Source organism: Brevibacterium sp. GP-SGM9 (genome assembly GCF_047300845.1).
In the GTDB taxonomy this organism is placed as follows: Bacteria; Actinomycetota; Actinomycetes; order Actinomycetales; family Brevibacteriaceae; genus Brevibacterium.
This window is the reverse complement of sequence record NZ_CP178563.1, coordinates 115,344-573,914: the sequence shown is the minus strand read 5'-3', so window position 1 is coordinate 573,914 and position 458,571 is coordinate 115,344. Positions and strand designations below refer to the sequence as shown.

Below are 458,571 nucleotides of genomic sequence, written 5' to 3'. Positions count from 1 at the left end.
GCGCGTGCAATCTCCCTGGCTCGGCTGCCTCTGCAGATTCCTCTCGTGTGGCTGCCGGCGAGCATCGCCGCCGGCCGCGGATGACCCCGCGACTGACCTCTTCTCACTGAGTCAGCACCACCAACTGCGCGGTCGCCCGTGTCATCGCCACATAGCGGTCGACTCCTCCCTGCACTCCCTCCCCGAAACTCTCGGGTTCGTCGACGACCACCAGGTCGAATTCGAGGCCTTTGACGCCCTCCGGCCGCAGAACCGAGACCCGCGACGACGCCGAATCCGCGTGACGTTCGGGATCGACGGTCACCACGCAGGCCACCCCCTCGGCGTGATCGGTGCACCACGACTCGATGATGGTTCCAAGGTGCCGGCGCTGTTCGTATCGCACCGGATTCCCCGTGAATCTCACCGATTGCGGCACGTTCGCCTGGGGGAGGACCGCACGGATGGCCGGTTCGGCCACCTCCATCACCCCGGCGGGGGTCCGGTAGTTCACGATCAGTCCCACCTCGGCGACCTCCAGGCTGACCCGGCTCAGCCGGTCGGACCAGGACTCGGCGAAGCCGAGCCGTGACTGGGCCCGATCACCGACGATGGTCAGACTCCGTGAGGGACACCTGTCGAGGAGCATCCGCCACTGGGCCGGGGTGAGCACCTGCGCCTCGTCGACGACGATATGGCCGAAGGGACCGGCCAGACGATCGCCACGGGCGGACCCGCGCCCGGTCGGATCATCCAATGCCGAACGCAGATCATCACCCCGGAGCATCGTCATCTCCGCCAACTCGCTGTCATCGGCGGCGATGAGATCGTCGATGACAGCGCTCATCCGGTCGTGCTCGGCGCGGGCCTGCACCGAGGCGAGTCCCGCACGAGCGTTTTCGGCAGGATCACCGATTCGTCTGAGCGCGGCATCGATGAGAGGCATGTCCGCTTGGGTCCACTCCCGTGGATTCTCCCGCTGCAGGCAGGCGATCTCATCGTCGTCGAGCTCCGGCGCGGCCAGTCGTAGGTAGTCGGGCACCGTCCACAAGTCACCGGCGAGGTCGAGCGGATCGAGAATCGGCCAGGTGGTCGCAAACGTCTCTCGCAGCTTCGGATCCCGGGAAACCTCTTCGCGCACCCGGTCGGGATCGGCGTCTTCGTCGATCTCTGCAGCAGCCTCGACGAGGATGTCTACGAGGGAGTTCCACACCTGTTTACGCGCCGCATTGTGATCCGTCTCCTCCCGAGCGGCGAAGGCTTCGTTCCAGTGTTCGCGTCGGACGATCACCTCACCCCATGAGGTGTCGACGGCGAGGACCTGCCGAGGTGGCTGTTCGTAGAGGTGCGTCGCCGCGTCGAGGACGCTGACCGGGTCGAGTCTTCCCTTGATCTCCGCATCGGCGACTGCGTCGACTGTCACAGGTTCGACCGGAGTGAAATCCTCGAGAGTGCAGAGCCGGACGCGGTTCTCGCCGAGGCTGGGCAGAACGTCATCGACATAGTTGAGGTAGGCATGGGTGGGGCCGACGAACAGCAGCCCGCCACCGGTGCTGATCCGCGGCTGCGAGTAGAGCAGGTACGCGGCACGGTGGAGTGCGACGACTGTCTTACCGGTCCCCGGACCTCCGTCGATGACCAGTGCGGGTCGATCGGCGGCACGGATGATCGCATCCTGATCGGCCTGGATCGTCGCGACCACGTCACGCATCTTCGCCGATCGGCTGGCGTCGAGCGAAGCGATGAAGTCGGTGCGGTCGGCGGCTGCGCCCGGCCTGAGGGACTCGTCCCAGTAGTCGGTGATGCGTCCTTCGGACCACCGATAGCGGCGTCGGGAGGACAGACCGTGCCGGGAGACGGGGGTCGCAGCGAAGAAGGGTTCGGCACGGGGAGTCCGCCAGTCGACGAGCAGCTGGTCGCCGTCATCAGTTCGCAGGCCGAGCCGTCCGATGTAGACGATCTCGCCGGTCGCGGCGAGGACCATCCGGCCCAGACAGACATCGAGGTCGAACCGGCTGAGCAGCTTCAGGCGGTCAGAGAGTTCGCGGATGAGCGCATCGCGTTCGAGTCCGGTCTGCCCATCTCCTGCAGGAGACCGTCGAAGTCCGTCGATCCGGGATTCGAGATCGCGGCGGTCCCGGGCGAGCCGGTCGGCGATGCGGGTGAAGTGTCGGACATCGTCGTCGATGAGTTCGGGACGGGTCTTCGCGTTCAGCCGGGCTGGCAGATCGAAGAGTGTGGCAGGCATGCGGACTCCTGGGAACATAAGCGGGCGGCGGGGATGAAGACACTCATTGTTCACCCTGGTGGGGGCCTTGCGGCAAGCCCCCATCCGTGGCATATTCTGAGAATGGAGGAGACGTCGGTGGACGCGGTCGAAGCACTGCGCCGTCTGAGCTTCGCAGTCGCTACGTCGGCCTTCCAGATCGAGGGTGCGAGAACCGAAGACGGTCGAGGTCGATCGATCTGGGATGACTTCGTCGACACACCGGGCACGGTCATTGACGGCAGCACGGCTGAGCCCGGACCTGACAGCTACCACCGCAGCCGAGAGGACGTCGCGCTGCTCCGTGAGCTCGGCGTCGACCGGTACCGCTTCTCGATCTCCTGGACGCGCATCATTCCCGACGGTGGGGCAGGGACGCCGACCAACACCAAAGGCCTGGACTACTACGATCGGCTTGTCGACCAGATTCTCGAGGCCGGGGTCGTCCCCGAACCGACGCTCTATCATTGGGACCTGCCGGCACCGCTCGAAGCCGCAGGCGGCTGGCTGAATCGCGGCACCGCATTCCGCCTCGGCGACTATGCGGCGGTTGTGGCTTCCCGCCTCGGCGATCGGGTCTCCCACTGGTACACGATCAACGAGCCTGCCTCGACCGCACTGCAGGGCTATGCGCTCGACGAACTCGCTCCGGCTCGGGGCCTGCTCTTCGATGCACTGCCCAGCGTGCACCATCAGCTGTTGGCGCACGGCCTCGCCGCGGAGATCCTGCGCGAATACGGCGCCGTCCAGGCGGCTCCGGCACTCAACCACAGCCTCATCCTGCCGGCCTCTGACACCGAAGCCGACCTCGCAGCGGGGGCGGCTCTCGATACGATCATGAACAGACTCTTCGCCGATCCGTTGCTCCTGGGCACCTACCCGGACCTCGAAGGATTCGGTGCCGCCATGCCGATTAAGACCGGAGATATGGAGCTCATCTCGCGGACGACCGAGATCTACGGCCTCAACTACTACAATCCGATCACGGCAACCGCCTCGGATGGGCCTCTGCCCTTTGCGATGGTTCCCACCGAGGGCGCGGCGACCACCGGGTTCGGGCCGATGTGGCCGATCAGACCCGACACCCTCCGTGACTTCCTCATCGATATGTCGGACCGCTACGGATCGGCCCTGCCGCCGATCGTCATCGCGGAGAACGGCGCCGCGTTTCCGGAGCCCGCGCGCTGCTCCGAGGAGATCGCGGACGGGGATCGCATCTCCTACCTGCGCTCTCACCTCACCGCGGTCTGCGAAGCGATGGAGGCGGGCGTGCGTGTCGACGGATACACCGTGTGGTCGCTTCTGGACAACTTCGAATGGGCCGATGGCTTCACCCAGCGCTTCGGTCTCGTCCATGTGGATATGGACACCGGTGAACGCACCCCGAAGGCCTCCTTCCGGTGGCTGCGGGACCTCATCGCCGCGGTGAGATCGTGAGGCCCGTGACCGTCTCCGGGCAGCGGGACGGGGCGCGGGTCGGACCGCTGTGGATGGTCTGGTTCACCACCGCGTGGCTGGCGATCTGGACCGTCCAGCTCACCCCCGTCCAGCTTCTCCTGCCGTTGCAGCTCGAGACCCAGGGCGGAGAATGGATCGAGAGCGTCGTCTGGTCGGGCGTCGTCCTCTCGGCCGGGGGACTGGCCGGAATCGTCGTCGCCCCGCTCGCCGGTCGGCTCTCCGATCGCACCCGTTGGCGACTCGGTCGCCGGCGTCCCTGGGCGATCGCCGGATCCCTGTGTGCGGCACTCGGGCTGCTGCTCACCGGCATCGCCGAAGGCCCACTGCTCGTCGGAGCATCCTGGGTCATCGTGTCCGTGGGCGTCTCGACGGCTTCCGCGGCCCTGACAGCTCTCATCGCCGACCAGCTGGGAGCCCAGCGTGGTGCGGCCTCGGCGGCGGCAAGCTCGGCACAGGCCGTCGGCGTCGTCGTCGGGATCGGGGCCGTTGTGCTGTTGGGACTGAGCCCCGGTGCCTCCTACGTGCTGCTCGCCGGACTCATCGCAGTCATCGGGACAGGCACCGCACTGCTGCTGCCCGATCCGGCTCCTCCCCACCCCGCCTTAAGCGATCTCCACCGTCATCAGGTGCTGGCCGCGCCGCGGATCTCATCCCTCCTCGACAACAACTTCAGATGGCTCGTAACCACGCGCTTCATCGTCAACCTCGGCAATGCCTTCGGCACCTCGCTGCTGCTGTTCTTCCTCCTCCACGGCCTCGGTTTCCCCGCCGACAGCGCTGACGACGGTCTGCTCGTCCTGGTCATCATCTATACGGTTTTCGTCGTCATCGCCTCGGTGCTGGTCGGCATCATCACCGACCGCAGCGGCAATCGACGGCTGTGGACGATCACATCCGCACTGGTGCAGGCCTGTTCCGGCGTGCTCATCCTGATCAATCCCAATTTTGCGACTACGGCCTGTGCGGCAGGGATCATGGGCGCGGGATACGGGGCGTACATGGCGGTCAGCCTCGCCTTCGCCACCGACCTGCTGCTCGATCCCGACGACCATGCCCGCGATCTGAGCATCGTCAACAATTCGGCCAACCTCGGTCAGCTGCTGGGACCATTGCTCGGCGCCGGGCTGGTCGCACTCGTCGGCGGATTCTGGCTGCTCTTCGCAGCCGCTGCGTTCTGCTCGGTCCTCGGGGCGGCGATGACTCTGCGAATCACCACCCGGCCTTCACTGTGAAGATCCGGGCACCTGGAGTGACCGGGCCCCGCGAATCGCCTAGGAGAGGCCCAGCAGCTTGCCGCTCTTCGACAGCTCCGGGTCGGTGCACGCGGACAGATCGAAACAGCAGGGGCGGCGCTTGCCGGATTCGAGCTTCGAGATCGCGACGTCGACCCGACGGGCTCGGGTGTCGGCGTTCTTCGTCGCCTTGATCCATCGCACCCATTCCCAGCGGGCCATGGGGGTCAGGCCCGCCCACACCTCGTCGAGGTCGCCGGCGTCGTCGAGAGCGCTGCGCAGGTCGTCGGGCACATCGACCTCGGGCCAGTCCTTCGTGGGCGTCACCTCGACCTGGACCGTGTCTCCGGGACTGACCTGCATCTTCGACCACAGGTCGTCATCGACGCTGATCCAGTGACCGCGCATCCCATCGGGTTCGACCACCGTCGTGAACTCCTGGCCCGCGGCAGCTCCCGTGACGGCGACCTGTCCGCGCGAGGGCAGCTGGGTGCTCGCCTCTGCGGGCAGACGCAGGATCGCTCGCTCATTGAGGACCTCCGCAGTGCTGGAGAAGGTGATCGCCGAGGCGGGGGAGACCGTCTTCGCAGGCATGGGCATGCTCCTTGGGGTGTGGCTCGTCGGTAAGCGGCAGGCGCGGTGTGTGGCCGCCGGAGTTCAAGCATAGCCCCGGCGGCCCGCGGTGACTTCTCGATTCCTGCCGAGACGATCACCGCACCGCGGTCACCGCCCCTCGTTGATCCGAGCCGCCGATTGTCAGCCGAGGCGTCGACCGCTCCATTCGGGGGTGTGTGTTCGGAATCCTGCGATTCGCGTGCGCACGCCGGCTGGGAAGTCGGTGGCCCGCTGCTCGTGCTGGTCGACGTGGAGGCAGACGATCTCCTCGGTGGCCACCAGGCGGTCATCGACGTGCATCTCGTAGGCGAGATGGAGCTTCTTGTCTCCGGCTGCGACGAGCATCGGGGTGACGTGCAGCCGCGATCCCAGCGCAACCTCGTCGAGGTAGCGGATATGGGATTCGACCGTGTACAGGGAGGCGCCGACGCTGCTTCGGTACTGCTCATCGAGGCCCAGCTGATCCATCACCTGATCGGTGGCGAAGCCGAAAACGAGGACGTAGTAGGCCTCTGACATGTGCCCGTTGTAGTCAATCCACTCCGGACTGACCTCGGTCGTATAGGTCTGGAGAACTGTTGACTCCGCTGTCGGTTCTGCGGATGTCTGCTCCCCTGTGGGAACCGACGCCGAGGGAACCGGTGCCGACTCTTGGTCGGAGGTGAGCGACGCGGTGAGCTTGCGGAGGGCGATGATCCCGGCGTCCCGCTGGGCGACGAGCTCGGCGATTTTCCGTGTGCCGCTGGCGATGTCGCAGCCGGCGACCACGCTGTCGCGGAGGTTCTGGGTGAGTTCCGGAGCCTCGAGACGCGTCCACGGGGACTTCAGCGACGGTCCGAAGTGGTCGAGCATATGCGCCATCCCGCCCTCACCGCCGGCGAGGTGGAAGGTGAGCATAGGTCCTTGAAACGGCCATCTCAGCCCGGGGCCGTCGGTGATCGACCGGTCGATCTGCTCGACGGTCGCCTCACCCTGATCGATCATGTGCAGGGCCTCGCGCCACTGCGCCTCCTGCAGGCGGTTGGCGATGAACCCGGGAACCTCCTGATCCATGCGGATCACGGATTTGCCGATATGAGAGTAGAACTCGGCAGCCCAGTCGACCGCTTCATCCGCCGTGGCCTGACCGCCGACGACCTCGACGAGAGGGATGAGATAGGGCGGATTGAACGGGTGCCCGACGACGAAACGTTCGGGATGAGAGGTCTCGGTGGCCATCTCAGTCATGCTGTAGCCGGAGGTGGACGAACCGATGATGACATGTTCTGGGCAGACGGCATCGATCCCGGCGAGCAGTGCCTGTTTGAGTTCGAGGTTCTCCGGTGCCGACTCCTGGACGAACCCGGTGTCCGCGACCGCCTCGGCGAGGTCGGTGTGCAGGGACCAGTTCGACTTGTCTGCGCCGGGAACCATGTCGAGCTCGGCCAGGGCGGGCCAGGCGGCCTCGATGAGCCGGGTGAGCTTCTCATCGGCGTCGGGTGCGGGATCCCAGACCTTGACCCTGAAGCCGCGAGCGAGGAAGTAGGCGGCCCAGCCCCCGCCGATGGTGCCGGCGCCGATGCAGGTGACCGTCGTGATCTCCTCGACCGCCGCTCGGTCGGGGTTTCCGAAAAGTTCGACGCTCACAGATCAGCCCCCGAGACGATCGGTGTCTGGACCCGGAGGTCGAGGATCTCACGGGCTTCGTCGGGGGTGGCAACCGCGGCGCCGAGGTTCTCGATGATGGAGACGGCACGGGAGGTGAGTTCCGCGTTAGTGGCCTTGACTCCCTTGGACAGGTAGAGGTTGTCCTCGAGACCGACCCGGGCATGGCCTCCGGCGAGCACGGACTGAGCCACCCACGGCAACTGGTTCGCTCCGATCGCGAACGAGGTGAATTGGGCGCCCTTGGGCAGCATGCTCACCATCGCGGCAAGCAGGCCGGCGTCGACGGGCGCCCCATAGGGCACGCCCATGCACAGCTGGTACAGCGGCGGGGGATCGATGAGTCCCTCCTCGACGAGGACGTTGGCGAACCACAGGTTGCCGGTATCAAAGATCTCGAGTTCAGGTCGCACCCCGAGGGTCTGGATCCGCTTCGAGCCCTCGCGGAGCATGTCCGGGGTCGAGACGTAGATGTTCGATCCCTCACCGAAGTTGAGCGAGCCGCAGTCGAGGGTGCAGATCTCCGGCAGCAGCTCCTCGACGTGGGGGAGCCGTTCGAGGGCGTTGACGAGATCGGTGCCCGGCATATGCGTGGTCGGATCCTGCGGATCGACGACGAGGTCTCCGCCCATTCCTGCGGTGAGGTTGAGGACCGGATCGACATCCGAGGAGCGGACCCGGCGGACGACCTCGCGGTAGTAGGCGACCTCCCGAGATCCCTGTTTGGTCTCGAGGTCGCGGACGTGGATGTGCACGACCGAGGCGCCGGCTCGGGCGGCGGCGATCGCATCATCGGCGATCTCGGCCGGTGTGACGGGAACGTGTTCGCTCTTTCCGGTCGTGTCGCCGGCACCGGTCACGGCGCAGGTGAGTATGACTTTGCGATTCATGATGACTCCTCATCAGTTGAGTTCTTCTTGGTCTCGTGCTCTTCGGTGATCGTTCGGTCAAGGTAGTTCGCGAGCCGCATGCGGAACGTCGAGGCGTCTAAGACTCCGGTGAGCACCTTGACCCCGAGGCCGTCGAGCAGCGATGTCAGCTCGTCGGTCATGGCAGCAGCATCTCCTGCCCGGAAGAGACCCTGGTCCTGCCCGTCGGCGATCGTCCGGCGCACCGTCGTCGACCAGCGTTCATAGCTTTCGAGGTAGTGCGCGGCGTCGGCTCCCTCGAGGGAGAGTCGAGCCCAGGTCTGGACCCAGATCGACCACTCGCTGCGGGAGGTCCTGCCGATGGGCGACTGGAGTTCGAGCAGCCTTTCAAGTCGCCTCCGGGGATTGCGGATTCCGCTCAGCCAGGCGATCTGTCGGTCGAAGGCGAGCTTGACGGAATGATCGAGCGTGGCATCGAAGAGGTCCGATTTGCTGGAGAAGTAGTAGTGGACACTCGCACTCGACACGCCTGCCGCCTCGGCGATGTCCGCAATTCGCACGGCCTCGTAGCCGAGTCGGGCGAACAGGTCCCAGGCGATTTCGACGATGTACCTCCGGGGCGTCGCCTCGGCGGCCTCGGACTCCTCGGGCACGGACGGTGTGCGACTCGGTGCGGCGGAGACCTCGGATTCGTCTCCGAGCAGCCATCGGACCGTCACCCCCGTCGAGGTGGCCAGGCCGAACAGCTCCTCGGCGGTGAAGCGTCGATTGCCCGCCAGGGATTTCGACAGCTTCGTCTCATCGATGCCGATGGCCGCGGCGATGCGCCGTTGACTGAGACCGCTGCGTAGGATCGCGTCCTTCGCCCGTCCCGATGTGGCCTGGGAATCGATCTGCACGTGCATGGTGCGAATCTACCCGCCGATTGCGGGAAACGCAAGCAATTGTGACTGAGAATCAGGACTTGCGAGTTACTTGCGTGAATCTGCCGCCCGGGGGAGTCCACGTGAAGGCCTCGCCAGACCGCACGAGCAGATAGTCTCGTTCTGAAGAAGCGATCCGCAATTGCCGCCGCCGTCCAGGAGGGACCGATGAACGACAGTCTCCATTCCCGCATGCACGTGGTCTCCGATGAGACCCGCAACCTCGTCAATCTCGTCCTGGAGTACTCCCGGCGACGCACCTTGGCCGTGGACACCCCCTTGGACCACCCGACCACAAATACCGAACTCAAGCGTCTGGCCGGTCCGACGATCACCGAAGAGGGTGTGGGATCCTCTCGTGCACTGGCGATCTTCGAGCACATCTTCGCTCCCGCCTGCATCACCACCGATCATCCGAAGTACCTGTCCTTCATTCCCAGCGCTCCGACGAAGGCCGCCGTCGCCTTCGACCTCGTCGTTTCGGCGAGTGCCCTCTACGGGGGATCGTGGCTCGAAGGTGCCGGAGTCGTCCATGCCGAGAACGAGGTGCTGTCCTGGCTGGCCGGCGAATTCGGACTGCCAGACACCGCCGGCGGCGTCTTCGTCCAGGGCGGGACGATCGGCAACCTCTCCGCCCTCGTCGCCGCTCGCGATGCACAGAAGCGCAAGCTCGGTGAGAACCGCCCCGCTCGTTGGGTGATCGTGTGCAGTGCCGAGGCTCACTCCTCCGTCGCCTCGGCGGCCGAGGTGATGGACGTCGATGTCGCCCCCGTGGCCACCGGGGACGACGGAATCCTTGGTCCCGAAGGTGTGCGCGCCGCCTTGGAGGAGCACGGCGACGCGGTGATCGCGGTCGTGGCCACCTCGGGCACGACGAACTTCGGCACCATCGATGACATCGCCGGTATCGCCGCGCTCAAGGACGACTTCGACTTCTGGCTGCACATCGACGGTGCTTACGGGCTGGCCGCGATGCTCTCGCCCCTGGCCAGGCACAAGTTCGCCGGTGTCGAGTCCGCCGATTCCCTCATCGTCGATCCGCATAAGTGGCTCTTCGCGCCCTTCGACGCCTGCGCCCTGCTCTACCGCGATCCGCGAGCCGGGCGGCGAGCGCACACCCAGCACGCCGAATACCTCGACACTCTCACCGAAGCTGAGGAGTGGAGTCCTTCGGACTATGCGATCCAGCTGACCAGGCGTCCCCGTGGTCTTCCGCTGTGGTATTCGCTGGCCAGCTATGGGGCGGAGACCTACCGGGAGGCGATCGGGCATTCGATCGAGCTGGCGATGCAGATCGGCTCGGAGATCAAGAAGCGGCCGAACCTGCGGCTCGTGCGTGAACCCGAACTGTCCGTGGTCGTCTTCGAACGTGACGGCTGGTCTCGGCAGGACTACCAGGCGTGGTCGGATCGGCTCTTGGAGGATCAGCGTGCGTTCGTCGTGCCGAGCTCGCACAACGGGCGACCGAACGCGCGCTTCGCAATCGTCAATCCGCTCACCACGCTCGAGGACCTCATCGACATCCTCGACACCATGGAGTGAGGACCCTCAGTCCTCTGGCGACTGCTGCGGTGCTCGGCGGGAACGCAGCTCGACGGTGAATGTCGGCAGCAGCGCCTGGGTGATCGGTCCGATGCCGAAGGCATAGAGGACCGTGCCGATGCCGAAGACGCCGCCGAGCAGCCAGCCGGCCGCGACGACGGTGATCTCGATGAGGGTACGCACAAGCCGGATCGAGCGTCCCGTGACGCGGGAGAGTCCGGTCATCAGGCCGTCGCGGGGGCCGGGTCCGAATTGGGATCCGATGTACATCGCCGAGGCGGTCCCGTTGAGGACGATGCCTCCGACCAGCAGCGCGATGTTCCATCCCAGCTCCTCCGGCTGCGGGAGGAACAGGCGGGTGAGGTCCAGCGAGGGGCCGATGAGCAGGGCATTGAACACGGTGCCGATGCCCGGCTGCTGTCTCAGCGGGATCCAGATGAGCAGAACGAGGAAGGACGCGATCGTCACGATCGTCCCGAAGCTCAGCGGGATGTGGCGCAGGATGCCGGAGTGGAGCACGTCCCAGGGCATCATGCCCAGGCCCGAGGTCACCATCATCGCCATCGACGCCCCGTAGAGGTAGAGGCCGATGAGCAGCTGCGGGAGTCGTCGGGGGAGCCGTCCGGCTCTGAGCTGCTGGATCGGTCCGATATTGGCGAGTTCGCGCTTGGGCGTGGGAGTCGATGGCATGCGAGGCTTTCAGAAGTCGTGCTGTGTCAGTCTCATCCTCTCGTGGACTGGCCTTGCAGAAAATAGCCAATTGTCGGAAAGTGGTCACCAGGAGGCTCCCATGAATCCCAGCACGATGAGCGGAAACCGGCTCGCCGGCATCATCGGCACCGGCCCCTGGCCATCACCCGCCTACGACTCTCTGCATGCGGCGATCTCGCGCGTGATCGCCGATGGACGGCTGCCGGTCGGCACGCGCCTGCCGAGCGAAAGAGAGCTGGCCACCGCCATCGGCCTGTCCCGGACGACGACGACCCGGACCTACGGACTGCTGCGTGAGCAGGGGTTCCTCCTCACCCGTCGCGGCTCCGGCAGCATCGTCCGGCTGCCGAACGTCCCGGGCGGGCGGATCGACCACCTGCTCACGCCCGCCGGCGCGGACGAATCCGAGATCGACCTGACCTGCACGGCGCAGGTCGCCTCTCCTTGGCTCTTGGGCGCTTACGACCGTGCGCTCTCACAGCTTCCGGCTTATCTGCCCGGCACAGGCTACTACCCGTCCGGGCTGCCGGTGCTGCGGGAGGCCATCGCCGAGCGCTTCACGCGACGGGGTGCTCCGACAGATCCCGATCAGATCCTCATCACTTCGGGGGCCTTCGGCGCTGTTGCCATCGCCGTGCGAGCGCTGCTGCAGGGGTCCAGAGCGCATCCCCCGGATCGGAGTTCCTCCCGACGGATCCTCATCGAGAGCCCGACCTATCCCAATGCGATCGCCACCTTGGAAGGTGCCGGGGCCTCGCTGGTGTCCTATCCGCTCGAGATCGGTGAGGACGGACACTACTGGGACCTTGCAGCCATGGAACAGGCGCTGCACCGGTCCCGAATCCGCGCGACCTACCTCATTCCGGATTTCCACAATCCCACCGGAGCGCTCCTGCCGGAGTCGGCACGCGGTGAGCTCGCAGAGCTGCTGCAACGGCACTCAGTGACCCCGATCATCGACGAATCGATCGTCGAGCTCGGACTCGAGGACGCACCGACGCCGACGCCTCTGGCGAAGTTCGCTCCGAACTCGATCACGGCCGGCAGCACGAGCAAGATCTTCTGGGGCGGCCTGCGAGTGGGGTGGATGCGCCTGCCTCGTCACCTCATCGACTCGATGGCCGCGACGAGGCTCAGTCTCGATCTCGGTGCCCCGGTCCTCGAACAGCTCGTCGCTGCCGAGCTAATGCGCGACCATGATGCGATCCTTCCCGACTACCTGGACAAGCTGCGCACAGGTCGGGACATCCTCGTCGCACAGGTGCGCACCCACCTTCCCTCCTGGGACCTGAGCGTTCCCGCCGGGGGAATGGCGCTGTGGGTGCGACTGCCCGAGGAGCGCTCCGGGGCCTTGGCGATCGCCGCGAGGGAACAGGGACTGGCCCTCGTGGCCGGACCGAACTTCGCCCCCAGCGGCGGACTCGACGGATGGATCCGCCTACCGTACACGGCGGCACACGAGCAGCTCTCACAGCTGGGTCCGCGGCTGGCCGCGGCCTGGGAGGATGCCCTATCGATGGAGGGACGGATCCCGGCCGGACGGGCCCGCATCGTCGCCTGAGCCGATGGGTACCATGGGGATATGGCCCAGGACGATCGACTCAGTCACGATGCACAGTTCTCGACGGCGACGAGCGTGGAGGACTTCCGCGCCAATATCGCCGAGGTGGAGCGCCGGATCGCAGCGGCCGCCGAACGCGCGGGTCGAGAGGCCTCTGAGATCGAGCTGCTGCCGGTGAGCAAGACCGTTGAGCAGGACCGGATCCGTCTCGCAGTCGCCGCAGGCTGCACCAAACTCGGAGAGAACAAGGTCCAGGAGGCCTACCGCAAATCCGAGGAGATGTCCGACCTTGAGGTCGACTGGGCCGTCATCGGACACCTGCAGTCGAACAAGGCCCGGGATGTGGCGAAGTTCGCCGCCGAGTTCCAGGCCCTCGATCGGCTCAAGGTCGCCAAGGGACTCGATCGACGACTTCGCGACGAAGGCAGAACCCTCGACGTCTACGTCCAGGTCAACACCTCTGCAGAGGAATCGAAATTCGGTCTGCCCCCGGATGAGCTCATCGGCTTCCTCCATGAGCTGCCGCAATTCGACATGCTCAGAGTCAGGGGCCTGATGACCCTGGCGGTGTTCTCCTCCGATATCGACCGTGTCCGCTCCTGCTTCCGACTGCTGCGTCGGCTCCGCGACGAGGTGAGGGCGACCGACCTCGAACTCATCGGGGACGGGAAGCTGTCGATGGGCATGTCCGGGGACTTCGAAGTCGCGATCGAAGAAGGCGCCGACTGCGTCCGCGTCGGTCAGGCGATCTTCGGACGGCGATCCCTGCCCGACAGTCACTATTGGCCGGAGGGCACCTGAGTCTCTCGGCGACGCTGCACGTTCTCGAACGACACCAGGTCGCCTGCTATCTCATCGCCATCGGCGTCGGGGGCATTCTCGGATCGGCCGTGCCGATGGGCTCTCAGCTGGCCGCCTCGGCGATCTCACCGTGCCTCATCGTGCTCCTGTTCGTGACCTTTCTCGAGATGCCGTTCGACCGGCTCGCCGCGGCATTACGCGATCTCAGGTTCCTCGGCGCCGTGATCGGCCTGAACTTCCTCATCGTCCCCCTCGTGGTCGCGTCACTGCATACGCTCATCCCACTGAATGAGTCCGTGGCCGTACCCGCGCTCATCGTCCTGCTCACTCCCTGCATCGACTACGTCCTCGTCTTCACGAAGCTCGCCGGTGGCGCAGCGGATCGTCTGCTCGTCCTCACCCCTCTGCTCATGATTGCTCAGGTCGCGCTGCTGCCCGGCTACCTGTGGGCGATTCTGGGGACCTCGGCCGCCGCGACCATTCCACCGGGACCCTTCGTCGAGGCACTGGCACTCTTCGTCCTCCTCCCGCTGCTGGCCGCGGTCATCTTCCGCCTGCTGGCACACAGAGTGCACCGGGTCGGATCCGGCCTCGCGTACGCCTCACGGTCGATGGTCGTCATCATGTCGCTGACTCTTGCCGTCATCGCGGCGGGCCAGATCCCAGTGCTCGGTCCCTACGCCTCCGAACTGGGGCTGGCGGTCGCGCTGTTTGCGCTCTTCGCGGTCATCATGGTCGTCCTGGGCCGGCTCCTGTCGTGGATCCTGCGGTTGCCTGCGGGCAGTGCCAACGCTCTGATCTTCAGCGGAGTGACCAGGAACTCTCTGATCATGCTGCCCATCGTGCGGGCCGTGGACGGTGCCGGACCGGGTGCGGCCGTGGTCGTCTCGCAGACGATCGTCGAACTCTTCGTGATGCTTGCGCTCGTGCGCTCGATGCGGTGGATCGCGCCTCCAGGTGCCGTGTCCGAAAACCGCTAGTATTGTCATCTCCCTGCGGGGCAGAATGGACGTATGTTCACAGCAGACCAATGCCATCGAGCGGTCGCGGCGCGGGACCGTCGCTTCGACGGCATGTTCTTCACCGCAGTCCGGTCCACGGGCATCTTCTGCCGACCGTCGTGTCCGGCGCGGACTCCGCTGCGGAAGAACGTCGACTTCTACATCACCGCAGCGGCTGCGGCCGAGGCCGGATTCCGTGCCTGCCGACGCTGCCGCCCCGACGCGAGCCCGAGTTCACCCGAATGGGACGTGCGAGCCGACGTCACGGCACGAGCGATGCGCCTGATCCGTGATGGCCACGTCGACCGCGAGGGCGTGGCGGGCCTGGCCTCGACCCTCGGCTACAGCACCCGCCAGCTCAGCCGGCTGATGCGTGAGGAACTCGGCGCGGGACCGTTGGCGATCGCGCGGACGGAGAGGGTGCGGACCGCCCGAACCCTCGTGGAGTCGACAGCGATGACGATGAGCGACATCGCCTTCGCCGCAGGATTCTCGAGCATCAGACAGTTCAACGACACTTTCCGTCAGGTGTATTCGACCACACCCCGGGCGCTGCGCGACGGGGCAGGCACGCTGAAGACGACCGGCGATATCGTGCTCCGACTCGCATATCGCGCTCCTTTGGATCTCGACTACCTGTTCGCCTACCTCGGCGCCCGGGCCGTCACGGGCATCGAGGCCGTCGACGAAACGGGCTACACACGGTCGATGCGACTCGCGCACGGTCCGGCCGTGCTCACGATGCGCCGCGGCCGTGGAGACTTCGTCAGCTGCCGGCTGCGCTTGGCCGATACCCGAGACCTGGGCAGCGCAGTCGCCCGGGCCCGACGGATCCTCGACCTCGATGCCGATCCCACGGCAGTGGAATCCACCCTGCGGACCTCCGGGCTGGGGGAGTTGGCCGACAGGTATCCCGGGGTACGCTCACCCGGGCACAGCGACCCCGTCGAGTTGGCGATCAGGACCGTGTTGGGCCAGCAGATCTCCGTGACAGCGGCCCGCACCCACCTCAACCGCCTGGTCGCCGACATCGGGGAGGAACTCCCTTCGGAGCTCAGGCTCGGAGAGGTGGACCGCGTCTTTCCCACCGCCGAGGCGATCGCCGCGGTACCCGAGGAGAACTGGGCGCTGCCGCAGCGTCGGATCCGGACGATCCGCACGCTCGCCTCGGCGCTGGCATCCGGCGCGATCGATCTCGGCCCCGGCTGCGACCGGGAGGAAGCGAGCGCGAGACTCCTGGAGCTGCCGGGAATCGGCCCATGGAGCGTCGGCTACATCCGGATGAGAGCCCTCGGCGATCCGGACGTCCTGCTCGCCTCCGACCTCGGGGTGAAGAAGGCCCTGGACGATCTGGGCGGGGCCGTTCCGCAATGCAGCCCCTGGCGTTCGTACCTCACCCACCTGCTCTGGGCACACCACTCTGCACAGATCTCACCTGCACAGACCTCACCTGCACTTCGCACCGAAGAGAACCGGAGATGACCATGACATCGACAATGACGACAGCCACCACCCTGAGATATACGATCACCGATTCGCCGGTGGGCGCGATCCTGCTGACCTCCGACGGGAAGAATCTGACCGGACTCTATCTCGACGACTTCGACGAGATCATCGAGCGGCTGGCCGCGGTGGCGCGGTCGGAGCCACGCGAAGACCCAGACCTCGACGTGTTTGCCGAGGCACGTCGGCAGCTGGGGGAGTACTTCGCGGGAGAGCGCACCACCTTCGACCTGCCGCTGGCCCCGGTCGGAACCGACTTCCAACGCACCGTATGGGACGCACTCGGCCGCATTCCCTACGGCACCACATGCGGATACGGCGAGCTGGCGGCAGAAATCAACAGGCCGACAGCCGCCCGAGCGGTCGGAGCGGCGAACGGCAGGAACCCGATCAGCATCATCGTGCCCTGCCACCGGGTGATCGGGGCGAACGGATCACTGACCGGGTACGCCTGGGGCGAAGAGAAGAAGCGCACCCTGCTCGATCTCGAGGCGGGTGTGGTGGCGGCTCGACACTAGCTCCGAACGCTGTCGAGCTCAGGGCAGGCGAGCGACCCTGCGGGCCCCGGGTCAGATACGGCTCGGTGCAACGTCGGGCTCGAAAAGGTCGTCGCCAGTGACGACTTTTTCGAACTTCGCGTTGACCCACCGCTTCCGGGTGATCCTGGACCCACAATCGGACCGTTAACCCGTGGACGATCACGGTGAATACAGGGCATGACACGCGAGTCTTATACACACATTTTGGCCGATAACACCCATGTAGACGCGGGCATGTGGCGATGAATGGCGAAGAGCCGAAGTCATCTGAGATGACTTCGGCTCTTCTGCGGTGGAGGTAAGGGGATTCGAACCCCTGACCTTCTCCATGCCATGGAGACGCGCTACCAACTGCGCCATACCCCCGCGTGCCTGATCAATATTACCCAGGGCCGGCCGTGACGCCAAATCGGATCACAGTGACGCTTGCCACAGAGCTGAGGTGGCCGCCCCTGAGAGTTGTTCAGGGGCGGCCACCGGCGCACAGCCGCAACCAGGCACTCGGTCCGAACCGAGGACACCAGAGCCCGACCCGGCACTCAAGCAACCAGACACCCGGTCCGGCCGTCAGACGAACGGCCTGACCTGGCTCAGGTAGCGGACGATATCGCGTTCGCGCTGCTCGGCAAGCGACTTCTGCCGTACCCGGCTGCGCAGCTGGGCCTCTCGGCGCTGAACGAGCACGTGGCTGCGTGCTTCGGATGCGGTCGCCGGGCGGCGAGCCCATTGGATCAACCGCAGTCCGGTGCTCAGTGCCAGTCGACGTGGAATTGTGAATGGAAATGCAGTGGACAAAACTGCTCCTTTACGTTTTCGGGCAGGAGAAATCCCCGAATGGCGATAAATGAGAATAGTTCAGCTAACCCGCGCAATGTGGCAGGTTGAGTTGAATAGTTACGATAGCTCTCGGCAGTGCACGAGTTCCGCGAGGAGGAGTGTGTCAGGCCATAGGCTCCGACTGCGCGTTGTCGATCCGCGTAGGCGGTCGATCTGCGGAGGTCGGAAGGGCGCCAAGCAGACTCGAGCGGAGTCAGAGCCGAAGGTGTCGCTGTTGACCGTGAACGAACGTGCCTGGTGAACGACGCTGTCCCGTGCAGTCACGTGTCGATACCGCGCTGACAGGCCAGAGCAGGCCTATGCGTGGGTTCGGAGCAGTGTGGTCCTGCGAAAGAAAGCGTACCGGTGTTCAGTCGACCGGTGGAGAAAGACGAAGAGTACGGCTGAGATCAGCCGGCGAGTCCTTGTCCGCCAATCAGGCAGGCAGCGTAACCGCCATGGCAGCGAACGCCGAAGCATGTTCGGAGGTCGGGGTCTGCGATCTGGATGTTCATCATCGAAGCTGCGCTCCTTTCTTGGTCGTGGATCTCGGGTGAGCGGCGTCAACGCTCAGATTTCAAAGAATGCAATTCTGGGTTTTATGCGAATCCGTAATTGCACTTATGAATTTAGCACAGCTTCTGAGTTCAATGGAAGTTCTGTTCACAATTTCTGAACTTTTCTTCCGCAGCGTCAGGTCAGGAGTCGTATGAACCAGCCATCGCCGTTCGTCCAGCCCATCCAAATCACGAGGTCGACTCGATGCATTGCGAGGTCAATTCGATGAATTGCAACGTCGACTCGATCGAGTGCGATGATGACGCGACCGACGTGGACCCCAGGCCACAGGTTCCCAAGTAGAATCGACTCAGACTCGCGCCTAGCTGGGAGAACACAATGTCACAGGATGCAGCAGCCACGACTCGACGACTGGTCGTCGGGTACATCGCGACCGACCGTGGTCGGGACGCCGTCTCGTTGGCCATCTCGATCGCACGATCGGTCGAGATCGAACTCGTCGTCACGATCGTGCGGCCCGAATCATCGAACTTCACCGCAGGCAATGCCATTCCGCAGGACGGCACCGGCATCGTCGAACAGCAGCTCGATGAATGGCTCGACGAAGCATTGGCCCTCATCCCGGATGACGTGACTGCTCGTGGAGTCATCCACACGGCTGCGAACGAGTCGATCGGGCTGATGGAGGTCGCCGAGGCCGAGGGTGCCCTGGGCATCGTCATCGGGGCCCGAGCCACCACCTTGATGCGTCAGTTCCGCATCGGCACCGTTGCGTCGACGCTACTCCACGCCTCAGAGGTTCCCGTCATCCTCGCGCCCTCGGGGAATTCGGATATCGGCCCGATCTCGCGCATCACCGCGCTGTTCGGGGCACGACCCGGTGCGGCCTCGCTGATCGGCGCCGCCGTGCAGACCGCCGCAGGTCTCGACGTCGACCTCCGCCTGCTGTCCCTGATCGAAAACGACGGCCTGCTGGAGGACGAGGTCCAGGAGATCACCGAATTCGCCGAGGAGTATGGGGGAGCGGTCCTCGCAGGTCGCGCCAAGGACATGTTCGAGTCCGGCCGGGCGAGAGTGAAGTCTCAGGCCGGTGCCGATATCGAAGAGGCCGCCGAGAACGTCGACTGGCTCCCGGGCGAACTCGCCTTCATCGGCTCGAGCCGACTCGGCCGCGGCGGCAAGGTGTTCGCGGGAGCTCGGGCCAGGCGTCTCCTGCGGGTTCTTCCCGTTCCGGTCGTCGTGGTGCCGAGGCGCTCGGCCAGCCGCCTGTGACGGCACCCGTGAGAGCAGGGGCCCGCCGCATCGATCTAGAGGTCGCTGACCACACCACACCTGCGTGGCTGCATCCCAGAGAGTCGAGCAGGCGTCCGCTGCTGATGATCCACGGCTTCCGCGGGGACCATCATGGAATGGACCTCATCGCTGCGGCCGTCAGGGACCGTGACGTCATCGTTCCCGATCTGCCCGGATTCGGACTCTCGGCGCCCCTGGCCGCAGGGCTGAGCATCGACGCCTATGTCGGCTATCTCTGTGCACTCCGCGCCGAGGTGGCCAGGCGGTGGCAGCGCCCGCCCGTCGTCCTCGGGCATTCCTTCGGATCGATCCTCGTCAGTCACCTCGCGGCCCGCCTGTCACAGGCCGGTCAACACGCGACCCAGACTCAGCCGGAGCGCGGGGAGCTCTCGGAGCTTGTCCTCATCAACCCGATCACCACTCCGGCCCTCGAAGGCTCCGCCCGCTTCCTCACCGGTCTCACCCGCGTCTACTACGGTCTCGGCGCGCGCCTCCAGGAGCGTGCGGGACACCAGCTGTTGGCCAATCCGCTCATCGTGCGAATGATGAGCGAGGTGATGGCGACGACGAAGGATCGGGGCCTGCGGCGTTATATCCACGACCAGCATGCGAAGCACTTCTCCACCTTCTCCGACCGGGCGTCTTTGGCGGAGGCCTTCGAGACCTCGGTCTCGCACACCGTCACCGAGGTGGCCGAGGAGCTGACCATGCCTACCCTCGTCATCGCGGGCGACCGTGACGCGATCGCACCTATCGGACCGACACGTGAGTTCGTCGCGAAGCTGCCCGATGCACGGTTCGTCGAACTCGGCGGGGTCGGTCACCTGGTTCACTACGAACGCCCGGAAGCGACCGCCTCGGGGATCATGGAATTCGCACGGGACAGGGACTGAACCCGCATCTCCCAACCGCTGCAACACGCCTGAAACGGACACTCGACGACTCGCAGCGGAGAGCCGATATCCCGAGGACGACGCGCGGAAACCCGCGCTTCCGACGTCGACGTACGCAGGCCCGAGGACGAAATGCAGAAAAGGGCCGCCGCGCAGCAGCGCAGCGGCCCTTTCGAGCAGTGGTTCAGGCGCGCGGACGCGGATCCCTGATCCACATGTAGATCATCGGGAGCAGGAAGGCGAACGACGAGAGGAGCAGGCCCGCCCAGAACACCCAGAACTCGGTGCCGGCGGGCGAGGAGAACGAGGCGCCGAACAGATAGAGTCCGAATACGAAGAGAGCGAAGGCGATGACGAAGACGACGACGTCAGCGAACGATGCTGAGTTCCGAGTTCTCTTCGTTGCGATATTGGACATGGTCTCCTCCGGCGATGATTCTGCGGTCCTGTGGGCACTTTGCAGATCAGTCTACATGGCGTAGAGAAGCTTTCCGCTCACCGCTCCCGGTCGGCGCTTCGCTCCGGAACCAGCCAGCCCAGCAGGGCAGAGACGATCGACACGATGATCGCGGCGAAGATGGCTGAGAAGAAGAAGCTGTCGATCGTGAACTCGAACGGGGTGAAGCCGCTGAGCCAACTGGTCAGGGCGAGCATGATCGCGTTGATGACGATTGAGAACAGGCCCAGGGTCAGGCAGGTGATCGGCGCGGAGATGAAGCTGAGGATGGGTTTGATGAATCCGTTCGCCAGACCGAAGATGAGCCCGACCACGAGGTAGGAGATGATCATCGCCGGAATGTGTCCGGTCTGCTCCTCGACGAGGGGATTGCCGGAGATGGCGACGCCTGGCAGAAGCCATGCCGCCACCCAGATCGCACACGCATTCACCACAACTCGAGCAAGGAAGTTCATGCTCGTATACTCCCAGATCCGCCTGCATTCTTACTGAGTCGCCGATGGGAATGAGGTCCGTGCCGACGGCCGGACGGCACCGGGTAGTCTGGGGGAAGACGCCCACCGGCGTCGGGATACGACATGTGCATCTACCGAGTGATTTGATCCAGGTCACCACGGCGGCACAGACTCCCGCAACAGTGGGAGAACAACACTGGATTGGTATGTCACATAAGGAACTCTCACGCACCGAAGAGGCAGACGGCTCCCCGACCCTGTTCTCCACCGTCGGCCGCAGCTACTTCCCGATCGCCTTCATGGCTCGGATGCCGTTCGCCATGGTCGTCATCGGCGTCCTCACCCTCGTCGTCGCCGGCAGGGACTCGCTGAGCCTGGGCGGCATCAACTCCGCCATGGTCGGTCTCGGCACCGCGATCTTCGGTTCGTTCATCGGTGCCGCGGCGGACCGGTGGGGACAACGCTATGTGCTGCTGACGGTCGGGCTGCTCAACTGTCTGGCACTGCTCTTCATGGCGTGGGTCGTGTTCAGCCCCCTGCCCGATGCCGTGGTGCTCATCGCCGCCTTCGCGATCGGCGCCACCTCCCCGCAGGTCGCTCCCATGTCTCGGTCCCGCCTCGTGGAGATCGTCACGACCAGACTGCAGGGGCCCCGGCAACCGAAGATACTCAACGGAACCATGGCCTACGAATCGGCCGCAGACGAGGTCATCTTCGTCTTCGGTCCCTTCATCGTCGGACTCCTCGCCACAGCCTTCACCCCCGTGGCCCCGATCTTCGGCGCCATCGTCCTCACCCTGGCCTTCGTCTCGGCCTTCGCACTCCACCCGAGCGGACGGGCCCGACGGACCGGGGATGCGGCTCAGACACCCGTCCAGAGTCCGGCCCGGGAGCTGTTCACCGGCGGGGTCTTCGTCGTCGTCCTCGGCGTGTTCGGCATCGGCCTGGTCTTCGGTTCGACACTGACGGCACTGACCGCGCTGATGAACGACATCGGCCACCCGGAGGAGGCCGGTCTCGTCTACGGAATGATGGGCATCGGGTCGGCGATCCTCGCGATCTCGGTGGCCCTGTTCTCACCGCGCTACGCGCTCTGGGCGCGGTGGCTGTCCTTCGCACCGCTCATGCTCGGCGGGGCGACCATCATGGCCGTGTCCGACCGGCTGAGCGGCATCGTCATCGCGCTGCTGCTGATGGGCTCTGCGGTCGGTCCCACGCTCGTCACGCTGTTCAGTCTTGCCGCGGAACGGTCCCCGCTGGGACGTTCGGCCACGGTGATGTCGATGGCCGGCTCCGCGATCATCGTCGGCCAGTCCGTGGCTTCGGCCGTCAACGGAATCCTCGCCGAGGAGGTCGGCACTGCCGCTGCCATGGCCGTTCCCATCGCGGCCGCAGCCATCGTTTTCGTCGCCGGTCTGCTCAACCTGCTCGTCGGCTCATCGGCGCGAAAAAGAGACCTGGTTCACTCGTAGTTTCCGCGTTGTGGGACGGTGCGTCCCAGTGATCGCCGCGTGTGACCCATCACTCGGCGAAGAGTAAGATCTCCGCTTGGCCCACGTGAATCGCACAAGGAATCGTGTGATTGCACAGCACTACGGAAAGCACACTATGTCATCAAGCACCTCGACGACCGAGGCCGAGCGGAACGACACCCGGTTCTTCGGACATCCCCTTCCCCTCATGCAGCTCTTCAGCCTCGAGCTGTGGGAACGGTTCTCCTACTACGGGATGAACGGCATCCTCGCCCTCTACCTGTACTTCAAGGTCACCGACGGCGGACTGGGGATGCCCCAGCCGACGGCCATCGGCATCGTCGGCGCCTACGGCGGTGCGGTCTTCCTCGCCACCATCCTCGGTGCATGGCTGGCGGACAGGCTCCTGGGCGCCGAGAAGATCCTGTTCTACTCCGCGATCATCATCATGGCCGGCCATATCTGCCTGGCCGTCATTCCTGGCTTCGGCGGAGTCGCCGCAGGCCTCATCCTCGTCGCACTCGGCTCGGGCGGGCTCAAGGCCAATGCCTCGGCACTCGTCGGCGAGCTCTACACCGAGAAGGACCCGCGTCGGGACGCCGGGTTCACGCTCTTCTACATGGGCGTCAACCTCGGCGCCTTCCTCGGACCGCTCATCACCGGACTCCTGCAGAAGGAGATCGGCTTCCACGTCGGCTTCGGTGCGGCCGCGGTCGGCATGGCGCTGGGCCTCATCATCTACGCCACGGGGCGGAAGAACCTGCCGGACGAATCGCGGGGAGCGGTCAACCCGCTGCCGACGTCGAAGCTCTACCTATTCCTGGGGGCCATCGTCCTCGCCGTCGTGCTCATCGTCGTCCTGTGGTTCTCCGGAGTCGTCAATCCGGAGAATCTCGACTGGTGGATCGCAGGCATCTCCGCGGGCGCCGCGGCCTGCTACTTCATTGTCATGGGTGTGAGCCCGCAGACGAACGCCGAGGAACGCTCACGCGTTCTTGCGTTCATCCCCTTCTTCGTCACCTGCGTGGTCTTCTGGTCGCTGTACCAGCAGATCTTCGGCACACTCACCGCGTACTCCGACACCCAGATGAACCGTGTCATCTTCGGCTGGGAGATGCCGATCAACTGGCTCCAGCTGATTCCGCCGATCTTCGTCATCGCCTTCGCTCCCGTCTTCTCAGCGATCTGGTTCAAGCTAGGCACGCGACAGATCTCGACCCCGGTCAAGGCCGGCCTCTCGCTCATCCTCATCGGAATTGCGTTCCTGCTCTTCCTGCCGTTCGCGAACTCCGGCCCCCACGAGACGCCCCTGCTGTGGGTCGCTCTCATCCTGCTGCTGTTCGTCTTCGCCGAGCTCCTCATCTCGCCGATCGGTCTGTCCTTCTCCTCGAAGGTCGCTCCGAAGGTGTTCCAGTCGCAGATGATCGCGGTCTTCTTCCTCGCCTCCGGCGTGGGTACGGCGCTCTCGGGCGTCCTCGGCGGATACTACTCGGCAGACAACCAGACGCCGTACTGGTCGTCGGTCGGTGCTGCGTCCATCGTGCTCGGACTCATCGCCCTGACCCTGACGAAGCCGATGCTCAAGGCCCTGCGCGGCATCCGCTGATCCTGGAGCGGCTGCGGCCGCAGCCGATGATCTGCACCGCCGGAGACGCCCTCGCTCACAGTTCGTGAGCGAGGGCGTTTTCGTCGCTTCAGACGCCGATGAAGATCGGCAGCGCCTCGGGGTGATGGGCGTGGACGATAGTGAGGAAGACGAGGGCGTCGAAGAGCAGGTGCACGGTCACCGTGTACGGCAGCGACTTCGTGCGGGTGAAGATGAAGGCCTGCACCAGAGCGAAGGGGATCGTCAGCAGCGGCCCGATCGACCGGTAGCCGAGTTCCCACAGGAACGAGACGAAGATGATCGTGGTGAACACGTTGGCCGTCCAGAACGCGAAGTGCTTGCGCAGCAGGGCGAAGACCGTGCAGATGAAGAACAGCTCGTCCCAGATGCCGACGGCGTTGACCCCGAAGAAGAGCCGGATGATCTCCGACCAGTCGGTCAGCGGCGGCCAATTGAGGTAGACGCCGGTGCGCATGAAGTACTGTGGGAGAACCAGCCAGGCGACGACAATGACGAAGCCCAACCAGGCCCATTCCAGTCGCGACCACGGCTGCCCGCGGCGCAGCGGAAAGCCGATCGTGGTGTCTTTGAACCAGTACCTCGTGATCAGCCAGGGGCCGATCACCACGGCCGAGAGCACGACGCCCATCCGGGCGATGTTCGACCAGGAGATGTCGGCTTCGACCGAGATCGAGGAGATCAGGCCCAGGCATCCGGCGATGACGCTGAGATCGCGTGCGAACTCCCGATCACTGACCCAGGCGATGACGAGCGAGACCGCCATCGGGATGTAGCCGAGAACCCGCAGCTCCGGGAAGGTGGTGCCAATGCCGAAGAGGAACAGCGCCGAGACCGCCAGCAATGCTGCCGCTCCACCCTGCCAGGAGAAGAGTCGGCGATGCGGTGATTGGGCGGCGAGCGCTGTGTCCGTGTCCACCTTGCACACTCTAGGGCACCGCGCCGTGAAACGAGGTGGACCTAACCCGTAGGATCGTCGGAGGAAGAGGGAAAGGACGTCATTGGACCCCGAGGACTACAGCGACACCATCGCCGATCTGGCACCCCGTCGGGGGACCGAGACGATTCCGGTGACCACAGCGATCGGTCGTGTCACCGCCGGAGATGTGATCGCCCAGACCCCCATGCCCGCCTTCGCCACCTCGGCGATGGATGGTTTCGCCCTCGACACAGCCGGCCTCGCATCCGCCGCCGCGGGGATACGGGTGGACGTGCGCGGTGACATTCCCGCAGGACATCGACCAGTCCCGCTGCGGCCGGGCTCAGCGGTCCGGGTGATGACCGGTGCCCAGGTCCCCACCGGCGCCGAGGCGGTGGTGCCCGTCGAATGCACCGATGCCTCCCCGACCGGCGAGGTTCCCTCGAGCATCCGGGTCACGGAGCTCTCGGACCGTCTGCGACCAGGGTGGAACATCAAAGCGGTGGGGGGAGGACACCGAGGTCGGGGACACGGTCATCGCCGCCGGTGCCCGCCTGAGCGCCGCCGGCATCGGGACCCTCGTGATGCTCGGACATGAGAGCGTCGAGGTCGAGCGGCCGGTGCGGATCGGACTCGTCATCACCGGGGACGAATTGCGATCGAAGCCGTATGCACCTGCGTTCGCCGCGGTCGGGGAGCCTGCTTCGGTCGTCGACGGCCGGGAGCCCACCCCGCTGATCCACAACTCCAATCTGCCGATGCTCTCCGCGGCCGTCTCCGCCGCGGGGGCGGTGCCCATCGAACGCAGCTGCGGAGACGATCCTGCACAGCTGTTGGACATCCTCGGCGAGCTGAGTGAGCGGGTCGATCTCATCATCACCACCGGCGGCATCAGTGCCGGGGCGTACGAGGTGGTCCGACAGGGCCTCGAAGGCGGACGGTCGACATTCCATCACTTGGCGCTGCGGCCGGGGGGACCGCAGGGTCACGGACGATTCGACGGCGTCCCGCTGCTGCATTTCCCCGGCACACCCGCCGGTGCGTTCCTGTCCTTCCACCTCTTCGCCGTCTCCCTGCTGGCCGCACGGCCCCTGCGGGAGCGGTGGCGGAAGGCGGTCTTCGCTGGTCCCGAATTGTCAGGCATCACCAAGGGGGTCACTCTGATCCCGGGCGGCTACACCGCGGGGGGAGGGGTCGTGAGGACTCCGCGCTCACGCCTGCGTGACTATTCGGGTGCAGACGTCATCATCCGCATCCCGCGGAGCACAGCCGAAGTGTGTCCGGGAGACATCGTCGACGTCCTCGAGTGCTGAGCGGCCGAAGAACTAGGATGGAGGACATGTCAGACCAGGGACACGCCGCCGACGGCCGGGCACGCTATGCCCGGCAGATCCGCCTCGCCGGTTTCGGCGCAGAGGCACAGCGAACCCTGCTCAACTCACACGTGCTCGTCATCGGAGCTGGGGGACTCGGCGCCCCGGTGCTCAGCTACCTCACCGCGGCCGGGGTCGGCCGAATCACCGTCGTCGACCCTGACGTGGTGGAGCTGAGCAATCTGCACCGGCAGGTGATCCATTCCGAGGCCGGTCTGGGCGAACGCAAGGTCGACTCCGCCCGCCGGCATCTGCAGGGACTGAACTCGAGCATCGAGATCCGCACTAACCCGACGTTGCTGACCACGGACAACGCCCTCGACCTCATCGGGGAAGCCGATATCGTCGTCGACGGCAGCGACAACTTCGCGACGCGGTATCTGAGCAACGACGCCTGCGAGATCCTCGGCCGCCCGCTCGTCTGGGGCACCATCCTCGGCTTCGACGGGCAGCTTGCCGTCTTCGACGCCGCCGGTGGCAATGCCACGCTGCGGGACCTCTATCCGGTCGTCCCCGCACCGGGCAGCGTCCCCGACTGCGCGACCGCCGGAGTCCTCGGCCCCCTGTGCGGCAGCATCGGATCGGCCATGGCCATGGAGACGGTGAAGATGCTCACCGGAATCGGCACGCCGCTGATCAACGCGGTCATGGTGCACAGCAGCCTCGACGCGAGTTGGGAGAGAGTGCCCGTGGGCCGCAACCCCGCCCGTGCGGCCGTCACGGACCTGCGCGATCACCGCGGCGACTATGACCACCTCGGCGAGTTCGACGCGCTGACGACCGAGGCCACGACAGCAGCGCCAGAGCCCACGACAGCAGCGCCGGAGCTCGCGGTGGCAGCCGACCCCGAGGCCCCAACGACGAACACGCCCCCGAACCTGGGGCCGGCAGTGATCAGGTGGGAGCAGCTGGAGCAGGACACGGTGATCATCGACATCCGCGAGGACGATGAGGTCTCGGCCGGACGCGTCCCCGGGGCGCAGCACCTGCCCATGGACGCACTTCTCGCCGATCCGGAACCGAACCTCGCCCACGACCACGTGGCGCTCTACTGCCGCTCGGGGGTGCGGTCATCGACGGCGGCGGCCCAGCTGCGCAAGCGCGGATACGATGTCAGCTCGATCAGCGGCGGCTACCTCGCCTACCTCTCACGGGGCTGAAGCAATCACAAACCTGATGCGCTGACGCCGCTCAAACGGCAGGTGCCTCAGCCTCCCGCGAAGGGCGGGAGCACATCGACGGTGTCGCCGTCGGACAGAGCCGCCGCATAATCGGTGGCGGCCACCGAATTGATGAGGAAGCTCGATCGTGAGAGCACTGTTGCCGCCTGCTGATCGGCCCCCTCAGCGAGCAGTGCCACGAGTTCGTCGACGGACCCGGCCTGCAGGCGCGACTTCCGGGTGCCGAAGGCCTCTCGGGCCGCGGCGAAGAAGCGGACGCTGATCTCTGGCACTTATCCTCCGATGGCGCTCATGGGTCGTTGGGGCTGCTGGAAGTCTGCGGTGTCCATCCCGTGTCCGGCGAGCTTCTTCCAGTGCGCGCCCTTCCACAGGTTCGCGATCGCCTCATCGTCGGCCCCGGACCGCATCGCCGTGAGCAGATCGACCTCGGTGTGGGAGAACAGGCAGGTGCGCACCCGCCCTTCGGCGGTGAGTCGGGTGCGGGTGCAATCGGCGCAGAAGGGTCTGGTCACCGAGGCGATGATTCCGACATCCCCGAGGATCGTGTCCGGAGCGGAGCGGGAAGCGACCCTGAACTTCTCGGCCGGGGCTCCGTTTCGCGGCGCCGAATCCGGGGTGAGGATGAACTCGGGTTCGAGGAGGGCGAAGATGTCGGCAGCGGTGATCATCGACGAACGCTGCCAGGAGTGTCCGGCATCGAGCGGCATCTGTTCGATGAAACGCAGACTCAAACCTCGTTCGAGGCACCACCGCAGCAGCTCGGGAGCCTGCTGGTCATTGATCCCCGGCAGCAGCACGGCATTGATCTTGACCGGATCGAGTCCGGCATCCTGCGCCCCCTGGATGCCCTCGAGCACCCGGTTGAGGAACGGGCGGCGGGCGATCTCTTCGAAGGTCGCGGCATCGACCGTGTCGAGGGAGACGTTGATCCGATCGAGACCCGCCTCGCGCAGCTTCGGGGCCCGCTTGTCCAGACCGATCGCATTCGTCGTCAGAGCGATGTTCGGTCGCGGTTCGAGGGCGGCGACCCCGGAGATGATCTCGGTGATGTCCTTGCGGGTCAGCGGCTCCCCACCGGTGAAGCGAATCTGATCGACACCGAACTTCTCAACCCCGATGCGCGCGAACCGCACGATCTCCGCAGCTGACATCGCGGCATCGCGAGACATGAACTCCACGCCTTCTTCGGGCATGCAGTAGGTGCAGCGGAGGTTGCAGAAATCGGTCAATGAGATGCGCATGTCGCGGGCGCGCCGCCCGAAGGTATCGAGCAGCGAATCCTCATTGTGAGCGGTGAAGGAATCTCCGGGGTCGACCGTCGGAGTTCTCAGCACCGGCATCGGCAGGCTGATCTTCCGCATTGCCTGTTCCTCCTTGAAAACCTGTGTCGCTATCATCGTCCCATGACTACTCCGATCATGCATCGTTCGCGAGTCCTTGAGACGATCGCTCCACTCCTCGAAACCCGGTCGACGCCGATCGGGGACCTCCTCGATGCGCCCAGACTGCTCACCGAGGACGTAGAGTCGGCGATCGACGTTCCCGGCTTCGACAATTCGAGCATGGACGGTTATGCGGTGGCGACCGCGACACTTGAGCAGGCCCCGCAGGAGCACCGCACCCGTCCGGACGGTTCGCGGACGCTCGTGATCGGCCCGATCCCCGTCGCCGGGCAGGTCGCCGCCGGTGCACGGGGCGCCGAGGTGGCGGCGGGCACGGCCGTCGAGATCATGACCGGGGCGCCTCTGCCGGCGGGCACGGACACCGTGATCAGAATCGAGGACACCGAACCGGGAGCCTTCGAGTCTTCCGAGATCACGGTGGCGGTGCCGGCCGCAGGCGGCCTCCCACAGCTCGGAAGCTTCGTCCGGGCCCGCGGCAGCGATGTCCGGTCCGGACAACGAGTGCTCAGCAAAGGAACTCGGCTGACGCCGGCCCACCTCGGCGTGGCCGCGTCCTGCGGAATCCGGGAGCTGCCCGTGCTGGCGCTGCCGCGGGTGCTCGTGGTCAGCACCGGGGATGAGATCCTCGCCGAGGCGGCCGCCGGCATTCACGACGCGAATTCGGTCACGCTCACCGCCGCACTGCGCCGCCTCGGCGTCGAGGTCGAGATCCTCCGGGTGCCCGATGACCCGGGCCTGCTGCTCGAGCGAGTGCGGCAGACCACGGCCGAGCTCGTCATCTCCACCGGCGGCATCTCCAAGGGCGCCTACGAGGTCGTCAAGCTCGCCGCCGCGGCCGATCCCGGGTCGTCGATGGTCTTCGATCCCATCACCATGCAGCCCGGGGGACCGCAGGGCTGCGGTCGTCTGGCAGATCGTCCCTGGGTGGCGCTGCCGGGCAATCCGGTCAGCACGCTCATCAGCTTTGAGATGTTCATCCGTCCGGCCCTGTTGGGCCTGGGCACGGACGACGACCCGCGCGAGGTCGAATTCCACCGACTGCCCAACGGACTCGACGAGCCTCCGCCCGCCGGCAAGCTCCAAGTCAGGCGGGCGCGTCTGAGCGCCGATGGTCTCGTCTTGGTCGGCGGTTCCCGCTCGCATCTGCTGGGCAACTATGCCCTCAGCGACCGTCTCCTGTTCGTCCCGGCGGGATATCCGCATCACGACCCCGCCGACCCCTTCGCTCCGGTGGACGATATGCTGAGGACGTGGAAGATCGAATGACGCTCTCGCACGTCGATGAGTCCGGAACAGCCCAGATGGTCGACGTCGGAGACAAGGATGTGAGCCGACGCCGAGCCGTGGCCACCGCCCTGATCACCACGCGTGCCGAGGTCATCGACATGATCGCCGAGGCGGGCCTGCCCAAGGGCGATGCCCTGCCCGTGGCGAGGATCGCCGCGGTGATGGGGGCCAAACGCACGAGCGATCTCATCCCCCTGTGCCACCCCCTGCCGCTGACGGGCATCGACGTCGACTTCGAACTGCTCGAGACCGGTGTGCGCATCACCGGAGCGGTGAAGACCGTTGCCAAGACCGGGGTCGAGATGGAGGCGCTGACGGCCGTGTCCGTGGCTGCGCTGACGATCTTCGACATGATCAAGGCCGTGGACAATCGGGCCGTCATCGGCGACATCAAGGTCATCGAGAAGTCCGGGGGCCGCAGCGGCGATTGGATCCGAGAAGCATGAGCGTCATCCGCGCCGACGTCGTCGAGACCCCGATCAGCACCGAATCCCTCGAACCCGAGGTCGTCACCGACACCTGCGGAGCCGCTGTCAGCTTCTCCGGAATCATCCGCAACCACGACGGGGGACGGTCCGTCCGCGGGCTCAGCTACGAATCGCATCCGCTGGCCGGAGACCAGATCCTCGAGGTGGCTGCGCGGATCGCCGCCGCCCACCCCGAGGTGCGACTGGCGGTGTCCCACCGGGTGGGCGCCCTGGAGATCGGCGACGTCGCCCTGGCCGCAGTCGTCGCCTCGGCCCATCGGAAGGATTCCTTCGCCGCGTGCGCCGAACTCATCGACGAGGTCAAGGCCGAGGTCGCGATCTGGAAGCACCAGCACTTCACCGACGGCACCGAAGAATGGGTGGGAGCACTCGAATGACCGAACTGCGCATCAGCGAAGCAGCACGATTCCTCGGTGTCAGCGATGACACCGTCCGGCGGTGGATCAATGAGGGCCGACTGAGCCAACGCAAGGACGCTTCGAACCGCGCCGTCGTCGACGGCAAGGAGCTCGTCGGACTGGCCCAGGCGGGTCCGGCCGCGCTCGAGGACCCGACAGGGGTGGTCAGCTCGGCCCGGAACAGGTTCGCCGGACTCGTCACCGAGGTCCTCATCGACGGAGTGATGGCACAGGTGAGCCTCCAGTGCGGCCCCTTCCGGGTGGTGTCGCTGATGTCGGCTGAGGCCTGTCGGCAGCTCGAACTCGAACCCGGCAGCCTCGCCACCGCCTCGGTGAAGGCGACGATGGTCTCGATCGACACGCTCGGAAATCAATGATCTGTCTCAAATGCTGATGGAATTGCCAGTTTAATCCGCAGATGCGGGTTAAATGGGGGTATGAAGAAGCAACTCTCAGCGATCTGCATCGCCGCAGCGCTCACCCTGACAGCATGTTCATTCGGCACGGGAGCCGAATCGGATTCCGATTCAGGGGAGAAGACCGAACTGACCGTCTTCGCCGCCGCCTCCCTGACAGACGTCTTCGAGGACGTCGCCGAGGAGTTCAAGAAGGAGAACAGCGATGTCTCCGACGTGAAGTTCTCCTTTGCCGGCTCCTCCGATCTCGTCTCCCAGATCTCAGAGGGTGCACCGGCCGATGTCATTGCGACCGCGGACGAGAAGAACATGGACACCCTCGCCTCGGACGATCTCCTGGCCGGTGAGCCGCAGATCTTCGCCTCGAACACTCTGGCTCTCGCCGTGCCCAAGGGCAACCCGGGCAAGATCGAGACCCCGAAGGACTTCGCCGGCAAGGACCTCGTCATCTGCGCCCCGCAGGTGCCCTGCGGATCGGCCACGGAGAAGTGGGCCGACCAGAATGATGTCACCCTCGATCCCAAGAGCGAAGAGAACTCGGTCACCGATGTGCTCGGCAAGGTGAGCTCCGGCCAGGCGGATGCCGGCATCGTCTACGTCACCGACATTCCGCGCGGCGACGGTGCGGTCGAGATGGTCGACCTCGAAGGTGCCGACAAGGTGGTCAACCAGTACCCGGCGGCGACGGTCAAGGCCAGTGAGAACCAAGAGGCGGCGGACGCCTTCGTCGAGTTCCTGGGCACGGACACAGCGGCCAAGCTGCTTGAGGACGCCGGGTTCGCCACTCCCTGATGAACAGACGCAGCCACAGCCATTCCACGGCGCCCTCATGGCTGTGGATTCCCGCGGCGATCGGAATCGCATTCCTGCTCGTTCCCATCATCGGGATGATCTCCCGCATCGAACCGGGGACTCTGAGCGAGGTCGTCCTCGCTCCGGAATCGCGCTTCGCCATGGGGCTGTCGCTGCTGACTTCGGTCGTCTCCACCATCGTCTCCGTCGCCATCGGATTCCCACTCGGATATCTGCTGGCGACGAAGACGTTCCCGGGGCAGCGGATCGTGCGCACCCTCATCCTCCTGCCGCTCGTGCTGCCTCCGGTGGTCAGCGGTCTCGCGCTGCTCTACACCTGGGGGAGGTCGGCCTACCTCGGCTCGCTGCTCACCGATGCAGGACTCGGGCTGGCCTACACTACGGCCGCCGTGGTCGTCGCGCAGATCTTCGTCTCGCTGCCCTTCATGGTGATGTCCGTCGAGACCGCAGTCGCGGCCCGCGGGACAGGCTATGAGCTCGCCGCCGCCGAACTCGGAGCAACGCCCGGACGGGTCTTCTTCACCGTGACTCTGCCGCTGCTGCGCCCCGGAATCATGACGGGAGCGGTGCTGTGCTTCGCCCGTTCACTGGGCGAATTCGGTGCCACCCTGACCTTCGCCGGCTCCCTCGAAGGGGTGACCCGGACGATGCCGCTGCAGATCTATCTCGTCCGCGAGTCCGATCCGCAGTCGGCGATCGCGCTCTCCCTGCTCCTCGTGCTCGTGGCATTGATCATCATCGTCCTCGCCTACCGCTCCCCGCACGCCCCGAAGCTGCGGCCCAGCCGACCGAGCGGCGATGACGCGGACGGGGCAGTCGCACCTGCCGGCGTGCAGCCTCGTCCCACGTATCCGACGCTGAGCACCGCGGCGAATGACAGCTCTGCATCGGCCCCGGACGCCGACGAATCCGCCGCCGGCACCGGAGGACCGCCTCGGCGGGAATTCCCGCCCTCTCACCCGGCCATCGAGTTGCAGGCCACGCTCGACGAGCGCGATGTCGAACTGAACTTCAGTGTGCCCAGCGCCGCGACGACGGCGGTCATCGGTCGCAACGGCGCCGGGAAGTCGACGCTCTTCCACGTCATCACCGGGGCCTTGGCCGCAGACAGCGGTTCGCTGCGCATCGGCGACGAGGTCATCTTCGACATCGAGGCCGGCACGTGGCCGGCGATCCACGACCGCGGCATCGTCCACCTCGCGCAGAACCCGCTGCTGTTCCCCCACCTCAGCGTCATCGACAACGTCGCCTACGGGCTGCGCTGTCAGGGCCTGAGCCGGCAGGACGCCCGCCGGCGAGGTCAGGTCATGCTCGACCGCCTCGGCGTCGGACACACCTCCGGACGCCGCCCCTCCGCGGTCTCCGGCGGGCAGGCCGCCCGCATCGCCCTGGCCCGCGCCCTCCTTATCGAACCCAGGCTGCTTCTGCTCGACGAACCGCTCGCCGCTCTCGACGTCGACGTCAAGGTCGAGACCCGCAAGGTGCTGCGCGAGGTGCTCGAAGGGCGCAGCGCGCTGCTCGTGACCCATGATGTCGACGACGTCATCGCCCTGGCGTCCTCATTGGTCCTCATCGACTCCGGGCGCACGGACTACGTCGCCGAGGTGGGCGAGATCGACACCGCGGCGGCGAAGCGCGGGCGCGATTTCCTGCGCAGCTTTTGCGAGACCGATCGAGAAGGAATACTGTGCAGTAGATCACAGTAGACATTTCGCATCAGCGCAAGGGAGCACTTCGCCGTGGCAGAACTTTCCTACACCTCCGGACCGTCGACCACTCCGCTGCTGGGGCAGACGATCCCCGCCAACCTCAAGGCGGTCGCGGCCGCCAACTCGACGGCGACCGCGTTGGTCGACCGGCACTCTGGTCGTCGCTGGACCTACGCGGAATTCGACCGCGATACCGATGCGCTGGCCATCGGTCTGTTGGAGCGCGGGGTGAAGAAGGGAGATCGTGTCGGCATCTGGGCCCAGAACCTCGGCGAATGGGCGCTGATCCAGTACGCGACGGCGAAGATGGGGGCGATCCTCGTCAACGTCAATCCCGCCTATCGCAGCCACGAACTCGAATTCGTCGCCAAACAGTCGGGAATGAGACTCCTCGTCTCCCAGATCGTCGCACCCCCGCACTCGGACTACCATGCGATCGCCACCGAGGTCGCGGCGAAGGTGCCGGGACTGGATCTCGTCTTCATCGACACGGTCCCCGACGACCTCCTCGGCGAGGCCTCCATCGGCGAACGTCAGTCCTTTGCCCAACTTATCGAGGCCGGACGGCGGCTGCTCGATGACGATTCGGCCAAGTACGGCGTGCGCCTGCAGCAGGTCATGGACGAACTGTCCTCCGACGATCCGATCAACATCCAGTACACCTCGGGCACCACGGGCTTCCCGAAGGGGGTGACGCTGAGCCACCACAACATCCTCAACAACGGATTCTTCATCGGCGAGCTCCTCGCCTATACCTCTGCCGATTCGGTGGTCCTGCCCGTTCCCTACTACCACTGCTTCGGGATGGTCATCGGCAACCTCGCGGCACTCAGCCACGGGGCGGCCATCGTCCTGCCCTCACCCGGCTTCGACCCCGTGGCCAGCCTCCGCGCCGTCGCCGAGGAGAAGGCGACCTCTCTCTACGGCGTGCCGACGATGTTCATCGCCGAACTCGAACACCCCGAGTTCTCCGACTTCGACCTGAGCACCCTGCGCACCGGGGTGATGGCCGGATCGCCCTGCCCAGTCAACGTCATGAAGCGGGTGATCGACGATATGAACATGTCCGAGGTCGCGATCTGCTACGGCATGACCGAGACCTCGCCCGTGTCGATGATGACCCGGGTCGACGACTCGCTCGAGGCGAGGACCCAGACCGTGGGCCGGGTGATGCCCCACCTTGAGATCAAGATCGCCGACCCGGTCACAGGCCTGGCCGTCCCACGCGGACAGAAGGGCGAGCTGTGCACGCGCGGCTACTCGGTCATGCTCGGGTACTGGGAACAGCCGGACAAGACCGCCGAGGCGATCGACTCCGCGCGGTGGATGCGCACCGGTGATCTCGCGATCATGGACGAGGACGGCTATGTCGACATCTCCGGCCGGATCAAGGACATGGTCATCAGGGGAGGGGAGAACGTCTACCCGCGCGAGATCGAGGAGTTCCTCTACCACCATCCGGCGATCCGCGATGTCCAGGTCATCGGCGTCTCCGACGAGAAGTACGGGGAGGAGCTGATGGCCTGGGTGATCCTCAAGGACGGCTTCGACTCACTCGACGCCGAGGAGGTGCGCGAGTTCTGCTCCGGCAAGCTCGCCCACTTCAAGATTCCCCGCTATGTCGAGGTCCGGGAGTCGTTCCCGATGACCGTCTCGGGCAAGATCCGCAAGGTCGAGCTGCGCGAGGAGGGTGAGTCCATCGTGCACGGGGCGACGGCCGGCTGAACCGCTGCGAACCGAGCCCGTGGTGTGGACGACGACGGTCCCGGACAGCGTCGGCCTGATGTCAGGCTGACGTCGACCGGACTTCGGCCGGGCGTCGACCGGGCGTTGTTCGAGGTCACAAGTCGGTTGCAGTTCTCCTGACAAGACGCCACGTTTTTCATGTGAGGACACTTTTCACTAAGATCAGTGTCCATGAGAGCTGAGTCACAACCGCTGGTGTCGGTTACGAACGTCGAGAAGCACTACGGTGACTTCCATGCCCTGAAGAACGTCAACCTCGACATCCAGGAGCAGGAAGTCGTCGTCGTCATCGGCCCTTCGGGCTCGGGTAAGTCGACGTTGTGCCGGACGATCAATCGCCTCGAGACCATCACCTCGGGTTCGATCACGATCGACGGCAAGGAGCTGCCCGCCGAAGGTGCCGCCCTGGCTCAGCTGCGCTCCGATGTGGGCATGGTCTTCCAGGCCTTCAATCTCTTCGCTCACAAGACGATCCTCGAGAACGTCACCCTGGGTCCGATCAAGGTGCGCAAGCTCTCGAAGTCCGAAGCCGACAAGCAGGCGATGGCGCTGCTCGAACGCGTCGGCGTCGCCCACCAGGCTGATAAGTATCCCGCTCAGCTCTCGGGCGGTCAGCAGCAGCGCGTGGCGATTGCGCGGGCGCTGGCGATGAAGCCGAAGGTGATGCTCTTCGACGAGCCCACCTCGGCGCTCGACCCCGAGATGATCAACGAGGTTCTCGACGTCATGGTCGGCCTCGCCAAGGAGGGGATGACGATGGTCGTCGTCACCCACGAGATGGGCTTCGCCCGGAAGGCCGCCCACCGGGTCGTCTTCATGGCCGACGGCGAGATCGTCGAGGTGGCCGAACCCGAGGAGTTCTTCACCAATCCGCAGACCACCAGGGCCAAGGACTTCCTGTCGAAGCTCCTCACCCACTGAACCTGTTCATCGACGGCTCGGCTCACCGCGGAGGCCGCGTTCGTCACTCGTCACACCCACAGTTCTGAATCACCATCACAAGGAGAGACAATGAAGAAGCTCAGCATGGCCGTTGCCTCGGTCGCCATCGGTATGCTCGCCCTCAGCGGCTGCGGCCAGGGCGGCACCCCGGATGCCCCGGCCGAAGGAGACGGTGCACAGTCCGAAGCTCCCGAGTACACGGTCAACGAGGAAGCCGACTTCGCCGATTCGAAGACCTGGAAGGCTGCGAAGGATGCCGGTGAGCTGAACATCGGCGTCAAGTTCGATCAGCCCGGCCTCGGCAACGTCTCCGCCGGCTCTGAAGACCCCGAAGGATTCGACATCGAGATCGCGAAGATGGTTGCGGCCGAACTCGGATTCAGTGCTGATCAGATCAAGTACACCGAGACCGTCTCCGCCAACCGTGAGCCCTTCCTCCAGCAGGGCAACGTCGACATGGTCATCGCGACCTACACGATCAACGATGAGCGCAAGAAGGTCGTCGACTTCGCCGGGCCCTACTATGTCGCCGGTCAGGACCTGCTCGTGGCCGAAGACTCCGATATCGCCGGCCCCGAGGACCTCGCGGGCAAGAAGGTGTGCTCGGTCGACGGTTCGACGCCGGCTCAGAACATCAAGGACAAGTACAAGGACGCCGAGCTCGTCACCTATGACGCGTACTCGAAGTGCGTGACCGACCTGCAGTCCGGTTCGGTCGACGCGGTGACCACCGACGATGCGATCCTGCGCGGCTACGCTCAGCAGTACGAGGGTGAGTTCAAGGTTGTGGGCAAGCCCTTCACCGAGGAGCCCTACGGCGTCGGCCTGCCCAAGGACGACCAGGATCTCCGCGATGCGGTCAATGATGCTCTGCAGAAGGGCATGGACGACGGCGACTGGGACAAGGCCTTCGAATACACCCTCGGGTCGACCGATGATGTCGACAAGCCCGAGATCGACCGTTACTGACACGTCCACAGATTGACATGATGCGAGGGCACCGAATGGTGCCCTCGCATCGATTAAGGAATCTGGAATGGATTTTCCGCAGCTTCTCCAAATGTTCCTCTCGGGGACGTGGGGAACGATCAAGCTCTTCACCGTCGCCCTCCTCGGCTCGATGGTGCTCGGCACCATCCTCGCCGGCATGCGGGTCTCACCGACCCCGGTGCTGAGGATCGCCGCCTCGACGTACATCAACGTGGTCCGGAACACCCCGCTGACGCTGGTGATGTTCTTCTGCGCCTTCGGGCTGCCGTTCCTCGACATCCGCTTCGGTGCGACGAGCTCCTTCAACTCCTTCGTCTACGCCACGATCGCCCTCACCGCCTACACCGCCTGCTTCGTCGCCGAGACCCTCAAGTCCGGCATTGCGACGATTCCGGTCGGTCAGGCCGAGGCGGCCCGTGCCGTCGGACTGACCTTCGGGCAGACCTTGGGCCAGGTGATCCTGCCGCAGGCGTTCCGGACCGTGATCCCGCCGCTGGGCAGCGTGATCATCGCCATGCTCAAGAACACCTCGATCGCCTCGGCCTTCAACAACCGGGAGCTGATCTCGGCTATGCGCAATGCCATCGAGCTGCGCGGCGACCTCGTCATTCCGCTGCTCTTCGGCACCGCCTTGGCCTACCTGATTCTGGCGCTGATCCTCGGACGCGTCTTCGACTACCTGGAGAAGAAGCTGGTGATCCTGCGATGAGTGCACCGACACAGGTCCTCTTCGACGAGCCCGGACCGAAGGCCCGCCGCAATAACGTCATCTTCTCGATCGTCTCGGCGATCGTGCTGTTGGCCCTCATCGCCTTCATCGTCTGGAAGTTCGCCGATGCCGGTCAGCTCGACGCGGCCAAATGGTATCCATTCACCTTCACTCAGATCCAGATGGTGCTGCTCTCGGGCATGCTCGCCACCCTCAAGGTCGCCGTGGTCGCCTCGGTGCTCGCCATCGTCCTCGGTGTGATCTTCGCCCTCCTGCGCCTCTCGGGTACGCGGATCATCTCGATTCCGGGCACCATCGTGCTCGAGTTCTTCCGCGGCGTGCCAGTGCTGCTGCTGATCTTCGCGATGTTCCTCATATTCGGCAACACGATCGGCCCGTTCTGGTCGGTCGTCATCGGCCTCACCCTCTACAACGGCATGGTGCTTGCCGAGATCATCCGCGCCGGCATCCTCGCGGTCCCGAAGGGCCAGCGGGAGGCGGCCATGGCGATCGGCCTGCGACCCAGCCAGGTGATGAGTCTCGTGCTCATGCCGCAGGCGCTGCGGGCGATGATGCCGACGATCATCGCGCAGATCGTCGTCCTCCTCAAGGACTCCGCCCTCGGCTTCATCGTCACCTACCAGGATCTCCTCTATCAGGTGAACCTCATCGGTCGCGAGTACAACAACCTGCTTCCGACGTTCCTCGTCGGAGCGGTGCTGTTCATCATCATCAACATGATCGTCGCCGCGATCGCCCGCTGGCTCGAGAGCAGACTGCAGCGCAAGACCACCGCCGACACGGAGGACGGGGCGCTCTCGGCCAAGACGGTCACCTGAGTGTAGTGTTCGGGAGAGAAGTCAGAAGCACGAACCGTGCATCGTCGCCGGTGACAAGGAGTCGCAGATGCAACCCGAACTCAATTCCACCCCGGTCGAAGTCGTCGATAACCCCGGCCGGGAGCGGTACGAGATCTTCACGGCCGGGGATCCGGCCGAGTTCATCGGATTCCTCGCCTACCGTGTCATCGATGCCGAGACTCTCGAACTCCAGCACACGATCATCTCCGAGGGGTTCTCTCGTCGCGGCTTCGCCCGGACTCTTGTCACGCACGTCCTCGATCGGGCGCGTGAACGTGAGATCCGGATCGTGCCGACCTGCAGCTATGTCCAGGACTACATTCGGCGCTTCCCGCAGTACGGCGACCTCGTGGCCGAAGGGTGAGGCCAGGGTCTGACGGAGCGGTTCGTGATGGGCGTGGGGCGGGTCGTTTCGCGCCCAGTCCCAGCGGCGACCTGCACATCGGCAACATCCGTTCCGGACTGCTCGCCTACGTCCGTGCCCGCCAGACCGGAAGGCGGTTCCTCTGGCGCATCGAAGACCTCGACCGGGTCAGAGACGGTGCCGCGGAATCGCAGTTGGCGGTGTTCTCCGAGCTCGGCGTCGTCCCCGATGAGGAGCCCCTGGTGCAGTCCCGCAGGCTCGAATACTACGCCGCTGCCATCGATCACCTCGCCGAGGCGGGTCTGGTCTTCGAATGCTACTGCTCACGCAAGGACATCGCCGAAGCCCCCAGCGCACCCCACGCGCCGCCCGGGGCCTATCCCGGAACCTGCCGCAGCCTCGGCGAGGACGAGCGGGCCCGCCGACGGGCGCGTCTGGACGAACTCGGCCGGGCACCGGCGCTGAGGCTGCGCACCGACAACGCCGAGCACCTCGTCGACGACGAACTGCTCGGCGAGATCGCTGCGCCCGTCGACGATTTCGTTCTGCGGCGCGGCGACGGCGTGTTCGCCTACAACCTCACAGTCGTCGTCGACGATGCCGCCAGCGGAATCGACGAGGTGGTCCGCGGGGACGATCTCGCGTCGTCGGCTCCCCGACAGGCCTACCTCGCCCACGTCCTCGGCGTGAATGGTCCGGGCTGGCTGCATGTGCCGCTGGTGCTCAATTCGAGCGGTCAGCGGCTGGCGAAGAGGGATGGGGCGGTGACCTATCAGCAGCTGCGGGAATTCGGCTGGACGATCCCGGATGTCTTCGGATGGATGCAGAGCTCACTCGGCTTCGCAGGCTCGGCAGAGCCTCGGTGGCGGAATGTCGAGGACATGATCGAGGGAATCGATTTCGGGCTCATCGACACCGAACCGACGGTGTTCGTGCCGCCCACCGGTGACCGCTGACTTCGGACGGGGATAGACGTCGAAGACTCAGCTGCGCAGTGTGGTGCAGAGCCGCCGAAGACTCAGCTGCATCGTGGAGGAACAGTACTGCCGAGAATTCCGCTGCACCGTGTGGAGCGGAATTGCCGCAGTCTCAAGCGGCGCGGGAGTCGAGATCGTCGCCGATGACCTCGGCATAGATCGACTCGAAGGTGTCGAGCGTGTATTCGATGTCATGCTTGGCGACGACATCGAGAGAGGCCTGCGACATCGTGTCGAGCGCGGCTTCGGTCATCGTGCAGATGCTCGTGAAGCGATCGGCGAGCACATCGATGTCGCGCGGCGGGAACAGATAGCCGTTGACACCGTCCCGGACGAGATGCGGCAGAGCCACGGCGTCGGCGAGCACCACGGGTTTGCGCGAGGCCAGGGCCTCGAGAGTGGCGATGGACTGCAGCTCCGCGGTCGACGGCATGCAGAAGAACGTGCACCGTTGGTAGGCCTCCATCAGCTGCTTGTCGCTGATCTTGCCGAGGACATGGACCCGGTCGGCGATGCCGAGCTTCTCGGCCAACTCCTTGAGCGGCTCCTCCTGATCCCCACCGCCGACGATGTCGGCTTCGAGACCGATCGCCGGGTCCGTCTTCGCCACGGCCTCGACGATGTCTGCTGCGTGCTTCTCCGCCGAGAGTCTGCCGACGAAGAGCACCCGCGGGGGAGTCGCCTCGGCGGGGGAGTTCTCGACTTCGCTCAGGTGGGCGAAACGGTCGAGGTCGATCCCGCAGGACACCGCGCGGATCGGTGAGGTGAACCCGTTCTGGGTGAGCAGATCGGCGGCCAGCTGGGTGGGCACCGTGATGAAGTCGGCCGATTGGAACTTCCGGCGCAGATCCCACCAGGCCATCGCCGTTCCACCGTCGAGCAGCGACTTCGGCGCCTTGATGTAGGGGCGCACGTTGTCGGGCATGAAATGGTTCGTCGCGACGACGGGGATGCCGCGCCTGATCGACTCTGAGAAGGCGTAGCGGCCGATGACGAAGTGGGCTTGGGTGTGGACGACATCGGGCTGCAGGCTGTCGAGGAGACGGGAGAGCTCCGGCTTGGTCTCCCAGGGCATGCAGATCGTCCAGGTGGGATGCAGCGGCCAGCGATGTGCGGTCAGCCGATGCACGGTTACTCCGTCCTCGGTGCTCACGGATGCCTTGCCCGTGGCGGAGGGGCAGGCCACGTGGACTTCATTGCCACGAGCGGCGAGCCCGGCGGCGAGGCGCTCGGCGAATTTCGCCGCACCGTTGACCTCGGGGGCGTAGGTCTCGGTCGGAATGAGGATTCGGCGGGGTGGTGTGTGACGGTGCGCGGACAGGATTCAGCTCTCCTCGGTGTCGGTCAATGTGTCGCTCCGGCGAGCGACTCGGCGCTCGGCTTCACGATCTTTGACATCGGGATGATAACGCGACAATACAACGACCCCCAGGCAGGCGACCAATCCGGTGGCCGTGATCGCAATGATCAGCCACACCGGAGCGGACTGCGCCTCGCCGAGAACCACGGTGCCCAGAATCACTGCACCGATCGGATCGACGACGGTGAGTCCGGCGATGACCATCTCCGGGGGTCCGGCCGCGTAGGCGTTCTGGACGAACCACGAGCCCAGAGCCGCTGCGGCGGCAAGGCCGACCACGTTGATCCAGGTCACCTGGTCGGGGCCGGCGCGGAGGATCTGGACGCTGACGAGGTGCGCGTTCGTGGCGACGCAGGCGAACAGCAGCCCGGCGGCGGTGATGAGCACAAGCTGTGGAGCGTGGCGGAAGGCGATCATGATGATCAGACCGATGACGACGACGATTCCGGTGATCCACACCAGCGGCATCGCATCCCCGCCGAGGTGGACCTCGGAGCGTGCTGTCGTCGCCGAGAGTGCGACGAAGAGTGTGACCCCGACCGTGCACCAGACGACCGCTTGGACGAGGCGGCGATTGACCTTGAGTCCGCGATGGCGGATGCCCAGCAGCACGGAGACGATGAGTGAGAACGCACCGATGGGCTGAACGACCATGACAGGGGCCAGCGCGAGGGCGACGAGGTTGCCGGCGGTGCCGAGTCCGAGAATGAGGAGTCCGAGCAGCCAGCGACGGTTGGCGAGCAGCTCCTTGAAGTTGGCCCAGCTCAGTCCGTTGTGCGAATCATCCTGACCGACCACGGCCTCATGCTGGAACAGTGCTCCATAGGCCAGAGCCACTGCCGCGAGGACGGCGAAGGCGATTGCCACTATGGTCACGTTGCTTCTTCCGCTGTGGGGATGTGGTCGAGGATCGCTTCGATTTTACAGTCCAGGAGTACCGCAGTGGTGGTCCGAGACTGTGTTTGTCCTGACTGTAAGGCTTGCTTATGGGAGCGAGTGGGGTAAACCGGAACGATGTGAGCTAACGCACTGCCTTCGGTTTTGTTGAGATGGAGATGTCTTTGCTAAGCTGAATCAACGTGCGCAGGTCACTGCGACGTTCCTCCGTAGCTCAGTTGGCAGAGCATTCGACTGTTAATCGAAGGGTCGCTGGTTCGAGCCCAGCCGGGGGAGCCGCCAAGGCCCCGTCCGTTCAGGACGGGGCTTTCGTCGTGCCCGGGGTCTTCCGTCCGCAAGGAATACTTGAAGCATCAACCAGGTTGGCAGGAATATGAAGTCATTCGGATTCTTGAGTTTCGGACATTACGGGGCAGGCAGTGCACCCGGAGGCTACGGCGCGAAGGAGGCGCTCAAACAGGCCGTCGACATCGCGGTCGGTGCCGATGAGATCGGCGTCAACGGTGCATACTTCCGGGTCCATCACTTCGCAGAGCAGGCGGCTTCGCCGATGCCGGTGCTCTCGGCCATCGCCGCGAAGACCTCACGCATCGAGGTCGGTACCGGGGTCATCGATATGCGCTACGAGAACCCTCTCTACCTCGCCGAGGAGGCCGCCGCGCTCGATCTTCTCTCCGATCAGCGCGTGGCGCTGGGAATCAGTCGGGGATCACCGGAACCGGCGCTGCGCGGGTGGGAGTCCTTCGGCTACACCGACCCCACCGAGCCCAAGGCCGCGAACATGGCGCGGGAGAAGTTCTCGACGTTCATGGCGGCCGTGCGGGGCGAAGAGATGACGCCCGCCGATCCGGCCCAGTTCGGTCCCGGACGCCGATTGCGCATCGAGCCGCACTCGCCCGGTCTCGACCGGCGAATCTGGTGGGGCGCCGGCTCGGGTTCGACCGCTGAGTGGGCGGCCGAGCAGGGGGTGAACCTGATGAGTTCGACCCTGCTGACCGAAGCCACTGGTGCCTCCTTCGCCGAGCTCCAGCGGGAGCAGATCGAACGTTATCGCGCAGCGTGGACAGCGGCCGGTCATGATTGGACACCCCGGGTGTCCGTGAGTCGGTCCATCTTCCCGATCACGACGAATCTCGATGATCTCTACTTCGGCCGGCGGTCCGGTGCCGAGGGCGACCAGATCGGCATCATCGACGACACCCGTTCGACCTTCGGCCGCACCTATGCCGGTGAACCGGATCGTCTCATCGAGGAGCTCAAGGCCGATGTCGCCGTCGAGGAGGCAGACACCGTTCTGCTGACGATTCCGAGTCAGATCGGCGTCGACTACAACCTCCACATCCTCGAGTCCTTCGCCGAGCACGTCGCCCCTGCTCTGGGGTGGAAGCCCAACACCGAAGGACCCGCCACCGGCACCTCGTTCTGAGACGCACGCTGTCGAGCATCTGCTGCCCCACCGACTGGGGGCTGCCGGCCGATATGTCACGGTCATGCAGGTCTGGGCGAACGACACCGTATGATGAAACAGTCCGACTTGCAGAAAAATCAGAGGGTATCGACGAGGCTGCTCGCAGGGGCGTATCGAGCCCGAATCGTGAAGGGGTGGTGACGTGACCGAGCGTTCGCGCATGACAGTGACGCAGAGGCGGATCCTCCTCATCGGCCTCGTCCCACTGTTCATGTCCCTGCTCTCGGTGTCGATCATCAATGTCGTCCTCCCGGCCATCGGTGACAACCTCGGGGCCTCATCCTCGGCGCTCCAGTGGGTGCTCACCGGCTATGCGCTGTCCTTCGGCGTCGTCCTCGTCGCTGCCGGCCGTGCCGGAGACGTCTTCGGCAGGGGACAGCTGTTCATGATGGGCGTCGGCCTGTTCGGTCTCTCATCACTCGTCGCCGGGATCGCGCCCGGCCCACTGACTCTCAATATCGCCCGTGTGCTTATGGGACTCGGCTCCGGTCTGCTCAACCCCCAGGTCGTCGGTCTCCTCCAGCAGTACTTCCAGGGTCCCCAACGCGGCCGCGCCTTCGGGATGATGGGCACCACCGTCGGACTGTCGGTGGCGATCGGCCCGGTCCTCGGGGGGATTCTCATCACGATCTTCGGTGAGGACTTCGGATGGCGAGCCTCGTTCCTCGTCAATGTCCCCTTCGCGGTGCTCGCCCTGATCCTGGCCAGGCAGTGGCTGCCGACAGGTGCCTGGCGTCCGATCGAGGCGCAGGAGGAGAAGAGGAACCGGGACCTCGATCCCGTCGGTGTGATCCTCCTCGGCGTCGCGGTGCTGCTCGTCCTGCTGCCCTTCGTCGAGTCGTCGCTCGGATGGTTCGTGTGGCTGGCACTGCCGGTGGGTCTGCTCACTCTCGTCTTCTGGACCAAGTGGGAGCGGCGCTACGCGGCACGGGGACGTCCGCCCATGGTCGATCTCAATCTGTTCAAGATCAGAAGCTTCAGCAACGGGTCGATCATCATCGCCCTCTACTTCATGGGCGTGACCAGTGTCTGGGTTCTCGTCGCGATGTACATGCAGCAAGGCCTCGGGCATACGGCGTTGGCGGCGGGCATGATCGGTCTGCCTGCGGCCCTGGTTTCTGCGGTCTCCGCCGACGTCTCCGGCCGGTTCGTCTTCCAGGTCGGCCGCCGCCTCGTCGTCTGGGGGATCGTCACCTGTCTGCTCGGACTCGTCTCCACGATCCTCGTGGTCTACCTCGTCTCGCAGGGCATCGGCAGCGAATGGTGGATGCTGCTCAGCCTCGTCTTCATCGGGGCCGCACAGGGCATGGTGATCAGTCCCAACCAGACGCTGACGCTGCAGGACGTGCCGTTGCGCTACGCCGGTTCCGCCGGGGGAGTGCTGCAGACCGGACAGCGAATCGGCACCTCGATGGGCTTGGCCATCATGACGGCTCTGGCCTTCGCGGTCACCGCGGTCAGTGACTGGAACATCGGCATGATCGCCTCGTTCATCGCCATTGCGGTCATCGTGATCCTCGCCGGAATCGTCGGTGTGGTGGAGGTTCGACGCGGTCGGAAGCCGCGTCGCTGAGCCTTCGGCCACCTCGGCGAGGTTCGTGTTTCCCTCAGCTCTGAGCGCAATAATGTTACGGTTTTTAGACAATTGAGTCTGTCCCCATATGGAAGACTGTGAACGCACGTTTGCCCATGGAAGGACATATGGTGGTTCAGGCACCCGATCAGGACCTCGCACTCGAGGACCTTGTGCGCTCCGGCGGCATCGAGACCTATTTCGCTCCCGTCGTCGATGTCTATACCTTCGGCAAGGTCGGGTATCAGATCCTTCAGGCACCGGTCGATGATCCGGTGGTCGGTCGCGCCGAGTCGGAGAATCTCCGGGAGTCGATGCACTCTTCGGCGATGATCGGCGATATCGACGCCTCCCTGCGTGCCACAGCGCTGCGGACCGCCGAGGCGGCGGGACTGCCGAATTCCAACCGACTGTTCCTGCACGCGGAAGCGGAGTCGTTCGCGACTCTCGAAGACCGCACTGCCGAACCGGACCGTTCGGTCATCCTCCAGCTCGACGCCTCCCGGGTGAGCTCGTCTCCCGCCGCGGTTCTCCGCGCCGTCCGCCAGGCTCGCTCCATGGGGTGGGGCGTCGGCATGTCCTCGGTCGGCGCAGATCTGCGCAGCACCGCTTTCGTGCCCTTGGTCAACCCGTCCGTGGTCGGCCTCCATCCGGATGTGCTGCGCATCGACTGCGATTCGCATCTGGCCGAACTCAACCGGCTCCTCCATGCCCACCTCGAACGCACCGGCGCCGTGATCATGGCCGAAGGTGTGGAGTCAGAAGACGATCTCGATCGGGTGCGGGCCTTGGGCGCCAGGTACATGTCGGGCCCCTATTTCGGTGGGGCGACGAAGGAGCCGGAGCCCTTCCGGGATCCCATCGAAGACGGACTGATCGATCATCATTCGCGCAATCTGCCGGCACTGGGCACTCCGTACTCGATTGCGCAGGGGCTGCGCCGTGAGCCCTTGGTGATGAATCGCGAACTCCTCGTCGCGCAGATCGCCGCCCTCGAGGAACGAGCACTGGCATCCGGGACGGCGACAATCACCCTCGGCGTCTTCGGGGAGGACGAGACGTTCTTCGAACCGACCCGACTTCGCTACGAGAAGATCCGCGACACCGTGGGACTGACCGCGATGTTCTCCGGCGGATTCGACGGCCCGCCCATCCCCGGGGTGCGGACCGGAGTCGTCGACGCCTCCGACCCGATGCGCAATGAGCACGGGGTCGTCGTGGTCGGTCCGGACTGGTCCGGACTGGTCGCCGCCTCGAAACGCAATGACCCCGGCAGTGACGGTCAGATCGTCTACGACGTGTACATCACCACGGAGAGGTACACCTGCGTCGACGCCGCACGCAGCGTGCTGACGCGGATCTCGCCGTTGAATTCCGGGAACTGAGTCTCAGGTGCGGTGGCCGGCGGTCCGAGGGTCCGTCTGAAATGGGTACCCCGGCGACTATGGTGCTAATCTTGTTTCGGCTCGCCCCCGTAGCTCAGCTGGTCAGAGCAGGGAACTCATAATTCTTTGGTCGCCGGTTCAAGTCCGGCCGGGGGCACCACTACGTCGGACGGACAAAACTCTGCCGACCGGCCACTCTGTGCCGGATGTCGCCATCGACAATTGCGTGACACGATCGAGACTATGGACACCGCTGAGCTCGACAGAGCAGACATTGAACTGACGTCTCTTCTCAGTAAGTGCGAGAGTGCCGTGAGCGGCGGCAGACTGAGCCCGTCGAGGATGACTCTGATGGCCAACCGGATCGAAGCGTTGCGTACCGCGATTGAACTCGTCGAACAGGAACGCGTCCAGCACCACCGTTAAGTCCGAGGGCAGCATATCCGCCCGGTCTGCCTGCGCTGGGATCCGATCGCTAAAAGCAGGGACCCCACCAGGCATTTCGGTGCTTGGCGTGGGTGCGATCGTCAGCTATCATGGCCTGAGTACCTCCTTTCGGATCGTAGGGGAAGACGTATCCGAGGTAGGAGGCACAAATGGATATGACACAGGGCGTACTCTTCGTCCACTCAGCACCTCGCGCGCTGTGCCCACATATTGAATGGGCAGCGGGTGGGGCAATCGGTGCGCAAGCACGCTTCGACTGGACACCCCAGCCGGCAGCGCCTGGCCTTGTGCGCGCCGAAGTCTGCTGGCGCGCGCCCGCAGGTTCGGGTGCCCGCATTGCATCCGCACTGCGCGGATGGGACTCCTTGCGCTATGAAGTCACCGAGGAGCCCTCTGCCGGAGTCGACGGTGGGCGCTGGAGCCACACACCCGACCTCGGCATCTACCACGCGGTGACCGACACGGCCGGCAACATCCTCGTCCCTGAGGATCGCATCCGCTCGGTCATGGAACGCGCCGCAGGTGATCCCGCGAAGTTCTCCGCAGAGATGACCCTGGCGCTCGGCGAGGCCTGGGACGAGGAACTCGATGCCTTCCGCCACGCCGGCGAAGGCGCTCCGGTCCGCTGGCTGACCAAGGTCGGCTGACTCACCACCTGCACTGCCGTCCTTGCGGCACAGCCACCTCGGCGGCTGCATTGCGCTTCACATTGCCATGGGCACACCGCTCTACCTCCGGTGTGCCCATGGCTCATTGTGCGTTCGCAGCCATCCAAGGGTCTGCCGGCCTGTGCTGGGTGGCAATCGCTTGCCAGAAAACCCAGCGCACTGCACTTGTCCGCAGCGTATGGACATCTACCCAGCGGTGACGCGTGGAGACTCCCGGGCCCGGCGCAGGACGCTCGACCGGCCGCGACGCGCTCGACGCACGACTGGCCAAGACGCACACGACGCTGTGAGGTATCGCCTGGCCGCCGCACGCGAGAGGGCCCCAGCTCATCGAGCTGGGGCCCTCTGCGGTCGCGATTCGATAGCGAGCTTCAGCTCGCGATCAGCCGCAAAACGTATCGATCACACGGACTTGAACGCGACGACGGCGTTGTGCCCGCCGAACCCGAACGAGTTCGAGATGGCGGCGATGTCACCGGAGGGCAGCTCGGCCGGAGTGTCGCGGACGATGTTGATGCCCACCACCTTCGGATCCACCTCGTCGATGTTGATCGTCGGGGGAGCGGTGCGGGTCTCGAGAGCCTTGACGGTGAGGATCGACTCGACCGCACCGGTGCCGCCCAGGAGGTGGCCGGTCATCGACTTCGTGGCGCTGACCAGCGCATCGCCGACGTTCGAACCGAGCAGCTCGGTGATCGCCAGAGATTCCGGAATGTCACCGACGGGCGTCGAGGTCGCGTGCGCGTTGACATGCTTGATGTCTCCGGCACCGAGATCGGCCGCGTCGAGTGCCTGCTGCATGGCACGCAGCGCGTGCTTGCCCTCGGGCTCTCCGCCGGTGATGTGGTAGGCATCGTTGGAGATGCCCCAGCTGGCCACCTCGGCGTAGATCTTGGCACCACGCGCCTTCGCATGCTCTTCAGTCTCAAGGATGAGAGCACCGGAGCCCTCACCCATGACGAAGCCGTCACGGTCGACGTCATAGGGACGCGAGGCCGTCTCGGGCGAATCCGTGCGACGGGACAGCGCCTGCATCGAGTTGAAGGCGGCCAGGGTGATCGGATGGATCGCAGCCTCCGAACCGCCGGCGATGACGACGTCTGCTCGCCCGGAGGCGATGACGTCGTAGGCGTGTCCGAGGCTCTCTGTCGACGAGGCGCACGCGGAGACCATGGTCTGGACGCCGGCACGGGCCTTGAAGTCCATGCCGATCGCCGCAGCGGGACCGTTGGGCATGAGCATCGGTACCGTCAGCGGCATGACGCGACGCGGTCCTTCCTCCTGCAGGGTGTCCCATGCATCGAGGAGAGTCCAGACTCCGCCGATTCCCGTCGCCCAGGACACTGCAGTCCGGTCGGGATCGGTCTCCTCGAGACCGGCATCGGCCATGGCCTCACGAGCGGAGATGAGGGCGAACTGGCTGGAGGGATCGAGGCGCTTGGCCTGAACCCGCTTGAGATTCTCGGTCACCACCTGTGGGTCGACCTGGGCCGCGAAGTCGACGGCGAGGCCGTACTTCTCCGACCAATCGTTGTCCATCGTGTGAACGCCGGACGTGCCGGCCAGAATGGCTTGCCACGTGGCATCGGCCGTTGCGCCCAGTGGGGTTACCGCACCGATCCCGGTGACGACAACTTTAGGTGTCATGGTACAAACCTCGTCGATAGGTGTGGACACGGCCCGTCGGTGGACGGGCCGTGTACGGCAGTTCTGCTCAGGCCTCCTGGGCCTTGTTGATGTAGTCGACAGCGTCCTGAACGGTGACGAGGTCCTTGACGTCGTCATCGGGGATCTTGACGCCGAACTTCTTCTCGGCGTTGACGACGATGGTCATCATCGAGATCGAATCGATGTCGAGGTCGTCGGTGAACGACTTGTTGGCCTCGACAGCTTCGACGGCCAGGCCGGTCTCTTCGTTGACGATCTCTGCGAGTCCGGCGAGGACTTCAGCTTCGGTGAATGCCATTTCTATCCTACTTTCTAGTGTCAGCCGAGGGTTGATCGGCCGGTTGAGGAACTTTTCGACGAGTGTCCCGCCGAATATCTTAGGACATTCACGGCGAGTTTTCCGCGAATGCGCCCGTTCATGGGAGGCGGATCACCTGTGCACCGTAGACGAGTCCGGCTCCGAATCCCATCTGCAGAGCCAATCCTCCGCTGAGTTCGGGCTGCTCACGCAGCAGTCGCTCGGTGGCCAGCGGGATCGAGGCCGCCGAGGTGTTGCCGTTGTCGGCGATGTCGCGGGCGATGACGACGGACTCGGGCAGCTTCAGCTGCTTGGCCAATTCGTCGATGATGCGCATGTTCGCCTGGTGGGGAATGAACGCGGCCAGATCGGACGCCTCAACGCCGGACGCCGCAAGAGCCTCCTTGGCGACTTCGGCGCCGTCCCAGACGGCCCAGCGGAAGACGGTCGGGCCGTCCTGCCGCAGCGTCGGAAAGGGCAGATCGCGATCATCGCGGATGTCCATGAGCGATTCGGTCATCCGGATGGTCGACCAGTTCTCGCCCTTCGAACCCCACACGGTCTTCGAGATGCCGGGCTCATCGGCAGAGGTGACGACCACGGCTCCAGCACCGTCACCGAGGATGAAGGAGATCGAACGGTCCTCGGGATCGATGACGTCGGAGAGCTTCTCCGCACCGATGACGAGCACGTTGTCCATCGTTCCGGCCCGCACCAGCGCGTCGGCCTGGGCGATGCCGTAGCAGTAGCCTGCGCAGGCGGCGCTGATGTCCCATGCCGGCACCGGGCCGGTGCCCAGGCGATCGGTCAGCGCCGAGGCGGCTGAAGGGGTGAAGTACGGGAAGGTGACGGTGGAGATGATGATTCCGCCGATGTCCTCGGGCTTGAGCCCGGAGGAGGCGATGGCCTCCAGCGCGGCTTCTTCGCACATGTCGAGGACGCCGACGTCCTTGCTGGCCCGACGACGCGTGATGATGCCCGTGCGCTGACGGATCCATTCGTCCGAGGAGTTGATCGGTCCGGCGATGTCATCGTTGGTCACGAGGTTCTCGGCCCGGTAGGCGCCGATGCCGGCGATGGTGGAGAAGCGTCCCGTCTCCGCGGTCTTCAGTGTTGGCATGGTGGTCTTCCTTCGATTCTCAGGCGTGGGCCGCAGCGAACTCACGCGCACCGTCGAGGTCGGCGGCTGACTTGATGGCGAATGTCTCCACGCCCTTCATGGCGCGACGGGCGATTCCGGTGAGGGTGCCGCCGGGAACGAGTTCGATCATCCCGGTGATCCCGGCATTGAGCAGCGTCTCCTGGCACAGGTCCCAGCGCACCGGATTCGTCACCTGCTTCACGAGGCGCTCGAGGTAGTCCCGCCCTTCGGTGACGACGGTGCCGTCGGAGTTCGTCAGGATCGACACCGTGGGGTCGGAGACCTCGAGTCCCGAGGCGGTGGCGGTGAGCTCCGCGGTGGCCGGAGCCATGTAGTCGGTGTGGAAGGCACCGGCCACAGGCAGGGGGATCACACGGGCCCGCTCGGGCGGATTCTCCGCGAGGGTGTTCAGGCCGTCGAGGGATCCGGCGGCGACCGTCTGTCCGCTGCCGTTGATGTTGGCGGGGCTGACACCCGCGGCTTCGAGCGCGGCGAGCACATCATCGGGCTCGCCGCCGACGACGGCCGACATTCCGGTCGGGGTGGCTGCGGCGGCCGCGGCCATGCCTGCACCGCGGACGGCGACGAAGCGCATCGCATCGGCGGGTGAGAGGATTCCGGCGATCTGGGCGGCGGCGATCTCACCGACCGAGTGACCGGCGACGTAGTTCGGGGTGATGCCCAGTTCTGCAACGCAGGTGATCGCCGAGGCGACGAGCAGAGGCTGCGCCAGGGCGGTGTCCTTGATCGTCTCATCGTCGGATTCGGTTCCGTGCAGACGAAGATCGATTCCCGAGGCTGTCGAGAGTTCGTCGATCTGCGCGGAGAAGGCGTCGAGTTCCAGGAAGGAACTCAGAAAACCCGATTTCTGGGCGCCCTGACCCGGGCACGTGATAGCTAGCACTCAGTTCTCTTTTCGCTCGGTTTCGCTGTTCAATCTATCGGATGGTTCGCGGTGCTCACTGTGTTTTGTCGCTGTTCGACAATAGCCCTTCCTCCGACAGTCGGCCATAGACCAATGAGATGTGGATGACGAAGGCGTCACGCGAAAGCGTCGGATCGAGGCCGATGACCTCGGTGATCTTGCGTAAGCGGTAGCGGACGGTGTTCGGATGCACCGACAGCGCCTTGGCCGTGGCCTCGAGTGAGGAGCCGAACTCGACATAGGCGCTTACGGTCTTGAGCAGCTGCCCGGTCCCCGAGGTGAGAGGTTCGTAGTAGCGGCGGATGAGCTCCCGCAGCGCCACCTGGTCACCGGACAGGGCGCGTTCGGGAAGGAGTTCGTCGGCCCTGACCGGACGCGGCGAATCGGGACGGGCCGTAGCCGCCTTGAGTGCCCTGATCGCCGCCCGCGCCGAGGTGGCGGCTTCGGCCAAGGTCGGCACGCTGGGTCCGAGGATCACCTCGGAGGGACCGAAGCAGTCGGAGAGCTCCTCGACCGCCGCGTCGAGGTCGGCCACCGCACCGAGGACGATGAGCAGACGGTTCTCATGGATGCCCACAAGTGCATCATCGGCCCACCTGCGCGCCTTGCGCCGAATCACGTCGAGGCCCTTCTTCGCCGATCGCTGCGGGGCGCGACCGACGATCACGCTCACTGGCCCCTCGGACTGCCAGCCGAAAGCCGCGGTGCGGCTGGCGAGCTCATCCACGGAGTCGCCGCGAACGAGGGCATCGACGACCATGGCCTCGAGGCGGGCGTCCCAGCTTCCCCTCGCCTCGGCGGCCCGGGCGTAGATATCGGCCGCGGAGAAGGCGATCTCCCGGGAGTAGATGAGCACAGCCTCGCGCAGGGCCGGCTGCTCGGCCGAGCGGGCGATGTCCGGCACTCGTTCCTCGACGACTTCGACGACGACCTTGAGCAGCTGCAGGGTCTGCTGCAGGCTGATCGAGCGGATGAGATCCCGGGGAGCGGTCTTGAAAATGTCGGAGACGACCCGAAGATTCGTATCGGGCTTGCGGTACCAGTCGATGAACGACGAGATGCCGGATTGGGCGAGCAGGCCGACCCACGACCGATCGGAGGAGGACATGCTGCGATACCAGGGGAGGCGCTGATCGAGTCGTTGCAGGGTGACAGTGGAGAGCACACCTACTCCTGCGCGCAGCCGGCGTGCGGTCTCGGCGCGACGGCGCAGCGTCTCGGCATCAGTCGACATGGTCACCACTTTAGATGATCGAGGACAATGGTCTTGTCAGCGACATACAAAGACTTGGCCGAAACGACAAGTATGGCCGGAGTCTTCATGACTCCGGCCATATCAGCGGTGTGCGCTGCCATATCTGCGGTGTGCGCAGAACGTCAGCGCTGTGCGCGGACGGTCAGCGGATCAGGCTCCCGCGCCCTCCGTGGAACCGGAGGCGCCGGCGCGGACATCGTCGAGCTGGTACTTCTTTGCCGCCTCGGCGGCCTTGTCGATCGACAGGGCACCGGTGTCGGCGAGCGAGATCAGCGCCTGCGTGACGACGGACGGGCCGTCGACGAGGTAGTAGCGGCGTGCCGCAGGACGGGTGTCCGAGATCGCATAGCCGTCGGTGCCCAGGGAGGTGAAGTGGCTGGGCACATACTGGCGGATCTGGTCGGGCACCGCGCGCATGTAGTCCGAGGTGGCGATGACGGGACCGTCGGCCTCTGCCATCTTCTCGGTCACATAGGGCACACGCGGTTCGGCATCGGGATTCGTCAGCCGGTCGTTCTCTGCGTTGATGCCGTCGCGGCGCAGCTCGGTCCACGAGGTCACCGACCACACATCGGCCGAGACGCCCCAGTCCTGATCGAGCAGTTCCTGGGCTTCGAGCACCCACGGCACACCCACACCGGACGCCAGCAGCTGAACCTTCGGTCCGCCGTTCTCAGGTCCCTTTTTGAGCAGGTACATGCCCTTGAGCACACCGTCGACATCGAGGCCCTCCGGTTCGGCGGGCTGGACCATCGGCTCGTTGTACATCGTCAGGTAGTAGAGCACATTGGGATCCCGACCGTCTTCGGGACCGTACATCCGGTGGATGCCGTCGCGGACGATGTGGGCGATCTCGTAGCTGTAGGCGGGATCGTAGGAGACCACCGAGGGGTAGGTCGAAGCGAGCAGGTGCGAATGACCGTCACCATGCTGCAGACCCTCGGCCACCAGAGTGGTCCGGCCGGCGGTGGCACCGAGGACGAATCCGCGAGCCATCTGGTCGCCGGCTGCCCAGAAGAAGTCGCCGGTGCGCTGGAAGCCGAACATCGAGTAGAAGATGTAGAACGGGATCATCGGCTCGCCGTGAGTGGCGTACGAGGTGCCCACCGCGGTCAGTGCCGCGGTCGCGCCGGCCTCATTGATGCCGACGTGGAGCAGCTGTCCGTCCGTGGACTCCTTGTAGGCGAGGAACAGGTCCCGGTCGACGGAGATGTAGTTCTGGCCGTGCGGGTTGTAGATCTTCGCCGTCGGGAAGAACGAGTCCATTCCGAAGGTCCGGGCCTCGTCGGGAATGATCGGGACGATGCGCTTGCCGAACTCCTTGTCGCGCATGAGGTCCTTGAGCACGCGGACGAAGCCCATTGTGGTCGCGATCGTCTGCTTGCCCGATCCCCGTTTGCCGGCCTCGAAGGCCTTGTCATCGGGAAGCTTGAGATCGACGTAGGTGCTGCGCCTCTCCGGTGAGTAGCCGCCGAGCGCCGCGCGACGCTCCTGCAGGTACTTGATCTCAGGAGCGTCGACTCCCGGATGGTAGTACGGGGGCAGCTTCGGGTTCTCCTCGAGTTCTTTGTCCGAGATCGGGATCTGGAAGTGATCGCGGGCGAGCTTGAGGTCGTCGACGGTCATCTTCTTCATCTGGTGCGTCGCGTTGCGGGCCTCGAAGTGGGGTCCCAGCGAGTATCCCTTGACGGTCTTGACGAGGATGACGGTCGGCTGACCGGTGTGCTCGAAGGCCGCCTTGTACGCCGCATAGACCTTGCGGTAGTCGTGGCCGCCGCGCTTGAGCTGCCAGATCTGCTCGTCGCTGTAGTTCTCGACCATCGCCTTGGTGCGCGGATCCCGACCGAAGAAGTTGTCCCGGACGAAGCCGCCGGACTCTCCCTTGTAGGTCTGGTAGTCGCCGTCGGGAGTCGCGTTCATCAGGTTGACGAGAGCACCGTCGCGGTCCTTGGCCAGCAGGGCGTCCCATTCGCGTCCCCAAACGACCTTGATGACGTTCCATCCGGCGCCGCGGAAGTAGGCTTCGAGCTCCTGAATGATCTTGCCGTTGCCGCGGACCGGTCCGTCGAGGCGCTGCAGGTTGCAGTTGATGACGAAGTTGAGGTTGTCGAGCTCCTCATAGGCGGCGACGTGGAGCATGCCGCGGCTTTCCGGCTCGTCGAGCTCTCCGTCACCGAGGAAGGCCCAGGTCTGCTGCTGGGAGGTGTCCTTGATGCCGCGGTTGTGCAGGTATTTGTCGAACTGCGCCTGCGCGATCGCGTTCATCGGTCCCAGACCCATCGACACCGTCGGGTGCTCCCAGAAGTGTTCGAGCTGCCTCGGGTGCGGATAGGAGGGCAGGCCGTTGGACTTGCCGTCGATGAAGTGCGACTGCTGCTGCCTGAAGCCGTCGAGCTCATCGCCGCTCATCCGGCCTTCGAGGTAGGCGCGGGCGTACATGCCGGGAGAGGCATGGCCCTGGTAGAAGATGTGGTCACCGCCGCCGGAGTGGTCCTTGCCGCGGAAGAAGTGGTTGAGGCCGACTTCGTAGAGCGTCGCCGAGGAGGCGTAGGTGGAGATGTGTCCGCCGACCTCGACTCCGGGCCGCTGTGCGCGGTGGACGAGCATGGCGGCGTTCCAGCGGTTCCAGCGCCGGTAGCGGCGTTCGACCTCTTCGTCGCCGGGGAACCAGGGTTCGTTCTCCGGGCCGATGGTGTTGACGTAGTCGGTGGCTGTGAGGCTGGGGACGCCGATCTGCTTCTGCCGGGAGCGTTCGAGCATCCTCAGCATGACGTAGCGTGCCCGTGAGCGGCCGCCCTCGTCGATGAGTCCGTCGAGGGAGGCCAACCATTCCTCGGTCTCCTCCGGATCGACGTCGGGCACCTGGCTGGGCAGCCCATTGAGAATCGGTCCGCCCTGTTTCCGATTGTCCACGGTGTGGTCCTCTCTTCTGCTCCACGATCTTCTTTGGTGTAGAGATCATGCTCATCGGTTGGTCTGCGATCCGCAGGATGCGCGAACCCAGAGTTCAGCCGATACTTCCTTCAGCCTAGTCCTCCCGTGCGAACTTCGCTGGGCCGAGAGCTTGTGATCTGCCTGACGGATGTGTGCTCTTCGGTGGCGTTTGGCTTCGCTTGGACCGTCTTGACGCGCCGATATTTGCGCCTTGACCACAGTTGACGGAACAATAAGGGCATGAGCAACTCCGCTTCTGAAAGGACATCTTCCACGTCGACCCTCCCGAGCGAGCTGGGCCACAACCTGGGCTTGGTCAAGGGAGACTATGTGCAAGAAATCGGCTACGACGACGATGTCGACCTGGAACTGTGTCAGGCGATCGAAACCATCATCGGTGACAAGATCGCGGATGGTGATGTCGATGATGTCTTCGACGTCATTCTCATGTGGTGGCGGTCCGACGATGATGACCTCATCGATGGTCTCGTCGACGCCCAGGCGACCCTCAAGGACGGGGGAGTCGTCTGGCTCCTCTCCCCGAAGGCCAGCCGCCCCGGCCACATCAGCCCCGCAGACATCTCAGAAGCGGCCCCCACCGCCGGGATGCATGTGACCTCGACCGTGAGTGCGGCCGAGGACTGGGCGGGCTTCCGACTTGTGGGCAAGAAGAACTATTCATGATCCTGCGGCCCGGTGATAGGGCCCCGGATTTCACGGTCCCGAACCAGCACGGATCGACCTTCCACCTCGCCGAGGCTGTCCACGGCTCCGCGGTGGTGCTCGCTTTCGTCCCCTTCGCGTTCTCACCGATCTGCGGTGACGAGATCGGCCAGCTGACTCGCCTGCAGTCCGAGACGAGAGAGCAGGACCGTGCGGTGTCTCTGCTGGCGGTCTCGGTGGACTCGAAGTACACCCTCGCAGCCTGGTCGGATGCGGCAGGGGGCGACATCGAACTCGGTTCGGACTTCTGGCCGCATGGTCAGGTGGCTCGTGCCTACGGTGCCTTCGACTCCGATCACGGGGTCGCCGAACGGGCAGTGTTCGCCATTGCTCCAGGCGGTACGATCGTGAGTGGACGACAGGTCGCCCGCAGCAGCACCCGCGATTTCAGCGAGGACGTTGCCGCGGCGCTTGGGAGCCTGTGAGGACAATTCGCGCAGCCGTCGGCGTCGAACGCTCCGGCGGCACCCTCAAGGAGGAATGACACATGGCCACTCTGTTCACGAAGATCATCGACGGAGAGATTCCCGGCACCTTCGTCTACCAAGACGATGTCTGCGTCGCCATACTCGATGTGGCACCGATGACCGAAGGTCACGTCATGGTCGTCCCGCGGGAGGAGATCTCCCATTGGATCGACGCCGATGAGGAGCTGCTCGCTCATCTCACCTCTGTGAGCCGACGGATCGGGCGCGCGCAGAAGGAGGCGTTCGGCTGCGAGAGGATCGGAGTGCTCGTCGTCGGCTACGAGGTGCCCCATCTGCACGTGCACGTGCTGCCGACGAACTCCATGGATGACTTCGACATCAGCGACCGGGCGCCGATGCAGACCCCCGAACAGCTGGAAGGTCCCGCCGAGAAGATCCGACGGGCCCTGGACCAGCAGTCCTGAACCGGCAGCTCAGCTGCCTGCACCAGCAGGCAGGCGTTCCGCGCCGGCCATCGGCACTCAGCGCCCCATGGCCTCGAGCCTGTGGGCCAAAGCGTCTCTGACGAGTTCGGCACCTGCGGTTCCGCCGTAGTTCGCGGCAAACCGGGGATCACTGACATACATCTCGGCCAGCCCGCGCACGTAGCCGGCGAGCGCCTCCTCTGACTCATGGGCAGGTGTGCCCGGCACCGAGCGCAGCCACTCGATATGCCGGTCGGCCAGACCCTGGCAACGCTGCGATTCGGGGGAGGCCCCCGCCTCGGCGGCGGCGATCCAATCATCACTGAGCGCACTCACCTGCGCCTTCCACTCCTTCCGTTCAGTCTCGTTGAGCCCGGTCCACCAACGGTCGGACCGCGCATAGGCCTCGGCGCCCCAGCGCCGCGTGACTTCCTGTTCGTATTCTCGATGGTCGAAGCCATCGAACATCTCTTCTGCCATCAGAGGTTCACCTGCTTCCAATCGTGTGATGGTCGCGGTGACGGACGCCATCTGCCGCTCGATGCGCTCACGCTCGCGTCCGAGCACTTGCACATGCTTCGACAGCGCCGCGATCGGGTCATCGGTTCGGTCGAGCACCTCGGCGATCTGTGCCAAGGGCAGGCCGAGGTCCCGCAGCAGCAGGATGCGCTGCAGACGCACCAGGGCTGCTTCGTCGTAGTGACGGTATCCGTTCGCGGCGATGGTCGTGGGCGGCAGCAGGCCGATCGCGTCATAGTGACGCAGGGTTCGGCTCGTCGTGCCCGTCAATCGCGCTGTTTCCTGTATGGACCAGTCCATGACCACCAGCCTAGAAGTTGACGCGACGTCAAGGTCAATAGCAGATCTGCGCCGGGATGAACCTCAGGCGACGGACCGGATGGAGTCGAGTGCGGAGAACAGGTCCTCGGCGAGGTCATCGACGTGTTCGAGCCCGACGGAGAGGCGGACAAGACCGTCGCCGGGTTTGGCTGTCGCCGCCACCGGGCGGTGCGTCAGTGACGCCGGATGTTGGATCAGTGTGTCCGCTCCGCCGAGGGACACGGCGTGGACGATGAGTGAGCAGTTCTCGACAAAGGTCCTGGCCGCGGTGAATCCTCCGGCCAGGTCGAGGGCGATCATCGCGCCTCCGCCGGACATCTGCCGGCCCAGCAGCCCCCGATCATCGCTGCCGGGCAGTCCGGGGTAGTGGACCTGCGCGATCTGCGGGTGTGACTGCAGCCGCTCGGCCAGCATCGCGGCTGTGGCCTGAGCCGCGCGCATCCGTACGGCCAGGGTCCGCAGTCCGCGGTGCAGGAGGTAGGCGCCCATCGGGTGCAGGAGCGCACCCGTGATCGACCTGACCTGCCGCAGTCTTGTTGCCCAGGCGGAATCCGTTGCGATGATTCCGCCCATGGCGTCTCCGTGTCCGCCGAGGTACTTCGTGGCCGAATGGAGGACGAGGGCCGCACCGTGCTTGATGGGCTGCTGCAGAACTGGGGTGCAGAAGGTGTTGTCGACGAGGACGGGAACGTCCCCGGCCGCCGCGACGACGGCGTCGAGATCGACGAGGTCGAGGCTCGGGTTCGCGGGAGTCTCGACGATGACGAGTCCCGTGTCCTCCTGAATCGCCGAGGCGATGTCTTCCTCGCGTGCCCAGGTCAGCGTGGTGCCGAGCAGTCCGGATTCGAGGAGATGGTCGCTGCCGCCGTAGAGGGGCCGGACGGCGACGATGTGCGGTGTGCCGGCTTTGACGGCCGCAAGGAGGGTCGCGGTGAGTGCCGCCATGCCGGTGGCGAAGGCGACCGCTTCCTCAGCGTGCTCGAGTTCGGCGAGCGCGGATTCGAAGCGTGCCACACCCGGCTGCCACAGCCGCTGGTAGACCGCGGAGTCGCCGTCTTTGAGCGCGTTGCCGGAGGCCAGCGATTCGTAGGACTCGCCTCCGGTGCTGATGTCGGTGACGGGGTTCGTGGTGGAGAGGTCGATGGCCGGAACATGGACGCCCGCCTCGGTGAGGCCGTCCATTCCGCCGTGGACCATTCGGGTTTCAGGGTGCAGTGAGGTCATGGTGGCATTCAAACCAGTTCTGCGAAGAGGTGCAATCGATCCTCAAGGTTCTGTGGCAGACGTCGATCGTGTCGAAGAATCTGCATGATCGTGTGGAAGACTATGAGGCATGTCGCAGAAAGTCGAACTCGATGACATCGACCGCAGACTGCTGGGCGAACTCAGCCAGGACGCCCGAGCCTCCGGTACCGCCCTCGCCACCGCCGTCGGCATCTCCGAATCGACCGTGTCCCTCAGGCTCAAGCGGCTCAAGTCGCGTGGGGTGATTCGGGGTTTCAGCGTCGACGTCGACACCTCGGCGCTGGGGATTCCGCTGCAGGCTCTGATCTCGATCCGGTTGGCCAAGCACGACCGCGCCGAGATCGACGCCTTCACCGCTGCCGCACCCAGGTTCCCGGGGGTGGTGCGGATGTATCACATGGCCGGGGCCGACGACTATCTGCTGCATATCGTCGCCACCGACACCGAGGCGGTGCAATCCTTCGTCCTCGACTATCTGACCCGGTATCCGGCAGTGGCGCACACCCGCACCAATCTCATCTACCGGGTAGAGGACGGCTCGGCCTGGATTCCCGATGGGACGTGACCGGCGGAGTCCCTCCATGTGCGGACGGCTTCCGCGGGGTCGGGGGAGAGTTCGGCCCGACTCAGCCCTGTCATTCGGCTGGCGGCCCTGATCAGGCCGTCTGCTCCCGCATAGCCGACCGTGCGTGCGGCCGCGGGCACCGAGGTCCCTGCGCGGATGCGCCGCAGCGCAAGATTGAGCCTCTTACGTGTCCTCCACGCGAGGAAGGAGAAGCCGAGTTCGTCTTTGAGCAGACGTTCGAGGTGGCGTGGGCTCATTGCGTGTCTGGTCGCGAGTTCCTTGAGGGGGACGAGGAGCGATACAGGGTCGTCGACGATGGCCGCGACAGTGCGGTGATCGGGTTCGGGGATGTAGAAGTCGTCGACGAGCAGAGCTTGGAGCACGGCGTCGAAGGCCCGCCGGAACGGCAGTCGCTCGGACTCATCGGCGGGGGAGGCAGCAAGGACGAGCAGCGCGGTCTCTCGGATGGCCGGGGAGCGGGGGAGGTGAAGGTAGCCGTTGGGAGGTTCGGTCTCGGGAGAGAGCCTGGGACCGAGCATGATGCTCTCCCGGCGCATGGTCACCGCATGGGAGAGTCCGGCGGCCATCCAGAGGTTCGATTCGGCGCTCAGCGACACGTGTTCCACGGCACCGCCTCGGCGAATTCCGACCTCGACCGATCCGCTGACGACGTGGATGAGCAGGGGATAGTCGTGGGAATGGAAGTCATGACCATCCGGAACCACGGGACGTTCGGTGGCGTGGCCGGGCTCGGTCGAGCGGAGCAGATCGTGTCGCACTGGTCGGAAGATGATGTCGCCTCTGTCGAAGGTGGGGCTAGTGGTTTGGTTAGGCTCGTCTATGTTGTCCAATTGTAGTCACGATCGGGCCCACGTTCGTGCCCTTTCGCTCTCACAGAGGTGGTCTATGTTCCGTCTTCGCCGTCTCGGCGCCCTCATCGCCGTGTCCGGTCTCCTGCTCGCCGGCTGTTCAGGGCAGAGTCCTGCCCCAGCCGAGACCTCGTCCGCAGAGACTCGCACCGTGTCCACGGAGCAGGGCGAGGTTGAGGTGCCGGCTGATCCGCAGCGCATCGTCGTGCTCAACTACGCCCTGGCCGGGTATCTCTACGATCTCGATGAGCCTGTGGTGGCGACAACACCGGAGGTGACTGATACCGACGGCGAGTTCTCCCAGTTCTGGAAGGACAAGGCGGAAGCACAGGGCACCGAATTCCTGCCGTGGAGCAACGACGGCTTCGACCTCGAAGCGATCATCGCCGCCGAGCCCGACCTCATCATCGCCGGGGGCATCGGCTTCCCCCTCAAACATGCCACCGATGCCTATGAGCGCCTCGCCGAGGTGGCCCCGACGGTCATCGTCTCCGGTGAGAAGCAGACGTGGCAGGACCAGTTCTCCTTCCTCGCCGACGAGGTGCTGGGGAAGAAGGCCGAGTATGAGGCGTTCGAATCCACGTATCAGGAGCGTGTGCAGGAGGTGAAGGCGAACATCGAGGTGCCGGAGGGTGATATCTCCATCCTCAGCCTCGACGATCCGGCATCGCCGTACATCCTCATCGAGGGCAAAAGCCTCTCCGCCGAACTCGAACCGCTCGGCTTCACCACCGCGCCGCTCTTCGCCGAGAACGACATCGAACCCTACACGGCCGGTGGGGACATGTTCGGACCGTCATTGGAGGTGCTGCCGGAAGTGCTCCGCTCGGAGACCGTCTTCGTCGTCGGGTTCAACACCCCCGACATCGGCGTCGACGATCTCAAGGACGAATCTCCCTATAACCGAGTCCCCGCGTTCGAATCCGGTCAGGTCCATGACCTTCCGTACTGGTCGATGCGCGGTGACTACGACGAGGCCCTGGGTCTCCTCGATGTCATCGAGGAGGAGTTCGGGAAATAGGCTCGGGGGCGCGGGGATTCGGGGGCATAATTGACTCATGGCAGCCCCGAAGACCCAGCCCACCGATGCCGATGTGGAGGCATTCCTCGCCGCGGCGACTCCCGCCAGACGACGCGAGGACGGAATGGCTCTTAGCCGAATATTCTCCGAGGTCACCCGGGTCGAACCCGTGATGCGGGGGCCGTCGATCGTCGGTTACGGGCAGTTCCGCTACGTGTCTCCGTCCAATCCGCGCACCCGCGGCATCTGGATGAAGACCGGATTCTCTCCACGGAAGGCACAGCTGTCTCTCTACGGTCTCAAGGACGTGGCAGAGGGCGCCGCTCTGCTGCCGGAGCTCGGCACCTTCACGGAGGGCGCGGGCTGCGTCTACGTGAAGAGACTCGAGGATATCGACGAGGCCGTGCTGCGTGAGCTCATCGCTTTCGCCTTCGCCCGCGAGGACGATCCTCTCCCCGCGGGATGACGCATCGCGGAGAGGTCCCTCAAGGCCGTGAGCTGATGCTCAGGCCCTGCTTGCGCTGGTGGACCGAGAAGTAGCGCAGCCCGGTGGTCCTGTCTGCACTGAACCGACGGCGCGAACGGCGGGGCAGCCAGACGATCTGCCCGGGTCGCAGCTGAATCGAGCTCAGTTCGGTCTCGAGGACGCCGCCGCCATCAAGGACGTGGATGAGGACATCGAGGTCCGGTCCGGTGTGCTCACGGATCTCGCCGCCCGGAGCCAAAGAGATGACATTGGCGTCGAGGTCGCGCCGTTGCGGCGACAGCTGCCAGACCGACCCTGAGATCTCGGCTCCCTGATCAACGGTGTTTGGGGCGAGGTTGCCGACGTCGAGGACGGCGCGAGGTACGGCAGTTCCGGCGCACCTGCTGATTCGGACTCTGAATTCCTCGCCGTCGCTGTCGAGAGACTCCCACTCCATAGCCTCGGCGAATTCGTTCTCCATCTCTGTTCTCAGGTGTTTCGGCTCGTGGTCGCTGATGAGGATGAGACCGGTGCCGACCTCAAGTTCGTCGAAGGCGGCGATGATGAGCGGATGGCGCTGCAGTTTCGGAATCTCGCGCACGTCGATGATGGGTTCTTCGGCCATGGTCATCCTCCGACTCTTGTTTCTGTGCTCGTCTGCCTAAGCTAGCATCAGGGGACCATACGTTGCGCCGTCGGCCGCCGCAGAACGAGACACCGGTCCACAGCGAGGCGGAGGAACCCCGACGGAGAATTCGTGATGATTCCCTCGCAACGGCATTCGGTCACGGCGATCGAGGACTCCGCATTCTTGCTGACCATCCGAACCGACATCGCCGAACGCTGATCTCAAACCGTCCCGGCGCGGAAAAGAGAAATGTCCCACGCCATCGAATGAACGATGACGTGAGACACCACATTGGTCGGGATAGCGGGATTCGAACCCACGACCTCCTCGTCCCGAACGAGGCGCGCTACCAAGCTGCGCTATATCCCGTGACCAGCAACTACTATAGCGAGGGGAACGCGATCTGAAAAATCGGGACGCACATCCATGAGCAAATGAAAGGAATGTCGCAGTGGCACTGACAGCCGAGAGCATCACCAACACGGCCCTCGACATCCTTTCGCGCTACGGACTCGGCGATCTGTCGATGCGCAGACTCGCCCGCGAACTCGAGGTCCAGCCCTCTGCGCTGTACTGGCATGTCAGGGACAAACAGGCGCTCTTCGTGCTCATCTCCCAGAGCCTCACCGCGGAGGTGGACACTCGTGCGCCGGTCACCGCTGACCCGTTGGCGGCTGTGCTCGCCCTGCGCGAGGTGCTGTTGAAGTACCGAGACGGCGCAGAGATCCTGCTGCTGGGATACTCGGTAGACGCGGCCGAAGCGACGCCGGTGGCTCTGGCACCCGAACGGTTAGGCCGAGAGACTTCCCATGCGGTGATGGTGCAGACCCTCGGAGCGGTGGCGATCGCACAGAATCGTGCCCTCTTCGCGGCCTCTGCCGTGGAAGGTGAGTCCGCATCCACAGCGGCGACAGAGGAGGAAGCAGCGGCCGACTTCGCCTCCACGATCGCGTTTCTGCTCTCGCGCAGCACCTGACCCGGCTGCCACTATTCCGACGCAGATCGAGAGTCCGATCCGGTGACGGTCCGAGCGCTCACCGATTCGTCTGACGGTGGCGCTTGTGGCATACTGATCGAGCGCACAGGCACGCTCTCAGGTGCGCAGTGGGGCCTATAGCTCAGTTGGCTAGAGCATCTCGTTTACACCGAGAGGGTCGGGGGTTCGAGTCCCTCTGGGCCCACCGTACGATCTCCTCAGGCACCGATCGCCATCTGCACCGCTGATTCGCCCTCCCAGTCGAGGATCTTCAGCAGGTTCGCCTGCGACACTGACACGCAGCCGGCCGTCTGGCCGCTTCCGGTGTTGACGTGGAGGAAAATCGCCGATCCCTTGCCGGGTGTTCCCTCCGGGTTGTAGTCGATCACCTGTCCGTAGTCGTAGGCCGGCGTCTGGTACATCGACTCGCCCGCATACCCGTCAGACTTCTTCTGCAAGGTGTTGTACTTCTTCGTGGCGTCCCCGTCGACCCACACATGATCCTTGGTGACCTTGACGTACTTCTCGCCGTGGAACTGCTTCGGCTCGCTCTTGACGCCGAAGCCGAAGTCCATATCGAAGACTCCCGAGGGAGTCTTGCCGTCGCCTTCCTTCTTCTTCCCCGCGGCGGCGATGCCGTTGTAGCCGACGAACCCGTCGACACTGAGCGCGGAGTAGTAGTCGCCTTCCCACTTCTCGCAGGCCTTGACCGTGGCCTTCGACCCTCCGGTGCCCGTGACGACGATGACCTTCGCAGAATCCGCCGCCTCGGGAACGGAGCATTCGTCCCCGAGCCGATCGGGTTTGTCAGCGGCATTGCCGTCGACGACCCCGGCGCCGAGCCCGTCAGCCGCCTGCGCGGCGGGACCAGCGAAGAGCGAGAGCCCGGCGAGTGCCGAGCCGATGGCCATGGCCGCCAGACGTGAGCTGCGGCGAGCTGGAAATGCTGTGTCAACCATGATGTGTCTCCTTCGATTCGATGTGCATGGTGTGCGGGAAGCGGCGGTTCGGACCTGAGGAATTTCGGGACTCAGCAACGGTCGGGCGGGTCACTCACCTCGTGGGCCTGGACCGCCTCGGCGGGTGGGGAATCGGCAGGGGAGGAGTCGCTGAGGAGCGCGTCCGGGTCGGTGCCGCGCCACCGGGCGATTCCCTTCATCACCTGGTAGATGATGATCGCCGAGGCGGTGCCCAGGGCGATGCCTTCGAACTGCAGTCCGCCCGGTGCCCACGTGAAGTTCGCAATCGCGACGATGAGGGAGACGGCTGCGGTGTTGAGGTTGATCGGGTTGGAGAAGTCGACGCGGTTTTCCACCCAGATGCGCACACCGAGCAGTCCGATCATGCCGTAGAGCACCGTGGCGGCCCCGCCAAGGACTCCCGGTGGGATGGTGGCGATGATCTCACCGAACTTCGGCAGCAGGCTGAGGACGAGGGCGATGATCGCCGCGCACAGATAGGCGGCGGTGGAGAAGATGCGGGTGGCCGCCATGACCCCGATGTTCTCCGCATAGGTGGTGGTACCCGAGCCGCCTCCGGAGCCGGCCACCACGGTGGAGATCCCGTCGGCGAAGAGAGCGCGGCCCGTGAGATGGTCGAGATCGCGTCCGGTCATCGCGGCCACGGACTTCACATGGCCGATGTTCTCGGCGATGAGGACGAGGACGACGGGAACGAAGAGACCGAGATAGCCGAGGTCGAAGGCCGGGGCATGGAAGCTCGGAAGTCCCACCCAGGCGGCCCCGCCGATGGTGGAGAAGTCGACCTGTCCCTGCAGCCATGCCGCGCCATAGCCGATGAGCACACCGAGCAGGATCGACAGCCGCCCGAGCATCCCCTTGAACAGCACTGTGATCAGGAGGATGGCGACGATGGTGATGACCGCCGTCAGCGGGGCCTCTTTGACCCAGTCCCAGGCTGCGGGCGCGAGATTGAGGCCGATGAGGGCGACGATCGCCCCGGTCACGACCGGCGGCATCGTCACTTCGATCCAGCGGACTCCGGCGAAGTGGACGACGAGACCGACGAGGGCCAGGGTCACACCTACGGAGATGATCCCGCCCTGGGCCAGGGCCATGGCATGTGGTTCGAGCTCCTCGCCGGCAGTGGCCGAGAACCCGGTGACCGCACCGATCGGGGCCAGCAGCCCGAAGGAGGACCCCAGATACGAGGGCATCATGCCCTTGGTGATGAGGAGGAACAGGAGCGTGCCGATCGCGGTGAAGAACAGCGTCGTCGAGGGCGGGAATCCGGTCAGCAGCGGCACCAGGAAGGTCGCACCGAACATGGCGATGACGTGCTGGGCGCCGATACCGATCGTTCTCGGCCAGCTCAGCCTCTCCTCGGGGAGGACGGCCTCGCCGGGTCGGATCGTCTTGCCGTCGCCATGCGTGGCCCAACCGCGTGATCGGATGGGTCCGATCTCTGCGGCCTTCGAACTGCGGCCTGTGTCCACTGTGTCCCCTCGGTCGTGCGTCAGGTGAATCGTGCTCGCAACCATGCGATGGTGCTGCGCCACTGTGCAGTCTATGCGTGGTGGACTCCGATGCCTCGTCCATCGGTGGTCTGTCGTCTGCTAGTCTATTGAACACTGTTCAGGAAATTGCGCAGACGATGACCCTGACGAACGTTGACCCCGACGAAGGAGCCGAGATCTATGACCGAACGATTCGACGCGTTGGCACAATCAGTGCTCGACGGCACACCGATCACAGCAGACCAGGCCCTGTCACTGCTGACCAGCAGCGATGAGGAGCTGCTCGCCCTCGTGGCGGCGGGCTCGACGATCCGCCGTCGACACTTCGGCATGACGGTCAAGCTCAACTACCTCGTCGATCTCAAATCCGGACTCTGCCCGGAGAACTGCAACTACTGATCGCAGGCGCTCGGATCGACCGCGCCGATCCTGAAGTACTCGTGGCTGAGCAAGTCCGAAGCCCTCGACCAGGCCGGGCGGGGCATCGACGGCGGCGCTTCACGCGTCTGCCTCGTCGCCAGCGGCAGGGGTCCGAGCCGGCGCGACATCGGCCGGGTCGGAGACATCGTCACGGGCCTCAAGGACGAACACCCCGAGGTCGAGGTCTGTGCCTGCTTGGGCATACTCAAAGACGGCCAGGCCGAGACGCTGCGGAACGCCGGTGCCGACGCGTACAACCACAACGTCAACACGGCCGAATCCTTCCACGACACGATCGTGCAGACGCACACCTATGCCGATCGGACCGCCGCGATCGAAAAGGCCAAGTCCTCGGGACTCTCACCGTGCAGCGGACTCATCGTCGGCATGGGCGAGAGCGACGAACAGGTGATCGAGGCACTCTTCGCGCTGCGGGAGTTGGACTCGGACTCGATCCCGATCAACTTCCTCATCCCCTTCGACGGGACGCCGATGGAGGGACAGTGGAACCTCACACCGGCTCAGTGCCTGAGGATCGTGGCCACGGCCAGGTTCGTCTGCCCCGATCGTGAAATCCGACTGGCCGGAGGGCGGGAGATCCACCCTCGCTCGCTCCAGCCCTTGGCGCTGCAGGTGGCCAACTCGATCTTCCTCGGCGACTACCTGACCTCCGAAGGCCAGGCCGCCGAGGAAGACCTCGCGTTGATTCGGGACAACGGGTTCACCATCATCGGACAGGACGAGACCCCGGACCCGGCCCGGGTGCCTGCTCTGCGACGCCGAGGTGCGGGAACCGCGGCTGAAGCCAACGCCTGAACACGAAGAGGGCGCCCACGAGGGGAGGAGGGCGCCCGTGAGGCGAGGAGAGCGCCCACGAGGCGAGGCAGGCTCAGACCTCGCGCAGCTGGCGTTTGAGGATCTTGCCCGCGGAGTTCTTCGGCAGCTCCGACACGAAGGCGATCCGCTTGGGGACTTTGAACCCGGCGAGACGATCCTTGACATGGGCGATCACCTCCGCCTCGGTGGTCTCAGCCTGATCCGCCTTGAGGACGACGAAGCCGGTGATCGCCTCGATCCACTTCTCGTCGGCCACCCCGACCACGGCCACCTCGGCGACCTGGGGGAGCTCGAAGATCGCGTCCTCGACCTGCCGGCTGGCCACAAGCACCCCGCCGGTGTTGATGACGTCCTTGACGCGGTCGACGACTTCGACGAAGCCGTGCTCGTCCATCTTCACGAGATCACCGGAGTGGAACCAGCCGTTCTCGAAGGCCTCGGCCGTGGCCTCGGGCCTGTTCCAATACCCTTCGCACAGCTGCGGGGACCGGTAGAGCAATTCGCCCTGTTCACCCGGGGGCAGGTCCGCACCCGTTTCGTCGATCACGCGCGTTTCGACGAACATCACCGCACGCCCGGCCGATCCCGGATGAGCGTCGTGGTCCTCGGGCCGCAGCACCGTGCACAGCGGCCCCATCTCAGATTGCCCGAAGCAGTTGTAGAAACCGAGCCGCGGCAGACGTCCACGCAGCTTCTCAAGGATCGGGCCGGGCATGATCGAGGCACCGTAGTAGGCCTTGCGGAGGCTGTCGAGATTGCGTGTGGCCAGCTCCGGGCTGTTGGCCAGCGCGACCCACACGGTGGGTGCGGCGAAGAAGGAATTGATCTCCCGCTCCTCGAACAGGGCCAGCAGCTGCTCTGGCACCGGTGACGGGACGATGATGTTGTGCGCGCCCATCGCCAGCAGCGGCAGCAGGAACACGTGCATCTGCGCCGAATGGTAGAGCGGCAGCGCATGGACGACCCGGTCGGTCGGTGCGAAGTCGAGGCTGAGCAGGGAGGAAATGTACTCGTGGATCAGCGCCCGATGGGTCATCACCGCCCCCTTCGGCGCCGAGGTGGTGCCCGAGGTGTAGAGAAGCTGGGCCACGTCCGAATCGGCGACCGGGAACTCGTCCGCCGCAACCGGTGGGATCTCATCGGCCGTCGCAGGGTCGAGCAGGACCGTCAGGTCGAGGACTTCGGCCTGCGCCCCGGTCGCAGTGTCGGTGACGGCCGCGAGCAGGTCCGCATCGGCGAAGACGAACCGTGCCCCGGAGTTGTCGAGGATGTAGTCGAGCTCAGCGTTCTTGAGTTGGAAGTTCACGGGCACGTGGATGAGTCCGGCACGAGCGCAGCCGAGATAGAGGAGGGCATAGAGATCCGAGTTCTTGCCGTAGGCTGCGACTCGATCGCCCGGCTGCGCCCCGAGTCGCAGAAGCTCCCGAGCCACGGCGGTGACCCCGGCGTCGAGTTCGGTATAGGTCCAGACACGGTCACCGAATTCGATCGCGACATCGTCATCGAAGCGTCCGGCGCTGCGGCGGATGAGATCGGCGACGGTCGAGGAGAAATGCAGATCCGCGGGCTGTGCATTCGCTGCTGAAGTAGACATGAGCCAAATCTAATGGTGATCGAGCGATTAGTGAACTGGGTCTCTTCGGCCGCGGTCGAGGCTGCAGGAAATTGTCAGCCGTGGACATGTAATAGTGTGGAGCCATGGACTATCCCTTGGTCAGAGAATGCGTCGAGGTCTTCGATTCGCTGTGGCCGCGAAGCCTCGCCGAGAGTTGGGACTCCGTGGGTCTGGCTGTCGGCGATCCCGATGCCGAGGTTCGGTCGATCCTGCTCGCCCTGGACCCGATGGATTCGGTCATCGCCGAGGCGGTGGTGCTCGGGGCCGATCTGCTGTTCACGCATCATCCGCTGCTGCTCAAACCCGTCAATTCGGTCAGCGCCGGCACTCTCAAGGGCGGAGCCGTGCACACACTGATCAGCAACGACATTGCCGCCTTCAACGCGCACACGAATGCCGACTCGGCCCGCGGGGGAGTCTCCGACGCGCTGATCTCCCTGCTCGGGATCGAGAATGCGAAGCCCCTGGTGCCCCATGATCGCCACGGTGACGCGGACGACGCGGCGCTGCCGACCGGCATCGGTCGGGTCGGCGACCTCGCCGTCCCGACCGCCGTCCGGGACATCGCCCGCACCCTGGCCGATCGTCTCCCACGCACCACCACCGGGGTCCGCATCGCCGGAGACCCGGCGGCGACCGTTCAGCGAGTCGCCGTCTGCGGGGGAGCCGGTGACTCCCTCTTCGACGAGGTCCGCGCCAGCGGAGCCGAGGTCTACATCACCGCCGACCTGCGGCACCACCCCGCCACCGAGGCCCGGGACACCGCCAACCGACACGATGGTCGACCGCAGCTCATCGACGTCTCGCACTGGGCGTCGGAGACCGTGTGGCTCGAAGCCGCGGCGCAGGCGCTCGAAGCCGAGTTCGCCGCTCGCGGCCTCACGGTGTCTCTGCAGCACTCGGCCGTCAACACCGACCCCTGGGTCGAACGCTACTGATGAGGATCCCACCATGCTGATCACCCCGGACCAACGCACCGCCCTCGAATCGCTCATCGCCGTCGCCGCCCGCGGTCGGGCTCTGCGCCACGAACACGACAACCCCAAACAGGCCGAGCAGCTGCAGGAACTCGTGAACTCCCACAAGGAGCTGGGAACGCGGAAGGCCGAAGCCGCCGAGGTGGTCGAAGGGCATCGCGGGGCGGTGGCGGAGACGAACGCCCTGATCGAGAAGCAGAAGACCCAGATCGCGAAGAAGACCGAGGAGCTCAATGACGGCACCGGCCTGACCAGCCGTGACCTCGTGAATCTGCAGAACGAGATCGCCGCTCACGAGGAGCGGGTCGGCGAGCTCGAGGAGATCGAGCTCGGCTCGATGGAGGAGCTCGAGGCCGCCGAGGCGGGACTGGCCGATGTCGACCGCAGGCTCGACGAGGTGACCGCCGAGGGTCGCAGCGTGCAGACGGCGGTCAAGGAGCGCAAGGCCGAACTGAGCGGCGAGCTCGAGGACAACAGCGCCGAAGCCGAGAAGCTCCGAGAGCAGCTGCCGACCGCGGTGGCCTCCCAATTCGACACGAACATCGCCCAGGGCGGGCCCGGAGCCGCGATCCTGACCGGCCCGAACTGTCAGGCCTGCGGCCAGGAGATCGGCGCTGCGACATGGAAGACGATGCTCGCCGGTGACGCGAACGAGACCTACGAATGCGAGGAGTGCGAGGCGGTTCTGCTGCGGCGCAGCTGAATCGGCCACGCACCGAGCCCGAGTTGCGTGCTCGGCTCAGCCAGCGTGCCCGGGCACGCTCAGTCGCGGAGGACGATCGTCAGCGCACCCGGCTTGGTCTTCGTGTGCTCGGTGAACTCCACCTCATAGGTCTCTGCGGCACGTGCCACGAGGTCCTCGGTCGAAGATGGCAGCGGGCGGTCGTCGCAGAGGAGTCGGCCGACGAACTCTCCGCGGTAGAACTTCGCCCAGTGTGAGACGACGCTGCGTTTCGTCCCGGTGTCCTTGACCGCGCCGACGGTGACGACCTGATTGTTGGGCCCCGGCCACGCCGCACGGTAGTCGCTCGAACGACAGTCGAGCACCACCTCGGCGGGATCGACGGCGAAGGACTTCGCCAGCAGGGGACGCCACCACGTGCTCAGCTTCCCGAGCCCGGCCAGGTCGGTCTTCATCGCCAGGCGATAGGCCGGGATCGGATCGAGCCCGGAGACCTGTCCGAAGAGGGCGGAGAAGACGTGGACGTCGCGGAGTCGCTGACTCAGTGTGTCGTTCCGGCTCGCCTCGGCGACGAGTTCGGGGGCACCCATCGCCTCATAGAGGACCCCGGAGTAGGTGAGCAGGGCGGGTGCGCACGGCAGGGTGTCGAGCACGATGTTGCGTTCGACGTCGGCGGCCAGCGATGCGCCGACCCCGAGGCGTTCGAGTGCGTCCTTGCGCTTCGAGACCTTCTGCAGGGTCGTCAGCACCTTCTTCCGCTGGGGTCCCAGATCCGGTGCCGAGAGTTTCTCGAGATCGAGGGGCGAGCCCGTATCGGCAGGGGTCTTGCCCTCTGAGGGCGGCAGCAGAATCTTCACCCCACCATCGTATTGGGGTCCGAGCCCGAGCATCGAGGCGGGGTCGGGATGACCTCCGTCACGTCACCTGTCCCCGGCCCGATTCGAGTGCCGGCCACGGTGTCCGGTCGGGGTACACTGGGGAATTCGAGGACAGGTCACCAGACGGTCGCGGCCCTCCAGGGGGCTGAGGAACGTCCGGGCTCCACAGAGCAGGGATGGTGGGTAACACCCACCCGGGGCAACCCGCGGGCAAGTGCAACAGAGAGCAGACCGCCCAGTTCCGACTGGGTAAGGGTGAAACGGTGGTGTAAGAGACCACCAGAGTGCCGGGCAACCGGCGCTGCTGGGTAAACCCCATCCGGAGCAAGATCAGACAGACGACGTTCGAGGCTGCTCGCCGAGTCGTCGGGTGGATTGCTTGAGGCCGGTGGTGACATCGGTCCCAGATAGATGACCGTCAGTCGAGAAGGGCAACCGACTCGATGACAGAACCCGGCGTATCGGTGGCCTGTCCTCCTCCACCGCGATACGGCCTCAGCTGACGGTCGGCCTCAGACGACATTGAGCCTCAGCCGTTCGAGGAGCTCTTCTTCACCTTCGCCTTGCCGCCGTTGACGGCGAGGATCGCAGCACCGACGATGCCTGCGTTGTTGAAGAGTTTTGCCGGTTTGAGTTCGGCCCGCGTGTCGATCATGTGCAGAAAGTCCGTGTGGGACTTCGAGATCCCGCCGCCGACGATGATGAGGTCGGGAGAGACGAGCAGCTCGATCTGCGTGTAGTACTGCTGGAGGCGCTTCGCCCACTCGTCATAGTCGAGGTTCTCCCGCACCTTGACCGACTCGGCCGCCTGCGTCTCTGCGTCACGCCCGTTCATCTCGATGTGTCCGAGCTCGGTGTAGGGGACCAGACGCCCCTGAGTGAACAGCGCAGTCCCGATTCCGGTGCCCAGGGTCGTCAGCAGCACGGTCTTCTTCCGATGCTTGCGACCGGCGCCGAAGACCATCTCGCCCAGACCCGCGGCATCCGCGTCGTTCATGAAGTGGAAGGTTCTGCCCGTGTGCTCGGTGAGGATCTCGACGATGTTCGAGCCGATCCAGCTCTGGTCGAGGTTCGCGGCGAAGTGGACACGCTCGTCGCGGACCACACCGGGGAATCCGCACCCGATCGGCAGCGCGTCGAGGCTCGCCCGGTCGTCGACGACCTCGAGCTCGAGGGCCTTGCTGGTGAGCATCTCGATGACTTCGCTGATCGCCTCGGCGACGGCGATCGGGGTGCTCGGTTTGGGGGTGAGCACCCGGACGCGTTTGAACGCGAGCTGGCCTGTGGCGGTATCGACGAGGGCGGCTTTGATCCCGGTGCCTCCGATGTCGATGCCGATGGCGAATCGATCCTGGGATTCGTCTGTCATGCTCGGTCCTGTTCGCTGATCGGTCCGGCGGCGATGGCGGTGTCCGCATCCGGCTGGGTGAGGATCTCGGCTCCGGTGTCGGTGACGACGAGAGTGTGCTCGAACTGGGCGGAGCGCTTCCGGTCCTTCGTCACCACTGTCCAGCAATCGTCCCAGACGTCCCAATCCACGGTCCCGAGGTTGAGCATCGGCTCGATCGTGAAGATCATTCCCGGCTCCATCACCTCGGCGTGGGCGGGTGCGGCGTCATAGTGGGGCACGATGAGGCCCGAGTGGAACTCCCGACCGACCCCGTGTCCGCTGTAGTCGCGGACGACCCCGTAGTCGAAGCGCTTCGCAAACTTCTCGATCACCCGGCCGATGACGTTGATCTCGCGTCCCGGCTTCACGGCCTTGATTCCGCGCATCATGGCCTGATAGGTCCGTTCGACGAGCAGCCGCGACTCCTCGTCGACCTCACCGGCATAGAACGTGTAGTTCGTGTCCCCGTGCATGCCGTCGATGTAGGCGGTGATATCGACGTTGACGATGTCACCGTCCTCGACCACGGTGGAATCGGGGATGCCGTGGCAGATGACCTCATTGAGCGAGGTGCACACCGACTTCGGGAAACCGCGGTATCCCAGAGTGGAGGGATAGGCGCCGTGATCGCACATATATTCGTGGGCGACGCGATCGATCTCGTCCGTGGTCACTCCCGGGGCGATGATCTCGCCGACGACGGCGAGGGCGTTCGCCGCGATCCGACCTGCGGTGCGGACCTGTTCGATCTCCTCGGCGCTGTAAAAGTTGTTGCCGTGGCCTTCATCGGCATCGGCGCGTCCGACGTATTCGGGACGGATGATGTTCTTGGGAACATCGCGTTCGGGGGAGATGGTTCCTGGCGTGAGGAGTCTGGGCGATGCAGTCATGATGATTCCGATTCTAGAGCGGTTTCGGGCCGATATTCCACAATCGCGATGCCTGTCGGTGCGCAGTCAGCCGGGCCTGCGCGTTTAGAATCGTGATTGCGGCACCCCGTGAGTCGACCGGGGCCGCGGCTGCGACCGCCACGGTCAGCGCAGTTGGTGATGAGGATGCACGGGAGGTGCGATGAGCGAGACGAACGAGGCTTCGGGGCACGAATTCTCGGGCCTGAGCGATGTCGTGAGCCTGACGAGCGCCCCCCAGCAGATCGCCGACCACATCCTCTCCGGCATCGCCGTGGGCGCCCTGCCCGAGGGCACCCTGCTGCCCGGAGAACGCACCCTGGCTGCTGATCTGCAAGTGTCGCGGTCGAGTGTGCGCGCGGCTCTGCTGCGTCTCGAACGCCTCGGCGTGGTCGAACGTCGCCGCGGACGCGGGGGAGGGACCTTCGTCTCCCATGTCAACCCGGAGGCTCTGGCCCCGATGGCCGGACGCATCGACGAATTCCACGCCGAGCGGCTCAATCTCCTCGACGCGCGTGCGATCTTCCAGAACAGTCTTGCCGCCACCGCCGCCATGCGCCGCACCGAGGTGGAGCTCGCCGAACTGCGGGAGCTCGCGGAGAGATATTCCGAACGCGCCGAGGCGGCCGCCGCCAGAACAGCGGACGCGCGGTTCCATTTCGCCATCGCCCGAGCAGGACACAATCCCGAGCTCGTCCGCATGGCCATCGACATCGACACGAGGATCAATGCCGGATTCCGGCACGACCCGTTCTCCCGGAAGCTCTTCGAACATGCGGTGCAGGATCACGCCGCGATCGTCGACGCGATCGAGGCCGGTGATGCCGAGGCGGCGGGTCGTCTCTGCGAGGAGCACTTCCGCTCCACCACGATGCCTCCGCACTCCTGAACGCGAGGCGGCCGGCCCCCTCAGTCCACAGTTCCGTCGTAAACAACGTCTCGCGAGACGAGGTCTACGACGGAACTGTGGACTGAGCGCTGTCAGGGTGCGGCGGCCACCCCGGTGCGGAGACTTACAGGCGGCGGAGCCTCTCAGTTCGCGAGGGCGTGAGCCACGGACACCGCTTCGAGACCGAAGGCCTCGGCGACGTTGTCGTTGGTGACGTGGCCGTTGTGGACATTGAGCCCGCGCGCCAGACCCGCATCGTTCGACAGCGCCTGGTGCCATCCCTGGTTCGCGAGCTTGACGGCGAAGGGCAGGGTCGCGTTCGTCAGCGCCGCGGTGGCCGTGTTCGGGACGGCGCCGGGCATGTTCGCCACGCAGTAGTAGATCGAGTTGTGGACGGTGAAGGTGGGGTCATCGTGTGTGGTCGGCCGCGAGTTCTCAAAGCAGCCGCCCTGGTCGATGGCGATGTCGACGAGCACCGAACCCGGCTTCATCCCGGCCACCATCTCATCGGTGACCAGCTTCGGAGCCTTCTTGCCCGGGATCAGCACCGAGCCGATGACCAGGTCGGCCGTCGCCAGAGACTTCGTGATCTCGTACTTGTTCGAGACCTTCGTTGCGATCGCTCCGGCGAAGGTCTCATCGATCTGACGCAGACGCGGAATGTTGATGTCGATGACCTCGACATCGGCTCCCAGGCCCAAGGCCATGCGGGCGGCATTGGTCCCGGCGACTCCGGCGCCGATGACGACGACGCTGGCGCGTTCGACACCGGGCACTCCCGAGAGCAGGATGCCGCGGCCGCCTTCGGCCTTGAGCAGGCTGTGGGCGCCGACCTGAGTCGAGAGGCGTCCGGCGATCTCGCTCATCGGTGCCAGCAGGGGCAGTCCGCCGCCGTCGGGCTGGACGGTCTCATAGGCGATTGCGGTGGTTCCGGCGTTCATCAGCGCCTGGGTCAGGGCTTCGTCGGCGGCCAGGTGCAGATAGGTGAAGAGCACTAGATCCTTGCGCAGGAAACCGTACTCCTGCTCGATGGGCTCCTTGACCTTGAGGACCAGGTCGCCGGCGGCCCAGGTGCTTGCGGCATCGGCGGCGATGGTCGCTCCCGCCTCGACGTACTCCTCATCGGCGATGAAAGATCCGGCGCCGGCGCCGGCCTGAACGGTGACCTCATGTCCGTGGGCGACGAGCTCGTGGACTCCGGCGGCGGTGATGGCGACTCGGAACTCGTTGTTCTTGACCTCGGTGGGCACTGAAATGCGCATTGCTTTCCCTCTTCTCATTGGTGCGCCCGTGGGGCGGATGCGATCGACGGCGGCGTCGACCGGCTGCTGTCCTCACTCTATTGCCTAGAAGGTTTGCAGAGCAAACCTTTATGCCTGGTTTCGTCGCAAATTTTGCGGAATCAGTTTTCCGCAGCGCGCACAAGAGCGGAAATCGCGATTCGCGGGAGACGCTCGGCCCAGCCTCCTACATGCTTGGTGAGGAGCCGAGACTTCTCCACCGCAAAAGGTAAGCTGATCCATGTCAGTGCACGACTACGCGGATGAAAGAAGGTTCGCCATGGGCATCTACGAAGACATCGACGATCCCGATTCGAAGTACTACTTCAATCTCGAGACCAACGCCGTCGAGAAGGGACTCGTCAGCGACTGGACCCATCGCATGGGACCGTATGAGACCGAAGAGGTCGCCCGCGCCGCGCTCGAGAAGGCGCGCGCACGCAACCAGAAGTGGGACGAGGACGACGAGAAGTGGAACGGCTGAATTGATGTCGCGCCAGGAAGAGTTCGTTCTCAGGACGGTCGAGGACCGTGAGGTCCGCTTCATCCGGCTATGGTTCACCGATGTGCTCGGACAGCTCAAGTCCGTGGCGATCGTTCCCGCTGAGCTCGAGGGGGCTTTCGCCGAGGGGATCGGCTTCGACGGCTCTGCCGTGGAGGGGCTCTCACGCGTCTATGAGGCCGACATGGTCCTCAAACCGGATCCCTCGACCTTCTCCCTGCTGCCGTGGAGGGGTGAGACCGAACCCACCGGACGCATGTTCTGCGACATCCACGTTCCTGGCGGCGAACCGGCTCCGGCCGATCCGCGCAATGTGCTCAAGCGGACGTTGGCGAAAGCCGCGGAGAAGGGCTTCACCTTCTACGTCCATCCGGAGATCGAGTTCTATCTGTTCAAGACCGAGAATCTCGACACGGGCACCGGCATCATCGACGGCACGAAGCCGATTCCCGTGGACACCGCGGGCTACTTCGACCACGTCAACGGCGGCACCGCCAATGACTTCCGGCGTTCGGCGGTGACGATGCTCGAGGCCATGGGACTGTCCGTGGAATTCTCCCACCATGAGGGCGGACCCGGGCAGAACGAGATCGACCTGCGCTATGCGGACGCGCTGACCATGGCCGACAACATCATGACCTTCCGGTCGGTGATCAAAGAGGTCGCGATCTCGCAGGGCGTGTACGGCTCGTTCATGCCCAAGCCGCTGGCCGCGCATCCCGGCAACGGCATGCACACGCATGTGTCCCTGTTCGAAGGCGAGAACAATGCCTTCTTCGAACCGGGCGCGACGTACCAGCTCTCGAAGACCGGCCGTCAGTTCATCGCCGGCCTGCTCACCCACGCTGCCGAGATCACGGCGGTGACGAACCAGCATGTGAATTCCTACAAGCGCCTGTGGACCGGACACGAAGCCCCGTCCTACATCTCCTGGGGGCACAGGAACCGGTCCGCGCTGGTCAGAGTCCCGCAGTACAACTCGGGCAAATCCTCCTCGGCGCGTGTGGAGTACCGTGCCCTCGACTCCGCGGCCAATCCGTACCTGTCCTATGCGCTGATGCTCGCCGCCGGGCTCAAAGGCGTCGAGGAAGGGTACGAACTGCCGGAAGAGGCGGAGGACAACGTCTGGCTGCTCTCCGACACCGAACGCCGCGCGATGGGCATCAAGGCCCTGCCGACCAGCCTCTCGCACGCACTCGAACTGATGGAGCAGTCTGACCTCGTCGCCGAGACCCTCGGTGAGGAGGTGTTCGACTTCTTCCTGCGCAACAAGCGTCAGGAGTGGACCGAATACCGTGCTCAGGTGACACCGTACGAGCTCGCCAAGCACTTCACCTCGATGTAATCGTCATGGCCCGCCTGACTTCCCGAACGTCTTCGGTCTCCAAATCCGCGGCCCGCTTCCTGACCGAGATCAACGAGATCCTCGGGCAGGAGCTGGCCACGGATTCGCGGTTCATCGATCTGCTCGAGGCGACGCCCGACCCGCATGCGGCTGCACTGGGACTGCTCAGAATCCTCGAGGCCGCCGGGGATGAGGCCGGGCAGTTCCTCAGCGCCGTGCGCACCGGCACCGCGAAGGATCTGAGCGAGGATGACCTCGACCGGGCTCTGTTCGCGCGACTTCTTGGGGTGATGGGCACCTCGGAGGCGATGGTCGACCACCTCGTGCGCAACCCGAAGTCCCTGCCCGTGCTGTTGGAGAGGGACCCGTTCCTCATCATCTCCACCCCGGCGGCTTCCTCATCGTCACTGCGCTCCGCCCTCCTCGACGCTGTCGGGGCGAATGCCGACGATCCCTCTCCGATCGCCGAAACGCTCGGCGACGACGGCGTCCGGGCACTGCGGCGAGCCTACCGAGACGCCCAGCTGCGCCTGGTCGCCGACGATGTGGCCGCCGAGGCTCCTGTGGAGATCGTCGACCATGTCATGGCTGTGCTCTCCGACCTCGCGGCCGCCGCCATGGATGCGGCTCTGGCCATCGCCCGAGCCGAACTCGATCCGAACGGTTCGATCAGACTCGCCGTGATCGCCCTGGGCAAGACCGGGGCACGGGAACTCAACTACGTCTCCGATGTCGATGTCGTCTTCGTCCTCGATTCCGCAACCGATGACGAGCAGCGATCGCTGGCCACGGACATCGCGCAGCGCATGCGCGGCATCCTCTCCGATGCGGGCCCCGAACCCGCCCTGTGGGAGGTCGACACGGCGCTGCGTCCCGAAGGCAAGGCCGGGCCGCTGGTGCGCACCCTCTCCGAATACACCCACTACTATTCCGATATCGCGAAGAACTGGGAGTTCCAGGCCCTGCTCAAGGCGCGTCCGGTCGCCGGCGACGCAGAGGTGGGTCAGGCCTTCTCCGACAGCCTCCTCCCGCTGGTGTGGCAGGCCTCCAGTCGGCAGGGTTTCATCGACGGCATCCGGTCGATGCGCCGGCGAGTCGTCGACCTCATACCCGCCGCCGAGGCGCCGCGACAGATCAAGCTCGGACGTGGGGGACTGCGCGATGTCGAGTTCTCCGCCCAGCTGCTCCAGCTCGTCCACGGTCGCACGGACGAAGACATCCGGACTCCCAATACGCTCATGGCGTTGGAAGAGCTCGGAGAGCACGGCTATATCGGCAAGGACGACGCCTTCGCCTTCTCCACGGCCTACCGGTTCATGCGGGTCGTCGAACACCGGGTGCAGATGCCGCGGATGCTGCGCAACGCACTCATCCCCGATGACCCGGAGAAGCTGCGGAGTTTGGCCCGATCGGTCTTCCGTTCCGGCTCTCGCACCGGTGAGAGACTCGAGGAGACGCGTCGGGACTATGCCAAGCAGGTGACGCGGCTGCATGAGCAGATCTTCTACCGCCCGATCCTCGAGGCCGCTGTCGGGGTGCACGGGGCCGTCGTCGACGCCCACAACCGCGGGACGAGTCTGCAGGCGGCAGCGGATCGCCTGCGGGCCTTCGGCTACCGCGATCCGCAGGGAGCACTCGGCCATATCAAGTCGCTGACCACCGGCATGTCACGGACGGCCCTGGTGATCAAGCAGGTGCTTCCTGCACTGCTCGACTGGTTCTCCGACGGGGTCGAACCCGATTCCGCGCTGCTGTCCTTCCGGCGTCTGAGTGAATCGCTGTCGTCATCGGGCTGGTTCCTCAAGATGCTCCGGGACTCGGGTCTCGCCGCCAAATCGGTGGCCGAGGTGCTCTCACTGTCGGGCTATTCGACCGAGCTGCTGCTGCGGCAGCCGGCAGCGGTGGCCTGGCTGGACGACTTCGAGAATCTGCGTGCCCGAGACCCGCAGACCCTTGAGGCGGAGGTCTCCGGCCTGCTCAAACGCCATGGTGCGGCGGCGGTCACGCAGATCCGGGAGACCTACAGTCGCGAGCTGCTGCGGATCGCTCTGCGCGATGTGCTCGATGCCGGGGATCGGGCCGAGATCCCCGGCGATCTCTCGGATCTCATGGACCTGGCCGTGTCCGGCGCGCTCCGGGCCGTGCGCTTCGACCTCGACGGTCCCGAGACCCCGGACTATGAGTTCGCGCTCGTCGCCATGGGCCGTTGGGGCGGCAGGGAGATCGGCTACTTCTCCGATGCCGACTCCATGTTCGTCTATCGAGCGACCGGGGAAGACCTCGACGCCGAGGCGAAGGCGAAGCTGAGCAAGCACGTGAACAAGATCGCCCTGCAGCTGACGACCCGGCTCAAGGCCAGCGAAGGGGCACAGGGCGTCGACCTCGACGCGGACCTGCGCCCCGAAGGCAAGAACGGACCCCTCGTCCGCAGCTTCTCCTCCTACCAGGCCTACTATGCGAAATGGTCGCAGCCCTGGGAAGCGCAGGCGCTGCTGCGAGCACGCCCCGTCGCCGGTGATCAGGCGCTCATCGATGACTTCGCCGAACTCATCGACCCGCTGCGCTACCCGTCCGAGATGCCGGGCAAGGCGCTCATTCAGGTCCGCACCCTGAAGGCGCGGATGGAGGACGAGCGGCTGCCGCGCAGCGCGGACAAGCGACGGCACCTCAAGCTCGGCCGCGGCAGCCTCTCCGACGTCGAATGGACCGTGCAGCTCCTCCAGCTCCAACACGCTGATCGGCTGCCCGCGCTGCGGACGACCTCGACGCTGCCGGCCCTGCGGGTCGCGGCCGAGGAATCGCTGATACCGGAGGAGGACGCCGAGGAGTTGGCCGTCGCGTGGCAGCTGGCCACCGATGTGCGATCGGCGGTGATGCTCTACCGCGGTCGCACGGCACAGTCACTGCCGGCCGATCACACCGAACTCGAAGCCACCGCCCGACTGCTGGGCTACCCCGTCGGGGGAGGACACGACCTCGAGGACGACTACCTGCGCGCCACCCGGCACGCGAGGAACGTCATGGAGCACCGCTTCTACGGATTCACCTGATCTTCGAACTCGAGACCGAGCAGCGCGTTCTCGATCACTTCGGGCAGGGCAGGGTGGATCCAGTACTGACCTTCGGCAACCTCGTCGGCTCGCTGGCCGAAGGCCATCGCCTGGATCAGCGGTTGGATGATCATCGACGCCTCGTGGCCGACGATATGTGCGCCGAGGATCTGCCGGGTCGCACGGTCGGCGATGATCTTCACGATCCCCGGATCATCGGCCATCGCCCAGCCGTAGGCGACGTCGGCGTACTTCTGCACCTTGACGGTGATCTCGTGGCCGGCCTCGCGAGCCTGCTTCTCCGTCATTCCGACATAGGCGACCTGCGGTGAGGAGAACACCGCCCCAGGGACGGCATGATGGTTGACGACGGCGAGGTCAGCCTCGGCGGCGCTGCCCGGTGCCCCGGCCGCCACATCGGCGGCCAGGTTGCGACCGACGATCTTCGCTTCGTGGTTGGCCACATGCTTGAGCTGATGAGGAGAGCTGATATCGCCGAGGGCGAAGACGCCGGGAACCGGCTGCCCATCGGCGAGGACCCGCTGATGCTCATCGACGGCGAGCCGATGATCGGGATGGACGTCGAATCCGGTGGCGCCGATCTCCAATCCGGCCGTGTTCGGCTTCCTGCCCGTGGCGATGAGCACGCCGTCGGCGGTGATCGTGCTCGGCAGCTCCACCTCGTCGAGGCGGCCGCTGGGCCCCACCGTCACGGTCACGCCCTCCTCGGCAACGGAGTACCCGGTGACCTCAGCACCGTGGAGGACCGTGTGGGTGCTGTCGAAGAGCGAGGTGTACTCCTCGGAGATCTCCTCATCGAGGTGTCCGAGCAGACGGGGACCGCGGGTGATCACCGTCACCTCCGTGCCGAGGCCGGCGAAGACATGGGCGAACTCCGCGGCTATGATCCCCGATCCGATGACGATGAGGCGTCGGGGACGCTCGGGCAGGCGCATGACGGTGTTCGAGGTGAAGACGGGATAGCCGTCCGTGTCGACGCGGGCTCGATCGAGTCCGTCGGCCTCGGGAATGACCGGTGAGGCGCCGGCGGCGATGACGATGCGATCTGCTGTGATCTCCTCTCCCGAAGCCGTCCGAACGCTCTTGGGCCCGGTGAAGTGGACGTGTTCGGGCACGACCGTGACATTGGGCTGACGGTCACTGCTGCGGTACTCGCGACCGCCGGCCTCGATGGCGTCGACCCGCGAGAAGATCCGGTCGCGCAGGGTAGGCCAATCGACCCCGTCGAACTCCGTGGAGATGTTGTAGCGATCAGAGTCCGCCGCCTGCTCGGCGAGCGTGGCGGGATAGACGAACATTTTCGTCGGGATGCAGCCGACGTTGAGGCAGGTGCCGCCGAAGTGCCATTCCTCGGCGATCGCGGTCTTGAGACCGACGAATCTGGAATCGAGGAACATGTTCCCCGAACCCGTGCCGATGAGAAGCAGATCGTAGTCAGTCATAGTCCATCCCTCTGTCAGTCGTCAGTCCGCGGGGCCGGTGGCTCTCGGACTGGGCGTGTGCGCGAAAGAGCGCCACGGGTGAGAACCCGTGACGCTCTTACTGTATTCCCTCCGCAGGGGAGGCTGCTATCGCTGGGATCGCGCGGCCGAACTCAGAGTGAGTAGTAGAGCTCGTACTCGGTGGGTGTCGGACGGAGACGAGCCACCTCGATCTCGTTCTCTCGCTTGATGCGGATCCAGGTCTCGATGAGATCCGAGGTGAACACATCGCCGGCGGTGAGGAAGTCGTGGTCCTTCTCGAGCTCGAGCAGCGCCTCGTCGAGGGAACCGGGGACGAGCTTGATGTCCTTGGCCTCCTCGGGAGGAAGCTCGTAGAGGTCCTTGTCGATCGGCTCTGGGGGCTCGATCCGGTTGCGGATTCCGTCGAGGCCGGCCATCAGCTGGGCGGAGAAGGCCAGGTAGGGGTTCGTCGAGGGATCCGGCACGCGGAACTCGAGGCGCTTGGCCTTCGGCGAGGAACCGGTGACCGGGATGCGGATGGCGGCCGAGCGGTTGCGAGCCGAGTAGACGAGGTTGACGGGCGCCTCGTAGCCGGGGACCAGGCGACGGTAGGAGTTGATCGTCGGGTTGGTGAAGGCGAGCACGGCTCCCGCGTGCTCGATGAGGCCGCCGATGTACCAGCGAGCGAGGTCCGAGAGACCGCCGTAGCCGTTCTCGTCATAGAACAGCGGCTCGCCGTTCTTCCACAGCGACTGGTGGCAGTGCATGCCCGAGCCGTTGTCGTTGAACAGCGGCTTCGGCATGAAAGTGGCCGACTTGCCGACGTTGAACGCGGTGTTCTTGATCACGTACTTGAAGTCGAGCAGCTGATCGCCGGCGTGCTGCAGCGTCTTGAACTTGTAGTTGATCTCCTGCTGGCCCGCGGTGCCGACCTCGTGGTGAGCGCGCTCCATCTCGAAGCCGATCTGCTCGAGGGTCAGTGACATCTGATCGCGGATGTCAGCGAAGTGGTCCTGAGGAGAGACGGGGAAGTAGCCGCCCTTGAAGGGGGTCTTGTACCCCTGGTTGCCTCCCGGCTCGTCATCGCCGGTGTTCCAGGCTGCCTCTTCGGACTCGACCTCGTAGAAGCTGTTGCCGGGGGTGTTGTCGAAGCGCACGGAATCGAAGAGGTAGAACTCGGCCTCGGCGCCGAAGAATACGGTGTCGGCGATGCCGGTGCTCTCGAGGTAGGCCTCAGCCTTCGCGGCGACCTGGCGGGGGTCGCGAGAGTAGGGCTCATCGGTGAAGGGATCGACGATCGAGTGCGTGACCACGAGCGTCTTGGCTTCGCGGAACGGGTCGATGTAGGCCGAGGACACGTCGGCGAGCAGCTTCATGTCGGACTCATGGATGCCCTGGAACCCCGTGATCGAGGAACCGTCGAAGAGCAGCCCTTCAGTGATCTCCTCCTCACCGTACGAGGCGGCGGGAAGGTTGAAATGCTGCACGACACCTGGGAGGTCGCAGAAGCGAACGTCGACGAATTTGACGTCGTTCTCCGAGATGTAGTTGACGAGTTCTTCAGCAGACGAGAACACTTAGGTCTCCTAGTTCGATTCGTATGGTCGTTTGCCTGACCACCCTCCATACTAATTGGCCCCAGGTGAAGACGTGATGTCGTTCATGTTTCGGGCATGTTTCCTGAGGATCCGTCCAGGGTTCACTTCGGTAGGCTGGGACCGTGATTGATCGTGATGACCTCGGGTCTTGGCTGGATGGCCCCAAAATCGAGCGAGAGCCCGGAGACTGGCCGGGCAAGCGTCTCGGACTGCCCGAGTCGGGCCGGCACTCTCTGGCACCGGCGTGGCGGCGGATACTGGCCCTCCTCGTGGACTGGCTGATGTGTCTGGCGATCGCCAACGTCATCGACTCCGGGAACCCGTTCCTGGCTCCGGGCATCTTCGCGCTCGAGCAATTCCTGCTGGTGGCCACGCTGGGCTACTCGGTCGGTCACCGGATCTTCGGCATCGAGGTCCGCCGCCTCGACGGTCATGTGCCCGGACTGCTCAAGTCCCTCATCCGCGCGGTCCTCGTCGTGCTCGTCATTCCCGCGCTGATCTTCGACCGCGACAATCGTGGCCTGCACGATCTCGCGGCCGGCACCGTGATCCTCCGCCGCTGACTCGCCACTGGTCCGTCCCTCCATCGGATCGAGCCCTCCCGTCAGCCGGATCGAACCCTCCCAAAGCCGGGCCGAGCCGTCCAGCGATTGTGCCGAGCCGCCCCAGAGGCCTGAGTGCAACGCGAAGCTCGAAGAAGTCGTCACTGGTGGCGACTTTTTCCGATCCCACGTTGATCGAGCCGTCTCACTCGCGCTGACTCAGCCGCTTCACGCGCATTGACAGACCCGCTCTGCCACGCGAAAACCGGTCACGAAAAGGGCACCGACTCGATGATGAGTCGGTGCCCTTTTCGCTGGCGGTCGGCGGATCAGCGTCCGCGCATGGCCTTGTGGTTCGGGCGGGCCTTGTTCGGATCGACGCCCTTCGGGATCGGGGGACGAGTGCCCTGGCTGCCGAGAGCGGCGAGACGATTGCGCACGGCGAGCACCTCGGCGCGGTTGAGCTTGCGCGGCAGCTTCTGCACGGTGGGAACCACCTGCTTCATCGTCAGCTGACCCTCTTCCTTACCACCCTGGAAGGTGTGGACGGGGACGTTGGGGAGGATGCGCTCGTGGCGCTTCTTCTCCTTGGCCAGCAGCTTCGCACTGCGAGCCTTCGGCCCTTCGCTGAGCAGCACGACGCCGGAGCGCCCCGTGGAGCGGAAGACCAGATCGCGGCTCTTCGGGTCGATGGCGATCGGTTTGTCATCCATGAGGTAGCCGCGGCGAGCGGTGTTGAGGACGGCGCCGAAGGCCCCCGGCTGTCCCTCCATCTGCGCAAATGCAGCGGTTTCCGCGAATCGTCCGAGCATGAACATGCCCAGGAGGAGTCCGAGCATGAATCCGAGGATCGTGGTGAAGATCGCCGTGGTGCCGCCGATGAGCAGACCGACGAGGAGACCGATGAGCGTGAGGCCCAGGATCGCGGCAGCCAGCAGCCACGGGGTGGCCTTGTTGTGCTTGGCCGCCAGTTCGTAGACCTGACGCATCTGCGCCAGCCGACCCGGCTTCTTGTTCGGATCCTTGGGCTTGCGTCGGAACAGTCCCTTGCGCGGTTCTTCGCTCATTCTCTCACTTGCTCTTGAAGGGCTTCGTCACGTCACGGACGGGATCCGGACGCACTCATTGCTCAGCAGACAAGTCTACCTCTTCGCCGGCGCCGAACATATCCACAACCGCCTGGGCTTCCTGCTTCGCGGGGGTGTGCTTGTCCAGATGGGCGAGATGGTCGGGGATCTTCTCGCCGCGGTGGCGCATCGCGGTGGCCCACAGGCGACCGGCGCGGTAGGACGAACGGACCAGCGGACCGGACATGACTCCGAGGAAGCCCATCTCCTCGGCGGCATCGCGGAGCATCACGAAGTCCGCGGGTTTGACCCACCGGGTCACCGGGTGGTGCCTGGGGGAGGGCCGCAGGTACTGGGTGATCGTGATGAGATCGCAGCCGGCATCGTGGAGGTCCTGCAGGGCGGAGATGATCTCATCGTTCGACTCCCCCATTCCCAGGATGAGGTTCGACTTCGTGATCAGACCCGCCTCCCTGGCCTGGGTGATCACCGACAGCGAGCGTTCGTACCGGAACGCCGGGCGGATCCGCTTGAAGATGCGGGGCACGGTCTCCACATTGTGGGCAAGCACCTCGGGGCGGGAGGAGAAGACCTCCGCGAGCTGGTCCGGCTTGGCGTTGAAGTCCGGGATGAGCAGCTCGACGCCCGTGCCGCGACCGTCGACGTAGGAGAGGTCGTGGATCTGTCGGACCGTCTCGGCGTACAGCCAGGCCCCGCCGTCGGACAGGTCGTCGCGGGCGACACCGGTGATCGTCGAGTAGCGCAGACCCATCTCTCCCACCGAGGCGGCCACGCGGCGCGGTTCGTCCGCGTCGAAGTCAGCTGGCTTCCCGGTGTCGATCTGGCAGAAGTCGCAGCGCCGCGTGCACTGCTCACCGCCGATGAGGAAGGTCGCCTCTCGATCTTCCCAGCACTCGAAGATGTTCGGACATCCCGCCTCCTCGCAGACCGTGTGCAGATCCTGCTTGCGCACGAGCGACTTGAGAGACGAGTATTCGGGGCCGATATGGGCCTTGGCTTTGATCCAAGCCGGCTTGTCCTCGATCGGAGTCTCCGAGTTGCGTGCCTCGACACGAAGCATGCGGCGGCCTTCTGGCGCAATCGTCACGTCTGTTCTCCTAGGCTGTGATGGTCTCGTGCAGGATTTCGTCGAGTCGGGCGGCGACGTCCTCCGGAGTCACCGGGCGTCCGAGTTCGGCGCTGATGGTCGTGGTGTCGGCATCGGGAATGCCGCAGGGAACGATGGCGTCATAGGCGCCGAGGTCATTGCTGCAGTTGAGCGCGAGACCGTGCATGGTCACGCCCTCGTGGATGCGGATCCCGATCGCCCCGATCTTGCGGTCGCGTCGCAGCTCGTCTCCGAGCAGCCAGACACCGGCCCGTCCTTCGACCGTGGTGGCCGCGATTCCGTATTCGGCAAGGAGCGCGATCATCGCGTCCTCGAGCTGAGAGACGAAGAGGCGGACCTCTTTGGGATCATTGAGCTTGTAGATGAAGTAGGCGACGAGCTGGCCCGGGCCATGCCACGTGATCTTGCCCCCGCGGTCGACGTCGACCACCTCGGTGCCGTCAGTGGGACGCTCGTGATCCTCGGTGCGTTTGCCCGCCGTGTACACCGGCGAGTGTTCGAGCAGCAGGATCGTCGAGGGACGAGACCCGGCGAGCACTTCTTCGTGATATCTCTTCTGCAGGTCCCAGGTTCGCCGGTAGTCCGAGAGGACCGGTGCGAAGCCGAGTACTTCTGTGGCCAGTGGCATGCTCCCACACTATGTCTCTTGTTACAGGGGTTCAATTTCTCCCACAATGAGCCTCGACACCTTCGGCGCGGAGTGAAGCATTGACATCCAAGAAGGATTCGGCCACCATTAAACAACAGCAAACGCGAATAAATGGCATCAATGGAGATGACGAAGAATGACGTGGGAGTTCCATGCGACCGTGTCCGATGGCATCCATCGACTGCTCGATCGGCAGGGCGCAGTCACCTGGGGCATCGAGCACGACGGCTTCGACGTCGATCATCCCACCGCCATGGGCACCGCCGAGGTGGGGCTGCCGACCGGAACGACCGAAGTGCTGCTGGTACCCCCGCTGCCCGGCGGATTGGTACTCGACACCGTCCGCTCCTACCAGGGACTGACCGAGGGGGAGCTGTGCACCCTGTTCCTCGGCGTCTTCGATGAACTCCTCACCGTCGCTGCGCCGGAATCGCGCTTGTGTCTTCAAGCCATCGGGCTCGCCGCCGACGGGCGACCGCGCATCATCCCCGGCATCTCCCAGCCGCCCCTGCCCTCGAACCGTCGGGCGATCGGGGAGATGCTCTACCACGCCAGCCACGGCCGCCCCTGGGCCGAGAGCCTCCTGCCGGTCAATATCGCCCTGGACCGCTGTTCGCCCGCCCTGCGCGCGCTCGTTGCCGAACTGCTCGATGAGAGCGTCCCCGCAGGGCCTCTCACCGATACGATCGCCGAGGTGGGCGAGGCGCTCCGCGGATTGAGCGCGCCGAGTGCGCTGCCGCTGCTGCCTGCCGAGCGCGATCTCGATCCCGGTCAGGCGCTGACGGCGCGCCTGCGTGCGGCGAACGGGCACTCTCCCGCGCGCATCGCGGATCCTGCACCTGATCTGCATGCGGCAGCACAGCGCGGCGGCAGTCCAGATGGACCGGGGGAGGGCTCGGTGATCGGGACGACGAGTCCTGGTCGCCGATCTCGGGTGGGACAGGCTCCCGATTCGGCCGCACGACTCCGCGAGGCAAGTCGGAGCGGTGGGGTGCGGACTCGACGCGGGCGGACGGAGACCAGACGGGCACGACCTGGTCGACGCCACTTCACAAACATGCTCGAATGGGCGCAAGCGCAGGCGACGGGCCTCGCAGGGCGCCTCACCCGCGGCCGACGGCTGCCGGTGATCCTCGCCGTGTGCCTGACGCTCATCGGGGCGGCCGTGCTGGTGCAGTCGCTCGGCGAGGATGAGAGTGCCACCCCTGCGCGAGCGAGCACCGATGCCGATCCTGCGTCCGGCCGGGACGCGGATTCCCCGACCACCGCCACCACCGCGAGCAGCGGTGCCGGTGACGCCGCGGTTCCCACCGACGAGGACATCGTCGAGGTGCTCGCGGAACTGTGTGAGCGGCGCGCGGCGGCGTTGAGCGAGGGGGACGGCGACGCGCTGCGCGAACTCACCGTTCCGGGCTCCACGGCAGCGCTGGCCGATGAACTCATCGACGTCGCAGCTTTTGCAGGGACCGACTACGGCATTGAACTCAGCGACGTCCGGGTCGTGGAGAAGACCGTCGATGCCGTGCGTGCGAGTGCGACGATGACCAGCACGGCGGAGGGTGGGGACCAGACGAGCTTCGAACCCACCGCGGTCGAGTTCGAACTCACCCTCAAAGGCTCCGAATGGAAGATCTCGGCGGTCCGAGAGCTCGCCGACGACACGGAGCGGTAAATGGTCCCAAGGGAGTGGCGAGCGGTTCCACGGGAGCGGTGAATGCCCCGAGGGGCCGACCACATCGTGGTCGACCCCTCGGTCTCGCTGCAGGCGCTGCCTCGAATCAGAGCTCGAGGTCTGCCTCGAAGTTGCCCTCTTCCAGGCGAGCCTTGATGGTCTGCAGGAAGCGTCCTGCATCCGCACCGTCGACGAGCTGGTGGTTGTAGGTCAGCGGCAGGTAGACCATGTCGCGGATCGCGATCGATTCCTCACCATCGGCCGTCTTGACCACGATCGGCCGGCGCACGATCGCACCGGTGCCGAGGATGCCCATCTGCGGCTGGTTGATGATCGGGGTATCGAACAGCGCACCCACCGAACCGATGTTGGTCACCGTGAACGTGCCGCCGGAGAGCTCATCCGGCTGGATCTTGGTGTTCCGGGTCCGGTCGGCGACATCGTCGATGGCCTTCGAGAGCCCGGCGATGCTGAGCTCTCCCGCATCCTTGATCACGGGCACCAGCAGTCCGCGCGGCGTGTCGACCGCGACGGCCAGATGCTCATGATCGAAGTAGGTGATCTGCTGCGATTCGAGGTCGTACTGCGCGTTGACCTTCGGGTGCACCTTGAGTGCCTCGACGATCGCCTTCGCGAAGAACGGCAGGTACGTCAGCTTCGACCCGTGCTTGGACTGGAACGCTTCCTTGTTCGCCTTGCGCAGCTTGGCCACGCGGGTCATATCGACCTCGACGACCTGGGTCAGCTGAGCGGAGACCTCGAGCGATTCGCTCATCCGCTTGGCGATGGTCTGCCGGATCCGCGAAGCCTTCTCCGTGGTGCCGCGCAGCTTCGCAGCCTCCTCGGGGATCTCGAGCTTGAACGGCTCCTTCGCACCACCGGCCGCGGAAGCGCCGCCTGCGGCGGGTGCCGCCGGAGCAGATCCGCGGTTGGCGGCAGCGGCCAGGACGTCCTGCTTGCGGATGCGTCCGCCGACACCGGTGCCGGTGACCGAGGCGAGGTCGACGCCCTCATCGCGAGCCAGTCGGCGCACGAGCGGGGTGACGTAGGCGGCGTTCTCACCGACGGTCTCGGCGGCGGCCGGAGACGAAGACTGAGCAGCAGGGGCCTTGGCCTCTGTGGGCTCTTCGGCCTGTGCCGCAGACGCGTCCTGAGCAGATTCGGCGGCCGGGGCCTTCTCCTCTGCTGCGGGAGCCTTCTCCTCGGCGGACTCGGCCTGTGCCGGAGCAGCCTCGGCGGGTGCCTCTTCAGCCGAGGCCTTCTCCTCGGCAGCCGGAGCCTTGGTGGAGGACTCTTCGGCCGGAGCCTGCGAGGCAGAGGAATCCTCGGACGGAGCGCCGGAGCCGATGCGCGCCAGCGGGGCACCCACCTCGACGGTTTCGTCCTCTTCGGCGAGATGAGCCTGGACGACACCGGCGACGGGGGAGGGAACCTCGGTGTCGACCTTGTCGGTGGACACCTCGAGGAGAGGTTCGTCGACCTCGATCTCCTCACCGACTTCTTTGAGCCAGCGGGTGACGGTTCCCTCGGTCACGGACTCGCCCAGTGCGGGCATCGTGATCTCGGTTCCCTCACCGTCTGAATCGGACGAGGCGGGCGCAGACTCGGCGGAGTAGTCCGCGGACTCCTCTGTCTCGGCTGCCGGTGCTTCCTCGGCGGGCGCTTCCTCGGCTGCGGGCTCTTCGGCGGACTCGTCGGCCGAGTCATCGGCCGGAGCCGAATCATCGGAGCCGCTGCCGTCGCCGATGTAGGCGAGATCTCCGCCGACCTCAACGACATCGTCTTCGTCGGCGAGGATCTTCTCCAGGGTGCCGGCGTAAGGGCTGGGGATCTCGGTGTCGACCTTGTCGGTCGAGACCTCGAGCAATGGTTCGTCTACTTCGACTTCGTCTCCGACGGATTTCAGCCAGCGTGTGACTGTTCCTTCGGTCACCGACTCACCGAGAGCCGGCATCTGCACGGAATTCGACATGTCTTTCGTCTCCTCGGATCTTATGAGTGGAAGTGCAGGGGTTTGCCGGCGAGAGCCAGGTGGGCTTCGCCGAGTGCTTCATTCTGCGTCGGGTGCGCGTGAATGAGTTGCGCCACTTCCTCTGGGAATGCTTCCCAGTTGACGATCAGTTGGGCCTCTCCGGCCTGTTCGCTCAGGCGGGCGCCGATGCCGTGGATGCCGACGACCGGTCCGTCCTTCTCGCGGATGACCTTGATCAGGCCGGTGGTGCCCAGGATGACCGACTTGCCGTTGCCGCCGAGGTTGTACTCGAGGGCTTCGACGCTGTCCGCTCCGTACTTCTCCTCGGCCTGTGCTGAGGAGAGACCGACCGAGAAGATCTCGGGTTCGCAGTAGGTGACGCGGGGGATGCCCGATTCGACGACGGGTGCCGGGTTGAGTCCGGCGATTTCCTCGGCGATGAAGATGCCCTGACCGAAGGCACGGTGTGCCAGCTGGAGTCCGGGAACGATGTCGCCGCAGGCGTAGATGTTGCCGACGCCGGTGTGGAGGCGCTCGTTGGCGAGCACGAATCCGCGGTCCATCGGGATGCCCTGCTCCTCGAAGCCGAAGCCATCGGTGACGGGTCCGCGGCCGACCGCGACGAGGAGGTACTCGGCCTCGAGGGTCGAGCCGTCTTCGAGGGTCACCTTGACGCCGTCGGCCGTCTCCTCGACGCCCTTGAACATGACGCCGAGCTTGAAGCCGATCTTGCGCTTCTTGAAGGCCCGCTCGAGGTTCTTCGAGATTGTCTCGTCCTCATTGGCCACGAGGTGCTTGAGGCCTTCGACGATGGTGACATCGGCTCCGAAGGAATTCCAGACGCTGGCGAATTCGACGCCGATGACGCCGCCGCCGAGGACGATCGCCGACTTCGGGACCTTGTGCAGCTGCAGAGCTTCGGTGCTGGTGAGCACGCGCTCGGTGATGTCGAGACCGATCGTCTTCGAGGTGGAGCCGGTCGACAGCAGGACGTTCGTGCCCTTGACCGTGTGGTTGCCGTCCTCACCGGTGACCTCGACGGTGTCCTTGCCGGCGAGCTTGCCGGTGCCGAAGTAGGTGTCGATGCCGCGGGCCTTGACCAGACCCTGCAGTCCCTTGTAGTTGCGGGAGATGACAGTGTCTTTGTAGTCGAGCACCTTGTCGATGTCGATGCCCTTGAACTCGGCCTGGATGCCGAAGGTCTCCGATTCCTTGGTCGCGTCGGCGACCTCGGCGGCGTGCAGAAGCGCCTTCGTCGGAACGCATCCGCGGTGCAGACATGTGCCGCCAACCTTGTCGCGTTCGATCAAAGCAACCTTCATGTCGAGCTCTGCGGCACGCAGAGCCGCGGCATAGCCGCCGGTCCCGCCACCCAGGACGACAAGGTCGTAGGTCAATGAATCACTCACGGATTACTCCTCGTAGCTGTGAATAAGACTGCGGTACGCAGCTTTCCCTCTTATCTTTCCACTTTTCTCAGCAGGCGCGAAAGCACACGCTGTCTGTTTGACCACAGGTGGTCATGATCACCTTGATTTCGACAGCATGTAGAATCATCCGCTCAGTCTCGCGCCTTCGCGGTCTCGATCAGCGTCCGGACCGCGGCGCCCGTGGCCGCAACCGGGGTGTAGCCGAAGGCGGAGCCGGTGTTGAAGCTCGGGCCGGCGATGTCCACATGGGCCCAGTTCGTGTCCTCGGCGACGAATTCCTGCAGGAATGCCGCCGCGGCGAGCATGCCGCCGGAGCGCGGACCGGAGTTCTTCAGGTCCGCCGAGGTGGAGTCGAAGCCTGCGAGCATCTCCTCGGGGATCGGCATCGCCCACATGTTCTCACCGGCGGCCGTCGCCGAGGCCGTGACCTGTTCCCGGGCCGCCTCGGCGCCCATGACTCCTGAAGTCCGGTCTCCGAGGGCGACGACCTGGGCCCCGGTGAGGGTGGCGACGTCGATGAGCAGGTCCGGCTTCTCCGCATCCGCGTCGGCCAGAGCGTCGGCGAGGACGAGGCGGCCTTCGGCGTCTGTGTTAGTGACCTCGACGGTCTTGCCGCTGCGCATGTGAAGCACATCGCTGGGGCGCTGTGCCGAGGAGCCGGGCATGTTCTCGGCCAGGGGCAGCCAGGCGGTGGCTCTGACGTCGAGTCCCAGGTCGGCGATGCCGAAGACGGCCTGGACCACAGCGGCGGCTCCGGCCATGTCGGACTTCATGTCCTCCATGCTCTTCGCGGGCTTGAGCGAGAGGCCGCCCGAGTCGAAGGTGATGCCCTTGCCGACGAGGCTGATGTGGCGTTTGGCGCCCTTCGAGGCGTATTCGACCTTGACCAGACGCGGGCCCCGGGTCGATCCCTGGCCGACTCCGATGAGTCCTCCGTAGCCGCCGGCGAGGAGTTCCTTCTCGCCGAGCACCGTGACCTTGAGCCCGCGGTCCTTCGCCTGTGCCTTGACGATCTGGGCGAAGGATTCGGGGTAGAGATCGAGCGGGGGAGTGTTGACCAGGTCGCGTGCCCGGTTCGTCGCCTCGGCGATGATCGTGCCGCTGCTGTGAGCGGAGGAGAAGGCCTTGCCCTTGGGGCCGAGGACGGTGACGGTGCCGGGCACCTTGCCCTCGCTGCGGTAGTCGAGGAATCGGTACGCACCGAGGCCGGCGCCCACGGTGACTGCTTCGACTGCTTCGGGGGTGGCGACGGGCAGCGCAAGGGCGATCGACGCTGCTCCGTCCAGGCCGCGCAGGGCATTGCCCGCGGCACGGCGCAGCGACTCATGTGCGGTCTCGGCCGCGGCGCCGGGATCGAAGGAGCCGATTCCGACGAGCAGGATGCTCTCAGCGGAGAAGCCCTTGGGGGCGGGAACTCGAGCGGTGGCACCCGCCTTGCCGCGGAATTCGATCGCACGGGCCGCGTCCTCGATTCCGGTGCGCGCCGCCTTTGCGCTGTCGAGTCCGAGGACGGATCCTTCGGAGACTGCCAACACGAGAACGGAGGCGGTGGCCTTCACGGGTGTTGTCGAGGAATAGCTGCTGGGGGTGGATGCACCGGCCATGTGGTCCCTTTCAATCGTCTTCGAGCGTTGCTTCGATCCTAATGCCAAACTACGGCGGATGCGGAAAGGGTGAGGACTTCTGGCATATTCTGGTCTGCGTGTACTCTCTGATCTTCAAACTCCTCTTCGTCCCGATGGATGCCGAGCGCGCGCATCATCTCTCGTTCTCTGCGCTGCGCATCATCGATCGCATCCCGGTCCTCAATCGCCTGCTCCGCTTGGTTCTGGGCGGTCGCACACGCCGCCCGGTCGAGGTGCTCGGACTGCCGTTCCCCAATCGGCTGGGCCTGGCCGCAGGGTTCGACAAGAACGGGGAGGGGGTCCGGGCCCTCTCGGCGATGGGCTTCGGCCATATCGAGGTCGGCACGATCACCGCACACGCTCAGCCGGGCAATGATCGCCCGCGGCTGTTCCGTCTGCGTGAGAGCTTCGCCCTGCTCAACCGGATGGGATTCAACAATCAGGGGGCCAGACAGGCGTCATTCAACATCGCCGCTCAGCGTCGGGCCATCGCGGCACTGCCGAAACGGGATCGCCCGATCATCGGGGTCAACATCGGCAAGACCAAGCTCGTCGATGCCGTCGACGCCGTGGAGGACTACGCCGCATCGACGCGCGTCCTGGCCGGCTCGGCGGACTATCTCGTCATCAACGTGAGTTCGCCGAACACCCCTGGGCTGCGGGATCTGCAGTCCGCGACCAGCCTCGAACCGATCATCGATGCCGTCCGCTCCACCGCCGCCGAGGTGGTCGAGACTCCGCGTTCAACGCTCGGTCATGTGCCCCTGCTGGTCAAGATCGCTCCCGATCTCGCCGATGCTGACGTCGTCGAGATCTGCCGACTGGCGATCCGGTCAGGCGTCGACGGTCTCATCACGACGAACACCACGATCGATCGTGATGTGCTCGACGGCCGCGACGCCGCTTTCGCCCGCGGCGAAGCGGGAGGCATCTCCGGTCGTCCTCTGGCGCAGCGCTCACTCGAGGTGCTGCGACTGGTCAAGGCGACGGTCGGCGACGAGCTGTCGGTCATCTCCGTCGGCGGCATCAGCGATGCCAATGACGTTCGGGCACGACTGGCCGCCGGAGCCGACCTCGTCCAGGTCTACTCGGAGCTGATCTACTCGGGGCCGTTCTGGCCGGGCCGAATCATCCGCGACTCGACCCCGACCTCACTGCTCACTCGGGGTACTGGCGCCGTTTGACCTGCGGCTTGGGCATGCGCAGAGGACGAAGCTGAACGCTGCGCATGATCGCGTAGAAGGTCAGTCCGCGCTCCATCTCACCGAACTTCGCACGCAGGCGACCCTTGAGGATGTAGTTGAGGATGAATCCGTCGAGGATGATCAGGACGAGCAGTCCCCACACCGCATAGGTGAAGTACTGCTGGATCTGCACCGGCTGGGTGAAGGCGATGACGAGGATGAGGATCGCCGCCGGGATGAAGATCTCGCCGATCGAGAACCGGGCGTCGATGTAGTCGCGGACGTAACGGCGCTGCGGGCCTTTGTCGCGGCGGGTGAGGTACTTCTCCTCACCGTTCATCATGCCGATCCGGGCGCGGTCGCGGTCCTTGCGCTGGGCCTCCTTGGCCTTCTGGTTCGCGACCTTGCGATCCTTCGAGACCAGCGGCTGTCTGCGCACCGACTCCTGCTGGCTGCGCTTGGGCGTTGGCCGCCCCTTCTTCTGCTCCGCTTCTCGCTGCGGAGCGGGGTCTGCGCGCGCGGCATCGTCGTTCACGGGCTGTTTGTCGGAGGATTGCGCATCCTCGTGAGTCTTTCTGCTTCCGAACACCTGATGAATACTACCGTTGGAGAATGAGCGAATCGACTTCAGCGCCTGAGAGCGCGCAATTGCATGCCGAACTCGACACCATCTTCGATGATGTCCTCACCCGTCTCACCGAGCTCGTGGCCATCCCGTCCGTCGCCTGGCCGAGCTTCGATCCGACGAATGTCCGCTCCAGCGCCGAGGCGGTCGCGGCCCTGGCCCGTGAGCTCGGCCTCGAGGTGGACATCCTCACCGCGGCCCAGCCCGATGGCAGCGAGGGCTACCCGGCCGTCGTCGCCTCGGTGCCGGCTCCGGAGGGCGCACCCACTGTCCTTCTCTACGCCCACCACGATGTGCAGCCTCCGGGGCGGTCCGAGGACTGGAACACCGAGCCCTTCGCCGCCACCCGGGTGGGGGACCGGCTCTACGGTCGCGGCGCCGCCGATGACAAGGCGGGCATCATGGTCCACCTCACCGCTCTGCGGCTGCTGGCGGACAACCTCGGCGTCGGTGTCACCCTGTTCTTCGAAGGCGAGGAGGAAGCGGGCAGCCCGAGCTTCCGCAATTTCCTCGATACCTACCGCGACCGTCTCGCCGCCGATGTCATCGTCGTCGCCGACTCGGGCAACTGGGCCGCGGGGACACCGGCGCTGACGACGAGCCTGCGGGGCATGTGCGCCGTGGAATTCGAGATCTCCACGCTCGACCATGCCGTGCATTCCGGCATGTACGGAGGAGTGGTGCCCGATGCGATGCTCGCCATGACGCGCGTGCTCGCAAGCCTCCACGACGAGAACGGGTCCGTGGCGGTCGAGGGCCTCAAGGCCGAGACGCACAGCGACATCGACTACGACGAAGCCACGATCCGCACCGACTCGGGCCTGCTCGAGACGAGCTCACTCATCGGCTCGGGGTCGTTGGCCTCGCGACTGTGGACCCAGCCGTCGATCACGGTCATCGGCCTCGACATTCCGGATGTGGCGGTGTCATCGAACACCCTGCAGTCGAGTCTCAGGGCGAAGCTCTCGATCCGGCTCGCTCCGGGGGACACTCCGGAGAATGCCGCAGCCGCAGTGGAGAGGCACCTGCGTGCCAACCTGCCCTTCGGTGCGACGCTGAACATCGGCGACACCGAGGGCGGCAGCCCATGGCAGGCGGATCTCTCCGATCCTGTGGTCAAGACCGCGCGGCAGGCACTCACGGACGCCTGGGAGAAGGAATCGGTGACCATGGGCATCGGCGGCTCGATTCCATTCATCGCGGACCTGCTCGAGGTTTTCCCCTCAGCTTCGATCCTCGTCACCGGCGTCGAAGACCCGGACGCACGGGCCCACAGTGCCAACGAGTCCCTGTATCTGCCCGACTTCAAGTCCGCCATCGTCGCCGAAGCGTTGCTGCTGCACCGGCTCGCCCCCGGATCGTGAGCGCAGACGCGCGAAGATGACACCGCGGGAATACGGATTGCCCTGTCGACGTTGTCTGCGGTGTAGCCTGGGACCAGCACCGAAATAAGGAGTAACCATGACTGTGACGAAAGAAGCCGAGGCGACTCACGAGGTCGAGCTCTCCGACACGGCGGCCGACAAGGTTCGCAGCCTGCTGCAGCAGGAGGGTCGCGATGACCTGCGTCTGCGCGTGGCCGTGCAGCCCGGTGGCTGCTCCGGTCTGATCTACCAGCTGTACTTCGACGAGCGCCACCTCGACGGTGACGCCGTGCGCGACTTCGACGGCGTCGAGGTCATCGTCGACCGGATGAGCGTGCCCTACCTCAACGGTTCGACGATCGACTTCTCGGACACGATCGAGAAGCAGGGGTTCACCATCGACAACCCGAACGCCGGCGGATCCTGCGCCTGCGGCGACTCGTTCCACTGATCGTCTTCGGCTGAACCGAGGACACCACCGAAATGGACCTGGAGGATCTGCGTGCCGTGTCGTACACGGCCACGCAGGACCAGGTCCTTTCGTCGTATCGGGCCGGTCTCTTCCCCATGGGCATCGGTGCCGGCGGGACGGGCCGGATGGGCTGGTGGGCACCGCGACGGCGCGGATTGCTGCTGCCTGATGCCCTGCGCGTCTCCAAGAGTCTGCGCAAGTCGATGCGCCACTTCGACTTCACCGTCGATGCCGCCTTCGACGAGGTGATCCGCGCCTGCGCGGACCCCGATCGTCCGGGCGCCTGGATCACCGAGGAGATCATCGGCCTCTATACCGGCCTGCACCGCGAGGGCTGGGCCCACTCCGTGGAGGTCTGGGCGGATGGTGAACTCGTCGGCGGCCTCTACGGGGTCGCAATCGGGTCCTTCTTCGCGGGCGAATCGATGTTCCACACCCGCACGGACGCGTCCAAAGCCGCCCTCGCGCACCTCGTATCGGTCCTCGACGGCACCTCGCAGACCGCAGTTTCACAGACTCGCTCAGCGTTGCCGCAGACCATCTCGGCGTCGCCTCGGACCACTCCGGACGGCACCGCTGATGACACGGCTGCTGGCGGGCCCACCTCGGCGGATGGGGCATTCCCGGAGCAGCGCTGGCTCATCGATACGCAGTGGCAGACGCCACATCTGGCCGCCCTCGGCGTGTCGGAGATCGGGGGACTGGAGTACTCCGCACGGCTAGATTCCGCGCTCCGCGGCCAGCGCTGTCAGCTTATTCTCAACAAATGAACATCTGCATGTGAATTTCTACCGCCTGTAGCGGTAGTCTTGGGGATGACAGAGTAAGAACTCGTCTTCCGGCCTGTCCGGAGGCGAAGAAGGTTGTGAAAGGCTGCACGTGGATTCTCCGAATCAGTCAGGACCGCAGCGGTCCTGGGCGAAGCGGCTCGGCATTCTCAGCGCCGTGTTGATACCGGCGTTGCTATCGGGTTGCACGAAAGAGCAGATCGCCACAGGATTCTTCCCCGTCGAATCGAAGGGTGCCACCAACCACACTGAGGCGTACACCGCCCTGTGGAACGGCGGCTGGATCGCCCTGATGATCGTCGGTTTGATCGTGTGGGGCCTCATCCTGTGGGCAATGGTCGCCTACCGCCGACGCAAGAACGATCGCGGTCTGCCCGTGCAGATGCGCTACAGCATGCCGATCGAGATCCTGTTCACCGTGACTCCGGTGGTTCTGGTCCTCGGCTTCTTCTTCCAGAGCGTGCAGGTCATGGAGAAGACCACCGATGACACCACGCCCGGAGAGCAGGTCATCGAGGTCGCAGCCAAGCAGTGGGCTTGGGACTTCAACTACGAGACCGAGAACGTGTACTTCGCCGGCACGCAGGCCCACCTCGACGGGACCGAAGGGCCGGGCGAGACCGCTCCGACCCTCTACCTTCCGGTCGACACCGACCTCGAGATCAGACTTCATTCACGCGACGTCATCCACTCCTTCTGGGTACCCGCCTTCCTCGAGAAGCGCGATATGATCCCCGGCCACGATCAGAGCCTCCATCTCCGTGCGGAGAAGGAAGGCGACTACGTCGGCAAGTGCGCCGAGCTGTGCGGTGAGTACCACTCGGAGATGCTCTTCAACGTGAAGGTCGTTTCGAAGGACGAATTCGCCGAATACACCAAATCACTCGCCGATGATGGCAACACCGGCCAGCTCGGACCCGAGTTCGATCGCAACTGGTACCCGAAAGAAGGTGCTGAACAATGACCGCAACAACGAATCAGGCGGTTCTTGACGCGCCCGTTGTTCCGCGGAGCAAGGGCAAGATCATCGTCGACTGGATCACGTCGACCGACCACAAGACGATCGGGTACATGTACCTCATCGGCTCGTTCTTCTTTTTCTGCGTCGGCGGTGTGATGGCCTTGGTCATCCGTCTCGAGCTCTTCGAGCCCGGTATGCAGATCATCGAGACCAAGGAACAGTACAACCAGCTGTTCACCATGCACGGCACACTCATGCTACTGATGTTCGCGACGCCGCTGTTCGCCGGATTCGCCAACGTCATCATGCCGTTGCAGATCGGCGCACCGGACGTGGCTTTCCCGCGACTCAACGCTTTCGCCTTCTGGCTCTACCTGTTCGGCAGCATCGTTGCGATCTCCGGCTTCCTCACCCCGCAGGGTGCGGCATCATTCGGTTGGACCGCCTATGCGCCATTGAGCAATACGACGTTCACTCCCGGTGCCGGCGGAAACCTGTGGGTCCTCGGCCTCGGCCTGCAGGGCTTCGGTACGATCCTCGGCTCGGTCAACTTCATCACCACCATCATCACGATGCGTGCACCGGGTATGACGATGTTCCGTATGCCGATCTTCAGCTGGAACGTCCTCATCACCGGCATCCTCGTGCTCATGGCCTTCCAGCCGCTGGCTGCCGCTCTGCTCGTCCTGGGAGCTGACCGCGTCTTGGGATCCCATGTGTTCAGTCCCGGCAACGGGGGGCCAGTTCTCTGGCAGCACCTGTTCTGGTTCTTCGGGCACCCCGAGGTCTATGTGATCGCCTTGCCCTTCTTCGGAATCATCACCGAGATCATCCCGGTCTTCAGCCGCAAGCCGGTGTTCGGCTACAAGGAGCTCGTCTTCGCGACCATCTCCATCGCCGCCCTGTCCGTGACGGTGTGGGCCCACCATATGTACGTCACGGGTGTGGTCGCATTGCCGTTCTTCGCCTTCATGACGATGCTCATCGCGATTCCGACCGGTGTGAAGTTCTTCAACTGGATCGGCACGATGTGGCGAGGATCCATCACCTTCGAAACACCGATGGTGTGGGCGATCGGATTCCTCGTGACCTTCCTCTTCGGCGGACTCACCGGTGTCATCCTGGCCAGCCCGGCGTTGGACCAGTCGGTCTCCGACTCCTATTTCGTCGTGGCTCACTTCCACTACGTGGTCTTCGGCACCGTGGTGTTCGCGATGTTCGGCGGATTCTACTTCTGGTGGCCCAAGTGGACCGGTCGGATGCTCAACGAGAAGCTCGGACAGATCCACTTCTGGATGCTGTTCATCGGCTTCCACGGCACCTTCCTCGTCCAGCACTGGCTCGGAGTCGACGGTATGCCTCGTCGCTATGCCGACTACCTGCCGCAGGATGGCTTCACCTGGATGAACCAGGTGTCGACCGTCGGTGCCCTCATCCTGGGTCTGTCCATGGTGCCGTTCTTCTGGAACGTGTGGATCACGGCGCGCAATGCACCGAAGGTCACCGTCGACGACCCCTGGGGCTACGGCGGATCCCTCGAGTGGGCGACCTCCTGCCCGCCCCCGCGTCACAACTTCACTTCGCTGCCCCGTATCCGTTCGGAGCGTCCGGCATTCGATGTCAACCACCCCGAACTGCTGGAGTACGCAGGTCACAGCCAGCCCGAACCTCAGCTGACCGGAGGTAGCGCCAAGTGAAATCCTCGATCTACGTCTTCAACCTCTGTGGAATCTTCTTCATGGCAGTAGGTGTGGTCTACGGCTTCTTCACCGACTTCACCGAGCTCGTCGGATTCCCCGCTCTTCTCCTCGTCGGCGTGATGGCACTGATGATCGGTGTCTACCTGTGGCTGACCGACCGACGCGTCGGTCGTCAGCCCCAGGACAGCGAGGATGCGGAGATCTCGGATGCGGATGCCGACTACGGCTTCTTCAGCCCGTGGAGCTGGTGGCCCATCGTCTGCGCCGGTGCCGCAGCGGTTTCGTTCTACGGAATCGCCATGGGCTGGTGGATCTTCCCCTTCGGTGCTGTGCTCGGTCTTGTGGCACTCGTCGGAATCTCCTACGAACATGATCGCGGCGATCACGCGCACTGATCTCACGGTGCGCAGCAGCATGGCGCACTGAACGGCTCACAGGCGGCCCGGACTCGATTGCGTCCGGGCCGCTTTGTGCTGTCTGCAGGTGCGCGCGGTCAGTGCCGATTCAGTCGTGCACAGTTCCGCGCCTCAGGGTCTGCCCCGGCGGTCGAGATTCGGCCCCAGAGGCTCCTGCACTCCGTGGGACCGGCAGAGGCGCTGCCCCGAGCTCTGTGACGTCTGTTGCGGCGCTGTGGCGCTCACTGAAGGCGCCCCACCGGTTCTGACCGGCCGTTGTCGCTGGGGCACCAGTCGCGAAGCTTCCAGTGTTGGCCGTGTACGGGCCGCTTCCAGTCACCGTTGAGACTCCAGCGGCACTCGTGACCGGTACAAGCCCGTCGAAGGGCCCAGCACTCGCTTGAAGGACCATGAGACCTGTTTGGAGTGCAGTGAGACCCATTGAAGAGCTGGGCACCCGCTCCACGCCTGTGGGAGTGTGAGTGTACGTCCACCGGAGCGCAACGCACCAGCAGCCTTGAGGCGTGCTCGGGCCCATATGCAACGACGGGCCCGTGACCAAGGGCCGCGGGAGAGCAGGCTGCGGACGGCGAAGACATCGCTGTCATCGGTGACCTCCCGGCCGCTGTGCCTGCGACGGGAGACCCGGATGTGTTGCGACGCGTTTGTACCGCCTGCACAACGGGCTCAGGGGCAGGGCGCTGGCGTTCTGCGGGAGACGGGGAATGTCGTCGCGTCGTGAGGTCCTCTGAGGCGAATTCGTTCGGTCTATGCCGAAAGGAATAGTCTGCGAACGACGCTGTGGGTGCGTGGTTTCGCCGAGGCGGCCGTGCTGGGAAACGAACGCAGCACCGAGACCATGTTCGCGACCAAAGAGGGAGAGACCGAGGACGCGCAAGAAATATCGAGATCGCGCAAAACACATCGGCGGCGTCCACAACACGCCGGTCAGTGCAGAGCAGCCCGTCGGGGGAATGCAGAGCAGACCGGGGGAGTGCAGGCTGCAGGCGACCGCGACGAACCATGAATGGCCGAGGGGCCCAGCAGCTGACTGCTGGACCCCTCGGCCTGGTGGCTATCCGCCCCTACTCGATCAGTGACCGATCTGCTTGTGATCGTCACCCTCGACCGAGTCATGATCGTGATGCGATGCCTCAAGCTCCTGCTTGGTCACCGGAGCGACGCGATCTTCGAAGAAGAACCTCGACAGACGTGCACGGAACTTCTCGAGACCGGTGATCTTACCTTCGGCATTCGGCTCCGCCGGGATGTAGCTCGGCGATTCGAATGCGGTGAGCTTCCACAGCTTGTGCGGTGGCAGTGCCTCGTGACGCTCGAGGAACTCACCGTGGGGAAGACGGATGATGTTCGCCGTCTCCCGACCGTGCAGAGCGATCTCGCGATCCTTGCGCTGCAGTGCGATGCACATGCGCTTGGTGATGATGTACCCGATCACCGGACCGACGAAGAAGAGTATCCGGAAGATGTAGATCATGTCGTTCAACGACATCTGGAAGAACACGGCGATGATGTCACCGGAAGCCGCAGCCCACATATTGCAGTAGAAGATGATGCCTGCCACACCGATGGCGGTGCGCGTGGGGTTGTTGCGGGGACGATCCAGGATGTGGTGTTCGCGCTTGTCCTTGAGCAGCCAGGACTCGAAGAACGGGTAGATGAACATCGCACCGAAGACTCCGCCCATGACGAGGACGGCACTGTTGATGTTCAGCGAGATCGGCCACCCGGCGATGTAGAACTCGAGCCAGCCCGGCACGATGCGCAGGAATCCATCGGCCCAGCCGATGTACCAGTCAGGCTGGGTACCTGCGGACACCGGGGATGGGTCGTAGGGACCGTAGTTCCAGATCGGGTTGATCGTGAACAGTGCCGAGATCAGTGAGATGAGACCGAAGATGAGGAAGAAGAACCCTCCGCCCTTCGCGGCGAATGTCGGCAGGACCGGTTCGCCCACGACGTTCTTCTCGGTGTTGCCTGCACCCGGGTACTGGGTGTGCTTGTGCACGACGACGAAGACGAGGTGGATTCCGATCAGCGCGATGAGCAGTGCCGGGACGATCATGATGTGCAGCGTGTAGAGCCGCGAGACGATGTCGATGCCGGGGAACTCGCCGCCGAAGAGGAAGTACGAGATATAGGTTCCGACCAACGGCAGCGACTTGATGATGCCGTCGATGATGCGCAGGCCGTTGCCGGAGAGCAGATCATCGGGCAGCGAGTAGCCGGTGAAGCCGGCAGCCATGCCCATGATGACGAGCAGCACTCCGACGACCCAGTTGAGCTCACGCGGCCGACGGAAGGCACCGGTGAAGAACACGCGCAGCATGTGGATGCTCAGAGCGGCCACGAACAGGAGCGCACCCCAGTGGTGCATCTGCCTGATGAACAGACCGCCCCTGATCTCGAACGAGATCGCGAGCGTGGAGTTGTATGCCTCGGAGATCTCCACACCGCGCAGAGGAGCCCATGGACCCTCGTAATGGAGCTCGCCCATTGCGGGGTGGAAGAAGAACGTCAGGAACGTACCGGAGAGGATGACGATGACGAAGCTGTAGAGAGCGACCTCACCGAGCATGAAGGACCAGTGGGACGGGAAGATTTTGCGGCCGAATTCCCGAACCAGCACGGATGCCCCGACGCGGGTCTCGGTGAAGTGCGCTGCCTTCCCGATGGCTGTTGTGGGCTGTGTTGTACTCATGGGTGGTTGATCTCCCAGAAGGTAGGTCCGACGGGCTCAGGGAAGTCCGACTGCGCCACCAGGTAGCCCTCGCTGTCCACGCTGATGGGCAGCTGCGGGAGGGGGCGCTTGGCCGGGCCGAAGATGACCTTGCAGTGTTCGGTCACGTCGAAGGTCGACTGGTGGCACGGGCACAGCAGGTGATGCGTCTGGTGCTCGTAGAGTGCCACGGGGCAGCCCACATGCGTGCAGATCTTCGAGTACGCGACGATGCCGTCGTGCGACCAGCTGGCGCGGTCCGGGTCTTCCTTGAGCTCATTGGGGTTGATCCGCATGAGCAGGACAGCGGCCTTGGCCTTCTCGTTGAGCGGATGTTCGCTCTTCTCTTCGTCGCCGATGCCCGAGGGCAGGACGTGGTAGGCCGAGCCGATCGTGACCTCTTCGGCCTTGATCGGTCGCTCGGAATCGGGAGACGGGATGCCGCCGGGATCCCGCACCAGACGGGTGCCCTTCTCCCACAGAGTGTGGAACGGCTTGTCGCCCGGCAGGGGGCCGAGGTCGCGGAAGACGAGGATCGCGGGAAGAGGTGCGATCGCCAGGGCCGCAATGAGCGTGTTGCGCAGGAGCGGACGACGGGCGATTCCCGACTCTTCTTTGGCCTGGTGGAGGATCTCGAGCGCGATGGCCTGGTCCTCTTCGCTGCCGGCGATGTCGTGGCGTTCGTCGATGCCCTCATGATCGCTCATCAAGTTCTTGGCCCACAGGATCGCGCCCACGCCGATGGAGAACATCGCGACGGTGGCACCGAGACCCACGGACATGTTGTGGATGCGGATGCTCTGCATCGTCTCGCCGGGGGTGAACAGGAAGTAGGAGACGATGAACCAGATGGTTCCGACCATCGACAGGACGAACCACAGGGCAACCTGGCGCTCGGCCACCTTGGCGGCACGCGGATCGGCGTCAGCCAGACGCGGCTTGTGTTCCGGCAGCCCAGGGTTGGTGAACCCGTTCAACTCCTCGAGCTGGCTGCCGCCGCCGGAGTGCTCTTTCGAGGTCATTGAATTCCCCGTCTATTCTCGTGATGGATGGTGAACGACACGGCCGGACTCACTTCGACCTGGATGACAGCCACACTGTCATTCCGATGACTGCCGCGAGTCCGAAGAACCAGATGAAGAGACCCTCAGCCACTGGTCCCAGGGATCCGAGCTTGAATCCGCCGGGGGAGGGGTTCTCCGAGACCTCGCGGACGTAGGCGATGACATCGCGCTTGTCGTCCGGGGTCAGGTTCGCATCGTTGAAGATCGGCATGTTCTGCGGTCCCGTCTGCATCGCTTCGTAGAGGTGCTTCTCCGAGACCTCAGACAGGTTAGGTGCATACTTGCCACGGGTCAGAGCGCCACCGGCGCCGACCACGTTGTGGCACATGGCGCAGTTCGTGCGGAAGAGACCGCCACCTGCGGCAGGGTCGCCCTTCGAAGCGTCGAGGTATTCCTCTTCGGGGATCGAGGGTCCGGGTCCGAGCGAAGCGACGTAGGCGGCCAGCTGTGCGGTCTGCTCATCGTCGAACTGCGGTTCCTTGACCCGGGCCTGCGGACCGTTCGCCTGCAGCGGCATGCGGCCGGTGCCGACCTGGAAGTCCACAGCTGCGGCTCCGACGCCGATGAGTCCGGGGCCGGCCTTCGAGCCTTCGGCATTGAGGCCGTGGCAGGTGGCGCAGTTGGCCGCGAACAGCTTCTTGCCCTCTTCGATGTCAGACGAGCTGGCTGTGTCGGCCTTGGCGCTCGAAGTCTGGGTGAAGAGTGCGTAGGCTCCGCCGGTCAGCAGCAGGCCCACCAGCAGCAGCACTACCAGTGCCATGGGGTGCCTGCGGCGATCTGCTAGAAGCTTCACTTGATCGTCCTTTGCTTGAAGTTTTGTGAGTCCTGGTGGCCGTGCATCTCGGCCGTCTACTGCAGCAGGTAGATGACGCCGAAGAGACCGATCCAGACGACGTCGACGAAGTGCCAGTAGTAGGACACGCAGATCGCGAATGTGGCCTCATGATGGCCGAACTTCTTCGCTCCATAGGCTCGACCGATCACGAGCAGGAAGCAGATGAGTCCGATGGTCACGTGGATGCCGTGGAAGCCGGTGGTCAGGTAGAAGACGGAACCGTAGCCGTCGGAGTTGATGGCGACTCCCTCGCTGACGAGGGTCGCGTACTCCATCACCTGACCGGACACGAAGACCGCGCCGAGGAGGAAGGTCAGGTAGAACCACTCGACCATTCCCCACTTGGTGACGTTCAGGAGCGAGCCGGTGCGCCGCGGACGGAACCGTTCAGCGGCGAAGACACCCAGCTGGCAGGTGAATGAGGACGACACCAGGATGATCGTGTTTCCGAGCGCATAGGGAATGTCCAAGATCTCTGTCTTGGTCTCCCACAGACCCGGAACGACCGATCTGATGGTGAAGTACATGGCGAAGAGCGCGGCAAAGAACATCAGGTCGCTCGCGAGGAACACGATGAAGCCCACCGTGGTCACATTCGGACGATTGACAACCGGATGCGCTGGCGCTGTTTGAGATGCAGTGGCAGTTGACACAACCCCATTATTACTCGTCTCGGGGTGAGTTTTCATCTTTTACCCAGGTTTGGCGGCAGAAATTTCTACACGATGTAGCGAAAACCCCGATTTGGTGCCGAAATCTCGAATCGGAACCGTCGCGCCCCCGCGTGTCGAGGACAGGATAGGATGCCGCAGGTAAGGCCCACCTCGCCGTAAGAGGTGGTGGCACACCCTATCGAGAGTTCATTCTGATGACCCATTCTTCGCGCCCGACAGCCCCGGATTCTTCGACAGCACAGCCCGTCAGAAACGCCGCTGCCGAGAGTCTCAGCTGGCCCGATCTGCTGATGTCGCTGATGCATCAGAAGGACCTCGAAGAGAGCCAGGCGGCCTGGGCGATGGACCAGATCATGTCGGGTCAGACACCGGATGTGACAATGGCCGCATTTCTCGCCGCCCATCACACGAAGGGGGAGACGGTCGCCGAGATCGCCGGCCTCGTCTCGGCGATGATGGACCATGCGGTGCCGCTTCCCGGGCTCGAAGACTCCGTCGACATCGTGGGCACCGGCGGCGACCGTGCGAAGACGGCGAATATCTCGTCGACGGCGGCGATGATCATCTCCGCGACGGGACAGCGCGTCGTCAAACACGGCAACCGCGCGACCTCCTCGGCCTCGGGTTCGGCCGACGTGCTCGAGGCCCTCGGCGTCCGCTTCGACATCACGCCGGAGCAGACCGGACTCATCGCCCAGGAGGTGGGACTGGCCTTCTGCTTCGCCAACGTCTTCCACCCGTCGATGCAGTTCGTTTCGGCCGTGCGCCGTCAGATCAGCGTGCCGACTGCCTTCAACATCCTCGGACCGCTGACGAACCCGGCCCGGGCCAGGCACACCGCGATCGGCGTCGCCGATGCGCAGATGGCCCCGCTGGTAGTCGGCACACTGGCCAAACGCGGACACCAGGCAGTCGTCTTCCGGTCCCGTGACGGACTCGACGAGCTGAGCAACACCGATGTCAACGATGTCTGGGAGGTTCGGCACGGAGAGGTCGAGCACACCACCTTCGACGCCCTCGATCTCGGCTTCGAACGCGTGACGAAGAACGACCTGCGCGGCGGCGGACCGCAGGACAACGCCGCGATCACCCGTGCGGTCCTCGACGGCGAGCATTCAGCGGTCCGCGACATCGTCCTCATCAACGCCGCCGCGGCGCTGGTCGCCGCCGATGAGTCGGCGGTCGGAAGCTTCACCGAGCGGATGTCGGCGAAGATCAGCGTCGCCACCGAGACGGCCGACTCCGGCGCCGGGGCACGGAAGCTCGATCAGCTCGTCGAGGTCTCACACCGGGTCGCCGAGACGAATCGCACCTGAGACCTGCGCATGGTGGTTCGCGCCGTCCACCGGCAAGGACCAGGTGAAGTCCGCGGGGAAAGCCTCGGCTGACCGACTCGGCCATGCCATGCTCGCATCCTGCAGCCAGCTCGCGAGCAGCCGGGTCTCCTCGGCCAATGAGTCGGTTTCGGCCGGCAGACTGCGGTCCGGCCGCGGCACCCATTCGGCGGTCGCGCACAGCGAATCGAAGGCCGCGTCGAGGTCTGCGCCTCCCGGGACGTGCGAGGCCGCGGCGAGTTTGCCGTGCCGGATCACCGCGAGATCCTCTCCGCCCTCCGTCGCCGGCGCCGAGGCGAGGATCTCGGGCACCGCACGCAGCGCCGACACCGTCTCCGCGCGGGCCGCGGTGGACAGGGCCGAGCGCAGCGAATCGCGCACCTCGGCGGCGGTCTCGTAGCGCGCCTCCGCGGCCAGCTTCGCCATCCTCTGACCGCTCAGCCGGCGCAGGGAAGAGAAGTCACCGGCCAAGGCGTCGAAGAGCTCGGCGATCTCGGACCGGTACCGGGCGGGGTCCGTGATCCCGGCGCACGGTCCGCCGCACTGACCGACCTGGGAGCTGACGCAGGGACGATGATCGGCCACGTTGGCCGCGGTGACCTTCGCCGTGCAGCGTTTCACCGGGTACAGGGTGTCGAGGGTCTCCTTGACCGCCTGAGCGGACTTCCGTGATCGGAACGGGCCGAGGGCGGGTGCGGGGGAGCGCTCGATCGCCGAGGCGGAGCGGACCACCGACAGTCGCGGATACTCCTCGTCGCTGAGCACGATCCAGGAGTTGCGGTCTGGGTTCTTCGAGCGCCGATTGTACGGTGGGGCCAGTTCGCCGATGAGGCGGAGCTCGCGCACTTCCGCCTCGAGGGAATGGGCGCACGGCAGGCAGGAGACCTCCTGGGCCGCGGTGATCATCTCCGCCATCCGACCGCGGTTCTCCGAGGCATTGAAGTAGCCCCTGACCCGCCGGGCCATGTTGCCGGACTTCCCGATGTAGAGCACGCGGCGGGTGCCGTCGAGGAACATATAGACGCCCGGTTCGGCCGGCACGCCCTTGGCCAGGTGCGATTTCGCCTGACGTTTGGCCCAGCCGGCCTGCCGCACCGTCGAGAGCTCCTCGAGAGTGGTGATCCCGTATCCGCCGAACCGCTCGAACAGGTGATGGAGCAGCTCGCCGGTGGCGCGTGCATCCGAGAGCGCCCGGTGGTCCGGCGTCACACTGGTGCCGAAATGGGCCGTCAGTGTGCCCAGCTTGTGATTGCGGACCTCATCGCGTCCGACCACCCGCCTGGCCAGGGTGACGGTGTCGAGAACGGTCGGAGATGGCCAGTGGTAGTCGAGCTTCTCGCAGGCCGAGCGCAGGAACCCGATGTCGAAGGGCGCGTTGTGGGCGACGAGGACCGCGCCGATGGAGAATTCGAGGAAGCTCGGCAGCACCGAGCGGATCGAGGGAGCATCATCGACCATCGCGTGGGTGATCCCAGTGAGGCGGGACACGAACGGTGAGATCACCGACTCCTCGGGTTTGACCAGCGACTGGAATTCGCCGATCACCTCACCGCCGCGCGTCTTCACCGCGCCGATCTCCGTGATCTCCGACTTCCCCGCTGTGGTGCCGGTGGTCTCGAGGTCGACGATGACGAAGGTGACCTCATGAAGTGGTGTGCCGAGGCTGTCGAACGACAGCTGGGTGCTCTCGAATGGGCCCGGGGCTCGGTCGAATGGCAAGGACATGGAGGTCAGTCTCTCACCTGCCTCTGACACGGCCCTCAGACCGAGGCGCCATCGTCTCCGTCGACCGATCGAGTCGTGGGCAGGTGGAAGAAGAGTCCGATCGCACCTCCGAGTCCCACGGCGATTCCCACGAGCAGATACCAGCCGGGCAGCGGTCGGAAGAAGATGACGCCGATGAGCAGGAGCACGACTGCGCCGAGGGTGGCCAGCAGTGAGAGCACGAGAGTCGGCGAAGCGGTGCGCCAGCCGATCGGTTCGGCCGGACCGGGCTCCCACCCCTCGGATTCCTCCAGGGCGTCCCTGACCTCTTCGACGGGGATGTCGGCCATCGGCGCGGCGGGTTCGGCGATCTGCTGGACGAGGTCTTCCCACTGACTGTCGCTGATGCGCGCAGGGTCCTCCCCGATCCGTTCGGAATCGGGAATCTGGTTGCGCCAGTCCTCGTTCTCCTCGTCCTCCATGTCACTCATCAGCAATCCTCGCCGTCACTCTATTCCCCGGCCTCCACCGTCGAGCACCGATCCCGACCGCGGGGATGCGGCTGCCGCAGCGACCGCCTCGGCGATCGCCGGTGCATCGTGATCCAGGGTCGCCACGTGGCGCGAGCGGCGCATCGCCACAATCTGCGGTCGCCGGGGGAGGCCGGACCGGAGGGTGCGCAGCGAGCGGGGACCGACGACGTTGTCCTGTCCGGAGGCGAAGACGGTGACCGGGACCTCGATCTTCCACAGTTCCTCCCGCAGGCCCTCCAGCGCCGAGGCGAACGAGGCGATGGCCGCGATCGGCGTCCGTTCGTAGGCGAATTCGTCCCGTCCCGGGTGGGCGATGTCGCCGCCGATGGCAGGGATCGAGGAGACGAAGTGCTTGAGTACGGGCAGAACGGGAGTCAGGGGACTGTCGAGATGCAGCGCCGGATTGACGAGGACGATCTCCTGCGGAGGAGCAGATGTCGCTCCCAGGCCCAGGGCCAGAGCCCCGCCCATCGACAGCCCGGCGACGATGACCCGATCATGGTCTGCCTCCAACCTGCCGAGTTCGGTCAGCGCCGCGCCGAGCCAATCCGACCAGGTGGTCGCGTTGAGGTCGCGCCACTGCGTGCCGTGACCGGGCAGCAGGGGGACGCTGACGCTGTGGCCCTGCTCGGCGAGGGACCGGGCGATCGGGAACCAGGCGGCCGGTGAACCCGTGATTCCGTGGAGGAACAGCACCGCGTCGGATGACTCATCGACGATGTGGCGGTAGGGTGCCGTGGGCACCGGATGCTGTGGTGTGAAGTCGATCTCCATGGCAACAGCATGGCATGGAAGTGCGACGCGCGTGTCGATATATGATGTCCGAGGACGACAAAGCGTCGTGACATGGAAGGGTGCTCGTGTTCTACTGGTTTCTCAAGCGAGTCCTCGCCGGACCCATTCTGCGGATACTCTTCCGTCCCTGGGTCAGGGGCCTGGACAACCTGCCGAGCGATGGTCCAGCGATCATCGCCGGAAACCACAACCACTTCATGGATTCGATCTTCGTTCCCCTGCTCGCTCCCCGTCCCGTCGTCTACCTGGCCAAGAAGGACTACTTCACCGGACGCGGAATCAAAGGCGCGGTGACTCGCTGGTTCTTCAAGCTCAATAATCAGCTGCCGATGGATCGCGGCGGAGGTTCGGGCTCTCAGGCTTCTCTCGAATCCGGGCTCAAGGTGCTCGGTGAGGGAAATTCGCTGGGCATCTACCCCGAAGGCACCCGCTCACCGGACGGCAAGCTCTACCGGGGTCGGACCGGCATCGCCCGTCTCGTCCTCGAGTCCGGAGCCCCGGTCATCCCGGTGGCCATCATCGGCACCGACAAACTCCAGCCCGCCGGGCGCCTGATCCCGAAGCTGCGCCGTGTCGGAGTGGTCTTCGGCTCCTCCATGGACTTCTCCAAATACGAAGGGCTCCCGGTCGACCGCTTCCTGCTGCGTTCGATCACCGATGAGATCATGTACGAGATCATGCGTCTGTCGGGACAGGAATACGTCGACGCCTACGCCTCGACGGTCAAGACCAAGCTGCTCACCAGCGCCAAGCCGAAGAAGGCCACCAAGTCCGCAGATGCCGAGGACGGGCAGAACCCGCCGACCGGGGACGCCCAGGGGGCAGAGAAGAGCTCCGATACGGCCTCCGATGAGCCCCGCGATGCCACCGGCGACAGGCCGGGGAACTGAGCGATCCGAGCACGCTCAGCCGGCGAATCGACGGCGGATCGCGTGTTCGAATACTGCGATAACGGCGACACGCAGAAATCGTTACCTTGGGGTGTTTGTCCTGAAGGGCCGGGGAGAATAGCTTGGAGTTGTTGAATCCCACTGTAGGTTCGCTGGGAAGAGGGCTAGAATGTTTATGTTCTCTGTCCTTCCAAGCGACCTCGCTTCCCCCAGGGACTTTAAGGAGGAGTCGGTGTGAACCGCTCAAGTCATGAAAGCGTCGAGTCGACGCCGATACCGTCGGCGGCCCAAGGGTTGCTCTTCGACGATGATCTGCCCGTCCTCGACGAAGAGGCCGGCTACCGCGGTCCGACCGTGTGCAAGGTCGTCGGCATCAGCTATCGTCGGCTCGACTACTGGGCACGCACCGACCTGGTGACTCCTTCGATCCGCAACGCCACCGGCTCCGGCAGCCAGCGCCTCTACAGCTTCCGTGACATCCTCGTCCTCAAGATCGTCAAGCGCCTCCTCGACACCGGTGTGGGACTGCAGTCGATCCGCACCGCCGTCGATCACCTGCGTTCGCGCGGTGTCCAGGACCTCTCGCAGATCACGCTCATGTCCGACGGAGCCAGCGTCTTCGAATGCACCTCACCCGATGAGGTCGTCGACCTCCTGCAGGGTGGACAGGGCGTCTTCGGCATCGCCGTCGGCCGTGTCTGGAACGAGGTCGAGGGCAGTCTCTCCGAACTGCCCAGCGAACGGATTCCCGAAGACGATGATGCGGTGCTGGCCATGGACGAACTCGCGCAGCGCCGCGCACAGAAGCTCGGCTGACTTCGACAGCTCGGACCGCTCCCGGTCCACCTCACTGACTCAGGGGAACATGCGTGTGGCCCGTCCATGATGGACGGGCCACACGCATGTCTGCTCTCAATTCAGTCGTCTGCTCTGTTCGGGCCCCTGCTCAATGCTCATTTCCGGCGGCGCGGCAGGTCGAGACACCTCGGAGGCACTGCGGGGGAGGACAACATTCCCCCAGACGACGTCAGGGCGACGCCGCTGAGGTCAGTTCTCAGATGAAGAGCCGCTCTGCTTGCGCCCGCGGATGTTCTCCGAGCGCAGCGCACGTTCGAGCAGCGAATCGAAGGAGGAGGCGACCTCCTCGGCGGGCTTGCCCGGCCACGAATGGATCGGTCGGGCCGAACCCTGTGCCTGCTGCATGACGGCGCGTTCGGCCAGCGGCGGATTGAGCACCAGAGGACCGAACATCTCACGCATCTCGGAGATCCTGTAGTCGTGCTCGGTCGATCCGGCGCGAACGCGGTTGACGACGAGTCCCAGCGGCTGGATGTCCGAGGTCCCCCGCTGACGCAGCTCGTCGGCGGCACGCAGCGCACGATCGGCAGCGGCCACAGAGAACAGGCTGGGCTCGGTCACGACCGCCACGCGGCTGCTCGCGGTCCAAGCGGTGCGAGTGAGACCGTTGAGACTGGGCGGGCAGTCGATGAGGACGAGGCGGTAGCCCTTCGCAATCCGGCTCAGCGCATCGTCGAGTCGGCGCAGGTAGCGCTCCGACAGAGACGGACGATCGAACTCGGCGGCCCGGGGAGACCCGGAGATCACGTCGAGATGACCGAGCTTCTCGCCGACCCACCCGGAGGGGATGATCGCCTCGGAGAGGATCTTCTGGGACTTCGGGGCAGCCAGGACATCGGCGATATCGACCCGCGTCGAGGTCGGGACATCGAGGCCCGTCGACGAATCCGCCTGGGGATCCATATCGACGACCAGGGTCGGTATACCCCGGTTGTAGGCCGCCGAAGCGAGACCGAGCGTCACGGATGTCTTACCGACTCCGCCTTTGAGGCTGCTGATACTTAGGACAAGCACCCTCCTACGGTAACGTATCGGAACCGACCGGGCGGTCACGACCACGCCGAGGCGGCCCGAGTCGAAAATGGGACCCCCTGTCTCAGCGTGGCTCAGGTCACTGAGTAGAGTATTTCTCGACAGCCCGTCGACCAGTCGCCAACCGGCGGCCGATACAGAAGTGAGAGACACAGATGTTCTCTAAAGTTCTTGTGGCAAACCGCGGCGAGATCGCCGTCCGCGCCTTCCGCGCGGCGTACGAACTCGGCGCCTCGACCGTCGCTGTGTTCCCCTATGAGGACCGGAACTCAGAACACCGGATGAAGGCCGATGAGGCCTATATGATCGGCGAAGAGGGCCACCCGGTCCGCGCCTATCTCAGCGTCGAGGAGATCCTGCGCGTCGCCAAGGAAAGCGGAGCCGACGCCATCTATCCCGGCTACGGCTTCCTCTCCGAGAACCCCGATCTGGCCCGTGCCTGCGCCGAGGCGGGAATCACCTTCATCGGCCCGAAGGCCGATGTGCTCGAACTCGCAGGCAACAAGGTCCAGGCACTGTCCGCAGCCCGCAACGCCGGCATCCCGGTGCTCGATTCCACCCGCCCCTCGGCCGATATCGCCCAGCTGCTCGCCGATGCCGAATCGATGGAGTACCCGCTGTTCGTCAAGGCCGTCGCCGGCGGCGGCGGTCGCGGCATGCGCCGGGTCGCAGAACCCGCCAAACTCGAGGAGTCCCTCAAGGCTGCGATGCGTGAGGCCGAAGGTGCATTCGGTGATCCGACGGTGTTCATCGAACAGGCCGTGCAGCGTCCGCGCCACATCGAAGTCCAGGTGCTGGCCGACAATGACTCGAACGCCATCCACCTCTTCGAACGCGACTGCTCCGTGCAGCGCCGCCACCAGAAGGTCGTCGAGATCGCGCCGGCACCCAACCTCGACCCCGAGATCGCCACGGCACTGCACGCCGATGCCCTTAAGTTCGCCAAGGCCCTCGGCTATCAGAACGCTGGCACCGTCGAATTCCTGCTCGAGACCGACGGTCCCCGGGCCGGCAAGCACGTGTTCATCGAGATGAATCCGCGCATCCAGGTCGAGCACACCGTGACCGAAGAGATCACGGACGTCGACCTCGTGGCCTCCCAGATGCGCATCGCCGCCGGCGCCACACTCGATGAGATCGGGCTGCGGCAGGAGGACATGCGGATCAGGGGAGCGGCTCTCCAGTGTCGCATCACCACCGAGGACCCGGCGAATTCCTTCCGCCCCGACACGGGCACCATCACCGCCTACCGGTCGGCCGGCGGCGCCGGTGTGCGACTCGACGGCGGCACCGTCCATGCAGGTGCGGCGGTCAGCGCCCACTTCGACTCCATGCTCGTCAAGCTCTCGTGCCGCGGCCGTGACTTCCCGCAGGCGGTCTCCCGGGCACGTCGCGCTCTCGCGGAGTTCCGCATCCGCGGTGTCTCGTCGAACATCGGCTTCCTGCAGGCCGTGCTCGAAGACGAATCCTTCATCGCCGGTGACCTGGCCACCTCATTCATCGAGGAGCGACCGCAGCTCCTCGATGCACGGGTCAGCGCCGACCGCGGGTCGAAGATCCTCGACTTCCTCGCCGATGTCACCGTCAACCGGCCCAACGGCGAACCCACCGTCAGGATCCGTCCCGGCGAGAAGCTGCCGGAGATCGACCTCGGCGCCGAACCTGCCCCCGGCAGCCGCAATCGACTCCTCGAGCTCGGTCCCGAGGGCTTTGCGAAGTCGCTGCGTGAGCAGACCGCCCTGGCCGTCACCGACACCACCTTCCGCGACGCCCACCAGTCGCTGCTGGCCACGCGTGTGCGCACCCGCGACCTCCTGGCCGTGGCCGGGCACGTCTCCCACATGACCCCGGAGCTGCTGAGCATCGAGGCCTGGGGAGGCGCCACCTATGATGTGGCCCTGCGCTTCCTCGGCGAGGACCCCTGGGAACGCCTCGCCGCCTTGCGCTCCGCTGTGCCCAACATCGGACTGCAGATGCTTCTGCGGGGCCGCAACACCGTCGGCTACACTCCGTACCCGACACAGGTCACCGACGCCTTCGTCGATGAAGCCGCAAAGACCGGCATCGACATCTTCCGCATCTTCGACGCCCTCAACGACGTCGAGCAGATGCGGCCGGCCATCGAGGCCGTGCGGGCGACGAACACGACCGTCGCCGAGGTGGCCCTGTGCTACACCTCGGACATCCTCGACCCGAGGGAAGAGCTCTACACCCTCGACTACTACCTCAGGCTCGCCGAGCAGATCGTCGAGGCCGGAGCCCACGTCCTGGCGATCAAGGATATGGCCGGCCTGCTGCGTCCGGCCGCTGCCGAGACGCTCGTGAGTGCGCTGCGGAAGAACTTCGATCTGCCCGTCCACGTCCACACCCACGACACCGCCGGCGGCCAGCTGGCCACCTTGTGCGCAGCGGCAGCCGCCGGTGCCGATGCCGTCGACGCCGCCTCGGCGGCTATGGCCGGGACCACCAGCCAGCCGAGCCTCTCGGCGCTCATCGCGGCGTTCGAGAACACCGAGCGGGACACCCACATCAGCCTCGATGCCGTCAGCGACCTCGAGCCCTACTGGGAGGCCGTGCGCAAGGTCTACGCACCGTTCGAATCGGGACTGCCCGGACCGACAGGTCGCGTCTACCGTCACGAGATCCCCGGCGGCCAGCTCTCGAACCTCCGTCAGCAGGCCGTGGCATTGGGCCTGGGGGAGCGGTTCGAAGAGATCGAGCACATGTACGCCGCGGCGGATTCGATCCTCGGCCACCTGGTCAAGGTCACCCCGTCCTCGAAGGTTGTCGGCGATCTCGCCCTCCACCTCGTCGGCGCCGGGGTCTCGCCGGAGGAGTTCGCGGAGAACCCGGACAAGTTCGACATCCCTGATTCGGTCATCGGGTTCCTCAGCGGTGACCTCGGAGATCCTCCGGGCGGATGGCCCGAGCCGTTCCGCACGAAAGCTCTGGCCGGCCGCAGTCGCAAGCCTCTCGTCGAAGACCTCGAACCGGCGGACGCCGCCGCGCTCGAGGAGCCGGGCCGGGATCGTCAGGTCAAGCTCAACTCCCTGCTGTTCCCCGGACCGACGAAGGAATTCGAGCAGATGCGGGCGAACTACGGCGATCTCTCGGTCGTCGAGACCTCCGAGTACCTCTACGGGCTGACCGCGGGCGAAGAGCATGCGGTGGAGCTGTCGAAGGGCAAGGATCTGCTCATCGGAGTTCAGGCCATCAGCGACACCGACGAGCGCGGCATGCGTTCGGTGATGTTCACCCTCAACGGCCAGCTGCGTCCGCTGCAGGTCCGTGATCGGGCGGTCGAGACCGACATCAAGGCCGCTGAGAAGGCCGATGCCGGCAATCCCAAGCACGTCGCCAGCCCGTTCGCCGGTGTCGTCACCCTGCAGGTCAAGGAAGGCGACACGGTCGAGGCCGGCGGCACCATCGCGACCATCGAAGCGATGAAGATGGAGGCGACGATCACGACGCAGACCGCGGGCACCGTGACCCGCGTGGCGATCGCCGACGTCCAGCAGCTCGAGGGCGGCGACCTCGTGGTGGTCATCGATGGCTGAACGCGAGATCCGGCTCTGGGGCGATCCCGTTCTCCGCAGCCCCTGCGCCCCGGTAACGGTCTTCGATGAGAGTGTGGTCGTCCTCGCGGCCGACCTCGTCGACTCCTCGCTGCCGGAGGGCAGGGCCGCGGTCGCTGCGCCCCAGATCGGAGTCGCCCTGCGGGCATTCGGCTACGATCTCGACGGACGCACGGGGTACGTCATCAACCCCGAGATCGTCGAGCTCAGAGGCGAACTGCGCGACATCGAGGAGGGCTGTCTGTCGGTGCCCGGCCTGTTCTTCGCCACCCCGCGCTACGAATTCGCACGTGTGCGCGGAGTCGATGCCGAGGGCAGTCCCGTGGAGATCGAAGGCACCGAGGTGTTCGCGCAGATGATTCAGCACGAAGTCGCGCACCTCGACGGGCAGGTCTACGTCCAGACCCTGCCCAAGGAACGGCGGCGGGAGGCCATGAAGGCCATCCGCTCCGCCGACTGGTTCCTGGCCAGAGCGCTGTGACCGAGAAGTACGTGACCCAGAAATACGTGACCGAGATGAAGGAGACACTTGTGAGCATTCAACGCACCGCCGTCATCGGCAGCGGTCTGATGGGAGCCGGAATCGCCGAGGTGCTCGCGAAGTCGGGCCTCGACGTGATCGTCCGCGAGATCAACGAGGAGGCGTCGGCCGCCGGACGGGCTCGAATCGAGAAGTCCCTCGCCCGAGCGGTGGAGAAGGGCAAACTCGACGAAGCGGCACGTGACGCGGCTCTGTCCAAACTGAGCTTCACCACCGACATCGCGGACCTCGCCGACCGTCAGCTCGTCATCGAGGCGGCCAGTGAGAACGAGGACATCAAGAAGTCCATCTTCGCCGAGCTCGACGAAGTGGTCACCGATCCCGAGGCGATCCTCGCCTCGAACACCTCGTCGATGCCGATCATCCGCTTCGCCCAGTCGACCTCCCGTCCCGAGCGGGTCCTCGGAGTGCACTTCTTCAACCCGGCCCCGGTGCAGCCTCTCGTCGAGATCGTCTCGTCGGTGCTCACCGCCGAGGAGGTGCGCGATACCGTGACGAGCTTCGTCTCCGAGGTGCTGGGCAAGAACCCCGTCCAGGCCGAGGACCGTCCCGGGTTCATCGTCAATGCGCTGCTCATTCCCTACCTCTGCAGTGCCATCCGGATGCTCGAATCCGGATTCGCCACGAAGGAAGACATCGACGCGGGGATGGTCGGCGGCTGCGCCCACCCGATGGGACCGATCAAGCTCGCCGACCTCGTCGGACTCGACACCTGCTACTACGCCGCACAGAGCATGTTCGAGGAGACAGGAGACCCGGCTATGAAACCTCCGATCCTGCTCTCCCGCATGGTCGATGCCGGTCTGCTCGGCGTGAAGTCGGGACGCGGCTTCTACGAGTACTGATCTACAGCGAAGTCAGCTGAGGAACACGACTGAGGGGCGGCGCCGTTCGGCGCCGCCCCTCAGTCGTTCCGGATCGCAGGTCAGTCGTTCCGGATCACGGTCCTCAGCCGGCGAGCAGCTTCTCGTAGCTGGCGAGCTTGAGGCAGGCGACCAGGCCCTGGGCGGCGAGTTCGACCTCTTCGAGCACCGGCATCGTCGGTGCGATCCGGATGACGTTGTTCGCGGGATCCAACCCGTAGGGATGGGTGGCACCAGCCGGGGTCAGCTTCACCCCCGCCTCGGCGGCCAGCTTCACCACCCGGTCCGCGATGCCCTCCATGGTCGTCAGGGTGATGAAGTATCCGCCGTCGGGACGGGTCCACCGGGCGAGGTCCGAATCCCCGAACGCACTCTCGAGGGCATCGAGCACGGCGTCGAACTTCGGAGCGATGATCTCCGCATGCTTGCGCATATGCGCCTCGACTCCGGCCGAATCGCCGAAGAAACGGACATGGCGCAGCTGGTTGACCTTGTCGGGTCCGATCGAGATCTTCCCGAGGTTGGTCTTCATCCAATCGACACTCAGGGGACCGCCGCCGAAGAAGGACACACCGGCCCCTGCCAGGGTGATCTTCGAGGTCGAGGCGAAGATCCACGGCCGCTCCGGATTGCCGGCTTCGGCGCAGAGATTGAGGATATCGATGTTCTCCACATGCTCGTCCCGCAGATGGTGCACCCCGTAGGCGTTGTCCCACAGCAGTGTGAAGTCGGACGCGGCCGCGGGCATGGCCGCGAGTTTAGCGGCTCGCTTCGGGCTGATCGTGATCCCCGTGGGGTTCGAGTACATCGGCACGAGCCACATTCCCTTGACCGATGCGTCCTCGGCCAAGCGCTGCGCTTCGGCGATGACCGGGCCTTCCTCGTCCATCGGGATGCTCAGCAGTTCGAAGCCGAGAGATTCGGTGAGGGCGAAGTGGCGATCGTATCCGGGCACGGGGCACAGGAGCTTGCGCGGTCCTTCGCCCCAGGGGCGGTCGTCTGCGGCGGTGCCGTGCATGGTCGCAAATGTCAGCGCCTGCGCCATGAATGTCAGCGAGGCGTTGCCTCCGGCCAACAGCTGATCGGTGGGGATCTTCAGCAGGGGAGCGAAGATCTCGCGCAGTTCGACGAGTCCTTCGAGTCCTCCGTAGTTGCGAGCATCGACGCCGCTCGGTGTGATGACGTCATCGGCGGTGACGGCGGTGAGCAGGTCTCCGGCGAGGTCAAGCTGTTCGGGAGAGGGCTTGCCGCGGGTGATGTCGAGCTTCAGGCCGCGAGAGGCGAACTCCTCATAGTCCCTGGACGCTTCGTCCAGTTGGGTCTGCAGCTCTGAATTGGGCGACATGAAAGCTCCTTCACACTGATGTACATCCGGTCAGTCCATCCTATCCACTCTGCGACCCGGCGCACGGATAGAGTGGGTGCGAACTCGAACAGGGACGGAGAGGGTGCGAACAGTGGTGAGACCGCGGGCGCAATCGGCACATGGTCTGAGCTTCGGCACGCAGGCCGCGGTCTATGACCAGGTGCGTCCCGGCTATCCGGATGCCGCTGTCGATCTGGCCGGGGTCGAGTGGAAGGGCCTGCGGGTCTGCGACCTCGGCGCCGGGACCGGGATCCTCAGTCGAAGCCTCATCGCTCGTGGCGCCGAGGTCACCGCGGTCGATCCCGATGAGGCGGCTCTTGCCCACAACCCGGCCCGCTCTCTGCGCGGCACCGCCGAAGCCACCGGCCTCCCCGATGCCAGCGTCGATCTCGTCACCGTGGCCCAAGCCTGGCACTGGTTCGACGAGAAGGCGGCCGCCCGGGAGATCGTTCGCATCCTGGCGCCGGGCGGCCGACTGCTGATCCTGATCAACCAGCTCGATGTCCGCGTGGATTGGGTCCTGCGGCTGAGCCGGATCATGCACGCGGGTGACGTCTACCGCCCGCGGTATCGGCCCGAGCCGGGAGCGGGACTCGTGCTCAGCGACCAGGCGCTCGTCGAATTCTCCACTCCGGTCACGCTCGAGGGACTCATCGATCTGGCCCGCACTCGGTCGTATTGGCTGCGTTCGAATGCGACCACGCGGGCTCGAGTGGAGGCGAATCTGCGGGAGTATCTCACCGTCGAACATCCGCTCGAGGGTGAGACGGCCCTGCCGTACATGTGCCTGGCCTACCTTCTCGAGGTCGATTCGGCAGGCGGCGACCGCGACCGGTGAATGACGCATGACCGGTGATTGACACATAGCAGAGGCGGGTCGCACCGATCGGTGCGGCCCGCCTCTTCTGTCATCTAGCTGTCGTCGTCTCAGAGTGCGCGGTGCATCTGGGAATCAGGCCTGGGCTGAGTTCTCGTCCTCGGTCGAAGTGGACTCGACCACCTCGGTGGCTCGGACGGGGGAGGCGTGCGAGACGTTGATCTTGCGCGGACGTGCCTCCTCGGCGACCGGGATCGTCAGAGTCAGGACTCCGTCGACGTAGTCGGCGCTGATCCGGTCGAGCGCGACTCGGTTGCCCAGAGTCAGCTGGCGGGCGTAGGTGCCGACGGTGCGTTCGCGGGTCAGCCACTTCACGTCCTTCTCGGCGACCTCGGACTCGCGCTGAGCGCGCACTGTCAGGGTCCGGTCCTCGACGTCAACATCGATGCTGGCGGGATCGACTCCCGGCATATCGATGCGGGCGATGAAGACCTCCCCGTCGCGGTAGAGATCCATCGGCAGCGAGGTGGCGTTCGGGGTGCGGGTGACCTCCGAGAAGAAACGGTCGAGGTCACGGATGGGGTCAAAACGAGTTGCCATGAGCTTCCTTTCTGTAGGTCGATACATTGAGTCAAACACACTCAACTTTGAAATCATTCCTCTCTCATGGAATTCTCAGTTCTGTGAGTCTGCTTCCGGTCCTCCTTGCGCTCGTTCCCGTGGTCGTCCTCATCGCGTTCGGATTCGCGCTGAGACGGGTGCCGGGCTTCACCGCCGACGAGTTCTGGTCCGGTGCGGAGAAGCTCGCCTACTACTGCCTGCTGCCGGTGCTGCTGTTCTCCTCGGTCGCCGAGGTGGACGTCGCCCATGTGCCCATCCTTCGTCTCGGAATCGCTCTTGTCGCCCCGACCGTGGTGATCTCTCTGGCCATCATCCTGCTGCGCCGCGTCATCGCCGGCGATCTCCGGTCCTTCACCTCGGTGCTCCAGGGCGGGGTCCGCTTCAACACCTATATCGGACTCTCGATCGCGGCGAGCTTGTACGGCACCGAGGGCGGTGCCCTGGCCGCGATCGTCGCGGCGATCCTCGTCCCGACCGTGAATATCTTCTCGAGCCTCGGCTTCGAGTTCCTGCGGACCGGACCCAGCTCTGTCCTCGGGATCATTCGCAGCATCGCGACGAATCCGCTGGTGATCGGGTGTGTGGCCGGAGGAGTCTGGAATCTCCTCGGCCTGCCGATTCCCACCCTCCTCGGCTCGGTGCTCGACCCGCTCTCAGCCGCGGCGCTGCCGGTCGGTCTGCTCTGCGTCGGCGCGGGGCTGCGCCCGTTCTCTCTGCGGGAACACGCACTGGCGCTGATCAGCTCGACGGCGACCAAGCTCATTCTGCTGCCCGGTCTGAGTCTGCTCGCGCTTCATCTCTTCGATCTGCCGCCCACCGCTGCCATGGTGGGGATGATCTTCCAGGCGATCGCCACCGCGAGTTCGGGCTACGTCATGGCCAGGCAGCTGGGCGGCAACGCCGAGCTCATGGCCGCTCTCATCGCCGCTCAGACGCTGCTCATGCTCCTCACTCTGCCGCCGGTGCTGCTCATCGCCGAGCTCGTCCTCGGCGGCTGATCAGCGTCGACCCCGCCTCGGCCGGGTTCCGATGAATGCGGCAGCGGCCGGACTCCTTCGTGGAGTCCGGCCGCTGCCGGTCACTCAGGGGTGATCAGATACCCGGTCGTGGACCGGGATCAGTTCACCGCGTCGATCACTCGTTGTCGGCGCTGATGTCCGGGTGGCGAGAGCCGAGCTCGGAGTCGATGCGCAGGACTCCGGAACCGTCTTCGCGGACGCGCTCGAGGCGGCCGATGATCTCGGAGATGCTCGACTCCTCTTCGACCTGCTCGTCGATGAACCAGTGCAGCAGGGGCAGGACGTCGAGGTCGCCCTCGGCCTGTGCGGTGCGGTAGAGGTTGCGGATCGATTCGGAGACCTTCTCCTCGTGGGCGAGTGCGGCCTTGAAGAAGTCGATGGGCTGCGAGCCGGAGACCTTCGGAGCGGCGATGTCGCCGATCTGCGGAGCGAAATCGCGATCGAGGCAGTGCTCGATGAACTTCGCGGCGTGGACCTGCTCCTCCTCGGACTGAGCGCGCATCCAGCGAGTCATTCCGGAGAGATCGAGATCGTCGAGCTGAATGGAGAGCTGCAGGTAGACCAGCGAGGCTTCGAGCTCGAGGGTGACCTGCTCATTGAGGACCTTCTGCATTGCGGGGCTCAAGTGCATGTGTTTCTCCTTTGCGAATCGAGACGGAGCGCTTCCGTCTGTACAAAGATTATCCTGACACCTTTTCTAGAATGATTCCAGTGTGGAAAGGCTCGGCAAACTCCCGGTAGGTATAGCAAACCTGCCTGTTTCCACTCAGTCCGTCCCAGCCATGGACACCTCCGCCCCGCGCGTGCCAAGCTGGACGCATGCAGGACAGAATCGACGCACTCACTCACTGGCATGCGGAAGACGACGCTCTGCACGCTCGCTTCCTCACCGGCTCGTTCGTCACCGGTGTCAGCTTCATCGATGAGATCGCCGAGGCGGCGGAGGCTGCCGGACATCATCCCGATGTGGATCTGCGCTTCCCCCACGTCGACATCACCTTGACGACTCATGATGCGGGATCGATCACCGATAAGGATATTGACCTCGCCGAGCAGATCAGCCGGATCGCGCAGTCCCAGGACATCGACGCCGAGGCGGACGCCCCGAGCTGATCGCGCCGGCGCCGAGCAGCATCGAGGCGTGGTCGACTCTCACAGCAGTGGGTGACGCTGCCCGACTCGGGTGGCCGCCTCGAACGCCTGGGCGATCCGGAGCAGGCGGACGTCGTCACCGGGTCTGGCGACGAGTTGGACGCCGACCGGAAGACCTGATTCGGAGAAGCCTGCCGGCACGGAGATCGCCGGGCACCCGGTCGCCGAGATCACACACAGCGCCCGCATCCATTCGAGGTAGTTGTCGAATTCGATCCCGTTGATCGACGTCGGATACTCGATCGAGGCGTCGAAGGGCAGCACCTGTGAGGTGGTGAGGACGAGCACGTCGTGGTCGGCGAAGAACCGTTCGACCTCGCCGTGCAGGCGAGCCCGGGCACGATCGGCCGAAACCACCTCGGCGCCGGTGAGCTTGAGTCCCATCTCGATGTTCCAGACCACCGAGTCCTTCATCCGATCTCGATGCTCTGTCAGCAGCGGTGCCCAGGAATGGACGAAGTCGAGCGCCCGACGCACGGCGAAGACCTCATCGGCATCGGACAGGTCGGGAATCCTGTCCGTGACATCGGCACCGAGCGTGCTGAAGACCGCAGCCGTGGACGCCACGATCTCGGCGACCTCCGTCTCGACTGGCAGCAGACCGTCAAGGTCCGGGCTGAAGCCGATCCGCACGCCCCGCAGATCGGGGTCGCGTTCATTGCCGAGTCCGAATTCGGGCAGGTCGAAGACGTCTCCGGACTCACCGATCGACCCCGGCGCACCCGGCTCCGGGCCTGCGGCCACACTCATCAGCAGTGCCACGTCGGAGACCGTGCGTGCCATGAAGCCGCTCTGGGCGAGCCAGGCGAAAGGGTCGCCCGGCAGCGTGTGGGGGATCCGACCGTTGGACGGTCGGAAGCCGACGACATTGTTGAAGGAGGCGGGGGAACGCAGGGAGCCTCCCATATCGGAGCCGTCGCCCGCGGCCTGGATTCCCGCTGCCAGGACCGCCCCGACTCCGCCCGATGACCCCGAGGCGGACTTCGTGGTGTCATACGGATTGAGCGTGGTGCCGAAGACCGGGTTGAAGGTGTGGGAACCAGCCGCGAACTCCGGGACATTGGTCTTGCCGGTGGTGTTGATCCCCGCCTGCTTGAGCCGAGCGATGATGAGGGCATCGGTCTCGGGGAACCGCTCGGCCATGATCGGTGACCCCCAGGTGGTGCGCATCCCAGCCGTGTCGTGAGTGTCCTTGTGCGTCATCGGCACCCCATGCAGGGCGCCGATCGGCTCTCCACGGGCAAGGGTGCGGTCGGCCGCCTCGGCGCGGGCATAGGCGGTCTCATCATCTCGGGTCACGACCGCATTGATGGCGGGATTGAGGGCGTCGATGCGATCGAGATGATCGCTCAGCGCCTCCCGGGCCGAGATCTCCTTCGCTGCGATCCGTGCGGCCAGTTCGCGCATGGACAGCCAGCGCAGCTCCTCGCTCATCGGCTCACTTCCCAACTCTGCCGAGCACCGTGGACAGGGCGGCACGGATGCCGGTCTCCAGGGTGGTCTCGACGTCGTCGGGGGCGAAGAAGGGGGAGTGGTTGCCCGCCGGCGGCTCGTCGCCGTCGAACTTGGCGGGGGAGTACCCGCCGAAGAACCAGTAGACATAGGGAACTCCGATGTCATCGCCGAAGGCCCCGAAGTCCTCACTGCCGGTGACCGGACCTTCGACGTGGACCTGCTCCTCACCGAGTTCGGCCCGGACGGAGTCGACGAAGGCGCGGGCCTCCCTGGGATCGTTGTAGCAGCGGGGGAAACGGTACATCTCCTCGATGACCGGTTCCGGCGCGCCCGACGCCAGCGCCTCGGCGAGGATGATGCGTTCGATGCGGTCGAGGACGACGGCACGGACCTCCTCGTTGAAGGTGCGGATGTTGAGTTTGAACTCCGCGGAGTCCGGAATGATGTTCTCCTTGAGACCGCCGTGGAAGGTGCCCACGGTGACCACGGCCATGTCACGGCCGGAGATCTCACGGGAGACGACGGACTGGAGGCGGGTGATCATATAGGCGCCGAGGACGATCGGGTCGATCGCGTTCTCCGGCTGGGAGCCGTGTGCCTGCTTGCCCTTGACCGTGACCCTGATGCAGTCGGACATCGCCATGGCAGTGCCCTCGGCGACGTAGAGGTGCCCGGCGCGTCCGGGCCAGACGTGCTGTCCGTAGATGACCTCGGGTCTGACGATGGAGTCCCAGAGTCCGTCGTCGAGCATCGCCCGGGCGCCCTCGCCGGTCTCTTCGCCGGGCTGGAAGATCATCACCACGGTGCCCGACCACAGGTCAGTGTGCTCGACGAGGTACTGTGCGAGGTAGAGCCCGACGGTGATGTGCGTATCGTGGCCGCAGCCGTGCATGACGTTCGTCGTCGTGCCGTCGGGCAGGGTGCCCTCGACCGTCGAGGCGTAGTCGTAGCCGGTGTCCTCGGTGATCGGCAGTCCGTCGGTGTCGGCACGGTATCCCACGACGGGGCCTTCGCCGTTCTCGATCACGGCGACGACTCCGGTGCCGCCGAAGGTCTGTGTGGTCAGCCCCAGGCCCTGCAGGCGGGAGGCGATCGTCGCAGCGGTGTTCGTCTCCTGCATCGACAGCTCGGGGGAGCGGTGGAAGTCCTTGTAGTCGGCGACGATCTGGGCGAGGTTGTCCGAGATCGCCTCGCGAAGTGCGGGATTGAGCGGCATGATGTCCTTTCATCGTGGATCGTATTCATGGTCGCAGGTGAGGAGGTGCCGTCGGTGATCCGTTCGCCTGGTGGATCGGATGCCTGCATCACCGCGGCGGTCGGTCCTAGTTGATGCCCACTGAGTCTCCGTCGTCCGTCCTTCGGTCGGTCACCGCCCTGTTCCGGGTGAACCAGGTGATGACGATCGTCACGGTGACGACGATGGCGACGTCGCCCGGCGCGAGCACGGGTACGAGCGGGATGAGGACGAGGATGATGAGAGCGGCGATGGCCAACGCGATGAGCGTCGACTTCACCTGTCGAAGTGAGGCGATGAGCTGGACGGTGACTCCGCCGAGGATGGCCGGCAGGATGTAGAGCTTGGCGACGAGGGTGACCTGTTCGGGAATCAGCGTGAGGAGCCAGGTGCCGAGGACGCCGACGAAGATCACCATCGAGGCGACGTGGATGATCGCTGCCCCGCAGATGGCCATCGTCGCTGCGTATTCGCCCTTGCGTGTGCCCGGCTTCGCCCCGATCGTGTCCTGGGCGACGATCGCCGAAGGCAGCAGCTTGTTGGAGATGTTGCCGATGAGGAAGGCCTGGTACATGCCTGCGGGCCCGAGGATGGGGAAGTAGGTGAGTGGTTCGACGATGTAGAAGACCCCGTAGACGGCGAAGACCGCGAGGAATCCCGTGAGGACGTTGCCGAGGTCGACGTTCGCATCGGCGACGAAGAGCAGATAGAACGGCACCGAGGTGGCGATGAGGAAGCCGATGAAGAGGGTGATCGACCCCCATTTCGTCGTCGTTCTCTCGAAGGCCGCGTGCGAGGGAGCGGTGATGATGTCTGACATGTCGGCCTCCTCAGGCTTCCGGTGCGCCGAGTCCGGCATAGTGGGCGAAATAGGCGGCGACGAGGCCGACGAGAAGAGAGATCCCCAGGCCCCATTCCTTCAGCCACGGCGCCTTGAGCGTCTTGGCGAGGAACAGGCAGATCGTCATGACGATCGCGGAGACGACGACGGCGATGACATGCGTCGGCGACTTCGGGATCTCCCTGAAGGTCAGTGCAGCGAAGGCCGCGAGGAGTGCAGCCCCCGGAATGATCGACATGAGCGCCGGATTGACCTTTTCGAGCTTGTGGGAGCTGCGTTTGAAGATCGGGGTGAGAATGAGCGTTGAGATCATCCACCCCGCCCCGGAGAGGCTCATCGCCATGAGCGCGACGATGAAGACGCCGCGGGTGAAGGTCTCATCGCCGAGGTTGGCGCCCATGGTTCCCGCGGCGATGGACGCGGAGGCCACCTCCGTGGCGGCCGATCCGATCAGTCCGACCCGGACGACGACCGGGGGAGTGCCGAAGAGGGGGAGAAGTGCGATGGCCACGAGCACCACAGACAGCGACGGCCCGATGGCGGCGACCCCGCCTGCCCTGAATGCCGAGCGCACCTCCTGCTGGCTCATGCCCGCTGATTCCGCATTCTTGCGCACGGCACTCATGTAGATGAGCGATTGGACGACGACGACTCCCATCACCGCGAACGCCAGGATCCACAGAATCGGAGCATTGGCGAGGCCGAGGTAGTCGGCGGATCCGCTGGCTGACGTCATGGGGTTCCTCATTTCAATGCTGAGATGACAGGCGCGATGCCGCACACGACGGTGTGGACCACATCACACTTTTGACGAACCTAACCCGATTGCGACAGCGATCACAGACTTCGGACCGTAATTCCCACTTGGCGAGAACAATTCCATCGATGATGGCCATAAGCAGAATCGATGTGCGAGTCATACGAGCCGTACACTCGTGATCACGATCACCATCGAACGGAGAGACGATCCGTGGAGCCTGAGATCGATGTTCAGCTCGACCGCGCCGAAGACTGCTGGGTCACGGCCCTCGAGCGTGTTCGCCTCGAGGACTTGGACCGGGAGAGCGGCTGTTCGAAATGGTCGAATCGGGAGCTGATCAACCATGTCGTCGGCGGGGGACTGCGCTATGCGAAGCTGCTGGCACAGGCCCCGCCGACCGAGGTCGAATCCACGCGCCGCGTCGATCACCTCGGCGCGGACCTCACAGAGTCGTTCTGGACGCATGAGCGTATATTCCGGACGATCGCAGGGGACTGCGATCTCATGGTCGAGGTGCCGCACCGCATCGGGCGCCTGCCCGGTACGCAGTTGGTCCGCATGCGCATCCTCGAACTCGCCCTCCACGCCGCGGACCTCTCACGGGGAATGGCCTTGCAGTGGCCGATCGACGACACGCTTGCGGAGTTCATGTCGACACAGCTGAGCGACCTCATCATCGAACTGGGTTCGACCGGGGGATACGCGCCGCCACGGACTCCGGCGGCACAGATGTCGCATGCTCAGCAGGTTCTCCAGATATCCGGGCGGTGACAGCCGTGCCTGCTCAATCCGATCCGTCACGACTCGACCACTCGCTTCGCGTATGTTCAAGGGTCTGCTCGAGGAGTTGGCGCAGAACGTCGATGTCCACGTCGGACAGGCGCGTGAGATAGAGGCATGCGGTACCGTTCGTGTGTTTTCCGAGTTTCTCCACGAGCTCGGGCCATCCCTGCGGAAAGTCGCTTGTGAGATAGATGGTGTGCTTCGATGCACTGGGAGAGAAGGCCAGCAGCGGCATTGTCCCGCTGTGCCCGGAATCGTAGAGATACTCGATCTCGCCGAAGCCGATGATCCGCGACGCCCACACTACAGGTGTATCGCCGGAGAATTCACCGAGGAGTTCGCACAGCCGATCAGCCTCGGCACGTCGTGGACCGCGCGCACGATCGAGCACCTCGCTGACAGGTTCGCCGGTCGGCCTCATCGCCGGCAGCTTCGACTTCGCCACGTGATTCTCCTTTGACGCTGGTGTGTCCAGCCTAGTCGAGCCGATCACAGGAGAGGGGCGTTCCAGGTTTACTTAACATAATGTATATTATCGGCGTACGACGCAGAAGCCCTGACAGCGCTCGTCCAGACATCCGCACACAGGAGATGGCCGCGAATGACTGATGTGTCATTCGCGGCCATCCAGTGTTCTGTGTTCGCTTCGGCTCAGCTGCCGAGCCCGACGTTGCCGCCGAGGCCGACCTTGCCGTCGTCCTTCGAACCTCCGTCGTCCTTGGATCCGCCGCCGTCATCGGCTGCGCCGTTAGACTTCGTCAGCCCGGCCTTCTTGCCGCAGGTCGGCCATGCGCCGGGACCCTGCTCCTTGAGGACCTTCTGAGCGATGCGGATCTGCTCCTTCTTGCTGTGCTGGTCCGCAGTGCCCGAACCGCCGAAGCCGTTCCAGGTCTGCTTCGAGAACTGGAGTCCGCCGTAGTAGCCGTTTCCGGTGTTGATGTCCCAGTCGCCGCCGGACTCGCATTCGGCGACCTTGTCCCAGACGCCTCCCGAGGCGGCCTGTGCAGGTGCGCTCATTCCGGTGAGTCCGGCTGCGGCGACCGCTCCGGCTCCCACGAGGAGCGCGGCCTTGCGAAGGCTTGTGCTGTAGAGGTTCACTGTCTCATCTCCGTAGTACGACTGCATTTCGGTTCTGTAACCCGGTCGTTACCGAGCCGTTATACACCGTAACGGATCTGACTGGTCGAGTGAACCCAGATCGGCACGGATCCCATCAGAATCGACTCCGAGGAACCACAACGCGAACTGAGTGCCCCACGCTCGACTCCCCTGCTCGGACCTGCGTCACTGCAGTGTCTCACCGTGCCACGTACTGCGCCAGATAACGTGCCGTCAGCGTCGCATTCGACGCCGAGGCGGACGCCACGAGTTCGGCGGGCGTGCCCTCGAACACGATGCGGCCGCCATCATGACCGGCCCCGGGCCCGAGGTCGATGAGATGATCGGCATGAGCCATCACCGCCTGATGATGCTCGATGACGATGACGCTGCGTCCCGAGTCCACAAGGCCGTCGAGCAGCCGCAGCAGGGTATCGATATCGGCCAGATGCAGGCCGGTGGTCGGCTCGTCGAGGATGATCACCTGCGCGGCGTCGGCGGCCTTGGCAGAGAGATGGGTGGCGAGCTTGAGACGCTGCCGCTCTCCCCCGGACAGAGTCGTCAGCGGCTGGCCGAGACTGAGATAGCCCAGCCCCACCTCGGCGAGGTTCTTCAGGATGGAAGTCACTGCGGGAATGCGCGCCTGACCGGTGCCGAAATGATCGAGAGCGTCGAGGACCGAAAGGTCGAGGACCTCCCGGATGTTCTTCTCCCCCAGCGTGTAGACGAGAACCTCGGCCTGGAAGCCCTTGCCCTCGCACTCATCGCAGGGCGCGGACATACCGGCCATCATCGCGAGATCCGAATAGATGATCCCGGCACCGTTGCACACCGGGCAGGCGCCCTCGGAATTCGCACTGAACAGCGCAGGTTTGACTCCGTTTGCCTTGGCGAAGGCCTTGCGGATGGGTTCGAGCATTCCCGTATAGGTCGCAGGATTGCTCCGCCGCGACCCCTTGATCGGTGCCTGGTCGATCATCACGACGCCGTCGCGCCCGCGCAGCGACCCCTCGATGAGAGTGCTCTTCCCGGACCCGGCCACGCCGGTGATGACCGAGAGCACTCCGAGCGGGATGTCGACGTCGATCGCCTGCAGGTTGTGGGTGCTGGCTCCTCTGATCTCGAGGGCACCCGATGGTGTCCGCACCGATTCCTTGAGCGGCGCCGTGTACGAGAGATGCCGACCCGTCAGGGTGTCGCTCTCGCGCAGGGCCTCGACGCTGCCGACGAAGGTCACCTCTCCCCCGTTCGTTCCGGCCCCGGGCCCGAGGTCGACGATGTGATCGGCGATCGTGATGGTCTCCGGTTTGTGCTCGACGACGAGCACGGTGTTGCCCTTGTCTCGCAGTGCCAGCAGCAGCGCGTTCATCGCCTCGATATCGTGCGGGTGGAGGCCGATGGTCGGTTCGTCGAAGACATAGGTGACATCGGTGAGCGAGGATCCGAGGTGACGGACCAGTTTGATCCGCTGCGCCTCTCCCCCGGACAGAGATCCGGCGGAGCGTTCGAGCGAGAGATAGCCCAAGCCGATGTCGACGAAGGCCTGCACATCATGGCGCAGCGACTTCAGCAGCGCACCGGCCGCCTTGCCGTCGATCTCGGACAGCCAGTCGAGGACATCGGAGATCTGCAGGGCGCACACCTCGGCGATGGACTTCCCCGCCAGACGGGAGCCGCGGGCGGCGGCATTGAGCCTCGTCCCCTCGCATTCGGGGCACTGGGTGTAGACGACGGCTCGGTCGACGAAGGCCCTGATGTGCTTCTGCATGGCGTCGCGGTCCTTGGACAGGAAGGACCGCCGAATCCGCGGGATGAGGCCGTCGAAGGTCATGTTCGTCCCGCTGATGACGATCTTCTCGCCCTCGGCGTAGAGGAGGATGGACCGTTCCTTCTCCGTGTAGTCGGCAATCGGCTTGTCCGGGTCGAAATAGCCGGACTCGGAGTAGAAGCGGACGTTCCACCCGCCGGGTTTGTACCCGGGGATCGTGATCGCACCGTCGTTGAGGGACTTCGACTCATCGACGACCTCGGCGATGTCGATATCGGTGGCGGTTCCCATCCCCTCGCAGTGGGGACACATGCCTCCGTTGACGGAGAAGGTCTTGCGTTCGACCTGCTTGCCCTCCCCCTTGTCGATCGTCACCGCACCCTTGCCGCTGATCGTGGCGACGTTGAAGGAGTACGAGTTCGTCGATCCCAGGTTCGGTTCGGCGAATCGCGCGAAGAGTGTGCGCAGCTTCGCATTGATGTCGCTGACCGTGCCGACGGTCGAGCGCGGGTTCGCCCCGATCCGCTCCTGGTCGACGAGGATCGCCGTCGTCAGGCCCTCGAGGACGTCGACCTCAGGCCGGGCCATGGCCGGCATGAACCCCTGGACGAAGGCGCTGTAGGTCTCGTTGATCATCCGCTGCGATTCGGCGGCGACGGTGGAGAAGACGAGTGAGCTCTTGCCGGATCCCGAGACCCCGGTGAAGACCGTGAGCCGGCGTTTGGGGATCTCGACGGAGACGTTCTTGAGGTTGTTCTCCCGGGCTCCGGTGACGCGGATGATGTCGTGGGCATCGGCAGCGTGCACGGGCATCAGCGCTGCTGGATGCGGATCATGTTCCCCGCGGGATCGCGGAGGGCACAGTCGCGCAGACCGTAGGGCTGGTCCATCGGCTCCTGGACGATATCGGCGCCCTTGGCCTCCACCTCGGCGAACACCTCGTCGACGTCAGGACTGGCGAGCACGATCGCGGCGAAGCTGCCCTTGGCCATGAGCGATTCGATGACCTCGCGCTCATTCTCGCTGATCGTCGGGTCGGTGATGGCCGGGGTGAGGACGATCGAGGTGTCGGGTTGGCCCGCGGGGCCGACGGTCAGCCACCGCATCTGATCGGATCCGACGTCGAGGCGGACCTCGAAGCCGAGCACGTCGCGGTAGAAGGCAAGAGAGGCTTCGGCGTCGGTGTGGGGCAGGAAGCTGGCATTGATTGTGATGTCCATGCCCGTCATCCTAGTCCGGCTCGAACCTCCCGACTTCTCGATTCCTGACCGGTCGGAGGACATTCTTGACGATGAACGTCGGCAGATCGTGCTCCCCTGCCTCCAGGGCGCTGCGATACCGCCGTGGCGAGACTCCGACGAGTTCGCTGAACCGGGTGCTGAAGGTGCCGAGCGAGGAGAAGCCGACGGTGAAGCAGATGTCGGTGATGCTCAGGTCTCCCCTGCGGATGAGTGCCATGGCGCGTTCGATCCGTCGGGTCATCAGGTAGGAGTACGGCGATTCTCCGTATGCCGCCCGGAACCGGCGGCTGAGGTGGCCTGCGGACATGTGGACGCCGGCGGCCAGCTCCTCCACGTTGAGCGGGCGGTCGAATTGCCTGTCGATGCGGTCGCGGACCCGTCGCAGGGCGATGAGCTGCGCGCGGCTCGCCGGGTCGATCATCCCGTGTGGATTCCTCGCTTCAGGGTCTCCCCACGGAAGAAGGCCGGGTTCTGCACGGATTGGATGACCATGATGACCGCCCCGAGGACGAGCACCCCGATGCCGAGGACGAAGACCAGCCCGATGCCGAACACCGACGAGCCCGACCCGTAGTCGGGATCGAGTGAGTCGATGGCGGTGGTGACGAAGATGACGAGCAGAGTCACGCCCCCGATGAGAGGGAACAGGAAGCGGAAGAAGACGTTCTTCGGCGAGGCGAACAGCGAGCGGCGGAAGTACCAGATGCAGGCCAGTCCGGTGATCCCGTAGTAGAAGCAGACCATCAGCCCCAGCGCCGTAATCGTGTCCCACAGGGCGTTCTCGGAGAGCAGCCGCATGACGACGTAGAAGATGATCGCGGCCGCCGCCGAGGTGATGGTGGCCACCGAGGGCGACTTGTAGCGCGGTGAGATGCTTCCGTACTTCTGCGGCAGGGCCCCGTAATGGCCCATCGCCAGGATCGTCCGTGACGGGGAGACCATCGTCGACTGCAGTGACGCCAGCGAGCTCGAGAGCACGGCGATCGAGACGAGGACCGCGAAGGGGCCCATCACCGGACCGGCCAGGGAGGCGAAGATCGACTCCTGGTTCTCCGGGTTTCCGGCACCGAGGCCGTCGGTGCCGACGCCGGCGAAGGAGATCACCGCGATGGTGCAGGCGATGTAGATGATGACGATCGCGATGATCGTGAGCATGGCCGCCCGCCCGGGTGTCTTCTCCGGGTCCTTCGCCTCCTCGTTCATCGTGATCACCGTGTCCCAGCCCCAGAACAGGAAGATCGACAGGGACACGGCGGCTGCGACCGTGGAGAAGTCGCCGGCGGCCAGCGGGTTGAACCAGTCGAGACTCACGGGTGTGGGGTCGAAGGCGGTGCCGTTGGCCACGTGCACGAGCGCCGCGATGACGAACCAGCCGAGCGCGAGGACCTGGAAGGCGACAAGCCAGACCTGTATCTTCTCGGTCGCCTCGACACCGCGATAGGAGATCCAGGCAGCGGCGGCGGTGAGGATCACGGTGACCGGGATGTTGATCCACAGCACCCGGGTGAGATCGGCGATGCTCGGGTCCCCGAAGATCTGTGCCAACAGCAGGAAGAGGAAGTCCACGGCGACGGCGGCGAGGTTCGAGAGCACGAGCACGGTGGCCGCGATCAGCCCCCACCCGCCCATCCACCCCAACCACGGCCCGAAGGCGCGGGTGGCCCAGGTGAAGGTCGTGCCCGAGTCCGGCATCGCCGAGTTGAGTTCCCGGTAGCCGAAGACGACGAGCAGCATCGGCACGAAGCCGATGAGCAGGATCGCGGGAGTGTGGACTCCGACCTCAGAGATCGTCGGGCCCAGTCCCGAGGTCAGAGTGTAGGCGGGAGCGATGCAGGAGATGCCGATGATCGCCCCGCCGATCGCACCGATCTTTCCGGCCGAGAGGCCCTTCGAACTCAGTCCCGAGGAATCGACTCCGGCGGCTGCCTCAGGCACCGAGGATCTTCTCCGCCGTCGCCCGCCCGATCCGCACGGCACCGTCGACATGCTGATAGCCCGCAGCGGCGATATCGGAGCTGGCGAAGTGGATGGGGCCGACCGGATCGTTCTGGAATCGTCCCCAGCGGTGGAGCCCGCCGAGGTCGTAGCTCGTGGCGTAGGCGCCTCTCGTCCATTCCTCCGCGCCGAAATCCGAGAGGTAGAAGACCTCCGGGTCCAGTGCCTGCGGGCCGAGGAAATCGGCGAGGGATTCGAGGATGCGCTGCTTCCTCGTCTCCTCGTCGAGGGCGAACATCTCATCGGCGCGGACATCGGAGATGAAGCCGACGAGGGTGCCACGCTCCTCCCCATGGTTCGTGTTGTCGTAGACCTCCTGCACCAGCTGGCCCGCGCCGAATCCGGTCCCGCACAGTCCTGCCTCACGCCAGAACGGACTCGGGTAGGTGGCATGGACCTTGATCACCAGTCCCATCGACTGATGCTGGTGGAAGATCTGCTGCAGGCGGGGCAGGTGGGGAACGTAGCTGATGCGCGAGTAGAGGTTCGGCGGCACCGCCACGATGACACTGCTCGCGCTCACACTCATCGTGTCCGTGTCGACGCGGACGGTGTCATCGGTCCAGTCGATGGTGCGGACGGGGCTGTCGAGGACGACGGTGCCCTCGCCGAGTTCGGCGGCCATCTGCTCGGACACCGATTGCATTCCTCCGACCACGCGCCGGTCGAGGATGAAGTGATCGTCGACGAGGTGGGTGAACGACCCCGCCGAGGCGGCCATGAGGATCGCCTGCAGCGCGGAGAATGCCGTGGTCGGCTTTGTGAGCATCCCACCGGCGATGAACATCCCGATGTTGGCGCAGGCGAGTTCATCCTCCGACTGGGACCGCAGCCAGTGGTGGAAGGAGATCGAATCGAGTTCCGCGGCTTCCGGGGCGTCCCACGGCGCATCGGGTCCGATGCGGGCGGCGAGTTCGTCGAGGAGGTCGATGAGTCGTGTCATCTCCGCCTGCGTCGACTCCCCCACCGGGAACATGTCTCCGGAGTAGACCGTGCGGGTGCCGTCGGGTGCGATGTAGACGCTGTCGCCGTCGCGGTGCCGTTGGTAGGTCTCTTTGCCCAGTTCTCGGACGAGGTCGAGGAGCGCAGTCTGGTCCGGTGAGATCCACTGGCCACCGATTTCGTACATCTGGCCATCGATGTGGTCGGTCCAGGTTCGGCCGCCCACTCGGTCTCGTGCTTCGAGGACGATCACCTCGCGACCTGCGGCCTGCAGCCTGCGGGCCGCGCTCAGGCCGGTCGGTCCGGCTCCGACGATGACGACATCGCATGTTCGATCCGACACAGCGTTCTCCTTCGAAAGTTCCTCTTGTGTGCTCAGAGTAGCCAGGGAACGACGCCGTGCCAAGGCGGGTGCGCTCAACCGGTCAACGGTGCGGAATCGGTATCAGCGATAGTCGCTCGCCTCGACCGGTGTTCCCGCCTCCTTGGCGCCGATGAAGGCCCACGCATCGGGCAGGCTGCCGTCGATGTCGCTGATTCCGTAGACCCGGCCGAGCTCATGGGTGCTCAGCGTCCGCGTGTTGAAGCGGTGTCGGTCTGGATCGGCGGCCAGTGCCGCCACGGTGCGTCCGAGCAGGTGCGGTGTCTCGGAGATCGCGAAATCGGCCGGTGGGACCGAGCGTTCGGGGTCGAGCGCGTCGGCGGACCAGGTCTCCTCGCTGGTGTCGAAGAGTTCGAGCATCATCTCCGACCGCAGCCATCCCGGAGTCACGGCCACCGCTGTGCCTCCCGCCTCGGCGAGTTCGTGCCCGAGGCCGAAGGCCAGCCTGCTTACAGCCGTCTTCGTCAGGTCGAGATAGATGCTCTCCCGGTAATGCGTGTCGTTGAAGTCCTGCGTGCCGTCGGTGATCTCGATGTGCAGGCCGCCGGACTCCCGCACCAGCAGCGGCAGTGCGGCGTGGGCGGTGTTGAGGTGGGTGAGCAGGCCGGCTCGGAACAGCCGCATCTCAGCGTCGAAGTCCGTGGTCCAGAATTTCTCGCCCCAATCGACATAGGCCTCTCCCCCGATGTCGTTGACGAGGATATCGAGGCGACCATGTCGGGCATCGATCGTCGACACCACCTCGTCGACCTGGGCTCGATCGAGGTGATCGCAGACGAGGGCTTCGGCCTGCCCTCCCTCGCTCGTGATGAGTTCGGCGGTCTCGTCGATGGTCTCGCCTCTGCCGTAGTCGGAGGGATTCGAACGGGTGGATCGTCCGGTGCACCAGACGAAGGCACCGGACCGTGCGAGTTCCCGGGCGATGGCCCGCCCGGCCCCGCGTGTGGCGCCGGCGACGAGAGCGATCCTGCCCTCCAACGGCCGAGCGGATGGTCGTGTGTGGTCTGTGTCGCGTGCAGTCATGGCACCAGTCTGGAACCGCATCCCTGACAGGGAATGTCAGGGTGGCCGACTATTCTCGAAGATATGAAGGCTGCTCGGCTCGTGTCTGAGATCGTCATCCTCGCCGCCCGGTCGCATCCGATCACCGCCGAGGCCCTGGCAAACCGTCTCGAGGTCACCGAACGCACGATCTACCGCGATATCGGCGAACTGTCCGGGATGGGGGTTCCTGTGATCACCCAGGCGGGAGCCGGCGGTGGAATCAGTCTGCTCGGAGAGTGGGCCTCACCGGTGTCCGGGATGACACGCGACGAACTCGACTCCGTTCTCATCGGCTCTCTGGCCGCGGCCGATCTCGGGCTCGCCTCCGAATCCGCAACGGCGAGGGCGAAGATGCTCACGGCGACCGAGTCGGTGCTTTCAGCGTCCGTGCTCGTCGACGGGCCGGATTGGTTCATGGCACAGGAGAGTCCGGAGCATTTGGCCTCGATCGCCTCTGCACTCCGGGCGCAGACGGGACTGCGCATCGTCTATCTTCGTCGCGGCATCCGCAGCGTTCGCACTCTGGCTCCGCTCGGACTGGTGGTCAAGGCCGGGCGCTGGTACCTCGTCGCCCAAGCACCGGGCGGGATCCCACGCACCTACCGAGTCTCCCGGATCGTTGAGACCTCCCCGCGGTATCGGCGGATGACCGGTCCCACCGGCTTCGACCTCGGCGAGTACTGGCAACGTTCCCAAGCGGCCTTCGATGCCTCCATCCGCACCACCTCGGTGAGGTTGAGGATTCCCGAGGCGCGCATTCCGGATCTGCTCAGAGCGGTGCCGGGTCGGGTGACCGATCATGCGATCGAGAACGCGCGCCTCGATGACGGGATCATGGAACTCGAGCTGCCGATGGAGCCCGGTGAGATCGCCGTGTCTCAGCTGATCACCGTGCCCGAGATCGAAGTCATCTCACCGCTGACGGTCCGCCGCAGCCTCCGTGCTCACGCCTCGGCCGCCGCGAAGCTCAATCATTGAGCGAACTCGGTCACTGTACGTCGTAGCTGCCGTTGATCTGCCCGGCGCCGACTCCGCCCACGGCTTCCATCGCGGCCTTCGAGAGGTCGAAGCAGCGGTTGCCGTGGTAGGGACCGCGGTCGTTGATGCGCACGGTCACGGACTTGCCGTTGGCCTCGTTGGTGATCTTCACCTTGGAGCCGAAAGGCAGGGTCTTGTGGGCGGCGGTGAGCTTGTTCGTATCGAACTTCTCTCCGTTTGCGGTAGGACGTCCGTCGAATCCGTCTCCCCCGCCGTAGTACGACATCGGGCAGGACCCTGACTCTCCGGCGGACTTGCCCGACTTCGACGGTCCGTCATTCTCATCCGCACTCGAGCCCTTGGAGGACGATCCGGACGACGACGACCCTGAAGACGCGGAGTCGCCGGTGCTCTTCGGACTGGGGCTCGGGGTCTCGGTCTTGGTCTCGATCGTGATCTTGCCCGGCTTCTCCTTGGCCTGCTTCTTCGCTTTGGCCAGGACCTCATCGGGTGTCTGGGAGGGCTGAGACTCGGCGACGACGGGCGATTCGGCGACGACCTGTTGGCCCCGGTCGGTGTTCTCGGGAACCATGGCCAGACTCGACCCGACGATCGCGGCGGTAGCCACGGTGGGGACGATGAAGGCGGAGAGCACGGGGCGGGTGCGGACTGCCGCGAGCACTCCCCCGGCGGTGTGCGCCGGTCCCTGCGGAGAGTGACGGCCAGATCTCTTCTTCGGTGCTCGGAGAGCGGTGAAGATGGTGCCCGTCGCTTTGGAGCTCGGTGAAGAGTGTTTGCCCACTGTGAAGTCCTCGTAGTCCGTGATCAGAAATCGCACCGATGCGGAGTTGCCGGGGAAGTCGCATTCGAGTGCGGTCTCAGCACTCGCTCCAAGTTATCGGATCGTTACCTGAACACAGTCTAGTTAAGGAACTGTTACAAAATCAATGCGACGCGCTCAGCCGACTTCGGTTCCCTTGCCCTTGCGGGTGACCAGCTTGCGCACCCCGTCGGCACCGTTGGTCACGGTCTCCTGGGCCTTGTCGAAAGCGCGCTCGACCTTGCCGCTGCGCACGGCGTCGTCGATGACGTGGGCGACATTGCCGAGAGCCTTGTTCACGGTCGACTCCGTCGTCTCGATCAGACTCGAACTCGTGGTGGCCTCGCGGACGTTCTTGACCCCGCTGCTGGCGGCCCCGTAGGCACGCGTAGCCGCCGAACGGGCGCGTTCTGTCGGCGTGCGCTTGGTGGAGTCGATGACGTCATCGGGTTCGATCGGTTCTTCGTGAGAGCTCATACCTCCATCGTTGTCGACGCCGCCGATCTGGTCAACAGCAACCTAGGATTGGACCATGAATTCTCAGCCGGAGATCATCGCACACCGAGGCGGACTGTGGCCGGGCATGAGCGAGAACACCCTCGAGGCCTTCGCCGCCGCCCATCGCGCCGGAGTGGGGTGGATGGAGACCGATGTCCATGCCTCTGCCGACGGCGTGCTGTTCGCCGCCCACGACGCCGATCTCGATCGGATCGCCGAGCGCCCGCATCGGATTCGTGATCTTCCGGCCGTCGAGCTCGATCGGATCGATCTGGTGGCCGGTGGGCGGCTGCCGCGCCTGAACTCCCTGTTCGATGAGCTGCCCGGTGCGCGCTGGAACATCGACGTCAAGGCTCCGCACAGCATCGGTCCGATGATCCGCACGATCCGCACGGCCGGCGCCGAGGAGCGAGTGCGCTTGGCCTCGTTCGCCACGTCGACGCTGCGGCACCTGAGATCGGGCCTGCCCGGGATCCGCACCTCTGCCGGAACGGCGGAGACCGCCCTGTTCACCCTCGGCGCCCTGCCCGGCGTGCCCGATCGCGGCCTCGCCCCGTTTCCACCCGGCCTCGATGCACTGCAGGTTCCGAGATCGTTCAAAGGGATGCCGGTGGTGACCGCGGGGTTCGTCGAACGCGCGCATGCCGCCGGTCTGCTCGTGCATGTGTGGACTGTCAATGATGCCGCGGGTATGCGCGCGCTCCTCGACCTCGGAGTCGACGGCCTCGTCACCGATGACGTCATGGAGGGACTCAAACAGCTGGGTGAGCACAGCAGACCGACAGACGGTCCGCCTGAGAATGAGGAATAAGCCCAGACGGTAGACTGTTCCCTCGTAGCAGAGGACAGCAGTCGAGTCGGAAGGTGAGAGATATGAGCGAACGCAGTCTCCGCGGAACACAGTTGGGATCACGCAGCCTGGAGACGGAAGAGGGCGTCGAGCCCGCTCCGCGTCAGATGGTCGAGTTCGAATGCGAGGACGGCACACGCTTCAAGGTGCCCTTCTCCATCGAAGCCGAAGTCCCCTCCACCTGGGATTCGGGCATTCACGGCATCGGCACCCGCGTGGGCGTCAACGAACCCGACGGTGAGCCCGTCAAGCACGTCCGCTCACACTGGGACATGCTGCTCGAGCGCCGTTCCTTCGACGAACTCCAGGTCCTCCTCGATGAGCGCCTGGCGATTCGCCGCGGCGAGGTGCCCGCCCAGGCCTGAGCCGGGCAGTCGGCCGCACAGCCGACACAGAAGCACTCATGGGGTGCAGGTCGATCGACCTGCACCCCATTGTCATGCGTACGCGATTGTCATGAGTACGCGGTTCTCAGCGCTCCTTCGACAGCAGCCGGCGCAGCTGCCGCCCGCGCCGATCGAACCCCCAGCCGGCGACCTTCGTGAACGCCTCGGTGATGATCGATTTGCTCATCTTCGACTCCCCCAGTTCGCGCTCGACGAAGACGATGGGAACCTCGGCGACGCGGAAGCCCGCTTCCACCACTCGGTAGGTCATGTCGATCTGGAAGCAGTATCCCTGCGACTGCACACCGGAGAGATCGAGGGTTTCGAGGACGGTGCGCGAGTAGGCCCGGAATCCTGCGGTGGCGTCCTTGACCCCGAGACCCATCACGGCGTTGACATAGAAGTTCGCGCCGCGCGAGAGCAGGAAGCGAGACCGCGGCCAGTCGACGATCGCCCCTCCCCGCACCCACCGCGATCCGATGACGAGGTCCGCCTCGCCGGTGCGGGCAACGTCGAGGAGCTGTCCGAGGTCGAGCGCCCGATGGGAGCCGTCGGCGTCGAATTCGCAGATGATGTCGTAGTCGCGTTCAAGAGCCCATTCGAAGCCGGCGAGATATGCCATGCCGAGGCCCGCCTTCTCGCTGCGGTGCAGGACGTGGACGCGATCGTCGACGGCCGCCTGTTCATCGGCCCACTGCCCCGTGCCGTCGGGGGAACCATCGTCGACGACGAGCACATCGACCTCGGGCTGCCGTTCGAACAGGCCGGACAGGGTCACCGGCAGGGCAAGACGTTCGTTGTAAGTCGGAATGACGACCAGGATCTTCGAAGGCACGGCCTCAACGATACGCCGCGGGGACGGAAGTTAATGAGCCGACACCCCCGCCTTCGGACCACGTTGTGCAACGAGTTATCTAATGACGGGTGTGCCGACTCCATTCCGACGTCCGCGGAATGTCAACAGCGAATCTAGTCGCTCCCAGCGTCTTTGCAAGATTCCTCTGACCTGGGACGATGCTCAAATTCGCAGGTCAGACGCAAGCGAATCGATAGCGAAAATCTTCCCCCACGGCGTGTCGTCTTGATTTCAGGTGCCGTATTTGCTGCATTCATCTCACTGACCGGGATCACGGGTCTCTGCGCGCTCGCGGCGGACTCCTACCGCTCTCAGTTCAGAGAACGACCCGAGTCGGCAGGGGAACGTCCGGAGACAGCTCCGGCAGCCCGGGTGTGCCGGAGCGCGGATCGGTGCTCCATGCGGCCACTCGCGGGTCGGCGACCTGGACGACGAGCCGCTCGACCTGCCAGCGGACGAAGTCGGCCACGGCTCCGGGGGCGAGGACACCGCCCTCGGGGTTGCCGGCGGCGCGGTGGGCGAATCGAGTCGCGGCATTGAATGCGGCCCTGGCCCCGATGCCGTTCTCGCCGATCACGGCATCGCGCACGCTCGCCCAAGGAGATTCCTCCGAGTAGCTCAGCGACACCTGTGCTCCGGCGGAGAGGAGCTGGGCCAGCGGCTGCGGACGGGCGGGGTCGAGCGTGATGGCCACCCCGGAACGACCGAGATCGCTGACGAAGGTGTCTTCGACGGCGAAATCGAGGAGCAGACGGTATCCGCTGCGCTGCGCCAGCGCGGCGTTCTCCCGCAGACGCTCGAGCACCTCGGCGAGGCGCTCGCCGTCGTCGATGAGGATGTAGAGGGAGGTGCGCGGAAGTTCGCTGAGCGCGAGGAATTCTGCAGCTGCGATTGACGCGCGCCCGGCATCCGCCTCGTCGGCTTCCGGCTCGTCGACGTCCGCATCACCGGCACCGTCCGCGCCGAGCGTCGGATATCCGATCACGTGCAGCACCTCGGGTGCCGTGGCCCGGAACCGGGCGATCGTCTCGGCGCCGCCGAGCACATGGGCGTGGGTGAAGCCGCGCTCGTACACCTGCGGTGCGGTGGGCGCGTGCTCATCGAGGACGAGGCCGGCATGGACGAATCCGGGCGTCAGGAAGTCCCCGGCCAGGTCGCTCGCCTGCGGATCGAGGGCCAGTGCGGCCTCATCGGAGCCGATGAACGACACCGTGCCTCCCGCCGTCCCGAGGGCCGTCGCGAAGGGATCGACACTGCTGTACACATCTCCACCAAAGTACATATTCACAGCCGACAGGCTACACCGTTCCGGTCCGTCGCTTGTGCCCGTGTCAGGACCGTCGGGTATCGTCATCGATTGTGAAGCCCTTGGTTCTGATCGACACGCCCGCTCTGTACTATCGCGCCTTCTATTCGGTGCCCGACTCGATCGTCAACGACGACGGTCAGCCGGTCAACGCCGTCCGCGGGGTCCTCGACGCGATCGCCCAGATGATCCGCCGCTTCGGTTCGGATCGGGTGGTGGCGACGATGGACGCGGATTGGCGACCGGCGTTCCGCACCGCGATCATGCCCGAATACAAGGCAGCCCGGGTCAGGGATGAGGAGGCCGGGACGGAGATCCCGCCGGAACTCGACGCACAGCTGCCGATCATGCGCCGGGTGATCGAGGCCGCCGGGATACCGATCGCCGAGGTGGACGGCGCCGAAGCCGACGATGTCATCGCCACGATGGCCGCTGAGTCGCGGACACCGGTGATCATCGTCTCCCCCGACCGGGATCTGCTCGCCCTCATCGATACGGTCTCCGAGGTCAGCGTCCTGCGCCCTCGCAAGGGCGGCGAGTGGGAGGCGATCGGACAGGCCGATCTGCCCACGGCCTACGGCGTGCCCGACGGTACGCGCTACCGTGAGCTCGCGGCGATGCGCGGCGATCCCTCCGACGGACTGCCGGGCGCGCCCGGCATCGGGGAGAAGACCGCGGCGACGCTGCTGGAGAGCTTCGGGTCGCTCGAATCCATTATCAAGGCCGCGAAGGCCGGGGTGAAGACCGGAGGGCTCAGCCCCAAACGTGCGGCCACTCTCATCGAATCCGAAGACGCGCTGCACAAGACGGTCGAAGTCATGCGGTGCCTGACCGATGTCTCCCACGGCATCGATGTCGAGAGCATTCCGGGACCGCTCGATCGTTCCGCGGTCGACGCGGCCGCCGCGGGCCAGAACATCCGTCGATCCGTCGACAACCTCATATCAGCGCTCGACGATGCCCGCACGGGCGCACCCTCGACCTCAGGCGCCCCCTCGGCCTCGGGCGCCCAGGGGACCACGGTTGCCACAGGAGCCGCAGGAGCAACAGGCGCCACGACTGACACGGTAGCCTCGGCAGCCTCGACGCCACCGGCCATCTCGCCGGTCGCCGCGGCGAACTCCGCGGAATCCTGGACGCAGTCCCGCCTCGTCGGCTTCGACCTCGAAACCACGGGTGTCGAACCGGAGACCGCTCGCATCGTCACCGCGGCCTTCGTCGACTCCGCCGTGGACACGCGCACCTGGCTCGCCGATCCGGGCATCGAGATTCCCGAGACCGCCCGCGCCATCCACGGGATCACCACCGAGTTCGCCCAGGCCAATGGGGCGCCGGCCGCGCAGGTGGTCGCCGAACTCTGTGCCGTCTTCGCCGAGCTCAGGGACACCGGCGCCGTCGTCGTCGGACACAACATCGTCTACGACCTCAGCGTCATGTCCGCCGAGGTGAAGCGCCATCGCCCGGATATCGACTTCCCCGCGATCATTCCGACCATCGTCGACACCTTCGTCGTCGACAAGCACATCGACCCGTACCGCAGGGGAAAGCGCACGCTGACGGAGACGGCCAAGGTCTGGAAGGTCGACCTCCTCGACGCCCACGACGCCTCGGCCGATGCCCTCGCCGCGCTGGACATTTCCCGGGCATTGGCCGAGAACTCCACCGAAATCGCGAGGCTGACCCGTGCGGAGATCATGGCCGCACAGGGTGAGTGGAAGAGTTCCCAGGCCGCGGGACTGCAGGCCTGGCTGCGGAAGAAGGGCAACGCCGAAGCCGTTGTCGATGGCTCCTGGCCGATGCCCTGAGCGATAGACTCTGGTGCGACCATCACTCAACGAAGGACGATAATGGGTTTCTTTTCTCGATTGCTCAACCGACCCGGTGCGCAGGCGGACAAGGCCACCGGCTGGTTCGATCGAGCGGCCGATGAGCTCGACAAGGCCAGCCGCGAGTTCTCCGAGCTCAGTGATGCCGAACTCACCGAGGCCGCCGGCGAGGTGTTCGCCAAAGGGACCCAGCAGGACACCCTCATCCGCTACTGCGCACTGGCCCGCGAGGCCGCTGAACGAGCACTCGACGAACGCGCCTACGACACCCAGCTCAAGGGACTCGTCGGACTCCTCCAAGGCACGATCATCCAGATGGCCACCGGCGAGGGCAAGACCCTCGTCGGCGCTCTCGCCGCCGCCGGCTACGCACTGCAGGGGCGGCGCGTGCACGTCGTCAGCGTCAACGACTACCTCGCCGTGCGCGACCGCACCTGGATGAAGCCCGTGTTCGACCTCCTGGGCGTGGATTCCGGGGCCATCTCGGCCGCACAGGAGGACGCCGAGCGCCGCGAAGCCTATCGTTCCGAAGTGCTCTACGCCTCGGTGACCGAGGTCGGATTCGATGTGCTCCGTGACCGCTTCATCACCGACGACGCGGACCTGCGGGTGCCCTCTCGCGATGTCGTCATCGTCGACGAGGCCGACTCCGTGCTCATCGACGAAGCGCGAGTTCCGCTCGTCCTCGCCGGCTCGGCCAGCGTCGAAGACTCCGACGCCGTCATCGCCGCCCTCGTGGAGAAGCTGAGCGCCGGGGTCGACTACGAAGTCAGCCCCGACCATCGCGCGGTGTCGCTGACCGACGAGGGAGTCGACCGCGTCGAGTCCGAACTCGAGGTCGATCTCTTCGGCGAGGGAGCCTCCGAACTCGCCGCCGTCAACCTCGCCCTCTACGCCAAGGCACTGGTCAAACGCGATGTCGACTATCTCGTCGTCGACGGCCGGATCAAACTGATCTCGGCCTCACGCGGTCGTGTCGCAGAACTCCAGCGCTGGCCCGATGGCCTGCAGGCCGCCGTCGAAGCCAAGGAGGGCGTGGGCACGACAGAGAGCGGAGAGATCCTCGACCAGATGACCGTCGAGGAGCTCGTCCACGGCTACGAGACCGTCTGCGGCATGACGGGCACGGCCTTGGCCGTCGGCGATGACCTCCGTGAGTTCTACGATCTCGAGATCGTTCCCGTCGACACCCACCTGCCGGTCATCCGCAAGGACGAACCCGACCGCCTCTACACCTACCAGGAGTCGAAGGAACGCGCGATCGTCGAGGAGATCGCGGAGAACCACGGCAAGGACCGACCGGTGCTCATCGGCACCTCCTCGGTGGCCGAGAGCGAATCTCTGGCCTCCCGGCTCGCCGAACGGGGAATCAAGGCCAATGTGCTCAACGCCAAGGACGATTCCCTCGAAGCTGAGATCATCGCCGCCGCCGGTGCCCCGGGCGCGGTGACGGTGTCCACGCAGATGGCCGGTCGCGGCACCGACATCCGCCTGAGCGACGATGCGGTCGCCGAGGCCGGTGGCCTCCTCGTCATCGGGGCCGGACGCTATCTGTCCTCGCGCTTGGACGATCAGCTGCGCGGCCGGGCCGGCCGCCAGGGCGATCCCGGCACCTCGGTGTTCTTCACCAGCCTCGAGGACGAGCTGCTGACCCGGGTCCCGGAGATCCAGCGCTTCGTCTCCGAGGGCGACGAGACGGGATGGATCGAGTCCAAACGTGCCCTCGGCCTCGTCGAACATGCGCAGCGGATCGCCGAGGGGCAGAACACCGCTCTGCACCGTGACACCTGGAAGTTCAACGAACTCATGGCCAAGCAGCGGGATCTCGTGCTCGAACGACGGGTGGAGATCAGGACCGCGAGCGAACCCATCGATGAGCTCAAGAAGCGACTCGGTGACCGCGCGGGCGAGCTGGCCGATCAGCATTCCGAGGAACTCGTCGACTCCGTTCTCCGCGAGGTCATGCTCTTCCATCTCGATTCCCGGTGGGTCGATCACCTCGCCTTCCTCAACGATCTGCGCGAAGGCATCCACCTGCGCACCTTCGCCCGGGAGAAGCCGCACGAAGCGTTCAACACCGAATCGATCCGGGTCTTCTCCTCGTTCTGGTCCGATGTGGTCGAGGATTCGGCGACGACGGTCGAGGAGGCCGAATTCACCGATGAGGGCATCGATCTCGCCTCGCACGGGCTCAAACGCCCGTCATCGACGTGGACCTATCTGACGACGGAGAGCGCCTTCGGCTCCGACGTCGAGAACATCGTCAAGCGCATCAAACGCTGAGGCGCCCGCAGAAGCGCGCGGCTGCTCGGCGCGGCCGCGCGCTCAGGAGTCGGCGACGACTCCGCGACGGACGGCATTGATCGTCCGTCGGATCCGCACCGCGGTCTCGGCCTCGGCCACCTCGGCGACCTGACCGAGGAGGTCGAGGCTCTGCTTCGCCCAGCGGACGAAGTCTCCGGCCGCGATGTCGGTGCCCCGCAGCGATTCGGAGAGGCTCTTGCCCTCCGTCCAGCGGTACATCGGCTTGACCAGTCCCCTGTCGGGTTCGTCGGTGGTCGACAGGGCCTGCTGCTCTTCGAGCTGATAGAGCCGCTTCCAGATCGTCTCTGCCTCATCGGCGGTGACCTTGAGGTCCCGCGAGGGGGCACGATCAGTTCGGAGTGTGTCGCCGCGGCGGGATTGGAACACGAAGCAGGAGGCGAATGCGGCCAGCTCGGGTTCGACGAGACGGTCCCAGAGACCGGCGCGCACGGTCAGCGCCACCAGCAGGTCCCGCTCACCATAGATCCGACGCAGCATGTCCGAATGCTCCGGTTCGAAGCCGAGCGTGCGCAGGAGATGCTGCACACGGTCGAACACGAGGGCGATCGAGGTCGTTCGTCCCTCGATCCGGGAGATCAGGGATTCGTTCTCCTTGATCAGCTTCGCGGCTCGGTTCGCCCAGCGGGCGTGGATCTCACGGTCGGGGCAGTCATGGCAGGGGTGTGCCCGCATCTGCGCATCGAGTTCGGCGACCGTCGAGCTCACACCGGGACTCTTCGCCGTGGTCTCCCAATGCACATCGGGATCGACCCGACCATCGGACTTGGCTTCGTCGAGGATTCCCAGCAGCTGGCGACGGTCCCCGGCCTGCCGATGGTTGAACTTCTTCGGAATGCGAATGCGTCCCTGCGCGGCCAGCGGCTCTGTCACCTCGTGGGGACGCAGATGCCATACCTTGCCCTGCTCGGTCAGCACCGTCGGCAGCCTCGACACCCCGTCGCGGGAGGACATCGGCGCGATGATCACGGCGTATCCCTCGACGCGTTTGGCCGGCATCGTCACCACGTCCCCGGGTTTGAGCGCCGTCAGCGATTCCACGATCTCACGCTGCCTGTTGCGAGACTTCGTCCGCGTCTCCTGCTTCTGCGTATCGGAGATGGACTGGCGCAGCTGCGCGTATTCGGCGAAGTCACCGAGCTCGCACTGCATCGACTTCTCATAGGCCTCGATGGTGGTCTCGTTCTTACGCACCTTCTTCGCCAGTCCGACCACGGCCTTATCCGCCTGGAACTGAGCGAAGGAGGTCTCGAGCACCTTCGCGGCCTCCGCCGAGCTCATCCGTGAGAGCAGATTCGCGGTCATGTTGTAGGTCGGACCGAAGGCCGAGTTGAGGGCGTAGGACCGGTTCGAGGCAAGGCCTGCGAGCTCGCTGACCTCGAAGCTCGGATGCCAGACGACGACGGCATGGCCGATCCGGTCGATGCCGCGGCGGCCGGCTCGTCCGGTCAGCTGCGTGTACTCCCCCGGTGTGATCGAGACATGCGCCTCGCCGTTGAACTTCACGAGCTTCTCGAGCACCACGGTGCGGGCGGGCATGTTGATGCCCAGGGCCAGAGTCTCGGTGGCGAAGACGACCTTGATGATGCCCTGCGAGAACAGCTCTTCGACGAGCTGTTTGAACTGCGGGATCATCCCGGCGTGGTGGGCCGCCACACCGAGCAGCAGGCCTTCGCGGAAGGTGTGGAATCCGAGGATGCCGAGGTCCTCGTCGGAGAGTTCGTCGCGCAGCTTCTCGATCTCCGCATTGACGATGATCTTCTCCTCCTTCGAGTTGAGATCGAAGCCGGAGGTCAGATACTGCTCGACCGCTTCGTCGCAGGCGTTGCGGGAGAAGATGAACATGATCGCCGGGAGCATGGCCGCCTCGGCCAGGGAGGACACGATCTGGGTTCGGCTGGGCCGCCGGAAGCGAGCTCGGGTGGCACGGGCACGCTTCGACCGCGGGCCGCCGTGGGTGCGGGTGGCATGGCCGAGAGCGGGATCGATCCGATCAGAATCGGCATGCGTGAAGAGGTCGTACATGCGGTGGCCGACGAGCACATGGTTGACCAGCGGCACGGGCCGGTGGGATGTCGAGACGATCGTGGTCGGTCCCCGCACCTCACGCAGCCAGGCACCGAATTCCTCGGCGTTCGAGACCGTGGCCGACAGTGAGACCATCTGCACACGTTCGGGCAGGTGGATGATCACCTCTTCCCAGACCGGCCCGCGGAAGCGATCGGCAAGGTAGTGCACCTCGTCGAGGACGACGAAACCGAGATCGGACAGGCCCTCCAGGTCGTTGTAGAGCATGTTCCGCAGCACTTCGGTCGTCATCACGATGATCGGCGCGTCCCGCCGAATCGTCGTGTCGCCGGTGAGCAGTCCGACGTTCTCCACCCCGTGGACATCCATCAGGTCGTTGAACTTCTGATTGCTCAGGGCCTTGATCGGCGTCGTGTAGAAGACGCGTTTTCCCTCATCGCGGGCGAGTTCGACGGCGAATTCGGCGATGAGCGTCTTGCCGGCCCCGGTCGGGGCGGTGACGAGGACGTCCTTGCCGTCCTGCAGATTCGTGCAGGCCTCGATCTGGAAGTCATCGAGTTCGAAGTCCGTGCGCGCCATGAACCGACCCAACGGGGTTCTGGCCATCTCGGCGCGGGCACGGAAGTCGGCGTAGGCGTCGGCGGGACTGGTCGAACTCGGGGATTCAGGCATTCTTCTCTTCGTCTAGGGGGTCAGCGGGGTCGACCCACAGGCCCTGGGCGATCAGGCGCTTCTTCTTGCGGCGATCGTTGAACAGGCAGATCACCCAGGCGAGGCAGAACAGGGTCATCATCGGGATGACGAGGAAGAACATCGACATCGCATCGGGGGTGGGGGTGGCGATCGCGGCGAACAGGAACACCAGCATCACGATCACGCGCCAGGAGCGTCGGATCCGGTCTGCGGAGAGGATCCCGAGCATGTTCAGACCGACCATGAGCACGGGCAGGACGAAGGCGAGACCGAAGACGACGATGATGACCATCACGAAGCTCAGGTAGTCCTGAGCCGGAATGATGTTCGTGCCGCCCTCGGGGGTGAAGGAGGTCAGCGCCTTGACCGCGTTCGGCAGGGCGAAGAACGCCATCGTCGATCCGGCGAGGAACAGCGGGATCGCGCTGCCGAGGAATCCGACGGAGTACAGCTTCTCCTTCTTCGTCAGGCCCGGAACGATGAATGCCCACACTTCGTAGAGCCAGATCGGGCAGGCGAGGAAGATGCCGATGAAGAAGGAGAGCTTGATCTTCAGATCGAACGGTGAGGCGACTCCGGCGAAGTTGATCTCCGCGGTGCGTCCGCTGGTGTCGCGGATGGTCCTGATCGGCTCCTGCAGGATGTCGAGGACCGGATCATAGAGAAACCAGCCCGCGACGGCCCCGAGCACGATGGCGATCGCGGCGATGAACACACGATTGCGCAGTTCGATGAGGTGCCCGACGACGGGCATCTTGCGTTCGGGATTCTTCCGACGAGAGGAATGGGATCTCCGCTGGCTGTTCTCTTTCACTTCTCGTGAGACTGCGGATCCTGCTTCTCTCCGGTCGGCCGGTCGGCCGCCGAGGTCTCTGCCGGTTTCGACTCAGCAGACCGGGTCTCGGCAGCTCGGGCGTCGTCCGTGCGCGGCGTGCCTGCATTGGAGACGTCCCTGCCCAGCTCTCCCGGCTTCGTCTCCGTGGCCGTCGAATCATCGTCGTCACGGAGGTCCTTGACCTCGGACTTGAAGATCTTCATCGACTGGCCCAGGCTTCTGGCCAGCTGCGGCAGCTTGGGAGCGCCGAAGATGATCACGATGATGAGGATCACGATCGCGATCTGCACGAAACTTGGTCGCATGATGGCTCCTTGGTATGGGTGTGCTGTGTCAGATTCTACGCGCTGCAGCTGAGCCTTTCATCCTCATCGCTCGGCACGCCGGACCGGACGGCTTCAGGATGGTTCGCGGCTCAGCCGAGTCGGGCCAGGGCCGCCTCGACGGCCTCAGCATCGTCGATGTCGGTGATCACCTCGGCGTGCCGGAGCAGGAATCTGCTCAGCCAGTCAACGGAGTGCACCATCACCCGCACCCGCACGGTCGACTCGGAGTTGTCCGGGTATTCACGCTCGAGCACCTCGAGTTCATCGGCCAGCCAGGCGCCGTCGGCGGAGAGGCCGATCGTGACCTCCCAAGATTGTGAGGAGGATTCGCTCACCGACAGGGGCGGGTGCGCCGCCGCTGCCCAGGAGCGGATGCTGCCGAGGGCGAAGCGGCGTGGCGCTCCGGCCGAATAGCACCAGGCGTCGACGTACCAGTCGGCTCCGGGAATCAGCCGGGCGGGCGCGATCGTGCGATGCGTCAGTTCGTCGCGGGAGGCCACGTAGTAGTCAATGCTCACCGCGGATTCAGTGTCGATGGCCTGACGGAGGAACTCCATCAGCTCCTCGTCCGCGGGAATCGGGCTGACCTCGACAGTCGTGTGCAGGTTCTCCCCCGCCGCCAGACGCAGCTTCTCGGCGGCGCTGCGCACGGCCGCGGTATCGAGTCCGGGCAGGGCATCGAGGAGGTCGAGGGCGAGTACGAGGACTCCGGCTTCCTCGGCGCTCAGCCGCACGGGCACCGAGACCTCTTCGGCATTCGAGATGTGGATCTGGCCGCCTTCCCACGACGCATCGATGAGGTCATCGGGCATGTGACCGGGCCGACCGGTGACGAAGAGCAGCTGCAGGTCGTCGATGAGGGTGTCGGAGTCGATCCCGAAATAGGCGGCGGTCTCCTCGAGGTCGGCACCGGGGTGCGCGTCGAGGTAGGGCACGAGGCTGAGCAGGCGGGTCAGTCGCTCACGCGCTGAGGACATTGCGACCTCCGAGTCGTCGAAGGGAGCTGCGGATCGTCTCCCGGCGGGCGGCGACGGAGCGGGCGAGCTCCTCGGGTTCGATCACCTCGACGGCATCGCCGAAGCCGACGATCTCCGCGGCCAGGCTCTGCGCATCGGTGTATTCTATGACGATCTCGTCCCCGTCGCTGCGCACCTGCCGGCGGCGCAGCGGATCGGCCCGATGGGCGCCGATGCGCAGCCGTGCCTCGGTCACGACAGCCATCTCTGAACTCGTCGAGAGAGTGACGTCGGCGGCGAAGTCCGCAGGGATCTCGTAGTCGCCGGGTTCGCGGCCGCCGAGCTTCGTGATCCGTCCTTCGACGCGGGAGAGCCGGAAGGTCCGCTGGGCATCCCGGTCGATGTCGAAGCCGAGCAGGTAGACGCGATCACCGCGGCTGAGCAGGGCATAGGGTTCGAGCCTGACCTTGCGCGCCGACTGCCCCGGCTTGTGATAGGTGAAGGCGATGGCCTCACGGGCGTTGATGTGGTGAAGGGCGGTGGCGAAGTTCGCACTGCCGAGCTTCTTCGCCGCCGGCGGCTGGTCCGTTCCCGCTCCGCCGGGAGCAGCGTCGCTGAGGTCGATGCCGAGGGCACGCAGCTTTGTCAGGGCCTGGGCGCTCGACTCCCCGAGTTCCGTGTCCGACCAGAACCTGGCGGCCACGGCCACGGCGGCCGCCTCGGCGGGGGTCAGCTCGACATCGCCCATCGCATAGTCATCGGCGGAGATCCGGTACCCGGTCTCCCCCGCATCCCCGTAGGCATCGTGTTCGGCTCGGGTGGCGATCGTGATGCCCATATGCCGCAGCAGCTCCTTGTCGCGGGAGAACTTGCGGTCGAAGGCCACATCGTCGAGTCCGGCGTAGCCGTCGATGACGGTCATCAGAGTCTTCCGAGACACCCAGCCGCGGGCGGCTCGCAGGGCGATCAGCAGGTTGAGCAGACGTTCGGTCTGCTGCCTCTGTCTGCTGGGGCGGGGTGTGTTCACAATTCCACCGTAACCTAATGCGGGCGATAGTCTTAGGATCATGATTCATTGGCGCAGAGGAATCGTCGACGCGATTCGGACCACCCGGCCAGGATACACAGAGGTCGAGGTCGATCTTGACCAGGCTCTGCCGGGGACGACGATCACGCACATCAGGGCGATCGCCTACACCGAGGCCGTCGGCGATCCACGGCCCGGGGACGCGGTCTTAGTCAACGTCTCGGCGCTGGCCAAACGTCTGGGCACGGGCGGGTTCGGACTCATCGTGGCTCTGCCGGATGCGCTTCCTGCGGATCCGCCGGAGGGTCCCGGGCATCTGGTCAAGGACCGCTATTCCCCGCTGCAGACGATGGTCCTCGGCGTCGACGATCAGGAGTCCGAACACCACGCCACCCTCGCCGAGGCGGAATCGCTCGAGTCGATGCCCGTGCTCGTGGCCGATCTGCATTCGGCCCTGCCGGCGATCGTGGCCGGCATCCGCGCGGTCGATCCCACGCTCCGGGTCGCCTATGTCCTCAGCGACGGTGCCGCACTGCCTGCCCGCTTCTCACAGGCGGTGGCCGGGCTCAAGGACGCCGGCTGGCTGCACGGATCGATCAGCACCGGCCAGTCCTGGGGTGCCGATCTCGAGGCGGTGACGATCCACACCGGACTGCTGGCCGCCAAACACGTGCTCGGCGCAGACTTAGCGATCGTCGCCCAGGGCCCCGGGAACCTCGGCACGGGCACGAAGTACGGGTATTCGGGCCTGGTCACCGGTGAGCACCTCAATGCTGCCGCCCTGCTCGGGGGCAGTCCGATCGGCGTGTTGCGAATGTCGAATGCCGATGCGCGCGGCCGTCATTTCGGGATCTCGCACCATTCCCTGACCTCGCTCATCGAGATCGCCCGACCAGGGGTGGCCGTTCCGGTCCCCGACTTCTCCAGCCTTGCCGAGGCGGAGCGGGCGCAGATGGATCCCGATCCGGCCGTCGTGGCTGAGATCACGGCGGCTCAGCGGGAACAGCTGGACATGCACCGCCTCGTCGACGTCGACCTCACCAGCCTGTGGGAGGCGCTGCAGTCCTCCCCCGTGGGGCTCTCGACCATGGGACGCAGACTGCCCGCCGATGCGGCAGCGTTTCTCGCTGCCGCCGCGGCGGGCAGATTCGCGGCCGAATTCTGACCGCGGGACCGAGCCGACTGCTCGGTCTGACTCAGCGTCTCAGCGCACGTTCTCCAGGTCGCAGACGAAGATCAGCGACTCACCCGGCTTGATGACGCCTCCGGCGCCCTGGTCTCCGTAGGCCAGGTGCGGCGGGATCTGCAGGGTGCGCCTGCCCCCGACCTTCATGCCCTGGATGCCCTGATCCCAGCCGGAGATGACCATGCCGGAGCCGAGTTTGAACTCCAGCGGGGTCCCCCGGTTGTAGGAGGCGTCGAACTCCTCGCCGGTCGAATGGGCGACGCCGACGTAGTTGACGCTCACGACATTGCCGGGACCCGCCTCGGCGCCGTCTCCGATGATGTCATCGACGATGATCAGTTCGGTCGGGGCTTCGCCCCCGGGGAAGTCGACTTCCGGTTTCTGCTTGCTCATGGTTCCTCCTGTTGTGAGTTGTCGTCTGCGGTCTGCTGCACTCAGCCCTGGGCCGAGAGGATGTCGATGACGAAGATCAGGGTCGCATCGCCCGGGATGGACGGGGGGCTTCCCTGTTCGCCGTAGCCCTTGTCGGGCGGGATGACGAGGACGATCTGGCTGCCGACCTTCTGACCGACGAGGCCTTCGTTCCAGCCCTCGATGACCTGCGCCTCGCCGACCGGGTCGACGGCGAAGGGCTGTCCGCCTTCCTTCCAGTTCGAGTCGAAGTACTTCGACGTGTCGTCCCACAGCCAGCCGGAGTACTTGACGGCCACGCTCTGGCCCTTCTTCACCTCGGGACCTTCGCCCTCGATGGTCGTATAGGTCTCGAGTTCGCTGGGGGCCTTGCCCTCGGGCTTCGAGATCGACGGTTCTCCGTTGTCTCCCCATTCGACGGTCACCGGGTTGTCCCCCTGGTCGACCTTCTCGCCTTCGGCGCGGGTCAGCGGCTTCGTGGTCTTCTCGACGTCGATGACGTAGACGAGAGTCTGATCGGGCTGGCCCTGCTGGGCGGCGCCGTTGAGCGACATCACCACGCGGGAGCCGACCTTGACGTCGATGAGCGCGTTGTAGAGGTCTTCCGAGATCTGCGACTTGTCCATCGGGAATCCGGCCGGGGACTTCGAATCGTAGCTCGATTCGATCTCCTCACCGCTCGTGCCCGAGATCAGCGTCATCTGCGCGGAGACCTGCTCGCCGTCGGCGATCTTCTCGCCCTTGCCCTCGCTGATGACGGTCTTGCCGGTCTTGTCGATGACGAGGGGGGCGTCGAAGCTGACCTTCGGCTTCTTCCCGAAGTCGCCGTCGACCTTGACCTCGTCGAGGCTCGTCGATTTCGCGTCCTCTGCGGAGACGGAGGGCGGGGCGCTGGCGGTGTCCTCGGCTTCCTCACCCTGCCCGCAGGCGGTGAGCAGCAGCAGACCCGCGGCAATGGCACTGAGCACTCTGGTGCGCACGTGGTTCCTTTCGTCACTGTGGCCGAACAACGGCCGGATCACTGAGAGATCTTACAGGCCGGCGATGAGTGCCTCGGCCTGCGGGTGCGTGGGTTCGAAGGGATTCTTCAGCGCCACCGCGCGCCCGGATTCGTCGTTGAGGCGCAGATGCACCCAGTCGACCGTGTAGTCGCGGCGAGCCGCGTGGGCGGCCCGGACGAATTCGCCGCGGATCGCCGCCCGGGTCGTTGCCGGAGGCACGTCCTTGGCCGTGATCCGGGCCTCCTCGCTGACGAGATTCTTCGCCATGCCCGAACGTTCGAGCTTCGGGAACAGGCCCGTGTCGGGGGTGATGTCGTGATAGGCGATGTCGAGCCGTTGGATCCTCGGATCGGTGATCGAGTCGATGCCTCTGGCCATCGCCCGGTCGATGAGCGTCTTTTTCATCACCCAGTCGATCTCCGTGTCCACGGCGGAGAAGTCCTGGGCCTCGACGGCCTCGAGCATCCTGGTCCACAGATCGATGACGTACTCGGCGATGCCGTCCTCGCCGAGGCTGTGGTCGCCTTTGTCGACGATCACGCGAGCCCGATCCCGGTAGTCGGCGAGCAGACCCAGCGGGGTCGTCGTCGTCCCGTCGGTGCGTTCGAGTCTGACGCCGCCGGTGAGGTCGCGGGCGACGAGGCGGATGTCCCTGACCGGATGGCGCAGTCCGTTCTCGGGGATCCTGGCGCCCTGTTCGATGAGGTCGAGCATGAGCACCGCGGATCCGATCTTGAGCGCCGAGGTGGCCGTCGACATCGAGGAGTCCCCGACGATGACGTGGAGTCGGCGGTACCTCTCAGCATCGGCGTGCGGTTCGTCACGGGCGTTGATGATCGGCCGGGACCGCGTGGTCGCCGAGGACAGTCCCTCCCACATCACGTCCGAGCGGGCGGAGAGACCGAACATCATCTCGGACCGGTTGGCATCCTCGTCGGGGGCGAAGGACGACTTCTGCGGGATGATGGCCCCGGCACCGACGAGCAGCTGCCGGGTCACGAGGAAGGGCAGGAGAACCGTGGTCAGCCGATTGAAGTCGAGGGTGCGGCGGATGAGGAAGTTCTCATGGGAGCCGTAGGAGTTCCCGGCCGCGTCGGTGTTGTTCTTGACCATGTGGATCCGACCACCCAGGCCGTCGGCGGCCAGCGCGGACTGGGCCTGCTCGAGCAGGTCGATCATCAGCGCCTCCCCCGCCCGATCCTGGGTCAGCAGATCGGTCAGCGAATCGCATTCGGCGGTGGCGTATTCGGGGTGGGAGCCGACGTCGAGGTAGAGCCGGGAGCCGTTGGGCAGGAACACGTTCGAGGACCGTCCCCATTCGACGATGGGCCGGAACAGGTACCGCGCGATCTCCTCGGGACCGATGCGTCGGTCACCGGTCTGTGCGGTGTGGGCGAGCCCGTATTCGGTCTCGAGTCCGTAGATGCGTGCCATTCAGTCCTCCCGCAGCGCGGCCATGGCTGCGTCGTCGAGTCGTTTGAAGGTGCGGTGCCCGACGGCGGTGCGGTCGAGGATCGCCGCTTCCAGGTCACTCGTCGGCAGCGGCCCCGAGGTCGCGGCGGCCAGGGCGCGGACTCCGTGGTCGACGACCGCGCCCAGACTCAGCGCCGAGGTGGCCAGGCCCTTGAGGCTCGCGGTGATCGCATCGGCTTGGCCCCCGATGGCCACATGTTCGGATTCGTCGATGACGGAGCCGTCGTAGCTGAGTCGGTAGAGCTGGTCGGTCTCCGGGGTGAGGCCGAGTTCGGCGACGACGAGTTCGACCTCGAAGGGCTTCGACTCGGTGGTGAAGACCCCGGCCAGGGTCTGCGCATAGGCGTTGGTCAGTCCCCTGGCGGTGACGTCCGTGCGGTGATAGGAGTACCCGCGCAGGTCGGCGTAGCGGACTCCCGCCTGTCGCAGAGTCTCGAACTCGTTGTATTTGCCGACAGCGGCGAAGCCGATCCGGTCGTAGATCTCGGCGATCTTGTGCAGGGTCGGTGAGGGGTTCTCCGCGAGCAGCAGAATCCCCTGGTCGTAGCGGAGGACGACGACGGACCGGCCGCGGGCGATGCCTTTGCGGGCGAAGTCCGCCCGGTCCTTCATCAGCTGTTCGGGTGAGACGTAGAACGGGGCCTGGCTCATGACGGATCCTCACTCATGACTGTGCCTTCCGGGTCCGCCGCTCGACCACCTCGGCGGCCGCGGCCAGGGTCGTTGCGGTGTCGATCTCCTGCACACCGGATTCCAGGTCGACGGTGCAGATGGTCGGGGCGATTCGGCGGACGAAGTCGGGTCCCCCGGTCGCGGAATCGTCATCGGAGGCATCGAACAGGGCTTCGACGGCCACGGTCACAGCCGCCTCGGGGTCGAGCGCCGGCTGCCACAGCTTCTTCAGTGCTCCGCGGGCATAACCGGATCCGGAGCCGATCGCATGGAAGCGGTGCTCCTCGTATTTGCCTCCGGTGACGTCGAAGCTGAAGATCTGTCCGGCCGGGGTCGAATCGTCGACGCCGGCGAACATCGGGACCACGGTCAGGCCCTGCATCGCCAGTCCCAGATTCCCCCGCAGCATCGAGGCCAGACGGTTGGCCTTGCCGTGCAGGGACAGCCGGGCCCCTTCGATCTTCTCGTAGTGTTCGAGTTCGAGTTGGAACAGGCGGATGAGGTCGAGAGCGACACCCGCGGTCCCGGCGATGCCGATGACGGAGAAGTCATCGGCCGCCCGGACCTTCTCCATCGAATGGGAGGCGATCATATTGCCGATCGTGGCCCTGCGGTCCCCGGCCATGAGGATGCCCGAGGCGGTGCGGAAGCAGATGATCGTCGTGCCTTCCGGCACCTGCTCGGCCAGGTGGCGGCCCTCACCGATCGGCAGCGTCTCGGGGGCGACGCTGCGGGCGAGTTCGACGAAGGAGTTGCTCGTCGAACTCAGAAATGCGGGGCTGAAACCCGACATCTCATTGGCCGCCCTTCTGCACGAAGTTGCGGACGAACTCCTCAGCGTTCGTTTCGAGGACTCCGTCGATCTCGTCGAGGATGGAATCGACGTTCTGGGTGTTGATCTGTCCCTGCACGGCCTCGGGCGGGTCGACGGGCGGCTCGCCGCCGCCGGCCGAATGATCCTTCTGCACCTGCTCCTGTGAACTCATCATGTCCCCTTCAGTCGTTCTTCGTCTTCAGTCTATCGACTCCGAGTGCCTCGAGCAGGCCTGCGGAGGTCTCGATCCCGGACAGCCGGTCCTCGAGCAGGGCGCGAGTGCCCTTGAGCGGTTCGCTCATCGGCAGCCGCACGACCCCGAAGTCACCGGCGTTGAGGACGAGCGAGTCCCAGCTGGCTGCCACCAGGTCCGCGGAGAAGCGCGTGACCGCCAGGGATCGCAGGTAGGCCCGGGTGCCCTCCGGTGCCGTGGTGACTGCGGCCTCCACCTCGGAGTCGGTGGTCAGGCGCCGGATCCGGCCCGCCTGCTCGAGCTTGTGGAACAGGCCCTTCTCCGGGCGCACATCGTGGTACTGGACGTCGACGAGCGCGAGCTTCGGGTGATCCCAGTCGATGCCTTCGCGCTCACGGTAGCTTTCGAGCAGCACCCATTTGGCGATCCAGTCGATGGAATCGGCGAGGCTGCGCGGGTCTTCGGCCAGTCCGTCGAGGAACCGACGCCATTCTGCGAGCACCGAGGCGGTGTCTTCGTCGTCGCCGGCGTGCTGCGCGCAGGCTGAGTAGTAGGCCTCCTGGATCTGCAGGGCCGTCATCGTCGATCCGTCGCTCAGCGGCAGCTCGGCGGAGAGGTCGAGGTCGTGGCTGACGTCCCACAGTGCCTGCAGGGGGTCGGCGAGTTCGAGCCGCGGGGTCAGCCCCGCCTCGATGAGGCCGAGCACGAGCGAGGTCGACCCGAACCGGACGAGGGTCGCCGGTTCGGCCATCGTGGCATCGCCGATGATGACGTGGAGCCTGCGGTACTTCGCGGGGTCGGCGTGCGGTTCGTCGCGGGTGTTGACGATCGGGCGCCGCAGCGTCGTCTCGAGTCCGACCTCGGCTTCGAAGAAGTCCGCGCGCGAAGAGATCTGGAAGCCCGCGGACTCCGCCTCCCGGCCGATGCCGACCCGACCCGATCCGCAGAGGATCTGTCGGGTGACGAAGAAAGGGATGAGGCCGGCGACGATGTCGTCGAAGTCCACGCCTCGGTCCACGAGGTAGTTCTCATGGGTGCCGTAGGACGATCCCTTGGAGTCCGTGTTGTTCTTGTACAGGTTGACCGGTTCCCCGGACTTCTCCAGCGCCCGCACCGAGGCCAGGGCCACGAGGTCCCCGGCCCGGTCATAGGCGACGAGATCGCGGGGGGTCAGCACCTCCGGGGAGGAGTATTCGGGGTGGGCGTGGTCGACGTAGTAGCGGGCGCCGTTCTCGGTGACGACATTGGCCAGGTACTGGGCCTCGACGTCTTCGGCGGGCACGTGGGTGAGCTGTGAGGAATCGGCGTCGGCGATGTTCATGAAGAATCCGCGCGCATCGGCCAGGGGCGATTCGGTGGCGAAGTCCCAGAAGTTCTGGGAGGACCGCAGGCCGCGGGGTCCGGCATAGGCGTCGACGACACGCGCCGAGTCCCGCATCGGATTCGCACGCGGATTGCCCGGTTGGCTGAGGCCGAACTCGGTCTCCGAACCCATCACTCGGTGGACGCTGAGCATCTCATCTCCTTCTCACGACTAGACTCGAGGCCGTGGCAGCCAAGAAATCCCATCTCCCGATCGCCCTCACAGTCGACCTCGTCCTCGTGGTCCTGTTCACGATCGTCGGTCATTACACACATTCTCACAATTTCGATCCGCAGGGGCTGATGACCACGGCGTGGCCGTTCCTGCTCGGACTGCTTGCGGCCTGGGTGCTCACCGCCGTCTGGGATCGACCGATCTCGCCCCTGCGCACGGGCACCGGCGTGTGGGCGATCACGGTGCTCATCGGACTGGTGCTGCGCGGCGTCACGGGCGCCGGCGACACCCCGGGAGAGATCCCGGTGACCTTCATGATCGTCGCCACGAGCCTCAACCTCATCACTCTCGTGGGCTGGCGGATCATCGCCACCGCGGTGGCCGGCGGATCCGGGAAGCGCCGAGGCGGCCGCTGAGCCTCGTGCGCTGACCCCGAAGTCCGCCCAGCCCGAACTCCGCCGAGCCCGGGCTCACACGAGGTCGGAGTTCGGGTACACCTCGGCGATGTCGGTCTCCAGGGGCACCGCGGGCGCACCCCGGGTGGTGTCGAGGTGCATCATCCGCAGGTGGGTCACCCGTTCGCCCTTGCGGCCGGAGATCCGCGCCCACTCATCGGGGTTCGTGGTGTTCGGCAGATCCTCGTGTTCGCTGAATTCCTCGGCGATGGCCTCGTCGAAGTGTTCGGGGCGCAGACCGCGCTCCCCGGTCTCGAGCAGGGACTTGATCGCCGACTTCTTGGCCCGGTCGACGATGTTGTGGATCATCGCTCCGGAGGCGAAGTCCGAGAAGTGGAGGATCTCCTTGGACCCGTCGGCGTAGCTGACCTCGACGAATTCGTTCTCCGCGCTCTGGGCGAACATCCTCTCCACGCAGTGCGTGATCAGGGCGGCGACCGCCTCGGCGGCGGTGGCGTGTCCTGTGAGCACGCTCGGGTGGAGCGGAAGATCGGTCGTCAGGTACTTCTCGAAGATGTCTCGCGCGGCCTCGGCATCGGGCCGTTCGATGCGGATCTTGACGTCGAGGCGACCGGGACGCAGGATCGCGGGATCGATGAGGTCCTCACGGTTCGAGGCGCCGATGACGATGACGTTGTCGAGCTGTTCGACGCCGTCGATCTCGGTCAGCAGCTGGGGCACGATCGTCGTCTCCACATCGGAGGACTTGCCGGTGCCGCGGGTCCGGAACAGGGACTCCATCTCGTCGAAGAAGACGACCACGGGGAAGCCTGCCGAGGCCTTCTCGCGGGCGCGGGCGAAGATCAGACGCAGTTGACGTTCGGTCTCGCCGACGTATTTGTCGAGCAGCTCGGGACCTTTGATGTTGAGGAAGAAGGTCTTGCGGGACTGCTCGGAACCGGTCCGGTCGGCCAGGGAGTTCGCGACGGCCTTGGCGATGAGCGTCTTGCCGCAGCCGGGAGGGCCGTAGAGGAGGATGCCCTTGGGCGGTTTGAGTCCGTGCTCGGTGTAGAGCTCGGGGTGTTCGAAGGGCAGCTCCACGGCATCCTTGATCTGACCGATCTGGTCGGCCAGGCCTCCGATATCGGAGTACGTGATGTCCGGGACCTCTTCGAGCAGCAGCGAGGACACCTCGGGCTTCTCGACGACCTGCAGGGCATAGTGCGTGCGGGTGTCGACGACGACGGCATCGCCGACGCGCAGGCCGGCCCCGACGAGTGAGTCGGCGAGGACGAAGACCTGTTCGTCATCGCCGGGCGCACCGACGAGGATCCGGGTGTCGTCGACGAACTCGCGGACGTTGACGACCGACCCCACGGGCGGGAACTCCCCCGTGCCGATGATGACGAGTCCTTCGGACAGGAGCACATCGGCGCCGGCGAGCAGCTTGGCGGGTTCGACCTCGGGGCCGATCGCGACTCGCATCCGACGTCCGCCGACGATGACGTCGGCGGCCAGACCCTTGTCATCGACGGCGACCAGCGTGCCCCAGTTGTTCGGGGGTTCGGTCAGCCGACGGGCCTCTTCTTTGATCCGTCCGAGTTCGTCGCGGGCGGTGCGCAGGGTCTTCGACAGCGCCTCGTTGCGTTTGCCGGCGCTGTAGAGCTGTTGGCGCAGTGAGGCCGTGTCTTCGCGCAGACGCTTGACCTCGGTGGTGGTCTCGGTCTCGGTCATTGGTCCTCCTTCGACCCGGGGGTCGGCTCTGTGCGTTCCAAGCGTTTGCCTGCCTCGCGCATCACGCGACGCAGCTTCTTCCCATGTGCGACTCGAGCGCCGACGGCGGCCTCGGTGACTTCGGGTTCGGTCCAGGCGGCGACGTCCTCGGCCGCGGCGGTCGCTCCTTGGGGGCGCTTCTTCTTCTCCAGAGGCGTCACCCCCGGTGCCATCCGGCGGGCGATGATGAGGAACCCGGTGTGGGCGATCATCCGGTGATCGGGACGCACCGCGAGACCGTCCACGTGCCAGCCGCGGACCATGGCCTCCATCGACTCCGGTTCGGCATAGCTGCCGGTCTCGCGCAGGGCCTCGACGAAGCGGGAGAGCTGCGGGACGGTGGCGACGTAGGCGATGACGATGCCGCCGGGGGCCAGCGCCTCGGTGACCGCTTCGAGGGTGTTCCAGGGGGTGAGCATGTCGAGGACCACACGGTCGACGGTGCCGGATCCATAGGCCTGGGGCAGGGTCTCGGCGAGGTCGCCGACGGTCACCGACCAGTTCTCGGGTTCGCCGTCGAAGAAGTCGGCGATGTTGCCGGCCGCGATGGTCGCGAACTCCTCACGCAGCTCGAAGGAGTGGACGGTGCCGGTCGGCCCGACTGCGCGCAGCAGCGCCATCGACAGGGCACCCGAACCGACGCCGGCTTCGACGACGGTGGCTCCGGGGAAGATGTCGCCGAGGGTGACGATGAGTCCGGAGTCCTTCGGGTAGACCACGGCGGCGCCTCGCGGCATCGACAGCACGAAGTCCTCGTAGCGGGGACGGAAGACCTGGAAGTCCACTCCCCCGGTGTTCGTGACGACGATGCCCTCGGTGCGGCCGATGATGTCATCGTGGCTGATGAGTCCCTTGTGGGTGTGGAAGACCTCACCGGGACCGAGCACGATCGTGTGCATCCGCCCCTTGGGGTCGGTGAGCTGGATCTTCTCCCCGGGATGAAGGACCCGATGAGGTTGGGTATGGCTTACCTGAGTCATGATGTGACCACTCTACGCTGGTGGGCAGCGCCTCGGCACACCCGGTTCAGGCTGCGAGAAGCTCGTCGAAGAATTCCTGCAGGTCGATGACGCCGACGAGGGTGTTTCCATCCATCACGAGGCTGAACTGCGCCTTCGGTCGGTGGGTGAGCGATTCGAGCAGATGCGGGGCTGTGATGTCCTTGGGCACGCCGATCCATCCGGCCAGAGGTCGGGCGACCTCACCGGTGGGTACCGGTGAGAGGTCCTCGGCGAGCCGTCCCGCTGCGGCGTGCCGGTCCACGAGCCCGTAGGGCAGTCCCTTCTGATCGAGGACGACGATGAGCGTGCGCTCCTTCGCATTGCCCAGCGTGTTCGCATAGTCGAGCGTGTCGGCGAGATCGGCATCCCAGGTCGCGGCGATCGCCGGCTGGATGACCTGGGACAGGTCGTAGGTCTCCATCTTCCGTGCCCGTTTGGCGTGGGTGGCCGCGTCCCCGGCGGAGAACCAGAGCATGATCGCGATGAGCGACATCCAGGCCACCGTCAGCGGGTCGGGTCGATCGCCGGCCAGCAGCGGGGTGATGACCGACCAGCCGATGAAGCCGATGGCGATGATGCGTCCGACCCAGCTGGCGACGATCGTGCCGAGGTACTGGGAGCCGGTGATGCGCCACATGATCGCCTGCAGCGCCCAGCCGCCGTCGAGCGGGATACCGGGGAGCAGGTTGATCGCGCCGAGGGCGACATTGGCGAAGGTGACGGCGATGAGCAGCAGCCACGGCACCGAGGTCGGGCTGACCGCACTCAGGCACCACCAGCCCAGCAGGGCTAGGACGATGTTGACGATGGGCCCGACGATGGAGATGACGAAGCTCGTCGTCGCGGCCTTGTCGCGCGGGTTGTCGACCTGCGGTTCGAACCGGGTGAAGCCGCCCCAGATGTTGAGCTCGATGGCTGCGACCTTCTGCCCGTAGAACTGTCCGGCGACGCCGTGGGCGAGTTCGTGGAGGAACACCGAGGCGAAGAGGAGGACCGCATAGGCGAAGGCCACGAACCAGGCTCCGACGCCCAGGTCCGGACGCACAGTGTTCAGCCACGGAGTGAAGAGAATGGTGATGACCACGGCGGCGAGAAACCAGGACCAGGCGAGGATCACCGGGGCGCCGAGAACAGTCCCCAGGCGCACGCCGGAGGACGCACCGATCTGGTGACTTTTCGCAGCCATCGAAGGAATTCCTCTGCTTGGGGGTCGGGGGTTCTCAGCCTAACAGCGAGACGGGCTCCGCCGCTGGTCGACGCGGCGGACGCAATCAACTCGTTGTCGTGTCAGTGTGAGTCGTTACAGTGGTGCCATGGCCGTGCTCACCAGTCTCTCGCCCTCTCGGGCCAATGACTTCATTCAGTGCCCCCTGAAGTTCCGGTTCCGCAGCATCGACAAGCTTCCGGAGCCGCCCTCCCAGGCCGCCTTCCGGGGCACCGTCGTCCACTCGGTGCTCGAGAAGCTGTTCACGGCCCCTGCCGAACAGCGCACCACCGACCATGCCCAGTCTCTGCTCATGCCGGCGTGGACCGAGCTCGTGGACAAGGACCCCGAGGTGCTTGAGATCTTCACCACAGAGGCCGAGCAGGCGGAGTTCTTCACCTCGGCGCGGAAGCTCCTCGACGCCTACTTCACGCTCGAATTCCCAGAGCACCTCGAACCGGATGAGACGGAGAAGTTCGTCCGCACCACCTTGGACAGCGGGCTCGAGCTGCGCGGCTTCATCGATCGCATCGACGTGGCGCCAGGCGGGGAGAAGCGCCTCGTCGACTACAAGACCGGCAAGCAGCCGAAACCGCAGTACGGGCGGGAGGCGAAGTTCCAGATGGGCTTCTACGCCCTCGTCGAATATCGGCTCACCGGCGAGCTCGTGCACACCCTGCAGCTGATGTATCTGGGTTCGCGCAGCGTGCTCAAGTCCCATCCCACGATGGCCGACATCGAGGCGACGCAGTTCGAGATCGACGCGATCTGGAAGGATATCGTCGCCGCCGCGAAGACCGACAGGTGGCGGCCGCGGAAGTCACCGCTGTGCAATTGGTGCACCTTCAAACCCCTGTGTCCGGCCTGGGGCAACGCCGCACCGCCGACTCCGGAGATCACCGAGATCGTCGGCGCCTGAGCCGCGCCCGGCGGGCGCGCAGGGACCTGCGAGGTCCCGCACCTCGGGTCAGGCGGACTGCCGGGCAGTGAGCTCCCGCAGGTCGTCGAGTCCGCGACCGTGCAGGCCCTCCCACAGGATCCGGCCGGGCCGATCCTCGAGCTCCACGAGGTGGGGAACGCCGATGGCGATCGTCCCGGCCGCCTCGGCGCTGGCCAAACCGGGCTTCGAATCCTCGATCGCCACACACTCAGCGGGGTCGAGTCCCAGCAGGGCCGCGCCCTTGAGATAGGGCTCGGGATCAGGTTTGCCGGCATCGACTTCGTCGCCGGAGATCAGACCGGCGAAGCTGCCGGCGGGGCAGGCGGCGATGACCGCCTCGGCGAGCCTGCGGTAGGACATCGTGACCATCACGCAGGGGACGTCCTCGGCGCGCAGGGCTGCGAGAAGTTCGAGAGCTCCCGGCCGGAAGGGCACCGCTTCCTCGATGAGGGCGACGACCGAATCGATGAGCGTTTCCACGATCTCCGGGACCGGGAGTTCGAGGCCGGCCTCCTGCATCATCCGCGCCGAGGTGCGCAGGTCGTTGCCGACGAATTCCAGTCCCTGCTCCTCGCTCCAGGAGACTCCGTGCGCGTGCATCAGTTCGGTTTCGGACCTGATCCAATACGGTTCCGTATCGACCAGGGTTCCGTCCATGTCCCACAGGACTGCGGCTGGGTTCGTCATGTTTCCAGCGTAATCTTGAATCATGAGTTTTCTTCCAACGAGTGGCGCCTCATTCGTCTTCATCGCCTTCGAGGGGCAGGACGCCGATGCTTCCGAGGCCGCGAGTTCACTGGTCAAGGATCTCATCGAAGTCTGGAACCTCCACGACAGTGAGATCTTGGACACGGACGGCTTCTACGAGTTCCGCTTCTCCGAACCGGAGATCATCCGCGACGAGGACGGACGAGCCTCGATCGCCTGGCCCGGAGTCGAGGTCCACCGCGGAGAGCACGCGGGCATCCCGATCACCGTCATCCAGGGCCACGAACCCGGCCTGAAGTGGCGCGAATTCCTCTCCCTCATCCTCACCCAGGTCGGGCCCGAGGATTCGGTCGTCCTCCTCGGCGGCCTGCATGCCGAGGTCCCGCACACCCGGCCGATGCCGGTGGTCGCGAACACGGAGGACCCGGTCGTGGCCGAAGAGCTCGGCATCGACGTCAACGGCTACGCCGGTCCGATCGGCATCCTCGGCCTCCTCGGCGTCGAATGCCGGTGGCGGGGCCTGCGCGCGATCAACCTGTGGGTGGGCGTGCCGGACTATCTCACGGATTCGCCCTCACCGAAGGCGGAGCTGTCCCTGGCCAACGCCGTAGAGAGGTGCACGGGAATCGAGATCGACATTCCCGTCCTCGAGGAGGAGTCCCGGGCCTGGGAGCTCGGCGCCGATGAGCTCGTCGCGCTCAATCCGCACCTCGTGGAGATGGTCAAAGGGCTCGAGGAGCTCAATGACTCGGCCGATCTGCCCGAGGCCAGCGGTGACGCCATCGCCGCCGAGTTCGAACGCTATCTGCGCAAACGCGGCCGAGAGAAGTAGCCGCAGTCGGACAGAAACAGCCTCAGTCGGTCAGGGCGATGCCGAGCAGCGCATCGACGGCGTCGGCGACGCGATCGCCGCTGACCGGCGCGGTCTCGGTCGGCTCCGAATCGGCATAGTGCTCGGCCCATTCGTCGAGGATGCCCAAGGCGCGAGGGCTGTCGAGATCATCGGCCAATGACTCGCGCAGCAGTCCGATGATGTGGCCGCGCAGCCCTTCCCGGCATTCCGACTCACACCGCGCGGCATGCTTCCAGGCCCGCAGGCGGGCGGAGGCGGACTCGAGCAGATCGTCGGTGTAGTTCCAGTCGCTGCGGTAATGGTTCGACAGCAGCACGGTGCGGATGACCATCGGGTCGACGCCCTGTTCGCGCAGCTTCGAGACGAGCACGAGGTTGCCCTTCGACTTGCTCATCTTCTCACCCTGATAGCCGACCATGCCGGTGTGCATATAGGTCGTGGCCAGCGGCTGCCGCTTCCAGGCCGCGGCGTGGGCCGCGCTCATCTCATGGTGCGGGAAGACGAGGTCGCTGCCGCCGCCCTGCACATCCACGGGCATGCCGGCGTATTCCTCGGAGATGACCGTGCACTCGATGTGCCAACCGGGTCGGCCCCGGCCGAGGCTGCCGCCGTCCCAGGCAGGCTCTCCCGCGCGTTCGGCCCGCCACAGCAGCGGATCGATCGGATTGTCCTTGCCGGGGGTCTCGGGGTCTCCCCCGCGTTCGGCCGAGAGCTTCTGCATCGTCGACCTGTCGTCATGGCTGACGCTGCCGAAGGGCGGCTGGATGGGCGTCGAGACCCGGTAGTAGACGTCGCCGTTGTCCAAGGTGTAGGCCGCACCGGAGGCGACGAGATCTTCGACCGCCCGCACGATCTGCGGCACCGATTCGACGACTCCGATGAAGCTCTGCGGGGGAATCACCCGCAGCGCCTGCATGTCCTGCCGGAACAGTTCGATCTGAGTCTCGGCGAGCTCCCGCCAGTCGACACCGGTCGAGTCGGCCCGCTCGAGCAGCGGATCGTCGACATCGGTGGTGTTCTGCGCGTAGACGACGTCGATGCCGGCATCGCGCCACACCCGGTTGAGCAGGTCGAAGGCGACATAGGTGGCCGCGTGGCCGAGATGGGTGGCGTCGTAGGGAGTGATCCCGCAGACGTAGAGGGCCGCCGAGCGCTCACGCACCTTGAGCTTACGTGGGCTTCTGGCGGCGGTATCGAAGACCGTCGGCGCCTTGCCGGAGCTGGTGAGGCGGGGCAGTTGAGGTTCGGACCATGACTTCACGCAGACCAGCCTAACCGAGTCCTTCGGCAACGGCACCTCCGGCAGGGCCCGCCGAGACGAGCTCAGATCGGCGGCCAGGGAATCGCCGTGCGATCCTCGGGTGGCTCCGGGAAGAATCCGTCCTCGGCCAGGGCCTCGGCTCGGGCGGACAGGGCCGTGATCTCGGTCGCGGACAGACAGTCGTCGAGGACGCCGCGCAGACCCGCAGACATCTCGGCCACTTCCTCGAGCGCATCGAGCTCCTCGGCTTGGAAGGAGGAGTGAGAGAAACCCCACAGCACGGTCCGCAGCTTCTCCTCCGGGTGGAAGGTCAGCCCGTTGTCGATGCCGCGGGTGGCGATGTCGGTGTCGACGAGGCTGGGCAGGCAGGCACCGGTGATGACGTGCCCGGCCTTGCGGTCGGCGTTGTTGGCCAACAGGTCGAAGAACGACAGCGCCCGCAGCGGCGCCGAGGTGGTGTGGGAGAGAACGAGGTCCCGACCGTCCTCGGTGCGCAGGGCGAACATCGGAGCATAGTCGTCCGGGATCGCGTCGACCGCGCTCAGCGCCACCGGGTCCGCACCGCCGGCGTCCTCGACATAGGCCTGCAGCGATCCCGTCCCGGCGGGCAGGTCCTCGCGCAGAACCGTCGGTGGGATGACATCGAGTCCGAGGTGGGCGCTGAGTCGATGGGCGGCGGTCTCCCGCAGCGCCAGGGTGCCGGAGGGGAAGTCGTGGAGCGGTCGTTCTCCGGAGATCGGTTTGTACACGGCCTTGAGGACGCGGCCCTCGTATTCGACGACCATCAGCCGGGTGTCGTTGCTCGCCCGCGGGATCACGCCCATCTCCGTGCAGGCGCCCTTGGTCAGCGCGGTGACGAGGAAGGATTCGTCCATGCCGCCTCAGCCGCGGGGAATGCCGTTGGCCCGGGGGCAGAGGTGGCCGTCGGGCTCGAGCGGGAGCGAACAGAACGGGCAGTCTCCGCGGCCGGCATTGACGACCTGTTCGCCGCGGCGCGAGAACTCACGGGCACCGGCGGCGTCGAGGACGATACGGAGCACATCGCGTTCGACCTCATCGTCATCGGGATCGGCCGAAGTCCCCGCCTGCGCATCCTCCTCGGTGAGTTCGAAACATTCGACGACGAGTTCATGGGCCACGGTGTCCCAGCCCAGGCTCATGGTTCCGACCCGGAACTCCGGTTCGATGGGCACGTTGAGGCCGGCGTTGTCGATGCGCTCGTCGAGCGCGGTCTGGGGCACGCGAGCGGCGGGGTCCTTGATCATGACCATGTCGAGGAGTTCGGTGATGCGGTCGGCGAGGATCTCCACCTGCTCCTTCTCGACGACCACCGTGGTCAGCGCCGATCCCGACTTGGCCTGGAGGAGGAAGGTGCGTTCTCCGGGCAGTCCGATCGTGCCGACGACGAATCGTTCCGGTGTGGGGTGGTCGTACAAAGCTGCCATGCCTTTAGCCTAGTTCAAACCCTTACATGTCGGTCCCGCCTGGGATACATTTGAGTTATGAGCACTGATCCTCGTGAGGCCCTGGATGCGTTCCTCGAAGCAGTGAGGGAACACTACGCCGCATCCGCACACCGCAATGGAGACCAAGATCCGCGAGTCGAAGCCGCTTACATGGCCTTGGCCGATGCCTTCGAAATCTACGAAGACGCGATCTACACCGCATTCGACGAGGTCACACCCTTCGAGCTCTTCGACGATGTCGAGGATGCGAAGGACGACGATGAGAGTGGGCTCGACGAAGAATTCGAGCTCGCTGAGGACGATGAGGACGCCTGAAGCCTGACCTGAACGGCGTCTGATCCGACCGGCACCTGACCTGGCCGGCACCTCAGGAGATCTGGTCGAGGACCTCGGCGATCTCTGGTTCGAGCTCGATCACATCACCGGTGAGTTCGGCCAGCTGCTCCGGGGTGCGTGCCGAGACCAGTGAACAGGCGATCCCCTGGTTGCGGTTGAAGGCCAGAGCGATGTCCGTGGTCGAGACTCCCAAGGCCGCAGCGGCCTTGCGCACACCGGAGAGCACCCGTGTCGAGGGTTCGTCGAAGTAGGCCGCGACGTAGTCGCTCAGCTCCCCGGCGAGGCGAGAGTCCTGCGGAGTGCCGCGCCGATACTTGTCGCTGAGCACTCCCCTGCCCAGACCGGCTCCGGCGATGAGGCTGACCCCGCCGTAGCGTGCGGCAGGCAGGAGCTCGTCCTCAGCCTCGCGGTTGAGCAGAGAGTATTCGGCGATCGCGCAGGCGATCGGAATCCCGGCCCCGCGCATCTCCGAGAGCTCCCAACCGGCATGGTGCGAGACTCCGACGTAGCGGATCTTGCCGAGGGTGAGCAGGGTGTCGATCGCCGAGGCGGTCTCCGCCCGATCGACCTCGGCATCGAAGACGTCGAGGATGAGCACGTCGATGTGGCCGCGACCCGTGGTGCTCAGCAGAGCGTCGACCTGATCGAGGATCCGCGCCCGACCGAGACCGACCTCGATGTGGGATGACTCACTCATGGACACGCCGACCCGAGCCATCACCAGCAGCTCTTCGGGAAGACTCAGCTGAGCCAGCACAGCCGCAGCATGGCGGCCCGAACTCGGCAGCTCGACGAGGTTGCCACCAGCGAGGACATAGTCGTCGAGGAGGCGCTGGGCGACGACGGAATCGACCCGGTGACCCCATTCGAAGGTTCCGAGACCCACTTCGCTGACGTCGAGGCCGGTGGTGCCGAGGCGCTGCATCTTCATGATTGTTGAGGTTACCCGATGTGGCGGCTACCGTGGTTTCGTTCCCATCCCCCTTTTTCAAGGAGTCGTATGTACGACTGGCTGGTCGCCGCTGTGCTCGGAATCGTGCAGGCGCTGACGGAATTCCTTCCCATTTCGTCCTCGGCGCATGTGCGCATCGTCGGTGAGCTGATGCTGCCGGGCTCGGATCCGGGCGCCTTCTTCACCGCCATCATCCAGATCGGCACCGAGGCGGCCGTCGTCGTCTACTTCTGGCGTGACATCGTCTCGATCATCGGCAAGTGGTGCAAGGCGCTGGTGGGACGTCATGATCGCAAGGATCCCGAGGTCCGCCTCGGCTGGCTCATCATCGTCGGCTCGATCCCGATCGTCGTCATCGGTCTGCTGTTCCAGGACTACATCGAAGGTGCGCTGCGCAGCCTGTGGATCACCGCGACCATGCTCATCGTCTTCGGCCTCATCATCGGCCTCGCCGACTGGGTCGGCAAGAAGCAGCTGACGCTCGACGATATGAAATGGGGCCAGGGCATCCTCTACGGCCTCGCCCAGGCGCTGGCCGTCATTCCCGGCGTCTCCCGGTCCGGCGGCACGATCATGGCCGGTCGGTTCATGGGCTTCTCCCGGCCCGCCGCTGCCCGCTATTCGTTCCTGCTCGCGATTCCCGCAGTCCTCGGCTCCGGGTTCTACGGCGTCTACGAGACGATCGGCAGCACCGACATGGTTCTCGGCTGGGGTCCGACGATTCTGGCCACGGTCATCTCCTTCGGCCTCGGACTCCTCGTCATCCACTGGTTCCTCAGCTATGTCGAGACGAAGTCCTTCGCGATCTTCGTCTGGTACCGAGTGGCCCTGGGCATCGTCCTCTACGTGCTGCTGGGCACCGGAGTCCTCGCAGCCGCCTGACCGGCGCGGGTGACCGATCAGCGCGGGTGACCGATCAGCGCAGGCCGCCGCCTCCGGGTGCACCGCTGTCGGCCAGCCCGGCCGCGGTCACCGACATCGCCGTGAGCACGGGACGCGTGCCCGAATAGTCGATGACGGTGAATGAGCCGGGAGCAACCCCGATGCGCTGGAAGTCATCGAGCGGCATGTTCAGGGCATCGGCGATGATCGCCTTGATGATGTCGCCGTGGGAGACGAGCATCCCCCACCGCGGCGGGGAGTCCTTCTCCCGCTGTTCCTTCTCCCGCTGTTCCTCCTGAGCAAGCTCGACGACGAGCGATCGGACCCGGGAGACGGCACGCTCGGCCGCCTCGGCGAGAGACTCCCCTCCCGGGAACCGCGCCTGCGATGCACGCTCGAGGACAGTCTTCCACAAAGGCTCTGCGGCGAGCTCCTTGAGCGACCGCCCGGTCCAGTCGCCGTAGTCGAGTTCGATGATGTCCTCGCTGACCTCGACGGAGTCGAACTCGGCGGCCCGCTGCGCGAATTCCGCGGTCTGTTCGCACCGGTGCAGCGGGGAGTGCAGGAGTCGGGAGAACCGTCGCTGCGGAAGCATCCGCAGGGTGGCTTCGAGGGCGTTGACACCCTCATCGGTCAGCGACACGCCGGGGGCGCGTCCGGCGAGGATTCCTGCCGTGTTGGCACTGGAGAGACCGTGCCGCAGAAGGACGATGACGGGCATGCCACCAGACTAGCCCACCATCGTCTAGGGTGGGCCTATGAAACGTCAGCGTCCACGTATGACCTACGAGTTTCGGAAGGTCTCTTTCTCCAAGGATGTCCCGCGCTCGGTCAGTCTGCAGGAGCTCAACGACGAGTGCGAATACGGCAAGTGGGAGCTGGCCCGGACGCGGATCTCGGTCGGCGGGGTGCGCACGGTATGGTTACGGCGCAAGATCATGCCGCTGACCCTGAGCAGCTGAGTCTCGACACGCTGAGAGCACCGAGCGCGTGACCGCACCCTCCCCCTCGCTCCTGCCGGTCCTCGGTGCCGGTCTCCTCACCGTCATCGCCGGTGCGGCCATGTCCCTGCAGGGTCGAGCCAACGGCTTCCTCGGCGCGGTGCTCGGGCACGCTGTCTTCGCCGCCCTGATCTCATTCGTCACCGGACTGCTCATCGTCTCCGCGGTGCTCCTGTGCTCGGCTCGGTCCCGAAGGGCCGCGATCGCTCTGCTTGGGCTGCTGCGCACTCGGGCGCTGCCGTGGTGGATGCTGCTCGGCGGGCTGAGCGGCGGTCTCGTCGTCATCGCCCAGGCCACGACGGTGCCGGTCATGGGCGTGGCCATGTTCACCATGGCCTTCGTCTCGGGACAGATCACCGGCGGCCTCATCGTCGATGCCACCCGTCTGCCGCCGGGTGGGAAGCAGCGGCTGAGCGCCCTCCGCATCCTCGGGGTGCTCGTGGTCATCGCCGCACTCGTCTACGGGGCGCATGAGCGCATCGGCCTGGGCGTGCCCCTGTGGGCTCCGCTGCTGCCATTCGCCTCCGGCAGCCTCACCGCCGCCCAGCAAGCCTGCAACGGTCGGATCAGGGCCGCAACCGGCTCGGCAGTGGTCGCGACCGCCGTCAACTTCACTGTCGGGCTCATCGCGCTCGGCCTGGCGACCGCGGTCATCATGGTCGCCGGTGTCGGCTGGGCCGGCTTCCCGACGCAGCCCGATCAGTGGTGGATCCTCCTCGGCGGGGCCTTGGGCGTGCTGTTCATCGCCTTCACCGCGCTCACCGTCGCCCGGCTCGGCGTGCTTCTGCTCAGCCTCTTCTCACTCTTCGGCAACCTGGCAGGAGCGCTGCTGCTCGATTGGCTGCTGCCGATCCCGGGATCGCTGGTCAGCCCGACCACGATCCTCAGCGCCCTCGGGGTGCTCGCCGGGATCGTCATCACGCTCATGCCTTCAGCAGGAAGTCCCCGAGGACCCGCGTGCCGAACTTGAGCGCGGAGATCGGAACGCGTTCGTCGACACCGTGGAACATCGCCGGGAAGTCGAGGTCTCCGCTCAGCTGCAGCGGGGCGAAGCCGTAGCCGGTGATGCCGAGTTCGGCCATCGACTTGTTGTCGGTGCCTCCGGAGAGCGTGTAGGGCAGGACCATGGCGCTCGGGTCGTCGGCGAGCAGGCTGGTGCGCATCTGCGCCACCAGTGGAGTGTCGAAGGGCGCCTCGAGCGCCTCCCCCTCGTCCTCCGGGATGATGTCGATGCCCTCCCCCGCGAGTTCCTTGAGTTTGAGCATGACGTCCTCGTGCTGGCCCGGCAGAGTCCGGCAGTCGACGTAGGCGGTGGCGGTGCCGGGGATGACGTTGTGCTTGTACCCGGCGCCCAGAAACGAGGGGTTCGAGGTGTTCTGCAGGGTCGGGGCGACGAACTTCTCGACCGAACCGAGTTCGGCCAGCAGCTGCGGGATCGTCTCGGCGGTGAACTCGATGCCGGTCAGCTCGGAGACCCCTTCGAGCAGCTGCCTAGTCGCGACGGGGATCTCCTGCGGCCAGGGATAGGACCCGATGCGTGAGATCGCGGCGGCGAGACGGGTGACGGGGTTGTCGTCGTTGCGTTGCGAACCATGGCCGGCGGTGCCGTGGGCGACGAGATTGAGCCAGGCCAGTCCCTTCTCAGCGGTCTGGATGAGGTAGACGCGCTGCCCGCGGATGTCGACGGAGTACCCGCCCACCTCGGAGATCGCCTCGGTGGCTCCGGAGAAGAGCTCCGGACGGTTGCGCACCATGTGCCGGGCACCGTAGTTGCCGCCGGCCTCTTCGTCGGCGAAGAAGGCGATGATGAGATCACGCCGAGGCTGCTGTCCTTCGCGGAGCATCTGGCGCACGGCGGCGATGATCATCGCGTCCATGTCCTTCATGTCCACGGCCCCGCGGCCCCACAGCAGTCCGTCCTTGATGACGCCGCCGAAGGGGTCGACGCTCCAGTCCTCGGCGGCTGCCGGCACCACATCGGTGTGGCCGTGGACGACGAGGGCGGGAGCCTCCGGGTCACTGCCCTTGACCCGGGCGACGAGGTTGGCCCGACCCGGGGAGGATTCGACGATCTCAGACTTCAGGCCCACCTCGGCGAACCAGGAGGCGATGAGTTCGGCCGCGGGAAGCTCCGGATTGGCCTTGTTGCCGCCCCAGTTCTGAGTGTCGATGCGGATGAGCTGCTGGCACAGGTCCGTGACCTCGGACTCGGCGGCGCTGAAATCAAACACGGTGTCTCCCGTCGGCTGGTTCTCAATTGGCTGATGAGATCCACGGTATATCAACCTGGTGCGAACCCGTATCCGGGAATGAGAAATGGCCCCCGGATCAGATCCGGAGGCCAATTCCTCTGTTGTGCGCGGAGGGGTGTCTGGTTTCAGGACATCGTTCCTCTATGTCTCACGACATACTTCCACCCCATGTCTCACGACATCACACCTCTGGTGTGTCACGACATCGTTCCGCAGGTGTCCCACGACATCGTTCCGTTATGACCGATCCCAACAAGAATCGCGCAATCATCCTCGCCATCACGGAAACCGGACTCACCCAAACCGAGGCCGCCCACCGTTTCGACGTCTCGACTCGCTGGATCCGCACCCTCATGACCCGCTTCCAGACCGGCGGCCTCGACGCCGTCGACACTCAATCACGACGACCCCGCACCAACCCCAACTCCACCGACCAGACCACGATCACCGCGATCCTCAATCTCCGCTCCACGCTCATCGCCCAGGGACTCGATGCCGGACCCGAATCCATCTGGGACCGACTCCCCAAAGACACCCGTCCCAGCACGACCACGATCTGGCGCATCCTGCGCCGCAACGACAAAGTCACCGATCAACCCCAGAAACGTCCCCGCTCGTCCTGACACCGGTTCGAAGCCGCAGCACCGAACGAGACATGGCAATCCGACTTCACCCACTGGCCCCTGGCTGATGACACCGATACCGAAATCATCTCCTGGCTCGACGACCACTCACGGATGCTCCTCCATGCCACTGCCCACACCCCAGTGACCGGGCTCGTCGTCATCGACACATTCACCCACACCATGGACGCATTCGGGCCCCCAGCATCGACACTGACCGACAACGGCATGGTCTACACCACCCGCTTCGCCCGCGGTCACGACGGGACCCCGAACCAACCCAACGGATTCGAGCAGCTCCTCACCGACCTGAACATCAAGCAGAAGAACGGCGGACCGAGCAAACCCACCACCCAGGGCAAGATCGAGCGCTACCACCAGACACTCAAACGCTGGCTGAAAGCTGATGGACTCGTCGACACGATCGAGGCGCTCAACGAGCAGTTGGACCGCTTCGCTCACATCTACAACACCCAGCGCCCCCACCGGGCCATCGGAAGACGCACACCCCAGGCTGTTTACAACGCAACTGCGAAAGCTCAGCCTCTAGTCGAAACGCGCGATCAAGTCTGGCGGATCCGCTACGACAGAGTCGATGCCAACGGAAAGATCAGCCTACGGTTTGCAGGAAGGCTCCGGCACCTAGGCATCGGTCGGGCATATGCGCGGCAGAGAGTTCTCTTACTCATCCACGGCCGGGAAACGATGGTCATCGAGCGAGGGACAGGAGCAATCATCGCCGAGCATCTCATCGATGCCGAGAAGAACTATCAGCCCAGAAAGGAACGATGACGCGAGACATGAGGGGAACGATGACGTGAGACATACCCGGGCCAGAAATGAGAAATGTGCCGCGACATCGTAGGAACGATGTCGCGACACATCACATTGTGCGCGGAGGGGGACTTGAACCCCCACGCCCGATAAGTTGGGCACTAGCACCTCAAGCTAGCGCGTCTACCAATTCCGCCACCCGCGCTGGCAACAGAGATTACTTTACACGCGGTTTCGGGCGGTGCAAAATCAATTCGGGCAATTGTGATGCACCGCACTCACACCCTCAGTCAGGCAGTTCCGTGACTGCTGAGAGCACGTGCGGTTTGCCCGATCTGAGGTCGAAGACGGCGAAGTCCGCCGCCTCGTGCCGACGGCCCTCGGTGATCGCGAATCCGACCGTCGACGGCAGCAGGATGGGCTTGGCGAAGGACACCTCCCAGCGGTAGGCCTCGAGCCGGGGATCCACGGCAGCCAGGGCCCGGGAGGCGCTGTACATGCCGTGGACGATCAGCCGCGGGAAGCCGAATCCCTTCGCAGCCAGACCGCTGAGGTGGATCGGATTATAGTCCCCCGAGGCCCGGGCGTAGCGCTGCCCGATGATCGGATCGAGCCGCCACAGGGCCGTCGCCTGCGGGGCGGTAAAGTTCGCGTGCGGTATCTGTGCCTTCGCCTCGGCGCCGGCCAGCTTCCGCCCCTTGGCGAGGTAGGTCGTGGTCTCACGCATCACCGTCTCACCCTCGACCTTCGCCTCGACGAGGACTTCGATCGTTGTGCCCTTCGTGTGCTCGAAGGGGCCGCCGAGTTCGACGTGGAAGTCCACGACCTCACCGATGCGCACCGGGCGGAGAACGTCGATGGCGTTGTGGATGTGGACCATGCCGAGCATCGGCACGGGCACCTCGGGGTCGCTGAGCAGCTGCATGCTCAGCGGGAAGGCGAGCACATGGAGGTAGCCGGGGTGGACGGCGTCGCGCAGCGGCGCCCCGACGACACTCGTGAAACCGGCGTAGGCCTCGGCCTCGATCGGCATGCTCCGGTCGAGTGACCGGGTGGGCAGCTCGGGGCCCGTCTTCGGACCGATCGGCAGCGCCTTGAGCACGGCCTTCGCGTAGATCGGGAGCATCGAATCCTTGGCCATCAGGCACCTACCATGTTCTGGCCGCACACGCGCAGCGTCGACCCGTTGATTCCCCGCGCCCCCGCCGAGGCGAGGAAGCCGATGGTCTCGGCCACGTCGATGGGCTGACCGCCCTGCTGCAGGCTCGAGAGCCGGCGGGCGACCTGCCGGGTCAGGGTCGGCATCTTCGCGGTCATATCGGTTTCGATGAATCCCGGGGCGACGGCATTGATCGACCCGCCGCGCTCGGCGAAGTCCTGCGCCGAGGCGGCCATGAGTCCGATGACCCCGGCCTTCGAGGTCGCATAGTTCGTCTGCCCGCGGTTGCCGGCGATGCCCGAGGTCGAGGCCAGGGACACGACCTGCGCGCCTTCGGCGAAGAGTCCGCGCCGGCTCAGTTCGGCGTTGATCCTCGCCTGGGAGGCGATGTTGACCGCGATCACCGAATCCCACCGTGAGGCGTCCATGTTCGCGAGCATCTTGTCGCGCGTGATGCCGGCGTTGTGGACGAGGATGTCGACGGTGCCGCCGACCGCCTCGGCGATGGATTCGGCGGCGGTGTCGGCGGTGATGTCCAGCTGCAGCGACCTGCCCCCGACCTCATTCATCACCTCGGCCAGGGCCTGTCCGGCCTGGGGCATGTCGACACCGATGATGCTTGCGCCGTCGCGGGCGAGGTTGCGGGCGATCGCCGCACCGATGCCGCGGGCGGCTCCGGTGACCACCGCGGTGCGACCGGCCAGCGGCCCGGCCTGACCGGTGGACATGAACTCCTCCAGGCTCAGAGCGTCCCCGGCCGTGGAGGAGACGGTGATGAACTGCCCGGAGACGTAGGCCGACTTGCCCGAGAGCAGGAACCACAGGGCCGCAGCGACCGAGGGCGCCTGCAGGTCGACACCGTCGAGGAGGATGCCGTTGGCCGTGGATCCGGCGCGCATCTCGTGGGCCAGCGACCGGGTCAGACCGGTGATGCCCTGTGTGGCGGCGGCGCGTTCAGGGCTCTGCTGCGCCGGGTTCGGGGCCGTCGAGATGGTGATCACGCGACCGCATTTGGCCAGCGAACGCAGGGCGGCTCCGACCTCGAGGACGGTGGCCGAGAGATCGGTGGGGGCAGAGGCATCGTCGAGGACGGCGATGATCGCCCGCAGCGATTCACCGGAGTTCGCGTGGCGGCGCACCTCGAGTCCGTTGGCGAGCAGAAGATCGGCGAGCCCCTGCGCGTCCGGGCCGGAGCCGAGGACGAGGACGGGCTTGGACCGGTAGCTCTCCGGGGTCGAGGCGAAGCGCTGGAGCGGCACCGGCTGGGGCAGGCCGAGCGACTTGGCGACCTGCTTGAGCGGACCGTTGACGAGGTTGAGATAGGTGTCTTTCATGCTGCCTCCACAATCGCGGTGAGTCCCTGGCCGCCTGCGGCGCAGATCGAGACCAGCGACCGCTTCTTGCCGGTGGTCTTGAGATACTTCGCGGTCGAGGCGATGATGCGTCCGCCGGTCGCTGCGAAGGGGTGCCCGGCCGCAAGGCTGGAGCCGAGGGGGTTGAGCTTCGTCCGGTCGATCGTGCCCAGGGCGCCGTCGAGGCCGACCTTGTCGCGGCAGAACTCTTCGGACTCCCAGGCCGCGAGGTGGCTGAGCACGGTCGAGGCGAAGGCCTCGTGGATCTCGAAGACATCGAAGTCGGCGAAGGTCAGGCCGTTGCGGGCCAGGAGACGCGGCACGGCGTAGGCGGGTGCCATGAGCAGACCTTCGGCGCCGTCGACGAAGTCCACGGCTCCGGCCTCGGCGTCGACGAGGCGGGCCAGCGGCGTGAAGCCGTGGTCGCGCGCCCAGTCCTCGCTGCCGAGGAGGACCGAAGAGGCGCCGTCGGTCAGCGGGGTGGAGTTGCCGGCCGTCATCGTCGCCTCGGCGTCCAGCTTGCGTCCGAACACCGGGGAGAGTTTGGCCAGGGACTCCAGTGTGGAGTCGGCACGCATGTTCGTATCCCGACTGACCCCGAGGTACGGGGTGACGAGATCGTCGAAGAAGCCCTCGTCCCAGGCTCGGGCGAGGTTCTGATGCGAGGCCAGTGCCAGTTCGTCCTGGTCCTCACGGCTGATCTTCCACTCCGCGGTGGTGATCGCCTGGTGCTCGCCCATGCTCAGGCCCGTCCTCGGCTCACCGGTCGACGGGGCCTGCGGGGCGAGGTAGGCGGGACGGATCTGGGCGGCGATCTTCGCGCGCTGGGTCATCGTCTTGGCGCGGGAGAGTTCGAGCAGGATCTCTCGCATCGAATCGTTGATCACGATCGGGGCGTCCGAGGCCGAATCGACGCCGGAGGCGATGCCGGACTCGAGCTGTCCGGCGTTGATCTTGTTGTTGAGGCTGACGACCGTCTCGAGCCCGGTCGCGCAGGCCTGGCCGACATCGAATGCCGGTGTCGTCGGCGCCAGAGCCGAGCCGAGCACGGCCTCACGCGTGAGGTTGAAGTCCTTCGAGTGCTTGAGGACGGCACCTCCGGCGACCTCGCCGATGGCCTCTCCGGCCAGGCCGAAGCGAGCCACGAGCCCATCGAGGGCGGATGTGAGCATGTCGAGGTTGCTGGCCTTGGAGTACTGCTTGTTCGACCGCGCGAACGGTATGCGGTTGCCGCCGAGGATGACGGCGCGCTGGGTGGGTGTGGACATGTGCACCTCCGTGTCGTGGATTTAACTGTTACCGACAGTACCTGATACCGTCTGTCACATGAAATCGCTCACAGACGGCCGCTCGACTCGGTGGCAGCAGCATCGCGACCAGAGACGCCGCGAGCTGCTGCGGGCCGTCCGGCATGTCGTCGACGAACACGGCGACGAGCTCTCCATGGATCAGATCTCGGAATACTCGGGCACGACGAAGTCGGTGCTCTACCGGTATTTCACTGACCGTGCGGGACTGCAGGCGGCCATGGGGGAATGGGCGATGGACGTCATCTCCCGCTCTCTCGATGACGCCACGGCCGCCTCGGCGCAGGAAGCGCTGACGAAGATGATCCGCGCCTTCGTCACCCTCGCCGCCGATTCCCCGTCCGTCTATCGCTTCTGCGATACGGCGGTCAATCGCTTCGCTCCGGCGGAGACCGGCGGCTTCTTCAATTCGATCGCCTCCCTGCTCGCCGATCGCCTCGAACTCGACGGCGAACCCGCACGGCTGTGGGCGGCGGGAGCGATCGGCTTCGTCAGGGCCGCCACCGAGAGTTGGCTGGCGGATCCGGACCGTCCCGAGGACTTCGCCACCCTCATCAGCCATTGGCTCTGGGCATCACTGCCCGCACAACTAGGAGTAGAAGAATGAAGCTGAATCTCGATCCGCAGGCCATCAACTCCGTGCTCGACGGTCGCTGGGCGGCCGCCCGGCGCAGGGGCCGCGAGCTTGCACACGAGTCGATCACCCACGAGGATCCCGCCGACGATCTCGAGACCACGCGGGCGCGGACGCTGACCGGGGTCGGCCTCATGGCCGACACGGGCCTGCCGATGGTCAGCCTGCCCCCGGAGATGGGCGGTCGCAACGAACATGCGACGAACGTCGCCGGCTTCGAGGAGACCGTCACCGCCTCCCCCAGCCTGCAGATCAAGGCCGGGGTGCAGTTCGGGCTCTTCGGCGGAGCGATCCTCCACCTCGGCGATTCCGAGCAGCACGAGAAGTGGCTGGTCGACGCGCAGCAGGGCAAGCTGCTCGGCTCCTTCGCGATGACCGAGATCGGGCACGGCTCCGATGTCGCCTCCGTCGCGACCACGGCCACCTACGATCCCGAGGCCGAGGAATTCGTCATCCACACCCCCTTCCGCGCCGCGACGAAGGAGTACATCGGCAATGCCGCCCGTGATGCGCGTGCCGCCGTCGTCTTCGCCCAGCTGATCACCGCCGGTGTCAACCACGGGGTGCACGCACTTTTCGTGCCGATCCGCGATGAGGCCGGAGAGCCGGTGCCCGGTGTGAGCATCGAAGACGATGCCTTCAAAGGCGGGCTCAAGGGCGTCGACAACGGACGCATCGCCTTCGATGAGGTCCGCGTCCCGCGTGCGAACCTGCTCAACCGCTACGGTGCCGTCACCGCGGAGGGAACCTACTCCTCCCCCATCGAGTCCCCGGGCCGCCGCTTCTTCACGATGCTCGGCACTCTGGTCCAGGGTCGCGTATCGCTTGACGGCGCCTCCATCGTCGCCTCGAAGATCGCCCTCGACATCGCGGTCCGCTACGGACTCGAACGCAAGCAGTTCAACTCCGTCTCCGACATCCACGAGACCACGCTGCTGGACTATCAGCAGCACCAGCGTCGCCTGATGCCCGCGATCGCCGAGGTCTATGCCTCGGCGCTGGCACACGAGAAGCTGCTGACCTCCTTCGAAGAGGTCTTCTCCGGGTCCGATGACTCCGAAGAGAACCGGGCGCTGCTCGAGACGCGCGCGGCCGGTTTCAAGGCCGACTCGACCTGGATGGCCCTCGACGTCATCCAGGAATGCCGGGAGGCCTGCGGCGGTGCCGGATTCATGGCCGAGAACCGCCTCGTCGGGTTGCGTGCCGATCTGGATGTCTATGCCACCTTCGAGGGCGACAACACGGTCCTGCTGCAGCTCGTGGGCAAGCGCATCCTCGGCGACTACGCCAAGGAGTTCGCGCACCTCGACGTCGGGGGCGCTGCCCGCTTCATCGGCACCCAGGCCGCCGAGCACACGCTCTACCGCACGGGTCTGGCGAATGCCGGCCTGGCGATCTCCGACGTCTTCACCCGCAATCTCAGCGACAAGCGGATCCGGTCGGGCCGCCTGCAGCGTTCGCTGCTCGAAACCCGGCTCGAGGTCATGGTCTCCGGCCTGGCCCAGGCGCTGCGCCCGGCCACGAAGATGTCGACGGCCGATGCCGCGGAGCTGTTCAACTCCCAGCAGCACGAGTTCATCGAGATGGCTCGCGCCTATGTCGAATTGGAGAAGTGGAAGGCCCTCGACGAGGCGATGCGGGAGCAGGAGGATGCCGATCAGGCCAAGGTCTTCCGTCGGCTGCGCGACACCTACGGGCTCACCCTCATCGAGAAGCACGTCGGTTGGCACCTGATGTACGGCCGGCTGCCGATGCTGCGTGCCCGCCAGCTGACCGAGACGCTCAACCGTCTGTGTGCGAAGCTCGCGGCGAACGCTCTCGACCTTGTCGATGCCTTCGGCTATGAGGATGTCCACCGTCGGGCGACGATCGCCACCGGCATCGAGGCCAAGCGTCAGACCGAGGCCGCCGACTACTACCGGCATGCCCGTGCGCAGCAGGACTTCCCCATCGAGGAGAAGCAGCTGCGCAAGGCCGCCAAGGCTGCCGCGAAGACCGAGGGCAAAGCAGCGGGCAAGGGATCGGCAGGCAAGGGACCGGCCCGGAAGGCGAAGGCCGCGAAGTAGACCGACACTGGGCGGGAGGCCCGGCTTCCCGTCAGGGCGGCATGGCATCCCGTCAGGGCGGCATGGCTTCCCACACGCAACGGCATCCGGCCGGCAGCGCTGATCACAGCGTTGCCGGCCGGATGCCTTTGTCGGTGGTGTTCGTTGTCGGCGGTGTTCAGGCGGACTCGAGCCCGGTGGTCGGGCGGACTCGAGCCCGGCGGCCCCGGGATCATGCGGCGAGGAACTCCCGCAGCGCTGCCGAGATCTTCGCACCTTCGGTGAGGAACCCGTCGTGCCCGACGGGAGAGTCGATGACCTGATGGGTCACGCGTCCCGGCAGGTTCTGGGCGAGCAGCTCGACCTGCATCGGAGTGTAGAGACGGTCCGAGGAGACCGAGACGACGAGATTATCGGTGCAGGCCTGGGACAGTGCCGTGCGCAGATCGTTCGAGCGACCGGTGCGCACATCATGATCGCGCAGCGCCCTGGTCAGCACCAGATAGCTGTGCGGGTCGAAGCGTCCCGTCAGCTTCTTCGCCTGATAGTCGAGGTAGGAGGAGACCTCGTAGTAGTCGGTGTCCTGCAGACGCCGGGAGAAGCGCAGGTTGAGATCGGCATCGTTGCGGTAGGTCAGGTGCGCGATCTGGCGGGCCAGGCCGAGCCCCTGGGCCGGAAACCGGCCGACGGCGGTGTAGTCGCCCGAATAGTAGTTCGGGTCGAGTTCGATGGCGCGCTCCTGCATCATCGCCCAGGCGATCTGATCGGCCTCGGAGAACGCCGGAGCCGCGATGATCGCACACTTGCCGACCTTGCGCCGGTCGAGCAGCGCGAACTCCAGCGCCCTCGCCCCGCCCATGGATCCGCCGATGACGGCGTGCCAGGAATCGATGCCGAGGATCTGGGCGAGATTGTGCTCGAGCCGGGCCATATCCCGGATCGTCACCGCTGGGAAGCGTGAGCCGTACGGCAGACCGTCATCGTAGGTCGATTGCGGACCGGTGGTTCCCGAGCACCCGCCGAGCGAATTCGCACACACCACGAAGTACTCATCGGTGTCGATCGCTTCGCCGGGACCGACGACACCCGGCCACCATTCGGTGACGTGGGTGTCGCCGGTCAATGCGTGTTCGACCAGGACAGCATTGCTGCGGTCGGCATTGAGGGTGCCGAAGGTCTCGTAGGCGACCTCAACGGTGCCGAACGTGTGTCCGGAGTCCGTGACGAAGCCGAGGATCCGCTCGACGGAGGTGCTCTGGGTGGTCATCTCAGGCTGCGGCGGATGCGTTCGCTGCCGCGGCGGCGAAGCCCTTGTCGAGGTCGGCGATGATGTCGTCGATGCCTTCGAGGCCCACGGACAGGCGCACCAGTGCCGGGTTGACGCCGGCGGCGGCCTGAGCCTGCTCATCCAGCTGCGAGTGCGTCGTCGAGGCGGGGTGGATGACGAGCGAGCGGACGTCGCCGATGTTCGCCACGAGCGAGTGCAGCTCGAGGGCGTCGACGAAGGCCACGGCCGCGTCGTAGCCGCCGGCGATGTCGAAGGCCAGCACGGATCCGACGCCGTTGGGCAGGTACTTCTTCGCCAGTCCATTCCAGGGGCTCGACTCGAGTCCGGCGTAGGCGACGCGGCTGACCTGCTCGTGGGACTCGAGGTAGGCGGCGATCTTCTGGGCGTTCTCGACGTGGCGTTCGATGCGCAGGCTCAGCGTCTCGAGTCCCTGGGCGATGAGGAAAGCGTTGAACGGGCTTGCTGCGGGACCGAGGTCGCGCAGAAGCTGGACCCGCAGCTTGAGTCCGTAGGACACATTCGCGCCGAAGGGCGAATCCGCGCCCAGGTCACGGGTGTAGACGAGTCCGTTGTAGGAGTCATCGGGGGTGTTGAAGCCGGGGAACTTCTCGGCATCGGTGCCGTAGTCGAAGGTACCGCCGTCGACGACGACTCCGGCGATCGAGCTGCCGTGGCCGCCGAGGTACTTGGTGGCCGAGTGCACCACCACATCGGCGCCGAATTCGATCGGACGCACGAGGTAGGGGCTGGCCAGGGTGTTGTCGACGATGAGGGGGACGCCGGCTTCGTGGGCGATGGTCGAGACCGCCTCGATGTCGAGGACGTCCGAACGAGGGTTGGAGACGACCTCGGCGAAGAAGAGCTTCGTGTTGTCCTGAACCGCGTTCTTCCACGCTTCGTGGTCGTCGACGTCGACGAACGTGGTCTCGATGCCGAGCTTGCGCAGGGTCACATCGAGCAGGTTGTAGGTGCCGCCGTAGAGGCTCGAGCTGGCCACTACGTGGTCACCGGCACCGGCGATGTTGGTGATGGAGAGGAATTCCGCCGACTGCCCCGAGGCGGTGAGCACGGCGTGGACTCCGCCTTCGAGGTCCGCGATCCGGTTCTCCACGACCTCCGTGGTGGGGTTGGTGATGCGGGTGTAGACGGGTCCGATGTCGGCCAGGGCGAAGCGGTCCTTCGCGTGCGCGCTGTCGTTGAAGACGTACGAGGTGGTCTGGTGGATGGGAAGCGCGCGCGATCCCGTCACCGGGTCAGGGGTCTGGCCGGCGTGGATCTGGCGGGTCTCGAATGACTGGGTCATGATCTCTCCTCTGCTGATGCTGCCTGGTGTTCCCACTACTGTCATCGACGTTCGGGTTCCGCGGGTTCGCAGGTGTCATCTTCGTGTCACGGTCCGTCATGTTTCGTCACACGTGTCACAGCTGCGCACCGTCCGTCAGCGGAAATTGCGGGACTTCGTCGGCAGCTGCACCTCGAGCGGGATGAGCTTGTGGGCGTAGAGGCTGACGACCTCTCCCCCGCGCTGGATCAGGCCGGTGACCACGAGTGCGTTGCGTGAGGTCGCGACCGTGCGGAATCGCTTCATCAGCCCGGCCGTGGCCACGACGTTGAGCATCCCGAATTCGTCCTCGAGGTTGATGAAGGTGATCCCCGAGGCGGTGGCCGGGCGCTGCCGGTGGGTGACGATGGCGGCGACGGTCATCCGGGTTCCGTCCTCGGCCGCCGCGGCATCGGCTGTCGACGCGTAGCCGCGTGCGGTCAGGGAGGCTCGCAGCATCTCGGTCGGGTAGCCGTCGACGGTGATCCCGGTGGAGAACAGCTCGGCCAGGGTGGTGTCGAAGACGTCCATGCTCGGCAGGCTCGGCGCCGAGCTGATCGTGGCCGTGCCCGGCAGCACCCCCGGATGGGCACCCGCGACTCCCCCGGCCACCCACAGCGCCTGCCTGCGGTCGAGGTCGAATCCGCGCAGGGCCCCCGCCGTGGCCAGGCCCTCGAGGGCCTGCTTGCCGATCCCGGTCCGCTCGGCCAGATCCGCCACCGAGGTGAAGGCCGCGCGTGCGCGCTCGGCCACGATCACCTCGGCGAAGGCGCCCACATGGGTGACCGAGTCGAGTCCCAGTCGGATCCCGAATTCCCCCGCCGAGGCGGTCCCTGTCCTTTCCGGCGTCCCCGCGGGGACGCGTTCGAGGTCGGCCTCGGCCTGTGAGTGCCGGATGTCGACGGGCAGGATCTCCACTCCGTGGCGGCGCGCATCGGCGACGAGCGACTGCGGGGAGTAGAAGCCCATCGGCTGGCTGCGCAGCAGCCCCGCGGTGAAGGCCGCATGGTGATGGTATTTGAACCACGCGGACTGGTAGACGAGGTTGGCGAAGCTGATCGCATGCGATTCAGGGAAGCCGTAGTTCGCGAAGGCGGCGATGGTGGCGAAGATCGCCTCCGCGGTCTCCTCCTCGACTCCCTTGGCCGCGGCTCCGGTCCGGAACTTCTCGGCCAGCTCGGCCATTCGCCGCTCCGAGCGGCGCGAGCCCATGGCCTGCCGCAGCTGGTCGGCATCGGCCCCGGTGAAGCCGCCGACGTCGATGGCCATCTGCATGAGCTGCTCCTGGAACAGCGGCACCCCGTAGGTCTTGGCCAGAGACTTCTCCAACAGCGGGTGGAGGTATTCGACCGCGTCGAGTTTCTGCCTCCGCCGGATGTAGGGGTGGACGGACCCGCCCTGGATGGGTCCGGGCCGGATGAGGGCGACCTGGACGGCGAGGTCGTAGAAGTTCTCGGGCTTCAGCCGCGGCAGGGTCGCCAGCTGGGCCCGCGATTCGACCTGGAAGACTCCGATCGCATCGGCTCGGCGCAGCATCGCGTAGACGGCCTCGTCATCGTCGTCGATGGTCGCCCGGTCGATGTGCTCGCCCGTGTGCCGGTGGACCAAATCGACCATCTCGTGCAGCGCGGTGAGCATGCCCAGCCCCAGCAGGTCGAACTTCACGAGGTCCATGGCCGCACAGTCGTCCTTGTCCCACTGCACGACGGTGCGGTGGCCCATCGTGGCTCTCTCGATCGGGACCACCTCGCCGATGGGTCGGTCGGCGAGGATCATTCCGCCCGAGTGGATGCCCAGGTGGCGAGGCGAGCCGAGGAGGTCACCGGCGACGGCGAGCACAGGAGCCGGGACCGGTGAGTCGGTGGGATCGGGCAGGCTCGTCCACCGGTTGCTCGTCTTCGAGAATGCGTCCTGCTGGCCGGGAGCATAGCCGAGGCTGAAGGCGGCATCCCGGATCGCCGACTTCGCCCGGTAGGTGATGACATTGGCGACCTGAGCGGCCCGGTCGCGGCCAAAGTGGTCGTAGACGTACTGGATGACCTCCTCCCGACGGCCCGATTCGATGTCGATGTCGATGTCCGGGTAGCCCTTGCGGTCCGGGGACAGGAACCGGTCGAAGAGGAGTTCGTGTTTGACCGCATCGACGGCGGTGATGCCGAGGACGTAGCAGACCGCGGAGTTCGCCGCCGAGCCCCGCCCCTGACAGAAGATGGCCGACCGGTGGCAGAACTCGGTGATGTCGAAGACGATGAGGAAGTATCCGCAGAAGCCCAGCTGCGCGATCAGGCTCATCTCCCGGTCCAGCTGCGCCCAGGCCCGCGGGTTCTCCGTCCGCGTCCCGTAGCGACGCCGGCCGCGTTCGGCGATGAGTGCGCGCAGGTACTCCTCTGCCCCACGGTCCTCGGGCATCGGTGCCCGGGGCAGATCCGGGCGCGCCGAGTTCAGCGTGAATGCGCATTCCTGACCGATGGCGACCGCGTTCTCCAGCGCCCGACGGGGAAAGCGCACGGCCATCTCCTCCCCCGTGTGGATGCGGGCGCTCGCCGTCGCCGGCAGCCATCCGGCCAGTTCGTCGAGGGACAGACGGGACCGCACCGACGCCCTCACCTGCGCGGACTTCCACTGCGCCCGGGTGGCGAAGTGCACACCGTTGCTGGCGACCACCGGCAGGTGCGTACGCTGGGCCAGGTCGCCGAGGTGGCCCAGCCGTTCGTCGTCATCCGGGGTGCCGTCTCGGCTGAGTTCGACGGCGAGACGGTCGGGTCCGAACAGCGCGATGAGCCTGCGCAGGGCACCGAGGCCCCCGTCGGCATCGTCGAGGGCTCTGCGCAGCGGTCCCTTGCGGCAGCCGGTGAGGATCGTCCAGTCCCCGCTCATGGCCGCGAGCTCCTCGAGGTCGAACACCGGGCGGTTCTTCTCACCGGCCAGGTTGGCTTCGGTGATGGCCTGTGAGAGCCGGTGGTATCCCTCGACACCGCGGGCGAGGACGAGCAGATGGGTGGCATCGGGATCGGTCTGGCCGGGGATCTTCTCACTCAGCCCCACGGACAGCTCGGCTCCGAAGACGGTGGGCAGGCCCACCTCGGCGGCGGCATGGGCGAATCTCACCGCACCGTAGAGACCGTTGTGATCGGTCAGCGCAAGGGAGCTCAGACCGGCGGCGGCACCGGCGGCGACGAGCTCTTCGGGGTCGGAGGCCCCGTCGAGGAAGCTGAACTGGGAGTGCACGTGCAGCTCCGCCCATTCGACGCGAGAGGTCCGCAGGACCGGTCCGGCGCCGGTGCCCTGCCCTGCCGACGGGGCGGGACCGAGATACCGACCGGGCCCGTCGGAGCCTCCGGGGCCCACCGAGACGCGGTAGCGGTCGGGTCGGGCGAAGGCGGGGGCATCGGAGCCGTCGGCGTGCTTGTCGACGATCTGCCGGTCTGCGACGCGCTTGCCGGTGTGGTTCTCTGCGGAGGTGTGCTGGTCGCCTTTATAGGCACGCTGACCGTCCTCCGGGGTGTGCTGGTCGCTCTCAGGGGTGTGCTGGTCGTGCTCCGGGGTGTGCTGGTCGTTCTCGGGAATGTGCTTGCCCTCGAGTCGGCGAGCCAGCTGCGACCACGGGGTGCGCGGGTTCGAGAATCCCATCTCAGCGGTACCTGCCCGTGATGTACCACTGGCCGTTCTCCTTGCTCAGCAGGAGTGCTCGGCCCGGTTCGGTCACGACCTGCAGGCGGGTCCGATAGCGTGCCTTCTCCGGATCCCACCATCCGGATTCGATGGGCCAGGATCCCGAATAGTCGGCGATGGTCTCCGTGTCCCCGGATGGGAAGCGGATCGTCCGCGGTTCGGTCTCCAGACCCGATGGGCGGGCCTGGACCGGTCGGCCGTTCGCGGCGAGCACATCGACGGCCAGGTGTTCGACCGTCGTCGGCCGAGGTGCGTGCAGGGCACCGGGCCAGGGGGCGCGGGGGCTGCGGACGGGGGTCGCCGTCTGCTGCCACGGGGTCCACAGGTTCGTCTCGGCCGGATCCCATCCGCCCTGGAGGCCGGGGACCAGGACCGCGTCCGGGCCGAAGAGTCCCTGGAGGCGTTCGAGGGTGTGGGTGATCTGCCCGGTGTTCTCATCGAACAGGCTCTTCGTGGCACCGACCGGTGTGGTCAGCTCCGCGGCCCTGAGCGTGAGGGAGATGATGCCGTCGGCGGAGAAGTCCTCCGGGTCGGGCGCTGGTTCGTCGACGATGTCGGGATCCTGCTGGCGCCTGCTGGGTGTGCCGCCGACGCGCTCGTTTCCGCTGCGCCCGCCTCCCCCGTGTCCGGAAGCGGCCAGCCAGCCCTCCGCCTGCCACCGCAGACGGTCGGCGATGGCGTTCTCGTTCATGTCCTCGATCCGCCAGGTCCGGTTCGAGGACTCTCCAGCCACGGCGGCCAGTTCGATCGTGATCTGCGTGCACACGAGTCCCTGCCGGCGGACCTTGCCCAGAAGCTCGGCACCGATTTGGCGGGCGAGGAAGCCGAGGGTGTCGCTGCGGGTCGTCGGCTCGTCGAGCACGCGTTCGACGGCGAGCTGCTCCTCACGAACGTGATCGGGCAGAGCAGGCCTGTCGGTGCCCGTGGCCAGGTCGTGGACGTGACGGCCGAAGGCTCCGAACCGGGAGTTCACGTCCTTCGCCTCGAGTCGGGCCAGATCCCCGAGCGTGCGCAGTCCCAGCTGCCAGAAGACGTCGATGAGTTCGTTCGCCTCGGCCCCGGCGTATTCGAGGGTCCGGATCGGCTGGACGGCGAGGAACTCCACGGTGTCTCCCGGTTCGACCCGTCGGGCCTGCCCGGCGGCGAGCACGGCGGCGAACACGGTGTCGGCGATGCCGGGGAAGAACTCCCAGCCCGTCTCGACCACGAGCGCGGAGATCAGGGCTTCGACGGCGCTGGGCTCATCGGCATAGCCGTGTCTGAGGGAGGAGAGCGGGATCGCCAGTGTGCCGGGGGCCAGCAGGGTGAATCTCGCCACGAGGCTCTCGAGAGCACCGACTCCCGCGGAGAAGTGCCTGTTGTCCACGTCCTCGTCCCAGGCCACGACCTGAGCCTCGGGGCAACGGAAGCCGACCGCTCGCCTGTTGTTGCCCACGGTGATGCCCGCGGCGCGGGCGGGGGCGTTGGCGGCGACGACCTTGCCGGTGTGGAGGACCGCCACCGGGGTGCTCGGATCGAGATCGCGTTCGGCCGCGGCTGCCACCGCCGGCCAGTCGGGAACCGTGAGGACGAGAGTGCGCGCGGGCTCAGCCGACACCGCCGATCACCTGCCTCAGGTGCGTGCCCGTCCGCGTCCCCGCGGGGACGCCGGCAGATGCCCCCGCGGGGACGCCGACTGATGCTCCTGCGGGAACGTGCGCAGAGGTCCCCGCGGGGACGGGTTCGGGTGCCCCCGCGTCTGCGGTCATGTGCACGGGCGTCACCACTGGTGCCGGGGTCACCGCTGGCGCCTGGGTCACCGACGGCGCCTCGGCGGGTGTGCCCGTGGGACCGGGCAGCAGGAATCGGTGGATCCCCGTCTGTGAACGGGCCCTGACCAGGCAGGAGCGCAGGCGCCCGTGACCGTGCGAGGTACCCGACCACTGCGTGTCCGTGATCTCGATCTGTTCGGTGCTCCCGGACATCGGACGCAGGCTGATGAGGCTGATCCGCCGCTCCCGGATCTTGGCCAGCAGACGGGCGCGTTCGGAGGCACTCGGCAGGAACCCGGGATCGACGAGGAGGATGTCGAAGGATTCGATGAGAATGGAGACCACCCGCAGCCAGTCCTCCGACGGCGTCGCGAGGTTGACGAAATGGTCGAGGTCGACACCCAGATCGGCGATGGAGGCCACCGCCGGCTCTCCGAGCCCGATGCCGGCACACCACTTCCGCTCCTTCGTCGCGGCCGCGATCGTCGCCAGGGCGCAGCTCAGGGACTGTCCCCCCGTGAAGGTCACGAGTTCACCGCGGGGAAGGCCGCCTCGGCGGAACATCGGCGACAGCACGGAATCCACGGGGTGAGGCGGGATTCCGTCGAACAGGGCTGCGGCCGTGGAGATTCCCATCTCCCGGCTGAGCTGTTCGACGACCGGTGCTGCTGACATGACATCCATTATCGAACTAGTGTTCTAAATAGGCAAGATTCAGGCGGCCACATCGTTCCCCCGGGCGTGTCGCCATTCGGCTTCGAACATCCAAGCGATGCAGAGGTCGAGATCGAATCCGTAGCCGCCGCCCACGGTGAACGGATCCGCTTCGGACGTGGCCCTCTTCGCCACCTCGACCAGCCGTGCGGTGCCGAGCACCTGCCGTCCGATCTGACCCTTTTCGAGCGGCAGGAGCTCCGAACCATCGGGCAGGAAGAAGGCGAATGCGGGCGGGGCCTGCAGAGCTCCCGCGAAGGGCGCGCCGGTGCGTTCGATGCGGAGCTGGAACATGTGGACCGCCGTGTGGTGAGCGCGGCAGAGCAGTACGAGATTGCCCATATCGGTCGTCCCACCCGCCGACCAGGGCCGGATATGGTGGGCATCGCAACGGCGACGAGCCCGACAGCCGGGGAACTGGCACCCGATGTCGCGAGCACTCAGCGCCAGACGCTGGCGCTTGCTGACCAGCCGCTTCGACCGTCCGAGCATGAGCACGTCCCCGTCTGCAGCCTTGATCGTTCCGCTGATCAGGGCCTCGCAGCTCAGTCGCTCCGCCGTCGCCGAGGCGATGCCGCCGAATCCTTCGATCCGGCAGGTCGCATCCGCCGACGTCCCCACGGGGACGTTTTCGTCCGCCTCTGCGCCCGAACTCTCTGCGCCCGAATCCTCCGCACCCGAATACTCACCCGAATCGACTGCACCCGAATCCCCTGCACCCGAATCGTCGAGGGGGATCTCGGGGCTGGACTCGGCGGCCTCGAGGGCGGCGCCGGCGCGAGTGACCACCTCGGCGGAGGCGTGGACGAGCATCCGAGCGCGGTCGGCGTCGACGACCCCCTCGGATTCCGCGCGAGGGAAGGCGCGGACGACTCGCATCAGGCACATCACCTGGGAGATCGGCTCGTAGCGCGGCTTGTCTTCCGCACCATCGTTATCCCGGGCCTTCGACCAGTCTTCCTCGAAGATGTCGGGAACGGAGTCCGAGCTGTCGGCGGCGTCCTCGTCGGCGTCCTCGTCGGCGTCCTCGACAGAGGAGTCCTCACGTGTCTCCGCTTCGATGGCCTGGCGGGCGGCTTCGAGCATGGTGTTGAGCTCACCCGCCTCATCTTCTCCCAGGTCGATCGTGATGCGAATCCGACCGGGTCCGTTCGGTCGGAAGGACAGGGTGTCGCTGGGCAGCAGACGGGGAATGTCGGCGGTCTCGGTGGACGCGGCCAGCTGCTGGTAGTTCTGCGAGATCCGACTGATCTGGCTGCCCGTGGCCACCGTTGCCAGACGCAGCGCCTCCTCGTCGCCGATCCGTTCTCCCAATCGCGTGACTTCCCTGACCTTCGAATAGCTGACGTCACCCTCGGCGAGACTCTGCCTGACCTTCGGCATCTGCCGCAGGGCGGTCATCACCCGCACATACTCTCGTGCGGTGTGCATCGTCACCGAAGCGATGTGCATGACCCACTGCGGCAGGGACTTCACGCCGACCCACTGCGCCCACAGGCCGCGCCGATCCGCCTCATCGATGAGGTCGATGACTCGGGCATGGCAGTAGGCGATGCACGAGATATTGCGTTGGATGGCGGCGACGATCTCCTCCCCGCTGAGAGTGCTGAGCTCGGCCTCCGCACCTGGTTCCGCCGCCTCCATGGGTCCGGCGCTGCCAGGCGCCCCGCTGTCAGTCACCTCGCTGTCATAACCGCTCCTGCCGGGTCCTCTGCCCTCGCGTTCTCCGCCCTCGCGCTCTCCGTCGCCGTGCACTCCGTAGTCGCGCGGGTCGACGCTGAGCCCCTCGAGATCTGCGGCTTCCTTCTCCTTCATGGCTCTCCCCTTCCCCTGCGGCCCCGTCCGGCCGGCGTGGTTCGTGAATCCCCATGACCGCGAACCATACCCTCACAGTACGGGTCGGCACTGACACGAGAACACGAACTGATGAAAGCACGCGGATCATATCCTTTCATTTCTTCTATTAATGTTCGTTTCGGCTGGTCAGGGACGTGCCCGGCTCCATCGGCGGAATGTCATGTCGGTGCCCGCAGGTACGCTGGCGTCATGGACGACAGCAGCAGCGACCGTCGGGCCGCAACCCGAGACTCCTATGACGCGATCGCCGCGACCTACACGGAGTGGATCGCCGACGAGCTCACCGCGAAGCCCCACGACCGTGCGATCCTCGGGGCCTTCTCCGAACTCGTCGCCGCGACGGGCCATTCAGAGACGCTCGATCTCGGCTGCGGGCCGGGTCGCATCACCACATTCCTCGCCGCCCTCGGCCTTGCTCCGGCGGGGCTCGACCTCTCCCCGGAGATGGTCGCCATCGCCCAAGGCCTCTATCCGAATCTCTCCTTCACGACCGGATCGATGACCGCACTCCCCTACGCGGAGAGCAGCGTCTCGGGCGCTGTGTCCTGGTACTCGAGCATCCATCTCAGCGATTCAGACCTCGACGTCGCCTGCGCCGAGGCGGCTCGTGTGCTCAGGCCCGGCGGATTCCTCCAACTGGCATTCCAGCTCGGCGACCGGGTCGACCATTTCACCGATCTGGCCGGTTTCGACGTCGACCTCGACTTCCACCGACGCTCGATCGATGACGTCTTCGCGGTCCTTGCGCCGCACGGATTCGCACCTGTCACGCGCCTCGAACGCGAACCCGATCGATCGGGTCGATTCCCCGAGACGAGTCGGCAGGGGTACCTGCTCGTCCGGCTTGAGGCGTGAACCGACTAGAGGAGTGAACCGGGTGGCGGGATGAACCAACTGACGGCGTGAACCGACTCGACGGTGAAAGGTGAGAAAATGGTCGACATATGAACATCGACATCGTCTTCCACACCCCCGAGATCCCCGGGAACACCGGAAATGCCATCCGCCTGGCCGCGGTCACGGGTGCCCGCCTCCACCTCGTCGAACCCCTCGGATTCGACCTCTCCGATGCGAAGCTGCGGCGGGCGGGGCTCGACTATCACGACCTCGCTCATGTCACGGTCCATCCGACTTTGGCGGACCTGTGGGACCACCTCGGCGAGCGTCGGGTGATCGCGTTCAGCACTCACACGGACCAGTCCTTCGCCGAGGTGGACTACCGTGACGGCGACGTTCTCCTGTTCGGACAGGAGTCGACGGGACTTCCCGAATCCGTCATCTCCGACGATCATGTCGATTTGGCCGTGCGGATTCCGATGCTGCCTTCGCGCCGGTCCCTCAATCTCGCGAATTCCGCGTCGATCGCGATCTATGAGGCATGGCGGCAGCAGGGCTACGCGGGAGCCTGATCCCGCGTAGACTTCTTCGCGTCAGCTTTACCTGAAAGGACCACCATGACCTCCAAAGTGCTCACCGTCGCCGGTTCCGATGTCTCCGGCGGAGCAGGGCTCGAAGCCGATCTGAAGATGTTCGAGGAGTACGGGGCGTTCGGCACCGCCGTCGTCACCTGCATCGTCACCTTCGATCCCGCCGACCGCTTCGCCCACGTCGTCGAATTCATCGAACCCAAGGTCGTCAACCGTCAGCTCGAATCGGCACTCGCAGTCCACCGGTTCGACGCGATCAAGTCGGGCATGCTCGGCTCCGTGGAATCGGCTCTCGTGCTCGCCCAGGAACTCAAGGACAACGAGCTGCCGTACGTCTTCGACCCGGTGCTGGTGTGCAAGGGCGTCGGCACGATGGTCGATCTCAAGGACCTCTTCGTCGAGAACCTCGTCCCCTTGGCCACCGTCATCACCCCGAATCTCGAAGAGGCCGCGACCTTGGCCGGACTCGACCCGATCGACTCGCTCGAGGGCATGGTCGAGGCTGCGAAGATCATCCATGGTCAGGGAGCACAGAACGTCGTCGTCAAGGGCGGGGCCCGCCTGGCCGGCGAAGACGCCATCGACGTGCTCTACGACGGCGAGAGCGTGACGACGCTGCGCTCGCGCAAGGTCAACGAGAAGCTCGTCAACGGTGCGGGCTGCTCATTCGCCTCGTCGATTGCCGCCGGCATCGCCACCGGCCTGAGCATCCGTGAAGCCGTGGTCTCCGCCAAGGAGAAGGTGGCGCATGGAATCGCGAACTGCCTCGACAACGCCACCGGGGTGGCCTCGCTGCTCCACCCTGCGGCTCGCACTCAGCCCGCACTCGAGGTGTCGGTGAGCATCGACTGACCGAAAAATCCTCCGGACGCAGAACTGCCCCGCACACCGAAGTGTGCGGGGCAGTTCGTATCTGGAACCGTTGGGGACGGCAATGCCGCCTCCTCGGCCGGAGCCGAGACGGATTCAGCGCTTGCCGAAGCCCTTGTAGCGGTCCTTGAACTTCTCGACGCGACCGGCGGAGTCGAGGATGCGCTGCTTGCCGGTGTAGAACGGGTGCGAGGCGCTCGAGATCTCAACGTCGATCACGGGGTAGACATTGCCGTCTTCCCACTCGATGGTCTTGTCGCTCTTGGCGGTGGAGCGGGTGAGGAACTTGGTTCCCGACGACAGATCGTTGAACACGATCGGTGCGTATTCCGGGTGGATGTCCTTCTTCATTTTCTTACCTCTGCTGAATCCTGTCAGGCTCCTGGTATGGGTCTGCCCATCCGCCAGTGCCCGAATTCGTCTGCTGGACACGCCCCGCACCGTAGGAACCGGACACGAAGCGACAGTCCAGTCTATCCGATGGACGCCCGCAATGCGATTCGAGACGCGTCTCCTAAACTGTGGCCATGACCACGAAGGAACGCATCTCCACGCAATTCGAGCTTCAGCCCGCATCCGCCTCCCCCGAACTCCTCGCCGAACCCACCGCTGCGGCTCTGCCGACGATCACCGGCGAGGTCGACGCCTTCGCCATCGATCCCCAGATCGCCGATACCGCCGCCCTCCTCGATGCCACGGGTCTGGATCCGGAGACCTCAGCGAACTGCGTGCTGGTCGCGGGTTCGCGGTCCGGTGACGAGAGAATCGCGGCCTGCATGGTGCTCGCGAACACCCGCGCCGATGTCAACAAGCGCGTGAAGAAGCTCCTCGACGTCCGCAAGGCCTCGTTCCTGCCGATGGATCGAGCCGTCGGCGAATCCGGAATGGAATACGGCGGCATCGGCCCGATCGGCCTGCCCTCGGACTACCGGGTGCTCATCGACTCCCGCGTTGCCGAAGCTGAGGAGCTCATCATCGGCTCCGGGATCCGCGGGTCGAAGCTCATCCTCTCCGGTGCCGCTCTTGCCTCGCTGCCCGGCGCCGAGGTGGTCGAAGGTTTGGCCAACGAGATCGAGTAGAGCTCAGCGCAGTCCGGCCCGTTCGAGGACGAACTCGATGAGCGGGGCATAGAGGTTCGGCACGACATCGTCGTCGAGGGGAATGCAAGCCTCGAGCGCCCCTTGTGCCTCGGCGACGAAGAGCGCCGGATCGTTGCAGTCGGCATAGCCGATCGTCCGCAGCCCCCGGCTCGATGCCGCGCCGGCCCAACCGTGATCGGCGACGACGAGGTCGGGCAGAGCCTCGCCGCGAGCTTCGATGTTATCGAGAAGGGTGTGCATCGGTTCGGCCAGATGCGTATGCGGGGTCCCACCGTGCAGGTGCCAGGTCCAGACGCGGCTGATCTGTCGGACATCGCCGCCGAGCTCGGCCACCGGGATGAAGTGATCCTGAGAGACGATGCGTGCCCCCGCGGCTGCCGCCGCTTCCGCGATCGCCATGTGCACGGGCAGCAGACCGGCCGGATGTCCGGTCGCGAAGAGGATTCGGCCTTCGGCACGAGCAGTTTCGCCGACCGCCTCAGCGAGCTTCTCGAGCGCGTCGATGCAGGCCTCGGTCGAGATCGTGTCCACGCCTGTGAGGAAGTCGGGATCCGGGCGCAGCCCGCACCGGTCGACCATGAGGGCGAATACCGCGTCATAGTCCCACTCTCGAGTGAGTTTCACTCCGAAGTCGAACTGCCGCTCCTGATCGAGGAAGCGTCTGATGTGGGAGAGGTTGTTCTCTCGAGGGGTGGCGACTTCGCCGGTGATGGCTCCGGCTTCAAGGGCTTTCGCAAGGGTGCTGCGGTCCACCGAGGTCCTTTCGTAGTCTTCGGAGAATCGGATCACTACGTGTCCGACACGATCATACGTTTGATGAGCGCAATCATCAGGTCCCGCTCCTGGGGATCGCTCATCGCGACCAGGAGGGTGAGTGCAGCTAGTGCGTTGTTCGCGACTCGCGTGCTGCCATCTCCATTGACGAGCGCGTTGTTCCGGTCGAGGAACGTGATGAACAGCGCGGCTGCACTGCGCTTGTTGCCGTCGGCGAGCGGGTGGTCCTTGACGATGAAGTAAAGGAGGTTTGCTGCCTTCTCTTCGACGGTCGGGTAGAGCTCCTGATTTCCGAAGCCTTGGTAAATCGCGCCGATTGCTGCTTCCAGCCCTTCATTGCGCTCCTTGCCGAACAGTCGATCGTTCGGGAACTCTTGAGCCAGGCGCCAGATGATATTTCGCGCTTCCTCGAGACTGAGCGCCCAGGCGGGTTCGGCTTCGGGCAATGGGTCGATGTGGCCCAGATCGAAATCGCGGAGCAGGGTCAAGCTCGGAATATATGTCAAGAGCACGTCGGCGACGCCGGCGACCACTTCATCATCCGAACGAGCAAGCACGTTGACGATCTTGCCGATTTCCGACAGTCGACGTTCATTGAGCGCTACTCCGTCGATAGCGTATCTGCGCAGCGCATCATTCGCCCACCTGCGAAAATGCACACCTTCGGCTGACTTCACGCGGTAGCCGATAGACAGCACCATGTCGAGGTCATAGTGTTCGACCTGATAGGTCTTGCCGTCGGCGGCAGTTGTCGCAAATTTTGCGACAACTGGAGAATCGGCAAGTTCTTCACGTAATGCGTTCGCCACATGCTTGCCGATGGTCTTCACGTCTCTGCCGTACAGCACGGCCAGCTGGTGCCTGGTGACCCATACCGTCTCGGCGTCCGTACGCACCTCAAGCGAGGTATTGCCGTCTTTGGTGATGTACAGCTCAATTGAGTCACTCATAATGCCACCGTAGCCTGCGCCCATGACACAGGAGCAGAATCACACCTTCTGCAGGGCGAAGCAGGCCACCGCCGAGGCGGCCGCGACGTTGAGGGAATCGACTCCCCCGCTCATCGGGATCATCACGGTCGAATCGCAGGCCGTGATCGTCGACTTCCGCAGTCCGTCGCCTTCGGTGCCGAAGACCACCGCCGTACGGTCCGGTGCCGAAGCGGCGAAGTCGCGGATCGCTACCGAGTCCTCCTCCAAGGCCAGAGCCGCGACGTGGAAGCCGAGTTCGCGCAAGGCATCGACCCCGGCGGGCCAGGATTCGATGCGGGTCCACGGCACCTGGAACACGGTGCCCATGGACACCCGGATCGAGCGCCTGTACAGCGGGTCGGCGCACCTCGGCGTGACCAGCACCGCGTCGACGCCGAAGGCGGCGGCGGAACGGAAGATCGCGCCCACGTTCGTGTGGTCGACGACGTCTTCGATGACGACGATGCGCCGAGCATCCGCCACAAGCTCCGCCACCGCAGGCAACGATGGGCGATGCATGGCCGCAAGAGCCCCGCGGTGGAGGTGGAAGCCGGTGAGCGATTCCACGGCGGCATCGGTGCCGATGAAGATCGGCACATCGTGTTCGGCGATGAGGTCTGCGAGGTCGAAGAGCCATTTGGGACTGGTCAGGAAGGACCGCGGCACAAGACCCGCGGCATGGGCGCGCCGAATGATCTTCGAGGATTCGGCGATGAACAGTCCCTCGGCGGGCTCACGAATGCTGCGCAGTGCGACGTCCGTCAGCTGCGTGTAGTCGTGCAGCGACCCCAGGTTTCCGTTCACAACGGCGTCGTCGCCGACGTCCCCGCGGGGACGCCCACCCGCGGAACCGCCGGTTCCGCCAACCCCGCCAGCGGCGGCCAGGGATGATTCGTCGAAGAAGTGCAGCCGCGCCTCGGCGATGCCGAGTTCCGTCGCCCGCGCCCGGATCTGCTCACGCGTCAGCGGGGCCTTGGCCGGGGTGTTCACTGCTCGTCAACTCTCACAGCGCCAGGATCCGCCAGATCGCGACGAGACCGAGGATGACGATGATCGTGCGCAGCAGCACCGGCGAGAACTTCCGACCGATGCGGGCCCCGAAGTAACCGCCGATGAGCGAACCAACGGCGATGCAGATGACGGCGATCCAACTGATCCGGTCGTGGCCGACGATGATGTAGGTGCTCGCCGAGACGGTGTTGACGACGAGGACGAGCACATTCTTCAGACCATTGAGACGTTGCAGATCATCGGGCAGCAGCAGTCCGAGCAGGGCGATGAGGATGATTCCCTGCGCCGCGGCGAAATACCCGCCGTAGATCGCGGTGAGGAAGACGACGAGGAGGACAGCGAGGTAGCGCCCGGTCGAGAGCGTATCCCCCACCGAGGCGGCCACATGCTCGCGCCCGGCCCGTTCGGCTCGACGCAGCGACCGGTTCTTCAGGTAGCGCGAGAGCGCCGGCTGGCCGACGACCATGATCAGGGCCACGACGAGGAGGACGGGAACGATCGTCTCGAAGGCGTCCTCGGGCAGGTGCAGCAGCAGATACGCCCCGGTCAGCGACCCGAGGAGCGAGGCAGGCACGAAGCCGAGGATGCGTCGCCACTGCCCGCGCAACTCCTCCCGGTACCCGAACGAGGAGGCGATGTTGCCGGGGATGAGGCCGACGGCGTTGCTCATCGTCGACACCACCGGGGGCACGCCGAAGGCGACGAGGGCGGGGAAGGTGATGAGCGTGCCCGAACCGACGACGGCGTTGATGCCGCCTGCGCCGATGCCCGCGAGGACGATCAGCGCGATCTGCCACAGCTCCATGCCGAGGATCGGCTCCATTACGAGAGCTGGGAACGAGCGTGGAACCGCTGACCGTCGCGGGTGAGCTTGACGTCGATGCCGAAGGTCGCCGCAAGATTGTCAGCCGTCAGGGTCTCATCGATGGGTCCGGCGGCGAGGTCGGTGCCTTCGGCGAGCAGCAGCACATGGGTGATCCCCGCAGGGATCTCCTCGACGTGGTGGGTGACCATGATCGTGGCCGGCGCCCACTTCGAGGACAGGATCTCCGTCATCGCGGACAGCAGCTCTTCACGGCCGCCGAGGTCGAGTCCCGAGGCCGGCTCGTCGAGGAGCAGCAGCTCCGGGTCGGTCATCAGCGCACGGGCGATCTGGACACGCTTGCGCTCTCCCTCGGACAGGGTGCCGAAGGTGCGGTCGGCCAGATGCGTGATGTTGAACGCGCCGAGGAGGTCCTTGGCACGGTCGATATCGGTGGTCTCATACTGCTCGACCCACCGGCCGGTCACGCCGTAGGCGGCGGTGAGCACGGTGTCGAGCACGGCTTCGGACAGGGGGATCCGGTTGGCCAGGGCGGTCGAGGCGTAGCCGATGCGCGGCCGCAGTTCGAACACGTCGACGCGTCCGAGGCGTTCTTCGAGGATGCCGACCTTGCCGGTCGTGGGGTGCATTCGTCCCGCTGCGAGTTCGAGCAGAGTCGTCTTCCCTGCGCCGTTGGGTCCGAGGACGGCCCAATGCTCGCCTTCGGAGACGGTCAGGGAGAAATCGCGGAGGAGGAAATTCTCCCCCCGGCGGACGGAAACGGAATCCACAGTCAGGACATCACTCATATCTTCAGACTCTATCGCAGGCGCGGCGTCTATTCTGGTTCGACATGGACCTCACTACCGACTCACTGCTGCTGGCCCTGGCACTCAACCACCGTCTGAGCTCGACGCTTGCTCCCGACGAGGTCAGTGCCGCCTTTCTCGACGATGATCGTGACGTTCCTCTCATCGTCTCCGATGCCGTGCTCGGGACCACCCCGCCGACGGGGCTGCTCCTGTTCGCCGCCGAGGCGGCCGCGGCCGGGATCACACATGCTCGCTTGGCGCTGCACCACCCGTCCCTGCCGCACACCACCCCGCCGGTGGACAAGGCCGACCGCACCAAGGTGGGACGGCATCCCGCCCCGATCGTCCTGCACCGGGGCACGCAGCAGCTCGGCATCGTCCTCATCGGCGCCGAGGCGAACGTCGAGGTCCTCGCCTGCCGGGAGACGGTCTTCCGCCCGGTCACGGTCGAAACCCCCGCCGAGGCGCTGCGACGTCTGCGTCTGCTCGTGATGGAGGGGCTCTCGCTCATCGAATCCATCGACGTTCCGACCGAATGGCGTGAGGGTCCGTGGCGGGACTGGCAGGAGGAGCTCTCGACCTCGCATCCGATCTCCAGACTGATCCCGCGGGCAGCGGATTCCCGGGCGATCTATGCCGCCCTCGACATCCACCACCGCATGGCTTCGGTGCTCGCCCCGGCGACGGTCGAGCCGCCGGAGTTCGGCGGTCTGCTCTCCCGCCTGCACCCCGCGGCTGCCGACTACATCATGGCGGTGGCTACGATGAAGAGGTGAATGACTCAACACTCCCCGTGCAGCTGCTCGTCATGGACGTCGATTCGACGTTCATCAACGAGGAGGTCATCGACCTCATCGCCGTCCATGCCGACGTCGGCGAGCAGGTCGCCGACATCACCGAGAGAGCGATGGCCGGTGAACTCGACTTCGCCGCCTCCCTGGCCGAACGGGTCGCCCTGCTCGACGGCCTGCCGGTGTCCGTGCTCGACGAGGTCCGGGCACAGATCTCCCTCACCGAGGGAGCGCGAGAGCTGGTGTCCGCCGTGCAGGAGGCCGGCGGCGTCGTCGCACTGGTCTCGGGCGGTTTCACCCCGATCATCGCACCTATGGCCGCTGAGCTGGGCATCGAGGAGGTGCACGCGAACGGTCTCGAGATCGTCGACGAGCATCTGACCGGGCGGACGAGCGGTCGGGTCATCGATCCGAGCGCGAAGGCCGAGATCTTCACCGATCTGGCCCGCCGGTACGAATGCGAACCTGCCCGCACCGTCGCGATCGGCGACGGGGCCAATGACATCGGCATGATCGAGGCTGCGGGTCTCGGAGTGGCCTTCTGCGCCAAGCCGGCGCTGGCCCAGGTCGCCGATGCCGCGGTGACGACACGGGACCTGCGCGAGGTCCTCACCCTCATCGCAGCGCGCACGGGCGCCGCGAACATCTGAGGCTGGACCCGGCCCGGCCCGGTCCTCAGACTCCGCGGAACACGCGGATCTCGGGGGCCGGGTAGTCCCCGGGTTCGACGTTCCAGCTCTCGAGGTCGAAGACCGCGATCGAGGAGGGACGGAACTCCTCGGGAACTCCGGTGGCCGGGCTCAGGTGGCCGACCACCTCGGCGACGGTGGGCTGATGGCCCACGATGTAGGCGCAGTCGGATTCCGCCGGGATCGAATTGATCGCATCCAACCAGTCCTCGACGCCGCCCTGGTAGAGGGAGGCGTCCTGCCGCAGCTCAAGTCCGCCGACGCTGTCGGCGTCGGCGTCGGCGCCGGCGTCACTGTCATCTCCGGTCACCCGGTTGACGGCCTCGACGACGGCCTGCCCGGTCTGCACCGTGCGCCTGGCCGCCGAGGCGATGGCCACATCGGGTGACCATCGCTCGGCGATCTCCGCCCCCGCTTCGATCGCCTGCGCCAGACCCTTGGGGTTGAGCGAGCGTTCGAAGTCGGTCGGACCTTCGGCCTCGGCCTTGGCATGGCGGGCGAGAATGAGCACAGGCATCGTCGGGCTCCGTTTCGGGCTGCTGCGGGTTGTGTCTCGGGCGCTGAGTCAGGCGCCGGTGGAGTGGAAGCCGCCGTCGACGTGGACCATCTCGCCGGTGGTCGCGGGGAACCAGTCGGAGAGCAGCGCCACGATGGCCTTGCCGGCAGGGGTGGTGTCCTTCTGGTCCCAGCCCAGCGGTGCCCGATCGCCCCACATGTCCTCGAGGGTCCCGAAGCCGGGGATGGAGGTCGCCGCGGTCGTCTTCAGCGGTCCGGCCGAGACGAGGTTGACGCGCACACCGTCTTCGCCGACGTACTTCGCAAGGTAGCGGGCGGTGGATTCGAAGGCGGCCTTGGCCACACCCATCCAGTCGTAGACGGGCCAGGAGATGGTGGCGTCGAAGGTCAGTCCGACGACGCCGGCACCCTTGTTGAGCGCGGGCTTGGCGGCCACGGTGATGGCCTTGAGCGAGTAGGCCGAGACGTGGATGGCCGCGGACACCGATTCCCACGGGGTGTCGAGGAACACGCCGCCGAGTGCGTCCTTCGGGGCGAAGGCGATCGCGTGGACGATGCCGTCGATGTTGCCTTCGAGGCGCTCGGGCAGGGCCGCGAGATCCTCTTCGTTGGTGGCATCGAGTTCGATGACCTTCGGGGTCTGGGGCAGGCGTTCGGCGATGACCTGTGTGATCTTCATCTGGCGGCCGAAGCTGGAGAGGATGACTTCGGCACCCTGCTCCTGAGCGATGCGGGCTGCGGCGAAGGCGATCGAGGCCTCGGTGAGCACGCCGGTGACGAGGATGCGCTTTCCGTCAAGAATTCCCATGGTGGTCCTTTCAGACTGTGTGTGGTCGAACTGAATCGTGTCGAACCTGTCGGGTTCGACGTCTCCGCTGTGAAGTCTAGGCGCTGAGGGGACTCAGTGTCCCATTCCCAGTCCGCCGTCGACGGGAATGACCGCGCCGGAGATGTAGGCGGCCTCGTCCGAGGACACCCAGCGCACGACCTTCGCGACCTCGCTCGCCTCGGCGAAGCGCTTCGCGGGGATGGTCGCGAGGTATTCTGATCGCTGCTTCTCGTCGAGCTCATCGGTCATGTCGGTGCGGATGAATCCGGGGGCGACGACATTGGCGGTGATGCCGCGTGAGCCGAGCTCACGGGTGATCGACCGTGCGAAGCCGACGAGACCGGCCTTCGAGGAGGAGTAGTTCGCCTGTCCCGGGACTCCGTAGAGGCCGGAGACCGAGGAGATGAGCACGATGCGGCCCTGCTTGGCCCGAATCATGTTCGTGATCCCGCGCTTGACCGTGCGGAAGGCACCGGTGAGGTTCGTGTCGACGACGGCTCCGAAGTCCTCGTCGCTCATGCGCATGAGCAGGTTGTCGCGAGTGATCCCGGCGTTGGCGATGACGACCTCGACGGGTCCGAGCTTCTCCTCGATCTCCTGGTAGGCACGGTCGAGGGACTCGGTGTCGGTGACGTCGGCGGCGACGGCCAAGGCGCCTTCGGGCGCGTCACCGTTGCGGGAGGTGACGGCGACCTTGTCGCCCTGGGCAAGGAATTCCTCGGCGATGGTGCGCCCGATTCCGCGGTTGCCTCCGGTCACGAGGACGATGCGTGGTTCTGACAAGAATCTCTCCTGTTGGTGGACAATGATGATTGGTCGATGCTGTCGACCAATGCTGCCGTGACTAACCTATCGTGAACCGCCCCGCGTCGATACGACTCACACAAACGAAGAGTATGATTTTGTAGCAGTAATCGATCGAAGAAGGTTATGGCCAAGCACCCGCAGCAGATCACCACGGCAGACACCGCCCTTGACGACGACATGAAGTCGCGGATCATCAAGTACTCGATCACCATGGGCATCAGGACGTTCTGCTTCGTGGGGGCGTACTTCGCATTCGTCGCCGATCTCCATGTGCTCATGTGGATCCTCGTCGCCGGTGCCGTGCTGCTGCCCTATCCGGCTGTGATCTTCGCCAATGCGGGTCGTGAACGCAGCAGCAACGACTCGACCGCGCTCATCGACTCCGCTCCGCTGGCCGAGTTGCCGCCGTCCACGGGCGAGACCATCTCCTCGGAGACCGTCAGCGGGGACACCGTGAGTGGGGAGACCGTCAGCGGGGACATCGTGCCCGGCGATCTCGCCGAAGATGACGATAAGTCCCCAGCTGCGAATCCCAGCCGTCCTCGGACCAGGGGTGAGGATTCGTGACGGAGCGACTCCAGTGCTCGGCCAAGGCGTGCCGAGCCGATGCCACCCGCGCCGTACTGTGGAACAACCCCGGCCTGCACACCCCCGAGAGGCGCAAGGTCTGGCTGGCGTGTGAGGAACACCTCGAATACCTGCGGCACTTCCTCGACCTGCGCGGCTTCTTCATCGCCGACGTCGACATCGACGCCATCCCCGAAGGAGCAGGCTGATGTCACGCTATTCCTTCCTCTTCAGCGCCCGGTGGCTCAAGTACATCGCGATGACGATCATCGTCGTCATCGCCTGCGTGTGCCTGGCCCTGTGGCAGAAGGATCGCCGTGAGCAGCGTGAGAACGAGATCGCGACGATCAATGCGAACTATTCGGCCGATCCCGTCGACATCGACCAGATCCTTCCCTCCGCCTCGGCGGCGCTCGACGATTCCGATGAGTGGAAGCAGGTCTCCCTCGAGGGCGAGTTCCGCAGCGAGGACACCGTGCTGGCCCGCAATCGCACCGTCAACGATCAGACCGGCTTCTATGTCGTCGTCCCCTTCGCACTCGACTCCGGACAGACGATCGCCGTGGTCAGGGGGTGGATCGCCGATGCCGACCAGGTGCCTGCCACCCCCACCGGACACCAGAGCATCGTGGCTCATCTGCGCCCGGCGCAGGACGGAGCCGACGACGACAATCCGGAGGGCATGATCAAGGCCATCGACCCCGCCCGGATTCCCGGAATGGATGACGCCTACGCCCACGTCTACGGCGAGGTCGCCGACACCACCAACGGGCTGCCCGACGCCGAGGGCCTCACTCCCCTGCCGATGCCCGACCTCAACCCCGGCAACCACCTGTCCTATATGCTCCAGTGGTTCGCCTTCGGCATCATGATCATCATCGCCGTGTCGATCTCGGCCAGGCGAGAGCGCAAGGCCGCTGCCGAGGTGGCCGAACAGTCCACCGGTGAGCCCGATTACGTCGTCGTCGACAAGGCGGCGCTGGCCGCCGGTGCCAAGATCAGCCAGCCGGGCAGCCGCTACGGCCGCAACCGCTTCACCGCCCCCGGTGTCCACGGGCGCGCCGAGGCGGAGGAGGACGAACTCCTCGAGGAGCGGTTCCGCTCGAACTGAGCCGGGCCCGGGCCCGAATCAGGCGAGGCTGACGAGGTCGAGGTAGGTGTCGTTCCACAGGTCCTCGTCCCCGTCGGGCAGCAACAGCACCCGGTCCGGGTCGAGGGCGGAGACGGCTCCCTCATCGTGGGTGACGAGGATGATCGCGCCCTCGTAGCGGCGGATCGCCGAGAGGATCTCCTCACGGGAGGCCGGGTCGAGGTTGTTCGTCGGCTCGTCGAGGAGGAGCACGTTCGCGCTCGAGACCACCAGGGTCGCCAACGCCAGTCGCGTCTTCTCACCGCCGGAGAGCACCCGGGCGGGTTTGTGCACGTCGTCGCCGGAGAACAGGAACGAGCCGAGCACATTGCGCACGGCCGTGTCGTCGAGATGCGGGGAGTTCCGGCTCATGTTCTCGAGCACGCTGCGTTCGAGGTCGAGCGTCTCGTGCTCCTGCGCGTAGTAGCCGAGCTTGAGCCCGTACCCGGGCACGACTTCACCCGAATCCGGGTCATCGAGTCCGGCGAGGAGGCGCAGCAGCGTGGTCTTGCCGGCGCCGTTGTAGCCGAGGATGACCACGCGGGAGCCCTTGTCGATGGCGAGATCGACGCCGGTGAACACCTCCGTGGAGCCGAAGCTGCGGGACAGTCCTTCGGCGGTCAGCGGCACGCGTCCGCAGTCGGCCGGTGCCGGGAAGCGGAGGTTTGCGACCTTCTCGGTGGCGCGTTCGTCGTCGAGACCGGCAAGGAGGCGTTCGGCGCGTTTGGCCATCTGCTGGGCGGCGACCGTCTTCGTGGCCTTCGCCATCATCTTGTTCGCCTGAGCTGTCAGCGCGGAGGCCTTCTTCTCCGCATTCGCCCGCTCACGGCGGCGGCGACGTTCGTCGTCCTCACGCTGCTTGAGGTAGAGGCGGTAGCCCATCGAGTAGATATCGATGGTCTGCCGGGTGGCGTCGAGGAAGAAGACCTTGTTGACGACCTCGTCGATGAGATCGAGGTCGTGGCTGATGACGATGAGTCCGCCCGAGTACCCCTTGAGGTAGTCGCGCAGCCACAGCACGGATTCGGCGTCGAGGTGGTTCGTCGGTTCGTCGAGGATCATCGTGTCCGGAGACGAGAACAGGATGCGCGCGAGTTCGACCCGGCGGCGTTGACCGCCGGAGAGGGTGCCGATCTCCTGGCCGATGAGGTCCTCGTCGAGGCCGAGGTTAGCCGCGATCGCATAGGCCTCCGATTCGGCGGAGTAGCCGCCGGCGGCCATGAATTCCGCTTCGATGCGGGGATAGCGGTCGATGGCCTTGGCCGCGACGTTCTCATCGGGCGAGGCCATCTGACGTTCGGCCTTGCGCAGGCGCTTGACCAGGACATCGAGTTCGCGGACGGAGAGGATGCGCTCCATCCCCGTGGCCTGCAGGTCACCGCTGCGCGGGTCCTGGGGCAGGTAACCGACGGATCCGGAGATCGAAACGTTGCCGCCGGCGGCCGGGTGCCCGCCCATGATCACCTTCGTCAGGGTGGTCTTGCCGGCGCCGTTGCGTCCGACGAGTCCGACGCGGTCACCCTTGTCCACCCGGAAGGACACATCGGACATGAGGGTGCGGGCGCCGACGGCGACTTCGAGACCGGAGGCCTGAATCATTCGTTCTCCAAACTGCGGCCGATGATCTCGGCCAGGAATTCTTGGGGGTGGATGCCGCGGGCCTTCGCCCGGGCGACGAGTTGGTCCGCCTGAGAGGTGGGCACCCGACAGGACACGACGGTGGTGACTTCGCCCTCCGGCGCCGAGGCGGGTGTCGTGTCCTCGCCAGTGGTCGGAGCCGAGGCGGGCGTCCCCGCGGGGACGAATCCGGGACCTTCGGGCACGCTTGTGCCCTTCTGATAGGCCGTGGCCGCCGCCCTCGCGCGGTCATCGGCGGCCTCGTTCATCGCGTGGTTGCTGTGACCCTTGACCCACTCGAATTCGACCTCGCGGCCTGTCAGTGCGGTGTCGAGGAGTTCGAGGAGGTCCCGATTGAGGACTTCCTTCCCGTCGGCCTTCTTCCAGCCCTTGCGTTTCCACCCGGGCATCCATTTGGTCAGGGCGTTGATCACGTATTGGGAGTCGCAGAAGACCTTGAGCTCCTCATCGGCATCGGCGGTGGCCTCGAGCAGGTCGAGCACGGCCATGAGTTCGCCGCGATTGTTCGTCGCGTTCTTCCAGCCGCCCGCACGCCAGCAGTCGTCGTCGATGTACCAGGCCCACCCGGCGGGTCCGGGGTTGCCGAGCGCAGACCCGTCTGCGGCAGCGATGATCGTCAATGGTTCTCCTTGGAAAGTCGGCTTCCATTCTTTCACGTCACCGGCCAGGACAGGCATTCAGGGGCGGTGATCTGCGTGACCAGTCCGGCGTGCCGACGGAACTCGCCGTGGTGCCGACGAGACTCGCCGAGGCGGGGCGTCGGAATCGACGCACCCGCCTCGGCGAGGTGGTGGGCGTCCCCGCGGGGACGTCTGGTCCCGCGATTCGGGACTCGTGATTCAGTTGGATTCGAGTCTCAGCTGGTGCTGAACTCAGATGTTGAACCCCAGGGCCCGCATCTGTTCGCGGCCGTCCTCGGTGATCTTCTCCGGACCCCATGGCGGCATCCACACCCAGTTGATGCGGTAGGCCGGCACGATGCCGTCGAGGCACTGGGCCGTCTGATCTTCGATGACGTCGGTCAGCGGGCAGGCCGCCGAGGTCAGGGTCATCTCGACGACGGCGGTGCCGTCGTCTTCGACCGAGAGTCCGTAGACGAGGCCGAGGTCGACGATGTTGACGCCGAGTTCGGGGTCGACGACGTCCATCATCGCCTCGCGAACCTCGTCGACGCTCGCGTTCTGCGGTGCGTCAATGACTTCAGGCATGTCGTTTCTCCTCACGCGCTGTTTGTGCTTGGTTGAGTGCGTCCTTGAAGGCCACCCAGGACAGGAGTGCGCACTTGATCCTGGCCGGGAACTTCGAGACTCCTGTGAACGCCGCGGCGTCTCCGAGAACATCTTCGTCGGCCTCCATTGTCCCACGCGAGTGCATGAGTTCGTAAAACTGTCCCTCGATCTTCAGCATCCCCTCGATCGTAGAGTCGTCGGCGAGTTCGGAGAGCACCGAGGCCGAGGCCATCGAGATCGAACAGCCGTCGCCGGACCAGCGCACGGCGATCCGCCCGTCCTCGAGCAGCTCGGTTTCGAGCTCGATCTCGTCCCCGCAGGTCGGGTTGACCTGATGGGAGTACCCGTGCGGACCGGCGGCGTTCTCGCCCAGCAGGGCGGAGTTGCCGATCCGGGACCGCGAATGGTCGAGGATGACCTGTTGGTAGAGCTGCTGCATCTGAGTGCTCATGAGGCCTGCTCCCCCACCCCGAAGAACGGCCGCACCTCGGCGAGGGCGGCGAGGAACCGCTGGCAGTCCTCGACGTTGTTGTACAGGTAGGTGCTCGCCCGCGTCGAGGCGGTGACCCCGAAACGACGGTGCAGCGGCTGAGCGCAGTGGTGGCCGACCCGCACAGCCACGCCCTGCGAGTCGAGGTACTGTCCGACATCGTGGGCGTGGACGCCCTCGACATCGAAGGCCACGGTCCCGATCCGCTGCTCGGCAGAGCCGAGGACGCGGATGCCCGGGATCTCGGCGATGCCGTCCAGCAGCACCTCGGCGAGTTCGCGTTCGTGGGCATAGACGTTCTCCAGGCCCACCTCGGCGAGGTAGCCCACGGCCGTGGCGAAGGCCGCGACCTCGGCCACGGGCTGGGTGCCGGCCTCGAAGCGCTGGGGTGCGGGCATGAACTCGGTGTTCTCCATGGTCACGGTCGTGATCATCGATCCCCCGGTGAGCACCGGCGGCAGCGCGTCGAGCAGCTCAGGCTTGCCCCAGAGCACACCGAGCCCGGTGGGTCCGAGCGCCTTGTGCGCGGAGAACGCCGCGAAGTCGACGTCGAGGTCGACGAAGTCCACGGGCATGTGCGGCACGGACTGGCAGGCGTCGAGCACCACAGCGGCGCCGACAGCGCGGGCCCGGGCGACGAGCGTGTCGACGGGGTTGACGGTGCCGAGGACATTGGACACGTGGGTGAAGGCGAGCACCTTCGTCGTCTCGTCGACGATCGAGTCGAGTTCGCTCAGGTTGAGTTCGCCGGCCTCGGTCACCGGCAGCCAGCGCAGGCTCGCTCCGGTCGAGGCGGCCAGCTGCTGCCAGGGGACGAGATTGGCGTGATGCTCCATCTCGGTGACGACAATCGAGTCGCCTTCTCCGATGGCGAAGCGCTTCGCCGCCTCACCCCCGAAGCCGTGGCTGGCCCGGTCGATGCCGAGTGCCACGATGTTGAGCGCCTCGGTGGCGTTCTTCGTCCAGCACACCTGTTCGGGTGCTCCTCCGACGAGTCCGGCGACGGCCGCGCGGCCGCCCTCGAAGGCGTCCGTGGCCCGCACCGCCAGCGTGTGGGCACCGCGGTGGACGGCGGCATTGCGCTGGGCGTAGTACTCGGTGAAGGTATCGATCACACACTGCGGCTTCTGGGAGGTCGCACCGGAGTCGAGATAGGACAGCGGCAACTCCCCGACCCTCTCATCGAGGATCGGGAAATCGCCTCGCAGCCGTGCGAACATCAGGCCGTCGGTGCGAAGAAGCGGTCGTAGCCTTCGGCCTCGAGGCGGTCGGCCAGTTCCGGTCCGCCCTCTTCGGCAACCCGGCCCTTGATGATCACGTGCACGTGATCGGGCTTGATGTACTGCAGGATGCGCGTGTAGTGGGTGATGAGGAGGATGCCGACATCGGTCGATCCCTTGACCCGGTTGACGCCCTCGGAGACGATGCGCAGGGCGTCGACGTCGAGGCCGGAGTCGGTCTCGTCGAGCACGGCGAACTTCGGCTTGAGCATCTCGAGCTGGAGGATCTCGTGACGCTTCTTCTCACCGCCGGAGAAGCCCTCGTTGACATTTCGGTTGGCGAACTCGGGATCGACCCGCAGGCTCTCCATCGCGGACTTGAGGTCCTTGGTCCAGTGACGCAGCTTCGGCGCCTCACCGTCGATGGCGGTCTTGGCCGAGCGGAGGAAGTTCGTCACGGTCACGCCGGGCACCTCGACGGGGTACTGCATGGCCAGGAACAGGCCGGCCTTCGCCCGCTCGTCCACGGACATCTCGAGCACGTCTTCACCGTCGAGGGTGACCGATCCGGAGGTCACTTCGTACTTCGGGTGACCGGACAGGGAGTAGGCGAGGGTGGACTTGCCCGAGCCGTTGGGGCCCATGATGGCGTGAGTCTCGTTCGAGTTGATCTCGAGGTTGATGCCGTTGAGAATCGGCTTCGGACCGTTTTCGGTGTTGACGCTGACGTGCAGGTCTTCGATCTTCAGGTTGGACATGACAATCCTTTGTTCTTCGTTTCAGTTCAGGGTCGTGGTCGGGTCGAGCAGGATGCGGCCGGCGATCTCCTTGCAGTCGTAGACCGCGACGGGTTCGAATGCCGGTGGGCTCAGCGGCTGACCGCTGGTGAGGTCGAAATGCGAGCCGTGCAGCCAGCATTCGATGGCGCAGCCTTCCACCTCGCCCTCGGCCAGGGAGACCTCGCCGTGGGTGCACAGGTCGTCGATCGCATGGATCCGACCGTCGGAGTCACGGGCGATGCAGATCTCGTGGTTGTCCACTTCGATGCGTATCGTGCCTCCGGGGGCCACCTCGTCGGCGGCCGCCACGTCGATCATGGTCACAGAACGCTCCGTGAGAGCTCGTCCTCGATTCGTTCGTTGAGGACCTCTTCGATCTCGGGGACCTGGATCTTCTGGATGACCTCGTTGAAGAATCCGCGGACCACGAGCTGACGGGCGACATCCTCGGGGATGCCGCGGCTCATCAGGTAGAACAGGTGCTCCTCGTCGAAGCGACCGGTCGAGGAGGCGTGTCCGGCACCGGCGATGTCGCCGGTCTCGATCTCGAGGTTCGGCACCGAGTCCGCCCGAGCCCCATCGGTGAGGATGAGGTTGCGGTTGAGCTCGTAGGTGTCGATGTCGAGGGCCTCGGGGCGGATGAGGACATCGCCGATCCATACGCTGCGCGCGTCCTTGCCCTGCAGGGCCCCCTTGTAGTGGACGTTCGACTTCGCCTTCGGCGTGTTGTGATCGATGTAGGTGCGGTGCTCGAAGTGCTGTCCGGCATCGGCGAAGTACAGGCCGAGCAGTTCGGCCTCTCCCCCGGCAGCGGAATAGCGCACGTTCGTGTTCAGGCGCACGATGTCACCGCCGAGGCTGATGACGATGTGCTTGAGCTTCGCATCCTTGCCCACGATCGCATCGTGCTGGCCGAGGTGCTGCGATTCGTCGTCCCAGAGCTGCAGCGACACGAAGGTCACGTCCGCGCCGTCGCCGATGACCAGCGACACGAGCTCGGAGTACCGGGCCGGTCCCTCGTGCTCGACGACGATGGTGGCCTTGGCGTTCGCACCGACGGAGACGACCACATGGCCGTGGGTGATCTCATCGCCGGTGCCGTCGGCGTGGATGATCGCCGCCTGGTCGAGTTCGGTGTTCGCGGGCACCGAGTAGTGGGTCACGGTCTTCGCACGGTTCGCAGCGACGGCGGCTGCCCGGTCCTCGGGTTCGAGGATGCCCAGCTCCTGTGCGGCATCGAGCGAGATCTCCTCGACCGAGATGCCCTCGGGCAGTTCGTTCGTCACCTGCAGGTCCGCCTCGGTGCCGGCATCGGTGAAGAACTCACTGAGCTTGCGCACCGGGGAGAACCGCCATTCCTCCTCACGTCCGGTCGGGACGGGGAAGTCGGCGGTGGCGAAGCTGCGTGTGCGTGCGTCCCGCTTGGAATCGGGAACCTGGACGCCGGCGCCATGAGAGTGCTCATCGACGCCCAGCGGATTGGTGGTATCAGTCACTGAATAAACTCCTTGGTGTGGACGGCGGTGGGGATCAGCCCACGGCCCCTTCCATCTGCAGTTCGATGAGGCGGTTGAGCTCGAGTGCGTATTCCATGGGCAGCTCGCGAGCGATCGGCTCGACGAATCCGCGCACGATCATCGCCATCGCCTCGGTCTCCTCCATGCCGCGGCTCATCAGGTAGAAGAGCTGGTCCTCGCTCACCTTCGACACCGTGGCCTCGTGACCGAGGGTCACATCGTCCTCGCGGATGTCGATGTAGGGGTAGGTGTCGGAGCGGGAGACGTTGTCGACGAGCAGGGCGTCGCAGAGGACGTTGTTCGACGAACCCTCGGCACCGGGGTGGACGTGGACGAGGCCACGGTAGCCTGCGCGTCCCCCGCCGCGGGCCACGGACTTCGAGACGATCGAGGAGTGCGTGTGCGGAGCGGCGTGGACCATCTTCGCACCGGTGTCCTGGTGCTGTCCCTCGCCGGCGAAGGCCACGGACAGGGTCTCTCCTCGAGCGTGTTCGCCGGTCATCCAGATGGCCGGGTACTTCATGGTCACCTTCGAGCCGATGTTGCCGTCGACCCATTCCATGGAGGCGCCCTCTTCGGCGATCGCGCGCTTGGTCACGAGGTTGTAGACGTTGTTCGACCAGTTCTGGATCGTCGTGTAGCGGACCTTCGCATCCTTCTTCGCGACGATCTCGACGACGGCCGAGTGCAGGGAGTCCGTCTTGTAGATCGGCGCCGTGCAGCCCTCGACGTAGTGGACGGAGGAGCCTTCGTCGGCGATGATCAGGGTGCGTTCGAACTGGCCCATGTTCTCGGTGTTGATACGGAAGTAGGCCTGCAGCGGGATCTCGACGTGGACGCCCTTGGGGACGTAGACGAAGGAGCCGCCGGACCACACGGCAGTGTTCAGAGCGGAGAACTTGTTGTCCCCGGCCGGGATGATCGAGCCGAAGTACTCCTCGAAGATCTCCGGGTGCTCGCGCAGACCGGTGTCGGTGTCCATGAAGATGACACCCTGACGCTCGAGCTCCTCGTTGATCTGGTGGTAGACGACCTCGGACTCGTACTGAGCCGCGACGCCGGCGACGAGGCGCTGCTTCTCCGCCTCGGGGATGCCGAGCCGGTCATAGGTGTTGCGGATGTCCTCGGGCAGATCCTCCCACGAGGTGGCCTGACCTTCGGTGGAGCGCACGAAGTACTTGATGTCGGCGAAGTCGATGCCGGTGAGGTCCGCACCCCAGTTGGGCATGGGCTTCTTGTCGAAGAGCTTCAGGGCCTTGAGTCGACGGTTGAGCATCCACTCGGGTTCGTCCTTGAGCTTCGAGATGTTGCGCACCACGTCCTCGCTGAGGCCGCGCACCGCGGTCGCACCGGCGTCGTTATCGTCGTGCCAACCGTATGCGTACTGCCCGAGGTCTTTGAGCTCGGGGTTGGCATCGATGATCCGATTTCCTGTGTCAGTCATCGTGAACCTCCTTGAGGTCGATCATTGCTGTGAATGAGTGGTCTGGTGAGTTCCGAGGTGGGAATGTGGGTGGTGCAGACATGGTCCCCGTGCGCCAGCGACGAGAGCCTGCGCACATCCACGCCGAGGTAGTCCGAGAACATCTCGAGCTCCGCTTCGCAGATCTCCGGGAATTCCGAGGCCACCGCTTGGATCGGGCAGTGTCCCTGGCACAGCTGCATCGCTTCGAGCGGGGTTCCTGCCGCAACCGGGGTCGCCGAGGCGGCATATCCTTCCCTGGTCAGCGCGGCCGCCAGGGCTCGGGAGCGGGACGCCACGGTGGTGCCGCCCCTCCTGTCGAGTTCTCCGCCGAGGCGGTCGCGGAGCTTGGCCACGAAATCCTCGGTGTATTCCTCGACGGCTTCCCCGCCATCGCGATCCTTCATGAATTTGAGGATGTTGACGGCCAGCTCATCGTAGGAATGGCTGACGGAGCCGTGTCCACGCGAAGTGACCACATAGTGCCTGGCCGGACGTCCCCGCCCCGACTGCTTCCCGGCGAATTCGCGCACCTCGATGAGGTCCTCGTTCTCGAGGGCATCGAGATGGCGGCGGATCGCCGCCGGAGTCAGGTCGAGGGCTTTGGCCAGTGACGAAGCGGTGATGGGGCCTTCGTCGAGCACGGAGCTGAAGACCTTCTGCCGGGTTCGGCGATCTTCCGTGTCGTTTGCAGCCATTTTCCACCTCCTTGACTAACACAACAATATTGTTGCGTAATTTGTTTCGTAAAACTAGGTGAGCCTAACCGCACGAGGATTCGACCGCCCGTAGAATGGTCGGGTGTCAGAATCGGCTCTCACCATTCGCGGTCTCCATTACTCGTACGGCGCACACCACGTCGTCGACGGAATCGACCTCGACGCCGCGCCGGGATCCATCCTCGGCGTGCTCGGCCCCAATGGTGCGGGCAAGTCGACGACGATCTCCCTGGCCGTCGGCACGCGTGCCCCCGATGCCGGTCGGGTCGAGATCTTCGGCCATGACCCCCACCGCGAACACGAGACGACCTCGCAGCTGGCCGGGGTGATGCTCCAGGACGGCGGACTGCCGATGGGTGCGAAGCCGCTCCAGGTCCTCCGTCATCTCGCGTCCCTCTACTCGGATCCGGTCCCCGTGGACGAGCTTGCCGACCCTCTGGGTCTCCATGAGTTCTCCACGCGCACGATCCGGCGGCTCTCCGGCGGACAGAAGCAGCGGGTGGCTCTGGCCGCGGCCCTCATCGGCCGTCCCCGGTTGGTCTTCCTCGACGAACCCTGCGCCGGACTCGACCCGCAGGCCAGGGAGGTCGTCCACGACTTCATCCGGGATCTCGCCGCCGGCGGGGTGACCGTGGTGCTGACCACCCACGACCTCGCCGAGGCGGAGGAGCTCGCCGACGAGGTCGTCGTCATCGATCGCGGACGGATCATCGCCCAGGGCGCCCCGGAGGAGCTGCGCAACGCCTCCCCCGCAGGTCGACGCCTCGACATCCGCGTGGCCGAAGGCCCGACGGCTGCACCGCAGACCGACCAGGACCGTGCGCGTCTGCTCTCTGCCATGGACGCCGTCGCCCCCACCTCGGCGACCGGGTCCAGTCTCATCGTCGACGGGGAGCTCGACAGCCACCAGATCGCCCGCCTCTGCACCCTCGTCGCCGAGGCGGGGCTGACGATCACGGACATCGACATGCATTCCCAGTCCCTGGCAGATGTGTTCTTCGAGCTCACGGGCAGGCCGCTGCGATGACTGAGAAGCCTGCTATGACCGGGACACCCGCGACGACTCAGTCACCGGCGGTGACGAACTCCCCCGCGCTGCGGACCAAGCGGATCTCCGCCCAGGTGCGATTCGAAACGGTCTCCGTCCTCCGCAACGGCGAGCAGCTGCTGCTCTCCCTCATCCTGCCTCTGGGCATGCTCGTCTTCCTTGCGAAGACCCCGCTGCTCGATGCCCTCGGGGCCATCCCACACGGTGGGGACCCGCTGATCGTGGCGCTGCCGGGAGCGCTGAGCCTGTGCCTGGCCTCGACCGCGTTCACCGGCCAGGCAATCGCGACCGCCTTCGACCGTCGCTACGGCGTGCTCAGACAGCTGGCGACGACGCCGCTGGGCACGAGCGGTCTGATCCTCGGCAAGCTGGGCGCGGTCATCGCCGTCATCATCATCCAATTCGCCCTCGCCTTCGCCATCGCCGCCGTGCTCGGCTTCACCGGGCCCGTCGACGTGCTCGCACTCGTCTGCGGCACGCTCCTGGGCACCGCCGCGCTGCTCTCCCTGGGTCTGCTCATGGCCGGCACCGTCCGCGCGGAGGCGACCCTGGCGGGAGCCAATCTCATCTGGGTGCTCATGGCCGGGGCGGGCGGCCTTGTCATCGCCCATCCAGGCGAATGGGGCACACTGGTCGGATACCTTCCGTCCGGCGCCCTGGGCGAGGCGATGCGCGCGGCTCTCGACGGGGCGGGCTTCGACGTCAAGGCAATGATCGTGCTCCTCGTATGGGGGCTGCTGGGAACGCTTGCCGCACGCAGGTGGTTCCGATTCGAATGAGGAGAGAAGTGGTCACAACCAGGATTCGCATCGCCGCATGGGCCATGCTCATCGCGCAGGGCGGAATCATCTTCACCGGCGGCATCGTCCGCCTCACCGGGTCCGGCCTCGGCTGCTCGGACTGGCCCAAATGCACCCCGGACTCGCTCGTGGCCACCCGCGAGATGGGCATCCACGGGGCCATCGAGTTCGGCAACCGCCTGCTCGCAGTGGCCTTGGCGATGCTCGGCGTGCTCATCCTCATCATGCTCTGGCGCGCCCGGAAGCGGCGCCCCGACCTGTTCTGGCTCAACCTCGGTCTGCTGGCGATCGTGCCCGTCCAGGCCGTGGTCGGCGGAATCACCGTCTGGACGAAGCTCAATCCCTGGGTCGTCGCCGGCCACTTCGTGCCCTCGGCCATCGCCGTCGGGGTCGCCGCCTACTTCGTCAGGCGCACCTATGACACCGGGGTCAGGCTCAAGACCAAAGCCCCGGCACCGCTGCCGGTGCTCGGCTGGATCATCCTCGCCCTGACCGCTGTCATCGTCCTCTTCGGAGTCCTCACCACCGGTGCCGGACCGCACTCGGGGTCGACGATCTCGACGCGCAACGGCTTGGACAACGTGTGGATCACCCGCACCCATGCCTTCCCCGTCTGGCTGCTCGTCATCGTCACCGTCATCGGCCTGGTGCTCGCGTTCCGGCGCGGGCAGACCACCATGGTCCGCACCCTCACCGTGCTCCTCATCGTCGAACTCGCCCAAGGGCTCATCGGCTACGTCCAGTATTTCAACGGCGTTCCCGTCCCCCTGGTGGCCTTACACATGATCGGTCTCTCGGCTACCATTGCGGCAAGCGTTGCCGTCCTGGACAGCGCATATCCGAGGAGCACTCATCCCGACGCCGATAGTTCCGTGCCTGTGGTTTCCTGATCACGCCGAGGAGGCGATGGAGTTCTACTGCTCCGTCTTCCCGAACTCGCACATCGTCTCCATCGAACGCTACCCGGACGAGTCCCTCGATCCGCACTATGCGGGCATGAGCGGGAAGGTCATCACGGGCGTCTTCTTCCTCGACGGAAATCGCTTCATCTGCCTCGACGGCGGTCCGGCCTTCACCTTCAACGAGGCGATCTCGATGACCGTGGAATGCGCCGGGCAGGCCGAGATCGATCACTACTGGTCAGCACTGTCCGCGGTGCCCGAATCCGAGCAGTGCGGCTGGCTCAAGGACAGATACGGGGTGAGCTGGCAGATCGTGCCGGACAACCTCGGCGAACTGATGACCGGGGACGCTCAGGTCAAGGCGTTGATGGGAATGAAGAAGATCGTCATCGATGACCTCGTCAATGCGCGCTGAGGCTCAGCGACAGCAGCGCTGAGACTCAGGCGCTGAGGCTCACCAGATGCCGGGGATGAGCGTGTCGACGAAGGGGTCGATCGCGACGGCGAGGAAGAGCAGCGAGAGATAGGTGATCGATCCGTGGAAGACCTTCATCGCCCGCAACGAAGTGCCGTTGAGGCCCTTCTTCGCGCGTGAGACCAGGGCGTAGCACGACCACAGGAACCAGGCGCCGGCGAGCACCGCGACGACGGTGTAGACGGGTCCCATCGGTGCGACCGGGATGAGCGCGAGCGAACAGGCCACCATCGCCCAGGTGTAGAGGATCATCTGTCGGCCCACCGATGTCGGCGGGACCTTCGAAGGCAGCATAGGAACGTCGGCGGCGTCGTAGTCGGCTTTGTACTTGATCGCCAGGGGCCAGTAGTGCGGCGGGGTCCAGAAGAAGATGACGAGGAACAGGATGAGCGGTTCCCAGGACAGGCTCCCGGTCACGGCCGACCAGCCGATGAGGACGGGCATACATCCCGCGGCGCCGCCCCACACGATGTTCTGCGTGGTGCGTCGTTTGAGGATGAGCGTGTAGAAGACGGCGTAGAGGAGGATCGCGCAGGCGGTCAGGCCCGCCGCGACCCAGTTGGTGAATCCGCCGAGCCAGAAGATCGACCCGAGCCCGAGTGCGCAGGCGAAGATCAGTGCCGCACGGGGAGAGATCTCACCTGTGACGAGGGGACGGTCCTTCGTCCGATCCATCTTCGCATCGATGTCACGGTCGACATAGCAGTTGAACACCGAGGCGGACGCAGCCGCAGCGGCTCCGCCGATGAGGGTGTTGAGGACCAGCCAGAGGTTCGGCATGCCCTGCGCGGCGAGGAACATCACCGGGGCGGTGGTGACGAGCAGGAGCTCGATCACCCGGGGCTTCGTCAGCGCGATGTAGGCGCCGATCTTCGACCGTGTACGTGGGGAGTGGCTCTGTTCGTCGATGGTCCTCTGCAGAGGCCGTTCGCTCTGCGTGTCCGGGTTCTGACGAAGTTCACTCACGGGTCCGATTCTACCCTCTGTCGAATTTTTTGCCAGTCGGCCCGACCTGTGTTGCCCACTCGGTCGCGACGGCCTCTCAGTCACGCTGATCTCGTCCGCTCTGCTCGCGGCCGCGCTGGCGGACGATGTTGACGATGAAGGCGATGGTCGCCGCGATCGGTGCCAGCAGGACGGCCTGGACGACCACGGTGGAGACGAGGCCCAGCGCCGCCGTCGACGACTCGGAGGCGAGGACGGACAGATCCACACCGAGTCCGAGAACTCCGGCGACGAGGCTGTAGATGAGGGTCGTGAACCAGGCGAGGCCGCCGCGGCGAGCGGTGAGCATGACGATGAGGGAGGCGACGAAGGGAAGGACCAGCACCGCGGTGAAGGCGAGCCACCCCAGCAGTGCGGCCACGTCGACGGGGGCGCGCAGCGGCTGCCCCAGCGCCGAGGCGACGGCGATGGTGACGATGGCGAACAGAACGGGGACGATGGGACCCGCAGCCAGCAGCCGGCGGCGTTCCCGGGATTCGGGAACCGAGGAAGCGGTGGCGATGCGGTGCGTCGGGCGGGAATCTGCCGCAGTCCGCGGCGCCAGCGTTGATCGGGATGGGGACAGAGACGATCGAGGTGAGGACAGAGACGTCCGGGTCGAATTCGTCATCGGCTGTGCTCCCTCGCCCACCGTGTTCCCTTCTGCTCGTCGACTGCGTGCAACCGCAGGGTCCGATCTGGTCTGATCTGGTCTGCCGCGACCACACTCTACCCCGAGGTCCGCCCGATGTCTCGGAGAGCGCGAGGGCGACCCGGCGCGGTAGAGTTTGAGTGCACGCTCGCAGCCGAACGAAGGATCGCTCGAAGACATGAACTCCCTGTCCTGGACAGAACTCGACAATCGCGCCGTCGACACCGCCCGCCTCCTCGCCGCAGACGCGGTCCAGAAGGCAGGGAACGGGCACCCCGGAACCGCGATGAGTCTGGCGCCGATCGCCCACTATCTCTACCAGCACGGGCTCACCCATGACCCCTCCGATCCCAGCTGGGTCGGTCGCGACCGCTTCGTCCTCTCCTGCGGCCACAGTTCCCTGACTCAGTACGTTCAGCTCTACCTCGCCGGCTTCGGACTCGAACTCGACGATCTTGAGGCCCTGCGCACCTGGGGCTCCCTGACCCCGGGCCACCCCGAGGTCGGCCACACCGCCGGCGTCGAGATCACCACCGGTCCGCTGGGCTCGGGCCTCGCCTCGGCGGTGGGCATGGCCATGGCCTCCCGTCGCGAACGCGGTCTCTTCGACCCCGCAGCCGCCCCCGGGGCCTCCCCGTTCGACCACTCGATCATCGTGCTCGCCTCCGACGGCGACCTCGAGGAGGGTGTGTCCGGCGAGGCCTCGTCCCTGGCCGGCACCCAGGAGCTGTCCAATCTGCTCGTGATCTGGGATGACAACAAGATCTCCATCGAAGACGACACCGCGATCGCCTTCGGTGAGGACACTGCGGCCCGCTACGCCGCCTACGGCTGGCACGTCCAGCACGTCGACTTCACCGCCGGAGGAGAGTACAAAGAGGACATCGAGGCCTTCCACGCCGCGGTCGAGGCCGCCCGCAAGGATTCCCGCCCCTCCTTCATCCGACTCTCGACGATCATCGCCTGGCCGGCTCCGAACGCCCAGAACACCGGCGGCTCGCATGGTTCGGCCCTCGGCGACGAGGAGATCCGGGCGACCAAGGAGGTCCTCGGCTTCGATCCCGAGGAGACCTTCGCCGTCGCCCCCGAGGTCCTCGAACACACCCGAGCCGTGCGTGAGCGCGGCCGCGCCGCGCACCTCGAATGGGACAAGGCCTTCGCCGCGTGGCGTGAGGTCAACCCGGACAACGCGGCCCTGTTCGACCGCCTCTCGAAGGGTCAGCTGCCGGAGAACCTCGACTCCGCCTTCCCCGTCTTCGAGGCCAGCGAGAAGGGCATCGCCACTCGCGCCGCCTCGGGGCAGGTCCTCAACGCCATCGCCGAGACGATGCCGGAGCTCTGGGGCGGCTCGGCCGACCTCGCAGGCTCGAACAACACCCTGATCAAGGGCGAGCCCAGCTTCCTGCCGGCACACCGGTCGACCGGGGCCTTCTCCGGCAACGAATACGGACGCAACATCCACTTCGGCGTGCGTGAGTTCTCGGCCGGACTCATCGGCAACGGCATCGCCCTCCACGGCGGCACCCGCCCCTACACGGGCACCTTCCTCGTCTTCAGCGACTACCAGCGCCCGGCCGTCCGCCTGGCGGCTCTGCAGGAGGTGCCGAACATCTTCGTGTGGACGCATGACTCGATCGGTCTCGGCGAGGACGGCCCGACCCACCAGCCCATCGAGCATCTTTCGGCGCTGCGCGCGATCCCCGGCCTCGATGTGGTCCGTCCCGCCGATGCCAATGAGACCGCCGTGGCCTGGCGCAAGATCCTCCAGCGCGGCGACGGCCCCAGCGGCCTCGTCCTCACCCGTCAGGCGGTGCCGGTCCTCGACCGGGAGAAGTACGCTCCCGCCGCCGAGGCTGAACGCGGCGGCTATGTGCTCACCGACACCGGTGACGAACCCGAGGTCGCCATCCTCGCCAGCGGCTCCGAGGTCGCCATCGCCCTGGCCGCCGCCGAGGAGCTCCACGCCTCCGGGACCGCCGCCCGGGTCATCTCCATGCCATGCCAGGAATGGTTCGACGCCCAGGACGAGGACTACCGTCGCACCGTGCTCCCCCGATCCCTCAAGGCCCGGGTGAGCATCGAGGCGGCCTCCGCCATGAGCTGGCACAAATACCTCGGCGATGCGGGCCGGGCCGTGTCCATCGAGCACTTCGGCGCCTCCGCCGACTACGCGACCCTGTACGAGAAGTTCGGCATCACCTCGGCGGCCGTCGTCACCGCCGCCGAGGATTCGATCGCCGCGGCGAAGGAGAACGCATGAGCACCAATCTGGAACGGCTGAGTTCGCACGGGGTCTCGATCTGGCTCGATGACCTCTCCCGCACCCGCCTGAAGTCCGGGGACCTCGCCCGGCTCATCGCCGAATCGCAGGTCACCGGGGTGACGACGAACCCGACGATCTTCGCCAATGCGATCGCCGGAGCCGACAGCTACGATGCTGCGGTCGCCGAACTCGCCGGACAGGGCGTCGAGGTCGATGAGGCCATCGAGTCCCTGACCACCACGGACGTGGCGGAGGCCGCTCGGCTCTTCCGCCCGATCTTCGATGCCACCGACGGCGACGACGGACGCGTGTCCATCGAGGTCGCTCCCCCGCTGGCCCATGATGCCGAGGGCACCGTGGCCTCGGCCAAGGCGCTGTGGGAGCGCGTCGGCGAACCGAACACGATGATCAAGATCCCGGCCACCGAGGCGGGCCTGCGAGCCATCTCGGAGACCATCGGCGCCGGTATCAGCGTCAACGTCACCCTCGTGTTCTCGCTGACTCGCTACCGTCACGTCGTCGAGGCGTTCCTGCAGGGGCTGGAGAAGGCCCGCGCCGCCGGACACGATCTGTCGACGATCCGGTCCGTGGCCTCGGTGTTCGTCTCCCGCGTCGACTCCGAGATCGATGCCCGACTCGACGCACTCGACGATCCCGCTGCCGCCGGGCTCAAGGGCCGGGCCGGCATCGCGAACTGTGTGCTCGCCCACGAGATCCATTCGCAGCTCTTCACCTCGGAGCGCTTCCGGGTCCTCGAACTCGCCGGCGCCCGGCCGCAGCGGCTGCTGTGGGCCTCGACCGGTGTGAAGAACCCCGACTACGCGGACACCATGTACGTGTCCGGTCTCGTCGCCGAGAACACAGTCAACACGATGCCCGAGCCGACGCTCGAGGCCTTCGCCGACCACGGTGAGGTCACCGGAGAGATCACGGCCTCCGACTACCGCGCCGCGGACGAGGTCTTCGACTCCCTGGCCCGACTCGGCATCGACTACGCGGAGGTGATGACCGTGCTCGAACAGCAGGGTCTGGAGAAGTTCGATGTCAGCTGGACCGAGCTCCAGGGCACGATCCGCACGGCGCTGGGTCGAGCATGAGACTCCAGCTCAGCGTTCCCGTCGACGAGGAATTCGACGCCGAGCTCACTCGGCTGATCTCGGCGCGTGTGGCCGGCCGGATCACGGACAAGGACGCCGGGGTGTTCGACGATGCCGAGGGTGTCGCCTCCCGGTTAGGGTGGGTGGACCTGCCCGCCCATGCGGCCGAGCTGTGTGATGAGATCGAGTCCCTGCGACAGCGTCTGAGCGAGCAGGGTCTGCGGTCGATCAGCCTGACCGGAATGGGCGGCTCCTCCTTGGCGCCCGAGGTGATGGCCGGTACCGCCGGCGTCCGCCTCGAGGTCGTGGATTCGACCGACCCGAACCAGGTCGCCGAGGCGATCGGCACCGACCTGTCCCACACCGTTCTCGTCGTCGCCTCGAAATCGGGGACCACGGTCGAGACCGACGCGATCAGACGGGCCTTCTCCTCGGCGTTCGAGGCTCTCGGCATCGACCCGGGCTCCCGGATGATCGCGATCACGGACCCGGGCACCGAGCTCGATGCGCTCGCGAACGAGCAGGGCTTCCTCGCCACCTTCCGCGCCGATCCGACTGTAGGCGGTCGCTTCAGTGCGCTCTCGCCCTTCGGTCTGGTCCCGGCTGGACTCGCCGGTGTCGATGTGCGTGGCATCGTCGCAGCGGCGGCCTCAGCCGTTGCCGAGTTCGCCGCGGACTCCGCGGACAACCCGGTCCTGCGCTTCGGCACCTGGCTGGGCATCGGACATGCGCGGGCGACCGAGAAGCTCGTGCTCGCTGAGACCTCACCGGCACTGACCGGGCTCTCCCCCTGGGTCGAGCAGCTCGTCGCCGAGTCCCTCGGCAAGGACGGGCAGGGTATCCTGCCGGTCGTCGTCGACGGAACCGGCGATGTCGGCTTCTCCGATGCCCGGGCCGATGCTCTGCTGTGTGTGCTCGGTGCCGCAGACGAGGGCCTCGGTGCCCCCTCCGGATTCGAGGCCGTCGTCGATGGCAGCCTCGGCGAACTGTTCCTGTTCTGGGAGTACGCCACGGCGATCGCCGGCTACAGCATCGGGGTCAACCCGTTCGATCAGCCGGACGTCGAGTCCGCGAAGGCCAATGCCAAGCAGGTGCTGGCACGACCGGCCGACGGAGACGAACAGCCTCCGGCGTTCCGGGAGGGCCAGGTGCAGGTCTTCGGCTCCGGTGAGGGTGTTCAGACCCTGAAGGAGGCTCTCGAAGAGCTCTTCGCCACGGTCGACGAATACGGTTATGTCGGGATCCAGGCCTATCTCGACAGGATCGCCGATGCGGCGGCGGAGGGGCTGCGCGCCCTGGTGTCCACGCATGCCGGCGTGCAGACCACCTTCGGCTTCGGACCGAGGTACCTGCATTCGACGGGCCAATACCACAAGGGCGGCCACCCGAACGGGGTGTTCCTCCAGATCACGGCCGAACCCCGGACGGATCTGCTGGTGCCGGGCCGCTCCTACGGGTTTACGGAGCTCCAGCGGGCACAGGCGGCCGGGGATGCCGCCGCACTGGCCGAGAGGAATCGCCCGGTGCTCCGCCTCCACCTGCTCAATCGGACCCTCGGCCTCCAGCAGGTGCGCGAAGCCCTCGGCACGATCTCGCCCCAGCACCACTTCGGCGTGGACTGAGGACTGCTCGGGGCTGAGGACTGCTCGGGGCTGAGGACTGCTCGGGGCTGAAGTCAGCTCAGGAGACGCGCATGAGGAAGGGCCCCGACCATTCGGTCGGGGCCCTTCCTCATGCGCGGGCGCTCGGGGCGTGATCAGCCGTTGAAGCGGGTGATGAGTCCGAGCAGGATGATGCTGGCTGCCCACACGATCGCCATCAGCGTGGTGAAGCGGTTGAGGTTGCGCTCGGCCACGCCGGACGAGCCGAGCGACGATGACATTCCGCCGCCGAACATGTCCGACATGCCTCCGCCCTTGCCCTTGTGCATGAGGATCAGCAGGGTGAGGAAGATGCTCGTGAGCACGAGCAGCGCAATGAGTATGATGTTGAGGATTTCCACGTCGGTAACAGCCTCTGTATTCGTCAGGTGATTTGCAGTTCAGTCTACTTGGCGACCGCGGCCTTGCACAAAGCGGCGAAGTCGGGGCCGTTGAGGCTGGCTCCGCCGACGAGCGCTCCGTCGACATCGGCCGAGGCCACGATCTCTGCGACGTTGTCGGTATTGACCGAGCCGCCGTAGATGATGCGGGTGGCTTCTGCCAGTCCGGGTCCGTACTTCTCGCCCAGGTGGGCGCGGATCGCTGAGGCCATCTCCGCGGCATCGGCGGCGGTCGCCGTCTCCCCGGTCCCGATCGCCCACACGGGTTCATAGGCGATGACGAGGCCGTCGAGGGCCTCGGCTCCGAGTCCGGCCAGGGACTCCTCGAGCTGACGCAGCGTGAAGTCGACATGGGTCTTCTCCTGCCGCTGGTCGAGCGACTCGCCCACGCAGAGGATCGGGGTGAGATCAGCGGACACCGCCGCCTTGATCTTCGCGGCCACGATCTCATCGGTTTCGTGGTTGTTCGCGCGTCGTTCGCTGTGGCCGATGACGACATAGGTGCAGCCGAGCCGGGACAGGAACGAGGCGGCGATCTCTCCGGTGTGTGCTCCAGGTTCATGCTGGGAGACGTCCTGGGCACCGTAGCCCAACCACAGCTTGTCGCCCTGGATGAGGGTCTGGACGGAGCGGATGTCGGTGAACGGCGGAATCACGACGACTTCGCAGCGACTCTCGTCGAGCTTGGCGTCTTCTAAGGCCCAGGCGAGTTTCTGGACGCTGGAGATGGCCTCGAGATGATCGTGGTTCATCTTCCAGTTTCCGGCCAGGAGCAGGGTGCGGTCGCTCATTGTGCTCTTCTTCCTTATGCGAGTGCGTCGAGTCCGGGCAGGGTCTTGCCTTCGAGGTATTCGAGGCTGGCTCCTCCGCCCGTGGAGATGTGTCCGAATTCCTCATCGGAGAAGCCGAGGCTGCGCACGGCCGCCGCGGAATCGCCGCCGCCGACAACGGTGAGGCGCTCCCCCTCGGCCGCGGAGGCTGTCAGCGCCTGCGCCACGGACTTGGTTCCGGCGGCGAAGGCCGCGAATTCGAAGACGCCCATCGGACCGTTCCAGAACACGGTGGCCGAGTTCTCGATGATCTGCGCATAGGCGGTGGCGGTCTCGGGTCCGATGTCGAGGCCGAGTCCGCTGTCTGCGGCCGGCGTCGATTCGAGTTCGTCGATCGGGCGGATCCAGTTCTCGGCATCTGCGGCGAAGGAGGCGGCCATGACGATGTCGGTGGGCAGCACGATCCGCGCTCCCCCAGCCTGCGAGCGTTCGAGGTAGCTCTTGACGTCGGCGATCCGGTCGGTCTCGACGAGGCTCGAGCCGATGCTGTGACCCAGTGCTGCGAGGAAGGTGAAGACCATGCCGCCGCCGATGAGCAGATTGTCCGCCCGATCGATGAGGTTATCGATGACGCCGAGCTTGTCCGAGACCTTCGAGCCGCCGAGGACGACGGTGAAGGGGGCCTGCGGGTCGTTGAGCAGGCGGTCGCTAACTTCGACCTCGGCCCGCACGAGCGAACCGGCGTAGTGGGGCAGCAGTTCGGCGATGTCGAAGACCGAGGCCTGCTTGCGATGGACGACGCCGAATCCGTCGGAGACGAAGTCGTCGGCGAGTGCGGCGAGCTCGGCGGCGAAGGCCTGCCGCTGGGCGTCGTCCTTCGCGGTCTCTCCGGGGTTGAAGCGGAGATTCTCGAGCAGCAGCACCTGTCCCTCGCTCAGACCGGCAGCCTTCGCCTTCGCGTCCTCACCGACGGTGTCGGAGGCGAAGGCGACCTCGCGGCCGATCGCCGTGGCGAGTTCCGGGGCGATCGGGGCCAGGGAGTACTGCGGGTCGGGTTCGCCCTTGGGACGGCCGAGGTGGGACATGACGATAACCTTGGCCCTCGCCTCGGCGAGGTTCTTGATCGTGCCCGCCGAGGCGAGGATCCGGCCGCGGTCGGTGATCGTCGTCCCGTCCATCGGAACGTTGAGATCGCTGCGGACGAGCACCGTGTGCCCGGCGAAGATCCCCGGATCGTCGTAAGTCCTCATGAGGTCCTTTCCCTGAGAATGTAGCTGAGCATGTCCTTGAGACGGTTCGTGTAGCCCCACTCGTTGTCGTACCAGGCCACGATCTTGATCTGGTTGCCCAGGGCCATCGTCAGCTTGGAGTCGACGATCGCCGAGGCGGTGGTGCCGACGATGTCGGTGGAGACGAGTTCGTCGGTCGAATAGTCGAGATAGGGCGAGTCCGCGGCGGCGGCCTCGAGGATCTCGTTGATCTCCTCGGCGCTGGTCTCGCGTCCCGGGGTGAAGGTGAAGTCGATGATCGAACCGGCCGGCACGGGAACACGCACGGCGAGGCCGTCGAGCTTGCCGGCCAGGTGCGGGATGACCTTGCCAACGGTGCGGGCGGCACCCGTGGTGGTGGGCACGATGTTGATCGCGGCCGCCCGGGCCCGGCGCAGGTCGCGGTGGGGGCCGTCGACGAGCATCTGGTCCCCGGTGTAGGCGTGGACGGTGTTGAGCAGACCGGATTCGACGCCGATCGCGTCGTCGACGGCCTTGACCACGGTGGCCATGCAGTTCGTCGTGCACGAGGCGTTGGAGACCACGGTGTGCTGGGCAGGATCGAAGTCGGATTCGTTCACGCCCATCACGAACGTGGCGTCGACGTCCTTGCCGGGGGCGGAGAGGACCACGGTCTGCACGGACCCGCCGAGGTGGGCCTCGGCCTGGTCACGGCGAGTGAATCGGCCCGTGGATTCGACGACGAGTTCGACGTTCTGGGAACTCCAGTCGATGCTGCCCGGATCGGCCTGGCTGAACACGGCGATGGTCCGGCCGTCGACGGTCAGGGAGTCCTCACCGGCGCTGACCTCGTGGTCGAAGCGCGGCCACACGGAATCGTGGGTCAGCAGGTGGGCGAGGGTCTCGGTATCGGTGAGATCGTTGATCGCAACGACCTCGAGATCGGAGGAGGGTTCGAGGGTCAGACGGAACAGGGCGCGGCCGATACGGCCGAAGCCGTTGATAGCGATTCGTCTCATGCCTCGATCTTAGCGATCTTCGAGCATTTCCGGAGTCAGGCTGGCTTCGGTTCCCGGAATTCCCAGTTCCTCGGCATGTTTGTCGGCCGTAGACAGGAGGCGGCGGATGCGGCCGGCCACCGCGTCCTTGGTCATCGGCGGATCCGCCAGCTGCCCGAGCTCCTCGAGGGAGGCCTGTTTGTGGGTGACGCGCAGCTGACCGGCGTAGCGCAGATGTTCGGGGACTTCGTCTCCGAGGATCTCCAGGGCGCGTTCGACTCTTGCGCCTGCGGCCACTGCCGCACGGGCCGAGCGGCGCAGGTTCGCGTCATCGAAGTTCGCCAGGCGGTTGGCCGTGGCCCGCACCTCACGGCGCATGCGCCGCTCCTCCCAGACGAGCACGGCGCTGTGTGAGCCCATCCGCGTCAGCAGGGCGGCGATGTCGTCTCCGTCGCGGATGACGACGCGGTCGACCCCGCGGACCTCCCGGGCCTTGGCGCTCAGGCCCAGACGACGGGCGGCTCCGACGAGAGCCAGCGCGGCCTCCGGTCCCGGGCAGGTGACTTCGAGGGCGGATGATCGTCCCGGTTCGGTCAGTGAGCCGTGGGCGAGGAAAGCGCCTCGCCAGGCGGCCTCGGCGTCGGCGACGGAGCCGTTGACGATGGCCGAGGGCAGTCCGCGGACGGGGCGTCCGCGGTTGTCGACGAGTCCGGTCTGGCGGGCCAGCGCTCCCCCGTCTCGGGTCACGCGCAGCAGGTAGCGGTTCGAGCGGCGGATGCCGGCGGCGTTGATGACGACGATGTCGGCGAACTGGCCGTAGAGGTCCTTGATCTCGCTGCGCAGACGCTTCGCCGCCTGCGCGGTGTCGAGCTCGGCCTCGAGCACGATCGAACCGTTGACGAGATGGAGAGCCGAAGAGAAGCGGAAGATGGCCGAGACTTCGGCCTTGCGCGCCGAGGTGCGGGTGATCGTGACCCGGGCCAGCTCATCCTTGACCTGAGCGGTCAGTGCCATTGTTCGTCCTCCTGCGCCTGAATTTCCTACCACTGCTCGTCCACACCGATCCCGGCGTCGATCAACATGTCACGGTAACACGCCGCGAGCTTGAGGCTGTCATGCTGACCCACCCGCCTCGAGCGCAGCGGACGCACCCAGAGTTTGGCGTTGAACATGTCGCGGGCGCGCTGTTCGAGGTCAGGTTCGACGGCGGTCGCGGCCTCGTCCACCAGCACATAATGCAGCTCGAGCGCGGGGGCGTGCCGGTGAAGGGACATGAGGTGCTCGCCGAGGCTGAGGTCCCGGGTCTCGCCATCGGTGGAGCTGAGGTTCAACGTGAGAGATTTCACCGCACCGGACCTGCCGATCGCCTCGGCGAGGGAGGGCACGAGCAGATGCGGCATCACCGAGGTGTACCAGGAGCCCGGCCCGAGGTTGAGCACATCGGCTTCCTGCACGGCTTCGATGGTCTCGTACCTGGCCGGAGGGACCGCGGGGTCGAGGCGGACGTTCTCTACGTGGCCGCGGGTGGACGCGAGGACGGACTGGCCGCGGACGACCTGGAAGGATCCGGGGAACTTCACATCGGCCTCGATCGTCAGCGGCACCGAGGACATCGGCAGGACGCGTCCGTGGGCGCGCAGCAGCTTGGCCATCCAGTCGAGTCCGGCGACGTGATCGCCGTGGATCTGCCAGAGGGCGGCGATGAGGAGGTTGCCCACTGCGTGACCGCTGAGCTCCCCTTCGGAGTCGAAGCGGTGCTGGATCACATCGCGCCAGGTCTTGCCCCAGTTGCCGTCATCGCAGAGCGCGGCGAGAGCCATCCGCAGATCCCCCGGCGGCAGCCCGCCGAGTTCGTCGCGGAGACGACCGGAGGACCCGCCGTCATCGGCGACGGTGACGACGGCGGTCAGCGATTCGGTGAGCAGGCGGAAGGCCCGCAGCGCCGCGTAGAGTCCGTGTCCGCCGCCGAAGGAGACGATCTTGGGGCCTTTGTTCTGCACCGCAGGGGTGATCTGCGGGAGGTCTTCGGTCTCCATCTCATTCTCTCCCCAGATCGCGGTGGCGCACGGAGACCGGGATGCCGGTCTGTGCGGCCAGGCTCTTGGCCACGCGTTCGCTGATCGCCACCGAACGGTGCTTGCCGCCGGTGCAGCCGATGCCGATCATGGCGTAGCCGCGACCTTCGTGGAGATAGCCGCGAGAGACGGTCTCGAGCGTCGCGGTGTAGCGTTCGATGAATTCCTCGGCGCCGTTCTGTTCGAGCACATAGTCGGCGACATCGGAGTCGAGTCCGTTGTGCCCGCGCAGGTGCGGAATCCAGTACGGGTTGGGCAGGAAGCGGACATCGGCGACGTGGTCGGCGTCCTTGGGCAGGCCGTATTTGAATCCGAAGCTCATCACGGTCAGCCGCAGCGGCGGGGCGTCGTCGGCGCTGAATCGCTTGCGGACCTCGCTCGAGAGCTGGTGCACGTTGAGCGTGGAGGTGTCGATGATGATGTCGGCGCGATGTTTGAGCGATTCGAGGCTCGAGCGTTCGGCTTCGATGCCGTCGAGCAGCGTGCCCTCACCCTGCAGAGGGTGGGGTCTGCGGGTAGATTCGAAGCGGCGCACGAGCACCTCGTCGGAGGCTTCGAGGTAGAGGATCGACAGGGACAGCCCCTGATCGATGAAGTCGCCGATCGTGTTCTCGAGCTCTTCGTATTTGGCGCGCCCCTTCGAATCGGTGACGATCGCGATCTTCGGCAGGGCACCGTCGGCGCGGGCGACGAGTTCGACCAGCGGTCGCATCATCTGCGGGGGCAGATTGTCGACGACGTACCAGTCCATGTCCTCGAGCACATTGGCGACAGTGGTCCGACCGGCCCCGGACATTCCGGTGACGAGCACGACCTCGATGGGATGGTCGGCACCGTTCGATTCGGTCTGCGTACTCACTCGTCCTCCTGGGGGTGCGCGTCGACATGCTGGCGGCAGGCGGGTGCGAAACCCGCTCGGACACTACTCTAGAGCAGAAATCGGACGCTCAGTCTGCGGGGAGTCTCAGTCTTCGCACCACCCGGACTCTCCGGTGGCTCAGTCGGCGAGGGCGGCCGCGATCTTCTCCGCCAGGGCCGGTCCGATGCCCTTGACCTCGCAGATCTCGTCGATACTCGCCGCCCGGACCTTCTTGACCGAACCGAAGTGTCGCAGCAGCGCGGTGCGCTTGGACTCGCCCAGCCCCGAGATGTCGTCGAGGACGGAGGAGGTCATCGCCTTCGTCCGCTTCGAGCGGTGGTAGCTGATGGCGAAGCGGTGGGCTTCGTCACGCAGCCGCTGCATGAGGAAGAGGCCCTCGGAGTTGCGCGGCAGGATGACGGGGAACGGATCCTCGGGAACCCACACCTCCTCGAGGCGTTTGGCCAGTCCGACCACGGAGATGTCGGGGATGCCGAGATCGCCGAGCGCCCGCATGGCCGCGGCGACCTGCGGTCCGGCACCGTCGACGACGAGGAGGCTGGGCCGGTAGCCGAAGCGGTCGTCGGGTTCCTCGGAGCTCATCTGCTCGAGGTAGCGGCTGAACCGTCGGGAGACCACGTCGTACATGGAGGCGGTGTCATCGGCGGCGGCCTCGCCGTGGATGGCGAAGTGCCGGTAGTCGCGCTTCTTGGCCATGCCGTCCTCGAACACGACGAGCGAGGCCACGACATTGGATCCCTGGGTGTGAGAGATATCGATGCATTCAATGCGCAGCGGCGCCTCGGGCAGATCGAGGTGCTCCTGGATCTCCTTGAGCGCCTGGCTGCGGGTGGTGAGGTCGGAGGAGCGTTTGAGCTTGTGCTGGATCAGCGCCTCCTTCGCGTTCTTGCTCACGGTTTCGAGGGCCGCCTTCTTCTCACCCCGCTCCGGCACTCGGACGGTGACCTTGGCCTCGCGCTGTTCGCTCAGCCAGGCTTCGAGGGAGTCGAGGTCGGCCGGGAGGGTGTCAACGAGGATCTCCTTCGGGATCGCATCGGCGTCGAGCCCGGAGTAGGCCTGCCGCAGATAGTCGGTGGTCAGCTCCTCCGGCGTGTGGTCATCGGAGCGTTCGATGATCCAGCCGCGCTGACCGCGGATCCGACCCTGGCGGACGTGGAAGACCTGCACCGAGGCCTCGAGCTCTTCGGTCACCAGGGCGAAGACATCGCAGTCGGCGCTGACGGAGAGCACCACCGCGGACTTGTCGAGAACCTTCTGGAGTGCGGTGATCTCGTCGCGCAGCCGGGCCGCCTGTTCGTAGTCGAGCTCGGCCGCCGCCGCGGACATCTCCTTCCGCCGGTAGCTGATGAAGCGTCCCGTGTTGCCGGACATGAAGTCGGAGATGCTGCGGGCGAGATCCCGGTGCTCCTCCTTGCCGATCTGACCGACGCAGGGGGCGGCGCACTTGTCGATGTAGCCGAGCAGGCAGGGTCGGCCGCTGCGTTCGGCCCGCCGGTAGACTCCGGCGGTGCAGGTGCGCATCGGGAAGGCGCGCAGCAGCAGGTCGAGGGTGTCCTTGATCGCCCAGACCTGTGCGAAAGGCCCGAAGTACTTGATCCCCTTGCGACGCTTCCCCCGGGTGATGAAGGCCCGCGGGACCTCGTCGCCCATGGTGATCGCCAGGTACGGGTACGACTTGTCGTCGCGGAACATGACGTTGAACCGCGGATTGAATTCGTTGATCCACGTCCACTCCAGCTGGAGCGCTTCCACCTCGGTGTCGACGACGGTCCATTCCACCGAGGCGGCCGTATGCACCATCGTCGAGGTGCGCGGGTGCAGCTGCGCCGGGTTCGCGAAGTACGAGTTGAGCCGGTTGCGGAGGTTCTTCGCCTTCCCGACGTAGATCACCCGTCGATCGGGGTCCCGGAACTTGTAGACCCCGGCCGAGGTCGGGATCGAGCCCGTCGCCGGACGATAGCTGGCTGGATCAGGCATCGCACGTCGTTTCTCGTTCAGGCATCGAGCATCGTCTTGAGGAACCGTCCCGTATGCGAGGCGGAGACCTCGGCGACTTCCTCCGGAGTGCCCTGGGCGATGATCTGCCCGCCGCCGCGTCCGCCTTCGGGACCGAGGTCGATGATGTGATCGGCATTGCCGATGACGTCGAGGTTGTGTTCGATGACGATGACCGAGTTGCCCTTGTCCACGAGCCCCTGGAGCACGTGGAGCAGCTTCGAAATGTCCTCGAAGTGCAGACCGGTCGTGGGTTCGTCGAGGACGTAGGCGGTGCGGCCGCGGGAGCGCTTCTGCAGCTCGGAGGCGAGCTTGACGCGCTGGGCCTCACCGCCGGACAGGGTGGTCGCCGGCTGGCCGAGGCGGACATAGCCGAGGCCGACCTCGACGAGGGTCTTCATGTGTCGGGAGATCGCGGGGATCGCGGCGAAGAAGTCGTTCGCCTCCTCGATCGGCATGTCGAGCACCTCGGCGATGGTCTTGCCCTTGAACGTGACCTCGAGGGTCTCCCGGTTGTAGCGGGCTCCCCCGCAGACCTCGCAGGGGACGTAGACATCGGGCAGGAAGTTCATCTCGATCTTGATCGTGCCGTCGCCGCTGCAGTTCTCACAGCGACCGCCCTTGACGTTGAAGGAGAACCGACCCGGCAGGTAGCCGCGGACCTTCGCCGATTCGGTTTCGGCGAAGAGGCGGCGGATGTGGTCGAAGACGCCGGTGTAGGTGGCGGGATTCGACCGCGGGGTCCGTCCGATCGGCGACTGGTCGACGTGGACGACCTTGTCGAGATTGTCCAGACCGGTCACCCGCTTGTGCCTGCCGGGGACCCGAGAGGCGCCGTTGAGGACATTGGCCATCTGCGTGTAGAGGATCTCGTTGACCAGGGTGGACTTGCCGGAGCCGGAGACTCCGGTGACTGCGGTGAGCACACCGAGGGGGAAGGACACCGTGACATCGCGGAGATTGTTCTCCACCGCCTTCTCAACGGTGACCAGACGGTCCTTGTCCACGGGCCGACGGGTGGTCGGGATCTGGATCTCACGACGGCCGGCGAGGTAGTCGCCGGTGATGGAATTCTCCGCGTCCTTGAGCCCGGGCACCGGTCCGGAGTAGATGACCTCTCCCCCGTGCTCGCCCGCGCCGGGTCCGATGTCGACGATCCAGTCGGCGGATTCGATCGTGTCCTCATCGTGTTCGACGACGATGAGGGTGTTGCCGAGGTCCTTGAGTTTGTTGAGCGTGTCGATGAGGCGGCGGTTGTCGCGCTGGTGCAGGCCGATCGAGGGCTCGTCGAGGACGTAGAGGACGCCGACGAGGCCGGATCCGATCTGGGTGGCCAGGCGGATGCGCTGGGCTTCGCCGCCGGACAGGGTGCCCGCGGCGCGGTCGAGGCTGAGGTAGTCGAGTCCGACGTCGAGGAGGAAGCCGAGCCGGGCGTTGATCTCCTTCATCACCTGCGCGGCGACGGCCGCATCACGGGAGCTGAGTTCGAGCGAGGACAGGAATTCGGCCGCCTCGTCCAGCGCCATCTCTGACACCTCGGCGATCGACTTCTCCCCGACCTTGACCGCGAGGATCTCGGGTTTGAGGCGGGTGCCGTCGCAGCTGGCGCAGGGGATCTCCCGCATATACGACTCGTAGCGTTCGCGCGACCAGTCGGACTCGGTCTCCTCGTGCTTGCGCTGGATGTACTGGTAGACGCCTTCGAAGCCGGTCGAATAGGTGCGTTCGCGGCCGAAGCGGTTCTTGTACTTGACGTGGACCTGGTAGTCCTTGCCCGAGAGCACCGCGGCCTTCGCCGACTTCGACAGCTTCTTCCACGGCGTCTTCATATCGAAGTCGAGCTCATCGCCGAGGCCTTTGAGGAGGCGGTTGAAGTACTTCGAGACCTGCTTGCCGCCGGACCAGGGAGCGATCGCCCCTTCGCCGAGGCTGAGGTCTTCGTCGGGGACGACGAGGCTCTCATCGACCTGGAGGCGGGTGCCGATGCCGTCGCAGGTGGGGCAGGCGCCGAAGGGCGAGTTGAACGAGAACGTCCGCGGTTCGATCTCATCGATCGTCAGCGGGTGCTCATTGGGGCACGACATGTGTTCGGAGAAGGTGCGAGTGACCTGTTCGTCGACGAGGTCGATGTCGATCCGGCCGTCGGCCAGTCCCAGCGCCGTCTCCACGGAGTCGGTCAGGCGCGGGCGCAGACCGGGTTTGGCGACGAGGCGGTCGACGACGACGGAGATCGTGTGTTTGTACTGCTTCTCCAGCGTCGGCGGTTCGCTCAGGCTGATCTGTTCGCCGTCGACGACGGCACGGGAGAAGCCCTTGGCCTGCAGGTCGGTGAACAGGTCGACGAATTCGCCCTTGCGGGAGCGGACAACGGGAGCGAGGACGAGGAACTTCGTGCGCTCCTCGAGCTCGAGGAGCTGATCGACGATCTGCTGCGGGGTCTGCTTGGTGATCACCTCACCGCAGACGGGGCAGTGGGGAATGCCGATGCGCGCCCACAGCAGACGCAGGAAGTCGTAGACCTCGGTGATGGTGCCGACCGTGGAGCGGGGGTTGCGGGAGGTCGATTTCTGGTCGATGGAGACCGCCGGGGACAGTCCTTCGATGAAGTCGACATCGGGCTTGTCCATCTGCCCGAGGAACATCCGGGCGTAGGAGGACAGAGATTCGACGTAGCGTCGCTGTCCTTCGGCGAAGATCGTGTCGAAGGCCAGGGAGGACTTGCCCGATCCGGACAGGCCGGTGAACACCACCATGGAGTCTCTGGGCAGAGCGATCTCCACGTTCTTGAGGTTGTGCGCACGCGCGCCCTTGACCCACAGGGTATCGAGATGGGACACGCCTGTGGCTTGCTCACCGCTGTTAGTTTTCATCACCTGACCACTGTATTACTCGGCACTGACATTGCATCATTTTCGGCCCGGTCCCACTCGTTGCGGGAGGGGGCTCAGATCTCTCCGACGGCCAGGATCCGCAGCACGATGTCTCCGGTCTCATCACTGGCGTCCACGTCCACCTCGGCGTCGATGGCCCAGTCTCGGTTGCCCTCGGGGTCCGCCAAGGTCTGTCTGACGCTCCATGTCCGTGAACCCGTTTCGATGCTGATGTATTCCCGACCGCGGGCCGAGGTGTCGGTGAGCAGATCACCGTATTCCTCGTAGAAGTCCTCGATCGCGTCCTCCCAGGCCCGGGCGTCGAAGCCGGACTCGGCGTCGAGGCGGCCGAGCTCGGCGTAGTCGGCACGTTCGGCCAGGAGCACCCGGTGGAACAGCGCATTGCGCACCTCGGCGGTGAAGACCTTCGTGTTCTCGGAGAACTTCCTCTCCAGGGCGGGCAGGTCCTCGAAGGCGGACTCGCTCGGGTCGAGTCCCTGCAGCGTCCGCCATTCGTCGAGCAGGGAGGAGTCGGTGCGGGCGATGGTCTCCCCCAGCCATTCGATGATGTTCGCCAGCTCTTCGCTGCGGCGGTCGGCGGGCACATTGTGCGTCAGCGCTCGGAAGACGTCGGTGAGGTAGCGCAGCAGGCTGCCCTCGGCGCGGGCCAGAGAGTAGTAGCCGACGAACTGGGTGAAGCCCATGGCCTGCTCGATCATGTCGCGGACCACGGACTTGGGTTCGAAGGCACCGCCGCGCAGCCACGGGTGGGCCTCGACGAAGTGCTCGAACGCCGGTTCGAGGATCTCGGCGAGGGGTTTGGGGCCTTCGATCTCGTCGAGCACGGCCATCCGCTCGGTGTACTCGACGCCTTCGGCCTTGAGCTCGCCCACGGTGTCGCCTTTGATCCGGTCGAGTTGGCCCTTGAGGACCTGGTGCGGCACCGAGGTGGTGGCTTCGACGATCGAGACCACGTCGAGGGCGTAGCTCTCGGACTCCGGATCGAGGAGTTCGAGGGCGGCGAGGACGAACGGGGCCAGCGGCTGGTTGAGGGCGAACTGCGGGCCGAGGTCGGTGGTCGGGATGAGTTCGTCGTCCCGGACCTCGATGAGGCCTGCCTCGATGAGTGAGCGACCGATGCTCAGCGCGGTGAGTTTGAGGTCGAGGCGGCGGTCCCGGCTTTCATGGGTCTTGTCGATGAAGGCGCTGATCGTCGCCACATCGGAGCCGGGCCGGGCGACGAGGTTGAGGATCGTCGAGTGGTCGATCTTCATCCGCGGGCGCAGGGATTCGGCCTGGGATTCGATCAGCTTGGTGAAGGTCTCCTCCGACCAGCCGACGAATCCGGCGGGAGCGGCCTTCTTCTTGACCTTCTTCTTTTTCTTCTTGTCGTCGTTGGCCGCCTTCGCCTCGGCGCGGAGGTTCTCGACGACGTGTTCGGGGGCCTGCGCGACGACGTAGCCGCGGGTGTCGAAGCCGGCCCTGCCGGCGCGTCCGGCCAGCTGCTGGAATTCGCGGACGCTGAGTCTGCGCATCTTGCGTCCGTCGAACTTCGTCAGGCCCGTCAGCAGCACCGTCCGGATCGGCACGTTGATGCCGACTCCGAGGGTGTCGGTGCCGGAGATGACGAGCAGCAGTCCGCGCAGGGCGAGCTGTTCGATCAGCCGCCGGTACTTCGGGAGCATTCCGGCGTGGTGGACGCCGACGCCGTGGAGGAGGAGTTTGCGCAGGCTCTGGCCGAAGCCTTTGGCGAAGGTGAACCCCTTGAGCGCCTCGGCGATGGCGGCCTTCTGCTCCTTCGAGGCGAGGTCGACGGAGAGCAGGTTCGTGGCGAGGTCGATGGCGCCGTTCTGCGAATAGGAGACGACGTAGACCGGGGCTTTGTCGTTGCGGACCAGCCCGCGCAGGGTGTCCGAGAGCGTTTCGGTGGAGTATTCGTAGTCGAGCGGGACCGGTCGGGTCGCCGAGGTGACCACCGAGCTGTCGCGACCGGTCGTCGTCTCCATGGTCCGACAGATCTCCGTGGTGTCACCGAGGGTCGCGGACATGAGCACGAACTGCGCCTGCGGCATCTCGAGCAGCGGCACCTGCCAGGCCCAGCCGCGGGAGGGGTCGGCGACGTAGTGGAATTCGTCCATCACCACCATCCCGGCGTCGAGCGTGCCGCCCTCCCGCAGGGACTGGTTGGCCAGGATCTCCGCGGTGGCGCAGATGACGGGGGCGTCGCCGTTGACCGTGGAGTCGCCGGTGATCATCCCGACGTTCTCGGCGCCGAATGCCTCGACAAGGGAGAAGAACTTCTCGCTGACGAGGGCCTTGAGCGGGGCCGTGTAGTAGGCCCGGATGCCGCGCGTGAACGAGAGGTAGAGCGCGAACAGGGCGACGAGGGACTTCCCCGATCCGGTGGGGGTGGCGACGATCGTGTTGTCGCCGGCGAGGATGTCGAGGAACGCCTCGTCCTGAGCCGGGTAGGGTTCGACGCCGATCGCGGCGCAGTATTCGCCGAAGGCCTCGTAGACGGTGTCCTCATCAGCGTATTCCGCTGGTATCTCCTGCAGCACAGCCACCTCGTCGCACTCACCTTCCGTTTAGACTGATCCCTTGACAATCCTAATTGCGAACCCGGAGGACACAGATGTCAGTTTTCGCCGTCACCTATCTCTACGGACCCGATACGCAGACGCGTATGGACAACCGTCCCGCTCACCGCGCCTGGCAGTCGAATCTCGTCGAGCGCGGCGTCATCCTCTCCTCGGGTCCTCTCGATGACGAACCGCAGCCGGGCGGACTGCTCATCCTCTCCGCCGCCGATCGCGCGGAGGTCGAGAGCCACCTCGCCGAGGACCCCTACGCTTCGATCGGCGTCATCGAGGAGGTCTCGATCCGCGGATGGACTCCGGTGTTCGGGCCCTTCGCCGAGTCCTGAACTTCGGTCGAGGGCCCGAATTCTTCGTCGGACCCGTGACCGATGCGAACGATGCGCGGGAGCTGCTCCTTCTCGGTGCGGCTCCCGCGCATCTGTGCCTCCGGTGGAGATCAGTGCCTCCGGTGGAGATCAGTGCCTCCGGTGGAGATCAGTGTCTCCGACGGGGACCAGCGTCTCCCGCAGAGAGCAATCGCTCAGTCCTCTGCGGTCTCCTGATCGTCAGGCCCGAGCTCGCGGAATGAGATGCCTTCCTTCTTCATCTTCATCAGCGAGGCGATCGTCGCCACCGCCATGGCGAGGACGATGAAGCTCAACGACAGCCAGGTCGGCACCTCCGGGATCGAGTGGCCCCAGGACAGGAACTCCCAGTTCGACTCGTGGAGAGCGTGGATGAAGAGCTTGATGCCGATGAAGGCGAGGATCGCAGCGATTCCGTAGTGCAGGTAGACGAGCTTGTCGACGAGCCCGCCGAGCAGGAAGTACAGCTGACGCAGACCCATCAGCGCGAACACGTTCGCGGTGAACACAAGGAACGCGCTCTGCGTCACGCCGAAGATCGCCGGGATCGAGTCGAGCGCGAACATCACGTCGGTGGAGCCGATGGCGATGAACACGATGAACATCGGGGTCCAGTACTTCTTGCCGTCGTCGAGGGTGACCCGGAGCTTGTTGCCGTGGTACTCGTCGACGACGTTGATGCGTTTGCGGAGGAAGCGGATCAGACCGTTCTCCCCGTCTCCATCGTCCTCCTCGCTGAAGGCCTGTCGGTAGGCGACGATGAGGAGGAAGATGCCGAAGATGAAGAAGACCTCGACGAAGGCGCTGATGATCGCCGCACCGGCGAGGATGAAGATGCCGCGGAAGATGATGGCGATGATGATGCCCACCATCAGCACTTCCTGCTGGTACTTCCGCGGGACGGAGAAGCTGCCCATGATGATGATGAACACGAACAGGTTGTCGATGCTCAGGGAGTATTCGAGTAGCCAACCGGTGAGGAACTCGCTGCCGTGCTGGGCGTCGCCGATGGCGAACAGCGAAGCGCCGAAGATGAGGGCGAGGGCGACGTAGAAGCCGACCCAGATGCCGGCCTCGCGCATCGACGGCACGTGGGGCCGCTTGATGACGAGGAGGAGATCGACGAGGAGGATCGCCACGACGGCGACGCTCGAGCCGATCATGAACCACATGGGAATGGGTGATTCGCTCGCCGCAGCGGAGCTGCCGCCGGCGGCGAGGGTGGAGGACAGAATATCCATGATGCCTTTCGTGATGACGGAGTTGTACCCGTGCCGAAAGTCTCTCCCACGCTAAGACCACTATGACAGTGGCGGCGTGCGCTCCGCGCCCGGATCCTCAAGCGGATCGTGGTGACGAGCACGGATGGACGGGATACTCCCTTTCGTCAGCCACCCCAGTATAGTCATGATGCCGACGGCACCCTCACAGGACGGTGTTCTCAGGCATGCCCGGCTTCCTTCATCTGCCGCAGCTCCTTCTTGAGGTCGGAGAGTTCGTCGCGGAGCCGGGCGGCGAGCTCGAACTGCAGTTCGGCGGCGGCCGCATGCATCTGCGAGGTCAGCGATTCGATCAGCTCGGTGAGGTCGGCGGCCGGCGGCCGCAGTGAACCCGCCTTGCCGCCTGCCTCTCGCTGTTCATCGCTGAGGGTGGAGTTGTAGCCGCGCTTGCCCTTGCCGTAGTCGAATTCGGTGAGCAGCTCCCGGGTGTCCTCGTCCTCGCGTTGGAGGCGTTCGGTGATGTCGGCGATCTTCTTCACCAGCGGCGCCGGGTCGATGCCGTGTTCGGTGTTGTAGGCGACCTGGATCTCGCGCCTGCGGTCGGTCTCGTCGATCGCGGTGCGCATCGAATCGGTGATGGTGTCCGCGTACATGTGGACCTGGCCGTGCAGATTTCGGGCCGCACGGCCGATGGTCTGGATCAGCGAGGTCGAAGACCGCAGGAAGCCCTCCTTGTCGGCATCGAGGATCGCCACGAGCGAGACCTCCGGCAGGTCGAGACCCTCGCGCAGCAGGTTGATGCCGACGAGGACGTCGAACTCACCGCCGCGCAGCTCCGTGAGCAGCTCCACTCGGCGCAGCGTGTCGACATCCGAATGCAGGTACTGCACGCGAACATCGTGTTCGAGCAGATAGTCCGTGAGGTCTTCTGCCATCTTCTTCGTCAGCGTGGTCACGAGCACGCGTTCGTTCGCATCGACCCGGGTGCGGATCTCGTCGAGCAGGTCGTCGATCTGACCCTTCGTCGGTTTGACGACGATCTCCGGGTCGACCAGACCCGTGGGTCGGATGATCTGCTGCACGTAGCCGTTGGCGTTGCTCAGCTCGAAATTGCCCGGCGTCGCCGAGAGGTAGACGGCCTGCCCGATCCGCTCCCGGAACTCGTCGAACTTCAGAGGACGGTTGTCCATGGCGCTCGGCAGCCGGAATCCGTGTTCGACGAGGGTGCGCTTGCGCGACATGTCCCCTTCGTACATGCCGCCGATCTGCGGCACCGTGACGTGGGATTCGTCGATCACGAGGAGGAAGTCCTCCGGGAAGTAGTCGAGCAGGCAGTTCGGGGCCGATCCCGGTTCACGACCGTCGATGTGCCGCGAATAGTTCTCGATGCCGGAGGTGAAGCCCATCGACTCCATCATCTCGAGGTCGTAGGTGGTGCGCATCTTCAGTCGCTGCGCCTCGAGGAGTTTGTTCTGCGCTTCGAACTCGCTCAGTCGCTTCTGCAGCTCCTCCTCGATCTCGCTGACGGCGCGGGCCATCCGGTTCTCGCCCGCGACGTAGTGGCTGGCCGGGAACACGTGGATCGTCTCCTCTTCCCGGACGATCTCCCCGGTCAGCGGGTGCAGGGTCTGCAGGGATTCGATCTCGTCGCCGAAGAACTCGATCCGCAGCGCCAGCTCCTCGTACTGCGGGATGATCTCCACGGTGTCCCCGCGCACTCGGAAGGTGCCGCGGGTGAAGGCCATGTCGTTGCGGGCGTACTGCATGGTCACGAACTGTTTGAGCAGTTCGTCCCGGTCACACTGGTCGCCGCGGTGGAGGGTGACCATCCGGTCGACGTATTCCTCAGGGGTGCCGAGACCGTAGATGCAGGACACGGTGGACACGACGACCACGTCCCGCCGGGTCAACAGCGCGTTCGTCGCCGAGTGGCGGAGTCGTTCGACCTCGTCGTTGATCGAGGAGTCCTTCTCGATGAAGGTGTCCGTCTGCGGGACGTAGGCCTCGGGCTGGTAGTAGTCGTAGTAGGAGACGAAGTACTCGACGGCGTTGTTGGGCAGCAGCTGCCGGAACTCGTTGGCCAGCTGCGCGGCCAGCGTCTTGTTCGGTGCCATGATCAGGGTGGGCCGCTGCACCTGTTCGATCAGCCACGCCGTGGTCGCCGACTTTCCGGTGCCCGTGGCGCCGAGGAGCACGATGTCGCGTTCCCCGGCCTCCAGGCGTTCGGAGATCTCGGAGATCGCCGTGGGCTGATCTCCAGACGGCGAGTATTCGGAGACGACCTCGAACGGGGCGACCGTGCGGGTGACGTCGGGTCGGTGACCGATGGCGGGCAGGGGGCGTGCTGAGCTCATGGCTCAACACTAACCCCCACCCCTGACGTAGAGAATGATAGGGACGAGTTTCCCGGTGTGACTCGTCCCGGCCGGTCCCCTCCGCCGAGGCGGTCGTGGCCTCAGCCGCCGAGGTAGACGTCCCGAATCGTGCTGTCCTCAAGCAGTTCGCGGCCGGTTCCGGTCTTCGTCAGCCTTCCGGCCTCGAGCACGCAGGCGCGGTCGGCGATCGCCAGCGCCTGATTCGCATTCTGCTCGACCAGCAGGACCGTGGTCCCCTGGGCGTTGATCTCCCGGATGATCGCGAAGATCTGGCGGATGAACTGAGGTGCCAGACCCATCGACGGTTCGTCGAGGAGGAGCACCTCGGGATTGGCCATGAGCGCTCGACCGATCGCGAGCATCTGCTGCTCGCCGCCGGACATCGTCCCGCCCATCTGCTTCTCCCGCTCCTTCAGCCGTGGGAACAGTTCGAACACCCGGTCGTATTCGGACTCGGGGTTCTTGCCCTGCAGGGCGTAGGTGCCCATGTCGAGGTTCTCACGCACGGTCATGCCGGGGAAGATGCCGCGGCCTTCGGGGACGAGCGAGATGCCCTTGCGGACTCGCTGGTGTCCCTTGAGCCGGGTGACGTCCTCGCCCTTGAACGTGATCGACCCGGTGCGGGCGGCGAGCAGACCGGATACTGCGCGCATCGTCGTCGTCTTCCCCGCCCCGTTGGCGCCGATGAGGACGACGATCTCACCGGCATCGACGTCGACGGAGATCTCCTCGACGGCCTTGATGCGTCCGTAGCGGACCTCAAGATCCTTGATCTCAAGCAGTGCCATCGGGTTCCTCCTGTCCGAGGTAGGCGGCGATGACCGCCGGGTCCTCACGGATCGCCGCCGGTACGGCGTCGGCGATCTTCTTGCCGAATTCGAGGACCACGATCCGATCTGTGACCCCCATGACGAGCTTCATATCGTGTTCGATGATGAGCACCGTGTAGCCTTCGTCCCTGACCGTGCGGATGAGCTCCATCAGCTCCTCCTTCTCCACCGGGTTGAACCCGGCGGCCGGCTCGTCGAGGCACAGCAGCTTCGGATCGGTGGCCAGGGCGCGGGCGATCTCGAGTCTGCGCTGATAGCCGTAGGGCAGGTCCTTCGACTTGTCGAAGGCGCGGTCGGCGATGCCCACGAATTCGAGCAGCTCCATTCCGCGAGTGATGATCTGCTTCTCCTCACGATAGTGGCGAGGCGTCCTGAACATCGCCGAGATCATGCCCGACTTGTGTCGGGCGTCGAGCCCGACGGCGACGTTCTCCAGAGCCGTCATCTCACCGAAGAGACGGATGTTCTGGAAGGTTCTGGCCAGCCCGAGGCGGGTGATCCGATGCTTCTTCAGACCCAGCAGGGAGTTTCCCTCGAGGGTCACGCTGCCCTGCGACGGGCGGTAGACGCCAGTCATGGCGTTGAAGCAGGTGGTCTTCCCCGCCCCGTTCGGTCCGATGAGACCGAGGATCTCCCCGCGTCGGATGTCGAAGGACACCGAGTCCAGCGCGGTCAGACCGCCGAAGACGACGCTGAGGTCCTTGACCTTGACCAGGGTGTCGCCCTCGGCGACGGCGATCTCCCTCTCGGGAGCCACCTCGGTGAGGTTCGCTTCTGCGTTCATGCTGCGCCTCCTCGGCGTGGTGCGGTCTTCGGCGGGGTTCCCTCGTCGTCTCCCGGGGGTCCTTCCTTCTTGACCTTCCGCCGGATCCGGGCGGTGTAGGTCAGCAGCTTAGGCTTCTTGCCGAAGAGGCCCTGCGAACGGAAGATCATCAGCAGCACTAGGACGATGCCGAAGATGAGGAACTTCCACCCGCCCAGCGCCGTGAAGCGCAGCGGCACATAGGCGACGATGGCTCCGCCGATGACGACGCCGAGCTTGTTGCCCTGCCCGCCGAGGATGACGGCGGCGAGGAACAGGATCGAGGTCGGCACATCGAATTTCTGGTTGTTGACGAATCCGACCTGCCCGGCCAGCAGCGCACCCGAGAGCCCGCCCAGGGCGGCTCCGGTGCCGAAGGCCGCGAGCTTGAACCGGAACGTCGGCACACCCATGATCTCGGCGGCGTCCTCGTCCTCGCGGATGGCGAACCAGGCGCGGCCGACGCGGGAGCGTTCGAGATTGCCCAACAGGATCATCACGATGACGATGAGGGTGACGGTGAACCAGTACCAGGGCAGACCGTTCGAGGCGGAGAAGATCGGCGCCCCGTCGATCTCGCCCGGGGGCCGACCGACGTTCTGGAATCCGGTGTTGCCCTTGAGGACGGGAACGATCGTCGCCAGCAGGCGGATGATCTCGCCGAATCCGAGAGTGACGATCGCCAGGTAGTCCCCGCGCAGGCGCAGCGTGGGGATTCCGAGTGCGATGCCGAAGACCACGGTGACGATCATCGCCAACGGCAGGGTCCACAGGTACGGGATGTGCACAAGCGGCGAATCCGGCGAGGTCCACAGTGAGGCCGTGTAGGCGCCGACGGCGAAGAAGCCGATGTAGCCGAGGTCGAGCAGACCCGCCTGACCGACGACGACGTTGAGACCGAGCGCGACCAGGCCGTAGAGGGCCATGTTGAAGCACGAGATCGCGAAGTCGTTCGACGGTTCGGTGGTGATCAGGGGCGGGTTGATCACCGGCAGCAGATAGGCGAGGACGACGACGATGAGCAGGATCAGCCACTGCTGCCAGCGGGAGCGATCGTTCCACCAGGACTTCATCCGCAGGTACCAGTTGGGCCGCTGGTGGCCCAGCTTGCCGTAGGCTTCTGCCTGTTTGGCGCCGACGGAGCTCAAAGGACTGTGAGCTGACATCAGACTCTCGCCTCCCCGAGGTTGCTTCCGAGTATTCCGTTGGGTCGGATCATCAGCACGAGGATGAGGACGATGAAGATGACGACGTCCGTCCACTGCGAATCGCCGAGGATGGTCGCCCCGTAGTTGCCGATGAGTCCGACCAGCAGCCCTCCCAGGAGGGCGCCTCTGACATTGCCGATACCGCCGAGCACTGCGGCGGTGAAGGCTTTGATGCCGAGGATGAAGCCGCCCATGTAGAAGACTCCCGAGGGCACCCGCATGACGTAGAAGAGCGCGGCGGCGCCGGCGAGGAATCCGCCGATCGCGAAGGTGGCCACGATGATCCGCTCCTTGTTCACACCCATCAGGGTGGCGGTGTCCGGGTCCTGGGCGACCGCGCGGATGCCGCGGCCGAGCTTCGTCCGCTGCACGATCTGGTCGACGCAGACCATCATCACCACTGCGGCGATGAAGATCGTCAGCTGCTGGGAGTCGATGATCGATCCGAAGACCTCGAAGATCGGCTTCGGTCGGAACATCGTCACCGCGGGTTCGGCGGTGGCTCCGCGCCATTCGTAGAAGATGTACTGGAGCACGAAGGACATGCCGATCGCGGAGATGAGGAAGGCCAGGCGCGAGGCGCCGCGGTTACGCAGCGGTTTGTAGGCGATCCTCTCGACGAGAACCGCCGTCCCTCCGGAGACCACCATCGCGATGATCCCCGCGAGCACAAGATCGAGGATGAGCATCCCGATCGGCAGCGTCGGTGCCGAGGGACCGAAGCCCAGGGCGCTGAGGAAGAAGACCACGGCGAAGGCTCCGGCGATGAAGACTTCCGAGTGGGCGAAGTTGATGAGGTTGAGCACACCGTAGACGAGGGTGTACCCGAGTGCGACGAGAGCGTAGATCGCTCCCAGAGTGAGTCCGTCGAAGGTCGTGGCCCAGAAGCTGTCGATGAGGGCCCCGAAATCGAACGAAATCCAATCACTGGACATGGGTTCTCTTTCTGAACTGAACGTCTCGAAGCCCTCCGGTGACCCCGGAGGGCTTCGAGATGTGACTGTGGAGGCGCGTGGCTACTCGATGAGTCCGACGGAGACGATGCCGTCGCCCTCGGTCTTGTAGCCGTACACGGCCTTGTCCTCGAGTTCTCCCGTGTCGTCCCACTTGTAGGTCTTGCCGTAGCCGACTCCGTTGTAGTCACGGACATACTCGGTCATCTTCTTCCGGTCGGTGATGCCCTTGTCGATGCCCGAGAGGAAGATCGTCATGGTGTCGTAGCCTTCGACCGAGTAGGTTCCGGGTGCGTCACCGCCCGAGACCTTCTCGAAGGCCTCGGCGAACTCCGGAATGAGATCGCCCGGCACGCAGGTGCAGGTGTAGTAGGCGTTGTTGGCCGCGTCTCCGGCCTGCTTGACGAAGGCGGTGTCCTTGACCCCGTCGGGTCCGATGAAGTAGCCGTCGAAGCCCTTATTGACCAGCTGGTTGTCCAGCGGTGCGCCTTCGGCGAAGTAGCCGGAGTAGATGACCGTGTCGGCCTTCGAATCCATGATCTTCTGGATCGTGGGCGCGAAGTCCTTCTGGCCGGTGGTCACCGCGTCCTCGCATTCGAGCTTGTCGCCCATCTTCTCCTTGACGACCTTCGCCAGACCCATGCCGTAGTCGGAGTCGTCCTCGATGAGGCAGGTCTTCTCGGCTTCGAGCTTCTCGACGAGCTTGACCAATGCCGGGCCCTGGACCGTGTCGTTGCCCAGGCCCCGGAAGAAGGTCTTCCAGCCGTTCGTCGAGAGATCGGGGTTCGTGGCCGCCGGGGAGATGTGGACGAGGCCGGCGTCTTCGAAGATGCCGCCGGTGGCCTTCGACTCACCGGAGAACGGAAGTCCGACCACACCGATGATGTTGTCTTCCTTCGTCGCCTGCGCCGAGGGGCCGGTCGCCTTGGCGGGATCGCCTTCGGTGTCGATCTTCTTGAATGTCACCTGGCAGTCGGGGTTCGCCGCGTTGTGCTCATCGATTGCGGTCTGTGAGCCGTTGTAGATGTTGATGCCCAGCTGCGCGTTGGGGCCGGTCATCGCGCCGACATAGGCGATGGTCGTCTTCGAGTCGCATTTGGCCTTGCCGTCGCCGGCGGCCTTGACGACATCCTCGGGGACGTCCAGCTTCTCCTGGACAGGGAGTTCGACGCGGTCGGAAGAGCCTTCCTCGCCTCCCCCGCCGGCGGATCCCTGGTTGGCGCAGCCGCTCATGGCCAGAAGCGCGGCGACGGAGAGTGCCGCGACGGTGAGCCCGCTGGTTCGTTTCATCTGATTCACTTGTACCTTCTACTCGGAGGTCGCGGCGCCATCGCCGGCCTCTCTCATTCGTACAAGATGAAATAGTATGCCTCGGATGTGAGGTGGCTCACTTCAACACATCACAAGTTCATAACATCTGTGATGGTAGCCACTTTTCAGCACAAGAGTTATTGCATTTTTGGTACCGTTTCGCCGTTCCAGCTCAGGCGAAGCTCTCGGGGACGATACGACGCCTCATCTGCAGGAAGTACGGCTCCTTCGCCACCGCATAGTCGGCGGTTCCGGCGTCTGCGGCGTGAGTCCGGGCAAGATCGTCCTTGAGGCGGGCGTAGCGGCACCGTTCGCTTTCGTCGTCGCGCAGCAGATCCCGCAGCGCCCGGGCGAACCGGGCACCGGAGGAGTCCTCGGTCCGAACGTGGAGGTTCACTGCCCGCCCCGGATCCGCGTTGGCATGGAAGTACTTGCCCTCCAGCCGGTCTTCGCCGAGGTGGTCCTCCAGCGGGCTGCCCGGGTACCCGAGCCGTGCCAGCACGGGGGCGAGAGTCTCCGCAGTCGCCAGGTCGGGGACGAGCAGCTGGAGGTCGATGACGTCCTTGGCCGGCAGGTTCGGGACTGCGGTCGAGCCGATGTGCTCGACCATGTAGGCATCCTCGGTGCCCCGGCGCAGCTTGGCGATGATGCGGTCGGCTTCGGCCGGCCAGTCGCCCTGACCCGGGTCGATGAGTTCCACGCTGCCGCGGGGTGCGCGGCGCTCTGCCCGGAGGTTGTCTGCGAAGGGACGGATCCGATTCTCCAGGAGGTCTGCGACCGACTCCCGCGTGTCTTCGATCGTGCCCGAGTTGTCGATGAGCACATCGCAGGCGGCCCGCCGTTCGTCATCGGTGGCCTGCCGGGAGATCCGCGACTCGGCATCGGCCCGATCCATGCCTCTGGTCTCGACGAGCCTGTCCAGACGGACCCGTGCGGGCACATCGACGAGGAGGTTGAGGTGGTAGGAGGGCGTCATCCGGTTCTCGACGAGCAGGGGAACATCGTGGACGACCACCTCGGCGTCGGCGTGCCGGGCGAAGTGCTCGGCGGTGCGCTCACGGATCGCGGGGTGCATGAGTCCATTGAGACGGTTCGTGTGCTCGGCGTCGACGAAGGCGGCGGTCGCGAGGCCGGCTCGGTCGAGACCTCCGTCCGCGGCGAGGACGCCGGGTCCGAAGGCCTCGGCGAGCTCGGCGAGCAGGGGTTCGCCCGGTGCGACGACCTCGCGGGCGATCCGATCGGCGTCGATGAGCACGGCGCCGTTGTCGACGAGCATCTTCGACACGGTCGATTTGCCCGCGCCGATCCCTCCGGTCAGTCCGATTCGCAGCATGGTGGAAGTCTATCGGTCGGCGAGGCGGTAGACCCGAACCTCCTCGTCGGCGAAGTCGGGCGTACCGAGGGCGACGTCGAGGAAGTCGGCGTACGCACCCTGACCGCCCGGCAGCAGCGGAGCGTCCTCGGCGAGGACGACGAAGTCCACGCCTTCGGCTGCCAGCTCGTCGACGGCGGCGCTCACCGCGGCGCCGGTGGGATCGGGCAGCGGAGTCCCGGAGAACACGTTGTCGTGGAGCAGCCGGTCGAGCGCGTCCTCGGGTGCGGCATAGGTCACTGCTGAGTCCGGGCTCGATCCGATGAAGTAGCCGCCGGTCTCCCGATAGGAGAAGTCAGCAACGGACTGCCAGACCATGGCCTCGTCGGCATGGGGTTCGGCCCAGGCCAGCGGCCGGGGGAAGGTTTTGACGACGGAGCCCGCGGGGATCACCTCGGGCAGAGACTGGGTGTAGAACTCAGGCACGGTGACCTCACGTGAGCTCTGCACTCCGGGGATAACACAGAGTGCGGAGACGAGGAGGAGAGTGAGCAGCCCCTGTCCGGTGCGTCGGCGGCGGTGGGCGAGGGCCCATTCGAGGCCGATGCCGAGGATCGCGAACAGGGCGATCGTCGAGTGGAGGACGAGGCGCATCGGCAGGATGTTGTTGAGCACCGGGATGGCTTCGACGAGGGCGAAGGGTCCGGTCGGCAGCAGCTCTCGTCCGTTGAGGAGGACGGGCGAGCCCAGGGACAGCGCGAAGACGAGGATCCCCGTCGCCGAGGCGATGGCCAGCGTCGTGGCATACCTACTGTTCCGGCCCAGGCAGAAAAGGATGATCACGGCCGCGAGCAGGGCGGGGACGCCGACATAGGCGCCGAGCTCGGCGCCGTCGATGTCCATGATCCGCGGCAGCGGGGACTCTCCGTTCCCGAGCAAGGTCGGGACGGCGGGAATGATCGGATCGAGCAGGTCGGTGTTCCACACGCCGTGAGGTCGGATCGCTCCGCTCGGGGCGTTCGGCCCGGTCATCGTCACCAGCAGCGGCAATGCGAACAGGAGAGCCAGCGCCGAGGCGACCGTTCCTCCCAGCAGCAGCCGCAGCCACCCGGCAGCTGAGGTCAGCGACCGACCGAGTAAGGCGATGGCGAGGAACAGGCAGAGGACGGCGATGAAGGTGCCGGCAAGCACCTCGGTGGAGACGTAGAACTGAAATCCGAGGAGCGCGCCTAGTCCGAGGCTGACCGACCAGAACCGACGATCGCGGATACCGTTTCCGGAGAGGAGTTCGAGGATCGCGACCGCCACGAGCGGGGGCGCGATGGCGAAGGCGAGATTGGGGTGGCCGGAGAGCTGGGCGATGACGTAGCTGGAGAACCCGACGCCGCCGGCGGCGATGAAGGCGGGCAGACGGGACAGGAACCGGGTGAACAGGACCGCGGTGGCGAGGCTGACGAGCACCGGGATGGAGATGATCAGCAGGTTGTAGCTGACGATCGGCCCGGCCAGCAGGGTGATCGGGGCCAGCAGGATCGCGATGCCGGCGAGGGAGGTGTTCCAGGCGCCGTTGACTCCCCCGCCGAGGGCGTTCATCGCCTCGGTGCGGAGGAGGCCGTCCTCGGCGCCGGTGAGCACGTGCGCGGCATGCCCGAGCCACCAGATGAAGAGGGAGGAATCGTCGTTCTCGGCGACGACGCGCCCGCCGGGGTCGGCGGCGACCTCACCGAAGACGGTGATGCTCAGCAGGATCAGCAGAAGTGCGTACCACAGCCAGGGGCGCAGGCGTGAGCGCAGCGTGAGGGCATACACAAAGGGCTCCCGGCCAATCGACCGGGAGCCCTCGTGAGTGCTGTTATCAGCTGCCTGCAAGCTTCTCACGCAGTGCTGCGAGAGCTTCGTCGCTGGCCAGGGTACCTTCGTCGGCCGCCTCTTCCGAGGAGAACGATCCGGTGGCCGGAGCGGCGTCGGCAGAGGCGCCTGCACCGGCATCGGCGGAGCCGGCTTCGGCATCCGCGGCGATGGCCTTGGCGACCTGCTTCTTGTGCTCTTCCCAGCGGGTCTGGGCGGCGGCGTACTGCTGCTCCCAGGTCTCGCGCTGAGCCTCGTAGCCCTCGACCCATTCGTTGGTCTCGGGGTCGAAGCCCTCGGGGTACTTGTAGTTGCCGTCCTCGTCGTACTCCTGCGGCATGCCGTAGAGAGCGGGGTCGAGGAACTCTTCGGCCTCGGGATCGACGCCCTCGTTGGCCTGCTTCAGCGACAGCGAGATGCGGCGACGTTCGAGGTCGATGTCGATGACCTTGACGTAGATGGTCTCATCGACGGAGACGACCTGCTCCGGCAGATCCACGTGGCGAACCGCGAGTTCGGAGATGTGGACGAGGCCTTCGATGCCGTCTTCAACGCGCACGAACGCACCGAAGGGAACCAGCTTGGTGACCTTGCCGGGAACGATCTGTCCGATGACGTGGGTGCGAGCGAAGTGCTGCCACGGATCTTCCTGGGTCGCCTTGAGCGACAGGGAGACGCGTTCGCGGTCCATGTCGACGTCGAGCACCTCGACGGTGACCTCGTCACCGACGGTGACGACCTCACCCGGGTGATCGATGTGCTTCCAGGACAGCTCGGAGACGTGCACGAGTCCGTCGACACCACCGAGGTCGACGAAGGCACCGAAGTTGACGATGGAGGACACGACGCCGGGACGGACCTGGCCCTTCTGCAGGGTCTGCAGGAAGTCGTGGCGGACGGCGGACTGGGTCTGCTCGAGCCAGGCGCGACGCGACAGAACAACATTGTTGCGGTTCTTGTCGAGTTCGATGATCTTCGCCTCGACCTGCTGGCCGATGTAGGGAGCGAGGTCCCGGACACGGCGCATCTCGACGAGGGAGGCGGGCAGGAAGCCGCGCAGTCCGATGTCGACGATCAGGCCGCCCTTGACGACCTCGATGACGGTGCCGGTGACGACTCCGTCGTCTTCCTTGATCTTCTCGATGTCGCCCCAGGCGCGCTCGTACTGAGCGCGCTTCTTCGACAGCATGAGACGGCCTTCTTTGTCTTCCTTCTGAAGAACGAGGGCTTCGATCTCATCGCCGACCTCGACGACCTCGCCGGGATCGACATCGTGCTTGATAGAGAGTTCACGCGAAAGGACGACGCCTTCCGTCTTGTATCCGATGTCGACGAGGACTTCGTCGCGGTCGACCTTGACGACGGTGCCTTCGACGATGTCGCCATCGTTGAAGTACTTGATCGTCTCATCGACGGCGGCGAGGAAATCCTCAGCGGTTCCGATGTCGTTGACAGCGACCTGCTTCGGCTGCACCGATTCCGGCGTGGTGGTGGTCATATAGGTTGGGACTCCGATGGAATTATGGTCCAGATCCGATACTCTGGGTCAATGTCGTCAAACACTGACGAAGAGACGGATCCGGTCTCGATTGCGAATTTGGACTTGTATGCATACGCGCATACGGTTGTCAATACTAGCACCATCCGAGGCGTGAATGCACGCCGAGTTTCCAAATGAATGACGTACCCAGCCACGGAGGAAAGATGACCGACGGAAGTTACCGAACCGAAGTCATCAGCGGTGGCTATCTCCCGATCGACGAAGAGGCCTCAGTTCGGGCCAATCGTAGCTATTGGGACAACTCCGCCGAGGACTATCTGGCCGAACACGGCACTTTCCTCGGGGCTTCCGAGTTCATCTGGTGTCCCGAGGGAATTCACGAATCCGACGTCGGCCTCCTCGGCGATGTCACCCGCAGACAGATCCTCGAGGTCGGCTGCGGGGCCGGGCAGTGCTCGCGATGGTTGGCCGAGGAGGGGGCGATCGCCACCGGTGTCGACGTCTCCGCCGGCATGCTCGAGCAGGCCTCGCGGCTGCAGCGGGAGAATCCGCTCAGCGAGGGGGTCACTCCCCCGACCTTCCTCCATGCCGATGCCCGCCAGCTGCCGTTCGCGTCGAACAGCTTCGACGTCGCCTTCTCCTCCTATGGGGCGCTGCCTTTCGTCAAGGACGCCGAGGTGGTCTTCGCCGAGGTGGCACGCGTCGTCCGTCCGGGCGGCCAGTGGGTGTTCTCGACCACCCATCCCATGCGGTGGATGTTTCCCGATGTGCCAGGCGAGTCCGGTCTCACCGTCGAATACTCCTACTTCGACCGCACTCCCTACGTCGAGCTCGACTCAGAGGGACAGCCGATCTACGCCGAACATCACCGCACGATGGGCGACTGGGTGCGCCTGCTGGTGGCCGCCGGCTTCACGATCGATTCGGTGACCGAGCCGGAGTGGCCGGAGTCCAACCAGACCGCCTGGGGCGGATGGTCTCCCCTGCGCGGTGCGCTCATGCCGGGCACCGTGATCTTCTCCGCCACCCTCGCAAAGGACTGAGCTCCGCGGGCCCGGGCTACCTGACCGCGGCAGAGCTACCTGACGGTGTCCGAGCTACCCTCCGGCGCTCGAACTACCCGACGGCGCCTGAGCAACCCGCCGGTGCCTGAACTACCCGACGGGGCCTGAGCAACCCACCGGCAGGCTCAGTCCACGCGAAACTCGAAAACATCTTCACTGGCGACGACTTTTTCGAGTTTCGCGTGGACCGAGGCGTCCGCAGGCGCATTATGGTCTCGCTCGGTGTCGTTGCGCGGGCGGCCGCGGACCTCACCGAGGCTCCGCTCACTCCAGTGCTGCTCTGCGGACGTCAGTGGGCGGCGGCGTGCCAGGAGATGCCGGTGCCGACGTTGACGTCGAGCGGAACGTCGAGCTCGAAGGCCGAACCCATCTCCTCGGTGACGATGCTGGTGACCTCATCGACCTCGCCCGGATCGACATCGACGATGATCTCATCGTGGACCTGCAAGAGCATGGTCGATTTCAGCCCGTCCAGGCGCCCGGCGACCTTGAGCATCGCGATCTTCATGATGTCGGCCGCCGACCCCTGGATCGGGGCGTTGAGCGCGGCGCGTTCGGCCATATCGCGCAGCTGTCGTCGGTCGCTGTGGAGGGCGGGCAGGTAGCGCCTGCGGCCCATGATGGTCTCGGTGAACCCGTTCGCTCTGGCCTGCTCGACGATCTCGTCGAGGTAGTCCTTGACGGCCCCGAAGCGTTCGAAGTACTGCTCCATCAGGGCCTTCGCCTCGTCGACGCCGATCGCCAGCTGCCGTGAGAGCCCGTAGGCGGAGAGACCGTAGACGAGGCCGTAGGACATGGCCTTGACCTTCGACCGCATCTCGGAGTCCACCTCGTCGATACCGACTCCGAAGACCTTCGATCCGACATAGGAGTGGAGGTCCTCTCCGTCCTTGAACGCCTGGATCAGCGCGGCATCGCCGGACAGGTGCGCCATGATCCGCATCTCGATCTGCGAATAGTCGGCGGTGAGCAGTCGCCCACCGGAGACCTCGGGATCGGCGATGAAGATCTCGCGAATCCGTCGCCCCGACTCGGTGCGGACCGGGATGTTCTGCAGGTTCGGATCGAGAGAGGACAGACGTCCGGTGGCGGCGACGGTCTGCTGGTAGGTGGTGTGGATGCGACCGTCCTCGGCCACCGTCTTGAGCAGTCCGACGACGGTCTGCTTGAGCTTCGTCGAATCCCGGTAGGCGAGCAGATGCTGCAGGAACGGGTGCTCGGTCTTGATGAAGAGCTCGGCCAGGGCTTCGGCGTCGGTAGTGTAGCCGGTCTTCGTGCGCTTCGTCTTCGGCATATCGAGTTCCTCGAAGAGCACGGTCTGCAGCTGCTTCGGCGAGCCGAGGTTGACGTCATGCCCGATCGCCTCATAGGCGAGTTCGGCACTGGCCTCGGCCTGCTTCGTGAATTCGTCGATGAGCGAGCTCAGCCCAGCTTCGTCCACGGCGATGCCGGCCAACTCCATCTGGGCGAGCACCGGCACGAGCGGCAGCTCGATATCCCGGTAGACCTGGTTCATGTTCGCCTCGTCGATGGCCTTGGCGAGCACGTCGTGGACCTCGAGCAGAGCCGCGGCGCGCTGCCCGTGGGTCTTGGCGGTGGTGTCCTCGTCGAAGTCGAGTGCAAGCTGACCGGAGTCGGATTCGGGTTCGCCGAGCTCGATGCCCGCCCGCTCGACGGCGATCTGCCCGAGGTCGTAAGCCCGCTGATCGGGCACGAGCAGATAAGCGGCCAGAGCGGTGTCTCCGGAGACGTCGTCGACGTCGAGTCCCAGTGATCTCCAGGCCTTGAGCTGGAGTTTCGAGCTGTGGAGGATGAGCGATCTCTTCCCCAGAGCTTCCCCGAGGTCCGCAATCGCCTTCTCCCCCGCCTCGGCGAGATCGACGACGAGGGCCTGGCCCGGCTCGGTGGAGACGGCGAGGATTCGGACATCGCCGTGGCCGAGTTCGAAGCGGGCATCGGAGTCGAGGGCGAGGACGTCCGAGTCCGAGATCCGGTCGAGCAGCGTCGCCACGTCCACGGTCTCGACGGTGACCTCTCTGGCCGCAGCGCTCTCTTCCCCGGGCACGGCTTCGTCACCGAAGATCGCGCTCAGTCGTTTGCCGAGCGCCTGGAATTCGAGCTGATCGAACAGGCTCGACAGCTCGGCCGGGTCACCGGCGCCCCATTTGAGGTCCGCGTACTCCAGCTCCAGGTCAACATCGTCGAGGAGTCGGTTGAGCTTGTAATTGCGTTCGACCTCGGGAATGTGGTCGCGCAGCTTCTCGCCGACCTTGCCGCCGATGTCCGCGGCATTGGCGAGCACGCCGGGGAGGTCGCCGTGGGCCTTGAGCCATTTGGCGGCCGTCTTGTCGCCTACTCCCGGCACACCGGGGAGGTTGTCGGCCTTCTCCCCCACGAGTGCGGCCAGGCCGCGGTAGTTCGCGGGGCTGACCGCATATTTCTCTTCGATCGCCGCCGGTGTCATCCGGTTGAGGTCGCTGACACCGCGCTTGGGATAGAGGATCGTCACGGCATCGCTGGCGAGCTGGAAGGAGTCCTTGTCCCCGCTCATGATCTCGACGGCGGCTCCCGCCTCGGTACCCATCCTGGCCATCGTCGCCAGGGCGTCATCGGCTTCGAAGCCCTCTTTCGTCACTACCCGGATGCCCATCGCGGTCACGATGTCCTTGATGAGGTCGATCTGCGGGTGGAATTCTGGCGGAGTCTTGGCTCGACCGGCCTTGTACTCGGAATACTCCTCGAGGCGGAACGTCTGTCGGCCGAGGTCGAAGGCCACGGCGACGTGGCTCGGCGATTCGTCGCGGAGGACGTTGATGAGCATCGAGATGAAGCCGTAGATGGCGTTCGTGGTCTGACCGGTGCTCGTCGAGAAGTTCTCCACCGGCAGAGCGTGGAAGGCGCGGTAGGCCAGGGAGTGTCCGTCGATGAGCAGGAGGGATTCGTTTGAGTGACTCACATGGCATAGCCTATCGTTCGACGCTGACATGCCCAGCGCGGCCAGCCGATTTCGAAGGAGAGCGATGTTCAGACCCGAGGTGTCACTGACAGCCGAGACGACCGAGGAGCAGCGGGCGCAGCTGCTGACCCAGCTCAACGCGCCCGGGGCGCGGGGCGCGCTGGCGGAGAAGATGGGCATCGATTTCACTGCGGTCGCCCACGATCATGTCGAAGCCCGAGTCGCGGTCGAGGGCAACACCCAGCCGATGGGGCTCTTCCACGGCGGCGGGCATGTGGTGCTGGCCGAATCGCTGGCGTCGATGCACTCGTTCCTCCTCTCCGGGGGCCGGAACGTCGTCGGTGTCGATCTCAATGCCACGCATCTGCGCGCAGCCAGCGAGGGCACGGTCACCGGCACCGCCTCGGTGCTCCATCAGGGGCGGACCATCATGTCCCATGAGGTGAGGATGACCGACGAGGCGGGGCGGCTGCTGTCGATCGTGCGGATCACGAACATGATCCTCAAGACCGACCCGAAATAGGGGACGCCCGAAACAGGGGGCGACCGAAACAGGGGGCGACCGAAACAGGGGACTCGGCCACTGCGACGCCAGCTCCGCGGTGCGAACCGCAGTCCGCTCTGCGGCGCACTCCCGACCCCTTGCGGATGGTCCGATGGTCCCGCCGATGTGACCGTACACGAAGGGCCCGACCAGTTGGTCGGGCCCTTGCTGTCGGTGGGGTGGGTTACTTCTTCGAGCCGATCTGCTTGAGCACGGTCTCGGCGACCTCGCGCATCGTCAGGCGACGATCCATCGAGGTCTTCTGGATCCAGCGGAAGGCCTCGGGCTCGCTCAGACCCATCGAGGTCTGCAGCAGGCTCTTGGCGCGCTCGACGAGCTTGCGGGTCTCGAAGCGCTCGCTGAGATCGGAGATCTCGGATTCGAGGGAGCTGATCTCCGCGTGACGGGAGAGCGCGATCTCGAGGGCGGGAATGAGATCCGCCGAGGTGAAGGGCTTGACCACATAGGCCATGGCGCCGGCGTCGCGGGCCCGCTCGACCAATTCCTTCTGCGAGAAGGCGGTGAGCAGCACGACCGGGGCGATGCGCGCCTTGGCGATGCGCTCGGCGGCCGAGATGCCGTCGAGGATGGGCATTTTGATGTCCATCACGACGAGGTCCGGGCGCAGCTCCTCGGCCAGGCGGATGGCGGATTCGCCGTCTGCGGCCTCACCGACGACGTCGTATCCGACCTCGCGCAGCATTTCGACGATATCGAGACGAATCACTGCCTCGTCTTCGGCCACGACGACGCGGCGGACAGGCACTGACTCATCTGAGGTTGATTCTTCGCTGTTTGAAAGCACGGCACCAGTCTAGACCAGGCCCGAGACCGGCATTGCAATGGGCGCGGAGTTTTCCTCTGTGATGACAGCCACCCCTGTGACGGCGACCACCGCGATGGACTCTCGCGGGGCTGCCGACCACAGAAGCTGCACTGACGCCCGACGCACTGTTCGCCGGTGTGCATCTGTTTTCACGCTGACGTAGTATTGACGCTGTCGCTCGCGCGGGCGACGAGCCGGATTGGCGGAATCGGTAGACGCGGTGCACTCAAAATGCATTGTCGAAAGACGTGTGGGTTCGAGTCCCACATCCGGTACACAGCACAGCGGAGGGCTTCGCACACGAGAGATCGTGTGCGAAGCCCTCCGCTGTTTCGCCGTCCGCCCGCTGCGCGCGGGCGACTTCTCACGGATAGGTCACAGAACCGAGCGCTCTGCCGCTTCGGCCTCGGTTCTGTGACCTATCTGTGGTCAGTCGCACAGTGGTCAGACCCGCAGATCGAGGGCGTAGAGGTGGGTGTCGAAGCGCCTGTCCCCGACCGCGACGAAGCCCGGCAGCAGGCCGTAGCGCTCGAACCCAAGCGATTCGTAGAGCGCGATCGCCGCTGTATTGTCCCCGCGCAGGTCGAGGGTGATGACCTCGACCTCGGCCTCCCGCGCCGAGGCGATGAGGGCGTTCATCAGCATCCGTCCGATCCCCTGCCCCTGGGTCCGCGGATCGACGGCGACCTTCTCGACGTCGACGTGAGGGCGGTGCGTCGGTCGCGCATATCGTCTCCAATAGGCGATTCCCACAACGCGTCCGGCCCCTGGTTCACCGTCGACGGCGGTCGCGCCGACGGGTGCGTCGAGCGCCAGCGCCACGCTCGCCTCTCCCCCGTCGACCCCGGCGGCCAGCTCGTCGAGCAACGCGGCCACTTCCGCCCGGGTGGGAGGATCGACCCACCCGAGAGCCGCACCCGCGGACACGAGTTCGGCAAGGATCTCGGCGATCTGCGTGAGAGCGGGCTCACCGACGCCTCCGGCCGGCATGAGCATGATGCTCATGCCGGCCGGGTGCGCATCGGAGTGCGCGGATGGATCTTGCGAGTCCTCCATGAGCTGGTCCTCTCCACGGTGCGACATCCTGTGATGCCGAACCTACCGGTTCTCCCGTGCGGAGACGACAGCCCACACCGAGACGACACCCTGCCGGGAGATCACCGCATCTGTGCCGAGATCACCGCATCTGTGCCGAGGTCTCAGCCTCGGCGGCCTCGGTGGTCTCGCCGGCCTCAGCGGTCTCGCCGGTCTCCTCCTCGTCGACGGGGACGTAGCCGTCGATGCGCGGGGCGTCGTAGCGGTCGACGTCGAGGATGTCATGGCGCTTGGCGACGATCGCCGGGATGAGGGCCTGTCCGGAGACGTTGAGCGCGGTGCGGCCCATGTCGACGATCGGTTCGATCGCGAGCAGCAGGCCGACGCCCTCGAGCGGCAGTCCGAGTGTCGACAGCGTCAGCGTGAGCATCACGGTCGCACCCGTCGTGCCCGCGGTCGCGGCCGAGCCGATGACGGCGACGAACACGATGAGCAGGTACTGGATGAGCGAGAGGTCGATGCCGAAGAACTGGGCGACGAAGATCGCCGCGATCGCCGGGTAGATGGCCGCGCAGCCGTCCATCTTCGTCGTCGCGCCGAAGGGCACGGCGAAAGCTGCGTAGCCGTGGGGCACACCGAAGTTGTCGGTCGCGACCTTCTGGGTCACGGGCATCGTGCCGATCGAGGACCGGGACACGAAGCCCATCTGCGCGGCGGGCCAGACGCCCGAGAAGTACTGCCGCACCGACAGGCCGTTGAGCTTGGCCAGCAGCGGGTAGACGCCGAAGAACACGATCGCGAGGCCGAGGTAGACGGCGACGACGAACCACAGCAGGGATCCCATCGTCGACCAGCCGTAGGAGTTCACGGCGTTGCCGATGAGGCCCAGCGTGCCGATCGGGGCGATCCGCACGATCCACCACACGACCTTCTGCACGACGGCCAGTGCCGCCTCGGTGAACTGGAGGAACGGCTCGGCGGCCTTGCCGACCTTGACGGCGGCGATGCCGATCGCACCGGAGGCGATGATCAGCTGCAGGATGTTGAAGTCGACGTCGGAGACGAGTCCGCCCGCCTCATCCGCCGAGGTGGAGACCTCGAGTCCGAGGAAGTTGACCGGAACGAGCCCGGTCAGGAAGCCGATCCAGCTGCCCTGCGATTCCGGGGCGGCGCCCGAGAGCGAATTCGCGTCGGCGTGCATGCCCGGCTGGATCACGACGCCGAGGATGAGGCCGATGAGCACCGCGATGAGCGCGGTGAAGGCGAACCACAGCAGGGTCGAGACCGCGAGCCTGGCGGCGTTGGTGACCTTGCGCAGGTTGCCGATGCTGGCGATGATCGCAGTGATCACCAGGGGCACGACGGCCGCCTTGAGCAGGGTCACATAGGACGAGCCGATCGTGTCCAGCGTCTGGCCAAGCCAGTTGTCCTGCGCTTCGCTGACCGGGCCCCAGGACCGCGCGATGAGTCCGAGGACGACACCGGCGATGAGCGCGATGGTGACCTGCACCCCGAACGATCTGCTCCAAGCGGGCAGTCTCATGCGTATTCTCCTTGCTGCTTGCCCGTCGGCTGTGGCCGTCGGGAGTTGTTGTGAAGGTTCTGTCAACCCAAGGCACAACTGTTGAGCAATATGGAAAATTCCGCAAGTCAGGGTGAGGTGGGTCGCACCACCGGACGCGGCGTCACATCCGCCGCGCCCTGCATCTCACGCGTCGGACCGGTGCCGCCCATGGATTCAGGGATGCACCCGCGGACTCAATGCCGCGGAGCGCCGCCTTCGCGCACGATCGGGACCTCGCGGGTGACGGGCGCCTCGGCGACCACGCCATAGCCGGCCAGAGGATCCTCTTCGGAATCCGAGGAGTCCTGGTATGCGGCGGTCACGCCCTTGGCGGCATCGCCCATCGTGTGGATACGCAGGGCGTTCGTCGACCCCGGAATTCCGGGAGGAGATCCGGCCACGAGGATGCTCTGATCACCCTCGCGGGCGGTTCCGTCGGCGAGCAGGACCGCATCGACCTGGCGGGCCATCTGATCGGTGTGGCGGACGGTCTTGACCAGGTACGGGCGCACGCCCCAGGTCAGCGCCAGCTGGTGACGGACCTGCGAGTCGGGAGTGAAGCCGAGGATCGGCCACTTCGGGCGCAGCCGCGACATCCGACGCACGGAGTCACCGGTCTGCGAGAAGGTGCAGAGCAGATCGATGTCGAGCTGCTCAGCAATCTTGACCGCGGCCGCGGTGACGGCGCCGCCCTTGGTGTGGGGCACGGTGCCCAGCGGCGGAATCCGCTCGAGTCCGTGCTCCTCGGTGGATTCGATGATCCTGCTCATCGTGCGGATCGCCTCGACCCAGTGTGCTCCCACCGAGGTCTCCCCCGAGAGCATGAGCGCATCGGCACCGTCGAGGACCGCGTTCGCACAGTCGCTCGCCTCGGCGCGGGTGGGCCGGGAGGCCTCGATCATGGTCTCGAGCATCTGCGTGGCGACGATGACGGGCTTGGCCTGCTGACGGGCGATCTCCACGGCGCGCTTCTGTACGATCGGGACCTGCTCGAGCGGCAGCTCGACGCCGAGGTCGCCGCGGGCGACCATGATCCCGTCGAAGGCGTCGATGACCTCGTCGAGGCGGTCGACCGCCTGGGGCTTCTCGAGTTTGGCGATGACGGGGGCGGTGATGCCGACCTCGTCCATCACGGCCCGGACATCGGCCATGTCCTCGGGACTGCGGACGAAGGACAGCGCCACCCAGTCGAAGCCGAGCTGCAGACCCCACTTGAGGTCCTCGACGTCCTTCTCCGACAGCGCCGGCACGGAGACCGGAACGCCCGGGAGGTTGATGCCCTTGTGATTGGAGATGGTTCCGCCGATCTCGACCTCGGTGACCACATCGGTGGTGGTCACCTCGGTGGCGCGCAGACGCAGCCGACCGTCGTCGATGAGCAGCGGATCGCCGACCGACACGTCGCACGGCAGGGTCGCCAGGGTCGTGGAGACGACTTCGGAGGTGCCGGGGATATCGCGGCTCGTGATCGTGAAGGTCGCCCCTTCGACGAGCTCTTCCTTGCCGTTGGCGAAGTTGCCGACGCGGATCTTCGGACCCTGCAGGTCGAGGAGCACGGCGACGGCGCGTCCGGTGTCGAGTGCCGCCTGGCGGACCCAGGCGAATTTCTCTTCGTGTTCGTCTCGCGTGCCGTGGCTGAGGTTGAACCTCGCCACATCGACGCCTTCATCGACGAGTGCGCGGATCTCTTCGTAGGAGTTCTGATTCGGACCTAAAGTTGCGACTATCTTTGCACGCCTCATGCACACCACCCTACCTGCATCGCGGCGGGCGGTTCGACCCGCCCGCCGCGTCTGCGACTCGGTTGTCGGTCGGCACGTCTTCGTGCGACCTTCTCATTAAATGACACAGCCTATCTTAGCATTTAATACCTGTGTCGCTCGGCCGCACCGGCTCCGGAAGCCGCGTGGATCCGGTGAGGAAACGGTCGACCTCCGCGGCCGCGGCTCTTCCCTCCGCGATGCCCCAGACGATGAGCGACTGTCCGCGTCCGGCGTCGCCGGCGACGAAGACGCCGGGCAGCGAGGACTGGTACGACTCGTCCCGGGTGAAGGCCCTGCCTCCGGGCGCGTCGAGGTCGAGATCCGCAGTCTCCGGTCCGCTGAAGCCCAGCGCGAGCAGCACGAGATCGGCCTCGAGCACATGCTCGGTGCCCGGCGTCGGGATGCGCCGTCCGTCGGCGAACTGAGTCTTCGCCACCTCGATGCCGGTGACGCGACCGGCCGTGTCCCCGACGAAGCGGGTCGTCGAGGCCAGGTAGCGCCTGGTTCCACCCTCCTCGTGGGAGGACTGGACTTCGAAGATCCGCGGCACTGTCGGCCAGGGGTCGGCCTCGCCGCGTTCCGTCGGAGGCTTCGCACCGATCGCCAGGGTCGTCACCGATGCGGCCTGCTGACGCAGCGCGGTGCCGAGGCAGTCGGCGCCGGTGTCTCCGCCGCCGATGATGATCACATGCTTACCCCGAGCGTCGATGTGGCGCGGGCCGACCTGGCCGGCCTGTGCCTGGTTCGAAGGCACGAGATAGTCCATCGCGAACTCGACGCCGTCGAGCTCACGGCCTTCGATGGGCATGTCACGGGGCACGGTGGCTCCCGTGCACATGATCACCGCGTCGAAGCTGGTCCGCAGCTCCTCGAGGCTGATGTCCCTGCCGATGTCGACGCCGGTCTCGAAGCGTGTGCCCTCGGCGCGCATCTGCTCAAGACGGCGATCGATGTGGTGCTTCTCGAGCTTGAAGTCGGGAATGCCGAAGCGCAGCAGGCCGCCGAGGCTCTCGGCCCGCTCGTAGACGACGACGGTGTGCCCGGCCCGGGTCAGCTGCTGGGCCGCGGCCAGACCGGCCGGACCGGAGCCGATAACGGCGACCGTGTGACCGGTGATCCGCTCCGGGACCACCGGCTGGATCAGCCCGGCTTCGAAGCCCTCATCGACGATGGTGACCTCGACCTGTTTGATCGTCACGGCCGGCTGGTTGATGCCGAGCACGCATGCGTTCTCACAGGGCGCCGGGCAGGCGCGGCCGGTGAACTCGGGGAAGTTGTTCGTCGCGTGGAGCAGCTCGACGGCGCGCGGCAGCTCCCCGCGGTACATCGCATCGTTGAACTCGGGAATGAGGTTGCCCAAGGGACAGCCCTGGTGGCAGAAGGGCACGCCGCAGTCCATGCAGCGCGACGCCTGCCGGCGCAGCTGTGCGGGGTCTCCCGCCTCGTAGACCTCCCGATAGTCGAGCAGTCGGATCGGGACCGGCCGGCGCTTGGGCACCTCGCGATGGTCGACGGTGAGGAATCCGTGTGGATCAGCCATGAGTGACCTCCAGAATCTTGTGCCAGGCCGCGTCCGAGTTCGGGGAGGTCCCTTCCTCGGCGAGCTCGGTCTGGATCTCCCGGACCGCCTGATAGGCGACCGGAATGATCTTCGTGAATCGTGAGAGAACGTCTTCGCCGCGGCGCAGTCCGTCGAGGAGTTCGCCGGCCAGGGGCGAACCGGTCCAGTCGACGTGTTCGCTCAGCAGCCTCTGCAGGACCTCCATGTCGTCGACGCCGACTCCGGTGAAGCGGAAGACGCCGGCCGCACGCTCGTCCGGGTTGAGCCGGGCGGGGTTGAAGTCGAGGACGTAGGCGGTGCCGCCGGACATGCCGGCCGCGAAGTTGCGTCCGGTGCCGCCGAGGATGACGGCCACTCCTCCGGTCATGTATTCCAGCCCGTGGTCGCCGATGCCCTCGACGACCGCCTCGGCGCCGGAGTTGCGCACCATGAAGCGCTCACCCACCTGGCCGGAGACGAAGAGCTTGCCCGCGGTCGCTCCGTAGCCGAGCACATTGCCGGCGATGAAGTTGTGTTCGGGCCGGGTTCGGTTCGCCGCGCTCGGATGCACGCTCACCGTTCCGCCGGAGAGGCCCTTGCCGACGTAGTCGTTGGCGTCTCCGGACAGATCGATGCTCACTCCCGAGGGCAGGTACGCCCCGAGGGACTGACCGGCCGTGCCGTGCAGCTGCAGCCGGATCGTATCCGCCGGCAGGCCGCGGTCGGCATGGGCGAGGGTGACATGGTGGCCGAGCAGGGTGCCCACGCTGCGGTCGGTGTTCGCGATCTCCGAGGTGATCGTCACCGGCACGCCTGTGTCGATGGCCTCGCGCGCCTGTTCGAGCAGACGCGGATCGAGTTCGTCGGCGAAGTCCCTGCGCACCGGTCCGGCGCACTTGCGCGCCACCTCGGTGTTCCCGTGCAGGTCGGCGGGGACGGTGAGGATCTGGCTGAGGTCGAGTGCGAGACCGGAGCTCTGCGCCCGCTTCTCGTCGATGCGCAGCCTCTCCACGGCGCCGATCGCCTCGTCGAGCGACCGGAAGCCGAGCTGGGCGAGGTAGCCGCGGACCTCCTCGGCGATGAAGGTGAAGAAGTTGACGACGTGGTCGGCCTGCCCCTGGTAGCGCTGTCGCAGGACCGGGTTCTGAGTCGCCACCCCGACCGGGCAGGTGTCCTTGTGGCACACGCGCATCATGATGCAGCCGGAGACGACGAGTGCCGTGGTGGCGAAGCCGAATTCCTCGGCGCCGAGCAGGGCGGCGATGACGACATCACGTCCGGTCTTGAGCTGACCGTCGACCTGCACGCTGACCCGGTCGCGCAGACCGTTGAGGATGAGCGTCTGCTGCGCCTCGGCCAGGCCGAGCTCCCAGGGGGTGCCGGCATGCTTGAGCGAGTTCAGCGGGCTCGCCCCGGTTCCGCCGTCGTGTCCGGAGACGAGGACGACATCGGCTCCGGCCTTCGCGACACCCGCTGCCACCGTGCCCACGCCGATCGCGGAGACGAGTTTGACGTGGACCCGGGCTCGGGCGTTGGCCCGACCGAGATCGTGGATGAGCTGAGCAAGGTCCTCGATGGAGTAGATGTCGTGGTGCGGCGGAGGTGAGATCAGTCCGACGCCCGGGGTCGCGTGTCGGGTCTTCGCGATCCACGGGTAGACTTTCTCCCCCGGCAGCTGACCGCCCTCGCCGGGCTTGGCGCCCTGGGCCATCTTGATCTGCAGGTCGTCGGCCTCGGTGAGGTAGTGGCTGGTCACGCCGAACCGCCCCGAGGCGATCTGTTTGATCGCCGAGCGGCGCTCGGGATCGAGCAGGCGTGCGGTGTCCTCCCCGCCTTCGCCGGTGTTCGACTTCCCGCCGATTCGGTTCATCGCGATGGCCAGGGTCTCGTGCGCCTCCTGGGAGATCGAACCGTAGCTCATCGCTCCCGTAGAGAAGCGCCGCATGATCGCCGAGGCGGGTTCCACTTCGGAGATGTCGATCGGTCCGTCCGGCAAGGGAACGAGATCGAAGAGACCGCGCAGGGTCATCAGCTCACGCGACTGATCGTCGACTGCGGACGTGTACTGCTGGAAGATCTCATAGCTCTTCGTGGCAGTGGAATGCTGGAGTTTGAAGATCGTCTCCGGGTTGAACAGATGGCTGGGACCCTCCCTGCGCCACTGGTACTCACCGCCGATGCGCAGCGGCCGGTGAGCCGGCCGCGGATGGTCATCGCGGTAGGCGTCGGCGTGACGGGCGGTGCTCTCGGCCGCGATCTCGACGATGCCCTTGCCGCCGAGCTGGTGCGGCGTGGAGGTGAAGTAGCGGTCGATGAACTCCTCGGACAGGCCGACGGCCTCGAAGGTCTGGGCTCCGTGATAGGACTGCACGGTCGAGATGCCCATCTTCGACATGATCTTGAGCATGCCTTTGTTCAAGGCCGCGAGCACATTGGCCACGGCCGCGGACTCGCTGACCCCGCGGACCCGATCCTCCCGCACAAGCACCTCGGCGGTCTCCATGAGCAGGTACGGATTGACGGCTGAGGCACCGAAGGACACGAGCATGGCCGCATGGTGGACCTCCCGGACGTCCCCGGCCTCCACGACGATGCTCACCTGTGTGCGCGTCCGCTCGCGGACCAGATGGTGATGGAGTGCGGAGGTCAGCAGCAGCGACGGGATCGGCGCAAGATCGGCCGTCGACTGGCGATCGCTGAGGATGATGAACACGGCACCGGCGGACACGGCCGCGCTCGCCTCGGCGCAGAGTTCGTCGATCCGGCGCTCCATCGCCGCGTCACCGCCGTTGACCGAATACAGACCGGACAGCGTCACGCTCGGACGGAGGCTGTCGACACCGAGAGCCGAGCCCTTCGCATGGGCGATCGCAGCGAGATCGTCGTTGTCGATGACGGGACGGTCGATGATGATGTGGGCCGAGTCCGGACGGTCATGTTCGAGCAGATTGCCCTCACGTCCCAGGCCGGCGGACATGCTCGTCACGATGTGTTCGCGGATCGAGTCGAGCGGCGGGTTCGTCACCTGCGCGAAGTTCTGGTGGAAGTAGTCGAAGAGCAGTCGCGGCCGCGTGCTCAGACCCGCGATGGCGGTGTCCGTGCCCATCGCACCCAGCGGCTCCGCACCGGCTTCGGCCATCGGCGCGATGAGCACCCGCAGCTCCTCCTCGGTGTAGCCGAAGGTCCGCTGGCGGCGACGCACCGAGGCGGGCGGGTGTGAGACGTGGACGCGGGCCGGCAGCTGATCGAGGCGTTTGGAGGACTCTTCGAGCCACTCCTCGTAGGGGTGCTGGGTGGCCAGAGTGTTCTTGATCTCCGTGTCGGAGATGATCCGCTCCGACACCGTATCGACGAGGAACATCCGGCCCGGGGTGAGCCTGCCGCGGCCGATGACCTCGGATTCGTCGAGGTCGACGACGCCGATCTCGCTGGCGAGCACGACCGTATCGGCGGTCATCACGTAGCGGGCGGGACGCAGTCCGTTGCGGTCGAGCACGGCACCGGCCAGACGACCGTCGGTGAAGGCGACGCAGGCGGGTCCGTCCCAGGGCTCCATGAGCAGTGAGTGGTACTGGTAGAAGGCCTTGCGGGACTCGCCCATGCCCGGGTTGTTCTCCCAGGCCTCGGGAATCATCATCAGCATGGACTGGGGCAGCGAGCGGCCGGAGGCGACCATGAGTTCGAGCACGGCATTGAAGGACGCCGAGTCCGAGGCCCCCGGGGGCACGATCGGGCACAGCCGGTCGAGGCTGTCATCGGTGCCCGGCACGGGTGAGGCGAAGAGCTCGGAGGCGAGCTTGGACTCCCTGGCCTGCATCCAATTGCGGTTGCCGCGCACGGTGTTGATCTCGCCGTTGTGGGCGATCGTGCCGAACGGCTGCGCCAGCTGCCAGGACGGGAAGGTGTTCGTCGAGAATCGCGAGTGGACGAGAGCGATCCGTGAGGTCAGCCGCGGATCGTCGAGTTCGGTGTAGTACCGGGCGAGCTGACCGGTCTCGAGCATTCCCTTGTAGGTGATCGTCGTTGGCGAGAGCGAGGGGAAGTAGATCCCGGCGAGGTCGAGGCGTTTGCGCACGATGTAGGCGCGGCGACGCAGATCGTCGGCGTCACGGGCCGGGAAGCGCTCGTCGAGAGCGAAGAAGACCTGCCGCATCCGCGGCTGGGTGGACCGAGCGATCTCGCCGAGCACGCTCTCATCGTGGGGCACCTCGCGGAAGGCAAGGACGCTCAGTCCCTCCTCGGCGGCGATGCGATGGACGAGCGCCTCTTCGCCGGACTCCGCAGTCTCTGCACCTTGGTCGGTCTCGGGCACGCCGGGAGCGGGAAACACATCGCCGCTCTCGGCTCGGCCGGCACCGGTGAGGTCGCGGCGGTAGTCCTGGGAGAAGAAGCCGATGCCGGCGGCGTACTCGCCGGCCGCGGGAAGCTCGGTCCCATCGGCGGCGAGCACTTCGGCGAAGTAGTCGTGGGGAATCTGCAGGGTGATGCCGGCGCCGTCACCGGTGCCGTCGTCGGATCCGATGCCGCCGCGGTGTTCGAGTTTGCGCAGGGCGGAAAGGGCCTGTTCGACGACCTCATGGTCTGGACGGCCCCGATAACGGACGATCAGTGCGAGACCGCAGGCGTCATGTTCGAGCGCGGGATCGTAGAGTCCGGCACGGCCGGGCGGAGACGGGAATTCAGGGGTCGATGGGTTGACTCTTGTCATCGGCTGCCTTCACGGGGTCGAGTAGCTTTCCGAAAAGACGGCATTGTCCTCAACGGTTCTGACGTGCGCCGAGGAGGTCGTCTTCGGACACATTATGTGACGTGGTTCTCACGGTCGGATATTCAACCTACACGAAGTGGAGGCACGATGCGAAACCGAGAAAGGACCGAACAGTGAACCATATCGTCTCAAATCGCGGACACTGTCTCGTTGTATCCCGGGAAGACCATCAGAATGCTGCCGCGATTACGGTGACGGTGAACCCTGTCAGTCGGCGGACGGAGGCCGGCCGTCCTCGCGTGAGCGTCCCCGGACGTCAGGGACAATCGAGATCGCCGAGGTGACCGCCCCGAAGAAGCCGAAGCTGTGCATTCCGTTTTCGTCGACTCCCTCACCGGAGGGGACCGACACGGAGCCGTCCACGCTCCCGCCCACGGGATCAGTATGCGCTCCGGCGCGGGTGTCCCCGGATGCCGCGGGGGCGACCCCGACGGGTTCGAAATCGTGCTTGCCGCGCCCGCGCCGCCGCTGCAGGGTCCGGGCCTCGCGCAGGTAGACCCCGGTTTCGGGGGTGCGATGGCGGGCACGCGAAGCCACCAGCCAGATCATGCCGATGAGGAGTGCGATGATCGCCGACCACACGTTGAGCGGGAGACCGACCACCATTCGGGCGTCCTCGGCCGCCGGGGCTCCGATGCGCAGGGCTTCGAGCCACACGCGTCCGAGTGCGAAGAAGCAGAGGTAGAGGGCGAAGACCTGGCCGTGGCCGAAGCGCAGCCGCTTGGCGATGACGATGAGCAGGATGCAGCCGATGAGGTTCCAAACGGACTCGGCGATCACCGTCGTCAGGGTCAGCCGCTGATCGATCCAGTCGCCCCAGGCGCCGGCCACCTGCCCCAGGATGAGCCCGGGAGCGACCGAATCGAGGAACGGCAGCAGCTTGACGCCCTGGAAGCGGGTCAGCGCCCAGGCGGCGAGGACTCCGAGGATGAGTGCACCCCAGAAGCCGAAGCCGCCGTCCCAGAGCGCGAATGCCCGGATCGGATCGCCGTCGGGCCCGAAGTACTCACCCGGTGAGGCGATGAGATGATCGAGCCGTCCGCCGATCACAGCCGCGGGAACCGTGATCACGGTGATGGCCCACAGGTCTCCCTTGTGACCACCGCGCGATCGCCATTGGATCGAGGTCATCCACAGGGCCAGAGCGATGCCGAGGAGGACGAACAGGGCCCAGAGCGGACTGAAGCTCATGCACACCCTTCTGCGAGTTCGGCGGCGAGAGTGGCCACCCCGGGCACACCGTCGGACTCGAGGGCCCTGACGAGGGCCGAACCGACGATGACGCCGTCGGCGTATTCGGCGACCTCAGCCGCCTGCTCCCGGTTCGAGACGCCGAGACCCACGCAGGCACGCGGCGCCCCGGCCTCCTTGAGGCGGGACACGAGATCACGGGCATGGTTGTCGACCTCGGAGCGGACACCTGTCACGCCCATCGTCGAGGCGGCGTAGACGAATCCGCGGCTGGACTCGACGATCCGGGCGATGCGTTCGGGCGTCGACGACGGTGCGGCAAGGAAGATGCGATCGAGGTCGTACGCCTCGGCGGCGTTCAGCCACCCGGCGGCCTCGTCGGGGATGAGATCGGGGGTGATGATTCCCCCGCCGCCGGCGGCATCGAGGTCACGGGCGAAGGCGTCCACGCCGTATTGGAGGACGAGGTTCCAGTAGCTCATGACCACGGCTGTGCCGCCCGCCTCGGCGATGGCGGCAACGGCGGAGAAGACATCCTTGGTGCGGACTCCGCCGTCGAGCGCCTGCTCCGCGGCCCGCTGGATCACCGGTCCGTCCATCCCCGGGTCGGAGTAGGGCAGACCGACCTCGACGATGTCGACTCCGGAGCGGACGAGTTCGACCATGGCCTCGATCGAGCCGGGCACGGTCGGGAACCCGACTGGCAGGTAGCCGATGAGTGCGGCCTTGCGGCCCGCCTCGGCGACGGCGTCGAGGGTGGTGGCTGTGCGTGGACCTGTGAGGCTCATACCTGCACCGCTCCTTCGTCGAAGTAGTCGAACCATTTGGCTGCCGTGGTCATGTCCTTGTCGCCGCGTCCCGAGAGATTGACCAGCAGCACGGCCTCGGGGCCGAGCTCCCGGCCGACCCGCATGGCACCGGCCAAGGCGTGGGCGGATTCGATGGCGGGAATGATGCCTTCGGTCCGTGAGAGCAGTTGCATGGCCTCCATCGCCTCGGCGTCGACGACGGGTTCGTAGGTGACACGTTCGGTGTCGTGCAGATGCGAATGCTCGGGTCCGACCGAGGGGTAGTCGAGTCCGGCCGAGACCGAATGCGACCCGCGGGTCTGACCGTCGGCGTCCTGGAGGATGTAGGTCGCCGAGCCGTGCAACACGCCGGGCCGACCGCCGGAGAAGCGGGCCGCGTGCCGTCCCGAGTCGATGCCTTCTCCCCCGGCTTCGAAGCCGAAGATCCTGACATCTGTGTCGGCGAGGAAGGCCGCGAAGATGCCCATCGCGTTCGAGCCTCCCCCCACACAGGCGCAGACGGCATCGGGCAGGCGACCGGCCGCGTCGATGACCTGCTGTCGGGCCTCGACGCCGATGACGTTCTGGAAGGAGCGGACCATGGCCGGGAACGGGTGGGGTCCGGCGACGGTGCCGATGACGTAGTGGGTCGCGTCGACGTTGGCGACCCAGTCGCGCATCGCCTCGTTCATCGCGTCCTTGAGCGTGCGGGTGCCGTTGGTCACGGCGTTGACCTTCGAGCCGAGCAGGCGCATGCGGGCGACGTTGAGGGCCTGACGCTGCGTGTCCTCCTCGCCCATGTACACCTCGCACTCCATGTCGAGGAGGGCCGCTGCGGTCGCCGTGGCCACCCCGTGCTGTCCGGCGCCGGTCTCCGCGATGAGGCGGGTCTTGCCCATCCGCTTGGCCAACAGCGCCTGGGCCAGCGCGTTGTTGATCTTGTGGCTGCCCGTGTGGTTGAGGTCCTCACGCTTGAGGAACACTCGGGCACCGCCGCAGTGCTTCGCGAAGCGCTTGGCCTCGGTGAGCAGGCTGGGGCGTCCGATGTAGTCGCGCTGCAGGGTGAGCAGTTCGTCGGTGAATTCCGGATCGACCTGGGACTTGCGCCAGGTCTCCTCGATCTCGTCGAGGGCGGGAATGAGGGCTTCAGGGATGAACCTGCCTCCGAACGCACCGAAGTACGGTCCGTTCTCCTGGCTCACATCGGTCATTGCGGTCCTTCTCGATCTCGTGATGGCTGCAGTGGGTGTTCGGCAGAGCCGGCGACGGTCCTCCGACGGCGAGGTCGGAGATCTCGGCTGGTGCCGTCGGTGGACTCGGCTCGACTCAGGACGCGGACACGGCCCGGTGGGTCCGTCCCGTCGCGGTGAAGCTCGCCACGGCGGCACGCGGATCTCCGCCGGTGACCAGAGCTTCCCCGACGAGCACGAGATCGGCTCCCGAGGCGGCGTAGCCGGCCACATCGGTCTCGCTCGTGACTCCCGATTCGGCGACGAGGGTCGCGCCCGAGGGTGCGAGCTCGGCCAGGGGCGAGAATCGCGCGGTGTCGACGCTGAGGTCCTTGAGGTTGCGGGTGTTGACGCCGATGAGATCGGCACCGAGCTCGGCGGCGATCTCGAGTTCGGCCCGATTGTGGGTCTCGACGAGGGCCGTCATGCCGAGGTCGGTGGCCAGAGCGTGGAATTCGCCCAGCTGTGCCGGCTCGAGGGCTGCGACGATCAGCAGCACCAGATCGGCGCCGTGGGCGCGCGCCTCATGGAACTGGTATTCGTCGACCATGAAGTCCTTGCGCAGGACGGGAATGTCGACCGCCGCCCGCACCCCATCGAGGTCGGCGAGGCTGCCGGAGAAGCGGCGAGACTCGGTGAGCACGCTGATCGCGCGGGCTCCGCCGGCCGCGTAGAGGCCGGCCAGAGTACCCGGATCCGGGATGTCGGCGAGGTCCCCGCGGGAGGGAGAACGTCGCTTCACCTCGGCGATCACCCCGAAGTCGGCGGAACGGTCGACGGCACGCGCAGGTGCGGCCGACCGGGCCCGGTCGATGACCTCGGACAGAGGCGCCTGCCTCCGACGTGCCTCGAGATCCTCGCGCACGCCGGCGACGATGTCGTCGAGTACCGTCATTTCTTCTTCGGCTTGTTCCCCAGGCCGACGGCGCGCAGGATCATGCCGACGATGAGGCCGAGGACGACGATGCCGGCCGAGATGTAAACGATGGTGTGGTTGTGGATGGTGAATCCGACGCAGCCGACCGAGATGCCGAGGAGCATGATGATCACGCCCGTCCAGCCGGCGACTGAGTTCCCGTGTCCCGGGTCGGCGATCGCGGCGTAGTCGATCGTCGACTTATCGAGGTCTGCTGGGCCGCTGCGGGCGAGGGACTGCGACATGGTGCTCCTTAGAATGACAGGCGTGGCACGCGTGAGAACTGTTGCCTCCATTGTGACACGCTTCGGTTTGCGCCCGGACATCGACCCGGTCACAGGACTATTTCGAATCCTCCCCGGATTCGGTCTCCGGGTCGTCCCGGTCGTCGGACTCGGGGCCCAGGACATCGGACTGGGACTCCGGGGCCTCTGTGTTCGCGGCTTCGGCCTCCGGGGCCGTGGTCTCGGCCTCCGCTTCCTCGGATTCGGTCTCCGTATCCGCCGCCTCCGCATCCTCGGATCCGGCTCCGGCCGCAGGTTCGGGTTCCTCCCCGCGGGACAGGGCGTCCCAGGTGGCGGCGGAGTCGAATTCCTCCCCGTCCGCCTCGGCGCTCACGGCGTAGCGGTTCGAATTCGCCCACCGCGCCGAGGCGAAGGCCACATAGACGATGACGACGAGGGCGATCGCGGCGGCGAAGGCGCCGGCGATCGGCCATGGAGTGGCCCCGGGCGCCGATATCGCGACCACTGCGGTGATGCCGTAGCCCAGCGCCGCGACGGCGGCGAGGCCGAGCACCACGATCCGACCGACCTTGCCGAGCATCGCCGAGAGCAGACCGGTGACGGCGATGATGGCGACGCAGGCGGTCGCCACCGGTGAGGCCTGGGATCCGGAGTCGTCGGTGACATCTGCGACTCCGGCCGGTCCGAGCGAGTCGGCGGCCACGCCGGCCTGCCAAGAGGCGAGGCTGAGCGCCCACAGCGCACCGGCGAGGACGAGGACGATGAGGACTCCGCGCGATTTCGTCATCTCAGGCATCCGCCTCGGCGAGATCGCGCACGGCCCCTGCGGCCGCGGCTGCCCGCAGCACCGCGGCGGCTTTGTTCTCCGATTCCCGGTATTCGGTCTCCGGCACGGAGTCGGCGACGAGTCCGCCGCCGGCGTAGACGCTCATCACGTTCTCCCTCAGCACTCCGGTGCGGATCGCGATGGCGAGATCGAGGTCGCCGGTGAAGGACATATAGCCGACCACTCCCCCATAGATGCCGCGGCCGATCGGTTCGAGTTCGTCGATGATCTGCAGCGCCCGCGGCTTCGGCGCTCCCGAGAGCGTGCCGGCCGGGAACGTCGCGCGCAGGACGTCGACGGCGCCGTGGCCTTCGGCGAGCTCCCCGCGCACGGTCGAGGAGATGTGCATGATGTGGCTGTAGCGGACGATGTCCATGAAGGCGCTGACATCGATCGTGCCGGCTCGGCAGACCTTCGCGAGGTCGTTGCGGGCGAGGTCGACGAGCATGAGGTGCTCGGCCCGCTCCTTCTCATCGGCGATGAGGTCGCGGGCGTGTTTGTCATCTTCCTCGGGATTCGCCCCGCGCGGGCGGGAGCCGGCGATCGGGTGGGTGACCACGCTGCCGGAACGCACCGTGACCAGGGCCTCCGGTGAGGATCCGATTATGCTCGCCGGCTGTCCCTGATCGTCGTGGAGGTTGAGCAGATACATGAACGGGCTCGGATTCGAGTGCCGCAGCATCCGGTAGACGGTCAGCGGATCCGCCGTGCAGGCGGTATCGAAACGCTGTCCGAGGACGACCTGGAAGACTTCCCCGTCGACGATCTCACGTTTCGCGGCCTCGACGCCGTCGAGGTAGACCTGCGGATCGGTGCGGGTCGAGACCTGCGGATCGACTGAGGCGGGGCGCACGATGGCGGCCTGGCTGGGGCGGCTGATCCGCTCGAGCATCGCTTCGATGCGTTCGACCCCGGCCCGGTAGGCCTCGTCGATGCCGGTGTCGGCACCGTTGACGTTGAACACATTGGCCACGAGCGTCAGGGTTCCGGAGTAATGGTCGTAGACGGCGATGTCGCCGGGGATCATCAGCTGCACCGTCGGCAGGTGGTGTTCGTTCGGGCGAGCCGGGCCGAGTCGTTCGAAGCGGCGCACGATGTCCCAGCCGAAGTATCCGACGAAGCTCGAGACCATCGGCGGCAGTTCGGTCTCGGATTCGTCCACGGCGAGCAGCTCGAGGGTGGCGGTGACCGCGTCGAGGACGTCGCCCTCGGTGGGGATGCCGACCGGTGGTGTGCCCTCCCACCGGAATCCCTCGGCGGTGGAGTACAGGGTCGCGACCGGGGCGGAGCCGATGAAGGAGTAGCGGTCCCAGGCGCCGGAGACGGCTGACTCGAACAGGAAGCTGCCCGGTCCCCCGTCGGTGAGCTTGCGGTACAGGCTCAGCGGGGTCTCGCCGTCGGCGAGGACCTGGGTATGGACGGGGACGAGGCGGTGCTCGGCACCGGAGGCACGGAACTCGCCGAGGCTGGGGCGGATGTCGAGCTCGGGCGCGGTGGGCGCGGAGTCAGTCGGCACTGATGCTCCTTCCGGTGAAGCAGGTCGGGGTCATGGTGTGGCAGGCGGGGCCGGTCTGGTCGACGACCATGAGCAGGGCGTCGGCATCGCAGTCGAGGCTGAGGGACCGGACATGTTGGACGTTGCCGGAGGTCTCTCCCTTGACCCAGTATTCCTGCCGTGACCGCGACCAGTAGACGGCCCGGCCGGATTCGAGTGTGCGTTCGACGGCGGTGACATCCATCCACGCCATCATCAGCACGTCTCTCGAGGTCGCCTCCTGCACGATCACGGGGATCAGACCGTCGGCGTTGACGGTGATGAGGTCCCGCCAGTTCTCCGGATTCGCGTCGATCTGAGGTTTCGGTTCAGCTGTGCTCATCGGACCTCAATCCCTTCGGCGCGCAGTGCGTCCTTGACGTCAGCGATGCTCAGCGTTCCGAAGTGGAAGACGCTGGCGGCCAGCAGTGCATCGGCGCCGGCGGCCACGGCAGGGGCGAAGTGTTCGACCCGGCCGGCTCCCCCGGAGGCGATGAGCGGCACGTCCACGGCCTCCCGGGCGGCGGCGATGAGTTCGAGGTCGAAGCCGTCGCGGGTGCCGTCGGCATCGATCGAATTGAGCAGGACCTCACCGACTCCGCGTTCGGCGGCCTCCCGGATCCACTCGATCGCGCAGCCCCCGGTGCCTTCGCGTCCCCCGCGGATGGTGACCTCGAATCCCGAGGCGGTCTGCCCGCCCTGGGTGCGCCTGGCATCGAGGGAGAGCACGAGCACCTGGTTGCCGAAATGATGGGAGATGTCGCTGATCAGCTGCGGATTCTGCACCGCCGAGGTGTTGACCGAGACCTTGTCGGCCCCGTTGCGCAGGAGCCGATCGACATCTGCCACGCTGCGGACTCCGCCGCCGACGGTCAACGGGATGAAGACCTGTTCGGCGCAGGCGCGGACGACGTCGTGGACGGTCTCGCGGTCACCGCTGCTGGCGGTGACGTCGAGGAAGGTGAGTTCGTCGGCACCGGATTCGCCGTAGCGTCGGGCGAGTTCGATGGGATCGCCGGCATCTTTGAGGTCGGCGAACTTCACGCCTTTGACGACCCGGCCGGCATCGACGTCGAGGCAGGGGATGACCCTGATGGCAACCATGTGCTTCTCCTAGATTCCCAGAGTCCGGTACCGTTCCATCCGCCGTGCGATACGGCGTTCGGACGGTTCGCGCATCAGTTCGATGAGTTCGTACTCCAGTGTCGCACCGACCCGAGCGACGAAGTCGAGCGGTTCCTCGCTCGCGTCGGGGTGTTCGGCGATGATCCGATCGACGACCCCGGTGGCCTTGAGCATCGGCGCATGCACGCCCTGGCTCTGGGCCATCTCGGGGGCGCGTTCGGTCGTCCTGTGCACGATCGCGGAGGCACCTTCGGGCGGCAGCGGTGAGAGCCACCCGTGTTCGGCGCTGAGCACCCGATCAGCGGGAATCAGCGCCAGGGCTCCGCCCCCGGAGCCCTCACCGAGGATGAGCGACACCGAGGGAGCGTCGAGATTCGCCAGCTCGGCGAGGCTGCGGGCGATCTCACCGGCGATGCCGCCCTCCTCGGCGGATTTGGACAGAGCGGCACCGGGGGTGTCGATGACCGTCACGAGCGGCAGATCGAGTTCGGCGGCCAGGCGCATGCCGCGGCGGGCCTCACGCAGAGCGGCGGGTCCGAGCGGGGCACGGGAGTCCTGTCGGAACCGGTCCTGTCCTAGGACGATGCAGGGGGCGGAGCCGAATTTGGCCAAGGCCAGCAGCAGTCCCGGATCCTTCTCCCCTTCTCCGGTCCCGTTGAGCGGCAGCACGGTGTTCGCGGCCGTCCGCAGCAGGTCGCGGACTCCCGGACGTTCGGGTTTGCGAGACCGGACGATCGACTCCCAAGCGTCCGACTCGGCGTCGATGACCGCCGGCGAGGTGTCGGGATCGGCCACTCGGGCGGGAACCTCTTTGGCTCCCATGAGGACATCGAGGACCCGGGCGACGGTCGTCTGGATCCGCTCGGGTCCGATCACGGCGTCGATGATCCCGTTCTTGTGCAGGTTCTCCCCGGTCTGGACGTTCTCGGGGAACTTCTCCCCGTAGATGGCCTCGAACACGCGGGGACCGAGGAATCCGATGAGAGAACCCGGCTCCGCGACAGTGACGTGGCCCAGCGATCCCCAGGAGGCGAAGACGCCGCCGGTGGTGGGATGGCGCAGGTAGACCAGGTAGGGCAGTCCGGCCCGGCGGTGCGCGACGACGGCATTGGTGATCTTGACCATCGACAGGAAGGCGATCGTGCCCTCCTGCATGCGCGTGCCCCCGGAAGCGGGACCGGCCAGCAGCGGCAGCCCCTCGAGGGTGGCCCGCTCGATGGCGTCGACGAGACGCTGGGCGGCGGCGACACCGATGGACCCGGCGAGGAACCGGAACTCTCCGGCGACGACGGCCACTCGGCGTCCCTGGATAGTGCCCTCACCGGTGATGATCGCCTCGTCGACCCCGGACTTCTCCCGCGCCGCTTCCAACTCGGCGGCATACTCATCGGAGATCCCGCCGGCCGGAGTGATCGGCTCGGTGTCCCAGGAGGTGAACGAGCCGGCGTCGAGGACGATGTCGACGAGTTCGTGTGCGTTCAGACGTGCCATCTCAGTCCTCGGAGTCCAACCACGCGAGGATCGTGTCGGCATCCTCATCGAGCAGCGGCGGAGCCTCGTGGCTGGTGCGCGTGGTCTCGACCTCGGCCTCGCCCGCGGCGTCGAAGAACCGCAGCGGCGGACCGGGCAGGTCGATGTCGCCGAGGACGGGGTGGTCGACGGAGACCTTGAGCCCCTGGCTGAGTGCCTGATCCCAGTCGTAGACCTCTTCGAGGGTGCGCACGGTGCCCGAGGGGATGCCCGCGGCGGTGAGCTTGGCCAGCAGGTCTGCGGAGTCGAACTCACCGAACTTCGATTCGATGAGGTCGATGAGCGCCGGCCGGTTCGCCACTCGGGAGGCGTTGTCGGCCAGACCCTCGGTCGCCGGGTCGATGTCGAAGGCGGTACAGAACTTCTGCCACAGGTTCTCGTTGCCCACGGAGATCTGGACCGCACCGTCGCGGCACTTGAACAGGCCGTAGGGCGAGAGCGAGGGGTGGTGGTTGCCGCCGGGCTGCGGGTTCTCCCCCGCCACGGTGGCGCGCGTGCCCTGGAAGGCGTGGACGCCAACCATCCCGGCGATGAGCGAGGTTCGCACCACCTTTCCCTTCCCGGTGCGTTCGCGTTCGAGGAGGGCGGCCAGGACTCCGTAAGAGCCGTAGATGCCGGCGAGCAGGTCAGCGATCGGCACACCGACGCGCTGCATGTCATCGGGTCCAGAGCCGGTCAGCGACATCAGTCCGGCCTCTCCCTGCGCGATCTGGTCGTAGCCGGCGCGGGAGGCTTCGGGTCCGTCGTGGCCGAACCCGGTGATCGAGAGGATGACCAGGCGCGGGTTGATCTCCATGCACACCCCGGTGGAGAAGCCGAGGCGATCGAGGACGCCGGAGCGGAAGTTCTCGATGAGCACATCGGCGCGGGAGATGAGTTCGCGCAGCGTGTCCTTGCCCGTCTCGGATTTGAGATCGAGGGCGATGGATTCCTTGTTGCGGTTGCAGGAGAAGAAGTAGGTGGCCTGCGGATCGTCTTCGGGCCCGACGAAGGGCGGGCCCCAGGATCGGGAGTCATCACCCTTGCCCGGGTTCTCGACCTTGATCACTCGGGCGCCGAGGTCGCCGAACATCATTCCGGCGTGCGGGCCGGCGAGTGCTCGGGAGAGATCGATGACGGTGTATCCGCTCAGCGGCCCATCAGTGCCGGTGGGTGTGTCCTTAGCCATTCCTAGTCCTCCTTGAATCGGGTCCATTCAGCGATGAGCTGACGCAGTCGTGCGCATTCCTCGTGGGCTCGGGCCCCGTCCGCGTGCTGGATCGCCATCACCGGAGTGGTCGTCCCGTCCGTGAGGTCGAGGATCGGCCACGGGTCGTCGCCTTCGGGCGAGAACGTGACGCCGAGGATCTGGCCCCATTCGAGGGTCCGGGTCCGCACCATGTTCTTCACCACCAGGCCAGTCTCGGACGGACGGGCCTGGATGTCGGCGATGCGCAGCAGTGCGGCCGCGAAGACGATGCCCAACACGTTCATCCATATCATGTCCAGACCCGTCCAGGGTTTCCAGTCCACGATGAGGAGTGCCACGGAGAGCACGCTGAAGCCCACGAACACGGCGATTGCTCCGACGATGCTGATGATGCGCACCTGTCGGGGACGGAAGGTCCGGAGATCAGATTCGGCAGGCGCCAATGTTCGTCACCAGAATCGCACGGGCACCGACGTCGTAGAGCCGGTCCATGACGTTGTTGACCTCTTTGGCTTCGACCATCACGCGGGCGGCCACCCAGCCAGTCTCCTGCAGCGGGGAGATGGTCGGTGATTCGAGACCGGGGGTCAGCGAGATCGCTTCGGGCACGAGGCGCTCTTCGATGTTGTAGTCGACGAGCACGTACTGGCGGGCGACCATGACGGATTCGAGCCGCCGCTTGAGCACGCCGATCCTCTCAGCTGCGCCGTCGCGCTGGATCAGCACGGCCTCGGATTCGAGCAGGGGTTCGCCGAAGGTCTCGAGTCCCGCAGCACGCAGGGTGCTGCCGGTCTCGACGACATCGGCGATGGCATCGGCGACGCCGAGCTGGATGGACACCTCGATGGCGCCGTCGAGTTGAACGGTGGAGGCGTCGATGCCGCGGGAGCGGAGATCGGATTCGACGAGGTTGGGGAAGCTGGTGGCGATGCGCGCACCGGCCAGCTGCTCCGGCGAGGTGAAGCTGCCGCTGGTCCCGGCGTAGAAGAAGCGGGAGGCGCCGAAGCCGAGTCCGATGACCTCTTGGGCCTCGGCCTGGGATTCGAGCAGCAGGTCACGACCGGTGATCCCGGCGTCGAGGATGCCGGATCCGACGTAGATGGCGATGTCGCGGGGGCGCAGGTAGAAGAACTCGACCCCGTTGACCTCGTCCTGATGGACGAGGGTCTTGCTGCCTCGGCGGGTGGAGTATCCGGCCTCGCTGAGCATCTCGGAGGCGGCTTCGGACAGGGCGCCTTTGTTCGGCACGGCTACACGCAGCATGTTGTCCCTTTGTGGTCCTGGGTCGGTCGTGGGGGTCAGAGGTGGGTGTTGACGTCGTCGAGGCTCAAGCCCTTGGCGACCATCATCACCTGCACATGGTAGAGCAGCTGAGAGATCTCCTCGGCGAGGTCGTCCTTGGTCTCGTATTCGGCGGCCATCCACACCTCGGCGGCCTCCTCCACGACCTTCTTCCCGATCGCATGGACTCCGGCGTCGAGCTCCGCGACGGTCTTCGAACCATCGGGGCGATCAAGGGATTTCTGCAGAAGTTCGGCGTAGAGCGAGTCAAAGGTCTTCACTTCTCCAGCCTAATGCATCGACCTGGACGCCCCGGCACCCGGTGTCCGTCATCTGCGTCTCAGTCCCCGGATCCGTGGTCTCAGTCCCCGGGTTCGCGGTTGATGTCGGTGGCGCCGAGGTGGGGCGCCGAGATCGTCTGCCGTGACCTCTTCGACCAGTCGAGGAAGCCGAGGACGACCATGACGAGGAAGATCAGGTAGACGGCGCCGGAGAAGACGAGACCGCCGGCCACGGCCAGCGGGATGCCGACGAGGTCGACGGCGAGCCACACGAACCAGAATTCGACGATCGCCCGGCCCTGGGCGTACATGGCCACGAGCGAGCCGATGAAGATGTAGGCGTCCGGGTACGGGTTCCAGGACCAGCCGCCGAGGGCGAGGACGAAGCCGAAGACGCCGGTGCCGATCAGGAGGGCGGCGATGAGCAGGAGCCGTTCCTTCCAGCTCGCCCAGCGGACGATGACCTCACCGGCGGATTCGCGTGACTTCCTCCACTGGGTCCAGCCCCAGACGGCGGCGACGATGATGACGACCTGGCGGGAGGCATTGCCGCCGAGTCCCGCGGAGATGCTCGCGCTCAGCAGCAGGATGGAGCCGAGGATCTGCACCGGCCAGGACAGGATGTTCCGCCGCAGCGCGAGGACCACGGTGGCCAGGGCGCAGATGTTGCCGAACAGATCGGAGTAGGGCACCGGGTTGCCCAGCAGTTCGAACGCCGGGGTGTTGAGCCAGTCGAGGATGTCCATGGGCTGAGCTCAGTGAGCGTGGGCGGCGGCGAGCTCGCGCAGTTCGGCGATGGCTCCGGCGGCGTCCTCGGCACCGTAGACGGCGGATCCGGCGACGAGCACATCGGCGCCGGCGTCGACGACCCGGTCGATGGTCGATGCCGAGACTCCCCCGTCGACCTGCAGCTTGATCTCGAGTCCGGCTGCGGAGATCGCCTCACGGGTGCGGCGGATCTTCGGCAGGCACACGTCGAGGAACTTCTGTCCCCCGAATCCGGGTTCGACGGTCATGATGAGGATCTGGTCGAATTCGCCGAGGAGGTCGACGAAGGGTTCGATCGGGGTGGCGGGTTTGAGCGCGAGGCTGGCCTTGGCACCCAGCTTCCGCAGCTCCCGGGCCAGGCGCACGGGGGCGGCGGCCGCCTCGGCGTGGAAGGTCACCGAGGCGCAGCCGAGCTCCGCATAGACGGGGGCGTTGCGGTCGGCATCGGCGATCATCAGGTGGGCGTCGAGCGGGATCGGGCTGATCGCCTGGATCCGTTCGACCACCGGGGGGCCGAAGGTGAGGTTGGGGACGAAATGGTTGTCCATGACGTCGATGTGGGCCATGTCGGCGGTGCTGATCCGGGCCAGCTCCCCGCGCAGGTCGGAGAAGTCCGAGGACAGGATGCTGGGGTTGATCTCGATGGACAATTCAGTTCGCCTTCCGCAGGAGTGCCAGGAACATGCCGTCTGTGTTGTGGAGATGGGGCCACAGCTGAGCGTACCGCCCGTCCCCTCTGCTCACCGAGGCGAACGAGGCGGCGGCTGTGGCGGACTCGCCGGATTCGGCTCCGGTGAGTTCGGCGAAGACCGCGGGTGCGTCGAGGATCTCGATGTTCGCCTCCTGGTTCTTCGCACGTTCGCGCAGCACATCGTCGACGACGAGGACGGTCTCCGCATAGTGCGGGGAGCAGGTCGAATACGCGACGACGCCCCCGGGTGCTGCGGCGTCGAGGGCGGCGGTGAGCAGTTCGCGCTGCAGACCGGCGAGAGCGTTGATGTCGGCGGGTCGGCGTCGGTAGCGGGCTTCGGGACGGCGGCGCAGCGCACCGAGGCCGGAGCAGGGGACGTCGACGAGGACCTTCGCATAGGGTCCGCTCGCCTGGCGGCCGTCCTGCAGCTCGGCGGTGACGTTGTCGAGAGCCTGGGTGGAGCTGCGGACGAGTTCGACACGGTGTTCGCTCGAGTCGAAGGCGGCGAGTCCGGTGCCGGACTGCCGCGCCACGGCACCGAGGATGGCGGCCTTGCCGCCGGGCCCTGCACACAGATCGGCCCAGTCACCTGCCGGGGCGTCGAGGTGGGCCAGGGCGAGGGCGACGAGGGCGGACCCTTCGTCCTGGACCCGAGCGCGACCGTCGGCGACGGCCGGGAGGTCCTTCGGCACTGCGGTGTCGAGGGTGACGCCGATGGGTGAGAACGGCGTCGGTTCGCCGGGCAGGTCCGCCCGGTCGATGAGTCCGGGGAGGGCGGTGACGCTGACCTTGGCGGCGGCATTGTCCGCGGCCAGCAGCTCATCGAGTTCGGCGGCGTCGCGGCCGTGGCCTTTGAGCGCTTGGGTCAGGGCCCGGACGATCCATTCGGGATGGGAGTACTCGATGGAGCGAGTGCTCAGTTCATCGGCGCCGTCGGTGACGCGGGACAGCCAGTCCTCACGGGTCACCTCCGAGACCCGGCGCAGCACGGCGTTGACGAACCCGGCGGTCTTCGGTGCGTACCTCTTGACCACGGCGACCGTCTCGGACAGGGCGGCGTGGTCGGGGATGCGCATCGACAGGATCTGGTGGGCGCCGAGGCGCATCGCGGCCAGAGGTTCGGGATCGATCGTGGCGATCTCCCGGTTCGCGGCCCGCGCGATGATCCGGTCATAGAACTCCTGCTGGCGCAGCGCTCCGTAGGTCAGCTCCGTGGTCAGGGCCGCGTCCTGGACGCCGAGGTGGGTGCGCGCGAGCTTCGCCGGCAGCAGCAGGTTCGCGTAGGAGTCCTTCTCCGCGACATCGATGAGGACCTCCCAGGCGATGCGCCGCGGCAGGTTCTTCGGTGCGTCCCTGCGAGCCCGATCGTTCGACTCGTCCCGGCGGGGCCGGTTCCTGGGGTGCTTGTTCTCGGCCATGGGCCTCACGCTCTCGGGTCGGGTACTTCGGTGCTGGTGGACTCGGTGTCGGCGGGGTCCGGTTCGGCCTCGACGGGATCGAATCGGACCTCGCCGTGGCCGCGGAGGAAGTCCACGGCCGCCATCCGGGCCTTCCCGAACGGCTGGATCTCGGCGACGGCGATCCAGCCGTCCCCGCAGCCGAGCACTGCGGTCCTGTCTCGAGTCGTCAGCAGCCCGGGTTCGGGTTGGATGTCGACCTCGACAGCTGGGCCGAGTCCGAAGATTTTGGTGCGCTTGCCGGAGATCTCGGCCCAGGGGCCGGGCGCGGGGCTGGTGCCGCGGGAGCGGTCGATGATCGCTTCGGCGGTGTGGGTGAAGTCGAGATGGGCGTCGTCGACGGTGATCTTCTCGGCGTGGCTCGCCGCTTCCCCGGCGTCGATGAGCGCCGCCTGTTCGGTGAAGTCGGCGGTGCCGGCGGCGAGGTCGTCGAAGGCGGCGACGAGTTCGCCGGCACCGGCATGGGCATAGTCGTCCAGGGCGGTCGCCACATCGGGCTGGTCGAGGGCGAGCTCGCGACGACGCAGCACGGGGCCGGTGTCCATGCCTTCGTCGATGCGGAAGACGCTGACTCCGCTGCGGGTCTCCCCGGCGATGAGGGCCCGCTGCACGGGCGCGGCTCCGCGGTGGGCAGGCAGGAGGGAGAAGTGGAGGTTGAACCATCCCAGGCGGGCCGTGGCGAGTGCGGCGGGTCCGGCGATGGCGCCGTAGGCGACGACGGCCACGGCATCGACATCGAGGTCGCGCAGCTGCGCGATGACCTCACCGCGCAGGCGTCCGGCTTCGATGACCTCGAGGCCGAGTTCGAGGGCGCGGGCCTTGACCGGTGAGGGGGTGAGCACGCGTCTGCGGCCGACCGGGGCATCGGGGCGGGTGAGGACCGCGCGGATCCGATGCTCGGATGCGGCGAGGGCCTCTAGTGCCGGCACTGCGGCTTCCGGTGTTCCGGCGAAGACGATATCCACGAGACAGGATTCTACTTGTTCACCCTGCGGTCACAGTGACCGGGGATCGTCGATGCGCACGCGCACCTGCGGCTGCTTCTTCGCCGACCGTGCCGCGGTGATGGCGGCCAGTCGGGATCCGACCCGATCTCCGGCCGAGATCGGGTAGGCGGCCACGGCCTTCTGGGTTCCCTCGTCCTCATCTTGGATGAGCTCCTCGAGCTCTTCCACCTCGGCGCCGACCTCGGCGATCACGGAGTCGATCTCGGTTCCCGACCCGGTGAGTTCGACGATGCGCCGATACGGCGGGAAACCGAGTTCCCGGCGGTCGGCCAGCTGCCGGGACATGAACGTGGCCGGGTCGAATCCGGTCACCGTGGCCCGGATCGCCTCATCGGCATCGCCGAGGTAGACGGCTCCCCCGTTCTCACGTGAGCGCACGAGCACGGCTGCCCGGAGGCGGCGCGCCACACCTTCGTCGATCGATCGCATCCAGGGGCCGGGCCACAGGGAGTCGAGCAGGATCGCGGCGGCGTATCCACCGAGGGCATAGGGTTCGGCTCCGGTGGTGGCGACGACGAGGCGCGGGACGTCGTCGATGACGGTGGAGATGTCCTCTCCCCCGGATTCGAGGATCTCGATGCCGGGCAGTGCGCGGCGCAGCTCTTCGACGGTGCGCCCGCGACCGCGCACGATCGACCGCACCTGGTGGGACCGGCACCGGGTGCAGGTGAAGGTCTCCGAGTGGTGTCCGCAGCGCCGGCAGGCGAAGGGGCCGGTCTCGGATTGGGTGGTCAGGGTCGCCGAGCACTGCGGGCACCGCGCGACCTCGTGGCAGCGGGCGCAGGCGAAGACGGGATAGTAGCCGGAGCGGGGAACCTGGACGAGGACCGGGCCGGCGGCGTGGGTGTCCTTCGGTCCGGGACGCAGGGCGCTGCGCATGATCTGCCAGGCCCGCGAGGGAATGCGCTGGAAGGCGAAGGGGTCTCGGTCTTCGTCGGGGACGAAGACGAGCGGAGCCGCGCTGCGCCGAGGCGGTCCTCCCGGGGTGATGTCGCTCAGCCAGCCGATCTCGACGAGACGCTGCACCTCGGCGCTGCGGTCGGTGGAGACGAAGAACACGCCGCAGCTCTCGATCGTCGATCGCAGCAGGCTGACCTCGCGGGCGTGCGGGTAGGGGGCGTGCTGGTCGAGGTAGTTCGAATCGGAGTCGTTCGTGCAGATGATCAGGCCCAGATCGGGCATCGGCGCGAAGGCCGCGGCACGAGTGCCGATGAGCAGCCGACTGTGTCCGAGGAGTCCCTCGAGCCACGCCGTCCACCGCTGCTCGGGAGACTGATCGGCGCTGAGCACCGCATAGTCAAAGGGACCGATGGCGTCGGCTTCGCCGGTCTCAGTTTCCCCGGTCTCAAGCGCAGCGGCGTTGACCGCGGCGGCGTCGAGGGCGGCGCTGAGCACGGCCAATTCGCGATGGTCGGGCACGAGCCACAGCACGGATCGTCCCGCGGCCAAGGTTGCGCGCGCCGCTTCGAGTCCCGCTCGGATCCACTCGAGTCCGGGATGCTCACCGGGCACGCAGCACAGAGCGAGCCGAGGGTTCTCAGCAGCGGGGCCGTCCCCGTCCGGCAGCCCGGTGACCACCCATTCGCCGAGGCGGTCGAGCAGTCCGTCACCATGTGCGGGGACCTCGGCATCGGCTCCGGTGTCCCCGGAATCCGCGGTATCCGCGGTTCTCGCAGTACCCGCGGTGACGGCCGCGGCCTTCTTCGGCTTGGATCGATTGCGGTCGGTTCTGAGCACGGCCTTCTCCGCCCGGGCGTGCCGAGGCGGGATCGCCAGCCGCAGCACATCGGAGAGAGTCCCCGCATACCGCCTGGTCACGGCCTCACAGAGAGCCAGCAGCTCGGGAGTCAGGACGACGAGCGGACTCGTGATGCGTTGGATCGTCGCCAGCGGGCCGAGGTGCTCGGAGGTCTCGACCCTTTCGAGGAGGAAGCCGTCGCGGAGACGACCGGCGAACTTCACTCGCACACGCACTCCGGGGACGGCCGCCTCGGCGAGCTTCTCCGGGATCGCGTAGTCGAAGACTCGGGCCAGGTGGGGCACCGGATGGTCGATGAGCACGCGCCCCACGGGGGCATCGGCCGCCAGCGGCACCTGGCCTTCGGCGGTGGTGCCGGTGTCGATCGGGAGGGGTTCGTCCACGGTGCCCGGCCGGGGAATCAGTTCGCGGACACGGCGCGCAGCAGAGCGTCGGCGCGGTCCGTGACCTCCCAGGTGAAATCGGGCAGCTCGCGGCCGAAGTGGCCGTAGGTCGAGGTTTGGGAGTAGATCGGACGCAGCAGGTTGAGTTCCTGGATGATCATCGCCGGACGGAGATCGAAGACCTCACGGATGGCCCGTGAGATGGCGTTGGGATCGACCTTCTCGGTGCCGAAGGTCTCGACGTAGAGGCCCATCGGTTCGACGCGTCCGATGGCGTACGACACCTGCACCTCGGCGCGGTCGGCCAGTCCGGCGGCGACGACGTTCTTCGCAACCCAGCGCATCGCATAGGCGGCCGAACGGTCGACCTTCGAGGGGTCCTTGCCGGAGAAGGCGCCGCCGCCGTGGCGGGAGTAGCCGCCATAGGTGTCGACGATGATCTTGCGTCCGGTCAGTCCGGCATCGCCCATCGGCCCACCGGTGACGAAGGGGCCGGCCGGGTTGATGTGGACGTTCACGCCGCTCGTGTCGAGACCCGAATCGGCGATCACGGGGTCGATGACGAGGTCTTTGACTTCGGCATGCAGCTGAGCCTGAGAGACATCGGCGGCATGCTGGGTGGAGAGGACGATGTTCTCGATCGACACGGCCTCGCTGCCGTCGTAGCCGAGGGTCAGCTGGGTCTTGCCGTCGGGTCTGAGGTAGTCAAGCGCTCCGGTCTTGCGGACTTCAGAGAGCTTCTCGGCCATCCGCGAGGCGAGGTGGATGGGCAGCGGCATGAGCACATCGGTGGCGTTGTCGGCGTAGCCGAACATCAGTCCCTGGTCACCGGCGCCGAGGCTGGTACCGTGATCGGCCGATTCCACGGCTTCACGGAAGTCGAGCGGATTCGTGACTCCGGAATGGATGTCCGTGGACTGGCTGCCGATCGATACTGAGACTCCGCAGGAGTGCCCGTCGAAGCCGGTGTCCGAGGAATCGTAGCCGATGCCGGTGATCAGTCGACGCACGATGCCTGCGACATCGGCGTAGGCCGCAGTGTTGACCTCGCCGGCGACGTGGACGAGTCCGGTGGTGACCATGGTCTCCACGGCGACCTTGGCGTTGGGGTCCTGGGCGAGCAGATCGTCGAGGACGGCGTCACTGATCTGGTCGCAGATCTTGTCCGGGTGTCCCTCGGTGACGGATTCTGACGAGAAGTAGCGAAGATTTGTTTGAGTCACGGCGTCGATTCTACGCATTCGAACTGACGCGACACCGCGTCGATGACCTTTTGCGAAACATCGTCCTTGCTGCCGCGGACTTCCTCTCCTGCCAGCACCTCGTCACCGTCCGCGCTGAGGATCTGCACGACGGTGTCGTCGTGGCCGAAGGCGCGATCTTCGGAGACGTCATTGAAGACGAGGAGGTCGGCGCCCTTGCGTCGGAATTTGTCCTTCGCATAGTCCAGCGCCGAGTGTGTGCGGTCACCGGTCTCGGCAGCGAAGCCGACGATGATCTGTCCCGGCCTGCGCGCGGCGACGAGTCCGACGAGCACATCGGGGTTCTGCACGAGGGTGAGTGTCAGCCCGTCCTCGCCGGACTTCTTCATCTTCGAGTCGTTGGTCTCGGCGGGACGGTAGTCGGCGACGGCGGCGGACATGATCAGGGCATCGGCGCGTGTCTGGGCCGATGCCATGGCGGTCTGCAGCTGACGTGTGGATTCGATCTCGGTGACGGTGATTCCGGCGGGGAGTCCGACGAGCAGTCCCGAATCGACATTGGCGGCGACGAGTTCGACCTCGGCTCCGGCCGCGGCGGCGGCCTTGGCCAGGGCGATGCCCTGTTTGCCGGAGGAGCGGTTGCCGAGGTAGCGGACCGGGTCGAGTGCTTCACGGGTGCCGCCGGCACTGATGGCGACGTGTCTGCCGCTCAGCGGACCGGAATCAGCGGTCCGGCCGGCGAAAGACTCATCGTCGGCGGCCGCCAGGGCGAAGTCGACGATGGTGTCGGGTTCGGGCAGGCGACCGGGGCCGGAATCGGGGCCGGTGAGGCGCCCGACAGCGGGCTCGAGGACGTGGATGCCGCGTTGTCTCAGGGTCGCGATGTTGGCGACGGTGGCCGGGTTGTGCCACATCTCGGTGTGCATGGCCGGGGCCACGACCACCTCGGCGGTGGTGGTCAACACAGTCGCTGTGAGGAGGTCATCGGCGATGCCGGCGGCGATCTTGGCGATGATATTCGCCGTCGCCGGAGCGATGATAACGAGTTCGGCCTCCTGGCCGATGCGCACATGGTTGACCGACTCGACCTCGTCGAAGACGTCGGTGCTCACGGTCTGGCCGGACAGAGCCTCGAAAGTGGGGGCGCCGACGAATTCGAGGGCGTTGGCCGTGGGTACGACCTTGACGCTGTGGCCGAGTTCTCGGAGCCGCCGGATGACATGTGCCGCCTTGTAGGCGGCGATTCCACCGGCGACGCCGAGTACGGTTCTCACTGGTCGCTGAAGTCGATCGCGCCGTCGTTGCTCACCGGTGCGGTCTGCACGGGCTCTTCCGCGAGCGGAGCGAAGTCGGCCTCGGTGACCTCCCGGGCGACGATCTTGGATTCGTTGATCTCGCGCAGAGCGATCGACAGGGGCTTCTCGTTGGTGCCCGGGGTGACGAGCGGTCCGACGTTCTCCAGCAGGCCCTCTTGCAGCTGTGCGTAATAGGAGTTGATCTGGCGGGCGCGCTGCGCCGCGATGGAGACCAGCTCGTACTTGGATCCGGTGACGGTCAGCAGATCGTCAATCGGAGGATTCGTGATGCCTTCGGGCTGTGCAGGCAAGGACTGTCCAATCTAATCGGAAGTGGATATACCCATCAATGATATGAGTTCTTCGGCCGCAGTGCGAACGTGGGCATTGACGATGGTGACGTCGAACTCGGATTCCGCCTCGAGTTCGCGCTTCGCGGTGGCCAGTCGGCGCTCCTGCTCCTCGGCGGTCTCCGTGCCCCGTCCGGTCAGACGGGAGACGAGCTCCTCCCAGCTGGGCGGGGCGAGGAAGACGAACCGGGCATCGGGCATCTTCTCCTTGACCTGGCGCGCTCCCTGCAGGTCGATCTCGAGCAGGGCGGGACAGCCCTGCGCGAGTTTGTCGTGCACCTGCCGTGACGGCGTGCCGTAGCGGTGGCGGCCGTGGACCACGGCGAATTCGAGCAGCTCATCGGCGGCGATCAGGGCATCGAACTCATCGTCGCTGATGAAGTGATAATGAACACCATCGACTTCGCCGGGTCGCCTCGGCCGCGTCGTTGCCGACACCGAGAACCAGACCTCAGGGTGATGCTCGCGGATATACGTGCTGATGGTGCCTTTTCCGACCGCGGTCGGGCCCGCAAGGACGGTGAGTCGATTGTTCACAGATCTATTGTTGCCATACTCAGGAGTATTTCTCCAAAAGGGCGTTCTTCTGGTGCACGCCCAGGCCCTTGATGCGTCGGGAGGTGGCGATGCCGACCTCTTCCATGGCCGCTTCGGCACGCCGGTCGCCGACGCCCGGCAGAGCCCGCAGCAGGTCGAGGACACGCATCTTTGCGAGTGCTTCGTCCGCTGCGGCCTTCTTGAGCACGGCGGCGAGATCGGTTTGACCATTCTTCAGCGCGGTCTTGACCTCGGCTCGCGCCTGACGCGCCTTGAAGGCCTTGTCAAGAGCAGCTGAACGCTGTTGTGGGGTCAACGGTTCGAGTGCCACATTATCTCCTCTGTCACCATGAACGGGCAGGTAGGGAAGTTGCTTCAGTCTAAAACAAAACTGCGCACACTGTCGCAATGCGGCGAAGAAAACTCGACTCCCGCGCAGATTCGCCGAATTCCGCCCGTTCCGGCCCGGCTCAGCGGGCCGGTGTGCAGCACGTTCCGACCGGCCGAGCGGCAGGGTGGCCGGCCGGGTGGCAGGGTGGTCGGCCCTCCCCGACCGGCCGGGTGGCCCCGCTGTTCAGTCGGTGCTGCGAAGTGAACGGTTGAGCGCCTCCGCGGCGCCGCACAGTCCCTGCGGTCCGGCCCCGAGCACGGCCCGTGAGGCCGTGGCGAGGATCTGGTTCCCGGCGATCGCCTGCGTACCGAAGACCTCGCGCAGCTCACGGATTCCGGCGCCCTGGGCGCCGACTCCGGGAGCCAGGATCGGTCCCCTGCAGGAACTGGGATCGATGCCCAGTTCCCGTGCGGCCTGACCGATCGTGGCCCCGACGACGAGTCCGAACCGGCCCAGAGCCTCCCCCGGGCCTGCGGCATTGCGGGCCGCGACCTGGTCGACGATCGCGGCGGCCACCGCCTTGTCCCCCAGGCGGGCGTGCTGGACCTCGGCACCTTCGGGATTCGAGGTCAGGGCGAGGACGAACACGCCCCGGTCGTGGCGTTCGGCGAGGTCGAAGGCCGGAGCCAGGGCCTCGAATCCGAGGAACGGGGAGACAGTGATCGAATCCGCAGCCAGCGCCGAGGCCGGATCGAGGTAGGCCTGGGCGTAGGCGCCCATGGTCGACCCGATGTCCCCGCGTTTGATGTCGAGGACACTGATGATCCCCGCTTCACGGCAGGCGACGAGGGTATCCTCGAGCGCGGCGACCCCGGCGGAGCCGAAGCGTTCGAAGAACGCCGACTGCGGTTTGACCGCGGCCACGCTGCCCGTGAGCTCCGTGACCACGCGCAGGCCGAACTCCCGCACACCGTCAGCACTCGAGGGCAGGCCCCAGGCGTCGAGGAGATGGTCATGCGGGTCGATGCCCACACACAGCGGTCCGTGTTCGGCCATCGCCGCCTGCAGCCGGTCGCCGAACATCAGGCGCTCCAGTCCTGGAGGCTGCGGACGCCGAACTTCTTGTCCCTGACCACTTCGAGCGAGGTCACGGCCGCAGCGAATTCGGCCAGGGTGGTGATCAGCGGAACCGAGTTCGCCGTCGCCGAGGCCCGGATCTCGTAGCCGTCGGCGCGTTCCTGCCGTCCGGACGGAACGTTGATGACCATGTCGATGGTGCCCGCCGCGAGGTAGTCGAGGATCGTGCGGTCCTCGGCATCGGCCTCGAAGTGCTTGTGCACCTGTGTGGTCCTGATCCCGTAGCGGGAGAGCACCGCGGCCGTGCCGGTGGTGGCGACGACGTCGAAGCCCATGTCGACGAGTTCCTTGACCGGCAGCACCATGGCCCGCTTGTCGCGATCAGCCACGGAGACGAACACGGTGCCCGAGGTCGGCAGCTTGATCGAGGCACCGAGCAGTCCCTTGGCGAAAGCCGTCGGGAAGTCGTGGTCGATGCCCATGACCTCACCGGTCGAGCGCATCTCAGGTCCGAGCACGGAATCAACGACCTTGCCCTCGACGGTGCGGAACCGGCGGAAGGGCAGCACCGCCTCCTTGACGGCGATCGGGTGATCGAGCGGCAGGGTCGAACCGTCGCCGGTTTCCGGGAGCAGCCCGCCGCGGAGGTCCGCGATCGTCCGGCCCACGGCGATGAGCGCCGCGGCCTTCGCCAGCTGGGTCGAGGTCGCCTTCGAGACGAAGGGCACGGTCCGCGAGGCACGGGGGTTGGCCTCGATGACGTGGAGGACGTCGGCGGTGATCGCGAACTGGATATTGAGCAGACCGCGCACGTTCGTGCCCTCGGCGATGGCCAGGGTGGCGTGGCGGACGCGTTCGAGCACGTCCTCCCCCAGGGTCAGGGACGGCAGCACGCAGGCCGAGTCGCCGGAGTGGATGCCGGCCTCCTCGATGTGCTCCATGATCCCGCCGATGAAGATGTCATCGCCGTCATAGAGGGCGTCGACGTCGATCTCGATGGCGTCCTCGAGGAAGCGGTCGACGAGCACCGGCCGGTCGACGGAGATCTCCGTGGCCGTGGCCATGTAGTCGACGAGCTGCGTGCGATCGTAGACGATCTGCATGCCGCGCCCGCCGAGCACATAGGAGGGACGCACGAGCACGGGATAGCCGATCTCCTCGGCGATCTTCTCCGCCTCGGCGTAGGTCACGGCGGTGCCGTGCTTGGGTGAGGTGAGCCCGGCACGGTCGAGGACCGCTCCGAACTCGCCGCGGTCCTCGGCGAGGTCGATGGCTTCGGGCTGAGTGCCGAGCACGGGCACACCTGCGGCCTTGAGCTTGTCGGCCAGCCCCAGCGGGGTCTGCCCGCCGAGGGTGCAGACGACGCCGAGCACCTCACCGGCGGCCGCCTCGGCGTGGTAGACCTCCATGACGTCTTCGAAGGTCAGGGGTTCGAAGTAGAGGCGGTCGGCGGTGTCGTAGTCGGTGGACACGGTCTCCGGGTTGCAGTTGACCATGACGGTCTCGTACCCGGCCTCGGAGATCGCCATGGTCGCGTGCACGCACGAGTAGTCGAATTCGATGCCCTGGCCGATCCGGTTCGGTCCGGAGCCGAGGATGATCACGGCCGGCTTCTCGCGGGGGGCGACCTCGGTCTCCAGGTCATAGCTCGAGTAGTGGTACGGGGTGTGGGCGGCGAACTCACCGGCGCAGGTGTCGACGGTCTTGAACACCGGGCGCAGGCGCAGAGCATGCCTGACCCCGGTGACGACGTTGGTGTCGAGGTTGCGCAGGGCCGCGATCTGCTCATCGGAGAAGCCGTGGTTCTTCGCCTCCCTGAGCACCTCGGCGTCGAGTTCCTCGGCCTCGGCGATGTATTCGGCGACCTCGTTGATCAGTTGGATCTGGTCGAGGTACCAGGGATCGATCTCGCAGGCGTCGAAGACCTCGGCAGCACTCAGTCCCGCGGCCAGGCCGCGCTGGACCGCGTGGATCCGATCGGCGGTGGCATGCGAGATGGCCTCGAGAACGGATTCGCGGACGTCCTCATCGGTGATGTCGGGAAGCTCGCCCCAGGAGAACGAGGCATTCTTCTGCTCCATCGAGCGCATCGCCTTCTGCAGGGCGGTGGTGAAGTTGCGGCCCAGCGCCATCACCTCGCCCACGGACTTCATGGTCGTCGTCAGCGTCGGGTCCGCGGCGGGGAACTTCTCGAAGGTGAACCGCGGGATCTTGACCACGACGTAGTCGAGGGTCGGTTCGAAGCTGGCCGGGGTGACCTGGGTGATGTCGTTGGGGATCTCGTCGAGCGAATAGCCGACGGCGAGCTTCGCCGCCATCTTCGCGATTGGAAAGCCGGTGGCCTTCGAGGCCAGAGCAGACGAGCGCGAGACGCGCGGGTTCATCTCGATGACGACGATTCGGCCGGTCTTCGGATCCACGGCGAACTGGATGTTGCAGCCGCCGGTGTCGACTCCCACGGCTCGGATGATGGCGATGCCGACGTCGCGCATCTTCTGGTATTCGCGGTCGGTCAGCGTCAACGACGGGGCGACGGTGATGGAGTCGCCGGTGTGCACGCCGACGGGGTCGACGTTCTCGATGGAGCAGACGACGACCACATTGTCCTTGTGGTCGCGCATGAGTTCGAGTTCGTATTCCTTCCAGCCGAGGATGGACTCCTCGAGCAGTACTTCGTGGGTAATGGAGTCGGAGAGTCCGGCACCGGCGATGCGGCGCAGATCGGATTCGCTGTAGGCCATTCCGGAGCCGAGTCCGCCCATCGTGAACGACGGACGCACGACGACCGGGTAGTTGAGCTCCTCGGCACCGGCCAGCGCCTCTTCGAGGGTGTGGCAGATGACGGAGCGGGCTGATTCGGCGCCGCAGTCGGCGACGATGTCCTTGAACTTCTGCCGGTCCTCACCGCGTTGGATGGCTTCGACGTCGGCGCCGATGAGCTCGACGCCGTGCTTATCGAGGATGCCCGCATCGTGGAGGGCGATGGCCGCGTTGAGAGCGGTCTGACCGCCGAGCGTCGGCAGGATCGCGTCGGGACGTTCCTTCTCGATGATCGATTCGATGATGTCGGGGTCGATCGGTTCGACATAGGTGGCATCGGCGACGTCCGGATCGGTCATGATCGTCGCCGGATTGGAGTTGATGAGGATGACGCGCAGCCCTTCGGCCCGCAGCACCCGGCAGGCCTGTGTGCCCGAGTAGTCGAATTCGCAGGCCTGACCGATGACGATGGGGCCCGAGCCGATGACGAGGACGGACTTGAGATCGTGTCTGAGTGGCATGGGGTCTCCTTTTAAGCCTGTGCGACCTGGGAAGCGGACATGAGGTCGATGAAGCGGTCGAAGAGGTAGCTTGAGTCGTGCGGCCCGGCTGCGGCTTCGGGGTGGAACTGGACGGAGAACGCTGGAATGTCGAGGCAGGCCAGTCCCTCCACGACATCGTCGTTGAGGCACACGTGCGAGACCGTGACGCGACCGAAGTCCGCCGAATGCGGAGCCTGGGTCTCTCCGTCCAGGGGCGCGTCGACGGCGAAGCCGTGGTTCTGGGAAGTGATCTCCACCTTGTCGGTGGTGCGGTCCATCACGGGCACGTTGATCCCGCGGTGTCCGAAGGGCAGCTTATAGGTGCCGAAGCCCAGCGCCCGACCGAGCAGCTGGTTGCCGAAGCAGATGCCGAAGAACGGGATCCGGGCGGCCAGCACTTCGCGCAGCAGCTCCACCTGGTCATCGGCGGTCTCTGGGTCGCCGGGACCGTTGGAGAAGAAGACTCCGTCCACGCCGAGTGCCTGGATCTCCTCGAAGGTGACCGTCGCGGGCAGCACGTGGACGTCGATGCCGCGTTCGGCCAGCCGCTGCGGGGTCATCGACTTGATGCCGAGGTCGACGGCGGCGACGCTGAAGCGCTTCTCGCCCTGGGCGGGCACGAGTGCGGGTTCGGTGACCGAGACCTCTTCGGCCAGCCGGGCACCGGCCATCTCGGGCGCGGAGCGGACCGTTTCGAGCAGCTCGGCCTCGCTCGCCTCAGCGGCGGGTCCGGAGAAGATGCCCACCCGCATCGCGCCCTTGTCGCGCAGGTGCAGGGTCAGGGCGCGGGTGTCGACGCCGCTGATGCCGACGACTCCGGATTCGTCGAGTCGGGTGGCCAGGTCGCCCTGGGAACGCCAGTTCGAGGACACTCGGGAGGCGTCGCGGACGACGTAGCCGGCGACCCAGATCTTCCGGGACTCGTCATCGGCGTCGTTGATGCCGGTGTTGCCGATGTGCGGGGCCGTCTGGATGACGATCTGCCGGTGGTAGGACGGGTCGGTCAGCGTCTCCTGGTAGCCGGACATGGCGGTGACGAAGACCGCTTCGCCCAGGGTCTGTCCGATCGCGCCGTAGGCGGAGCCGTGGAAGGTTCGGCCGTCTTCGAGGACGAGGACGGCGGCTGTGGTGGAAGGTCTCATTGTGCCTCTTCGATCATTGCGCGGATGCTCTCGACGGTGGGGGTGGTGTTCGTGGCGTAGCGGGCTCGGAACCCGGTGTCGACGAGTGTGTCGCCGAGGCGCCAGGTGATGCGCACGATTCCGCCGCGTTCGACGAATTTGCCGATCATCCCGGCCGTGGTGTCCACGGACACGATGTCGCGGCGGGGAATGAGGAAGTCCTCACGTCCGGCCAGGTCCATGATCACTCCCCCGTCGGTGATGACGAGTTCGCCTGTGGTGCGGATGCCCAGGCCGTGCACGGCCACGCGTTCGAGCGGATGGCCGGCCTTCGTCGTCGAGACGTAGGAGCCTTCGACGGGTTCGGACAGCGGGGTGATGCCCATGTGCGGCTTGGCCGGCTGCGGGACATCGGACTGGTTGCGTTTGCGTCGGCTCCAGCCCCAGGTGATCGCGATGATCACGAGGAGGAAGACGACGGCGATGATGATGACGCTCACTGGTCGGTCCATGATGCTCCTGCCGGGTGGGGGGTGCTGAGAACGCCTTCGGCAAGGACCCGGTGGCCGTAGAAGAAGGTGTCGGTGATGTCGGTGGCCACGTCCAGACCGGCGAAGGGATTGTTGCGTCCCTTCGTGGCATGTTCGGCGGGCACGATCGTGTGCGACCGGTTCGGATCGATGAGCACGATGTTCGCGCTCGCCCCGATCTCGAGGCTGCCATGGCCCGAGGCCCCGGTGATCCGGGCAGGGGCCGATGACATGACACGGGCGAGGTCGCCGAAGTCGAAGTCGTGGTCGGACATGGCTTCGACGACGATCGGCAGCGCCGTCTCCATGCCCACCATGCCCATGGCCGCCGCCGTCCATTCGCTGCACTTGTGTTCGGCGGTGTGCGGGGCGTGATCGGTGCCGACGACGTCGATGGTTCCGTCGGCCAGTGCCTCGCGCAGGGCCGTGACGTCGGCGGCGGTGCGCAGCGGCGGGTTGACCTTGTAGACGGGGTCGAAGGAGCGCACCAGTTCGTCGGTGAGCATGAGATGGTGCGGGGTGACCTCGGCGGTGACCCGGATGCCGCGCGACTTCGCCCACCGGATGAGATCGACGCTTCCGGCCGTGGAGACGTGGCAGACGTGGAGTCGGGAGCCGACGTGCTCGGCCAGCAGCACGTCACGGGCGATGATCGATTCCTCGGCCACCGCCGGCCAACCGGGCAGTCCGAGTTCGGCGGAGACGGTGCCTTCGTTCATCTGCGCCCCTTCGGTCAGGCGCGGCTCCTGGGCGTGCTGGGCGATGATGCCGTCGAAGGTCTTGACGTATTCGAGCGCCCGGCGCATGAGCAGCGGGTCGGACACACAGATGCCATCGTCGGAGAACATCCGCACGCGTGCGGCCGATCGGGCCATGGCTCCGAGTTCGGCCAGCTGCTCACCGGCCAGGCCGATCGTCACTGCGCCGATGGGCACCACCTCGGTGTAGCCGGCGGAGCGGCCCAGCCGGTGCACCTGCTCGACGACGCCGGCGGTGTCGGCCACCGGCGCTGTGTTGGCCATGGCGTGTACGCAGGTGTATCCGCCGGCTGCCGCCGAGCGGGAGCCGGTGAGGATCGTCTCAGCGTCTTCCTTGCCCGGTTCGCGCAGGTGGGTGTGCATGTCGACGAGTCCGGGCAGGGCGACGAGCCCTGCGGCGTCGACGGTCTCCGCTCCGGCACCGAGGAGGTCGGGATCGACGATGCGACCGTCCTTGATCGCGATGTCGCCGGCGCCGCGTCCGAGGATGTCCGCACCGCGGATGAGATAGTCAGTCATTGGTCTCCTCCTGACCTGTCAGCAGGCGGTAGAGCACCGCCATGCGCACGCTCACTCCGTTCTCGACCTGATCGAGAACGAGGGCGCGGGGTGAGTCGGCCGCGGCCGCGGAGATCTCGAATCCGCGGTTCATCGGTCCCGGGTGCATGATGAAGGTCTCGGCCGGCAGAGCCGCCAGTCGCGCCGCGCTCAGTCCCCACAGCCGGGCGTATTCGCGCGCATTGGGGAAGAACGACTCATGCATCCGCTCGTGTTGGACACGCAGCATCATCACGGCCTGGAAGTCCTCGGCCGCCAGGGCCTCGTCGAGATCGTAGTGGATGGTCACCGGCCAGGTGTCCGCACCCCAGGGCAGCAGGGTCGGTGGGGCGATGAGGTGGACGTCCGCGCCGAGGCGGGCCAGCAGGTGGACATTGGATCTGGCCACTCGGGAGTGCAGGACGTCGCCGACGATGGCGACCTTCGCACCGTCGAGTGCGCGTCCCCGCGGTCCTTCCTCGACCGGCCCCGAGGCGGGGAATCCGTTCAGCGCCCGCCGCAGGGTGAAGGCGTCGAGTAGTGCCTGGGTGGGGTGTTCGTGGGTGCCGTCTCCGGCGTTGACGACGGGCACATCGATCCAGCCGGTGTGGGCCAGCCGGTGTGCGGTGCCGGCCCCGGAATGGCGGACGACGAGGGCGTCGGCGCCCATCGCGGAGATGGTCTGGATGGTGTCCTGCAGGCTCTCCCCCTTGGACACCGAGGAGCCCTTTGCGGAGAAGTTGAGGACGTCGGCGGAGAGTCGTTTGGCTGCGGCTTCGAAGGACAGCCGGGTCCGTGTCGAGTCTTCGAAGAAGAGGTTGACGACGGTGCGACCGCGCAGCACCGGCAGCTTCTTGATCTCCCTCTGGGAGACCAGCGCCATCTCTTCGGCGATGTCGAGGATGGCCACGGCGTACTCGCGGTCCAGGGATGCGGTATCGAGCAGGTGCTTCATTCGCGACCTCCCGAGATGGTGACCGCATCCTCGCCGTCGATCTCGGCCAGAGACACGTTGACGCGTTCGCTGCTCGAGGTCGGCAGGTTCTTGCCGACATGGTCCGCTCGGATCGGCAGATCCCTGTGCCCTCTGTCGACGAGGACGGCGAGTCTGACCTTGGCGGGGCGTCCGAGGTCGGCGAGGGCATCGAGGGCGGCCCTGATGGTGCGACCGGAGAAGAGCACATCGTCGACGAGGACGACGGTCCTGCCGTCGATGCCGGCACTCGGGATCCGCGTCGGCTCCGGGGCTCTGTAGGAGCCGCCGCGCAGATCATCGCGGTACATCGTGATGTCGAGGCTGCCGACGAGCTCGCTCGCCTGTGTCTCTCCGCCGGAGATCTCGGCGATCTGGTCGGCGAGCCTGGTCGCCAGAGGGACGCCGCGGCGCGGGATGCCGAGGAGGACGAGGTTGTCGCTGCCCTTGTCGGATTCGATGATCTCGTGGGCGATGCGGGTGATCGCCCGGGTGATGTCGGGCGCGTCCAGCACTGTTCGCTGTGTCATGGTTCCCCTTCTCCGCCTCTCCGGACGGTGGTTAAAGGAGTGGTTCGATTCGATTGTAGACGCCGTGGCCACCGTGGCGAGCCGTGGGTCCGGAGTCTGGACGCACGGTTCGTCCACGGCGCCTCAGATCAGCGTCGGTTTGACGTCGAGGATGCGTGAGAGCAGGCCGGAGACGAAGCCGGGCGAATCATCGGTCGAGAATTGTCGGGCCAGGGACACCGCCTCGTCGATGGCGACCTTGTCCGGGACCTCCTCGTTGAACAGGATCTCCCAGGTTCCGATCTCGAGCAGCGCCCGGTCGACAGCCGGCATCCGCTCGAGCGTCCAGCCCTGCGCGTAGGTGGAGATGATCTCGTCGATCTCCGCCTGACGACCGGTGATGCCTTCGACGATCTCGACGGCATAGGCCTTCATGGGATATTCGGGATCGTTCGAGCGCATGGTCACGAGCTCGTCGATGGCGAGGCTGCGCTGTCCGGCTTCGAACAGCAGTTCGAGGGCCCTGCGGCGGGCCCGGGTGCGTGCCGACACTTACTTGACGCGACCCAGGTAGTCGCCGCTGCGGGTGTCGACCTTGATCTTCGTTCCCTCTTCGAGGAACAGCGGCACCTGGATCTCGTAGCCGGTCTCGAGCGTGGCGGGCTTCGAGCCTCCGGTGGAGCGGTCGCCCTGCAGGCCCGGTTCGGTGTGAGAGATGGTCAGCTCCACCGAGGCGGGCAGCTCGACCGAGAGCGGGGTGCCGTCGTGGAAGGAGATCTGCAGATCCTGGTTCTCGAGCATGTAGTTCGCGGCATCACCGACGAGATCGGGCGAGATGCTGACCTGGTCGTAGTCCTTGGCGTCCATGAACACGTAGTCGGTGCCGTCGTGGTAGAGGTACTGCATATCGCGACGGTCGACGTTCGCGGTCTCGACCTTGGTGCCGGCGTTGAAGGTCTTGTCGATGATCTTGCCGGAGATGACGTTCTTGAGCTTGGTGCGGACGAAGGCCGGTCCCTTGCCGGGCTTAACGTGCTGGAACTCGAGCACCTGCCACAGCTGGTTGTCGATGTTGAGCACGAGGCCGTTCTTCAGGTCATTGGTTGTCGCCACTAATCCGTCCTTCTTCGCTTCAGTCCTGAGCACCCGCGGCGCTGCCGTGGTGATCGACGTGTGTCGGCGGTGTCGCCGGTCTGGCAGTTTCGCCAATCAGCAATTCTAGCAAGCTCGTGGATGAGCTTCCATCCGCGCGGATTCGGCGGCCCCGCAGAGGGTTGTTCGAACCTGCCTGCGCCCGGTCGTCAGCCGAGACCGCCGCCGAGCGTCATCCGCGGTGAGTCCTCACCGATCTCCTGGTAGGCGGTGTGCAGGATCGACAGATCGGGGATCTCGACGGTCGCCGGTGCGCCGATGTCGGAGAGCAGGACCATCCGCAGCATCGAGCCGCGGGCCTTCTTGTCCCGCTTCATGGTCTCAAGCAGCTGCGGCCATACATCGGCGCGGTAGCCCAGCGGCAGGCCGAGCTTGCCCAGCAGCTCCCGATGGAGGTCGACGACCTCGGTCGAGAGGTTCTTGACCATGGCGGCGACCTCGGCGGCGAAGACCATGCCCACGGACACGGCCGCACCGTGTCGCCACTGGTAGCGCTCCTTGTGTTCGATCGCGTGCCCCAGCGTGTGCCCGTAGTTGAGGATCTCCCGACGGCCGGACTCCTTGAAGTCGCTGGCGACGACCTCGGCCTTGACGGCGATGGCGCGTTCGATGAGTTCGCGCAGCACGGGTCCCGAGACATCGGCGATCTCCGCCTTCGTGTGCTTTTCCACGAGTTCGAGGATCGCGGGGTCGGCGATGAAGCCGGTCTTGACCACCTCGGCGAGGCCGGTGAAGAGTTCGTTCTCCGGCAGCGTCGTCAGGGTGTCGAGGTCGACGAGGACACCGGCCGGGGCGTGGAAGGAGCCGACGAGGTTCTTGCCCTCTGCGGTGTTGATGCCGGTCTTACCGCCGATCGAGGCGTCGACCATGCCGAGCACGGTGGTCGGGATGTGGATCACCCGGATGCCGCGCAGCCAGGTGGCTGCGACGAAGCCGCCGAGGTCGGAGACGGCACCGCCGCCGACGGTGATGATCGCGTCGGTGCGGGTGAAATCGCTCTGACCCAGCACCTGCCAGCAGAAGGCGGCCACCTGGATGTGTTTGGCCTCCTCGGCGTCGGGGATCTCCGCGACGATGGCGTCGAGCCCGGTCGCACCGAGATCGTCGCGGACGGTCTCCCCTGTGGCGCGCAGGGCGCGGGGGTGGATGACGAGGACCTTCTCGACCCGCGGACCCAGCAGCTCGGGCAGCTGCCCGAGGAGACCCTGACCGACGAGAACCGGGTACTGGCCACCGGATTCGACGTTGATGCGTGTGAAGCTCATGCCACCGCTTTCCTCTTCTGCATTCACGTACCTGCCCAGCCTAGCCGCCGTCGCTTCCGGGTGCCGACCCCGGGTGCGCGTCCCGTTCGGCAGGTGTCCAGCGGTTCATTCCTCGTGGCTGGCGTACTTCGCATACTCTTCGGCTCGCTGCAGTCCGGTGAGCACATCGACGACGCGGTTGACGACCGTCGAGGGCGGCGAATTCGAGGCCTGGACCCGGAAGGTCGCCACCTGGTCGTAGAGGGGCTCACGCTCGGTGACCAGGGCCAGCCAGTTCTCCACCGGAGATCCGGCGCCGCGCAGCAGCGGTCGGTGCGGAGCGTTGAGCCTGGTGGCGACCGTCTCGACATCGATGTCGATGTGCACGACCTTGATCGCCGGATGCTTGAGCTGGGCCCGGGTGCCGGGATTGAGGATCGCTCCCCCGCCCAGGGAGACGATGCCCGGGCGATCGAGGAGGCGCCGCAGGGCCCTACGCACGACTTCGCGTTCGACCCGGCGGAAATGGTCCTCTCCGCGTTCGACGAAGATCTCGGCGATGACCCCGTACTGCTCGACGATATTGGCGTCGGTGTCGGTCAGGGGCAGGTCGAGGCGGTCGGCGAGAAGTCGGCCGATCGTGGATTTCCCGGCCGCCGGTGGTCCGGTCAGCACGATCCGCGACTGCGCGGCCGGGTCCGGTTCCAGCGGAGGAACCGGTTTCGGGAGCGGGGTGTCGGTCATCGTCCGATGTGGAGGTTCTCCGGAATGGCCGCGACGTAGGCGTCCAGGTTCCGTTTGGTCTCGGCCACTGAGTCGCCGCCGAACTTCTCGACCACGGCCTCGGCGAGGACGAGGGCGACCATCGCCTCGGCGACGACTCCGGAGGCGGGAACGGCGCACACATCGGAACGCTGGTGGTTTGCCTTCGCGGCCTCTCCGGTGGCGACGTCGACGGTCGCCAGGGCGCGCGGGACCGTGGCGATGGGCTTCATGCCGGCACGCACCCGCAGCGGTCCGCCCGTGGACATGCCTCCCTCGGTGCCGCCGGCCCGGTTGCTCACGCGACGGAAGCCGTCCTCGCCCACGGCGAGCTCATCGTGGGCCTGTGACCCGGGACGCTTGGTGGTGAGGAAGCCATCGCCGACCTCCACACCCTTGATCGCCTGGATGCCCATCAGCGCACCGGCCAGCCGCGAGTCGAGGCGACGGTCCCAGTGGACGTGGGAGCCCAGGCCCGGAGGCAGGTCGTAGGCGAGGACCTCGACGACTCCGCCGAGGGTGTCACCGGCCTTCTTCGCCGCGTCGATCTCCGCGACCATGGAGGCCGAGAGCTCGGTGTCGAAGCACCGCACCGGGTCGGCGTCGAGGGTCTCGACATCGGCGGCGGTCGGCAGCTCGGGGGCGGCATCGGCCGGATGTTCGGCGGTGCCGATGGCCACTGTGTGGGAGACCAGCGTGATGCCGAGTTCGCGCAGGAAGTTCGCGGCCACCGTGCCCAGCGCCACCCGCATCGCGGTCTCCCGGGCCGAGGCCCGCTCGAGGACGGGGCGGGCCTCGTCGAAGCCGTACTTCTGCATGCCGACGATGTCCGCGTGTCCCGGGCGGGGTCGAGTCAGCGGTGCGTTGCGGGCCTGACCGGCGAGTTCGTCCTCGCCGATCGGGTCCGGGCTCATCACGGCCTCCCATTTGGGCCATTCGGTGTTGCCCACCTCGACGGCCACGGGAGAGCCGAGGGTGAGTCCGTGTCGGACACCGCCGAGGAGTCTCACCTCATCGGCCTCGAATTTCATTCGGGCACCGCGGCCGTAGCCCAATCGGCGGCGAGCCAGGCTCGCACGGATATCGTCCCTGGTGATCGGAATATGGGCGGGAAGTCCCTCAATGATCCCGGTCAGCGCTTCGCCGTGGGATTCGCCTGCAGTCAGCCATCTCAACATTCCACCGATTCTACAAAAGGAATGGGGCCAGCACCGACCCCAGCCACATTCCGGAAAGCATCGCCGGGCCGAAGGCGATCGTCGTTCCGGCCAGGCGGCGGCTGCGCAGGGCGGAGATGATCGCCCACACACCGGCGATGAGCATCATGGCGATGAGCACGAGAGCAGGCGCCCACTGGTCGAAGAGGCCCGCCAGCGCGAAGACGACGAAGGCGAGTTTGACGTCCCCGAATCCCAAGGTTCGGGCCCGCAGCAGCCTGCCGAGCAGGTGGAGGGCGAGGAACAGGAGGGTAGCGGCGACGCCGGCGATGAAGCCGGTGTACCAGTTCAGGGAGTGTCCGATCACCGTCCCGAGGACGAGGGCGGTGAGGATCAGGAGGATGAGCGGGTAGACGATCCGGTCGGGCAGTCGGCGGATGCGGATGTCGAAGATGATGAGGAACGGGGTGGACGCCGCGACGGCGCCGAGGACGACGGCGGTGAGGATGAGGTCGGCCGAGTTCGGGGCGGAGACGTCCCCGGTCAGCTGTGCGGCGGCGGTGTGAACGGTGTCGGCCGGAATCACGGCCGAGGCGGGGAACAGCAGTGCGGCGGCGGCAGCGAGGAGGACACCGCCGAACATCATCGCCGGGCCCAGCCTCCGACCGGTCACGAGTGAGATGCGGGAATCGTCGGAGAGCCACCAGCGGGTGCCCCGCGACAGCAGCAGTCCCCCAGCGAGGCCGACGAGGACCGTCAGCCCGATGAACATGCCGTGGAGCACGTGCGCGGTCACCGCTGCTCGGCCATCACCTTGTGCATCGCCTCGCTGATCGTCCGGCGCACCTCTGCGGTGACGACCCCGCCGGCGGCGGCATAGAAGAGTTCGTGCTGAGCGACGGCCTGTTCGACGAGCATCGCGGTGCCCCCGACAGGGCTCAGCCCGTGCGAGGAGGCCGCGGCCAGGAATGCCGATTCGGCGGCATAGGCGACGTCGAGGGCGACTCCCCCGCCGAACTCCGGTGCCCAGTCGAGGGCGGGGACCGCCTCGGCGGGCAGGGTGGAGATGACGATGTCCGCGACTGCGATCCGCGACAGCGGCCCGGTCCCTGCCGTGATGTCGAGTTCCTCCGCGAGCGTGAGCACGCGGCGGGCACGGTCCGGGTTGCGCACGAGGAAGTCGACTTCGGAGACACCGAGCTCACGACAGGCCACCAGCGCCGAGGCGGCGGTGGCCCCGGCACCGAGGATGACCGCCCGAGATGCTGCCGCACCGTCGTCGCGCTCCCCGTTGTCGAGGTGCGGTGCGATGGCGCGCACGATCCCCTGCACATCGGTGTTGGCGACCAGTGTGCGCTCCGGGAACCGGACGAGCGTGTTGCCGACGTCGGTCAGGGCTGCGGTGTCGTCGAGTCGCCATCCGGCGGCCCGGGCGAGTTCGACGAGGCGGTCCTTCAGCGGCATCGTCAGCGAGAACCCGGTGTGGTCCGGGTGGCCGGCGAAGAACGCCTCGAGATCGTCGCTGCCGAGTTCGATGCGCTCGTATTCGCTCGCGTCCAGGCCGAGGGCGGTGAAGGCGGCCCGGTGCAGCAGCGGCGATTTCGAGTGGGAGATGGGCTGCCCGAGCACGGCGGCGCGGATGATCATCCTTCCCCGTTGTCCTCGCTGTGCTCCTTGAGCCACTTCCGGTAGATCTCGACGTTCTTCTGGTGTTCGTCGTAGGTCTCGGCGAACTTCGTCTCCCCCGTGTCCGGGTTCGTGGCGACGAAGAACTGCCAGTCGCCCTTGCTCGGGTTGAGGGCGGCGTCGACGGCTCCGGAGCTCGGGGCGTTGATCGGGCCGGGAGGCAGTCCCTTCTTCTTGTACGTGTTGTACGGCGAATCGGACTCGCGTTCCTTCTTCGTCGTCGTCAGGTCGGAGCGGGCACCGTGGATGTAGGCCACGGTGGCATCGGACTGGAGCAGTCCGCCGGTCTGCGAGTGGTCGGAGATGCGGTTCAGGAAGACGCGTGCGACCTTCTTACGCACCTCTTCGTCGCCCGGTGATTCCTTCTCGACGAGGCTGGCCAGCGTGAGGATGCGGTTCGCGTCCTTGCCCTCGACCCCGGCTTCGTCGAGTTCGGCCGAGGTCTTATCGACCATCTCCTGGACGACGTTCTCCGCGGTCTTCGACTTCTCCAGATCGTAGGTCGCCGGGTACAGGTAGCCTTCGAGGCTGGGGGCGTCGATGTCGAGCCCGTAGTCCTTCGGAGTCTTGTCGTCGATGGCCTTGTCGACCTCTTCGTCCTTCATGCCCGATTCGATCATGATGGTCTTGATCTCTTCGACCTGCTTGCCCTCGGCGACGGTGATCTTCGGCGGGGCAATGGGATTGACGAGCGCTTCGACGGCGGCCTTGGAGCTCATCTTCTCCCGCATCGTCACGGTACCGGCCTGGATCGTGACCTCACGGTTCTCGATCTCATCGAGGAAGGGTTCGGAGTTCATGATGACTCCCTCCTCGACGAGCTGGTTGGCCACGGAGCGGGCGGAGGAGCCGGGCGGGATCTCCACGGAGACCTCGTTCGTTCCCTGCCCTTCGTAGTCGCCCTTGGGTCCGAAGAGTTCGTTGAACACGCCGCCGGCGGCCTTGATTCCGAAGAATCCGCCGAAGCCGAAGATGAGGACGCAGATGACGACGATGGTCGTCGTCCGCCGCTTGCGCATCATCCGCCGGTGCTTCTTGGCCTTGACCTCGGATCGGGTCAGGCCGTCGTCTTCCGAGAACTCACCTGGGAACGGGCTCATTGCTCACTCTCCTCGTCGGGCATTGCTCGTCCGGCGGGGGCACCGGTGTTGTGTTCGAACTCGAGGGCGTTCTGCAGGATGATCACGGCCGCTTGGGCGTCGACGATCTCACGTCGCTGCCGGGAGCTCTTGCCCGCGGCGGCGAGAGCCTGGTGGGCTTCGACGGTGGTGAAGCGTTCGTCGACGAGACGGATCGGCGTGTGTGTGGCCACCGCGATGCGGCGGGCGAATTCCAGCGCCGAGGCGGCTGCTGCCCGGGCCGCCCCGTCGAGGGACTTGGGGTCCCCGACGAGGAGTTCGATCGGCTCGTATTCGGCGACGAGGTCCTGCAGCTCACGCAGAGCCGCGGGTTCGTCCTTCCGTCGGACCACGCTCAGCGGGGTCGCGAGGATGCCTTCGGGGTCACTGGCGGCGACCCCGATGCGCACGGAGCCGATGTCGAGGCCCAAGCGACGGCCTCGGCGGAAACTCACTGGAGGGCCGCCTTGACTGCTGTGATGGCAGCGGGGATCGCAGTGCTGTCGCTGCCGCCGCCCTGGGCGAGGTCGGGCTTGCCGCCTCCGCCGCCGCCGAGCTCGCCGCAGGCCAGCGACACGAGCTTGCCGGCCTGCAGGCCGTCGGTGCGGGCGCCTTCGGTGGTGCCGATGACGACGACGGGCTTCGAACCGCTCGTGCCGATGCCGAGGACGACGGCGGCACGGTCGGAGACACGGGCGCGCAGATCGGTGACGATGGTGCGGATGTCACCGCCGTTTGCGACCTCGCCGAGCTCGGCGACGACGAAGAGGGTCGAGCCCACCGTCTGCGCCTGGTCGAGGAACGATCCCGCCTTGGAGAGGAGCTGCTGGGAGTTCAGCCGGGCGATCTCCTTCTCGGCGTCCTTGAGCCGGCCCATGAGGTCGGAGACGCGTTCGGGCACATCGGTGCCGGGAACCTTGAGCATCTCGGACAGGGAGGAGACGATGGTGCGCTCGGCCGCCAGAGAGCGGAAGGCGTCCATGCCGACGGCGGCTTCGATGCGACGGACGCCCGAGCCCACGGAGGCCTCCGAGAGCACGGAGATCGGTCCGACCTCTGAGGACGCGCCGACGTGGGTGCCGCCGCAGAGTTCGCGGGAGAAGGGTCCGCCGATGTCGACGACGCGGACGATGTTCGGGTACTTCTCGCCGAACAGGGCCATCGCACCGGATTTCCGTGCCTCCTCGAAGGGCAGGTATTCGGTGCCGACATCGTAGTTCGAGCGGACCGCGAGGTTCGCAACGTCTTCGATCTCGGCGCGCATCTGGGTGCTCGGGGCTTCGGGGAAGGAGTAGTCGAAGCGCATGTAGCCGGGCTGGTTCATCGAGCCGGCCTGCACGGCGTGATCGCCGAGGATCTCCCGCAGCGCCGCGTGGACGAGGTGGGTTGCGGTGTGCGCCTGGGAGCCCTGGAAGCGGTGATCGTGATCGACGACAGCGAGCACTTCGTCGCCGACGCGGATCTCCCCGTCGATGACCTCGACCCGGTGGGCGGGCAGGCCCTTGATCGGGTTCTGCACATCGCTGACCTGCGCGGTGAATCCGTGCCCGCGGATCTGGCCGATATCGGCGCGCTGACCGCCGGATTCGGCGTAGAACGGGGTGAGGTCGAGGATGACGTCGGCACTCTGGCCGACGGTGAGGACCTCCTGGGCGATGCCGTCTGCGACGATGCCGCGGATCCTGGAATCGGCCTCGAGACGGTCGTAGCCGACGAATTCGCTGGCACCGTCGTCGAGCAGGGCGGAGTAGGCGGAGAGGTCGGCGTGGCCGCCGCCCTTCTTCGCCTTCGCATCGGCCTTGGCGCGAGTCCGCTGCTCCTCCATGAGGGTCCGGAAGCCCGCTTCGTCGACCGAGACTCCGTGTTCGGCGGCCATCTCAAGGGTGAGATCGATGGGGAAGCCGTGGGTGTCGTGGAGGGCGAAGGCGACATCGCCGCTGAGCGTCCGGTCCGATCCGGTCAGCGACTCGGCCGCGGTGGTGAACAGCTGGGTGCCGGATTCGAGGGTGCGCAGGAACGCCTTCTCTTCGGCGTAGGCGATGCGGGAGATCCGGTCGAAATCGGTCTCGAGTTCCGGGTAGGACAGCTTCATCGCCTGCATGGACACGGGCAGCAGCTCGGGCAGGACCTCGTCCTTGACGCTGAGGAGGCGCATCGCACGCACGGCACGACGGAGCAGCCGGCGCAGGATGTAGCCGCGTCCTTCGTTGCCGGGGCGCACACCGTCGCCGATGATGATCAGCGAGGAGCGGACGTGGTCGGCGACGACGCGCATCTGCACGTCCGCGTCGTGGTCCTCGCCGTAGGCGTGGCCGGAGAGTCGGCTGGCGACCTCGATGACGGGGAACACCTCGTCGATCTCATACATGTTCTCGACGCCCTGGAGCAGGAAGGCCACGCGCTCGAGGCCCATTCCGGTGTCGATGTTCTTCGCGGGCAGTTCGCCGGCGATGTCGAAGTCGACCTTGGAGCGGACCTCGGAGAGTTCGAACTCCATGAACACGAGGTTCCATATCTCGATGTATCGGTCCTCATCGGCGACGGGGCCGCCTTCGACTCCGTAGCCGGGGCCGCGGTCGAAGTAGATCTCGGAGCAGTAGCCGCCGGGGCCGGGCTGTCCGGTGTGCCAGAAGTTGTCCTCGTTGCCGCGCGACTGGATGCGCTCACGGGGAATGGAGGTCTCCTCGAGCCACATGTCGATGGTCTCGAGGTCGTCCTCGTGGACGGTGGCCCAGAGCAGATCGGCGTCGAAGCCGAGTCCGCCCTCGGCGACGGGGTTCGTCAGCAGGCCCCAGGCGAAGGAGATGGCCTCGCGTTTGAAGTAGTCGCCGAAGGAGAAGTTGCCGTTCATCTGGAAGAACGTGCCGTGACGGGTGGTCTTGCCGACCTCTTCGATGTCGCCGGTGCGCACGCACTTCTGCACGCTCGTCGCGCGGTTGAAGGGGGCGGGTTCCCGTCCGGTGAGGTACGGGATGAACTGGACCATGCCCGCGATGTTGAACAGGATGGACGGATCGGAGCTGATCACCGACGCTGAGGGAACCACGACGTGCCCGTTCGCTTCGAAGTAGTCCAACCAGCGTTGTTTGATCTCTGCCGTCTTCAATCCAAGACCTTTCGTATTGCTCGTGCGCTCTGGCACATATCAGGGACTAGTTTAGTGGCTCCACCACATTATGCGAGGTCGCCGTTTGCGGGGAACCGACCCGCCGGGGCACGACGGCTGTGTGAATGCACAACCGCCCGGAACATGATGTTCCGGGCGGTTGTGTCTGCGGTGACCGCTGTGATCGCGTGAGCGATCGAAGGATCAGCGCGAGTAGTGCTCGACGACCAGCTGCACGTCGACGGTCACGGGGACCTCTTCGCGCTTGGGGCGACGGACCAGGGTGGACTGCAGACCTTCGAGGTTCACCGACAGGTAACCCGGAACCGCGGGGAGGACATCCTGGTGTCCGCCGGCAGCTGCGACCTGGAAGGGATCCATCGATGCGCTGCGCTCGTGCACCTGGATGGTCTGGCCTTCCTTCACACGGAAGGAGGGGCGATCGACGCGCTGACCGTCAACGGTGATGTGACGGTGCACGACGAACTGACGGGCCTGGGCGATGGTGCGGGCGAAGCCCGAACGCAGCACCAGGGCGTCGAGACGCATTTCGAGGAGCTCGACCATGGTCTCACCGGTCAGACCGGCGAGGCGGCTGGCTTCCTTGTAGGTCTTGAGCATCTGGGCCTCGCGGATGCCGTACTGGGCGCGCAGACGCTGCTTCTCCTTGAGACGGACCGAGTAGTCGCTGTCGTTGCGACGACGGGCACGGCCGTGCTCGCCTGGAGGGTAGGGGCGACGTTCGAAGTACTTCTCAGCCTTCGGGGTCAGCGGCAGGCCGAGAGCGCGCGAGAGGCGCGTCATCCGGCGGTTACGTGCTGGTGCTGGCACTGGTTTACCTTTCATCAAAATGGTGTGTCACGACAGGCCTGGGGTTCTCGCCCTGGTCGAAACCGTTGTTTCCCTGGGTGGGAAAGAGGGATTGAGCGTCGAGATCCGCTCGCACCGACCGCCTTTAGCGTGCAGGCACAACAGCTGCCTATCTTAGCCGGAGGCCGCTCCCCTGCGCAAAGCCGAACCGGGCAGGCCCGACCGTGATCTTCACGACGTTCACCCGCCCTGGGTCTTCATGGCGGCGTCGGCGACGGCGGCACCTGAACCGCTGTAGATGTTGACCACGGCGTGGACTCCCGCCTTGGTGAAGCGTCGGGCTTGATCGGGGCGTTGGACGACCGCGGCGATGGTGCCTTCGAAACCAGCGATCCGCAGCTGCTCGAGGGCGAAGATGTTCGAGTCGTGGAGGGCCATGGCAAGGATTACGGTGTGAGCCCGTCCGCCGACGACGAGTCGGTGCCAGAACTCGTGGTCGGTGGCATCTCCCTCGAGGACCGTGAAGTCATCGGACCGGAGGGCAGAGATCACCGCATGGTCGTTGTCGATGCCGATCACGGACAGTCCGCCCGCGTCGACGAAGCGCTCATAGGCGCCTCGACCGATCCGACCCATCCCGAGCACGACCACCTCGGCGCCGCCGGTGTCGATGGGGCGATCCGTGGGCCGCAGGCGGGCTTCGTTCTCTGCCGGCAGGATGTCATCGCACCAGGCCACGATCTGCAGGCTGTAGGCGTTGGCCAGGGACGAGATGATCATGCCCACGGCCACGGCCAGTGCCGTCACCGTCAGCCAGTTGTCGGCGAACAGTCCGTTGCCGACGCCGACGGCGACGACGATGAGAGCGAATTCGGAGAAGTTGCTCAGGGCCAGGCTGGTGCGGATGCTCGTGCGATTGCGCAGACCGAAGACACGGCCCATGAGGTAGAAGCTGATGAAGTTGAAGGGGATGAGGACCACACAGAGGATGAGCGCCATGCCCAGGTCGGACCAGGTCGGCACGGCTTGGAGCCCGATGACGACGAAGAATGCGACGAGGAAGAGCTCCTTGACGCTGAACAGTGACTTCGAGAGCTCACCCGAGCGAGGGTGACTGGCGAAGAGCAGCCCCATCGCCAGGGCTCCGAGGTCCCCGTGGATGCCCACGGACTCGAAGGCGACATAGCCGGGACCCAACGCCATGACGACCCCGAACAGCACGAGCAGCTCTCCGCGTCCGATCCGGTCGAGGATGCGCCGCAGCACCCAGGCAGCCGGGACGAGCAGGACCAGCGCGAAGGCCCAGGGGCTCGGCGGCTCCTCCCCTGCGGCCGTGATGAAGGCGACGGCGGCAAGATCCTGCAGGACGAGCACGGCGATGGCGATCTGTCCGTAGTACGAGCCGTCATCGGAGCGGTCTTCGAGCACCTTGACTACGAGCACCGTCGAGGAGAACGACAGCGCGAAGCCGAGCAGAGCAAGGGTGCCGACTCCCCCGCCGAGGCTGACGACCCCGATGGTCGCGGCCGCACCGATGGTGCCCGCCCCGACCAGGACGACGGTGAGCATGTGCAGCAGCGCGGTGCCGTGGGCCTCGGGTTGGAGCAGGGAACGCAGGTCGAACTTCAGTCCGATCGTGAACAGAAGCAGGACGACGCCGAGATCGGAGACCTCATCGAGGCCGGCGAAGGCGGTGAACCCGAGGAAGTGGAGGAGGAATCCGGCACCGAGGAAGCCGACGAGCGGTGGGATCCGCAGCTCATAGGCGACCATACCCAGGACCAGCGCGGCCGCGATGGTGACGATGATCTCTGTCACAGCGGCCCTCCTCGGTCGGTGTTGGGCATCGCGACCGAAACTCGCATCCACTCTCTTCGGTGGTCCGCGGCGCGTGCCCTCACCACCAAAATTACCGCTTCGTCGGTTGAAGCGACAGTTCCCTCAGGGACGCAGCAGCCGTCGCAGGCTCTCCAGCCGCTCGCCCATCGTGCGTTCCATGCCGTTGCCGCTGGGATCGTAGTACCGCTTGTTCCGCAGGGTCTCGGGCAGGTATTCCTGGTCGGCGACACCGTGCGGATAGTCGTGGGAGTATTTGTAGCCCTCGCCGTGTCCGAGTTCCTTAGCCCCCGGATAGTGGGCGTCGCGGAGGTGGTCGGGGACCTGTCCGGCAAGACCGTTCTTGACGTCGGCGATGGCCGCGTCCAAGGCACGGTAGCTCGCGTTCGACTTCGGTGCCATGGCCAGGTAGGTGACCGCCTCGGCGAGAGGGATCCGGCCTTCGGGCATGCCGATGTTCTGCACCGCGGTGGAAGCCGCCACGGCGATGGGCAGCGCCTGCGGATCGGCCATGCCGATGTCCTCGGCCGCGGAGATGACGACGCGGCGGGCGATGAATCGCGGGTCCTCCCCCGCCACGATCATCCGCGCCAGGTAGTGCAGGGCGGCATCGACGTCGGAGCCGCGGATGGATTTGATGAACGCTGAGACGACGTCATAGTGCTGATCGCCGTTGCGGTCATAGCGGAGCACGGTCTCGCTGCTCGCCTCGGCGCAGGCCCCTTCGGTGATGAGGATCGGCGCAGCGTCCGCGGTCTCGTCGCCGTCTGTCTCGTCATCGTCCTCGGTCTCGGCAGCGCCGTCATTCTCGGAGGCACGCTGCACGGTCTCGCCCTGAGCCGACGCAATGCCGGCGGCCGCTTCGAGAATCGTCAGCGACCGCCTGGCGTCGGCCCCGGCGATGCGGACGATGAAGTCCTTGGCCTCAGGACTGAGTTCGAAGCCTCCCGCCAGTCCGCGCTCGCTGGCGATGGCGCGGTCCAGCAGCCTGCCGATGGCGTCATCGTCGAGCGGTCGCAGGGTCAGCAGGAGCGACCGTGAGAGCAGCGGGGAGATGACCGAGAACGAAGGGTTCTCCGTCGTCGCGGCGACGAGCACGACGAGGCGGTTCTCCACCGCCGGCAGCAGCGCGTCCTGCTGGGCCTTGGAGAACCGGTGGATCTCGTCGAGGAAGAGCACGGTGGTGCGCTGATACATCTCCCGCTCGCGGCGGGCGTTCTCGATCACCTGTCGGACGTCCTTGACTCCGGCGGTGATCGCCGAGAGTTCGACGAAGGTCCGGCCCGGGGCGTGGGAGATGACGTGGGCCAAGGTGGTCTTGCCGACTCCCGGCGGACCCCACAGGATCACCGAGGAGGCTCCGGCACGGTCTCCCCCGCTGGCCTCGACGAGTTGGTTGAGCGGGGAACCCGGGAAGGTGAGATGTTCCTGTCCGACCACCTCGGCGATGGTGCGCGGTCGCATCCGCACGGCCAGCGGATCGAGCGCCCGGCCCGTCGCCGCGGATGAGGAACCGGCGAAGCCCGGACCCGGTGTTTCCTGGTCCGGACCGTCGGAGAACAGATTGGGTTCCTGGGTCATCAGGACTCGGCGTCGTCGTCTTCCGGTTCGAAGTCCACGCCCGCCTCGGCGCGCTGGGCATCGGTGATCGGTGCCGGTGCCGCGGTCAGCGGATCGTAGCCGCCGCCGGACTTCGGGAAGGCGATGACCTCACGGATCGAGTCCACCCCGGCCAGCAGGGACACGATACGGTCCCAGCCGAAGGCGATGCCGCCGTGCGGGGGTGCGCCGAACTTGAAAGCCTCGAGGAGGAAGCCGAACTTCTCCTCGGCCTCCTCTTCGCTGATGCCCATGATCCGGAACACGCGCTCCTGGATATCCTTGCGGTGGATGCGGATCGAACCGCCGCCGATCTCGTTGCCGTTGCACACGATGTCGTAGGCGTAGGCCAGGGCGGCACCGGGATCGGATTCGAGAGTGTCGAGGAATTCGGGCTTCGGTGCGGTGAACGCGTGGTGGACGGCGGTCCATGCACCCTCACCGACGGCGACGTCTCCGGCGGCCTGGGCCGCGGCGGCCGATTCGAACAAGGGTGCGTCGACGACCCACACGAAGGCCCAGTCGCCGTCCTTGATCAGTCCGGTGCGCTCGGCGATCTCATTGCGGGCGGCGCCGAGGAGGGCGCGCATGCTGCGATCACCGGCGGCGAAGAAGATCGCGTCGCCCGGGTTCGCACCGGCGGCCTCGAGGAGACCGGCCTTCTCCTCTTCGGAGATGTTCTTGGCCACGGGGCCCGACAGTGTGCCGTCCTCGGCCACGAGCACATACGCGAGTCCCTTGGCGCCGCGCTGCTTGGCCCAGTCCTGCCAGGCGTCGAGCTGCCGCCTGGGCAGGGAGCCGCCGCCCGGGTAGACGACCGAGCCGACGTACTCGGACTGGAAGACCCGGAACGGGGTGTTCGCGAAGAATTCGGTGAGGTTGTGCAGTTCGAGGTCGAAGCGCAGATCCGGCTTGTCCGAGCCGTAGCGCTCCATCGCATCGTGGTAGGTGAGGTGCGGGATCGGCGCGGTGATCTCGTGCCCGATGAGCTTCCACAGCGCGGTCAGGATCTCCTCGGCCAGGGCGATGATGTCGTCCTGTTCGACGAAGGAGGCTTCGATGTCGAGCTGGGTGAACTCGGGCTGACGATCAGCGCGGAAGTCCTCGTCCCGGTAGCAGCGAGCGATCTGGTAGTAGCGTTCCATGCCGGCGACCTGGAGGAGCTGCTTGAACAGCTGCGGGGACTGCGGCAGGGCGTACCAGGAGCCTGGCTTGAGGCGAGCGGGCACGAGGAAGTCGCGGGCGCCCTCGGGAGTCGACCGGGTCAGCGTCGGCGTCTCGATCTCGAGGAACTTGTGGTCATCGAGGACGCTGCGGGCGGCCTTGTTGACGTCCGAGCGCAGACGCATGGTCGCGGCCGGTCCCGAACGGCGCAGGTCGAGGTAGCGGTAGCGCAGGCGGGTCTCCTCGCCCACGGTGCCGGAGTCCTCGGCATGGTCGGAGACCTGGAAGGGCAGCGCCGAAGCTTCGGAGAGGATCTCGACGGTGGTGTCGATGATCTCGATCTCACCAGTTGGCAGGTTCGGGTTCGTGTTGCCCTCGGGGCGCTGGGAGACGGTGCCGACGACCTTGACGACGGTTTCGTTGCGCAGCTGGTGCGCATCGTCCTCACGGACGACGACCTGAACGATCCCCGAGGCGTCGCGCAGATCGATGAAGGCCACTCCTCCGTGATCGCGACGGCGGTCGACCCACCCAGTCAGGGTGACGGTCTCTCCTGCCTGTGTGGCTCGCAGGGTTCCGTTTTCGTGGCTTCGCAGCACCTAGGGCTCCTTTTGATGTTGATGTGTCAGCGCGCAGTCAATGATAGTCGCTCGCCGCTCAGGCCTTGTACACCCGCGGCCGGAGGTCAGCCTCCGGCGGTTCCCAGGTCTGCGGGTCGGCGGGAATCTGCTCACCTGAGCGGATGTCCTTGACCTCGTGACCGGACTCCCCGCCGGTGAACCAGACGAAGGGGATCTCGCGACGTTCTGCGTAGCGGATCTGCTTGCCGAACTTCGTCGCGCTCGGCGACACCTCGCAGGCGATGTCGCGAGCCCGCAGGGCGGCGGCCACGGCGTCCGCCTCGGCGCGTCCCTCCTCGTCGGTCACGGCCACGACCACCGCCGAGGGGATGCCGCGGGTGGCGCTGATACCCGATTCGGGATCGAGGATGAAGGCCATGAGACGCGAGACCCCGATCGACATGCCCACCCCGGGGTAGGTCTTCTTGCCCACCGTGGCCAGCGAATCATAGCGACCGCCGGAGGCCACGGAGCCGAGCTCTTCGTAACCGATCAGCTGGGTCTCGTAGACCGCTCCCGTGTAGTAGTCGAGACCGCGGGCGATCTTGAGCTGGGCGACGATGACGCCCGGTGCCCGATCGTGGGCGGCGCGCAGCATCGTCGTCAGCGAGTCGAGGCCGGCGTCGAGGAGGGGGTGCTCGACGCCGAGCGCGCGCACCTCCTCGGCGAAGTCCGGTGAATCGGATTCGATGGCGGCGAGTTCGAGGCACAGTCGCTGCTGCTCCTCGTTCGCGCCCGCCTCGGTCGCCAGCAGCTTCGCGACTTCCTCAGGCCCGATCTTGTCGTATTTGTCGAGGCAGCGCAGGACGGCCTGGATGGTCTCCAGCCCGATGCCGCGGGCGAAGCCTTCGAGCAGGCGCCGGTCGTTGACGACGATCTTGACTCCGGGCACGCCCAGAGGAGCGAGTCGGGCGAAGGCATCGGCGACGGCCAGTGGGATCTCGACCTCGAAGTGTCCGGGCAGCTCGGCATCGGCGATGACGTCGATATCGGCCTGGATGAACTCACGGTAGCGGCCCTGCTGGGGGCGTTCGCCGCGCCACACGGGTTGGACGCGTGCGGCCTTGAACGGGAAGCTCAGCTCGTTCGCGTTGTCGGCGATGTAGCGGGCCAGGGGCACCGTGAGGTCGAAGTGCAGTCCCAGGGGGTTGCGTTCGGCACCTTCGGAGTGGAGGCGGGAGACGGCGAAGATCTCCTTGTCGATCTCCCCGTCCTTGGCCAGCTGGCTGATCGGTTCGACGGCCCGGTGGTTGAGTGCGGAGAAGCCGTGCAGGGCGAAGGTGTGCTCGAGGATGTCGATGACCTTCTTCTCGATCACGCGTTCGGCGGGAAGTCGTTCCGGGAATCCGGACAGACGGGCTGACTTCGCCATTGTTCTCCTTGCTCTCAGTGCTGTGTGTTGTGTCTGCGGTGTCTGTTTGTATCGGGGATGTCTGCGGTAGGCAGATGTGTCCGTGGTGCTGCGGTCCTGCGGCCTGCGGCTCGGTCAGAAGAACGGGTTGGTGGCCAGTTCGTGGCCGACCCGCGAACCGGGGCCGTGTCCAGGATAGATCGGAACGTCGGGCAGCGTGGCGAATGCCCGCAGGGATTCCCCCATCGCCGCGGCGTCCCCGCCCGGGAGGTCGACCCGGCCGATGGCACCGGCGAAGACGACGTCACCGGTGAAGATGATCTCCTCGTCATCGGCGCTCACCCGCAGCAGCATCGAGCCTTCCGTGTGCCCGGGCGCGGCGACGGCGGTGACACTCAGCCCCGCGATCTCCAGGACCTGACCATCGCTCAGCCCGGTGACTTCCGGTGCCTGCCAGCCCTCGACCAGGGGCGCGAGCATCGGCGCGAACTGCGGGCTGAGTGTGCGTGCCGGATCGGCCAGGCGATAACGGTCGGGATCGCCGAGGTGGACGGGAACGTCCCAGCGGGCAAGCACATTGCCCAGCCCCAGGATGTGGTCGGGGTGGCCGTGGGTGAGGAAGACGGCACGCGGACGCAGCCCCTCCTCGGCGAGGATCTCCGCCAGACCGGGAGCACAGTCGTAGCCGGAGTCGACGAGGATGCACTCCTCGGCCCCCTCGGCGCGGACGACATAGCAGTTGACGTCGAGGAATTCGGCGTGGGTCGTGAATACATCCATACGCAAAGTCTATCCAGAGGCTCCGCCTTGGTTATGCTGGGATAACGTCCAATCAGAGATCGAGTGATCGGCAGGCGCGAGAGCCCGCCGGTTCGACCGATGGAAACAAGGTGAGAATCATGTCGACCCCGACGCCGAAGCCGACCCCCCGCCCGTCTTCCCTGCCCCGCCCGCAGGCGGCACAGGTGGTGAATGCGACGACCGTCGATCATGACGCCGAGGTCGCTCGTGCGGTCGCCCATGGTCGGGCCGATGAGGACGGCAATGTGTTCGTCATCACCCCGGAGGGTGAGCGCGCCGTCGGACAGTACCCGGACGCCACCGGCGCCGAGGCGCTCGAATACTTCGCGAAGAAGTACGTCGAACTCGTCGAACACTCCGTTCACCTGCGCAACCGACTTTCGGCAGGAGCTCCCGGCAAGGAGATCGTGCAGGCGGCGAAGACGCTGCAGGAGTCGCTGCCGGAAGCGAACGTCGTCGGCGACCTCCGCGGCCTGTCGGGAACCCTCGACACACTCGTCTCCGATGCCGAGGCCACGGACTCGCAGCAGGCCGCTCGGGCCGAGGCGGCGAAGCTCGAAGCCGCCGCCGAGCGTGAGGAGATCGTCGCCGAGGCCGAGTCTCTGGCCAAGCGGGATCCGGAGAAGATCCAGTGGAAACAGTCCGGTGCCCGACTGCGCGAGCTCTTCGCGCAGTGGAAGGACAAGCAGCGCAGCGGTCCGCGTCTGCCGCGTTCGGTCGACCAGGAGCTGTGGGGCCGCTTCTCCCAGGCCCGGAACACCTTCGAGCACAAGCGCAAGGAGTTCTTCGCCGAGCTCGACAAGGTCAATTCCGAGGGCAAGCGGATCAAGGAGAAGATCGTCGCCGAGGCGGAGTCGCTGTCCGGTTCGACCGATTTCCGCACCGTGTCCCAGAAGTACAAAGATCTGATGACCCAGTGGAAGCGGGCGCCGCGAGCCTCGCGGAAGGATGATGACGCCCTGTGGGCTCGCTTCCGTGCCGCGCAGGATGTGTTCTTCTCGGCTCGGGATGCGGAGAACGCCGCTCTCGACGAGGAGTACAAGGGCAATCTCGAGGTCAAGGAAGGGCTGCTGAAGAAGGCCCAGGCGCTGCTGCCGATCACCGACCCGGTCGCGGCGAAGAAGGAGCTGCGGGTCATCCAGGACGAATGGGAAGATGCCGGCAAGGTCCCCCGCGCCGATGTCTCGCGGATGGAGGGCGGCCTGCGCGATGTCGAACGGGCCCTGTCCGAAGCCGAGGATGCCGCTTGGCAGCGCAGCAACCCGGAGACCAAGGCACGCACCTCGGGGGCGCTGAGCCAGCTCGACGATTCGATCGCAGAGCTCGAGGACAAGCTCGCCGCGGCGAAGTCCGGTGGGGATGAGAAGGCCGTGACCGAGGCCCAGTCCGCCCTCGACGCCCGCCGCGCCTGGCGGGATCAGCTGGCGCAGACTGCCTCCGAACTCGACTGAGCAGAGCGGACGAGCGGAGACGAGTTCCGGTCGTCCACAGGCATCGACGCTCGAGTCGATGCTTATCCACAGTTGGCCGATGCGATCTTGTCAGCGCCTCCGTACACCGCGATAGTGGCTGTATGGAGGCGCTGTTTCATCTGCGGGACTACGGGTACGAACATCTCACCGAGCTCACCCTCGACGGTCTGCTGACCCAGCTGACGGAGACCACGTGGGTCCGCAAGGGTGCCGTGCTCGGGCCCGACGACCGGATGGCGGCGCTGCACACCCTGACTCCGCAGGGACTCGTGCTCTCCCACGACAGCGCCTGGTGGGTTCATCGGGGGCTGGGACGGGCACCGTCGCCGCTGTCGTTCATCACGCACCCGCGACGCCGATTCGTCACCGAATCCGGATTGGACGTCCACGAGCTCTCGCTCACCGATGACGAATGCGAGTGCATCGACGGTCATCTGCTGACGACCGAGGAGCGCACCCTCTACGATCTGCTGCTGCCGCAGGTGCGCACACCCGGTGATCATTCGCCTCGTGTGGTGAGGAACCTCATCGACGAGGTGCCCGGAGCGACCCGACGACGGTTCCGGCTCTATCTCGACAGTGTCTCGCGCCGTCCGTACGTGGCACAGATCCGTTCGACCTTCGAACGCTGCTGCGAACTCCCGAGATGACCCTCGGACTCAGGTGGCCGGCGTCGAGGGCCCGAGCAGGTTCTATCCCCCGGCGATGCGGTAGACGTCGAAGACGCCTTCGACTTTCCGCACGGCAGAGAGCACGGTGTCCAGATGGCTCGCGTCGCTCATCTCGAAGACGAACTTCGACTGCGCGACCCTGGCCCGCGAGGTCGCCACCGAGGCGGAGAGGATATTGACATGCGTGTCCGTGAGGACCTTTGTGATGTCCGAGAGCAGGCCCGACCGGTCGAGGGCCTCGACCTGGATCTGGACGAGGTAGATGCCGCTGGTCTTCTCGCCCCAGGAGACCTCGACGATGCGTTCGGGCTCCCGTTCGAGGGAGACGACGTTCGGGCAGTCGACACGATGCACGGACACCCCGGAGCCGCGGGTGACGAAGCCGACGATCTCATCGCCGGGCACCGGGGTGCAGCAGCGGGCGAGTTTGACGAGCACATCGTCGACGCCTTTGACCGTGACCCCCTCCGAGGAGGAATGGTGTCCCGATGATTGGCCCGTGCGGTTGCGCGGTGCCGGCAGGACGGTTTCGTCGTCGTCCTCGCCGACCTCCTTGGCCAGCAGGTCCACGACATGGGCCGCCGAGGTGATGCCGTTGCCGATCGCGGCGTAGAGCGCGGTGACATCGGGCAGCCGGAGTTCGGTGGCGACGACCTGCAGAGCCTCCTGGCTCATCAGCGCCGATGCCGAGAGGGTGTGCCGACGCATCGCCCTGGCCAGCTGTTCGCGGCCGTTCTCGATCGCCTCTTCGCGGCGTTCCTTCGAGAACCACTGCCGGATCTTGCTTCTGGCCCGCGGGCTCTTGACGAAGCCGAGCCAATCGCGGCTCGGACCGGCGTTCTCATCCTTGGAGGTGAAGACTTCGACCGAGTCGCCGTTCTTCAGTTCGGTGTCCAGGGCCACGAGTCGTCCGTTGACCCTGGCGCCCATGGTCTTGTGCCCGACCTCGGTGTGCACGGCATAGGAGAAGTCGACGGGTGTGGCCCCCGCGGGCAGGCTCATCACGTCTCCCTTGGGGGTGAAGACGTAGACCTCCTTCGAATTCACCTCGTAGCGGAGGTTGTCGAGGAACTCCTCGGGGTCGCTGACCTCACGCTGCCAGTCGAGCAGCTGCCGCAGCCAGGCGGCGTCGTCGACCTCGCCGTCGTCGGAGACCTTGACCGAGCGGGCGGTGTTCGAGGTCACGGCCTTCGAGGGGTTGCCGCGGTCTTTGTACTTCCAGTGGGCGGCCACACCGAACTCGGCACGCCGGTCCATCTCATGGGTCCGGATCTGGATCTCCACCGGTTTGCCGTTGGGACCGATCACCGTCGTGTGCAGGCTCTGGTACATGTTGTACTTCGGCATCGCGATGTAGTCCTTGAACCGGCCGGGCACAGGATTCCAACGGGCGTGGACGATGCCGAGCGTGGCGTAGCATTCCCGCACCGATTCGACGAGCACGCGGACGCCGACGAGGTCGTAGATGTCGGCGAATTCGTGGCCGCGGACGACCATCTTCTGGTAGATCGAGTAGTAGTGCTTGGGTCGGCCGGTGATCGCGGCCTCGATGCCGGACTCCCGCAGCTCGGAATTGAGTTCGTGCGAGACCGTCGCGAGGTACTTCTCGCGTTCGGGCGCACGATCGGCGACGAGGCGAACCACCTCGTCGTAGACCTTCGGGTGGAGCACCTGGAACGACAGATCCTCGAGTTCCCACTTGATCGTGTTCATCCCCAGCCGGTGTGCCAGCGGGGCGTAGATCTCGAGGGTCTCCCGGGCCTTCTTCGTACTCGAGGACGCGGGAACGAACTTCCAGGTGCGGGCGTTGTGGAGACGGTCGGCGAGCTTGATCACGAGGACGCGGATGTCCTTGGCCATGGCCACGATCATCTTGCGCACGGTCTCGGACTGCGCCGCCTGACCGTAGGTGAGTTTGTCGAGCTTGGTCACGCCGTCGACCATGGCCGCGACCTCGGGCCCGAACTCCTCGGTCAGCTCGGACAGGGAGTAAGAGGTGTCCTCAACCGTGTCGTGGAGCAGAGCGGCGGCCAGAGTGACCGGAAGCATGCCGATCTCGGCGAGGATCGTCGCCACCGCGATCGGATGGGTGATGTAGGCGTCCCCGGACTTCCTGGTCTGCCCGCGGTGGGCTTCCTCCGCGACCTGGTAGGCGCGGACCACCAGGTCGATGTCGGCCTTGGGGTGGTTCGACTGCAGCGCCCTGATCATCGGGCCCAGAACCCTCGGATATCCGGGGTTGTTCTGGGCCCTGGCCGCCCACCAGGCTAGACGAGAGATGCCGCGCGGGCGGCGCGATTCGGCGGAAGAAGCCATGACATCTCCTCTCTCGACTCAGACCTCGGCGTGGATCACCGGCGGGACGTCCTCGGCCCCTCTGTCCAAGCGTAGTTGACGAACAGCCTCTTCCTGTTCACGCACGGCCGGTTCATGTGCCCGGAGCAGGGCGTAGAGCGGGCTGGCCACGAACAGGGTCGAGGATGCTGCGACAATCATACCGATGAACAGCGACAGTGAGATGTCGACGAGAGTGCCGGCGTTGAGCGCCAGGACGCCGATGAAAAGGATCGAGGCGACGGGCAGGACGGAGACCACCGTGGTGTTGATCGACCGCACCGTGGTCTGGTTGACGCCGAGGTTGACGAGCTCGGAGAACTTGAGATCCCGCTTCTCCTTGAAACGGGCCGTGTTCTCTCGGATCTTATCGAAGACCACCACCGTGTCATAGAGAGAGAAGCTCAGCACGGTGAGGAATCCGATGACCGCTTCCGGGGTCACCTCGATGCCGGTGGCCGAGTAGATGCCCATCGTGACGATCATGACGACGATGAGGCCGATGATCGCAGCCAAGGACATCTTCCAGGTGCGGAAGTACAGGGCCATGACGATCATCGCGATGGCGACGAAGATGACGAGCGCGCGGATCATCTTCTCCGTCACGTCCTGACCCCATTCGGGTCCGACGAAGGTCGAGGTCACATCCTCGTTCGAGACGTCGTAACCCTCGATCAGGGCATCACGGACCTGCTGCATCTCGTCGTCCGAGAGCTGATTCGTCTCGATCTGCACTGCGGTGTCGCTGGTCGGTGTCAGACGCGGTTCCGAACCGGAGACGGCGCCGGAGACGATGCCCTCACCCTTGCCGGGCGAGGTGTCGCTGACGTGGTCGATCTGGAACTGCGAGCCACCTTTGAAGGCGATGCCGAAGTTGAATCCGGCGATCAGCGGGACGAGGAGCGAGAGGATGACGAGAACTCCGGCGATCGCCAGCCACAGCTTGCCCTTCCCGACGAAGGGAATGGAGGTCTCACCGTTGTGGAGCCGGTTGCCCCAGGCAAAGAACCGTTTCACTTGTCTGCCTCCTTGCCCTCGTCAGCGTCCTTCTCCTGGGCGGCTCTGCGTGCCGCCGCCTTCCGTTCGGCGATCGTGCCGCCGGCCGGAGCGGATTCGGAGCCCGTCGAGCGGGTCTTCTTCTTCGCCTTGCGCGGCTTCGCCGCAGACTCGGTGGTCGGCTCTGCATCACGGTCGTCAGACTTGTCGACGACCGACTTATCTGCCGTCGACTTCGCGTCCGTGGCTGATTTCGCGTCCGTCGATTCGGCGTCTGCCGTCGACTTCGCGTCCTTCGTCGACTTCGCGTCCTTCGTCGACTTCGCGTCCTTCGCCGACTTCGCGTCCTTCGCCGACTTCGCGTCCGAGGAACCGGCCTTCGCCGCAGCACCGGAGTCCGCGGACGCGGAGCCGACGGCGGCCGGAGCCCGGTCCTCGGCCTCACGCTCGGTCGAGGCGATGCCGGCCTTGCGGTTGCGAGCCTTCTCGCGGCGTTTGGCCTCCGGAGACTTCTCGCTGTCGTCGATGCTCAGGCCCAGCGCGCCTCTGTAGGCGGCCGGTTTGACCCCGAGCAGCCTCGGATCCATTCCCGACAGCGGGTGCCCCTGACCGAAGAACTTCGTTCTCGCAAGCACCTCGAGCATCGGGTGGGTGAAGAGGAAGACGACGATGACGTCGACGATCACGGCGAGGCCGAAGGTGAAGGCGAAGCCGCGCACCGAACCGACCGCGAGGATGTAGAGGATGATCGCGGCGAGCATGTTCACGCCCTTGGACGCGTAGATGGTCCGCTTCGCGCGGTCCCAACCCACTTCGACGGCCGAGAGGAGATTTCTGCCGCTGCGCAGCTCGTCTCTCACGCGCTCGAAGTAGACGATGAACGAGTCCGCGGCCATGCCGATGCCGATGATGATACCGGCCAAGCCCGCCAGTGACAGTCGGTAACCGTACCTCCACGAGGCCAGGAGCAGGAGCAGATACGTCAGCACGCCGACGACCACGATGCTCGAGACCGTGACGAGGCCGAGCACCCGATACTGCAGGAGTGAGTAGACGACGACGAGGATGAGTCCTGCCAGACCGGTGAGCAGACCGATGGTGAGGTAGTTCGACCCCAGCGTCGGTGAGATCTGGTCCTCGCTCTGGACCTGGAAGCTCAGCGGCAGGGAGCCGTTCTTGAGCTGGTCGGCCAGAGTCTGTGCCGAGTCGAGAGTGAAGTTGCCCGAGATCTCGGCCTTGCCGTCGGTGATGACGGCGTTGGAGGTCGGGGCGGAGAGCACGTTGCCGTCGAGCACGATGGCGAACTGATTGTAGGGCTGCTGCTTTCCGGTGATGTCCGAGGTGATCTGCTTGAAGATCTCTCGACCGGTGGAGTCGAACTCGAGGTTGACGGCCGGCTGGTTGGTCTGGGTGCCGTTGGCACCCGTCTGGTAGCCGAAGCTGGCGTCGGCGAGGTGATCGCCGGAGAGTTCGACCGGACCGAGAACGTACTTGGCCTGTCCGTCCGAGGCACAGGCGACGACCGGTTCGTCGGCGGGCAGCTGCTCGCCTCCGGTGCGGTTCTTCGGATCGGTGCAGTCGAGTTCGGTGTACTTCTTGATGATGTCATCGGACTGCCACTTGTCCGCGTCCGCTTCCGGGTCGAACAGGGGCCGCGGGGTCGAGTCGGTGACCTTGGTGTCCTCGCCCGTCCCCTCACCGGCGCCCTCGCCCGAATCACCGGAGTCTCCGCTGTCGGTGCTCGACTCCCCGGATTCCTTCCCGGCGGGTCCGGGAACTTGGCCGCCGGCCTTGGCGGGTTCGTCTCCGGAGGTCGTATCACTCGTCTCACCGGCGGACCGGGAGACCTGCCCGCCCCCTGCGGGGTCGGTGCCTTCGGCCTGACCGGAGCCGTCGGACTGGCCTGCCCCGTCGGCGCCGGTGAGATCCTCGAGGCGCTTCTTCTCCTCATCGCTGAGGCCGTCGTCCGAGGACTGTTCGGAGTTGTCCCCGCTCTGTTCCTGCTCCTTCTGGATTGCCTCCTGGGAGCGCGGATCACCGACGAGGGCGACCCTGCGGAACACGAGCTGCGCGGACGAGCGGACCAGGTTGCGGGTCTCCTCGTCGGGGTTGCCCGGGAGGTTCACGATGATGTTGCGGTCACCCTGGGTCGTGATCTCGGCCTCGGAGACACCCGTCGAGTCGACGCGCTGCCGAATGATGGAGACAGCCTGGTCGAGCTGTTCCTTGCTGATGTCCGTGTCCTCCGAGACCTGCGGCTCGAGGATGATCGAGGTACCGCCCTCGAGGTCGAGCGCAAGCTTCGGTGAGGTTGTGGCATTCGACCAAATGACCCCGCCGGCGATGATGCCGGCAAGGGCAAGTGTGACGATGATGAGCCACATGAAGCGCAGACCAGGGCGCGGCTTTTCTTCAATATCGGACACGTTTCAGCTTTCGATCGAGTGCAGAGTGCGGCCAGAAGTGAGCGAAGTCAGTTCTGTCTGACTCAGTTCTTCTTGTCGGTGTCGGTGGAATCCGAGCCCTCGGCATCGACATCGTCGGCGTCGAGCACATCCGAATCACTGTCCGCGGGATTCGTCGAAGAAGTCTCTGAGTCCGTGCCTGCCTTGAGCTCTGTGTCGGCGTCGAGCTCTGTGTCGGCCTTGACGGCAGGATCGCTCGTGTCGGCGGCTTCGGCCTTCAGGTCGTCGGTCTCGCTCAGGCTCTCGTCGTCGGCGGTGCCTTCGGCCCGCTTCCGCTCGTTCATGGCGTCGAGTTCGGCATCGGTGATGGCCGGAGACTCGGCCTCGGCATCGGTGGGCTCCGCAGCATCGGCGGCGGGAGCGTCGACCGGCGCGACATCGGTCTGCGGGTTGTCGATCTGACCGATCGCCTGGCGGTGGACGCGCAGGATGGTGCCCGGTCCGGATTCGATGGTGACCTGGTTGCTCTCTTCGTCGATGGAGAGCACGGTGCCGAAGACACCGAAGGTCGTCATCACTGTGGCACCCGGTACGAGACCGGTTTTGATCTGTTCCGCACGCGCCTTCTGCTTACGCCGAGAGTTGAACAGGAAAAAGATGAGCAACGCAGCAAGCGCGAGAGGGATCAGCAAATCCACAAGTATCTACCTTTCATAAGTACGAACCAGTCCACTAGCTTAGTTCGTCCTCAGTACCCATGGCGAACTCAACCGCCGGGATCAGAACTCATAGTTTGCTGGGATCTGCATTCCCAGGTGCTTCCAGGCCGCCGAGGTGGCGACGCGGCCGCGTGGTGTGCGGCTGATCAGGCCCTCCCGCACGAGGTAGGGTTCGGAGACGGTTTCGACCGTATCGGCCTCTTCGCCGACCGACACGGCGAGCGTCCCCAGGCCCACCGGTCCCCCGCCGAAGCGCTTGCACAGCACTTCGAGAACCGAGCGATCGAGGCGATCGAGACCGAGGGCGTCCACTTCGTAGACTTCGAGCGCGTTGACCGCGGCGTCGTGATCGATGATGCCGCTGCCGCGCACCTGCGCCCAGTCCCGGACCCGGCGCAGCAGACGGTTGGCGATGCGCGGGGTGCCGCGTGAACGGGTGGAGATCTCTTGCAGGCCCGCCAGCTCCGCTTCGATGCCGAGCATCTGCGCCGAGCGTCGCAGCACGGTGAGCAGATCGGCACTCGAGTAGAAGTCGAGGAGACCGGTGAAGCCGAAGCGGTCGCGCAGCGGTGCGGGCAGCAGCCCCGAGCGGGTGGTCGCCCCGACCATCGTGAAGGACGGAAGGTCGAGGGGGATCGCCGTGGCTCCCGGGCCCTTGCCGACGATCACGTCGACGCGGAAGTCCTCCATGGCCACGTAGAGCATCTCTTCGGCGGCCCGGGCCATGCGGTGGATCTCGTCGATGAAGAGCACCTCGCCCTCCTCGAGGGAGGAGAGGATCGCGGCGAGGTCACCGGCGTGCTGGACCGCCGGCCCCGAGGTGACGCGAAGGCTCGACTGCATCTCATGCGCAATGATCATGGCCAGGGTCGTCTTGCCCAGTCCGGGAGGGCCGGAGAGGAGGACGTGGTCGGGAGCCTTGCTGCGGGCCTTCGCCGCGTCGAGGACCAGGGAGAGCTGCTCCCTGACCTGCGGCTGGCCGATGAAGTCCTTGAGTCCCTTCGGGCGCAGGGCGGCTTCTGCATCGCGTTCGGCGGTCTCGGCACGGCCGGAGACCAGACGATCCTGTTCGGCGCCGGTAAGACCCTGGTCGCCGAAGTCCATCTCATAGGATCCGGGATCGGTCTCGTCTGTCGCCCGGTCTGCGTCGAAGGACGGATCGGTCATTTCCTGGCACCGAGCACTTTGAGTGAGGCCTTGAGCAGCACCGAGGTCCCGGCATCGGCCCCGAGGTCCTTGACCACCTCGGCGACGACATCGGCGGCCTGGGCCTCTTTCCACCCGAGGCCGACGAGGGCATCGATGACCTGCTGATTGCTGCCGCCGAAGGACAGCTGCGGTCCGGGTGTCGAGCCGGCGAGCTTGGGCAGTTTGTTCTCGAGTTCGAGGATGATCCGGGAGGCGCCCTTCTTGCCGATGCCCGGGACTCGGGTCAATGCGGTGGCGTCCTTGTTCGAGATCGCCGAGGCGAGCTCTTCGGGTCCCATCACGGAGACGATGGCCATGGCCAGGCGCGGTCCGATCCCCGAGATCGAGAGGAGCACCTCGAAGGTGTGGTTCTCGTCCTCGGTGCCGAAGCCGAAGAGGATCATGGAATCCTCACGCACGACCAGCGTCGTGACGAGGTCGATGTCCGCGCCGTGGCGGGTCGACGCCAGAGTGTCCGGGGTGACGTGGACCTTGCGTCCCACACCATAGGTGAGAACGACGAGGTGGTCAGCTGCGATGCGGTGGACCGTACCGCTGAGGAAACTGATCACGACCAGCCTTTCGAGTGGGAACACTTGTACGAATCCAGGTTAGCAGGAGGCCCCCACGGCACCTGTCCGCGACACGAGTCTGCGCCCGCTACTTCGTCTTGCGCATGGCCTCTGCCCACTGCTGCTGAGCTTTGGTCAGACCGGACCCCTGGCGTCCTCCGGACTTGCGCTCGGTCAGGTCCTTGTTCGCTCCCGGCGTCGATTGGGCGCTCAGGGCGCCTCGCCAGGAATGGCAGATCGCGATCGCCAACGCATCGGCGGCGTCCGCGGGCTTCGGCGGCGCTTCGAGCCCGAGGATCCTGGTGACCATGTTCGTCACCTGCTTCTTGCCCGCCCGCCCGGAGCCGGTGATCGCGGCTTTGACCTCGGAGGGCGTGTGCATCGCCACCGGCAGTCCGCGTCGGGCGGCCAGGCCCATCGTTAGGCCCGAGGCCTGAGCGGTGCCCATGATGGTGGACACGTCGTTGCGGGCGAAGACGCGTTCGATGGCCACCATGTCGGGACGGTACTCATCGAGCCAGGAGTCGAACGCCTCGGCGATGGCCCCGAGGCGCAGGTCCACTGAATCCGCGGACGGAGTGCGCAGCACGTCGACGGCCACCATCCGGGCCTTCCGCGCGGGCAGGGTGTCGATGACACCCAGCCCGCAGCGGGTCAGGCCGGGGTCGACGCCGAGGATCCGCATCAGGCGTCGAGTTCGGCGAGAACCTCATCGCTGACATCGGCATTCGAGTACACGTTCTGCACTTCGTCGCTGTCTTCGAGCGCATCGATGAGGTTGAAGACCTTGCGTGCGGTCTCCGCGTCGAGTCCGACCTCGAGCTCGGGGACGAAGGAGGCCTCCGCCGAGTCGTAGTCGATGCCGGCTTCGACGAGAGCGGTGCGGACGTCGACGAGGTCGGTGGCCTCGCAGATGATCTCGAACTTCTCGCCCTCGTCCTTGACCTCTTCGGCTCCCGCGTCGAGCGTCGCCAGGAGGATTGCATCCTCATCGGTGCCCTCGGCGGGAACCTCGATGACGCCCTTGCGGTTGAAGTTGTAGGTCACGGAACCGGGATCGGCCATCGAACCGCCGTTGCGGGTGACCGCCACGCGGACCTCTGAGGCGGCACGGTTGCGGTTGTCGGTGAGGCACTCGATGAGCAGCGCCACACCGCCGGCGGCATAGCCTTCGTACATGATCGTCTCGTAGTTGACCGCGGAACCGTCGAGGCCGCCGCCGCGCTTGACCGCGCGGGTGATGTTGTCGGCCGGGACCGAGTTCTTCTTGGCTTTCTGGATCGCATCGAACAGCGTCGGATTGCCCTCGGGATCAGGTCCACCGTTGCGTGCGGCAACCTCGATGTTCTTGATCAGCTTGGCAAACAGCTTGCCGCGCTTGGCATCGATGGCAGCTTTCTTGTGTTTAGTCGTTGCCCATTTGGAATGACCTGACACTGGTGTTCCTTCCTCTAGTTGCAGCCTTTCAAGTCTATACGCTCAAGGTCCGCGGCCCTCAATCGATGACAAGCGGGACCTCGGGCACCGCGCCCGTGGTCGCCAGCTCGATGAGGCTGAGCAGATCCTTCGGATAGATCGTCTCCGTCGTCGACAGCAGCTCGTCCCTGGTCCACCAGCGGAACTCGAGCAGACTGCGCTTCTCGATGTCGGTCCACACTGCGTCCTCGAGTTCGATGTCCTCGGAGGTCCGGAACGCGAAGTAGGTCTCGTGCTGGCGCAGCTTCTTCTCCGTGAACTCGAAGACCTCGTCACGGGTCGCCAAGGGGCCGATGAGTTCGCCGGGTTCGCATTCGAGTCCCGTCTCCTCCGCGAGCTCGCGGGCCGCGGTCTGCGCGGCCGACTCGCCCATCTCGGAACCTCCGCCGCAGGTCATCCACCATTGGTGGGTGGGGGTGAGCAGATCCTGGGCTCGAATCAGAAGGACCTCGTCGCGCTCATTGAGTAATACGACCCGTGAGGCTTTACGAGGTTTCATGGTTCTCCAGGAGTTGGCGGCGAGGCGACGTAGTGTTCTGCAGAATAGTGATGCCGTGGGGTTTCGGCAACAGCGATTTCGGAGACGAGAGAACGATAGCGGGAAGTCTCGTTCCCACCAAGTCGGAAGCCGAAATGCGGGGTCGGGTGATCGCCGAAGAGGCGGTGGTGCAGCTCATGATCTCAGCCGACAGTCGCTGCGGAGTCGGAATCCGAGTTCAGATGCTGGTCCCACCAGTCGAGGATCGCCTCGAACCGCTGGCGGCGATGTCGGGGCTGTCCGGCCCGGGAGAGCTCATGGTTCTCCCCCGGGAAGATCAGCAGTTCGGTGTCGACTCCGGACCGCTGCAGGGCGGCGTAGTACTGCTGGGCCTGTTCGAGCGGACAGCGGAAGTCGAGTTCGGAGTGCATGACCAGGCTGGGTGTGCGGACCTGCCCGGCATGGGCCAAGGGCGACTGCCGGGCGATGGCCGTCCTCTCACGTGTTGTGTACTCCTCGGTGAAGAAGCGTCCGATGTCGGAGGTGCCAACGAAGCTGTCGGGATCGAGGTACCCGCGTTCGACGATGGCGGCGCGGAACCGATGATCGTGTGCGGTGATCATCGCCGTGAGGTAGCCGCCGTACGATCCGCCCTGCACGCCGAGGCGGCTGCCGTCGAGATCGGCATCCTCACTCAGCGCATGGTCGAGCACGGCGAGGACATCGGCCATCGCCGGATCCGCCATGTTCCCCTGCACCGCGGTCCCCCAGCTGCGCGTCCGCCCGCCGGAGCCGCGCGGGTTCGCGTAGACGACGGCGTAGCCGGCCGAGGTGAGCACCTGGGTCTCATCGAACCAGCCGTGGGTGTATTGGGCGAAGGGTCCGCCGTGGATGTTGAGGATGACCGGGAACGGCCCCTGCCCGGACGGCTTGGCCAGCCATCCGGTGATGGTTCCGTCTTCGCCTTCGACGCGCAGCACCTGGGGAAGCACGGAGTTCGCCGGTGCGGGGTGTTCCAGGATGCTGCTCGCACCGCCTGGGGCGGCCGGTCCGCTCAGCGGCACACTTCCGAGCACGGCTTGGCTGCCCGGGGTGGCTGCGGTGAAGATCACGGTCTCGGCCGAGGCGTCGAAGCCGTTGACCACGGTGATCTCATCGGTGAGGAAATCGAGTTCGTCCAGGCCCGCCTCGGCGGCGCAGAGGTCGATCCTGGCCAGCCGGGAGGCTCCGTCGGTGTCGACGACGGCCAGCACGAACTGGGCACCGTCGGCATCTGCCACCACCCGCGGACGGATCGAGGCGATGGCCACGGTCTCCGGGTCCGTCAGGCGTCGGGTCGTCCCCGTGCTCACCTGATGGAGGTAGAGCCCGGGCATCTGTCCGACGAAGTCGAGTGCGTCCCGGCTCAGATCGTTGGCCACGAGCAGCACGGAGTCGTCATCGATCCACCGGTGCAGGTTCACGCTCAGTCGCGGCAGGTCCAGCGCTCGCGCCTCGTCGACGCCGAGCAGCCACACCGTCGACCGCAGATCGGGTTCGCCCTGGTCGGGTGCCGCCGCGGAGATCACGCTCGCCCAGTGGCCGCCGGTCGAGAACTGGGGGTCGTGCACGTCCGATTCGGGGGTCGAGAGCAGAGTCGAGAGCGGAACCTCGGCGCTGCCGGAGACTCCGGCCTTGCCGAGCCCCGGTTCCACGAGATCGACGAGGAACGCCCGCGCCGGACGGTCTTTGGTGTAGCCGAGGCCGTTGCTCAGATAGGCCGCAGAGCGGATGCGTCGCGGTGCCTCCTCGGTGGCTGGAATGTTCTCGTCCTCGCCGTAGCGGCCGGGTTCGGCGACGCGGGCGACGTAGAGCGCCCGTGCGCCTTCGTCATCGATGGCGAATTCGGACACGCCGAGGTGGTTGTCGGTGATCCGGTGTGCGGCCTCGAGGCTGGGGCCGGCGAAGAGCTGCGGGGCTTCCTTCTTCGCGGCGCTGAGGTACCCCGACCAGTTCGGGTGCACCTGTGCCGCCGAGTCATGCCAGTTGTGAGTCAGCCGCGTCGACCGGTCCTCGGTGAGTGCGAACAGCTGGGAGAGGTAGCTGTTCGACTCGAGGTCGGGACGGGTGATCGTGATGACCGCCTCATCCCCGCGCTGCAGCGGGGACGAGTATTCGGCCAATGTGTCGAGATCTTCGGGGTTCATCGATTCCATTCCTTCGACAGCGCCGCCTGCACCTCACTGTGCACCTGCGGCAGCGCCTTGGTCTCCGCCACGATCGGCAGGAAGTTGGCATCCCCGCCCCACCGCGGCACGATGTGCTGATGTAGGTGGGCGGCGATTCCGGCACCGGCGACCGGTCCCTGGTTCATGCCCAGATTGAAGCCGTGAGGGTTCGAGACCGCACGGATGACCCGCATCGCCTTCTGCGTGAAGTGGGCGAGCTCGACCGTTTCGGCTTCGCTCAGCTCCGTGTAGTCAGCGACGTGGCGATAGGGGCAGATGAGCAGGTGACCGGGGTTGTACGGGTAGAGGTTGAGCACCGCGTACACGGTCTCGCCCCGGGCGACGATGAGTCCCTCCGCATCGGATTTCGAGGGCGCCGTGCAGAACGGGCATTCGTCTGCGCTGGAGTCCTTCGGCTTGTCCTGTCCGCCGATGTAGACCATCCGGTGCGGGGTCCACAGGCGTTGGAAGCCGTCGGGTTCGCCCGGGAAGCCGGCCGCCGCCTCCGGTTCGGCAATCCCCTCGCCGAGGTGGTCCTCCCCCGGGGCCGGCGGTCCGGTTCCGCTGTCGACGCCCTCGGTCATACCTGGGCCTTGGTGTCGATGGATTCGAGGATCCGTCGCACCGCCTCGGCGACGGGCACGCCGTTGTCCTGCTCTCCGCTGCGGAAGCGGAAGGACACCGCACCGGCGTCACGGTCCTCTCCCCCGGCGATGAGGACGAAGGGGACCTTCGACTTCGAGGCGTTGCGGATCTTCTTCGGGAACCGGTCGTCGCTGTCGTCGATCTCGACGCGGACGCCGGCGGCGCGCAGCTCGGCGGCGACCTCGGCGAGGTAGTCGTTGAACTCCTCGGCCACCGGGATGCAGGTGACCTGCACGGGAGCCAGCCACACGGGGAACGCTCCGGCGTAGTGCTCGGTGAGCACGCCGAGGAAGCGTTCGATGGATCCGAACTTCGCGGAGTGGATCATCACCGGCTGCTGGCGGGAGCCGTCGGCAGCGACGTATTCGAGGCCGAAGCGCTCGGGCTGGTTGAAGTCGAGCTGGACGGTCGACATCTGCCAGGTCCGGCCGATGGCGTCGCGCGCCTGGACGGAGATCTTCGGTCCGTAGAAGGCGGCGCCGCCCGGGTCAGGGACGAGTTCGAGTCCGGTCTCCTCGGCGACCTCTTCGAGGACTCTCGTCGCCTCTTCCCACTGTTCGTCCGAGCCGATGAACTTATCGGCCTTCTTTCCGTCCTCGTCTCGGGTGGAGAGTTCGAGGTAGAAGTCGTCGAGGCCGAAGTCGCGCAGCAGGCTGAGCACGAAGTTCAGCAGGTGGCGGATCTCCTTCCCGGCGTCCTCCTGGGCGACATAGGAGTGCGAGTCGTCCTGGGTCAGGGCGCGGACGCGGGTGAGGCCGTGGATGACTCCGGAGGCCTCGTCGCGGTAGACGGTGCCGAATTCGAAGAGCCGCAGCGGCAGATCACGGTAGGACCGTCCGCGTGAGCGGTAGATGAGGTTGTGCATCGGGCAGTTCATCGCCTTGAGGCGATAGGGGGTGCCCTCCTTGACGATCTCACCGGATTCGTCGCGGACCTCGTCGACGCTCATCGGCGGGAACATGTTCTCGCCGTAGTAGGGCAGGTGGCCCGAGGTGTAGTACAGGGTCTCCTTCGAGATGTGCGGGGTACCGACGTACTCGAAGCCCTCCTCGATGTGGCGGGCGCGGACGTAGTCCTCCATCTCCCGCTTGATGACGCCGCCCTTGGGGTGGAACACGGGCAGTCCGGAGCCGAGCTCCTCGGGGAAGGAGAACAGGTCGAGTTCGGCACCGAGCTTGCGGTGGTCGCGGCGTTCCGCCTCGGCGAGACGGTCCTGGTGGGCCTTGAGGTCCTCTTTCGAGGCCCACGCGGTGCCGTAGACGCGCTGCAGGCTCGCATTCGCCTGGTCGCCGCGCCAGTAGGCCGCCGAGGAGCGGGTGACGGCGAAGCCGTTGCCGATGAGCTTCGTGTTCGGCAGGTGCGGGCCGCGGCAGAGGTCCTGCCACACGACTTCGCCCTTGCGGTCGACGTTCTCATAGACGGTCAGTTCGCCGGCTCCGACCTCGACGGAGGCCGAATCGTCGGATCCTGCGCCTTTGTCACTGATCAATTCGAGCTTGTACGGCTCGTTCGCCATCCGCTCCTTGGCTTCGGACTCGGTGACGACGACGCGGTTGAAGGTCTGGCCGGACTTGACGATCTGGGCGGCCTTCTTCTGGATCGCCTTGAGGTCTTCGGGGGTGAAGGGTTCGGCGACATCGAAGTCGAAGTAGTAGCCGTCGGTGATGTAGGGGCCGATGCCGAGTTTGGCTCCGGGGAACAGGTCCTGCACGGCCTGCGCGGTGACGTGGGCCGCGGAGTGGCGGAGGATGTCGAGTCCGGCGGGAGAGTCGATGGTGATCGGGCTGATCGAGTCTCCGGCGGTGAGTTCACGGCTGAGATCGGCGGGTTCGCCGTTGAGCCAGACGGCAACGACTGTGCGGTCCGTGGAGAAGAGCTCCGTGCCGGTCAGTCCCTGTTTCCAAGGAATGCTCTCGCCCGCGCAGTCAATGCTGTCTGCCACTGATCTTCTCCGTTCGTCTGGGATGAGGACTTCTCGTCCTCCGAGTCTAGTACCAATTCGGTGGTGCCAAATCAGTTGGGTGGCAGTCGTGTGACTGCCACCCAACTGGTGAATTCTACGTGATCTGCGTCCGCTGCGGGTTCACCGGTCTGTGCGACCGTCGGACCCGCATTCGGACATCACTGCTTGCTGAACTCGAAGTCCGTTCCGCTGCCGAGGTCCTTCGAGAGCTTCAGTTCGAGATGCATCCCGTCGACATCGGAGGAGGGGACGCCGAAGGCAAACTCATAAGTCCTCTCCCCCTCGGCGGGAACGGGATCGGCGAAAGCGAGAGAGCCTTTGTACTTCGATCCGTCGAACACGTCCTGATAGTTCGCTGCGTTCCCGTCGCTAGCCGTCAGAGTCGCCAAGGTGAGTTCGACATCGGAGCTAGATGCGTTCTTGATGGTCATCGTGACGATGGCGATCTCACCATTGGACGATTCGGCTCCCGATGCGTACTGGTCGGCGGTTCCGGGGCGCACCTGCACAGCCGCAGTGAGGTCGTCGCCGATGGTGACCTCGCCACCCTCGACGGGCGCGGCCTCTTCGCCCTCAGAATCGCCTGCGCCCTGGCCGGGATCCTGTGCCGGATCGGAGGGATCCTGGGCAGGATCGGACGCGCCCGAGGTCGAGATTCCGGCGGACTTGCTTGCCTCGTCAGAGGCAGCTTTTCCGAGCAAGCCGATTCCGAGGATGAGTGCGACGACGACGATGATCGACAGTAGAACCGAGATGATTCCGAGCACGATGCCGGTGATGCTGAGGCCCTTGTTCGACGCGGTTCCTTTCTTCACCGCGCTCAGGCCGACGAAGCCGAAGACGACTGCGGCCGCGCCGAAGAGGAATCCTGCTCCGAACACGAAGGACAAGAGGATGCCGACGATGCCGCCGATGAGGGCGAGGATGCCCCAGATGTTCTTCGAGGTGTTGCCGCCGGTGCCCGGGGGGAACTGGCCGTACCCGGCGTTGGGATTGGCCGGAGTGAACTGGTCGGATCCGCCGTCTGCGCCGGCGTAGGCCGGCTGCTGACCGTACTGGTTCGCGTCATAGCCCTGAGCATTGGCGTCATAGCCGGGGTTCTGTCCGTACTGGTTCTGGTCGTAGTAGGGGTTCTGTCCGTACTGGTGCTGATCGTGCTGAGCACCACCGTCGTTCTGCTGCCCGTACTGCGGCTGGGAACCGTACTGCTGCTGACCCTGCTGGTCCTGCTGCCCGTACTGGGGAGGCTGTTGCCCGTACTGCGGCTGAGAAGGCTGGGAACCGAAGGACTGATTCTGCTCGTTCGGGGATCCGTACTGCGGTGCCTGGCCACCGGACTGGCCACCGTTCTGGTCGCCGCCGTAGCCGGGCCCGTTGGGCTGCCCGCCGTTCTGACCGTTGGGGTTCTGACCGTTGGGGTTCTGATTGCCCGAGCCGTTGTCCGGCCCGTACGGGTTCTGAGGAGTAGACATGAGTGCTCCGAAGTCTTCGTCGTTGTTTACCGTCACTAGCGTACTAGTTAAAGTGCGGCTTGCCTCATACAGAGGGCGTGGCAGTCCTGTAACATCCCGGTCACACAGCTGCATGGCCGCCTCGTCGATCCCGCTCCGCCAGCTTCGGTTCCTGTGGGGTTCGCCGTGAATGCACGAAGCCCCGAGCATATTGCTCGGGGCTTCTTCTGTGCGCGATACTGGGATCGAACCAGTGACCTCTTCCGTGTCAGGGAAGCGCGCTACCGCTGCGCCAATCGCGCTCTATTCATTTGTTGCACCGGAACACGTGGTCCCTGTGCGCGATACTGGGATCGAACCAGTGACCTCTTCCGTGTGAAGGAAGCGCGCTACCGCTGCGCCAATCGCGCTGATCGACCAACATACCATGTTGGACGGATCCGAGGTGGCGACGGGATTCGAACCCGTGTATACGGCTTTGCAGGCCGCTGCCTCGCCTCTCGGCCACGCCACCGTCAAGGCGGTGCCATGACGCCTCCGAGCGGATGACGGGACTCGAACCCGCGACCCTCACCTTGGCAAGGTGATGCTCTACCAACTGAGCCACATCCGCATTTCTCGCTGCCCGGTTTCCCTGGCAACGAGATATAACTCTATACGCAGCCGGCGGCTGACGCAAAATCGGAAACGGGTGATCGTGGTCACAGGCATCGATCAAGCATTCAGGCTGATCCATTTAAGATGTGTGGGTGGACCAGGAATCCCCGCACAGCCGCCCCAAAGGGTGGCTGTCACGTCATCACAAGCAAGGTACCCGACCGTGGCGCAGGCTGCGGTTGGGCTTCCTGCGCTGGCGCGGCACGGTCATGGCCAATCCCCATACCGCCCGCCTCTATCGCCTCATCGTCGGCGGCCTCGGCACCCTCATCGTGCTCATCGGGCTCGTCCTCGTGCCGCTGCCTGGGCCGGGCTGGCTCATCGTCATCATCGGCCTCTTCGTCATCTCCAGCGAGTTCAACTGGGCGCGCAGGATCCTGCACTTCGTGCGAGTCAACGTCGAGCGCTGGACGCACTGGATCATGGCGCAGCCGATCTGGGTCCGGTGGACCGTCGCGGCCCTCACGGCCGCGTTCGTGGCCGTCATCGTGTGGTGCGTGCTCCGGATCATCGGACTGCCCGATTGGGTGCCCGAGCTCGAAGTCCTCGAGTTCCTCGACCTGCAGTAGTCCGGGAAGACTCACCCGCAGAGAACCGGCCCGGTCAGGTCCATGCCGGAGAGAACCACCCCGAGGAGGACTACTCCGGGGAGGACAGTGCAGTGAGGCGCGACAGGCAGCGCATGTACTTCTTCCGGTAGCCACCGGCCAGCGAATCCTCGGTGAAGACCTTGTCGAGGGCCTGACCGGAGTTGATGATGCGGACGTTGCGATCGTAGAGCCGGTCGACGAGCGCGACGAAGCGCAGCGCCACACTCTCGTTCTCGATCGTGGTGACGTTCTCCCACACGGCTGCGTCGACGCCGTCGACCATGCGGCCGTAGCGTGAGGGATGGACGGTGGAGAGATGCTCGAGCAGCGTCGAGAAGTCGTCGCGGGCGACCACACCGGTGAGCTCGCCGGTAGCGGCATCGAGCTCCTCCGCGGGGACCGGGTCCGCCGGGGCACTCAGCGCCCGGTGACGGTAGTCCTGACCGTCGATGCGATAGACCTCGAACTGATCGGCCAGCGCCTGGATCTCGCGGAGGAAGTCCTGGGCGGCGAAGCGTCCCTCGCCCAGCGATCCGGGCAGGGTGTTCGAGGTGGCGATGATCTTCACTCCGGCATCCGTGAGCTCTCTCATCAGCCGTGACATCAGCACGGTGTCGCCCGGATCGTCGAGTTCGAATTCGTCGACGCAGACGAGCTTCATCTCCGAGAGATCGTCACGGGCACGGGCGAAGCCGAGGGCACCCACCAGGTTCGTGTACTCGACGAAGGTGCCGAAGGTCGCAGGCTTGTCGTTCGCGTGCCACGCCGAGGCCAGCAGGTGGGTCTTGCCCACGCCGTAGCCGCCGTCGAGGTAGACGCCCTTGGGACCCGAGCTGCCCTTCGAGAACAGCTTGCCGAAGAGACCCTTCGACTGGGTCTGCGCGGTGAACTCCTCGAGCTTGTTCCGCGCCTCTGCCTGGGAGGGTTCGGCAGGGTCGGTGCGATAGCTGTCGAAGGAGACGTCTTCGAACTGCGGGGGCGGGACGAGTCCCGCGATGAGCTCTTCGGGTGCGACTTGGGGGGATCGGTCGCTCAGTGCGACCGTGGTCTGCTCGGCATTCACTCGGCCTAGTCTATTGCAGGGCGCTTGCCCCCGATCAACCGCCCGACGTGAGAAGGCGCTCACCTGTGCACGCGGGCACGCGGCACGGACCGCTCAGGATCCGCCGCGAGGCCCGCGAGCCTCGCGAGCCCGATCGGCACCGGCAGGTCAGTTGAAGTCGAAGCCGAGACGGCCGAGCTGCTTCGGGTCCCGCTGCCAGTCCTTGGCGACCTTGACGTGGAGGTCGAGGTAGACCTTCGTTCCCAGCAGCTTCTCGATGCCCCGCCGAGATTCGGAGCCGATCCCCTTGAGGCGGCTTCCGCCCTTGCCGATGATGATCGCCTTCTGGCTGGGACGTTCGACGAACAGGTTGACGTGGATGTTCCACAGCGGGTTGTCCTCGCTGCGACCCTCGCGGGGATACATCTCCTCGACCTGCACGGCCAGGGAGTGGGGCAGCTCGTCGCGGACGCCTTCGAGGGCGGCCTCACGGACGAGTTCGGCGATCATCATCTCCTCGGGCTCGTCGGTGAGCTCGCCGTCCGGGTAGAGCGGCGGGGAGACAGGCAGATGTCCGGCAAGCACGGTGTCGACCGTGTCGACCTGGAAGCCGTCGACGGCGGAGACCGGAACCACATCGGCGAAGTCGGCGAGCTCGCCGACGGCCAGCAGCGCCTCGGCGACCTTGTCCTTCGGCACCCGGTCGACCTTCGTGACCAGGGCGATGATCGGCGTCCTGCCGTCGAGGAGTTCGAGCTGGGAGGCGATGTAGCGGTCCCCCGGCCCGATCGGCTCATCGGCGGGCAGGCAGAAGCCGATCACGTCGACCTCGCTCAGGGTTGCGGCGACGAGGTCGTTGAGTCGGCTGCCGAGCAGGGTGCGGGGTTTGTGCAGGCCCGGGGTGTCGACGAGGATCAGCTGGTGGTCGTCCTTGTGGACGATGCCGCGGATCGTGTGCCGAGTGGTCTGGGGCTTCGCCGAGGTGATCGCCACCTTCTCCCCCACCAGAGCGTTCGTCAGCGTCGACTTGCCCGTGTTCGGTCGGCCCACGAAGCAGGCGAACCCGGCCCGGTAGTCTTCCGGGTAGTCCGTGCGAAAGTCCATCTCAGTCCTCTTCCTGTGTCACCTTGACGTGGGCGATGCGGTGTCGGCGTCCCTGGCCCTCCATCGCTTCGATGCGCAGCCCCGAGATCTTCGCAGTCGACCCGGCGATGGGGACGCGGCCGATGAGTTTGGTCAGCAGTCCGCCGACGCTGTTGACGTCGTCTTCGTCGATCTTGACGTCGAAGTGCTCGGCGAAATCGGAGATCGACATCCGGGTGCTGATGAGGAAGGTGCCGTCGGCTTCCTCGACGAGTTCGTCATCGCTGGAATCGTATTCGTCCTCGATCTCGCCGACGATCTCCTCGACGATGTCTTCGATGGTGACCAGACCCGCCGTGCCCCCGTATTCGTCGACGAGGATCGCCAGATGGGTCGAGTCGAGCTGCATCTGCGAGAGCAGATCGTCGGCGGGCTTCGTCTCCGGGACGAAGAGCACGCTGCGGGCGAGGATGTCGACAGGCCGTTCGGAGTCCTCCGGGTGCAGGTGCAGCCGCCTGGCCACGTCCTTGAGATAGGCAACACCTTGGATGTCGTCGAGGTCCTCCCCGCTGACCGGGATGCGGGAGAACCCTGAGCGGAGGAAGAGGTTCATCACCTTGTGCAGCGGTGTGCCGGAGATGACGGTGACGAGGTCGGTCCGCGGGACCATGACCTCGTTGGCCGTGGTGTCGGAGAGGTTGAACACGGACTGGATCATCTCGCGTTCGCCGTCTTCGATGATGTCGGACTCGCTGGCGCGTTCGACGAGGTCGCGCAGCTGCTCGGAGGTCACGAAGGGTCCGTCCTTGTACACCTTGTCCGGGGTCAGCAGGTTGCCGAGCAGGACGAGGATCTTCGTCACCGGCGTGAGGACGACGAGGACGAGCCTGACCACCCAGCTGAGATTGAGGCTGACGGCCAGGGATCGGCGCCGCCCGATGGTGCGCGGGGAGACTCCGGCGACGACGAAGACCGCCACCGAGGCGGTGAGCACGGTGAGCACGACCATGACGGGGCCGACCGAGTAGATCGAATCGTAGGCCAGGGCGATGAACACCGTGGCCAGGGCCTCGAGGAAGTTGCGGACGAAGATGATGACATTGATGTTCGTGGGCAGATCGGCGAGGATCCGCTCGACCCGCTCCGCCGACTTCTTGCCCTCGTCCTTGGCGTCCTGGACCGCATGATGGGAGACGCTGAGCAGCGCCGCATCCACGGCGGAAAGGGTTGCGGAGACGACGAGGCACAGGGCGGCCCCGAGAAACAACCAGATCACGGCTCAGACCTCGGTGGGAGTGGGGATGTCGGTGCGACCGTCGTAGCGGGCGGCGAAGAACGTCAGCAGCAGATGACGCTGGAGGGCGAACATCTGCTCCCGCTCCTCGGGCTCGCCGTGGTCATAGCCGAGCAGGTGGAGGAATCCGTGGACGGTGAGCAGCAGGATCTCGTCCATCGTCGAATGCCCCGCCTCGGCGGCCTGCTTCTCTGCCACCTCGGGGCAGATGATGATGTCGCCCATCTGACCCTCGGTGGGTGCTTCGGCCCGGCCCTGGCTCAGCTGGTCCATCGGGAAGGACATGACATCGGTCGGTCCTTCGAGGTCCATCCAGGTGACGTGGAGTTCGGCCATCGCGGCCGCCTCGACCATGGTCACGGCGAGTTCGGCACCGGGATGCATATGCAGGGCCTGGCCGAGGTATTCGGTCAGTGCCACGACCTCGTCGAGATCCACCTCGGCGGCGGTCTCGTTCGCGATCTCCGTGTTCACTTCGCACTCCCCCACAGGTCGTAGGCGTCGACGATCTTCGTCACCAGGGAATGCCTGACAACGTCCTTGCTGCCGAGTTCGCAGAACTCGAGGTCCTCGATGCCGGTGAGGATGTCCCGGACCATCTTGAGTCCGCTGCGGGTCTTGCCCGGCAGATCGATCTGGGACACGTCGCCGGTGACGACCATCCGGGATCCGAAGCCGAGGCGGGTGAGGAACATCTTCATCTGCTCACCGGTCGTGTTCTGCGCCTCGTCGAGGATGATGAACGCGTCATTGAGGGTGCGTCCGCGCATGTACGCCAGCGGGGCGACCTCGATCGTGCCGGTCTCGATGAGCAGCGGGATCGATTCGGGGTCGACCATGTCGTGCAGGGCGTCGTAGAGCGGTCGCACATAGGGGTCGATCTTGTCGTTGAGAGTCCCGGGCAGATAGCCGAGGCTCTCGCCGGCTTCCACGGCCGGACGGGTGAGGATGATCCGGGAGACCTCTTTGTGCTGGAGGGCGTTGACGGCCATGGCCATCGCCAGATAGGTCTTGCCGGTGCCCGCCGGTCCGATGCCGAAGGTGATCGTGTGGTTGCGGATGGCCTTGACGTAGTCGTGCTGGCCCATCGTCTTGGGTCGGATCGACTTTCCCCGGGTGGAGAGGATGTTCGTGCCCAGCACCGCCGAGGCGGCCGTGCCCTCGGAGGAGAACGAGGTCACCCGGTCGATCGTCTCCTCGTTGATCCGATGCCCGGAGGCGTGGAGCTTCTTGAGCTCGCCGATCACGGAGACGAAGGCCTCGATGCGGGCGGGGTCGCCGACGGCCTGGACCTGGTTGGCCCTGACATGGATGTCGAGATCGGGGAAGGTCCGCTCGAGCTTGCGCAGGTTCGACTCCCCCGGCCCGAAGAATTCGACGAGGTCGATGGAGTCGGGAATCACGAGACGGACTGTGTCGGACGCGGCCGCCGCCTGTTCCGGTGCGGCCGGGTCTCCGGGTTCGGTGTTCACAGAGTTCGTGTTGCGGGTGGAGGTGTCCAGAATGATCCTTCGCTGATGCGTGCACTCGGCTGAGTGCGGGTGTGTGCTTCCATCGTAGTCCGCTTCCTCACCAACGGCCCAATGAATTCTGGGCCATGACGAGACCGGCGGGTCCGGCCGAGGAGGTCCGCAGGATCGTGGGTCCGAGGAGGACCGGGGCGGCGCCGAAGTTCTCAAGTGCTGCGAGCTCGGCATCGCTGATGCCGCCTTCGGGTCCGATGACGAAGACGATCCGCTCGGGTGTCGTCTCGGCCTCGGCCAGTTCTCTCAGCGCCTGTGAGAGGCTCGCCTCGGCAGTCTCGTGGAGGGCCAACACGGCGTCGGCCTCCGAGAGCGCCGTCACCAGTCCGGTGCCGCGGACCAGGTCGTGCAGGTGCGGGAACCGTGAGCGCCGGGCCTGGAGGGAGGCGGCGTGGAGCAGGTTGTCCCACTTCGCGGCCATCTTCTCCCGCTTCTTCGCAGGCCAGTCGGCGATCGATCGTTCGGCGGCCCAGGGGATGACCTCGTCGACCCCGATCTCCGTGGCCGTTTCGATCGCCTGCAGATCGCGGTCGCCCTTGGCCAGGGCCTGGACGAGGACCAGCCGTGGGCCGCTCGTCTCGTCCCGGGTCACCGCGGTGACGTCAAGTGTCAGTTCGCTCGCCGAGGCGGTCGTGACCGTTCCGCTCGCCCGTGTCCCCCGGCCGTCGACGATGTCGACGGCCTCTCCGGGACCGATCCGGCGGACCCGGACCGCGTGTCCGGCCACGTCCTCACCGAGGGTGAGCACGTGGCCGGGGACCGCCTCGGCGGCCTGCAGGGAATGGAACGTGGGTCGGCTCACCGACCGGCGAACTTCTCACGCATGCGGGAGAACATGCCCCGGTTCTGGGTGGTGATCTGTGCCCGCGGGGTCTCTTCGGCGCGGAGTTCGGCGAGCTTCTCCAGCAGTTCCCGCTGTTCGTCGTCGAGGGCGTCCGGGGTGACGACGTCGACGGTGATGAGCAGATCTCCGCGGGTCTCCGAGCGCAGTCGGGTGGCGCCGAGGCCCGCGAGTTTGACGACGGTGCCCGACTGGGTGCCCGGTTCGATGTTGAGGTCCTGGTTGCCGTCGAAGGTCTCGAAGGGGATCGAGGCGCCGAGGGCAGCCGCCGTCATCGGTACGGTCACCGAGGCGCGGAGGTGGTCTCCATCGCGTTGGAAGACCTCGTGGCGGGCGACCATGACCTCGACGAAGAGGTCGCCGGCGGGGCCGCCGCCGGGGCCGACCTCGCCCTGGCTGCCGAGCTGGATCCGGGTGCCGTCGGAGACGCCGGCGGGGATGCGGATCTTCATGGTCCGCTGTTTGCGGACGCGACCGTCGCCCTGGCAGTTGAGGCAGGGGTTGGGGATGACGGTGCCGAAGCCGTGGCAGGAGTTGCACGTCTGGTTGGTGACCATCTGCCCGAGCAGAGTCCGCGTCATCCGCTGCACGCTGCCCGAACCGTGGCACAGGGTGCAGGTCTCGACGGAGGTGCCCGCCTGAGTGCCGGCACCCGAGCAGGTGTCGCAGACGACCGCGGTGGTGACGTCGAGGTCGACGGTGCCGCCGAAGGCTGCGGTCTTGAGGTCGATGTTGACGCCGACGAGGGCGTCCTTGCCGCGCTGGGTCCGCGGCATCGGGCCACCGGCCTGACCGCCGCCACCGCCGAAGAAGGTTTCGAAGATGTCGCCGAACCCACCGAAGCCGCCGGCGCCGGCGGGGAATCCCTGACCGTTCTCGCCGCCGCCCATGTCGTAGTTGCGACGCTTCTCCGAGTCGGAGAGGACGTCATAGGCCAAAGAGATGGCTTTGAACTCGTCCTCGTGCCCGGGGTTCACATCCGGGTGGTACTTCCGGGCGAGCTTGCGGTAGGACGCCTTGATTTCAGCCGCCGAAGCATCCTTGGACACTCCGAGTGTTTCATAGTGATCGGCCACAGAAACTTCTCTCTCCCTGGTGGTGTGGTTGGTTCGCGTGTGTGGTGCCGGCTGCTGTGTGCGGCAGGTCTGTCATTCTTCCGAACTATCCTCTGAGCTATCCGCGATCGAGGATCGAGGAGACGTACTTCGCGACCGCACGCACGGCCGAGATCGTCGTCGGATAGTCCATTCTCGTCGGTCCGAGGACGGCAAGTCGAGCCGAGGAACCCGCGTCATGACCATATTCGGCGGCCACAACGGATGTCGAACTGAAGGATTCGTGAGTATTCTCACGACCGATGCGCACGCTGATCTCCTCCTGGTCCTCGGCCATCGAGGTGAGCAGGCGCAGCAGCACCACCTGCTCTTCGAAGGCCTCGAGGATCGGGGCCATCTTCTCCCCGAACTCGCTGCCGGAGCGGGCGAGGTTGGCGGTGCCGGCCATGATGATGCGCTCCTCGCGGGTGGCCGCGACGAGATCGACCACGGCCTCTCGGACCTGGGCGAGCACGCTCGGCTCCGCGCCTGCGGCCCCGACTTTGTCGGAATCGGCTGGCGTCGCGGAGGATTCGGCATCGGCTGCGTTCCTCGGCAGACTCCCGTTCATCACCTTCGCGAGCTTCTGCCCGGCGAAGTCGGCGTTGATCCGGTCCCTGATTCCCCTCAGCGCCTCATTGTCTGTGGGCGTCGGGGTGGTCACGGTCCGCTGTTCGACCTGTCCGGCATCGGTGATGAGGACGACGAGGATGCGGGTCGGCCCGAGCCCGACGATCTCGATGTGTTTGATTCTGGCCAGGGACACCGTCGGGTACTGGATCAGCGCCACCTGGTGGGTCAGCCCCGAGAGCACACGAACGGTGCGGTCGAGCATCTCGTCGAGTTCGACATTGCCGTCGATGAGTTTGAAGATGGCGCTGCGCTCGGCGTGGGTCAGCGGCTTGAAGTCATCGATGCGGTCGACAAACATCCGGTAGCCGAGATCGGTCGGGATGCGCCCGGCGGAGGTGTGCGGCTGCGCGATGTAGCCCTCCTGCTCCAGGTGCGCCATGTCATTGCGGATCGTCGCAGGCGAGACGCCGAGCGTGTGTCGCTGGACGATGGCTTTGGATCCGACCGGCTCGTTGGTGGCGACGAAGTCCTCGACGATCGCGCGCAGAACCTGTGCTCGTCGGCTGTCGTTCATCCGTCTCCTCCCCACTCTTGGCACTCGCTGGACCTGAGTGCCAATTCTACGCTTCTTGGGTGCCGATTTCACTTCAGGACCCGCCTCGGCGGCCTTTCGCCGGTGCTCCGGCCAAGCTCTCCCGGGCACGTTCGGCTGGCTTTCCCGGGTGTGCTCGGCAGGTCTTCTCGCACGCACGGTCGTCCTTGATTAGGCTAGGTGCCCGTGAACGCCTTTGATCGCTACGGCCCCGATGTGCTCTCGGGCTCCTCACCCTCCTCGCACCGTCCCAAGAAGTCCCGTCCCGTCGAGCTCGGCCTCGGCATGGTGCTCGAGGACGCCATGAGCGGCTATGTCGGGGCGGTGGTCGGAGCCGAGAAGACCACGGCAGGAGTCGTCGTCAACCTCGAGGATCGGACCGGGAAGGTCAGAGCATTCCCTCTCGGACCGGGGTTCCTGCTCGATGGTCAGCCCGTCGACATCACCCTGCCGCGGAAGAAGAAGTCGAGCTCTTCCGGACGCACCGCCTCGGGCTCACGTGCCGTCAGCGGAGCTCAGGCCAGAGTGGCCCGGGGTTCGCGGATCTGGGTCGAGGGCAAGCACGATGCGGAGCTGGTGGAGAAGATCTGGGGTGATGACCTGCGCATCGAAGGCGTGGTCGTCGAACCCCTCGGCGGCCTCGATGATGTCGCGGACAAGCTCGAGGCGTTCGGCCCCGACAGGGAACATCGGGTGGGTGTGCTCGCCGATCACCTGGTTCCGGGGACGAAGGAGTCGAAGATCGCCGAGGCGGTCCGTGCCGATCCGCGCTACCGCGACGTCGTCCACATCATCGGTCACCCCTATGTCGACATCTGGCAGGCGGTGAAGCCGCATGTGGTCGGAATTCGTCAGTGGCCGACAGTGCCGCGTGGAGAGGACTGGAAGACCGGAATCCTCCGCCGCATCGGATGGCCGCATGCCGATCACCGGGATGTTGCCCGGGGGTGGGTGCGCATCCTCGGGAAGGTGAGCACGATCGCCGATGTCGAGCCCACGCTCTCGGGTCGGGTCGAGGAGCTCATCGACTTCGTCACTGTCGCCTGAGTCGAGTCTGGGTCTGAGTCGGTCGTGACGTCGCCGGGCCGTGTTGCAGAGTTGGCACAGTCTTCGGGGTTTCCTCCCTGCGGCGGCGGGGCCGACTGCGATAGTGTGAAGCCCAGGAAGCCCCTGACCGGAAGCCCCGAAAGGAACAGCATGTCGAACAACCCCGAGCAGCCGAACAACGGCCGCCCCATGCCGCCGAACTACTCCCAGGCCTCTGGTCCCCAACAGCCCTACACTCAGCAGAACCAGAGCGTCTGGTCCCAGCAGCAGTACGGGTCCCAGCAGAGTCAGCCTCAGTATGGCTCCCAGCAGCAGAGCTACGGCTCGCAGCAGCAGAACCCCCAGTCATACGGCGCTCAGCATTCCGGCTACGGCTCCCAGCAGCAGTACAGCCAGCAGCAATACGCCCAGCAGCCCTACGGCGCCGGCGCTCAGTCCTATGGCTACGGTGCTCCACAGGCGGTGAACCCGGCGCTGTTCAACTCTCAGGCGCTGCCGGAGAACGCCTACGGTCCCGGATCTGAGCAGTTCTGGCAGCCCAGCGAGTCCGAGCGGACGACCGTGATGTGGACGCACATCGGAGCCCTGTTCATCGGCTTCCTCCCGCTCATCATGTTCCTCGTCAAGAAGGACGAGTCCCCCTTCGTTCGGGAGCACACCCGTCAGGGTCTCAACGCGTGGATCACGAACGTGATCGCCACCTTCGCAGCCACCTTCGTGCTCGGCATCGTCGGGTTCATCCTCGCCCTGGTCACCTTCGGGATCGGCATCATCGTCATGTACCTCGCATGCCTCATCCCCTTGGTCTATGTCGTCCTCTACATCATCGCCGCGATCGCAGGAAGCAAGGGCGAGGGCTACAAGTTCCCGCTGACCTTCAACTTCGTCAAGTAAACGGCATCGGCGTCGCCGAATAACCGACGCCGATCATACGGTCCGGGCCCGGTCGAATTCCTTCGGCCGGCCCGGACTGCTACGTCCTGGAGCCGAGAGCGAAGTGCCGAGAGCCGAGCACAGCCGAAGGCCGTGGCGGTGCTGGCCGCCTCGAGCCGTTTCAGGTGCGCACTCAGACCGAGTAGTCGGTGAGGATCCTGACCATATAGTCGGCCATCAGGCGTCCCTGCAGGGTCGGCTGGAACCATCCCTGCGCGACAGCCTCGGCGTCGAGCAGACCCTGGTTCACGAAGTTCCTGATCGCCAGTTCGCTGCCGGGACCCAGGGTGTCGAGGCGCAGCTCCGAATCGATCCGGGCGGCGAGCATGATCCTCTCGATCTCCCGGGTCTGGGCCGAGAGGACCTCACGTCCGATGCCCGGGGAGTCACCGGCCAAGAGCCGATCGGACCAGGCCTTGGGATGCTTCGCATTCCAGAACCGCACTCCCCCGATGTGGGAATGGGCACCGGGCCCGAAACCCCACCAGTCGGCGTTGCGCCAATAGGCCATATTGTGTTCGCAGCGCGTCGCCGCAGACGTCGACCAGTTGCTCACCTCGTACCAGCGGAGCCCGGCTGCGGTCATGGCGGCATCGGCGATCTCGTACTTATCAGCCAGATCGTCCTCATCGGGCATCGGCAGCTGGCCGCGCCGGACCATCGCCCCCATCTTCGTGCCCGGTTCGACGATGAGCGAATAGGCGGAGATGTGGTCGACCTCGTTGGCCAGGGCGACGTCGAGTGAGCGGCGCCAGTCGTCGATCGACTCCCCCGGGGTGCCGTAGATGAGGTCGAGGCTGAGTTCGAGCCCGGCATCCTTGACCCACCTGGCCACGTCCGGGATCTTCTCCGGATCGTGGGTGCGGTCCAAGGTCGCAAGCACATGCGGCACGGCCGACTGCATGCCCAGGGAGATGCGGGTGAAGCCGGCCCCAACCAGCGTCGCGATATACGCAGGGTCGAGCGTGTCCGGGTTCGCTTCCGTCGTGACCTCGACATCGGCGGCCAGACGGTACCGTGCCCGGATATCGGTCAGCATTCCGGCGAGCACCGAGGCATCCAGCATGGTCGGAGTGCCGCCGCCGAAGAAGATCGTCGAGACCTCACGGTCCCCGGCCCCCACCTCGGCGAGGGTGCGCACGGACAGATCGAGTTCGCGGGACAGATTCGCCCGGTAGTCGTCCCGGGAGGCACCGGGACCGAGGTCCTCGGCGGTGTAGGTGTTGAAGTCGCAATAGCCGCAGCGGACCCGGCAGTAGGGGACGTGGACGTAGAGACTCAGTCCGCGGTCCGCGGCCCCGACACCCGCCGAGGCGGGGAGGGAGCCGTCGAGCGGAGGAACCTCACCGGTCGGTTGGGCGGGCACTTACTTCTTGGCGTCCTTCTTCGTCTCCGGCTCGTCAGAGGACAGCGCGGCGATGAAGGCCTCCTGCGGGACTTCTACGGTGCCGACCATCTTCATCCGCTTCTTGCCTTCCTTCTGCTTCTCGAGCAGCTTGCGCTTACGGCTGATGTCGCCGCCGTAGCACTTGCTCAGCACGTCCTTGCGCATCGCGCGGATAGTCTCACGGGCGATGATGCGTGAGCCGATGGCGGCCTGGATGGGCACCTCGAACTGCTGGCGCGGGATCAGCTTGCGCAGCTTCCCAGCCATCGCCACACCGTAGGAGTATGCCTTGTCGCGGTGGACGATCGCGGAGAAGGCGTCGACCTGGTCGCCGTGGAGCAGGATGTCGACCTTGACGAGATCGGCGGCGTCCTCGCCGTCATCGGAGTAGTCGAGTGAGGCGTAGCCCTTCGTGCGGGACTTGAGCTGGTCGAAGAAGTCGAAGACGATCTCGGCCAGGGGCAGGCGGTAGCGGATCTCGACACGATCCGAGGACAGGTAGTCCATGCCCTGGAGTTTGCCGCGGCGGTCCTGGCAGAGCTCCATCACGGCACCAATGAAATCGCTCGGGGTGAGGATCGTGGCCTGGACCATCGGCTCGCGGACTTCCTTGATCTTGCCGGTGGGATATTCGCTCGGATTCGTCACCGTCATCTCTTCCCTGTCCTCCATCGTCACCTCGTAGATGACGCTGGGGGCGGTGGAGATGAGGTCGAGATCGAATTCGCGCTCCAGGCGGTCGCGGAGGACCTCGAGGTGGAGCAGTCCGAGGAAGCCGCAGCGGAAGCCGAAGCCCAGAGCCGTCGACGTCTCGGGTTCGTAGACGAGCGAGGCGTCGTTGAGCTTGAGCTTGTCGAGGGCGTCGCGCAGCGCCGGGTAGTCGGAGCCGTCGATCGGGAATAGACCGGAGAAGACCATCGGCTTGGGCTCTTCGTAGCCTTCGAGCGCCTCCTCGGCCGGGGACGAGAGCAGAGTGACCGTGTCGCCGACCTTCGAGAGGCGGACGTCTTTAACGCCGGTGATGAGGTAGCCGACCTCACCGACGCCGAGGCCTTTGGTCGCGTTCGGCTCGGGTGAGGAGACGCCGATCTCGAGGAGTTCGTGGGTGCTGCGAGTCGACATCATCTCGATCTTCTCACGCGGTTTGAGCGCACCGTCGACGAGGCGGACGTACGTCACGACTCCCCGATAGGTGTCGTAGACCGAATCGAAGATCATCGCCCTGGCCGGGGCATCGGCATCGCCGACGGGTGCCGGGATGTCGGTGGTGATGCGGTCGAGCACGGCCTCGACGCCTTCGCCGGTCTTGCCGGAGACGAGCAGGCAGTCCTCGGGCTCGCACCCGATGAGGTTCGCCAGCTCCTCGGCGTATTTGTCCGGCTGGGCAGCCGGGAGGTCGATCTTGTTGAGCACGGGAATGATCGTCAGGTCGTTCTCCATGGCCAGGTACAGGTTGGCCAGCGTCTGGGCTTCGATGCCCTGCGCGGAGTCGACGAGCAGGAGGGCGCCCTCACAGGCGGCCAGGGACCGGGAGACCTCGTAGCTGAAGTCCACGTGGCCCGGAGTGTCGATCATGTTCAGCGCGTAGGGGGTCCCGTCGGTCTCCCAGGGCATCCGCACGGCCTGGGATTTGATCGTGATTCCGCGCTCGCGTTCGATGTCCATCCGGTCGAGGTACTGGGCACGCATATCGCGCTGCTTGACCGCGCCGGTGATCTGGAGCATCCGGTCGGCCAGGGTCGATTTCCCGTGGTCGATATGAGCGATGATGCAGAAATTGCGGATCAGCTCGGGTGAGGTCGCGGACGGTGATATCCGCTTGAGTGATTCTGCATTCACCTGAGGTGACATGACGCCCTTCCTTCGACAGACCAGAACTCCCATTGTTCCATGGGTTGCACGGGAGACTGGAATCCGCGCCGTCCCATTCGCCGGGGGCCGAGTGGGACGAAATCGGTCGATGATCGGCGATGATGGGTACATGAGCGATTTCTCGATCATGAGCTTCAACCTCAGATATCCGGCCATGGACGGACATCCTGTGGCCACGCGCCTGCCCATCGCCGCCGAGCTGATCCGTGATGCCCACCCCCACATCGTCGGCACTCAGGAGGGCGAGCTCGACCAGCTCGAGACTCTCGTGTCCCTGCTGCCCGAGGAGTACATCTGGCTCGGGGAGGGCCATTCCGGAGGGAACGCCGGTGAGTTCACCGCCGTCATCTACGACTCCACCCGCTTCGATGTCGAGGCCGTCGATATCAGCTGGCTCTCGGAGCAGCCGGAGACGGTGGCCTCCGAATCCTGGGGCGTCTCGCATGCCCGGACGCTCACGACGGTGGATTTCACGGACATCGGCTCGGGGCGCCGGCTGCGGGTGCTCAACACCCACCTCGACCACAAGTCGGAGCGTGCCCGCCTGGAGTCGGGGAAGATCATGGCCGAGACCATCGCCGAGGTGGACGTCCCCTGCGTGGTCACCGGAGATTTCAATGTCGCCACCGGTTCGCCCGTCTACGACTATTTCTGCACCGAGCTCGGGCTCACCGACACCGGCGCCGAGGTGCCGGGTGAGAACATCGGCACCTTCCACCGGTATCGGGGACCGAAGACCGGTGACGGTCGCATCGATTGGATCCTGACCACCTCGGCGCTGGAGACCCTGTCGACCCGGATCAACACCTTCAACGTCGACGGCACCTATCCTTCGGACCATTTTCCGATCGAGGCGATGCTGCGCTTCCGGGATCAGCACTGAGCTTCGGGGATCTGCGATGAATGGTCTCAGCGTCCTCGTCTAGGCTTGGTGCCCATGAGCTGGAAATCATTGGTCAACCGTGCAGTCAGGATCGGCGTCCGCGAAGGTGTGCGCTATCTCAAGGACGCGAAGGCGAAGAACGATTCGGGCCCCTCCCGGGACACGCCCCGCGAGGGCGGATCGCACCCGCGGCCCGGATCGGATTCTCCGGCCGACTCCGGCAGCCGTCGCCAGAGCCCCGCACCGCAGCAGTCCGGGACGGGCGCCGGCGCCTATCCGGGCGACTACCGGGGATCGATCTCCGTGTCCTACTCCCCCGATCTCGACGGCGACGCCGACCCCGGTGAGGTCGTCTGGGGGTGGATCCCCTACGAGGAGGATCATTCTCAGGGCAAGGACCGTCCCTCTCTCGTCGTCGGCCGCGACGGCAGGTGGGTGCTCGTGCTCATGCTCACCAGCAAGGACCATATTCCCGGCGGATTCGGCGAGGTGCGCGAGGACCGCAATGCCAAGTGGATGAACATCGGATCGGGTGACTGGGACTCCCAGGGCAGGCCCTCCGAGATCCGCCTCGACCGCGTCATCCGCGTCGACCCGAACTCGATCCGCCGCGAGGGCGCGATCATGCCCCGCGAGGTCTTCGAAAAGGTCGCCGCGAACATCGAGAGCTGAGGCCCCGCGAGGATTTCCGACTCGGCGCGCGAGCCTGTAACATAGGCTGCTGTGTCTTCATCATGGCGTGTGTCTCGCCGAGGTCGGGTGAAGATGCCATTCGATTCGATGTCATCGATGTGTTTCCCCGCGGAGATGAGAGTGTCGATCGGATGTGCCCTCACGACCATGTATCACTAACACGAAAGAGTGTTGAAATTGGCTAATATCAAGTCCCAGATGAAGCGGATCAAGACCAACGAGAAGGCCCGCCAGCGCAACAAGGCTGTCCGGTCCGAGGTTCGGTCCTACGTCCGCGTCGTTCGCGAGAACATTGCTGCCGGCCAGAAGGACGAAGCGCAGCAGGCTTATGCTGTGGCCGCCCGCAAGCTCGACAAGGCTGTTTCGAAGGGTGTTCTGCACAAGAACAACGCTGCGAACCGCAAGTCGCGCCTGGCTTCGCAGATCAACGCTCTCTGAGTCGAGCGCTGAGGCTCTAGCTTCGAGGGGCCCGATCCGTTACGGATCGGGCCCCTCTCGCATTCATCACTCGCGTCCATCCCCATCCGCTCCGCCCCATAACTACCTGGCGGGGGCCCAGCTACGTGGCGCCACGTAGCTGGGCCCCCGCCAGGTAGTTGTGGGAGAGTGTCAGCGTTGCCGAGCCAGGCGGCAGACCTCGGAGACGAACCATTCGACGGCGTAGACGGGATCACGGCCGCCGCCCTTGACGGCTTCATCGGCTTCGGCCGCGGCGATGAGCGATTGGCCCAGCGCCACTTCGTTCCAGCGTCGCACCTCGCGGCGGGCGCGGTCGACCTGCCAGGGCGCCATCTTCAGCTCTGCGGCGAGCTCCCCGCTCGATCCGGAGAATCCCTGCACCTTGGCCATCCCCCGCAGCTTCATCGCCACCGCGGCGACCAGCGGCACCGGATCGGAACCGGTCGAGAGAGAGTGCCGAAGCAGGCTGAGCGCGTTCTTCGCGTCCCCGGACACCGCCGCATCGGCGACCTTGAAACCCGTGGCCTCGACCCGACCGCCGTAGTACTGGTCGACGACCCGGGCGGTGATCGTGCCCTCGGTGTCCTCGATGAGCTGATCGACTCCGGCCTTGAGCTCGGCGAGGTCGGAACCCAGCGCCGACATCAATGCGGCCATTCCCGCCTCGTCGATCTGTCGCTTCGCCGCCTTGAACCGCCCCTGGGCGAACTTGGCACGGTCGCTCTCGTTCTTCAGCGTCCCGGCATCGACCCGGGGGAAGCCCGCGGTCTCGACCTTCTTGACGAGTTTCGCACCCCGGTTGCCGCCGCCGTGCAGGAGCAGGACGACGGCGTCGTCATTGGGCTCGTCGAGATAGGCCAGCGCGTCCTTGAGGAAGTCCTCGGAGCATTTCTCGACGGAGTCGACGACGATGAGCTTCGCGGAGGAGAACAGTGAGGGCGAGGCGGCCATCGCCAGTTCCCCGGCCTGGTAACCCGCAGCGTCGAATTCGATCTCCTCCGGGTCCTTCTTCCTTGCGGCAGAGACGATGCGGTCCTTGGCCATGCGCACGAGCACGGATTCGTTCCCGGAGATCATGACGACGGGGGCCGGTTTCGCCGAACTCCACGGGACCAGGGTCTTCTTCACTGCCATGGTCTCAGCCTATCGTCTGCCCGGGACACGACGCGCGCTCACTGTCTGCTCTCCGGACAGTTCCGGCCCGTGCTGGATCGAGCCTCGGCGTAGATCGCGATCGACCCGCAGCGGTCGGTGCGCAGCACCGGCACGGGACCGAATGCGGTGATCGCGCGGGGATTCGGATGCCCGTAGCTGTTCTCCCCCACCGAGATCACGCCCATGCGTGCAGCAGCCGCGGCGAAGAAGTCCTCCGAGAGGTCCGCCGAGCCGTGGTGCGGGGCGATGAGTACGTCGACCGGTTCGAGGCTCTGGGCGATGATGTACTGCTCCTCCGCGCCGACGTCGCCGGGGATGAGATAGCTCACCCCGTCCGCTTCGACCCTGAGCACCAGAGAGTCCTCGTTGCGCACCTCGGTGCTGGCGTCATCGCCCGGGGTGCCGCCCGCCCCGACCCCCGGCACCGTATCCGGCGACGCGGCCGTCCCTGCGGCCGACCCGGCGCCAGGCACCGGGGCCGGTTGCTGTCCCCCTGCGCTAGCCCGCAGCGGCGGCCACAACACCTCGATCTTCGCCACCCCGGAGTTGATCGTCTCGCCGCGGTACGTCGCCACCGCCTCGGCACCGGTGTCGGTCACGATCTGCCGGGTCTCCGGTGCGGCGGCGACGTTGGCCGAGACCCACAGGCGCCCGAGTCTCCGTGACCAGGTGGTCCCGGCGTATCCGGCATAGTGATCGGCGTCGAAATGGGAGATGACCAGGTCGAAGGTCTCGATCCCAGATTCGTCGAGGCAGGTGTCGATGGGACCAGGCTCCTTGCCGGTGTCGACGACCAGCCCTCGACCGCCGCCGAGGTTGATCAGCGTCCCCGAGCCCTGACCGACATCGCAGACGAGCACCAGCCAGTCGGCGGCCGGCGCCTTCGTCCGACCGGTGACGATGACCGTCGCGGTCAGCGCGATGCACAGCACGAGGATCGGCAGCCCCCACAGCCTCCTGCGCACAAGCAGCCAGGTACCCACGCTGAGGATGAGCAGCAGGCCGAGGGCGATGAGCGTGCCCCAGGGCGGCTCCGGCCAGTCGAGAGCGGCCCCGGGCAGGCTCGCGCAGATGCGCGCGACCTCGACGATCCACCAGGCCGGCAATGCCGCCAGCCAGGCCGGTGCCTGCGCACACCACAGCAGCAACGGGATGCCGAGGAGTCCGAGGCCCGCGCAGACCATCGAGACGAATCCGAGCACGGTCGCCGGCAGCACCGCCGGTGCAGCCAAGGCGTTCGCGGCCACCGACCAGGCCCCGATGCGCGGATCGATGGCCACGAGCACCGGGGTGCAGGCCAGCTGAGCGATGAGGGGGACGACCACGGCGGTGACCAGAACGGAGGGCAGGAAGGAGAAATGGACGCTGAGACGGAGCAGGAGGATCGGGACGATGAACATGATCGCCGCCGTCGAGACCACGGAGAGCACGAAACCCACCGAGGTCGCGAGCACCGGTACGAAGGCGAGCAGCAGGCACACCGTCGAGCACATCACCGCTGCCGGGGCGATGCCACCCCCGCGGAGGAACACGAGGGCGACCGCGATCGCCATGCCCGCCGCCCGGATCGCGCTGGGTTCGAAGCCGACGATGAACACGTAGCCTGCGCAGGTGAGCACCCCGACGGTGACCCGTGTGCGGGGACCGGCCCGACAGGCCCCGGCCAGCAGACCCGCGCCGAGGCTGACGATCGTGACATTGCTGCCGGAGACCGCGGAGATGTGGGTCAGGGACACCACCCGCATGTCATCCTGCATCCGCTCGCCCTGCGGATCGGTGTCGCCGATGACGAGCCCGGGCAGCAGGTCCCCGCCTTCGTGGCCTACGGCCCGGGAGTCCTCGCTCAGCCGGGAGCGCAGCTCCGCACGCCATTGCCAGACCCCGTTCGGTTCGCGCAGCACCTGTGGATCCTCGCTGCTGATCCGGATGTCGTTGAGTCGTTCGGTGCGCATCAGCACGCGCGAGCCGTCGGCCGGGACGGAGGGACTGAGTACCTCGGCGATCCCGGTCTGAGTGAGCAGCGTCAGCCGTGACCACCCGGATGCTCCGGGCTGACTGTGACCGATCACGGTTCCCGTGACGTCCGTGTCCTCGGCGGGTCCGCGGGAGCCGCCCAATGCCGTGATCTGGATCGTGAGCAGGCACGCGAACATGATGAGCACCACGCCGAGGTGGTGGTACCGGCGCAGGCAGAGAAACCCCAGCCCGGCCACGACGGGGGTGGCGAGCAGCGCCCAGGGTCCGAGTCCGATCAGGGCCGCAGCCCACAGTCCCGCCGCACACACGAAGAGCCGCAGCGAGCCGGGCCGCACCTGGGAGATCGTGCGCGCCCGCTCCATCCCGACCCGCCACAGCTGGCCACTCCCCTGCCGCAGCTGCGCACACCGTTGCCGCAGCCGCTCACGCCGCTCCCGCAGGCGCACCGAACGTGCCCGGACCGAGCAATCCGAGTAATTCAGGAGATCCGAGGGATCAGCCGACGGAGACAAGGTCTCTGAGGCTTTCGAAGGTCTTGGGTCCGATGCCCTTGACGAGCAGAAGGTCATCGACACTGCCGAACGGCTGGGTCTCCCTGTGGGCGATGATCGCCTCGGCGGTGACCGGTCCGACTCCGGGCAGCGTCTGCAGGGCCGCGGCATCCGCGGTGTTGAGGTCGATCTTGCCGCCGGCTGTCCCGGATCCAGCGCCGCTTCCCGTTCCGGACGCGGTTCCGGTGCCGCCGGCATCGGCGGTGCCGCCCGGAGGATCTCCGGCAGCGGTCGAACCGCCCGACGTTCCTGCAGAATCCCCTCCGCTCCCCTGCGCATCGGCGGAGCCCGCGGGCGGCTTCTCACCCTCGGCGGGAATGTGGATCTGCTCCCCGTCTTGGAGCACCCGGGCGAGATTGATCGATTCGGAATCGGCATCACCCTGCAGCCCACCGGCGGCTTCGACCGCATCCTGCACCCGCGCACCGGCGCCGAGGGTGACGACCGACGGAGCGTGCACAGCACCCGTGACGTGGACGACGACCTGCCCGTTCCCGGCGTCCTCGGGCCCCGCCTTCTGGTTCGCCCCGGTCTCGTTGTCCCCGGTCGGATCTGAGGCGGCCGAGCTGCCGGCGGTGTCGAACTGACCGGCCGTCGGGTCGTGCTGTTCGGCCGGGCGGAACACATAGAGCGCAAGAAGCAAGACCGCCACCGTCGCCAGTGCCAGGGCCACGAGAACGGGCAGACGGATCCGCCGCGCTGCGACCGGCTCCTCCTCTCCCTCGGTGTCGGCGGTGAAGACGTCTCCCGGCACCCAGCCTCCGCGCTCGGCGCTGGAGTCGATGAGACTCGCGAAGCGATCATCGGGAGACACAGCCATGCCTCGACGCTAGATCCGGCGAACCTGCCGGGCCATCCTCGGCGAGCCGCCTGTGGAAACCTCTCGCCCGTCCACAGGCCCACAGCACATCAGTCGCCGGGTCCTCCACAGGAGATCACGCGCAAGTGAGCTGCGCGTCCTGCCCGTCTGTCCGGCCGACCGTCCTCCCCGTCTCAGGGAGTCGTCTGCACCGTGACCCCGATCGTGCCGGGCCCGACGTGAGCGGTGATGATCGTCGAGAGCGTCCGAAACGAAGTCTCCACCCCGATCTCCTCGAGCTTCTCGGTCAGGGCGAGGACATCCGCCGCCTCGGCGTCTCCTTCGGCCTGTTGGATCTCGACGTGGACCTGCCGATCCTCCGCAGCGATCTCGGTAGCGGACTGCCCCGCGATCGTGACGATCCGCTCGAGCGCCTTCGACCGGGTCCGCACCCGGGCCACGGGCGTGACGACGCCGGCGCTGAGGCCGAGCACCGGGACGATCTGCAGGGCGCGGCCGAGCAGGGATGATGCGGCCCCGATGCGACCGCCTCGGCGCAGGTGTTCGAGACTTGACGGGGCGAACACGGTCCGGGTCTCCCCGGCGCACCAGTCGGCCACGGTGCCGGCGATGGAGTCCAGATCATGGCCTTGGACGATCCCCGCGGCCGCCACGGACAGTGCCCCGGCCAGGCCCGCCGAGGTGGTGCGGGAGTCGACGACGCTGATGCGGGCCGATTCGCCTTGGGCCGCGGAGACCGCCGAATCGCAAGTCCCCGAGAGGTCACCAGACATGGTCACGGTGATGATCGCCTCGGCGCCGTGGTCGATGAGGGTCGAATAGGCTTTCGTGAACTGCGCCGGAGTAGCCATCGAGGTGGAGACCTCGGCTCCCTCGGCCATCTTCGCGCACAGGTCCGCTGCACCGAGCTCACCGTCGGTGAACGCGATCCCGCCGACGAGCACGGTCAGCGGAACGACGGCGAAGAGGTCACCGGTGGTCTCGCGCAGACGCGCCTGCTCGGCATCCGAGAGCTGCGCCGTCGAGTCGGTGACCAGGCCGATCCTCATGGTCGGCCCAGGGCCCGATAGGTCCAGCCCGCGCTGCGCCACTGCTCAGGGGTCAGCACATTGCGGCCGTCGACGAGGACCTTCCCGGACACCAGCTCGGCGGTGGCCTGCGGGTCGAGGTCCCGGTACTCGCGCCATTCGGTCAGCAGCAGCACCGCATCAGATCCGGTCAGCGCCTCGGTGGTGTCGGTGACGTAGTTGAGTTCGGGGAAAGTGCGGGAGGCATTGGCGATCGCCTGTGGATCGGTCACCGTGACCACCCCGCCCTGGGTCGCGATCAGGCGGGCCACGGCCAGCGCCGGCGAGTCCCGGACATCGTCGCTGTCGGGTTTAAACGCGGCGCCGAGGATCGTGATCTTCTTGCCGATAAACGAGCCGCCCAGGGTGTCGCGGGCGATGTCGACCATCCGCACCCTCCGACGCATGTTGATCGAGTCGATCTCCTTGAGGAATGCCACGGCCTGATCGGCACCGAGCTCACCGGCGCGGGCCATGAATGCCCGGATGTCCTTGGGCAGGCAGCCGCCGCCGAAGCCGAGCCCGGCGTTGAGGAACTTCCGTCCGATCCGATCGTCCATCCCGATCGCGTCGGCGAGCTGGGTGACGTCGGCGCCGGAGGCCTCGCACAGTTCGGCCATGGCGTTGATGAACGAGATCTTCGTAGCCAGGAACGAATTCGCCGCGGTCTTGACCAGCTCGGCGGTCGCGAAGTCGGTGACCATCCGGGGAGTGTCCTCGGCGAGCATCGAGGCATAGACCTCATCGAGTCCGGCTACGGCCGGATTGTCCGCCCGACCGTCGGCGACGCCGTAGACCAGACGATTCGGATGCAGGGTGTCATCGACGGCATGGCCTTCGCGGAGGAACTCGGGATTCCACATCATCGCCGCCCCGGTGCCGGCGATGACTCCGGCCAGACGCTCGGCCGTGCCGACGGGAACCGTGGACTTACCCACAACCACCGACGTCGAAGTCAGGTGCGGGACGAGGGAATCGACAGCCGCATCGACATAGGTGACATCGGCGGCGAACTCGCCGGGCTTCTGCGGAGTGCCCACACAGACGAAGTGGACTCCGGCAGCGGCGGCACGTGAGACATCGGTGGTGAATTCGAGGCTGCCCTTGTCCTGGGCCTTCACCAGCAATTCACTCAGCCCCGGTTCGAAGAAGGGCGGACGGCCCTGGGTGAGAGCCTCGATCTTGGCCTCATCGACATCGACGCCGACGACCTCATGACCCAGCGACGCCATCGCCGCTGCATGCACCGCACCAAGATATCCGCAACCGATGACTGAAATCTTCAACCCGAGTCTCCCTGTGTCGTCGTGCTGTCTCGTCGTGCGACGCGGACATGCCGTTTCGCACCACACTATATGCCACGCGGTTGCACGATTTGCGGAGGTTGAAACAGTACCCTTGGAATTGTGAAGCGTTTCTTGGATTTCCTCACCAACTCACCGGCGGCGGTGACATTCGCGGTGCTCACCGTGCTCGGCATCGTGGCCTTCGCCATCCCCGGGCTGCACCCGTACGCCTGGATCATCGGGCTGATTCTGTGCCTGGGAGTGATCGTTGCCCTGCTCATGTTCCACGGAGAATGGCGACGCGCCCAGGTCCAGATCGACTCGCTGCGCCAGCAGCTGAGCACGGAGCGCGGCCGCATCGACTCGCTCGGACCGGCCGTGGTCGATGACGAGGTCACGCGGCTGCCCGATGAGGAGCGTGCGCAGCGGATCCTCGAACTGCTGCCCGATACGGCGGGACTCGTGCAGTCCCTGCGCCTTGACGCCACCTTCGGCACGCTCGCCGTCGACGAGCTCGAGCCCCTCAAGGCCTTCCGCAGCGAATTCGCGAAGTCGAGCTTCGACAATCCGCGCTCCCACACCGCCTTCATGAACCTCTACCGTGCCGCCGAGGCGCTGGCGATCTGGGTCGATGAGGAGACCCGGGAACTGCCCGCGGACTCCGCGAAGCGCGAGATCCGTCCCGGCGACACCCGTGAAGACGGGTGGCGTGAGTACACCGAGGCCCGCAGCCGCGGCGAGAGGCTCGGCGACCGATTCGTCTCCGCACGCTGGGAATTCAACCAGACCGCACTGGAGCTCGGCCTCATCGCCTGAGGCGACTCAGCTCAGTGCCGGATCCACCAATTGTCGGTCGGGCTCACCGGGGTGCGTCGTTTGTGCTCGGTGACGCGGTACTTCTCGATCAGCGCCGAGGCGGCGGCCGGGTCGATCTCCTTGCCTTCGAGGAAATCGTCGATCTGCTCGTAGCTCAGTCCCAGCGATGATTCGTCGGTCTGTCCCGGCTGGTCGTCGAGCAGATCCGCCGTCGGAGCCTTGTTCACGAGATGTTCGGGCGCGCCGAGGTGGCCGAGCAATGCCCGCCCCTGACGCTTGCTCAGCCCGGCCAAGGGGACAACATCGGCGGCCCCGTCACCGAACTTCGTGAAGAAGCCCGTGACCGCCTCGGCGGCGTGATCCGTGCCGACGACGAGGAGTCGCTTCTCCCCCGCCAGCTCGAACTGGGCGATCATTCGCATGCGGGCCTTGACATTGCCCTTGCCGAAGTCCGTGATCGCCGTCCCCGTCGCAGTGAGGTACTCCTCGGCCGCGGCCTCGGTCGCCGATCCGATGTTGAAGACGAGCTCATGGTCGGCGGCGATGAAGACCAGGGCGTCCTGAGCGTCCTGCTCATCGGCCTGCACATGATGGGGCAGACGCAGCGCCCAGAACGCGGCCTCGGCGCCGCGCGCCCGCAGGTCCTCGACGGCCAGCTGGCACAGGCGTCCGGCCAGGGTGGAGTCCTGACCGCCGCTGATGCCCAGGACCAGCCCTTTGGCTCCGGTGGTCAGCACATAGTCGACGAGGAATTCGACGCGGCGCGAGATCTCCGTGGCCGGATCGATCGTCGACCGCACACCGAGGGTGTGCCGGATCTCGTCTTGGGTGCTCGCTGTAGGCATGAATGTTCCGTCCTGATCGGGTGCGACACCGTGTCTCAGGCGTCGGGGACGATGTTGACGAGCTTGGGCGCCCGTACGATGACCTTGCGGATCCCGGCTCCGCCGAGCGCCTTGACGGCATTCGGCGATTCCAGGGCCAGCTTCTCCAGCTCCGCCTCGGAGATGTCGGGATCCACTTCGAGGCGTGCCCGCACCTTGCCCTTGACCTGCACCACGCAGGTGACCTGGTCGGCCACGAGATGCTGCGGATCGACCTCGGGGAACGGAGCGTAGGTGATCGTCGACTCGTGGCCCAGCCGCGACCACAGCTCTTCTGCCAAGTGCGGTGCGAAGGGGGCGAGCATGATCGCCAGCGGCTCGAGCAGATCGCGGGCGGCACCGCCCTGCTTGGTGGCGTGGTTGGTGAGCACGATGAGCTTCGAGATCGCCGTGTTGAAGCGCAGGTGGTCCATGTCCTCACGGACACCGGCGATGACCTGGTGGAGGACCTTGAGCGACTCGGCGTCGGAGGTTCCCTCGCCGACGATGCTACGACCGTCCGACTCGTCGACGAAGAGACGCCAGACGCGTTGCAGGAATCGGTGGGCCCCGACCACGGCGCGCGTCTCCCAGGGGCGATCCTGTTCGAGCGGTCCCATGGACATCTCGTAGACCCGGAAGGTGTCGGCACCGTAGGCGTCGTACATCTCATCGGGCATGACCGAGTTCTTCAGGGACTTGCCGATCTTGCCGTACTCGCGGTTGACCTGCTGGCCATTGTACCAGAAGGTCAGCTCGCCGTTGTCCTCGGTCCGCTCCTCCACCTCGGCGGCGGGGACGTACACACCGCGGGAATCCGTGTAGGCATAGGCCTGGATGTAGCCCTGGTTGACCAGGCGGTGGAACGGTTCGGAGGAGGAGATGTGGCCGAGATCGAAAAGGATCTTGTGCCAGAACCGGGCATAGAGCAGGTGGAGCACAGCGTGCTCGACGCCGCCGACGTAGAGGTCGGCGCCGCCGCGAGGCTTGCTCTCGCGCGGGCCCAGCCAGTACTCCTCATTGGCCGGGTCGACGAGCCGCTCGCTGTTGTGCGGATCGGCATAGCGCAGCTGGTACCAGGAGGAACCTGCCCAGTTGGGCATCGTGTTCGTCTCACGGTGGTACTTCTTCGGTCCGTCGCCGAGGTCGAGCTCGACCTCGACCCAGTCCCGGTTCCGGCCCAGGGCCGGTTCGGGCCGGCTGTCGGCGTCGTCGGGTTCGTAGGTCCGCGGAGCGAAGTCCTCGACCTCGGGCAGGCCCACGGGCAGCATCTCATCGGGCAGGGCGACGGGAGTGCCGTCCTCGTCGTAGACGATGGGGAAGGGTTCGCCCCAGTAGCGCTGCCGGGAGAACAGCCAGTCGCGCAGACGGTACTGGGTGGATTCGGTGGCCAGGCCCTTGCCTGCCAGCCATGCGGTGATCTCGGCCTTCGCCGCATCGACCTCGAGGCCGTTGATGTCGATCTCCTCGTTCGCCGAATTGATCATCACTCCGGGACCGGTGTAGACGGAGTCCTCGTCGTGGTCGGCCGGCGGCTGCACGGTGCGGTTATAGGGCAGCCCGAAGGTCTTCGCGAAGTCCCAGTCTCGAGGGTCTTCACCGGGCACGCCCATGACCGCGCCGGTGCCGTAGCCCATGAGCACATAGTCGGCGATGAACACGGGGATCCGTCCGCCGGTGGCTGAATTGACGGCGTAGGAGCCGGTGAAGATGCCGGTCTTCTCGCGGCTCTGCTGACGGTCCGCGTCGGTCTTCGCCGCGGCCTCACGCTGGTAGGCGGCGATCGCCTCGGCGGGGGTCGACTCCCCTCCGCGCCAAGACTCCGGAGCACCCGGTTCCCAGGCTGCGGCAGTCAGCTCGGTCACCTGCGGGTGCTCGGGGCTGAGCACCATGTAGGTCGCACCGAACAGGGTGTCCGGTCGGGTGGTGTAGACCTCGATCTCGGCCTCGGATTCGGCCACGGGCAGACGCAGCAACGCACCCTTGGAGCGGCCGATCCAGTTGACCTGCATGCTGCGCACGGCACTCGGCCAGTCCAGGGAGTCGAGATCGTCGATGAGACGGTCGGCGTAGGCGGTGATACGCATGTTCCACTGCCGCAGCCGGCGAGTGTAGACGGGGAAGTTTCCGCGTTCGGACAGGCCTTCGGCGGTGACCTCCTCATTGGCCAGCACGGTGCCCAGGCCCGGGCACCAGTTGACCGGGGATTCCGAGACATAGGCGAGGCGGTAGCCCTGCAGCACGTCTTCGCGTTCGGCTGGGCTGAGTTCGGCCCAGGCACGCCCGTCGGGGGTCGCACGGGTGCCCGCGGCGAACTGCTCGATCAGCGTGCCGATCGGGCGGGCCGCTCCCGTCGAATCCTCGCCCGGGGTGCTCGCCTCCGGGTCGTACCAGGAGTTGAAGATCTGCAGGAAGATCCACTGCGTCCACTTGACGAAGTCATCGTCGGTGGTCGCGAAGCTGCGGCGGGCATCGTGGGCCAGGCCCAGTCGACGCAGCTGTTCGGTCATGTTCGAGATGTTCGCATCGGTGGTGATGCGCGGGTGTTGGCCCGTCTGGACGGCGTAGAGGTCTGCGGGCAGACCGAAGGCGTCATAGGACAGGGCGTGCATGACGTTGTGTCCGCGCATCCGCTGGTAGCGGCCGAACACGTCGGTGCCCAGGTAGCCCAGGGGGTGCCCGACGTGCAGACCCGCACCGGAGGGGTACGGGAACATGTCCATGATGTAGAGGGATTCGCGCTCACTGAGATCGGCCGGGGGTCCGTAGCCGGAGGGCACATCCTGAGAGCCGAGTTCACCGGTGGCGCTGAGATCACCGCTCGGGTTCGGGGTGTGGAACGTCCCCGACTGCTCCCATGTGCTCTGCCACGACTTCTCGATCTTCTCGGCCAGCGACGCATCGTAGCGGTAGCCGGTCTCCTCAGGATTGGTCGACATTACCTTCCTTCACTGACTGGGTGTGAGCGGGTTTCGACCATCGTACTCTGAACAATCCCTGATTCGACTTGGTTAGACTGCAGGAGAGAAGCTCACGACGCATTTGCCCGGGCAAACGTGAGCGATTTCACCTCGACCTGGCCGAGCAGTAAGATAACTGTTCAGTAACTTATGTTCGACGAAGGAAACCTCATGAGCCAAGACACAATGCCCCAGTCATCGATGCCGGCCGTCGGCTTCGAGGTCGATACAACCTCGTCGACGACCGATGTCTTCCTCGCTAAGGTCGCCGAGAACCCCGACAATCCGACCGTGGCCAAGCCCGTCGACGATGGCTGGGAAGAGGTCAGCGCCGGTGACTTCCTCAGCCAGGTTCGGTCCGCAGCCAAGGGACTCATCGCCGCCGGCGTCGAGGTCGGCGATCGCATCGCCATCTTCGGACCGACCTCATACGAGTGGACGCTCAGCGACTACTCCGTGTGGTTCGCCGGAGCGATCTCGGTGCCCTTCTACGACACCTCCTCCGAAGACCAGCTCGCCTGGATGATCAAGGACGCGGCAGTCGGCCGCGGGCTCGTCTGCAGCCGCGAACATGCCGATCGTGTCCTCGCGGCGGCCGCCGCAGCCGGGGTCGATGCTCCGCAGCTGTGGATCTGGGATCAGGGAGCCTTCGCCGAACTCGAGGCGACGGGCCGCGCGGTCAGCGATGAGGCGCTCGAAGCCGCCCGCGGCCAGGTCACCGCCGACTCCGTTGCCACACTCATCTACACCTCGGGCACGACCGGCAAGCCCAAAGGCTGTGTGCTCACGCACGGCAACTTCGTGCAGACTGCGCAGGCCGCCGAGCACCAGATTCCGGTGGTCTTCGCCGAGAACATGCGCTGCCTGCTCTTCCTCCCCCAGGCCCATGTGTTCGCCCGCTTCATCGAGGTGCTCTCGATCAGCACCGGTGCCGTCCTGGCCCACCAGTCCGATCTCACGAAGCTCACCGATGCCCTCGGCAGCTTCCGACCCAGCTTCATCCTCGGCGTCCCCCGCGTCTTCGAAAAGGTCTTCAACTCGGCGTTGGCGAAGGCAGAGTCGGGAGGCAAGGACAAGATCTTCCGTCGAGCCGAGCGGGTCGCCGTGGCCTATTCGAAGGCGCTTGACGCCGGTAAGGTTCCGGCCACGCTCAAACTTCAGCATGCGCTCTTCGACAGACTCGTCTACTCAAAGCTGCGCGCAGTGATGGGCGACAACGTCTCTCACGCAGTCTCCGGCGGCGGACCGCTCGGCACTCATCTCGGTCACTTCTTCCGCGGCATCGGTCTCGTCGTCCTCGAAGGATACGGTCTGACCGAGACCACGGCCCCGATCACGGTGAATGTGCCGGAGAAGTCGAAGATCGGCACCGTCGGGGTTCCCCTGCCCGGTGCGAGCGTCGCGATCGCCCCGGACGGCGAGATCCTGGCCAAGGGAGTCCCCGTCTTCCGGGAGTACTGGAACAACCCCGAGGCGACCGCCGAGGAATTCCACGACGGCTGGTTCGCCACCGGCGACCTCGGCTCCCTCGATGAGGATGGCTACCTCACGATCCGCGGCCGCAAGAAGGAGCTCATCGTCACCTCGAGCGGCAAGAACATCGCTCCGGCACCGCTCGAGGACGCTCTGCGCCGCCATCCGATCATCAGCCATCCGGTGGTGGTCGGTGACAACCGGAAGTTCGTCTCAGCGCTCGTCTTCCTCGATTCCGAGATGCTGCCGATCTGGCTGAAGAACCACGACCTGCCCGAGATGGATCTGCGGGAAGCCGCGGCAGACGAAACGGTGAGGGCCACGATCGAACAGGCTATCGATCGGGTGAACAAGACGGTGTCCCGGGCCGAGGGGATCAAGAAGTTCACGATCCTGCCGGTCGAACTCAGCGAGGACAACGGCTATCTCTCGGCCAAGCAGTCGGTCAAGCGTCACCTCATCGCCAAGGACTTCGCCGCCGACATCGACGCACTCTACGAAGGCTGATTCCCCGCGCGGTCCTCGGCGCCGTTGCTGAGGGCCGCACTGAGGACCGCGCTGGGCGCAGCCTCCTTCAGTTCCTTACCCCGTCCGGAGCTCGTTCGACGTAGGCTGGAGTCGATAGCCCATGCGGGGCCAATTTCGGGAGGAGACCACCATGTCGGATGAGCAGAGCGGCAGCTACGTGACCGAGGGCGAAGAGTTCAACCGCGACACGAACTACATCGACGACCGGATCCTCGATGATCCGAACGCAAGGTGGCCGGCCGAACCGGGTCGCTACCGCCTCATCGCCGCACGCGCCTGCCCATGGGCGAACCGAGCGATCATCGTCCGTCGGCTCCTCGGCCTCGAGGACGTCATCTCTCTGGGGATGCCGGGGCCGACGCATGACTGGCGTTCGTGGACCTTCGATCTCGATCCCGGAGGCGTCGACCCGGTGCTCGGCATCGAACGCCTCCAACAGGCCTTCTTCGCCAGATTCCCCGACTACCCGCGGGGCATCACCGTGCCCGCCATCGTCGACATCGCCTCCGGCGGGGTCGTGACGAACGACTTCCCGCAGATCACCGAGGACTTCTCCACCCAGTGGAGGGCCCATCACCGGGAGGGCGCACCGAATCTCTGGCCCGAGGAGTCTCGGGAGGAGATGGAGAAGGTGATGCGTCTGATCTACACCGAGATCAACAACGGGGTCTACCGCTGCGGTTTCGCCGGTTCCCAGGAGGCTTACAAGGCCGCCTTCGACCGTCTGTTCTCGGCCTTGGACATCATCGAGGAGCGACTCGGCCGGTCTCGATTCCTCATGGGCGGATCGATCACCGAGGCGGATGTGCGTCTGTTCACGACCCTAGCCCGTTTCGATCCGGTGTACTACGGCCACTTCAAATGCAACCGGCAGGGACTGCACCAGTTCGAGAACCTGTGGGGATATGCCCGCGACCTGTACCAGACCCCCGGATTCGGCGACACGATCGACTTCGTGCAGATCAAAGAGCACTACTACATCGTCCACACCGATGTGAACCCCACCCAGATCGTGCCGCAGGGGCCCGATCTCTCCAATTGGCTCTCTGCCCACGGACGGGAGAAGTTCGGCGGCTCACCCTTCGGCGACGGGACTCCTCCGGGACCCGTCAAGGCAGGCGAAGAGGTGCCCTACGAGCACACCGCAGCCGCCTGGGTCAGTTGAGACTCTGAGGCTCAGGCCTCGGGCTGACCCGCGGTGCGCTGTCGGCGGTGCTTGCAGATCTTGAGGACGATCCAGACGGCGACGAAGGCGACCACAGCGACGATGACCACCGTCTGGAAGTATCCGGCATAGGTCTCGACGATCGACCAGTTCTCGCCGAGGTAGAACCCGGCGACGATGAGGATCGTGTTCCAGATCGCGCTGCCGATCGTCGTGAGCAGCGTGAACTTGAGGATCGGCATGTTCCGCATGCCCGCGGGAATCGAGATGAGCGATCGGAAGATCGGAACCATCCGACCGAAGAACACGGCCTTGTCACCGTGCTTGTCGAACCAGGCGACCGTCTTGTGGACGTCGTCGACGTCAACGAGCGGCATCTTCACAGCGACCCGAGCGATGCGTTCGAGGCCGATCGACTTGCCCAGCGCCCACAACAGGATCGCCCCGCTGAGCGACCCGAGTGTCGCGCAGATGATCGCGAGCACGATGTTCATCTCGCCCCTGCTCGAGGTGAAGCCGGCGAGGGGCAACACGAGTTCGCTGGGGATCGGCGGGAAGATGTTGTCGAGGAACACCATGAACCCGACTCCGAGCGGTCCCAGCGTCTCCATGATCGTCACTGTCCAGGCGGAGAATCCGCTGAGGTTATCGGCGGCGCTCGACCCCGAGGACATCAGGAGATCAGCTGCGGGACCGGTCGAAAATGAAGTCGGCATGGTCAAAAGTCTAGATAAAGGCGCGGCCCACCGCTCACAGTGCCCTCACAGCGGCTAGTGTTGAAACGGAAACCTGCGGGTACAGATCGAAGGAGCACGGAGTGACACCAGCGAAGGTTCTGGCTTCACGCAACACGGTCGCCGAAGTCGGCCACCACGCCATCACCCAGCCCGGGCCCGCCCACCTCATGCGCGCAGTCAAGCGCTTCGGTGAGCGTCTGGGCAACCAGTTCGGTGCGGCCATCACCTACTTCCTCGTGCTCGCGGTCATGCCGATCGCCATGTTCACCTTCGCGGCTCTCGGCTTCGTCCTCGATGTGCTCCGTCCGGACCTCGTCCCCGTCATCACCGACCAGATCGAAACCTACGTCGGAGGCAACTCGAGCCTGACCGAACAGCTCGAGTCCTTCCTCACCAGCTGGCAGTCGGTCGGAATCATCGCCATCCTCGCCGCGCTCTACACGGGCCAGGGCTTCATCGGCAACCTCGGTGCCGCCGTCCGCGCCCAGCTGCACGCCGACTTCGAAGACGCGGTTCCCGAGAAATCCTTCGTGATGAAGATCCTGTCGAATGTCGGGACCCTCCTCGGACTCATCGTCGGGCTCCTCCTGACCGTGGCTCTGACCATCGTCGGCACCGGACTGCCCTCGGTCATCGGCGATGCCTTCGGCCTGCCCGGTTGGGCCAGGGCGCTGCTGGTCATCGTGCCCCTCATCATCGCCCTCGGTGCCGCCTGGCTGATCTTCATGTTCCTGTTCACTACCCTGCCCGAACGGTCGGTGGGCAAGCAGGCGAAGGTCCGCGGCTCTCTCATCGGCGCCGTGGCCTTCGTCGTCCTCCTCAACTTCGCGACCGTGCTCGTCGACCTGTTCTCCGGGAACAAGGCCGCAGGCGTGTTCGGGTCGATCATCGCGATCATGCTGACGATGAACATCTTCGCCCGCATCATCCTCTTCGTCGCCGCCTGGATCGGCACCGCGAATCCGCCGCGGCCGCAGGAGGACCAATCACCCGAATACCGCTTCGTCGAACCCAAGGTGCAGGCCCAGAGTCTCGGCGCTCTGCTCACCGGGGCCGGCATCATCGCACTCACCCTGCTTGGATTCCGGCGACTCGACGAACGCAGGTCCGACCGCCGGTAGGCAACGCGTTAGACTGTCCTCGAATCCGCTAACTGATCGAGGAGACACGACCTTTGACTGACGCAACGACTGCGCGCCTGGACGAATGGGCGAAGAAGCAGACCGCCGCCGAAGACCTGATTCCGCTCGTGGGACGCCTGTACCGCGAGAACGACGTGCTGCTGACCCTCTTCGGGCGGTCGCTGCTGAACAAGTCGGTGACCGGGATGATCAAGGCGCACCGCTATGCGCGCCACTTCCTCGGCGAGGAACTCGATATCGCGATCACCCACAAGATCGTCACCGCTCTGGCCGAACTCGATCTCGGTCCCGCGCGGATCGACCTCGGTCGCCTCGTGGAGAAGATGGACGACCCTGCCGGTTCGATCGAGGAATTCCTCGCCACGGAACTCGCCGAGGTTGTCGGTTCTCAGGTCGATGAGGGCGAGTCCCGCGACGTCGTCCTCTACGGCTTCGGCCGCATCGGTCGTCTCCTGGCCCGGATCCTCATCGACCGTGCCGGCGGGACCGGTATGCGCCTGCGTGCGATCGTCGTCCGCAAGGGCGGCGAGAACGACATCGTCAAGCGCGCCTCTCTGCTCCGCCGTGACTCCGTGCACGGAAAGTTCGACGGCACCATCGTCGTCGACGAAGAGGCGAACACGATCCAGGCCAACGGCACCCTGATCCAGGTCATCTACTCCGATGACCCCTCACAGGTCGACTACACCGCCTACGGCATCACCGATGCGATCATCGTCGACAACACCGGCAAGTGGCGCGACGAGGAGGGCCTGTCCAAGCACCTCGCCTGCCCCGGTGCCTCGAAGGTCCTGCTCACTGCGCCCGGCAAGGGCGAGGTCAAGAACATCGTCTACGGCGTCAACGATGCCGCGATCCTCGACACAGACACCGTGATGTCCGCAGCTTCGTGCACGACGAACGCGATCACGCCGGTGCTCAAGGCGATCCATGATCGCTTCGGCGTCCGCAACGGCCACGTCGAGACCGTGCACTCGTTCACCAACGACCAGAATCTCATCGACAACTTCCACAAGGGCTCGCGCCGTGGACGTGCCGCCGGACTGAACATGGTGCTCACCGAGACCGGTGCCGCCAAGGCAGTGGCCAAGGCGCTCCCCGAGCTCAAGGGCAAGCTCTCGGGCAACGCGATCCGGGTTCCGACCCCGAACGTGTCGATGGCGATCCTCAACCTCAACCTCGAGACCGCCACCGACGTCGAGGAGCTCAACGCCTTCCTCCGCGAGACCTCGATGCACTCGTCGCTGCGCAACCAGGTCGACTACGTCACCTCCCCCGAGCTGGTCTCGAGCGATCTCGTCGGCTCGAAGCGCGCCGGCGTCGTCGATGGTCTGGCGACCATCGTCGATGAGGACCGTGTCGTCGTCTATGTCTGGTACGACAACGAGTTCGGCTACAGCTGCCAGGTCGTCCGCTGTGTGGCGAAGATGGCCGGTGTGGACGTTCCCGCGTTCCCATGATCCGCGGCTGAACCGCTTCCCGTCCCGGCCAGGCAGATCTCCTGCGATCGCCCTGTCCGGACACGTGAGCTGAGAAGGCGCCTGCAGTCATCGACTGCAGGCGCCTTCTGTCGTGCGGCCGCCGAAAACGCCGAGGGCAGGGTTCGCCGGGACCAAGGGTGCGGCCGCCGGACGCGGGACCGGCTCAGTCCCGCTCCCCCGCCTCCGCTTCGTTCTCCATCGCCTCGTGGAGCCAGATCGGGGTGAATGTGGCGAACCGGCCGGCCAGTTCGTCATCGCTGTCGAGCATCACCGCAAGCCGGTCATCGGCGGATTCGAGCTCATTGGCCCAGATCGGTCCGAGGCAGGCCAGCAGCGCACAGGCGATGACGATCGCGATGGCGAGGATCGGCGTCTGCGACCACAGCAGCCAGCCGAAGAGCAGGCCGAGGATCGCAAAGGCGATAGCGATCGCCATGCCGCCGCTGCGGGTCCGCGGAGCCTTCGCTTTGGCCGGCTTCGCGGCGGCGATCGAATCGAGGATGTCCCGGTTGATCCGCGTCCAGGCGATGATCGCCCCGAGAGCGCAGACGATCCCGATCATGATCAGACTGAAGGCGGAGAACAGCAGGACCGCGTCGATACGGTCGCCCTGCGCCTGCATGGCAGCACCGAGACCCGCAATGAGCATCGCACCGGCGAGCACCAGCATGCTCAGCAGCCGAGCTCGGCGCACGGCGATGAGTTCGGCGAGGATCCGCGCCAGCAGCGCCCGTTCGCGATTCGGATCGTGTTCGCCGCTCATCGCACGTACCCTCGCTGCTTGTCGACCGTGTGGGTGAAGGCACGCCCGGCCTCGTAGTCCTCGAACAGTGCATGGAACTGTTCGGCCAATCGCATCCGCCAGCCGTCGGTGTCCCCGCTCATGTGCGGGGTGATGATGACATTGTCCATCTGCCACAGCGGATGCTTAGCCGGAAGCGGTTCGGTATCGAAGACGTCGAGGCAGGCACCGGCGATGCTGTGTGTCTCCAGAGCAGCGACGAGGGCAGCAGTGTCGACGGTGTCTCCACGGCCGACGTTGATGAAGCAGGCATCCGGTTCCATGGCGGCGAACACCTCGGCGTCGATGAGCCCGCGGGTCTGCTCCGTCAGCGGTGCGACGTCGATGACCCAGTCGAAGCCGGTGAGATGATCGACCAGTCGAGCCGAGTCGACGACCTCATCGAAGTCGGGGTCGCCGCTGCGGGCCCGGCTGCCGGCGCCGGTGACGCGGACGTCGAGGGCCGTGAGCACGCGGGCGATCGCCCGTCCGATCGCTCCGGTGCCCACGATCATCGCCCTCGACCCGGCGAGGTCGCGGGTCGAACGTCGATTCCACACAGCTCTGCGCTGATCCTTCAGCGACTTCACGGAGGCCTTGGCCTGCATGAGGATGTAGTTGAGGACGAACTCGGCGATCGGCCGGTCGAAGACTCCCCGCGCATTGGTCACAACCACCTCGGAGGCTGCGAGCTCATCGAAGAGCAGGGAGTCGACCCCGGCGGCTGCCGCATGGATCCAGCTCAGCGAATCGGCGCGGTGGAACTCACTGGCAAGTGCCGTGGAGAAGAAGTCCCACAGCAGGAGGACATCGGTGCCCGGCAGCGCGGAGCCGAGCTCCTCGGCCGCGACGATGCGAAGCTCGACGTCCTCCCGGTTGCCCAGGTCAGTGAGCAGGGCGGGAACGTCCGTTCCCGGTCTGTTGAGAATGGTCAGTACCGTCATCCATCGTTTCCTTCGCCAGCGGGGTCACGCCCACACTAGCCGATCGTTCACCGTCGATGTCGACGCGCTCACGCTGTGATGTGTCGGTCTTGAGGGTCTGCGCCAGCGGGGTGTTCTTCAGGAAGCAGAGGACCGCGAAGCCGATGACCAGCAGAGGTGCGACCCACAGGAAGAGCGGAACCAGAGCATCATTGTAGGAGTTGATGATGAGCGAGTGCAGAGGCTCGGGCATGTCGGCGACGATCTTGGGCGTCAGCCCGGTCGAGGACATCTTCGGCAGCGGAGTCGACGGGGCCGACTTCATCAGCTCGCCCATTCCGTCCTTGATGTTGTCCATCAGCCGTTGGGTGAAGACCGAACCGATGAAGGCCATGCCCAGGGTGGCTCCGACCTGGCGGAAGTAGTTGTTCGACGCCGTGGCGGTGCCGACCATGGACACCGGGAACGCGTTCTGCACGACGAGGACGAGAGTCTGCATGCTCATTCCCAGGCCGAGTCCCAGCAGCGCCAGACATCCCATGGTCTCCCAGGCGGGGCTGTCGGCCTTGAGCTGGGAGAGCAGGACGAGCGAGGCGGCGATGATGAGGACACCCATCAGCGGGTACTTCATGTACTTGCCGGTGCGGGAGACGACGAAGCCGATCAGGGTCGAGGAGATGAGCATCGTGCCCATCATCGGCACCATCATCAGTCCGGCGACGGTGGCGTCGATGCCGTGGACCATCTGCAGATAGGTCGGCATGTAGGACAGGACGCCGAACATGCCCACACCGATGAACAGACCTGCGATCGTGCACAGCAGGAAGTCCCGGTTCTTGAACAGGTACATTGGGATGACCGGTTCGCTGACCTTGAGCTCGACGAGGATGAAGGCGACGATCGACACCGCGCCGAGGATGATGAGTCCGTTGATCTGCCAGGAGCCCCACTCGTAGTCATGTCCGCCCCAGGCGGAGACGAGGACGATGCACGAGGTCACGATGGACACCAGTGCCATGCCACCGACATCGATCTTCGGGCGGTGGCCCTTGTTGTGCTTGGGGACTTTGAGGAAGATCGCGGCCGCGAAGAGGGCGATGATGCCGAGCGGGAAGTTGATCGCGAAGGCCCAGCGCCAGCCGGGACCCTCCGTCAGCCATCCGCCGATAAGCGGTCCGGCCACGGAGGACACAGCGAAGGCGGAGCCCATGATGCCCATGTACTTTCCGCGTTCGCGGGCCGGGACCACCGAGGCGATGATCGACTGCGAGAGGATCATCATTCCGCCGCCGCCGATGCCCTGAAGGACGCGGCCGAAGATGAGCATGGGCATCGCGTCGGCGATGAGAGCGAACGCCGAGCCGGCGAGGAAGCAGCAGATGGCGAACATGAACAGGGGCTTGCGGCCGAAGAGGTCGCCGACCTTGCCGTAGATGGGCATCATGATCGTCGAGGCGAGCATGAAGGCGGTCGAGACCCACAGCATCTGATCGACGCCATCGAGTTCGCCGACGATCGTCGGCAGCGCCGTCGCCAGCACCGTCTGGTTGAGGGAGAACATGAACATCGCGATCATCAGTCCCACGAACAGAAGGATGATCCCCGAGGTCTTCATGGGTTCGGCGTCGCCTGGCGGTTGAGGCTTCACTGTTGCGGTATCGGTCATTTCCCCGGTCCTCAGATCCTGGTTTCTTCTCATCACAGCCTTGATTGCAATCGTTCGGGTTTCACGGTCGGTGGGGTGTCGATCGATGGGTGTTTCGGTGGATGGTGCCGTTACAGGCGGTCGATGGGGGTGCCGGTCGGTGATGCCGTCACAGACGGTCGAGGACCTTGAGGAAGAGCCCGAGGGACTCTTCGTAGATCTCCCCGGTCCCGCCCTTCTCATCAACGAGCTCCGGTGATCTCTTGATCGCCTGCCCGGCGTGGTTGAGCGGCACGCGGCAGAGCTGGGTGAGCATTCGGGCGCTGCGTCTGGCGGAGTCCTCACTGGAGAATTCCTGCCCGAGGAAGCGCAGCCGCTCGAGCACATGGCCGGCCACGAGCTCTTCGAGCGCCTCGGCCCGGTCGAAGCGTTTGCTCACGAGCTCGGGATAGCGGGCGAAGAGTGCGCGCCGACGTGCGGGCAGTTCGGGATCGATCGAGCCCATCAGCATCGCCTCTCGCACGAACATCGCGGTGTCCCTGGCCAGGTCGCTGCGACCGTTCTCGGAATGGACGTAGTCGTGCACGAGCTGCTCGTCGATGTTCGACTGGTCGAGCCCGACGATGGCGTCTTCCTTCGAGGCGTAGTAGTTGAAGAAGGTTCGGGTGGAGACGCCGGCGTCTGCGGCGATGGTCGCCACCGTCGCACATTCGAGGCCGTCCTCGAGCACCCGCGTGATCGCTGCCTCGTGAAGGGCATTGCGGGTCTGCCGCGCCTTTCGCGAGCGCAGGGATTCGTTTTCGGTCATGAGACCATTTTGCATCTCATGCAAGTTTTCACCAACTGCAAATTTGCAATTGTGCATAATTTCACTCGGAGAGTGCCCCCGAGGTGTGACGGCCGACTCGGATGATTCCGAGCCGGCCGCTCACATGACCATCTTCAGCCTCGCTCGATGCTGTTCGAGGATCTGCAGCTGACCGAGCAGAGTCGACTGCGCCTCGGTGTCGGTGGTGTCCTGCCGCTGCAGTCGGGAATGGAGCTCCTTAGCGATGCGCTCGAGGTCATAGTCGAAGAGTCTGGCGACGATCCCGCGGGCGAAGCGATCGGCGCCGGTGTCCTCGGCCAGCGGCAGTGGAGTGACGAGCAGCTGGGTGACGTAGGGCTTGAGATCGTCGTCGCTGACCTCGAGGACCCTCTCTGCCCACCTGGTTGTGCCCGTTCCGGCGGTCTTCAGGCCACCCGCGCGTTTGAGCGTCTCCTGGATCCGCCGATACCCGGGGTGTTCGAAGGCCTTCGCCGACAGCGAGTCGAAGAGCTTCGCGTTGACGAGTTCCGGGTGTTGGAGTGCCACCATGAGCACACCCTTCTCGGTCTTCAGCCGGGCAGGGCTGATGGGTGCCGAGAGGTTGGAGACGTCGGGGCGCTCCTCATAGACGTACTCGAGCGAGCGATCCTCGCCGGATCCCACTCCTTCCCCGGCCGGGGAGCCAGGTGCGCCCACCTGCTGTGACCGACCGAGGCCTCGGCCGCGGTCCCCTGCAGGGTCTCCGGTTGTTCCGTGCCCGGCGGATGGCCGTCCCTGTTGCCCGCCCTGCGGAGCGCGTCCGAAAGAGTCCTGTCCCGGTGGCGTTCCCTGCGGCCCTCGCGGCCCCGGTCGGTCGGGAGCCTGGTGGCTAGGAGTCTGCCCGTCAGGAGTTCGCCCGTCCGGAGTCTGCCGGGCAGGAGCTTGGCCGGGAGGAGCTTGGCTCGGCGGGGCCTGGCCGGGCTGCGGACCCTGCGCTGCGCGCCCCGGCGGTTCGGCGGAATGTGCCGGCCCGGGTTCACGGGCGGGCCCGCCCTGGCTGCGCTTCGGCTGCTTGCGCGCGGTCTTCACAGCAGCCTCCACCTCGGCGATGTCGACGCCGATGCGGCCCGCGACGAAGCGGTAGTAATGGGGCAGGCTGTTGCGGTCGCGGATGTCGGTCAGCGTCTCGGCGGTGGTCTTCACCGCGGCGATCCGGCCCTCGACGGTATCGAGGTCGAAACGGGAGATCGCCGTGGTGATGACGAACTCGAACAGCGGTTTGCAGTTGTCGACGAGCTCACGCAGCGCCGCATCGCCCTTCTCCATCCGCAGATCGCAGGGGTCGAGCCCATCGGGTTCGACGGCCACGAAGGTCTGGGCGGTGAATTCGCTGTCGAATTCGAAGGCCTTGAGCGCGGCCTTCTGCCCCGCCTCGTCGCCGTCGAAGGTGAAGATCACCTGCCCGGTGGGATCATCACCGAGGAGGCGACGCACGATCTTGACATGCTCGGCCCCGAAGGCAGTGCCGCACGTCGCCACGGCCTGGCCGACGCCTGCCAGGTGCGCGGCCATGACATCGGTGTAGCCCTCGACGATGACCACGCGCTTCGTCTTCGCGATCTCCTTCTTCGCCAGATCGAGTCCGTAGAGGACCTGGTTCTTGTGATAGAGCGCGGTCTCCGGCGTATTCAGGTACTTCGGGCCCTGGTCGTCATCGAAGAGGCGACGCGCGCCGAAGCCGATGGTCCGCGAGGTCATGTCCTTGATCGGCCACACGACTCGGCCGCGGAAGCGGTCGTAGCTCCCCCGGCTGCCCTGGCTGGCCAGCCCACCGGCGAGGATCTCCTCCTCGCTGAATCCGGCACGGCCGAGGTGACTTGTCAGGGCGTCCCAGGACTTCGGTGCGAAGCCGAGGCCGAACTGCCTGCTCGAGGCCGGTGGGAATCCGCGTCCGGAGAGGAAGTCCCGGCCGATCGTGCCGGCCTCGGATTCGAGGGATTCGGCGAAGAAGCGTTCGGCCACCTCGTGCATCTCGAGCAGCCGCTGCCTTCTGCTCGCCTGTTCCCGGTCCGGGCCTTTGCCGTCTTCGTAGCGCAGGTGCATGCCGATCTTGCCGGCCAGGGTCTCGACCGCCTCGACGAAGCTGAGCTGTTCGACCTTCTGCAGGAAGGTGAAGACGTCGCCGGACTCCCCGCACCCGAAGCAGTGGTACATTCCCACCTGGGGTCGGACGGTGAACGAGGGCGTCTTCTCGTCGTGGAAGGGGCACAGCCCCTTGAGGGAACCGATTCCGGCGGTCTTGAGCGTGACGAAATCGCCGATGACCTCGTCGATGCGGGTGCGCGAGCGGAGTTCGTCGATGTCCTCGCGCTTGATCAGTCCGGCCATGGTCTAGAGTCGATCTCCCTCGCCGGCCTTGAGCCGATGGTAGAGCGCCCACGCGGAATGGTCGGTCAGAGAGGCGATCTGATCGACGATGACCCGCAGCCTGGCGGCGTCATCGGCGGCTTCGGCATGGTCGGCGGCGAACATCGGGTCCATGCGGCCAGGCTTCTCCGCGTACCACTGCGAGAGCTCGGTGATCACGGCGGACTGGATGTCATGGAGGCGCAGTCGGTCCTCGGCGACCATCACGGTCAGCGTCGCCATGCCTTTGAGCACCGCGATCTCGATTCCGGTCTGCTCGGGCACGACGAGGGACGCCGAGTACCTCGCCAGCGGCTCCCAGCCGTACTCCTCACGAGTGGCCGCCTCGGCGGCACCGATGAACCGGCCGATGAGCTGACTGGTCATGTGCTTGAGGCTCGCCTGCACCCGACGGGAGCCGTCGAAGGTCTCCGCCGGCCAATAGGCGGCCGCCTGCAGGCGGGAGAGCGCTTTGTCCATCTCCGCATCGCTCGTCTCGGGCAGGTACCACGTGCGGGTGATGTCGAAGAGCTCGGCCCGACGGGCATCCGCGGTGAACTCACTCAGGTGCAGGTGGCCGGCGACGACGGCGTCCTCGACGTCGTGGACCGAATAGGAGATGTCGTCGGCGAGGTCCATGACCTGCGCCTCGAGGCACTTCCTGCCGTTGGCGATGCCCGCCCGGTAGAAGTCGAACACCGCCGTGTCGTCGTCGTAGACACCGAATTTCCGGACTCCCGAATCGCGTCGTCCGGTCGAGGCTTCGCTGCGCGACCAGGGGTACTTCGTCAACGCGTCGAGGCTGGCCCGGGTGAGGTTGAGACCGGCGGGGCGCCCGTCGGCGGCGATGACCTTCGGTTCGATCCTGGTCACCAGACGCAGGGTCTGGGCGTTGCCTTCGAAGCCGCCGATGTCGGCGCACAGGGCATCGAGGATGGTCTCCCCGTGATGGCCGAAGGGCGGGTGTCCGAGGTCGTGGCTGAGGCAGGCGGTGTCGACGATATCGGGATCGCAGCCGAGGTAACGGGCGAGCTCGCGGCCGACCTGGGCGACCTCGAGGGAATGCGTGAGCCGGGTGCGGACGAAATCGTCCGTTCCCGGGGACACCACCTGGGTCTTCGCGCCGAGGCGGCGCAGGCCGGCCGAGTGCAGCACCCGGGCACGGTCACGTTGGAAGGCTGATCGGCGCGGATTCTTCGCCGGCTCGCTCACCCACCGTTCCTCGTCCCGAGCCGAATAGACGGCCACGGCACCCGTGCGCACCGAGGCCTGCGGGTGAACGTCGAAGGACATGGTCATCCTCCCGAGATGTCGAGTTCGGCCTCGGACAGCAGCGACTTCCCGCTGGCGTCGAAGACGCGCGAATCGAGCCACCCCTCGGGCAGATGCGGACGCTTCGGACGGGTCGTGCGACCCCGCGAACCCTCGGCGGCCTCTCCCGGGTACTCCGCGGTCGTGTCGAGCTGATCGAGCAGACCGGCGAGCTCCTCGAGGGAGGAGACCATCGCCAGCTGGCTGCGCAGATCTCCCCCGACGGGGTAGCCCTTGAAGTACCAGGCGATGTGTTTGCGCAGGTCGCGCACGCCGTAGAATTCGTCGCCGTAGTAGTCGACGAGGTACTGACCGTGCTTGTAGACCGCCTGGGCCACCTCGGCGAGGCCGGGACGGTAGCGTTCTCCGCTGCCGCTGAGTGCATTGGCGAGGTCACCGAAGAGCCAGGGGCGACCCTGGCAGCCGCGGCCGATGACGACACCGTCGCAGCCGGTGCGGCTCATCATCTCCAGCGCGTCCTCCGCGGCGAAGATGTCGCCGTTGCCCAGCACCGGAACGGTGTCGCCGAGGTGGTCCTTGAGCCGGGCGATCGCGTCCCAGTCGGCTTTTCCGGAGTAGAGGTCAGCGGTCGTGCGCCCGTGCAGGGCCACCGCGGCCACACCCGCGTTGCGGGCCGTCTCGCCGGCGTCGAGATAGGTGTGGTGGTCGGCGTCGATGCCTTTGCGCATCTTCACCGTCACCGGGATCCCGCCGCGGGAGGCCTCGTTCACGGCGGTGGTGACGATGGCGGTGAACAGGTCCTGCTTCCAGGGCAGCGCCGAGCCACCGCCCTTGCGGGTGACCTTGGGCACGGGGCAGCCGAAGTTGAGGTCGATGTGATCGGCCCGATCCTCCTCGACGAGCATCCGCACCGCTTGGCCGATAGTCACCGGGTCGACGCCGTAGAGCTGGACCGAGCGTGGGGTCTCGTAGGGTTCGTGGGCGATGATGCGCATGCTCTTGGGGCTCCGCTCGACGAGCGCCCGGGATGTCACCATCTCGGTCACGTAGAGACCGGCACCGTACTCGCGGCAGAGCCTGCGGAAGGCGGTGTTCGTGATCCCCGCCATCGGAGCGAGCACGACCGGCGAGGACAGCTCGATGGGACCGATGCGCAGGGGCGCTGCGGCGGTCGGGGACACGGTTTCTGGGTTGGCACTGATGACACTCACCATGACATTATCCCAAAGCCGTCAAAATCCGACATCTGCGCCCCTCTCGGCATGATCGTCAAGGCCTCCATCGCCGCCTCCTCGCCCATCGTCGTACCCGCGTCTCCGCACTCCCGCATCGTCTCCTCCGTCATCATCAACCGCCTCGACGCGCAGAAATTCCCGCACGTCCCATTCGACTTCCAGGCCCAGATCCTCGGCGAGGCGATCGTCGTGGGTGACGACGATCATCGCCCCGCCGAATCCCTCGAGCGCGGTGACCAGCGCGGTGAGCGAGGACAGGTCGAGGTTGTTGCCGGGCTCGTCGAGGACGAGCAGCTGCGGGGCAGGGTCCTGAAGCAGACTCCCGGCCAACGCCACACGGAACCGCTCTCCGCCCGAGAGCGTCGAGCACAGCTGCGAGGTCCGGCCGGCGCGCAGGCCCATCGCCGCCATCACCTCGTGGACCCGATGCGGATCGAGTCCCGGATTGCCCGCACGGACCGCATCCATGACGCTCAGGTCCCCGGGCAGCCGGTACTGCTGGTCGAGGTGGGCGACGGGCACCTGCGTGCGGATCTCCAGGTCCCCGAAGAGCTCCCGGACCGGCGCGCCGGTCTCCCGCCGGTCGAGGAGCGCGGCGAGCAGCGTCGACTTGCCGGCACCGTTGGGACCGGTCAGCCGCACCCGTTCGGGTCCGACGAGTAGTCGCGGACGTTCGAGCACCGCCGAGGTGATCTCGAGGACAAGTTTGGCCGAATGCACGACCGTCTCGGGCAGGTCCAGGCGGATCTGGGCGTCGCGCCGGAGCGCGTCCTTGGCGGCATCGAACTCGGAGCTCGCCTTCGCCTCGTCGGCGGCCTTGTCACCGCGTCGCTTCGCCGCTGACTTCTCCGCGAAGTTCGTCAGTCCGTTCATCGCGATCTTCGGTCGGCGCTTGTTCTCCTTGTCCTTCGCGGCCTTGCGGTCGGCGCGGGCGAGCTTCGTCTCGAGTTCGATCCGCTGTCGTTTCTCGATGGCCAGTGACTTCTTCGCATCGACGACGTCTTGTCGCTTCGCCTCCTCCTCGGCGGCGACCATCGACACGTAATCGTCGAAGTTGCCGCCGTAGACGCGCAGCCGATCCGTCATCTCGACGATCGAGTCGACCGATTCGAGCAGATCCCGATCATGGGAGATGACCAACGTGGGACCTCTGCGGGACCGCAGCAGGCTCACGAGCATGGCGCGCCCGGAACCGTCGAGGTTGTTGCTGGGCTCATCGAGGATCAGCCAGTTCGTTTCGGCCATAGCGGCCCGGGCGAGTCCCACGCGCATGGCCTGACCGCCCGAGAACGTCGAGAGTCGCCGGTCGAGTTCGGCGGCCGTGAGCGCGAGATCGACATCTGCCAGGGCGCTCAGTGCACGTTCCTCGATGTCCCAGTCATCGCCGATGATCTCGAACTCGCGGGTCTCGGCGGTCCCGGCCAGTGCTGTCGCCAGGGCAGTTCTCACGGAGGCTATGCCGAGCGCTTCGGCGACGGTGTCCTTCGCGTGTGGGAGGAGCTGATCGATGTAGACGGCACCGCTCGCGCCGCTGATGGTCCCGGTCGTCGCCCGGAGTTCTCCGACGATCAGCCTGGCGAGAGTGGACTTTCCCGCCCCGTTGTCGCCGACGAGACCGACGAGGCCGGTGGGAATGGTGGCGGTGAGACCGCCAAGGACCTCGGTATCGTCGCCGAGGCGGTATCCGAGTCCGGAGATGGAGATGGCAGAAGGCATGAGTGTCCTCATTTCGTGCGCAGAGTTGCGTCGCGGGTCCGCAGCACCCGCAGTTCACGGAAATGAGAAGTTACTTCACGTCGAGGAGGTCCTTCGCCGGGAATGGGTCAGCTCAAGGATGCCCGAGGCTGACAAGGCACGTCAAGGCCGCAGGCAAGTACAGGCCCGGTCGCCCACACAAGAGGCCCGCCTCGTCGGGTTCGTCGACGCACGGTCTCTGACGATGGCGCGTGGCCTCAGACCACGACGCACGGTCTCTGACGATGACACGTGGCCTCAGACGATGACGAGCATGAGCTCGGCGGGCCGATCGCCGGGGTTCGACAGCTGGTGGGGCACATCGCCCGGTGCCTGCGCGCAGTCCCCAGCATGCAGAGTGGTGCGGCGGTCGATGGTGACGATCTCGATGCTGCCGGCCAGGACGAAGAAGGTCTCGCGGGAGCCGCTGCGGTGGGCGGCGAACGACGCGGTCGCGCTGTGCGGGTCGAGCTTGTAGTGGACGACCTCCATGTTCTCCTGCGGCGCCGGGAGGTCACGTCGCCAGGTGCCCGTACCGTAGGAGGTGTTCGAGGTGATCGCGTCGCTGCGGGTGATGACCACCTCGGGGGCGGCCAGCAGCTCCCCCACGTCGACGCCGAGGGCACGCGAGAGTCCCATCGCGTTGGACACCGAGGTGTCCTGTTCACCGCGTTCGATCTTGGACAGGGCCGCCCGTGAGAGGCCGGCCCGGATCGCGAGTTCGTTGAGAGTGAGGTCGTTGTACTTGCGGCGGGCCCTGATCCGCGCACCGAACACCCGCGCCCCGAGATCCTCTGTCTTCGCCATCGTCACATCATAGTATATTCTTGGATAGTAGATCTACTTCCACCAAAGGAGATTGACGATCATGGCGGCGCTGTCGGCTCTCATTCCCATCCTCCTGGCCATCGTCCTGCTGCTGCTCAAGCAGAGTTCGTGGATCGCGGCCCTCGCCGGAGCCGTCGCTGCCGGAATCGTGCTCGCAGTCTTCTACCCCACCCCCGCCTCGGCGCTGGTGGAGGCCGGTGCTGACTACTTCCCGCTCATCCTCGAGGTCGCACTGATCCTCCTCTTCGGCATGACCCTGGCCCGGCTCCTCGAGGCGGCCGGATCGATGACGGAGATCTCAACCTGGGTTGAATCGCTGGCTCCCAGCCGCTCCTTCGGCGTGGCTCTCGTGGTCTTCGGCATCGTGCCCTTCGCCGAATCCGTCACCGGCTTCGGCATCGGGGTCACGATCGGCGTCCCGGTGCTGCGTCATCTCGGCTGCTCGCTGCGCCAGTCGGCGATCCTCGGCCTCCTTGGGCTGATCGCCGTGCCCTGGGGAGCCCTCGGTCCGGGTACCACGGTCGCGGCGGCGCTGGCGAACCTGGACGTCGATGAGCTGGGACTGGCCACCGCCTGGCTCAATGCGATCCCCGTCGTCATCGTCACCATCTCGGTGCTGCTCATCATGCGCCCCGGTCTGGTCTCTGCGCTCGGTGTCATCGCGTCCGCCGGCCTGATGTGGGTCGGCATCCTGGGTGCGAGCTACGTCGTCGGCATGGCTCCGGCCGGGATCATCGGCTCGCTCATCGTCATCGTCGCACTCGGCACCCTCTTCATCCTCCGCGCCCGCCGATCGAGTCTGACCCGCAGCCTCGGACTCGCCGTCCTGCCCTACGCAACCCTGACGATCGGCCTGCTCCTGGCCCGCGCGCTGCACTCCGCCGTGCCCAACCTGCTCACGCAGATCCTCGCCTCTCCCCCGTTCTGGCTGGCGATGGCGTGTGTGATCGCGGCCTTCCGCGTCCCCGCACGGCGCAGCGTGGCCACCTCGGCCTCCCGCTCCTGGCTGCCCATCGGCGCAGGGACGGCGGCGTTCATGTTCATGGGCTGGCTGATGACGACCTCGGGCATGAGCGAGGCGATCGGCTCGCTGCTGCCCGCGGGCCTCGTGCTGCTGACTCCGTGGCTGACGGCAGCCGGGGCCGTGCTCACAGGATCGAACACCGGGGCGAACTCGATGTTCACGGGCACCCTCGACGCCGTCGCCACCTCGTCCCATGTGTCCTCGATGCCGGTCATCGCCGCGGGCAATGCGGCCGGTTCGCTGGCCGCTCTGGCCGCGCCCCCACGCGTGGCGATGGCCGTGCAGATGGCCGATTCCTCGGCCCCCACCTCGGCGAATGACGTCACCTGGGTGCAGGGTCGGGCACTGACCGTGTCCGCACTCAACGCCCTCGCCCTCGGCCTGTGGATCCAGTTCGCGGTCTAGACGCGGATGATCTCGCGCGGGAAGCCGGTGAAGGTGTCGCAGCCGGTGTCGGTGATGAGGATCGACTCGGAGAGCTCGTAGCCGTAGCCGTTCATCCACATGCCGCAGATGAGGTGGAAGGCCATGCCGGCCTCGAGGTACTGGTCGTCCTCCGTCCGGATCGAGATCGTCCGCTCGCCCCAGTCGGGCGGGTAGCCGATGCCGATCGAATAGCCGAGGCGGCTGGGCTTCTCGAGACCCGACAGGGCGAGCACGCGATTCCAGGTACGGGCCAGCTCGGCCGTCGGCACCTCGGGTGCGGCGACCTCGAGCACCGCGGCCAGCGCCTCGGCGACCACACCCTCCAACCGGATCAGCTCCTGCTTCGGGGTGCCGGTGACCGCGGTCCTGGCCAGCGGAACGTGGTAGCGGCGGTGGACGCCGGCGAGCTCGATGCTCACCGCCTCGTCGGCGAGGAACTTCCGCTCCGTCCAGCTCAGATGCGGGGTGTCAGCACTCTCACCGGTGGGCATCAGCGGCACGATCGCCGGGTAGTCGCCGGTCACGCCTCCCCCGCCCTTGGCCTGCGCGGCAGAGATCGCCGAGGCGACCTCGTTCTGCCCGACACCGACGCCGACCGCACCCAGGGCCGCATCCATGGCCGCCGTGGTCACGGTCGCGGCCTTGCGCATGAGGGCCACCTCGGCGGGTGATTTGATGGCTCGGATCCAGTTGACGAGTTCGAAGGAGTCGACCAGCCGCCACTCCGGAACGCCGTTGACGAGCGCCCGGAAGGCGCGCGGGGAGAAGAAGTGGGAGTCCATCTCGACTCCCACCGGTGATGTCGACGCCCGGGCGACCTCCCAGCGTTGGCGCAGCGCGAAGGCGACCCAGTCGAAGGGATGGATATGAGGGCGGTGGACGTAGCGTTCGGGGTAGCCGACGATGTCCTCGGGCGGCAGCCAGGAGGTGTGGGTGGCACCGCGGGCGTCCATATCGCGGGTGAACAGCGTCATCGGTCCCGAGGCGGGCACGAAGAGGAGTTGCGGGGTGTAGAACGACCAGGCGTTGTAGCCGGTCAAATAGTAGATGTTGGCGGGGTCGGTGACGATCAGGGCCGAGAGCCCCTGGTCGACCATGCGATTGCGCACCGAGGCGATTCGCCCCAGGTACTCCTCCGGGGAGAACGCGAGGTCGGCGGCGCCGATCGTGTCGACCTCGCCCGGGGTGGGCTGGACGCGCGCTCTGACTTCCTGTCCCGCCGTGCCCTGTTCGGCTCCGGGGCGCATGCCGTGGACATCGGGCCGATTGTCTTCTGGCGCGTAGAACAGCTCACCCTCATTCATACCTTCAGTGTGGTGATCGCGATCACATCGTGTCAATCACTGCGGCTACGCGTGTTGTCGAGTGTGAGATCGCGAAATTCTGACGAATCCGGAATCAAACATTTTACGATTCGACTGAATCCGCATGACGAGGTGCGCATTCCGACGAATTCCATGTTAGATTGGGTTGAGACCCAAATCACGGAGGTGAAAGATGGCGCAATCGGCGCCGAACGGAGGCAGTTCCCGACTGGGCAACCTCGACGAGAAATCCAAGGCGATCATCGTCGAACTCCAGCATGACGGACGCAGGTCATACTCCGCCATCGGCAAGTCCGTCGGGCTCTCCGAAGCCGCCGTGCGACAGCGGGTCTCCAGGCTCATCGATTCCGGTGTGATGGAGATCGTCGCCGTCACCGATCCGCTGAGCTTGGGCTTCGCCCGACAGGCCATGGTCGGCCTGAAGGTGCGCGGCGATATCTCGAAGGTCGCCGACAGGCTCCACGGCTACGACGAGATCGACTATCTCGTCGTCACCGCTGGGTCGTTCGACATCCTCGTCGAGATCGTATGCGAATCGGATCGACACCTGATCGAATTCGTCAACGAGGAACTCCGCTCCATCGACGCCGTCGTGGACACGGAGCTCTTCATGTACCTCTCACTGGAAAAGCAGAAATACAATTGGGGGACACGATGACAGACAATGTCACGAGGGCTGGCACTCCTTATCAGGATGCCATCCGCAACAACGTGTGGATGCATATGGCTCCGCACCAGTCACTGTTCAATGGTGGAGAGGCGCCGGTCATCGTTCGCGGCGAAGGCCACCACATCTTCGACGACAAGGGCAAGAAGTACCTCGACGGCCTTGCCGGACTGTTCACGGTCCAGGTGGGTCACGGTCGTGAGGAGATCGCCAAGGCGATGTACGACCAGACCCTGAAGCTGCCGTTCATGCCGCTGTGGTCCTTCGCCCACCCGCAGGCCATCGAGGTCTCCGAACGCCTGGCCAGCTTCGCGCCGGGCGATCTCAACCGCGTCTTCCTCACCTCCGGCGGCGGCGACTCCGTGGAGTCGGCGATGAAGCTGGCGAAGAACTACTTCAAGCTCACCGGCAAGCCGGGCAAGCACAAGATCATCTCGCGTGCGACCGCCTACCACGGCACTCCGCACGGGGCACTGTCCGTGACGTCCCTGCCCGGTCTGCGCGAGCAGTTCGCTCCGCTGGTGCCCGGTGCCATGAAGGTCCCGAACACGAACTTCTACCGTTCGCCCGAGCCCTACGCCCACGATGAGAAGGCCTTCGGCCGCTGGGCCGCCGATCGCATCGGCGAAGCCATCGAATTCGAGGGTGCCGATTCGGTTGCCGCCGTTTTCCTCGAGCCGGTGCAGAACTCCGGTGGCTGCTTCCCGCCGCCTCCGGGATACTTCGACCGCGTCCGCGAGATCTGCGACGAGTACGACGTGCTCCTGGTCTCGGACGAGACGATCTGCGCCTATGGTCGCATCGGCGACATGTACGCCTGCAACGACTTCGGCTACGTCCCCGACATCATCACCTCGGCCAAGGGCATCACCTCCGGTTATGCCCCGTTGGGTGCGATGGTCGCCTCGGATCGTCTGTTCGAGCCCTTCGGCCCCGGCGGCGAAGAGACCTTCTACCACGGCTACACCTTCGGCGGGCACCCCGTCGCCTGTGCCGCAGCGATGGCGAACTTCGACGTGTTCGAGTCCGAGAAGCTCAACGATCACGTGCATGAGAATGCTGCGGCGTTCAAGTTCACGCTCGAGAAGCTCAAGGATCTGCCGATCGTCGGCGACGTCCGCGGTGAGGGATTCTTCTACGGCATCGAGCTCGTCAAGGATCGCGACACCAAGGAGTCCTTCACCGAGGAGGAGTCGGAGCGGATCCTCAAGAACTTCGTCTCGGCGAAGATGTACGAGAACGGCCTGTACTGCCGCGCCGACGACCGCGGAGACCCGGTCATCCAGCTCTCGCCCCCGCTGACCGTGGGTCAGGCCGAGTTCGACGAGATGGAGCAGATCATCCGCAGCGTCCTCACCGAGGCCTGGACGATGTTCTGATCCGGCGCTGCTCGGCTCAGCATGGCTGAGTCCGCTCCGGGCTCACGGTACGGGTACGGACTCACGCTGCGCTGCCGAGTGCGGCTTCGACGGCCCCGATTCCTCCACTGGGAGGAGTCGGGGCCGTTTCGCGTCCGCGCTGGCGGGCGTGTGCGTCCTCGCAGCGTCCGCGCCTGGCAGCTTCTCCGCACCCGGCAGCTTGTCCGCGCCTCGCAGCTTGCCAGAAGACCCACTGTCATGGACTAGTTCACGTCACTGGGACTTCTGGCAAGCTGGCGCACGCGACCTGGTACCAGCGCGCGGCTGCGTGAGCTCCACGCATCGGCACGGCCGCAAGTATGACTCGTGACGGGGTGGTGCGTAGCCGCACTCAGCGATCCGAATCGCGCTCGCGCCGGCGCAGCTCCCGTCTGGTCAGAGGTGGCTCCTCCGACGTCGATCGCGCCGAGGATGACGTTGATGGAGGTGACGATTGCCGGCCCACCCGCTCCGCAGTTGGCGGGACCGCCTCGGTGCTGGCGCTGGCCCTTGCTGCCGGCGATGACGCTGATGGCACTTGGAACGACTCCGAGTCCGCGTGCTCTCTGGACGGCGGAACCGCCTCGGCGTCGGCAGTCGTCGCGGTCATCACGGCTCCGCCGACGCCGACGGCCGCGAGCTCGTCTTCGGGCAGAGGTTCACGTGGCGGGCGCAGGCCCGAGCGCACCACGAGCACGCCGAGGCCGGTGGTCAGCGGGATCGCGACGACCAGGCCGATCGAGCACACGAGGATGCTCACGACCTCGATCGACATCTCCCCCAGCGTCAGCGTCTCGAAGAACGACTGATCATAGGCGGAGACGATGATGAGCGTCGTCAGCGCCGATCCGACATAGGCGAAGGTGATCGTGTACACGGTCGAGGCGATATGGTCGCGGCCGATCCGCATCGCGCGGGCGAAGAGCTGCCCGGGCTTGAGGTTCGGGGCCACTGTCGCCAGCTCCCACACCGCCGAGGCCTGGGTGATCGTCACATCGTTGAGCACGCCGAGGCCGGTGACGAGGATCGCGCAGACGATGAGATCGGTCATAGACAGATCCGTGGTGTCCGCGAGCAGGAACCCGTCCTCGGTGTAGGCGATGCCCAGGCTCGCCCACGAGGTCATCCAGGCCCCGAGGATGCCGGTGAGGATGATGCCGAGCACCGTGCCGAACAGAGCCGTCGTCGTCCGCGTCGAGATTCCGTGCGCGAGATAGAGGGCGATGAGCATGATCGCACTCGCCGAGATCATGGCCACGAGCACCGGGGGTTTGCCGTCGAGGATCGCGGGAAGCATGAACACCAGCAGCACGACTCCGGCGAAGCCGAGGCCGACCAGCGCTCTCAAGCCCCGGAAACCGGCGACGACGAGGACGACGACTCCGTAGATGATCGCCAGAGCGAGGATCGGCACATCGCGGTCGTAGTCGATGAAGACGAAGTCCGTACCGGTCTCGGCGCGGTCCGGAGACTCGGTGAAGTCGAGGACCTTGACCACGTCGCCGACGCCGATCCCGGACTTGATCGCATCGGGGGTCACGTACAGGCTTCCCTCGTGGCCGTCGGCTTCGGCCTGGTAGGTCATGCAGTCGGCCTGGAGCATCGGATCCGTCTCACCGGGACCGCAGTCCGAGGCGTCCACCGCGGTGACTCTCGCCTCGGTGTCGGAGACGCCCTCGGCCGAGTTCGTCGTCGGTCCCCCGCCTGGCAGGTCCTTGTCCGGCCCGTCCGGCCACAGCAGGAACAGCCCGACGATCGTGGTCAGGACCAGAGGGACCAGGCACACGATCATGATCAGGCGAACCCGGGCAGAGGCCCGAGGTTCGCGGTGGAGCGTCATATGCATGGCGGACCTTCAATCAGTGGCTGATCGAGCTGAGACGTCGACCGATGTTGGTGCTACCCGAGGGCGGCCCAGCAACCTGGCGCCAGGTGGCTGGGCCGCCCTCGGGTAGCAGTGGGAAGTTCAGGCTCCGCCGAGGTGCTCGGCCAGGTAGGCCTCCACCTGGTCGAGGCTGACGCGCTCCTGGCTCATGTCATCACGTTTGCGGATGGTGACCGCGGAGTCCTCGAGGGAGTCGAAGTCGAAGGTGATGCACAGCGGGGTGCCGACCTCGTCCTGTCGGCGGTAACGACGACCGATCGCACCCGCGTCGTCGAAGTCGATGTTCCAGCGCTTGCGCAGCCGGGCGGCGAGCTCCTTGGCCTGCGGAGAGAGCTTCTCGTTCCGGCTCAGGGGCAGCACGGCGGCCTTGACCGGGGCCAGACGCGGATCGAGCTTGAGCACGATGCGCTTGTCCACTCCGCCCTTGGTATTCGGTGCCTCGTCCTCGGTGTAGGCGTCGATGAGGAAGGCCATCATCGACCGGGTGAGGCCGAAGGAGGGTTCGATGACGTACGGGGTGTAGCGGTCGCCGCTGGCCTGATCGAAGTACTGCAGCTTCGCCCCCGACACCTCGGTGTGGGTGCCCAGATCGTAGTCGGTGCGGTTGGCCACGCCCATCAGCTCGCCCCATTCGGAGCCCTGGAAGCCGAACCGGTATTCGACGTCGATGGTGCCCGAGGAGTAGTGGGCACGGTCGGCTTCGGGCACGTCGAGGCGGCGCACGTTGTCCTCGGAGATGCCGAGGTCGACGAACCAGTCCCAGCAGGCTTCGACCCACTGGCGGTAGTAGTCGTCGGCCTCGTCCGGGTGGACGAAGTACTCGATCTCCATCTGCTCGAACTCGCGCGTGCGGAAGATGAAGTTGCCCGGGGTGATCTCGTTGCGGAAGGCCTTGCCGATCTGGCCGATGCCGAACGGCGGCTTCTTCCGGGCTGCGGTAAGCACATTGTTGAAGTTGACGAAGATGCCCTGCGCGGTCTCCGGACGCAGGTAGTGCAGTCCGGATTCGGAGTCGACGGGGCCGAGGAAGGTCTTGACCAGACCGGAGAACTCCTGCGGTTCGGTCCACTGTCCGCGGGTGCCGCAGTCGGGGCAGACGATGTCGCCCATGCCGTTCTCAGGGGCCTTCTTGTTCTTCGCCTCATAGGCCTCGACGAGGTGGTCCTCGCGGTGGCGCTTGTGGCAGTTGAGGCATTCGACGAGCGGATCGACGAAAGTCTCGACGTGACCGGAAGCCTCCCACACCCGCTTGGGCAGGATGATCGAGGAGTCGAGGCCGACGACGTCCTCGCGGCCGCGGACGAAGTTCTGCCACCACTGGGCCTTGATGTTGTCCTTGAGTTCGACCCCCAACGGACCGTAGTCCCATGCCGACCTGGACCCGCCGTAGATCTCTCCGGCCTGGAAGACGAATCCTCTGCGCTTGGCCAACGCGATGACGGCATCCAACTTGGACTGTGCCACGATGTTCTCTCCTTGGGGTAGTTCGCCGACGGCCGGCTGCCGTGGCTCGCACGACAAGCCTATCGGTTATCCGCACCCGGACGGGACCTCGCCGCTGTTGTCGGGAGGCGACGGAACTCACACCTTCCCCGAGGGCCCGGAACCACCTCGGCGCGAGTCGAGCATGTAGAATCGAATCACACCCAAACCTTTCTCCGTAATGACGGTTTACAGCGTCTGTCCAAGTCAGAACTTGGATCTCTACGGTTTCGGCCCGGATTGCTCACGATGATTGCACAAGCGGCCGCAGGGTAGATCGCCACTACAGTCATCTGCGATCAAGTGTGTGCCGACGTGAGAGAGAAAACTCATGACCGATGTGTCCACGACCGACGAACCGACCACACCGAAATTCTCCGAGCTGAACCTGCACCCGCTCGTCCTCAAGGCCGTCGAGGCTCAGGGCTACGAGACCCCGACGCCGATCCAGGCGGCGACCATCCCGGCACTGACCGATGGCCGCGACGTCATCGGCCTGGCCCAGACCGGTACCGGCAAGACCGCAGCGTTCGCGCTGCCGGCCCTGTCCCACCTCGCCGAGGCGGGTCGTGCCAACGACGGCCCCTTCGCCCTCGTGCTCACCCCGACCCGTGAGCTCGCGATCCAGGTCGCCGAGGCGTTCACCTCCTATGCGACGAACCTCGACGACTTCTCCGTCCTCCCCATCTACGGCGGACAGTCCTACGGCCCGCAGCTGGCCGGACTCAAGCGCGGAGCCCAGGTCGTCGTCGGTACCCCCGGTCGCGTCATCGACCACCTCAAGAAGGGCTCCCTCAAGCTCGGCAGCCTCCAGCACCTCATCCTCGATGAGGCCGACGAGATGCTCAAGATGGGCTTCGCCGAGGACATCGAGGAGATCTTCAGCCAGTCCGGCGATTCGCGTCAGGTGGCGCTCTTCTCCGCGACCATGCCGACCTCGATCCACCGCCTGACCGGCAAGTACCTCAACAATCCCGAAGAGGTCCGCGTCGCATCGAAGTCGCAGACCGGCGCGAACATCCGCCAGCGCTACTTCATGGTCCAGCACTCCCACAAGCTCGACGCCCTGACCCGCATCCTCGAAGTCGAGGAGTACGAGGGCATCATCATGTTCGTGCGCACCAAGCAGGCGACCGAAGAGCTGGCGGAGAAGCTGCGTGCTCGCGGGTTCAAGGCCTCGGCGATCAACGGCGACATCCCCCAGCAGGCCCGTGAGCGCACGATCGACATGCTCCGCGAAGGCAAGATCGACATCCTCGTCGCCACCGATGTCGCCGCCCGCGGCCTCGACGTCGAGCGCATCTCACTGGTCGTCAACTACGACATTCCGCACGACACCGAGTCCTACGTCCACCGCATCGGCCGGACCGGCCGCGCCGGACGCTCGGGCGAGGCGATTCTCTTCGTCACCCCGCGCGAGCAGCGTCTGCTCGGCTCCATCGAGCGGGCGACGAAGCAGAAGGTCGAACCGCTGACCATGCCCAGCGTCGAACAGCTGACGAACACCCGTGTGGAGAAGTTCACCAAGCGCATCGACGATGTGCTCGCCACGACCGATCTGACCGAGCTCTCCGCGGTCATCGAAGGCTACGAGCTCTCCCGCGACGTTCCTGCAGCGACCGTCGCCGCGGCCCTGGCTTCGCTGGTCCTCGAGTCGAACTCCCTCAAGGCCGAACCGATGCCCGAGCCTGCTCGCGGCAAGCCGGTACGCGACCGCGACGGCGGACGTGATGGCGGCCGCAAGGAGCGCGGACCTCGTCAGCGCGATGAGAACATGACCACCTACCGTCTGGCCGTGGGACGCAATGAGCGCCTGCAGCCCGGTGCCGTCGTCGGTGCCATCGCGAACGAGGGCGGAATCACCTCGAAGCAGATCGGCCATATCGACATCCGGTCGAACCACACCCTGGTCGATCTGCCCAAGGACCTCGATCCCTCCGTGCTGCGCAAGCTCTCACACACCGAGATCCAGGGTCGGCCCATCGACATCCGTCCGGATTCGGGTCGTCCGGGTCGTCCGTTCAAGAAGCGCAACTTCGACAAGCAGCCCGGTGATGACCGCAACTTCCGCGGTGATCGCCGAGGCGGCAAGAAGTTCGGCGGCGGACGCGGCGGCAGCGACCGTCCCCGCGACCGCTACTGAGTCCCACGCAGGACTCCCCTCGGGCCTGAACTTGAGCTCGGGTTCCGGTCTGAGGACCGCTCCCTGAGCTTTGGTTCCGGCACGAGATCAACGGCCCCGCAGCATCGCGCTGCGAGGCCGTTGCTGTGCCAGGTTTCTTTCGGCATGCCGGGGTTACCGTGTAGCCATGCCGGGGTTGCTGTTGCCGTGTGTTGGGGCCGTCGCCGTGTGTTGCTGCCGCCGTGTGTTGCTGCCGCTGTGTGTTGGGGCCGTCGCTGTGTATCGGGGCCGTTGTCGTCGGCGGCGAGCCGATCGCTCAGGCGGTGGGGGTGTCCACGGCACCGCCGAAGCGGCGGTCGCGGCGGGCGTACTCCTCGATGGCCGCCCACAGGGTGCGGCGGTCGACATCGGGCCAGAGCACGTCCTGGAAGACCATCTCCGCATAGGCCGACTGCCAGAGCAGGAAGTTCGAGGTCCGCTGCTCCCCCGATGACCGCAGGAACAGGTCGACGTCGGGGACTTCGGGTGCGTAGAGACGCGATCGCACGGTCTTCTCGCTCACTTTGCCGGGCTTGAGCCGGCCCGCAGCCACCTCGGCGGTGATCTCATTGATCGCGTCGATGATCTCTGACCGGCCCCCGTAGTTGACGCAGAACTGGAGGACCAGGCCGGTGTTGTGCTTGGTCATCTCGGCTGCGGTCTCGAGTTCGGAGATGACCGACCGCCACAGTCTGCCGGGGCGTCCTGCCCACACGATGCGGACTCCGAGTTCGTTGAGCTCATCGCGGCGGCGCCGGATGACGTCGCGGTTGAACCCCATGAGGAAGCGCACCTCTTCGGGTGAGCGCTTCCAGTTCTCGGTGGAGAACGCATAGGCGGAGAGGTAGTCGACGCCGATCTCGATGGCCCCGTGGATGACATCGAGCAGTGAGGCCTCGCCGGCCTTGTGCCCCTCGGTGCGCGGCAGTCCCCGCTGATTCGCCCAGCGGCCGTTGCCGTCCATGACGATGGCCACATGATCGGGCACGAACTTCTTGTCGATGCGCGGTGCCCGGGCTCCGCTGGGGTGTGCCGGTGGTGCGGGGTAGCTCATGTGCTCTCCAGGACTCTCAACGATCGGATGTTGCGCTCGAGGTGCCACGACACCCAGTCGGAGACGAGCTTGGAGCCGTCCATCTGGTCGTGCAGGTCGGTGGCTTCCGCGCTCTCCCAGTCACCTGAGAGCAGAGCGGCCATGTGTTCGAGAGCATCGGTGTCGGGCAGTGCCGCACCCGAGGGACGGCAGTTCGTGCAGACAGCTCCGCCGAGGGATGCCGAGAAGGCGCGGTGCGGACCGGGCCGACCGCACTGGGCACAGTCGAGCAGACTCGGCGCCCACCCGGCCACGGACATCGCCCGCAGCAGATACGCGTCGAGGGACAGCCTCGGCGGGTGTTCGCCTTTGCACAGGGAACGGATCGCGGAGACGAGGAGGAGGAAATGGGTCCGAGTGTGGGTCTCGACTTCGGTGATGCGGGCGGCGGTCTCGGCCATCACCGAGGCGGCCGAATAGGCATCGTAATCTGCTCCGAGTCCGGCGGCGAAGGGTTCGACGAGTTCGACCTGGGTGACGATGTCGAGGCTGCGGCCGACGTGGCACTGCAGGTCGACGAGCATGAAGGGTTCGAGGCGGGAGCCGAATCGTGACTTCGTGCGGCGGATGCCCTTCGCGACGGCGCGGATGAGACCGTGGCTGCGGGTGAGCACGGTGACGATGCGGTCGGCCTCGCCGAGCTTGTGCCCCTGGAGCACGATGCCTTCATCACGGTAGTTGTGCACCCGGCCATTATCGCAGAGTGCCGTGTGGATTCGACGGTGCCGCACGCGCTCACCCGTGTGAGATTGCCCCACACGCGAACTGACCTCGCCGTGCTCGCCCGGTTCCCGGGGGCGCACAGCGAGGTCAGCGAGCAACGTCAGCGAGCGTCGGTCAGCGAGACTGGATCAGCGGTCGGGGTCCCGATCGCGGGCGGCGCGGTTGACCGCGGAGATCACGGCCTTGAGCGAGGCTTTCGTGATGTTCGGGTGCAGGCCCGCTCCCCACACCACGCGGTCTTCGACGGCGAGTTCGACATAGGCCGCGGCCATCGTGTCGGCACCTGAGCCGATCGCGTGCTCGGTGTAGTCCTGGAGTCGGATGTCGACGTCGAAGTTCTCGACGAGGATCTTCACCAGCGCATCGATCGGTCCCTTGCCGTGGCCTTCGTAGCTGCGCTCCTGACCGTCGACGATGAGATCGACCTCGACGCGTTCGGCCGAGCCGGAGTCATCGACCGTGCCCGAATCGGTGCGCAGGCCCACGATCTGGAACCGGCCCCAGGTGTTGTCCTCATCATCGCTGGGCAGGTACTCGTAGTTGAAGATCTTGCGGATCTCCTCGGCGTTGACCTCGCCCCCGCCCTCGGTGTGCATCTGCACGGCACGGGAGAATTCGACCTGCATCCGACGCGGCAAATCGAGACCGTACTCGCTCTTGAGCAGGTAGGTGACACCGCCCTTGCCCGACTGGGAGTTCACACGGATGATCGCCTCGTAGGAACGGCCCAGGTCCTTCGGGTCGACCGGCAGGTAGGGCATGTCCCATTCCATCAGGTCAACGGGCGTGCCCTGGGCGTTCGCCTTCTTCTCCCGATCGGCGAAGGCCTTGTTGATCGCGTCCTGGTGCGAACCGGAGAACGAGGTGAAGACGAGGTCGCCGCCGTAGGGGTGGCGTTCGTGGACACCGATCTGGTTGCATTCGGTCACGGTGTGGATGACTTCGTCGATGTCGGAGAAGTCGAGTTCGGGGTCGACGCCCTGGGTGTAGAGGTTGAGTGCCACGGTGACCAGGTCGAGGTTGCCGGTGCGTTCACCGTTGCCGAACAGGCAGCCTTCGATCCGGTCGGCGCCGGCCATGATGCCCAGCTCCGCGGCGGCGACACCGGTGCCCCGGTCGTTGTGCGGGTGCAGGGACACGGCCACCTCGTCGCGGTAGGGCATGTTCCGGCAGAACCATTCGATCTGGTCAGCGTAGGTGTTCGGGGTGCCCCGCTCCACGGTGGCGGGCAGGTTGACCACGGTCTCGCGACCGGAGGCCGGCTGCCACATGTCGAGGACGGAGCCGACGATGTCGAGGGCGAACTCGGGTTCGGTGTCGACGAAGATCTCCGGTGAGTACTGGTAGCCGAAGTCGGCGTCGCCGAGCAGCGACTCGGCATGCTTCATCACTGCCTGGGTGCCGCGGGTGGCGATCTCGCGGGTCTGATCGAAGCCGTCGCCGTCGAAGCCGAAGACGACCTTGCGGAAGACCGGCGCGGTCGCGTTGTAGAGGTGCACGGTGGGCATCTTGGCCCCGACGAGGGATTCGACGGTGCGTTCGATGAGGTCCTCGCGGGCCTGGGTGAGCACGGAGATCCTGACATCGTCGGGGATCGCGTCCTGTTCGATGATCTCGCGGACGAAGTCGAAGTCGACCTGGCTGGCGGCGGGGAATCCGACCTCGATCTCTTTGAAGCCGAGCTTGACGAGGAGGTCGAACATCTTGCGTTTGCGGTCCGGAGTCATCGGGTCGATGAGCGCCTGGTTGCCGTCGCGCAGATCCGTGCTCAGCCAGCGGGGGGCCTTGCGGATGAGCTGATCGGGCCAGGTGCGGTCGCGCATATCGAGGGCGATGCGATCCTGGAAGGACTTGTACTTATCGAACGGCATCGGGGACGGCTTCTGCAGTTTCATTGTTCCTCAATCTCTATGTTCGTACGCTTTCACAGCATAGAAGACTCCGCGACGAGTGTGCTGTCCGATCAGGACTCGTCGCGGCAAGGAAGGAGAAGCAACCTGTGAGCCACGTGTTCACCGTAGACCCGTTGGCGTCGCCTCTCGACCTTCTGTCCACATCCTAAGATCACCGAGGCGGCCCGACCGTCCGGAGCGACCCCACAGTCAGGCCCGCGCCGAGGCGGTTCGCCCCGGGTGCCGACGCTCACTCCAGGAAGTCGACCGAGGCTCGGCGGACGGTGAATCCGATTCCGGAGTCATCGGATTTGCAGGTCATTCCCTCCTCGGTGGAGGTGCAGGTCATGCCCTGTGCGGTGATCGATTCGCCGTAGCCGAGGACTCGTGCGGGTCCGTTCGACGCCGGAGCGTCGACGCAGGAGAAGCCGGCTCCTTCGTTGTTCGCGACGACGATGGCGCCCCATTCGTCGAGCTGACAGTCATCGGGCTTCTCCGGCGGGCTGTAGTCGTAGTCCTTGATCACGCAGCGCGCGCGTTCGGCGTCGATGGTGCAGGCGATGTTGCCCGAGGGCGATGCGAAGGTCTCCTCGGCCACGGGTGCCTCGGAGCTCTCGGTCGGATCGCTGCTCGGTTCGGAGCCGAGTCCGCCGCTGGGTTCCTGGCTCGGAGCGCTGCTGGTGGTCTCGTCATTTCCCTGTACCGAATCCCAAGCGATGTAGCCGACGATGCCCACGGCCAGAATCAAGGCGATGGCGGCGAGCACCCACAGCCAGGCGGGCACCTTCTTCGTCTCCGGTTCCCGTCGGTAGGGACCACTCGGACCGCCGGGGCCACCGTGGCCGCCCGGCCCGTAGGGTCCTCCGGGACCGCCCGGTCCTCCGGGTCCGCCCGGTCCACCGGGGCCAACGGGTCCGACCGGCTGTCCGGGACCGGCACCCGCATAGGCGGCGTACGTTCCACCGTCGGGATGTCCGCTGCCCGGGTAGGCTCCGGCAGGCGGGCCTCCGACCGGGGGTTGGCTGCCTCCGGGATGGGAATAGCTTCCCTGGCGGTCGGCAGCGCCGACCGACCCGTAGACCGGGGGTCCCGACTGCGGGCCGTTGGAATGCGGCTGCCCGGACTGCGGCCGCCCGGACTGGGGCTGCCCCGCATGCGCAGCGGGATCGTCCACGTGGCCGGGCGCACCGAAGTCGGATCCCCAGGGTGCTGGCTGCGGGTTCCACTGTTTGGGCGCCGAGGCGGATTCCGCCTCGGCGAGGTCTTCGGAACTGGCCTTGCGCGGCTTTCCGCCGGAGTCGACCGGGCCCGCCTCCTCGGCGGCACCGTATCCGCCGGCGGCGGCGAGCTGCCGGAGTTCCTCGAGGCTGAGAACCTCGGTGGCTTCGGCTCCGTCGGAGGCGACCATCGATCGCAGTCGTTCCAGCTCCTCGGAGCTGAGTGCTTGGGTCGATCCATCCGCTGTCGCCGATTTGTCCTGGCCGATGAACAACTGCGTTGTGATCGAATCCGGAGACTCCTCGGCCGGTTTCCGACGCCCGGGGCGCGGAGGATGGTTCGGCACGGGTGGAATGCTCATGGGGTCATTTTCGCACAGTCAATACCGTGAGGTTCTCAAGGTTCGTGAGATGATGGCCTCATGCTCAGTGGAGGAACCAAGCGTGCGAGGAGCCTTGCTCTCGCCGTCCTCGCTCTTCCCCTCACTCTGACTCTGACCTCGTGCGCGACCAGCGCCGGAAGCTCCGATGAGGACTCCTCGGGACTCCACGCCACCTCGGTCGCCGGGCCGGCGCAGCAGTCGAGCTACGGTGATTTCGCTGCTCCCGCGCAGAGCGTTCCGGCCACGGGCAATGCTGAGAACGCCGAGGATGCCGGGAGTTCCGCATCCACCGGACCGGCCCATTCGGTATCCGTTCCCGGGCTCGGCTCCGAATTCTCGGCGCAGATCCCGGAGGAGACGTCCCAGGTCATCGTCACCAGCTCCCCCGATGCGAAGTCGGATTCCGGGACCCTGAGCTTCTACGAGTTCACCGACGAGAAGTGGAAGAAGCTCAAGACCTTCGATACCCACAACGGCAGCAACGGCTGGCTGGCCGATCGCCGCGAGGGCGACAAGACCACACCGATCGGTGTCTTCACCCTCAGCGATGCCGGCGGGTACAAGGCCGATCCGGGCACCAAGCTGCCGTACACGCAGGATGACCGGCTGCCGTCCTCGGCGAATGTCGCCTATGGTGCCGATTACGAATCGGTCTTCGACTACATCATCGCCATCGACTACAACCGCGCGACCGGCAAGGCACCGACCGATAAGACTCGGCCGATGGGCTGGGACAAAGGCGGCGGCATCTGGCTCCACCTCGACCACGACTCGGGCACCAACGGCTGCGTGACGCTCAAGGAGAAGGATCTCAAGTGGATCCTTGAGAACATCGATCCCGAGGCCCATCCGCGCATCGCCATGGGTCCCGAGGCCGAGCTGAAGAAGTAGGTCCGGCCAAGTGCGTCCCCTCATCATCTCGCTCGTGCAGTCGATCAACGGCTCCTATGCGCAGGACGGATGGTCGACGGGGGTGTCCACGGATGCTGATTTCGCGTACTTCCGATCCCTGCGCCGAGGTGCGAGTGCGATCATCGTCGACCGTCGCACGGCGCTCAATCCGCAGCTGCCCGTCATCAATGCTGCCGGCAAGGCGCTCGAGCACACCCCGGTGCACGTGCTCACCGAATCCGATGCGACGTCGCTGCAGCGCGAGCTTACCGAGCTCGGGCTCGACTACCGTGCCCAGCAGTTCACCCCCGCCACCGTCGCCGAGGTGCTCGCCGAGATCGCGACGGCCCCGTCCCCCGCATCAAGGCAGGCGAATTCTGTGGGCAGTGGGACCGATGTCGATGAGGATGCACTGCTGTGCGAGTCGGGTCCGAATCTCGCCTTCCGCCTCCTCGACGCCTATCCCGCCGCCGAGCTGCATCTGAGCCTCAGCCCCCGCTACATCCGGAGTTCCGCCAGCCACTTCTCTCGGCTCGAGACCGAGATCGACCTCCGCGTCGTCGACGTGCGCACCGTCGACGATCAGGTCTTCATCCGCTACGTGAAGGCCTGAACTGCTACGTGAAGGCCTGAGCGAGAGCCGACCCGCTCAGGACGATCTCGGTGACGAGGCCGAAACTCAGCGATGCCGCCTACTCGGGTGAGATCTCGGTGCTCAGCTCGGCGTCACTTGGGCTGCTGAGGATTCGGGCAGCGGCCGTGGCCACCTCGGTGATGCCGATCGTCTCGACTCCCCCGGACAGGTCGTTGCGGTCGTCGCCGTCGATGGGGGCCATGACCCGCAGTTCGCGGAAGTCGACGGTGTCCGTCTCCGCCTCGGCGACCCGCAGCAGCATGTTCTGGGCGGCGCCGAAGACGCTGATCGCCCCCGATCCGACGCAGGCCTCGACGCTGGCGACCCCGTTGAGAGCGAGGTGGATGATCTGTGTGCTGCCCGCCTCGGACAGCAGCTTCGACACCGCGCACGCGGCGAAGTGCCCACGCAGGTACGAACCGTAGTCCGAATCGAAGGACTCGATCCCCCGCTCGAGCATGGGCTCGTCGACGTACCAACCGCCGACCGCGGCGATCACCGCGTCGACGGCGGGACCGGACTGAGCCCGAACCGCCTCGGCGGCCCCTTCCGGATCTTCGACCCAGTCGGGCAGGACGATCAGCTCATAGGGCACCGCACCGTCCGGCTGCGAGCGCACGATCCCGCTGATGAGGTGACCGCCGAGCTGCTCGCCGCCGAGGTGCTTCGCCAATGCGGTGCCCACGTGCCCGGAAGCACCGAAGATGAGGATGTGCATGCCTCCGAGTCTAGGGCCCATGAGTCGAAATGACCCATGGGCCCTGATCCCGGTCCCCGACTTCGTCGCGAAGACGACTAGCCCGCGTAGACCTTGACCCCTTCGCCCTTCTTGTACGTCATGTACCCGTGTTCGAAGTTCTGGCGGGTCTTGCCCTTGGAGGCGAACTCGCCGCTCGTCGGCAGTCCCAGACTGCTGCGCTCCCAGCCCAGGCTCTTCCATTTGGTGAGCATGCCGTGGCTGAGTGGCTGCCCCTTGGTCTTCGAGGACCAGGTGATCATCCCCGAGGCGAAGTTCTGGTAGGCGGCGTTGTCGCGGTACTTGAACTTCTTCTCGTCGCTCTTTGGGAATCCCAGAACGCCCTTCTCATACTTCACGGCCTTGTACGCGGTGCGGATCCCGCCTTTGTTCAGGTGTGCCCCGGTCGGTGAGGACCAGTAGACGGTCCCCTTCGCGAAGTGCTGATAGGCGCCGTTGGGATTCTTCAGCGCCTTCTCGGTGCCACGGGCTTCCCCGGTCGACTTTGAGTTCGCTCGGAAATACGTGCCGATGGCTCCCTTGACGGGATAGCCTCCGACCTTCGACTGCATCGACTTCGCCCCGGACCGGATCGACCCGAGCTTGCCGTAGAACGCGGTGCCCGGGCACTCCGTGTAGCTCGTGTCCCGGTGCCCGGAGACGACGTTGAGACTGACCTTCTTCCCTTCGGGGTACCGGCTCGTCGCTCCCCCGCCCGAAGTCAGGGTCATCTTCCCCGTCGGGTTGAAGGAGTACTGGTTGGCCTTCCACGCCACGAGGCGTTTGACCGAGTTCTGGGCGGCGGTTGCCGGGGCCGATCCTGTGAAGGTGCCCATCACGCTGATGCCGAGAGTGTAGGAGTTGAACCCCGAGGCGTGGGCCCCGGTGATCGAGAGGTCGATGCTGCCGGCTCGTCCTTCGTAGATGGTGCCGTACTTGTCGACGAGGAAGTTGTAGCCGAGGTCGCACCAGCCGCGTTCCTTCGTGTGATAGGCGAGGTAGCCGCGGATGATGCCCGGAGCCTGCGCCTTCGTGTACGAGTTCGAACCCGCGGTGTGGTGGATGAAGATGCCCTTGGTCGTCGAGGTCTTGTCCGTCTCACAGCGGACGAGCTTCTCATCGGCGCCCCATTCCTTGCGGGTGACGATGTTCGCCCCCAGCTCTTGGTGGGCGACCTGCGCCGAGATGCCCGAGGAGGGCGCCGAGGCGGCCGATCCCGTCTTCTTCGCCAGCGCGGTGTCGGCGGTGGTCACCGGAGAGACCACGTTCGTGATCTCGAGGTCGGTGGTGTCCTTCTCGTCACCGGAGGTGCGCACCTCGGCGGCGGTGGCATCGAGGATCGGCACGGCCGCCGAATGGCCGTCGGCGGCGGCAGCGGGAATCTGTCCGGCCTCGGCCGAAGCCGGATCGGGTCCGCCCTCGTCATCGGCGGCCAGCTCTTCCCATTTCGACCATCCGGAGCCGTCCTTGTACCGGATCTCGATGCCGGGGTCATCGCCCTGCCAGCTCGCACCGAGGATGTTGACCTCGTCCGCATCGAGCGAGATGGCCTTGACCTGCGAGGGCTTCGCAGCGAAGGTCTTCGTCGTGGTGCCGTCGTTGCGCGAGACCTGCGGCGGCGCACCCGTCGAGGAGTCCGTGGAGTCCGAATCCTTGGAGTCGGCATCCTTCCCGTCCGACTGGGAGGGTTCGTCCCCGACAGGCTCGGAGGACTCCCCCGACTCAGACCCTGAGTCCTCGAGCCCGGGCTCAGACATGGGCTCGGACTCGGACGACTGGGAAGGCCCTGCTCCGAGTCCCGGGGAGTCCGTCTCGGTCGCGGCGAGCGCGGGGGCGGTCAGGCTCGTCGCTGCGAGGATTCCGGCGAAAGCCAGTGCGGACAGCTGTGTTCGTTTCATCGATTCCAGTTCCTTTGCGGTGTGCTCGACGCTGAGTCCGTGATCATCGATCGTCGAACCCGCTGTGCTGTCGCTCATACTATTGAGAATCCGTGCGTTCGTGAAGAGAACTCGCAGATCTTGTCCAGAGAATTCTCAACCCGGACACCGGGGGCCGGTCACCGGTCGTGAGCGATCCGAGCGATAGTGTGCTGGTACGACACGACTGACTCGAACCCGAAGGACCCATGGCCGATCACAGCGAACTCACCCGGCTGGAACGCTTCCTCGATCGCTTCGCCAACCGGTACCTCGGTCGGGTTCCCGCAGGAGTCCAGGAGTTCCTCGCCTTCGGCATCAAACAGGCCTGGGCCTGCCTGTTCGGGGCGCTCATGCTCGCAGCCATCATCGCCACCGCCTGGTTCTACCCCGCTGATGCCGGGCTGGCCCGCAATGATCTCCTCGTCATCCTCGCCGTGATCATCCAGATCGGCATGCTCGCGCTGCGTCTGGAGACCGGGCGCGAGGTGATCGTCATCATCGTCTTCCACATCGTCGGCACCGGGATGGAGCTGTTCAAGACCGCGGTCGGTTCGTGGAACTACGCACCCGGGGGCGTCCTGCACATCGGCGAGGTCCCCCTGTTCACGGGGTTCATGTATGCGGCCGTGGGGTCCTATCTCGTCCGCGTCTACCGACTCTTCGACCTCAGGTTCACCCGTTACCCGCCGAGGTGGCTCACCGTCATCATCGCCGCCGCCATCTACCTCAACTTCTTCACTCACCACTTCGTCCTCGACGCCCGCTACGTCCTCGTGGCGGCAGTGGGCATCGTCTTCTTCCGCTGTCGCATGCATTTCCACGTCCACCGGCGCACCCTGCGGATGCCGGTGCTGCTGGCCTTCGTCCTCGTGGCCTTCTTCATCTGGATCGCGGAGAACATCGGGACGGCGACGGGCGCCTGGCTGTATCCGAGCCAGACCGAGAGCTGGCACCTGGTGCCGCTGACGAAGCTCGTGGCCTGGTTCCTGCTGATGATGATCTCAGTCGTCCTCGTCACCCTCGTCTATCCGCCCAAACGCCCCATCGACGCCGACGCCTCCTGATACTGTGAACTCACATACCTGCACGGTCGAAGGAGACTCATGGCGGCGTCGGATTCCCGGGCATCGAGCCCCCTCGTGGAGGCGGTCCGCCCGCCGAACGGCAGCCACCTCTCCGTCAGCACGAAGGTCCTCCTCCGCATCCTCGCCGCCATCCTGGCGCTCCTGCTCATCCTCACCCTGATCGGCGTCTTCATCGTCCGTCGGTCCTTCCCGACCACCGAGGGCGAACTCTCCCTGCCCGGTCTCGACGCCGAGGTGACCGTGACCAGAGATGCCTCCGGCATTCCCACCATCGAAGCCGAGACCGCACACGATCTGTTCCTCGCCCAAGGCTTCGTCCACGCTCAGGACCGGTTCTGGGAGATGGACTTCCGCCGCCATGTCACCTCCGGTCGGCTCTCCGAGCTCTTCGGTCAATCTCAGTTCGGCACCGACACCTTCATCCGCACCCTGGGGTGGAGACACGTCGCCGAACAGGAGGTCGCCGACTTCGACCCGACCACACGCGAGTACTACGAAGCCTATGCCGCGGGGGTCAACGCCTACATCGACGACCGTTCGCCCACCGAGCTGTCCCTCGAGTACGGGGTCCTCGGCCTGCAGACCGGTGGGATCGAGATCGAGGAGTGGACCCCGACCGACAGCGTGACCTGGCTCAAGGCCATGGCCTGGGATCTGCGTTCGAACATCGAGGACGAGATCGACCGGACCATCGTCGGCGCCGGCCTGTCCGAGGAGCACTTGGCTGACATCTTCCCCGACTACCCCTACGACTCCCGGCCGACGATCGTCGACGGCACCCCCGGCGGCCCAGCCGCCGACGGCCCGACTGCCGGTGATGGCGCGCCTGCCGACGTCCCGGCTGCCGGCGACAATCAGCCCACCGATGACGCCCGGGCAGGGGGCGAGATCACCTCAGCCCCCACCTCGGCGAGCGCCGAAGAATCCACCCACACCCCCACCGAGGTGTCCGAGGGCACTCCCACCGACCTCGTCGAACTCCGACGGACTCTGCAGTCCCTGCCCGCCCTGCTGGGCACGAACAGCCACGACATCGGGTCGAACTCCTGGGTCGTCTCCGGTGAGCACACCGAAAGCGGGGCACCGCTGCTGGCCAACGACCCGCACCTGTCCCCCGCCATGCCCTCCGTGTGGCAGCAGATCGGCCTGCGATGTGCCCAGGTCAGCGCCGAATGCCCATTCGACGTCACGGGATTCTCCTTCTCGGGACTGCCCGGCGTCGTCATCGGACACAACCAGTCGATCGCCTGGGGGCTGACGAACCTCGGCCCCGATGTCGCCGACCTCGTGGTCGAGAAGATCCGCGATGCCGAGGTGATCCGCGACTCCGGCAGCGAACCGGTGCAGGTGCGCAAGGAGACGGTGAAGATCGCGAAGGACGAACCCCGGGAGATCACGATCCGCTCCACCAGCCACGGTCCCCTCGTCTCCTCACTCGACGGCCCCTACCGGAAGGTCCTCGACGCCTCCACCGGGGCGAACACGGAGAACACCCAGTCCGGTCCCGCCGAGGAGCACTACCGGCTCGCCCTCGAATGGACGGCACTGGAACCGGGGTCGACGGCCACCGCGATCTTCGCCATCAACCGGGCCACGACCTGGCAGGAGTTCCGCCAGGCGGCCTCACTCTTCGACGTGCCCGCGCAGAACCTCGTCTACGCCGATGTGAAGGGCAACATCGGCTACCAGGCGCCCGGAAAGATCCCCCGCCGAGGTGAGGGCGACGGAATGCTTCCGAGGCAGGGGTGGAAGTCCGCCCAGGACTGGCGGGGCTACCTCGACTTCGCGGACCTGCCGAGCCTGTACAACCCCGACCGGGGATGGATCGTCACGGCCAACAATCCCGTCACCCGTCCCGGTGAGTCGGTGCAGCTGAGCAACGACTTCGACGACGGCGACCGCGCGGCCAGGATCACCGAGCTGCTCGAAGACGCGATCGCAGACGGCGATGTCGGCAGCGCGGACATGGCCGCCATCCAAGGGGATGACCAGAACCCCCTGGCACCCCACCTGCTGCCGCTGCTGCTCGAGATGGAGTCCGGCAAGGACACCGACATCACCGCCGCGCAGGAGCTGCTGGCCGACTGGGACGGACACGATGACGCCGACAGCGCCGCCGCGGCCTACTTCAATGTGCTCGCCAAGACCATCCTCGACCAGGTCTTCGCCCCCAAGCTGCCCAAGGGCGCGCCTCCCTCGGGTGGGTCCCACTGGTACCTCGTCATCGAGAACCAGCTCAAACAGCCTGATTCGCAGTGGTGGGACGACGGGCAGGTCCGGGGTCGGGACGATGCGCTGCGTCGGGCCATGCGCACGGCATGGAAGCGGACCCAGGATCTGCTCGGCACCGAGCCCGTGACCTGGCGGTGGGGAACCCTGCACGAGCTGACTATCCGCAACGCCAGCCTCGGCGAATCCGGGGTCACGGCCGTGGAGAAGCTGTTCAACCGGGGACCCTATGAGGTCTCCGGTGGGTCCGGGGTCGTCAACGCCACGGGGTGGGACGCCTCGGTGGGTTTCGAGACGAACTGGGTGCCGTCGATGCGTCAGATCATCGACCTTAGCGATTTCGACTCCTCCCGGTGGATCAACCTCACCGGGGCCTCGGGGCATGCCTTCCACCCGCACTATGCCGATCAAACCGAGGACTGGGCGGCCAACCGGACTCGGCCCTGGCCCTATACGCGGGAGGCCGTGACCGAGGCGGCCGAGGGCACCCTGGTGTTGCGGCCCTGAGCCATCGGGCCGTCCTGTTCGCTGAGCGCCGTGGCCCGGCTCAGGGCTTCAGGAGACTCAGGGTTTCGGGAGGATCTTCGCCTCGAGGAAGTTCGCCACATCGTCTTCCCAGCGGACCGGGTCGATGTTCCATTCCTTGGTGTGCCGGGACTTCTCGTAGACGGGCATCGTTACGAGATCGCGGCGCACCGAGGCCAGGGCGTGGGAGGGTGCGGAGGGCACGAATTCGTCGTCATCGGAGTGGATGAGCAGCACCGGTACGTCGAGTTCGGCGGCGCGGGTCACCCAGTCCATCCGACCGAGGTCGAGCGGAGTCTGCAGCCCGGTGATGGGACGGGCCCAGGGCTGGGTGATCATCTCCAGGGTCAGCTTCGCGATCGGAGTCGGCAGCATGTTCTTCCGCGCCTGGCCGTCGAGGACATTGACCCAGTCGACGACGGGACCGTCGAGGACGAGGGCGGTGACGAAGCGGCGATTGCGGCCCCGGGAGGCCGCCTGTAGGGCGATCGCTCCGCCCATCGACCAGCCGAAGAGGACGACGCGGCGGGCGCCGTTGGCCACGGCATAGTCGATCGCGGCATCGACGTCGATCCATTCGGTGTCGCCGAGGCCGTAGCGGGATGTCGTCTCCACGCGCACCTCGGCGTCGTTGCGGTAGGACATCGCGATCGCCGGGACCCCGAGCGTGTTGAGCACGGGGGCGGCGCGCAGGCCTTCGGCGCGGGTGCTCGCGCGGCCGTGGACGAGGATCGCCCAGGTGTCCTTGGGCTCCGGATCGTCGGTGGGCAGCAGCCACGCGGGCAGCCGACCGGCATCGGATTCGATCTCGATGTCCTCGTACTTCACGCCTGCGGCCAGCGGTTCGGGGTAGACGACGCCCGTCCAGCGTCCCTGCCAGGCGCGTCGGATGTCGCCGCGGGTGACCGAGAGGATCTCTCGTGAGACGGTCCGCGACCGTGGATCGTATTCGACGATGTCGCCGATCACGGCATGCCCGGAGCCCTGATTGAAGTAGAGGCCGTAGGTGCCTGGCACGGTGGTCTCTTCATCGGCGGGGAGATGGATGCGCATATTCGGCGGGAAGCCGTCGATGTGCAGGATGTCCAACTCCTCCGGAGCGTTCTCCGGCACAACGATTCTGCGTGCGAAATAGGCTGCCAGTCCCGAGGACGCCACCGAGATCACGGCACCGATCCCGGCACCGACACCCACGGACAGCGCCAACAGACGAGTCGGGAATTTCGTGTCGCGGACCATGAAAACCTCCTGCTCTCATTGTTCACCACGGAATGAGAAGTCTCCAAACGCTGTTGTGCAGGTCAGAGACCGAATGCGCGTCCGCCGAGGCGGGTGATCGGATATCCCGCACCCCGCGTCAGACCGCAGTGGGACAATAGAGCAGATGACAACGGACCACGGCATCCGCCGAGACGACCGCAACCACGAAGAAGCACCGGAGGCCACAATGACCCACACGCCGAACTCCGAGACCGACACCGCACCCGAGGAGATCCGCTGGCAGGACGTGCTCAGCCCCGAGGAGTTCTCGGTGCTGCGCCAAGGCGGAACCGAACGCCCCTTCACCGGCGAATACGTCGACACGACCACCGTCGGCATGTACCAGTGCCGTGCCTGCGGGGCCGACCTGTTCCCCTCGGACACGAAGTTCTCCTCACACTGCGGATGGCCTTCGTTCTACGCGCCCTTGGCCGAGGACCGAGTGCGCTACATCCGCGACACCTCCATGGGCATGGAGCGCGTCGAGGTCAGGTGCGCCAACTGCGATTCGCACATGGGTCACCTGTTCGAGGGCGAGGGATACAACACGCCCACCGACCTGCGCTACTGCATCAACTCGATCTCGCTCAAGCTCAACGACGGTGAGGGCGGTGCCGACTCCACCGGCCGCAGCGACTCCGCCGAGGGCGAGGAGTGAGCCCGGCACCTGAACTCATCGTCCGCACCTTCGACGAGCTCAGTCGCGAAGAGCTCTACGGGATCCTGCAGCTGCGTTCCCAGGTCTTCGTCGTCGAACAGAACTGCGTCTTTCTCGATCAGGACGGGACCGACACCCTGACCGGGACCCTGCATGCCTTCTTCCCCGGTGAGTCGCGGACCATGCAGGACACCCACGGCTCCGAGGTGGGGCGCAGCCTCATGCCCCGTTCCTATGCTCGTGTGCTGCCGCCCGGCTTCCCTGACGGTCCGGCCTCCGAACCGGGAGCGCGCAGCATCGGCCGGGTCGTCACCGATCCGTCCGCACGCGGGCAGGGCTGGAGCGGACGGCTCATCGCCGGACTGGTCGAGGCCTACGGTGCCGAGCCGCTCACGCTCAACGCCCAGAGCCACCTCGAGGGCTTCTACTCCCGATTCGGGTTCGCCCCGAACGGCCCGCGCTTCATGGAAGACGGCATCGAGCACACGCCGATGTCCCGGCCCGCCGACTGAGCGTCAACCGACGAAGCATCAGGACGCCGACTGCGCCTCATCACTGCCCTGCGCCTCCGAGGCGTCGACGGCGGCGATGAGACGCGTCATCGTCGCATGCAGCTCGCGCAGGCCCTGCTCGTCGATGTCGAGCTTGGCCATCATCCGACCGGGGATCGATTCGGCGGTCGTGCGCAATTCGCGTCCGGTTCCGGTCAGCGAGACCTCGACGATGCGTTCGTCCTCGCTGCTGCGGGTGCGTTCGACATAGCCGAGCGTGGCGAGCCTCTTGACCAGGGGTGAGACCGTTGCGGCCTCGAGGCGGAGCATGTCCGCGATCCTGCGCATCGGCAGTGTTCCGTGCTGCCACAGGGCGAGCATCACCAGGTACTGCGGATGCGTGAGGCTGATCGGCTCGAGCACCTCACGATAGGCCCCGATCACGCTGCGCGAGGCTACGGCCAGCGCAAAGCAGATCTGACTCTCCAATGCCAAGGGGTCATGCGGGGCCGCCGCTTCCGGTGTCGACATGGATACCTCGTCTTCGGTCGGAACCGGGCCCTCGCGGCCATCGATGATGTGAGCGAGAGAACCCGGATCATTTACTTAGTGCACTAACGATTAGTGTACAATCAAACTATCCCGTTCGCATCGATCATCCCGCCGCGCGGCCCGAGAATTGGAGTGGATGCCCATGTCAGATCACCACGACCCGCAACGCGGCGTCGCCTGGCTCAATCGCTTCTTCCGCAGGATCGTCGGGCCTGCTCAGGTCGACAACTCGCGCCCCGGAGGCTACTTCGAAGACGAGAACCTGCGCCACCAGCAGCTCGAGGCGATGGGCCTGGAGATGCGCACCGATGCCAACGGCCACTCCTACGTGGTGAAGAAGAACTCCGACTGACTCGGTGCGATCGCGCGTGACACCGTCGCTCGGCGCGATCTCAAGTGGCGCCGCTGCCAGGCGCGGACATGAGACCGACGAAATGAGCTCGGGCCCCCAGCAGGCGATGTGCCTGCGCGGGGCCCGAGCTTTCTCAGCAGTGTCGGAGACTCAGCGCCAGTCGGTGATGATGTCGACGAGTTCGCGGCGGGGTCCGGTGTAGAACGGGATCTCCTCGCGCACATGCAGACGCGCCTCGGTGTTGCGCAGGTCGCGCATGAGGTCGACGATGCGATGGAGCTCCTGGGCCTCGAAGGCGAGCAGCCACTCGTAGTCGCCGAGGGCGAAGGACGCGATGGTGTTGGCCTTGACGTCCTTGTACCCGGCGGCCGCCATGCCGTGATCGCGCAGCATCTTCGACCGTTCCGCCGGATCGAGGAGGTACCAGTCGTAGGAGCGGACAAACGGGTAGACGCAGATGTAATCGCCCGGCTCATCATCGGTGAGCAGCGCCGGCAGGTGGGCCTTGTTGAATTCGGCGGGACGGTGGAGGCCGACCACGGACCACACGGGTTCGAGGATGCCGCCGAGCAGGCTGCGGCGCACCGCGGAGTAGGCCGCCTGCACGAGTTCGATGCTCGGTGCGTGGTACCAGAACATCACATCGGCATCGGCGCGCAGGGCCGAGACGTCGTAGATTCCGCGCACCACGAGCCCCTGCTCCTTGAGCGGGGCGAGTGCCGAATGGACCTCATCGGCGAGTTCGGCGCGGTCGGCATCGCCGAGCTCACCGGCCGAGGCGAAGACCGAGTAGGCGATGTAGCGGGTCTCGGAATTGGCCTTTTCGATCTGCTCGTCGCTGGGGTGGGAGTATTCGCTCATTCCTGCTCCTTCTCTGTTCTCTGGATTCGTTGTCGGACTGGTCATTCATGCGTCTGCCGCGGCCAGGCGTGCGGCGACCGCCTCGGCGCGGGAGATGCAGGCGGGGATGCCGACGCCGTCGAAGGCGGATCCGGCGAGTTCGAGGCCGTCGATGGCGGCGATGTCGGCGTCGATGTTCCCGATGAGCTCAGCGTGCCCGGGCAGGTACTGTGGCAGGGCCTGATCCCAGCGTTGGACCTCGGCGGCCAGGAGTCGGTCACCGGTGCGGCCGGTGATCGACTGCCAGTCGGCGAAGGCACGTTCGATGAGTTCGGCATCGTCGAGGGATCTCCATCCGTCGGGTCCGTCGCCGCGACGGCCGATGCTCATCCGCATCAGTGCGGTGCCCGCGGGAATGTGGCTGCGCAGCCAGGGCCATTTGTTCGACACGAAGGTCGAGGCCTTGATCAGAGTGTCCTCGGTCGGAGGGACGAGGAATCCGGAGCCGGTGAAGGGTTCGGAACCGAGTTCGATCAGGGCCGGCACCAACGCGGTGGCGGCGTAGGGCACTTGGCCCAGCAGTGCCGCGGACCGGGGAGCCTCCTCGACGAGGAGATCCTTTGTCACATGGGCGGGGGTGGCGAGGACGAGGCGATCGGATTCGATGGTCGATTCCGCGGTCTCGACGAACCAGCGTCCGCTCTCTCCCCGCACCGAGGTGACTCCGGCGTCGAGGCGGATGGTCCCGCCGGCCGCACGGATCCGGTCCGCGAGGGCGGGAATGAGTCGATTGATCCCGCCGACGAGGCTCATGAACACCGGTTCGGCTCCGGTGCCGGTCGGACGTGCGGTGGCCTGCTCATCGCGGGCGGCCAGCAGCCGGGAGACGAGGTCGAGCACGGAGGTGCCTTCGCGTGCCGCCGGGAGCAGGGCGGGCACGGTCGCGGCCAGGGACAGTTCCCGGCAGCGGCCCGCGTAGACCCCGCCGAGGAGCGGGTCGACGAGGGTGTCGACGAGATCCGGGCCGAGGCGTTCGCTGAGGAAATCTCCGAGCGAGGTGTCCGCACCCTCGATCGGTTCGGTGATGACCTCGTGGGCGAGACGCTTCGCGGCGTCGGGCCCGATGAGCTCGGCCACCTCGGCGGCCTCGGCGGGCACTCCCATCACGGTGCGTTTGGGAATGGGGTGCAGGCGGCCTCCGGTGAACACCTGTGAGGAGTGTTCGGCCGAGGGGAATTCGACGTCGAGGCCGAGTTCGGCGGCGAGTTCCTTCGCCTCCGGGCGCCGGAACAGGCTGGCCTCGGCACCCGTGTCGAGTCCGATCGGGATCGCACCTGACAGCGTGGACTGCTGCAGGCACCCGCCGAGGCGGGACCCGGATTCGAGGACGGTGACCCGGTGGTCAGCGGCCAGCCGAAAGGCGGCGACGAGGCCGGAGATCCCTCCCCCGACGATCGTGATCTCGCTCATCGGCTCAGGCGCGTTCTGCGAGGATCTGTTCGGAGACCCTGTGCACCTCGGCGACGATGCGTCCCGGGACCTCGGGGTCCGTGTCCGGAAGCACACCGTGGCCGAGGTTGAAGACGAAGCCGCGGTCGAGTTCGAGTCCCTGTCGCACGATCGCCTCGATGCGCGGGGCCAGTGCCTCCCACGGGGCGAAGAGCAGCGCGGGGTCGAGGTTGCCCTGCAGGGCTTGGCCGGGCTGGACGCGGGTGGCGGCGTCGGCGAGGTCGACGCGGAAGTCGACGCCGACGGCCGAGGATCCGGCCCGGGACATCGAGGTCAGCAGCTCACCGGTCTGGACGCCGAAGTGGATGCTGGGCACCTCGTGGCCGGCCAGTGCGGCGAAGACCGCGGCGGAGTGCTCGAGCACCTGGTTCTCGTAGTCGCGGCGGGACAGGTATCCGGCCCAGGAGTCGAAGAGTTGGAAGGCCCTGGCCCCGGCCGAGAGCTGGACGTCGATGAAAGTCGCGGAGATGCGAGCGAGTTTGGCCAGCAGGGCCGCGAAGCTCGCAGGATCGGCAGCCATGAACGACTTCGTCTTCTCATGGTTCTTGCTCGGCCCGCCTTCGATGAGGTAGCTGGCCAGGGTGAACGGGGCTCCGGCGAAGCCGATGAGCGGGGTGTCGGCATCGAGTTCGGCGACGACGCGGCCGATCGATTCGGCGATGTCGGGGATGTCCGCGGGGTCGAGCTCCGGAAGGGCGTCGACGTCGGCACGGCTGCGGATGGGGTCGGCGATGACCGGGCCCTTGCCGGCCACGATCTCGACATCGACCCCGGCCGCTTGGAGGGGAACGACGATATCGGAGAAGAAGATCGCGGCGTCGACGCCGTGGCGGCGCACGGGCTGCAGGGTGATCTCCGAGACCAGCTCGGGGTCACGGCAGGCCGCGAGCATCGCAGTGCCCTCCCGCAGCTTCCGGTACTCAGGGAGGGAACGTCCGGCCTGACGCATGAACCAGACAGGGGTGCGGGTGATCGGCTCCGAACGCAACGCCGACAGCAGGGGTGAAGTCATGGTTCCATCCTCCCATTCTTCGCATCCCTTGGCCCACCCGGTTCCGGTTTCAAGACGCAGTGACTTGACTCTCACATTCCGTGGTCCGTGCCGGAAAACTCTTGCCGCTCGCACGGCGTGGACGGTTCTCCTCGTTCCGGGGCTGATCTATCGTGGCAACTGTGGTCAACACCTCACCTCTCAATCGCATCCCGGCGGAGTTCACCGCCGTGACCTCGGTTCTGCGCGAAGCGCGGAACACGAACAATGTGTCGATTTCCGAGATCCCGGCCCCGGCCCGTCTGGCGCCGTACTCCTATGCCCTCGGCGCCGAGGTGCGTGCCGATGAGACCTTCCTGCAGGCCAGCGACGAGACCATCGACGAGTTGGCCACCGGCCGGATCGTCGTCCTCTACGATCCCAGCTCCCCCGAGGAGTGGGAGGGCCAGTTCCGGATCGTGTCCTATATCCGTGCCGAGCTCGAACACGAGCTGGGCAATGAGACGATGCTCGGCCATGTGGCGTGGAGCTGGCTCGAGGAGGCGCTCGAGTCCAACGACTGCGAGGTCGTCGCCGCCGGCGGCACGACGACCCGGGTGCTCTCGGACAGCTTCGGAACTCTGGCCAGTCGTCCGGCCACGATAGACTTGGAGCTGCGTGCTTCGTGGACCCCGGTGATCGCCGAGCCGGATCTGATCGGCAATCACTTCGAAGCGTGGATCGATCTGCTCAGCACAGTCGCCGGACTGCCACCTCTTCCTGAAGGAGTATCAGCCCTGCCCGGGCGTCGTCGATGACAACTGAACTACCGCTCTTGGCCACACCCGCTCACGGCATCCCCGACGTCGTCGACACCCAGGATGGCTTCTCCGCAGCCTGCAGCGATCTCAACGCGGCCACCGGTCCGATCGCCATCGACGCCGAACGCGCCTCGGGCATCAGGTATGGCCAGCGAGCGTTCCTCGTCCAACTGCGCCGTGAAGGTGCGGGAACCTTCCTCCTCGACTCCGAGACTCTCGGCGACCTCAGCCCGCTCAACCCCGCCCTCGGCGAGGACGAGTGGGTCATCCATTCGGTCACTCAGGATCTGCCCTGCCTGCAGGATCGCGGCATGCGGCCCGGCGCCCTCTTCGACACCGAGCTCGCCGCACGTCTGCTCGGCTGGGAGAAGTTCGGCCTGGCCGCGGTCGCCGAGCGGACTCTCGGGGTGCGACTGGCGAAGGAGCATTCCGCGGCGGACTGGTCGAAGCGACCGCTGCCCGAGGAATGGCTGAACTACGCCGCCCTCGATGTCGAAGTGCTGCTGCCGATTCGGGACATCCTCCACGAGGCTCTCGTCGAGGCCGACCGGTGGGAGTACGCCCAGCAGGAGTTCGAGCATCTGCTCGATTTCGAACCCAAGCATCGCGCTGAACCCTGGCGGCGCACGCATGGTCTTTCGAAGATCAAGTCGCGTCGAGACATCGCCCGCGTGCGGGAGCTGTGGATCGCCCGCGACGCCATGGCCTCTGAGGCGGATGTGGCACCGACGAAGATCCTGCGCGACCGGGATCTCACCGCTCTGGCGCAGTCGAGGGTGCAGTCGAGTGATGACATCATGCGCGACTGGCCGAAGCTCTCTCGTGCGGATTCGGGTCGTCTCTTCCGTGCCTACCGCAAGGCCGGTCGGCTGTCCGTCGATGAGCTTCCCTCCCGGCGCGAGTCCGGCGAGGAGCCCAGAGAGCGCAGCCCCTTCAGCCATGCCGATCTCAAGGATCGGGTTGCAGCGCTGAAGTCCGCGATGGGCGAATTGGCGGACGAGCTCACGATGCCCCACGATGTCCTCCTGCAGCCGGCGATCGTCAAGTCACTCGCGGCCGTCGGACGAGTGGATGTCCCGGCCTTCCTCGCCGAGCGCGGTGCCAGGGACTGGCAGATCGAGCTGAGCACCCCCGTACTCACGAAGACGCTGGAGTCCCTCCCCCGCGCCTAGCGGTCCTGCTGACTCAGCCGGCGGTTCGTGCCCGTGCACGGAGACGATCGGTCACCTCGGCGGGGAGGTTGCGGAGGATCTCGCGCGCCATCGTGGCGACGTCGAGGCCCGCGTGGTCGAGGATCTCCACACGGCTTCCCTGCGGCAGGAATTCAACCGGCACACCGAGCTCGAGGACCCCTGGACGCAGCTGCGCATCACTCAGTTCGAACCGAATCTGAGCCCCGACTCCCCTGCCTTCGATTCCGTCCTCGATCACGGCCACGAGACTGTGATCCATCGCCAGGTCGATGACGCTGCCCGGCACCGGCAGCACCCACCGCGGATCGACGATGCTCACGCGCACGCCGTCCTCGGCCAGCCGATCGGCGAGTTCACCGGCGCGCTCGGCGAACGGTCCGACGGAGACGATGAGCACATCGGCATCTGCACCCTGCGGTCGTTCGCGGAGGATGTCGACGCCGTCGTGCAGGCGGCGAATCGCGGCCACATCGGCGCCGACGCTGCCACGCGGGAAACGGATCACGCTCGGGCCGTCCTCGATCGCTACGGCCTCGTTCAGTTCCTCGACCAGCCGCGCGCCGTCGCGCGGTGCGGCAATTTGGAGTCCGGGTACGAGGCGCAGCAGCGCCATGTCCCAGATTCCGTGGTGGCTGGGGCCGTCTGGCCCGGTGATTCCGGCCCGGTCGAGGACGAAGGTGACCGCCTGCCTGTGCAGGGCGACGTCCATGAGCACTTGGTCGAAGGCGCGGCTGAGGAAGGTTGCGTACAGACAGACGACGGGGTGCAGGCCGCCGAAGGACAGACCGGCGGCGGAGGCCACAGCGTGCTGTTCGGCGATGCCGGCGTCGAAGACCCGGTCCGGGAATGCCTCAGCGAACTTCGCGAGCCCCACCGGCTGCAGCATCGCCGCGGTGACGGCGACGATATCGTCCCTGGTCTGTGCGATCTCGAGGATCTCGTCGCCGAACACCGATGTCCATGAGGTCTGTGTCGATCTCGCCGATTGCCCCTTCGACGGAGCTGGCCGTCCCGTGTATGGGTCGATGACACCCACGGAATGGAACTGGTCGGCATCGTCGTTGAGCGCCGGGTCGTAGCCGTGACCTTTTTCCGTGATCAGGTGCACGATGATCGGGCCACCGTCGTACTGCCGCGCCCGCTGCAGGGCCTCCTCGACCGCGGCCAGATCATGACCATCGACAGGTCCGAGGCACTTGATTCCGAGTGCGCCGAACAGTCCGTACTGCGGCTGGACCGTCCCCTCTCGGAACGAGCTCGTCTCATCATCGGACCGGACTTCCTTGTGGCCGGGCGATCCTGCTTGGCCGGGCGATCCCACGTCCCCGAACGATTCTGTCTCCCCGCCTGATGCGGTGTGTGATGCGGTGCGCAATCGGCCGAGGTGGTCGGCGATTCCACCCACCGTCGGGGCGTAGGACAGGCCGTTGTCGTTGACGACGATGACGAGTCTGCGCGGCGGGGTCGACTTGTCCGCGGCGATCGTGTTGAGCGCCTCCCAGGCAAGGCCTCCGGTCAGTGCCCCGTCGCCGATGACCGCGACCACGTGGCGGTCTGTCTCACCGCTGAGCCCTCGGGCCTTGGCGATGCCGTCGGCCCAGGACAGGGACGCCGAGGCGTGGGAGTTCTCAAGGACGTCGTGGTCGCTCTCGCTCCGACTGGGATATCCGGAGAGACCGCCGCGTTGGCGCAGAGTCGAGAATTCGCCCCTTCGTCCCGTCAGCAGTTTGTGCACATAGGCCTGGTGGCCGACGTCGAAGAGGATGGTGTCTCGCGGGGAGTCGAAGACCCGGTGGATCCCCATCGTCAGTTCGACCACGCCGAGGTTGGGCCCGAGATGTCCTCCGGTGCCGGCCACCGTGGCGACCAGGTGGTCGCGGATCTCCTCTGCCAGCGTTTCGCACTCGGCACCGTCGAGCTTGCGGAGATCTGCCGGTGAGGCGATCGACTCGAGGAGGGTCATGCGGCGCCTTGCTCCTGAACTCTTCGCTGACGGACTGATTCCACTCGAACCATCGTAGCGCGGCCCACTCCCCCCGCCCGAAGAGTCCACGTTTCACGGCCTCTGCATCGAGACACTTCCTGCCGCACGTTCCCGGCACGCGCCCGCCCAGCCCACACGTCCTACAGCGAGTGACATAACGCACCGTAGCACCGGGTGGTTATGTCACTCTCGCGATGATTTGCTGAGCTTGACTCTCCGAGGATCGCCGTCCATGCGAGGCCGCAGGAGCACCACGAGCGCCGTCATGATGAGGGCAACTACTCCGGCCAACGGGAACATGACGGCAACGAGTATCCATAGGAGCGCGCCGCCGATTCCAGTGGAGTCCGAATACACTGCCTGAGCCGTCGACAGACTGCTCAGCAGGTTGGCGGAGACCAGGGCGAAGATGGTGATGATGCCGAGAGCATAAGCGACGGGGACGGAGGTGGCCACGGTCGAGACAGGTCGGCGGATCCCTACCAGTGACACGGCCCCGATGATTCCGGCCAGCGCCATCAGACCGAACTTCACTTCCCAGGTTTCGCCTGTCATGACATCGGCGGGGGCGAGAAATTCGACGGTGAGGACGGTGATGACGATGAGACTGGCAACAAAAGACAGCGCCCAGGCAGCAAACGCGATTCTCGTGCGACGACGACCGCCCTGTTGAAAAGCGCCGTTGACTGCCGCAGGGGTCTCCCCTGCCGCGGGGGTCTCCCCTGCCGCCGACGTCTCTCGAAGGCGAGGGGCTGCATCTCGCTTGGATGTGGTCAGCCAGACGACCACGCCGGCCAGTAGGAATGGGTAGACCAGAATCCCGATGTACGGGAGGAAGGCCAACGGTGTGAAGACGATGGAGACGATGTCGGCAAGCGAAGTGTCGGCGTCGTAGATCACCAGACCGACGAGCTCAACAAGCCCGGCGCCCAGGACGACGATGACACTGACGAGCGCAAATGCAGACCGGACCCCTGCGGGCAGCCCCCGTCCGATGATGAGTGCGCACGCGGCAGCCACCGCAGCGAAGAAGAACCCGCAGAGACTCGTCACCCACGGCCGGCCAACGAAGTAGCTCTCTGACGCGATGTGCATGCCCACGTAGCCGGCCCATGCGACAAGGTGAACGGAGTAAGCGACTATGAGTGCGCCGAAGCCCAGCGGCCGCTCCTGCACCGACCGCCCGCGCTCCGACGCCGACGACGATCGCGCTGATCCACCACCAGGACCCTTTTCCATGCGCTGATCATCGCACACACTGCGGGTCCAATGATGCAGCCACTCGTATGTCTCTGCACCCGGTGCGACAGCGACTCACCCCGCCATCGCGTGCACGTCCTACAGCGAGTGACATAGCACCCCGGAGGAACGCGTGGGTATGTCACTCTCGCGATGATTTGCTGAGCGCGGGCTTCGGGCGGCCGTAGCCAACGGAGCAACCGGCACCGCTACCCGCTCCCACGCCGAAACTCGCACGTCCTACAGCGAGTGACATAACGCACCGAAGGAACGCGTGGGTGTGTCATTCTTGCGAGGTTACGGGGGCTGCAGGCCATAAACACCCGAGTGGGTGGCTCGGCCGCGTCCCCGGAACGGCGGCCCCGCCCGACGGAGTCCGGGCCGGGCGGGGACGCGACGAGGGCCGGTGGGAATCAATCCCACCGGCCCTCGACCGTTCTCACTCAGCGACCGCAGTCGCCGCGTTCATTCAGCGACCGTACTCATTGAGCAACAGCCGCGACCGCGATCACGCAGCGGCCGCAACGACCGCCGCGCAACCGTCAGGCCGCCTGCCTGAATCAGTCGGTCGCGAGCTGACGCAGCACGTACTGAGACATGCTTCGATGACCAGTCTCGCCCGTAAGACCACGACCTAAAAACAAAACACCCGGTCACAGAGCCAAAGTGCGCTCAAAATCGACTACCGCTCAGTTGATGAAGAACGTCAGTCGACATGCTTCCATTGCGGTACTTAAGGCGAATCGGCAACTCATCGATTGTGGACTTCGACCCTGTAGTCGAGCGGTCACGATCACCAGCAGTGCGCCGACCTAGCGGCCGCATCCGGCACCGACGGCCGGAATGCTGGAATGCTGCGCCGTGCCGTTCTGCTGAACCGACAGCCCGCCGGAAACGAACTCCGCGGCCTCGTCCTGCAATTCTTTGATGGCCTCAACAATGTGGAGCGCAGTGTCGGAGCCGTAGTCGAAGGACGGGGTCAACCGCCGCATACGGTCTAGAACCTCATGAACGCTGAGCTGATCGAGCAACTGGGCGATCTGCTGTGCGTCCGGTGCTCCGTCCACTTGGCTGAGCCATTCGGGGATGGCCATCCGTTCAAATGTGGCACCGAGCCGGTTCTTGTACCGCATCCCGGCAGTGGACATGGATCCGTCGATGATCGCGCGAAGTTCATCAGCGTGCCCGGCCACGATCTCGAAGTGCACGGGTAGCACAGGCTCCATTGGCTCTGTTCCGGTGAGGAGACGTGGCACGGCCTGTGTCCGCACCTAGTCAGTGATCTCCGCAATCTCCGTCATGAGGACAGGCCAACGATCGGTGCCGGGCAGCGTCGTGGGTATCTGCCCCTCGGGGTACATCGTGATCAGACGTACCGGTGACCGCAGGCGAGTGGTGCCGTTCCCAAACAGAAGGTTCAATGCCATGCGGTGTGAGCGGGAGTCGGTCCGGCGAGCAGATGATTCCGATCGTCGTCTGGGGATTAACGAATCGGTAGTGTCCTTGGTCAGTCATTCACTGATTCTAGGTCGCAGTTTGCCCACCGAAGTTCCGCGTCTGCTTGAGACTACGGTTACAGATCTCGAATTTCATCGTACATGGCATGGTTGGTGCCCCCTACCCATCCAGAGCCGATGAAGAAGAATGATTCTGAGCGAGCAAGCGTCTGCTAGTTTCAAACCGTTATGCGGTACGTTTGAAATGCGCGGGTCGATGGAAAGGGAAAGCATGGCGACGATCCTGGATGTCATTGACAATTTCTTCTATCGAGACGACGACATTCGGGCGATGCCCGCATCCCGCATCCTGGAACTGGGCGACGAAGTCCGTAAATTCACATCGAGCAACGATCCGACTGAGCGTTTGCGCGAAAACGTTCAGTACCTCGGAGGGTGGCCCTCGGCAGACTCACTGAGAATCGGTTCGGGCGTAGTGCGATCGAGTCTCCTATTTACAGAGCAGGTCCTGGTCAAGGATCAGATCGCCGACTGGTTCAGCAACGAAGCTCGCCTGAACGAGCAGTACCTGTCGTCCGCTCCAGGGTGGTACCTACCGGGAGAGGGCCTCAAGATCGCAGAGACGCGCGCATTCTTGGCGCGAGTCTTACCTGCCCTCCGGGAGGCGCGACCGCTTATCGAGGGCGGGATCATGGTGCTCGCTCCCATGGAGATTCAATACCACCAGCAGCAGGACGATATCGAGAGACTTCGAGACGAGCTTGCTGACTCGCTTTTGACCGAACCCATTGCGCTTGCTAGGAGGTTCCAACCCGAGGACTTGGCGAAGCACGACGGGGAACGTGGCATGTTCGTCTTCGCCGGCGGAGCATGGGAAGAGCAAACTCGTAAGACCTTCCTAGACGCATTGACCTATTTCTCTCGCGAGTACGTCTCTGCGAATGCTTATGGAAGTACCTACTGTGCTCCGTTCGAGTACGAACGATTCGTGTGCCGCGAGGGAATGGGAGCCAGGAGCACAAAATCCGATCTCGTTCGAGAATGCCTCATACGTTCCGAGCTCCCGGTGTTCTCGGGACTAACCTCGGAGAAATTGAGCCGAGTTCACAACGATGACAGCTTCGGCGAGTTCAGGCGGCAACTCTTCGAAATCTATTCCGAAGCTCCCGTAGAGGCGACCAAAGAAGAATTCGAAGCATACCTCCACGAGCAGGAGCAGGTGATGCTCCGGCCGATTTTGGAAGCCGCTAGAAAGGAAGCCGATCGCGGTCTCCTCTCTAAGATGGGGCTCTCTCTTCGCCAGAACTCGTTTCAGATTCTCGCCGGACTTGGAATCGGCGCAGCCACGGGTAGCATGATTCCACCACTAATTACCGGTCTAGCCGCAGCAGCGGATCATTTCACGAGTGGGGCGCGAAATCGACACAACCGCACTTCGTGGACTGCACTAGTCAGCCATTCCGCTTCCCTAGAAGAGGAAATGCCGGCCGCAGAGAGATGCGTAGGTACATTCGATTCACCTGCACGGGCGGACGATGACCATCCGTGGGGCATTCCGCGCGAACCGACGAACTCCGTCCTAGTGACCAGAGGTATGATTCACGCCAATTGGTTCCCACCGTTTGCTCTCGCCACAGTAGACGACGGTGTCGATGGCTACCGCGAAGGCCCATATCAGCCCTGTCCATGCGGAAGCACCCGACGTTACAAGTTCTGTTGCCAGGAAGTCGATCGAGCCTTCGGAGTCGCGAAGTAGGTCTGAGCGAGTTTCTGGTCCCTTGACCGCGATAGGGATCGCCCAGTGGCTGACGATATGCACCCGCCTGGCTGGCCATAGCCGTGGCTGTCGGCGTTGCTTGTCCGGCTCTCTCCATATGCTCGGTCAAGTGTTCACACACAACCCTAAAGCGCACGAGGAATGGCTAAGTAGGCGCGTAGGGCTCTGGGAGTTGCCCCTCCGCACCAAGTACAGAAACGGCAACTTGGCTCTCGGTCAAGGCGAAGCAGCTGAGGGCACTGGGGCGAAGATCTTTCGTCCCTACCGCACTCACAGCCCAAGCCTCGGTGAGTGGCTCCGCGGGGAGAAGCCGAATGCCACCGCCGGATGATGCTACTGAGGGGCTCCCGTGGAGGGCATGGCCACATCAATGTGTTCTAGTTGGTGATTTACTATCGAAACCGCCACGAATTTGAACTTGGACTGGGAACCGCTCCCCTGGTCGACCTCCCGAACACCGTCGAATCAGCCGTTGTACTCCGATGAGGTGTTCATTAGCCACGAGCTCTTGCCGTCAGTCTCGGCTATATATGAGACCATCGGACCAGGCAAATCCCGGTTCGATACCGTGTTTCTCAGCCAGCTCCTTAAGATACGCTGATTCCGCCTCGGCAAGCCCAGGGTCGAACGTCGAATGCTCCGAACTTGCCGCGACGAGGTACCGCACCCAGCATCGGTGCCGTTGTGACCAACGCGCGATCAAACCGGGGTAAAACATTAGCCACAACCCCTCGATTTCGAGAGTTTGATTAACGGCCGGAAGCCCTGCGTGCAGCGCAACGCGCGGATCCACTGAAAGCCCTACATCGGTTGCGAGATCGAACGGGTGGATAGTCAAGAAGACTTCGCGGGACGGATGCCCGACCGCATGTTTTGAATTGAGTTGTGCTTCCGCCTTCAGTACTGCTTCCTCCAGCTTTATCAGCGCATCTTGGTAGCGCTCGATTTGAACACTATGCACATCTTCGGGCCCACCTTTGCTGTGGAATTCGCGCCAATCACCGCCTGCCGACTTTACCTCGACAATTGCATATCTCTTCCCATCGAAAAGGCGGTCTGCATCGTCGGACAGCTCGAAATCGAAGCCTCCGTCGGTATCCAGAACATTTATCGTACTGCCGTACGCTCCCAAAACAATCCCAGCCAGGTGCTCCCCCGATTTGACCTTCAGGTTCGGCGCATCAGGGAGCGTTGCTAGCTCCCTGGCCGCTGCCACCAATGTGCCTCCCGCTATTACCTTGACGCGGGGGTTTCGTTCCGGCGCTACCTGCAACTCCGTGGTGTTTTCATTCAACCCCCATACTGGACGCGACGCTCGAACACTCTCGTTTGACATGTGACCAGGATAGGCGGCCAACCCCGACCCCTGTCGCGGCCGCACATACGCCCGCCCCTCCGTCCTGGTCAACCTAAGCCGCGCTCGTACCGACGACGAAGATCGCGGCCATGGCCAAGCTCACGAGGGTCGCTCCGAGCATCCTGATCACGATAATTTCGCCGAGGTCACGCGAAGGACGCTTAGCCCGTCCTTGCCGAGCGTACTGTGCTTCCATAATCTATCGAACGCCCGACAGATGCGTAAACGCTGCCAGGAACAATCCGGCGAAGATCGCGATCCCGCAATGAGACCGTCAGAGGGAGCTGATCCTTCACCCGAACTTGACCCTGCGCACGAGAATCGCAGCCAGAACAAGTTCCATCGACCTCACTGAGGGAGACGTATGGAGCCTGCCCGTCCTCCAAAGTTCCAGACTGAATAGAAATGAAGAATCGGATCGAGTTCTAGTGGCCGGCCGTCGTCAGTTTTGGCCAGCGGGAACCGGCGCTCGCGAGAGCACAACCGAAGGAGTGAGTTCGAGAGCTGCGCACATCTCGTTGAAGTGGTCTGCGTCAACGGCTTCGATGAACTCGAACACTGATCTGAGGACAGTAACCGATTCGCCAATGCCGACTGGCCTGTCGATGTTAGCTTCCTCGTTATGCGACTGGCGGTGCACGAAGCGAGTGATCCGTTGTCGAAGCGGATCGGATACGCTCTGCTCCCGGAATGCTCGACGCATTGATCCCTCGAAATCTCCAAGTTTGCTTGGGTACTTGAACGCGAGGAACGCTTCGAGCATCTGTCGGGCAGCGTTCGGAATGACAGCAGTTGCCTCCATCTCTTTGGCGAGGTCGCCGTCCGAATTTTCTTCCCGAAGGACGTCAGCGATTCTCCAGAAGAGGTAGTGGTACTGCGACCTCAGCTTCGTGCGAAGTTTCTTATCCGTCCACGAGAGTAGCACCGGTGCCCGGCGGGCGCTCCCGTCGAAGACCTCTTTATAGCGGGTTCGAAGCTCATAGATGGAGTACGGGCACAATTTCTTCAATTGCGGCGGAAGTCGATCCAGCTGGTTGCTCCACATGCGGAACAGCTCGAAACTGTGTGTAAGGAGGAGCACTTGGTGTTTCGCGCCGTTGCCGACGAGCGCGCTCCACAGGTGGCTCGACGCCCCGACCAGAATCTCCTGATCCAGGCTGGACACGGGGTCGTCGATGATTACTGTCGCATCGAGGTCCTTGGTTTGCTCATCTCGGAGGCTGCAGAGGAAGTACAGCAGCGAGATCGCTGTCCGCTCGCCTTCGCTCAGTGCAGTCGCCGGCTCCCCATGGCGCTCGATCGAGTATTTCCCGTCTTGGTTCGCGAAAACGAGCTCGTCGCGCCCGAGGAGACAGGCGACGTCCCGGGTCAGCTCTTCTGCAAGCGGCGATGCGTCCAGCTCCGTCACATTCAAACTCGTGCGTTCCTGCTCGAGACGCTCCTGCTCACCCTGAAGGTTCTCTGCCAGCTCTGAGTTGGTCTGCGCTCGCTGCTGAGATTCTCGGTAAGTATCCGCGATGGCTGCGAGTCGCCCAGATTCGACCCGCCGGGCCGCAGCCGCGACGACTTTCTGGTAGTCAGCAGAACGCGCGTTGTGCCGACTTAGCAGTTCATTAACCTGCTCGAAGGATAGCTCCGCCCGGCCAGGAAGCGCACTTAGACGGACGACGCTGAAGGGCGACGCTTGCTTCTCCGCGAGGGCGGATCTCAGGGAAACGACGCGCCTCTGGTACTCGACGATAGCTTCTTCCTGGGACCGCATCGCCTTGTCGTGGTTCTCATGAAGGTCTGAGTATAGGCGGCCGCGGTCCGGCGCGAAGGTAAGCGGCTCGGCGACCGCGGCATGTTCGGACTCGAGGCTGCGGTCGAGAGCACTTACTCGGTCCTGAAGGCGTTTGAAACTCTCATCGAAGTGCTTATCGAGCGCTCGGCGACGTTCGGGAGTGACCGGGCTGGCGCAGAAAAGGCATTCACCGCGATGCTCGTGGAGCTGCACCCCTCGCTGGACCCAACGTTCCGCGCTCGCGTCTCCCACGAGCTCGTCGAGCGCGGTGCTCGTGATCGTTTGCCCTAGAACCTCAGAGACCTGCTCTTCGAGACACCTCAGGTCGAACCTAACCGGCTGAATCAATCCTACGGGCTCCATGCGCCGGCCCTGGACGACGCGTAAATCGGCAGCCATCTCGGAGTCGGATCGGCTGTCAGCCTCTAGATCTATCGAGAGAAGAGCTTCCTTTAGCCGTCGTGCGTCGTACTTACGCGATTCGTATCGACCGCCGGCTGGCTGCAGCTCCTGGCTAATGGTTCTGGCCGTGTCCGTAGCGAGCTTGTTCGCGGCTCTCGTCGCTTCCGTAAACGCCTTCTGGGCCTCGGATAACTCACCGGGGATCGCTTCCAGACGTGGGTTGATCTCGGCCAACCGTTTGTCCCGCTCCACGTTTGGCTCGCCCAAGACCAGGAGTGGAAGCACGTCACTACGGCCTTCGACGTCGAACAACAAATTCCGGCTCACGAAATCCTTGTTGAACACCCTCACACGCGACCAGAAACTGTCCGCGCGATCTTTGATGCGACGAGTCGTCCTATCCGGTCCGGACTCTTCCAACTGGACCTCTAGGTCAGTGAGGTCCCGTCCAGACATCTGGGCGAACACGCGCGCAAGCGTGCTCTTACCGCTTCCGTTGCCCCCGTAAATGACGTTAACTCGCGCAAAGTCGTCGGTCCCCGCAGACATCGACCACCCGTCCAGGATGCCTGCGCCTCGGGCACCGCTGACCTTGCGAATCCTTCGCATCACGAAAGGAGCCGTGACGTGTCGGCGCGCACGAGGACAGGTCGTCGGAATTGCAAGCGGCACATCTTCATCGAGGTCCCTAACCGACAAGAGCCTAAGCTCACTGTCTAATTATCTGGAAACAACATAGTCCCCTAATGATCCCAGATGAAGTGGTGCCGTGCCGGGCGACACACGCACCCAACCCGTAAGCAGTCCCCACGCCAGCATCGATCGGCCGGCTACGGCTTAGGATCACGGCTCGGCATCCATTTCCGTAGTCCATCCAAGGAACTGGAAATTGAGGTTGCAGATTTCCTCAATTGAAACCCTCGCCGTTCTCAATCCCACTATCCACGGATTGGAGTTGTGACCGAAGGAATCGATACGTTCAAACTCTCCGCCAGTCAACCACGGTGCACCATGTGCCGCGCCGGAAGCAATTCGCCAGTTCTGCAATAGGTCTGCGGAAATACTCCCAAGGTCCGATGATCGAGCGGAAGTAAATTGTACTGACTTGCCTCCTCGCCGTGGCGATCGAGGTACGCAGACGACCTACCAGACGGAACATTCGTGCCCCGGTCCCGTACTAAACTTTGAATCCAAGTCCGTAATGGCCAATCTTGCGGGGCATAGGCAGTACGAGTTGCCACCTGAACGTGATCGTGATCTGGTCTGCCAACGATTCACCGAGCATCTCTCCGATCTCGATGGCTCCCATCTTTGAGATGATGATGCCTGAGACAACCATTGCATCTGTGTCAACGTCGTGTCTCCTAGGGCAAACTGATCAAATGCAGGATGCACTCCGCATTCAAACCAAGAGGATCGGTCTCACTAGGGAAGGAGCGAAGTTAGATTTTTCAGTCTGTACGCCCCGCAGCGTCATGGGAACGCACCAAGTTTCACTTAGGTGGTGTTCGCAACACCGAACTATGCGAAACGACTTGGACCAGCGGGTCTGAGGCGAGAGGGTAAGGAGCGCCTCCTTAGGAGGCTTCGGTCATGACTACCTCGTGCTCGAACCATTCGTGAGTAAAGGTTCGCGTCCCATTGAGCAACCGCTTCAGGCATAGACGGGCCATTGCCGCTCCAAATTCCTTTGCGCGGATGTTAAGAGCGACGTCGCAATCGATGAGTCGGGTTTCAATTTCACTCGTCGTCAGAACTGCCGTGCGTATTGACTCCGGTTCAATAAGCTCGGTGTACAGCTTCTGGGAACGTGCGGCCATCGACAGAAGCGTCCCTCCGTGAACAACCAGATCATACGATTTCCCCTCGCTGATTCGTCGTGAGAAATCGTCAGAAAACAACCACGAATTCGGGTCTGGAGAGACCGTGAACACATCAGGTTCCAACCCCCGCACGGTGCACCAATCCTCGAACGAGTCGATGAGCATCTGAGACCACGAATACTTGTCCAACGGCTCGAACGCGATGAGGAAGGGCGAAGTCACTTCACCTTGCTGTTCGAGCCCGTCGAGTGCCTCCGTTAGCATCTTCCAATAGTCAATCTCGATCAGTCCAGCCAACCGACTGTCCGGCAACCCCTCAATTCGACCGGCGGTAAATACGGTCGATCCATTATCCAGATTCTCGCGCAAGGGACCGTCGCTCAAGCACGCGTCTACGATCACCACCGCAGCGAACTGTGTCCACCGCCGCGGTTCCTTCGCATCGGAAATGATCGTCAGGTCGTACCCATACTGTCCCAGCTCGTCTGCGACCGACATCGCAAACGCCATGTAAAACTCCATCCCGAGCACCCGCCGGGGAATGTAGATCCCGACGTTGAGGCTCGACCCGCTACGAAGAGACTGCGCGGGTCGATTTGGCGAGTATCCCAACTCGGCCGCCCCTTCGAGGATCTTGGACCGTGTGGCCTCGGCAACTCGACCTTGCCCACGTAGCGCATCAGACACCGTTGTCACGGACAATCCGACGTGAGCGGCGAGATCATGCAGCGTGGGCGAGGGGCGCGTCATATGGGAACAGTATCAGCACCGATGACGAGCGTCGGACCGCTTGCCCTTCGGTCAGTCAGACAGCCGTTAGCGGCCGAGCTCTTGACACGGAGCTAACGAGCATGACTACACTTCATCAATGCCGGAACGTTCCGGCATATGGCAGTCAAACGTTTCGAAGGTTGATGCACATGTCAAAGAAGACAAGTCCCACCCGAACGGTCAGAGCAATCATTGCTCTTGCCACCGTCCTCATACTCTTCCCACCCCTGCACTGGATCTTTGGCCAAGCCTGGTGGTCATTTGCCTACATCGTCGGCAGTTCTGTTCTCGTCGCGGCATTGGTTCTCATTCTCAACAGGATCACTCTCACCGCTGAGGGAGGCGACTGAGCATGTGGATCACGTTCGGCATGATTGCCGTCTTCTTCATTTTCGTCATCATCGTCATGGAGCGCACCTCAGCCAAAGACTCTTCCTTCTCTAACTACGCAACTGGCGGCCGGTCGTTCAACTCCGTCTACGGAACCGCCGCGTTCATCAATACCTGGTTGCCGGGTACCGTCTTCATTTCGTTCGCAGGGCTCACTGCTGGCAGCGGCGTGACAGGGTTCTATCTGGTCCAGTACAGCGTCTTTGCCGCCATCATCATGTTTCTGTTGGCCAAGCCCGCCTACCTCTGGGGAAAACGTTACGATCTCCGTACCCAAGCAGACCTGCTCGGACTCCGCTACGGCTCGACGCCAGTCCGCGTTATCGCAGCAATCATCGGGGTCGTTGCATCAGTCCCATGGGTCGTTCTGGGAATGCAGTCGCTGGCGCTTATTTTCAGCTTCTCGTCCGACGGAGTCATCGGGCCCGTGCTCGCCGTTGTCCTGGGTGTCGTCGTTCTGACGATCCGACAGATCTGGACTGTCAAGTTCGGTATGCGAGGCGTAATGATTTCCGACTTGATTCAGGGAATCGCCGCGTACTTGATGGGATTCGTAGTCATCTTCGGACTCATCGTCTGGCTCATCGCCAACAACCACGGATTCGCCCAAGTCGACCCTGCGCTCCTCATTCTGCCTGGACCGGGAAGCGAGCTTGGTCCGCTCTATCTATTTTCGCTCGTTCTTACTGGAGCTCTGGGTGGATGGTGCTGGCCGGACATCTTCGTTCGCCTCTTCACACAGAACGGTGTGAACACCATCCGGCGCACATCCGTCCAGGCAGTTCCGATCCTGCTCATCTTCGCCACCGCACTCAACGTGATGGCACTGCTAGCTTCCTCAGTGCCAGAAGTCGCCGCAGCACCAGATACCGTGTGGTTCGTCTTGGCTTCATTCGGAGGTCCCCTACTGCTCGGCCTCGCCGGCATCTGCGTATTGTGCGGTTCAATGGGCAACGTCGGCGCGAACCTCCAGGCAATCGGAGCCATGACCGCCAACGACATCATCGGACCGATGAGGAAGCAAGAGATTCAGAACGCACGGATCGGCAAGATCTCCGTTGCTGCTGTCACGATCCTTTCCTCGCTCGGGGCGCTGGCAACCGCATCTACCACAACAGGGCTCGTGTTGTGGGCCCAAGTTTCCTACCAAGGAATCTGCCAGCTCGCCCCGACACTGTTCCTTGGCATCTTTTGGCGACGAACAACTGCTCTCAGTGCCATCCTGGGAATGGTTCTCGGCTTCGGTACCGCCGCGATCGTGCAAATCTTCTATCCGATCTCCGTGCCCTGGCTAGGCGGGATGACCTCAGGAATCGCCGGGCTAATCGTCAACACCGGAGTGATGGTCGCAGTCAGCCTGCTCATACCCAATAGCGCGAATGAACAGAATCGAGTCGACAACCTCTTCGACGAACTCAACCAGAATCAGAAAGATGAGAAGCAAGCATCATGACACATGCAGAACACACGACTACACGCAGGACCGGCTACATTTGGCACGAAAGGTTCGGATGGCACGATACCTCTACCCACGTCGGCTTCCTCCCCGCAGGCGGCTTGCTTCAGCCGCTGGAGCACTTTGAAAGCTCGGCGTCGAAGACCCGAATGGCGAGCCTCATCGAAGTCAGCGGACTTCGGAGAAATCTGACTAACTTGGAATTTGACCTTGCCTCAAAGGAACAAATCCTTTCGGTACACACGGAAGATTACGTCGACCGCATCATCGATCAGAGCAATTCTGGAGGCGGTGACGCCGGTGACGGCACCTCGCCCTTTGGCCCTGGCAGCTATGAAATCGCACAGATGGCAGCCGGCGCAACGACTTCGGCGCTCCTTAACGTGCTTGACAGTACCGTCGACAACTCGTACGCGCTTGTACGTCCCCCTGGCCACCATGCGGAGCCCCAACAGGGTCGCGGGTTCTGCATACTCTCGAATGTCAGCATCGCAATCGAAGAAGCCAGACGTCAGGGAAAGGCACGTCGAATAGCCATCGTCGACATCGATGTTCACCACGGTAACGGAGCACAGAAGATCTTTTGGGATGATCCAGAAGTATTGACGGTCTCCGTCCACCAAGACCGCCTGTTTCCTCTGGACAGTGGGATGTTCGACGAGACCGGGAGTGAGGAAGGCAGGCGAACCAACATTAATCTTCCGCTTCCTGCCGGGTGCGGCAACGGCGCGTATGTAGCCACTGTGGCCGAGAACGTCGTCCCAGCTCTCGAATCGTTTCGCCCCGAAGTGATCATAGTCAGTTGCGGATTCGACGCGTCGATGGCTGATCCTTTGGGTCGGATGTGCGTTACAGCCGCAGGCTATGCGCAGATAACTAATGTCCTCATGTCTGCGGCCGATTCACTCTGCGAAGGAAAGCTCGTCTTCTCGCATGAGGGAGGCTACTCACCTGCGTACGTCCCGTTGTGCGGACTTGCTGTGGTTGAAACTCTAGCTGGCATCGACAAACTCACTCCCGATCCGTTCGTCTGGGCATTCGACGAGTATCCCGTTCACGAGGTAACTCATGACCAACGGGATGCTATCGACCAAGGGCACCACGTCGTTCAGGAGGCGATTAAGTCGATGCGCTAAGGCGCAAATCGATCGCCCAAGTCAACCTGAGGGGCCCGTTCATATAAGCAAGAACGGACCCCTCATGTTGGCGATTCAAACTGGCTCAGAACGGCTGGTGGCCCTGTTCAACGATGAACGAGTACTCCTCACCAGTTTCCTGCTCCAAGGCCAACTGCGCACCGAGCTCACCAATCGCAGGTGACGTCTTGAATCCCTTCCCCGAGAAGCCGGCCATGACGAGGACGTTGTTCATTGACGGATGCTCGCCCACATACTCGATGCGAGACTGCGTATACGCCTCGAAGTATGGGTTGATTCTCATTGGATACGACTCGAGGCTCGGGAAGAAATCATGGACGAGTTCACGCACCGCGGTCAGATCCGATTCAACGACTCGAACGTCAGCTTCATCAGGAGATTCGACCGCTTTGTGATTGCCGAATCCGAGTCCGAGCTTCATCGCCGCCCCGTCGGCTGTCGGGAGTCCGTACGAGTAGTTCGGGGCAGCCCTGATGTACGGAATGAGCCCGGACAGATCACGACCAGGACGAGGAAGGAACCACGTCGACAGCAGCCGGCGAGGAGCCAGCAACGGCGCAATATCGGGCAGCAACGCAGACGTCCACGCACCGGCCGCTACGACCACCTTGTCGAACAATTCGTCGCTGTCGCCAGTCGTCACCCGCACCTGAGCTCCGCGCTGTTCAACCCTGGTCACTCTGGACTCTGTGCGAATTGATGCCCCTTGTCCGAGGGCAGCGTTGGCTGCTGCTTGGATCGCACGATCTGGATAGATGGTCCCAGCGTCACAGTCGAGGACTCCGAACTCGTTCTCATGAAGGTTGAAGTCCGGGTACCGGCGTCGCAGGTCTTCCTGCGAGAGCACCTCGGCTCGGTCGCCGAGAAGCTCGGCCGATCCTAGAGCTGTTGTCGATGCAACAGTGCCTTCTTCGACGATCGTCAACGCGCCATCAAGGGAGCGAAGTCGTGGGAGGGCAGTCTCCTGCAGCTCGTTCCAGAGTTTGTCAGCACGTTGGACCACCGGGAGGTACCGCATGTCTTCGAGTTCGACGTACCTGAACAGACGTGATTCCCCGCCTGCGGCTCCCCGTGGATGGCCGGGGCTGTAGAGCTCGTAGCCGACGGCATCGACGCCTCGCCGAGTCAATTGCCACAGCACCTGTGAGCCGATAGTTCCCGTTCCGATGACTGCAATGCGAGGTGTGTTCATTGGGTCCACTTCCTTTAGGTTCGAGAGTCAGTCCAGTCCGGCGTATAGATTTCGTTGTAGCGGCTTGCGCACGAGGAGCAGGATCAGTCCCACGAGAACTGCGACAGTACCGATACCGGCGAAGTACGCATTATTCGGGATGGCCGCGAAGAGTTGTCCGAGCAGGCCGGATAGCGATGAGCCGAGTGCCAGCGTCAAGAAGTTCACTGCGACCATCTGAGCGGTAAAAGCTTTGGGCGCGATTTGTGTCGCAAGTGCAAGTCCAATGGGTCCGACGAAGTTCTCAGAACTGCCGACGATCACCATGAAGAGCAGGACCAGAAGCACCGGAATTGCTTCCTGGTACACCAACGCGGAGATGAGAAGGATGAACAAGAAGCCCAAGCCGATCTGGATCATGCCGATCGAGAACTTTGCCCCGGCTCGTGGTTGCCGTGCACCCAGCTTCTTCCACAGGGACGCGATGAGTGGCGCGGCCAACACACCCGCTAGCGGGCTGACCATCGCGACCCACCCGACAGGGAAGGACCACCCGCCGAGGTCACGATCCACCCGGTCTTGGATGAGGATCGAAACGGCGGTGAACTTCTGGAACAGGAATCCGAAGTACAAGCCAGCAGCAAGGAACAAAGGAATGTACGCTCCAACTCGCCGCTTCTCCGACCTGGAGACCTTCTTCGACGCGAGCATCACCCCGAAATAGATCGCCGCCGCGACAAGAGCGACCACCGTGGCTACGGTGGAGAGGCTCTCCGCTGCCAGCACGCCGGTCCACGAGGCGATGATGATGGCAATGATCGCGACAAAGGTCAGGCAGATGGCATTGCGTGCACCCGTTCGCGACAGGGGGCGAGTGATCTGAGCGGCACGTTCTGGGAGGTTCCGTGACGAGAACACGTATTGCACGAGGGCGACGATCATTCCAATAGCGGCGAGAGCAAAGCCGGGGTGGAAGCCCCAGCTCTCCTGCACGAACCCTGTAGCGAGAGGCCCGAGGACTGCGCCGGTGTTGATCGCCATGTAGAAGTACGAGAAACCGGCGTCCCTCCTGGCGTCCGTCTCGTTCTCGAGGACGAATCCGACGATCGAAGTGATGTTGGTCTTGAGCGCTCCCGTTCCGAGAATAATGAGGACGAGACCGACTGAGAGCCCGGGCATTCCCGGGACGAATGCCAGCGCGATATGGCCGAGGGCGATGACTATTCCGCCGATGAGAACGAGCCGCTTCGGGCTGAGGACACGCTCTCCCAACCACGCGCCGACGAGCTGGGCGATGTATACCGCTCCCCCATACGCGCCGACAATCCCTGCCGACGCAGCTGACCCCAGAGCCAGGCCGCCCTTGTCGAGCTCGTAGAGGAGGTAGAAGGCCAGGATGCTCTGCAGGCCGTAAAAGGAGAATCTCTCCCAGAGCTCGGTGAAGGCCATGCCTCCTACGCCTCGAGCGCGTGCCTGGTGCGCCACTGGTTTCACGTCATTGTGGATCGATGTCAACGTCTTCCTTCTTTCATGGGAGCAGCGTCGTTGGTGCAATCAACTGGTTTCAGTACGTCGGAGGAGCCATCATCCACACGACGCGAGCGGCTGCGGTGCCGGTGGCTTCGGCCACCCGGTGGGGTTGATCGCTCTTGTAGTGAAGCGAGTCCAATGTGGTCAGTCGGTTTGTCGTGCCGTCGATGGTGACTTCGACCTCCCCCTCGATGACGAGAAGGATCTCCTCGGACGCCCCGTGAGTGTAGGGCTCGACTCCGGTGTCGCCTCCTGGCTCGAAGTGCCCCACGAGCACTTCAAGATGATCGAAGTGCGACGGAGAGATCTTGACCTTCGACGCTTCGTTGCCGAATCTCTTGCGGGCGGCATCGGCGTACCGAAGGACAGGGCTGCCTTCAGCATTCGGTTCGTTAAACAGGTCGCCGACGTTGAGCCGAATGACCCCGCAGACGTTTTGTAGGGTCGCCACGCTTCCCATTGCTATGCCGCGCTCAAGCTGGGATAGGTATCCCGTCGTGATGCCGGCTTCCTCTGCGACGTCCTTGAGGGTCAGCTGCAGAGCCAAACGGCGCTTCCGTAAGCGCTCTCCGAGAAGATTCTCATTCTGTGGCTCAGATCTCATTTACTCAAAGTACAATTATTTTTACTCTGAAGTCAATCAGGTTCAGTCGACTCCCGTCTCGCTGATGAAACTTGCGGACCAAGGCGAACTCGATCGCTCGATCCTAAGTCAGGCACAAAAGATCGCGCTCAGCTCGACCCCGGACACGTCCAAGCTCGTTCCCCAAAGGACCATTCCCGAGCCGCCATCGCTCAGTCAGTTCAAAAGTAATTACCTTTATACTATTGCAATCCCTTATCCATGTGTCTAGCATCACAGTATGGCGACAGCGAAGCACCTTGAGATCCGCGAGAGCATCGAAGCAGACATCCACAGAGGGCTCTTCGACGTGGGGCAAAAACTCCCCACGGAGAAGGAACTCATGGAGCGTTTCGTCGTCAGTCGCAACCCCGTGCAGAAGGCAATGAACGCGTTGGTGGAAGCCGGCCTCGTCTCTCGCAAACGCGGATCCGGAACGATCGTCGCTTCAACTGGCCTGCGCACCAACCTGCTCCGGATGATGGATCCTTCGCTGACCAGCCCTGAAGTCGACGGCGACCATAAAGTCGTCAGCGTCGAAGTCTCCTCAGCCGAATCATTTCCACTCAGCCGGAACGTGTTCCCAAAAGGGCAACCAACTGCTGCGCTGACGAGGATGAAGTACAGCTCTGATGGTCAGCCACTGGCTCTCGAACGGTGCTGCATCAATCTCAGCCGTGCGCCAGAAGTCCTCTCGCAGAACCTGGAACACCTGACGACAATCGCGTACTACAACTCGCTCGGCCTTGGGATCAGACGAGCAAACACCGTCCTTAGGGCAGCTCTCCTGGAAACGTTCGACGCCAGCCATCTCGAAATTTCTTCCTCGGAACCAGTCATACGCCAACAGCGCACCACCCATCTGGTCGATGACTCCATCATCGAGGTCGCCGAGTTTTTCATCCACCCCCGAAATATGACTCTGGAGGTCAGTCAAATTGATAACAGCTAACCCTGAGAAGATCGCCGTCATCGGAGCCGGCATCATCGGAACAATGACCGCATGGCAATTGGCCACCCGAGGCTACGACGTCACTGTGTACGACCAGTGGAACTCCCCCAACGACCGAGGCGCATCAGCTGGCGAATCCCGCATTTTTCGAACCATCTACAAGGAGGGCCCGGAATACGTGCCCATCCTGAGGAAGTCCTTCGACAAGTGGCAAGAACTGCAGAGTAACCAGAACACCTCCGTGCTCACCATGTGCGGAGGACTCATGATCGGCCACCCCGACATTGAAGACGTCGCAGCCGTCATCGACTGTGCACAGGCCGCGGACCTCGACCACGAAGTGCTCTCGCAAGCGGAGATGGCGAAGAGGTACCCACAGTTCGGGCTCGACAGCGACGAAGTCGGCGTCTTCGATCCGGTCGCCGGAGTATTTCGACCAGAAGCTGCCGTCCTCGCCGCCCGCAAGGAAGCCGAGCGACTCGGGGCCAACTTCAAGGCCTATACTCGAGTGCTCAACATCCGATCACTGAGCCATTCCGTTATGGTCGACACCGCCGATGGAGCTTACGCGTTCGACAAGATCGTCGTCTCCACCGGCCCATGGGTGAACGAACTGACCGAGTTCGACTCCAGCACCGTCGAGGCATTGCGCTTGGTCGCCATGTGGTTCCCAGCCAAAGACGTCCCCTTGCACACGCCAAAACACATGCCGATCTCCATTCGTCGGCATCCAGAAGGTGGATTCTCCTGCTTCCCTGCTCTCGACGGGCTCGGTATCAAGATTCTGCCGCACCACCTCGCGTGGAAGACTCTGGACTCAGTCGATGACCTCCCCCGTTTCATCGAGAACGAGGTCGTCCAGTCGACTGAGCACGCCGTTGCGCGCCTCATGCCCGGGGTCGACCCCATTCCTTACCGCGTATCCACATGGACCGAAGGATTCACCATCGACGGTGCTCCGATCGTCGGCCCGTCAAATACCGACTCACGCATCGTTTTGGCCGTGGGCATGTCCGGTCAAGGATTCAAATTCTCACCGATGATGGGCTCCATCGTCAGCGACTTCGTCGAAACGGGCACCTCATCAGATGCGATCGCCATCATGGACTCTCAGCGCTTTGATCGGAGCCCGTCATGAACATCGGCACCACAGTACTCATCTCAGTCACTGCTGCCATCGTCATCGGCATCGGAGCCCTCATCTCGTTCTATGTCGGCAAACGCGCCAAATCCAACGACTCCTGGGTCGTCGGCGGCCGCAACCTCCCGCTCTACGTCATCGCCTTCACCCAATACGCCACCGCAGTCGGCGGCGGCGTACTCGTCGCCCACGTTGGCATCGCCTACGCATGGGGCCTATCGGTGTTCTGGTACGAAATCTTCGTCATCGTCGGCCTCCTCGTCATTGCGATCTTCGCGGGATGGCTGCGCCGCCGGACGTTCTCCACCATTCCCGAAGTCTTCACGAGGCTCTACGGCGAGCACCGACTCATGCTCTCCATGGTCGCGCTGGCCGTCATCGTCGTCCCATTCGGCTGGCTGGCCACACAGTTCATCGCCTTCGCCAACCTCTTCAACGCGGTCACGGGCATCGGGATCACGCCACTGATCATCATCATGGCCGTGGTCTCCATCGCCTTCGTCCTCCCCGGCGGGCTGACATCAGTCGCCTGGTCCGACTTCTTCTTCGGCGTCTTCATGGTCATCGCATCGATCGTCGTCGGCGCATACGCGATCATCAACGCCGGCGGACCGTCGACGATCGTGAAGAACCTCCCGGCCGAGCTGACCACGATGCCCACCGGACTCACAGCTGCCGGCGGATTGACGATCCTGCTGTGGCTCTTTTCCATCCTTCCCGGCACCCTGACCAACCAGCTCTACTATCAGCGCATCTTTGCTGCCAGCAACGTCAAACAGGCCCGACAGGGCATCTACCTCAGCTGCATCCTCATCGGAATCTCCGGTGTCTATGCACTGATCATCGGGGCCTCAGTTCGCAGCATGACCGACCAATTCAGCATCGACGGCCGCGAACAGGCGGCAGGGTGGTTCCTCGCCCAACTACCGGTATGGCTCATCGCCGCCTACGGTGCGTTCCTCATGGCCACGATCGTCTCGACCACCGGATCGGCACTGCACTCTGTCGTGGTCAACCTGGTCAATGATCTCAGGCCAGCGTTCGTCAAGAACAAGGACACGTCCTCAGACCTCGTTGCTATGTCTCGCTGGTGCACAGTCGCAGTCTCCGCAATCGCTGCAGTCCTTGCCATCGTCTTCCCCACCGCCCTCAACTGGCTCGTCGCCACTTACGCCTACTCGGCCTCGATGCTGGCGGTACCATTCCTCCTCGGCATGATCCTGACCAACAAATGGATCCTCGACGTTTCAATCGGATACGTCTCTATGGCGGCCGGCCTCGTCGTATGCGCGGTTGCGCACATCGCAGGCACCACCGTTCCCTACGCGGTCTTCGGCATCATCGCAAGCCTCATCGCCTACCTGATCATGCTTGCCGTGAAGAAACCGCAAGCCCGAACACTCTCCGAAGAAGAAAGAGCCCTTTCATGAAGATACTCGTCATCGGTGCAGGAGTCCTCGGACTCACCACCGCATTCAACCTCGTCGAAGACGGACATGACGTCACGATCGTCGACAAGACCGGACCCTACGCACAAGCAAGCAACCGCTCATTCGCCTGGATCAACGCCAACCACAAACTCCCCGCCGAATACCACCGACTCAACCGTGCCGGAATCGCAGCTCACGAAGAGTTCCAGAAACGATTCGCCAGTCACGGAACGTGGCTCCACCAGCACGGGTGCATCATGTTCGACAGCACACCAGACAAAGCGACCGGTTTGGACGAGCGATTCACTGAATCGGCGGAGCTTGACTACCCGGTCGAACGAATCGACTCTGGCCGCCTACGCCAGCTTGAACCCACTGTGAGCTGGCCGACGGACTCAGGCTTGTTCTTTCCTCTCGAAGCCCACCTGGACAACGAAGCATTCGGCAGCCTCGTCGTGGGCCTCCTCGAACGGGCCGGCGTCGCTCCGGAAGTTGCAGAAGTTGTCCGCGTGGACACCAACGCAGACGGGGCCTCAGTAGAATTCGCCGACGGAGGCACACGGGACTTCGACCAAGTGATCATCGCCGCCGGCGCAGATTCTGGAGCCATCGCAGATCGATCTGGCCTCCTACTGCCAGTGGCCGATCTGTCTCAGCCCGGACCACGGACGCACAGTCTGCTGGGTGTCACTGCCCCCACAGACGTGGATCTTAACCGGATCATCATCTCCGACAAGATCAACGTGCGACCCCGACGCGACGGCAGCATGTTCGTCCAAATTCCTTCCGTGGAAGCTCGTACCGAAGAAGGAGAGAACCAGGAGTTGCTTGACGACGTCCGGGCCGTCATGGAATCCGAGCTCCAAACGCTCTTTGGCACACATATCCCAGTCGACCGGGTCATCTTCAGCGGACGCAGCTTCCCCGAAGACGGACTGAGCATCGTCGGCTATCTCGACGAACATCACCGGGCGTACTCGCTTGTCACCCACAGCGGAATGACAATGGCTCCCCTACTAGGACGGCTCGTCGCTGATGAAGTTCGAGGAGACACCTCGCCGCTACTCAAAGTATTCCGACCAAGCCGATTCGCAGACGGGGTAGTTAGCGCTAAACCCGCTACCTTCATCGGCCGGCAGTAGGGTCGCCGACAACCGTGCCCGGGCGCTGTATCAGCGCCCGGGCACTTTCCAATTGGAGTCAGTCGTTGTGCCGTAGTTCGAGTGCATTCCGGCAAGTACAACCATCTGCCAGTACCTGTGCAGACCAATCAACGGAGCTCCGACAGCGCTCCAAATTTGGGCACTCGAAATTGACCGCTGAGTGAGCCGTCGGCGCATAGCCTCGACTTGCGCCTTCCCATCGCTGAACCGTCCCACGGATACTCCTCGACCAGAGGCTAACGACCTGCTAAACGTGCCACGGCATACGGGCCCAGAGCGAACGCAAACGAATATCGGCTTTACCCGCAACCAAGGAGGCGTCCGGTGCCCGTTCGACGACTTTTGCGTAGTGCTGCTCGCAATCATTTTGGGCACGCAGGAACCGCCGAATCAACGCCTGGACATCTCAACCAGCGTCTCAAGCCAACCCTTCACATCGCCGTCGGGATCCGACTCTTCCAAACGTTCTAGAGTCATGTGTCCAAACCCAGCGTCCGCGAGAATTGACTTCACGATCTGCTTCCTGACGGGCCGCACACCATCTGTGGTTCTCGTGGCCTCGACCACTACTTCAGGAACGTTGCATTCGGCTGTGATCTCGATATGTACTCCCAATGCGTCAAATACGGCATCAGGATGAAGATAGTTCTCCATCATCAATTTTGAAGTGATGATCGCAAGCGAGCCGTCACCTCGGGCATTCACCTGCCTGGCAGTCTCCTTGTACTCATCCACGTCATTGTCGTATAGGTGGAATTCCACCCTATCGAGATCCTTCAAATATCGATTGCTCACCCACTGCCTTAGAGTACCGCCGCCTTGAGGCACGAACGCAAACCTTCGATCCGATGTGAGGTCCGGGTAGACCTCCGGACTCGCCTGGTTCAGCATTCTTGAGAGGCGCTGAATTGAAGTGACATCGTGAGGCCCCTCGACGCAGATGAGAACTTTGACACGGTTGTCGGGCTGAACTCCCAGCTCGTCAGCAAGCTCGGCCCAAAGGTCATCACCACTATCGGCGACAAACGGAATCCCCGTCACTGGGTCCTTTCGTACGTACCGTAGACTCTCCGCAGGCAGGTGGGAGACGAACCCGGGACTGTGCGAAGTCAGAATGACCTGTGTACCAGGAACTTCAGACATCTTCTCGAACGAATCGAGCAGGATGCGTTGATTGCGTGGATGCTGCGATGTCTCCGGCTCCTCGAGCGCGTAGATTACCGACGTCTTCTCATTCGACTCAATCATCCGCTTGGCTTCAGCCTTGAAAAAGCTCACCAGGATCAGTCGCCGAACCCCAGAACCGCGCTTATTGATGGCCACACCATTGGAACCTTGCAGTGCCACCGAAAAGAGGCCGCTCCAGCGTGGATCGTTCTTGAACTCTGGGATCAGTCCTTCGGCGATAGCTGGATCAATCTCCGCAAGAGCCTCGTGAGTTCGAGTTGCCAAGTCAGTTGCCTTGACTCGAACTGCTTCAACAACATCATCAAGAAGTTTCTGCACAGACTCTTCTGCCAGAGCCGCAGCCACAGCCATTTTCATAGGCTCCTGCACCTCGTCATCAGCGTCGGTGCTTTTGCGATCCGACTGGAAGAGGGCGAAGTATGGCAGTTGAGATGCAAGCTTTGACCAGATCTTTCCACCGTCCTCCTTGGTCAACGGTACAACTGCTTCCTCCAAGATCAGGCTCTCGCTCGCCCACAGAGCTGCGCGCAAATGAGGATTGGATGCCTTGTTCACGGCCGCATAATCCGTATCACTCAATCGCTCCTTGGCGAGCTTTTTGAGTGCGGCGTTTCCAAGGGTTACCAAATCATTCAACCCCTCGTTAGAGGGGTGCTCGCAGACAGCGCGAACCTCCTCCTTCGGCTTTGCAGTTAAACAAATCCACCGCTTCTGGAGCTGCAGACAGCCGTCTGCATCCAACAAGAACTCTTTCGAGAAGCTTGTGGTTGCCTGCGCATCCAAGCTCAGCTGAGGCGGGAGGTCGGAGAACTTGCACGTGATCTGGAAGAAGTCTTCGAGCGTTGATACGTTCTTGTCGGTCACCTCCGGCTTCACTACATGGCCGCCAAAGAATATGTCCAGCGCTTCCAGGATCGTCGACTTACCAACATCATTGCGGCCCACGACAGTGGTGAGGTCGTCAAAACTCACCCATTGTTCCTCCTGGTATCCGCGAAAATTCTTGAGGGCGACAGCGACGAGCTTCATTAAGATTCGACCTTTCATACGTGAGATGAGATTTCCAGCTAGGGGTTTCCGGCGCTGGTTAGATCACACACGCGCCCGTTAGAACCGGCGGTGACGTCAGTGCTGGGCAGGAAAAGCGTCCCGGTTGGACCTGAGTTGCTTCACTTTAGTGTCCCTACCCCGGGCCCGTAGTTTTCGATATTACTGACAAGCTCGGCAGCTTCCCGCGGGACATCAGGAGGGATGTGTTGTTCCACGACTTGCGTAGCGCAGCCCGGGGTAATCAGGCCATGGGAATTGCGGCTGTTTGGTAAAGGTCTGGCCCCGTCCCGAACGTTTTGTGTACGAGGCTACATACAAGCTGGGCTTTAACGAACGTCTGAGGCTTGTGGGCACAGAGCGTTCGCGCTGAACTATTCGATGCAACCTCAAGCCCCTTGTGCCTACTGCAGATAAGGAGGCAGCCATGTCAGCACACGAGGCTTTCACCCCGTCGACCCATGTCGCCGCTGATGTGGGCAAGCTCGCTCGTGTCTGCGACGTGTTCACCGCCCGGGTGGCACTGAACCCCCATTACACTCAATGTAACGGGCACGGCCCTCGTCAACCGCGGACCGGACGACCGTACGCACATCACCGTCGAGCGGGAGCAGATGCCGAGAGCCGGACTTCTTCGTGATCACCAACGAGCCGCCGGCATCGAGATCGAGACCCTTTCGGCGATCCGCGACCAGGATAGATTGCCCTTGACCGTCAGAGACTTCGACAATCGACGCGCTCGGGCGTTTGACTTCAGGCCACAAGAGATCCTCTGCCGATCAGAACTTGAACTCGCCCGTCGTGGGGGCGTCCCTGTACTCGCCGATCACCTCTTGTGCGCGGCTGTGTGCTTCGATGAAGTCTCGGGCATCGGGGTGGATCATCGCGGCGATCTCCAAGATGTCGTCGTAGAGGCTCTGCAGCGGCGAGCGACAGATCGGCTCGTGGTGCGCGATCCGGTTGCGAGGGGGCGTTGCAGTAGATCGTTCGGTCAGCTCGCATTACTCCCGAGTCGATTGCGTGCCCACCAGTCGTCTCGCAACAGGATCTCAGGCCGACCGGCTCCGTGGAGCTGGTTCGCGCCACTAAGGCCAAGGCTTCGTGCGGCATGGGTACACATACGCCCCGTCAGGCTGACGCCTGACGGGGCGTATGTGTGAGAAGCTAAACCCATACACGCCGGGCGTGTCAGGTGCTAGATCGCCTCGTATCCGAGGCGATCAGATCAACTACCGGCAAGTTGCCGAAGCACGTATTGCAGGATCCCGCCGTTGCGGTAGTAGTCGGCTTCACCCGGAGTGTCGATGCGGACCACGGCGTCGAATTCGACGGTGGTGCCGTCTTCCTTCTCCGCGGTGACCTTCACGGTCTTCGGGGTGTTGCCTTCGTTGAGCTCCGTGATACCGGAGATCGAGAAGGTCTCCGTGCCGTCGAGGCCCAGCGACTCCGTCGACTCGCCGGCGGGGTACTGCAGCGGCAGCACGCCCATGCCGATGAGGTTCGAGCGGTGGATGCGCTCGAAGCTCTCGGTGATGACAGCGGCGACGCCGAGCAGCTTGGTGCCCTTGGCGGCCCAGTCACGCGAGGATCCCGAACCGTACTCCTTGCCACCGAGGACGACCAGCGGAACGCCGGCTTCCTGGTAGTTCACGGAGGCGTCGTAGATCGTCGTCTGCGGAGCGCCCTCCTGCGTGAAGTCGCGGGTGAAGCCACCCTGGACTCCGTCGAGGAGCTGGTTCTGCAGGCGGATGTTGGCGAAGGTGCCGCGGATCATCACTTCGTGGTTGCCGCGACGCGAGCCGTAGGAGTTGAAGTCCTTGCGCTCGACGCCGTGCTCGACGAGGTACTTGCCGGCCGGGGTGTCGGCCTTGAAGGAACCTGCGGGCGAGATATGGTCGGTGGTCACCGAGTCACCGAGCTTCGCAAGCACGCGGGCGCCCTTGATGTCGGTCACGGCGTTGGGCTCGAGGCCCATGCCGTCGAAGAAGCTGGGCTTGCGGACGTAGGTCGAGTTGTCGTCCCACTCGAAGGTCGCACCCTCGGGAGTCTGCAGAGCCTTCCAGCGGTCGTCGCCCTCGAAGATCTTGCCGTACTCGTTGTCGAACATATCCGTCGAGATCGACGAGGCGATGACCGACTCGACCTCTTCCGGCGAAGGCCAGAGGTCCTTGAGGTAGACGTCGACGCCGTCCGAGTCCTTGCCCAGGGGCTGGTTCTCGAAGTCGAAGTCCATGGTTCCGGCCAGCGCGTAGGCGATGACCAGCGGAGGCGAAGCCAGGTAGTTCATCTTCACATCGGGGCTGATGCGACCCTCGAAGTTGCGGTTGCCCGAGAGCACCGCGGTGACCGAGAGGTCATTCTCCTGGATGCTGTCCGAGATCTCCGACTCCAGCGGACCGGAGTTGCCGATGCAGGTGGTGCAGCCGTAGCCGACGACGAAGAAGTTCAGGGCCTCGAGGTCTTCGATGAGACCGGCCTTGTTGTAGTAGTCGGTGACGACCTTCGACCCCGGTGCGATGGAGGTCTTGACCCACGGCTTCGAGTTGAGGCCGCGCTTGCGGGCATTGCGGGCCAGCAGGCCGGCCGCCAGCATCACCGAGGGGTTCGAGGTGTTGGTGCAGGAGGTGATCGAAGCGATCGCCACGGCGCCATTGGCCAGTTCGAAGCTGCGTCCGTCACCGGTGGTGACTTCGGCCGACTTGTTCTCCTCGCCGGGAGCGGCGTAGTTGTGGATGTCCTTGGCGAACTGGTTCTTGGCATCCGAGAGCTCGATGCGGTCCTGCGGACGCTTCGGTCCCGAGATCGAGGGCACGACGGTCGAGAGATCGAGTTCGAGGTACTCGGAGTACTCGACCTCGTTGTCCGGATCGTGCCACAGACCCTGGGTCTTCGCATAGTCCTCGACGAGCTGGATCTGCTCGGCGGAGCGACCGGTCAGCTTGAGGTAGTCGATGGTGACTTCGTCGATCGGGAAGATCGCCGCGGTCGAACCGAACTCGGGGCTCATGTTGCCGATCGTCGCACGGTTGGCCAGCGGCACCTCGGCGACGCCCTTGCCGTAGAACTCGACGAACTTGCCGACGGCTCCGTGCTGACGGAGCATGTCGGTGATCGTGAGCACGACGTCGGTCGCGGTCACACCGGCGGGGATCTCACCGGTGAGCTTGAAGCCGACGACGCGCGGGATCAGCATCGACACGGGCTGGCCGAGCATCGCGGCCTCGGCCTCGATGCCGCCGACGCCCCAACCGAGCACACCGAGGCCGTTGACCATGGTGGTGTGCGAGTCGGTGCCGACCAGGGTGTCCGGGTAGGCCCGGAGGACTCCGCCGACCTCACGCGGCATGACCACACGGGCGAGGTGCTCGATGTTGACCTGGTGGACGATGCCCATGCCCGGGGGGACGACCTTGAAGTCGTCGAACGCGGTCTGGCCCCAACGCAGGAACTGGTAGCGCTCACCATTGCGCTGGTACTCGATGTCCATGTTGAGTTCGATCGCATCGGCGGTGCCGAAGTTGTCGATCTGCACGGAGTGGTCGATGACCAGCTCGGCCGGAGCCAGCGGGTTGACCTGATCCGGGCTGCCGCCGAGCTCGACGACCTTCTCACGCATGGTGGCGAGGTCGACGATGCAGGGAACTCCGGTGAAGTCCTGCATGACAACGCGCGCGGGGGTGAACTGGATCTCTGTGTCCGGCTCGGCGCTGGGGTCCCAGCTGCCGAGCGCTTCGATATGCTCCGAAGTGATGTTTGCGCCGTCTTCCGTGCGCAGCAGGTTCTCCAACAGCACCTTGAGGCTGAAGGGAAGCTTCTCCGACCCTGCGACCTTGTCCAGGCGATAGATCTCGTAGTCCGTATCGCCCACGGTCAGGGTGCTCTTCGACTTGAACGTATCGACGTTGCTCATCGTGATTCTCCTGTTTCATCCGATACTCATCCAAGAAACCGGGCAAGCCCTTGCGCCGCGCACCGATTTACGCGACACATATGTTTCCAAAAGTATCTTGACGTCAAGATAAATTCTATCGCATTTCGTGGTCTTTGACCACCTCCGACACCACCCTGCGGGAACCGCCGGAATCGGGTTTTCCCCAGGCGAAGATCCGGTCACCTCCACAGCCCTCCCGAGCCCGCGGAGCCTAGGCTGGAAGCAGATTCCAGCCATCCCCGGAGGCCATCGCCGAGGCTGTGGTCACAGTCACGGCAACCGCCCCGAAACGCACCTCGACCAAGGATTACCCATGGACCCGTTCACACTCGGCGCCGGATTCGGTTTCGGCGCCCTGCTCGTCGGCATCATCTTCGCCGTCATCTGCCATTCGATCGCCAAGGAGAAGGGCCGTTCGACCGGCTGGTGGGGGCTGTGGGGCTTCCTCACGACCTTCATCGCCATGGTCGTCCTCGTCCTTCTGCCCCGCAAGGTCACCGCCGCAGCACGGTGACCGTTTCCACGTGGGCGGTCAGCGGGAAGAGGTCGAAGCCCTCGAGGCTCTCGATCGCGAATCCGCCGGCGCTCAGCGCGGCCAGATCCCGCGCGAGTGTGCCCGCATCGCAGGAGACGTAGACGATGGTGCCGGCCGTCGAGCCGACGAGGCTCTTCGTCACCGCCTTGCCCGCCCCGGCCCGAGGCGGGTCGAGGATGATCACATCGGACTCCGGAATTCGGGCCTTCTCGACGCCGAGTGCGAGGAATTCGGCATCCACCCCTGCGGCATTGCTTCGGGCGTGCCCGATGGCCGGGCCCACGCCTTCGACACCGAAGAGACGCGCCCCCGTGGCTCTGGCCGCCTCCAAGCCGAGCAGCCCGACCCCGCAGTAGAGGTCCGTGAGCGAACGCGGCGATCCGCCGAGTGCCGCGGTGACCCGGCCGCTGAGCAGTTCGGGCGCTTCGCGGTGGACCTGCCAGAAACCATCGGTGCCGACCCGATAGTCATTGCCGGCCACCGTCTCGGTGAGCACGGATCGTCCCCGCACCACGGTCAGCTCCCGCCGAGGCGGCCCACCGTGCTGCTGTTCACGCCGTTGTCCGTGCCGCGATTTGCGGCGTCCGGGGCGACGCCTCTTCGAGTCCTCGTCGTCCGCGGCCGTCTCCGCGAGGATCGACCACTGCTCAGGCAGAGCCTCGGTCAGGGCGGTCACCGCCGCGGGGTCGCAGTCGCCGCGGACGATCACGGCGCCGTGGTCGCCGGCCCAGGCGAACTCGAGTCGCTGAGCCCCGGGCAAGCGCAGTCCGCTCAGGTCCACCTCGGCGATGGCGGGGCAGGCCAGGGGCGCCGAGTTGACCGGTACGACATCATGGGAGCGCGGTGCCAGCATCCCGAGTCGGCCCTGCTCATCGACGGCGAGCTGCACACGGGTCCGCCAGTCGGTTCCGCGCCCGGTGTGCTCCTCCCCCGGTGCGGGATGGACCTCGACGCTGCGGTCGAGGTGCCCGATCCGGGAGAGCTGATCGGCGATCACTTCGGCCTTGAGTGCGCGACTGTGCGCGAGCTCGACGTGAGCGTATTCCATCCCGCCGAAGAGCAGCGGTGACGCGCCCGGCTGGGATCCGGAGCGCAGCGATTCAGGAGGGTAATCGAGACGGCGGTCGGGAACCCGAAACTCGCTGGGCTCGAGCACCTCGGTGACCTCGGCGCGGAGGAACTTCGCAGCCGGACCCGCCTCGGTGCGAGCCCGGACCCGCTCCCCCGGCAGCGCCCCCGTGACGAAGACGACCTGCCCGTCATGACGGGCGATGGACGAACCGCCGGCGGCCGGGGATGCGATGTCGAGGGTCAGCTCCTGGGCCGGCAGCTGAGGTGTGCTCATGGGTGTCTATGCCTGTCTGTACAGCGAATTGTCGGTCTCCGGTCCGTCCCCGCCGTACTGGCGGGAGAAGGAGCGCAGGCGCCATGGCACCGAGACCACGACGACATTGGGCACGAGCAGCAGCCGGGTCCGCAGCTTGAGCGCGACCTGATTGTGCAGAATGTGCTCCCACCATCGTCCCACGATGAACTGGGGGATGTAGACGATGACGAGATCGCGTGGGGACCGGCGACGGATCGCCAGGACATGGGCGAGCAGCGGTCGGACGAGTTCCCGATAGGGCGAATCGAGCACCGTCAGCGGCACCGGCAGCTCCATGTCGTTCCACTTCTTCTGCAGGGCCGTGGCCGCCTCCTCATCGACGGCGACGGTGATCGCCTCGAGCTGGCTCGACCGGGTGACCCGGGCATAGGCGAGGGCCCGCAAGGTGGGCTTGTTGATCTCGTTGACGACGACGATCGCGTGCGTGTTCGACGGGATGGTGCGCGAATCCACATCCGTCTCGGGGGTGAGTTCGCTGGTCACTCGCCCGTAGTGGCGGTGAATGGCGCCCATCACGAGGTAGAGCCCGGCCATCGCCGCGACCGCCAGCCACGCTCCGGCGAGGAACTTCGAGACGATGACGACGAGGAGGACTCCGCCGGCGATGACGCAACCTGCGGCATTGATGATCCGGTTCGCGTGCATCCGCAGGCGCGCCTTCGAGTCGATGACCAGGCGCAGCCGTTTGTTCCAGTGCAGAACCATGCCCGCCTGGCCGACGACGAAGCTCGCGAAGACGCCGACGAGGTAGAGCTGGATGAGCGCCGTCGCCGAGGCGCGGGTGGCGATGACGAGCACCATCGCTGCGATGGCCAGCAGCAGGATGCCGTTGGAGAAGGTCAGTCTGTCGCCCTTGCTGGCGAGCTGCTTGGGCAGGAATTCGTCGCGGGCCAGCCGAGAGGCCAGCCCCGGGAAGCCCTCGACGGCGGTGTTGGCGGCGACGATGAGCACGAGTGCTGCGACGAGGACCACGAGATAGAACATGATCGGAGTGGTGTCGAAGATCGCATGGGCGAGCTGCGCGAGCACCGGCTCCTGTTCGTATTCGGCGCTGACGGCGCTGCCGTCGGCGCGGACCAGGTAAAGGTGCGGGTCGTCGACGTATTTGATTCCCGTCACCGAGGCGAGATAGGTCAGGCCCGTGAGCATGAGTGCGGCGAGCAGTCCGCTGAGCAGCAGCGTGTTGCCGGCGTTCTTGCCGCGCGGCTTCTTAAAGGCCGGCACCGCGGTGGCCACGGTTTGCACGCCGGCCAGGGCCACGGAACCCGAGGAGAAGGCGCGGAGGACGATGAGCACCGTGGCCAGTCCCAGGGTCGCCTCGTCCTGCACGCCGCTGTGGACGATCGTGTAGTCGGCGGTCTCGGCATGCGGGGTGTCGCCGACTCCGACGCGCAGGAGGCCGACGCACATGGTGAGGAACACGGCGGCGAGGAACAGGTAGGTCGGCACGGCCAACAGCATCGGGGTGGCCCGCGACCCGCGCAGACCGGCCAGGGTAATCAGCAGGATGCCGACGATCGCGACTCCCACCCGGTAGGGCGCCAGGGGCGGGAAGGCCGTAGTGATGTAGGCGGCAAAGACCGTCATGGACACTGCCAAGGTGAGCACATAGTCCACGAGCAGGGCCGCCGCGACGATGAGTCCGGCCCGGGGGCCGAGGTTCTTCGAGGCCACCTCGTAGTCGCCGCCGCCCGAAGGATAGGCCTTGACGTTGATCCGATAGCAGGCGACGATCACGAGGATCACCGCTCCGACGGCGATGCCGATCCACGGTGAGACGGTCAGCGCCACGAGTGAGGTCAGCGACAGGGCCAGGAGGATCTCATCGGGGGCATAGGCCACCGATGAGAGCATGTCGGAGGCGAAGACGGGCATCGCGATGCGCTTCTTCAGCGCGGGCGCGCGTCTGTCCTCACTGCGGAAGGGCCGTCCAACGAGTAGTCTTTTGACGGCATCAGAAAAACTGCTGGCCACGGGCACCAATGGTAGATCACTGTGAGAGGAATACCCCCATGCACTTCGTGATTATGGGCTGCGGCCGAGTCGGGGCCTCGCTGGCCAAGGCTCTCGACGGCAATGGCCATTCCGTCGCCGTGGTCGACCGTGATCCCGACGCCTTCCTCAAACTCGGTCGTGACTTCTCCGGTTCGACGATCACCGGACTCGGCTTCGACCGGGAGACTCTGACGCAGGCGAAGACGTCCGAGGCCTATGCCTTCGCGGCCGTCTCCAGCGGGGACAATTCCAATATCCTGGCCGCGCGTGTCGCCCGTGAGACCTTCGGGGTGAGCAATGTCGCCGCCCGGATCTACGACCCCAACCGTGCCCAGGTCTTCGAGCGCCTCGGCATTCCGACGGTGCCGACCGTGCGGTGGACGGCCGAGCAGGTGATGCGCAAGCTCGTTCCCCAGGGATCGATCACCGAGTACCGGGAGCCCTCGGGCAATCTCGTCCTCGCCGAGGTGCACCTCGATCCGGGATGGGTGGCCCGTCCGATCAGGGAGGTCGAGAAGCGGACCAAGGCCCGCGTGGCCTACGTGACTCGGCTCTCCGAGGGCATCGTCGCCCATGAGGATCTGCTGCTCCAGGACGGGGATCTCGTCCATCTCATGTGTCCCATCGACCGCCTCGGCGAGATCGAGAAGATCCTTGACCAGCCCGTGCAAGCAGTGGAGGAAGAATGAGAGTCGTCATCGCCGGTGCCGGATCGGTCGGACGATCCGTGGCCCGGGAGCTCATCGACAAGAAGCACACGGTGCTGCTCATCGACCAGAACAAGGAGGCGCTGGGCCATGAGCGGATCCCCGGTGCCGAATGGCTGCTCACGGATGCCTGCGAGCTCGAGGGGCTCGGCGAGGCCAAGCTCGAAGAGGCCGATGTCGTCGTCGCCGCCACTGGTGACGACAAGACCAACCTCGTCCTGTCGCTGCTGGCGAAGACCGAGTTCGGGGTCCCGCGCACGGTCTCGCGGGTGAATAATCCGAAGAACGAATGGCTCTTCGATGACAACTGGGGCGTCGATGTCGCAGTGTCGACGCCGAGGCTGATGACCGCACTCGTCGAAGAGGCCGTCGAGGTCGGCGGTCTGGTGCATCTGATGAGTTTCGAACGCGGCCGCGCGGGACTCATGGAGTTCACGGTCCACGAGAGTTCCGAGCTGGTGGCCTGGCGGATCGGCGGCATAGCCTTTCCCGTCGACACGGTGCTCGTGGCGATCATTCGCAACTCACGGGCCTTCGCACCGAGCTCCGACGATGTCATCGAAGCCGGAGACGAGCTGTTCTTCCTCTCCTCGCCCGATCAGGAACCGGCGCTGCTCGGACTCCTGCAGGGCGCCACGGCCTGAACAGACTGGCGCGGTTCGCCGACCTGCCTCGGCGCCACGGCCGGAAACGCGGGCCTCAGTCTTCCGAGTCGTCGCGGGTCTGAACGAGTTCGTAGACGGGATTGTGGGCGGTCAGCGTCCCGTCGGCGCTGCAGAACCGGCCTTCCAGGACGATCAGGGCACCGGGCCTGACTCCGCTGATCTCGCGGCGGCCGAGGAACTGTGCACGGGCCTCCCCCGTCCCGTCGGCCACGGTGATCGTCAGTCGCGGGTTCTCTCCGTTGCACGACTGCGTGACGGCGGAGACGACTCCGGCGATCCTCGACATCTGTCGGGACCGGAGTTCGGCGACGCTGATCACACCGGGAATCCGGCTGACCATGCGCAGATCGGCCCGCGCCTCAGCGTCTCTCGAGCCGAAGTCGCGGACCAGTCGGGTGAGCGCGTTGAGCATGGGCGTCAACGGATCTCGGTGATCTCGGGTCCGCGCTCGAACGGATTGAGCTCGTCCTCGTCCTTCTTCTCGTCGGCGTCCTCGTCATTGTCGACCTGCGGTGCGGTGAGCACGATGAGTTCGCGTGGGGCCATGGCCTCGACGCCGCGATCGACGACGACGCCGCGGAAGAGTGCTGAGAGCTCGGCGCGGACCTCGTCATCGGTCACGGCCTTGCCGGAGAACACGGCACGAACGAACCAGCGGGGACCGTCGACGCCGGCGAAGCGCATCGCGCGCTTGCCCGGACGCCCGGATTCGGTCTTGGCAGGCACCTCGACGGCGAGCTCCTTGCCCAGCGAGGTGTGCAGCTCACTGGCCTGGCCTCCCTGGGAGGTCACGCTGTCGCTGAGCTGACCGCGCACGGTGTTCCACAGTCCTTCGGAGCGTGGGGTCGCGAAGGCCTGGAGCTGAATGCCGCCGCCTTCGTGGATGAGAGTCACCGCGAGCACCCGCTGGGAGTCGTCATCGGTATCGAGGCGGACCTGCATGCCGTCGACGACGGGGACCTTGAGGGCGCCGAGGTCGAGGCGGTTGAGCTCCGGGTAGTCCTCGGAGGCGTCGAAGGGGCCCTTCTCCGAGCGATCGAACGGGGCCGACTTCTCGAGCTTGGCTTCCTCGTCGTCGTCCTCGGAATGCTCGTCATCGTCGCTGTTCGACGCTGCGGAGTCGTCGTCCGATTCCGCAGCCTCGTCCGACTCCGCAGCCTCGTCCGCTTCTTCGACGTCGTCGTCCACGTCGTCGCCGTCATCGTCGCGGTCGACCGCCTCGGCGTCGTCGATCGCGTCCTCAGTCACCTCGTCGCCGCGCGTCATCTCATCGTCGGTTGTCTCCGACGATGACTTCTTGAATCGTGAGAACAGTCCCATGAGCTTTCACACATCCTTCTCGGTCAGACCTGCCACGACGCCGCCGGTGGATCCGAATCCTCCGGCACCGCGGTCGCTGTCGTCGAGGTTGTCGACGTGGTGGAAGTCTGCTTGTCTGATTTCCTGGATCACGAGCTGTGCGATGCGATCGCCGCGGGCGATCCGCAGTGGTGTCGTAGCGTCGAGGTTGATCAGCGGAACCTTGATCTCGCCCCGGTACCCGGCGTCGATCGTGCCGGGAGCGTTGACGACGGTGACCCCGTGCTTGCTGGAGAGCCCCGAGCGGGGATGGACGAAGCCCGCGTACCCGATGGGCAGGGCGATGGCGATGCCGGTGGGAACGACCTTCCGTTCGAAGGGTTCGAGCACGAAGTCGATCGCGGAGCACAGATCGGCACCCGCATCGGCGGCATGAGCGTAGCTCGGTGGAGTCATTCCGGCATCGAGCAGCTTGAGGTCGATCTTGAGGATTTCCGTCACAAGGATGCACTCTAACGCCAGAGCCTGAGCGCTTCCAAACATACCGCTATGGGAGAATGTGGACATGGCAACGACTCAACCCGGAACGCATGTGGTCTACCAGGAGAAGCTTCGTCCCTCGATCGGCATGTGGGCCCTCATCATCATGGGCGCCGCCTCGACCGCGCTGATGGTTCTGCCCGTGTGGAAGCTGGGCATCATCATCCTCCCGGTCATCACCTTCGTCCTCCTCGCCTGGTGGCTGACCTCGCTGACGATCACGATCATCGTCACCGAACGCCAGCTCTTCGTCGGCGACGCACACATCGACCGCCGCTTCATCTCCCAGGCCTACGCCTATGACGCCGAGGCGGCCCGACAGGCCCGTGGAACCGGGCTCGATGCGCGGGCCTTCCTCCGACTGCGTCCGTGGGCCAAGCTCGCGGTGCGCATCGACATCGACGATGCGAGCGATCCGACTCCCTACTGGCTGGTCTCGAGCAGGAACCCCAAGGAGTTCGCCACAGCCCTGAGCTCCTGAGGTCTGAGTTCCCGAACCCTGAGTTCCTGAGCGGGGTGGTGCTGCACCGGCTCTGCGCTGCCGTCGGCGCAGCACCGCCTGCACCACGACGCCGCACAGCGGCCCCTTCGCACAAAACACCGTCTGCAAAGCACCGTCGGCACAAACAAAAACGCGCCCCTTACAAGGGCGCGTTCGTGTTTCCTCCGACAGTGAGCTCAGCCGGCACAGTCCGTGCAGATGGGGACTCCGCCTTCTTCTGTCGCCAGCTGCGACCGGTGCCTGACCAAGAAGCACTCCATGCAGGTGAACTCATCGTTCTGTTTGGGCAGGACTCGGACGGAGAGCTCTTCGTTCGACAGGTCCGCACCGGGGAGTTCGAACCCTTCCGCAACCGCTGTCTCGTCCTCGTCGATCTTGCTGGCCTGCGCCTGAGAACGCTGAGCTTTGAGCTGCTCTATCGAATCACTTTTGATCTCATCGTCTTGTTTGCGAGGTGCGTCGTAATCTGTTGCCATATGGCCTCATCGCTCTCTGTCAGGGGGGCGCCGAAAGGAATGCCTGATCCCTCTCACGTGATGTGTCCCCAGCATTGTGCACTGTATGCTTGACATTGGCAAGATCAGATCGTCCATAGTCATCGTGATTCTCATCACGGATGTTTCGGTTCGTGACGGCCCACACATAAAGCTCTTGAAAAGCTCTGCGAGAATGCTAGTGTCGAACAGTGCCGACAGCCAGTCCTGTCGGAATGTAACCGGGAAGGTCCCCTCAGCGGAAGACGCCCCGAGGAAGGACGGATGCACGATGAGTGAATTCGCAAATCAGCTCGATACCAGGATCGACGATGTCCGTCATCGCATTCATGAAGCCCGGTCCGCCGGAGACGAGTTTCTCGTCGAGAACCTCATCGACGATCTCCAGAACCTCCTGGAGCTCGCCGATCGCAATGATGTCGACACAGGCCCGATCGCCGAGGTGATCAAGGCCGAAACGGGAGCCCTCCCGGTCATCCCGGATCCAGAGGGGCCCTGACCCCGGGCCGCACGGCCCTCAGACGACGATCCCTCCCTCGCAGCGACTGCGAGGGAGGGATCGTCGTTTCTCGGGGTCCGGCGGGGCCGCTGAGGCCCGCTAATGCCGCTTGGGGCCCGCTCAAGCCTCTCAGACTCGATCAGGCGCCCAGGCCTGCTCAGACGGCTGACTCGGCGGCCGCTTCCGGGACCGAGTCCTCGCCGGCGGCACGAGTCGATCGCGCCGGCCAGTTGGGCAGCGTCGCTCGCTCGATGCGGCCACGACAGCATTCGATGCTGCAGGCCCCGCTGCCGGGCACCAAGGGCGTCGTTCCCGGAATCGCCGGGGCCTCGACGTCTTCGCCCCGCAGTTGGGCGACTCGTTCCTCGATGAGATCGACGAGCCCGGCGACGAAGGTCGGATGCGTGCCGACCGTGGCCACCCGGGTGAACGCGAACTCGAGCTCCTCGGCTGTCTCCTTCGCCTCGGTGTCGAGGTCGAAGGCGACCTCCATATGGTCGGAGATGAAGCCGATGGGCACGAGGATGACTCCGGTCACCCCCTCCTCGGCGAGCTCATTCATCCGATCATTGACATCGGGTTCGAGCCACGGCACCTCCGGGGAGCCGGAGCGGGAGCAGAAGACGAGCTCGGCGGGCAGCCGCTCGGAGTCGCTCAGGCCGTCCACGAGGTGGGCCATGAGCTCTTCGTGCTGAGCGAGGTAGCCGGTCGACTCCACAGCCGAGGCATCCTGCATGACGTTCGGGATCGAATGGGTGACGAAGAGGAGTCGATGCTTCGCCCCGTCGAGCTCTCCGACCTGCGCACGGAAGTCGGCCAGACCCTGCTTGAGCAGGACGGCGCAGGACTCGGCGTAGCCGGGGTGGTTGTAGAACTGGCGGATCTTGTCGATCGAGACTCTCGTGCCCTCAGCAGCCAGAGTGTCGATCGTCTTGGCGAAGTCCTCCCGGTACTGTCGGCAGGAGGAGTAGGAGGAGTACGCGGACGTGTCGATCGAGAGGAAGCGGGTTCGCCCCTGCTCCGCCTCGGCCCGGACCTGATCGGTCAGATAGGGCTTCCAGTTGCGGTTTCCCCAGATCAGCGGGGTGTCGATCCCTCGGCGGTCGAGCTCGTCACGCAGCGCCGCGAGAAGAGCCTTGTTCTGATCGTTGATCGGCGACCTGCCGCCGAAGCCGTAGTAGTGCTCACCTACCTCTTCGAGTCGCTCCTCAGGGATCCCGCGACCGGCGGTGACGTTCTTGAGGAATGGAACCACTTCTTCTGGGGCCTCCGGACCTCCGAATGACATGAGGAGGAGGGCATCGATGGGCGCAGTCGTATTCACACCGCCGATTTTACAGCCTGTAGAGAATCATTGCCCGTTGTCCGCACAGTGAGCCTGATCCACTCAGCGTTCGAACGGACCCGCGGCCCAGCCGATGCCGGACAGACTCCGGGCGGCGATCTGCCCGGTGATTTCGCGACTCGCGCGGAAATCTGCTCTGCTCGCGCCCCGGGACGTGACACGATGCGAAGTGAGACGCGATTAAGGAGCTGAAGGCATGCGTGAACTGATCTTGCACGGAGTCGACGCCGAAGGTGCGCATCTGCTGCTGACCGACGAGAACGGTCTGCAGTACAGGGTCGCCCTCGACGACGCTCTGTATGCGGCAGTCCGCAAGGACCGCGCCCAGGTCAAGGCCGACTCCCCCGTTCGACCTCGGGACATCCAGGCGATGATCCGCGGAGGAATGAGCGCCGAGGACGTCATCGCCTCCACCGGCGCGGACATCGAACAGGTGCGCACCTATGAGCGCCCGGCCCTGGCCGAACGCGCCCATATGGCCCACACGGCCAGTCGCCACCCGATCTATTCCGATCACGACCCCAATGGGGATCCGACTCCGCTCATCGAGCTCTGCCAGACCCGCCTGGCCATGCGCGACGTCGACATCGAGACGATGGACTGGGACGCTTGGAAGCAGCAGGATGGCAATTGGTACATCCAGCTCAGCTTCACTGCGGCCGACCGGGTCCGCACCGCCGGGTGGAACTACTACCGCCGCTCGCTGACTCCGATCGACGATGAGGCATCGTGGCTCTCCGGTTCGGGCCCGACCGACACCGGACCAATCCCGAACTACGGCAGCGGCACCGAACGCCGACAGACCACCGAAGAAGTCGATGTGCCCCCGGTGCCCGACACCGCCCCTGCAGCATCGACGCACGCGGCCACCGGCGACCGGGGCCCTGAGTCCCAGTCCCCGCGGGACCACCAGGCCGAGACCGGTCGCATCCTCGAGAACCTCCGCAAGCGTCGTCGACACGAAGACGAGGACGAATCGCGGACCCGTCTGCGTGCGGTCACCGAAGATCCCGAGACTCACCCGCAGGGTGCCCACACCGCTCCGGGACGCCCCGAGGCGGCCGGCGATGATGAGGTCTTCGCCTTCGAAGACGCCTCGGCCCACGATCCCGAGGATCCGCAGGTGCCGACCCAGGAGGTCGGCACCTTCGATGACGACAACCAGCTCTCCCTACTCAACGAGCCCGGGGTCAGCGAGGGTGCGGATCAGTACAAGGACCGCGGAGGTGCCAAGGGCGCCGACTCGAAGCCGAAGTCGAAGAAGAACTCCCGCGCCTCGATCCCCAGCTGGGACGAGATCATGTTCGGCTCGAAGCGGGACTGACAGCCTCGCCGAGGTTGATCACCCGGTCCTCGGCCGCGATGAGATCGTGGTCGTGGGTGACCATCACGACCGTGCGTGAGCGCAGATTCTCCCGCAGGTCTTCCATCAGTGCCGTCGCGGTCTCCGCATCGAGGTGAGCCGTCGGTTCGTCGAGGACGATGACCTCGGCCCCGCTGAGCAGGGTCCTCGCGACGGCGAGTCGCTGCCGCTGTCCGCCCGAGACATCGGCTCCGTGGTCGCCGACCCAGAGGTCGAGTCCTTCGCCGTGCGCCCATTCCTCGAGTCCGGCGGTGCGCAGGGCGGCGAACATCTCCTCGGCCGTGGGGGTGTC

At 65.5% G+C, this 458,571-nt stretch carries 407 protein-coding genes, 11 tRNA genes, 1 other RNA gene and 1 pseudogene (2 of these 420 running past the window's edge); 147 read left to right on the top strand and 273 right to left on the bottom strand.

Going from position 1 to position 458,571, the window contains the following annotated elements; translation table 11 throughout:
• A protein-coding gene (locus ACH82I_RS02565; protein WP_330166642.1) for a hypothetical protein crosses the window boundary here: on the top strand, positions 1-84 show its 3' portion. 273 nt of this gene lie to the left of the window's left edge; 84 of the gene's 357 nt are visible here — the last part of the coding sequence; its start codon lies beyond the left edge, outside the window; it ends in the stop codon at positions 82-84.
• A 19-nt stretch (positions 85-103) separates the two neighbouring features.
• Here the strand turns inward: ACH82I_RS02565 and helR are convergent, their stop codons facing one another.
• On the bottom strand, positions 104-2,227 hold the full coding sequence (gene helR, locus ACH82I_RS02560; protein WP_413335298.1) for an RNA polymerase recycling motor ATPase HelR: 2,124 nt from the start codon (positions 2,225-2,227) through the stop codon (positions 104-106).
• Positions 2,228-2,329: 102 nt separating this feature from the next.
• Here helR and ACH82I_RS02555 point away from each other — a divergent pair, with 102 nt between their 5' ends.
• Together ACH82I_RS02555 and ACH82I_RS02550 are read left to right on the top strand one after the other, a co-directional pair.
• Positions 2,330-3,682: a glycoside hydrolase family 1 protein gene (locus tag ACH82I_RS02555; RefSeq protein WP_413335296.1), complete on the top strand. Its 1,353-nt coding sequence runs from the start codon at positions 2,330-2,332 to the stop codon at positions 3,680-3,682.
• Positions 3,679-4,935, top strand: a complete 1,257-nt coding sequence (locus tag ACH82I_RS02550) for an MFS transporter (protein ID WP_413335294.1) — start codon at positions 3,679-3,681, stop codon at positions 4,933-4,935. Before ACH82I_RS02555 ends, ACH82I_RS02550 begins: the two co-directional genes overlap by 4 nt.
• A 39-nt stretch (positions 4,936-4,974) precedes the next feature.
• Here the strand turns inward: ACH82I_RS02550 and ACH82I_RS02545 are convergent, their stop codons facing one another.
• From ACH82I_RS02545 to ACH82I_RS02530, 4 genes are all read right to left on the bottom strand, one after another.
• Positions 4,975-5,529, bottom strand: coding sequence for a YdeI/OmpD-associated family protein (locus ACH82I_RS02545; RefSeq protein WP_413335292.1), 555 nt, complete (start codon positions 5,527-5,529; stop codon positions 4,975-4,977).
• Positions 5,530-5,691: 162 nt separating this feature from the next.
• Positions 5,692-7,176: a 3-hydroxyacyl-CoA dehydrogenase NAD-binding domain-containing protein gene (locus ACH82I_RS02540; RefSeq protein ID WP_413335290.1), complete on the bottom strand. Its 1,485-nt coding sequence runs from the start codon at positions 7,174-7,176 to the stop codon at positions 5,692-5,694.
• The gene (locus tag ACH82I_RS02535; RefSeq protein ID WP_230743888.1) at positions 7,173-8,084 is read right to left on the bottom strand and encodes a 3-keto-5-aminohexanoate cleavage protein; all 912 of its coding nucleotides are present in this window, start codon (positions 8,082-8,084) and stop codon (positions 7,173-7,175) included. The genes ACH82I_RS02540 and ACH82I_RS02535 overlap by 4 nt, the downstream gene beginning before the upstream one ends.
• Positions 8,081-8,968: a TetR family transcriptional regulator C-terminal domain-containing protein gene (locus ACH82I_RS02530; RefSeq protein ID WP_413335288.1), complete on the bottom strand. Its 888-nt coding sequence runs from the start codon at positions 8,966-8,968 to the stop codon at positions 8,081-8,083. Before ACH82I_RS02530 ends, ACH82I_RS02535 begins: the two co-directional genes overlap by 4 nt.
• Before the next feature lie 186 nt (positions 8,969-9,154).
• Between ACH82I_RS02530 and ACH82I_RS02525 the strand changes: the two genes are divergently transcribed.
• Positions 9,155-10,528: a pyridoxal phosphate-dependent decarboxylase family protein gene (locus ACH82I_RS02525; RefSeq protein ID WP_413335286.1), complete on the top strand. Its 1,374-nt coding sequence runs from the start codon at positions 9,155-9,157 to the stop codon at positions 10,526-10,528.
• Between the two features lie 6 nt (positions 10,529-10,534).
• On the opposite strand, the gene ACH82I_RS02520 is transcribed toward ACH82I_RS02525, so the two are convergent.
• Complete coding sequence (locus ACH82I_RS02520; RefSeq protein ID WP_413335284.1) at positions 10,535-11,218, bottom strand: YczE/YyaS/YitT family protein; 684 nt, start codon at positions 11,216-11,218, stop codon at positions 10,535-10,537.
• Positions 11,219-11,318: 100 nt separating this feature from the next.
• Here ACH82I_RS02520 and ACH82I_RS02515 point away from each other — a divergent pair, with 100 nt between their 5' ends.
• Genes ACH82I_RS02515 through ACH82I_RS02495 form a run of 5 tightly spaced genes read left to right on the top strand, consistent with a single transcriptional unit; the run spans position 11,319 to position 16,623 of the window.
• Entirely contained in the window at positions 11,319-12,800 is a 1,482-nt protein-coding gene (locus ACH82I_RS02515; RefSeq protein ID WP_413335282.1) for a PLP-dependent aminotransferase family protein, read from the top strand.
• Between the two features lie 21 nt (positions 12,801-12,821).
• Positions 12,822-13,601, top strand: a complete 780-nt coding sequence (locus tag ACH82I_RS02510) for a YggS family pyridoxal phosphate-dependent enzyme (protein WP_413335280.1) — start codon at positions 12,822-12,824, stop codon at positions 13,599-13,601.
• A complete protein-coding gene (locus tag ACH82I_RS02505) occupies positions 13,583-14,581 on the top strand; it encodes an arsenic resistance protein (protein WP_413335279.1) in 999 nt (332 codons plus the stop codon). Before ACH82I_RS02510 ends, ACH82I_RS02505 begins: the two co-directional genes overlap by 19 nt.
• A 33-nt stretch (positions 14,582-14,614) precedes the next feature.
• Complete coding sequence (locus tag ACH82I_RS02500) at positions 14,615-16,084, top strand: Ada metal-binding domain-containing protein (RefSeq protein ID WP_413335277.1); 1,470 nt, start codon at positions 14,615-14,617, stop codon at positions 16,082-16,084.
• A 14-nt stretch (positions 16,085-16,098) separates the two neighbouring features.
• On the top strand, positions 16,099-16,623 hold the full coding sequence (locus ACH82I_RS02495) for a methylated-DNA--[protein]-cysteine S-methyltransferase (protein WP_413335275.1): 525 nt from the start codon (positions 16,099-16,101) through the stop codon (positions 16,621-16,623).
• Between the two features lie 314 nt (positions 16,624-16,937).
• On the opposite strand, the gene ACH82I_RS02490 is transcribed toward ACH82I_RS02495, so the two are convergent.
• Positions 16,938-17,010 (bottom strand) — tRNA-Ala (locus ACH82I_RS02490).
• A 201-nt stretch (positions 17,011-17,211) separates the two neighbouring features.
• On the bottom strand, positions 17,212-17,439 hold the full coding sequence (locus tag ACH82I_RS02485; RefSeq protein ID WP_413335274.1) for a hypothetical protein: 228 nt from the start codon (positions 17,437-17,439) through the stop codon (positions 17,212-17,214).
• 918 nt (positions 17,440-18,357) lie between these two features.
• Between ACH82I_RS02485 and ACH82I_RS02480 the strand changes: the two genes are divergently transcribed.
• Positions 18,358-19,251 carry a universal stress protein gene (locus tag ACH82I_RS02480; protein ID WP_230743898.1) on the top strand — a complete coding sequence of 298 codons (894 nt, stop codon included), beginning with the start codon at positions 18,358-18,360 and terminating at the stop codon, positions 19,249-19,251.
• On the top strand, positions 19,248-20,165 hold the full coding sequence (locus ACH82I_RS02475) for an alpha/beta hydrolase (RefSeq protein ID WP_350309913.1): 918 nt from the start codon (positions 19,248-19,250) through the stop codon (positions 20,163-20,165). Before ACH82I_RS02480 ends, ACH82I_RS02475 begins: the two co-directional genes overlap by 4 nt.
• A gap of 184 nt (positions 20,166-20,349) precedes the next feature.
• On the opposite strand, the gene ACH82I_RS02470 is transcribed toward ACH82I_RS02475, so the two are convergent.
• On the bottom strand, positions 20,350-20,583 hold the full coding sequence (locus ACH82I_RS02470; protein ID WP_230743900.1) for a hypothetical protein: 234 nt from the start codon (positions 20,581-20,583) through the stop codon (positions 20,350-20,352).
• A 77-nt stretch (positions 20,584-20,660) separates the two neighbouring features.
• A complete protein-coding gene (locus tag ACH82I_RS02465; RefSeq protein ID WP_230743901.1) occupies positions 20,661-21,077 on the bottom strand; it encodes a phage holin family protein in 417 nt (138 codons plus the stop codon).
• A gap of 206 nt (positions 21,078-21,283) precedes the next feature.
• Between ACH82I_RS02465 and ACH82I_RS02460 the strand changes: the two genes are divergently transcribed.
• Together ACH82I_RS02460 and ACH82I_RS02455 are read left to right on the top strand one after the other, a co-directional pair.
• Positions 21,284-22,549, top strand: coding sequence for an MFS transporter (locus ACH82I_RS02460; RefSeq protein WP_230743902.1), 1,266 nt, complete (start codon positions 21,284-21,286; stop codon positions 22,547-22,549).
• A gap of 136 nt (positions 22,550-22,685) precedes the next feature.
• Positions 22,686-24,155 carry a peptide MFS transporter gene (locus ACH82I_RS02455; protein ID WP_230743903.1) on the top strand — a complete coding sequence of 490 codons (1,470 nt, stop codon included), beginning with the start codon at positions 22,686-22,688 and terminating at the stop codon, positions 24,153-24,155.
• A gap of 88 nt (positions 24,156-24,243) precedes the next feature.
• On the opposite strand, the gene ACH82I_RS02450 is transcribed toward ACH82I_RS02455, so the two are convergent.
• Positions 24,244-25,092 (bottom strand): CPBP family intramembrane glutamic endopeptidase, encoded by an 849-nt coding sequence (locus ACH82I_RS02450; RefSeq protein WP_413335270.1) that lies wholly within the window; start codon positions 25,090-25,092, stop codon positions 24,244-24,246.
• An 82-nt stretch (positions 25,093-25,174) separates the two neighbouring features.
• On the opposite strand from ACH82I_RS02450, the gene ACH82I_RS02445 reads away from it, so the two are divergent.
• The 3 genes from ACH82I_RS02445 to ACH82I_RS02435 are packed head-to-tail and all read left to right on the top strand — an operon-like array spanning position 25,175 to position 27,625.
• Positions 25,175-25,690, top strand: coding sequence for a hypothetical protein (locus ACH82I_RS02445; protein WP_413335268.1), 516 nt, complete (start codon positions 25,175-25,177; stop codon positions 25,688-25,690).
• Positions 25,677-26,405, top strand: a complete 729-nt coding sequence (locus ACH82I_RS02440; RefSeq protein ID WP_413335266.1) for a molybdopterin-binding protein — start codon at positions 25,677-25,679, stop codon at positions 26,403-26,405. The genes ACH82I_RS02445 and ACH82I_RS02440 overlap by 14 nt, the downstream gene beginning before the upstream one ends.
• 26 nt (positions 26,406-26,431) lie before the next feature.
• A complete protein-coding gene (locus ACH82I_RS02435; RefSeq protein WP_413335264.1) occupies positions 26,432-27,625 on the top strand; it encodes a ThiF family adenylyltransferase in 1,194 nt (397 codons plus the stop codon).
• A gap of 47 nt (positions 27,626-27,672) precedes the next feature.
• Here the strand turns inward: ACH82I_RS02435 and ACH82I_RS02430 are convergent, their stop codons facing one another.
• Positions 27,673-27,918, bottom strand: a complete 246-nt coding sequence (locus tag ACH82I_RS02430) for a MoaD/ThiS family protein (RefSeq protein ID WP_413335262.1) — start codon at positions 27,916-27,918, stop codon at positions 27,673-27,675.
• Positions 27,919-29,007 (bottom strand): GTP 3',8-cyclase MoaA, encoded by a 1,089-nt coding sequence (gene moaA / locus ACH82I_RS02425; RefSeq protein WP_413335260.1) that lies wholly within the window; start codon positions 29,005-29,007, stop codon positions 27,919-27,921. It abuts the gene before it with no gap.
• Between the two features lie 42 nt (positions 29,008-29,049).
• Between moaA and ACH82I_RS02420 the strand changes: the two genes are divergently transcribed.
• The 13 genes from ACH82I_RS02420 (at position 29,050) to gluQRS (ending at position 40,727) form a co-directional block, all read left to right on the top strand.
• Positions 29,050-30,315 carry a molybdopterin molybdotransferase MoeA gene (locus ACH82I_RS02420; protein ID WP_413335258.1) on the top strand — a complete coding sequence of 422 codons (1,266 nt, stop codon included), beginning with the start codon at positions 29,050-29,052 and terminating at the stop codon, positions 30,313-30,315.
• A complete protein-coding gene (gene moaC, locus ACH82I_RS02415) occupies positions 30,312-30,782 on the top strand; it encodes a cyclic pyranopterin monophosphate synthase MoaC (RefSeq protein WP_230743910.1) in 471 nt (156 codons plus the stop codon). The genes ACH82I_RS02420 and moaC overlap by 4 nt, the downstream gene beginning before the upstream one ends.
• Complete coding sequence (locus tag ACH82I_RS02410; RefSeq protein WP_413335256.1) at positions 30,779-31,201, top strand: molybdenum cofactor biosynthesis protein MoaE; 423 nt, start codon at positions 30,779-30,781, stop codon at positions 31,199-31,201. The genes moaC and ACH82I_RS02410 overlap by 4 nt, the downstream gene beginning before the upstream one ends.
• Entirely contained in the window at positions 31,198-31,599 is a 402-nt protein-coding gene (locus tag ACH82I_RS02405; RefSeq protein ID WP_230743912.1) for a TOBE domain-containing protein, read from the top strand. Before ACH82I_RS02410 ends, ACH82I_RS02405 begins: the two co-directional genes overlap by 4 nt.
• Positions 31,600-31,659: 60 nt before the next feature.
• Positions 31,660-32,430: a molybdate ABC transporter substrate-binding protein gene (gene modA / locus ACH82I_RS02400; protein WP_413335254.1), complete on the top strand. Its 771-nt coding sequence runs from the start codon at positions 31,660-31,662 to the stop codon at positions 32,428-32,430.
• A complete protein-coding gene (locus ACH82I_RS02395) occupies positions 32,430-34,157 on the top strand; it encodes an ABC transporter permease (protein ID WP_413335252.1) in 1,728 nt (575 codons plus the stop codon). The genes modA and ACH82I_RS02395 overlap by 1 nt, the downstream gene beginning before the upstream one ends.
• A gap of 33 nt (positions 34,158-34,190) precedes the next feature.
• Positions 34,191-35,885 (top strand): AMP-binding protein, encoded by a 1,695-nt coding sequence (locus ACH82I_RS02390; RefSeq protein ID WP_413335250.1) that lies wholly within the window; start codon positions 34,191-34,193, stop codon positions 35,883-35,885.
• Between the two features lie 192 nt (positions 35,886-36,077).
• Complete coding sequence (locus ACH82I_RS02385) at positions 36,078-36,827, top strand: amino acid ABC transporter ATP-binding protein (RefSeq protein WP_413335248.1); 750 nt, start codon at positions 36,078-36,080, stop codon at positions 36,825-36,827.
• A gap of 90 nt (positions 36,828-36,917) precedes the next feature.
• A complete protein-coding gene (locus ACH82I_RS02380; protein ID WP_230743916.1) occupies positions 36,918-37,817 on the top strand; it encodes a glutamate ABC transporter substrate-binding protein in 900 nt (299 codons plus the stop codon).
• Between the two features lie 67 nt (positions 37,818-37,884).
• Positions 37,885-38,547 carry an amino acid ABC transporter permease gene (locus ACH82I_RS02375; RefSeq protein ID WP_230743917.1) on the top strand — a complete coding sequence of 221 codons (663 nt, stop codon included), beginning with the start codon at positions 37,885-37,887 and terminating at the stop codon, positions 38,545-38,547.
• On the top strand, positions 38,544-39,386 hold the full coding sequence (locus ACH82I_RS02370; protein ID WP_413335246.1) for an amino acid ABC transporter permease: 843 nt from the start codon (positions 38,544-38,546) through the stop codon (positions 39,384-39,386). Before ACH82I_RS02375 ends, ACH82I_RS02370 begins: the two co-directional genes overlap by 4 nt.
• Positions 39,387-39,453: 67 nt before the next feature.
• Entirely contained in the window at positions 39,454-39,771 is a 318-nt protein-coding gene (locus ACH82I_RS02365) for a GNAT family N-acetyltransferase (RefSeq protein WP_230743919.1), read from the top strand.
• Entirely contained in the window at positions 39,768-40,727 is a 960-nt protein-coding gene (gene gluQRS, locus ACH82I_RS02360) for a tRNA glutamyl-Q(34) synthetase GluQRS (protein WP_413335244.1), read from the top strand. The genes ACH82I_RS02365 and gluQRS overlap by 4 nt, the downstream gene beginning before the upstream one ends.
• A 133-nt stretch (positions 40,728-40,860) precedes the next feature.
• Here gluQRS and ACH82I_RS02355 read toward each other — a convergent pair whose 3' ends face one another.
• Both ACH82I_RS02355 and ACH82I_RS02350 read right to left on the bottom strand, forming a co-directional pair.
• Positions 40,861-42,030, bottom strand: a complete 1,170-nt coding sequence (locus ACH82I_RS02355) for a glycosyltransferase (protein WP_413336733.1) — start codon at positions 42,028-42,030, stop codon at positions 40,861-40,863.
• 42 nt (positions 42,031-42,072) lie between these two features.
• Positions 42,073-42,984: a DMT family transporter gene (locus ACH82I_RS02350; RefSeq protein ID WP_230743921.1), complete on the bottom strand. Its 912-nt coding sequence runs from the start codon at positions 42,982-42,984 to the stop codon at positions 42,073-42,075.
• A gap of 224 nt (positions 42,985-43,208) precedes the next feature.
• On the opposite strand from ACH82I_RS02350, the gene ACH82I_RS02345 reads away from it, so the two are divergent.
• The 6 genes from ACH82I_RS02345 (at position 43,209) to ACH82I_RS02320 (ending at position 48,525) form a co-directional block, all read left to right on the top strand.
• A tRNA-Asn gene (locus tag ACH82I_RS02345) sits at positions 43,209-43,281 on the top strand.
• Positions 43,282-43,378: 97 nt separating this feature from the next.
• Positions 43,379-44,431, top strand: a complete 1,053-nt coding sequence (locus tag ACH82I_RS02340) for an LLM class flavin-dependent oxidoreductase (RefSeq protein ID WP_413335242.1) — start codon at positions 43,379-43,381, stop codon at positions 44,429-44,431.
• Positions 44,432-44,633: 202 nt separating this feature from the next.
• A complete protein-coding gene (locus ACH82I_RS02335) occupies positions 44,634-46,046 on the top strand; it encodes an MFS transporter (protein WP_230743923.1) in 1,413 nt (470 codons plus the stop codon).
• Positions 46,047-46,174: 128 nt separating this feature from the next.
• Entirely contained in the window at positions 46,175-47,431 is a 1,257-nt protein-coding gene (locus tag ACH82I_RS02330) for an EAL domain-containing protein (RefSeq protein WP_413335239.1), read from the top strand.
• Positions 47,432-47,514: 83 nt separating this feature from the next.
• Positions 47,515-47,591, top strand: a tRNA-Ile gene (locus ACH82I_RS02325).
• Between the two features lie 442 nt (positions 47,592-48,033).
• A complete protein-coding gene (locus ACH82I_RS02320; protein WP_230744382.1) occupies positions 48,034-48,525 on the top strand; it encodes a DUF3145 domain-containing protein in 492 nt (163 codons plus the stop codon).
• A 423-nt stretch (positions 48,526-48,948) separates the two neighbouring features.
• Here ACH82I_RS02320 and ACH82I_RS02315 read toward each other — a convergent pair whose 3' ends face one another.
• The 6 genes from ACH82I_RS02315 to aceE all read right to left on the bottom strand — a co-directional run bounded on the left by ACH82I_RS02315 (position 48,949) and on the right by aceE (position 56,746).
• On the bottom strand, positions 48,949-50,193 hold the full coding sequence (locus ACH82I_RS02315; protein WP_230743926.1) for a beta-ketoacyl-[acyl-carrier-protein] synthase family protein: 1,245 nt from the start codon (positions 50,191-50,193) through the stop codon (positions 48,949-48,951).
• A gap of 67 nt (positions 50,194-50,260) precedes the next feature.
• Complete coding sequence (locus ACH82I_RS02310; RefSeq protein WP_009882400.1) at positions 50,261-50,512, bottom strand: acyl carrier protein; 252 nt, start codon at positions 50,510-50,512, stop codon at positions 50,261-50,263.
• 118 nt (positions 50,513-50,630) lie between these two features.
• Entirely contained in the window at positions 50,631-51,632 is a 1,002-nt protein-coding gene (locus tag ACH82I_RS02305) for a beta-ketoacyl-ACP synthase III (RefSeq protein WP_230743927.1), read from the bottom strand.
• 19 nt (positions 51,633-51,651) lie between these two features.
• Complete coding sequence (locus ACH82I_RS02300) at positions 51,652-52,557, bottom strand: ACP S-malonyltransferase (protein ID WP_413335236.1); 906 nt, start codon at positions 52,555-52,557, stop codon at positions 51,652-51,654.
• Positions 52,558-52,612: 55 nt separating this feature from the next.
• Positions 52,613-53,812, bottom strand: coding sequence for a PucR family transcriptional regulator (locus tag ACH82I_RS02295; RefSeq protein ID WP_230743929.1), 1,200 nt, complete (start codon positions 53,810-53,812; stop codon positions 52,613-52,615).
• A gap of 171 nt (positions 53,813-53,983) precedes the next feature.
• Complete coding sequence (gene aceE / locus ACH82I_RS02290; protein WP_413335234.1) at positions 53,984-56,746, bottom strand: pyruvate dehydrogenase (acetyl-transferring), homodimeric type; 2,763 nt, start codon at positions 56,744-56,746, stop codon at positions 53,984-53,986.
• Between the two features lie 261 nt (positions 56,747-57,007).
• Between aceE and ACH82I_RS02285 the strand changes: the two genes are divergently transcribed.
• The 3 genes from ACH82I_RS02285 (at position 57,008) to ACH82I_RS02275 (ending at position 58,382) form a co-directional block, all read left to right on the top strand.
• Positions 57,008-57,451 (top strand): DUF3052 domain-containing protein, encoded by a 444-nt coding sequence (locus tag ACH82I_RS02285; RefSeq protein WP_230743931.1) that lies wholly within the window; start codon positions 57,008-57,010, stop codon positions 57,449-57,451.
• The gene (locus tag ACH82I_RS02280) at positions 57,448-57,915 is read left to right on the top strand and encodes a redoxin domain-containing protein (protein WP_413335232.1); all 468 of its coding nucleotides are present in this window, start codon (positions 57,448-57,450) and stop codon (positions 57,913-57,915) included. The genes ACH82I_RS02285 and ACH82I_RS02280 overlap by 4 nt, the downstream gene beginning before the upstream one ends.
• Before the next feature lie 62 nt (positions 57,916-57,977).
• Entirely contained in the window at positions 57,978-58,382 is a 405-nt protein-coding gene (locus tag ACH82I_RS02275; RefSeq protein ID WP_230743933.1) for an HIT family protein, read from the top strand.
• A gap of 57 nt (positions 58,383-58,439) precedes the next feature.
• On the opposite strand, the gene ACH82I_RS02270 is transcribed toward ACH82I_RS02275, so the two are convergent.
• Together ACH82I_RS02270 and ACH82I_RS02265 are read right to left on the bottom strand one after the other, a co-directional pair.
• The gene (locus tag ACH82I_RS02270) at positions 58,440-59,201 is read right to left on the bottom strand and encodes a MerR family transcriptional regulator (RefSeq protein WP_413335230.1); all 762 of its coding nucleotides are present in this window, start codon (positions 59,199-59,201) and stop codon (positions 58,440-58,442) included.
• A gap of 63 nt (positions 59,202-59,264) precedes the next feature.
• Complete coding sequence (locus ACH82I_RS02265) at positions 59,265-60,446, bottom strand: trans-sulfuration enzyme family protein (RefSeq protein WP_230743935.1); 1,182 nt, start codon at positions 60,444-60,446, stop codon at positions 59,265-59,267.
• Positions 60,447-60,555: 109 nt separating this feature from the next.
• On the opposite strand from ACH82I_RS02265, the gene ACH82I_RS02260 reads away from it, so the two are divergent.
• Entirely contained in the window at positions 60,556-61,032 is a 477-nt protein-coding gene (locus tag ACH82I_RS02260) for an Lrp/AsnC family transcriptional regulator (RefSeq protein WP_413335228.1), read from the top strand.
• Here the strand turns inward: ACH82I_RS02260 and ACH82I_RS02255 are convergent.
• Positions 60,987-61,811 carry an AraC family transcriptional regulator gene (locus ACH82I_RS02255; RefSeq protein ID WP_413335226.1) on the bottom strand — a complete coding sequence of 275 codons (825 nt, stop codon included), beginning with the start codon at positions 61,809-61,811 and terminating at the stop codon, positions 60,987-60,989. The two genes, ACH82I_RS02260 and ACH82I_RS02255, sit on opposite strands and share 46 nt — an antisense overlap.
• Before the next feature lie 127 nt (positions 61,812-61,938).
• On the opposite strand from ACH82I_RS02255, the gene ACH82I_RS02250 reads away from it, so the two are divergent.
• Together ACH82I_RS02250 and ACH82I_RS02245 are read left to right on the top strand one after the other, a co-directional pair.
• Positions 61,939-62,922, top strand: coding sequence for an ABC transporter substrate-binding protein (locus tag ACH82I_RS02250; RefSeq protein WP_413335224.1), 984 nt, complete (start codon positions 61,939-61,941; stop codon positions 62,920-62,922).
• A gap of 37 nt (positions 62,923-62,959) precedes the next feature.
• The gene (locus ACH82I_RS02245; RefSeq protein ID WP_413335222.1) at positions 62,960-63,388 is read left to right on the top strand and encodes a DUF1801 domain-containing protein; all 429 of its coding nucleotides are present in this window, start codon (positions 62,960-62,962) and stop codon (positions 63,386-63,388) included.
• Positions 63,389-63,407: 19 nt separating this feature from the next.
• Here the strand turns inward: ACH82I_RS02245 and ACH82I_RS02240 are convergent, their stop codons facing one another.
• Positions 63,408-64,013 (bottom strand): DUF2249 domain-containing protein, encoded by a 606-nt coding sequence (locus ACH82I_RS02240; protein WP_413335220.1) that lies wholly within the window; start codon positions 64,011-64,013, stop codon positions 63,408-63,410.
• A 295-nt stretch (positions 64,014-64,308) separates the two neighbouring features.
• A tRNA-Pro gene (locus ACH82I_RS02235) sits at positions 64,309-64,385 on the bottom strand.
• An 82-nt stretch (positions 64,386-64,467) separates the two neighbouring features.
• Here ACH82I_RS02235 and ACH82I_RS02230 point away from each other — a divergent pair.
• Both ACH82I_RS02230 and ACH82I_RS02225 read left to right on the top strand, forming a co-directional pair.
• Positions 64,468-64,992, top strand: a complete 525-nt coding sequence (locus ACH82I_RS02230) for a TetR family transcriptional regulator (protein ID WP_230743941.1) — start codon at positions 64,468-64,470, stop codon at positions 64,990-64,992.
• A 131-nt stretch (positions 64,993-65,123) separates the two neighbouring features.
• Positions 65,124-65,197: transfer RNA gene (locus ACH82I_RS02225), tRNA-Val, on the top strand.
• A 13-nt stretch (positions 65,198-65,210) separates the two neighbouring features.
• Here the strand turns inward: ACH82I_RS02225 and ACH82I_RS02220 are convergent.
• Both ACH82I_RS02220 and ACH82I_RS02215 read right to left on the bottom strand, forming a co-directional pair.
• Positions 65,211-65,951: a L,D-transpeptidase family protein gene (locus tag ACH82I_RS02220; protein ID WP_413335218.1), complete on the bottom strand. Its 741-nt coding sequence runs from the start codon at positions 65,949-65,951 to the stop codon at positions 65,211-65,213.
• Positions 65,952-66,022: 71 nt separating this feature from the next.
• A complete protein-coding gene (locus tag ACH82I_RS02215; RefSeq protein WP_413336732.1) occupies positions 66,023-67,309 on the bottom strand; it encodes a uracil-xanthine permease family protein in 1,287 nt (428 codons plus the stop codon).
• Positions 67,310-67,648: 339 nt separating this feature from the next.
• On the opposite strand from ACH82I_RS02215, the pseudogene bioB reads away from it, so the two are divergent.
• Positions 67,649-68,650, top strand: a pseudogene (gene bioB, locus ACH82I_RS02210) (biotin synthase BioB); the annotation flags it as partial.
• Positions 68,651-68,777: 127 nt separating this feature from the next.
• Here bioB and ACH82I_RS02205 read toward each other — a convergent pair.
• A complete protein-coding gene (locus ACH82I_RS02205; RefSeq protein ID WP_413335216.1) occupies positions 68,778-70,319 on the bottom strand; it encodes a fatty acyl-CoA synthetase in 1,542 nt (513 codons plus the stop codon).
• A gap of 104 nt (positions 70,320-70,423) precedes the next feature.
• Here ACH82I_RS02205 and ACH82I_RS02200 point away from each other — a divergent pair, with 104 nt between their 5' ends.
• Both ACH82I_RS02200 and ACH82I_RS02195 read left to right on the top strand, forming a co-directional pair.
• A complete protein-coding gene (locus ACH82I_RS02200; protein ID WP_413335214.1) occupies positions 70,424-71,278 on the top strand; it encodes a Nif3-like dinuclear metal center hexameric protein in 855 nt (284 codons plus the stop codon).
• Positions 71,279-71,291: 13 nt separating this feature from the next.
• Entirely contained in the window at positions 71,292-72,020 is a 729-nt protein-coding gene (locus ACH82I_RS02195; RefSeq protein WP_230743945.1) for a zinc ribbon domain-containing protein, read from the top strand.
• Positions 72,021-72,079: 59 nt separating this feature from the next.
• Here ACH82I_RS02195 and ACH82I_RS02190 read toward each other — a convergent pair whose 3' ends face one another.
• Positions 72,080-72,856, bottom strand: coding sequence for a YaaA family protein (locus ACH82I_RS02190; RefSeq protein WP_230743946.1), 777 nt, complete (start codon positions 72,854-72,856; stop codon positions 72,080-72,082).
• A gap of 132 nt (positions 72,857-72,988) precedes the next feature.
• Here ACH82I_RS02190 and rnpB point away from each other — a divergent pair.
• An RNA gene (gene rnpB / locus ACH82I_RS02185) (RNase P RNA component class A) lies at positions 72,989-73,354 on the top strand.
• 52 nt (positions 73,355-73,406) lie between these two features.
• On the opposite strand, the gene ppgK is transcribed toward rnpB, so the two are convergent.
• A complete protein-coding gene (ppgK, locus tag ACH82I_RS02180) occupies positions 73,407-74,246 on the bottom strand; it encodes a polyphosphate--glucose phosphotransferase (protein ID WP_230743947.1) in 840 nt (279 codons plus the stop codon).
• A complete protein-coding gene (gene map / locus ACH82I_RS02175) occupies positions 74,243-75,157 on the bottom strand; it encodes a type I methionyl aminopeptidase (RefSeq protein WP_413335211.1) in 915 nt (304 codons plus the stop codon). The genes ppgK and map overlap by 4 nt, the downstream gene beginning before the upstream one ends.
• A gap of 181 nt (positions 75,158-75,338) precedes the next feature.
• Here map and ACH82I_RS02170 point away from each other — a divergent pair, with 181 nt between their 5' ends.
• Positions 75,339-76,064, top strand: a complete 726-nt coding sequence (locus ACH82I_RS02170; RefSeq protein WP_230743949.1) for a FadR/GntR family transcriptional regulator — start codon at positions 75,339-75,341, stop codon at positions 76,062-76,064.
• A gap of 143 nt (positions 76,065-76,207) precedes the next feature.
• On the opposite strand, the gene ald is transcribed toward ACH82I_RS02170, so the two are convergent.
• The gene (ald, locus tag ACH82I_RS02165; protein WP_230743950.1) at positions 76,208-77,326 is read right to left on the bottom strand and encodes an alanine dehydrogenase; all 1,119 of its coding nucleotides are present in this window, start codon (positions 77,324-77,326) and stop codon (positions 76,208-76,210) included.
• Between the two features lie 259 nt (positions 77,327-77,585).
• On the opposite strand from ald, the gene ACH82I_RS02160 reads away from it, so the two are divergent.
• Genes ACH82I_RS02160 through ACH82I_RS02150 form a run of 3 tightly spaced genes read left to right on the top strand, consistent with a single transcriptional unit; the run spans position 77,586 to position 82,241 of the window.
• Positions 77,586-77,828: a hypothetical protein gene (locus tag ACH82I_RS02160; RefSeq protein WP_413335208.1), complete on the top strand. Its 243-nt coding sequence runs from the start codon at positions 77,586-77,588 to the stop codon at positions 77,826-77,828.
• Between the two features lie 4 nt (positions 77,829-77,832).
• Positions 77,833-79,191 carry a type I glutamate--ammonia ligase gene (gene glnA, locus ACH82I_RS02155; RefSeq protein WP_230743951.1) on the top strand — a complete coding sequence of 453 codons (1,359 nt, stop codon included), beginning with the start codon at positions 77,833-77,835 and terminating at the stop codon, positions 79,189-79,191.
• Between the two features lie 5 nt (positions 79,192-79,196).
• The gene (locus ACH82I_RS02150) at positions 79,197-82,241 is read left to right on the top strand and encodes a bifunctional [glutamine synthetase] adenylyltransferase/[glutamine synthetase]-adenylyl-L-tyrosine phosphorylase (RefSeq protein ID WP_413335206.1); all 3,045 of its coding nucleotides are present in this window, start codon (positions 79,197-79,199) and stop codon (positions 82,239-82,241) included.
• Here ACH82I_RS02150 and ACH82I_RS02145 read toward each other — a convergent pair.
• Positions 82,226-83,704 (bottom strand): mycothione reductase, encoded by a 1,479-nt coding sequence (locus ACH82I_RS02145; RefSeq protein WP_413335204.1) that lies wholly within the window; start codon positions 83,702-83,704, stop codon positions 82,226-82,228. The genes ACH82I_RS02150 and ACH82I_RS02145 overlap by 16 nt on opposite strands.
• Before the next feature lie 152 nt (positions 83,705-83,856).
• Positions 83,857-85,281, bottom strand: a complete 1,425-nt coding sequence (gene glnA, locus ACH82I_RS02140; RefSeq protein ID WP_230743954.1) for a type I glutamate--ammonia ligase — start codon at positions 85,279-85,281, stop codon at positions 83,857-83,859.
• Between the two features lie 143 nt (positions 85,282-85,424).
• On the opposite strand from glnA (ACH82I_RS02140), the gene ACH82I_RS02135 reads away from it, so the two are divergent.
• Entirely contained in the window at positions 85,425-85,865 is a 441-nt protein-coding gene (locus ACH82I_RS02135; RefSeq protein ID WP_230743955.1) for an RDD family protein, read from the top strand.
• Positions 85,866-86,173: 308 nt separating this feature from the next.
• Here ACH82I_RS02135 and ACH82I_RS02130 read toward each other — a convergent pair whose 3' ends face one another.
• Genes ACH82I_RS02130 through lipB form a run of 3 tightly spaced genes read right to left on the bottom strand, consistent with a single transcriptional unit; the run spans position 86,174 to position 88,668 of the window.
• Complete coding sequence (locus ACH82I_RS02130) at positions 86,174-86,911, bottom strand: DUF4191 family protein (protein ID WP_230743956.1); 738 nt, start codon at positions 86,909-86,911, stop codon at positions 86,174-86,176.
• A 55-nt stretch (positions 86,912-86,966) separates the two neighbouring features.
• Positions 86,967-88,019, bottom strand: a complete 1,053-nt coding sequence (gene lipA / locus ACH82I_RS02125; RefSeq protein ID WP_230743957.1) for a lipoyl synthase — start codon at positions 88,017-88,019, stop codon at positions 86,967-86,969.
• Between the two features lie 10 nt (positions 88,020-88,029).
• Complete coding sequence (gene lipB, locus ACH82I_RS02120; RefSeq protein ID WP_230743958.1) at positions 88,030-88,668, bottom strand: lipoyl(octanoyl) transferase LipB; 639 nt, start codon at positions 88,666-88,668, stop codon at positions 88,030-88,032.
• 157 nt (positions 88,669-88,825) lie between these two features.
• Between lipB and ACH82I_RS02115 the strand changes: the two genes are divergently transcribed.
• Positions 88,826-90,361, top strand: coding sequence for a hypothetical protein (locus ACH82I_RS02115; protein WP_413335201.1), 1,536 nt, complete (start codon positions 88,826-88,828; stop codon positions 90,359-90,361).
• Positions 90,362-90,467: 106 nt separating this feature from the next.
• On the opposite strand, the gene sucB is transcribed toward ACH82I_RS02115, so the two are convergent.
• The 3 genes from sucB to ACH82I_RS02100 form a co-directional block, all read right to left on the bottom strand.
• On the bottom strand, positions 90,468-92,333 hold the full coding sequence (gene sucB, locus ACH82I_RS02110; RefSeq protein WP_413335200.1) for a 2-oxoglutarate dehydrogenase, E2 component, dihydrolipoamide succinyltransferase: 1,866 nt from the start codon (positions 92,331-92,333) through the stop codon (positions 90,468-90,470).
• Between the two features lie 20 nt (positions 92,334-92,353).
• Positions 92,354-93,742: a dihydrolipoyl dehydrogenase gene (gene lpdA / locus ACH82I_RS02105; RefSeq protein ID WP_413335198.1), complete on the bottom strand. Its 1,389-nt coding sequence runs from the start codon at positions 93,740-93,742 to the stop codon at positions 92,354-92,356.
• A gap of 152 nt (positions 93,743-93,894) precedes the next feature.
• Entirely contained in the window at positions 93,895-95,367 is a 1,473-nt protein-coding gene (locus tag ACH82I_RS02100; protein ID WP_413335196.1) for a leucyl aminopeptidase, read from the bottom strand.
• Positions 95,368-95,465: 98 nt separating this feature from the next.
• Here ACH82I_RS02100 and ACH82I_RS02095 point away from each other — a divergent pair, with 98 nt between their 5' ends.
• Complete coding sequence (locus tag ACH82I_RS02095; protein WP_413335195.1) at positions 95,466-96,572, top strand: quinone-dependent dihydroorotate dehydrogenase; 1,107 nt, start codon at positions 95,466-95,468, stop codon at positions 96,570-96,572.
• On the opposite strand, the gene ACH82I_RS02090 is transcribed toward ACH82I_RS02095, so the two are convergent.
• A complete protein-coding gene (locus ACH82I_RS02090) occupies positions 96,547-97,161 on the bottom strand; it encodes a DUF3043 domain-containing protein (RefSeq protein ID WP_413335193.1) in 615 nt (204 codons plus the stop codon). The two genes, ACH82I_RS02095 and ACH82I_RS02090, sit on opposite strands and share 26 nt — an antisense overlap.
• 23 nt (positions 97,162-97,184) lie before the next feature.
• On the opposite strand from ACH82I_RS02090, the gene ACH82I_RS02085 reads away from it, so the two are divergent.
• The 6 genes from ACH82I_RS02085 to ACH82I_RS02060 all read left to right on the top strand — a co-directional run bounded on the left by ACH82I_RS02085 (position 97,185) and on the right by ACH82I_RS02060 (position 102,877).
• Entirely contained in the window at positions 97,185-98,561 is a 1,377-nt protein-coding gene (locus ACH82I_RS02085) for a dipeptidase (RefSeq protein ID WP_230743965.1), read from the top strand.
• Between the two features lie 97 nt (positions 98,562-98,658).
• Positions 98,659-99,012 (top strand): HesB/IscA family protein, encoded by a 354-nt coding sequence (locus ACH82I_RS02080; RefSeq protein ID WP_230743966.1) that lies wholly within the window; start codon positions 98,659-98,661, stop codon positions 99,010-99,012.
• Positions 99,013-99,044: 32 nt separating this feature from the next.
• Positions 99,045-99,803: a leucyl/phenylalanyl-tRNA--protein transferase gene (aat, locus tag ACH82I_RS02075; protein WP_413335190.1), complete on the top strand. Its 759-nt coding sequence runs from the start codon at positions 99,045-99,047 to the stop codon at positions 99,801-99,803.
• A 109-nt stretch (positions 99,804-99,912) separates the two neighbouring features.
• Positions 99,913-100,785, top strand: a complete 873-nt coding sequence (coxB, locus tag ACH82I_RS02070; RefSeq protein ID WP_413335188.1) for a cytochrome c oxidase subunit II — start codon at positions 99,913-99,915, stop codon at positions 100,783-100,785.
• A complete protein-coding gene (ctaD, locus tag ACH82I_RS02065; RefSeq protein WP_230743969.1) occupies positions 100,782-102,479 on the top strand; it encodes a cytochrome c oxidase subunit I in 1,698 nt (565 codons plus the stop codon). The genes coxB and ctaD overlap by 4 nt, the downstream gene beginning before the upstream one ends.
• Positions 102,476-102,877, top strand: coding sequence for a cytochrome c oxidase subunit 4 (locus ACH82I_RS02060; protein WP_230743970.1), 402 nt, complete (start codon positions 102,476-102,478; stop codon positions 102,875-102,877). Before ctaD ends, ACH82I_RS02060 begins: the two co-directional genes overlap by 4 nt.
• A gap of 1,093 nt (positions 102,878-103,970) precedes the next feature.
• Here the strand turns inward: ACH82I_RS02060 and ACH82I_RS02055 are convergent.
• The 4 genes from ACH82I_RS02055 to ACH82I_RS02040 form a co-directional block, all read right to left on the bottom strand.
• Positions 103,971-105,596 (bottom strand): cytochrome b, encoded by a 1,626-nt coding sequence (locus tag ACH82I_RS02055; RefSeq protein WP_230743971.1) that lies wholly within the window; start codon positions 105,594-105,596, stop codon positions 103,971-103,973.
• The gene (locus tag ACH82I_RS02050) at positions 105,593-106,636 is read right to left on the bottom strand and encodes a ubiquinol-cytochrome c reductase iron-sulfur subunit (RefSeq protein ID WP_230743972.1); all 1,044 of its coding nucleotides are present in this window, start codon (positions 106,634-106,636) and stop codon (positions 105,593-105,595) included. Before ACH82I_RS02050 ends, ACH82I_RS02055 begins: the two co-directional genes overlap by 4 nt.
• Before the next feature lie 49 nt (positions 106,637-106,685).
• Positions 106,686-107,438 (bottom strand): cytochrome c, encoded by a 753-nt coding sequence (locus tag ACH82I_RS02045; RefSeq protein WP_269067124.1) that lies wholly within the window; start codon positions 107,436-107,438, stop codon positions 106,686-106,688.
• Between the two features lie 89 nt (positions 107,439-107,527).
• Positions 107,528-108,097 carry a heme-copper oxidase subunit III gene (locus ACH82I_RS02040; RefSeq protein ID WP_230744385.1) on the bottom strand — a complete coding sequence of 190 codons (570 nt, stop codon included), beginning with the start codon at positions 108,095-108,097 and terminating at the stop codon, positions 107,528-107,530.
• 284 nt (positions 108,098-108,381) lie between these two features.
• On the opposite strand from ACH82I_RS02040, the gene trpD reads away from it, so the two are divergent.
• Positions 108,382-109,503, top strand: a complete 1,122-nt coding sequence (trpD, locus tag ACH82I_RS02035) for an anthranilate phosphoribosyltransferase (protein ID WP_230743974.1) — start codon at positions 108,382-108,384, stop codon at positions 109,501-109,503.
• On the opposite strand, the gene ACH82I_RS02030 is transcribed toward trpD, so the two are convergent.
• Genes ACH82I_RS02030 through ACH82I_RS02020 form a run of 3 tightly spaced genes read right to left on the bottom strand, consistent with a single transcriptional unit; the run spans position 109,471 to position 112,532 of the window.
• Entirely contained in the window at positions 109,471-111,246 is a 1,776-nt protein-coding gene (locus tag ACH82I_RS02030; protein WP_413335185.1) for a DEDD exonuclease domain-containing protein, read from the bottom strand. The genes trpD and ACH82I_RS02030 overlap by 33 nt on opposite strands.
• 35 nt (positions 111,247-111,281) lie before the next feature.
• Complete coding sequence (locus ACH82I_RS02025) at positions 111,282-111,716, bottom strand: hypothetical protein (protein WP_230743976.1); 435 nt, start codon at positions 111,714-111,716, stop codon at positions 111,282-111,284.
• A 15-nt stretch (positions 111,717-111,731) separates the two neighbouring features.
• The gene (locus ACH82I_RS02020) at positions 111,732-112,532 is read right to left on the bottom strand and encodes an alpha/beta hydrolase (protein ID WP_413335182.1); all 801 of its coding nucleotides are present in this window, start codon (positions 112,530-112,532) and stop codon (positions 111,732-111,734) included.
• Between the two features lie 86 nt (positions 112,533-112,618).
• Here ACH82I_RS02020 and ACH82I_RS02015 point away from each other — a divergent pair, with 86 nt between their 5' ends.
• Together ACH82I_RS02015 and ACH82I_RS02010 are read left to right on the top strand one after the other, a co-directional pair.
• Complete coding sequence (locus ACH82I_RS02015; RefSeq protein ID WP_413335180.1) at positions 112,619-113,443, top strand: lysophospholipid acyltransferase family protein; 825 nt, start codon at positions 112,619-112,621, stop codon at positions 113,441-113,443.
• 234 nt (positions 113,444-113,677) lie between these two features.
• A complete protein-coding gene (locus tag ACH82I_RS02010) occupies positions 113,678-114,259 on the top strand; it encodes a MerR family transcriptional regulator (protein WP_284934637.1) in 582 nt (193 codons plus the stop codon).
• Positions 114,260-114,490: 231 nt separating this feature from the next.
• Here ACH82I_RS02010 and ACH82I_RS02005 read toward each other — a convergent pair whose 3' ends face one another.
• Positions 114,491-115,315 (bottom strand): ParA family protein, encoded by an 825-nt coding sequence (locus ACH82I_RS02005; protein WP_230743979.1) that lies wholly within the window; start codon positions 115,313-115,315, stop codon positions 114,491-114,493.
• A 173-nt stretch (positions 115,316-115,488) separates the two neighbouring features.
• On the opposite strand from ACH82I_RS02005, the gene ACH82I_RS02000 reads away from it, so the two are divergent.
• From ACH82I_RS02000 to ACH82I_RS01990, 3 genes are read left to right on the top strand one after another with little or no spacing between them, the layout of a single operon-like run.
• Positions 115,489-118,890, top strand: a complete 3,402-nt coding sequence (locus ACH82I_RS02000) for a pyruvate carboxylase (RefSeq protein WP_413335178.1) — start codon at positions 115,489-115,491, stop codon at positions 118,888-118,890.
• Complete coding sequence (locus tag ACH82I_RS01995; protein ID WP_413335176.1) at positions 118,883-119,389, top strand: peptide deformylase; 507 nt, start codon at positions 118,883-118,885, stop codon at positions 119,387-119,389. Before ACH82I_RS02000 ends, ACH82I_RS01995 begins: the two co-directional genes overlap by 8 nt.
• 50 nt (positions 119,390-119,439) lie before the next feature.
• Positions 119,440-120,294, top strand: a complete 855-nt coding sequence (locus ACH82I_RS01990; protein WP_284934636.1) for a 3-hydroxybutyryl-CoA dehydrogenase — start codon at positions 119,440-119,442, stop codon at positions 120,292-120,294.
• 103 nt (positions 120,295-120,397) lie between these two features.
• Here ACH82I_RS01990 and ACH82I_RS01985 read toward each other — a convergent pair whose 3' ends face one another.
• Positions 120,398-121,657 carry an aminotransferase gene (locus ACH82I_RS01985; protein ID WP_413335174.1) on the bottom strand — a complete coding sequence of 420 codons (1,260 nt, stop codon included), beginning with the start codon at positions 121,655-121,657 and terminating at the stop codon, positions 120,398-120,400.
• Between the two features lie 112 nt (positions 121,658-121,769).
• On the opposite strand from ACH82I_RS01985, the gene ACH82I_RS01980 reads away from it, so the two are divergent.
• Complete coding sequence (locus tag ACH82I_RS01980) at positions 121,770-122,516, top strand: class I SAM-dependent methyltransferase (protein ID WP_413335172.1); 747 nt, start codon at positions 121,770-121,772, stop codon at positions 122,514-122,516.
• 114 nt (positions 122,517-122,630) lie between these two features.
• On the opposite strand, the gene ACH82I_RS01975 is transcribed toward ACH82I_RS01980, so the two are convergent.
• Complete coding sequence (locus tag ACH82I_RS01975; RefSeq protein ID WP_413335170.1) at positions 122,631-123,095, bottom strand: Hsp20/alpha crystallin family protein; 465 nt, start codon at positions 123,093-123,095, stop codon at positions 122,631-122,633.
• Positions 123,096-123,178: 83 nt separating this feature from the next.
• Here ACH82I_RS01975 and ACH82I_RS01970 point away from each other — a divergent pair, with 83 nt between their 5' ends.
• Complete coding sequence (locus ACH82I_RS01970; protein WP_413335168.1) at positions 123,179-124,114, top strand: AEC family transporter; 936 nt, start codon at positions 123,179-123,181, stop codon at positions 124,112-124,114.
• A gap of 136 nt (positions 124,115-124,250) precedes the next feature.
• Here ACH82I_RS01970 and ACH82I_RS01965 read toward each other — a convergent pair whose 3' ends face one another.
• Positions 124,251-124,766 (bottom strand): ferritin, encoded by a 516-nt coding sequence (locus tag ACH82I_RS01965; RefSeq protein ID WP_413335167.1) that lies wholly within the window; start codon positions 124,764-124,766, stop codon positions 124,251-124,253.
• A gap of 188 nt (positions 124,767-124,954) precedes the next feature.
• Here ACH82I_RS01965 and ACH82I_RS01960 point away from each other — a divergent pair, with 188 nt between their 5' ends.
• The gene (locus tag ACH82I_RS01960) at positions 124,955-125,248 is read left to right on the top strand and encodes a 4a-hydroxytetrahydrobiopterin dehydratase (protein WP_413335166.1); all 294 of its coding nucleotides are present in this window, start codon (positions 124,955-124,957) and stop codon (positions 125,246-125,248) included.
• 39 nt (positions 125,249-125,287) lie between these two features.
• On the opposite strand, the gene ACH82I_RS01955 is transcribed toward ACH82I_RS01960, so the two are convergent.
• From ACH82I_RS01955 to ACH82I_RS01940, 4 genes are all read right to left on the bottom strand, one after another.
• Positions 125,288-126,721, bottom strand: a complete 1,434-nt coding sequence (locus ACH82I_RS01955) for an amidase (RefSeq protein WP_413335164.1) — start codon at positions 126,719-126,721, stop codon at positions 125,288-125,290.
• Between the two features lie 4 nt (positions 126,722-126,725).
• Positions 126,726-127,958 carry an amidohydrolase gene (locus ACH82I_RS01950; protein ID WP_413335162.1) on the bottom strand — a complete coding sequence of 411 codons (1,233 nt, stop codon included), beginning with the start codon at positions 127,956-127,958 and terminating at the stop codon, positions 126,726-126,728.
• 106 nt (positions 127,959-128,064) lie between these two features.
• Positions 128,065-128,796, bottom strand: coding sequence for a hypothetical protein (locus ACH82I_RS01945; protein WP_413335161.1), 732 nt, complete (start codon positions 128,794-128,796; stop codon positions 128,065-128,067).
• A gap of 10 nt (positions 128,797-128,806) precedes the next feature.
• On the bottom strand, positions 128,807-129,553 hold the full coding sequence (locus ACH82I_RS01940) for a DUF5058 family protein (RefSeq protein WP_230743991.1): 747 nt from the start codon (positions 129,551-129,553) through the stop codon (positions 128,807-128,809).
• Between the two features lie 234 nt (positions 129,554-129,787).
• Here ACH82I_RS01940 and ACH82I_RS01935 point away from each other — a divergent pair, with 234 nt between their 5' ends.
• Positions 129,788-130,348 (top strand): maleylpyruvate isomerase N-terminal domain-containing protein, encoded by a 561-nt coding sequence (locus tag ACH82I_RS01935; protein WP_413335158.1) that lies wholly within the window; start codon positions 129,788-129,790, stop codon positions 130,346-130,348.
• Positions 130,349-130,361: 13 nt separating this feature from the next.
• Here ACH82I_RS01935 and ACH82I_RS01930 read toward each other — a convergent pair whose 3' ends face one another.
• The 8 genes from ACH82I_RS01930 to ACH82I_RS01895 all read right to left on the bottom strand — a co-directional run bounded on the left by ACH82I_RS01930 (position 130,362) and on the right by ACH82I_RS01895 (position 138,809).
• Positions 130,362-130,805, bottom strand: coding sequence for a DUF1801 domain-containing protein (locus ACH82I_RS01930; RefSeq protein ID WP_413335157.1), 444 nt, complete (start codon positions 130,803-130,805; stop codon positions 130,362-130,364).
• Between the two features lie 206 nt (positions 130,806-131,011).
• Positions 131,012-131,458 carry a transglycosylase family protein gene (locus ACH82I_RS01925; RefSeq protein WP_284934635.1) on the bottom strand — a complete coding sequence of 149 codons (447 nt, stop codon included), beginning with the start codon at positions 131,456-131,458 and terminating at the stop codon, positions 131,012-131,014.
• A gap of 199 nt (positions 131,459-131,657) precedes the next feature.
• Positions 131,658-134,039, bottom strand: coding sequence for an ATP-binding cassette domain-containing protein (locus tag ACH82I_RS01920; RefSeq protein WP_413335155.1), 2,382 nt, complete (start codon positions 134,037-134,039; stop codon positions 131,658-131,660).
• Positions 134,039-134,455, bottom strand: coding sequence for a VOC family protein (locus ACH82I_RS01915; RefSeq protein ID WP_413335153.1), 417 nt, complete (start codon positions 134,453-134,455; stop codon positions 134,039-134,041). Before ACH82I_RS01915 ends, ACH82I_RS01920 begins: the two co-directional genes overlap by 1 nt.
• Position 134,456: 1 nt before the next feature.
• A complete protein-coding gene (locus tag ACH82I_RS01910) occupies positions 134,457-134,888 on the bottom strand; it encodes a helix-turn-helix transcriptional regulator (RefSeq protein WP_413335151.1) in 432 nt (143 codons plus the stop codon).
• Positions 134,885-136,453 carry an APC family permease gene (locus ACH82I_RS01905; RefSeq protein WP_413335149.1) on the bottom strand — a complete coding sequence of 523 codons (1,569 nt, stop codon included), beginning with the start codon at positions 136,451-136,453 and terminating at the stop codon, positions 134,885-134,887. Before ACH82I_RS01905 ends, ACH82I_RS01910 begins: the two co-directional genes overlap by 4 nt.
• Positions 136,395-137,783 (bottom strand): flavin monoamine oxidase family protein, encoded by a 1,389-nt coding sequence (locus ACH82I_RS01900; RefSeq protein WP_413336794.1) that lies wholly within the window; start codon positions 137,781-137,783, stop codon positions 136,395-136,397. Before ACH82I_RS01900 ends, ACH82I_RS01905 begins: the two co-directional genes overlap by 59 nt.
• Before the next feature lie 66 nt (positions 137,784-137,849).
• Complete coding sequence (locus ACH82I_RS01895) at positions 137,850-138,809, bottom strand: SDR family oxidoreductase (RefSeq protein WP_413335147.1); 960 nt, start codon at positions 138,807-138,809, stop codon at positions 137,850-137,852.
• Between the two features lie 63 nt (positions 138,810-138,872).
• Between ACH82I_RS01895 and ACH82I_RS01890 the strand changes: the two genes are divergently transcribed.
• The gene (locus ACH82I_RS01890; RefSeq protein WP_413335145.1) at positions 138,873-139,808 is read left to right on the top strand and encodes a helix-turn-helix transcriptional regulator; all 936 of its coding nucleotides are present in this window, start codon (positions 138,873-138,875) and stop codon (positions 139,806-139,808) included.
• A gap of 10 nt (positions 139,809-139,818) precedes the next feature.
• On the opposite strand, the gene ACH82I_RS01885 is transcribed toward ACH82I_RS01890, so the two are convergent.
• Both ACH82I_RS01885 and ACH82I_RS01880 read right to left on the bottom strand, forming a co-directional pair.
• Complete coding sequence (locus ACH82I_RS01885; RefSeq protein WP_413335143.1) at positions 139,819-140,646, bottom strand: septal ring lytic transglycosylase RlpA family protein; 828 nt, start codon at positions 140,644-140,646, stop codon at positions 139,819-139,821.
• A 120-nt stretch (positions 140,647-140,766) separates the two neighbouring features.
• On the bottom strand, positions 140,767-141,105 hold the full coding sequence (locus ACH82I_RS01880) for a hypothetical protein (RefSeq protein WP_230744002.1): 339 nt from the start codon (positions 141,103-141,105) through the stop codon (positions 140,767-140,769).
• 55 nt (positions 141,106-141,160) lie between these two features.
• Between ACH82I_RS01880 and ACH82I_RS01875 the strand changes: the two genes are divergently transcribed.
• Both ACH82I_RS01875 and ACH82I_RS01870 read left to right on the top strand, forming a co-directional pair.
• On the top strand, positions 141,161-141,937 hold the full coding sequence (locus tag ACH82I_RS01875; RefSeq protein WP_413335141.1) for a glycerophosphodiester phosphodiesterase family protein: 777 nt from the start codon (positions 141,161-141,163) through the stop codon (positions 141,935-141,937).
• Between the two features lie 62 nt (positions 141,938-141,999).
• Positions 142,000-142,341 (top strand): RNA polymerase-binding protein RbpA, encoded by a 342-nt coding sequence (locus ACH82I_RS01870; protein WP_230744004.1) that lies wholly within the window; start codon positions 142,000-142,002, stop codon positions 142,339-142,341.
• 106 nt (positions 142,342-142,447) lie between these two features.
• Here the strand turns inward: ACH82I_RS01870 and ACH82I_RS01865 are convergent, their stop codons facing one another.
• Both ACH82I_RS01865 and ACH82I_RS01860 read right to left on the bottom strand, forming a co-directional pair.
• Positions 142,448-143,197, bottom strand: a complete 750-nt coding sequence (locus tag ACH82I_RS01865; RefSeq protein WP_413335138.1) for a polyprenol monophosphomannose synthase — start codon at positions 143,195-143,197, stop codon at positions 142,448-142,450.
• Positions 143,198-143,534: 337 nt separating this feature from the next.
• Complete coding sequence (locus ACH82I_RS01860; protein ID WP_413335136.1) at positions 143,535-144,482, bottom strand: metal-dependent hydrolase; 948 nt, start codon at positions 144,480-144,482, stop codon at positions 143,535-143,537.
• A 104-nt stretch (positions 144,483-144,586) separates the two neighbouring features.
• Here ACH82I_RS01860 and ACH82I_RS01855 point away from each other — a divergent pair, with 104 nt between their 5' ends.
• Together ACH82I_RS01855 and secA2 are read left to right on the top strand one after the other, a co-directional pair.
• Entirely contained in the window at positions 144,587-146,329 is a 1,743-nt protein-coding gene (locus ACH82I_RS01855; protein WP_413335135.1) for a 5'-3' exonuclease H3TH domain-containing protein, read from the top strand.
• Positions 146,330-146,371: 42 nt separating this feature from the next.
• A complete protein-coding gene (secA2, locus tag ACH82I_RS01850; RefSeq protein ID WP_413335133.1) occupies positions 146,372-148,633 on the top strand; it encodes an accessory Sec system translocase SecA2 in 2,262 nt (753 codons plus the stop codon).
• 42 nt (positions 148,634-148,675) lie between these two features.
• Here the strand turns inward: secA2 and ACH82I_RS01845 are convergent, their stop codons facing one another.
• From ACH82I_RS01845 to ACH82I_RS01825, 5 genes are all read right to left on the bottom strand, one after another.
• The gene (locus ACH82I_RS01845; RefSeq protein WP_413335131.1) at positions 148,676-151,372 is read right to left on the bottom strand and encodes a DEAD/DEAH box helicase; all 2,697 of its coding nucleotides are present in this window, start codon (positions 151,370-151,372) and stop codon (positions 148,676-148,678) included.
• A complete protein-coding gene (gene tatC / locus ACH82I_RS01840) occupies positions 151,365-152,147 on the bottom strand; it encodes a twin-arginine translocase subunit TatC (protein WP_413336793.1) in 783 nt (260 codons plus the stop codon). Before tatC ends, ACH82I_RS01845 begins: the two co-directional genes overlap by 8 nt.
• 56 nt (positions 152,148-152,203) lie before the next feature.
• The gene (gene tatA / locus ACH82I_RS01835) at positions 152,204-152,533 is read right to left on the bottom strand and encodes a Sec-independent protein translocase subunit TatA (RefSeq protein WP_413335130.1); all 330 of its coding nucleotides are present in this window, start codon (positions 152,531-152,533) and stop codon (positions 152,204-152,206) included.
• A 110-nt stretch (positions 152,534-152,643) separates the two neighbouring features.
• Positions 152,644-153,531 carry a WYL domain-containing protein gene (locus tag ACH82I_RS01830; protein WP_413335128.1) on the bottom strand — a complete coding sequence of 296 codons (888 nt, stop codon included), beginning with the start codon at positions 153,529-153,531 and terminating at the stop codon, positions 152,644-152,646.
• Positions 153,515-154,537, bottom strand: a complete 1,023-nt coding sequence (locus tag ACH82I_RS01825; RefSeq protein WP_413335126.1) for a helix-turn-helix transcriptional regulator — start codon at positions 154,535-154,537, stop codon at positions 153,515-153,517. The genes ACH82I_RS01830 and ACH82I_RS01825 overlap by 17 nt, the downstream gene beginning before the upstream one ends.
• Before the next feature lie 40 nt (positions 154,538-154,577).
• On the opposite strand from ACH82I_RS01825, the gene ACH82I_RS01820 reads away from it, so the two are divergent.
• Positions 154,578-155,702: a DUF3866 family protein gene (locus ACH82I_RS01820; protein WP_413335124.1), complete on the top strand. Its 1,125-nt coding sequence runs from the start codon at positions 154,578-154,580 to the stop codon at positions 155,700-155,702.
• A gap of 39 nt (positions 155,703-155,741) precedes the next feature.
• On the opposite strand, the gene ACH82I_RS01815 is transcribed toward ACH82I_RS01820, so the two are convergent.
• Genes ACH82I_RS01815 through dop form a run of 7 tightly spaced genes read right to left on the bottom strand, consistent with a single transcriptional unit; the run spans position 155,742 to position 161,803 of the window.
• Positions 155,742-156,116 (bottom strand): FKBP-type peptidyl-prolyl cis-trans isomerase, encoded by a 375-nt coding sequence (locus ACH82I_RS01815; RefSeq protein ID WP_230744013.1) that lies wholly within the window; start codon positions 156,114-156,116, stop codon positions 155,742-155,744.
• A gap of 41 nt (positions 156,117-156,157) precedes the next feature.
• On the bottom strand, positions 156,158-157,114 hold the full coding sequence (locus tag ACH82I_RS01810; protein ID WP_413335122.1) for an FKBP-type peptidyl-prolyl cis-trans isomerase: 957 nt from the start codon (positions 157,112-157,114) through the stop codon (positions 156,158-156,160).
• A 51-nt stretch (positions 157,115-157,165) separates the two neighbouring features.
• Positions 157,166-158,569, bottom strand: coding sequence for a Pup--protein ligase (gene pafA / locus ACH82I_RS01805; RefSeq protein ID WP_413335120.1), 1,404 nt, complete (start codon positions 158,567-158,569; stop codon positions 157,166-157,168).
• Positions 158,570-159,259 carry a proteasome subunit alpha gene (gene prcA, locus ACH82I_RS01800; RefSeq protein ID WP_413335118.1) on the bottom strand — a complete coding sequence of 230 codons (690 nt, stop codon included), beginning with the start codon at positions 159,257-159,259 and terminating at the stop codon, positions 158,570-158,572.
• Positions 159,260-159,272: 13 nt separating this feature from the next.
• Positions 159,273-160,073 (bottom strand): proteasome subunit beta, encoded by an 801-nt coding sequence (gene prcB, locus ACH82I_RS01795; protein WP_413335117.1) that lies wholly within the window; start codon positions 160,071-160,073, stop codon positions 159,273-159,275.
• A gap of 1 nt (position 160,074) precedes the next feature.
• The gene (locus ACH82I_RS01790) at positions 160,075-160,266 is read right to left on the bottom strand and encodes a ubiquitin-like protein Pup (protein ID WP_230744390.1); all 192 of its coding nucleotides are present in this window, start codon (positions 160,264-160,266) and stop codon (positions 160,075-160,077) included.
• Positions 160,267-160,276: 10 nt separating this feature from the next.
• A complete protein-coding gene (dop, locus tag ACH82I_RS01785) occupies positions 160,277-161,803 on the bottom strand; it encodes a depupylase/deamidase Dop (protein WP_413335115.1) in 1,527 nt (508 codons plus the stop codon).
• Positions 161,804-161,835: 32 nt separating this feature from the next.
• Between dop and ACH82I_RS01780 the strand changes: the two genes are divergently transcribed.
• Complete coding sequence (locus tag ACH82I_RS01780) at positions 161,836-162,240, top strand: DUF3054 domain-containing protein (RefSeq protein WP_230744019.1); 405 nt, start codon at positions 161,836-161,838, stop codon at positions 162,238-162,240.
• 54 nt (positions 162,241-162,294) lie between these two features.
• Here ACH82I_RS01780 and arc read toward each other — a convergent pair whose 3' ends face one another.
• From arc to ACH82I_RS01765, 3 genes are read right to left on the bottom strand one after another with little or no spacing between them, the layout of a single operon-like run.
• Positions 162,295-163,953, bottom strand: a complete 1,659-nt coding sequence (gene arc, locus ACH82I_RS01775) for a proteasome ATPase (RefSeq protein WP_413335113.1) — start codon at positions 163,951-163,953, stop codon at positions 162,295-162,297.
• Complete coding sequence (locus ACH82I_RS01770; protein ID WP_413335111.1) at positions 163,950-164,972, bottom strand: tRNA (adenine-N1)-methyltransferase; 1,023 nt, start codon at positions 164,970-164,972, stop codon at positions 163,950-163,952. Before ACH82I_RS01770 ends, arc begins: the two co-directional genes overlap by 4 nt.
• A 46-nt stretch (positions 164,973-165,018) precedes the next feature.
• Positions 165,019-166,179, bottom strand: coding sequence for a site-2 protease family protein (locus ACH82I_RS01765; RefSeq protein WP_230744022.1), 1,161 nt, complete (start codon positions 166,177-166,179; stop codon positions 165,019-165,021).
• 127 nt (positions 166,180-166,306) lie between these two features.
• Here ACH82I_RS01765 and ACH82I_RS01760 point away from each other — a divergent pair, with 127 nt between their 5' ends.
• On the top strand, positions 166,307-167,116 hold the full coding sequence (locus ACH82I_RS01760; RefSeq protein WP_413335109.1) for a RecB family exonuclease: 810 nt from the start codon (positions 166,307-166,309) through the stop codon (positions 167,114-167,116).
• 48 nt (positions 167,117-167,164) lie between these two features.
• On the opposite strand, the gene ACH82I_RS01755 is transcribed toward ACH82I_RS01760, so the two are convergent.
• On the bottom strand, positions 167,165-167,824 hold the full coding sequence (locus ACH82I_RS01755) for an HAD family hydrolase (protein ID WP_413335107.1): 660 nt from the start codon (positions 167,822-167,824) through the stop codon (positions 167,165-167,167).
• A 22-nt stretch (positions 167,825-167,846) separates the two neighbouring features.
• Here ACH82I_RS01755 and ACH82I_RS01750 point away from each other — a divergent pair, with 22 nt between their 5' ends.
• Positions 167,847-168,677, top strand: coding sequence for a proteasome assembly chaperone family protein (locus tag ACH82I_RS01750; protein ID WP_413335105.1), 831 nt, complete (start codon positions 167,847-167,849; stop codon positions 168,675-168,677).
• A gap of 22 nt (positions 168,678-168,699) precedes the next feature.
• On the opposite strand, the gene mshC is transcribed toward ACH82I_RS01750, so the two are convergent.
• From mshC to ACH82I_RS01735, 3 genes are all read right to left on the bottom strand, one after another.
• Positions 168,700-169,959, bottom strand: a complete 1,260-nt coding sequence (gene mshC, locus ACH82I_RS01745) for a cysteine--1-D-myo-inosityl 2-amino-2-deoxy-alpha-D-glucopyranoside ligase (RefSeq protein ID WP_413335103.1) — start codon at positions 169,957-169,959, stop codon at positions 168,700-168,702.
• Positions 169,960-170,021: 62 nt separating this feature from the next.
• A complete protein-coding gene (locus ACH82I_RS01740) occupies positions 170,022-170,834 on the bottom strand; it encodes an SCO1664 family protein (protein ID WP_413335101.1) in 813 nt (270 codons plus the stop codon).
• Positions 170,835-170,840: 6 nt separating this feature from the next.
• Positions 170,841-171,404: a DUF3090 family protein gene (locus tag ACH82I_RS01735; RefSeq protein ID WP_230744028.1), complete on the bottom strand. Its 564-nt coding sequence runs from the start codon at positions 171,402-171,404 to the stop codon at positions 170,841-170,843.
• A 57-nt stretch (positions 171,405-171,461) separates the two neighbouring features.
• Here ACH82I_RS01735 and ACH82I_RS01730 point away from each other — a divergent pair, with 57 nt between their 5' ends.
• Positions 171,462-171,740: a hypothetical protein gene (locus ACH82I_RS01730; RefSeq protein ID WP_230744029.1), complete on the top strand. Its 279-nt coding sequence runs from the start codon at positions 171,462-171,464 to the stop codon at positions 171,738-171,740.
• A gap of 52 nt (positions 171,741-171,792) precedes the next feature.
• On the opposite strand, the gene ACH82I_RS01725 is transcribed toward ACH82I_RS01730, so the two are convergent.
• The gene (locus ACH82I_RS01725) at positions 171,793-172,692 is read right to left on the bottom strand and encodes an aldo/keto reductase (RefSeq protein WP_413335099.1); all 900 of its coding nucleotides are present in this window, start codon (positions 172,690-172,692) and stop codon (positions 171,793-171,795) included.
• A gap of 69 nt (positions 172,693-172,761) precedes the next feature.
• On the opposite strand from ACH82I_RS01725, the gene ACH82I_RS01720 reads away from it, so the two are divergent.
• The gene (locus tag ACH82I_RS01720) at positions 172,762-173,595 is read left to right on the top strand and encodes an undecaprenyl-diphosphate phosphatase (protein ID WP_413335097.1); all 834 of its coding nucleotides are present in this window, start codon (positions 172,762-172,764) and stop codon (positions 173,593-173,595) included.
• A gap of 34 nt (positions 173,596-173,629) precedes the next feature.
• On the opposite strand, the gene ACH82I_RS01715 is transcribed toward ACH82I_RS01720, so the two are convergent.
• On the bottom strand, positions 173,630-174,316 hold the full coding sequence (locus ACH82I_RS01715; protein WP_230744032.1) for a histidine phosphatase family protein: 687 nt from the start codon (positions 174,314-174,316) through the stop codon (positions 173,630-173,632).
• Between the two features lie 58 nt (positions 174,317-174,374).
• On the opposite strand from ACH82I_RS01715, the gene ACH82I_RS01710 reads away from it, so the two are divergent.
• Together ACH82I_RS01710 and ACH82I_RS01705 are read left to right on the top strand one after the other, a co-directional pair.
• A complete protein-coding gene (locus ACH82I_RS01710) occupies positions 174,375-174,557 on the top strand; it encodes a DUF5703 family protein (protein ID WP_230744033.1) in 183 nt (60 codons plus the stop codon).
• A 28-nt stretch (positions 174,558-174,585) separates the two neighbouring features.
• A complete protein-coding gene (locus tag ACH82I_RS01705) occupies positions 174,586-175,566 on the top strand; it encodes a DMT family transporter (RefSeq protein ID WP_413335094.1) in 981 nt (326 codons plus the stop codon).
• Here the strand turns inward: ACH82I_RS01705 and ACH82I_RS01700 are convergent.
• Entirely contained in the window at positions 175,520-176,827 is a 1,308-nt protein-coding gene (locus ACH82I_RS01700; protein WP_413335092.1) for a M20/M25/M40 family metallo-hydrolase, read from the bottom strand. The two genes, ACH82I_RS01705 and ACH82I_RS01700, sit on opposite strands and share 47 nt — an antisense overlap.
• Positions 176,828-177,087: 260 nt before the next feature.
• On the opposite strand from ACH82I_RS01700, the gene ACH82I_RS01695 reads away from it, so the two are divergent.
• Both ACH82I_RS01695 and ACH82I_RS01690 read left to right on the top strand, forming a co-directional pair.
• On the top strand, positions 177,088-177,471 hold the full coding sequence (locus tag ACH82I_RS01695; protein WP_413335090.1) for a helix-turn-helix domain-containing protein: 384 nt from the start codon (positions 177,088-177,090) through the stop codon (positions 177,469-177,471).
• A gap of 60 nt (positions 177,472-177,531) precedes the next feature.
• Positions 177,532-178,263, top strand: coding sequence for an integrase core domain-containing protein (locus ACH82I_RS01690; RefSeq protein ID WP_413336792.1), 732 nt, complete (start codon positions 177,532-177,534; stop codon positions 178,261-178,263).
• 99 nt (positions 178,264-178,362) lie between these two features.
• Here ACH82I_RS01690 and ACH82I_RS01685 read toward each other — a convergent pair.
• The 4 genes from ACH82I_RS01685 to ACH82I_RS01670 all read right to left on the bottom strand — a co-directional run bounded on the left by ACH82I_RS01685 (position 178,363) and on the right by ACH82I_RS01670 (position 182,024).
• Positions 178,363-178,450, bottom strand: a tRNA-Leu gene (locus ACH82I_RS01685).
• Positions 178,451-178,531: 81 nt separating this feature from the next.
• Complete coding sequence (locus ACH82I_RS01680) at positions 178,532-179,386, bottom strand: MaoC/PaaZ C-terminal domain-containing protein (protein ID WP_413335088.1); 855 nt, start codon at positions 179,384-179,386, stop codon at positions 178,532-178,534.
• The gene (locus ACH82I_RS01675; RefSeq protein ID WP_413335086.1) at positions 179,386-180,738 is read right to left on the bottom strand and encodes a 3-oxoacyl-ACP reductase; all 1,353 of its coding nucleotides are present in this window, start codon (positions 180,736-180,738) and stop codon (positions 179,386-179,388) included. The genes ACH82I_RS01680 and ACH82I_RS01675 overlap by 1 nt, the downstream gene beginning before the upstream one ends.
• Positions 180,735-182,024 carry an acetyl-CoA C-acetyltransferase gene (locus ACH82I_RS01670; protein ID WP_413335084.1) on the bottom strand — a complete coding sequence of 430 codons (1,290 nt, stop codon included), beginning with the start codon at positions 182,022-182,024 and terminating at the stop codon, positions 180,735-180,737. Before ACH82I_RS01670 ends, ACH82I_RS01675 begins: the two co-directional genes overlap by 4 nt.
• A 58-nt stretch (positions 182,025-182,082) precedes the next feature.
• Between ACH82I_RS01670 and ACH82I_RS01665 the strand changes: the two genes are divergently transcribed.
• Positions 182,083-182,670 carry a TetR/AcrR family transcriptional regulator gene (locus ACH82I_RS01665; protein WP_413335082.1) on the top strand — a complete coding sequence of 196 codons (588 nt, stop codon included), beginning with the start codon at positions 182,083-182,085 and terminating at the stop codon, positions 182,668-182,670.
• Positions 182,667-184,763 carry an acyl-CoA dehydrogenase gene (locus tag ACH82I_RS01660; RefSeq protein WP_413335080.1) on the top strand — a complete coding sequence of 699 codons (2,097 nt, stop codon included), beginning with the start codon at positions 182,667-182,669 and terminating at the stop codon, positions 184,761-184,763. Before ACH82I_RS01665 ends, ACH82I_RS01660 begins: the two co-directional genes overlap by 4 nt.
• Positions 184,764-184,974: 211 nt before the next feature.
• Here ACH82I_RS01660 and metX read toward each other — a convergent pair whose 3' ends face one another.
• The 6 genes from metX to ACH82I_RS01630 all read right to left on the bottom strand — a co-directional run bounded on the left by metX (position 184,975) and on the right by ACH82I_RS01630 (position 195,303).
• On the bottom strand, positions 184,975-186,009 hold the full coding sequence (gene metX, locus ACH82I_RS01655; RefSeq protein WP_413335078.1) for a homoserine O-acetyltransferase MetX: 1,035 nt from the start codon (positions 186,007-186,009) through the stop codon (positions 184,975-184,977).
• 1 nt (position 186,010) lies between these two features.
• On the bottom strand, positions 186,011-187,333 hold the full coding sequence (locus tag ACH82I_RS01650; protein WP_413335076.1) for an O-acetylhomoserine aminocarboxypropyltransferase/cysteine synthase family protein: 1,323 nt from the start codon (positions 187,331-187,333) through the stop codon (positions 186,011-186,013).
• A 135-nt stretch (positions 187,334-187,468) separates the two neighbouring features.
• Positions 187,469-190,981 (bottom strand): error-prone DNA polymerase, encoded by a 3,513-nt coding sequence (locus ACH82I_RS01645; protein WP_413335074.1) that lies wholly within the window; start codon positions 190,979-190,981, stop codon positions 187,469-187,471.
• Position 190,982: 1 nt separating this feature from the next.
• A complete protein-coding gene (locus ACH82I_RS01640; RefSeq protein WP_413335072.1) occupies positions 190,983-192,620 on the bottom strand; it encodes a DNA polymerase Y family protein in 1,638 nt (545 codons plus the stop codon).
• Positions 192,610-193,449, bottom strand: a complete 840-nt coding sequence (locus ACH82I_RS01635; protein ID WP_413335071.1) for a porin — start codon at positions 193,447-193,449, stop codon at positions 192,610-192,612. The genes ACH82I_RS01640 and ACH82I_RS01635 overlap by 11 nt, the downstream gene beginning before the upstream one ends.
• Before the next feature lie 39 nt (positions 193,450-193,488).
• Positions 193,489-195,303, bottom strand: a complete 1,815-nt coding sequence (locus ACH82I_RS01630; RefSeq protein WP_413335069.1) for an HNH endonuclease signature motif containing protein — start codon at positions 195,301-195,303, stop codon at positions 193,489-193,491.
• Positions 195,304-195,534: 231 nt separating this feature from the next.
• Between ACH82I_RS01630 and ACH82I_RS01625 the strand changes: the two genes are divergently transcribed.
• From ACH82I_RS01625 to thiD, 3 genes are all read left to right on the top strand, one after another.
• Positions 195,535-196,200, top strand: a complete 666-nt coding sequence (locus ACH82I_RS01625) for a class I SAM-dependent methyltransferase (protein WP_413335067.1) — start codon at positions 195,535-195,537, stop codon at positions 196,198-196,200.
• Between the two features lie 89 nt (positions 196,201-196,289).
• Positions 196,290-196,754, top strand: a complete 465-nt coding sequence (locus ACH82I_RS01620; RefSeq protein ID WP_413335065.1) for a tRNA (cytidine(34)-2'-O)-methyltransferase — start codon at positions 196,290-196,292, stop codon at positions 196,752-196,754.
• A gap of 45 nt (positions 196,755-196,799) precedes the next feature.
• Positions 196,800-197,624 (top strand): bifunctional hydroxymethylpyrimidine kinase/phosphomethylpyrimidine kinase, encoded by an 825-nt coding sequence (gene thiD, locus ACH82I_RS01615; RefSeq protein WP_413335063.1) that lies wholly within the window; start codon positions 196,800-196,802, stop codon positions 197,622-197,624.
• A 114-nt stretch (positions 197,625-197,738) separates the two neighbouring features.
• Here thiD and ACH82I_RS01610 read toward each other — a convergent pair whose 3' ends face one another.
• Positions 197,739-197,993 (bottom strand): type B 50S ribosomal protein L31, encoded by a 255-nt coding sequence (locus ACH82I_RS01610; protein ID WP_230744050.1) that lies wholly within the window; start codon positions 197,991-197,993, stop codon positions 197,739-197,741.
• A gap of 176 nt (positions 197,994-198,169) precedes the next feature.
• On the opposite strand from ACH82I_RS01610, the gene ACH82I_RS01605 reads away from it, so the two are divergent.
• Positions 198,170-198,721, top strand: coding sequence for a YbaK/EbsC family protein (locus tag ACH82I_RS01605; protein WP_413335060.1), 552 nt, complete (start codon positions 198,170-198,172; stop codon positions 198,719-198,721).
• A gap of 3 nt (positions 198,722-198,724) precedes the next feature.
• Here the strand turns inward: ACH82I_RS01605 and ACH82I_RS01600 are convergent, their stop codons facing one another.
• Genes ACH82I_RS01600 through ACH82I_RS01580 form a run of 5 tightly spaced genes read right to left on the bottom strand, consistent with a single transcriptional unit; the run spans position 198,725 to position 203,109 of the window.
• Entirely contained in the window at positions 198,725-199,495 is a 771-nt protein-coding gene (locus ACH82I_RS01600; protein WP_413335058.1) for a phosphatase, read from the bottom strand.
• Positions 199,496-199,530: 35 nt separating this feature from the next.
• Positions 199,531-200,466: a RhuM family protein gene (gene rhuM, locus ACH82I_RS01595; protein WP_413335056.1), complete on the bottom strand. Its 936-nt coding sequence runs from the start codon at positions 200,464-200,466 to the stop codon at positions 199,531-199,533.
• Between the two features lie 39 nt (positions 200,467-200,505).
• On the bottom strand, positions 200,506-201,477 hold the full coding sequence (locus tag ACH82I_RS01590) for a TrmH family RNA methyltransferase (RefSeq protein ID WP_413335054.1): 972 nt from the start codon (positions 201,475-201,477) through the stop codon (positions 200,506-200,508).
• Between the two features lie 13 nt (positions 201,478-201,490).
• Positions 201,491-202,303 (bottom strand): sulfite exporter TauE/SafE family protein, encoded by an 813-nt coding sequence (locus ACH82I_RS01585; protein ID WP_230744393.1) that lies wholly within the window; start codon positions 202,301-202,303, stop codon positions 201,491-201,493.
• A 17-nt stretch (positions 202,304-202,320) separates the two neighbouring features.
• Positions 202,321-203,109 carry an ABC transporter ATP-binding protein gene (locus ACH82I_RS01580; protein WP_230744062.1) on the bottom strand — a complete coding sequence of 263 codons (789 nt, stop codon included), beginning with the start codon at positions 203,107-203,109 and terminating at the stop codon, positions 202,321-202,323.
• Between the two features lie 44 nt (positions 203,110-203,153).
• Here ACH82I_RS01580 and ACH82I_RS01575 point away from each other — a divergent pair, with 44 nt between their 5' ends.
• Both ACH82I_RS01575 and serB read left to right on the top strand, forming a co-directional pair.
• The gene (locus tag ACH82I_RS01575; protein ID WP_413335052.1) at positions 203,154-203,888 is read left to right on the top strand and encodes a hypothetical protein; all 735 of its coding nucleotides are present in this window, start codon (positions 203,154-203,156) and stop codon (positions 203,886-203,888) included.
• Positions 203,885-204,553 carry a phosphoserine phosphatase SerB gene (gene serB, locus ACH82I_RS01570; RefSeq protein ID WP_413335050.1) on the top strand — a complete coding sequence of 223 codons (669 nt, stop codon included), beginning with the start codon at positions 203,885-203,887 and terminating at the stop codon, positions 204,551-204,553. The genes ACH82I_RS01575 and serB overlap by 4 nt, the downstream gene beginning before the upstream one ends.
• A gap of 25 nt (positions 204,554-204,578) precedes the next feature.
• On the opposite strand, the gene ACH82I_RS01565 is transcribed toward serB, so the two are convergent.
• From ACH82I_RS01565 to ACH82I_RS01555, 3 genes are all read right to left on the bottom strand, one after another.
• Positions 204,579-205,109, bottom strand: a complete 531-nt coding sequence (locus ACH82I_RS01565; RefSeq protein ID WP_413335048.1) for a SixA phosphatase family protein — start codon at positions 205,107-205,109, stop codon at positions 204,579-204,581.
• A gap of 48 nt (positions 205,110-205,157) precedes the next feature.
• On the bottom strand, positions 205,158-205,916 hold the full coding sequence (fabI, locus tag ACH82I_RS01560) for an enoyl-ACP reductase FabI (RefSeq protein WP_230744067.1): 759 nt from the start codon (positions 205,914-205,916) through the stop codon (positions 205,158-205,160).
• A 93-nt stretch (positions 205,917-206,009) separates the two neighbouring features.
• Positions 206,010-206,720 (bottom strand): beta-ketoacyl-ACP reductase, encoded by a 711-nt coding sequence (locus ACH82I_RS01555; protein WP_413335046.1) that lies wholly within the window; start codon positions 206,718-206,720, stop codon positions 206,010-206,012.
• 147 nt (positions 206,721-206,867) lie between these two features.
• On the opposite strand from ACH82I_RS01555, the gene ACH82I_RS01550 reads away from it, so the two are divergent.
• From ACH82I_RS01550 to ACH82I_RS01540, 3 genes are read left to right on the top strand one after another with little or no spacing between them, the layout of a single operon-like run.
• On the top strand, positions 206,868-207,311 hold the full coding sequence (locus tag ACH82I_RS01550) for a DUF3099 domain-containing protein (RefSeq protein WP_413335044.1): 444 nt from the start codon (positions 206,868-206,870) through the stop codon (positions 207,309-207,311).
• Positions 207,308-207,520 carry a hypothetical protein gene (locus tag ACH82I_RS01545; protein WP_230744070.1) on the top strand — a complete coding sequence of 71 codons (213 nt, stop codon included), beginning with the start codon at positions 207,308-207,310 and terminating at the stop codon, positions 207,518-207,520. Before ACH82I_RS01550 ends, ACH82I_RS01545 begins: the two co-directional genes overlap by 4 nt.
• Positions 207,520-208,422 carry an SURF1 family protein gene (locus ACH82I_RS01540; RefSeq protein ID WP_413335042.1) on the top strand — a complete coding sequence of 301 codons (903 nt, stop codon included), beginning with the start codon at positions 207,520-207,522 and terminating at the stop codon, positions 208,420-208,422. The genes ACH82I_RS01545 and ACH82I_RS01540 overlap by 1 nt, the downstream gene beginning before the upstream one ends.
• An 18-nt stretch (positions 208,423-208,440) precedes the next feature.
• On the opposite strand, the gene abc-f is transcribed toward ACH82I_RS01540, so the two are convergent.
• The 10 genes from abc-f to ACH82I_RS01490 form a co-directional block, all read right to left on the bottom strand.
• Positions 208,441-210,039: a ribosomal protection-like ABC-F family protein gene (gene abc-f / locus ACH82I_RS01535; RefSeq protein WP_413335040.1), complete on the bottom strand. Its 1,599-nt coding sequence runs from the start codon at positions 210,037-210,039 to the stop codon at positions 208,441-208,443.
• Positions 210,036-210,698: a ribonuclease H family protein gene (locus tag ACH82I_RS01530; RefSeq protein ID WP_413335038.1), complete on the bottom strand. Its 663-nt coding sequence runs from the start codon at positions 210,696-210,698 to the stop codon at positions 210,036-210,038. Before ACH82I_RS01530 ends, abc-f begins: the two co-directional genes overlap by 4 nt.
• Before the next feature lie 252 nt (positions 210,699-210,950).
• Positions 210,951-211,286: a metal-sulfur cluster assembly factor gene (locus tag ACH82I_RS01525; protein WP_230744073.1), complete on the bottom strand. Its 336-nt coding sequence runs from the start codon at positions 211,284-211,286 to the stop codon at positions 210,951-210,953.
• Positions 211,279-211,758, bottom strand: coding sequence for a Fe-S cluster assembly sulfur transfer protein SufU (gene sufU / locus ACH82I_RS01520; protein ID WP_413335036.1), 480 nt, complete (start codon positions 211,756-211,758; stop codon positions 211,279-211,281). Before sufU ends, ACH82I_RS01525 begins: the two co-directional genes overlap by 8 nt.
• Positions 211,755-213,017: a SufS family cysteine desulfurase gene (locus ACH82I_RS01515; protein WP_413335034.1), complete on the bottom strand. Its 1,263-nt coding sequence runs from the start codon at positions 213,015-213,017 to the stop codon at positions 211,755-211,757. Before ACH82I_RS01515 ends, sufU begins: the two co-directional genes overlap by 4 nt.
• A complete protein-coding gene (gene sufC, locus ACH82I_RS01510) occupies positions 213,017-213,775 on the bottom strand; it encodes a Fe-S cluster assembly ATPase SufC (RefSeq protein ID WP_413335032.1) in 759 nt (252 codons plus the stop codon). Before sufC ends, ACH82I_RS01515 begins: the two co-directional genes overlap by 1 nt.
• A 21-nt stretch (positions 213,776-213,796) precedes the next feature.
• On the bottom strand, positions 213,797-214,120 hold the full coding sequence (locus ACH82I_RS01505; protein ID WP_413335030.1) for a non-heme iron oxygenase ferredoxin subunit: 324 nt from the start codon (positions 214,118-214,120) through the stop codon (positions 213,797-213,799).
• Positions 214,117-215,292 (bottom strand): Fe-S cluster assembly protein SufD, encoded by a 1,176-nt coding sequence (sufD, locus tag ACH82I_RS01500; RefSeq protein ID WP_413335028.1) that lies wholly within the window; start codon positions 215,290-215,292, stop codon positions 214,117-214,119. Before sufD ends, ACH82I_RS01505 begins: the two co-directional genes overlap by 4 nt.
• 34 nt (positions 215,293-215,326) lie before the next feature.
• Complete coding sequence (sufB, locus tag ACH82I_RS01495; protein ID WP_413335026.1) at positions 215,327-216,757, bottom strand: Fe-S cluster assembly protein SufB; 1,431 nt, start codon at positions 216,755-216,757, stop codon at positions 215,327-215,329.
• Entirely contained in the window at positions 216,754-217,473 is a 720-nt protein-coding gene (locus ACH82I_RS01490) for a helix-turn-helix transcriptional regulator (RefSeq protein WP_413335024.1), read from the bottom strand. The genes sufB and ACH82I_RS01490 overlap by 4 nt, the downstream gene beginning before the upstream one ends.
• Positions 217,474-217,576: 103 nt before the next feature.
• On the opposite strand from ACH82I_RS01490, the gene ACH82I_RS01485 reads away from it, so the two are divergent.
• Genes ACH82I_RS01485 through ACH82I_RS01470 form a run of 4 tightly spaced genes read left to right on the top strand, consistent with a single transcriptional unit; the run spans position 217,577 to position 220,659 of the window.
• The gene (locus ACH82I_RS01485) at positions 217,577-218,521 is read left to right on the top strand and encodes an ABC transporter ATP-binding protein (RefSeq protein ID WP_413335022.1); all 945 of its coding nucleotides are present in this window, start codon (positions 217,577-217,579) and stop codon (positions 218,519-218,521) included.
• A 14-nt stretch (positions 218,522-218,535) separates the two neighbouring features.
• Positions 218,536-219,321, top strand: coding sequence for an ABC transporter permease (locus ACH82I_RS01480; RefSeq protein ID WP_413335020.1), 786 nt, complete (start codon positions 218,536-218,538; stop codon positions 219,319-219,321).
• An 8-nt stretch (positions 219,322-219,329) separates the two neighbouring features.
• Positions 219,330-220,232: a COX15/CtaA family protein gene (locus ACH82I_RS01475; RefSeq protein WP_413335018.1), complete on the top strand. Its 903-nt coding sequence runs from the start codon at positions 219,330-219,332 to the stop codon at positions 220,230-220,232.
• 16 nt (positions 220,233-220,248) lie between these two features.
• Positions 220,249-220,659: a VOC family protein gene (locus ACH82I_RS01470; protein ID WP_230744084.1), complete on the top strand. Its 411-nt coding sequence runs from the start codon at positions 220,249-220,251 to the stop codon at positions 220,657-220,659.
• A 39-nt stretch (positions 220,660-220,698) separates the two neighbouring features.
• Here the strand turns inward: ACH82I_RS01470 and ACH82I_RS01465 are convergent, their stop codons facing one another.
• Both ACH82I_RS01465 and ACH82I_RS01460 read right to left on the bottom strand, forming a co-directional pair.
• On the bottom strand, positions 220,699-221,685 hold the full coding sequence (locus ACH82I_RS01465; protein ID WP_230744085.1) for a heme o synthase: 987 nt from the start codon (positions 221,683-221,685) through the stop codon (positions 220,699-220,701).
• A 76-nt stretch (positions 221,686-221,761) separates the two neighbouring features.
• A complete protein-coding gene (locus ACH82I_RS01460) occupies positions 221,762-222,334 on the bottom strand; it encodes a hypothetical protein (protein WP_230744086.1) in 573 nt (190 codons plus the stop codon).
• A gap of 199 nt (positions 222,335-222,533) precedes the next feature.
• Here ACH82I_RS01460 and tkt point away from each other — a divergent pair, with 199 nt between their 5' ends.
• From tkt to ACH82I_RS01445, 3 genes are read left to right on the top strand one after another with little or no spacing between them, the layout of a single operon-like run.
• Positions 222,534-224,615: a transketolase gene (gene tkt, locus ACH82I_RS01455; RefSeq protein ID WP_413335015.1), complete on the top strand. Its 2,082-nt coding sequence runs from the start codon at positions 222,534-222,536 to the stop codon at positions 224,613-224,615.
• Complete coding sequence (gene tal, locus ACH82I_RS01450) at positions 224,612-225,715, top strand: transaldolase (RefSeq protein WP_413335013.1); 1,104 nt, start codon at positions 224,612-224,614, stop codon at positions 225,713-225,715. The genes tkt and tal overlap by 4 nt, the downstream gene beginning before the upstream one ends.
• The gene (locus tag ACH82I_RS01445) at positions 225,712-227,337 is read left to right on the top strand and encodes a glucose-6-phosphate isomerase (protein ID WP_413335011.1); all 1,626 of its coding nucleotides are present in this window, start codon (positions 225,712-225,714) and stop codon (positions 227,335-227,337) included. The genes tal and ACH82I_RS01445 overlap by 4 nt, the downstream gene beginning before the upstream one ends.
• 134 nt (positions 227,338-227,471) lie before the next feature.
• Here the strand turns inward: ACH82I_RS01445 and secG are convergent, their stop codons facing one another.
• From secG to ACH82I_RS01395, 10 genes are all read right to left on the bottom strand, one after another.
• Positions 227,472-227,717 carry a preprotein translocase subunit SecG gene (secG, locus tag ACH82I_RS01440; RefSeq protein WP_230744090.1) on the bottom strand — a complete coding sequence of 82 codons (246 nt, stop codon included), beginning with the start codon at positions 227,715-227,717 and terminating at the stop codon, positions 227,472-227,474.
• A 44-nt stretch (positions 227,718-227,761) separates the two neighbouring features.
• The gene (gene tpiA, locus ACH82I_RS01435) at positions 227,762-228,547 is read right to left on the bottom strand and encodes a triose-phosphate isomerase (RefSeq protein WP_413335008.1); all 786 of its coding nucleotides are present in this window, start codon (positions 228,545-228,547) and stop codon (positions 227,762-227,764) included.
• A 14-nt stretch (positions 228,548-228,561) separates the two neighbouring features.
• The gene (locus tag ACH82I_RS01430; protein WP_413335006.1) at positions 228,562-229,776 is read right to left on the bottom strand and encodes a phosphoglycerate kinase; all 1,215 of its coding nucleotides are present in this window, start codon (positions 229,774-229,776) and stop codon (positions 228,562-228,564) included.
• Positions 229,773-230,774: a type I glyceraldehyde-3-phosphate dehydrogenase gene (gene gap, locus ACH82I_RS01425; protein WP_413335004.1), complete on the bottom strand. Its 1,002-nt coding sequence runs from the start codon at positions 230,772-230,774 to the stop codon at positions 229,773-229,775. Before gap ends, ACH82I_RS01430 begins: the two co-directional genes overlap by 4 nt.
• Before the next feature lie 9 nt (positions 230,775-230,783).
• Positions 230,784-231,767, bottom strand: a complete 984-nt coding sequence (whiA, locus tag ACH82I_RS01420) for a DNA-binding protein WhiA (RefSeq protein WP_230744094.1) — start codon at positions 231,765-231,767, stop codon at positions 230,784-230,786.
• Between the two features lie 26 nt (positions 231,768-231,793).
• Positions 231,794-232,789, bottom strand: coding sequence for a gluconeogenesis factor YvcK family protein (locus tag ACH82I_RS01415; RefSeq protein ID WP_230744095.1), 996 nt, complete (start codon positions 232,787-232,789; stop codon positions 231,794-231,796).
• A gap of 1 nt (position 232,790) precedes the next feature.
• The gene (gene rapZ / locus ACH82I_RS01410) at positions 232,791-233,687 is read right to left on the bottom strand and encodes an RNase adapter RapZ (RefSeq protein ID WP_230744096.1); all 897 of its coding nucleotides are present in this window, start codon (positions 233,685-233,687) and stop codon (positions 232,791-232,793) included.
• Between the two features lie 138 nt (positions 233,688-233,825).
• Positions 233,826-235,685: an excinuclease ABC subunit UvrC gene (gene uvrC / locus ACH82I_RS01405; protein ID WP_413335000.1), complete on the bottom strand. Its 1,860-nt coding sequence runs from the start codon at positions 235,683-235,685 to the stop codon at positions 233,826-233,828.
• Between the two features lie 17 nt (positions 235,686-235,702).
• On the bottom strand, positions 235,703-238,573 hold the full coding sequence (uvrA, locus tag ACH82I_RS01400) for an excinuclease ABC subunit UvrA (protein WP_413336791.1): 2,871 nt from the start codon (positions 238,571-238,573) through the stop codon (positions 235,703-235,705).
• 74 nt (positions 238,574-238,647) lie between these two features.
• The gene (locus ACH82I_RS01395; RefSeq protein WP_413334998.1) at positions 238,648-241,140 is read right to left on the bottom strand and encodes a DEAD/DEAH box helicase; all 2,493 of its coding nucleotides are present in this window, start codon (positions 241,138-241,140) and stop codon (positions 238,648-238,650) included.
• A gap of 68 nt (positions 241,141-241,208) precedes the next feature.
• Between ACH82I_RS01395 and ACH82I_RS01390 the strand changes: the two genes are divergently transcribed.
• Positions 241,209-241,499, top strand: coding sequence for a YciI family protein (locus ACH82I_RS01390; protein WP_413334996.1), 291 nt, complete (start codon positions 241,209-241,211; stop codon positions 241,497-241,499).
• Positions 241,500-241,693: 194 nt separating this feature from the next.
• Here the strand turns inward: ACH82I_RS01390 and ACH82I_RS01385 are convergent, their stop codons facing one another.
• The 10 genes from ACH82I_RS01385 to rpsA form a co-directional block, all read right to left on the bottom strand.
• Positions 241,694-242,758, bottom strand: a complete 1,065-nt coding sequence (locus tag ACH82I_RS01385) for a TerC/Alx family metal homeostasis membrane protein (protein ID WP_413334994.1) — start codon at positions 242,756-242,758, stop codon at positions 241,694-241,696.
• 200 nt (positions 242,759-242,958) lie between these two features.
• Positions 242,959-245,091, bottom strand: coding sequence for an excinuclease ABC subunit UvrB (gene uvrB, locus ACH82I_RS01380; protein WP_413334992.1), 2,133 nt, complete (start codon positions 245,089-245,091; stop codon positions 242,959-242,961).
• Positions 245,092-245,192: 101 nt separating this feature from the next.
• Positions 245,193-245,900 carry an ABC transporter ATP-binding protein gene (locus ACH82I_RS01375; protein ID WP_413334990.1) on the bottom strand — a complete coding sequence of 236 codons (708 nt, stop codon included), beginning with the start codon at positions 245,898-245,900 and terminating at the stop codon, positions 245,193-245,195.
• Entirely contained in the window at positions 245,887-246,726 is an 840-nt protein-coding gene (locus ACH82I_RS01370; protein ID WP_230744104.1) for an ABC transporter ATP-binding protein, read from the bottom strand. The genes ACH82I_RS01375 and ACH82I_RS01370 overlap by 14 nt, the downstream gene beginning before the upstream one ends.
• The gene (locus ACH82I_RS01365) at positions 246,723-247,817 is read right to left on the bottom strand and encodes a branched-chain amino acid ABC transporter permease (RefSeq protein WP_413336790.1); all 1,095 of its coding nucleotides are present in this window, start codon (positions 247,815-247,817) and stop codon (positions 246,723-246,725) included. The genes ACH82I_RS01370 and ACH82I_RS01365 overlap by 4 nt, the downstream gene beginning before the upstream one ends.
• A gap of 92 nt (positions 247,818-247,909) precedes the next feature.
• Positions 247,910-248,887 (bottom strand): branched-chain amino acid ABC transporter permease, encoded by a 978-nt coding sequence (locus ACH82I_RS01360; RefSeq protein WP_230744106.1) that lies wholly within the window; start codon positions 248,885-248,887, stop codon positions 247,910-247,912.
• Positions 248,888-248,968: 81 nt separating this feature from the next.
• The gene (locus ACH82I_RS01355) at positions 248,969-250,195 is read right to left on the bottom strand and encodes a branched-chain amino acid ABC transporter substrate-binding protein (protein WP_230744107.1); all 1,227 of its coding nucleotides are present in this window, start codon (positions 250,193-250,195) and stop codon (positions 248,969-248,971) included.
• Between the two features lie 193 nt (positions 250,196-250,388).
• The gene (gene coaE, locus ACH82I_RS01350) at positions 250,389-251,549 is read right to left on the bottom strand and encodes a dephospho-CoA kinase (protein ID WP_413334987.1); all 1,161 of its coding nucleotides are present in this window, start codon (positions 251,547-251,549) and stop codon (positions 250,389-250,391) included.
• A gap of 9 nt (positions 251,550-251,558) precedes the next feature.
• The gene (locus ACH82I_RS01345) at positions 251,559-253,337 is read right to left on the bottom strand and encodes a hypothetical protein (RefSeq protein WP_230744109.1); all 1,779 of its coding nucleotides are present in this window, start codon (positions 253,335-253,337) and stop codon (positions 251,559-251,561) included.
• Between the two features lie 46 nt (positions 253,338-253,383).
• Positions 253,384-254,874: a 30S ribosomal protein S1 gene (rpsA, locus tag ACH82I_RS01340; RefSeq protein ID WP_230744110.1), complete on the bottom strand. Its 1,491-nt coding sequence runs from the start codon at positions 254,872-254,874 to the stop codon at positions 253,384-253,386.
• A 206-nt stretch (positions 254,875-255,080) separates the two neighbouring features.
• Here rpsA and ACH82I_RS01335 point away from each other — a divergent pair, with 206 nt between their 5' ends.
• Entirely contained in the window at positions 255,081-255,920 is an 840-nt protein-coding gene (locus ACH82I_RS01335; protein ID WP_413334984.1) for a class I SAM-dependent methyltransferase, read from the top strand.
• Positions 255,921-256,230: 310 nt separating this feature from the next.
• Here the strand turns inward: ACH82I_RS01335 and polA are convergent, their stop codons facing one another.
• Positions 256,231-258,897 carry a DNA polymerase I gene (polA, locus tag ACH82I_RS01330; protein ID WP_413334983.1) on the bottom strand — a complete coding sequence of 889 codons (2,667 nt, stop codon included), beginning with the start codon at positions 258,895-258,897 and terminating at the stop codon, positions 256,231-256,233.
• 64 nt (positions 258,898-258,961) lie between these two features.
• On the opposite strand from polA, the gene ACH82I_RS01325 reads away from it, so the two are divergent.
• Positions 258,962-259,420: a hotdog fold thioesterase gene (locus ACH82I_RS01325; protein ID WP_230744113.1), complete on the top strand. Its 459-nt coding sequence runs from the start codon at positions 258,962-258,964 to the stop codon at positions 259,418-259,420.
• A gap of 205 nt (positions 259,421-259,625) precedes the next feature.
• Here ACH82I_RS01325 and ACH82I_RS01320 read toward each other — a convergent pair whose 3' ends face one another.
• Positions 259,626-260,207, bottom strand: coding sequence for an ANTAR domain-containing response regulator (locus ACH82I_RS01320; protein WP_230744114.1), 582 nt, complete (start codon positions 260,205-260,207; stop codon positions 259,626-259,628).
• Positions 260,208-260,460: 253 nt separating this feature from the next.
• On the opposite strand from ACH82I_RS01320, the gene ACH82I_RS01315 reads away from it, so the two are divergent.
• Positions 260,461-260,542, top strand: a tRNA-Leu gene (locus tag ACH82I_RS01315).
• A gap of 169 nt (positions 260,543-260,711) precedes the next feature.
• Here ACH82I_RS01315 and ACH82I_RS01310 read toward each other — a convergent pair.
• The 52 genes from ACH82I_RS01310 to ACH82I_RS01055 form a co-directional block, all read right to left on the bottom strand.
• Complete coding sequence (locus tag ACH82I_RS01310) at positions 260,712-261,323, bottom strand: N-acetyltransferase family protein (protein ID WP_413334981.1); 612 nt, start codon at positions 261,321-261,323, stop codon at positions 260,712-260,714.
• A gap of 121 nt (positions 261,324-261,444) precedes the next feature.
• Entirely contained in the window at positions 261,445-262,845 is a 1,401-nt protein-coding gene (locus ACH82I_RS01305; protein WP_413334979.1) for a dicarboxylate/amino acid:cation symporter, read from the bottom strand.
• A gap of 215 nt (positions 262,846-263,060) precedes the next feature.
• On the bottom strand, positions 263,061-264,608 hold the full coding sequence (gene pyk / locus ACH82I_RS01300; protein WP_413334977.1) for a pyruvate kinase: 1,548 nt from the start codon (positions 264,606-264,608) through the stop codon (positions 263,061-263,063).
• A 115-nt stretch (positions 264,609-264,723) separates the two neighbouring features.
• Positions 264,724-266,169, bottom strand: coding sequence for a glutamate synthase subunit beta (locus tag ACH82I_RS01295; protein WP_230744118.1), 1,446 nt, complete (start codon positions 266,167-266,169; stop codon positions 264,724-264,726).
• The gene (gltB, locus tag ACH82I_RS01290; RefSeq protein WP_413334976.1) at positions 266,162-270,877 is read right to left on the bottom strand and encodes a glutamate synthase large subunit; all 4,716 of its coding nucleotides are present in this window, start codon (positions 270,875-270,877) and stop codon (positions 266,162-266,164) included. The genes ACH82I_RS01295 and gltB overlap by 8 nt, the downstream gene beginning before the upstream one ends.
• A 267-nt stretch (positions 270,878-271,144) precedes the next feature.
• Positions 271,145-272,128 (bottom strand): prolipoprotein diacylglyceryl transferase, encoded by a 984-nt coding sequence (locus ACH82I_RS01285; protein ID WP_413334974.1) that lies wholly within the window; start codon positions 272,126-272,128, stop codon positions 271,145-271,147.
• Complete coding sequence (trpA, locus tag ACH82I_RS01280) at positions 272,125-272,916, bottom strand: tryptophan synthase subunit alpha (protein WP_413334973.1); 792 nt, start codon at positions 272,914-272,916, stop codon at positions 272,125-272,127. The genes ACH82I_RS01285 and trpA overlap by 4 nt, the downstream gene beginning before the upstream one ends.
• Entirely contained in the window at positions 272,913-274,127 is a 1,215-nt protein-coding gene (gene trpB / locus ACH82I_RS01275; protein ID WP_230744122.1) for a tryptophan synthase subunit beta, read from the bottom strand. The genes trpA and trpB overlap by 4 nt, the downstream gene beginning before the upstream one ends.
• Positions 274,128-274,242: 115 nt before the next feature.
• Positions 274,243-275,040: an indole-3-glycerol phosphate synthase TrpC gene (gene trpC / locus ACH82I_RS01270; RefSeq protein ID WP_413334971.1), complete on the bottom strand. Its 798-nt coding sequence runs from the start codon at positions 275,038-275,040 to the stop codon at positions 274,243-274,245.
• Positions 275,037-275,306, bottom strand: a complete 270-nt coding sequence (locus ACH82I_RS01265; protein WP_230744124.1) for an HGxxPAAW family protein — start codon at positions 275,304-275,306, stop codon at positions 275,037-275,039. Before ACH82I_RS01265 ends, trpC begins: the two co-directional genes overlap by 4 nt.
• Positions 275,307-275,403: 97 nt before the next feature.
• Complete coding sequence (locus ACH82I_RS01260) at positions 275,404-276,093, bottom strand: Trp biosynthesis-associated membrane protein (RefSeq protein ID WP_413334969.1); 690 nt, start codon at positions 276,091-276,093, stop codon at positions 275,404-275,406.
• Position 276,094: 1 nt separating this feature from the next.
• The gene (locus ACH82I_RS01255; protein WP_413334967.1) at positions 276,095-277,648 is read right to left on the bottom strand and encodes a chorismate-binding protein; all 1,554 of its coding nucleotides are present in this window, start codon (positions 277,646-277,648) and stop codon (positions 276,095-276,097) included.
• Positions 277,638-278,009 carry a phosphoribosyl-AMP cyclohydrolase gene (gene hisI, locus ACH82I_RS01250; protein WP_413334965.1) on the bottom strand — a complete coding sequence of 124 codons (372 nt, stop codon included), beginning with the start codon at positions 278,007-278,009 and terminating at the stop codon, positions 277,638-277,640. Before hisI ends, ACH82I_RS01255 begins: the two co-directional genes overlap by 11 nt.
• Positions 278,006-278,770 (bottom strand): imidazole glycerol phosphate synthase subunit HisF, encoded by a 765-nt coding sequence (gene hisF, locus ACH82I_RS01245; RefSeq protein ID WP_413334963.1) that lies wholly within the window; start codon positions 278,768-278,770, stop codon positions 278,006-278,008. The genes hisI and hisF overlap by 4 nt, the downstream gene beginning before the upstream one ends.
• A gap of 9 nt (positions 278,771-278,779) precedes the next feature.
• Positions 278,780-280,282 (bottom strand): acetyl-CoA carboxylase carboxyltransferase subunit alpha/beta, encoded by a 1,503-nt coding sequence (locus ACH82I_RS01240; RefSeq protein WP_230744129.1) that lies wholly within the window; start codon positions 280,280-280,282, stop codon positions 278,780-278,782.
• A gap of 1 nt (position 280,283) precedes the next feature.
• Entirely contained in the window at positions 280,284-281,489 is a 1,206-nt protein-coding gene (locus ACH82I_RS01235; protein ID WP_230744130.1) for a CaiB/BaiF CoA transferase family protein, read from the bottom strand.
• Between the two features lie 2 nt (positions 281,490-281,491).
• A complete protein-coding gene (locus ACH82I_RS01230; RefSeq protein ID WP_230744131.1) occupies positions 281,492-281,908 on the bottom strand; it encodes a PH domain-containing protein in 417 nt (138 codons plus the stop codon).
• A gap of 25 nt (positions 281,909-281,933) precedes the next feature.
• A complete protein-coding gene (gene hisG / locus ACH82I_RS01225) occupies positions 281,934-282,773 on the bottom strand; it encodes an ATP phosphoribosyltransferase (RefSeq protein WP_230744132.1) in 840 nt (279 codons plus the stop codon).
• 35 nt (positions 282,774-282,808) lie between these two features.
• Positions 282,809-283,072 (bottom strand): phosphoribosyl-ATP diphosphatase, encoded by a 264-nt coding sequence (locus ACH82I_RS01220; RefSeq protein ID WP_413334959.1) that lies wholly within the window; start codon positions 283,070-283,072, stop codon positions 282,809-282,811.
• 80 nt (positions 283,073-283,152) lie between these two features.
• Complete coding sequence (locus ACH82I_RS01215) at positions 283,153-283,818, bottom strand: nicotinamide mononucleotide transporter family protein (protein ID WP_230744134.1); 666 nt, start codon at positions 283,816-283,818, stop codon at positions 283,153-283,155.
• Positions 283,819-283,827: 9 nt separating this feature from the next.
• Complete coding sequence (rpe, locus tag ACH82I_RS01210; protein ID WP_230744135.1) at positions 283,828-284,490, bottom strand: ribulose-phosphate 3-epimerase; 663 nt, start codon at positions 284,488-284,490, stop codon at positions 283,828-283,830.
• A 1-nt stretch (position 284,491) separates the two neighbouring features.
• Positions 284,492-285,949 carry an RsmB/NOP family class I SAM-dependent RNA methyltransferase gene (locus ACH82I_RS01205; protein WP_230744136.1) on the bottom strand — a complete coding sequence of 486 codons (1,458 nt, stop codon included), beginning with the start codon at positions 285,947-285,949 and terminating at the stop codon, positions 284,492-284,494.
• 5 nt (positions 285,950-285,954) lie between these two features.
• A complete protein-coding gene (locus tag ACH82I_RS01200) occupies positions 285,955-286,953 on the bottom strand; it encodes a methionyl-tRNA formyltransferase (RefSeq protein ID WP_413334956.1) in 999 nt (332 codons plus the stop codon).
• A 30-nt stretch (positions 286,954-286,983) separates the two neighbouring features.
• Positions 286,984-289,137: a primosomal protein N' gene (locus ACH82I_RS01195; protein ID WP_413334954.1), complete on the bottom strand. Its 2,154-nt coding sequence runs from the start codon at positions 289,135-289,137 to the stop codon at positions 286,984-286,986.
• A gap of 17 nt (positions 289,138-289,154) precedes the next feature.
• Positions 289,155-290,360, bottom strand: coding sequence for a methionine adenosyltransferase (gene metK, locus ACH82I_RS01190; RefSeq protein WP_413334953.1), 1,206 nt, complete (start codon positions 290,358-290,360; stop codon positions 289,155-289,157).
• On the bottom strand, positions 290,357-291,613 hold the full coding sequence (gene coaBC, locus ACH82I_RS01185; RefSeq protein WP_413334951.1) for a bifunctional phosphopantothenoylcysteine decarboxylase/phosphopantothenate--cysteine ligase CoaBC: 1,257 nt from the start codon (positions 291,611-291,613) through the stop codon (positions 290,357-290,359). The genes metK and coaBC overlap by 4 nt, the downstream gene beginning before the upstream one ends.
• On the bottom strand, positions 291,610-291,945 hold the full coding sequence (gene rpoZ / locus ACH82I_RS01180) for a DNA-directed RNA polymerase subunit omega (RefSeq protein WP_230744141.1): 336 nt from the start codon (positions 291,943-291,945) through the stop codon (positions 291,610-291,612). The genes coaBC and rpoZ overlap by 4 nt, the downstream gene beginning before the upstream one ends.
• A gap of 12 nt (positions 291,946-291,957) precedes the next feature.
• Positions 291,958-292,521, bottom strand: coding sequence for a guanylate kinase (gene gmk / locus ACH82I_RS01175; RefSeq protein ID WP_230744142.1), 564 nt, complete (start codon positions 292,519-292,521; stop codon positions 291,958-291,960).
• 19 nt (positions 292,522-292,540) lie between these two features.
• Positions 292,541-292,852, bottom strand: coding sequence for an integration host factor, actinobacterial type (gene mihF / locus ACH82I_RS01170; RefSeq protein ID WP_230744143.1), 312 nt, complete (start codon positions 292,850-292,852; stop codon positions 292,541-292,543).
• Positions 292,853-293,095: 243 nt separating this feature from the next.
• Positions 293,096-293,935, bottom strand: coding sequence for an orotidine-5'-phosphate decarboxylase (gene pyrF, locus ACH82I_RS01165; RefSeq protein WP_413334948.1), 840 nt, complete (start codon positions 293,933-293,935; stop codon positions 293,096-293,098).
• On the bottom strand, positions 293,935-297,210 hold the full coding sequence (gene carB, locus ACH82I_RS01160; RefSeq protein ID WP_413334946.1) for a carbamoyl-phosphate synthase large subunit: 3,276 nt from the start codon (positions 297,208-297,210) through the stop codon (positions 293,935-293,937). The genes pyrF and carB overlap by 1 nt, the downstream gene beginning before the upstream one ends.
• An 11-nt stretch (positions 297,211-297,221) precedes the next feature.
• Positions 297,222-298,373, bottom strand: a complete 1,152-nt coding sequence (gene carA, locus ACH82I_RS01155; RefSeq protein ID WP_413334944.1) for a glutamine-hydrolyzing carbamoyl-phosphate synthase small subunit — start codon at positions 298,371-298,373, stop codon at positions 297,222-297,224.
• Complete coding sequence (locus ACH82I_RS01150; RefSeq protein ID WP_413334942.1) at positions 298,370-298,864, bottom strand: hypothetical protein; 495 nt, start codon at positions 298,862-298,864, stop codon at positions 298,370-298,372. The genes carA and ACH82I_RS01150 overlap by 4 nt, the downstream gene beginning before the upstream one ends.
• Positions 298,849-300,159, bottom strand: coding sequence for a dihydroorotase (locus ACH82I_RS01145; RefSeq protein ID WP_413334940.1), 1,311 nt, complete (start codon positions 300,157-300,159; stop codon positions 298,849-298,851). The genes ACH82I_RS01150 and ACH82I_RS01145 overlap by 16 nt, the downstream gene beginning before the upstream one ends.
• Positions 300,152-301,132, bottom strand: a complete 981-nt coding sequence (locus ACH82I_RS01140) for an aspartate carbamoyltransferase catalytic subunit (protein WP_413334938.1) — start codon at positions 301,130-301,132, stop codon at positions 300,152-300,154. The genes ACH82I_RS01145 and ACH82I_RS01140 overlap by 8 nt, the downstream gene beginning before the upstream one ends.
• On the bottom strand, positions 301,129-301,680 hold the full coding sequence (gene pyrR, locus ACH82I_RS01135; protein ID WP_230744150.1) for a bifunctional pyr operon transcriptional regulator/uracil phosphoribosyltransferase PyrR: 552 nt from the start codon (positions 301,678-301,680) through the stop codon (positions 301,129-301,131). Before pyrR ends, ACH82I_RS01140 begins: the two co-directional genes overlap by 4 nt.
• 123 nt (positions 301,681-301,803) lie before the next feature.
• Positions 301,804-302,211, bottom strand: a complete 408-nt coding sequence (gene nusB / locus ACH82I_RS01130) for a transcription antitermination factor NusB (protein ID WP_413334937.1) — start codon at positions 302,209-302,211, stop codon at positions 301,804-301,806.
• Positions 302,212-302,772 carry an elongation factor P gene (efp, locus tag ACH82I_RS01125; protein ID WP_413334935.1) on the bottom strand — a complete coding sequence of 187 codons (561 nt, stop codon included), beginning with the start codon at positions 302,770-302,772 and terminating at the stop codon, positions 302,212-302,214.
• Positions 302,773-302,960: 188 nt separating this feature from the next.
• Complete coding sequence (aroB, locus tag ACH82I_RS01120; RefSeq protein ID WP_413334933.1) at positions 302,961-304,076, bottom strand: 3-dehydroquinate synthase; 1,116 nt, start codon at positions 304,074-304,076, stop codon at positions 302,961-302,963.
• Positions 304,077-304,181: 105 nt separating this feature from the next.
• Entirely contained in the window at positions 304,182-304,799 is a 618-nt protein-coding gene (locus ACH82I_RS01115; RefSeq protein WP_413334931.1) for a shikimate kinase, read from the bottom strand.
• Complete coding sequence (gene aroC, locus ACH82I_RS01110) at positions 304,796-305,995, bottom strand: chorismate synthase (RefSeq protein WP_413334929.1); 1,200 nt, start codon at positions 305,993-305,995, stop codon at positions 304,796-304,798. The genes ACH82I_RS01115 and aroC overlap by 4 nt, the downstream gene beginning before the upstream one ends.
• Before the next feature lie 10 nt (positions 305,996-306,005).
• Positions 306,006-306,770 (bottom strand): prepilin peptidase, encoded by a 765-nt coding sequence (locus ACH82I_RS01105; RefSeq protein ID WP_413334927.1) that lies wholly within the window; start codon positions 306,768-306,770, stop codon positions 306,006-306,008.
• Positions 306,767-307,621, bottom strand: a complete 855-nt coding sequence (locus tag ACH82I_RS01100) for a shikimate dehydrogenase family protein (RefSeq protein WP_413334925.1) — start codon at positions 307,619-307,621, stop codon at positions 306,767-306,769. The genes ACH82I_RS01105 and ACH82I_RS01100 overlap by 4 nt, the downstream gene beginning before the upstream one ends.
• The gene (mltG, locus tag ACH82I_RS01095) at positions 307,618-308,760 is read right to left on the bottom strand and encodes an endolytic transglycosylase MltG (RefSeq protein WP_413334923.1); all 1,143 of its coding nucleotides are present in this window, start codon (positions 308,758-308,760) and stop codon (positions 307,618-307,620) included. Before mltG ends, ACH82I_RS01100 begins: the two co-directional genes overlap by 4 nt.
• On the bottom strand, positions 308,757-309,233 hold the full coding sequence (gene ruvX / locus ACH82I_RS01090) for a Holliday junction resolvase RuvX (protein ID WP_230744159.1): 477 nt from the start codon (positions 309,231-309,233) through the stop codon (positions 308,757-308,759). The genes mltG and ruvX overlap by 4 nt, the downstream gene beginning before the upstream one ends.
• Positions 309,230-311,884 carry an alanine--tRNA ligase gene (alaS, locus tag ACH82I_RS01085; protein WP_413334921.1) on the bottom strand — a complete coding sequence of 885 codons (2,655 nt, stop codon included), beginning with the start codon at positions 311,882-311,884 and terminating at the stop codon, positions 309,230-309,232. The genes ruvX and alaS overlap by 4 nt, the downstream gene beginning before the upstream one ends.
• Positions 311,885-312,088: 204 nt before the next feature.
• On the bottom strand, positions 312,089-312,688 hold the full coding sequence (rpsD, locus tag ACH82I_RS01080) for a 30S ribosomal protein S4 (protein WP_230744394.1): 600 nt from the start codon (positions 312,686-312,688) through the stop codon (positions 312,089-312,091).
• A 246-nt stretch (positions 312,689-312,934) separates the two neighbouring features.
• Positions 312,935-314,512, bottom strand: coding sequence for a cation:proton antiporter (locus ACH82I_RS01075; protein ID WP_413334919.1), 1,578 nt, complete (start codon positions 314,510-314,512; stop codon positions 312,935-312,937).
• A 123-nt stretch (positions 314,513-314,635) separates the two neighbouring features.
• Complete coding sequence (locus tag ACH82I_RS01070) at positions 314,636-316,111, bottom strand: replication-associated recombination protein A (protein WP_413334917.1); 1,476 nt, start codon at positions 316,109-316,111, stop codon at positions 314,636-314,638.
• Complete coding sequence (aspS, locus tag ACH82I_RS01065) at positions 316,111-317,892, bottom strand: aspartate--tRNA ligase (RefSeq protein ID WP_413334915.1); 1,782 nt, start codon at positions 317,890-317,892, stop codon at positions 316,111-316,113. Before aspS ends, ACH82I_RS01070 begins: the two co-directional genes overlap by 1 nt.
• 58 nt (positions 317,893-317,950) lie before the next feature.
• Positions 317,951-319,285, bottom strand: a complete 1,335-nt coding sequence (gene hisS / locus ACH82I_RS01060; RefSeq protein WP_413334914.1) for a histidine--tRNA ligase — start codon at positions 319,283-319,285, stop codon at positions 317,951-317,953.
• Between the two features lie 114 nt (positions 319,286-319,399).
• Positions 319,400-320,044 (bottom strand): MBL fold metallo-hydrolase, encoded by a 645-nt coding sequence (locus ACH82I_RS01055; RefSeq protein WP_230744166.1) that lies wholly within the window; start codon positions 320,042-320,044, stop codon positions 319,400-319,402.
• A 119-nt stretch (positions 320,045-320,163) separates the two neighbouring features.
• On the opposite strand from ACH82I_RS01055, the gene ACH82I_RS01050 reads away from it, so the two are divergent.
• On the top strand, positions 320,164-321,516 hold the full coding sequence (locus ACH82I_RS01050; RefSeq protein WP_413334912.1) for a DUF349 domain-containing protein: 1,353 nt from the start codon (positions 320,164-320,166) through the stop codon (positions 321,514-321,516).
• Positions 321,517-321,638: 122 nt separating this feature from the next.
• Positions 321,639-322,187 carry a hypothetical protein gene (locus tag ACH82I_RS01045; RefSeq protein WP_413334910.1) on the top strand — a complete coding sequence of 183 codons (549 nt, stop codon included), beginning with the start codon at positions 321,639-321,641 and terminating at the stop codon, positions 322,185-322,187.
• 42 nt (positions 322,188-322,229) lie between these two features.
• Here the strand turns inward: ACH82I_RS01045 and ACH82I_RS01040 are convergent, their stop codons facing one another.
• The 17 genes from ACH82I_RS01040 to ACH82I_RS00960 all read right to left on the bottom strand — a co-directional run bounded on the left by ACH82I_RS01040 (position 322,230) and on the right by ACH82I_RS00960 (position 339,255).
• Positions 322,230-324,524: a RelA/SpoT family protein gene (locus ACH82I_RS01040; protein WP_284934631.1), complete on the bottom strand. Its 2,295-nt coding sequence runs from the start codon at positions 324,522-324,524 to the stop codon at positions 322,230-322,232.
• A gap of 18 nt (positions 324,525-324,542) precedes the next feature.
• Positions 324,543-325,559, bottom strand: a complete 1,017-nt coding sequence (secF, locus tag ACH82I_RS01035; RefSeq protein WP_413334908.1) for a protein translocase subunit SecF — start codon at positions 325,557-325,559, stop codon at positions 324,543-324,545.
• Positions 325,556-327,964 carry a protein translocase subunit SecD gene (gene secD, locus ACH82I_RS01030; RefSeq protein WP_413334906.1) on the bottom strand — a complete coding sequence of 803 codons (2,409 nt, stop codon included), beginning with the start codon at positions 327,962-327,964 and terminating at the stop codon, positions 325,556-325,558. Before secD ends, secF begins: the two co-directional genes overlap by 4 nt.
• Before the next feature lie 62 nt (positions 327,965-328,026).
• Positions 328,027-328,641: a preprotein translocase subunit YajC gene (locus ACH82I_RS01025; protein WP_413334904.1), complete on the bottom strand. Its 615-nt coding sequence runs from the start codon at positions 328,639-328,641 to the stop codon at positions 328,027-328,029.
• Positions 328,642-328,722: 81 nt separating this feature from the next.
• On the bottom strand, positions 328,723-329,766 hold the full coding sequence (ruvB, locus tag ACH82I_RS01020) for a Holliday junction branch migration DNA helicase RuvB (RefSeq protein WP_413336789.1): 1,044 nt from the start codon (positions 329,764-329,766) through the stop codon (positions 328,723-328,725).
• Positions 329,767-329,825: 59 nt separating this feature from the next.
• Positions 329,826-330,422 (bottom strand): Holliday junction branch migration protein RuvA, encoded by a 597-nt coding sequence (gene ruvA / locus ACH82I_RS01015; RefSeq protein ID WP_413334902.1) that lies wholly within the window; start codon positions 330,420-330,422, stop codon positions 329,826-329,828.
• 88 nt (positions 330,423-330,510) lie between these two features.
• Entirely contained in the window at positions 330,511-331,107 is a 597-nt protein-coding gene (gene ruvC / locus ACH82I_RS01010; RefSeq protein WP_230744172.1) for a crossover junction endodeoxyribonuclease RuvC, read from the bottom strand.
• Positions 331,107-331,859, bottom strand: a complete 753-nt coding sequence (locus tag ACH82I_RS01005; RefSeq protein WP_230744173.1) for a YebC/PmpR family DNA-binding transcriptional regulator — start codon at positions 331,857-331,859, stop codon at positions 331,107-331,109. Before ACH82I_RS01005 ends, ruvC begins: the two co-directional genes overlap by 1 nt.
• A 58-nt stretch (positions 331,860-331,917) precedes the next feature.
• Positions 331,918-332,397, bottom strand: coding sequence for an NUDIX hydrolase (locus tag ACH82I_RS01000; RefSeq protein ID WP_413334900.1), 480 nt, complete (start codon positions 332,395-332,397; stop codon positions 331,918-331,920).
• Positions 332,398-332,579: 182 nt separating this feature from the next.
• The gene (locus ACH82I_RS00995; RefSeq protein ID WP_413334898.1) at positions 332,580-334,562 is read right to left on the bottom strand and encodes an alpha/beta hydrolase family protein; all 1,983 of its coding nucleotides are present in this window, start codon (positions 334,560-334,562) and stop codon (positions 332,580-332,582) included.
• Entirely contained in the window at positions 334,559-335,167 is a 609-nt protein-coding gene (locus ACH82I_RS00990) for an HIT family protein (RefSeq protein ID WP_413334896.1), read from the bottom strand. The genes ACH82I_RS00995 and ACH82I_RS00990 overlap by 4 nt, the downstream gene beginning before the upstream one ends.
• Positions 335,164-337,170 (bottom strand): threonine--tRNA ligase, encoded by a 2,007-nt coding sequence (thrS, locus tag ACH82I_RS00985; RefSeq protein ID WP_413334894.1) that lies wholly within the window; start codon positions 337,168-337,170, stop codon positions 335,164-335,166. The genes ACH82I_RS00990 and thrS overlap by 4 nt, the downstream gene beginning before the upstream one ends.
• A gap of 179 nt (positions 337,171-337,349) precedes the next feature.
• Positions 337,350-338,663, bottom strand: coding sequence for a DUF4190 domain-containing protein (locus ACH82I_RS00980; RefSeq protein WP_413334892.1), 1,314 nt, complete (start codon positions 338,661-338,663; stop codon positions 337,350-337,352).
• Positions 338,664-338,872: 209 nt separating this feature from the next.
• Positions 338,873-338,944 (bottom strand) — tRNA-Val (locus ACH82I_RS00975).
• Between the two features lie 36 nt (positions 338,945-338,980).
• Positions 338,981-339,052: transfer RNA gene (locus ACH82I_RS00970), tRNA-Val, on the bottom strand.
• 33 nt (positions 339,053-339,085) lie between these two features.
• A tRNA-Cys gene (locus ACH82I_RS00965) sits at positions 339,086-339,156 on the bottom strand.
• 26 nt (positions 339,157-339,182) lie between these two features.
• A tRNA-Gly gene (locus ACH82I_RS00960) sits at positions 339,183-339,255 on the bottom strand.
• A 136-nt stretch (positions 339,256-339,391) separates the two neighbouring features.
• Here ACH82I_RS00960 and ACH82I_RS00955 point away from each other — a divergent pair.
• Positions 339,392-339,868: a PGPGW domain-containing protein gene (locus ACH82I_RS00955; RefSeq protein WP_413334890.1), complete on the top strand. Its 477-nt coding sequence runs from the start codon at positions 339,392-339,394 to the stop codon at positions 339,866-339,868.
• 70 nt (positions 339,869-339,938) lie between these two features.
• Here the strand turns inward: ACH82I_RS00955 and zapE are convergent, their stop codons facing one another.
• The 8 genes from zapE to hrcA all read right to left on the bottom strand — a co-directional run bounded on the left by zapE (position 339,939) and on the right by hrcA (position 347,913).
• Positions 339,939-340,952 carry a cell division protein ZapE gene (gene zapE, locus ACH82I_RS00950; RefSeq protein ID WP_413334888.1) on the bottom strand — a complete coding sequence of 338 codons (1,014 nt, stop codon included), beginning with the start codon at positions 340,950-340,952 and terminating at the stop codon, positions 339,939-339,941.
• A 147-nt stretch (positions 340,953-341,099) separates the two neighbouring features.
• The gene (gene era / locus ACH82I_RS00945; RefSeq protein ID WP_230744181.1) at positions 341,100-342,035 is read right to left on the bottom strand and encodes a GTPase Era; all 936 of its coding nucleotides are present in this window, start codon (positions 342,033-342,035) and stop codon (positions 341,100-341,102) included.
• Between the two features lies 1 nt (position 342,036).
• The gene (locus tag ACH82I_RS00940; protein WP_413334886.1) at positions 342,037-343,290 is read right to left on the bottom strand and encodes a hemolysin family protein; all 1,254 of its coding nucleotides are present in this window, start codon (positions 343,288-343,290) and stop codon (positions 342,037-342,039) included.
• Positions 343,291-343,293: 3 nt separating this feature from the next.
• Positions 343,294-343,782, bottom strand: coding sequence for an rRNA maturation RNase YbeY (gene ybeY / locus ACH82I_RS00935; protein ID WP_230744183.1), 489 nt, complete (start codon positions 343,780-343,782; stop codon positions 343,294-343,296).
• Positions 343,779-344,780: a PhoH family protein gene (locus ACH82I_RS00930; RefSeq protein ID WP_413334884.1), complete on the bottom strand. Its 1,002-nt coding sequence runs from the start codon at positions 344,778-344,780 to the stop codon at positions 343,779-343,781. Before ACH82I_RS00930 ends, ybeY begins: the two co-directional genes overlap by 4 nt.
• 97 nt (positions 344,781-344,877) lie before the next feature.
• On the bottom strand, positions 344,878-345,633 hold the full coding sequence (locus ACH82I_RS00925) for a 16S rRNA (uracil(1498)-N(3))-methyltransferase (RefSeq protein ID WP_413334882.1): 756 nt from the start codon (positions 345,631-345,633) through the stop codon (positions 344,878-344,880).
• Positions 345,630-346,748, bottom strand: coding sequence for a molecular chaperone DnaJ (gene dnaJ / locus ACH82I_RS00920; protein ID WP_230744186.1), 1,119 nt, complete (start codon positions 346,746-346,748; stop codon positions 345,630-345,632). The genes ACH82I_RS00925 and dnaJ overlap by 4 nt, the downstream gene beginning before the upstream one ends.
• Positions 346,749-346,845: 97 nt before the next feature.
• Complete coding sequence (gene hrcA, locus ACH82I_RS00915; RefSeq protein WP_413334881.1) at positions 346,846-347,913, bottom strand: heat-inducible transcriptional repressor HrcA; 1,068 nt, start codon at positions 347,911-347,913, stop codon at positions 346,846-346,848.
• Positions 347,914-348,111: 198 nt separating this feature from the next.
• On the opposite strand from hrcA, the gene ACH82I_RS00910 reads away from it, so the two are divergent.
• Both ACH82I_RS00910 and ACH82I_RS00905 read left to right on the top strand, forming a co-directional pair.
• Positions 348,112-348,978 carry a DUF3097 domain-containing protein gene (locus ACH82I_RS00910; protein ID WP_413334879.1) on the top strand — a complete coding sequence of 289 codons (867 nt, stop codon included), beginning with the start codon at positions 348,112-348,114 and terminating at the stop codon, positions 348,976-348,978.
• Between the two features lie 150 nt (positions 348,979-349,128).
• Positions 349,129-349,872 (top strand): DUF4870 domain-containing protein, encoded by a 744-nt coding sequence (locus tag ACH82I_RS00905; RefSeq protein ID WP_230744189.1) that lies wholly within the window; start codon positions 349,129-349,131, stop codon positions 349,870-349,872.
• A gap of 172 nt (positions 349,873-350,044) precedes the next feature.
• On the opposite strand, the gene hemW is transcribed toward ACH82I_RS00905, so the two are convergent.
• Positions 350,045-351,277 (bottom strand): radical SAM family heme chaperone HemW, encoded by a 1,233-nt coding sequence (hemW, locus tag ACH82I_RS00900; protein WP_413334877.1) that lies wholly within the window; start codon positions 351,275-351,277, stop codon positions 350,045-350,047.
• Complete coding sequence (gene lepA / locus ACH82I_RS00895) at positions 351,278-353,149, bottom strand: translation elongation factor 4 (protein WP_230744191.1); 1,872 nt, start codon at positions 353,147-353,149, stop codon at positions 351,278-351,280.
• Positions 353,150-353,279: 130 nt separating this feature from the next.
• Between lepA and ACH82I_RS00890 the strand changes: the two genes are divergently transcribed.
• The 3 genes from ACH82I_RS00890 to rpsT all read left to right on the top strand — a co-directional run bounded on the left by ACH82I_RS00890 (position 353,280) and on the right by rpsT (position 355,184).
• Entirely contained in the window at positions 353,280-354,053 is a 774-nt protein-coding gene (locus ACH82I_RS00890) for an endonuclease/exonuclease/phosphatase family protein (RefSeq protein ID WP_230744192.1), read from the top strand.
• A gap of 54 nt (positions 354,054-354,107) precedes the next feature.
• Positions 354,108-354,725 carry a type II toxin-antitoxin system PemK/MazF family toxin gene (locus tag ACH82I_RS00885; RefSeq protein WP_413334874.1) on the top strand — a complete coding sequence of 206 codons (618 nt, stop codon included), beginning with the start codon at positions 354,108-354,110 and terminating at the stop codon, positions 354,723-354,725.
• 198 nt (positions 354,726-354,923) lie between these two features.
• Positions 354,924-355,184: a 30S ribosomal protein S20 gene (rpsT, locus tag ACH82I_RS00880; RefSeq protein ID WP_230744194.1), complete on the top strand. Its 261-nt coding sequence runs from the start codon at positions 354,924-354,926 to the stop codon at positions 355,182-355,184.
• Positions 355,185-355,355: 171 nt separating this feature from the next.
• Here rpsT and holA read toward each other — a convergent pair whose 3' ends face one another.
• The 5 genes from holA to ACH82I_RS00855 all read right to left on the bottom strand — a co-directional run bounded on the left by holA (position 355,356) and on the right by ACH82I_RS00855 (position 362,061).
• Complete coding sequence (gene holA / locus ACH82I_RS00875) at positions 355,356-356,339, bottom strand: DNA polymerase III subunit delta (protein ID WP_413334872.1); 984 nt, start codon at positions 356,337-356,339, stop codon at positions 355,356-355,358.
• Between the two features lie 38 nt (positions 356,340-356,377).
• On the bottom strand, positions 356,378-358,699 hold the full coding sequence (locus ACH82I_RS00870; RefSeq protein WP_413334870.1) for a ComEC/Rec2 family competence protein: 2,322 nt from the start codon (positions 358,697-358,699) through the stop codon (positions 356,378-356,380).
• Positions 358,700-358,832: 133 nt separating this feature from the next.
• Positions 358,833-359,708: a helix-hairpin-helix domain-containing protein gene (locus ACH82I_RS00865; protein ID WP_413334868.1), complete on the bottom strand. Its 876-nt coding sequence runs from the start codon at positions 359,706-359,708 to the stop codon at positions 358,833-358,835.
• A gap of 173 nt (positions 359,709-359,881) precedes the next feature.
• Positions 359,882-360,757 carry a DegV family protein gene (locus tag ACH82I_RS00860; RefSeq protein ID WP_413334866.1) on the bottom strand — a complete coding sequence of 292 codons (876 nt, stop codon included), beginning with the start codon at positions 360,755-360,757 and terminating at the stop codon, positions 359,882-359,884.
• Positions 360,754-362,061, bottom strand: coding sequence for a UDP-glucose dehydrogenase family protein (locus ACH82I_RS00855; RefSeq protein WP_230744199.1), 1,308 nt, complete (start codon positions 362,059-362,061; stop codon positions 360,754-360,756). Before ACH82I_RS00855 ends, ACH82I_RS00860 begins: the two co-directional genes overlap by 4 nt.
• A gap of 120 nt (positions 362,062-362,181) precedes the next feature.
• Between ACH82I_RS00855 and ACH82I_RS00850 the strand changes: the two genes are divergently transcribed.
• Positions 362,182-362,877, top strand: coding sequence for a hypothetical protein (locus ACH82I_RS00850; RefSeq protein WP_413334864.1), 696 nt, complete (start codon positions 362,182-362,184; stop codon positions 362,875-362,877).
• An 11-nt stretch (positions 362,878-362,888) separates the two neighbouring features.
• Here ACH82I_RS00850 and nadE read toward each other — a convergent pair whose 3' ends face one another.
• Both nadE and leuS read right to left on the bottom strand, forming a co-directional pair.
• On the bottom strand, positions 362,889-363,722 hold the full coding sequence (nadE, locus tag ACH82I_RS00845) for an ammonia-dependent NAD(+) synthetase (RefSeq protein ID WP_413334862.1): 834 nt from the start codon (positions 363,720-363,722) through the stop codon (positions 362,889-362,891).
• A 35-nt stretch (positions 363,723-363,757) separates the two neighbouring features.
• Entirely contained in the window at positions 363,758-366,679 is a 2,922-nt protein-coding gene (leuS, locus tag ACH82I_RS00840) for a leucine--tRNA ligase (protein ID WP_413334860.1), read from the bottom strand.
• Between the two features lie 192 nt (positions 366,680-366,871).
• On the opposite strand from leuS, the gene ACH82I_RS00835 reads away from it, so the two are divergent.
• Both ACH82I_RS00835 and ACH82I_RS00830 read left to right on the top strand, forming a co-directional pair.
• A complete protein-coding gene (locus ACH82I_RS00835) occupies positions 366,872-368,680 on the top strand; it encodes an AMP-dependent synthetase/ligase (RefSeq protein ID WP_413334859.1) in 1,809 nt (602 codons plus the stop codon).
• Positions 368,681-368,831: 151 nt separating this feature from the next.
• Positions 368,832-369,866: a glutathione S-transferase family protein gene (locus ACH82I_RS00830; RefSeq protein WP_413334857.1), complete on the top strand. Its 1,035-nt coding sequence runs from the start codon at positions 368,832-368,834 to the stop codon at positions 369,864-369,866.
• 11 nt (positions 369,867-369,877) lie between these two features.
• Here ACH82I_RS00830 and ACH82I_RS00825 read toward each other — a convergent pair whose 3' ends face one another.
• Complete coding sequence (locus ACH82I_RS00825) at positions 369,878-370,582, bottom strand: DedA family protein (protein WP_413334855.1); 705 nt, start codon at positions 370,580-370,582, stop codon at positions 369,878-369,880.
• Between the two features lie 101 nt (positions 370,583-370,683).
• Between ACH82I_RS00825 and ACH82I_RS00820 the strand changes: the two genes are divergently transcribed.
• Positions 370,684-371,724: a YhjD/YihY/BrkB family envelope integrity protein gene (locus ACH82I_RS00820; RefSeq protein ID WP_230744206.1), complete on the top strand. Its 1,041-nt coding sequence runs from the start codon at positions 370,684-370,686 to the stop codon at positions 371,722-371,724.
• Between the two features lie 53 nt (positions 371,725-371,777).
• Complete coding sequence (locus ACH82I_RS00815) at positions 371,778-373,205, top strand: glyceraldehyde-3-phosphate dehydrogenase (protein WP_413334853.1); 1,428 nt, start codon at positions 371,778-371,780, stop codon at positions 373,203-373,205.
• Positions 373,206-373,389: 184 nt separating this feature from the next.
• Here ACH82I_RS00815 and ACH82I_RS00810 read toward each other — a convergent pair whose 3' ends face one another.
• The 9 genes from ACH82I_RS00810 to ACH82I_RS00770 all read right to left on the bottom strand — a co-directional run bounded on the left by ACH82I_RS00810 (position 373,390) and on the right by ACH82I_RS00770 (position 384,816).
• Positions 373,390-373,989: a hypothetical protein gene (locus ACH82I_RS00810; protein WP_230744208.1), complete on the bottom strand. Its 600-nt coding sequence runs from the start codon at positions 373,987-373,989 to the stop codon at positions 373,390-373,392.
• On the bottom strand, positions 373,986-374,951 hold the full coding sequence (locus ACH82I_RS00805; protein ID WP_413334851.1) for a D-2-hydroxyacid dehydrogenase: 966 nt from the start codon (positions 374,949-374,951) through the stop codon (positions 373,986-373,988). The genes ACH82I_RS00810 and ACH82I_RS00805 overlap by 4 nt, the downstream gene beginning before the upstream one ends.
• Positions 374,893-376,596 (bottom strand): DHA2 family efflux MFS transporter permease subunit, encoded by a 1,704-nt coding sequence (locus tag ACH82I_RS00800; RefSeq protein ID WP_413334849.1) that lies wholly within the window; start codon positions 376,594-376,596, stop codon positions 374,893-374,895. Before ACH82I_RS00800 ends, ACH82I_RS00805 begins: the two co-directional genes overlap by 59 nt.
• A gap of 148 nt (positions 376,597-376,744) precedes the next feature.
• Positions 376,745-377,383, bottom strand: a complete 639-nt coding sequence (locus tag ACH82I_RS00795) for a TetR/AcrR family transcriptional regulator (protein ID WP_230744211.1) — start codon at positions 377,381-377,383, stop codon at positions 376,745-376,747.
• A 120-nt stretch (positions 377,384-377,503) separates the two neighbouring features.
• Positions 377,504-379,750 carry a DNA primase gene (dnaG, locus tag ACH82I_RS00790; protein ID WP_413334847.1) on the bottom strand — a complete coding sequence of 749 codons (2,247 nt, stop codon included), beginning with the start codon at positions 379,748-379,750 and terminating at the stop codon, positions 377,504-377,506.
• A gap of 3 nt (positions 379,751-379,753) precedes the next feature.
• Positions 379,754-381,061 carry a deoxyguanosinetriphosphate triphosphohydrolase gene (locus ACH82I_RS00785; RefSeq protein ID WP_413334845.1) on the bottom strand — a complete coding sequence of 436 codons (1,308 nt, stop codon included), beginning with the start codon at positions 381,059-381,061 and terminating at the stop codon, positions 379,754-379,756.
• Between the two features lie 2 nt (positions 381,062-381,063).
• Positions 381,064-382,254 (bottom strand): tRNA dihydrouridine synthase DusB, encoded by a 1,191-nt coding sequence (dusB, locus tag ACH82I_RS00780; RefSeq protein WP_230744214.1) that lies wholly within the window; start codon positions 382,252-382,254, stop codon positions 381,064-381,066.
• An 18-nt stretch (positions 382,255-382,272) separates the two neighbouring features.
• Positions 382,273-383,991: an ATP-binding cassette domain-containing protein gene (locus tag ACH82I_RS00775; RefSeq protein ID WP_413334843.1), complete on the bottom strand. Its 1,719-nt coding sequence runs from the start codon at positions 383,989-383,991 to the stop codon at positions 382,273-382,275.
• A 276-nt stretch (positions 383,992-384,267) separates the two neighbouring features.
• Positions 384,268-384,816 carry a helix-turn-helix domain-containing protein gene (locus ACH82I_RS00770; protein ID WP_413334841.1) on the bottom strand — a complete coding sequence of 183 codons (549 nt, stop codon included), beginning with the start codon at positions 384,814-384,816 and terminating at the stop codon, positions 384,268-384,270.
• Between the two features lie 61 nt (positions 384,817-384,877).
• Here ACH82I_RS00770 and ACH82I_RS00765 point away from each other — a divergent pair, with 61 nt between their 5' ends.
• Positions 384,878-386,266, top strand: coding sequence for an L-lactate permease (locus ACH82I_RS00765; RefSeq protein ID WP_413334839.1), 1,389 nt, complete (start codon positions 384,878-384,880; stop codon positions 386,264-386,266).
• Here ACH82I_RS00765 and ACH82I_RS00760 read toward each other — a convergent pair.
• Positions 386,263-387,591: a M24 family metallopeptidase gene (locus tag ACH82I_RS00760; RefSeq protein ID WP_230744218.1), complete on the bottom strand. Its 1,329-nt coding sequence runs from the start codon at positions 387,589-387,591 to the stop codon at positions 386,263-386,265. The two genes, ACH82I_RS00765 and ACH82I_RS00760, sit on opposite strands and share 4 nt — an antisense overlap.
• 193 nt (positions 387,592-387,784) lie before the next feature.
• Between ACH82I_RS00760 and ACH82I_RS00755 the strand changes: the two genes are divergently transcribed.
• Together ACH82I_RS00755 and ACH82I_RS00750 are read left to right on the top strand one after the other, a co-directional pair.
• Positions 387,785-388,270 (top strand): Lrp/AsnC family transcriptional regulator, encoded by a 486-nt coding sequence (locus ACH82I_RS00755; RefSeq protein ID WP_230744219.1) that lies wholly within the window; start codon positions 387,785-387,787, stop codon positions 388,268-388,270.
• Positions 388,267-389,658, top strand: a complete 1,392-nt coding sequence (locus tag ACH82I_RS00750) for an aspartate aminotransferase family protein (RefSeq protein WP_230744220.1) — start codon at positions 388,267-388,269, stop codon at positions 389,656-389,658. Before ACH82I_RS00755 ends, ACH82I_RS00750 begins: the two co-directional genes overlap by 4 nt.
• Positions 389,659-390,028: 370 nt before the next feature.
• On the opposite strand, the gene ACH82I_RS00745 is transcribed toward ACH82I_RS00750, so the two are convergent.
• Together ACH82I_RS00745 and ACH82I_RS00740 are read right to left on the bottom strand one after the other, a co-directional pair.
• Positions 390,029-391,522, bottom strand: coding sequence for a YibE/F family protein (locus tag ACH82I_RS00745; RefSeq protein ID WP_413334837.1), 1,494 nt, complete (start codon positions 391,520-391,522; stop codon positions 390,029-390,031).
• Between the two features lie 120 nt (positions 391,523-391,642).
• Positions 391,643-393,028, bottom strand: coding sequence for a glycine--tRNA ligase (locus ACH82I_RS00740; protein WP_413336788.1), 1,386 nt, complete (start codon positions 393,026-393,028; stop codon positions 391,643-391,645).
• Between the two features lie 346 nt (positions 393,029-393,374).
• Here ACH82I_RS00740 and ACH82I_RS00735 point away from each other — a divergent pair, with 346 nt between their 5' ends.
• On the top strand, positions 393,375-395,186 hold the full coding sequence (locus tag ACH82I_RS00735) for a DEAD/DEAH box helicase (protein ID WP_413334835.1): 1,812 nt from the start codon (positions 393,375-393,377) through the stop codon (positions 395,184-395,186).
• Between the two features lie 295 nt (positions 395,187-395,481).
• Here the strand turns inward: ACH82I_RS00735 and ACH82I_RS00730 are convergent, their stop codons facing one another.
• The 4 genes from ACH82I_RS00730 to ACH82I_RS00715 all read right to left on the bottom strand — a co-directional run bounded on the left by ACH82I_RS00730 (position 395,482) and on the right by ACH82I_RS00715 (position 400,491).
• Positions 395,482-396,258 (bottom strand): isoprenyl transferase, encoded by a 777-nt coding sequence (locus ACH82I_RS00730; protein WP_413334833.1) that lies wholly within the window; start codon positions 396,256-396,258, stop codon positions 395,482-395,484.
• Positions 396,255-396,983, bottom strand: a complete 729-nt coding sequence (gene recO, locus ACH82I_RS00725) for a DNA repair protein RecO (protein WP_413334831.1) — start codon at positions 396,981-396,983, stop codon at positions 396,255-396,257. The genes ACH82I_RS00730 and recO overlap by 4 nt, the downstream gene beginning before the upstream one ends.
• 165 nt (positions 396,984-397,148) lie before the next feature.
• The gene (gene leuA, locus ACH82I_RS00720; protein WP_413334829.1) at positions 397,149-398,915 is read right to left on the bottom strand and encodes a 2-isopropylmalate synthase; all 1,767 of its coding nucleotides are present in this window, start codon (positions 398,913-398,915) and stop codon (positions 397,149-397,151) included.
• A 247-nt stretch (positions 398,916-399,162) separates the two neighbouring features.
• Complete coding sequence (locus ACH82I_RS00715; RefSeq protein ID WP_413334827.1) at positions 399,163-400,491, bottom strand: DUF6636 domain-containing protein; 1,329 nt, start codon at positions 400,489-400,491, stop codon at positions 399,163-399,165.
• Positions 400,492-400,551: 60 nt separating this feature from the next.
• Here ACH82I_RS00715 and ACH82I_RS00710 point away from each other — a divergent pair, with 60 nt between their 5' ends.
• Both ACH82I_RS00710 and ACH82I_RS00705 read left to right on the top strand, forming a co-directional pair.
• Positions 400,552-401,403 (top strand): L,D-transpeptidase family protein, encoded by an 852-nt coding sequence (locus tag ACH82I_RS00710; protein ID WP_230744227.1) that lies wholly within the window; start codon positions 400,552-400,554, stop codon positions 401,401-401,403.
• 10 nt (positions 401,404-401,413) lie between these two features.
• Entirely contained in the window at positions 401,414-402,016 is a 603-nt protein-coding gene (locus ACH82I_RS00705) for a hypothetical protein (protein WP_413334825.1), read from the top strand.
• A gap of 79 nt (positions 402,017-402,095) precedes the next feature.
• On the opposite strand, the gene ACH82I_RS00700 is transcribed toward ACH82I_RS00705, so the two are convergent.
• Entirely contained in the window at positions 402,096-402,755 is a 660-nt protein-coding gene (locus ACH82I_RS00700) for an NAD(P)-dependent oxidoreductase (RefSeq protein WP_413334824.1), read from the bottom strand.
• A 77-nt stretch (positions 402,756-402,832) separates the two neighbouring features.
• Positions 402,833-404,749, bottom strand: a complete 1,917-nt coding sequence (locus ACH82I_RS00695) for an N-acetylmuramoyl-L-alanine amidase (protein ID WP_413334823.1) — start codon at positions 404,747-404,749, stop codon at positions 402,833-402,835.
• A gap of 149 nt (positions 404,750-404,898) precedes the next feature.
• On the opposite strand from ACH82I_RS00695, the gene ACH82I_RS00690 reads away from it, so the two are divergent.
• A complete protein-coding gene (locus ACH82I_RS00690; RefSeq protein WP_413334821.1) occupies positions 404,899-405,756 on the top strand; it encodes a DUF817 domain-containing protein in 858 nt (285 codons plus the stop codon).
• 39 nt (positions 405,757-405,795) lie between these two features.
• Positions 405,796-408,513, top strand: a complete 2,718-nt coding sequence (locus tag ACH82I_RS00685; RefSeq protein WP_413334819.1) for a penicillin acylase family protein — start codon at positions 405,796-405,798, stop codon at positions 408,511-408,513.
• Between the two features lie 57 nt (positions 408,514-408,570).
• On the opposite strand, the gene ACH82I_RS00680 is transcribed toward ACH82I_RS00685, so the two are convergent.
• On the bottom strand, positions 408,571-409,770 hold the full coding sequence (locus ACH82I_RS00680; protein WP_230744233.1) for an alpha/beta hydrolase family protein: 1,200 nt from the start codon (positions 409,768-409,770) through the stop codon (positions 408,571-408,573).
• A gap of 208 nt (positions 409,771-409,978) precedes the next feature.
• On the opposite strand from ACH82I_RS00680, the gene msrB reads away from it, so the two are divergent.
• Positions 409,979-410,449 carry a peptide-methionine (R)-S-oxide reductase MsrB gene (gene msrB, locus ACH82I_RS00675; RefSeq protein ID WP_413336787.1) on the top strand — a complete coding sequence of 157 codons (471 nt, stop codon included), beginning with the start codon at positions 409,979-409,981 and terminating at the stop codon, positions 410,447-410,449.
• Positions 410,446-410,961 carry a GNAT family N-acetyltransferase gene (locus ACH82I_RS00670; RefSeq protein WP_413334817.1) on the top strand — a complete coding sequence of 172 codons (516 nt, stop codon included), beginning with the start codon at positions 410,446-410,448 and terminating at the stop codon, positions 410,959-410,961. The genes msrB and ACH82I_RS00670 overlap by 4 nt, the downstream gene beginning before the upstream one ends.
• 18 nt (positions 410,962-410,979) lie before the next feature.
• Here ACH82I_RS00670 and ACH82I_RS00665 read toward each other — a convergent pair whose 3' ends face one another.
• Complete coding sequence (locus tag ACH82I_RS00665; RefSeq protein ID WP_413334815.1) at positions 410,980-411,471, bottom strand: MarR family winged helix-turn-helix transcriptional regulator; 492 nt, start codon at positions 411,469-411,471, stop codon at positions 410,980-410,982.
• 163 nt (positions 411,472-411,634) lie between these two features.
• Between ACH82I_RS00665 and ACH82I_RS00660 the strand changes: the two genes are divergently transcribed.
• A complete protein-coding gene (locus ACH82I_RS00660) occupies positions 411,635-411,844 on the top strand; it encodes a hypothetical protein (protein ID WP_230744236.1) in 210 nt (69 codons plus the stop codon).
• A 150-nt stretch (positions 411,845-411,994) separates the two neighbouring features.
• Here the strand turns inward: ACH82I_RS00660 and hemQ are convergent, their stop codons facing one another.
• Genes hemQ through hemE form a run of 3 tightly spaced genes read right to left on the bottom strand, consistent with a single transcriptional unit; the run spans position 411,995 to position 415,205 of the window.
• Complete coding sequence (gene hemQ / locus ACH82I_RS00655) at positions 411,995-412,705, bottom strand: hydrogen peroxide-dependent heme synthase (protein WP_413334812.1); 711 nt, start codon at positions 412,703-412,705, stop codon at positions 411,995-411,997.
• Positions 412,706-412,750: 45 nt separating this feature from the next.
• The gene (gene hemG / locus ACH82I_RS00650) at positions 412,751-414,154 is read right to left on the bottom strand and encodes a protoporphyrinogen oxidase (RefSeq protein WP_413334810.1); all 1,404 of its coding nucleotides are present in this window, start codon (positions 414,152-414,154) and stop codon (positions 412,751-412,753) included.
• A 4-nt stretch (positions 414,155-414,158) separates the two neighbouring features.
• Positions 414,159-415,205: a uroporphyrinogen decarboxylase gene (gene hemE, locus ACH82I_RS00645; RefSeq protein ID WP_413334809.1), complete on the bottom strand. Its 1,047-nt coding sequence runs from the start codon at positions 415,203-415,205 to the stop codon at positions 414,159-414,161.
• A 161-nt stretch (positions 415,206-415,366) separates the two neighbouring features.
• Here hemE and ACH82I_RS00640 point away from each other — a divergent pair, with 161 nt between their 5' ends.
• Together ACH82I_RS00640 and ACH82I_RS00635 are read left to right on the top strand one after the other, a co-directional pair.
• The gene (locus ACH82I_RS00640; protein ID WP_230744240.1) at positions 415,367-415,981 is read left to right on the top strand and encodes a DUF3000 domain-containing protein; all 615 of its coding nucleotides are present in this window, start codon (positions 415,367-415,369) and stop codon (positions 415,979-415,981) included.
• Between the two features lie 17 nt (positions 415,982-415,998).
• The gene (locus ACH82I_RS00635; protein WP_413334808.1) at positions 415,999-417,156 is read left to right on the top strand and encodes an HRDC domain-containing protein; all 1,158 of its coding nucleotides are present in this window, start codon (positions 415,999-416,001) and stop codon (positions 417,154-417,156) included.
• 13 nt (positions 417,157-417,169) lie between these two features.
• Here ACH82I_RS00635 and dxs read toward each other — a convergent pair whose 3' ends face one another.
• The 3 genes from dxs to ACH82I_RS00620 all read right to left on the bottom strand — a co-directional run bounded on the left by dxs (position 417,170) and on the right by ACH82I_RS00620 (position 421,608).
• Positions 417,170-419,140, bottom strand: a complete 1,971-nt coding sequence (gene dxs / locus ACH82I_RS00630) for a 1-deoxy-D-xylulose-5-phosphate synthase (RefSeq protein WP_413334806.1) — start codon at positions 419,138-419,140, stop codon at positions 417,170-417,172.
• Between the two features lie 204 nt (positions 419,141-419,344).
• The gene (locus tag ACH82I_RS00625) at positions 419,345-420,256 is read right to left on the bottom strand and encodes a hypothetical protein (RefSeq protein ID WP_413334805.1); all 912 of its coding nucleotides are present in this window, start codon (positions 420,254-420,256) and stop codon (positions 419,345-419,347) included.
• 956 nt (positions 420,257-421,212) lie between these two features.
• Positions 421,213-421,608 carry a hypothetical protein gene (locus tag ACH82I_RS00620; RefSeq protein ID WP_413334803.1) on the bottom strand — a complete coding sequence of 132 codons (396 nt, stop codon included), beginning with the start codon at positions 421,606-421,608 and terminating at the stop codon, positions 421,213-421,215.
• A gap of 436 nt (positions 421,609-422,044) precedes the next feature.
• Between ACH82I_RS00620 and ACH82I_RS00615 the strand changes: the two genes are divergently transcribed.
• Positions 422,045-423,613 (top strand): YecA family protein, encoded by a 1,569-nt coding sequence (locus ACH82I_RS00615; protein ID WP_413334801.1) that lies wholly within the window; start codon positions 422,045-422,047, stop codon positions 423,611-423,613.
• A 535-nt stretch (positions 423,614-424,148) separates the two neighbouring features.
• Here the strand turns inward: ACH82I_RS00615 and ACH82I_RS00610 are convergent.
• The 3 genes from ACH82I_RS00610 to ACH82I_RS00600 all read right to left on the bottom strand — a co-directional run bounded on the left by ACH82I_RS00610 (position 424,149) and on the right by ACH82I_RS00600 (position 429,749).
• Positions 424,149-424,970 carry a hypothetical protein gene (locus ACH82I_RS00610; RefSeq protein ID WP_413334799.1) on the bottom strand — a complete coding sequence of 274 codons (822 nt, stop codon included), beginning with the start codon at positions 424,968-424,970 and terminating at the stop codon, positions 424,149-424,151.
• Between the two features lie 463 nt (positions 424,971-425,433).
• The gene (locus ACH82I_RS00605; RefSeq protein ID WP_413334797.1) at positions 425,434-427,725 is read right to left on the bottom strand and encodes an AAA family ATPase; all 2,292 of its coding nucleotides are present in this window, start codon (positions 427,723-427,725) and stop codon (positions 425,434-425,436) included.
• Positions 427,726-428,753: 1,028 nt separating this feature from the next.
• The gene (locus ACH82I_RS00600; RefSeq protein WP_413334795.1) at positions 428,754-429,749 is read right to left on the bottom strand and encodes a LacI family DNA-binding transcriptional regulator; all 996 of its coding nucleotides are present in this window, start codon (positions 429,747-429,749) and stop codon (positions 428,754-428,756) included.
• Between the two features lie 170 nt (positions 429,750-429,919).
• Between ACH82I_RS00600 and ACH82I_RS00595 the strand changes: the two genes are divergently transcribed.
• From ACH82I_RS00595 to ACH82I_RS00585, 3 genes are read left to right on the top strand one after another with little or no spacing between them, the layout of a single operon-like run.
• A complete protein-coding gene (locus ACH82I_RS00595; protein ID WP_413334793.1) occupies positions 429,920-430,120 on the top strand; it encodes a hypothetical protein in 201 nt (66 codons plus the stop codon).
• A 2-nt stretch (positions 430,121-430,122) separates the two neighbouring features.
• Positions 430,123-431,613, top strand: a complete 1,491-nt coding sequence (locus ACH82I_RS00590) for a sodium:solute symporter family protein (protein WP_413334791.1) — start codon at positions 430,123-430,125, stop codon at positions 431,611-431,613.
• Complete coding sequence (locus ACH82I_RS00585) at positions 431,610-432,752, top strand: class II histone deacetylase (protein ID WP_413334790.1); 1,143 nt, start codon at positions 431,610-431,612, stop codon at positions 432,750-432,752. The genes ACH82I_RS00590 and ACH82I_RS00585 overlap by 4 nt, the downstream gene beginning before the upstream one ends.
• Positions 432,753-432,837: 85 nt before the next feature.
• Here ACH82I_RS00585 and ACH82I_RS00580 read toward each other — a convergent pair whose 3' ends face one another.
• The 3 genes from ACH82I_RS00580 to ACH82I_RS00570 form a co-directional block, all read right to left on the bottom strand.
• Entirely contained in the window at positions 432,838-433,965 is a 1,128-nt protein-coding gene (locus tag ACH82I_RS00580; protein WP_413334788.1) for an FAD-dependent oxidoreductase, read from the bottom strand.
• 27 nt (positions 433,966-433,992) lie between these two features.
• Positions 433,993-435,393: a peptide MFS transporter gene (locus ACH82I_RS00575; RefSeq protein WP_413334786.1), complete on the bottom strand. Its 1,401-nt coding sequence runs from the start codon at positions 435,391-435,393 to the stop codon at positions 433,993-433,995.
• A 115-nt stretch (positions 435,394-435,508) separates the two neighbouring features.
• Complete coding sequence (locus ACH82I_RS00570; RefSeq protein WP_413334784.1) at positions 435,509-436,078, bottom strand: helix-turn-helix domain-containing protein; 570 nt, start codon at positions 436,076-436,078, stop codon at positions 435,509-435,511.
• A 259-nt stretch (positions 436,079-436,337) separates the two neighbouring features.
• Here ACH82I_RS00570 and ACH82I_RS00565 point away from each other — a divergent pair, with 259 nt between their 5' ends.
• The 4 genes from ACH82I_RS00565 to ACH82I_RS00550 are packed head-to-tail and all read left to right on the top strand — an operon-like array spanning position 436,338 to position 440,761.
• Positions 436,338-437,048, top strand: coding sequence for a GntR family transcriptional regulator (locus ACH82I_RS00565; protein ID WP_413334782.1), 711 nt, complete (start codon positions 436,338-436,340; stop codon positions 437,046-437,048).
• Complete coding sequence (gene solA, locus ACH82I_RS00560) at positions 437,035-438,186, top strand: N-methyl-L-tryptophan oxidase (RefSeq protein ID WP_413334780.1); 1,152 nt, start codon at positions 437,035-437,037, stop codon at positions 438,184-438,186. The genes ACH82I_RS00565 and solA overlap by 14 nt, the downstream gene beginning before the upstream one ends.
• The gene (locus tag ACH82I_RS00555) at positions 438,183-439,619 is read left to right on the top strand and encodes a sodium:solute symporter family protein (protein WP_413334778.1); all 1,437 of its coding nucleotides are present in this window, start codon (positions 438,183-438,185) and stop codon (positions 439,617-439,619) included. The genes solA and ACH82I_RS00555 overlap by 4 nt, the downstream gene beginning before the upstream one ends.
• Positions 439,616-440,761 carry an NAD(P)/FAD-dependent oxidoreductase gene (locus ACH82I_RS00550; protein ID WP_413334776.1) on the top strand — a complete coding sequence of 382 codons (1,146 nt, stop codon included), beginning with the start codon at positions 439,616-439,618 and terminating at the stop codon, positions 440,759-440,761. Before ACH82I_RS00555 ends, ACH82I_RS00550 begins: the two co-directional genes overlap by 4 nt.
• A 411-nt stretch (positions 440,762-441,172) precedes the next feature.
• Here the strand turns inward: ACH82I_RS00550 and ACH82I_RS00545 are convergent, their stop codons facing one another.
• Positions 441,173-442,999, bottom strand: coding sequence for an ATP-binding protein (locus tag ACH82I_RS00545; protein ID WP_413334774.1), 1,827 nt, complete (start codon positions 442,997-442,999; stop codon positions 441,173-441,175).
• A 1,243-nt stretch (positions 443,000-444,242) separates the two neighbouring features.
• Positions 444,243-446,927: an aconitate hydratase AcnA gene (gene acnA, locus ACH82I_RS00540; protein ID WP_413334772.1), complete on the bottom strand. Its 2,685-nt coding sequence runs from the start codon at positions 446,925-446,927 to the stop codon at positions 444,243-444,245.
• 334 nt (positions 446,928-447,261) lie between these two features.
• Here acnA and ACH82I_RS00535 point away from each other — a divergent pair, with 334 nt between their 5' ends.
• A complete protein-coding gene (locus tag ACH82I_RS00535) occupies positions 447,262-447,462 on the top strand; it encodes a hypothetical protein (RefSeq protein WP_413334771.1) in 201 nt (66 codons plus the stop codon).
• Here ACH82I_RS00535 and ACH82I_RS00530 read toward each other — a convergent pair.
• The gene (locus tag ACH82I_RS00530) at positions 447,443-448,828 is read right to left on the bottom strand and encodes a class I SAM-dependent RNA methyltransferase (protein WP_413334769.1); all 1,386 of its coding nucleotides are present in this window, start codon (positions 448,826-448,828) and stop codon (positions 447,443-447,445) included. The genes ACH82I_RS00535 and ACH82I_RS00530 overlap by 20 nt on opposite strands.
• 6 nt (positions 448,829-448,834) lie before the next feature.
• Entirely contained in the window at positions 448,835-450,745 is a 1,911-nt protein-coding gene (locus ACH82I_RS00525; RefSeq protein ID WP_413336786.1) for an APC family permease, read from the bottom strand.
• A gap of 137 nt (positions 450,746-450,882) precedes the next feature.
• Here ACH82I_RS00525 and ACH82I_RS00520 point away from each other — a divergent pair, with 137 nt between their 5' ends.
• Positions 450,883-451,554 carry a potassium channel family protein gene (locus ACH82I_RS00520; RefSeq protein WP_230744267.1) on the top strand — a complete coding sequence of 224 codons (672 nt, stop codon included), beginning with the start codon at positions 450,883-450,885 and terminating at the stop codon, positions 451,552-451,554.
• The gene (locus ACH82I_RS00515; RefSeq protein ID WP_413334767.1) at positions 451,551-452,216 is read left to right on the top strand and encodes a potassium channel family protein; all 666 of its coding nucleotides are present in this window, start codon (positions 451,551-451,553) and stop codon (positions 452,214-452,216) included. The genes ACH82I_RS00520 and ACH82I_RS00515 overlap by 4 nt, the downstream gene beginning before the upstream one ends.
• A gap of 55 nt (positions 452,217-452,271) precedes the next feature.
• Here ACH82I_RS00515 and ACH82I_RS00510 read toward each other — a convergent pair whose 3' ends face one another.
• From ACH82I_RS00510 to dut, 3 genes are read right to left on the bottom strand one after another with little or no spacing between them, the layout of a single operon-like run.
• Positions 452,272-452,649 (bottom strand): OB-fold nucleic acid binding domain-containing protein, encoded by a 378-nt coding sequence (locus ACH82I_RS00510; RefSeq protein ID WP_413334765.1) that lies wholly within the window; start codon positions 452,647-452,649, stop codon positions 452,272-452,274.
• A gap of 5 nt (positions 452,650-452,654) precedes the next feature.
• Positions 452,655-453,557, bottom strand: a complete 903-nt coding sequence (locus ACH82I_RS00505) for a DUF3710 domain-containing protein (RefSeq protein WP_413334763.1) — start codon at positions 453,555-453,557, stop codon at positions 452,655-452,657.
• Positions 453,558-453,563: 6 nt separating this feature from the next.
• Positions 453,564-454,037, bottom strand: coding sequence for a dUTP diphosphatase (gene dut / locus ACH82I_RS00500; protein WP_413334762.1), 474 nt, complete (start codon positions 454,035-454,037; stop codon positions 453,564-453,566).
• A 64-nt stretch (positions 454,038-454,101) separates the two neighbouring features.
• Here dut and ACH82I_RS00495 point away from each other — a divergent pair, with 64 nt between their 5' ends.
• Complete coding sequence (locus ACH82I_RS00495; protein WP_413334760.1) at positions 454,102-454,557, top strand: DUF3093 domain-containing protein; 456 nt, start codon at positions 454,102-454,104, stop codon at positions 454,555-454,557.
• Between the two features lie 197 nt (positions 454,558-454,754).
• Here the strand turns inward: ACH82I_RS00495 and ACH82I_RS00490 are convergent, their stop codons facing one another.
• A complete protein-coding gene (locus tag ACH82I_RS00490) occupies positions 454,755-455,054 on the bottom strand; it encodes a DUF4193 domain-containing protein (protein WP_135541258.1) in 300 nt (99 codons plus the stop codon).
• Positions 455,055-455,343: 289 nt separating this feature from the next.
• Between ACH82I_RS00490 and ACH82I_RS00485 the strand changes: the two genes are divergently transcribed.
• Entirely contained in the window at positions 455,344-455,571 is a 228-nt protein-coding gene (locus ACH82I_RS00485) for a hypothetical protein (protein ID WP_413334758.1), read from the top strand.
• A 157-nt stretch (positions 455,572-455,728) separates the two neighbouring features.
• Here ACH82I_RS00485 and ACH82I_RS00480 read toward each other — a convergent pair whose 3' ends face one another.
• Positions 455,729-456,895: a ferrochelatase gene (locus tag ACH82I_RS00480; RefSeq protein WP_230744274.1), complete on the bottom strand. Its 1,167-nt coding sequence runs from the start codon at positions 456,893-456,895 to the stop codon at positions 455,729-455,731.
• Positions 456,896-457,112: 217 nt separating this feature from the next.
• On the opposite strand from ACH82I_RS00480, the gene sepH reads away from it, so the two are divergent.
• The gene (sepH, locus tag ACH82I_RS00475; RefSeq protein WP_230744275.1) at positions 457,113-458,240 is read left to right on the top strand and encodes a septation protein SepH; all 1,128 of its coding nucleotides are present in this window, start codon (positions 457,113-457,115) and stop codon (positions 458,238-458,240) included.
• Here sepH and cydC read toward each other — a convergent pair.
• On the bottom strand, positions 458,215-458,571 hold the final stretch of the coding sequence (cydC, locus tag ACH82I_RS00470; protein ID WP_413334755.1) for a thiol reductant ABC exporter subunit CydC. 3,159 nt of this gene lie beyond the right edge of the window; 357 of the gene's 3,516 nt are visible here — the last part of the coding sequence; its start codon lies beyond the right edge, outside the window; its stop codon occupies positions 458,215-458,217. The genes sepH and cydC overlap by 26 nt on opposite strands.

Bases quoted from the DNA above. Each gene is read 5' to 3' on its own strand.
- ACH82I_RS00885 (WP_413334874.1), top strand. From the start codon at position 354,108: ATGAGCTGGAAATCATTGGTCAACCGTGCAGTCAGGATCGGCGTCCGC.
- map (WP_413335211.1), bottom strand. From the start codon at position 75,157: ATGACTGCATCGCCCAGACTCCTCACGCCAGGAACCATCTCCCCCGAA.
- ACH82I_RS01820 (WP_413335124.1), top strand. From the start codon at position 154,578: ATGATTCATTGGCGCAGAGGAATCGTCGACGCGATTCGGACCACCCGG.
- ACH82I_RS02045 (WP_269067124.1), bottom strand. From the start codon at position 107,438: ATGGCACTGGTAGTGCTGCTGCTGGTGGGCCTGCTGCTGACCGGCGGA.
- ACH82I_RS01985 (WP_413335174.1), bottom strand. From the start codon at position 121,657: ATGTCGCCCAATTCAGAGCTGCAGACCCAACTGGACGAAGCGTCCAGG.
- ACH82I_RS00580 (WP_413334788.1), bottom strand. From the start codon at position 433,965: ATGAACACACCTCGCATTGCAGTCATCGGAACGGGAACTATCGGCTCA.
- ACH82I_RS01755 (WP_413335107.1), bottom strand. From the start codon at position 167,824: ATGACGAACCCAGCCGCAGTCCTGTGGGACATGGACGGAACCCTGGTC.
- tatA (WP_413335130.1), bottom strand. From the start codon at position 152,533: ATGCGACCAAGTTTCGTGCAGATCGCGATCGTGATCCTCATCATCGTG.
- ACH82I_RS01430 (WP_413335006.1), bottom strand. From the start codon at position 229,776: ATGAGGACTTACGACGATCCGGGGATCTTCGCCGGGCACACGGTGCTC.
- aroC (WP_413334929.1), bottom strand. From the start codon at position 305,995: ATGTTGAGATGGCTGACTGCAGGCGAATCCCACGGCGAAGCGCTGACC.
- pyrR (WP_230744150.1), bottom strand. From the start codon at position 301,680: ATGACACAGCGAACAGTGCTGGACGCGCCCGACATCACCCGGGCGATC.
- ACH82I_RS01445 (WP_413335011.1), top strand. From the start codon at position 225,712: ATGAGACTCCAGCTCAGCGTTCCCGTCGACGAGGAATTCGACGCCGAG.
- ACH82I_RS00700 (WP_413334824.1), bottom strand. From the start codon at position 402,755: ATGCACATCCTCATCTTCGGTGCTTCCGGGCACGTGGGCACCGCATTG.
- dop (WP_413335115.1), bottom strand. From the start codon at position 161,803: ATGCTCAGCGTCCACCGAGTGATGGGTTCGGAGACCGAGTTCGGCCTC.
- ACH82I_RS00860 (WP_413334866.1), bottom strand. From the start codon at position 360,757: ATGAGGATCGGCCTGGTCACCGACTCGACGGCGCAGCTCTCGGATGCC.
- ACH82I_RS01740 (WP_413335101.1), bottom strand. From the start codon at position 170,834: ATGGACGAATCCTTCCTCGTCACCGCGCTGACCAAGGGCGCCTGCACG.
- lipB (WP_230743958.1), bottom strand. From the start codon at position 88,668: ATGCCACTGGCCACAGAAGTACTCGGCTTCGCACCGGTCCTCTCGGAC.
- ACH82I_RS02500 (WP_413335277.1), top strand. From the start codon at position 14,615: ATGTTCACAGCAGACCAATGCCATCGAGCGGTCGCGGCGCGGGACCGT.
- ACH82I_RS02515 (WP_413335282.1), top strand. From the start codon at position 11,319: ATGAATCCCAGCACGATGAGCGGAAACCGGCTCGCCGGCATCATCGGC.
- ACH82I_RS01215 (WP_230744134.1), bottom strand. From the start codon at position 283,818: ATGGACATCCTCGACTGGCTCAACACCCCGGCGTTCGAACTGCTGGGC.
- prcB (WP_413335117.1), bottom strand. From the start codon at position 160,073: ATGTCGGGTTTCAGCCCCGCATTTCTGAGTTCGACGAGCAACTCCTTC.
- ACH82I_RS01975 (WP_413335170.1), bottom strand. From the start codon at position 123,095: ATGGCAACTCGTTTTGACCCCATCCGTGACCTCGACCGTTTCTTCTCG.
- ACH82I_RS02385 (WP_413335248.1), top strand. From the start codon at position 36,078: ATGAGAGCTGAGTCACAACCGCTGGTGTCGGTTACGAACGTCGAGAAG.
- ACH82I_RS01550 (WP_413335044.1), top strand. From the start codon at position 206,868: ATGGCCAAGCACCCGCAGCAGATCACCACGGCAGACACCGCCCTTGAC.
- ACH82I_RS02470 (WP_230743900.1), bottom strand. From the start codon at position 20,583: ATGTCCAATATCGCAACGAAGAGAACTCGGAACTCAGCATCGTTCGCT.
- ACH82I_RS01915 (WP_413335153.1), bottom strand. From the start codon at position 134,455: ATGACGGGCATGGACATCACAATCAATGCCAGCTTCCTGCCCCACACC.
- ACH82I_RS01040 (WP_284934631.1), bottom strand. From the start codon at position 324,524: ATGGCTTCTTCCGCCGAATCGCGCCGCCCGCGCGGCATCTCTCGTCTA.
- ACH82I_RS02170 (WP_230743949.1), top strand. From the start codon at position 75,339: ATGAGCGAGACGAACGAGGCTTCGGGGCACGAATTCTCGGGCCTGAGC.
- ACH82I_RS02370 (WP_413335246.1), top strand. From the start codon at position 38,544: ATGAGTGCACCGACACAGGTCCTCTTCGACGAGCCCGGACCGAAGGCC.
- ACH82I_RS00695 (WP_413334823.1), bottom strand. From the start codon at position 404,749: ATGAGCGACAGCACAGCGGGTTCGACGATCGATGATCACGGACTCAGC.
- ACH82I_RS02275 (WP_230743933.1), top strand. From the start codon at position 57,978: ATGGCCACTCTGTTCACGAAGATCATCGACGGAGAGATTCCCGGCACC.
- arc (WP_413335113.1), bottom strand. From the start codon at position 163,953: ATGACCGAGACCGAGACCACCACCGAGGTCAAGCGTCTGCGCGAAGAC.
- ACH82I_RS02285 (WP_230743931.1), top strand. From the start codon at position 57,008: ATGAGCAACTCCGCTTCTGAAAGGACATCTTCCACGTCGACCCTCCCG.
- ACH82I_RS00600 (WP_413334795.1), bottom strand. From the start codon at position 429,749: ATGACGCGCCCCTCGCCCACGCTGCATGATCTCGCCGCTCACGTCGGA.
- ACH82I_RS01880 (WP_230744002.1), bottom strand. From the start codon at position 141,105: ATGAGCTCTCACGAAGAACCGATCGAACCCGATGACGTCATCGACTCC.
- ACH82I_RS01470 (WP_230744084.1), top strand. From the start codon at position 220,249: ATGGAGTTCTACTGCTCCGTCTTCCCGAACTCGCACATCGTCTCCATC.
- rhuM (WP_413335056.1), bottom strand. From the start codon at position 200,466: ATGAGTGACTCAATTGAGCTGTACATCACCAAAGACGGCAATACCTCG.
- ACH82I_RS00545 (WP_413334774.1), bottom strand. From the start codon at position 442,999: ATGAAGCTCGTCGCTGTCGCCCTCAAGAATTTTCGCGGATACCAGGAG.
- hemQ (WP_413334812.1), bottom strand. From the start codon at position 412,705: ATGAGCGAATACTCCCACCCCAGCGACGAGCAGATCGAAAAGGCCAAT.
- ACH82I_RS01910 (WP_413335151.1), bottom strand. From the start codon at position 134,888: ATGATCGACCCGGCGAGCCGCGCGCAGCTCATCGCCCTGCGACGGGTC.
- ACH82I_RS01240 (WP_230744129.1), bottom strand. From the start codon at position 280,282: ATGGCACGTCTGAACGCACACGAACTCGTCGACATCGTCCTCGACGCC.
- aat (WP_413335190.1), top strand. From the start codon at position 99,045: ATGGACCTGGAGGATCTGCGTGCCGTGTCGTACACGGCCACGCAGGAC.
- mltG (WP_413334923.1), bottom strand. From the start codon at position 308,760: ATGAGCCCGTTCCCAGGTGAGTTCTCGGAAGACGACGGCCTGACCCGA.
- ACH82I_RS01305 (WP_413334979.1), bottom strand. From the start codon at position 262,845: ATGAGACTGCCCGCTTGGAGCAGATCGTTCGGGGTGCAGGTCACCATC.
- aroB (WP_413334933.1), bottom strand. From the start codon at position 304,076: ATGAGCTTCACACGCATCAACGTCGAATCCGGTGGCCAGTACCCGGTT.
- acnA (WP_413334772.1), bottom strand. From the start codon at position 446,927: ATGAGCAACGTCGATACGTTCAAGTCGAAGAGCACCCTGACCGTGGGC.
- ACH82I_RS02535 (WP_230743888.1), bottom strand. From the start codon at position 8,084: ATGAATCGCAAAGTCATACTCACCTGCGCCGTGACCGGTGCCGGCGAC.
- hisG (WP_230744132.1), bottom strand. From the start codon at position 282,773: ATGCTGCGTGTAGCCGTGCCGAACAAAGGCGCCCTGTCCGAAGCCGCC.
- dnaG (WP_413334847.1), bottom strand. From the start codon at position 379,750: ATGGCCGGACTGATCAAGCGCGAGGACATCGACGAACTCCGCTCGCGC.
- ACH82I_RS02380 (WP_230743916.1), top strand. From the start codon at position 36,918: ATGAAGAAGCTCAGCATGGCCGTTGCCTCGGTCGCCATCGGTATGCTC.
- ACH82I_RS01460 (WP_230744086.1), bottom strand. From the start codon at position 222,334: ATGACGAATTCGACCCGGACGTCTCTGTCCTCACCTCGATCGTCTCTG.
- pyrF (WP_413334948.1), bottom strand. From the start codon at position 293,935: ATGTTCGGCGACCGGCTGCAGGCGGCGATGGCCGAACACGGACCGCTG.
- msrB (WP_413336787.1), top strand. From the start codon at position 409,979: ATGACCCACACGCCGAACTCCGAGACCGACACCGCACCCGAGGAGATC.
- moaC (WP_230743910.1), top strand. From the start codon at position 30,312: ATGACGCTCTCGCACGTCGATGAGTCCGGAACAGCCCAGATGGTCGAC.
- nadE (WP_413334862.1), bottom strand. From the start codon at position 363,722: ATGCCTACAGCGAGCACCCAAGACGAGATCCGGCACACCCTCGGTGTG.
- ACH82I_RS01675 (WP_413335086.1), bottom strand. From the start codon at position 180,738: ATGAAAGACACCTATCTCAACCTCGTCAACGGTCCGCTCAAGCAGGTC.
- ACH82I_RS01665 (WP_413335082.1), top strand. From the start codon at position 182,083: ATGAAATCGCTCACAGACGGCCGCTCGACTCGGTGGCAGCAGCATCGC.
- uvrB (WP_413334992.1), bottom strand. From the start codon at position 245,091: ATGAGCTCAGCACGCCCCCTGCCCGCCATCGGTCACCGACCCGACGTC.
- ACH82I_RS02280 (WP_413335232.1), top strand. From the start codon at position 57,448: ATGATCCTGCGGCCCGGTGATAGGGCCCCGGATTTCACGGTCCCGAAC.
- hisI (WP_413334965.1), bottom strand. From the start codon at position 278,009: ATGAGCACAGCTGAACCGAAACCTCAGATCGACGCGAATCCGGAGAAC.
- ACH82I_RS00890 (WP_230744192.1), top strand. From the start codon at position 353,280: ATGAGCGATTTCTCGATCATGAGCTTCAACCTCAGATATCCGGCCATG.
- ACH82I_RS01265 (WP_230744124.1), bottom strand. From the start codon at position 275,306: ATGTCGCAGTCCCTCGCCCGCAGCGGCCCAGCAGACCTCGATAAGTCG.
- ACH82I_RS00660 (WP_230744236.1), top strand. From the start codon at position 411,635: ATGTCAGATCACCACGACCCGCAACGCGGCGTCGCCTGGCTCAATCGC.
- ruvB (WP_413336789.1), bottom strand. From the start codon at position 329,766: ATGGACTTCGGCGACCAGGGTCTTACCGGCGCCGAACAGGATCGTCTG.
- ACH82I_RS02195 (WP_230743945.1), top strand. From the start codon at position 71,292: ATGCTGATCACCCCGGACCAACGCACCGCCCTCGAATCGCTCATCGCC.
- ACH82I_RS01815 (WP_230744013.1), bottom strand. From the start codon at position 156,116: ATGAGCAAGCAGAAACCGGAAGTCGACTTCCCCGGGGGCGAAGCCCCG.
- ACH82I_RS02200 (WP_413335214.1), top strand. From the start codon at position 70,424: ATGGACTATCCCTTGGTCAGAGAATGCGTCGAGGTCTTCGATTCGCTG.
- ACH82I_RS00685 (WP_413334819.1), top strand. From the start codon at position 405,796: ATGGCGGCGTCGGATTCCCGGGCATCGAGCCCCCTCGTGGAGGCGGTC.
- ACH82I_RS00490 (WP_135541258.1), bottom strand. From the start codon at position 455,054: ATGGCAACAGATTACGACGCACCTCGCAAACAAGACGATGAGATCAAA.
- ACH82I_RS01355 (WP_230744107.1), bottom strand. From the start codon at position 250,195: ATGAAACGAACCAGCGGGCTCACCGTCGCGGCACTCTCCGTCGCCGCG.
- ACH82I_RS00585 (WP_413334790.1), top strand. From the start codon at position 431,610: ATGACACATGCAGAACACACGACTACACGCAGGACCGGCTACATTTGG.
- ACH82I_RS02260 (WP_413335228.1), top strand. From the start codon at position 60,556: ATGTCGCAGAAAGTCGAACTCGATGACATCGACCGCAGACTGCTGGGC.
- ACH82I_RS01115 (WP_413334931.1), bottom strand. From the start codon at position 304,799: ATGACCGACACCCCGCTCCCGAAACCGGTTCCTCCGCTGGAACCGGAC.
- ACH82I_RS00995 (WP_413334898.1), bottom strand. From the start codon at position 334,562: ATGAACCCCGAAGATCTCGACACATTGGCCGAATACTCGTCCCCGCTG.
- ACH82I_RS01870 (WP_230744004.1), top strand. From the start codon at position 142,000: ATGAGCGAACGCAGTCTCCGCGGAACACAGTTGGGATCACGCAGCCTG.
- ACH82I_RS01610 (WP_230744050.1), bottom strand. From the start codon at position 197,993: ATGAAGAAGGACATCCACCCGGAATACGCACCGATCGTGTTCAACGAT.
- ACH82I_RS02440 (WP_413335266.1), top strand. From the start codon at position 25,677: ATGCTCGGACATGAGAGCGTCGAGGTCGAGCGGCCGGTGCGGATCGGA.
- ACH82I_RS00665 (WP_413334815.1), bottom strand. From the start codon at position 411,471: ATGTCGACACCGGAAGCGGCGGCCCCGCATGACCCCTTGGCATTGGAG.
- metX (WP_413335078.1), bottom strand. From the start codon at position 186,009: ATGACCACCCAGAGCACCTCCGTCGAGCGGATCCTCGGCTTCGTCACG.
- ACH82I_RS02555 (WP_413335296.1), top strand. From the start codon at position 2,330: ATGGAGGAGACGTCGGTGGACGCGGTCGAAGCACTGCGCCGTCTGAGC.
- gap (WP_413335004.1), bottom strand. From the start codon at position 230,774: ATGAGACGAATCGCTATCAACGGCTTCGGCCGTATCGGCCGCGCCCTG.
- ACH82I_RS02025 (WP_230743976.1), bottom strand. From the start codon at position 111,716: ATGAGTGACATGGAGGACGAGGAGAACGAGGACTGGCGCAACCAGATT.
- ACH82I_RS01920 (WP_413335155.1), bottom strand. From the start codon at position 134,039: ATGCCCGTGCACGCTGCCGATGCCCACGACATCATCCGCGTCACCGGA.
- ACH82I_RS00785 (WP_413334845.1), bottom strand. From the start codon at position 381,061: ATGTCCTTCGACGTTCACCCGCAGGCCTCGGTGCGCACGGGTGCCGTG.
- ACH82I_RS01730 (WP_230744029.1), top strand. From the start codon at position 171,462: ATGAGCACTGATCCTCGTGAGGCCCTGGATGCGTTCCTCGAAGCAGTG.
- ACH82I_RS02405 (WP_230743912.1), top strand. From the start codon at position 31,198: ATGACCGAACTGCGCATCAGCGAAGCAGCACGATTCCTCGGTGTCAGC.
- ACH82I_RS01525 (WP_230744073.1), bottom strand. From the start codon at position 211,286: ATGCCTGAAGTCATTGACGCACCGCAGAACGCGAGCGTCGACGAGGTT.
- ACH82I_RS01890 (WP_413335145.1), top strand. From the start codon at position 138,873: ATGAAGGCTGCTCGGCTCGTGTCTGAGATCGTCATCCTCGCCGCCCGG.
- trpC (WP_413334971.1), bottom strand. From the start codon at position 275,040: ATGACGGTACTCGACGACATCGTCGCCGGCGTGCGCGAGGATCTCGAG.
- ACH82I_RS00535 (WP_413334771.1), top strand. From the start codon at position 447,262: ATGGACCCGTTCACACTCGGCGCCGGATTCGGTTTCGGCGCCCTGCTC.
- ACH82I_RS01055 (WP_230744166.1), bottom strand. From the start codon at position 320,044: ATGGATGTATTCACGACCCACGCCGAATTCCTCGACGTCAACTGCTAT.
- ACH82I_RS02320 (WP_230744382.1), top strand. From the start codon at position 48,034: ATGACACAGGGCGTACTCTTCGTCCACTCAGCACCTCGCGCGCTGTGC.
- ACH82I_RS01760 (WP_413335109.1), top strand. From the start codon at position 166,307: ATGGCCGTGCTCACCAGTCTCTCGCCCTCTCGGGCCAATGACTTCATT.
- moaA (WP_413335260.1), bottom strand. From the start codon at position 29,007: ATGCGGAAGATCAGCCTGCCGATGCCGGTGCTGAGAACTCCGACGGTC.
- ACH82I_RS00715 (WP_413334827.1), bottom strand. From the start codon at position 400,491: ATGAGCATTCCACCCGTGCCGAACCATCCTCCGCGCCCCGGGCGTCGG.
- leuS (WP_413334860.1), bottom strand. From the start codon at position 366,679: ATGTCGACCAATCCTGAGGAGACCGGCTACCGCTACGATGCGTCGCTG.
- ACH82I_RS01415 (WP_230744095.1), bottom strand. From the start codon at position 232,789: ATGGAGACCGAAGACCTCCCGCAGATCACCCCTGCGGTGCAGAACAAA.
- ACH82I_RS02205 (WP_413335216.1), bottom strand. From the start codon at position 70,319: ATGTCTACTTCAGCAGCGAATGCACAGCCCGCGGATCTGCATTTCTCC.
- ACH82I_RS02525 (WP_413335286.1), top strand. From the start codon at position 9,155: ATGAACGACAGTCTCCATTCCCGCATGCACGTGGTCTCCGATGAGACC.
- ctaD (WP_230743969.1), top strand. From the start codon at position 100,782: ATGACCGCAACAACGAATCAGGCGGTTCTTGACGCGCCCGTTGTTCCG.
- ACH82I_RS00510 (WP_413334765.1), bottom strand. From the start codon at position 452,649: ATGCTCAACGCGCTCACCCGACTGGTCCGCGACTTCGGCTCGAGAGAC.
- ACH82I_RS00795 (WP_230744211.1), bottom strand. From the start codon at position 377,383: ATGACCGAAAACGAATCCCTGCGCTCGCGAAAGGCGCGGCAGACCCGC.
- ACH82I_RS00610 (WP_413334799.1), bottom strand. From the start codon at position 424,970: ATGTCAAACGAGAGTGTTCGAGCGTCGCGTCCAGTATGGGGGTTGAAT.
- ACH82I_RS00825 (WP_413334855.1), bottom strand. From the start codon at position 370,582: ATGCCGACTTCATTTTCGACCGGTCCCGCAGCTGATCTCCTGATGTCC.
- ACH82I_RS02265 (WP_230743935.1), bottom strand. From the start codon at position 60,446: ATGACCTCACTGCACCCTGAAACCCGAATGGTCCACGGCGGAATGGAC.
- ACH82I_RS00485 (WP_413334758.1), top strand. From the start codon at position 455,344: ATGAGTGAATTCGCAAATCAGCTCGATACCAGGATCGACGATGTCCGT.
- helR (WP_413335298.1), bottom strand. From the start codon at position 2,227: ATGCCTGCCACACTCTTCGATCTGCCAGCCCGGCTGAACGCGAAGACC.
- ACH82I_RS01235 (WP_230744130.1), bottom strand. From the start codon at position 281,489: ATGGCTAAGGACACACCCACCGGCACTGATGGGCCGCTGAGCGGATAC.
- ACH82I_RS00555 (WP_413334778.1), top strand. From the start codon at position 438,183: ATGAACATCGGCACCACAGTACTCATCTCAGTCACTGCTGCCATCGTC.
- ACH82I_RS00530 (WP_413334769.1), bottom strand. From the start codon at position 448,828: ATGAGCACACCTCAGCTGCCGGCCCAGGAGCTGACCCTCGACATCGCA.
- ACH82I_RS02100 (WP_413335196.1), bottom strand. From the start codon at position 95,367: ATGGCCGGTGCATCCACCCCCAGCAGCTATTCCTCGACAACACCCGTG.
- whiA (WP_230744094.1), bottom strand. From the start codon at position 231,767: ATGGCACTGACCGCTCAGGTCAAGGATGAGCTGGCCCGGGTCACGATC.
- ACH82I_RS00550 (WP_413334776.1), top strand. From the start codon at position 439,616: ATGAAGATACTCGTCATCGGTGCAGGAGTCCTCGGACTCACCACCGCA.
- ACH82I_RS01575 (WP_413335052.1), top strand. From the start codon at position 203,154: ATGGACCTCACTACCGACTCACTGCTGCTGGCCCTGGCACTCAACCAC.
- ACH82I_RS00505 (WP_413334763.1), bottom strand. From the start codon at position 453,557: ATGGGACTGTTCTCACGATTCAAGAAGTCATCGTCGGAGACAACCGAC.
- sufB (WP_413335026.1), bottom strand. From the start codon at position 216,757: ATGACTGACACAGGAAATCGGATCATCGATGCCAACCCCGAGCTCAAA.
- ACH82I_RS01480 (WP_413335020.1), top strand. From the start codon at position 218,536: ATGACCGGGACACCCGCGACGACTCAGTCACCGGCGGTGACGAACTCC.
- sucB (WP_413335200.1), bottom strand. From the start codon at position 92,333: ATGTCGAATTCCGTGCAGATGCCGGCTCTCGGTGAGTCGGTGACCGAA.
- ACH82I_RS01100 (WP_413334925.1), bottom strand. From the start codon at position 307,621: ATGATCATCCGCGCCGCCGTGCTCGGGCAGCCCATCTCCCACTCGAAA.
- ACH82I_RS02270 (WP_413335230.1), bottom strand. From the start codon at position 59,201: ATGGACTGGTCCATACAGGAAACAGCGCGATTGACGGGCACGACGAGC.
- ppgK (WP_230743947.1), bottom strand. From the start codon at position 74,246: ATGACAGACGAATCCCAGGATCGATTCGCCATCGGCATCGACATCGGA.
- ACH82I_RS00765 (WP_413334839.1), top strand. From the start codon at position 384,878: ATGGCGGCGCTGTCGGCTCTCATTCCCATCCTCCTGGCCATCGTCCTG.
- ACH82I_RS00625 (WP_413334805.1), bottom strand. From the start codon at position 420,256: ATGCACATCGCGTCAGAGAGCTACTTCGTTGGCCGGCCGTGGGTGACG.
- hemG (WP_413334810.1), bottom strand. From the start codon at position 414,154: ATGAGCGAGATCACGATCGTCGGGGGAGGGATCTCCGGCCTCGTCGCC.
- trpB (WP_230744122.1), bottom strand. From the start codon at position 274,127: ATGACCGATGTGAGCCAGGAGAACGGACCGTACTTCGGTGCGTTCGGA.
- ACH82I_RS02295 (WP_230743929.1), bottom strand. From the start codon at position 53,812: ATGTCGACTGATGCCGAGACGCTGCGCCGTCGCGCCGAGACCGCACGC.
- hisF (WP_413334963.1), bottom strand. From the start codon at position 278,770: ATGGTTGCCATCAGGGTCATCCCCTGCCTCGACGTCGATGCCGGCCGG.
- ACH82I_RS02495 (WP_413335275.1), top strand. From the start codon at position 16,099: ATGACGACAGCCACCACCCTGAGATATACGATCACCGATTCGCCGGTG.
- ACH82I_RS02375 (WP_230743917.1), top strand. From the start codon at position 37,885: ATGGATTTTCCGCAGCTTCTCCAAATGTTCCTCTCGGGGACGTGGGGA.
- ACH82I_RS02465 (WP_230743901.1), bottom strand. From the start codon at position 21,077: ATGAACTTCCTTGCTCGAGTTGTGGTGAATGCGTGTGCGATCTGGGTG.
- ACH82I_RS01045 (WP_413334910.1), top strand. From the start codon at position 321,639: ATGGAGGCGCTGTTTCATCTGCGGGACTACGGGTACGAACATCTCACC.
- ACH82I_RS01940 (WP_230743991.1), bottom strand. From the start codon at position 129,553: ATGACGTCAGCCAGCGGATCCGCCGACTACCTCGGCCTCGCCAATGCT.
- ACH82I_RS00810 (WP_230744208.1), bottom strand. From the start codon at position 373,989: ATGAGCGGCGAACACGATCCGAATCGCGAACGGGCGCTGCTGGCGCGG.
- hrcA (WP_413334881.1), bottom strand. From the start codon at position 347,913: ATGAACGACAGCCGACGAGCACAGGTTCTGCGCGCGATCGTCGAGGAC.
- ACH82I_RS02310 (WP_009882400.1), bottom strand. From the start codon at position 50,512: ATGGCATTCACCGAAGCTGAAGTCCTCGCCGGACTCGCAGAGATCGTC.
- dusB (WP_230744214.1), bottom strand. From the start codon at position 382,254: ATGGTGAGTGTCATCAGTGCCAACCCAGAAACCGTGTCCCCGACCGCC.
- ACH82I_RS00800 (WP_413334849.1), bottom strand. From the start codon at position 376,596: ATGACCGATACCGCAACAGTGAAGCCTCAACCGCCAGGCGACGCCGAA.
- ACH82I_RS01905 (WP_413335149.1), bottom strand. From the start codon at position 136,453: ATGTCGACGGTGCCGTGCGGATCGGGCGGGCGACGGCGGAGAAGATCC.
- ACH82I_RS00570 (WP_413334784.1), bottom strand. From the start codon at position 436,078: ATGAGATCTGAGCCACAGAATGAGAATCTTCTCGGAGAGCGCTTACGG.
- ACH82I_RS00515 (WP_413334767.1), top strand. From the start codon at position 451,551: ATGAGAGTCGTCATCGCCGGTGCCGGATCGGTCGGACGATCCGTGGCC.
- ACH82I_RS01680 (WP_413335088.1), bottom strand. From the start codon at position 179,386: ATGGCCAAGGATTCGATGCTCCCGATCTACGCGAAGGCCGTGCTCAAG.
- ACH82I_RS01370 (WP_230744104.1), bottom strand. From the start codon at position 246,726: ATGAACGCAGAAGCGAACCTCACCGAGGTGGCTCCCGAGAGGGAGATC.
- ACH82I_RS01490 (WP_413335024.1), bottom strand. From the start codon at position 217,473: ATGGCTGCAAACGACACGGAAGATCGCCGAACCCGGCAGAAGGTCTTC.
- ACH82I_RS01845 (WP_413335131.1), bottom strand. From the start codon at position 151,372: ATGCCTGAATCCCCGAGTTCGACCAGTCCCGCCGACGCCTACGCCGAC.
- ACH82I_RS01385 (WP_413334994.1), bottom strand. From the start codon at position 242,758: ATGGATATTCTGTCCTCCACCCTCGCCGCCGGCGGCAGCTCCGCTGCG.
- dxs (WP_413334806.1), bottom strand. From the start codon at position 419,140: ATGACCCTCCTCGAGTCGATCGCCTCACCGGCAGATCTCCGCAAGCTC.
- ACH82I_RS02435 (WP_413335264.1), top strand. From the start codon at position 26,432: ATGTCAGACCAGGGACACGCCGCCGACGGCCGGGCACGCTATGCCCGG.
- ACH82I_RS02480 (WP_230743898.1), top strand. From the start codon at position 18,358: ATGTCACAGGATGCAGCAGCCACGACTCGACGACTGGTCGTCGGGTAC.
- ACH82I_RS01725 (WP_413335099.1), bottom strand. From the start codon at position 172,692: ATGAAGATGCAGCGCCTCGGCACCACCGGCCTCGACGTCAGCGAAGTG.
- ACH82I_RS02250 (WP_413335224.1), top strand. From the start codon at position 61,939: ATGTTCCGTCTTCGCCGTCTCGGCGCCCTCATCGCCGTGTCCGGTCTC.
- ACH82I_RS00735 (WP_413334835.1), top strand. From the start codon at position 393,375: ATGACCGATGTGTCCACGACCGACGAACCGACCACACCGAAATTCTCC.
- ACH82I_RS00905 (WP_230744189.1), top strand. From the start codon at position 349,129: ATGTCGAACAACCCCGAGCAGCCGAACAACGGCCGCCCCATGCCGCCG.
- ACH82I_RS01635 (WP_413335071.1), bottom strand. From the start codon at position 193,449: ATGTCAGCAGCACCGGTCGTCGAACAGCTCAGCCGGGAGATGGGAATC.
- modA (WP_413335254.1), top strand. From the start codon at position 31,660: ATGAAGAAGCAACTCTCAGCGATCTGCATCGCCGCAGCGCTCACCCTG.
- ACH82I_RS00595 (WP_413334793.1), top strand. From the start codon at position 429,920: ATGTCAAAGAAGACAAGTCCCACCCGAACGGTCAGAGCAATCATTGCT.
- tatC (WP_413336793.1), bottom strand. From the start codon at position 152,147: ATGCCCGTCGTCGGGCACCTCATCGAACTGCGCAATCGTGTGTTCATC.
- prcA (WP_413335118.1), bottom strand. From the start codon at position 159,259: ATGAGCCAGGCCCCGTTCTACGTCTCACCCGAACAGCTGATGAAGGAC.
- ACH82I_RS02365 (WP_230743919.1), top strand. From the start codon at position 39,454: ATGCAACCCGAACTCAATTCCACCCCGGTCGAAGTCGTCGATAACCCC.
- ACH82I_RS02080 (WP_230743966.1), top strand. From the start codon at position 98,659: ATGACTGTGACGAAAGAAGCCGAGGCGACTCACGAGGTCGAGCTCTCC.
- ACH82I_RS02115 (WP_413335201.1), top strand. From the start codon at position 88,826: ATGACGTGGGAGTTCCATGCGACCGTGTCCGATGGCATCCATCGACTG.
- ACH82I_RS01950 (WP_413335162.1), bottom strand. From the start codon at position 127,958: ATGCCGCTCAATCCCGCACTTCGCGAGGCGATCTCGGACAACCTCGCC.
- uvrC (WP_413335000.1), bottom strand. From the start codon at position 235,685: ATGCCTGATCCAGCCAGCTATCGTCCGGCGACGGGCTCGATCCCGACC.
- ACH82I_RS00980 (WP_413334892.1), bottom strand. From the start codon at position 338,663: ATGTCTACTCCTCAGAACCCGTACGGGCCGGACAACGGCTCGGGCAAT.
- ACH82I_RS01620 (WP_413335065.1), top strand. From the start codon at position 196,290: ATGAACATCGACATCGTCTTCCACACCCCCGAGATCCCCGGGAACACC.
- ACH82I_RS01770 (WP_413335111.1), bottom strand. From the start codon at position 164,972: ATGACTCAGGTAAGCCATACCCAACCTCATCGGGTCCTTCATCCCGGG.
- ACH82I_RS02460 (WP_230743902.1), top strand. From the start codon at position 21,284: ATGTCACATAAGGAACTCTCACGCACCGAAGAGGCAGACGGCTCCCCG.
- ruvC (WP_230744172.1), bottom strand. From the start codon at position 331,107: ATGCGGATCCTCGGCGTCGACCCCGGCCTGACCCGCTGCGGGCTGGGT.
- ACH82I_RS01335 (WP_413334984.1), top strand. From the start codon at position 255,081: ATGACCGACGGAAGTTACCGAACCGAAGTCATCAGCGGTGGCTATCTC.
- ACH82I_RS01765 (WP_230744022.1), bottom strand. From the start codon at position 166,179: ATGGCTGCGAAAAGTCACCAGATCGGTGCGTCCTCCGGCGTGCGCCTG.
- ACH82I_RS02420 (WP_413335258.1), top strand. From the start codon at position 29,050: ATGACTACTCCGATCATGCATCGTTCGCGAGTCCTTGAGACGATCGCT.
- ACH82I_RS01295 (WP_230744118.1), bottom strand. From the start codon at position 266,169: ATGGCTGATCCACACGGATTCCTCACCGTCGACCATCGCGAGGTGCCC.
- tal (WP_413335013.1), top strand. From the start codon at position 224,612: ATGAGCACCAATCTGGAACGGCTGAGTTCGCACGGGGTCTCGATCTGG.
- ACH82I_RS01965 (WP_413335167.1), bottom strand. From the start codon at position 124,766: ATGCACTTGAGCCCCGCAATGCAGAAGGTCCTCAATGAGCAGGTCACC.
- sufC (WP_413335032.1), bottom strand. From the start codon at position 213,775: ATGTCCAACCTGAAGATCGAAGACCTGCACGTCAGCGTCAACACCGAA.
- ACH82I_RS01070 (WP_413334917.1), bottom strand. From the start codon at position 316,111: ATGACCCAGGAACCCAATCTGTTCTCCGACGGTCCGGACCAGGAAACA.
- hemE (WP_413334809.1), bottom strand. From the start codon at position 415,205: ATGACTTCACCCCTGCTGTCGGCGTTGCGTTCGGAGCCGATCACCCGC.
- ACH82I_RS01565 (WP_413335048.1), bottom strand. From the start codon at position 205,109: ATGCCTGTGCTCATTCTCGCCCGCCATGCCAAGGCCGAGGCCGAAGGT.
- ACH82I_RS02085 (WP_230743965.1), top strand. From the start codon at position 97,185: ATGAGCGAATCGACTTCAGCGCCTGAGAGCGCGCAATTGCATGCCGAA.
- ACH82I_RS00710 (WP_230744227.1), top strand. From the start codon at position 400,552: ATGCTCAGTGGAGGAACCAAGCGTGCGAGGAGCCTTGCTCTCGCCGTC.
- ACH82I_RS02130 (WP_230743956.1), bottom strand. From the start codon at position 86,911: ATGAGCGAAGAACCGCGCAAGGGACTGTTCCGACGCAAGCCCAAGGAT.
- rpsD (WP_230744394.1), bottom strand. From the start codon at position 312,688: ATGACGCGCCTCTCGCGCGCTCTCGGCCTGCCGCTGACCCCGAAGGCT.
- ACH82I_RS02545 (WP_413335292.1), bottom strand. From the start codon at position 5,529: ATGCCTGCGAAGACGGTCTCCCCCGCCTCGGCGATCACCTTCTCCAGC.
- ACH82I_RS02530 (WP_413335288.1), bottom strand. From the start codon at position 8,968: ATGCACGTGCAGATCGATTCCCAGGCCACATCGGGACGGGCGAAGGAC.
- ACH82I_RS02510 (WP_413335280.1), top strand. From the start codon at position 12,822: ATGGCCCAGGACGATCGACTCAGTCACGATGCACAGTTCTCGACGGCG.
- ACH82I_RS00605 (WP_413334797.1), bottom strand. From the start codon at position 427,725: ATGTCTGCGGGGACCGACGACTTTGCGCGAGTTAACGTCATTTACGGG.
- abc-f (WP_413335040.1), bottom strand. From the start codon at position 210,039: ATGATTCAGGCCTCCGGTCTCGAAGTCGCCGTCGGCGCCCGCACCCTC.
- tpiA (WP_413335008.1), bottom strand. From the start codon at position 228,547: ATGAGCGACCGCACCCTGCTCCTGGCCGGAAACTGGAAGATGAACCAC.
- ACH82I_RS00565 (WP_413334782.1), top strand. From the start codon at position 436,338: ATGGCGACAGCGAAGCACCTTGAGATCCGCGAGAGCATCGAAGCAGAC.
- ACH82I_RS01360 (WP_230744106.1), bottom strand. From the start codon at position 248,887: ATGTCCAGTGATTGGATTTCGTTCGATTTCGGGGCCCTCATCGACAGC.
- ACH82I_RS02150 (WP_413335206.1), top strand. From the start codon at position 79,197: ATGGCCCGCCTGACTTCCCGAACGTCTTCGGTCTCCAAATCCGCGGCC.
- ACH82I_RS00680 (WP_230744233.1), bottom strand. From the start codon at position 409,770: ATGGTCCGCGACACGAAATTCCCGACTCGTCTGTTGGCGCTGTCCGTG.
- trpD (WP_230743974.1), top strand. From the start codon at position 108,382: ATGACCCATTCTTCGCGCCCGACAGCCCCGGATTCTTCGACAGCACAG.
- ACH82I_RS01365 (WP_413336790.1), bottom strand. From the start codon at position 247,817: ATGAAGTCCTGGTGGAACGATCGCTCCCGCTGGCAGCAGTGGCTGATC.
- ACH82I_RS01790 (WP_230744390.1), bottom strand. From the start codon at position 160,266: ATGAGTTCACAGGAGCAGGTGCAGAAGGATCATTCGGCCGGCGGCGGC.
- lepA (WP_230744191.1), bottom strand. From the start codon at position 353,149: ATGTCACCTCAGGTGAATGCAGAATCACTCAAGCGGATATCACCGTCC.
- fabI (WP_230744067.1), bottom strand. From the start codon at position 205,916: ATGGGAATTCTTGACGGAAAGCGCATCCTCGTCACCGGCGTGCTCACC.
- ACH82I_RS01585 (WP_230744393.1), bottom strand. From the start codon at position 202,303: ATGGAGCTGTGGCAGATCGCGCTGATCGTCCTCGCGGGCATCGGCGCA.
- ACH82I_RS01995 (WP_413335176.1), top strand. From the start codon at position 118,883: ATGGCTGAACGCGAGATCCGGCTCTGGGGCGATCCCGTTCTCCGCAGC.
- ACH82I_RS01955 (WP_413335164.1), bottom strand. From the start codon at position 126,721: ATGAGCGAGGAGCTGCGCTGGCTGTCCATGCGCGAACTGGCCGCACGG.
- ACH82I_RS01830 (WP_413335128.1), bottom strand. From the start codon at position 153,531: ATGTCCTCAGCGCGTGAGCGACTGACCCGCCTGCTCAGCCTCGTGCCC.
- ACH82I_RS00525 (WP_413336786.1), bottom strand. From the start codon at position 450,745: ATGCCCGTCTTCGCCTCCGACATGCTCTCATCGGTGGCCTATGCCCCC.
- ACH82I_RS01310 (WP_413334981.1), bottom strand. From the start codon at position 261,323: ATGGAGGACTCGCAAGATCCATCCGCGCACTCCGATGCGCACCCGGCC.
- ACH82I_RS01285 (WP_413334974.1), bottom strand. From the start codon at position 272,128: ATGAGCTTCAGTCCGCTCTGGGCCCTGTTCGTCCTCCTCGGCATCGCT.
- ACH82I_RS01670 (WP_413335084.1), bottom strand. From the start codon at position 182,024: ATGTCCACACCCACCCAGCGCGCCGTCATCCTCGGCGGCAACCGCATA.
- ACH82I_RS00690 (WP_413334821.1), top strand. From the start codon at position 404,899: ATGGCCGATCACAGCGAACTCACCCGGCTGGAACGCTTCCTCGATCGC.
- ACH82I_RS02520 (WP_413335284.1), bottom strand. From the start codon at position 11,218: ATGCCATCGACTCCCACGCCCAAGCGCGAACTCGCCAATATCGGACCG.
- ACH82I_RS01205 (WP_230744136.1), bottom strand. From the start codon at position 285,949: ATGGCCGAGAACAAGCACCCCAGGAACCGGCCCCGCCGGGACGAGTCG.
- ACH82I_RS02315 (WP_230743926.1), bottom strand. From the start codon at position 50,193: ATGACACCTAAAGTTGTCGTCACCGGGATCGGTGCGGTAACCCCACTG.
- coaE (WP_413334987.1), bottom strand. From the start codon at position 251,549: ATGCTGCGAATCGGACTGACCGGAGGGATCGGCGCGGGCAAATCGACC.
- ACH82I_RS01605 (WP_413335060.1), top strand. From the start codon at position 198,170: ATGACCACGAAGGAACGCATCTCCACGCAATTCGAGCTTCAGCCCGCA.
- ACH82I_RS01735 (WP_230744028.1), bottom strand. From the start codon at position 171,404: ATGGCAGCTTTGTACGACCACCCCACACCGGAACGATTCGTCGTCGGC.
- ACH82I_RS00590 (WP_413334791.1), top strand. From the start codon at position 430,123: ATGTGGATCACGTTCGGCATGATTGCCGTCTTCTTCATTTTCGTCATC.
- ACH82I_RS01540 (WP_413335042.1), top strand. From the start codon at position 207,520: ATGTCACGCTATTCCTTCCTCTTCAGCGCCCGGTGGCTCAAGTACATC.
- ACH82I_RS02455 (WP_230743903.1), top strand. From the start codon at position 22,686: ATGTCATCAAGCACCTCGACGACCGAGGCCGAGCGGAACGACACCCGG.
- thiD (WP_413335063.1), top strand. From the start codon at position 196,800: ATGACCTCCAAAGTGCTCACCGTCGCCGGTTCCGATGTCTCCGGCGGA.
- carA (WP_413334944.1), bottom strand. From the start codon at position 298,373: ATGAGACCTTCCACCACAGCCGCCGTCCTCGTCCTCGAAGACGGCCGA.
- ACH82I_RS01625 (WP_413335067.1), top strand. From the start codon at position 195,535: ATGGACGACAGCAGCAGCGACCGTCGGGCCGCAACCCGAGACTCCTAT.
- ACH82I_RS02000 (WP_413335178.1), top strand. From the start codon at position 115,489: ATGTTCTCTAAAGTTCTTGTGGCAAACCGCGGCGAGATCGCCGTCCGC.
- ACH82I_RS00520 (WP_230744267.1), top strand. From the start codon at position 450,883: ATGCACTTCGTGATTATGGGCTGCGGCCGAGTCGGGGCCTCGCTGGCC.
- ACH82I_RS02055 (WP_230743971.1), bottom strand. From the start codon at position 105,596: ATGAGTACAACACAGCCCACAACAGCCATCGGGAAGGCAGCGCACTTC.
- ACH82I_RS01695 (WP_413335090.1), top strand. From the start codon at position 177,088: ATGACCGATCCCAACAAGAATCGCGCAATCATCCTCGCCATCACGGAA.
- ACH82I_RS02030 (WP_413335185.1), bottom strand. From the start codon at position 111,246: ATGTCCTTGCCATTCGACCGAGCCCCGGGCCCATTCGAGAGCACCCAG.
- ACH82I_RS00805 (WP_413334851.1), bottom strand. From the start codon at position 374,951: ATGACGGTACTGACCATTCTCAACAGACCGGGAACGGACGTTCCCGCC.
- tkt (WP_413335015.1), top strand. From the start codon at position 222,534: ATGAACTCCCTGTCCTGGACAGAACTCGACAATCGCGCCGTCGACACC.
- ACH82I_RS02330 (WP_413335239.1), top strand. From the start codon at position 46,175: ATGGTGGTTCAGGCACCCGATCAGGACCTCGCACTCGAGGACCTTGTG.
- ACH82I_RS01945 (WP_413335161.1), bottom strand. From the start codon at position 128,796: ATGTCAGACATCATCACCGCTCCCTCGCACGCGGCCTTCGAGAGAACG.
- ACH82I_RS00775 (WP_413334843.1), bottom strand. From the start codon at position 383,991: ATGCCTTCTGCCATCTCCATCTCCGGACTCGGATACCGCCTCGGCGAC.
- ACH82I_RS00730 (WP_413334833.1), bottom strand. From the start codon at position 396,258: ATGAGCTACCCCGCACCACCGGCACACCCCAGCGGAGCCCGGGCACCG.
- ACH82I_RS02340 (WP_413335242.1), top strand. From the start codon at position 43,379: ATGAAGTCATTCGGATTCTTGAGTTTCGGACATTACGGGGCAGGCAGT.
- ACH82I_RS01390 (WP_413334996.1), top strand. From the start codon at position 241,209: ATGTCAGTTTTCGCCGTCACCTATCTCTACGGACCCGATACGCAGACG.
- ACH82I_RS02335 (WP_230743923.1), top strand. From the start codon at position 44,634: ATGACAGTGACGCAGAGGCGGATCCTCCTCATCGGCCTCGTCCCACTG.
- ACH82I_RS02245 (WP_413335222.1), top strand. From the start codon at position 62,960: ATGGCAGCCCCGAAGACCCAGCCCACCGATGCCGATGTGGAGGCATTC.
- ACH82I_RS01515 (WP_413335034.1), bottom strand. From the start codon at position 213,017: ATGTTCGCACGGCTGCGAGGCGATTTCCCGATCCTCGATGAGAGGGTC.
- ACH82I_RS01895 (WP_413335147.1), bottom strand. From the start codon at position 138,809: ATGACTGCACGCGACACAGACCACACACGACCATCCGCTCGGCCGTTG.
- ACH82I_RS00865 (WP_413334868.1), bottom strand. From the start codon at position 359,708: ATGGCTGTGTCTCCCGATGATCGCTTCGCGAGTCTCATCGACTCCAGC.
- ACH82I_RS00495 (WP_413334760.1), top strand. From the start codon at position 454,102: ATGGCAACGACTCAACCCGGAACGCATGTGGTCTACCAGGAGAAGCTT.
- ACH82I_RS01660 (WP_413335080.1), top strand. From the start codon at position 182,667: ATGAAGCTGAATCTCGATCCGCAGGCCATCAACTCCGTGCTCGACGGT.
- ACH82I_RS00770 (WP_413334841.1), bottom strand. From the start codon at position 384,816: ATGGCGAAGACAGAGGATCTCGGGGCGCGGGTGTTCGGTGCGCGGATC.
- ACH82I_RS01050 (WP_413334912.1), top strand. From the start codon at position 320,164: ATGTCGACCCCGACGCCGAAGCCGACCCCCCGCCCGTCTTCCCTGCCC.
- holA (WP_413334872.1), bottom strand. From the start codon at position 356,339: ATGGCAGTGAAGAAGACCCTGGTCCCGTGGAGTTCGGCGAAACCGGCC.
- ACH82I_RS01960 (WP_413335166.1), top strand. From the start codon at position 124,955: ATGCAGGACAGAATCGACGCACTCACTCACTGGCATGCGGAAGACGAC.
- sufU (WP_413335036.1), bottom strand. From the start codon at position 211,758: ATGAGCACTCAGATGCAGCAGCTCTACCAACAGGTCATCCTCGACCAT.
- ACH82I_RS00760 (WP_230744218.1), bottom strand. From the start codon at position 387,591: ATGAATGAGGGTGAGCTGTTCTACGCGCCAGAAGACAATCGGCCCGAT.
- ACH82I_RS01580 (WP_230744062.1), bottom strand. From the start codon at position 203,109: ATGAGTGATGTCCTGACTGTGGATTCCGTTTCCGTCCGCCGGGGGGAG.
- hisS (WP_413334914.1), bottom strand. From the start codon at position 319,285: ATGGCGAAGTCAGCCCGTCTGTCCGGATTCCCGGAACGACTTCCCGCC.
- ACH82I_RS01150 (WP_413334942.1), bottom strand. From the start codon at position 298,864: ATGGACCGACCAGTGAGCGTCATCATCATCGCCGTCGTCTTCCTCCTC.
- secA2 (WP_413335133.1), top strand. From the start codon at position 146,372: ATGGGTTTCTTTTCTCGATTGCTCAACCGACCCGGTGCGCAGGCGGAC.
- ACH82I_RS02160 (WP_413335208.1), top strand. From the start codon at position 77,586: ATGTCAGTGCACGACTACGCGGATGAAAGAAGGTTCGCCATGGGCATC.
- gltB (WP_413334976.1), bottom strand. From the start codon at position 270,877: ATGACAAGAGTCAACCCATCGACCCCTGAATTCCCGTCTCCGCCCGGC.
- ACH82I_RS01650 (WP_413335076.1), bottom strand. From the start codon at position 187,333: ATGACCCAGTCATTCGAGACCCGCCAGATCCACGCCGGCCAGACCCCT.
- ACH82I_RS01875 (WP_413335141.1), top strand. From the start codon at position 141,161: ATGAATTCTCAGCCGGAGATCATCGCACACCGAGGCGGACTGTGGCCG.
- ACH82I_RS01720 (WP_413335097.1), top strand. From the start codon at position 172,762: ATGTACGACTGGCTGGTCGCCGCTGTGCTCGGAATCGTGCAGGCGCTG.
- glnA (WP_230743951.1), top strand. From the start codon at position 77,833: ATGTCGCGCCAGGAAGAGTTCGTTCTCAGGACGGTCGAGGACCGTGAG.
- ACH82I_RS01000 (WP_413334900.1), bottom strand. From the start codon at position 332,397: ATGAAACCTCGTAAAGCCTCACGGGTCGTATTACTCAATGAGCGCGAC.
- ACH82I_RS02305 (WP_230743927.1), bottom strand. From the start codon at position 51,632: ATGCCAACACTGAAGACCGCGGAGACGGGACGCTTCTCCACCATCGCC.
- ACH82I_RS00575 (WP_413334786.1), bottom strand. From the start codon at position 435,393: ATGGCCTTCACCGAGCTCTGGGAGAGATTCTCCTTTTACGGCCTGCAG.
- carB (WP_413334946.1), bottom strand. From the start codon at position 297,210: ATGCCACTCAGACACGATCTCAAGTCCGTCCTCGTCATCGGCTCGGGC.
- ACH82I_RS00615 (WP_413334801.1), top strand. From the start codon at position 422,045: ATGATTCTGAGCGAGCAAGCGTCTGCTAGTTTCAAACCGTTATGCGGT.
- leuA (WP_413334829.1), bottom strand. From the start codon at position 398,915: ATGAAACTGCAGAAGCCGTCCCCGATGCCGTTCGATAAGTACAAGTCC.
- rpsA (WP_230744110.1), bottom strand. From the start codon at position 254,874: ATGACCACCACCACGCCGGAATCGGTGCAGCCGAAGCAGGTCGCTGTC.
- ACH82I_RS01630 (WP_413335069.1), bottom strand. From the start codon at position 195,303: ATGAAGGAGAAGGAAGCCGCAGATCTCGAGGGGCTCAGCGTCGACCCG.
- ACH82I_RS02020 (WP_413335182.1), bottom strand. From the start codon at position 112,532: ATGGAGATCGACTTCACACCACAGCATCCGGTGCCCACGGCACCCTAC.
- ACH82I_RS01145 (WP_413334940.1), bottom strand. From the start codon at position 300,159: ATGACTGACTATCTCATCCGCGGTGCGGACATCCTCGGACGCGGCGCC.
- pyk (WP_413334977.1), bottom strand. From the start codon at position 264,608: ATGAGGCGTGCAAAGATAGTCGCAACTTTAGGTCCGAATCAGAACTCC.
- ACH82I_RS00870 (WP_413334870.1), bottom strand. From the start codon at position 358,699: ATGGAGCGGGCGCGCACGATCTCCCAGGTGCGGCCCGGCTCGCTGCGG.
- ACH82I_RS01750 (WP_413335105.1), top strand. From the start codon at position 167,847: ATGAGTTTTCTTCCAACGAGTGGCGCCTCATTCGTCTTCATCGCCTTC.
- ACH82I_RS02410 (WP_413335256.1), top strand. From the start codon at position 30,779: ATGAGCGTCATCCGCGCCGACGTCGTCGAGACCCCGATCAGCACCGAA.
- ACH82I_RS02395 (WP_413335252.1), top strand. From the start codon at position 32,430: ATGAACAGACGCAGCCACAGCCATTCCACGGCGCCCTCATGGCTGTGG.
- ACH82I_RS01375 (WP_413334990.1), bottom strand. From the start codon at position 245,900: ATGGCACTGCTTGAGATCAAGGATCTTGAGGTCCGCTACGGACGCATC.
- ACH82I_RS00835 (WP_413334859.1), top strand. From the start codon at position 366,872: ATGAGCCAAGACACAATGCCCCAGTCATCGATGCCGGCCGTCGGCTTC.
- era (WP_230744181.1), bottom strand. From the start codon at position 342,035: ATGGACTTTCGCACGGACTACCCGGAAGACTACCGGGCCGGGTTCGCC.
- ACH82I_RS01260 (WP_413334969.1), bottom strand. From the start codon at position 276,093: ATGACGAAATCGCGCGGAGTCCTCATCGTCCTCGTCCTCGCCGGTGCG.
- ACH82I_RS00750 (WP_230744220.1), top strand. From the start codon at position 388,267: ATGACAGACAATGTCACGAGGGCTGGCACTCCTTATCAGGATGCCATC.
- ACH82I_RS02050 (WP_230743972.1), bottom strand. From the start codon at position 106,636: ATGACCTCGAAAGAGCACTCCGGCGGCGGCAGCCAGCTCGAGGAGTTG.
- sepH (WP_230744275.1), top strand. From the start codon at position 457,113: ATGCGTGAACTGATCTTGCACGGAGTCGACGCCGAAGGTGCGCATCTG.
- ACH82I_RS01325 (WP_230744113.1), top strand. From the start codon at position 258,962: ATGTTCAGACCCGAGGTGTCACTGACAGCCGAGACGACCGAGGAGCAG.
- uvrA (WP_413336791.1), bottom strand. From the start codon at position 238,573: ATGAAAACTAACAGCGGTGAGCAAGCCACAGGCGTGTCCCATCTCGAT.
- ACH82I_RS02220 (WP_413335218.1), bottom strand. From the start codon at position 65,951: ATGGTTGACACAGCATTTCCAGCTCGCCGCAGCTCACGTCTGGCGGCC.
- ACH82I_RS00990 (WP_413334896.1), bottom strand. From the start codon at position 335,167: ATGACCGAGGGCGTCGACAGCGGAACCGGACCGCCGGCCCCGGGGGAG.
- ACH82I_RS01715 (WP_230744032.1), bottom strand. From the start codon at position 174,316: ATGCCCGTCATCGTCCTTCTGCGGCACGGTCTCTCCAGTGCCAACACG.
- pafA (WP_413335120.1), bottom strand. From the start codon at position 158,569: ATGGCACGCATCTACGGACTCGAGACCGAATACGGGCTCGCCCACACC.
- ACH82I_RS02240 (WP_413335220.1), bottom strand. From the start codon at position 64,013: ATGGCCGAAGAACCCATCATCGACGTGCGCGAGATTCCGAAACTGCAG.
- ACH82I_RS01710 (WP_230744033.1), top strand. From the start codon at position 174,375: ATGACCTACGAGTTTCGGAAGGTCTCTTTCTCCAAGGATGTCCCGCGC.
- ACH82I_RS00830 (WP_413334857.1), top strand. From the start codon at position 368,832: ATGTCGGATGAGCAGAGCGGCAGCTACGTGACCGAGGGCGAAGAGTTC.
- ald (WP_230743950.1), bottom strand. From the start codon at position 77,326: ATGCGCATTTCAGTGCCCACCGAGGTCAAGAACAACGAGTTCCGAGTC.
- ACH82I_RS01645 (WP_413335074.1), bottom strand. From the start codon at position 190,981: ATGGGATTCTCGAACCCGCGCACCCCGTGGTCGCAGCTGGCTCGCCGA.
- ACH82I_RS00745 (WP_413334837.1), bottom strand. From the start codon at position 391,522: ATGCATATGACGCTCCACCGCGAACCTCGGGCCTCTGCCCGGGTTCGC.
- ACH82I_RS01140 (WP_413334938.1), bottom strand. From the start codon at position 301,132: ATGAAGCACCTGCTCGATACCGCATCCCTGGACCGCGAGTACGCCGTG.
- ACH82I_RS00755 (WP_230744219.1), top strand. From the start codon at position 387,785: ATGGCGCAATCGGCGCCGAACGGAGGCAGTTCCCGACTGGGCAACCTC.
- ACH82I_RS02145 (WP_413335204.1), bottom strand. From the start codon at position 83,704: ATGACTGACTACGATCTGCTTCTCATCGGCACGGGTTCGGGGAACATG.
- trpA (WP_413334973.1), bottom strand. From the start codon at position 272,916: ATGAGCCTCACAGGTCCACGCACAGCCACCACCCTCGACGCCGTCGCC.